General features: G+C 67.8%; 393 protein-coding genes, 8 tRNA genes, 4 rRNA genes, 1 other RNA gene, 1 pseudogene and 1 riboswitch (2 of these 408 running past the window's edge). Of the genes and pseudogenes, 145 read left to right on the top strand and 262 right to left on the bottom strand.

The window, feature by feature from the left end; genetic code table 11:
* From rplX to JW030_RS02970, 15 genes are all read right to left on the bottom strand, one after another.
* Nucleotides 1–34, bottom strand: partial view of a 50S ribosomal protein L24 gene (gene rplX, locus JW030_RS03040; RefSeq protein ID WP_188045739.1) — the 5' portion only. The gene continues 329 nt to the left of window position 1, outside the view; the window shows 34 of its 363 coding nt (coding positions 1–34); the start codon lies at nt 32–34; its stop codon lies off the left edge, out of view.
* 2 nt (nt 35–36) lie between these two features.
* Nucleotides 37–405, bottom strand: coding sequence for a 50S ribosomal protein L14 (rplN, locus tag JW030_RS03035; protein ID WP_188045740.1), 369 nt, complete (start codon nt 403–405; stop codon nt 37–39).
* Between the two features lie 33 nt (nt 406–438).
* Nucleotides 439–732, bottom strand: a complete 294-nt coding sequence (rpsQ, locus tag JW030_RS03030) for a 30S ribosomal protein S17 (protein ID WP_188045741.1) — start codon at nt 730–732, stop codon at nt 439–441.
* A 2-nt stretch (nt 733–734) separates the two neighbouring features.
* A complete protein-coding gene (rpmC, locus tag JW030_RS03025; RefSeq protein ID WP_188045742.1) occupies nt 735–1031 on the bottom strand; it encodes a 50S ribosomal protein L29 in 297 nt (98 codons plus the stop codon).
* Nucleotides 1031–1450 (bottom strand): 50S ribosomal protein L16, encoded by a 420-nt coding sequence (gene rplP / locus JW030_RS03020; RefSeq protein WP_188045743.1) that lies wholly within the window; start codon nt 1448–1450, stop codon nt 1031–1033. Before rplP ends, rpmC begins: the two co-directional genes overlap by 1 nt.
* A gap of 2 nt (nt 1451–1452) precedes the next feature.
* Nucleotides 1453–2217 (bottom strand): 30S ribosomal protein S3, encoded by a 765-nt coding sequence (rpsC, locus tag JW030_RS03015; RefSeq protein ID WP_188045744.1) that lies wholly within the window; start codon nt 2215–2217, stop codon nt 1453–1455.
* Nucleotides 2218–2601 (bottom strand): 50S ribosomal protein L22, encoded by a 384-nt coding sequence (gene rplV / locus JW030_RS03010; protein WP_188045745.1) that lies wholly within the window; start codon nt 2599–2601, stop codon nt 2218–2220.
* A gap of 26 nt (nt 2602–2627) precedes the next feature.
* A complete protein-coding gene (gene rpsS / locus JW030_RS03005; RefSeq protein WP_188045746.1) occupies nt 2628–2909 on the bottom strand; it encodes a 30S ribosomal protein S19 in 282 nt (93 codons plus the stop codon).
* A gap of 13 nt (nt 2910–2922) precedes the next feature.
* Complete coding sequence (gene rplB, locus JW030_RS03000) at nt 2923–3759, bottom strand: 50S ribosomal protein L2 (RefSeq protein WP_188045747.1); 837 nt, start codon at nt 3757–3759, stop codon at nt 2923–2925.
* A 22-nt stretch (nt 3760–3781) separates the two neighbouring features.
* Entirely contained in the window at nt 3782–4081 is a 300-nt protein-coding gene (gene rplW / locus JW030_RS02995; protein WP_188045748.1) for a 50S ribosomal protein L23, read from the bottom strand.
* A complete protein-coding gene (rplD, locus tag JW030_RS02990; protein WP_188045749.1) occupies nt 4081–4734 on the bottom strand; it encodes a 50S ribosomal protein L4 in 654 nt (217 codons plus the stop codon). Before rplD ends, rplW begins: the two co-directional genes overlap by 1 nt.
* A gap of 3 nt (nt 4735–4737) precedes the next feature.
* On the bottom strand, nt 4738–5394 hold the full coding sequence (gene rplC / locus JW030_RS02985; protein WP_188045750.1) for a 50S ribosomal protein L3: 657 nt from the start codon (nt 5392–5394) through the stop codon (nt 4738–4740).
* Nucleotides 5395–5405: 11 nt separating this feature from the next.
* Nucleotides 5406–5714, bottom strand: coding sequence for a 30S ribosomal protein S10 (gene rpsJ / locus JW030_RS02980; protein ID WP_010156393.1), 309 nt, complete (start codon nt 5712–5714; stop codon nt 5406–5408).
* Between the two features lie 345 nt (nt 5715–6059).
* Nucleotides 6060–7088, bottom strand: coding sequence for a UDP-phosphate alpha-N-acetyl-D-fucosaminephosphotransferase (locus JW030_RS02975; protein ID WP_241095528.1), 1029 nt, complete (start codon nt 7086–7088; stop codon nt 6060–6062).
* Nucleotides 7085–8923 carry a nucleoside-diphosphate sugar epimerase/dehydratase gene (locus JW030_RS02970; protein WP_188045751.1) on the bottom strand — a complete coding sequence of 613 codons (1839 nt, stop codon included), beginning with the start codon at nt 8921–8923 and terminating at the stop codon, nt 7085–7087. Before JW030_RS02970 ends, JW030_RS02975 begins: the two co-directional genes overlap by 4 nt.
* 164 nt (nt 8924–9087) lie before the next feature.
* Here JW030_RS02970 and JW030_RS02965 point away from each other — a divergent pair, with 164 nt between their 5' ends.
* Entirely contained in the window at nt 9088–9324 is a 237-nt protein-coding gene (locus JW030_RS02965) for an antitoxin (RefSeq protein ID WP_188045752.1), read from the top strand.
* Between the two features lie 101 nt (nt 9325–9425).
* Here JW030_RS02965 and tuf read toward each other — a convergent pair whose 3' ends face one another.
* The 9 genes from tuf to JW030_RS02920 all read right to left on the bottom strand — a co-directional run bounded on the left by tuf (nt 9426) and on the right by JW030_RS02920 (nt 23939).
* Nucleotides 9426–10619, bottom strand: a complete 1194-nt coding sequence (tuf, locus tag JW030_RS02960) for an elongation factor Tu (RefSeq protein WP_188045753.1) — start codon at nt 10617–10619, stop codon at nt 9426–9428.
* A gap of 160 nt (nt 10620–10779) precedes the next feature.
* On the bottom strand, nt 10780–12894 hold the full coding sequence (gene fusA, locus JW030_RS02955) for an elongation factor G (protein ID WP_188045754.1): 2115 nt from the start codon (nt 12892–12894) through the stop codon (nt 10780–10782).
* 117 nt (nt 12895–13011) lie between these two features.
* Nucleotides 13012–13482, bottom strand: coding sequence for a 30S ribosomal protein S7 (gene rpsG / locus JW030_RS02950; RefSeq protein WP_188045755.1), 471 nt, complete (start codon nt 13480–13482; stop codon nt 13012–13014).
* Nucleotides 13482–13856, bottom strand: a complete 375-nt coding sequence (gene rpsL / locus JW030_RS02945) for a 30S ribosomal protein S12 (protein WP_188045756.1) — start codon at nt 13854–13856, stop codon at nt 13482–13484. The genes rpsG and rpsL overlap by 1 nt, the downstream gene beginning before the upstream one ends.
* A gap of 274 nt (nt 13857–14130) precedes the next feature.
* Nucleotides 14131–14739, bottom strand: a complete 609-nt coding sequence (locus JW030_RS02940) for a spermidine/putrescine ABC transporter substrate-binding protein (RefSeq protein ID WP_188045839.1) — start codon at nt 14737–14739, stop codon at nt 14131–14133.
* Nucleotides 14740–14831: 92 nt separating this feature from the next.
* Nucleotides 14832–15368 (bottom strand): hypothetical protein, encoded by a 537-nt coding sequence (locus tag JW030_RS02935; protein ID WP_188045757.1) that lies wholly within the window; start codon nt 15366–15368, stop codon nt 14832–14834.
* A gap of 2 nt (nt 15369–15370) precedes the next feature.
* Entirely contained in the window at nt 15371–16276 is a 906-nt protein-coding gene (locus JW030_RS02930) for a hypothetical protein (RefSeq protein ID WP_188045758.1), read from the bottom strand.
* 235 nt (nt 16277–16511) lie between these two features.
* Nucleotides 16512–20405: a DNA-directed RNA polymerase subunit beta' gene (gene rpoC / locus JW030_RS02925; protein WP_188045759.1), complete on the bottom strand. Its 3894-nt coding sequence runs from the start codon at nt 20403–20405 to the stop codon at nt 16512–16514.
* A gap of 36 nt (nt 20406–20441) precedes the next feature.
* A complete protein-coding gene (locus JW030_RS02920; protein ID WP_188045760.1) occupies nt 20442–23939 on the bottom strand; it encodes a DNA-directed RNA polymerase subunit beta in 3498 nt (1165 codons plus the stop codon).
* Between the two features lie 211 nt (nt 23940–24150).
* On the opposite strand from JW030_RS02920, the gene JW030_RS02915 reads away from it, so the two are divergent.
* From JW030_RS02915 to JW030_RS02900, 4 genes are read left to right on the top strand one after another with little or no spacing between them, the layout of a single operon-like run.
* Nucleotides 24151–24828 carry a phosphatase PAP2 family protein gene (locus JW030_RS02915; protein WP_188045761.1) on the top strand — a complete coding sequence of 226 codons (678 nt, stop codon included), beginning with the start codon at nt 24151–24153 and terminating at the stop codon, nt 24826–24828.
* Between the two features lie 10 nt (nt 24829–24838).
* Nucleotides 24839–25105: a glutaredoxin domain-containing protein gene (locus JW030_RS02910; RefSeq protein WP_188045762.1), complete on the top strand. Its 267-nt coding sequence runs from the start codon at nt 24839–24841 to the stop codon at nt 25103–25105.
* Between the two features lie 43 nt (nt 25106–25148).
* On the top strand, nt 25149–26003 hold the full coding sequence (locus JW030_RS02905; protein WP_188045763.1) for a spermidine synthase: 855 nt from the start codon (nt 25149–25151) through the stop codon (nt 26001–26003).
* Between the two features lie 2 nt (nt 26004–26005).
* Nucleotides 26006–26470 (top strand): SprT-like domain-containing protein, encoded by a 465-nt coding sequence (locus JW030_RS02900; RefSeq protein WP_188045764.1) that lies wholly within the window; start codon nt 26006–26008, stop codon nt 26468–26470.
* Between the two features lie 22 nt (nt 26471–26492).
* Here the strand turns inward: JW030_RS02900 and JW030_RS02895 are convergent, their stop codons facing one another.
* Nucleotides 26493–27056, bottom strand: coding sequence for a GNAT family N-acetyltransferase (locus JW030_RS02895; protein ID WP_188045765.1), 564 nt, complete (start codon nt 27054–27056; stop codon nt 26493–26495).
* A gap of 36 nt (nt 27057–27092) precedes the next feature.
* Nucleotides 27093–27653 carry a DUF4916 domain-containing protein gene (locus JW030_RS02890; RefSeq protein ID WP_188045766.1) on the bottom strand — a complete coding sequence of 187 codons (561 nt, stop codon included), beginning with the start codon at nt 27651–27653 and terminating at the stop codon, nt 27093–27095.
* A gap of 72 nt (nt 27654–27725) precedes the next feature.
* Between JW030_RS02890 and JW030_RS02885 the strand changes: the two genes are divergently transcribed.
* From JW030_RS02885 to JW030_RS02870, 4 genes are read left to right on the top strand one after another with little or no spacing between them, the layout of a single operon-like run.
* Nucleotides 27726–28448 (top strand): alpha/beta hydrolase, encoded by a 723-nt coding sequence (locus JW030_RS02885; protein ID WP_188045767.1) that lies wholly within the window; start codon nt 27726–27728, stop codon nt 28446–28448.
* A 5-nt stretch (nt 28449–28453) separates the two neighbouring features.
* On the top strand, nt 28454–29209 hold the full coding sequence (locus JW030_RS02880) for a glutamine amidotransferase (protein WP_188045768.1): 756 nt from the start codon (nt 28454–28456) through the stop codon (nt 29207–29209).
* 49 nt (nt 29210–29258) lie between these two features.
* Nucleotides 29259–29927, top strand: coding sequence for a GntR family transcriptional regulator (locus JW030_RS02875; protein WP_188045769.1), 669 nt, complete (start codon nt 29259–29261; stop codon nt 29925–29927).
* 28 nt (nt 29928–29955) lie between these two features.
* On the top strand, nt 29956–30699 hold the full coding sequence (locus JW030_RS02870) for a polyprenol monophosphomannose synthase (RefSeq protein ID WP_188045840.1): 744 nt from the start codon (nt 29956–29958) through the stop codon (nt 30697–30699).
* 85 nt (nt 30700–30784) lie between these two features.
* Here the strand turns inward: JW030_RS02870 and JW030_RS02865 are convergent.
* Nucleotides 30785–30858 (bottom strand) — tRNA-Pro (locus tag JW030_RS02865).
* A gap of 105 nt (nt 30859–30963) precedes the next feature.
* Here JW030_RS02865 and JW030_RS02860 point away from each other — a divergent pair.
* Entirely contained in the window at nt 30964–31719 is a 756-nt protein-coding gene (locus JW030_RS02860) for an HAD-IIB family hydrolase (protein WP_188045770.1), read from the top strand.
* A gap of 203 nt (nt 31720–31922) precedes the next feature.
* Here JW030_RS02860 and JW030_RS02855 read toward each other — a convergent pair whose 3' ends face one another.
* Nucleotides 31923–33425: a malate:quinone oxidoreductase gene (locus JW030_RS02855; protein ID WP_188045771.1), complete on the bottom strand. Its 1503-nt coding sequence runs from the start codon at nt 33423–33425 to the stop codon at nt 31923–31925.
* Nucleotides 33426–33457: 32 nt separating this feature from the next.
* Nucleotides 33458–34804, bottom strand: a complete 1347-nt coding sequence (gene radA / locus JW030_RS02850; protein ID WP_188045772.1) for a DNA repair protein RadA — start codon at nt 34802–34804, stop codon at nt 33458–33460.
* A gap of 106 nt (nt 34805–34910) precedes the next feature.
* Here radA and JW030_RS02845 point away from each other — a divergent pair.
* A tRNA-Ser gene (locus JW030_RS02845) sits at nt 34911–35000 on the top strand.
* A 66-nt stretch (nt 35001–35066) separates the two neighbouring features.
* Here the strand turns inward: JW030_RS02845 and JW030_RS02840 are convergent.
* The gene (locus JW030_RS02840; protein WP_188045773.1) at nt 35067–35639 is read right to left on the bottom strand and encodes a potassium channel family protein; all 573 of its coding nucleotides are present in this window, start codon (nt 35637–35639) and stop codon (nt 35067–35069) included.
* Nucleotides 35640–35840: 201 nt separating this feature from the next.
* Here JW030_RS02840 and JW030_RS02835 point away from each other — a divergent pair, with 201 nt between their 5' ends.
* From JW030_RS02835 to JW030_RS02825, 3 genes are all read left to right on the top strand, one after another.
* Nucleotides 35841–37142, top strand: coding sequence for an ion channel protein (locus JW030_RS02835; RefSeq protein ID WP_241095527.1), 1302 nt, complete (start codon nt 35841–35843; stop codon nt 37140–37142).
* A 208-nt stretch (nt 37143–37350) separates the two neighbouring features.
* Nucleotides 37351–38589: an ammonium transporter gene (locus tag JW030_RS02830; protein ID WP_188045775.1), complete on the top strand. Its 1239-nt coding sequence runs from the start codon at nt 37351–37353 to the stop codon at nt 38587–38589.
* A gap of 325 nt (nt 38590–38914) precedes the next feature.
* A complete protein-coding gene (locus tag JW030_RS02825; protein ID WP_241095526.1) occupies nt 38915–39241 on the top strand; it encodes a hypothetical protein in 327 nt (108 codons plus the stop codon).
* A gap of 19 nt (nt 39242–39260) precedes the next feature.
* Here JW030_RS02825 and JW030_RS02820 read toward each other — a convergent pair whose 3' ends face one another.
* Nucleotides 39261–40427, bottom strand: a complete 1167-nt coding sequence (locus JW030_RS02820) for an acyl-CoA dehydrogenase family protein (RefSeq protein ID WP_188045776.1) — start codon at nt 40425–40427, stop codon at nt 39261–39263.
* Nucleotides 40428–40473: 46 nt separating this feature from the next.
* Nucleotides 40474–41658: a CaiB/BaiF CoA-transferase family protein gene (locus tag JW030_RS02815; RefSeq protein ID WP_241095525.1), complete on the bottom strand. Its 1185-nt coding sequence runs from the start codon at nt 41656–41658 to the stop codon at nt 40474–40476.
* Nucleotides 41659–41767: 109 nt separating this feature from the next.
* On the opposite strand from JW030_RS02815, the gene JW030_RS02810 reads away from it, so the two are divergent.
* The gene (locus JW030_RS02810; protein WP_188045778.1) at nt 41768–43339 is read left to right on the top strand and encodes a PucR family transcriptional regulator; all 1572 of its coding nucleotides are present in this window, start codon (nt 41768–41770) and stop codon (nt 43337–43339) included.
* On the opposite strand, the gene JW030_RS02805 is transcribed toward JW030_RS02810, so the two are convergent.
* The 4 genes from JW030_RS02805 to JW030_RS02790 form a co-directional block, all read right to left on the bottom strand.
* On the bottom strand, nt 43336–43521 hold the full coding sequence (locus tag JW030_RS02805) for a hypothetical protein (RefSeq protein ID WP_188045779.1): 186 nt from the start codon (nt 43519–43521) through the stop codon (nt 43336–43338). The genes JW030_RS02810 and JW030_RS02805 overlap by 4 nt on opposite strands.
* Nucleotides 43522–43577: 56 nt before the next feature.
* Complete coding sequence (locus tag JW030_RS02800; RefSeq protein ID WP_188045780.1) at nt 43578–44207, bottom strand: hypothetical protein; 630 nt, start codon at nt 44205–44207, stop codon at nt 43578–43580.
* A gap of 78 nt (nt 44208–44285) precedes the next feature.
* Nucleotides 44286–44825 carry an amino-acid N-acetyltransferase gene (locus JW030_RS02795; protein WP_256434441.1) on the bottom strand — a complete coding sequence of 180 codons (540 nt, stop codon included), beginning with the start codon at nt 44823–44825 and terminating at the stop codon, nt 44286–44288.
* Between the two features lie 106 nt (nt 44826–44931).
* The gene (locus JW030_RS02790; RefSeq protein ID WP_188045781.1) at nt 44932–47442 is read right to left on the bottom strand and encodes an ATP-dependent Clp protease ATP-binding subunit; all 2511 of its coding nucleotides are present in this window, start codon (nt 47440–47442) and stop codon (nt 44932–44934) included.
* 179 nt (nt 47443–47621) lie between these two features.
* Between JW030_RS02790 and JW030_RS02785 the strand changes: the two genes are divergently transcribed.
* The 3 genes from JW030_RS02785 to JW030_RS02775 are packed head-to-tail and all read left to right on the top strand — an operon-like array spanning nt 47622 to nt 49143.
* Nucleotides 47622–48239 carry a hypothetical protein gene (locus JW030_RS02785; RefSeq protein WP_188045782.1) on the top strand — a complete coding sequence of 206 codons (618 nt, stop codon included), beginning with the start codon at nt 47622–47624 and terminating at the stop codon, nt 48237–48239.
* On the top strand, nt 48236–48901 hold the full coding sequence (locus tag JW030_RS02780; protein ID WP_188045783.1) for a hypothetical protein: 666 nt from the start codon (nt 48236–48238) through the stop codon (nt 48899–48901). The genes JW030_RS02785 and JW030_RS02780 overlap by 4 nt, the downstream gene beginning before the upstream one ends.
* Complete coding sequence (locus JW030_RS02775; protein WP_188045784.1) at nt 48901–49143, top strand: helix-turn-helix transcriptional regulator; 243 nt, start codon at nt 48901–48903, stop codon at nt 49141–49143. The genes JW030_RS02780 and JW030_RS02775 overlap by 1 nt, the downstream gene beginning before the upstream one ends.
* Here JW030_RS02775 and JW030_RS02770 read toward each other — a convergent pair.
* Complete coding sequence (locus JW030_RS02770; protein WP_241095524.1) at nt 49074–49544, bottom strand: DUF1003 domain-containing protein; 471 nt, start codon at nt 49542–49544, stop codon at nt 49074–49076. The genes JW030_RS02775 and JW030_RS02770 overlap by 70 nt on opposite strands.
* An 868-nt stretch (nt 49545–50412) precedes the next feature.
* On the opposite strand from JW030_RS02770, the gene JW030_RS02765 reads away from it, so the two are divergent.
* Entirely contained in the window at nt 50413–50661 is a 249-nt protein-coding gene (locus JW030_RS02765) for a DUF559 domain-containing protein (RefSeq protein ID WP_188045785.1), read from the top strand.
* A 181-nt stretch (nt 50662–50842) separates the two neighbouring features.
* Here JW030_RS02765 and cls read toward each other — a convergent pair whose 3' ends face one another.
* The 14 genes from cls to tilS all read right to left on the bottom strand — a co-directional run bounded on the left by cls (nt 50843) and on the right by tilS (nt 63931).
* Nucleotides 50843–52333: a cardiolipin synthase gene (cls, locus tag JW030_RS02760; RefSeq protein ID WP_241095523.1), complete on the bottom strand. Its 1491-nt coding sequence runs from the start codon at nt 52331–52333 to the stop codon at nt 50843–50845.
* Nucleotides 52334–52406: 73 nt separating this feature from the next.
* The gene (locus tag JW030_RS02755) at nt 52407–52580 is read right to left on the bottom strand and encodes a hypothetical protein (RefSeq protein WP_188045786.1); all 174 of its coding nucleotides are present in this window, start codon (nt 52578–52580) and stop codon (nt 52407–52409) included.
* A gap of 76 nt (nt 52581–52656) precedes the next feature.
* Nucleotides 52657–54213 carry a lysine--tRNA ligase gene (gene lysS, locus JW030_RS02750; RefSeq protein WP_188045787.1) on the bottom strand — a complete coding sequence of 519 codons (1557 nt, stop codon included), beginning with the start codon at nt 54211–54213 and terminating at the stop codon, nt 52657–52659.
* Between the two features lie 38 nt (nt 54214–54251).
* Nucleotides 54252–54974: a Rossmann-like and DUF2520 domain-containing protein gene (locus JW030_RS02745; protein WP_188045788.1), complete on the bottom strand. Its 723-nt coding sequence runs from the start codon at nt 54972–54974 to the stop codon at nt 54252–54254.
* Nucleotides 54971–56614, bottom strand: coding sequence for a PH domain-containing protein (locus tag JW030_RS02740; protein ID WP_188045789.1), 1644 nt, complete (start codon nt 56612–56614; stop codon nt 54971–54973). Before JW030_RS02740 ends, JW030_RS02745 begins: the two co-directional genes overlap by 4 nt.
* Nucleotides 56611–57120: a PH domain-containing protein gene (locus tag JW030_RS02735; RefSeq protein WP_188045845.1), complete on the bottom strand. Its 510-nt coding sequence runs from the start codon at nt 57118–57120 to the stop codon at nt 56611–56613. The genes JW030_RS02740 and JW030_RS02735 overlap by 4 nt, the downstream gene beginning before the upstream one ends.
* 69 nt (nt 57121–57189) lie before the next feature.
* The gene (locus JW030_RS02730) at nt 57190–57696 is read right to left on the bottom strand and encodes a DUF3180 family protein (RefSeq protein ID WP_188045790.1); all 507 of its coding nucleotides are present in this window, start codon (nt 57694–57696) and stop codon (nt 57190–57192) included.
* Complete coding sequence (gene folK, locus JW030_RS02725) at nt 57693–58235, bottom strand: 2-amino-4-hydroxy-6-hydroxymethyldihydropteridine diphosphokinase (protein WP_188045791.1); 543 nt, start codon at nt 58233–58235, stop codon at nt 57693–57695. The genes JW030_RS02730 and folK overlap by 4 nt, the downstream gene beginning before the upstream one ends.
* Nucleotides 58232–58621 (bottom strand): dihydroneopterin aldolase, encoded by a 390-nt coding sequence (folB, locus tag JW030_RS02720; RefSeq protein WP_188045792.1) that lies wholly within the window; start codon nt 58619–58621, stop codon nt 58232–58234. The genes folK and folB overlap by 4 nt, the downstream gene beginning before the upstream one ends.
* Nucleotides 58618–59499: a dihydropteroate synthase gene (gene folP / locus JW030_RS02715; RefSeq protein WP_188045793.1), complete on the bottom strand. Its 882-nt coding sequence runs from the start codon at nt 59497–59499 to the stop codon at nt 58618–58620. The genes folB and folP (JW030_RS02715) overlap by 4 nt, the downstream gene beginning before the upstream one ends.
* Nucleotides 59496–60119, bottom strand: coding sequence for a GTP cyclohydrolase I FolE (gene folE, locus JW030_RS02710; protein WP_241095522.1), 624 nt, complete (start codon nt 60117–60119; stop codon nt 59496–59498). The genes folP (JW030_RS02715) and folE overlap by 4 nt, the downstream gene beginning before the upstream one ends.
* Nucleotides 60116–62158, bottom strand: a complete 2043-nt coding sequence (gene ftsH, locus JW030_RS02705) for an ATP-dependent zinc metalloprotease FtsH (RefSeq protein ID WP_188045794.1) — start codon at nt 62156–62158, stop codon at nt 60116–60118. Before ftsH ends, folE begins: the two co-directional genes overlap by 4 nt.
* Nucleotides 62159–62304: 146 nt before the next feature.
* Entirely contained in the window at nt 62305–62862 is a 558-nt protein-coding gene (hpt, locus tag JW030_RS02700; RefSeq protein ID WP_188045795.1) for a hypoxanthine phosphoribosyltransferase, read from the bottom strand.
* A 7-nt stretch (nt 62863–62869) separates the two neighbouring features.
* On the bottom strand, nt 62870–63931 hold the full coding sequence (gene tilS / locus JW030_RS02695) for a tRNA lysidine(34) synthetase TilS (protein ID WP_188045796.1): 1062 nt from the start codon (nt 63929–63931) through the stop codon (nt 62870–62872).
* A gap of 174 nt (nt 63932–64105) precedes the next feature.
* On the opposite strand from tilS, the gene ppa reads away from it, so the two are divergent.
* Nucleotides 64106–64600 (top strand): inorganic diphosphatase, encoded by a 495-nt coding sequence (ppa, locus tag JW030_RS02690; protein WP_188045797.1) that lies wholly within the window; start codon nt 64106–64108, stop codon nt 64598–64600.
* A 72-nt stretch (nt 64601–64672) separates the two neighbouring features.
* Here the strand turns inward: ppa and JW030_RS02685 are convergent, their stop codons facing one another.
* Together JW030_RS02685 and JW030_RS02680 are read right to left on the bottom strand one after the other, a co-directional pair.
* Complete coding sequence (locus JW030_RS02685) at nt 64673–65935, bottom strand: peptidoglycan DD-metalloendopeptidase family protein (protein ID WP_241095521.1); 1263 nt, start codon at nt 65933–65935, stop codon at nt 64673–64675.
* Nucleotides 65936–66066: 131 nt separating this feature from the next.
* Nucleotides 66067–67167 (bottom strand): ABC transporter ATP-binding protein, encoded by a 1101-nt coding sequence (locus JW030_RS02680; RefSeq protein WP_188045799.1) that lies wholly within the window; start codon nt 67165–67167, stop codon nt 66067–66069.
* 248 nt (nt 67168–67415) lie between these two features.
* Between JW030_RS02680 and JW030_RS02675 the strand changes: the two genes are divergently transcribed.
* From JW030_RS02675 to JW030_RS02650, 6 genes are all read left to right on the top strand, one after another.
* Entirely contained in the window at nt 67416–68579 is a 1164-nt protein-coding gene (locus tag JW030_RS02675; RefSeq protein WP_188045800.1) for an ROK family transcriptional regulator, read from the top strand.
* 75 nt (nt 68580–68654) lie between these two features.
* Entirely contained in the window at nt 68655–69995 is a 1341-nt protein-coding gene (locus JW030_RS02670) for an extracellular solute-binding protein (protein ID WP_188045801.1), read from the top strand.
* A 79-nt stretch (nt 69996–70074) separates the two neighbouring features.
* A complete protein-coding gene (locus tag JW030_RS02665) occupies nt 70075–70986 on the top strand; it encodes a carbohydrate ABC transporter permease (protein ID WP_241095520.1) in 912 nt (303 codons plus the stop codon).
* Nucleotides 70983–71918: a carbohydrate ABC transporter permease gene (locus JW030_RS02660; protein ID WP_188045802.1), complete on the top strand. Its 936-nt coding sequence runs from the start codon at nt 70983–70985 to the stop codon at nt 71916–71918. The genes JW030_RS02665 and JW030_RS02660 overlap by 4 nt, the downstream gene beginning before the upstream one ends.
* The gene (locus tag JW030_RS02655) at nt 71915–73444 is read left to right on the top strand and encodes a glycoside hydrolase family 3 N-terminal domain-containing protein (protein ID WP_188045803.1); all 1530 of its coding nucleotides are present in this window, start codon (nt 71915–71917) and stop codon (nt 73442–73444) included. Before JW030_RS02660 ends, JW030_RS02655 begins: the two co-directional genes overlap by 4 nt.
* A complete protein-coding gene (locus tag JW030_RS02650; RefSeq protein ID WP_188045804.1) occupies nt 73441–74352 on the top strand; it encodes an ROK family protein in 912 nt (303 codons plus the stop codon). The genes JW030_RS02655 and JW030_RS02650 overlap by 4 nt, the downstream gene beginning before the upstream one ends.
* Here the strand turns inward: JW030_RS02650 and nagA are convergent.
* The gene (nagA, locus tag JW030_RS02645; protein WP_188045805.1) at nt 74339–75550 is read right to left on the bottom strand and encodes an N-acetylglucosamine-6-phosphate deacetylase; all 1212 of its coding nucleotides are present in this window, start codon (nt 75548–75550) and stop codon (nt 74339–74341) included. The two genes, JW030_RS02650 and nagA, sit on opposite strands and share 14 nt — an antisense overlap.
* A gap of 54 nt (nt 75551–75604) precedes the next feature.
* Nucleotides 75605–76330: an SOS response-associated peptidase gene (locus JW030_RS02640; RefSeq protein WP_188045806.1), complete on the bottom strand. Its 726-nt coding sequence runs from the start codon at nt 76328–76330 to the stop codon at nt 75605–75607.
* A gap of 172 nt (nt 76331–76502) precedes the next feature.
* Between JW030_RS02640 and JW030_RS02635 the strand changes: the two genes are divergently transcribed.
* Nucleotides 76503–79190 (top strand): AAA family ATPase, encoded by a 2688-nt coding sequence (locus tag JW030_RS02635; protein WP_188045807.1) that lies wholly within the window; start codon nt 76503–76505, stop codon nt 79188–79190.
* Here JW030_RS02635 and JW030_RS02630 read toward each other — a convergent pair.
* The 9 genes from JW030_RS02630 to JW030_RS02590 all read right to left on the bottom strand — a co-directional run bounded on the left by JW030_RS02630 (nt 79187) and on the right by JW030_RS02590 (nt 92194).
* Nucleotides 79187–80113: a class C sortase gene (locus JW030_RS02630; RefSeq protein WP_206348623.1), complete on the bottom strand. Its 927-nt coding sequence runs from the start codon at nt 80111–80113 to the stop codon at nt 79187–79189. The genes JW030_RS02635 and JW030_RS02630 overlap by 4 nt on opposite strands.
* The gene (locus tag JW030_RS02625) at nt 80106–82310 is read right to left on the bottom strand and encodes a SpaA isopeptide-forming pilin-related protein (RefSeq protein WP_188045808.1); all 2205 of its coding nucleotides are present in this window, start codon (nt 82308–82310) and stop codon (nt 80106–80108) included. The genes JW030_RS02630 and JW030_RS02625 overlap by 8 nt, the downstream gene beginning before the upstream one ends.
* 84 nt (nt 82311–82394) lie before the next feature.
* The gene (locus tag JW030_RS02620; RefSeq protein WP_188045809.1) at nt 82395–83918 is read right to left on the bottom strand and encodes a SpaH/EbpB family LPXTG-anchored major pilin; all 1524 of its coding nucleotides are present in this window, start codon (nt 83916–83918) and stop codon (nt 82395–82397) included.
* A gap of 263 nt (nt 83919–84181) precedes the next feature.
* Nucleotides 84182–86752: a hypothetical protein gene (locus JW030_RS02615; protein WP_188045810.1), complete on the bottom strand. Its 2571-nt coding sequence runs from the start codon at nt 86750–86752 to the stop codon at nt 84182–84184.
* A gap of 179 nt (nt 86753–86931) precedes the next feature.
* Entirely contained in the window at nt 86932–87798 is an 867-nt protein-coding gene (locus JW030_RS02610; protein WP_188045811.1) for a hypothetical protein, read from the bottom strand.
* Nucleotides 87795–88490 (bottom strand): response regulator transcription factor, encoded by a 696-nt coding sequence (locus JW030_RS02605; protein ID WP_188045812.1) that lies wholly within the window; start codon nt 88488–88490, stop codon nt 87795–87797. The genes JW030_RS02610 and JW030_RS02605 overlap by 4 nt, the downstream gene beginning before the upstream one ends.
* A complete protein-coding gene (locus tag JW030_RS02600; RefSeq protein ID WP_188045813.1) occupies nt 88478–89755 on the bottom strand; it encodes a sensor histidine kinase in 1278 nt (425 codons plus the stop codon). Before JW030_RS02600 ends, JW030_RS02605 begins: the two co-directional genes overlap by 13 nt.
* Before the next feature lie 105 nt (nt 89756–89860).
* Entirely contained in the window at nt 89861–91087 is a 1227-nt protein-coding gene (locus tag JW030_RS02595; RefSeq protein ID WP_188045814.1) for a CHAP domain-containing protein, read from the bottom strand.
* A gap of 126 nt (nt 91088–91213) precedes the next feature.
* Nucleotides 91214–92194 (bottom strand): sensor domain-containing diguanylate cyclase, encoded by a 981-nt coding sequence (locus tag JW030_RS02590; RefSeq protein ID WP_206348621.1) that lies wholly within the window; start codon nt 92192–92194, stop codon nt 91214–91216.
* Between the two features lie 279 nt (nt 92195–92473).
* Here JW030_RS02590 and JW030_RS02585 point away from each other — a divergent pair, with 279 nt between their 5' ends.
* Both JW030_RS02585 and JW030_RS02580 read left to right on the top strand, forming a co-directional pair.
* On the top strand, nt 92474–94432 hold the full coding sequence (locus tag JW030_RS02585) for a choice-of-anchor Q domain-containing protein (RefSeq protein ID WP_188045816.1): 1959 nt from the start codon (nt 92474–92476) through the stop codon (nt 94430–94432).
* A 259-nt stretch (nt 94433–94691) separates the two neighbouring features.
* Entirely contained in the window at nt 94692–95786 is a 1095-nt protein-coding gene (locus JW030_RS02580) for a hypothetical protein (RefSeq protein ID WP_188045817.1), read from the top strand.
* 294 nt (nt 95787–96080) lie between these two features.
* Here the strand turns inward: JW030_RS02580 and JW030_RS02575 are convergent, their stop codons facing one another.
* From JW030_RS02575 to JW030_RS02555, 5 genes are all read right to left on the bottom strand, one after another.
* A complete protein-coding gene (locus JW030_RS02575) occupies nt 96081–96581 on the bottom strand; it encodes a hypothetical protein (RefSeq protein ID WP_206348619.1) in 501 nt (166 codons plus the stop codon).
* A 69-nt stretch (nt 96582–96650) separates the two neighbouring features.
* Nucleotides 96651–96723: transfer RNA gene (locus tag JW030_RS02570), tRNA-Phe, on the bottom strand.
* A 60-nt stretch (nt 96724–96783) separates the two neighbouring features.
* Nucleotides 96784–96857 (bottom strand) — tRNA-Asp (locus tag JW030_RS02565).
* A 30-nt stretch (nt 96858–96887) separates the two neighbouring features.
* Nucleotides 96888–96960: transfer RNA gene (locus JW030_RS02560), tRNA-Glu, on the bottom strand.
* 128 nt (nt 96961–97088) lie between these two features.
* Complete coding sequence (locus tag JW030_RS02555; RefSeq protein WP_188045818.1) at nt 97089–97373, bottom strand: hypothetical protein; 285 nt, start codon at nt 97371–97373, stop codon at nt 97089–97091.
* A 185-nt stretch (nt 97374–97558) separates the two neighbouring features.
* Here JW030_RS02555 and JW030_RS02550 point away from each other — a divergent pair, with 185 nt between their 5' ends.
* Entirely contained in the window at nt 97559–100147 is a 2589-nt protein-coding gene (locus JW030_RS02550) for a LuxR C-terminal-related transcriptional regulator (protein ID WP_188045819.1), read from the top strand.
* Between the two features lie 55 nt (nt 100148–100202).
* On the opposite strand, the gene JW030_RS02545 is transcribed toward JW030_RS02550, so the two are convergent.
* From JW030_RS02545 to JW030_RS02535, 3 genes are all read right to left on the bottom strand, one after another.
* Nucleotides 100203–101540, bottom strand: coding sequence for a M18 family aminopeptidase (locus tag JW030_RS02545; protein WP_188045820.1), 1338 nt, complete (start codon nt 101538–101540; stop codon nt 100203–100205).
* A 61-nt stretch (nt 101541–101601) separates the two neighbouring features.
* Complete coding sequence (locus JW030_RS02540; protein WP_370567033.1) at nt 101602–103965, bottom strand: bifunctional alpha,alpha-trehalose-phosphate synthase (UDP-forming)/trehalose-phosphatase; 2364 nt, start codon at nt 103963–103965, stop codon at nt 101602–101604.
* Entirely contained in the window at nt 103965–105473 is a 1509-nt protein-coding gene (locus tag JW030_RS02535) for a M17 family metallopeptidase (RefSeq protein ID WP_188045821.1), read from the bottom strand. The genes JW030_RS02540 and JW030_RS02535 overlap by 1 nt, the downstream gene beginning before the upstream one ends.
* A gap of 89 nt (nt 105474–105562) precedes the next feature.
* Here JW030_RS02535 and JW030_RS02530 point away from each other — a divergent pair, with 89 nt between their 5' ends.
* Nucleotides 105563–106615 carry an LLM class flavin-dependent oxidoreductase gene (locus tag JW030_RS02530; RefSeq protein ID WP_188045822.1) on the top strand — a complete coding sequence of 351 codons (1053 nt, stop codon included), beginning with the start codon at nt 105563–105565 and terminating at the stop codon, nt 106613–106615.
* A gap of 69 nt (nt 106616–106684) precedes the next feature.
* Here the strand turns inward: JW030_RS02530 and JW030_RS02525 are convergent, their stop codons facing one another.
* From JW030_RS02525 to JW030_RS02515, 3 genes are all read right to left on the bottom strand, one after another.
* Complete coding sequence (locus tag JW030_RS02525) at nt 106685–107461, bottom strand: SDR family oxidoreductase (protein ID WP_188045823.1); 777 nt, start codon at nt 107459–107461, stop codon at nt 106685–106687.
* A gap of 151 nt (nt 107462–107612) precedes the next feature.
* Nucleotides 107613–108062: a MarR family winged helix-turn-helix transcriptional regulator gene (locus JW030_RS02520; protein WP_188045824.1), complete on the bottom strand. Its 450-nt coding sequence runs from the start codon at nt 108060–108062 to the stop codon at nt 107613–107615.
* A gap of 326 nt (nt 108063–108388) precedes the next feature.
* Nucleotides 108389–108856, bottom strand: coding sequence for an ASCH domain-containing protein (locus JW030_RS02515; RefSeq protein WP_188045825.1), 468 nt, complete (start codon nt 108854–108856; stop codon nt 108389–108391).
* 240 nt (nt 108857–109096) lie between these two features.
* Between JW030_RS02515 and JW030_RS02510 the strand changes: the two genes are divergently transcribed.
* The 4 genes from JW030_RS02510 to JW030_RS02495 all read left to right on the top strand — a co-directional run bounded on the left by JW030_RS02510 (nt 109097) and on the right by JW030_RS02495 (nt 114362).
* Nucleotides 109097–110968: an ABC-F family ATP-binding cassette domain-containing protein gene (locus JW030_RS02510; protein WP_188045826.1), complete on the top strand. Its 1872-nt coding sequence runs from the start codon at nt 109097–109099 to the stop codon at nt 110966–110968.
* Nucleotides 110965–111834, top strand: coding sequence for a M23 family metallopeptidase (locus JW030_RS02505; protein ID WP_188045827.1), 870 nt, complete (start codon nt 110965–110967; stop codon nt 111832–111834). Before JW030_RS02510 ends, JW030_RS02505 begins: the two co-directional genes overlap by 4 nt.
* Before the next feature lie 156 nt (nt 111835–111990).
* Nucleotides 111991–112728: a VIT1/CCC1 transporter family protein gene (locus JW030_RS02500; protein WP_188045828.1), complete on the top strand. Its 738-nt coding sequence runs from the start codon at nt 111991–111993 to the stop codon at nt 112726–112728.
* A 149-nt stretch (nt 112729–112877) separates the two neighbouring features.
* On the top strand, nt 112878–114362 hold the full coding sequence (locus JW030_RS02495; RefSeq protein WP_206348617.1) for an HNH endonuclease signature motif containing protein: 1485 nt from the start codon (nt 112878–112880) through the stop codon (nt 114360–114362).
* Between the two features lie 100 nt (nt 114363–114462).
* Here JW030_RS02495 and JW030_RS02490 read toward each other — a convergent pair whose 3' ends face one another.
* The 3 genes from JW030_RS02490 to JW030_RS02480 are packed head-to-tail and all read right to left on the bottom strand — an operon-like array spanning nt 114463 to nt 118291.
* Nucleotides 114463–115755 carry an AraC family transcriptional regulator gene (locus JW030_RS02490; protein WP_188046420.1) on the bottom strand — a complete coding sequence of 431 codons (1293 nt, stop codon included), beginning with the start codon at nt 115753–115755 and terminating at the stop codon, nt 114463–114465.
* A 28-nt stretch (nt 115756–115783) separates the two neighbouring features.
* The gene (locus JW030_RS02485; protein WP_188058649.1) at nt 115784–117112 is read right to left on the bottom strand and encodes an amidohydrolase family protein; all 1329 of its coding nucleotides are present in this window, start codon (nt 117110–117112) and stop codon (nt 115784–115786) included.
* Nucleotides 117113–117136: 24 nt separating this feature from the next.
* On the bottom strand, nt 117137–118291 hold the full coding sequence (locus tag JW030_RS02480; RefSeq protein WP_188046418.1) for a PotD/PotF family extracellular solute-binding protein: 1155 nt from the start codon (nt 118289–118291) through the stop codon (nt 117137–117139).
* A 114-nt stretch (nt 118292–118405) separates the two neighbouring features.
* On the opposite strand from JW030_RS02480, the gene JW030_RS02475 reads away from it, so the two are divergent.
* The gene (locus JW030_RS02475) at nt 118406–118744 is read left to right on the top strand and encodes an MGMT family protein (RefSeq protein ID WP_188046417.1); all 339 of its coding nucleotides are present in this window, start codon (nt 118406–118408) and stop codon (nt 118742–118744) included.
* Nucleotides 118741–119670, top strand: a complete 930-nt coding sequence (locus tag JW030_RS02470; RefSeq protein WP_241095519.1) for a LysR substrate-binding domain-containing protein — start codon at nt 118741–118743, stop codon at nt 119668–119670. Before JW030_RS02475 ends, JW030_RS02470 begins: the two co-directional genes overlap by 4 nt.
* Before the next feature lie 66 nt (nt 119671–119736).
* Here JW030_RS02470 and JW030_RS02465 read toward each other — a convergent pair whose 3' ends face one another.
* The 4 genes from JW030_RS02465 to JW030_RS02450 form a co-directional block, all read right to left on the bottom strand.
* The gene (locus JW030_RS02465; RefSeq protein ID WP_188046416.1) at nt 119737–120651 is read right to left on the bottom strand and encodes a neutral zinc metallopeptidase; all 915 of its coding nucleotides are present in this window, start codon (nt 120649–120651) and stop codon (nt 119737–119739) included.
* A gap of 70 nt (nt 120652–120721) precedes the next feature.
* On the bottom strand, nt 120722–121699 hold the full coding sequence (pip, locus tag JW030_RS02460; RefSeq protein ID WP_188046415.1) for a prolyl aminopeptidase: 978 nt from the start codon (nt 121697–121699) through the stop codon (nt 120722–120724).
* Between the two features lie 33 nt (nt 121700–121732).
* Nucleotides 121733–122371, bottom strand: coding sequence for a response regulator transcription factor (locus tag JW030_RS02455; RefSeq protein WP_188046414.1), 639 nt, complete (start codon nt 122369–122371; stop codon nt 121733–121735).
* Entirely contained in the window at nt 122368–123579 is a 1212-nt protein-coding gene (locus JW030_RS02450) for a sensor histidine kinase (RefSeq protein WP_188046413.1), read from the bottom strand. Before JW030_RS02450 ends, JW030_RS02455 begins: the two co-directional genes overlap by 4 nt.
* Before the next feature lie 194 nt (nt 123580–123773).
* Here JW030_RS02450 and JW030_RS02445 point away from each other — a divergent pair, with 194 nt between their 5' ends.
* A complete protein-coding gene (locus JW030_RS02445; protein ID WP_188046412.1) occupies nt 123774–124247 on the top strand; it encodes a small multi-drug export protein in 474 nt (157 codons plus the stop codon).
* Between the two features lie 76 nt (nt 124248–124323).
* On the opposite strand, the gene JW030_RS02440 is transcribed toward JW030_RS02445, so the two are convergent.
* The 4 genes from JW030_RS02440 to JW030_RS02425 form a co-directional block, all read right to left on the bottom strand.
* A complete protein-coding gene (locus JW030_RS02440) occupies nt 124324–126387 on the bottom strand; it encodes an acyl-CoA dehydrogenase (protein WP_188046411.1) in 2064 nt (687 codons plus the stop codon).
* Between the two features lie 160 nt (nt 126388–126547).
* Nucleotides 126548–129205, bottom strand: a complete 2658-nt coding sequence (locus JW030_RS02435; protein WP_241095518.1) for a DEAD/DEAH box helicase — start codon at nt 129203–129205, stop codon at nt 126548–126550.
* A 286-nt stretch (nt 129206–129491) separates the two neighbouring features.
* Nucleotides 129492–130037 (bottom strand): hypothetical protein, encoded by a 546-nt coding sequence (locus JW030_RS02430; protein ID WP_188046410.1) that lies wholly within the window; start codon nt 130035–130037, stop codon nt 129492–129494.
* Complete coding sequence (locus JW030_RS02425) at nt 130034–133672, bottom strand: efflux RND transporter permease subunit (RefSeq protein WP_188046409.1); 3639 nt, start codon at nt 133670–133672, stop codon at nt 130034–130036. Before JW030_RS02425 ends, JW030_RS02430 begins: the two co-directional genes overlap by 4 nt.
* A 173-nt stretch (nt 133673–133845) precedes the next feature.
* On the opposite strand from JW030_RS02425, the gene JW030_RS02420 reads away from it, so the two are divergent.
* Complete coding sequence (locus tag JW030_RS02420) at nt 133846–135063, top strand: DUF445 domain-containing protein (RefSeq protein ID WP_241095517.1); 1218 nt, start codon at nt 133846–133848, stop codon at nt 135061–135063.
* Here JW030_RS02420 and JW030_RS02415 read toward each other — a convergent pair.
* Entirely contained in the window at nt 135060–135731 is a 672-nt protein-coding gene (locus JW030_RS02415) for a hypothetical protein (protein ID WP_188046429.1), read from the bottom strand. The two genes, JW030_RS02420 and JW030_RS02415, sit on opposite strands and share 4 nt — an antisense overlap.
* Nucleotides 135732–135841: 110 nt before the next feature.
* Between JW030_RS02415 and JW030_RS02410 the strand changes: the two genes are divergently transcribed.
* Nucleotides 135842–136072, top strand: coding sequence for a DUF3073 domain-containing protein (locus tag JW030_RS02410; protein ID WP_188046407.1), 231 nt, complete (start codon nt 135842–135844; stop codon nt 136070–136072).
* A 95-nt stretch (nt 136073–136167) separates the two neighbouring features.
* Here the strand turns inward: JW030_RS02410 and purM are convergent, their stop codons facing one another.
* The gene (purM, locus tag JW030_RS02405; protein ID WP_188046406.1) at nt 136168–137277 is read right to left on the bottom strand and encodes a phosphoribosylformylglycinamidine cyclo-ligase; all 1110 of its coding nucleotides are present in this window, start codon (nt 137275–137277) and stop codon (nt 136168–136170) included.
* Nucleotides 137278–137376: 99 nt separating this feature from the next.
* Here purM and purF point away from each other — a divergent pair, with 99 nt between their 5' ends.
* A complete protein-coding gene (purF, locus tag JW030_RS02400; protein WP_188046405.1) occupies nt 137377–138837 on the top strand; it encodes an amidophosphoribosyltransferase in 1461 nt (486 codons plus the stop codon).
* A gap of 79 nt (nt 138838–138916) precedes the next feature.
* On the opposite strand, the gene tatA is transcribed toward purF, so the two are convergent.
* The 3 genes from tatA to JW030_RS02385 are packed head-to-tail and all read right to left on the bottom strand — an operon-like array spanning nt 138917 to nt 139916.
* Nucleotides 138917–139138, bottom strand: coding sequence for a twin-arginine translocase TatA/TatE family subunit (gene tatA, locus JW030_RS02395; RefSeq protein WP_206348616.1), 222 nt, complete (start codon nt 139136–139138; stop codon nt 138917–138919).
* A 33-nt stretch (nt 139139–139171) separates the two neighbouring features.
* Nucleotides 139172–139522 carry a hypothetical protein gene (locus tag JW030_RS02390; protein ID WP_188046404.1) on the bottom strand — a complete coding sequence of 117 codons (351 nt, stop codon included), beginning with the start codon at nt 139520–139522 and terminating at the stop codon, nt 139172–139174.
* 19 nt (nt 139523–139541) lie between these two features.
* Nucleotides 139542–139916, bottom strand: coding sequence for a sterol carrier family protein (locus JW030_RS02385; protein WP_188046403.1), 375 nt, complete (start codon nt 139914–139916; stop codon nt 139542–139544).
* 37 nt (nt 139917–139953) lie between these two features.
* Here JW030_RS02385 and purD point away from each other — a divergent pair, with 37 nt between their 5' ends.
* On the top strand, nt 139954–141204 hold the full coding sequence (gene purD, locus JW030_RS02380) for a phosphoribosylamine--glycine ligase (RefSeq protein ID WP_188046402.1): 1251 nt from the start codon (nt 139954–139956) through the stop codon (nt 141202–141204).
* On the opposite strand, the gene JW030_RS02375 is transcribed toward purD, so the two are convergent.
* Complete coding sequence (locus JW030_RS02375; RefSeq protein WP_188046401.1) at nt 141201–141641, bottom strand: SRPBCC domain-containing protein; 441 nt, start codon at nt 141639–141641, stop codon at nt 141201–141203. The two genes, purD and JW030_RS02375, sit on opposite strands and share 4 nt — an antisense overlap.
* Before the next feature lie 61 nt (nt 141642–141702).
* On the opposite strand from JW030_RS02375, the gene JW030_RS02370 reads away from it, so the two are divergent.
* The 4 genes from JW030_RS02370 to purQ all read left to right on the top strand — a co-directional run bounded on the left by JW030_RS02370 (nt 141703) and on the right by purQ (nt 144605).
* Nucleotides 141703–142581 (top strand): phosphoribosylaminoimidazolesuccinocarboxamide synthase, encoded by an 879-nt coding sequence (locus JW030_RS02370; RefSeq protein WP_188046400.1) that lies wholly within the window; start codon nt 141703–141705, stop codon nt 142579–142581.
* 116 nt (nt 142582–142697) lie between these two features.
* A complete protein-coding gene (locus JW030_RS02365; RefSeq protein WP_188046428.1) occupies nt 142698–143570 on the top strand; it encodes a VOC family protein in 873 nt (290 codons plus the stop codon).
* A 73-nt stretch (nt 143571–143643) separates the two neighbouring features.
* Nucleotides 143644–143904, top strand: a complete 261-nt coding sequence (gene purS / locus JW030_RS02360) for a phosphoribosylformylglycinamidine synthase subunit PurS (protein ID WP_188046399.1) — start codon at nt 143644–143646, stop codon at nt 143902–143904.
* Nucleotides 143904–144605: a phosphoribosylformylglycinamidine synthase subunit PurQ gene (purQ, locus tag JW030_RS02355; RefSeq protein WP_188046398.1), complete on the top strand. Its 702-nt coding sequence runs from the start codon at nt 143904–143906 to the stop codon at nt 144603–144605. Before purS ends, purQ begins: the two co-directional genes overlap by 1 nt.
* 53 nt (nt 144606–144658) lie before the next feature.
* Here the strand turns inward: purQ and JW030_RS02350 are convergent, their stop codons facing one another.
* The 9 genes from JW030_RS02350 to hemE all read right to left on the bottom strand — a co-directional run bounded on the left by JW030_RS02350 (nt 144659) and on the right by hemE (nt 154581).
* Nucleotides 144659–145696, bottom strand: coding sequence for a GNAT family N-acetyltransferase (locus JW030_RS02350; protein WP_188046397.1), 1038 nt, complete (start codon nt 145694–145696; stop codon nt 144659–144661).
* 96 nt (nt 145697–145792) lie between these two features.
* Nucleotides 145793–147124, bottom strand: a complete 1332-nt coding sequence (locus JW030_RS02345; RefSeq protein WP_188046396.1) for a glutamate-1-semialdehyde 2,1-aminomutase — start codon at nt 147122–147124, stop codon at nt 145793–145795.
* Complete coding sequence (gene hemB / locus JW030_RS02340) at nt 147121–148119, bottom strand: porphobilinogen synthase (protein ID WP_241095514.1); 999 nt, start codon at nt 148117–148119, stop codon at nt 147121–147123. The genes JW030_RS02345 and hemB overlap by 4 nt, the downstream gene beginning before the upstream one ends.
* Nucleotides 148116–148973: a uroporphyrinogen-III synthase gene (locus tag JW030_RS02335; RefSeq protein WP_188046395.1), complete on the bottom strand. Its 858-nt coding sequence runs from the start codon at nt 148971–148973 to the stop codon at nt 148116–148118. The genes hemB and JW030_RS02335 overlap by 4 nt, the downstream gene beginning before the upstream one ends.
* Nucleotides 148970–150070 (bottom strand): hydroxymethylbilane synthase, encoded by a 1101-nt coding sequence (hemC, locus tag JW030_RS02330; protein WP_370567041.1) that lies wholly within the window; start codon nt 150068–150070, stop codon nt 148970–148972. Before hemC ends, JW030_RS02335 begins: the two co-directional genes overlap by 4 nt.
* Before the next feature lie 5 nt (nt 150071–150075).
* Nucleotides 150076–151230, bottom strand: coding sequence for a ferrochelatase (locus JW030_RS02325; RefSeq protein WP_188046393.1), 1155 nt, complete (start codon nt 151228–151230; stop codon nt 150076–150078).
* Nucleotides 151227–151934 carry a hydrogen peroxide-dependent heme synthase gene (gene hemQ, locus JW030_RS02320; RefSeq protein ID WP_188046392.1) on the bottom strand — a complete coding sequence of 236 codons (708 nt, stop codon included), beginning with the start codon at nt 151932–151934 and terminating at the stop codon, nt 151227–151229. The genes JW030_RS02325 and hemQ overlap by 4 nt, the downstream gene beginning before the upstream one ends.
* Before the next feature lie 96 nt (nt 151935–152030).
* Nucleotides 152031–153470 (bottom strand): NAD(P)/FAD-dependent oxidoreductase, encoded by a 1440-nt coding sequence (locus JW030_RS02315; protein WP_188046391.1) that lies wholly within the window; start codon nt 153468–153470, stop codon nt 152031–152033.
* Nucleotides 153460–154581: a uroporphyrinogen decarboxylase gene (gene hemE, locus JW030_RS02310; RefSeq protein ID WP_188046390.1), complete on the bottom strand. Its 1122-nt coding sequence runs from the start codon at nt 154579–154581 to the stop codon at nt 153460–153462. Before hemE ends, JW030_RS02315 begins: the two co-directional genes overlap by 11 nt.
* A gap of 47 nt (nt 154582–154628) precedes the next feature.
* Here hemE and JW030_RS02305 point away from each other — a divergent pair, with 47 nt between their 5' ends.
* The gene (locus tag JW030_RS02305; RefSeq protein WP_241095513.1) at nt 154629–155981 is read left to right on the top strand and encodes a glutamyl-tRNA reductase; all 1353 of its coding nucleotides are present in this window, start codon (nt 154629–154631) and stop codon (nt 155979–155981) included.
* 52 nt (nt 155982–156033) lie between these two features.
* On the opposite strand, the gene JW030_RS02300 is transcribed toward JW030_RS02305, so the two are convergent.
* From JW030_RS02300 to JW030_RS02280, 5 genes are read right to left on the bottom strand one after another with little or no spacing between them, the layout of a single operon-like run.
* Nucleotides 156034–156996, bottom strand: coding sequence for a siderophore-interacting protein (locus JW030_RS02300; RefSeq protein WP_188046388.1), 963 nt, complete (start codon nt 156994–156996; stop codon nt 156034–156036).
* Entirely contained in the window at nt 156989–157786 is a 798-nt protein-coding gene (locus tag JW030_RS02295; protein WP_188046387.1) for an ABC transporter ATP-binding protein, read from the bottom strand. The genes JW030_RS02300 and JW030_RS02295 overlap by 8 nt, the downstream gene beginning before the upstream one ends.
* On the bottom strand, nt 157783–158805 hold the full coding sequence (locus JW030_RS02290; RefSeq protein ID WP_188046386.1) for an iron chelate uptake ABC transporter family permease subunit: 1023 nt from the start codon (nt 158803–158805) through the stop codon (nt 157783–157785). The genes JW030_RS02295 and JW030_RS02290 overlap by 4 nt, the downstream gene beginning before the upstream one ends.
* A complete protein-coding gene (locus tag JW030_RS02285; protein WP_241095512.1) occupies nt 158802–159851 on the bottom strand; it encodes an iron ABC transporter permease in 1050 nt (349 codons plus the stop codon). Before JW030_RS02285 ends, JW030_RS02290 begins: the two co-directional genes overlap by 4 nt.
* Nucleotides 159851–160876, bottom strand: coding sequence for an iron-siderophore ABC transporter substrate-binding protein (locus tag JW030_RS02280; RefSeq protein ID WP_188046385.1), 1026 nt, complete (start codon nt 160874–160876; stop codon nt 159851–159853). The genes JW030_RS02285 and JW030_RS02280 overlap by 1 nt, the downstream gene beginning before the upstream one ends.
* 149 nt (nt 160877–161025) lie before the next feature.
* On the opposite strand from JW030_RS02280, the gene JW030_RS02275 reads away from it, so the two are divergent.
* Nucleotides 161026–161838 carry an RNA methyltransferase gene (locus JW030_RS02275; protein WP_241095511.1) on the top strand — a complete coding sequence of 271 codons (813 nt, stop codon included), beginning with the start codon at nt 161026–161028 and terminating at the stop codon, nt 161836–161838.
* A 118-nt stretch (nt 161839–161956) separates the two neighbouring features.
* Nucleotides 161957–162754, top strand: coding sequence for a hypothetical protein (locus tag JW030_RS02270; RefSeq protein ID WP_188046383.1), 798 nt, complete (start codon nt 161957–161959; stop codon nt 162752–162754).
* Nucleotides 162755–162785: 31 nt separating this feature from the next.
* Here the strand turns inward: JW030_RS02270 and JW030_RS02265 are convergent, their stop codons facing one another.
* Complete coding sequence (locus tag JW030_RS02265; protein ID WP_188046382.1) at nt 162786–163247, bottom strand: Lrp/AsnC family transcriptional regulator; 462 nt, start codon at nt 163245–163247, stop codon at nt 162786–162788.
* Nucleotides 163248–163442: 195 nt separating this feature from the next.
* Between JW030_RS02265 and JW030_RS02260 the strand changes: the two genes are divergently transcribed.
* Nucleotides 163443–164717, top strand: a complete 1275-nt coding sequence (locus JW030_RS02260; RefSeq protein ID WP_188046381.1) for an MFS transporter — start codon at nt 163443–163445, stop codon at nt 164715–164717.
* 117 nt (nt 164718–164834) lie between these two features.
* Here the strand turns inward: JW030_RS02260 and JW030_RS02255 are convergent, their stop codons facing one another.
* Nucleotides 164835–165593 (bottom strand): FadR/GntR family transcriptional regulator, encoded by a 759-nt coding sequence (locus JW030_RS02255; RefSeq protein ID WP_188046380.1) that lies wholly within the window; start codon nt 165591–165593, stop codon nt 164835–164837.
* A gap of 249 nt (nt 165594–165842) precedes the next feature.
* On the opposite strand from JW030_RS02255, the gene JW030_RS02250 reads away from it, so the two are divergent.
* From JW030_RS02250 to JW030_RS02230, 5 genes are all read left to right on the top strand, one after another.
* Nucleotides 165843–167363: an ABC transporter substrate-binding protein gene (locus JW030_RS02250; RefSeq protein WP_188046379.1), complete on the top strand. Its 1521-nt coding sequence runs from the start codon at nt 165843–165845 to the stop codon at nt 167361–167363.
* Between the two features lie 106 nt (nt 167364–167469).
* Nucleotides 167470–168417: an ABC transporter permease gene (locus tag JW030_RS02245; RefSeq protein WP_188046378.1), complete on the top strand. Its 948-nt coding sequence runs from the start codon at nt 167470–167472 to the stop codon at nt 168415–168417.
* Nucleotides 168418–168419: 2 nt separating this feature from the next.
* Nucleotides 168420–169340, top strand: a complete 921-nt coding sequence (locus JW030_RS02240) for an ABC transporter permease (RefSeq protein WP_188046377.1) — start codon at nt 168420–168422, stop codon at nt 169338–169340.
* Nucleotides 169340–171136: an ABC transporter ATP-binding protein gene (locus JW030_RS02235; RefSeq protein ID WP_188046376.1), complete on the top strand. Its 1797-nt coding sequence runs from the start codon at nt 169340–169342 to the stop codon at nt 171134–171136. The genes JW030_RS02240 and JW030_RS02235 overlap by 1 nt, the downstream gene beginning before the upstream one ends.
* 46 nt (nt 171137–171182) lie before the next feature.
* On the top strand, nt 171183–172592 hold the full coding sequence (locus tag JW030_RS02230; protein WP_188046375.1) for an amidase: 1410 nt from the start codon (nt 171183–171185) through the stop codon (nt 172590–172592).
* Between the two features lie 209 nt (nt 172593–172801).
* Here the strand turns inward: JW030_RS02230 and JW030_RS02225 are convergent, their stop codons facing one another.
* Together JW030_RS02225 and JW030_RS02220 are read right to left on the bottom strand one after the other, a co-directional pair.
* Nucleotides 172802–173602, bottom strand: a complete 801-nt coding sequence (locus JW030_RS02225; RefSeq protein WP_188046374.1) for an SDR family NAD(P)-dependent oxidoreductase — start codon at nt 173600–173602, stop codon at nt 172802–172804.
* Between the two features lie 47 nt (nt 173603–173649).
* Nucleotides 173650–175122, bottom strand: coding sequence for an aldehyde dehydrogenase family protein (locus JW030_RS02220; protein WP_188046373.1), 1473 nt, complete (start codon nt 175120–175122; stop codon nt 173650–173652).
* 174 nt (nt 175123–175296) lie between these two features.
* Here JW030_RS02220 and JW030_RS02215 point away from each other — a divergent pair, with 174 nt between their 5' ends.
* Nucleotides 175297–176430: a 3-isopropylmalate dehydrogenase gene (locus JW030_RS02215; protein ID WP_188046372.1), complete on the top strand. Its 1134-nt coding sequence runs from the start codon at nt 175297–175299 to the stop codon at nt 176428–176430.
* Nucleotides 176431–176487: 57 nt separating this feature from the next.
* Here the strand turns inward: JW030_RS02215 and JW030_RS02210 are convergent, their stop codons facing one another.
* Entirely contained in the window at nt 176488–177390 is a 903-nt protein-coding gene (locus tag JW030_RS02210) for a hypothetical protein (RefSeq protein ID WP_188046371.1), read from the bottom strand.
* 212 nt (nt 177391–177602) lie between these two features.
* Between JW030_RS02210 and purL the strand changes: the two genes are divergently transcribed.
* On the top strand, nt 177603–179942 hold the full coding sequence (gene purL / locus JW030_RS02205; protein WP_241095510.1) for a phosphoribosylformylglycinamidine synthase subunit PurL: 2340 nt from the start codon (nt 177603–177605) through the stop codon (nt 179940–179942).
* 231 nt (nt 179943–180173) lie between these two features.
* On the opposite strand, the gene tmk is transcribed toward purL, so the two are convergent.
* From tmk to JW030_RS02170, 7 genes are all read right to left on the bottom strand, one after another.
* The gene (tmk, locus tag JW030_RS02200) at nt 180174–180830 is read right to left on the bottom strand and encodes a dTMP kinase (protein ID WP_370566977.1); all 657 of its coding nucleotides are present in this window, start codon (nt 180828–180830) and stop codon (nt 180174–180176) included.
* Entirely contained in the window at nt 180827–183682 is a 2856-nt protein-coding gene (gene topA / locus JW030_RS02195; protein WP_188046369.1) for a type I DNA topoisomerase, read from the bottom strand. The genes tmk and topA overlap by 4 nt, the downstream gene beginning before the upstream one ends.
* A gap of 127 nt (nt 183683–183809) precedes the next feature.
* Nucleotides 183810–184142 carry an Rv3654c family TadE-like protein gene (locus JW030_RS02190; RefSeq protein ID WP_188046368.1) on the bottom strand — a complete coding sequence of 111 codons (333 nt, stop codon included), beginning with the start codon at nt 184140–184142 and terminating at the stop codon, nt 183810–183812.
* Between the two features lie 13 nt (nt 184143–184155).
* Complete coding sequence (locus JW030_RS02185) at nt 184156–184491, bottom strand: TadE family type IV pilus minor pilin (RefSeq protein ID WP_188046367.1); 336 nt, start codon at nt 184489–184491, stop codon at nt 184156–184158.
* Nucleotides 184469–184912, bottom strand: a complete 444-nt coding sequence (locus JW030_RS13480) for a DUF4244 domain-containing protein (protein WP_241095509.1) — start codon at nt 184910–184912, stop codon at nt 184469–184471. Before JW030_RS13480 ends, JW030_RS02185 begins: the two co-directional genes overlap by 23 nt.
* Nucleotides 184913–185067: 155 nt before the next feature.
* A complete protein-coding gene (locus JW030_RS02175; protein ID WP_188046366.1) occupies nt 185068–186090 on the bottom strand; it encodes a type II secretion system F family protein in 1023 nt (340 codons plus the stop codon).
* The gene (locus tag JW030_RS02170) at nt 186087–187064 is read right to left on the bottom strand and encodes a CpaF family protein (protein ID WP_188046365.1); all 978 of its coding nucleotides are present in this window, start codon (nt 187062–187064) and stop codon (nt 186087–186089) included. The genes JW030_RS02175 and JW030_RS02170 overlap by 4 nt, the downstream gene beginning before the upstream one ends.
* A 201-nt stretch (nt 187065–187265) precedes the next feature.
* On the opposite strand from JW030_RS02170, the gene acs reads away from it, so the two are divergent.
* Nucleotides 187266–189257 (top strand): acetate--CoA ligase, encoded by a 1992-nt coding sequence (gene acs, locus JW030_RS02165; RefSeq protein ID WP_188046364.1) that lies wholly within the window; start codon nt 187266–187268, stop codon nt 189255–189257.
* Nucleotides 189258–189311: 54 nt separating this feature from the next.
* Here the strand turns inward: acs and JW030_RS02160 are convergent, their stop codons facing one another.
* From JW030_RS02160 to JW030_RS02150, 3 genes are all read right to left on the bottom strand, one after another.
* Nucleotides 189312–189752: a hypothetical protein gene (locus JW030_RS02160; protein ID WP_188046363.1), complete on the bottom strand. Its 441-nt coding sequence runs from the start codon at nt 189750–189752 to the stop codon at nt 189312–189314.
* 92 nt (nt 189753–189844) lie between these two features.
* Nucleotides 189845–190321 (bottom strand): RidA family protein, encoded by a 477-nt coding sequence (locus JW030_RS02155; protein ID WP_188046362.1) that lies wholly within the window; start codon nt 190319–190321, stop codon nt 189845–189847.
* A gap of 3 nt (nt 190322–190324) precedes the next feature.
* Nucleotides 190325–190501 carry a DUF4177 domain-containing protein gene (locus tag JW030_RS02150; protein WP_188046361.1) on the bottom strand — a complete coding sequence of 59 codons (177 nt, stop codon included), beginning with the start codon at nt 190499–190501 and terminating at the stop codon, nt 190325–190327.
* A 93-nt stretch (nt 190502–190594) separates the two neighbouring features.
* On the opposite strand from JW030_RS02150, the gene JW030_RS02145 reads away from it, so the two are divergent.
* Nucleotides 190595–193195, top strand: coding sequence for a transglycosylase domain-containing protein (locus tag JW030_RS02145; RefSeq protein ID WP_188046360.1), 2601 nt, complete (start codon nt 190595–190597; stop codon nt 193193–193195).
* Nucleotides 193196–193199: 4 nt separating this feature from the next.
* A complete protein-coding gene (locus JW030_RS02140; RefSeq protein WP_188046359.1) occupies nt 193200–194141 on the top strand; it encodes a metallophosphoesterase in 942 nt (313 codons plus the stop codon).
* A gap of 2 nt (nt 194142–194143) precedes the next feature.
* On the opposite strand, the gene JW030_RS02135 is transcribed toward JW030_RS02140, so the two are convergent.
* Both JW030_RS02135 and JW030_RS02130 read right to left on the bottom strand, forming a co-directional pair.
* The gene (locus JW030_RS02135; protein ID WP_188046358.1) at nt 194144–195607 is read right to left on the bottom strand and encodes a sodium:alanine symporter family protein; all 1464 of its coding nucleotides are present in this window, start codon (nt 195605–195607) and stop codon (nt 194144–194146) included.
* A 23-nt stretch (nt 195608–195630) separates the two neighbouring features.
* Nucleotides 195631–197247, bottom strand: coding sequence for a CdaR family transcriptional regulator (locus tag JW030_RS02130; protein ID WP_188046357.1), 1617 nt, complete (start codon nt 197245–197247; stop codon nt 195631–195633).
* Between the two features lie 104 nt (nt 197248–197351).
* Here JW030_RS02130 and JW030_RS02125 point away from each other — a divergent pair, with 104 nt between their 5' ends.
* The 4 genes from JW030_RS02125 to JW030_RS02110 are packed head-to-tail and all read left to right on the top strand — an operon-like array spanning nt 197352 to nt 201355.
* Nucleotides 197352–198608 (top strand): alpha-hydroxy acid oxidase, encoded by a 1257-nt coding sequence (locus JW030_RS02125; RefSeq protein ID WP_188046356.1) that lies wholly within the window; start codon nt 197352–197354, stop codon nt 198606–198608.
* A 46-nt stretch (nt 198609–198654) separates the two neighbouring features.
* Complete coding sequence (locus JW030_RS02120) at nt 198655–199587, top strand: transporter substrate-binding domain-containing protein (protein ID WP_188046355.1); 933 nt, start codon at nt 198655–198657, stop codon at nt 199585–199587.
* 2 nt (nt 199588–199589) lie between these two features.
* Nucleotides 199590–200594 carry an amino acid ABC transporter permease gene (locus JW030_RS02115; RefSeq protein WP_188046354.1) on the top strand — a complete coding sequence of 335 codons (1005 nt, stop codon included), beginning with the start codon at nt 199590–199592 and terminating at the stop codon, nt 200592–200594.
* Nucleotides 200591–201355, top strand: a complete 765-nt coding sequence (locus JW030_RS02110; RefSeq protein ID WP_305068593.1) for an amino acid ABC transporter ATP-binding protein — start codon at nt 200591–200593, stop codon at nt 201353–201355. Before JW030_RS02115 ends, JW030_RS02110 begins: the two co-directional genes overlap by 4 nt.
* Before the next feature lie 109 nt (nt 201356–201464).
* On the opposite strand, the gene JW030_RS02105 is transcribed toward JW030_RS02110, so the two are convergent.
* The 6 genes from JW030_RS02105 to pta form a co-directional block, all read right to left on the bottom strand.
* On the bottom strand, nt 201465–202526 hold the full coding sequence (locus tag JW030_RS02105; RefSeq protein ID WP_188046353.1) for an aspartate-semialdehyde dehydrogenase: 1062 nt from the start codon (nt 202524–202526) through the stop codon (nt 201465–201467).
* A 19-nt stretch (nt 202527–202545) separates the two neighbouring features.
* Nucleotides 202546–203823, bottom strand: a complete 1278-nt coding sequence (locus JW030_RS02100) for an aspartate kinase (RefSeq protein ID WP_188046352.1) — start codon at nt 203821–203823, stop codon at nt 202546–202548.
* 169 nt (nt 203824–203992) lie between these two features.
* A complete protein-coding gene (gene recR / locus JW030_RS02095) occupies nt 203993–204589 on the bottom strand; it encodes a recombination mediator RecR (protein ID WP_188046351.1) in 597 nt (198 codons plus the stop codon).
* A gap of 3 nt (nt 204590–204592) precedes the next feature.
* Complete coding sequence (locus JW030_RS02090; protein WP_188046350.1) at nt 204593–207085, bottom strand: DNA polymerase III subunit gamma and tau; 2493 nt, start codon at nt 207083–207085, stop codon at nt 204593–204595.
* Between the two features lie 58 nt (nt 207086–207143).
* On the bottom strand, nt 207144–208334 hold the full coding sequence (locus JW030_RS02085; protein WP_188046349.1) for an acetate/propionate family kinase: 1191 nt from the start codon (nt 208332–208334) through the stop codon (nt 207144–207146).
* Nucleotides 208331–210460, bottom strand: coding sequence for a phosphate acetyltransferase (pta, locus tag JW030_RS02080; protein ID WP_188046348.1), 2130 nt, complete (start codon nt 210458–210460; stop codon nt 208331–208333). The genes JW030_RS02085 and pta overlap by 4 nt, the downstream gene beginning before the upstream one ends.
* Before the next feature lie 238 nt (nt 210461–210698).
* Between pta and JW030_RS02075 the strand changes: the two genes are divergently transcribed.
* Nucleotides 210699–211526: a DUF559 domain-containing protein gene (locus tag JW030_RS02075; RefSeq protein WP_188046347.1), complete on the top strand. Its 828-nt coding sequence runs from the start codon at nt 210699–210701 to the stop codon at nt 211524–211526.
* A 111-nt stretch (nt 211527–211637) separates the two neighbouring features.
* Here JW030_RS02075 and ffs read toward each other — a convergent pair.
* From ffs to JW030_RS02025, 10 genes are all read right to left on the bottom strand, one after another.
* Nucleotides 211638–211734, bottom strand: an RNA gene (gene ffs, locus JW030_RS02070) — signal recognition particle sRNA small type.
* Between the two features lie 5 nt (nt 211735–211739).
* Nucleotides 211740–214286 (bottom strand): S8 family serine peptidase, encoded by a 2547-nt coding sequence (locus JW030_RS02065; RefSeq protein ID WP_188046346.1) that lies wholly within the window; start codon nt 214284–214286, stop codon nt 211740–211742.
* 143 nt (nt 214287–214429) lie between these two features.
* Nucleotides 214430–214585 (bottom strand): hypothetical protein, encoded by a 156-nt coding sequence (locus tag JW030_RS02060; RefSeq protein ID WP_188046345.1) that lies wholly within the window; start codon nt 214583–214585, stop codon nt 214430–214432.
* A 257-nt stretch (nt 214586–214842) separates the two neighbouring features.
* On the bottom strand, nt 214843–215136 hold the full coding sequence (locus tag JW030_RS02055; protein WP_188046344.1) for a hypothetical protein: 294 nt from the start codon (nt 215134–215136) through the stop codon (nt 214843–214845).
* Nucleotides 215123–217204 (bottom strand): ABC transporter ATP-binding protein, encoded by a 2082-nt coding sequence (locus JW030_RS02050; RefSeq protein ID WP_188046343.1) that lies wholly within the window; start codon nt 217202–217204, stop codon nt 215123–215125. The genes JW030_RS02055 and JW030_RS02050 overlap by 14 nt, the downstream gene beginning before the upstream one ends.
* 2 nt (nt 217205–217206) lie before the next feature.
* Nucleotides 217207–218943: an ABC transporter ATP-binding protein gene (locus JW030_RS02045; protein WP_188046342.1), complete on the bottom strand. Its 1737-nt coding sequence runs from the start codon at nt 218941–218943 to the stop codon at nt 217207–217209.
* 245 nt (nt 218944–219188) lie between these two features.
* A complete protein-coding gene (gene rplL / locus JW030_RS02040) occupies nt 219189–219566 on the bottom strand; it encodes a 50S ribosomal protein L7/L12 (RefSeq protein WP_188046341.1) in 378 nt (125 codons plus the stop codon).
* 71 nt (nt 219567–219637) lie between these two features.
* Complete coding sequence (rplJ, locus tag JW030_RS02035; RefSeq protein WP_188046340.1) at nt 219638–220153, bottom strand: 50S ribosomal protein L10; 516 nt, start codon at nt 220151–220153, stop codon at nt 219638–219640.
* A gap of 202 nt (nt 220154–220355) precedes the next feature.
* On the bottom strand, nt 220356–221879 hold the full coding sequence (locus tag JW030_RS02030; protein ID WP_188046339.1) for a cell wall metabolism sensor histidine kinase WalK: 1524 nt from the start codon (nt 221877–221879) through the stop codon (nt 220356–220358).
* A 21-nt stretch (nt 221880–221900) separates the two neighbouring features.
* Nucleotides 221901–222626: a response regulator transcription factor gene (locus tag JW030_RS02025; RefSeq protein ID WP_370566978.1), complete on the bottom strand. Its 726-nt coding sequence runs from the start codon at nt 222624–222626 to the stop codon at nt 221901–221903.
* Nucleotides 222627–222718: 92 nt separating this feature from the next.
* Here JW030_RS02025 and JW030_RS02020 point away from each other — a divergent pair, with 92 nt between their 5' ends.
* Entirely contained in the window at nt 222719–223318 is a 600-nt protein-coding gene (locus tag JW030_RS02020; protein ID WP_188046337.1) for a YqaJ viral recombinase family protein, read from the top strand.
* Here the strand turns inward: JW030_RS02020 and JW030_RS02015 are convergent, their stop codons facing one another.
* The 5 genes from JW030_RS02015 to JW030_RS01995 form a co-directional block, all read right to left on the bottom strand.
* Nucleotides 223319–223927 carry a TetR/AcrR family transcriptional regulator gene (locus tag JW030_RS02015; protein ID WP_188046336.1) on the bottom strand — a complete coding sequence of 203 codons (609 nt, stop codon included), beginning with the start codon at nt 223925–223927 and terminating at the stop codon, nt 223319–223321.
* Nucleotides 223928–224018: 91 nt separating this feature from the next.
* The gene (locus tag JW030_RS02010) at nt 224019–226238 is read right to left on the bottom strand and encodes a YhgE/Pip domain-containing protein (protein ID WP_241095508.1); all 2220 of its coding nucleotides are present in this window, start codon (nt 226236–226238) and stop codon (nt 224019–224021) included.
* Nucleotides 226235–226975: an ATP-binding cassette domain-containing protein gene (locus JW030_RS02005; protein ID WP_188046335.1), complete on the bottom strand. Its 741-nt coding sequence runs from the start codon at nt 226973–226975 to the stop codon at nt 226235–226237. The genes JW030_RS02010 and JW030_RS02005 overlap by 4 nt, the downstream gene beginning before the upstream one ends.
* A 153-nt stretch (nt 226976–227128) precedes the next feature.
* On the bottom strand, nt 227129–227740 hold the full coding sequence (locus tag JW030_RS02000; RefSeq protein WP_188046334.1) for a PH domain-containing protein: 612 nt from the start codon (nt 227738–227740) through the stop codon (nt 227129–227131).
* A 96-nt stretch (nt 227741–227836) separates the two neighbouring features.
* Entirely contained in the window at nt 227837–228691 is an 855-nt protein-coding gene (locus JW030_RS01995) for a biotin--[acetyl-CoA-carboxylase] ligase (RefSeq protein ID WP_188046333.1), read from the bottom strand.
* 91 nt (nt 228692–228782) lie between these two features.
* Here JW030_RS01995 and JW030_RS01990 point away from each other — a divergent pair, with 91 nt between their 5' ends.
* Genes JW030_RS01990 through JW030_RS01980 form a run of 3 tightly spaced genes read left to right on the top strand, consistent with a single transcriptional unit; the run spans nt 228783 to nt 231437 of the window.
* Nucleotides 228783–230408: an acyl-CoA carboxylase subunit beta gene (locus tag JW030_RS01990; RefSeq protein ID WP_223159990.1), complete on the top strand. Its 1626-nt coding sequence runs from the start codon at nt 228783–228785 to the stop codon at nt 230406–230408.
* A gap of 15 nt (nt 230409–230423) precedes the next feature.
* Nucleotides 230424–230705 carry a hypothetical protein gene (locus JW030_RS01985; protein WP_188046331.1) on the top strand — a complete coding sequence of 94 codons (282 nt, stop codon included), beginning with the start codon at nt 230424–230426 and terminating at the stop codon, nt 230703–230705.
* A 54-nt stretch (nt 230706–230759) separates the two neighbouring features.
* Nucleotides 230760–231437, top strand: a complete 678-nt coding sequence (locus JW030_RS01980; protein ID WP_188046330.1) for a CoA pyrophosphatase — start codon at nt 230760–230762, stop codon at nt 231435–231437.
* A 109-nt stretch (nt 231438–231546) separates the two neighbouring features.
* Here the strand turns inward: JW030_RS01980 and JW030_RS01975 are convergent, their stop codons facing one another.
* The 8 genes from JW030_RS01975 to JW030_RS01940 form a co-directional block, all read right to left on the bottom strand.
* Nucleotides 231547–232644, bottom strand: coding sequence for an IS30 family transposase (locus JW030_RS01975; protein WP_206348613.1), 1098 nt, complete (start codon nt 232642–232644; stop codon nt 231547–231549).
* A gap of 265 nt (nt 232645–232909) precedes the next feature.
* Entirely contained in the window at nt 232910–234481 is a 1572-nt protein-coding gene (locus tag JW030_RS01970) for an amidohydrolase (RefSeq protein ID WP_206348614.1), read from the bottom strand.
* A gap of 78 nt (nt 234482–234559) precedes the next feature.
* Nucleotides 234560–236239 carry a thiamine pyrophosphate-binding protein gene (locus JW030_RS01965; protein WP_188046688.1) on the bottom strand — a complete coding sequence of 560 codons (1680 nt, stop codon included), beginning with the start codon at nt 236237–236239 and terminating at the stop codon, nt 234560–234562.
* Nucleotides 236236–237924, bottom strand: a complete 1689-nt coding sequence (locus tag JW030_RS01960) for an amidohydrolase (RefSeq protein WP_188046689.1) — start codon at nt 237922–237924, stop codon at nt 236236–236238. Before JW030_RS01960 ends, JW030_RS01965 begins: the two co-directional genes overlap by 4 nt.
* 2 nt (nt 237925–237926) lie before the next feature.
* Complete coding sequence (locus JW030_RS01955) at nt 237927–238976, bottom strand: C-terminal binding protein (protein WP_188046690.1); 1050 nt, start codon at nt 238974–238976, stop codon at nt 237927–237929.
* On the bottom strand, nt 238966–239775 hold the full coding sequence (locus JW030_RS01950; RefSeq protein WP_188046691.1) for an amino acid ABC transporter ATP-binding protein: 810 nt from the start codon (nt 239773–239775) through the stop codon (nt 238966–238968). The genes JW030_RS01955 and JW030_RS01950 overlap by 11 nt, the downstream gene beginning before the upstream one ends.
* Complete coding sequence (locus JW030_RS01945; protein ID WP_188046692.1) at nt 239772–240518, bottom strand: amino acid ABC transporter permease; 747 nt, start codon at nt 240516–240518, stop codon at nt 239772–239774. The genes JW030_RS01950 and JW030_RS01945 overlap by 4 nt, the downstream gene beginning before the upstream one ends.
* A 72-nt stretch (nt 240519–240590) precedes the next feature.
* Complete coding sequence (locus JW030_RS01940) at nt 240591–241445, bottom strand: ABC transporter substrate-binding protein (RefSeq protein WP_188046693.1); 855 nt, start codon at nt 241443–241445, stop codon at nt 240591–240593.
* A 234-nt stretch (nt 241446–241679) separates the two neighbouring features.
* Between JW030_RS01940 and JW030_RS01935 the strand changes: the two genes are divergently transcribed.
* Entirely contained in the window at nt 241680–242618 is a 939-nt protein-coding gene (locus JW030_RS01935) for an Lrp/AsnC family transcriptional regulator (RefSeq protein ID WP_188046694.1), read from the top strand.
* 182 nt (nt 242619–242800) lie between these two features.
* On the opposite strand, the gene JW030_RS01930 is transcribed toward JW030_RS01935, so the two are convergent.
* Complete coding sequence (locus JW030_RS01930; protein ID WP_188046695.1) at nt 242801–243286, bottom strand: hypothetical protein; 486 nt, start codon at nt 243284–243286, stop codon at nt 242801–242803.
* 149 nt (nt 243287–243435) lie between these two features.
* Here JW030_RS01930 and JW030_RS01925 point away from each other — a divergent pair, with 149 nt between their 5' ends.
* Entirely contained in the window at nt 243436–244617 is a 1182-nt protein-coding gene (locus JW030_RS01925) for an acetyl-CoA C-acyltransferase (RefSeq protein WP_188046696.1), read from the top strand.
* A 38-nt stretch (nt 244618–244655) separates the two neighbouring features.
* Here the strand turns inward: JW030_RS01925 and JW030_RS01920 are convergent, their stop codons facing one another.
* Nucleotides 244656–246092 (bottom strand): CdaR family transcriptional regulator, encoded by a 1437-nt coding sequence (locus JW030_RS01920; protein WP_188046697.1) that lies wholly within the window; start codon nt 246090–246092, stop codon nt 244656–244658.
* 136 nt (nt 246093–246228) lie between these two features.
* Here JW030_RS01920 and JW030_RS01915 point away from each other — a divergent pair, with 136 nt between their 5' ends.
* The 5 genes from JW030_RS01915 (at nt 246229) to JW030_RS01895 (ending at nt 251446) form a co-directional block, all read left to right on the top strand.
* Nucleotides 246229–247326, top strand: a complete 1098-nt coding sequence (locus JW030_RS01915) for an alcohol dehydrogenase catalytic domain-containing protein (protein WP_188046698.1) — start codon at nt 246229–246231, stop codon at nt 247324–247326.
* A gap of 59 nt (nt 247327–247385) precedes the next feature.
* On the top strand, nt 247386–248819 hold the full coding sequence (locus JW030_RS01910; protein ID WP_241095507.1) for an APC family permease: 1434 nt from the start codon (nt 247386–247388) through the stop codon (nt 248817–248819).
* Nucleotides 248820–248971: 152 nt separating this feature from the next.
* Entirely contained in the window at nt 248972–250288 is a 1317-nt protein-coding gene (locus JW030_RS01905) for a hypothetical protein (RefSeq protein WP_188046699.1), read from the top strand.
* Nucleotides 250289–250331: 43 nt separating this feature from the next.
* The gene (locus JW030_RS01900) at nt 250332–250898 is read left to right on the top strand and encodes a hypothetical protein (RefSeq protein ID WP_188046700.1); all 567 of its coding nucleotides are present in this window, start codon (nt 250332–250334) and stop codon (nt 250896–250898) included.
* Between the two features lie 59 nt (nt 250899–250957).
* Nucleotides 250958–251446 carry an Lrp/AsnC family transcriptional regulator gene (locus tag JW030_RS01895; protein ID WP_188046701.1) on the top strand — a complete coding sequence of 163 codons (489 nt, stop codon included), beginning with the start codon at nt 250958–250960 and terminating at the stop codon, nt 251444–251446.
* A 3-nt stretch (nt 251447–251449) separates the two neighbouring features.
* On the opposite strand, the gene JW030_RS01890 is transcribed toward JW030_RS01895, so the two are convergent.
* The 9 genes from JW030_RS01890 to JW030_RS01850 form a co-directional block, all read right to left on the bottom strand.
* Nucleotides 251450–251938 (bottom strand): Lrp/AsnC family transcriptional regulator, encoded by a 489-nt coding sequence (locus JW030_RS01890; RefSeq protein WP_223160030.1) that lies wholly within the window; start codon nt 251936–251938, stop codon nt 251450–251452.
* Between the two features lie 92 nt (nt 251939–252030).
* A complete protein-coding gene (locus JW030_RS01885; protein ID WP_188046702.1) occupies nt 252031–252753 on the bottom strand; it encodes a 3-keto-5-aminohexanoate cleavage protein in 723 nt (240 codons plus the stop codon).
* 87 nt (nt 252754–252840) lie between these two features.
* Nucleotides 252841–253527, bottom strand: a complete 687-nt coding sequence (locus JW030_RS01880) for an RraA family protein (RefSeq protein WP_188046703.1) — start codon at nt 253525–253527, stop codon at nt 252841–252843.
* Nucleotides 253527–254333, bottom strand: coding sequence for a nitrilase-related carbon-nitrogen hydrolase (locus JW030_RS01875; protein WP_188046704.1), 807 nt, complete (start codon nt 254331–254333; stop codon nt 253527–253529). The genes JW030_RS01880 and JW030_RS01875 overlap by 1 nt, the downstream gene beginning before the upstream one ends.
* A gap of 34 nt (nt 254334–254367) precedes the next feature.
* Nucleotides 254368–255483 (bottom strand): ABC transporter ATP-binding protein, encoded by a 1116-nt coding sequence (locus tag JW030_RS01870; protein WP_188046705.1) that lies wholly within the window; start codon nt 255481–255483, stop codon nt 254368–254370.
* A 26-nt stretch (nt 255484–255509) separates the two neighbouring features.
* Entirely contained in the window at nt 255510–256574 is a 1065-nt protein-coding gene (locus JW030_RS01865) for a PotD/PotF family extracellular solute-binding protein (RefSeq protein ID WP_188046706.1), read from the bottom strand.
* Nucleotides 256575–256618: 44 nt separating this feature from the next.
* The gene (locus tag JW030_RS01860) at nt 256619–257401 is read right to left on the bottom strand and encodes an ABC transporter permease (RefSeq protein WP_188046707.1); all 783 of its coding nucleotides are present in this window, start codon (nt 257399–257401) and stop codon (nt 256619–256621) included.
* A 3-nt stretch (nt 257402–257404) separates the two neighbouring features.
* On the bottom strand, nt 257405–258289 hold the full coding sequence (locus JW030_RS01855; protein WP_241095506.1) for an ABC transporter permease: 885 nt from the start codon (nt 258287–258289) through the stop codon (nt 257405–257407).
* 220 nt (nt 258290–258509) lie between these two features.
* A complete protein-coding gene (locus tag JW030_RS01850) occupies nt 258510–258914 on the bottom strand; it encodes a (deoxy)nucleoside triphosphate pyrophosphohydrolase (protein WP_188046708.1) in 405 nt (134 codons plus the stop codon).
* Between the two features lie 105 nt (nt 258915–259019).
* Here JW030_RS01850 and JW030_RS01845 point away from each other — a divergent pair, with 105 nt between their 5' ends.
* The 5 genes from JW030_RS01845 to JW030_RS01825 all read left to right on the top strand — a co-directional run bounded on the left by JW030_RS01845 (nt 259020) and on the right by JW030_RS01825 (nt 265423).
* Nucleotides 259020–260522: a sugar ABC transporter ATP-binding protein gene (locus JW030_RS01845; RefSeq protein WP_188046709.1), complete on the top strand. Its 1503-nt coding sequence runs from the start codon at nt 259020–259022 to the stop codon at nt 260520–260522.
* Nucleotides 260519–261505 (top strand): ABC transporter permease, encoded by a 987-nt coding sequence (locus tag JW030_RS01840; protein WP_188046710.1) that lies wholly within the window; start codon nt 260519–260521, stop codon nt 261503–261505. Before JW030_RS01845 ends, JW030_RS01840 begins: the two co-directional genes overlap by 4 nt.
* Nucleotides 261505–263067 carry an FGGY family carbohydrate kinase gene (locus JW030_RS01835; protein WP_188046711.1) on the top strand — a complete coding sequence of 521 codons (1563 nt, stop codon included), beginning with the start codon at nt 261505–261507 and terminating at the stop codon, nt 263065–263067. The genes JW030_RS01840 and JW030_RS01835 overlap by 1 nt, the downstream gene beginning before the upstream one ends.
* 33 nt (nt 263068–263100) lie before the next feature.
* A complete protein-coding gene (locus tag JW030_RS01830) occupies nt 263101–264030 on the top strand; it encodes a substrate-binding domain-containing protein (RefSeq protein WP_188046712.1) in 930 nt (309 codons plus the stop codon).
* A 295-nt stretch (nt 264031–264325) separates the two neighbouring features.
* Nucleotides 264326–265423 carry an IS30 family transposase gene (locus JW030_RS01825; protein WP_206348613.1) on the top strand — a complete coding sequence of 366 codons (1098 nt, stop codon included), beginning with the start codon at nt 264326–264328 and terminating at the stop codon, nt 265421–265423.
* 72 nt (nt 265424–265495) lie between these two features.
* Here the strand turns inward: JW030_RS01825 and JW030_RS01820 are convergent, their stop codons facing one another.
* A complete protein-coding gene (locus JW030_RS01820; protein WP_206348612.1) occupies nt 265496–265954 on the bottom strand; it encodes a hypothetical protein in 459 nt (152 codons plus the stop codon).
* A 297-nt stretch (nt 265955–266251) separates the two neighbouring features.
* Here JW030_RS01820 and JW030_RS01815 point away from each other — a divergent pair, with 297 nt between their 5' ends.
* The gene (locus tag JW030_RS01815) at nt 266252–267496 is read left to right on the top strand and encodes a MalY/PatB family protein (RefSeq protein ID WP_188045968.1); all 1245 of its coding nucleotides are present in this window, start codon (nt 266252–266254) and stop codon (nt 267494–267496) included.
* The gene (locus JW030_RS01810; protein WP_188045969.1) at nt 267493–268833 is read left to right on the top strand and encodes an O-acetylhomoserine aminocarboxypropyltransferase/cysteine synthase family protein; all 1341 of its coding nucleotides are present in this window, start codon (nt 267493–267495) and stop codon (nt 268831–268833) included. Before JW030_RS01815 ends, JW030_RS01810 begins: the two co-directional genes overlap by 4 nt.
* 20 nt (nt 268834–268853) lie before the next feature.
* On the opposite strand, the gene JW030_RS01805 is transcribed toward JW030_RS01810, so the two are convergent.
* From JW030_RS01805 to JW030_RS01795, 3 genes are read right to left on the bottom strand one after another with little or no spacing between them, the layout of a single operon-like run.
* Entirely contained in the window at nt 268854–270014 is a 1161-nt protein-coding gene (locus JW030_RS01805) for a UDP-N-acetylmuramate dehydrogenase (RefSeq protein WP_188045970.1), read from the bottom strand.
* A gap of 6 nt (nt 270015–270020) precedes the next feature.
* Nucleotides 270021–270461, bottom strand: a complete 441-nt coding sequence (locus tag JW030_RS01800) for a MaoC/PaaZ C-terminal domain-containing protein (protein WP_188045971.1) — start codon at nt 270459–270461, stop codon at nt 270021–270023.
* Nucleotides 270458–270916 (bottom strand): MaoC family dehydratase N-terminal domain-containing protein, encoded by a 459-nt coding sequence (locus tag JW030_RS01795; RefSeq protein WP_188045972.1) that lies wholly within the window; start codon nt 270914–270916, stop codon nt 270458–270460. Before JW030_RS01795 ends, JW030_RS01800 begins: the two co-directional genes overlap by 4 nt.
* Before the next feature lie 164 nt (nt 270917–271080).
* Between JW030_RS01795 and JW030_RS01790 the strand changes: the two genes are divergently transcribed.
* From JW030_RS01790 to JW030_RS01780, 3 genes are read left to right on the top strand one after another with little or no spacing between them, the layout of a single operon-like run.
* Nucleotides 271081–271287: a hypothetical protein gene (locus tag JW030_RS01790; RefSeq protein WP_188045973.1), complete on the top strand. Its 207-nt coding sequence runs from the start codon at nt 271081–271083 to the stop codon at nt 271285–271287.
* Entirely contained in the window at nt 271284–272186 is a 903-nt protein-coding gene (folP, locus tag JW030_RS01785; protein WP_241095505.1) for a dihydropteroate synthase, read from the top strand. The genes JW030_RS01790 and folP (JW030_RS01785) overlap by 4 nt, the downstream gene beginning before the upstream one ends.
* The gene (locus JW030_RS01780; protein WP_188045974.1) at nt 272186–272908 is read left to right on the top strand and encodes a pyrimidine reductase family protein; all 723 of its coding nucleotides are present in this window, start codon (nt 272186–272188) and stop codon (nt 272906–272908) included. Before folP (JW030_RS01785) ends, JW030_RS01780 begins: the two co-directional genes overlap by 1 nt.
* 100 nt (nt 272909–273008) lie before the next feature.
* Here JW030_RS01780 and JW030_RS01775 read toward each other — a convergent pair whose 3' ends face one another.
* Nucleotides 273009–273608 (bottom strand): DUF937 domain-containing protein, encoded by a 600-nt coding sequence (locus JW030_RS01775; protein ID WP_188045975.1) that lies wholly within the window; start codon nt 273606–273608, stop codon nt 273009–273011.
* Between the two features lie 192 nt (nt 273609–273800).
* Here JW030_RS01775 and JW030_RS01770 point away from each other — a divergent pair, with 192 nt between their 5' ends.
* Nucleotides 273801–275567: a biotin carboxylase N-terminal domain-containing protein gene (locus JW030_RS01770; RefSeq protein WP_188045976.1), complete on the top strand. Its 1767-nt coding sequence runs from the start codon at nt 273801–273803 to the stop codon at nt 275565–275567.
* 9 nt (nt 275568–275576) lie between these two features.
* Here the strand turns inward: JW030_RS01770 and JW030_RS01765 are convergent, their stop codons facing one another.
* On the bottom strand, nt 275577–277031 hold the full coding sequence (locus JW030_RS01765; RefSeq protein ID WP_188045977.1) for a PucR family transcriptional regulator: 1455 nt from the start codon (nt 277029–277031) through the stop codon (nt 275577–275579).
* Between the two features lie 409 nt (nt 277032–277440).
* Between JW030_RS01765 and JW030_RS01760 the strand changes: the two genes are divergently transcribed.
* From JW030_RS01760 to JW030_RS01740, 5 genes are all read left to right on the top strand, one after another.
* Nucleotides 277441–278568, top strand: coding sequence for an extracellular solute-binding protein (locus JW030_RS01760; protein WP_188045978.1), 1128 nt, complete (start codon nt 277441–277443; stop codon nt 278566–278568).
* A 5-nt stretch (nt 278569–278573) separates the two neighbouring features.
* On the top strand, nt 278574–279488 hold the full coding sequence (locus tag JW030_RS01755; RefSeq protein ID WP_188045979.1) for an ABC transporter permease: 915 nt from the start codon (nt 278574–278576) through the stop codon (nt 279486–279488).
* Nucleotides 279488–280273, top strand: a complete 786-nt coding sequence (locus JW030_RS01750; protein ID WP_188045980.1) for an ABC transporter permease — start codon at nt 279488–279490, stop codon at nt 280271–280273. The genes JW030_RS01755 and JW030_RS01750 overlap by 1 nt, the downstream gene beginning before the upstream one ends.
* Nucleotides 280270–281460, top strand: a complete 1191-nt coding sequence (locus JW030_RS01745) for an ABC transporter ATP-binding protein (RefSeq protein ID WP_241095504.1) — start codon at nt 280270–280272, stop codon at nt 281458–281460. Before JW030_RS01750 ends, JW030_RS01745 begins: the two co-directional genes overlap by 4 nt.
* A gap of 151 nt (nt 281461–281611) precedes the next feature.
* Nucleotides 281612–282487 carry an ankyrin repeat domain-containing protein gene (locus JW030_RS01740; protein ID WP_188045981.1) on the top strand — a complete coding sequence of 292 codons (876 nt, stop codon included), beginning with the start codon at nt 281612–281614 and terminating at the stop codon, nt 282485–282487.
* A 24-nt stretch (nt 282488–282511) separates the two neighbouring features.
* Here JW030_RS01740 and JW030_RS01735 read toward each other — a convergent pair whose 3' ends face one another.
* Nucleotides 282512–283138, bottom strand: a complete 627-nt coding sequence (locus JW030_RS01735; protein ID WP_188045982.1) for a response regulator transcription factor — start codon at nt 283136–283138, stop codon at nt 282512–282514.
* Nucleotides 283135–284313 carry a sensor histidine kinase gene (locus tag JW030_RS01730; RefSeq protein WP_188045983.1) on the bottom strand — a complete coding sequence of 393 codons (1179 nt, stop codon included), beginning with the start codon at nt 284311–284313 and terminating at the stop codon, nt 283135–283137. The genes JW030_RS01735 and JW030_RS01730 overlap by 4 nt, the downstream gene beginning before the upstream one ends.
* A gap of 188 nt (nt 284314–284501) precedes the next feature.
* On the opposite strand from JW030_RS01730, the gene JW030_RS01725 reads away from it, so the two are divergent.
* The 4 genes from JW030_RS01725 (at nt 284502) to JW030_RS01710 (ending at nt 287475) form a co-directional block, all read left to right on the top strand.
* A complete protein-coding gene (locus JW030_RS01725; protein ID WP_188045984.1) occupies nt 284502–285059 on the top strand; it encodes a heme-binding protein in 558 nt (185 codons plus the stop codon).
* A complete protein-coding gene (locus tag JW030_RS01720) occupies nt 285046–285828 on the top strand; it encodes an ankyrin repeat domain-containing protein (protein WP_241095503.1) in 783 nt (260 codons plus the stop codon). The genes JW030_RS01725 and JW030_RS01720 overlap by 14 nt, the downstream gene beginning before the upstream one ends.
* A 91-nt stretch (nt 285829–285919) precedes the next feature.
* Nucleotides 285920–286906, top strand: coding sequence for an LLM class flavin-dependent oxidoreductase (locus JW030_RS01715; protein ID WP_188045985.1), 987 nt, complete (start codon nt 285920–285922; stop codon nt 286904–286906).
* Nucleotides 286903–287475 carry a hypothetical protein gene (locus JW030_RS01710; protein WP_188045986.1) on the top strand — a complete coding sequence of 191 codons (573 nt, stop codon included), beginning with the start codon at nt 286903–286905 and terminating at the stop codon, nt 287473–287475. Before JW030_RS01715 ends, JW030_RS01710 begins: the two co-directional genes overlap by 4 nt.
* Before the next feature lie 30 nt (nt 287476–287505).
* Here JW030_RS01710 and JW030_RS01705 read toward each other — a convergent pair whose 3' ends face one another.
* From JW030_RS01705 to JW030_RS01660, 10 genes are all read right to left on the bottom strand, one after another.
* Entirely contained in the window at nt 287506–287889 is a 384-nt protein-coding gene (locus JW030_RS01705) for a cupredoxin domain-containing protein (RefSeq protein ID WP_188045987.1), read from the bottom strand.
* Nucleotides 287886–289325, bottom strand: a complete 1440-nt coding sequence (locus JW030_RS01700) for an NAD(P)H-quinone dehydrogenase (RefSeq protein ID WP_188045988.1) — start codon at nt 289323–289325, stop codon at nt 287886–287888. Before JW030_RS01700 ends, JW030_RS01705 begins: the two co-directional genes overlap by 4 nt.
* A gap of 346 nt (nt 289326–289671) precedes the next feature.
* On the bottom strand, nt 289672–291291 hold the full coding sequence (locus JW030_RS01695; RefSeq protein ID WP_188045989.1) for an amidohydrolase: 1620 nt from the start codon (nt 291289–291291) through the stop codon (nt 289672–289674).
* 12 nt (nt 291292–291303) lie between these two features.
* Nucleotides 291304–291657: a cupin domain-containing protein gene (locus JW030_RS01690; RefSeq protein ID WP_188045990.1), complete on the bottom strand. Its 354-nt coding sequence runs from the start codon at nt 291655–291657 to the stop codon at nt 291304–291306.
* Between the two features lie 44 nt (nt 291658–291701).
* Complete coding sequence (locus tag JW030_RS01685) at nt 291702–293072, bottom strand: FAD-binding oxidoreductase (protein ID WP_188045991.1); 1371 nt, start codon at nt 293070–293072, stop codon at nt 291702–291704.
* 47 nt (nt 293073–293119) lie between these two features.
* Nucleotides 293120–294136 carry an ABC transporter ATP-binding protein gene (locus tag JW030_RS01680; protein WP_188045992.1) on the bottom strand — a complete coding sequence of 339 codons (1017 nt, stop codon included), beginning with the start codon at nt 294134–294136 and terminating at the stop codon, nt 293120–293122.
* The gene (locus JW030_RS01675; RefSeq protein ID WP_188045993.1) at nt 294117–294926 is read right to left on the bottom strand and encodes an ABC transporter permease; all 810 of its coding nucleotides are present in this window, start codon (nt 294924–294926) and stop codon (nt 294117–294119) included. Before JW030_RS01675 ends, JW030_RS01680 begins: the two co-directional genes overlap by 20 nt.
* Nucleotides 294926–295804 (bottom strand): ABC transporter permease, encoded by an 879-nt coding sequence (locus tag JW030_RS01670; RefSeq protein ID WP_188045994.1) that lies wholly within the window; start codon nt 295802–295804, stop codon nt 294926–294928. Before JW030_RS01670 ends, JW030_RS01675 begins: the two co-directional genes overlap by 1 nt.
* 3 nt (nt 295805–295807) lie before the next feature.
* Complete coding sequence (locus tag JW030_RS01665) at nt 295808–296923, bottom strand: ABC transporter substrate-binding protein (protein ID WP_188045995.1); 1116 nt, start codon at nt 296921–296923, stop codon at nt 295808–295810.
* A 46-nt stretch (nt 296924–296969) separates the two neighbouring features.
* On the bottom strand, nt 296970–297548 hold the full coding sequence (locus JW030_RS01660) for an XRE family transcriptional regulator (RefSeq protein WP_188045996.1): 579 nt from the start codon (nt 297546–297548) through the stop codon (nt 296970–296972).
* 191 nt (nt 297549–297739) lie between these two features.
* On the opposite strand from JW030_RS01660, the gene JW030_RS01655 reads away from it, so the two are divergent.
* Nucleotides 297740–298552, top strand: a complete 813-nt coding sequence (locus JW030_RS01655) for a purine-nucleoside phosphorylase (RefSeq protein WP_188045997.1) — start codon at nt 297740–297742, stop codon at nt 298550–298552.
* Here JW030_RS01655 and JW030_RS01650 read toward each other — a convergent pair.
* A complete protein-coding gene (locus JW030_RS01650; RefSeq protein ID WP_241095600.1) occupies nt 298539–299474 on the bottom strand; it encodes an AsnC family transcriptional regulator in 936 nt (311 codons plus the stop codon). The two genes, JW030_RS01655 and JW030_RS01650, sit on opposite strands and share 14 nt — an antisense overlap.
* A gap of 162 nt (nt 299475–299636) precedes the next feature.
* Here JW030_RS01650 and JW030_RS01645 point away from each other — a divergent pair, with 162 nt between their 5' ends.
* From JW030_RS01645 to JW030_RS01630, 4 genes are all read left to right on the top strand, one after another.
* Nucleotides 299637–300887: an NAD(P)/FAD-dependent oxidoreductase gene (locus JW030_RS01645; protein ID WP_188045999.1), complete on the top strand. Its 1251-nt coding sequence runs from the start codon at nt 299637–299639 to the stop codon at nt 300885–300887.
* Nucleotides 300888–300896: 9 nt separating this feature from the next.
* A complete protein-coding gene (locus tag JW030_RS01640; RefSeq protein WP_188046000.1) occupies nt 300897–302243 on the top strand; it encodes an NAD(P)/FAD-dependent oxidoreductase in 1347 nt (448 codons plus the stop codon).
* 143 nt (nt 302244–302386) lie between these two features.
* Nucleotides 302387–304135 carry a phospho-sugar mutase gene (locus JW030_RS01635; RefSeq protein ID WP_188046001.1) on the top strand — a complete coding sequence of 583 codons (1749 nt, stop codon included), beginning with the start codon at nt 302387–302389 and terminating at the stop codon, nt 304133–304135.
* A 17-nt stretch (nt 304136–304152) separates the two neighbouring features.
* Nucleotides 304153–305238: an ADP/ATP-dependent (S)-NAD(P)H-hydrate dehydratase gene (locus tag JW030_RS01630; RefSeq protein WP_188046002.1), complete on the top strand. Its 1086-nt coding sequence runs from the start codon at nt 304153–304155 to the stop codon at nt 305236–305238.
* 303 nt (nt 305239–305541) lie between these two features.
* Here JW030_RS01630 and JW030_RS01625 read toward each other — a convergent pair whose 3' ends face one another.
* From JW030_RS01625 to sdhC, 7 genes are all read right to left on the bottom strand, one after another.
* Entirely contained in the window at nt 305542–306702 is a 1161-nt protein-coding gene (locus JW030_RS01625) for an adenosine deaminase (protein WP_241095502.1), read from the bottom strand.
* Between the two features lie 128 nt (nt 306703–306830).
* The gene (locus JW030_RS01620) at nt 306831–308141 is read right to left on the bottom strand and encodes a thymidine phosphorylase (RefSeq protein WP_188046006.1); all 1311 of its coding nucleotides are present in this window, start codon (nt 308139–308141) and stop codon (nt 306831–306833) included.
* 42 nt (nt 308142–308183) lie between these two features.
* Nucleotides 308184–309143 (bottom strand): YihY/virulence factor BrkB family protein, encoded by a 960-nt coding sequence (locus JW030_RS01615; protein WP_188046007.1) that lies wholly within the window; start codon nt 309141–309143, stop codon nt 308184–308186.
* A 10-nt stretch (nt 309144–309153) separates the two neighbouring features.
* A complete protein-coding gene (locus JW030_RS01610; RefSeq protein WP_188046008.1) occupies nt 309154–309918 on the bottom strand; it encodes a succinate dehydrogenase iron-sulfur subunit in 765 nt (254 codons plus the stop codon).
* Between the two features lie 3 nt (nt 309919–309921).
* Nucleotides 309922–311721, bottom strand: a complete 1800-nt coding sequence (sdhA, locus tag JW030_RS01605) for a succinate dehydrogenase flavoprotein subunit (RefSeq protein ID WP_188046076.1) — start codon at nt 311719–311721, stop codon at nt 309922–309924.
* Nucleotides 311722–311758: 37 nt separating this feature from the next.
* Nucleotides 311759–312202, bottom strand: coding sequence for a succinate dehydrogenase hydrophobic membrane anchor subunit (locus tag JW030_RS01600; RefSeq protein ID WP_188046009.1), 444 nt, complete (start codon nt 312200–312202; stop codon nt 311759–311761).
* Between the two features lie 19 nt (nt 312203–312221).
* Nucleotides 312222–312641 carry a succinate dehydrogenase, cytochrome b556 subunit gene (gene sdhC, locus JW030_RS01595; protein WP_256434439.1) on the bottom strand — a complete coding sequence of 140 codons (420 nt, stop codon included), beginning with the start codon at nt 312639–312641 and terminating at the stop codon, nt 312222–312224.
* Between the two features lie 216 nt (nt 312642–312857).
* Here sdhC and JW030_RS01590 point away from each other — a divergent pair, with 216 nt between their 5' ends.
* The gene (locus JW030_RS01590) at nt 312858–313979 is read left to right on the top strand and encodes a mannose-1-phosphate guanylyltransferase (RefSeq protein WP_188046011.1); all 1122 of its coding nucleotides are present in this window, start codon (nt 312858–312860) and stop codon (nt 313977–313979) included.
* A gap of 72 nt (nt 313980–314051) precedes the next feature.
* Here JW030_RS01590 and JW030_RS01585 read toward each other — a convergent pair whose 3' ends face one another.
* The 4 genes from JW030_RS01585 to JW030_RS01570 form a co-directional block, all read right to left on the bottom strand.
* A complete protein-coding gene (locus JW030_RS01585; RefSeq protein WP_188046012.1) occupies nt 314052–314510 on the bottom strand; it encodes a DUF3817 domain-containing protein in 459 nt (152 codons plus the stop codon).
* Between the two features lie 13 nt (nt 314511–314523).
* A complete protein-coding gene (gene ccsB, locus JW030_RS01580; RefSeq protein ID WP_188046077.1) occupies nt 314524–315372 on the bottom strand; it encodes a c-type cytochrome biogenesis protein CcsB in 849 nt (282 codons plus the stop codon).
* A gap of 136 nt (nt 315373–315508) precedes the next feature.
* Entirely contained in the window at nt 315509–316225 is a 717-nt protein-coding gene (locus JW030_RS01575) for a hypothetical protein (protein ID WP_188046013.1), read from the bottom strand.
* Between the two features lie 37 nt (nt 316226–316262).
* Nucleotides 316263–317081 carry a FadR/GntR family transcriptional regulator gene (locus tag JW030_RS01570; RefSeq protein WP_188046078.1) on the bottom strand — a complete coding sequence of 273 codons (819 nt, stop codon included), beginning with the start codon at nt 317079–317081 and terminating at the stop codon, nt 316263–316265.
* A 187-nt stretch (nt 317082–317268) separates the two neighbouring features.
* On the opposite strand from JW030_RS01570, the gene JW030_RS01565 reads away from it, so the two are divergent.
* From JW030_RS01565 to JW030_RS01550, 4 genes are all read left to right on the top strand, one after another.
* Nucleotides 317269–318354: an ABC transporter ATP-binding protein gene (locus tag JW030_RS01565; protein ID WP_188046014.1), complete on the top strand. Its 1086-nt coding sequence runs from the start codon at nt 317269–317271 to the stop codon at nt 318352–318354.
* Nucleotides 318355–318464: 110 nt separating this feature from the next.
* Nucleotides 318465–319646, top strand: coding sequence for an extracellular solute-binding protein (locus JW030_RS01560; protein WP_188046015.1), 1182 nt, complete (start codon nt 318465–318467; stop codon nt 319644–319646).
* A gap of 102 nt (nt 319647–319748) precedes the next feature.
* Nucleotides 319749–320633: an ABC transporter permease gene (locus JW030_RS01555; RefSeq protein ID WP_206348611.1), complete on the top strand. Its 885-nt coding sequence runs from the start codon at nt 319749–319751 to the stop codon at nt 320631–320633.
* A 9-nt stretch (nt 320634–320642) separates the two neighbouring features.
* Nucleotides 320643–321452 carry an ABC transporter permease gene (locus JW030_RS01550; RefSeq protein WP_188046016.1) on the top strand — a complete coding sequence of 270 codons (810 nt, stop codon included), beginning with the start codon at nt 320643–320645 and terminating at the stop codon, nt 321450–321452.
* Here JW030_RS01550 and JW030_RS01545 read toward each other — a convergent pair.
* From JW030_RS01545 to JW030_RS01535, 3 genes are all read right to left on the bottom strand, one after another.
* Nucleotides 321410–321631 carry a hypothetical protein gene (locus JW030_RS01545; protein ID WP_206348610.1) on the bottom strand — a complete coding sequence of 74 codons (222 nt, stop codon included), beginning with the start codon at nt 321629–321631 and terminating at the stop codon, nt 321410–321412. The two genes, JW030_RS01550 and JW030_RS01545, sit on opposite strands and share 43 nt — an antisense overlap.
* A gap of 183 nt (nt 321632–321814) precedes the next feature.
* Nucleotides 321815–321905 (bottom strand) — tRNA-Ser (locus JW030_RS01540).
* A 74-nt stretch (nt 321906–321979) separates the two neighbouring features.
* Nucleotides 321980–323461, bottom strand: a complete 1482-nt coding sequence (locus JW030_RS01535; protein WP_188046017.1) for a dicarboxylate/amino acid:cation symporter — start codon at nt 323459–323461, stop codon at nt 321980–321982.
* Between the two features lie 288 nt (nt 323462–323749).
* On the opposite strand from JW030_RS01535, the gene JW030_RS01530 reads away from it, so the two are divergent.
* Nucleotides 323750–324403: a CHAP domain-containing protein gene (locus tag JW030_RS01530; protein WP_188046018.1), complete on the top strand. Its 654-nt coding sequence runs from the start codon at nt 323750–323752 to the stop codon at nt 324401–324403.
* A 69-nt stretch (nt 324404–324472) separates the two neighbouring features.
* Here JW030_RS01530 and JW030_RS01525 read toward each other — a convergent pair whose 3' ends face one another.
* Nucleotides 324473–325228, bottom strand: a complete 756-nt coding sequence (locus tag JW030_RS01525; protein ID WP_188046019.1) for a MerR family transcriptional regulator — start codon at nt 325226–325228, stop codon at nt 324473–324475.
* A 122-nt stretch (nt 325229–325350) separates the two neighbouring features.
* Here JW030_RS01525 and JW030_RS01520 point away from each other — a divergent pair, with 122 nt between their 5' ends.
* Nucleotides 325351–325947: a flavin reductase family protein gene (locus JW030_RS01520; RefSeq protein ID WP_188046020.1), complete on the top strand. Its 597-nt coding sequence runs from the start codon at nt 325351–325353 to the stop codon at nt 325945–325947.
* 6 nt (nt 325948–325953) lie between these two features.
* On the opposite strand, the gene JW030_RS01515 is transcribed toward JW030_RS01520, so the two are convergent.
* Nucleotides 325954–327315, bottom strand: a complete 1362-nt coding sequence (locus tag JW030_RS01515) for a M20/M25/M40 family metallo-hydrolase (RefSeq protein ID WP_241095501.1) — start codon at nt 327313–327315, stop codon at nt 325954–325956.
* 121 nt (nt 327316–327436) lie between these two features.
* Between JW030_RS01515 and JW030_RS01510 the strand changes: the two genes are divergently transcribed.
* Nucleotides 327437–327865, top strand: a complete 429-nt coding sequence (locus JW030_RS01510) for a DUF3237 domain-containing protein (RefSeq protein ID WP_188046022.1) — start codon at nt 327437–327439, stop codon at nt 327863–327865.
* 15 nt (nt 327866–327880) lie between these two features.
* Here the strand turns inward: JW030_RS01510 and JW030_RS01505 are convergent, their stop codons facing one another.
* On the bottom strand, nt 327881–328969 hold the full coding sequence (locus JW030_RS01505) for an FUSC family protein (RefSeq protein ID WP_241095500.1): 1089 nt from the start codon (nt 328967–328969) through the stop codon (nt 327881–327883).
* An 84-nt stretch (nt 328970–329053) separates the two neighbouring features.
* On the opposite strand from JW030_RS01505, the gene JW030_RS01500 reads away from it, so the two are divergent.
* Nucleotides 329054–330334: a D-alanyl-D-alanine carboxypeptidase family protein gene (locus tag JW030_RS01500; protein ID WP_188046023.1), complete on the top strand. Its 1281-nt coding sequence runs from the start codon at nt 329054–329056 to the stop codon at nt 330332–330334.
* Here JW030_RS01500 and JW030_RS01495 read toward each other — a convergent pair.
* Nucleotides 330300–331886 (bottom strand): carbohydrate-binding protein, encoded by a 1587-nt coding sequence (locus JW030_RS01495; RefSeq protein ID WP_188046024.1) that lies wholly within the window; start codon nt 331884–331886, stop codon nt 330300–330302. The genes JW030_RS01500 and JW030_RS01495 overlap by 35 nt on opposite strands.
* A gap of 144 nt (nt 331887–332030) precedes the next feature.
* Between JW030_RS01495 and JW030_RS01490 the strand changes: the two genes are divergently transcribed.
* The gene (locus JW030_RS01490; protein WP_188046025.1) at nt 332031–334319 is read left to right on the top strand and encodes a glycosyltransferase family 2 protein; all 2289 of its coding nucleotides are present in this window, start codon (nt 332031–332033) and stop codon (nt 334317–334319) included.
* 21 nt (nt 334320–334340) lie between these two features.
* Here the strand turns inward: JW030_RS01490 and JW030_RS01485 are convergent, their stop codons facing one another.
* The 7 genes and pseudogenes from JW030_RS01485 to JW030_RS01455 form a co-directional block, all read right to left on the bottom strand.
* On the bottom strand, nt 334341–335384 hold the full coding sequence (locus tag JW030_RS01485) for a sugar phosphate isomerase/epimerase (RefSeq protein ID WP_188046026.1): 1044 nt from the start codon (nt 335382–335384) through the stop codon (nt 334341–334343).
* Nucleotides 335381–336277: a sugar phosphate isomerase/epimerase gene (locus JW030_RS01480; protein ID WP_188046027.1), complete on the bottom strand. Its 897-nt coding sequence runs from the start codon at nt 336275–336277 to the stop codon at nt 335381–335383. The genes JW030_RS01485 and JW030_RS01480 overlap by 4 nt, the downstream gene beginning before the upstream one ends.
* A gap of 99 nt (nt 336278–336376) precedes the next feature.
* A complete protein-coding gene (locus tag JW030_RS01475) occupies nt 336377–337582 on the bottom strand; it encodes a substrate-binding domain-containing protein (RefSeq protein WP_188046028.1) in 1206 nt (401 codons plus the stop codon).
* Between the two features lie 15 nt (nt 337583–337597).
* On the bottom strand, nt 337598–338737 hold the full coding sequence (locus JW030_RS01470; protein ID WP_188046029.1) for an ABC transporter permease: 1140 nt from the start codon (nt 338735–338737) through the stop codon (nt 337598–337600).
* On the bottom strand, nt 338734–339780 hold the full coding sequence (locus tag JW030_RS01465) for an ABC transporter permease (RefSeq protein ID WP_188046030.1): 1047 nt from the start codon (nt 339778–339780) through the stop codon (nt 338734–338736). The genes JW030_RS01470 and JW030_RS01465 overlap by 4 nt, the downstream gene beginning before the upstream one ends.
* Nucleotides 339777–341324: pseudogene (locus tag JW030_RS01460) on the bottom strand (sugar ABC transporter ATP-binding protein). The gene JW030_RS01465 and the pseudogene JW030_RS01460 overlap by 4 nt, the downstream one beginning before the upstream one ends.
* Nucleotides 341300–342400 carry a Gfo/Idh/MocA family protein gene (locus tag JW030_RS01455; RefSeq protein WP_241095499.1) on the bottom strand — a complete coding sequence of 367 codons (1101 nt, stop codon included), beginning with the start codon at nt 342398–342400 and terminating at the stop codon, nt 341300–341302. The pseudogene JW030_RS01460 and the gene JW030_RS01455 overlap by 25 nt, the downstream one beginning before the upstream one ends.
* Before the next feature lie 95 nt (nt 342401–342495).
* Between JW030_RS01455 and JW030_RS01450 the strand changes: the two genes are divergently transcribed.
* The gene (locus tag JW030_RS01450; RefSeq protein ID WP_188046031.1) at nt 342496–343683 is read left to right on the top strand and encodes an ROK family transcriptional regulator; all 1188 of its coding nucleotides are present in this window, start codon (nt 342496–342498) and stop codon (nt 343681–343683) included.
* Nucleotides 343684–344105: 422 nt separating this feature from the next.
* Here the strand turns inward: JW030_RS01450 and JW030_RS01445 are convergent, their stop codons facing one another.
* The 6 genes from JW030_RS01445 to nrdH all read right to left on the bottom strand — a co-directional run bounded on the left by JW030_RS01445 (nt 344106) and on the right by nrdH (nt 351522).
* Entirely contained in the window at nt 344106–345332 is a 1227-nt protein-coding gene (locus JW030_RS01445; RefSeq protein WP_241095498.1) for a pyridoxal phosphate-dependent aminotransferase, read from the bottom strand.
* A gap of 519 nt (nt 345333–345851) precedes the next feature.
* Entirely contained in the window at nt 345852–346676 is an 825-nt protein-coding gene (locus tag JW030_RS01440; RefSeq protein ID WP_188046033.1) for an Ltp family lipoprotein, read from the bottom strand.
* 344 nt (nt 346677–347020) lie between these two features.
* Nucleotides 347021–347998: a class 1b ribonucleoside-diphosphate reductase subunit beta gene (gene nrdF, locus JW030_RS01435; RefSeq protein WP_188046034.1), complete on the bottom strand. Its 978-nt coding sequence runs from the start codon at nt 347996–347998 to the stop codon at nt 347021–347023.
* Nucleotides 347999–348675: 677 nt separating this feature from the next.
* Complete coding sequence (gene nrdE / locus JW030_RS01430) at nt 348676–350805, bottom strand: class 1b ribonucleoside-diphosphate reductase subunit alpha (protein WP_188046035.1); 2130 nt, start codon at nt 350803–350805, stop codon at nt 348676–348678.
* The gene (gene nrdI, locus JW030_RS01425) at nt 350805–351206 is read right to left on the bottom strand and encodes a class Ib ribonucleoside-diphosphate reductase assembly flavoprotein NrdI (protein WP_188046036.1); all 402 of its coding nucleotides are present in this window, start codon (nt 351204–351206) and stop codon (nt 350805–350807) included. Before nrdI ends, nrdE begins: the two co-directional genes overlap by 1 nt.
* Before the next feature lie 79 nt (nt 351207–351285).
* Nucleotides 351286–351522, bottom strand: coding sequence for a glutaredoxin-like protein NrdH (gene nrdH / locus JW030_RS01420; RefSeq protein WP_188046037.1), 237 nt, complete (start codon nt 351520–351522; stop codon nt 351286–351288).
* 321 nt (nt 351523–351843) lie between these two features.
* Between nrdH and JW030_RS01415 the strand changes: the two genes are divergently transcribed.
* Nucleotides 351844–352164 (top strand): helix-turn-helix domain-containing protein, encoded by a 321-nt coding sequence (locus tag JW030_RS01415; protein WP_188046038.1) that lies wholly within the window; start codon nt 351844–351846, stop codon nt 352162–352164.
* 38 nt (nt 352165–352202) lie between these two features.
* Here JW030_RS01415 and JW030_RS01410 read toward each other — a convergent pair whose 3' ends face one another.
* The 10 genes from JW030_RS01410 to glpK form a co-directional block, all read right to left on the bottom strand.
* Entirely contained in the window at nt 352203–352613 is a 411-nt protein-coding gene (locus tag JW030_RS01410; RefSeq protein ID WP_188046039.1) for a hypothetical protein, read from the bottom strand.
* A gap of 36 nt (nt 352614–352649) precedes the next feature.
* On the bottom strand, nt 352650–353108 hold the full coding sequence (locus JW030_RS01405) for a 23S rRNA (pseudouridine(1915)-N(3))-methyltransferase RlmH (protein ID WP_188046040.1): 459 nt from the start codon (nt 353106–353108) through the stop codon (nt 352650–352652).
* A gap of 44 nt (nt 353109–353152) precedes the next feature.
* Nucleotides 353153–355012: an ABC transporter ATP-binding protein gene (locus tag JW030_RS01400; protein WP_188046082.1), complete on the bottom strand. Its 1860-nt coding sequence runs from the start codon at nt 355010–355012 to the stop codon at nt 353153–353155.
* Nucleotides 355013–355102: 90 nt separating this feature from the next.
* Nucleotides 355103–356596 carry a DHA2 family efflux MFS transporter permease subunit gene (locus JW030_RS01395; protein ID WP_188046041.1) on the bottom strand — a complete coding sequence of 498 codons (1494 nt, stop codon included), beginning with the start codon at nt 356594–356596 and terminating at the stop codon, nt 355103–355105.
* Nucleotides 356597–356668: 72 nt separating this feature from the next.
* Nucleotides 356669–357085, bottom strand: a complete 417-nt coding sequence (locus JW030_RS01390; RefSeq protein WP_188046042.1) for a cytidine deaminase — start codon at nt 357083–357085, stop codon at nt 356669–356671.
* Nucleotides 357086–357087: 2 nt separating this feature from the next.
* Nucleotides 357088–358371 carry an ABC transporter permease gene (locus JW030_RS01385; protein ID WP_188046043.1) on the bottom strand — a complete coding sequence of 428 codons (1284 nt, stop codon included), beginning with the start codon at nt 358369–358371 and terminating at the stop codon, nt 357088–357090.
* Nucleotides 358371–359633, bottom strand: a complete 1263-nt coding sequence (locus JW030_RS01380; RefSeq protein ID WP_188046044.1) for an ABC transporter permease — start codon at nt 359631–359633, stop codon at nt 358371–358373. The genes JW030_RS01385 and JW030_RS01380 overlap by 1 nt, the downstream gene beginning before the upstream one ends.
* Nucleotides 359630–361129 (bottom strand): ABC transporter ATP-binding protein, encoded by a 1500-nt coding sequence (locus tag JW030_RS01375; RefSeq protein ID WP_188046045.1) that lies wholly within the window; start codon nt 361127–361129, stop codon nt 359630–359632. Before JW030_RS01375 ends, JW030_RS01380 begins: the two co-directional genes overlap by 4 nt.
* A gap of 123 nt (nt 361130–361252) precedes the next feature.
* A complete protein-coding gene (locus JW030_RS01370; RefSeq protein WP_188046046.1) occupies nt 361253–362338 on the bottom strand; it encodes a BMP family protein in 1086 nt (361 codons plus the stop codon).
* A 142-nt stretch (nt 362339–362480) separates the two neighbouring features.
* Complete coding sequence (glpK, locus tag JW030_RS01365; RefSeq protein WP_188046047.1) at nt 362481–364034, bottom strand: glycerol kinase GlpK; 1554 nt, start codon at nt 364032–364034, stop codon at nt 362481–362483.
* Between the two features lie 86 nt (nt 364035–364120).
* On the opposite strand from glpK, the gene JW030_RS01360 reads away from it, so the two are divergent.
* The 3 genes from JW030_RS01360 (at nt 364121) to JW030_RS01350 (ending at nt 368476) form a co-directional block, all read left to right on the top strand.
* Nucleotides 364121–364978 carry an exodeoxyribonuclease III gene (locus JW030_RS01360; RefSeq protein WP_188046048.1) on the top strand — a complete coding sequence of 286 codons (858 nt, stop codon included), beginning with the start codon at nt 364121–364123 and terminating at the stop codon, nt 364976–364978.
* A gap of 65 nt (nt 364979–365043) precedes the next feature.
* Entirely contained in the window at nt 365044–366054 is a 1011-nt protein-coding gene (gene trpS / locus JW030_RS01355) for a tryptophan--tRNA ligase (RefSeq protein WP_188046049.1), read from the top strand.
* Nucleotides 366055–366319: 265 nt separating this feature from the next.
* Complete coding sequence (locus JW030_RS01350) at nt 366320–368476, top strand: bifunctional lysylphosphatidylglycerol flippase/synthetase MprF (protein WP_188046050.1); 2157 nt, start codon at nt 366320–366322, stop codon at nt 368474–368476.
* Here JW030_RS01350 and fabG read toward each other — a convergent pair whose 3' ends face one another.
* A complete protein-coding gene (fabG, locus tag JW030_RS01345; RefSeq protein WP_188046051.1) occupies nt 368477–369244 on the bottom strand; it encodes a 3-oxoacyl-ACP reductase FabG in 768 nt (255 codons plus the stop codon).
* 84 nt (nt 369245–369328) lie between these two features.
* On the opposite strand from fabG, the gene JW030_RS01340 reads away from it, so the two are divergent.
* The 6 genes from JW030_RS01340 to JW030_RS01315 all read left to right on the top strand — a co-directional run bounded on the left by JW030_RS01340 (nt 369329) and on the right by JW030_RS01315 (nt 375729).
* Nucleotides 369329–370027: a DUF1345 domain-containing protein gene (locus JW030_RS01340; protein WP_188046052.1), complete on the top strand. Its 699-nt coding sequence runs from the start codon at nt 369329–369331 to the stop codon at nt 370025–370027.
* Between the two features lie 41 nt (nt 370028–370068).
* Nucleotides 370069–370206: riboswitch (FMN riboswitch) on the top strand.
* 72 nt (nt 370207–370278) lie between these two features.
* Entirely contained in the window at nt 370279–371352 is a 1074-nt protein-coding gene (gene ribD / locus JW030_RS01335) for a bifunctional diaminohydroxyphosphoribosylaminopyrimidine deaminase/5-amino-6-(5-phosphoribosylamino)uracil reductase RibD (RefSeq protein ID WP_188046053.1), read from the top strand.
* Nucleotides 371333–372028, top strand: coding sequence for a riboflavin synthase (locus JW030_RS01330; protein WP_188046054.1), 696 nt, complete (start codon nt 371333–371335; stop codon nt 372026–372028). The genes ribD and JW030_RS01330 overlap by 20 nt, the downstream gene beginning before the upstream one ends.
* Nucleotides 372025–373284, top strand: a complete 1260-nt coding sequence (gene ribA / locus JW030_RS01325) for a GTP cyclohydrolase II (RefSeq protein WP_188046055.1) — start codon at nt 372025–372027, stop codon at nt 373282–373284. Before JW030_RS01330 ends, ribA begins: the two co-directional genes overlap by 4 nt.
* Nucleotides 373281–373754 (top strand): 6,7-dimethyl-8-ribityllumazine synthase, encoded by a 474-nt coding sequence (gene ribH / locus JW030_RS01320; RefSeq protein ID WP_188046056.1) that lies wholly within the window; start codon nt 373281–373283, stop codon nt 373752–373754. Before ribA ends, ribH begins: the two co-directional genes overlap by 4 nt.
* Before the next feature lie 13 nt (nt 373755–373767).
* Entirely contained in the window at nt 373768–375729 is a 1962-nt protein-coding gene (locus JW030_RS01315; protein ID WP_188046057.1) for an ABC transporter ATP-binding protein, read from the top strand.
* A gap of 86 nt (nt 375730–375815) precedes the next feature.
* Here the strand turns inward: JW030_RS01315 and JW030_RS01310 are convergent, their stop codons facing one another.
* The 7 genes from JW030_RS01310 to JW030_RS01280 all read right to left on the bottom strand — a co-directional run bounded on the left by JW030_RS01310 (nt 375816) and on the right by JW030_RS01280 (nt 382227).
* Complete coding sequence (locus tag JW030_RS01310; protein WP_188046058.1) at nt 375816–376889, bottom strand: acyltransferase family protein; 1074 nt, start codon at nt 376887–376889, stop codon at nt 375816–375818.
* Nucleotides 376890–376979: 90 nt separating this feature from the next.
* Nucleotides 376980–377837 carry a hypothetical protein gene (locus JW030_RS01305; RefSeq protein ID WP_188046059.1) on the bottom strand — a complete coding sequence of 286 codons (858 nt, stop codon included), beginning with the start codon at nt 377835–377837 and terminating at the stop codon, nt 376980–376982.
* A gap of 62 nt (nt 377838–377899) precedes the next feature.
* Nucleotides 377900–378082, bottom strand: a complete 183-nt coding sequence (locus tag JW030_RS01300; protein WP_188046060.1) for a hypothetical protein — start codon at nt 378080–378082, stop codon at nt 377900–377902.
* 530 nt (nt 378083–378612) lie between these two features.
* Nucleotides 378613–378688: transfer RNA gene (locus JW030_RS01295), tRNA-Thr, on the bottom strand.
* Nucleotides 378689–378793: 105 nt separating this feature from the next.
* Complete coding sequence (locus JW030_RS01290) at nt 378794–380353, bottom strand: alpha/beta hydrolase (RefSeq protein ID WP_188046061.1); 1560 nt, start codon at nt 380351–380353, stop codon at nt 378794–378796.
* The gene (locus JW030_RS01285) at nt 380350–381516 is read right to left on the bottom strand and encodes a DNA polymerase III subunit delta' (protein ID WP_188046062.1); all 1167 of its coding nucleotides are present in this window, start codon (nt 381514–381516) and stop codon (nt 380350–380352) included. Before JW030_RS01285 ends, JW030_RS01290 begins: the two co-directional genes overlap by 4 nt.
* Before the next feature lie 60 nt (nt 381517–381576).
* Complete coding sequence (locus tag JW030_RS01280) at nt 381577–382227, bottom strand: YigZ family protein (RefSeq protein WP_188046063.1); 651 nt, start codon at nt 382225–382227, stop codon at nt 381577–381579.
* 60 nt (nt 382228–382287) lie between these two features.
* Between JW030_RS01280 and JW030_RS01275 the strand changes: the two genes are divergently transcribed.
* The gene (locus tag JW030_RS01275; protein ID WP_188046064.1) at nt 382288–382665 is read left to right on the top strand and encodes an RNA-binding S4 domain-containing protein; all 378 of its coding nucleotides are present in this window, start codon (nt 382288–382290) and stop codon (nt 382663–382665) included.
* A gap of 288 nt (nt 382666–382953) precedes the next feature.
* Here JW030_RS01275 and JW030_RS01270 read toward each other — a convergent pair whose 3' ends face one another.
* The gene (locus JW030_RS01270) at nt 382954–392256 is read right to left on the bottom strand and encodes a DUF11 domain-containing protein (RefSeq protein WP_188046065.1); all 9303 of its coding nucleotides are present in this window, start codon (nt 392254–392256) and stop codon (nt 382954–382956) included.
* Nucleotides 392257–392435: 179 nt separating this feature from the next.
* On the opposite strand from JW030_RS01270, the gene JW030_RS01265 reads away from it, so the two are divergent.
* Nucleotides 392436–393380 carry a 3-methyladenine DNA glycosylase gene (locus JW030_RS01265; RefSeq protein WP_370567038.1) on the top strand — a complete coding sequence of 315 codons (945 nt, stop codon included), beginning with the start codon at nt 392436–392438 and terminating at the stop codon, nt 393378–393380.
* Here JW030_RS01265 and JW030_RS01260 read toward each other — a convergent pair.
* Nucleotides 393351–395234, bottom strand: coding sequence for a heavy metal translocating P-type ATPase (locus JW030_RS01260; protein WP_188046066.1), 1884 nt, complete (start codon nt 395232–395234; stop codon nt 393351–393353). The genes JW030_RS01265 and JW030_RS01260 overlap by 30 nt on opposite strands.
* 106 nt (nt 395235–395340) lie before the next feature.
* Between JW030_RS01260 and JW030_RS01255 the strand changes: the two genes are divergently transcribed.
* Nucleotides 395341–395583: a hypothetical protein gene (locus JW030_RS01255; protein WP_188046067.1), complete on the top strand. Its 243-nt coding sequence runs from the start codon at nt 395341–395343 to the stop codon at nt 395581–395583.
* Nucleotides 395584–395586: 3 nt separating this feature from the next.
* On the opposite strand, the gene JW030_RS01250 is transcribed toward JW030_RS01255, so the two are convergent.
* Both JW030_RS01250 and JW030_RS01245 read right to left on the bottom strand, forming a co-directional pair.
* On the bottom strand, nt 395587–395919 hold the full coding sequence (locus JW030_RS01250; protein ID WP_188046068.1) for a chorismate mutase: 333 nt from the start codon (nt 395917–395919) through the stop codon (nt 395587–395589).
* Nucleotides 395916–397202, bottom strand: a complete 1287-nt coding sequence (locus tag JW030_RS01245; RefSeq protein WP_188046069.1) for an adenylosuccinate synthase — start codon at nt 397200–397202, stop codon at nt 395916–395918. The genes JW030_RS01250 and JW030_RS01245 overlap by 4 nt, the downstream gene beginning before the upstream one ends.
* 208 nt (nt 397203–397410) lie before the next feature.
* Between JW030_RS01245 and JW030_RS01240 the strand changes: the two genes are divergently transcribed.
* From JW030_RS01240 to JW030_RS01220, 5 genes are all read left to right on the top strand, one after another.
* Complete coding sequence (locus JW030_RS01240; RefSeq protein ID WP_188046070.1) at nt 397411–399024, top strand: ABC transporter substrate-binding protein; 1614 nt, start codon at nt 397411–397413, stop codon at nt 399022–399024.
* A gap of 90 nt (nt 399025–399114) precedes the next feature.
* Complete coding sequence (locus JW030_RS01235) at nt 399115–400155, top strand: ABC transporter permease (RefSeq protein WP_188046071.1); 1041 nt, start codon at nt 399115–399117, stop codon at nt 400153–400155.
* On the top strand, nt 400152–401018 hold the full coding sequence (locus JW030_RS01230; protein ID WP_241095497.1) for an ABC transporter permease: 867 nt from the start codon (nt 400152–400154) through the stop codon (nt 401016–401018). The genes JW030_RS01235 and JW030_RS01230 overlap by 4 nt, the downstream gene beginning before the upstream one ends.
* Complete coding sequence (locus tag JW030_RS01225; RefSeq protein WP_188046072.1) at nt 401015–402676, top strand: ABC transporter ATP-binding protein; 1662 nt, start codon at nt 401015–401017, stop codon at nt 402674–402676. The genes JW030_RS01230 and JW030_RS01225 overlap by 4 nt, the downstream gene beginning before the upstream one ends.
* Complete coding sequence (locus JW030_RS01220; protein WP_188046073.1) at nt 402673–403866, top strand: peptidase C39 family protein; 1194 nt, start codon at nt 402673–402675, stop codon at nt 403864–403866. Before JW030_RS01225 ends, JW030_RS01220 begins: the two co-directional genes overlap by 4 nt.
* 79 nt (nt 403867–403945) lie before the next feature.
* Here JW030_RS01220 and JW030_RS01215 read toward each other — a convergent pair whose 3' ends face one another.
* The 12 genes from JW030_RS01215 to JW030_RS01160 form a co-directional block, all read right to left on the bottom strand.
* Nucleotides 403946–404434 (bottom strand): YajQ family cyclic di-GMP-binding protein, encoded by a 489-nt coding sequence (locus tag JW030_RS01215; protein ID WP_188046074.1) that lies wholly within the window; start codon nt 404432–404434, stop codon nt 403946–403948.
* Nucleotides 404435–404504: 70 nt separating this feature from the next.
* Nucleotides 404505–404621: ribosomal RNA gene (gene rrf / locus JW030_RS01210) — 5S ribosomal RNA — on the bottom strand.
* Nucleotides 404622–404732: 111 nt separating this feature from the next.
* A 5S ribosomal RNA gene (gene rrf / locus JW030_RS01205) occupies nt 404733–404849 on the bottom strand.
* A gap of 170 nt (nt 404850–405019) precedes the next feature.
* Nucleotides 405020–408131 (bottom strand): 23S ribosomal RNA (locus JW030_RS01200).
* Between the two features lie 410 nt (nt 408132–408541).
* Nucleotides 408542–410067: ribosomal RNA gene (locus tag JW030_RS01195) — 16S ribosomal RNA — on the bottom strand.
* Together the 16S, 23S and 5S rRNA genes form the textbook arrangement of a ribosomal RNA operon.
* Nucleotides 410068–410917: 850 nt before the next feature.
* Nucleotides 410918–411002: transfer RNA gene (locus tag JW030_RS01190), tRNA-Tyr, on the bottom strand.
* A gap of 123 nt (nt 411003–411125) precedes the next feature.
* A complete protein-coding gene (locus JW030_RS01185; RefSeq protein ID WP_241095598.1) occupies nt 411126–413645 on the bottom strand; it encodes a LuxR family transcriptional regulator in 2520 nt (839 codons plus the stop codon).
* A 58-nt stretch (nt 413646–413703) separates the two neighbouring features.
* Nucleotides 413704–414657 (bottom strand): Sir2 family NAD-dependent protein deacetylase, encoded by a 954-nt coding sequence (locus JW030_RS01180; protein WP_188046433.1) that lies wholly within the window; start codon nt 414655–414657, stop codon nt 413704–413706.
* 9 nt (nt 414658–414666) lie between these two features.
* Nucleotides 414667–416058, bottom strand: coding sequence for an FAD-dependent oxidoreductase (locus tag JW030_RS01175; RefSeq protein WP_241095496.1), 1392 nt, complete (start codon nt 416056–416058; stop codon nt 414667–414669).
* A 71-nt stretch (nt 416059–416129) separates the two neighbouring features.
* Entirely contained in the window at nt 416130–417185 is a 1056-nt protein-coding gene (locus JW030_RS01170) for a polyprenyl synthetase family protein (RefSeq protein WP_188046434.1), read from the bottom strand.
* Nucleotides 417182–418135: a class I SAM-dependent methyltransferase gene (locus tag JW030_RS01165; RefSeq protein ID WP_188046435.1), complete on the bottom strand. Its 954-nt coding sequence runs from the start codon at nt 418133–418135 to the stop codon at nt 417182–417184. The genes JW030_RS01170 and JW030_RS01165 overlap by 4 nt, the downstream gene beginning before the upstream one ends.
* 46 nt (nt 418136–418181) lie before the next feature.
* On the bottom strand, nt 418182–419459 hold the full coding sequence (locus JW030_RS01160; protein ID WP_188046436.1) for an MFS transporter: 1278 nt from the start codon (nt 419457–419459) through the stop codon (nt 418182–418184).
* 71 nt (nt 419460–419530) lie between these two features.
* Here JW030_RS01160 and JW030_RS01155 point away from each other — a divergent pair, with 71 nt between their 5' ends.
* Together JW030_RS01155 and JW030_RS01150 are read left to right on the top strand one after the other, a co-directional pair.
* Complete coding sequence (locus tag JW030_RS01155; protein WP_188046437.1) at nt 419531–420811, top strand: isochorismate synthase MenF; 1281 nt, start codon at nt 419531–419533, stop codon at nt 420809–420811.
* 8 nt (nt 420812–420819) lie between these two features.
* Nucleotides 420820–421443 carry a TetR/AcrR family transcriptional regulator gene (locus tag JW030_RS01150; protein ID WP_188046438.1) on the top strand — a complete coding sequence of 208 codons (624 nt, stop codon included), beginning with the start codon at nt 420820–420822 and terminating at the stop codon, nt 421441–421443.
* An 81-nt stretch (nt 421444–421524) separates the two neighbouring features.
* Here the strand turns inward: JW030_RS01150 and JW030_RS01145 are convergent, their stop codons facing one another.
* The 4 genes from JW030_RS01145 to JW030_RS01130 all read right to left on the bottom strand — a co-directional run bounded on the left by JW030_RS01145 (nt 421525) and on the right by JW030_RS01130 (nt 433553).
* The gene (locus JW030_RS01145) at nt 421525–430089 is read right to left on the bottom strand and encodes a DUF11 domain-containing protein (protein ID WP_188046439.1); all 8565 of its coding nucleotides are present in this window, start codon (nt 430087–430089) and stop codon (nt 421525–421527) included.
* Nucleotides 430090–430390: 301 nt separating this feature from the next.
* A complete protein-coding gene (locus JW030_RS01140; protein WP_241095495.1) occupies nt 430391–431281 on the bottom strand; it encodes a PPK2 family polyphosphate kinase in 891 nt (296 codons plus the stop codon).
* Nucleotides 431282–431373: 92 nt separating this feature from the next.
* Nucleotides 431374–433137 carry a 2-succinyl-5-enolpyruvyl-6-hydroxy-3-cyclohexene-1-carboxylic-acid synthase gene (gene menD, locus JW030_RS01135; protein ID WP_241095494.1) on the bottom strand — a complete coding sequence of 588 codons (1764 nt, stop codon included), beginning with the start codon at nt 433135–433137 and terminating at the stop codon, nt 431374–431376.
* Nucleotides 433134–433553: a PLDc N-terminal domain-containing protein gene (locus JW030_RS01130; RefSeq protein WP_188046441.1), complete on the bottom strand. Its 420-nt coding sequence runs from the start codon at nt 433551–433553 to the stop codon at nt 433134–433136. Before JW030_RS01130 ends, menD begins: the two co-directional genes overlap by 4 nt.
* 51 nt (nt 433554–433604) lie before the next feature.
* Here JW030_RS01130 and JW030_RS01125 point away from each other — a divergent pair, with 51 nt between their 5' ends.
* The 3 genes from JW030_RS01125 (at nt 433605) to JW030_RS01115 (ending at nt 436613) form a co-directional block, all read left to right on the top strand.
* Nucleotides 433605–433889, top strand: a complete 285-nt coding sequence (locus tag JW030_RS01125; RefSeq protein ID WP_188046442.1) for a DUF4229 domain-containing protein — start codon at nt 433605–433607, stop codon at nt 433887–433889.
* A 98-nt stretch (nt 433890–433987) separates the two neighbouring features.
* Entirely contained in the window at nt 433988–435583 is a 1596-nt protein-coding gene (locus JW030_RS01120) for an MFS transporter (RefSeq protein WP_188046443.1), read from the top strand.
* Between the two features lie 46 nt (nt 435584–435629).
* Nucleotides 435630–436613: a 1,4-dihydroxy-2-naphthoate polyprenyltransferase gene (locus JW030_RS01115; RefSeq protein ID WP_188046444.1), complete on the top strand. Its 984-nt coding sequence runs from the start codon at nt 435630–435632 to the stop codon at nt 436611–436613.
* A gap of 143 nt (nt 436614–436756) precedes the next feature.
* Here the strand turns inward: JW030_RS01115 and JW030_RS01110 are convergent, their stop codons facing one another.
* Both JW030_RS01110 and JW030_RS01105 read right to left on the bottom strand, forming a co-directional pair.
* The gene (locus tag JW030_RS01110; RefSeq protein WP_241095493.1) at nt 436757–437953 is read right to left on the bottom strand and encodes an AMP-binding protein; all 1197 of its coding nucleotides are present in this window, start codon (nt 437951–437953) and stop codon (nt 436757–436759) included.
* 77 nt (nt 437954–438030) lie between these two features.
* Nucleotides 438031–438939, bottom strand: a complete 909-nt coding sequence (locus JW030_RS01105; protein WP_188046445.1) for a 1,4-dihydroxy-2-naphthoyl-CoA synthase — start codon at nt 438937–438939, stop codon at nt 438031–438033.
* 157 nt (nt 438940–439096) lie between these two features.
* On the opposite strand from JW030_RS01105, the gene JW030_RS01100 reads away from it, so the two are divergent.
* Together JW030_RS01100 and JW030_RS01095 are read left to right on the top strand one after the other, a co-directional pair.
* Nucleotides 439097–442012 carry an aminotransferase class I/II-fold pyridoxal phosphate-dependent enzyme gene (locus JW030_RS01100; protein WP_188046446.1) on the top strand — a complete coding sequence of 972 codons (2916 nt, stop codon included), beginning with the start codon at nt 439097–439099 and terminating at the stop codon, nt 442010–442012.
* Nucleotides 442013–442022: 10 nt separating this feature from the next.
* Nucleotides 442023–443105: an o-succinylbenzoate synthase gene (locus JW030_RS01095; protein WP_188046447.1), complete on the top strand. Its 1083-nt coding sequence runs from the start codon at nt 442023–442025 to the stop codon at nt 443103–443105.
* Here JW030_RS01095 and JW030_RS01090 read toward each other — a convergent pair.
* Genes JW030_RS01090 through JW030_RS01065 form a run of 6 tightly spaced genes read right to left on the bottom strand, consistent with a single transcriptional unit; the run spans nt 443102 to nt 448885 of the window.
* Entirely contained in the window at nt 443102–443995 is an 894-nt protein-coding gene (locus tag JW030_RS01090) for a dihydrodipicolinate synthase family protein (RefSeq protein ID WP_188046489.1), read from the bottom strand. The genes JW030_RS01095 and JW030_RS01090 overlap by 4 nt on opposite strands.
* Nucleotides 443996–443997: 2 nt before the next feature.
* The gene (locus tag JW030_RS01085; protein WP_188046448.1) at nt 443998–444354 is read right to left on the bottom strand and encodes an antibiotic biosynthesis monooxygenase; all 357 of its coding nucleotides are present in this window, start codon (nt 444352–444354) and stop codon (nt 443998–444000) included.
* Nucleotides 444351–445256 carry a DMT family transporter gene (locus tag JW030_RS01080; RefSeq protein WP_241095492.1) on the bottom strand — a complete coding sequence of 302 codons (906 nt, stop codon included), beginning with the start codon at nt 445254–445256 and terminating at the stop codon, nt 444351–444353. The genes JW030_RS01085 and JW030_RS01080 overlap by 4 nt, the downstream gene beginning before the upstream one ends.
* Complete coding sequence (locus JW030_RS01075) at nt 445249–445854, bottom strand: helix-turn-helix domain-containing protein (protein ID WP_188046449.1); 606 nt, start codon at nt 445852–445854, stop codon at nt 445249–445251. The genes JW030_RS01080 and JW030_RS01075 overlap by 8 nt, the downstream gene beginning before the upstream one ends.
* A 59-nt stretch (nt 445855–445913) precedes the next feature.
* Nucleotides 445914–447134, bottom strand: coding sequence for an MFS transporter (locus JW030_RS01070; RefSeq protein ID WP_206348606.1), 1221 nt, complete (start codon nt 447132–447134; stop codon nt 445914–445916).
* Nucleotides 447131–448885: an AMP-binding protein gene (locus JW030_RS01065; protein ID WP_188046450.1), complete on the bottom strand. Its 1755-nt coding sequence runs from the start codon at nt 448883–448885 to the stop codon at nt 447131–447133. Before JW030_RS01065 ends, JW030_RS01070 begins: the two co-directional genes overlap by 4 nt.
* A gap of 137 nt (nt 448886–449022) precedes the next feature.
* Here JW030_RS01065 and JW030_RS01060 point away from each other — a divergent pair, with 137 nt between their 5' ends.
* Nucleotides 449023–449943, top strand: coding sequence for a DUF4190 domain-containing protein (locus JW030_RS01060; RefSeq protein WP_188046451.1), 921 nt, complete (start codon nt 449023–449025; stop codon nt 449941–449943).
* A 125-nt stretch (nt 449944–450068) separates the two neighbouring features.
* On the opposite strand, the gene JW030_RS01055 is transcribed toward JW030_RS01060, so the two are convergent.
* Entirely contained in the window at nt 450069–450842 is a 774-nt protein-coding gene (locus JW030_RS01055) for a GntR family transcriptional regulator (RefSeq protein ID WP_188046452.1), read from the bottom strand.
* Between the two features lie 163 nt (nt 450843–451005).
* Here JW030_RS01055 and JW030_RS01050 point away from each other — a divergent pair, with 163 nt between their 5' ends.
* The 7 genes from JW030_RS01050 (at nt 451006) to JW030_RS01020 (ending at nt 460124) form a co-directional block, all read left to right on the top strand.
* Nucleotides 451006–452145, top strand: a complete 1140-nt coding sequence (locus JW030_RS01050; RefSeq protein ID WP_188046453.1) for a TIGR03364 family FAD-dependent oxidoreductase — start codon at nt 451006–451008, stop codon at nt 452143–452145.
* Nucleotides 452146–452211: 66 nt separating this feature from the next.
* Nucleotides 452212–453123 carry a phosphate/phosphite/phosphonate ABC transporter substrate-binding protein gene (locus JW030_RS01045; protein WP_241095491.1) on the top strand — a complete coding sequence of 304 codons (912 nt, stop codon included), beginning with the start codon at nt 452212–452214 and terminating at the stop codon, nt 453121–453123.
* Complete coding sequence (locus tag JW030_RS01040; protein ID WP_188046454.1) at nt 453123–453932, top strand: phosphonate ABC transporter ATP-binding protein; 810 nt, start codon at nt 453123–453125, stop codon at nt 453930–453932. The genes JW030_RS01045 and JW030_RS01040 overlap by 1 nt, the downstream gene beginning before the upstream one ends.
* A 10-nt stretch (nt 453933–453942) precedes the next feature.
* The gene (phnE, locus tag JW030_RS01035; protein ID WP_241095490.1) at nt 453943–454788 is read left to right on the top strand and encodes a phosphonate ABC transporter, permease protein PhnE; all 846 of its coding nucleotides are present in this window, start codon (nt 453943–453945) and stop codon (nt 454786–454788) included.
* Between the two features lie 61 nt (nt 454789–454849).
* Nucleotides 454850–457729: a metallophosphoesterase gene (locus tag JW030_RS01030; protein WP_188046455.1), complete on the top strand. Its 2880-nt coding sequence runs from the start codon at nt 454850–454852 to the stop codon at nt 457727–457729.
* Nucleotides 457730–457946: 217 nt separating this feature from the next.
* A complete protein-coding gene (locus tag JW030_RS01025) occupies nt 457947–459395 on the top strand; it encodes an amidase (RefSeq protein ID WP_188046456.1) in 1449 nt (482 codons plus the stop codon).
* A 45-nt stretch (nt 459396–459440) separates the two neighbouring features.
* On the top strand, nt 459441–460124 hold the full coding sequence (locus tag JW030_RS01020) for a TetR/AcrR family transcriptional regulator (RefSeq protein WP_188046457.1): 684 nt from the start codon (nt 459441–459443) through the stop codon (nt 460122–460124).
* 23 nt (nt 460125–460147) lie between these two features.
* On the opposite strand, the gene JW030_RS01015 is transcribed toward JW030_RS01020, so the two are convergent.
* Together JW030_RS01015 and JW030_RS01010 are read right to left on the bottom strand one after the other, a co-directional pair.
* Nucleotides 460148–460606 (bottom strand): DUF3237 domain-containing protein, encoded by a 459-nt coding sequence (locus JW030_RS01015; RefSeq protein ID WP_188046458.1) that lies wholly within the window; start codon nt 460604–460606, stop codon nt 460148–460150.
* Nucleotides 460603–461373, bottom strand: the 3' portion of a protein-coding gene (locus tag JW030_RS01010; protein WP_188046459.1) for a flavin-dependent oxidoreductase. 474 nt of this gene lie beyond the right edge of the window; 771 of the gene's 1245 nt are visible here — the last part of the coding sequence; its start codon lies off the right edge, out of view; it ends in the stop codon at nt 460603–460605. The genes JW030_RS01015 and JW030_RS01010 overlap by 4 nt, the downstream gene beginning before the upstream one ends.

The following is a 461373-nucleotide window of genomic DNA, read 5'->3' as shown; positions in this document are numbered from 1 at the left end:
CTACGAGGTCACCCTTCTTGATCCTTTTCGCCATGATTAAATAACCTCCGGCGCGAGCGAGACGATCTTCATGAACTTCTTGTCACGAAGCTCACGGCCAACCGGACCGAAGATGCGGGTGCCGCGAGGCTCCCCGTCAGTCTTCAGGATCACGGCAGCGTTCTCGTCGAACTTGATGTACGAGCCGTCAACGCGACGGACCTGCTTCTTGGTACGAACGATGACCGCCTTGACGACATCGCCCTTCTTCACGTTGCCACCGGGGATGGCGTCCTTGACAGTCGCCACGATGGTATCCCCAAGGCTCGCGTACCGACGGCCTGAGCCACCGAGAACGCGAATGGTGAGCAACTCCTTGGCGCCCGTGTTATCGGCCACCTTAAGTCGGGATTCCTGCTGAATCACTTGCTACTCCTTATTCCAAGTAAGCCGCGAGGCTTACTTCGCCTTCTCGAGGATCTCGACGAGGCGCCAGTGCTTGGTGGCGCTCAACGGGCGGGTCTCCGCGATGAGGACCATGTCGCCGATGCCGGCGGTGTTCTCTTCATCGTGTGCCTTGATCTTCGACGAGCGACGAATCACCTTGCCGTAGAGAGGGTGCTTCACGCGGTCCTCAACCTCAACGACGATGGTCTTATCCATCTTGTCGCTGACGACGTAGCCACGGCGGGTCTTGCGATCCGCGCGTGCCTCAGCCGACTCCTGGCCGGCCTGTTCCTCGACCTTAGCCATGGTTAGGCCTCCTTCGTCTCGGCGGAATCGTCCGCCTTCTTGCTCTTCTTCGCCGTCTTGACCGGAGTCGGAGCGGGCGTTGCCCGAATCCCGAGCTCGCGCTCACGGATCACGGTGTAGATGCGAGCGATGTCACGCTTTACGTGGCTCACACGGCCATGGCTTTCCAGCTGGCCGGTGGCCGACTGGAAGCGCAGGTTGAACAGCTCTGCCTTCGACTTCTTGAGCTCCTCTACGAGGCGCTCATCCTCGAACGTGTCGAGTTCGGTGATGGCAAGTTCCTTGGTACCGATCGCCATTACGCGTCGCCCTCCTCACGCTTGATAATCCGGGCCTTCAGCGGGAGCTTGTGAATTGCGCGAGTCAATGCCTCACGCGCAAGCTCCTCGTCGACGCCCGCGACCTCGAAGAGGACGCGACCCGGCTTGACATTTGCCACCCACCACTCGGGTGAACCCTTACCGGAACCCATGCGGGTTTCGGCGGGCTTCTTCGTGAGAGGACGGTCAGGGTAGATGTTGATCCACACCTTGCCACCGCGCTTGATGTGACGCGTCATCGCGATACGAGCGGACTCGATCTGACGGTTGGTAACATACGCGGGGGTGAGCGCCTGGATACCAAACTCACCGAACGACACCTTGGTGCCGCCGGTTGCGTGGCCCGAACGCTTCGGGTGGTGCTGCTTGCGGTACTTGACTCGACGGGGAATCAGCATGCTTACTTCTCCGATCCTGCTGCGGCAGCCGCAGCCTCGGGAGCGCGACCCTCACGGGGAGCGCGACGACGGTCATCACGGCCGCGCGACGACGACTTCTGCGAAGCCTGCTCGCGAGCGAGCTCCTTGTTCGTCATGTCGCCCTTGTAGATCCAGACCTTCACGCCGATACGGCCGAACGTCGTCTTGGCCTCGTAGAAGCCGTAGTCGATGTTCGCGCGGAGCGTGTGCAGGGGCACGCGACCCTCGCGGTAGAACTCTGAACGGCTCATCTCGGCGCCGCCGAGGCGACCCGAGACCTGGATCCGGATGCCCTTGGCGCCAGCGCGCTGCGCGCCCTGGAGACCCTTGCGCATCGCACGACGGAACGCCACGCGAGCAGCGAGCTGCTCGGCAATGCCCTGTGCGACGAGCTGAGCGTCGGCCTCGGGGTTCTTGACCTCGAGGATGTTCAGCTGGATCTGCTTGCCCGAGAGCTTCTCGAGGTCGGCACGAATGCGCTCCGCCTCGGCGCCGCGGCGACCGATGACGATGCCCGGACGAGCCGAGTGGATGTCCACGCGGACGCGGTCACGAGTGCGCTCGATCTCGACACGCGAAACGCCTGCGCGGTCAAGCGACTTGGTCAGGTACTCACGGATACGGATGTCCTCTGCGAGGTAATCCGCGTAACGCTGTCCCGGCTTCTGCGAATCCGAGAACCAACGCGATACGTGATCAGTGGTGATCCCGAGGCGGAAGCCATACGGGTGAATCTTCTGGCCCATTTATTTGGCTCCCTTCTTGACTGCCTCGAGCTCATCGGCCGTCTTGAGGACGATCGTGATGTGGCTCGTGCGCTTCATGATCTTGAATGCGCGACCCTGTGCCCGGGGGCGGAAGCGCTTCAGGGTTGCACCCTCGTCGACGAAAGCGGTAGCTACATAGAGCTCCTCTTCGTTGAGACGAAGGTTTTCCTTATCGGCCTTGACACGTGCGTTCGCCATTGCCGAAGCAACGAGCTTGAACACGGGCTCGGCAGCGGCCTGCGGCGCGAACTTCAGGATTGCGAGGGCCTCTTCGGCCTGCTTTCCACGTACGAGGTTCACAACGCGACGGGCCTTCATGGGGGTGATGCGGATATGACGCAAACGTGCGGTCGACTCCACCATTCTTATTCCTCCTTCACGCCACCGCGTTAGCGGCGACGGCCCTTCTTGTCGTCCTTCACGTGACCGCGGAAGGTACGAGTCGGAGCGAATTCGCCCAACTTGTGACCAACCATCGTCTCGGTGACGAACACGGGGATGTGCTTGCGCCCATCGTGAACCGCGATCGTGTGTCCGAGCATGGACGGCACGATCATCGAGCGGCGCGACCAGGTCTTGATGACGTTCTTGGTACCAGCTTCGTTCTGCGTAACAACCTTGCTGAGCAGGTGGTTATCGACGAAGGGGCCCTTTTTGAGACTGCGAGGCATATTCTCTCCCTACCTAGCGCTTCTTGCCAACGGTGCGGCGACGCACGATGAGCTTGTCGCTTTCCTTGTTCGGACGGCGCGTGCGCCCTTCCTTCTGACCCCACGGGCTGACCGGGTGACGGCCGCCCGAGGTGCGGCCTTCGCCACCACCGTGCGGGTGATCAACCGGGTTCATGACGACACCACGGACAGTCGGGCGAACGCCCTTCCACCGCATACGGCCGGCCTTACCCCAGTTGATGTTCGACTGCTCGGCGTTGCCGACCTCGCCGACGGTTGCGCGGCAGCGCACGTCGACGTTGCGGATCTCGCCCGAGGGGAGACGCAGCTGCGCGTAGGGGCCATCCTTCGCCACGAGGCGAACCGAGGCACCAGCGGAACGCGCCATCTTGGCGCCCCCGCCCGGCTTCAGCTCGATCGCGTGAATGACGGTACCCGTAGGGATGTTCTTCAGCGGCAGGTTGTTGCCGGGCTTGATGTCGGCAGCGGGACCGCTCTCGACGATGTCGCCCTGGCTCAGCTTGTTCGGCGCGATGATGTAACGCTTGGTGCCGTCCAAGTAGTGCAGCAGTGCGATGCGAGCCGTACGGTTCGGATCGTACTCAATGTGCGCAACCTTGGCGTTCACGCCGTCCTTGTCATGGCGACGGAAGTCGATGACACGGTACTGGCGCTTGTGGCCACCACCGATGTGACGGGTCGTGATCCGACCGGAGCTGTTACGGCCACCGGTCTTGTGCAGGGGGCGGAGCAGCGACTTCTCGGGGGTCGAACGCGTGATCTCTGCAAAGTCAGAGACGCTCGCGCCACGACGACCCGGGGTAGTCGGCTTGTATTTGCGAATAGCCATATCTAGTTCCTCTTCGCCCCTTCTACAGCGCGGCCGTGAAGATGTCGATGGAGCCCGACTTCAGGGTCACAATGGCACGCTTGGTGTCCTTGCGCTTGCCCTGGCCGAACTTGGTGCGGCGCGTCTTGCCCTTGCGGTTCAGCGTGTTGATCTTGTCGATCTTCACGTTGAAGATCTGCTCGATTGCGAGCTTGATCTCGGTCTTGTTCGAGTCCGGGTGCACCTCAAAGGTGTACTGTCCGTTGCCGTCGATGAGCGCATAGCTCTTCTCCGAAACGACCGGCGCGATGACGACGTCGTGCGGGTTCTTGTTCAGGCTCATTACTTCGAGACCTCCTTGACGGCGCGCGCGGCGACGAAATCGTCAAAGGCGGCCTTGGTGAAAACGATGTCATCGCTGACGACAACGTCGTACGCGTTGAGCTGATCCTGGAACAACAGGTGCACGTTCTCAAGGTTGCGAGCACTGGGCTCGGTCAACGCATCAGCGCGGTCCATGACCACGAGTACACGCTTGCCAGGAGCAACCAGGGCGATGACCTCGCGGGCAGCCTTGGTGCTGGGCTTGTTGTCGAGACCGAACGACTCAAGGACGTGGATCCGCGAACCGCGTGCGCGGTCCGAGAGCACGCCGCGAAGAGCAGCAGCGATCATCTTCTTGGGGGTGCGCTGCGAGTAGTCACGCGGCTTGGGGCCGTGGACGACGCCGCCGCCGCGGTGCTCAGGTGCACGTACCGAACCCTGACGAGCGCGGCCGGTGCCCTTCTGCTTGAACGGCTTGACACCCGAACCGGACACTTCGCCACGGTTCTTGGTCTTGTGCGTCCCCTGGCGTGCGGCAGCGAGCTGCGCGACAACAACCTGGTGGATCAGCGGAACGTTAGCTTCGACGCCGAAGATCGACTCGGGCAGATCGACAGTGCCGACCTTCTTACCCTTCGCGCTCAGGACGTCGAGCGTGGTAGCGGTAGCCATGAACTACGCCCCCTTCACTGCGTTGCGAACGAATACAAGGCGACCACGTGCACCGGGGACGGCGCCCTTGATCAGGACGACACCCTTCTCGATGTCAACCGCGTGAACCGTGAGGTTCTGCACGGTCACGCGCTCGCCACCCATGCGGCCAGCCATCTTGTGACCCTTGAACACGCGGCCCGGCGTAGCCGAGGCGCCGATCGAGCCGGGCTTGCGGTGGTTGCGGTGTGCACCGTGCGATGCGCCGACGCCACTGAAGTTGTGGCGCTTCATAACGCCAGCGAAGCCCTTGCCCTTCGAGGTGCCAACGACGTCGACCAGCTGGCCGGCTTCGAAGGTCTCACCGATGGTGAGCTCCTGGCCGAGCGCGTACTCGCCTGCGTTCGCGGTGCGCACCTCTGCGAGGTGGCGGCGCGGCGTGACGCCGGCCTTCGCGAAGTGAGCGGTCGCGGGCTGGTTGACCTTACGGGGGTCAATGTCGCCTGCAGCGATCTGAATGGCGTTGTAGCCATCGAGCTCGGGGGTGCGGATCTGGGTGACCACGTTGGGGTTGATCTCAACAACGGTCACGGGGACCAGCTTGCCGTTCTCATCCCAGACCTGAGTCATGCCCAGCTTGGTGCCAAGGAGGCCCTTGACGGTGTTATTTACGTTCGTCATGATCCTCCCCTTTACAGCTTGATCTCGATGTTGACATCCGCCGGCAGGTCGAGACGCATGAGCGAATCGACGGCCTTCGGGGTCGGATCGACGATGTCGATGAGGCGCTTGTGCGTGCGCTTCTCGAAGTGTTCGCGACTGTCCTTGTACTTGTGAGGCGAACGGATCACTGCGATCACGTTCTTCTCAGTCGGCAGCGGCACGGGGCCGATGACAGTGGCACCCGCGCGGGTTACCGTGTCAACGATCTTGCGAGCCGAGGAATCGATGACCTCGTGGTCATACGACTTCAGTCGAATGCGGATCTTCTGTCCCGCCATGTGACTCTCTCTTTCTCTTGCGTCTTACTCGGGCTGTTGGCCCGCGCATTGGACGTCTTGCGTACGTAGCGCTCTAACATCTCGTTCCGAGGATCTTGATGCGGCTTCGCTGTTCACCTGTCAATCGCGCACAAAGGCGCGAACTCCCCACACAGACGAATTCGGCCGGCGCCGAAACGCGCGACCGATCGAATGATTGGGAAGTTGTTCGCTACCCGCGGCCTAGCCAAACCCGTTCCGCAGCGATACGCCGCTCTTCCGGTTGACTATGCACAAACCTGGCAGTGATCCCTACCCGAAGGCAAGAAGTACTGAACTCACCCATTCTGTCACAGCAGGGGGCATTTACGCAACCCGGGCGTGTCGCGCCGGGAGGATGCTCGGAAGCGCGAGATACAGCGCCAGAACCGCCAGGCCCGCTGCGGTGAGCGCGAGCCACCAGATCGGGGCCACGAAGAACGAAATGAGCCCGAGCACCGAGGCGACCGCGGAGAGGCCGGCGGTCATGCCGGAGGCGGCGAGGTGGGAGTATCCGAGCTGCTGGATCCGCTGATACACGTGCTCCTTGTGGGGCTCGTCCCACTTCTTCCCCTCGCGGGTGCGGCGCACGAGCGTGGTCCCGACGTCACCGAAGTACAGGATCATGGGGCCGATCGATGCGAGGATCGGCACGCCCGCCGCGAAGGCCGCCATGCTCGTCACCGCCGTCGCGCCGCCGAGCAGGTAGCTGCCAACGTCACCGAGGAACGCGCCGCGACCGAACAGGTTCCAGGGCAGGAACCCGGCGAACCCAGCGGCCAGCACGAGCCCCGCGACGACCAGCCAGGCATAGCCCCCGAGCCATCCCGCGGCGGCGAAGGTCAGCCCCGCGACGACCCCGTGGAATCCGCTGATGCCATTCAGGCCATCCATGAAGTTCGCCACGTTGATGTAGCTCGACACGAACAGTACTGCGTAGATCACGAGCCACCAGGACATCCCGGTCAGCGCGACGATCGCAATGCTCGAGGCGAGGGCGATCCCGATCTGCAGTGCACTCCGCACTGGCACGCTGAGGCCGCGCAGGTCCTCAGCCAGCCCGGTGAGGCCCGAGGCGAGGCCAGCGAGTACGGCGACCAGCAGGACCGCGGTGCCGGGCTGCCCGCTCGCGGAAAGGCCCCAGGCGCCGAGTCCCCCGCCGGCCACCAGAGCGATCAGGACGGCGAGTCCCATACCGCGCAGCACAGGGCGCGCGTGGGAGGAACGTTCGTTCGGCACATCCATGATGCCCAGGCGCTCAAGCAGCGGCCTGAGCAGCGGCGGCAGCCCGAGGCTGAGGAGGAGCGTGGCTGCGCCGGCCAGTGCGGCGACCGCAGCGGCGCTGGCTCCGCTCACTGCGCGCGCCCTTCCGCCTCGGAGGTCAGGTTGAGGCGAGCGATCCAGCCGTCGTGGTCGACGCGATCCGGCGAGATGGTCGACACATGGGCGTGCGAGATCTTCGGATGGAAGGGCCGTTCGTCGCCCTCCCCCGCCGCCACGAGCTCCTCGTGCAGCTTCTCGCCGTGACGCAATCCCGTGAAGACGATCTCAATCGGCTTCCCCGACTGCGCGATCATCTGCTCGGCGACATCGAGAATGCGCACGGGCTCACCCATGTCCAGGATGAGGACCTCCCCCGGACGGCCGATCCCGCCCGCCTGAATCACGAGCTGGCAGGCCTCGGGGATGGTCATGAAGTAGCGGGTCACGTCGGGGTGGGTGACCGTGACCGGCCCGCCCGCCTCGATGAGCTGCTGGAACGTCGGCAGCATCGAGCCGCGGCTCCCGATCACGTTTCCGAAACGTACCGAGAGGTAACGCATCCCGCTCTCCTCGGCCATCCAGGCCGTGAGCTTCTCAGCGACCCGCTTCGAGTGCCCGAGCACGCTCGTCGGGTTCGCCGCCTTGTCGGTCGAGATGTTCACGAAGGTGCCGACACCGACCGACTGGGCCGCGCGGAGAACGTTGAGCGTGCCGAGCACGTTGGTCTTCCACGCCTCGTCCGGGTATTGCTCAAGCATTGGCAGGTGCTTCAGCGCGGCCGCGTGGAACACCACCTCGGGGCGGCGCTCGGCAAAGATCCGCCGCAGCGCCTCCTCGTCACGAATATCCGCGAGAACCACATCGCGGGTATCGAGGAGCCCGTGGCCGCTGATGGAGAGCTGCGCTCCCTGCAGGGCGGTCTCGTCGCGATCGAGCAGGATCAGCTCCTTGGGGGCAAAACGGCTGAGCTGGCGACACAGCTCCGAGCCGATCGAGCCCCCGGCGCCGGTGACGAGGACGACCCGATCCTGGAGGTACTCGGCGATCGAGGACATCTCGAGGCGCACGGGGTGGCGGCCGATGAGGTCCTCGATGGAGAGATCCCGCAGATCGCTAATCGCGTCCTTGCCCTGGAGGAGCCGCTCGAGTGGGGGCAGCACCATGACCCGCAGGCCGGCGCGCGCTGCGGCGTCGTTGACCCGGCGCAGAAGCGAGGAGTCCGCGTACCCGATGCAGACCAGCACGGCACTCGCCGATGTCTGGCGCGCGACCTCCGCAAGGTCGTCCAGGCCGCCGAGTACACGCACTCCGCGCACCTCGAGGTTACGCTTCGCCACATCGTCGTCGAGAAACCCCACGGGGAGGCTCCCCGCCACCGCGTCAGTGAGCATGCGACGCACCGTTGCGGAACCGACATAGCCGGCGCCATAAATCAGGACCCGCTCTGCCTCGGCGCCGGGCTTCATGCGCTGCTCGTCGGCCAACCGAATGAGGTAGCGCAAAATCCCCATCAGGCTGAAAGCGATCGGACCTGCGATGACCATCGTGCTGCGGGGAATGCCGTTGCCATAGCCGACCCAGAAGGCAAACACCCAGGCGAACGCGCTCACCGCGACGGTACTGAAGAAGAGGGCCCGAACCTCGTCGAAGCTCCCGGTCTGGTAGCGCGAACGATAGAGCCAGAAGCCCCAGCCTGCCACGAGCTGGAGCAGGGCAGTCGCGCCGATCAGCGCAGCGGTCCACCCCCAGTGGACGAGGGTGAGCGAAAAATCAAAGCGGAGCAGCAGCGCTGCCACGATCGCCACCGCCCAGGCAAGGACGTCGCAGACGAACAGCAGCCCAAACTGGCGAATGAAATGCGTGAAACGCTCGCCAGAGCTTCGGGTGTCTCGGCCGAGCGGGCGGGGCAGTTCCAGGGATTCCACCATTCGAGGATACCGCTGCCGCCGAGTGCACATGCTCAGGGCGGGCCGTCGCCGGGCGAATCAGATTCCCTCTCGACGGAGAACTGTCCGCGCGGCAGGATGGGGAGTGGGCGATCGCCCGCAACGTCCGTGGCGAGCACGCGGCACTCTTATGAGGAGGAAACACTATGGGTATTGAAGATCTCGGCGCAAAGGCGGAGCAGGCTGCGAAGCAGGTCGGCGACGTCATCGGCCAGAACAAGGAAAAGATCGAAGCGGCGCTCAAGAGCGAGCAGGCCGAGGGCCTCAGCGACAAGGTGCTCGATGGCGCCACCGGTCTCTTCAATAAGATCACCGGCGACAAGTTCGCCGATCAGGCAGAGGATGTCCGCAAGAACATCGATGGGGCCGTCGGAAACGAATAGTCCCCCGCGCGTCGTCGCGACGCTGCGACCACGTCACACAACAACAACAACGCCCCGGAGCACATGGCTCCGGGGCGTTGTTGTTTACTCGCGAAAAGCGACTACTTGGTGATCGCCGTCACCGTGCCGGCGCCGACGGTGCGGCCACCCTCACGGATAGCGAAGCCGAGGCCCTCTTCCATAGCGATCGGCTGAATCAGCACGACCGACATGTCGGTGGTGTCGCCAGGCATGACCATGTCCTTGCCCTCGGGGAGGGTGATGACGCCGGTCACGTCCGTGGTGCGGAAGTAGAACTGCGGGCGGTAGTTCGTGAAGAACGGGTTGTGTCGGCCGCCCTCTTCCTTGGAAAGGATGTAAGCGGTGCCCTCGAACTCCGTGTGGGGAGTGATCGAGCCCGGCTTCACGATGACCTGGCCGCGCTCAACGTCTTCACGCTTGGTGCCGCGGAGCAGGAGGCCACAGTTCTCGCCAGCCCACGCCTCGTCGAGCTGCTTGTGGAACATCTCGATACCGGTGACCGTGGTCTTGACGGTCGGCTTGAGGCCAACAATCTCGACCTCGGAGTTGATCGCGAGGGTACCGCGCTCGGCGCGACCCGTCACAACCGTGCCACGACCGGTGATCGTGAAGACGTCCTCGACGGGCATGAGGAACGGCTTGTCCTTGTCACGCTCGGGGGTCGGGATAGCCGTGTCAACAGCCTCCATGAGCTCGAGAATGGCGTTAACCCACTTCTCTTCGCCCTGCAGCGCCTGGTAGCCCGAGACGCGGACAACGGGAGCGTCGTCGCCGGGGAAGCCCTGGCTCGAGAGCAGCTCGCGAACCTCGAGCTCAACGAGCTCCAGGATCTCCTCGTCCTCAACCATGTCGCACTTGTTCAGCGCAACGAGCAGGTAGGGAACGCCAACCTGCTTCGCGAGCAGCACGTGCTCGCGGGTCTGTGCCATGGGGCCGTCGGTAGCAGCAACCACGAGGATCGCGCCGTCCATCTGAGCCGCACCGGTGATCATGTTCTTGATGTAGTCGGCGTGGCCGGGTGCATCAACGTGAGCGTAGTGACGGGTCGGGGTCTCGTACTCGACGTGCGAGATGTTGATCGTGATACCACGCTGGCGCTCCTCGGGAGCGGAGTCGATGGTAGCGAAATCGCGCTGCACGTTGGTGGCCGACGGGAACTTGTCAGCAAGCACCTTCGAGATGGCCGCGGTAAGGGTCGTCTTACCGTGGTCAACGTGACCGATCGTTCCGATGTTTACGTGCGGCTTGTTCCGCTCGAACTTGGCCTTCGCCACTGTGGTCCTCCTCAGGACATCGAGTGCGCACACCTTCCGATGGATTCCGGAGATATGGGCACAGGGGATATAGATATGTTACTTGCTCAGCCGATGAATTTCGACCTGGAGCGGTGGCGGAGGCTGGACAGACGCCCAGCCTCCACCGGAGAGGGCGAAGTTATTCGCCCTTGACCTTCTGAATGATCTCTTCAGCCACGGCCTTGGGGACCTCAGCGTAGGAATGGAAAGTCATCGAGAACACGGCGCGGCCGCTGGTCTTGGACCGCAGGTCGCCGATGTACCCAAACATTTCAGACAGCGGGACGAGCGCGTTGATGATCTTCACACCGCTCGCGTCCTCCATCGACTGGATCTGGCCACGACGCGAGTTGATATCGCCGATGACGTCGCCCATGTACTCCTCGGGAGTACGGACCTCGACAGCCATCATGGGCTCGAGGAGGACGGGGCTCGCCTTGCGAGCAGCCTCCTTGAACGCCATGGAGCCGGCGATCTTGAACGCCATTTCCGACGAGTCAACGTCGTGGTACTGACCGTCCAGCAGAGCCGCCTTGACGCCCACGAGGGGGAAGCCGGCCAGGATGCCGTACTGCATGGCGTCCTGGATACCTGCGTCGACCGAGGGGATGTACTCGCGAGGAACGCGGCCACCGGTGACCTTGTTCGCGAACTCGTACATCTTGTCGCCGGCCGGATCGAGGGGCTCAAGCGAGATCTGCACCTTAGCGAACTGACCCGAACCACCGGTCTGCTTCTTGTGGGTGTAGTCGTGCTTCTCGACGGTCTTGCGGATCGTCTCGCGGTACGCAACCTGGGGCTTGCCCACGTTGGCCTCGACGTTGAACTCGCGCTTCATGCGGTCAACGAGGATATCAAGGTGCAGCTCGCCCATGCCGGCGATAACCGTCTGGCCGGTCTCGGCGTTGAGGCTCACGCGGAACGTGGGGTCCTCTTCAGCGAGCTTCTGGATCGCCGTGCCGAGCTTCTCCTGGTCAGCCTTGGTCTTCGGCTCGATGGCCACCTCGATGACGGGCTCCGGGAAGGTCATCGATTCCAGGACAACCTGGCTGTTGATGTCCGACAGCGTGTCGCCGGTCGTGGTGTCCTTGAGACCGATCACCGCGTAGATGTTGCCAGCGGTGAGCTGATCGACCGGGTTCTCCTTGTTGGCGTGCATCTGGAAGATCTTTCCGATGCGCTCCTTGCGGCCCTTGGTCGAGTTGATGACGGCAGCGCCCGACTCGGCGTGACCCGAGTACACGCGAACGTAGGTGAGGCGACCGAAGAACGGGTGCACGGCAACCTTGAACGCGAGAGCCGCGAACGGCTGCGAGGAATCGGGGAGACGCTCGATGACGATCGACTCGTCGCGCGGGTCGTGTGCCTCGATGGCACCGACGTCGAGCGGGTTCGGCAGGTAGTCAACGACCGCGTCGAGCATCGGCTGGATGCCGCGGTTCTTGAACGCCGAGCCACAGAAGACCGGGTAGATCTCGCTGTTGACGACCATCTTGCGAAGCGCAGCTTTGAGCTCGGGGATCGAAATCTCCTCGCCGGCAAAGTACTTCTCCAGCAGTGCGTCGTCGCTCTCGGCGATCGTCTCGACGAGCTTGGCGCGGTACTCCACGGCCTTTTCCTGCAGGTCAGCAGGAATCTCTTCGATCTCGTAGTTCGCACCGAGGGTCACGTCACCCTTGGCGTCGCCGCGCCAGGTCAGCGCACGCATCTCCATGAGGTCGACAACGCCCTCGAAGCCCGACTCGAATCCAATCGGAAGCTGCATCACGAGCGGCTTCGCGCCGAGGCGCTTGACGATCGTGTCTACGGTGAAGTAGAAGTCGGCGCCCATCTTGTCCATCTTGTTGACGAAGCAGATGCGGGGCACGTTGTACTTGTCGGCCTGGCGCCAGACGGTCTCGGACTGGGGCTCAACGCCCTCCTTGCCGTCGAACACTGCGACTGCGCCGTCGAGGACGCGGAGCGAGCGCTCCACCTCAACGGTGAAGTCGACGTGACCGGGGGTGTCGATGATGTTGATCTGGTTCTTGTTCCAGAAGCAGGTCACCGCGGCACTGGTGATCGTGATGCCGCGTTCCTTCTCCTGCTCCATCCAGTCAGTGGTCGCGCCACCATCGTGGGTCTCGCCGAGCTTGTGGTTCACGCCCGTGTAGAACAGGATGCGCTCGGTGGTGGTGGTCTTGCCGGCATCGATGTGGGCCATGATGCCGATGTTGCGGACCTTGCTCAGGTCGGTGAGCACGTCTTGTGCCACGGGGAATCCTCCAGGGATCGGTGAGGGAAGTGTGGTGTGCCTGACGACTGGGTCAGCCGCCGAAGCGGTTGCTCCGCCCGGGCCGTGAAGCCCGGGCGAAGCAACGTGAAACGCGACCTACCAGCGGTAGTGCGCGAATGCGCGGTTCGACTCAGCCATCTTGTGAGTGTCCTCGCGGCGCTTCACAGCGGCACCGAGGCCGTTGGATGCGTCGAGGATCTCGTTGGTGAGTCGGTCCGTCATGCTGTTCTCACGACGAGCCTTTGCGTAGCTGGTCAGCCAGCGAAGTGCGAGCGTGTTCGCACGGTGCGGCTTGACCTCGACGGGCACCTGGTAGGTGGATCCGCCGACGCGACGCGAGCGGACCTCAAGGGTGGGGCGCACGTTGTCGAGCGCCTTCTTGAGGACCGTGACCGCATCCTGATCGGACTTGGCGCCCACCGCAGCGAGTGCGTCATACACAATGCGCTCGGCGAGCCCCTTCTTGCCGTCCAGGAGGATCTTGTTGACGAGCTGGCTCACAATGGGGGCGCCGTATACCGGATCGGCAACTACGGGGCGCTTCGGAGCAGGTCCCTTACGAGGCATTACTTCTTCTCCTTCTTCGCACCGTAGAGGCTACGCGCCTGCTTACGGCCCTTGACGGCCTGCGTATCGAGCGCGCCGCGCACGATCTTGTAACGCACGCCGGGAAGGTCCTTCACGCGACCGCCGCGCACGAGCACCATCGAGTGCTCCTGCAGGTTGTGGCCCTCACCGGGGATGTAGGCCGTAACCTCGGTCCCGTTCGAGAGCTTCACACGAGCGACCTTACGCATCGCCGAGTTCGGCTTCTTCGGGGTGGTGGTGTAGACACGGGTGCATACCCCGCGCTGCTGCGGGTTCGCCTTCAGAGCGGGAGCCTTGGTCTTGACGACCTTCGGCGTACGCCCCTTGCGAACCAACTGCTGAATCGTTGGCACTGATTCTCCTTGGTTATCCTGCACGGTGACAGGAATGCTTCATGGACTGAGCATGTGCGGCCGCTCACGCGGTCGCTGACCTGCTGCCGCGTTAGACGCGAACGGAGTGCAGGTATGCCGTGGGGGTACCGCCCCGAATGGAACGGAGAACCCAATCGTGTTCTCCCCCGCTCGCGAAAACCATGCCGAGGCACGCCAAAACGCGCGGTGGAGCACACCGAGAGTCAACTGTACCTGCAGTTCCCGGGAATTGGCAAGGCTGGGCGAGCGCTCGCTACTCGGGCGCTTCCAACTGTTCGCTCAGATGTTCGAGCATCGAACGGATCTGGGGTTCGACGAAACGGGTCACCGCGGCAGTTACGCGCGGGCGATGCCCCGCGACCGCGAAACACACCTCGCGCCCGGCGTCCTCTGCGCACTGGTCGGCGCGTGCGATCTCGGCGCGAAGCTGCGCCTTCTCGGCGGCGGTAAGTGGCGGCCGGGGCAGCGGGGGCTCCGGCTGGCTGGTGGCGGCGAGGCCGGCGAGCGTGAACAGGAAGGGTTGGGCGTCCTCGGCAGGCTCTGGGTCGAGGTCGAGCCCGTCGTACTCGGGGTCGAGGCCAGCCGTCGGGTCGAACACGGCAGGCGACCAGTTCTTCTCACCGTCCAGTTCGGCGTGCAGCATCGGCAGCTCGCGCTCCGTGAACGTATCGACCTCACGATCGACGATGCGCTGCATTCGAGAGACCAGGGCGTGGAGGACCTGATGCGGCACGTCCTCGGTCAAGCCCACCGCGGCGACAATCGGCGATCCGGTGCAGCGGCGGCAGATTCGGCTGCGTCCGCGGTGCGTGCCGGGCGCCCAGGTCGGGAGCCAGCGCAGCCAGGCGTCAACGGCGTTCATCACGCGCTGCTCGATGCTCTCCTCTGCCACGGTGCCCAATGTTACCCGGGCGAGTCGAGATTGTGGCACATGCCGCGCGGGGCGGCCGTCGGCTATGGACCCCGGGGGCCGCCTTCGGGGTCCACCGGCTGGTCCGGATACTGCAGGTCGCCGGGCGCCGGGTGATTCTCCCAGTACCAGCGGGGCGGCCGGCGGTCGGAGTAGACCCGACGAGTGAGCACGGCCCACAGGATCAGCGGGGCCAACGCCCAGAACACCGCGAGCACGACGGAATACCAGCTCAGCCAGGTCTCGCCGATGCTCATGCCCGCGAGCATGCCGACCAGGCACCACAGCAGGTACGCGCCGCAGGCGGCGACAACTGACTGAGCCAGCGGCGGCGTGCGCGTTCCTCGCAGTAACGTGACGGTCGACGTCCACAGCATGCCCACGAGCAGGGCCAGGCTCAGCCCGACCGCTAGGGGTGCCGCCACAAACGGCACGCTGTCGGTCTGCACCGGTTGCGTGCCGGTCGCCAGCGCGATGGCGCCCCAGCCGGCGACGAGCAGTGCGAACGCGAGCAACGTGACGGCGCCGATCAGTCCCACGGCGTAGCCGCGGGTGACTCCACGTCGCTCGCCGGGAACCATGGCTAGACGGCCTGGGCCTCCGCGACGCGCTGCTCGTACTCGGCGAGGGCCTCGCGGTTCTTCGCGGTCATCTTGCGACCACGTGCGCCAATCCAGGCGCCAAACCAAATCGTGGTTTCACGGGCGACGAGCGCGGCTCCGAGTGCCGGCAGCGAGAGGCCGATGAGGTTCAGTACCACCATCGGGTCCGTGCTGAACCCGCTCGGGCGGCCAAACGCCTCAGGCGCGAGCACCAGCCCGACGACCGCCGCCGCCCAGACGAGCACCGCGACGAGGAAGCCGCCGAGTACGTACGCCCACCAGCCTGCGCGGCCGACGATAAGCACCAGTGCGCTCAGCCCCACGAAGAAGGCCGCTACCGGGAAGATAAAGGCCCACGACGTGAGAATCGGGAGCAGCCCCTCCGAGAGGAATGTCGAGGGCGGGAACTCGAAGGCGATCAGCCCGGAGATGACCCCGGCGTACACGAGCGCAAAGCCAGCAGTCGCCACGAGCGCGATGAGCACGCCTGCTCCACGGTTACCGCGCACCTCGGGGGGCAGCGGCGTCTGCACGTAGAAGCCGGCCATCGGGTGGTCGGTCGCGATCTGAATCTGCTCAGGCGCGGGCGCGGCAGCCGGAACGACCGGCTCAGCGACAGGCGCGGCCGCACTCGGCATGTCGAGGTCCGAGATCACGACGGGCTCGGCGCCGGGCTGCTCAGCGACGATCTCGCCCGTCGCTGCGGGATCGATAGCCGCGTCGACGACGGGCTCACTCTCGGCCTGCACGGCGTCTGCCGGGGCGGACTCGACCTTCGCATCAGCCGGGTCGATTGCGCGCTCCACGGCGGCCATAACCTCGGTCTCGGTGGCACCCGTCTCGTCGATCGGGGCGCCCGCCTGCTCGGTGTCGCGTTCCTCGGTCATCGCTGTGGCCTCTCCTCGATGCGGGTTCCGGCGCCGTCGCGCCAGAGAGCGGGCCGTGAGGACCGTTCGACGTCACCATAGCAACGGCCACCGACGCCCGGCAGGATCCCGCGCCGTGTTCGGCGTGAATGCGCCGCGCGAACTCGCGGTCGCCAAGGCGCGGGGCGGATCCTGCGGGGAAAACGAAAACGGGGCGGCCACCCGAAGGTGACCACCCCGTTCTACTGGGAACCGACTAGTTGTAGGTGCCCGGGTTGAACTCGTCCGACGTGAAGCTGTCGAAATCGACGAACGACAGGTCGTTCTCGTCGAAGCCGGCGTCCTCGGTGAAGATGCGGTTCGGGTAACGCTCCGCCTTCGCCTCTTCGGTCGCCTCGACGGTCACGTTGCGGTAGACCTCGAGACCGGTTCCGGCGGGGATGAGCTGACCGATGATGACGTTCTCCTTGAGACCGATCAGCGGATCGCGGCTTCCCTCCATCGCAGCCTGGGTAAGGACGCGGGTCGTCTCCTGGAACGAGGCGGCCGACAGCCACGACTCGGTCGCAAGCGACGCCTTCGTAATACCCATGACCTCGGCGCGAGCCGTCGCGGCACGCTTGCCCTCGAGCAGCGCTTCGCGGTTGATCCGCTGGTAGCGGGCCCGGTCAACGAGCTCGCCCGGGAGCAGATCAGTCTCGCCGTGATCGACGACCGTGACCTTGCGCAGCATCTGACGAACGATGACCTCGATGTGCTTATCGTGGATCGGCACGCCCTGCGAGCGGTACACGTTCTGAACGCCCTCAACGAGGTACTTCTGAACGGCGCGCTCGCCCGGAATGTGCTTGCCCTCGTCGGTCGTACCGACCTGAAGGATGTCCTTCGGGTCAAGCGTGCCCGCGATAAACGGCTGTCCGAGCGTGACCCGGTCGCCATCCTCAACGAGAAGCGTCGAACGCTTCAGGACGGGGTAGATCTTCTCCTCGGTGCCGTCGTCCGGCGTCAAGAGAACGCTCCGACCCTTGGGGGTGTCCTCGATCGTGATCCGGCCAGCAGCCTCCGCGATCGGCGACGCACCCTTGGGGGTACGTGCCTCGAAGAGCTCTTGCACGCGGGGCAGACCCTGCGTGATGTCGTCGGCCGAAGCCGAACCACCGGTGTGGAAGGTACGCATGGTGAGCTGCGTGCCCGGCTCGCCGATCGACTGAGCGGCGATAATGCCGACCGCTTCGCCGATGTCGACGCGCTGGCCGGTCGCAAGCGAGCGACCGTAGCAGGTGGCGCAGACGCCAACCGCTGACTCACAGGTGAGCACCGAGCGAACCTTGATCTCGCGCACGCCGGCCGCCACCAGGCGGTCGATGAGCACGTCACCCACGTCGGCTCCAGCGGTCGCAACCACCGTGCCGTCCTCCAGCACCGAATCGGTGGAGAGGGTACGTGCGTAGACCGAGTTCTCGACGTTCTCGTCACGGACGAGCTGGCCGTCAGCGCCGCGAGCGGCGATGTCGAGCTCGAGGCCGCGGCGCGTGCCACAGTCCACCTCGCGGATGATGACGTCCTGCGAGACGTCCACCAGACGACGGGTCAGGTAACCCGAGTCGGCGGTACGCAGAGCGGTATCAGCCAGGCCCTTACGAGCACCGTGGGTCGCGATGAAGTACTCCGCAACCGACAGGCCCTCACGGTACGAGGAGATGATCGGGCGAGGGATAATCTCACCCTTCGGGTTGTTCACCAGGCCGCGCATACCCGCAATGTTGCGGATCTGGAGCCAGTTACCACGAGCACCTGACGAGACCATCCGGTAGATGGTGTTGTCCTCGGTGAACGCCGCGCGCATGGCGGCGGCAACCTCGTCGGTCGCCTCCGTCCAGATCTCGACGAGCTCGCTGCGACGCTCGGCGTCGGTGATGAGACCCTTGTCGAACTTCTTCTGAACGTCCGCGGCCTTCTTCTCGTGGCTCTCGAGGATCTCTGCCTTGTTCGACGGAGTCACGATGTCCGAGAGTGCGACGGTGACGCCCGAGCGAGTAGCCCAGTAGAAACCCGCGTCCTTGATGCGGTCGAGCGTTGCGGCGACCTCCACCTTGGGGTACCGCTCGGCGAGGTCGTTGACCAGCGCCGAGAGACTCGTCTTGTCGGCAACCCGCTCGAAGTACGGGTAGTCGACCGGAAGGGTCTCGTTGAACAGCGCGCGACCAAGTGTGGTCTCGACGAGGAGCGGACCCTCCGTCGTGACACCCTCGGCGCTCGTGTACCCGAGCAGGCGGATCTTGACGACCGCGCCGAGATCGAGCGAGCCCTGATCCTTCGCCAGGATCGCCTCAGCGACCGACGAGAATGCGCGGCCTTCGCCAGCCGCCCCAGCCTTCACCGTGGTGATGTGGTGCAGACCGATGATCATATCCTGCGAGGGCAGGGTCACCGGGCGGCCATCAGACGGCTTCAGGATGTTGTTCGACGCGAGCATCAGCACGCGGGCCTCGGCCTGAGCCTCGACCGACAGCGGCAGGTGGACTGCCATCTGGTCACCATCGAAGTCTGCGTTGAACGCGGTGCAGACGAGCGGGTGCAGCTGGATGGCCTTACCCTCGACGAGCATCGGCTCGAAGGCCTGGATGCCCAGGCGGTGCAGCGTCGGTGCGCGGTTCAGCAGCACGGGGCGCTCGCGGATGATCTCCTCGAGCACGTCCCAGACCTCGGAACGGCTGCGCTCGACCATGCGCTTCGCGGCCTTGATGTTCTGTGCGTGCGACAGATCGATGAGGCGCTTGATCACGTACGGCTTAAACAGCTCGAGTGCCATCTGCTTGGGCAGACCACACTGGTGCAGCTTGAGCTGCGGGCCGACCACGATGACCGAACGGCCCGAGTAGTCCACGCGCTTGCCGAGCAGGTTCTGGCGGAACCGGCCCTGCTTGCCCTTGAGCATGTCGGACAGTGACTTCAGCGCACGGTTGCCGGTGCCCGTAACGGGGCGACCACGGCGGCCGTTGTCGAACAGTGCGTCGACGGCTTCCTGCAGCATGCGCTTCTCGTTGTTCACGATGATCTCGGGAGCACCGAGATCGAGCAGACGACGCAGGCGGTTGTTGCGGTTGATCACGCGGCGGTACAGATCGTTGAGATCCGAGGTCGCGAAGCGGCCACCGTCGAGCTGCACCATCGGGCGCAGCTCCGGCGGGATCACCGGGACAACGTCGAGGACCATCGCAGCCGGGCTTGCGCCCGTCTGCAGGAACGAGCTGACAACCTTCAGACGCTTGATCGCACGGATCTTCTTCTGACCCTTGCCCTCGGCGATCTGCAGGTGCAGCATCTCCGACTCGGCAGCGAGGTCGAACGCCAGCAGGCGACGCTTGATCGCCTCGGCGCCCATGAAGGCGTCGAAGTAGCTGCCGTAGCGGTCCATGAGCTCAGCGAAGACTGCGTCCTCGGGCTTGAGATCGCCGACCTTCAGGTTGCGGAAGTCTTCCCACACGCGCTCGAGACGAGCAATCTCGTCGTCGTAACGCTTGCGCAGCGACGCCATGTCCTTGTCCGCAGAGTCGCGGGCGCGGCGGCGCTGATCGGCCTTCGCACCCTCGGCCTCGAGCGCCGCAAGGTCGCTCTCCGCCTGCTGCTGACGCTCGCCAATGGCGATGTCGCGCTGATCCTCGAGGGTCTTGAGCTCGAGCCGAAGCTCGTTCTCGAGACCGGGCATGTCTTCGTGACGGCCCTCCTCGTCGATCGAGATGACCATGTACGCAGCGAAGTAGATGACCTTCTCGAGGTCCTTCGGCGCCATGTCGAGCAGGTAACCGAGACGGCTCGGCACACCCTTGAAGTACCAGATGTGCGTGACGGGAGCGGCCAGCTCGATGTGACCCATCCGCTCACGACGCACGCTGGACTTCGTGACCTCTACGCCACAACGCTCACAAATGATGCCCTTGTAACGGACACGCTTGTACTTGCCACACGCGCACTCCCAGTCGCGGCTCGGTCCGAAGATCTGCTCGCCGAACAGACCGTCCTTCTCGGGCTTCAGGGTGCGGTAGTTGATGGTCTCAGGCTTCTTGACCTCGCCATACGACCAGCTACGGATATCATCGGCAGTCGCCAGACGGATCTGCAGCTCGTTAAAATTCTCGCGCTCGAGCAATTTCTCTCCTTGAATCAAATTCTGTCTGGGACTGGCTTAGATCTCGTCGATAGACGAGGACTCAAAGCGAGTCGAGAGGTTGATACCGAGCTCTTCCGCAGTGCGGTGGGCTTCATCATCGTTGTCACGCAGGTTAACGGCCTGGCCGTCTGCGCCGAGCACCTCAACGTTCAGGCAGAGCGACTGCATTTCCTTCATGAGCACGCGGAACGACTCGGGAACACCAGGCTCCGGAATGTTCTCGCCACGCACGATCGCCTCGTACACCTTCACGCGGCCGAGGATGTCGTCCGACTTGACGGTGAGGAGCTCCTGCAGTGCGTATGCCGCACCGTAGGCCTCGAGCGCCCACACTTCCATCTCACCGAAGCGCTGGCCACCGAACTGGGCCTTACCGCCGAGCGGCTGCTGGGTGATCATCGAGTACGGACCCGTCGAGCGAGCGTGAATCTTGTCGTCCACCAGGTGGTGCAGCTTCAAGATGTACATGTACCCAACCGAGACCGGGTAGGGGAACGGCTCGCCCGAGCGACCGTCGAAGAGACGGGTCTTGCCGGAGGAGTCGATCAGGCGCACGCCGTCACGGGTGGGCAGCGTCGAGTCGAGCAGCCCCTCGATCTCGAGCTCGGAAGCGCCGTCGAACACGGGGGTAGCAAGCTTCGTGTTCGGAGCGACCTCGCGGGCGTTGTCGGCCAGCTGAGCAGCCCACTCGGGGGTGCCCTCGACCTTGTAGCCCTGCTTCGCGATCCAGCCCAGGTGGGTCTCGAGGACCTGGCCGAAGTTCATTCGGCCCGGGATACCCATCGGGTTCAGGATGATGTCGACCGGCGTTCCGTCTTCGAGGAACGGCATGTCCTCGATCGGGAGGATCTTCGAGATGACGCCCTTGTTGCCGTGACGGCCGGCAAGCTTGTCGCCCTCGGTGATCTTACGACGCTGAGCAATGTAGACGACGACGCGCTGGTTGACACCAGAGCCGAGCTCGTCTTCCTTGTTGTTCTCTGCATCGAACACCTTGACGGAGGTGACGGTGCCCGAGACGCCGTGAGGCACCTTGAGCGACGTGTCGCGCACCTCGCGGCTCTTCTCGTTGAAGATCGCGCGAAGCAGGCGCTCCTCGGCAGAGAGCTCGGTCTCGCCCTTGGGCGTGACCTTGCCGACGAGGATGTCGCCGGGGCGAACCTCGGCGCCGATGCGGATGACGCCGCGCTCGTCGAGGTCCTTGAGGGCCTCCATCGAAGCGTTCGGCAGGTCGCGCGTGAGCTCTTCCTTGCCAAGCTTCGTGTCGCGAGCGTCGACGTCGTACTCTTCGATGTGAATCGAGGAGAGGGTGTCGTCCTTCACCAGGTTCTGGCTCAGGATGATCGCGTCCTCGAAGTTGTGACCCTCCCACGGCATGAATGCCACGAGGAGGTTCTTGCCGAGCGCGAGCTCGCCATTCTCCGTTGCAGGACCGTCGGCGATAACCTCGCCGGCTTCGATACGCTCGCCAGCCTTGACGATGACGCGGTGGTTGTAGCTCGTGCCCTGGTTCGAGCGGTCGAACTTGCGCATGTAGTACGAGCGCGTGCCGCCCTCGTCCAGCTGCACCGTGACGACATCGGCCGAGACGTCGGCGATCACGCCGGCATCCTTCGCGATGACGACGTCACCGGCGTCGATGGCTGCGTAGCCCTCCATGCCGGTACCGACGAGCGGGCTCTCGCTGCGCACCAGCGGGACCGCCTGACGCTGCATGTTGGCACCCATGAGGGCGCGGTTCGCATCGTCGTGCTCGAGGAACGGGATGAGCGAGGTCGCGACCGACACCATCTGGCGGGGCGAGACGTCCATGTAGTCAACGCGGCCTGCGTCGACCAGGATCACCTCGGAGCCACGGGGGCGAGCGAGCACCTGAGCCTCGGCGAAGGTGCCCTGCGGAGTCAGCGGGGCGCCTGCCTGCGCGATGAGGAACTCGTCCTCTTCGTGCGCGGTGAGGTAGTCAACCTGGTCGGTGACCTGACCATCGAGCACGCGACGGTACGGCGTCTCGATGAAGCCGAACGCGTTGATGCGTGCGAAGGTTGCGAGCGCACCGATCAGACCAATGTTCGGGCCTTCCGGGGTCTCAATGGGGCACATGCGGCCGTAGTGCGACGGGTGAACGTCACGAACCTCGACACCTGCGCGGTCACGTGAGAGACCACCCGGGCCGAGGGCCGACAGGCGGCGCTTGTTGGTCAGGCCCGCGAGCGGGTTGTTCTGATCCATGAACTGCGACAGCTGCGAGGTACCGAAGAACTCCTTGATCGCCGCGAGCACGGGGCGCGTGTTGATCAGGGTGTTCGGGGTGATCGCTTCGATGTCCTGGGTCGTCATGCGCTCGCGCACGACGCGCTCCATGCGCGACAGGCCGGTACGGACCTGGTTCTGGATCAGCTCGCCCACGGCGCGGATGCGACGGTTGCCGAAGTGATCGATGTCGTCCGTTTCGAGGCGCAGGTCGATGACCTTGCCGTCGCGAACGCCCGGGATGGTCTCGGTCTCAGCGTGGAGGCCGACGAGGTACTTGATCGTGCGAACGATGTCCTCGAGCGAGAGCACCGAATCGGTGATCGGCGCATCGATGCCGAGCTTGCGGTTGATCTTGTAGCGACCGACCTTCGCCAGGTCGTAGCGCTTCGAGTTGAAGTAGCTGTTGTCGAGGAGCGCACGCGCAGCCTCGATGGCCACCTGCTCGCCCGGGCGCTGCTTGCGGTAGATGTCCTTGAGCGCCTCCTCCTGGGTGAGGACAGCGTCCTTCTCCAGCGTGAGGGCGATCGACTCGTAGCCGGCGAACTCTTCCAGGATCTCTTCGCTCGTCATGCCGAGCGCCTTGAGGAAGACCGTGACCGACTGCTTGCGCTTGCGGTCGATGCGGACGCCCACCTGATCGCGCTTGTCGATCTCGAACTCGAGCCATGCGCCACGGCTCGGGATTACGCGAGCGGTGAAGACGTCCTTATCGGAGGTCTTCTCCTGAGCGCGCTCGAAGTACACACCGGGGCTACGGACCAGCTGCGAAACGATCACGCGCTCGGTGCCGTTGATGATGAAGGTGCCCTTGCCGGTCATGATGGGGAAATCGCCCATGTAGACTGTCTGGCTCTTCAGTACCTGAGTCTCGGTGTTGTAGAACGCCGCCTCGACGTAGAGCGGAGCGGAGTACGTCTTACCGCGCTCCTTGCACTCGTCGATCGTGTACTTCTGCTCGTCGAGAATCGGGTTCTCGAACGACAGTTGCATCGTGCCGGCGTTGTCCTCGATGGGAGAGATCTCCTCGAAGATCTCCTCGAGGCCGCTCTTCAGCGCGAGGTCGTCGCGCCCCTGAGCCGTACCCTCGGCGACGCGCGCCTTCCAGGCATCGTTGCCGACGAGCCAGTCAAAGCTCTCAGTCTGCAATGCCAGCAGGTCCGGAACCGTCAAGGTGTCGGAAATCTTGGCGAACGAGACGCGCGAGTGATCGCGGCCGTTCTTGGGCATGTTGCTGGAAGTTGCGTTGCGCGCAGCAGCCAAGGAAGTTACCTCCGTGGACCCCGTCGGGTCGGATAGCCGATTGTTGCAGAAGAAGCGACGACGGAGACGGTGCACGAACCCCCAATGGAGGTATGCCGGCCGACCGCAATATGAAGGCAGAAATGTATCCGAAGCGCAAAGCTCTACTTTATGCGAAGAACTCGGGCGTGTCCAGCGCGATCGCGAAATTTCTCCCGGTACCCTCCCCCGCATGAGCTCGAATTCTGATCCCGCCGGACCTCTGGCCCGTCCGTCGCCTCGATATGCGGCGCTGATTGGCGCCGTTCTGGTGCTGCTTGTGGCGGCCGGCGGTGTCTATTTCTTCATCGCAGGATCCGGCCCACTGCCCGTAGATTCCTGGTGGCACGCGCACGTGGGCGCCGCACCAGGGACTGCGCTACATGCGATTGCCGCCTTCCTGGCCATCGTTGGCGGGCAGATTGGCGCGCTCGTTTGCTTCGTCATCGCGTTCGGCATTCTCATCCTCGCACGCCGTGGGCGGGATGCTCTCGCTGTCGGATTTGCTGGGGTACTCGGAGTCGCGGGCTCAGAAATCCTGAAACGCTTGGTGCAGCGACCCCGCCCGCCCGAGCAGTTCTTCTCCTCACACGGCTATTCCTACCCGTCTGGGCACTCGATGGCCGCGGCGGCGCTCGCGGTGTCCCTCGCGCTCGTAGCCCTGGGCGCACGCGATCTCGACCGCCGCCTCTCCCTCGCCGCGACGGTGCTCGCGATCGCGTGGACCCTCGCGATGATGTGGAGCCGCACCGCGCTGCATGTGCACTGGCTCAGCGACACGCTCGCCGGCGCCGCGCTCGGCATCGGAGCGGCACTCATCGCCCGCAGGCTCTGCGTACCGCCCAAGCCCACCGCCAGCGTCGCGGCGTAGACTCCCGGCCATGACAGCGACGAACACTTCCGGCGAAACGATCATCTTTGGCGCGGACTGGTGCGGTGACTGCCGACGCGCGAAGCGGGTATTCGATGAGGCGGGCGCCAGCTACCGGTACGTCGACCTGGTGGCGGAAGAGTCTGCGGCAGAAATCGCGCGCGAGATCAGCGGGCGAACGAACATTCCGGTGATCCTGTACCCGGACCGCAGCCACCAGGTGGAGCCGTCCAACGCGGACATGCTCGCGAAGATCGCAGAGCTCGGGCTGGCCTAGCCCACGGTCGGTGGGTGTCGGTGCCGCCGCGTACCATCGAGGGGTGATCATTCCCCCTCCCCGTACCCTGACCGGATCAGGTCACCTCGCCGAGTTCGAGGAGGACAAGTACGTCCAAGGTGCCGTGCAGCTCCTCATCGACGGCACCCCGCAGTCGCACGTGAACCTTGACGACCCGAGCGACCTGTTCTTCGAGTACGTGCGCCGCATCGGGCATGTGATTGACCTGGTGCGGCCCGATCGCGAGCCCATCACCGCGCTGCACCTGGGCGGCGGCGCGTTCACTCTCCCACGCTATGTCGAGGCGACGCGCCCCGGCTCATCGCAGCAGGTGATCGAGCTCGAGGGCGACCTCGTCGATTACGTCCGCGAGTCGTTCCCGCTGCCCAAACGCGCGAAAATTCGGGTGCGCCGCGGCGATGCCCGCGAGGTGGTCGCGAAGCTTCCGGCTGGGCTGCACGGCGCCTGCGACGTCATCGTCGTCGATGTGTTCGCCGGCGCCCGCACCCCGGCCCACGTCACAAGTCTCGAGTTCTATCGGCTGCTCGCACCGCTGCTGGCCCCCGGCGGCGTGATCGCTATCAATGCTGCCGACGGTCCGGGCCTGCCATTCGTGCGCGGGCAACTCGCGACGCTCCGCGCGCTCTTTCCCGCCGTCGCTGCGGTCGCGGAGGCGCAGGTCCTCAAGGGGCGCCGCTTCGGCAATGTCGTCATCGTCGCGGGGCAGGATCCCGACGCCTGGGACTGGCTGCCGCGCCTGCTCGCCGGCGGCCCGCACCCGGCACGCATGGTCGAGGGCGCAGAGCTTCGCACCCTGATCGCCGGCGCGAAGCCGGTGAACGACGAGACTGCGACGGCGTCCCCCGAGCCGGCGCGACGGATCTTCGAGAAGCGCTAGCCATGAGCGACCCGGCGAAGGTTCGGATTTGGGCGGAGGCGCTCATCAGGACACACCTCGACCCGAACGTCTGGACGTTCGGGTTCGACCGGGCCAAGCGCCGGGCCGGCCTCTGCAACTTCACCGACCACCGGATCACGCTGTCTCGCCCGCTCGCCGAACTCGGCGAGGACGACGACGTGCACCAGGTGATCCTGCACGAAATCGCGCACGCGCTCGCCGGACCGCACGCCGGGCACGGCCCCAGGTGGAAGGCCATCGCGCGCGAGCTCGGCTATGTCGGTGGCCGCACCCACGACGACGCCGCGTCGCAGCACCTCGCGCCGTGGCTGGGCGACTGCCCGGCGGGTCACGCGCACGCCAGGTACCGCAAGCCCACACGGCCGCAGTCCTGCGGCAAGTGCGCGAAACGGTTCTCGCCCGAGCACCTCATCCGTTGGCGTCGCCGTGAGGCCGACGCCGCGTGAGCCCTCGGGCCGGATCCTGCCGCTAAGCCAGCTGCCAGTCCTGCGGCGAGCGCTCGTCCGTCGCCAGGAGGCCGGCGACGAGTCCGTCGACGCGGCCATTGCGACCGGCCTCGCCCTTGCGGAGCAGGCCCTCGTAGCGGAACCCCGCGCGCTGGGCGATCCGGGCCGAGGCCTCGTTGCCGGCGAGCGCGTGCCACTCGATGCGCTCGAGCGCGAGGCCGTCCGTCGCGAAGGCGTAGTCAATGGCGCGGCGCACCGCCTCCATAAGCAGCCCCTTGCCCCGTGAGCCGGGCGTCATCCAGTATCCGAGCGTGCACTGTCCGGATCCGATGTTGTCAAGGCTCACCATGCCCACGAGCTCGCCCTCGTGCTCGATGGCCCAGGTGTAGAAGGTGCCGGCGTCCCAGCCGTCGGCGACGAAGGTGTGCAGGAACCACTCGAAGTCGCCGCCCGTGTAAGGGTTCGGGATGCGGGGCACCCACTGCACGATCGCCGGGTCGTTGCACGCGTCAATGACGGTCGCGCGGTCGGCTTCGGTCGGCCGGCGCAGGGTCAGTCGTTCGGTCTCGAGGATGATGTCGCTCACCCCTCGAGAATACCGGCCGGGCGAACGCCGCGTGCGCTAGCAGCCCACGGTCGCGAGGGCCTGGCGCAACAGGCGCCCGCGTCCGCCGGAGAGCTCGAGGGACATCTCGCCCGAGAGCGCCTCCTCCGGCGCCATCCAGGTCACCTCGAGCGCGTCGTGGCGGGGGTTGCACGTGCCCGTCACCGGCACCACGAAGACGAGCGACACGGCGTGCTGGCGTTCGTCGGTGTACGGCGACATCCCCGGCATCGGGAAGTACTCGGCGACCTGCGCCGGGACCGGGGCAGCCGGGATGAGCGGGAACGCCATCGGGCCGAGGTCCGTCTCTAGGTGACGAAACAGGGCGTCGCGAATGGTCTCGCCGAACCGCACACGGCCGGCGACTAGCGCACGCGTCATCACGCCGTCGGGGGTGCTGCGCAAGAGCAGGCCAACCTCGGTCACCTGGCCGACGCCGTCGACGCGCACCGGGACCGCCTCGACATAGAGCATCGGCAGTCGGCCACGGGCCTCGGTGAGCTCGCGCTCACTCAGCCAGCCGGGATTCTCGTTCGGCACGCGCGACGGTTCGGGGGGGTCCTCGGTGTCCACACTCATGGTGCCATTCTGCCTGACGCGGGCGGCTCTGGGGAGAGGCATCACTCACCATTCATCGCTAGTCTGGGCGGCATGCACGCCCTCGCGCTCGATCCCCAGGTCATTCGTTGGACGATCGGCGGCGTGCCCGCCGACGAAGCCTCCGCAGTCGCCGCGCTCGCCGAACGGCCGCTGCTCATCCTCATGCACGGGCTCGGCTCGCACGAGGGTGACCTGATCGGGCTCGTGCCGCTGCTCCCCCAGGGCTTCGTCTGTGCGTCGCTGCGCGCACCGTTCGCGGTCGCCGCGCCTCTGACCGGCGGGTACACCTGGTTCCCTGAGTCGCTGCAGTCGGCTGACGCGGCCCCCGAGTCCCGTGCCGAGAACGCCGCCTGGCTGGCCGCGCAGGCGGTGCTGGAGTGGCTCGATGACGTCGAAGCGCGCGTGCCCGGCGCGCAGGTGACTTCCGCAGTGATGGGCTTTTCCCAGGGCGGGGTGATGGCCACCTCGATGCTGCGCGCGCGGCCGCAACGGTTTGCCGCGGCCGTCAACTGCTCGGGCTTCACCGCCCCTGGCGTGTTCCCGGGCGATGCCGAACTCGAAGCGCTCCGCCCGCCCCTGTTCTGGGGCCGAGACGTCGCCGACCCCGTCATCGGCGCAGAGGCAATCGCGCGCACCGCCACGTGGCTGCCGACGCACTCGACGCTCGAAGCGCGCGAGTACCCCGGCGTCGGCCACTCCGTCAGTCGTGACGAGCTCGACGACGTCTTCGTGTTCCTCTCTCAGAACGTGCCGGGGGCTCTGCCGATACGGTAGAACCCATGCAGCCGTTTCTCCTCATCACTACCCGCGACGACGACGAAGTCGCCGCCGGGGAGTATGCCTCGTATTGCACCCTCACGGGGCTCGAGGGCGACGACCTCGAATGGCGTCGCGCTGACCAGGCCCCGCTCGGCCAGCTCGACCTTGCCAGCTACTCCGGTGTGATCCTGGCGGGAAGCCCGTTCACCGTGAGCGAGCCCATCGAGCGTAAGTCAGCGGTCGAGCTGCGCGTCGAGCGAGAGCTCGCGGAACTGCTCGACGAAGTGGTGGCGCGAGACGTGCCGTTCCTCGGGGTCTGTTACGGCATCGGGACCATCGGCGCGCATCAGGGAGCCACCGTCAACAACGTCTACGGCGAGACCTCCCAGGCGGTGCGGATCGCGCTGACCGAGGCCGGGCTCGTCGACCCGCTGTTTCGGGAGCTGCCGCCGGAGTTCGAGGCGTTCGTCGGTCACAAGGAGGCTATCAGCGACGTCCCCGCGCATATCGCCGTGCTCGCGAGCTCGCCCAGCTGCCCGGTGCAGGCCTTCCGGGTGGGCGAGAACGTCTACGCGACCCAGTTCCACCCCGAGCTTGATCAGGCCGCGATGGCGGCCAGGGTCGAGGCCTACTCACAGCACGGCTACTTCGCCCCCGAGACGATCGGGGAGATCCTGCACGGCGTCGCCACCGCTGACGTCCGCGCCTCGCACCTCGTGCTGGGTCGGTTCGTCGAGCAGTACGCGCGCGCCACCCCGCGCACGCTGTCCGCCTAGGTCGGCGGTCCCCGGGCGCAGGCGCGTAGGCCGCGATACAGTGATTGATATGACCGCTTCCCCGACGCCGAGCAAGTCTCAACGGGTCTATGACCACCTGCTTGAGGGCGTCGTCGGCGGCCGGCTGGTTCCAGGTCAGAACTTGAATATCGGCATCATCGCGAGCGAGACCGGGGTGAGCATGATTCCGGTACGCGAGGCGCTGCGCCGCCTGCAGTCCGAGGGCGTGATCATCGTCGAGCACCATCGCGGCGCGCGCGTGGCGGAGGTGGGGCCGAACGCCTACCGCGACGTCATGCAGACGCAGGCCGTGCTCGAGGCGCTCGCTGTGTCCCTCTCGGCCCCGCACCTCACGCTTGACGAGCTCGACCACGCACGGGAACTCAACCGAGACATGGACGCGGCGCACCGAGACGGCGACTTCCACCGCTACAACGAAGGCAGCCTGGAGTTCCACCGGATCCTGCAGTCGGCCTGCCCGAACCGGTATTTGCGCGAGACGCTCGAGCGCGGGCAGCTGCGCATTGCCGCCGTCCGGGCGGCCGTCATCGGGTACAGCGCCGACATCGCCGAACGGCTGTCGCAGGAACACACCGAGCTGCTCGACCGCATCGCCGCGGGGGCGGTTCCCGCCGAGATTGAGCGGCTGATGCGCGAGCACCGCGACGGTACGTCTGCGCACGACGCCGACGGCCTGCGCGCGCTCGCGGGGAAGTAGCGTGGCGCTCCCCCGCATTCTCGTCGTGATGCCGAGCTACAACGAGGCGGCCACCATCGGGGCCGTGATCGCGCGAGTGCGCGCCGCGGTCCCGCACGCCGACATCTTGGTCGTCGACGACGCGAGCCCCGACGGCACGGGCGCGATCGTCGACGCGTTGGCGGCGCAGGATCCGGCCGTTCGCGTGCTGCATCGGCCGGGAAAGTTGGGCCTCGGGACGGCGTACATCGCGGGGTTTGAGTGTGCACTCGCCGAGGGCTACACAGTGGCCATCGAGATCGACGCCGACGGGTCGCACCTGCCCGAGCAGCTCCCGTCTCTGCTCAAGGCGGTCGCGGGAGGGGCCGATCTCGCCCTGGGTTCGCGCTGGGTCCCCGGAGGCGTCATTCACGGCTGGCCGCGATATCGACAGTGGATCTCACGCGCGGGCACCGCGGTGACGCGCCTGGTGCTCGGTTCTCGGCTGCGCGACGCGACGAGCGGGTTCCGCGCCATCCGGGCGAGTGCACTCGCGTCGGTGCCCCTCGGCACCCTCACCTCACACGGCTATGGTTTTCAGGTCGAACTCGCCTGGACGCTTGAGCGGTTCGGGGCGAGCATCGTCGAGGTTCCGATCACTTTCGTCGAGCGCGAGGGCGGCAGGTCGAAGATGAGCGCCGCGATCGTGTTGGAGGCGCTCTATGCGGTGCTTCGGTGGGGATTCATGCGCCGGTTCCGGCCGGGCCGACTCCCCACACCGGTCGCCGGAACACCGCTTTCCAAATCGAAATAGGAACGGCACGGGCGCGAAGCCCTGGACTGAAACAAGAAAGCCCCGGAACCTCGTTGATTTCTCAACGTTGTTCCGGGGCAATTTGTCGGGATGACAGGATTTGAACCTGCGACCCCGTCGTCCCGAACGACGTGCGCTACCAAGCTGCGCCACATCCCGATCGCATTTTCATGCAAGGACAACCCTACCGAACGCTGCGCGAAAAACGAAAATGAGGTCGCTTCCCGGGCGGGGCACGCTGGCGTACGTGGAAGAATCAGACGTGTGACTTCCCTCCCCGCACTCATCGCCTTTGACCTCGACGACACCCTCGCCCCGTCAAAGTCCCCGCTCGACCCACGCATGCTCGGGCTCCTGGAGCGGCTACTCGAAGCGACCAGCGTGGCGGTCATCTCGGGTGGAAACTTCGCCCAGTTCGAGGCCCAGATCCTCGACCGCCTCGGTGCGATCCCCGAGTCACGGCTCGAGCGATTGCACCTGATGCCAACCTGCGGCACCCGCTATGTGCGGCGTCAGGGCGGCGCGTGGGTAAGCGTGTACGAAGAAAACCTCACGCCCGATGAGCGTGCGTCGGCGCTGACCGCCTTGCGCGAGGAGGCCGAGCGGCTCGGGCTCTGGGAGTCACGCGTCTGGGGCGAGATCCTGGAGGATCGCGGCTCGCAGGTCACCTTCTCCGCCCTCGGCCAGCGCGCACCCGTCGATGAGAAGGTGCAATGGGACCCGACGGGCGAGCGCAAGGGCGCCCTTCGCCAGGCCGTCGCCGACCGGCTGCCCGGCCTCGAGGTGCGCAGCGGCGGCTCGACCTCGGTCGACATCACCCGCAGCGGCATCGACAAGGCGCACGGCATGCGCAAGCTTGAGGCGCACACCGGCGTCCCCCTGGCAGAGATGCTGTTTGTCGGGGACCGCCTGGACCCCGAGGGAAACGACTACCCGGTGCTCGCCATGGGCGTGCGCTGCCAGGCCGTGGAGGGCTGGGAGGACACCGCCGCCTTCCTCGAGGGGCTGCTCGCGCCGTAGGCGCTGCTGGCGCTTTCGCGCACCTGGGGCCGGCAGGATCCTGCCGACTCCGCTCCATCGAGACGTCTGAATCTGCGGCTTCAGCTCACGTGATGCCGCAGATTCAGACGTCTCGGCACCAGGATCCGGGCAGGCACGGGCAGGAACGCCGAACGGGGCCCGTCACTCGACGAGCCCCGTTCGGGCGAAACAGGAGTGGTTGGCTATTCGGCCCGTGCCACGGCGGAACCGGTGAGGTTCAGCACGCGGGCGGTCTCGGCCAGCGTTGCCTGCGTCGCGGCCAGATCGTGGTTGACCCCCGTGCCGAGCGCCGGCACGCGCTTGAGGAACTTCGCGCGCCACTGCTGCTCGAACTTCTCGGGGAAGCAGCGCTCGAGGACGCCGAGCATCGCGGGAACCGCGGTCGAGGCGCCCGGTGAGGCGCCCAGCAGGCCGGCAATCGTGCCTTCGCCTCCCGTGATGACTTCGGTGCCGAACTGCAGCACGCCGCCCTTCTGCGGGTCCTTCTTCATGACCTGCACACGCTGACCGGCGGTGATGAGGTACCAGTCCTCGTCCTTCGCGGTCGGCATGAACTCGCGCAGCGCCTGCATGCGCTTGGTGTTGCCGGCAAGCACCTCGGTGATGAGGTACTTCACGAGCGACATCTCACGCAGGCCCACCTGGATCATGGGCATGAGGTTGTGCAGGCGGATCGAGCCGAAGAGGTCCCACCAGGAGCCCTTCTTCAGGTACTTGGGGGTGAACCCGGCGTATGGGCCGAAGAGCAGGCTCGTGCCTCCGTCGACGACGCGGGTGTCGAGGTGGGGCACCGACATGGGCGGGGCGCCGACCGACGCCTTGCCGTAGACCTTCGCCTGGTGTTCCGCCACCACCTCGGGCTTGTCGCAGCGCAGGAACTGGCCGCTGATCGGGAAGCCACCGAAGCCCTTGATCTCGGGAATACCCGAGGACTGGAGCAGGTGCAGGGCGCCGCCGCCCGCGCCGACGAAGACGAACTTCGCGTTGACGACGGTCGTGCCGTAGCCCGACTGGTTGCGCACGAAGACGTCCCAGGTGCCGTCTGCGCGGCGACGAACCTTGCGCGCATCGTGGCCGCGGTGCACCTTGACGCCCGTGCTCTCGAGGTGCGCGGTGAGCTGACGCGTGACCGAGCCGAAGTCGACGTCGGTACCGCTCTCGGAGCGCGTCGCGGCGACCGCCTCGCCCTTCTTGCGGCGCTCAATGAGCAGCGGGGCCCACTCCGCAATGACGGCGGGGTCGTCGCTGAATTCCATATCCGAGAACAGCGGCTGCTGCTTGAGGACCTCGTAGCGGCGACGCAGGTAGTCAACGTTTGCCTCGCCCATGACGAACGTCATGTGCGGGGTCGAGTTGATGAAGTCGTTCGGCTCGCCGAGCGTGCCGTCTTCGACCAGCGAGGCCCACCACTGGCGGCTCAGCTGGAACTGCTCGTTGATGTCGATGGCCTTGTCGGGCGACAGGCTGCCGTCTGCCCCCTCGGGCATGTAGTTCAGCTCACAGAGGGCGGCGTGGCCGGTGCCGGCGTTGTTCCACGCGTTGCTGCTCTCTTCGCCGACCGCGCCGAGGCGCTCGTACAGAGCAATCGACCACTCGGGCTCGACCTCCGCAAGGAGGGTACCGAGGGTGGCGCTCATGATTCCGCCGCCAATGAGGACGACGTCTACGGTGTTGTTGCTGCTCACGGTGGTCAAGTCTATCTCGCTTCTGAGCCGCCCTATCTCGCTGGGGCAGGTTGCCACTCGAAGAGGCTCGTGCGAACTCCGTCGAGGGTCGCGAACTGGGACTCGATCAGGTTTTTGTATCCCAGGCGTGTGGCTTCGGCTTCGCGTTGGGCTCCGCCCAACACCGCACGGATCTCGCCCGCGAGGCTGACTTCGCCGTACGCGGCGAGCGTGTGCGGAAGCGGCGAGTCGTTGATCGCGGAGAGCAGGGCGAGGGCGATCGCCAGATCGGCGGCCGGCTCGGTGAGCCTCAGGCCGCCTACGGTGGACACGTAGACATCGCAGCCCGCGACGGCAACGTTCAACCGCCGCTCGATCACGGCCAACAGCATGGCGACCCGACTGCCGTCGACGCCGCTCATCACCCGGCGCGGATTGCCACCGCTGGTCGCCGGGACGACGAGCGCCTGCACCTCAACGGGGATGGCACGCCGTCCCTCGAGCGCAATCGTCGTGCACGTGCCGCTGACCGGCTCCGTGCGGTCGCTCAGGAAGAGCCCGCTGGGGTCGGGCACTTCCTCGATGCCCGTCCCGCTCATCTGGAAGCAGCCAACTTCGTCGGTGGGGCCGAAGCGATTCTTGAGCGAGCGCAGGAAGCGGAGCGCGCTGCGCCGGTCGCCCTCAAAGTGGCACACCACATCGACGAGGTGCTCGAGCAGCCGCGGGCCGGCAACTTGGCCGTCCTTGGTGACGTGCCCGACCAGGATGACGGGGGTATCGCGGTCCTTCGCGGTGCGAATGAGGGCCGCGGCGACCTCGCGCACTTGCGACGGACCGCCGGCAATACCGTCGATGGCATCGCTTGCGATGGTCTGGACGGAGTCGATGATGACGAGCGCCGGGTCGACCGCCTCGATCTGGCCGAGCACAGTACCCAGGTCGGTCTCGGACGCGAAGAACAGCGACTCGTGCAGGGCGCCCGTGCGCCCGGCGCGCATGCGGACCTGCCCGGCCGACTCCTCGGCGCTCACGTAGAGCACCTTCTGACCCGTGCTCGCCGCCTTCGCCGCCGCCTCCAGCAGCAGCGTCGACTTGCCCACCCCGGGCTCGCCCGAGAGCAGGATCGCGGCGCCGGCGACGAGACCGCCGCCGAGCACCCGGTCGAGTTCGCCGATACCGGTGGGCCGGTGGCTCACCTCGGCTCCGATGAGGCTCGTTATGGGCTTCGCCGCTCGCGCGAGGCCAGGCGCTGTCGCGGTGGTGCGCTTGCCGGTGCCGGCCCCGGGGGAAGCACCCACCTCGGCCACCGTGCCCCACTGCTGGCATTCACCGCAGCGCCCCACCCACTTCAGGGCGCGCCAGCCACACTCAGAACACGCGAATCCGCTCGACTTGGCCATACCAAAAGCCTAGCCGGGGCCTCCGACATCCCCGGATTTCCGGGCGGCACACCGAACAGAGCGCCTCGATTTTTATTCCGTGCCGGTCTTGCGTAATATTGCTAGCGGTGACGTGTCCGAGCGGCCGAAGGTGCAACACTCGAAATGTTGTGTAGGTTCACCCCTACCGTGGGTTCAAATCCCACCGTCACCGCCACCGAGAACCCCCGCAAATCCCCGTGAAAAAACTGGGATCGCGGGGGTTTTCTCTTTCGCGAGGGAGTCACTCCGCCTCAGGCTCGCCCTGTGTTCGCTGCAGTCCCTGCTGCGCAGCAAAGAAGGCCACCTTCGCTACCATCCATAAAACGCCAAGACCGGCGATCATCTGGAGCGACACCAGGCCGCGCGTCAGCATTGCCGTGGCGACGATGTCCCCAAACCCGACCGTGGTGAAGGTGCTTGACGTGAAGTACAGCGCATCCACACGGTCCATCGGCTCGCTGAACGCGGACGCGTCGCTCGTAGAGATCGAGAGATAGAGCAACGCGAAGAGCAGCACGAATGAGACCACGCTCACCACGACGGCCTCAACCGCCCGGATCTGGGGCACGTCTGCCGCCACCACGGTTCGTACCTGCAGCGCGAGTACTCCGACAAAGGCCAGCACTACGGCGGAGAGCCGAATCCAGGCGGCCAGGGGATTCTCCGCGTTGAAGCCATCGATGGGGATGAGGAAGTACAGCGCGAAGGACCCCGTGAGTATCAGTGCCACTCGCAGGATGGAAGCCAGTACGACGCGGAGCTTGCCGGCAAAGTCAAGCTGGGTGAATTCCGGTCGATTCGTGCTGGGATCCATGGCGTCGCCCTCTCGGATTCTCGGGGAAGAGCCAACCGTCCTCGATGGCCACCTCCCTGCGAACGTGCATGGCCTGACTCTAATCGGAGCCGCCTCAGCCCGGAGCCCCATTTGAGGAGGTGCGGCGTGGAGATTGATGCGAGGAGCGCTCGTCAATTCCCGCTCCTGACAAGGACCTGATGCTCGCGTAGCATGTGGACCGTGACCACCTTGGGTGAGCAGGAAGTCCCGTCGGTCCGACAGCTGCTCCAGCTGTCGGTGCCAGCGCTCGTCGTCGGCGTAGTGTCTGCAGTGGGCCTCTTCGCGGTCGACGAGGCCGCGCATCTGCTTGAAGGACTCCTCTGGGTGCACCTGCCGAACGCCCTCGGCGTCTCGCCCGATTCACGGTGGTGGATCTTTGGCGTATTGAGCCTGATCGGGCTTTCCGTGGGACTGATCGCCACCTTCGTTCCCGGTCGCGCAGGCACAGACTCGGCAACCGTCGAGCTCATCGCGCCGCCAATGTCGCTCGGCGCGGTTCCGGGTCTGGCGCTCGTGACGGTATTGGGGCTGGCCGGCGGCGTGAGCCTCGGACCAGAGTCCGCCATCATCGCCATCAACACGGCATTGCTGGTCGCCCTGGTCACCCACGTGTTTCCGCGCGTGGACATCGAACTGGTGGTGATGGTGTCCGCGGCCGGAACCATCGGGGCACTGTTTGGAACCCCGATAGCGGCGATACTCGTGTTGACCGGTGTGGTTGCGGCGGCGAAGTCCGGCGGCGTGTTGTGGGACCGATTGTTCCTCCCCCTCCTTTCCGCCAGCGTCGCCTCGATAACGATGGCGTTTCTCGGGGCCGAGCAACTGCGACCGCCCGTGGTGCCCAGCACCGAGGGCCCGCTCCTGCAACTCTTGCCGGCCGCCGTGGCCGTCGCCTGCGTCGCGGCTCTCCTCGGGCTTGTGGGATCCGTCCTGTTTCAACCGCTCTATTCGCTGTTTCGCACGTTAAAAATGCCCCTTCTGTACACGACCCTGGGAGGTGTGTTGTTGGGCCTGTTGGGCGCCTTGGGCGGTCCGATCACGCTGTTCAAGGGAAGCACCCAGATGGTGGAACTCGTCGATCAAGCCGGAGCGTTCACAGCATGGCAGCTCATCGGAATCGTGGGCATCAAGCTCTGCGCCCTGCTCATCGCCGCCACTTCGGGGTTCCGTGGCGGACGGATCTTCCCGGCAGTCTTTATCGGGGTTGCCGTGGGCATGCTCTGCCAGGCATTCTTCCCGCAGATACCCCTGGGGCTGGCGATCGGTTGCGGCACGTTAGGCATGGTGCTCGCCGTGTCCCGTGACGGTTGGATTGCTATCTTCATCGCCGTTGTCGTCTCCGGAGACGTGCGCCTCTTGCCCGTACTCTGCTTCGTCGTGCTGCCCGTGTGGCTCCTCGTCGCTCGCGCCCCAGAAATGCTTGCACGTGAGCCGCGGACAGCACGGCAGCGCGGGCAGGACCAACCCCTCGGCCACACCTAGCCCCGGAACCGGCCAGCAGGAATCGATACCGAGATGCTCCACGCTCGGCGCACTACCCACCCCGTTACACGCCGGAAATCAGGCCCCGCAACTTTAACGCGATGGAAACAGAACTCTGCCGCCCGCGGAAACATCGGGCGGGCATGCTGTCGACACGAGCAGTTCTTGTCTCGATTCTGTGCCCCCTTCTACGCGGTGAGGAACGACTATGGATACCGGAACAATTGCCTGGGTGATCATCTCAACGGCCATGGTGCTGTTGATGACGCCCGGCGTCGCATTCTTTTATGGCGGGCTCGTCAAGATGACGAGCGTCGTCAGCATGATGATGCTCAGCTTCGGCGCGATGGGCCTGGTTGCCGGCCTCTGGATCTTGTACGGCTACAACATGTCGGTCGTCTCTTCCCCCGGCGACTTCGCGGGCAACCCCTTCTCGGACTTCGGCCTCTCGGCGATGGCGGCAAGTGACACCTCCACCCCCGATTTGCTCGGTGTCGCGTTCGGCGCGACCTTTGGCATCATCACGGTCTCGCTCATCTCGGGCTCAATTGCTGACCGCGCCAAGTTCGGCTCGTGGATGGTCTTCGCCGGCATCTGGGCCACCGCGGTGTACTTCCCGGTCGCCGCGTGGGTATGGGGCGGCGGCTGGATCATGAACCTCGGCAACACCCTGTTCGGCGAGGACTCGGGCATCGCCGTGATCGACTACGCCGGTGGCACCGCGGTCCACATGAACGCGGGCGCCGCGGCCCTCGCCCTCGCCCTCATCCTGGGCAAGCGGATCGGCTTCAAGCCCGGCATCCAGAAGCCGCACAACGTGCCGCTCACGCTCACCGGTGCAGCGCTGCTCTGGTTCGGCTGGTTTGGATTCAACGCCGGCGCCGAGTGGCTCAACGGGATGGCGAACACTGGTCTCATCATCCTGAACACGCTGGGGGCCGCGGGCACCGCGATCCTGGGCTGGTTGGTCGTCGAGAAGATGCGGAGCGGGAAGCCGACCGCGGTGGGCGCCGCCTCGGGAGCCGTATCGGGCCTCGTCGCCATCACCCCTGCCTGCGCAAACCTGACGCCGGCGTGGGCGCTGCTGCTCGGTGCGGTCACCGGCGTCGTGTGTGCGATCGCGGTCGACTGGAAGTTCCGCCTCGGATACGACGACTCGCTTGACGTGGTCGGGATCCACCTCGTCGGCGGCATGATCGGGACGCTGTACCTCGGCTTCTTCGCGACCGAGACCGGGCTCTTCGTCGGCGGCGACGCCCGCCAGCTGGCCGTGCAGGTCATCGCCGTGCTCGCCGTGATGCTCTACAGCTTCGCGGTCGCCTGGGTCATCGGATTCGCGATCCAGAAGACCATCGGGTTCCGCATCACGAGCGAGGACGAGCTCGCGGGCATCGACACCGTCGTACACGGCGAGCAGGCCTACGCCCTGGCAGAAGCCGGCCGGTAGCCGCCCGGCAACACCCCGCAGTCCCCCGCAACTGGGCGTCCAGGAGTACGGCATACCGCCACACTCTTGGACGCCCGCTTGCGTTCCGCCACCGCCCGTGATATCTTGATCAATCGAGTCTGATTCTTGATGCCGAGCTGGTGTACCACCACCCTCCGCGCGTCCACTCTCTTACGTTTCGCTCTCGCAATCACGGCCCGCACACTTGCCGGCCACATTCACTCTCGCGGTTCATCCGCGGCTGGCTTCGCGCCAGCAATTTCGAGGTAGCCCAATTGGCACCTCGACGCTCTCCCGTATGGAGGGCGACTCGAAAGGAAACATCATGCAGTACCAGTCCAATTCCGCGACGCTGGAGCAGAGCGCTCCGTCGGCTTCGCGATACAGCACCCCCTACCACGACCTCGGCGACGATGCCGGTCCCCGCATCCCCAACTGGGCAGAGCACCGCTCTGTCTACCGCGGCGCAGGCCAGACCACCTACATCGTTGAGACCGAGCACTTTGATCGCGCAGCAAAGCGCGACCTCAGCCACCTCGCCCAGCACGGCTGGCACGTCACCGTTGAACGCGCGAGCGGCCGTCAGGCGCGCACCCGTGTGGGACTGGTGCGTCGCCCGAGCGGCCGCCCGGCGAACCGGACCCGCGCGTAGCGCGGATCCTGCGAAAGGGTTACGCGAACGCGGCGATGCCGGTGAGCTCGCGGCCGATCACGAGGGCATGGATTTCGTCCGTGCCCTCGTAGGTCCGGACCGACTCGAGGTTCGCCATGTGACGCATCACGGGGAAGTCGCTCGTAATGCCGTCGCCCCCCAGGATCGCGCGGCACGTGCCCGCAATCTTGATGGCCTCGCGCACGTTGTTCAACTTGCCCACGCTGATCTGTCCGTGCGTGAGCGTCCCGGCGTCCTTCAGGCGGCCGAGGTGCAGCGCGAGCAGCAGGCCCTTCTGATACTCGAGGAAGCAGTCCGCGAGCTTCGCCTGGATAATCTGCTTGCCGCCGATCGGCGAGCCAAAGACCTCGCGCGTCTGCGAGCGCTCGACCGCGACCTCGAGGCAGTTACGAGCCGCGCCCATGACCCCCCACGAGATGCCGTAGCGCGCCTCGTTCAGGCACTTGAAGGGTGAAGAAAGCCCCTTCGAACCCGGCAGGATCGCGTCGGCTGGCAGGCGCACATCGACGAGGTCGATCTCACACTGCAGTGACGCACGCATCGAGAGCTTGTTCTCGATCGCGCGGGCCTCAAAGCCCGGGGTCTCGGTGGGCACAACGAATCCGCGCACGATGCCCTCTTCGTCCTTCGCCCAGATCACGGCGACGGCCGCCTCGGTGGCCAGGCCGATCCAGCGCTTCTTGCCGTTGATGACCCACTCGTCACCGTCACGCTTCGCCGTCGTAATCATGGTCGACGGGTCCGACCCGCCCTGCGGCTCCGTCAGTCCAAAGCAGCCGATGGCCTCGGCCGATGCCATGCGCGGCAGCCACTCCTGCTTCTGCGCCTCGGAGCCGAACTTGTAGATCGCGCCCATGGCGAGCGAGCCCTGCACCGAGAGCGCGGTGCGGAAGCCCGAATCGACGGCCTCAAACTCCATCGCGACGAGGCCGTAGGCGACCGACGAGGCGCCGGCCATCCCGTAGCCCTCCATGTACATGCCGAAAAAGCCGAGCGCGCCGACCTCCTTGACGAGGTCGAGGCGCAGGCGGCGATCCTCGAAGTCTTGGTCGATGACCGGCTTGATGCGGGTCTGGGCGAACTCGCGCGCCTTCATCTGCCAGGCGCGCTCCTCCTCCGTCACGAAGTCGGCGACGTTGAACAGGGCATCAATGGTGGTGGTCATGCGGGTCTCCTTTGAGCTTCAGAAATAGTGGGGTGCAGTCTGTGGGTTAGCGCGGTAGCCAGGTGGCGCCATCGTGCTCACCGAGTCCCGGCGGCGGGCTGGTGTAGCGAGCAGGGGTGAGCGAGAGCCCAACCGGATTCGCGACCGTGCGCACCGGGTGCATCGTCCCGTCCGGGGCGAGCGCCGGCGTCTTCGCCACAGGATCCAGGCCGAGCGACTCGGCGAGCTCGAGCGCCTGGGCGACCGAGTTGACCCGTCCGGCGGGGACCTTGCGATCGGCGAACTCCGGCAACCAGTCGGTCGCGGGGCGGGTGCGCAGTCGCGACTCCAGCTCCTCACGCAATTCGGCTCGGTGCGCTACCCGCGATTCGTTGTTCGTGAATCGGGCATCGCTCGCGAGCCCGGGGGCCCCGATCACGTCGGCCAGCTGGGCGAACTGCCCGTCGGTGCCGACGGCGAGGGCGATCGTCTGGTCGGCCGTCGCGAACGTCTCGTACGGCGCGATCGAGGGATGCGCGTTGCCCATGCGGCCCGGGGACACCCCGGTCTCGAGCGTCGAGGACGCCTGATTTGCGAGGGCGGACAGCAGCGACGAGAGCAGATTGACGCGGACGTGCTGCCCCTGGCCCCGCACCGAGGAAGCCTCGTCGTCGCGCGCCCGAAGCGCCGCCTGAATGCCGATGACCGCGTTCAGCCCCGTGATGATGTCCACGAGCGCGACGCCCACCTTGGTGGGCTCTCCCTCAGCCTGCCCGGTGATGCTCATGAGCCCGCCAACCGCTTGCACCAGCAGGTCGTAGCCGGGCAGCTCGGCACCCTCCGCGTCACCAAATCCCGAGATCGAGCAGTACACGACGCCAGGATTCTGCTCGGCGACCGCCTCGTACCCGAGCCCAAAGCGCTCCATCGTGCCCGGCTTGAAATTCTGGATGACGACGTCCGCGCTCTGGGCCAGCTCGGTGGCGACTGCGAGTCCGGCAGGATCCCGGAGGTCGCAGACCACCGAGCGCTTCCCGCGGTTCGCGCCGGCGTAGTAGGTACTCTGACCAACCGCGTTCGCCGGCGGCGTCCATTGGCGTGTGCCATCGCCCTCGGGGCCCTCGATCTTAATGACGTCGGCGCCGAGATCGGCGAGCAGCATCGTCGCATACGGCCCCGCGAGCACTCGCGAGAAATCGGCGACGCGAACGCCCGAGAGGGGGCCGTTCACCTGGGGATCCTGCGCGTTCACTTGAGCTCCTTCGCCTCGCCGGTGGTGCGCCCAGTCTAGGCGAGCGCCATGACCCGCGGCATGGTAGTTCTGCACTTCACTGACCCCTTTGACTGTGCAAGAATTCACTATGGCCACGCTCTCCGAACTCCTCGCCATCCCGCAGCTGGGGCTCCGCCTCGTGCAGGCCGGGCCCGGCGACCCCGAGGTGACCTGGGTCTCGACCACCGAACTGACCGACCTCAGCGCCTACCTCGATGGCGGGGAACTCGTGCTCACGACAGGCCTCAGCCTGGGGCCGCTCGACCCCGCCTGGCGCGACGTTGTTGCATCGCTCGCTCGCGCGCGCGTCGCCGCGATCGGCTTCGGTGTCGGGGTCACACACGACCGCATTCCCGCGCCGCTCGTTGCGGCCGCCAGCGACTTCCGACTCGCGCTCATCGAAGTGCCCCCACCCACGCCGTTCATTGCGGTGAGCAAGGCCGTCGCGGGGCTGCTCGCGGGCGACGAACTGCAAGCTGCCCACCGGGCCTTGGGCGCGCAGCAGCGCATTATCGACGCGGCCGTCGGCGGTCTCGGTCCCGCCGCAGTGCTCGCCATCCTGTCCTCGGCCACGGGCCGCCAGGTGGGGGTGATCGACAACGGAGGCGCGATCGAGGCGGCCACCGCGGGTTTCCCGGCGCCCGACTCCCCCATCGATCCGCTCCACGCGCCGCCGGGATGGTCCTTTCATCCGCTCGACTTCGAAGGAGGGGGCGGGCGCCTCCTGGCGGTGCACGGCCCCGAGCTCAACGGCCCGGCAGAGCGCGCGGCCGTCACCGCCGCCAGCATCGCCCTCGGGCTCGAACAACGCCAGCGCGCGGTCGAGCAGGAACACGCGCGCGAACGGTGGGCGCGCGCGGCCTCGCTCGTGCTGCGCGGGGCCCCCGGCGCGCGGGACGCCGCTCGCGTCCTCGATCCCTCGTTTGCATTGCCCGCGCAGCTCCGTGTCATTGGGCTCCAGGGCACCCCGGAAGCCCTCGCGGCCTGGCACCGCACACCCCGGTCGGGCACCGGGCGGCTCGTGCTCCGCGGGCCGGCCACCGCGTCGTCGCAGGCCCCAGCAGACCCCGCACACTCGGCGCCTCGCGACCTCGCGCGCGCCTGGCAAGTGATCGAGGACTCCCCCGAGACCATCCAGAGCGCGCTGCTCGGCGCCGCAGGGCACGGGCTCGATGTCGCGGTGGGGCGACCCGCTACTCCCCGCACGCTCACGGCAAGCCTCCGATCGACGCTGTCGCTGCTGGACTCGCTCTCGCCCTCGGCGGCGCTCTACGATGCGCCGCGACTCCCGGTCGCTCGCTGGGCGGAACGAGACACGCCCTTGCTCGAAGCCCTGCTGTCCTCCGGTGACGCCGGGCCGATCCTGTCAGTTCTGGGCGAGCTTGCGCTCGGCGTCAGTGACGACGGCTCCCCCGAGAGCGAGCACACCACGGGGCTTGCGGAGCGGATGATTCTCCGCGAGTCGCTCCGCACGCTCTTGGAGCACGGGGGTCGTTCGGGGCCCGCTGCCGACGCCCTCGGCGTGCACCGCAATACCCTGGCCGCGCGGATCCGGAAGGCGGAAGAACTCACCGGCCGCAGCCTCAGCCGAGCTGACGACCGCGCTGAACTCTGGCTCGCCCTTCGCGCGGAAGAGCTCCTGGGACTCGAGAAACGCTAGCCGTGCTTGGGTGGCTTGCGGTCCGGGTCCACCTCGAGGTGCGGTTCGTGCAGCGAGTGCAGCACGCGGTTCATATCCCCCGAGAGCAGTCCAGTGACCATTTCATCCACCGCAACCCCCTCGTCGGTTCCCTGCGGAATTTCCAGGTGGCGTTCCGTGCGCTTGATTCGTGGCTCGTTCATGGCATCACCGTACCGCCGATTCGCGGGCTCGGATAGTCCCCGAATACAACGCTTTGCTACTGCAAGATGAACTGCGCAGAGTCCGCCGAGCGAACCCCAGCCGCCTCGACGAAGAGGTGGTACGACGCGCCACCGCCGGGAACCGGATCGCGCTCGACCTCGCAGGTGTCGGGGGCGCTGCGCGTGCGGTCCCAAGCGACCGGGTCCGATTCGAGTGTCTCGGCAGGCTTCAGGATCACCGGCAGACTCGACGGGTTCTTTTGGCAGTCACCAGAGTTCCAGTATTGCTCGGGGCCGCTCGAGATCTCGAAGCGCATTCCGGCGGTGCCGAGATCGGCCGTGCATTCAGCCGTACCGCGGTTCGTCACCAGGAGAGTCAGGGCGGGCATCTCCCCGGAGGCATAGCTGCTCTGGCTCGTCACTGCCTCGACCAGCAGGTCACCTTCTGCGCACACCGGAGGCGCGTCCGCTGCGGCTCCGTCGGGCTTCGGAGACGCGACCTTCTCGGTCACATCAGCCGGAAGCTCGACCGATTTCGACTCGCTTTGCCCGCTCGATGAGCCGGGCTTCACGATGACGAGCACCACCGCAACGATGACCGCAATCAGTCCGGCGAGCACGAGCAATCGCCGGCGCAGGTATACGCGCTTGTCCTCGGGTCCGACCGGATTCCGCATCGTCGACATGGGCACAGAGTAGCCCGCGGGGCGTGCGAGTCCGGTCAGACACCCCGAACACGGGGCGCTCGCCCAGGCTCGCTGGCGCTAGTTCGCGATCTTCTTCAGCATTCGGGTGTTCCCGAGCGTATTCGGCTTGACCCGGGCAAGATCGAGGAACTCGGCTACGCCCTCATCGGTCGAACGAAGGAGCTCGGCGTAGGCGTCGGCCGCGAGGCGCAGATTGCCGTCGTCGTGCATGACTTCGAAGTCGTGCTTCGCGAAGAAGTCGACCTCGAAGGTGAGGCAGAACAGGCGGGTCAGGCCGAGTTCAAGCGCTCGGTCCTCGAGCGCGGCCAGGAGGCGGTGGCCGACCCCGCGTCCGAGCCATTCGTCGCTCACGCCAAGCGTGCGCACCTCGCCGAGGTGCTCCCACATCACGTGCAGCGCGCCAAAGCCAACGACCTCTCCCCGCACGTTGACGGCGACCAAAAACTTCTGCACGGTCTCGTACATGTTGACGAGTTCCTTGCCCAGCAGGATTCGTCGCTCGACCAGCGGAGCCATGAGCTCCAGCATGGGGCGCACGTCAGCGGTGCGCGCTGGCCGAATCCGAATCTCGCCCGTCTCGGGCACTGCAGTTTCCACCTTCGAAGCGTAACGCACGCCGGTACCGCCGCCCGGCAGGATCCTGCCCGTGACGCATGAACGCCCCGGCCAAACTGGCCGGGGCGTTCGTGTCAGTGCGCAGTGATTATTCCGCGGTGGGCGCCGTCGACGCGACCGCTGCGGCGGTCGAGGCCGCGGCGTTGCCCCGGTCGCTCGAGCCGCGCTCGGTCTCGAAAGTGAATTCGTTGTTCTCGAACCCGACCTTGACGAGGTCACCCGCGAGCAGCTCGGCGCCCAGGATCCGCTCCGAGAGCTGGTCCTCGACCTCGCGCTGAATCGCACGACGCAGCGGGCGGGCGCCCAGCGTCGGGTCGTACCCGAGCTCAATCAGACGCTCGCGAGCCGGCACCGACACCTCGATGCGCATGTCGCGATCGAGCAGGCGATCGGCGAGACGCTTCACGAACAGGTCGACGATCTGCAGCAGCTCGGGCTTCGACAGCTGCGGGAACACGATGATGTCATCGACGCGGTTCAGGAACTCGGGCTTGAAGTGCTTCTTGAGCTCCTCCATCACCTTGCCCTTCATCAGGTCGTATCCGACACCAGAGTTGCCCTCGAGCTGGAAGCCGACGGGGCCGCCGGCGATACCCTTCGAACCGAGGTTCGTGGTCATGATGATCACGGTGTTCTTGAAGTCCACGATTCGGCCCTGGCCGTCCGTCAAACGTCCCTCCTCCAGGATCTGGAGCAGCGAGTTGAAGATGTCCGGGTGCGCCTTCTCGATCTCGTCGAACAGGACGACCGAGAACGGCTTGCGCCGCACCTTCTCGGTGAGCTGGCCACCCTCTTCGAAGCCGACAAACCCGGGAGGGGCACCGAAGAGACGAGAGACCGTGTGCTTCTCGCCGTACTCCGACATGTCGAGCGAAATCATCGCGTCTTCGTCGTCGAACAGGAACTCGGCGAGCGCCTTGGCGAGTTCGGTCTTGCCGACGCCCGTGGGGCCGGCGAAGATGAACGAACCCGAGGGACGCTTCGGATCCTTGAGGCCGGCGCGCTGGCGACGGATCGTCTTCGCGAGCGCCGAGATGGCCTCGTTCTGGCCGATGACCCGCTGGTGCAGGGCCTCTTCCATGAACCGCAGACGACTGGTCTCTTCCTCGGTGAGCTTGAAGACCGGGATGCCGGTCGCCTGGGCGAGCACCTCGGCGATCAGCCCCTCGTCGACCTCGGCGTTCGTGGTGACGTCGCCCGAGCGCCACTGCTTCTCGAGCTTGAGGCGTTCGGCGATGAGCTTCTTCTCCTCATCGCGCAGGTTCGCGGCTTTCTCGAAGTCCTGGCCGTCAATCGCCTGCTCCTTGTCGGCACGGACGACGGCGATCTTCTCGTCGAACTCGCGCAGCTCGGGCGGGCTCGACAGGATCGAGAGGTGCAGGCGGGCGCCGGCCTCATCAATCAGGTCGATGGCCTTGTCCGGCAGGAAGCGGTCGGAGACGTAGCGCGCCGACAGGTTGACCGCAGCGACGAGTGCGCCGTCGGTGATCGAAACCTTGTGGTGCGCCTCGTAGCGGTCGCGCAGCCCCTTGAGGATGTTGATCGCGTGCGGGATCGACGGCTCGCCCACCTGGATGGGCTGGAACCGACGCTCGAGAGCCGCGTCCTTCTCGAAGTGCTTGCGGTACTCGTCGAGCGTGGTCGCACCGATGGTCTGCAGCTCGCCACGGGCAAGCAGCGGCTTCAGGATGTTGGCGGCGTCGATCGCGCCTTCTGCTGCACCCGCGCCAACGAGGGTGTGGATCTCGTCGATGAAGATGATGATGTCGCCGCGGTTGCGGATCTCCTTGGTGACCTTCTTCAGGCGTTCCTCGAAGTCGCCGCGGTAGCGGCTACCCGCGATAAGCGAGCCGAGGTCAAGCATGTACACCTGCTTGTCCTTCAGCGTCTCGGGGACATCGCCCTTGACGATGGCCTGGGCGAGGCCCTCGACGACGGCCGTCTTACCCACGCCGGGCTCGCCGATCAGGACGGGGTTGTTCTTGGAGCGACGCGAAAGGATCTGCATGACCCGCTCGATTTCCTTCTCGCGCCCGATCACGGGATCGAGCTTGCCCTCGCGGGCGGCGTTCGTGAGGTTGCGCCCGAACTGGTCGAGCACCTGCGAACCCTTGTCGCTGCCGGTCTCCGTCACGCCGGCCGAGACCTGCTCTTTCCCGGCCTGGTAGCCGGAGAGGAGCTGGATGACGGTCTGGCGCACGCGATTGAGCTCTGCCCCGAGCTTGACGAGTACCTGCGCGGCAACCCCCTCGCCTTCGCGGAGCAGGCCGAGCAGGATGTGCTCGGTCCCGATGTAGTTGTGGCCGAGCTGCAGCGCCTCGCGGAGACTGTACTCAAGCACCTTCTTCGCGCGCGGCGTGAAGGGGATGTGGCCGGCGGGCGGCTGCTGGCCGGTGCCGATGATCTCGGTCACCTGCTCGCGCACGGCGTCCAGAGAGATCCCCAACTGCTCGAGGGCCTTGGCTGCGACACCCTCGCCCTCGTGAATCAGGCCGAGCAAAATGTGCTCGGTCCCGATGTAGTTGTGGTTGAGCATCTTCGCCTCTTCTTGGGCGAGGACAACCACCCGGCGGGCCCGGTCGGTAAATCTCTCAAACATATGTTCCTCCTGGGGCGCGTCTGGACGGGGTCGCCAATTGCGCCGTACTCACAGCGTACGACCCGTTCCCGAGGTTTTCGCCGGTGTTCGCCAGCGGCGGAGTGCGAGCTTGACACCTCGCGTCAATTCCGACACCATATCGATAAGCGATAACAACGATAATCGATATGGAGTCGGCAATGAGCGCCACCACCCCCTACCGTCCGTCCCGAGGCGACCGATGGGCCCTGATCGCTTTTGTGGCGGCAGGCATCGCCCTCGTGGTCGCCACCGTCGTCTTCGCGGTACGGCAGATCCTGAGCCTCGTCAGCTCGGGGCCCATCACCGTACCGGTGACGTTTGGTGATTTCGAGGCTCCCCTGACGTATGGCGAAGCGGGCGCCTCGCTCCCCGTCGCCGTTGACACCGGCACCATCACGGTGATCGAGCCAACCGCCGCCCTAGTGGTCCCGGGCATCCTCGGCGTGATCGTGACCGTGATCCTGACCGCGGCCGTGGTGGCCTGCCTCGTGGGGCTGAGTATCTCGCTGTTGCGCGGCACCATTTTTAGCAAGCGCAATACCCTCCTGGTGTCGACCGCCGGAATCACCGCGTTGATTGGTGTCGCGCTGCAGAAGGTCCTCGAGGTGATGCAGTCCAACGCCGCGCTCCACCTCGCGACGGGTGGTGAGTATGATGCGGTTGGGGTCTTCGTGGCGCCCGGCTCCTACCTCATCGCCGCATTCGCCATCGCCATGATCTGCACGGTCTTCGTGATTGGAGAACGCATGCAGCGCGACCAGGACGGGCTCGTATGACCACCGAACCCGGTAGTAGTGGACTACCTCGTGAATCAAGCCCCACAAAGATTCGGGCTGACGCAATCGCAATTCTTGTCCTCGGCTTTGCCTCAGGCGCATCAATCATCGCTCTCGCCTGGCAGAAATTCACTGACACGTTCACCTCAGGGGGTGTCGTCTGGCAGCTGCCCGTCTCGCCGCAGCCCGCCACCGCCGAGGGGCTACAGGTCTACACATCGGCTGGGCTCCTCAATGCGTCCCCGATCGAGGGCGTCATCACCCACCTGCAGGTCACCATCCCAAACCTCAACACGGTCTCTTCAGTATGCCTCGGCGCCGCGATCGTGCTTGCCGCGATCACGCTGTTTATAGTTGTCGGGTCCACTGCGAGAATCGCCTGGCTGTTTCAACAGGGCAGGTTCTTCACCCTGCCCACCAGCCATGCGCTGCGCATATTAACCTGGGCGCTGGGCGCGGGTGGCTTCGGTGCCTTCGCCGCGTGGAACCTCGGCGCAAACGGTGTCGAGGCTGCCCTCAACGTGCGCGCCTCTGACACCGGCAGCGGTGAATGGTGGGGTTGGTACTTCATTGTGCTGTTCGCCGTCTCCTCGTTCGGACTCATCGACATTGCTCTGCGCCGCGCAATTCGTGTACAGCACGACGCCGAAGGGCTTGTCTAGTGCCGCCCGAGGAGGCGCACGCGATTCACTGCCGCCTCGACGAGCTGCTCGCGGAGCGCGGTATGACACTGACCGAGCTCAGCGAGCGGGTCGGCGTGAGCGTCGTCAACCTCTCGGTACTCAAGAACGACCGAGCGCGCGCGATCCGGTTCTCGACGCTGACCGCCGTGTGTCAGGCACTCGACTGCGAGGTCGGCGAGCTGCTGGTGGTGTCCGGATCCGGTGAAGCGCCCATCGACTGAGAGTCCTGTCGCCCCAGAACCTCCCGCAGTTCGTGAAGCATGACAATTTGCTGACGGTTGATCTCCATCAGCTCCTCGATCTCGGCCTTTGCCGCCGTATTCGTGTCGAAGTCGTGTTGGGCGAGCGCCGCGGCGATCGCGTCCTGCCGCTTCGCCGCGATGAGCAGGATCGCTCCCTGCATGCCCGCGAGCATGCTCAAGAACAGGTTCAGCAGGATGAACGGGTACGGGTCCCAAGATTTCGCACTCAGGTTCAGCACGGCCCACACGACCATGAACGCGACGAACCCGGCAATGAAGGTCCACGAGCCCATGCCGTTTCGCATGCGGTCCGCGGCGCGCTGGCCCGCGGTGAGCTCTTCGGTGTGCTGGGCGTGCCAGTTCTCGAGCGGTCTCGTCATACCGTGAGTGTAAACTCCCGCACCGGTCCTGGCGAGAGTTCGCTGAGCGCCCAGTCGCCCTCCCCTCCCGCGACGACCTTGACCCGGTGCAGATGGCTCGTTCGACGTCATTGAAGGAGCCATCTGCGCCGGGTCGGCGGGAGGGGGTTCCCGTTCACAGGCCGTGAGTGGTCCCCGTTCTCCACTTTCTCACCCAGGGCCCGTCCGCGAGACTCCCAGGAGTCAGAATCGGTGCATGCCACAGCCGCGCGCACCACTGCCCTCACTGCCATCAGCGTTCACCGTCGCGAGCGCCTATGCCGCGGGGATCAGGAGAGGCGCCCTGCGCCACCCCTCACTCCGCTCGCCATACTTCGGGGCCCGATCGATCGCCGCTGAGTTCCCTCCCCCGGCCACGCGACGAGGCGTGATGCTCCAGGCGGCGCAGCGCTTTCGCCCGCGCCTCAGGCACGGCGAGGCAGTCAGCCACACCTCCGCGCTACTCTTACACGGCTGCCCCCTCTGGATCGAGCCCGTGCTGCACGTGACCGCCCAGCCCGGACACACGAGAAGTAGAGCCCGGGGCGTGCGGGGCCACGAATGGACTGAGCCCACACAGGTGATCGAGGTCGACGGGGTCCCGCTCGCTCCCCCACTGATCGCCCTTCACCAGAGCGCGCCACTACTCTCACCGCGCGAGCTCATCGTCGCGATAGATCACTTGGTGAGGCCAGAACGATCTGCATCGCGCGTGGTAACGCCCGTGACGCTGGAACAAGTTGTGACAGCGGGGCACCGGCACAGCGGACGCGGCTCACACAACCTGCGGTTGGCTTCGAGCTTCGCTCGCATTGGGGCCGAGTCTCGGATGGAAACCCTGTCGAGACTCATGCTCCACGCATACGGGCTCGAGGAATTCTTTGAGCTGCAGGTCGATATCAGGGACTCGGCGGGGTGGGTGGGGCGCTTTGACCTCGTGAGCCGTCAACACCGAGTCATCGTTGAGTTCGACGGCGATCAGCATCGGACGAACAAGGTCCAGTACGAGAAGGACCTGCGTCGTCTCGACCGAGCGCGCGGCGCTGGCTACGCGGTGATTCGGCTGCTTGCGAGCGATGTCCTGCACCACCCGAGGTAGACTGCCGTCCGCGTCTCCAGGGCTTTGGGAATCGAGCTCTGCCCGCACCCACTTGCACCCATTTTGCTCGGCGGTCCGCCTTAGGCCCGCTCGACCTGGCGAAGATGGCTCGTTCAAGGCCTATGAAGGAGCCATTTCCGCCGGGTCACCGTCAATGGGCCAGCAGGCCAGAGGGCCGGGGCTACTGCAGCGCGGAAGTGAGACGAGAGAGGTTGTCGAGCAGTTGCGAGCGCAGGGGCTGCTTGCTCCACTCTTCCAGCGTGAGCTCTCGCGAGTTCTCGTGGTAGTACGCCACGACCTCGTCGAGCTCGCGGACGAAGATCTCGCTGTAGACCACCATCGAGATCTCCATGTTCAGGCTGAACGAGCGCTCGTCCATGTTGGAGGAGCCGATGACCGCGACCGAGTCGTCGATGCTGAAGTGCTTCGAGTGCAGAATGTACGGCGGCTTGAACATGAAGATGCGCACGCCCGCCTTCAACAGCTCCTCATAGTAGGAGCGTTGGGCGTGGTACACCATCGGCTGGTCGCCGATCTCAGACACGAACAATTCGACCTCGACGCCGCGCGCCGTCGCCGCGCGCAGCGCGTTCATAATGGACGACTCGGGCACGAAGTAGGGGCTCGTGATACTGACGCGCTTGCGCGCCATATACATCAGCGAGACGAACACCTGGAGGTTGTTCTCGTCAGAGAAGCCCGGTCCGCTCGGCAGCACCTGGCAGTGCAGGTTCTGGTCGCAATGCTCGACCGCCTCGAGCACCCACTCCTCACTCAGGAGCTCGTCGGTCTCGAGGTACCAGTCGCTCACGAACACCGCGTTGAGGCCGAGCACCACGGGTCCCTCGACCCGGACCATGAGGTCCTTCCAGTGCAGTCCGCGACGAATGTTGGACTTCTTGTTGTAGGTCGAGTCGACGAGGTTCTGCGAGCCCATAAAGCCGACCTTGCCGTCGACCACCAGGATCTTGCGGTGGTTGCGGAGGTCCGGCCGCTGGTACTGCCAGCGCCAGGGGCGCACCGGCAGCATGTACGACCACTCCGCGCCGACCTGCTTGAGCATGCGCACGGTCTTGCGGTTGCCCGGCGCGCGCACCGCCGCGATGTGATCGAGCAGCACCCGAACGGTGACGCCGCGGGCGGTCGCCTCGCGGATAGCCTCGAAGAAATCGGCGGTCGCCTGGTCGTAGGAGAGGATGTAGAACTCGATGTGGACGTAGCGCTTCGCCGCGCGAATCTCGGCGGTCATGTCTGCGATCGAGCCGTCGTAGTCGCGGCTGATGGTGGCCGAGTTACCCGAGAGCATGGGCTGCGCGCCGAGGTTTCGCCCCAGCACCGTGATGTCGTGTAGCCAGGGGTTCGCGTCAGTGTCGGTGTCGGGGCCAACGTGCTGGTCTTCAAACGCCAGCTCAGAGCGATCGGCGACCTCCGCGATGAGCTGATGGATCTTGTCCTGCTTGGCCACCCGCCCGCGGGGCAGACGGTTGCTCCCAATGATGAGGAACAGGATGATGCCGGGCACCGGGAGGAAGAAGATCGCCAGCAGCCAGGCCATGCCCGAGGTCGGCTTGCGATTACGCGGAACCACAAAGAGCGCGACGACACGAATGGACAGGTCGATGATCAGTGCGATGATCGCCGTGTTTGCTGGCAACGTCCAAGTGAAATCCACGTGCGACCCTTCGTCGGCAGTTCGTTAGAACCACCTTATCGGCGCAGTGACTGCGCATAGGGGCGCAGGAACGCTAATCCTTCGCGGGCAGGCCCAGCTTTGCGCGTTCCTCAGCCTCGATCTCGCTGTACACCTTCCGCGCCGTGCGGTCGGCACGCAGGATGATGCGGATGACGTAGAAGAAGAAGATACCGATCAGCACGGTCGGGGTGAGCGACCAGAGCGCGTTGACCCACCAGTTTTCCATGAGGACAGACTACCCGGTCAGCTCCGCGCAAAGCTGGGCGACGCCGGATACAACAGGCCCGGCGCCACCCACCGCGCTACTTGACGAGCGGGAAGAGGATCGTCTCACGGATCCCGAGGCCCGTGAGCGCCATGAGCAGGCGGTCCATTCCCATGCCCATGCCGCCCGACGGCGGCATGCCGTGCTCGAGGGCGCGCAGGAATTCCTCGTCGATGGGCATCGCCTCGACGTCGCCCTTGGCGCCCATCGCGGCCTGCTCGACGAAGCGCTCGCGCTGCACGACCGGGTCCACCAGCTCGGAGTATCCGGTGGCGAGCTCGAACCCGCGAATGTACAGGTCCCACTTCTCGACCACGCCGGCGATCGAGCGGTGCTGACGGGTGAGGGGGCTCGTCTCGACCGGGAAGTCCATCACGAAGGTCGGACGCGTCAGCCCGTCCTTCACGAAGTGCTCCCAGAGCTCTTCAACGAGCTTGCCGTGGTTGGGCAGCGGCACCTCGACGCCTTCCGCATCGGCCAGCGCCTGCAGCTCTTCCACTGACGTGGAGGGCGTGATCTCGCGGCCGGCCGCCTCAGACAGCGTGCCGTACATCGAAATGCGGTCCCACTCTCCGCCCAGGTCGAACAGCGTGCCGTCCGCCCAGAGGACGACCTGGGTGCCCTCGCGCTCGGTGCCGCGGTTGACCGCCAGGGCGGCCTTCTGGATCAGTTCCTGCGTGAGGTTGGCAATCGACGTGTAGTCGCCGTACGCCTCGTACGCCTCGAGCATCGCGAACTCAGGGCTGTGCGTCGAGTCAGCGCCCTCGTTGCGGAAGTTCCGGTTGATCTCGAAGACGCGCTCGAGGCCGCCGACGACCGCGCGCTTGAGGTACAGCTCCGGCGCGATGCGCAGGAACAGCTCGGTGTCGAACGCGTTCGAGTGGGTGACGAAGGGACGTGCCGAAGCGCCGCCGTGCATCGTCTGCAGCATCGGGGTCTCGACCTCGAGGAAGTCGTGCTCGGCGAACGTCTCGCGCAGGCTCGCCATGGTCTTGGCGCGCGTGAACACGTTGGTGCGTGCCTGCTCGCGCACGATGAGGTCCAGGTAGCGCTGACGCACCCGCGTCTCCTCGTTCAGCTCGCTGTGGAGGTTGGGCAGCGGGACAACGGCCTTCGCCGCGATCTGCCACTCGGACACCATGATCGACAGCTCGCCGCGGCGGCTCGAGATGACCTGGCCGCGCACGAACAGGTGGTCGCCGAGATCGACGAGCTCCTTGTAGCGCGCGAGCGACTCCTCGCCCACCTCGGCCAGGCTCACCATGGCCTGGATCCGGGTGCCGTCGCCCGACTGCAGCGACGCGAAGCAGAGCTTGCCCGTATTGCGCTGGAAGACAACGCGACCCGAGACGCCGACGATCTCGCCCGAGGCCGTGTCGGGGACCTCCTCGAGGTGGCCAAACTGCGCCCGGACCTGGCCGATCGTGTGCGTGACCGGCACCGACACCGGGTACGCGCCGCCGCCGAGGTCGGTGGCCTCGGCGTTGAGCCGATCGCGCTTCGCGAGACGCACGGCCTTCTGCTCGAAGATTTCCTCTTCGCTCTGCAGGGCAGAGTCAGTGGGCGCGTTCGCGGGCGTAGTCTGATCGCTCATCGTGGCGGGGTCCTCCGGGGGTTGGGTTTCGGACCAGTCTACCGGGGGTCTTCCTCGACAAACGGCCCGTCAGGATCCTGCCTGGCCGCGATCAACAACGCCTCGTCGACGGACGCGCGCACGAGCCCGCTCACGACGCGACTCGGGCGGTCGAGCCCGAGAGCGCGCAGCGCGTCGGTGGCCTGGCGCACGACGGCAGCCGAGAGCTCGACAGCAGCATCGATGGCCTCGCCGTAGGCCGCCCGATCCGCCTCGGCCACGACCACTGGTTCCGCGCCGATCTCGACCGCGAGGGCCTGGCCGATCGGCAGTACGGGGGCCGGTGCCGTGACCGCGACCGTCGCCTCGTGCAGCCGACTCACGTCCATACTCGTGCCGGTGAACACGAGCGCGGGGTGAAACGCGATCGGAATCACGCCGGCGGCCATCGCCGGGGCGAAGACCCGGATGCCGAGCGACGCGACGGTGTGGAGCACGAGCTGCCCCGGCTGCCAGGCACTCGTCTCGGTCAACCCGCGCACGAGCCCCGGGAGTTCGTCGCCGGGTACCGCGAAAATCACGAGCTCGGAGCGGCGAACGACCTCCGGAATATCGAGCACCGGGACCCCCGGCAGCATCGCCTCGACGCGCTCGACGCGATCCTCCCCGACGGCGGTGATGCCGGTGATCGCGTGGCCGGCCCCCGCGAGGGCGCGGCCCAGGACGGGCCCGACCTTCCCGGCCCCGATAATCCCGACGCCGAGGCGCCCCGCGGGACTCATCGCTCGACCCCCGGGGCCTCTGACTTGTGCGAGTCCTCCCAGCCGGCCTCGACCGCCGCCGCAACGATTGCAGAGAATGCCGCCTGCGCGTCGACAAGCGCGAGGCCCGAGACGCGGGTCCGCACGGGGCCGAGCACCGTGTGCGTGGTGAGTGCCGCGAGCCCCAGCGGGCGATGGAGCAGCCCGCGGTGTAGCTGCACCGACTGGATGCGCACCATCGGCACGAGTGCCAGCCTCCGGGTCGCCACTCCCCGGCGCAGTCTCACGTGCGCCGCGTCTGCCGAGGTCGCGGCCGAAACTTGCAGACCGTTCCTACGTCGCGCGAACCACAGGATCCAGGCCGCACGCTTCGGCGAGCCGACGAAGCCGCCCGAGTGCCCCATCATCGCCTCGCCCAGTTCGTCCGGCGACATGCCATGCGCCGGCAACAGGACGTCGAGCACGCGCGCGGCGTCCGCGAACTTCCCGACGGGCAGCATGGTGTTGAGCAGCACGCCAGTGCCGCCGCCGCTCGTCGGGCCGAGACCCGCGGTCGTGATGCGCACGTGCCACCAGCCGAAGGGGCGCCAGCCGAGCGGCTGGAAGACCTCGATGGCGTGGATGCGGCCGCGCGGAATGGTCTCGGTGACGGTGGAGAGCAGGCCGGTCGAGACCCGAACACCCTGTTCGCTCAGCGAGAGGTGGAAGTTCATGCTGCGGGTGAAGCTCGCAAAAGTCACACCGAAGAACGTGATCACCGTCGGCACCAGCATGAAGAGCAGCACGCTCTCGCCGAGGATGCCGGCGATGATGATGCCGGCGATGCCGACCACGAAGATGATCGTCGGCCACGACAGCAGCGTCGCCCCCAACAGGCGACCGGCCGGCACGGAGACGAGAGAGTCGCCGGCGCCCGCGTCGAGGTCGAGGTCAGCGAAATCCTCAACGCGGTTCGCCAGTTGACCGGGCATTGCCGCGAGGGCCGGATCGCGGTGCGGCAGGGTCTCCCCCGCGGGCGAGCCTTCCGGCGAAAGGGCGGACGCGGGCACGGCCGGATCCTGCGGACTTGGCGCGACCCGCGCGCCCGTCCGGCGCGCCGCGACCTCGGCGAGAATGTGCTCTCGCTCGGCCTTTGCGTCTCGATGTCCGAGGTAGTTGAGCTTCACCTTGCCGTCTTGGCCGGCGGTCGCGACCTCGAGCATGGTGAGCCCGAGCAGCCGCGCGAGCAGCGGGCGCTGCAGGTTCACCCCCTGAATGCGGTCGAGCGGGGCGCGGCGGTGCTGACGGAACAGGATCCCGCTGCGCGACTCGACCGACTCGCTCGTGATGCGATAGGTGTGCATGCGCCAGCCGAGCCAGGAGAACAAGACAACGAAGAGCAATACCCCGAACACTGCGAGGAATGCGACGAGGACGAGGTTACGTTCCAGGATGACATCGATGATGTCACCGCTGCTCCCCGATTCCTCAGCCCAGGGCACATCGACGAGCACGATTGCGACCAGCCGGTCGCGGAGATTCGCGAGCACGATGCCCGCGATGACGAGCACAAAGAGCCCGCCGCGCAAGAGCGGCGACAGCGGGTGCAGTCGCCGCCAGCCCTCGGACGGTTCGGGCGCCGCGGCCTCGGGCACCGGGGCCCCGGGCGTCAGATCGGTCACAGGCCCGACCGGCGGGTCTCAGCGAGTGCCACCAGCTGATCGCGCAGCTCGAGCGCGTCGGCCTCGCGCAGCCCGGGCAGTTGGACATTGGTCGCGGCAGCGGCGGTGACGAACTTCAGCGTCGTGAGGCCGAGGGCGCGCAGCACTGGCCCGCGGTGGGTGTCAATGAGCTGCATGCGCCCATAGGGCACGGCGACCACGCGCTCGAACATGATGCCGCGCCGGAAGAGCAGGTCGTCCTGGCGCAGCTGGTAGCCGATCGCCCGCACCCGGCGCACTCCGAAGGCGGCATTGACCAGGATGAGCGCGGCGACAGCACCCAGGATCCAGGGGAAGAACGGAGGGAGCTCGTCGTCGGCCAGGACCGGCACCACCAGCCACAGAACACCGACGATCAGCAGCGGAACGACGTTGCCGACGAGGTCGACCCAGACATAGGAGGGCGAAACCCGGCGCCACTGCCCGGAGTCGCTGGCGGGCACGGTCTCAATTGCCGAGTCGGTCATCGATGAGTCTCTCTGCGCATCTGTCACGCTCCCATTCTGCCGGACGGGCGCCCGCGAGGGGGAACTGACCTACGCCGGCTGATCGGCCGGGTCTGTGCCCCGATCGGAATCGCGTGCCTCATCCTGGTCCTGCGGGGGCACCCGGCAGAGCCGCTCGGCGATGACGCCGCAGACGAGCAGGGCGACGGCGGCGATCAGGGTTGCGAGCATTGGCACCCAAATGCTGACGCTCGTCGGGACGGGACGCCCCGCGAGCGAGAGCAACAGGCCGGCCCCGAACCCGCCGATCAGCCCGCCCACGAACTGCGAGGCGCGCGCCGCGGCGAGCACCCGCACCGCTTGGAACGGGTTCACCGGGCCCGTTTCCGGGCGGCTCACCCGCCGGCGCAACAGCACCGCGAGGGTGAGCAGCACGGCCCCGAGCACGACCATCGTCGCCGGCAGCGAGTAGGGCGGGGCGAGGGGAGGCTGACCCGAACCCGAGCGCGCGAACTGCACGACCAGGCCGACCGCGAGACCCGTCGCCGCGAACGCGAGGACGACGAGTGGGTGAGTGCGCTGCAGCTTGGGGTTCATCGGGTCTCCCGCACCGCGGCGTCGGCGGCTTCGGTCGTGGCTGAGAGTGGCAGGGTCGTGTCGCCCACGCGCGCGAGCAACTCGGCCACGCGGCCGTGGCCCATCAGCACGGCGTCGGGTTCGAGCGCGAGCCAGGGCGCGAGCACGAAGTCGCGTTCGAAGGCGCGCGGGTGCGGGACGGTGAGGCGCTCGTCCTGCACCACGCGCCCGCCGAAAAGGATGAGGTCGACGTCGAGCGTGCGATCGCCCCAGCGGGCCTCGCGCGTGCGCCCGTGGGTGGATTCCACGCGCTGGAGCAAGTCGAGTAGCTCGTGCGGCGACAGCGTGGTCGTGGCCCGCGCGACGCCGTTGACATAGCGGGGCGCCGACTCGTCCGGGCCGTCGAGGGTGAGCGCGATGGTTTCGCGAAGCGGCGAGGCCGCGAACTCAATGATCCCGTGGCTACCAGCGAGCTCCCGCTGGGCCGCCGCGATGGTGCCGCTGCGGTCGCCCAGGTTCGACCCGAACGCGAGCAGGATCGGCACGACCTGCGCGATCATCGGGCGCCCTCGGCGGCGGCGAGCCGCACGACGGTCACGGACACGTCCGCAAACGGGACCGTGATCGGGGCGTTCGGCTTGTGAACGGTGATGCGTGTCGCGGTGACGCCGGCGAAGCCGAGGGCGACGGCGGCGACCCGCTCGGCGACGGTCTCGATCAGGTCGACCGGGTCGCGCTCGACCGAGGCGACGATGGCGGCTGCGAGCTCGCCGTAGTGCACGGTCCGGGCAAGCTCGTCGCCGGCCGAAGCCGCCGCGAGGTCGACCGCGACGGTCGCGTCGATCACGAAGCGCTGGCCGTCCGAGCGCTCGTGCGCAAACACGCCGTGGTGGGCGAAGGCCTCGAGGCCGACGAGGTCGATCCGGTCGCCCGCAAAGTGGTTCATGAGCGCTCCCCCGGCTCGTTTCGGTCTTCCGCGAACGCCCACGCGCGTTCCACCGCGAGCGCCTGCACTGTGCCGGGCACGTCGTGCACACGCACCGCCCAGGCGCCGGCCCGCGCCGCGAGCGCCGATACGACCGCGGTCGCGAGGTCGCGGTCGCGGGGGCCGAGCTCCGCTGCGGCGTGCGCGCCGGCGGCAGCATGATCCTGGGCCGCGCCGGCGGCGGGCAGCGCCTCAAGCAGCTCTCCGAGCATCCGCTTGCGCGACGCCCCGACGAGCACTCGCGTGCCGGGGTCGGCGAGTTCGCCGAGTCGGGCCAGCAGCGCCCAGCCCTGTTCGGAGGTCTTATCGAAGCCGAGGCCAGGGTCGACGATGATGCGCTCGGCGGCGATGCCCGCCTCGTGGGCCGCGGCGACCCGCAGCGCGAGCGCACCCCGCACCTCGCGCACGACGTCGCGGTAGTCCGAGCGGCGATGCGCCACGTCAGGGATGCCGCGCCAATGGCCGAGTGCGATCTCGGCGCTGGAATCGGCGACGACGCGCAGCATGTCGGGGTCGGATTCACCGCCCGAGACGTCGTTGACGAGGCGCGCTCCGGCCGCGACCGCGGCCTCAGCCGTGCGCGCTCGCAGCGTGTCGATCGAGACCGGAATGCCGCCCTCGGCGAGCGCACGCACGACGGGGAGTACCCGGCGCAGCTCATCGTCGGGGGCCACACGGGTCGCCCCCGGTCGGGTTGACTCGCCACCGACGTCGATGAAGTCGGCGCCGAGGCGCGCGAGCTCGAAGCCGCGCGCAATGGCCACGTCGGTGGCCGCGAAGTCGCCGCCGTCGCTGAACGAGTCAGGGGTGACGTTGAGCACCCCGAGGACGAGGGTCATCGGGTGGCCCCGGCCGACTCTCCTGCCCGGTCGGTCGACCGGTCGCCCATCGAGATCAGGGCCATCACCTCGGCGCGTTCGACCGCGTCGACGTACACGCCGCGAGACGCGATCGTGACTGCGGAGCTGTCGGCCTGGCGCACGCCGCGATCGGTCACGCAGCCGTGCTGCGCCTCGATCACCACGAGCACACCGTGGGGGGCAAGCGCGGCGTCGACCGTCTCGGCGATCTGCTCGCCGAGGCGTTCCTGCAGCTGTGGGCGTGCCGCGAGCACTTCGACGACGCGGGGCAGCGCCCCGAGGCCCACGACCCGCGCGTGGGGGCGGTAGGCGATGTGGACGCGACCGCGGAACGGGAGCAGGTGGTGTTCGCACACGGACCGCAGCGTGATGTCGCGCATCAGCACCAGCTCGCCGGTGTCGTCGCCGACCGGGACTGCCTCGGAGAGCAGCTCCGCCGGGTCAACCCCGACGCCCGCGAAGAACTCTACGTACGACTGGGCGACCCGGTCGGGAGTCGCTGCCAGCTCCTCCCGATCGGGGTCCTCACCGATCGCCAGGAGCAGTTCACGCACTGCGGCGCGGATCCGCTCCTGATCGATCCCCGCCGCGTGCGTCACGAACCGGCCGGATCGGGCGAAGTCGCGGGAGGATCCGCAGGAGGCGCCGCGGGCGTGCTGTCCGCGGTACCTGCTTCAGCGGCGGGCGCCGCGTCGCTCGAGAGGCGAGCCGCATCGGTCGATGCCGAGGCGGGCACCTCGATCGGCGGACGCGTCGAGACCGGGCGTTCGTCGTTCGACAGCCAGACGGGGCGGGGGTCGAGGCGGCGGACGTCCTTGAAGATCTCGGCCAGCTGGTTGTGGTCGAGCGTCTCCTTCTCGAGCAGCTCGAGCGCGAGCTTGTCGAGTACGTCGCGGTTCTCGACGAGCACTCGGTAGGCCTCGTCGTGCGCCTGCTCAAGGATCGCGCGCACCTCGGCGTCGACCTTCTCGGCAATGCCCTCGGAGTAGTCGCGGCTCTGGCCGAACTCCCCCATGAACGCGCCCCCCTGTGCCTGGCCCAGGCGGACCGGGCCGAGCGTCGCGGACATGCCGTACTCGGTCACCATCTTGCGCGCCGTCGAGGTCGCCTTCTCGATGTCGTTCCCGGCGCCGGTGGTGGGGTCGTGGAACACCAATTCCTCGGCCACACGGCCGCCGAGCGCGTAGGCGAGCTGATCCTGCAGCTCGTTGCGGGTAATGGAGTAGCGGTCCTCCAACGGGATCACCATCGTGTACCCGAGGGCGCGTCCGCGGGGCAGGATCGTGACCTTCGTGACCGGATCGCTGTGGTTCATCGAGGCCGCCACCAGGGCGTGACCGCCCTCGTGGTAGGCCGTAATCAGCTTTTCCTTGTCGCGCATGACGCGCGTGCGGCGCTGCGGGCCGGCGATGACTCGGTCAATCGCCTCGTCGAGCGCGCGGTTGTCGATCAGCTGCGCGTTCGAACGGGCGGTCAGGAGGGCCGCCTCGTTGAGCACGTTCGCGAGGTCGGCGCCGGTGAACCCCGGGGTCTTGCGCGCGACGACGTCGAGATCGACATTCTTCGACAGCGGCTTGCCCTTCGAGTGCACCTCGAGGATCTTCTTCCGGCCAGCCATGTCGGGGGCGTCGACGCCCACCTGGCGGTCGAAACGACCCGGGCGAAGCAGCGCGGGATCGAGCATGTCTGGGCGGTTGGTCGCCGCGATCATGATGACGTTCGCCTTGGGGTCGAAGCCGTCCATCTCGACAAGCAGCTGGTTGAGCGTCTGCTCGCGCTCATCGTGGCCGCCACCCATGCCCTGGCCGCGACGCTGGCCGACGGCATCAATCTCATCGATGAAGATGATGGCGGGGGCGTTCGCCTTCGCGTCCTTGAAGAGGTCGCGCACCCGGCTCGCGCCGACGCCGACGAACATCTCGACGAAGTCCGATCCGGAGATCGAGTAGAAGGGCACACCGGCCTCGCCGGCTACCGCGCGGGCGAGCAGGGTCTTGCCGGTTCCGGGAGGGCCGTACAGCAGCACGCCCTTCGGGATCTTGGCACCGACGGCCAGGAAGCGGGCGCCGTCCTGCAGGAAGTCCTTGATCTCGCCGAGTTCTTCGACGGCTTCGTCCGCGCCAGCGACGTCGGCGAAGGTGACCTGCGGGGTCTCCTTCGTGGTGAGCTTGGCCTTCGACTTGCCGAACTGCATGACCTTGTTGCCGCCGCCCTGCATGGAGGACAGCATCCACCAGAAGAACAGGCCGATCAGCAGGATCGGCAGCATGAAGCCGAGGATGGACCACCAGACGTTGGGCTGGGGCACCATATCGGTGAAGCCGTCCTTGGGCTTTGCCTCGTCCACCGCGGCGACCACGGCGTCGCCCCGCTGCGAGACGTAGTAGAAGTACACGTCGGTGCCGTACTTCTTGTCGGCCTCGGTCAGCGTGAGGTTGACACGCTGGTCAATGTCGACGATCTCGGCGTGAGCGACTTTGCCGTCTTGCAACATCTCGAGGCCGTCTTGCGTGCTGACCTCACGCACGCCGCCCCCGGCGAGCAGCGACCAGCCGATGAGCACAATGATCGGCGCCAGGATCAAGTACAGGAGGGGGCCGCGAAAGATCTTCTTGCCCGCGGGGAGTGTCTGTGCCAAATCGGCGCCTTTCTGGGATGCATGAACCGCTTGGTTCGGCACTTGTCAGAGTAGCCGGTGCTTCCCACACGACCGCTGGGTTTCTGCCGAGGGCGAAACGCCCGGCACCCAGCAGTCGTGTGGGACAGCCCGTGCTACATGTGGGGCTACTCTCCGGAGTAGACGTGCGGCGCGAGAATCGCGACGTCGCGGAGGTTGCGGTAGTTCTCGGCGTAGTCGAGGCCGTAGCCGACCACGAACTCGTTCGGAATGTCGTAGCCGACGTACGCGACATCGACCTCGACCTTGAGCGCGTCGGGCTTGCGGAGCATCGTGCAGATGCGCACGGACTTGGCTCCGCGGTTCTCGAGATTCTCCTTGAGCCAGCTCAGCGTCAGGCCCGAGTCAATGATGTCCTCGACGATCAGGACGTCGCGCCCCATGATGTCGGCGTCGAGGTCCTTGAGGATGCGGACGACGCCGCTGGACTTCGTGCCGGCGCCGTAAGAGCTCACGGCCATCCAGTCCATCTGGGCCTGGAAGCGCAGCGCACGGCTGAGGTCGGCCATCACCATGACGGCGCCCTTGAGCACGCCGACGAGCAGGGGCGGAGTGTCGCCGTAGTCCGCCTCGATCTCGCGGGCCAACTCCTGCAGCCGCTGGTGCAGTTCAGCCTCAGTGTGCAAGGTGACCGTGAGGTCGCCTCCGAGATCGTGAGCGTCCATCGATTTCCTACTCTCCGTGATCCTGCGAGTCCGCCCCGCCTGTGGTGACGCCTAAGGCGCGTTCGGGTGCGGTCGCCGCCGTAAATACCAGCCGGTCGCCAGTACGTACAACTCTAATGCCGGGCAGGTGCAGGGTTCCCTGTCCGTGCCAATTGGTCACGAGCTCCGCGACTGCGACGGTGTGCCCGCGGGCGAGCGAGACCCCGAACTCCGCCTCGGCGACTGTCCGAATGATGCGATGCCGAAGCGCCGCAGGGTTCGCCGCGAGCGCCGCGACCGACACCGAGATTCCCGCCTCGGCGTGCTCGACGATCTCTTCAATAGTCTCGTCGATCATCTCATCGAAGGCCTCCGCGTCCTCGCGGGCGAGCTCGGCGGTGCGAGCGAGCGCCTCGGCGATTCCTGGCCCCAGCTCGCGCTCAAGCATCGGGAGGACGCGCTCACGCACACGCACGCGCGAAAACGCGGGGTCTGCGTTCTGCGGGTCCGCCCACGGCGCTAGGCCAGCATCCGCGCAGGCGGCAAGGGTCGAGCTGCGGGGTAGTCCCAAGAGGGGGCGCAGGATCCTGCCCCGGCGCGGCGGAATCCCGGCGAGGCTGCGGGTGCCCGAGCCGCGGGCGAGGCCGAGCAGCACCTGTTCGGCCTGGTCGTCCCGGGTATGCCCCGTCAGGATCCAGCTCGCGCCGAGCGCCGCTCGCGCCTGTTCGAGCGCGGCATAGCGGGCGTCTCGCGCTGCCGCCTCGGGACCGCCGGCGCCCGGCGTGCCGTTGACGTCCACGGCGACGACGCGCACCGGGTCCAGCCCGAGCCCACGCGCCGTCCCGGCCACTTGCTCGGCGACCCGGGCGGATCCTGTCTGCAGCCCGTGGTCGACGACGATCGCGCCAGCGGCAAGGCCCAGGCGTGGCGCCTCGAAGGCCGCGGCGGCCGCGAGGGCCAGCGAGTCGGCGCCGCCCGACAGTGCCACGAGCACGAGCTCCCCGTCGCGCGCTCCCGCGCGCTCGAGGGCGGCTCGGACGGCGCGGCGGGCGTCAGCGATCGCGGGGGTGAGGCGGGGGCGTCGGGTCACCCCTCCACGGTACTCGCCTCGCGCACCCCCGAGCCCGGCCGCGAAATCCCGCACTCCCACCGAGATCCAGTACCCTGGATCGCGTCGCCCGCCGCGTTTCGCCGCGGGCAGCACCCACCCACCGCGCCGAGCAGCCTCTCTTCTGGGGCCGGCGCCCAAGCACGAGGAGCTGGCATGACCGCCGAGTTCGATGCCGTCATCGAAATCCCCAAGGGGAGCCGCAACAAGTACGAGGTCGACCACGAGACCGGCCGGGTGTACCTCGACCGTGTGCTCTACACGGGCTTCGTCTACCCCACCGACTACGGCTTCTTCGAGGAGACCCTGGGCGAGGACGGCGATCCGCTCGACGTGCTCGTGCTGCTCGACTTCCCCGTCTTCCCGGGCGTCGGCATCAAGGTGCGCCCCGTCGGCGTGCTCAAGATGAGCGACGAGGCCGGCGGCGACGACAAGGTCATCGCCGTGCAGTACAAGGATCCGCGCTGGAGCCACATCCAGGACGTCGCGGACATCCCCGAGTACACCCGCAAGGAGATCGAGCACTTCTTCGAGCACTACAAGGACCTCGAGCCGAACAAGTGGGTCAAGGTCGACGCGTGGGGCTCGGCGGCTGACGCCGAGACGCTCATCGTCGAGGCGCAGGAGCGCCTCGCGGCTCAGGGTCACTAAGACCGAGACGAAGTAAAAAGGCGGGGATCATGTGATCCCCGCCTTTTTCATGCCCCAAACGGCATCACCCTGTTACCAGTACAGCCCACGCTGCGCCATGAACGCGCGCGGATCGACGTAGCCACCGATGAGGACCTCGTAGTGCAGGTGCGGCCCGCTCGTGTTGCCGGTCATACCGACCCAACCGATGACCTGCCCGACGTTCACCCACTGGCCATTGCCGACGTTGACCCCGCTCAGGTGGGCGTAGCGGGTCTGCACGCCTCCGTCGTGGTTGACGTGCACCATGATGCCGCCGTAGTTGTCCTTGTAGCCCGCGTACGTCACGGTGCCGCTCGACGCGGCGACGATCGGGGTGCCGTAGCCGACCGCGAGGTCGAGCCCCGTGTGGCCGTAGTAGCCCCAGTAATTCGTGCTGACCCAACCGCCGACCGGGCGAGCCCAACCGCCGCTCGAGCTGCCGCCGCCGCCGCCACCACCGCTGCTTCCGCCACCGCCGCCAGTGGCAGGCGGGTTCTTCGCCGCTTCCTCTGCGGCAAGGCGCTCGGCCTCAATTGCGGCAAGCCTGGCCTGCTCGGCGCGATACGCTACGCCGGCTTCGTAGTCGGCCGCAGTCTTCGCGGTCTTGTCTTGCAGCGCCGCGAGCTTCTCATTCAGGTCGGCCTGCAAATCGAGGTTCTTCTGGTACTCGACCCGCGTCTGCTCGACCGCCGCGGCGGCCGCCTCGGCCTTCTGCTCCTTGTCAGCAAAGAGCCGCTCGCGCTCGGCGCGCGCGGCCTTCGCCTGGTCGCCGAGCGATTGGGCGGCGTTCTGGGCAACCTGTGCCTCTTCCGACAGGCTCGTGTTGCGCTCGGTCGCCTTCGTCATCATCGCGAGGCGCTCGAGCAGCACGTCCGCCGTGCCCTCCTCCGCGCCGAGGAAGAGTTCCATGTTCCGGTCAACGCCGCCGGAGCGGTACATCTGCGAGACGAGCACGGCCGCCTGCTCGGCGGTGCGCTCGGCCTCGACCCGGCTCGCCTCGGCCTGGGCCTCGAGCGCGGTCGCCTTCTCATCGGCGCGCAGGAACTCCTGCTCGGCGTCGACCGCCTCCTGGTTCGCGACCGCGGAGGCCTGTTCGAGCCGGGCGAGCTCGGCCTGGACGTCGGCGATGTAGCCCTTGATCTCGCTGACCTTGGCCGCCACCGCGGCCTGGTTCTGCTTCGCAGCGACGACGTCATCCCAGCTGGGGTAGTTCACCGCGACGGCAGCGGGCGCGCCGAATGCCACACCGGCAAGCAGCACCGCGCTCGTCGCAAGCGCGGCCAACGCCGCACTCCATCGTCTCGATCGGCTCACCTGTAGCGCCTTCATTCCGCCCCCGCTATCGTCGTCAATCCGCGCGCCAAGGACGCACAATCGGGTTCCACGCTAGCAGGTGGCGTTTCAGGGCCTTTTCGACACGCGCTCGGGCAGGATCTGACCGGGTACTAGTGCCGCTCCCCCAGCGATCCGATGCGGTCGCCCGAAGCGGGGTCGAAGAGGTGGACGCGGCCCGTCGCCGGCAGCACGGTGACGCGCTCGCCCGCCTCGGGGTGCTCGCGTCCATCAACTCGTACGACGACCTCGGTGCGCGTGCCCGCAATGTCCGCGTGCCCGTAGAGGTAACCGTCCGCGCCGAGTTCCTCGACCAGGTCGACCTCGATCTCGAGGCCGGGCTCGCCGGCCACGGCGATCTTGAGATCCTCGGGGCGCACGCCCGCGATGACCTGGCCCCCGGTGACCCGCGGGCGAACGTCTGAAGCGATCGGCAGCGTCGCTGCGCCGAAACGAAGCCCCGCCTCATGCACGTCGACCGGGAAGAGGTTCATTGCGGGGCTGCCGATGAAGCCGGCGACGAACACGTTGCGCGGGCGGTCAAGCAATTCGCGCGGAGTGCCCACCTGCTGCAGCACCCCCAGCTTCATCACGGCGATCCGGTCCCCCATGGTGAGCGCCTCAGTCTGGTCGTGCGTGACGTAGACGGTGGTGACGCCCAGCTCGCGCTGCAGCGACGCGATCCTGGTGCGGGTCTGCACCCGCAGCTTGGCGTCGAGGTTCGAGAGGGGCTCGTCCATGAGGAACACCCGGGGCTGGCGGACGATCGCGCGGCCCATCGCGACGCGCTGCCGCTGGCCGCCCGAGAGCGCCTTGGGCTTGCGGTCGAGGTACTCGACGAGGTCGAGCTGCTCGGCGACGGCGCGCACGCGCTCGGCTCGTTCAGCCTTGTCGACGCCGGCGATCTTGAGCGCGAAGCCCATGTTCTCGGCGACCGTCATGTGCGGGTAGAGGGCGTAGTTCTGAAACACCATCGCGATGTCGCGATCCTTGGGTGCTGCGCGCGTCATGTCCTCGTCGCCGATGAGCACTCGGCCGCTGTCGACCTCCTCGAGCCCGGCGAGCATGCGCAGCGCGGTCGACTTGCCGCAGCCCGAAGGGCCCACCAGAACGAGAAACTCGCCGTCGGCGATCTCGAGGTGGAGGTCGTCCACTGCGGGACGTTCGGTCCCGGGGTACTGCAGGGTGACGCTGTCATAGGTGACGCTAGCCATGGTGCTGCTCTCTTTCACCGGCGGTACGTGCCGGGCGATCCTTCGTGAATGGGAGTGCCGACGACAGTGTCGGCGCGGCCAGTCTGCCACCTTGGGCGCGCAGTGCCAAGTGGCCCGGCAGGATCCTGCGGGTGCGCGCGCTCTCGGCGTCCGGCCCAGAGGGCGCGAGGTCACAACTCGGTATCACCTGCCCAAACCGGCGGAACTCCCGCTTGCATCAAATTAGTTCGTACGCTTTACTAACCACCATGACACGCACGGACGCAATGACGCGATCGGCCGACAACGCCGCCCCTGGCAGAAGCCTTCGCCAGCACGCGAAAGCGCTCCCCGAGCACGCCCGGTCGACGAACCGCACGCTGCTTCTGCAGACGCTGTACCGCTCGGAACCCATCAGCCGAGCGGACCTCGCCCGCGTCACCGGCCTCACCAAGGCCACGGTGTCTGACCTCATCGGCTCGCTGCTCGGCGACGGCCTGGTTCGCGAGCTCGGTCAGCGTGAGAGCGTTCGCCCGGGAAAGCCGGCCGTGCTGCTCGACATCAAGCGCGACGCCTACGTGATCATTGGCATCGACCTGAGCGAGCACGACCGCTTCCGCGGCGCGGTGCTCGACCTCGACGGCCGCGTGCTGCACGAAAGCGCGATTCCGCTGGACGGCGCCACCGGCGAGGATGCCCTGTCGCGCGTGCTCGCGCTCACGGACGCTCTCCTCGCGCTCACCACGGCCCCGGTGCTCGGGATCGGCATCGGGACCCCGGGCGTCGTCACCCTCGACGGCGTCGTCCGCACCGCCCCGAACCTGGGCTGGAGTGAGCTCGCGCTGCGCGACCGGGTCGCCGCGCACACCGGCCGCGCCGTCTCGGTCGGCAACGACGCAAACGTCGCGGTGCTGGCCGAGCACAACTACGGCGACTCCGGCAGCGACCTCATGCTCATCACCGTCGGCCACGGCATTGGCGCCGGGCTGCTCGTCGCGGGCGCACCGGTGCACGGCAGCCGCTTCGCTGCGGGCGAGATCGGCCAGGTCATGGTCGGGACCGACCTCGGCCTCGACGCCCCCTATACCCGCGAGCAGGTGCTCGAGCACTGGCTCACCGTGCCCGCGCTCACCGCCGCGCTCGCAGGAACAGACGACGCGGGGCGGAGGGCAGTGCTTCGGGAAGCGGGGCAGCGCCTCGGAGTGGCCCTCGCCCCGGTCGTCGGTGCGCTCAACCTCGCCGAGGTGGTGCTGGCGGGTCCCGAAGACCTGCTCGCCGGCCCGCTCGCTGATGCGGTGCTCGAGACCATCCGACACCGCACCATGCCCGACTCTCATGACGAGCTCATGTTGCGCATGACGTCGCAGGGCGCGGACATCGTCCTCCGCGGCGCCGCCGCCCTCGTGCTGCACACCGAGCTCGGACTCACCTAGACCTCCGAAATTCTCCAATCGATTGACCCCCATGGCGCGGCAACCGCCGCACCGCCCTTCTGAAAGGAATTCACAATGAAGAGAAAGCTTGCGGGCCTCGCCGCCGTGGCCACAGCTTCCGCTCTCGTGCTGACCGGCTGCACCTCATCCGGTGGCGACGCCGGCAAGGACGCCAGTGGCGAGACCATCACGATGTGGGTCATAGGCGGTGACACCCCGGACGAACTTCGCACGTACCTCAAGGACGAGTTCAAGAAGGAAACGGGCGCCACCCTCAAGATCGAGGAGCAGGGCTGGGGCGACATCATCACGAAGCTCACCAGCTCGCTGCCCGACGAGAACAACACCCCCGACGTCACCGAGATCGGCAACACTCAGTCGCCGACGTTCACGAACGTGGGCGCCTTCCTCGACATCAGCGACATGTACGACGAACTCGGCGGATCGGATCTGCTGCAGTCCTTCGTCGACGCCGGCACGGTCGACGGCAAGAACTACACGCTTCCGTACTACTTCGGCTCGCGCTACATGTTCTCCCGCACGGACGTGTGGGACGCCGCGGGCGTGGCCAAGCCGACGACGCTTGACGAGTTCAACGCCGCGGTCAAGACCATCACGGAGAAGAACCCGAAGGGCATCGAGAACTTCTCGGGCTTCTACCTCGGCGGCCAGGACTGGCGCGACGGCATCTCGTGGATCTTCGCCAATGGCGGCGACATTGCGACCCTGCAGGATGGCAAGTGGGTCGCCACCCTCGACTCCCCCGAGTCAATGAAGGGCCTCGAGCAGCTGCAGGGCATCTTCCGGGACGCGTCTCGCGCGCCGAATGATGCCAAGGACGCGAACCAGTACCAGTTCCTCAATGACTCGGACACGGTGACCGACGAGGCCGGTAACACGACGGACCTCTCGCTCGCCGCCGCCACGATCATGGCTCCGGGCTGGGCGCACTGGTCGATCGGTGACCTCGTCACTGGCGAGGACGGCAAGCCCGCCCGCGAATGGAATGACGCCACCTTCGGGGCCTGGGTGCTGCCGGGCAACGACGGCAAGCCCGCCCCGGTCTTCGCCGGCGGCTCGAACATCGGCATCTCGGCAAAGACCAAGAACCCCGAGCTCTCCAAGGAACTGATGAAGATCATCTTCTCCGAGGAGTACCAGACGATGCTCGGCAAGAACGGTCTCGGCCCGGCAAACCAGAAGTTCACCTCCTCGCTCGGTGACGACCAGTTCGCGAAGGCACTCATTGAGTCGGCGTCGAACTCGAAGCTGACCCCGGCCGCCCCCGGCTGGGCCGCCGTTGAGGCCGCCAACGTCATGGAGGAGTTCTTCTCCAAGATCCGTGACGCTGATGACCTGAACGCGCTCGCGCTCGAGTACAACGCAAAGCTCGACGCGCTGCTCAACACCAAGTAGTTCACCGATCAATTGGGCGGGGCCGCACTTGCGGCCCCGCCCGCCATATCCTGGCACCCCCACACGAATCGAGGCGCACGTGAGCCAGACCGTAGCCCGCCCACGCAGGCGAAGCCTCGCCCCCTACCTGCTGCTGCTTCCCGCGAGCGTGATCGTGCTCCTCGCGCTCGGTTACCCCGTGCTGTGGCAGGTGTCGACCTCGATGCACAGCTTTGGCCTGGCTCAGCAGTTTGGCCAGCCAGCACCCTTCGTGTGGTTCGAGAACTACATCACGCTCTTCAGCGACCCGTACATGTGGGTCGTGGTCGCGCGCTCGGTTGCGTTCTGCGCGGTCACCGCGACCGTCACGATGGCGATCGGCATCCTGCTTGCCCTGCTCATGAGCTCGGTGAGCACGGGCGTACGCATCACGCTGCAGATCTCGCTCTTGCTCGCGTGGGCGATGCCCGTCGTCGCCGCGATGACCATCTGGAACTGGCTGTTCGACTGGCGTCGCGGCATGATCAACTGGCTGCTCACACAGGCCGGCCTGCCGTTCAACGGTCACAACTGGCTCGCCGAGCCGCTGTCCTTCTTCTTTGTGGCAATGATCATCGTCGTCTGGATGAGCGTCCCGTTCGTCGCCTTCTCGGTCTACGCCGGGCTCACCCAGATCTCAGGCGAGGTGCTCGAGGCCGCACAGATGGACGGAGCGAGTGGCTGGCAGCGTCTGCGGCACATCATCCTGCCGCTCGTGCGGCCCGTCCTCGGGATCGTCTTCCTGTTGCAGCTGATCTGGGACCTGCGGGTCTTCACACAGATCAAGCTCCTGCAGGATCAGGGCTCCATTCAAAGTGAGACCAATTTGCTGGGCACCTACATTTACCAACTCGGCGTTGGCTCGAGCGACTTTGCGATGGCGAGCGCCGTCTCGATGTTCGTGCTCGTGCTCACGATCGCGCTCAGCTGGGCGTACGTCCGCCACCTGCTCAAGGAGGACTCAGCCTCATGACTCACGCACTCTCCCGGTCCGCGACCCGTGCCGAGACCTCCCCCGACGCATCGGCGACGGCCCCCCTGAAAGTCATTTCGGCACGAGGGCGCGGACGCGGACGGCGCCCCGCCAGGATCCTGCTGGGCGTGCTTGGCGTCGCGGTGGCGCTCGTCTGGGCAGTTCCGGTCTACTGGATGATCAACTCGTCGTTGCTGCCGAACGTCGTCCTGCAAAAGACCACGCCGACCTTCCTGCCGTTCGGCGGATCGCTCGACAACTTCGCCTCGGTACTCACGAGCGGCAGCTTCTTCCCAGCGCTCGGCATCTCGGTTGTCGTCGCGCTGATCACCGTCGTCTTTTGCCTCGCCTTCGCCTTCCTCGCGGCGCTCGCCATCAGCCGTTTCCGCTTCCGCGGGCGCAAGAGCTTCGTCATCGCGGTGCTGCTCATCCAGATGCTGCCGGCGGAGGGGCTGTTTATCGCGCAGTACAAGCTCATGGGGTCCCTCGGACTGCTGAACTCGGTGATCGGCGTCAGCATCATCTACATCGCCGCCGTTGTCCCGTTCACCATTTGGATGCTGCGTGGTTTTGTCGCCGGGATCCCCAAGGACCTTGAAGAAGCCGCGATGGTCGACGGTCTCAGCCGCACCCAGGCGTTTCTGCGGATCACCTTCCCGCTGCTTGCGCCGGGGCTCGTCGCAAGCGGCGTCTACGCCTTCCTCCAGGCGTGGAACGAGTTCACCGTGGCGCTCGTGATCCTGCAGGACTCCAGTTCGCAGACCCTCCCGCTGTGGCTGCGCGGCTTCATTCAGCAGTCCGCGTCGCGAGCAATCGACTGGGGTGAGGTGATGGCCGCGTCGACCCTCGTCGCCCTCCCGGTCATCGTCTTCTTCATGTTCGTGCAAGGGCGTATGACGAGTGGGCTCGTGAGCGGGGCGGTGAAGGGATGAGCGGGGCCGAGCACTCAGCAGACCAGTTGCTTCGCGACATTCGCGCGACCCTCATGCCAGGATTCGTGGGCACGACGCTGCCCGCGTGGTTGGAACGGCGACTCACCGACGGGCTCGGCGGCGTCGCGATCTTCGGCGGCAACGTTGAGTCCCTCGCCCAGCTGCGCGCGCTCACCGACGCGGTGCGCGCCGCGCGCCCCGAGGCGGTTATCGCGATCGACGAGGAGGGCGGCGACGTCACCCGACTCTTCTACGCCGAAGGCTCCCCCTACCCCGGCAACGCCGTGCTCGGCCGCATCGACGACTTGGACTACACCGCCGAGGTCGCAGCGCGCGTCGGCCGAACCCTTCGTTCCGTCGGCTGCACGCTCACGATGGCGCCAGATGTCGATGTGAACTCGAACCCGCACAATCCCGTCATCGGCGTGCGCAGTTTCGGGGCGGACCCCGCGCTCGCGGCGCGCCACTCGGCAGCCTGGGTACGCGGCGTGCAGGGCACCGGCATCGCCGCCTGCCCCAAGCACTTCCCGGGTCACGGGGATACCGCGCAGGACTCGCACCTCGCGTTACCCGTCGTCGACGCGTCGCCCGAGCTGCTCGCTGCGCGCGACCTGCCGCCGTTTGCCGCCGCCATCGACGCGGGCGCGCGCTGCATCATGACGTCGCATATCCTCCTCCCCCAGATCGACCCCGCAGGGCCCGCGACCTTCAGCGCCCCCATCCTGCAAGGGTTGCTCCGCGATCAGCTCGGCTTCACCGGGGTGATCGTTTCGGACGCCCTCGACATGCGGGGCGCGAGTGGGGAGATCGGCATCCCCGAGGCGTCGGTGCGCGCGCTGGCCGCCGGCTGCGACCTCCTCTGCATCGGCACCGAGAACACCGACGGGGAGCTAGCCGAGATCGAGGCCGTCCTGCTCGCCGCGGTCGACGCCGGCAGGCTTCCGGCCGCGCGCGTGCGGGAGGCTGCGGCCCGTGTGCGGGCGCTCGCGAGCCCGCTGCCCGCGGCGGACGAGCAGCCCGGACCAGCGGCCGCGATCCTGGCCGAGTTCCCCGAGGAGGACGAGGTACAGCGTGTGCTGGCGTCGTTTCGCGGGGTGACCGAGGCGCGGGCGTGGATCGCCGCACACCCCGGCGCGGCGATCGTGCGGGTCGACACCGAGGCGAACATCGCGGTGGGCGTCGCCCCGTGGGGGCCATTCGCTGCCGCGCTGCGACCCGCGGACTCGGCCGACGCCCGCACCGCCGCGTCTGACTTTCTGGCGCGCACGCTGGTCCCGGTCAACGCCGAGACGCCGATACCCTGGGACTGCGGCGCGAACGCCGTGCTGGTGCTGGGGCGAGACCTGCATCGACACGAGTTCGCACGCGACGGCATCGACGGACTCCGCGAGAGCGGAGCATCGGTGTTCACCATCGACACCGGCTGGCCCGGACCCGACCGCGGGTACGCCGAGCTCGCCACCTATGGCGCGTCCCGACTCGTCGGCGCCGCCCTGCTCTCGCTCGTTCAGGAGGATCCGAGATGACCACCCCCACCCTGCTGCGCGTCGGCCTGGACATTGGCGGCACGAAAACCGAGGCGGTGGCGCTTGACCCCAATGGTCGGCTCGTCGGGCGGCTCCGCATGCCGACCGAACTCGGGGCCGAGCGCGTGCTCGCGACCGCCGAGCGCGCGGTGCGGGGGCTGAGCTTCCAGACCGGCCGGCCGCTGTCGGCTTTCGCCTCGATCGGCATCGGGATCCCCGGAGCCGTGGACCGCGAAACGGGTGAGGTGCGGCACGCGTTCAACTTGGACCTCGCCGAGCTGCAGCTCGGTAGCCTCCTCTCCGAGCTGGTCGGCGTGCCCGTGCGCGTCGAGAACGACGTCACCGCCGCGGCGCTCGGCGCGAACCATCTGCTCGAGCTCGACGGCACCATCGCTTACCTGAACCTCGGCACGGGCCTCGCGGCAGGAATCGTCGTCGACGGCGCCCCGTGGCGCGGTGCTCACGGAGTCGCCGGCGAGATCGGCCACCTGCCCATCGATCCCAACGGCTATGCGTGCCCGTGCGGACAGTTCGGCTGCCTCGAGACGGTTGCGAGCGGCTCGGCGATCTCCCGCGCCTGGCCGCACGGCGGCGAACACCCGGCACAAGACGTCGTGCGCGCCATGGAGGCGGGCGACGTGGAGGCTGCCGCGGTGGTGGCGCGCCTCGTACAGGGCGCCGCATCGTGCGTGCGCGTACTCGCCCTCTCGCTCGACCCGCAGTCGATCATCATCGGCGGGGGCCTGCGCCTGCTCGGTGAACCACTCATCGGCGGCATTCGGGCGACCCTCGAGCAGTGGGCCGAGCAGTCGAGCTTCCTCGCGGCGCTCGACCTGCCCCGCCGAGTGCGCGTGCTCCCGAAGCACTCGTCGGCTGCCGCGGTCGGCGCCGCAATTATCGGGGCATAGCCCGAAGCTCGAGCCGGCGCGCGTCCTCGCGCACCCCGGCGACCCACACGTCGCGCACGTTCCAGTCGGCGTCGAAGCGCACGAGGTCGGCGGTGAATCCCGGCCGGAGGGCGCCGAGCCGGAGCTCGCCGCCAGACCTGTCGAGCCCCAACAGGCGCGCCGGGGTCATGGTCGCCGCGGCGACCGCGGCGCTCGGGGTGCAGTGTGCATCCGTCACCGCGCGCCGAACTGCCTGGTCGAGGGTGAGTGTTGATCCTGCGATCGTGTCGGTCCCTGAGAGCCTCGCGACGCCTTCCGCAACCGAGACGTCCTGCCCACCGAGCTGGTATGCGCCGTCCGCTTCGCCCGCCGCGGCCATGGCGTCGGTGATGAGCGCGACGCGGCCGGGCGCGAGGGCGAACGCAAGCGCCGCGATGCGCGCATCGAGGTGCACCCCGTCGAGGATCAGTTCCAGCGTGACTTCGGGCCGATCAAACGCGGCCGCCACGGGGCCTGGGTCGCGGTGACCGAGCCCGGGCATCGCGTTGAACGCGTGGGTCAGCAGCCGGGCGCCAGCGTCGAAGGCGCGCTCGGTGTGCTCGAGGTCGGCGGCCGTATGGCCGATGGCCGGGACCACCCCGGCGGCGGCGAACGCCGCAATGGCGTCGAGGCCTCCCGGCAGTTCGGGCGCGATCGTGATCTGGCGCAGCACCCCGCGCCCCGCCTCGATCAGGGCGGTCACCACGTCCGTGTCTGGCGCGCAGAGCGCCTCCAGGCGATGTGCACCCTTCCGCTCGGGCGACAAGAACGGCCCCTCGAGGTGCGCCCCGAGGACGGTCGGGTCCTCCGCCACGAGCTCGCTCGCCCAGCCGAGGCGATCAATCAGCTCAGGAACCGGAGCCGACACAAAGCTCAGCAGCGAGCGGGTCGTGCCGTGTGCCCGATGGGTGGCGATCGCCGCTCGCGCCGAGGCGGCCCCGTCGTCGACGGAGGCCCCTCCCCCACCGTGCATGTGCAGGTCGATCAGGCCCGGGCTCACCCGGTCACCCTCGGCGTCAACCACCACAGTCGCGTCCCCCACGAGGGAGCTCCAGCAGCCGCCGGTGCCCACACCGGAAATCCGCCCGTCCGTCACCGCGATCCAGGCGTCAGGATGTTCGCCGTCGACGTCCACCTTGCGTGCTCGATGCAGGATCAGCTCGGCCGGGGCGAAGGTCATGCCCCAACATTACTCAGGAGAGGCCCCCGCCCGCAGTACTTCTGAGCAGGAATTTTAGGCGCGCTCCTCTCGCTCAGCACGCGGCACGATGAGCTCTGGCCCGTCGCCCGTGATCGGCCGGACTGCGACCGGGTTGAGCGACGCGGCAACGCGCTCGGCGCCGCCCGACACCGCTCCCAGCATGGCGTGATCGGCACGCTGCTCGGGGTCGAGCCAGTCTGCGGCGAGCGCGTCGTCGAGGAACACCGGCATGCGGTCGTGAATCGACGCGAGGGGCCCGGTGGACTCGCGCGTCAGCACGGTCGCCGAGAGCCGCCACCCTTCCCCCTCGGGTGCACCGGGCTCCCGCCACCAGGAGTAGAGGCCGGCGAGCGGGAGTAGGCTGTGCCCGCCGATGACGTGCGGGGTTTTCACCTTTCCCTCGGTCAGCCATTCGTAGTACCCAGTCGTCAGAACCGCACACCGTCGCGCGACCAGCGAGGGCGCGAATGTGCGCTTCTCGGCGACGCTCTCGATGCGCGCGTTGAACGTTGGGTACTTCGTAGCGAAGGCTTTCTCCCAGGGCGGGACGATGCCCCACCGGGCAAGCTCAACGCGATGCGTTTCGGGCGCCTTTCGCGGGCGGATCAACAGCGGCACCGGCTGCGTGGGGGCCAAGTTCCAACTCGGCGTGGGCGGCGTGCCGAGGGCTTCGAGCCCCTCGCCAACCCACCGGACGATGTCCCGATCGGACTCGCCGATCGCCATCCCTTCGTAGTCCACCACAACTCTGCCGCACATGTGCACAGGGTACGCCCGACGCCCGACAAGGAACCCATGCGCAGGCCCGACATCGCCGCCGATTGGATGCGGGAGTTCCTCGGGCGCGGGCCGAAACGGGGAGGCCACCGGCTACACTAAATCCCGCATGAGCTGGGGGGCGCTGCAACAGGACACGACTGGGGGCCGTCTGATGCGCGCGAATTCTGCGGTGGACCCCGCACAATTGCTCGATCGACCCCGCCTCCGGCTCAGGCTGAGCACGTCCGACGGCGGTCCCGCCGGCTTCATCCTGCTCAATGCCCCGGCCGGCTACGGGAAGTCCACCCTCGCGAAACAATTGCTGGACTCTCTTCCGGCGCACGAGTATCGGACACTCTGGATCCACACGACGGCAAGGACCAAATCGTCGTTCTGGCGACACCTGCGTGCGCAGTTGGAGGAGCGCCCGCACCCCACTGGCGAACCAGACGACGAATCGCGAGCGCACGAGTGGGTTCTCGACCACGTTTCACTCCTGCCCGCACCCCTCGTACTGGTCATCGACGCCTACCATCGCGTCAGCGACGCTCAGACCGACCTCGCGTTGCTCGAGCTCAGCGGCGCGAGCGCCCGTATTCATCTGGTGGTACTCGCCCGAAGCGTGCGCCTCCTTGACGGCCCCCTGTTCGCCGACGAAGTACTCACGATCGGTCCGGAGGAACTTGCGTTCGACGCGGAGGAACTCGGAACACTCGCGCGCCACTGCCGCACGCCAGTGCACTCTCGCCTGCGTCAATCGCTTGAGCTCACGGGCGGCTGGCCCCGTGCGGCGAGCGCGGTACTGCGCGCAGAGTCCCGCGATGCGGTCGCTTCTTCGCGGCCTCCGGGCGCCGAGCGTGCCTCAGCTTCCCCCGCGCTGCATCCGCAGCTGGCACGCCTGGCGATCGATTCGCTCGATCTCCTGAACGACGAAGCCCGTGCCGTGATGCTCGCCGCGTGCGTGCTGGACACGATCAGCCTGGAGCAAGCGGCTGAACTCCTGGAATCGACCGAGGACGAAGCGATCCTGCAGATTCAACCGTTGCTCGAGCACGGGCTGTTGTCGCTGACCGGGCTGACTCACCGAACGGTGTATCGAGCGCACCCCGCAATTCGGGCCGGGCTTGCCGACCTTGCCCGGCGTTCCTACAGTGCACTCGACCACGCGACGCTCCTGCGCGGCTCCGCCCGTGAGCGCGCCTCACAGGATCCGCTCAGCGCGCTCCGCATGTATCTCGAGTCCTCGTCTCTTGCCGATGCGGAAGCGGTACTCGCCGCACACTTCACCACACTCACCGATCGCGGCGAGGAGTGCACCCGGCTCCTGCGTCCCCTCACGGATGAAACGCTGCGGGAGTTCCCGACGTTCGCCGCGGCCCGGATGCTCCTAGAGTTCTCAGATCGCACCGTCTCGCACGAACACCTGCACCGCCTGACGCGGCTGATGCAAGAGGGGGCATCGCGCCGCCTCGAAGCAGATTTGCACTCGGCTCCGACGCTCGCCATCGCGCATCGCGTGCAAGTCATGATCGGCGAGCGCTTGGGTGGAAATATGCCCAGTGCCCTCGCGATCGCCCGTGAACTCGAGCCACTCATCATGTCGCGCGCGCACTCCCCCGAGGAGGTTCCGGGGCAGGATCACCGAGACAGCCCTGGCACCCAGCCGGTGTTCCTCGAGGAGCTGGGGTTCACCGCCTTCATGGGTGGCGACCGAGCGCTCGCCCGGCGCGTCTGGCAACGCCTCGACCATCAGATGCAGGTCTCTTCGAGTGACCTCGTCCCGCCGACTGTCGGCGTCACGAGCCGGCACGCCGCGTGGCGCCTCGCCGCCTTGTACGGCCTCGCCCTGGTGGAGGCCGACGACGGGGACTTCATCGTCGCCGCCGAGATCATCGCCCAAGCCGACGCACTCCAGGAAGAGTCCGGCGTGAGCGCCCCGTCGCTGAGCTGGATCAACGGCGAGGTCGCCCGAGCACACCTGTCCTACGAGTCCCTCGATGCGGACATGCTCGCCCAGGCGATGGCACGCGTCGCACCGTGGAACGATCGCTTCGAACAGTGGCCGATGATCCTCATGGCGGACGTTGAGGCGACCCGGTATCTGCGCGGCCCCGATTGGGCGATTCCGCACCTGCGGGCCGGAATCTCGCAGATCGAGCGCGCCCGACACGGCGTCGGCGTCTGGGGCGGGTATCTCGCGCTGTACCAGGCAATGCTCAACACCACGCTCGGGGATTTCACCATCTCCGGGCGGATCCTGCGCTCGTTGCCCGCGGAGAATCTCTTCGTGCAGATCGAGCGAGCCCGGCTCTCCCTTTTCTCGGGAGACAACGTTCGCGCACTGCTCGAGGTCCAGCAGATTGGTCTCGCCGGCATCTCGAAGCGGCAACGCATCGATAAGTTCTTGATGGCCGCAATTGCTGCGTGGGGATGTGGCCTGCGCGACGAGGCAATCGAGTCCCTGAAACATGCGGGTGAGCTCGTCGAGCGCAACGGTTTGTCGATGATGTTCCGCACGGTCCCGTTCGAGCCCCTGCGAGCGATCGCCGTCGCAGCGCGGGCTGCTGGAGCGTACGACCTCGTCGAGCGCATCGACCGCGTCCCGATACAGGCGCGCGGCGTGGTGCGAGAGCGCCTCACCACCATGGAGCAGCGCGCCCTCGAGACGATGGTGACGCATCCGTCGCTCGCGGCCGCCGCCGAGCACGTTTCGATCGCTCCAGCGACGATGAAGCGGCATCGCCTCGCGGTGTATCGAAAACTGCAGGTGGGAGGTCGCGAGGAGGCGATCCTGCAGGCCACCCGCATGGGACTGCTCGTGCAGCAACGACCGGCTGCGGTCGAACCGAACCCCCACTAGCGGTTGCCCCGGTTTGCGTGCAGTTTCGCGTCGGCGAACCCTTGGCGTGAGACGTAGGTGGCAATGACCGTCAGCCCTCCGGTGGCATAGAGCGCCCACCAGGGAACGCCCGGGATCGTCGGTGCGTCGCCCGCGCGCTTCGAGTCTTCAGACGGCGTCGGAGTCACCCGCTCGCCGGTGAGGACGATGCGGTGCGAATTGATGCCGAGCGGCGTGCAGGTAATCAGGGTCACCCAGTCATGCCCGGGTTCCGCCCGCAGCGAGTCGGTCTCGGCGGGTTCGATGACCTCTTTCGCCCGCACCTCATAGGTCAGTACTTCACCAAACACCTCGACCGTGAACCGGTCCCCCAGCTCGACCCCGTCGAGATTGCTGAACATGGTCGCGTTCGCGAGCCCGCGGTGCGCAGTGATGACGGAGTGCGTGTCGACACCGCCCACGGGAAGACTCGACCCCTCAAGGTGCCCGGCCCCGAGCAGGAGCACCTCATCGCTCGTGCCGTGATAGATCGGAAGATCAACGCCGATTCTCGGGATCTTGATGCGCGCCATGATCCCGTCGTCAGTGGCCCGCAGGATATCGTCGTAGCGAAATGAGTCGTCGGTCATCACGCCCTCGCCGACCGGCATGTTGGCGTTCGCCCCCAGCAACACCCCGGCGCTCATCGCGTCGTTGTAGGCGTGCGCCGTCGCCAACTGCTCTGCCGCGGTCGGGCGCACCCGACTGACCGCCTCACCGTATTCGCGAATGGCCTGCGACTGGTTGTAGGACGACAGCCAGGCCGCGGTCATGGGGTACAGGCCGGCCACCATTGCAGCCAGCAAGATCACGCCGACCCCGATGGTCAGGATGCTCGGGCGCCATCCCTGCTTCGGCCCGCCGCCCCGCCGCGGGCCAGAGCCGTGTCGCCCGGCACTACGCATCTGGCTGCGCTCGCCCTGCGAGGCGCATCTTGCGGCGCTGCAGGATCAGGGCGACCACGGCCAGCAGGCCGAGGCCGCCGGTGCTGCCCCAGAACACGGCCGCTCCCATTCCGCCGGTCAGCGGGAGCGTCGGCACTGGCGCTTGCCGGTTCACGATATTGCCGTAGTCGAGCTCGCTGTACACCTCGATGTCGATCGGGCTGATGCGGAGATATCCTGCCGGGGCCTGCGACTCGGTCAGGCGATACTTCCCTATCGTGAGGTCACGGACCGTGAACTTGCCCACCGCAGGGTTCGAGTCGGGCCCCGTGCACTCGGCTGCCGAGGCCGCGACGCAGTCAACCACGCTCATCGCCCTCGACGGGTCCAGCATCGGCACCGCCGCGCGGTCGAACGGCGTCAAGGTCCACGCCGAGCCCGCCAAGAACTGGGCCGGGTTGTGATCGTTCACCTTGTTCCACGACAACGACACCCGCACCGGGTGCTCGGTGCAGTGTGTGCTGCCAGGAGCACAGACGGGCGGGGGCTCCTCGCCGAGCGCCATTAGGAAATTCCCGAGTTTGCCGGTCGCGTGGCTCGGGAGCACAGTCTTCACACGCACCGAGTAGGTCACCGTGGCGGTCACGCCCCCGTTGAGCTCGCCGGTAATATGCAGCGCAGAAGTCGGCTGGTTCAGCGGCTGCGAGGCGGCCGTGAGTGCGGCATGGCTGACGATTGCTCCGTCAAGCTCCGCGTCGTCGACTACGTCCTGCAGCAGGTCGACATGGTTCACGTCGACGGGGGTGAGCCCCGCGTTTGTGAACGTCAGCGCGTACTGCACGAGTTGCCCCGGGACGATCGTCGTGCCCGACGCCGGGTTTGACGTCTTCGCCAGCACAAGCCTGCCGGGGTGAGGCACCGCCGTGGTAGTGCTCGAGTTGTTGTTCAGGTTGGGATCCGCCTCATTGCCCAGCACCTGCGCGGTGTTCACGATGTTCGGCAGCGGCGCTATCAGAGACGTCTTGACGGCGGCCGTCACCACGATTTCTGTGCTTGCCCCGGCAGCGAGCGCGCTCAGTCCACAGCTGAGCTCACGTTCCACAGCACTGATGGTGCACCCGGGGGTTGTCGTGGCCGGGTCGACCAACTCATCCGGAATCCGGTCGGTCACGATGCTGCCGCTCGACTGGCCGGGGCCGTGATTCGTCACGGTCATCGTGTACCGAACGGCGTCGCCCGGAGCGTACTCCGCCGGCCCAGTCTTCACGATCTCGAGGTCAACCGGCGCACCGGGCGACGAAGCACCGTCGTTGTTGCTGCTACTCGTCCCTCTAGTCGTGCCCACGAGGGAGAAGGTTGGGCTGTCTCCGTTGGGGTCTTCGATGGCGATCTGATACAGATTTCCAGACGCATTGTCCGACAGCTGCAGGTTGCCGTTGCCGAGCGTCCACGCTGCGCCGAAGGTCTTGCCGCGCAGAGCGGCGAGGGGGCCAGTGGCCGGAATAGCCCAGCTGGCAACATCTCTTTCATCGGGGTTAATACGATAAATTCTGGTGCTCGAGACTCCCCAGATCGCATGCCCGCTCCAGACGATATCGGCGACGCCAGGAACTGGGGATTTGAGATCGATTCGTTCCGCCGTGTACTGGCCGTTGTCATTGGGCACGACGTTGACCTCCCACAACCGGCTGTCCGCGGCGTAGCTGCGCACGTAGAGGAAATTGTTGTTCGTTATTTCACCGCCGAAAGTGCCCTGCATGTACGAGTCGTTGGGGTTGGTGATTGCCGGAAGCCCGACGACTGATCCGAGTACCTCAGCGATCATGGCATCGGGGGCGGTCGACACGGCCTTGGTCTTGCGCCCAATCTGCACCAGCCTGTTTCCGGCTGCATCGCCTTTCTGAATCGCGTACAGCAGATTGTCGTTCGTGTTGTAGCCCATGGCATTGAACTGAAGCGTGTTCTGGAAGCCCAGGTTGTCAAGCACAAGGGTGCCGACGCCCTGCTGGCCAGCAAAGAGGGTCGTCGGATCCCCCTGGCCGACGAACACCTGCGGCCTATTGGGGTCGAAGGAGTCTTTCGCAACCGCCTGCGCCGGGGGAGCCGCAACCAGCGCCTGCCCGCCAAACGTCGAGAGTCCGAGAGCGAGCACCAGCAACGCGCGAGTGGCGCGTAACCGACGGGTCGTCGGTCGGGATCCTGCGGTGCTGCGACGCATAGTGCGGCCTTACGCTTTCGAAAACTGTGCCAACGGACTGCGGGGGCGCTCAGGTGATCATGCACCCCCGCAGAGTGACCTGAGCTAGAGCTGTGCCCGCGTGCGGCGACGGTTCACCAGCATCAGGCCACCGGCGATGGCGACGCCAGCGATGCCCGCCGCAACCAGCAGCACCTGTCCCGCAGCACCGGTGAGCGGCAGTTCGGGAACGTCCTGCTGGGTGTTCGTGATCACGGGGTTGAAGTTGCTCGCGATCGTGGTCACGCCTGTCTTGACCTGCACCGGGGTGAATGCGCTCGAGGGCAGCACGTACCCTGCGGGAGCCTTCGTCTCCTTGAGCACGTAGCACCGCTGGCTCGCGTTGATCGATGTATTCACGCTGTCACTCACGAACAGGCCAGGAATCGTGACGACGCCGTTTGCATCGGAGACGAACTTGGTCGCGCCACCGACACTGATGGGGCCTTCGTTCTCGACGGGCTTTGCTACGCCACAGTTTGGCGCGTACGGGAGATCGGCGTTGTACACCTCGAACTCGGCGCCCTTGAGCACACCATTTGCGTCCAGAGTGCCGGCCGCGCGCTTCAGGACCTCAATGCTGCCCCATCGGGTGGTCACGGGGTTTGAGTCGAGCGACTGCCCCGGTGTGTTGCTGAACTGGGCAACGTTCTCAATGACGCCGGAGCCAATCGAAACCACCGTGGCGACAAACTCAATCGTGATGACGCTGCCCGCCTGCGCATCCTTCGGCGTGGCATTCAACCAGGCAATACCCGCCGGAGTGAAGGTCACCTTGACGGTGTTGTCTGCAATGGGGGCCCCGACCGAGTAGTAACTCGCGTCGAGCACCTGCGTGCCGACCTTGACGGACTGCACACCCGTGCCGACCGGCTCGAGCCGCGCGTCCAAGGCATCGGATATCTCAAACTTGGTCCAGGCGTTCTCCTGCTGGGGAATCGTCATCGTCACGGGGAAGGTCAGAGTAGACCCGAGTCCGGTGCCGGGTCCGATCGGCTTGACCGTCTTGACGAGCGTGCCCGCGCCATTCTTCGGGAAGGCGTGTACGTCGTACACCCAGCCGTTCTCGTGGGGCATGGGCACCGTGAGGACAAACGGCGCTGCCCGGTCGACGATATTCGAGGGCGCATCGGTCTCGCAGACCATGTATACGCCGATCGGCAACGCCTGGGTCGCTGTGCCAGTGGCGCTCGTCAGGGGCATGACCTGTCCGGTACCGATCGAGTATCCAGCGGGCGCGGTACACCCAGCGCCCGGGACGATCGCGTTCAGGGAATCCCAGGTGGCTGGGTCTTCCAGGTCTATCTCAGCGCCCAGCGTCGTGAGCAACGGGTAGACCGTGAACTCGACGCCCGCGACCGGATTGGTGTAGTCATCAGCGTCGGGAGCGGCGCTGATGTCGCCGACGGTGGGGGTACCCGTCTGATGCAGGTACTTGTGCACGGTCAACGAGCCGGGCTTCGAGAAATCGATGTTCCCGAAGCTCGGGGGCTCGGCAAATGCTGCGGTGGCGCCACCCGTCAATGCAGCAGCGCTGAGCGCGAACGCGCCCAGCAGCGCTGCGACGCGCGAGGTCTTGTGGTTCTTCATGGGGTTCGGCTCCATTCGAGATTGGTGCAGAACGCACCACCTGGCAAATGAAGTGCAGCGGCGAATCTTCAGCAACACTGCTCGCCGAATACCTCAGCGCATGACTTCTGTACTCATCTAACGTCGTAAGTAACGACTGACCCCCATCGTCTACACCCACTTCTACACCTGTGGCGAGAGGCGCCGACGGCGCACAACAGAGGCCGTTGATACCCCCGGGGGGTGGGTATCAACGGCCTCAGCTCAATGGGGCATCAGCCCGGTCAGTTTGCCCTCCGGCGGAGCAGGCGAAGCGAGAGTGCTCCGCCGCCGATCACGAGCAGCGCAGCCGCGATCATCACGGGAGCGAGGCTGCTCGTTCCGGTCTGCGAGAGGACCGGAGCGGCGGCACCCGGCGTCGGGATCACGGCGATCGTTACGCTCGCGCTCGCTCCGCCGTACTCAGCGGTAACCACGTGCGAACTCGCAGTGAGAAACGTCACCGTACTGCCATCGATGACGTCTCGCGAATGATCGCTCGTGAACGTCGCTTCGTCAGAGACGTCGCGGGTGTTGCCGTACGCGTCCTCCACCGTTGCGGTGAGCGACACCGACGAACCCTGCGAAACCTGGTTCGCGCTGGCCTGCAGCGTCAGCGTAACGAGGCTTCCCGCGCGGACGATCGAGCCGGCCCGCGCCTCGATCGCAGCGTCGCCCCGCAGCGTCGCGGTGAATGTCCGTGATCCTGCCCGGGTAACGGTGGCCTGGTCGCCGTCCAGCACATCCGACGCCTCGGAGCTCGCGAAAGTTACCTGGTCAGTCACATCGCCGAGGCTCTGCCCGCCCGCGGCAAAACCCTCCGCGCTCAGGGAAATCGTGTCGCCCGCAGCCGCCGATGACGGCACGGTCAGCACCAGCGAGGCGAGGGCCGCAGCGGTCACCTCGATCTCGGTGGTGGCGCTCAGCGACCCGGCAGCCGACGTGATCGTGAACGCTCCAGCCGAGTGGAAGCTGAGCTGGTTGCCGTTCACTTCCACTCCCCTGGGGGCGCTGGAGAGCACCGCGGTGGCGGACACATCAGCGACCTGGTTCCCGAACTCGTCACGCAGGATGGAGACGAAATCGAGCTCGCCAAATTGGTCGACGATTGTGGCACTCGGGGTGAGCTGCAGTTGCGAGGCCTGCGCCGGGGTGACCACGGCGGAGGTGCTCGCGCTCAGTCCCCAGCCCGCGGCGGTCAACGTACGGGTCCCTGCCGCAGTCGCGCGAACAGCGTTGCCAGTTACCACGTCACTCGCAGTATCGCTCCCGAAAGTGACGTCATCCGTGCAGTCACCAAGCGATACGTCATCAATACCCAAGCACTCTGCGCTGAGCGTTATGCTCTCGCCGGCGGCGCTCGTTTCGGGCTCCACAGACACGGCAATACGTGAGGGGACCCACTGCGCGAACAGGCTGACCGCTGTGCCGCCAGTCCCGGTGGCCTCGGGCCGAGGCGCCATCACCGTCGCCTCAGTGAAGGGCTCACCGCTGCCATCCGCGGCAGTATTCCACCCGGCGAAACTCCAGCCGGTCGCGGAGGAAAGGACCGGAAGCGGGCGGTCACCCGCTGCAAAGGTGGGCGCGAGCACGCGGGTGGCACTGTCGGGCACGCCGGCGAGGTTGCCGTTCAGCGCGACAACGAAGTGATTCTCGTTGATGTCGGCCGCCGTCACCAGAGCGTTGGGGAGCGTAATGGCGCCCAGATTGTTCCAGACCCCCTGCGCACGCAACCCGCCCGAGCCCGTGATGAGGCCCGTGGCACCGATCGTGTTTCCCGCGAGGTTTGACCGCAACGATCGCACGAAGGTGCTCGCGGGAACTCGGAGGGTGCCGTGTACGGTGAGCGCCCCATCGAGTTCTCCGTAACGCCCGGCGCCAATCGCCGGAACGGTTGGTTCGCTCGAGAACGCGGTGACGACCGCGCCAGCTCCAATCGTCACGGTCTTGGCGCTTCCGAAGTACCCACCGCCGATCCCGGCAGCCTGTGCTGAACGAGCGTTGACGACCGCGTTGCCGCTGATCACGATGTCAGAGATATTGATCGAGTTCACGGCGGACGCGCGCGAGCCGCCGCCGATGCCTGCTCCGGACACGCTCTGCGCATCGACGACGCCTCCGCTGACCGTGATGGTGGGGCGCGCATATGAAGTGAGCCCGGCAGAGCCGATCCCGGCGCCTCGCTGCGCGCTCGCGTGTACCGAACCCCCAGTGATCCGAATGGGAAAGTCCCCCGTGGCGATGTCATTCTGGGTAGTCCCGATGCCTGCACCGCCCGCTGCGGTGGCCGTCACGGTCCCTCCGGCAATCGTGACCCCCTGCGGCGCTGCGGTGGGAACGGGGTAACCGCCAATACCCGCTCGCGAGTGCGTCCCGCTCGCGTCGGCGAAGATTGTGCCGCCCGCGATGGTGAGATGCGCCCCCGTGGTCGAAATCGCGGCACTCGGGGTGTACGGCACCCCCGAGGGCTCAACGTAACTCGCATCGAGCCTGCCGGTGCCCGCCGCGGAGCGATCATCGATCGAGAACGAGGTTCCCGGCTTCAACGCGATCGACTGCGTCGCGAGCGAGAATCCGTTCAGGTCGAGGGTCGCGCCCGATTCGAAGGCCAGGTAACCGATTCGTGCACTCGTTGTTCCGATGTCTGCGGTGAGCCGAATCGTCTCGCCGGCGGGGGTGGTCGCCGCCGCGATTCGCAGGGCTCCTTCATCCGCGACATCGTGGATCCCCGTCGCATACGCCGGAGAGGCGGGCAGGAGCGCGGCGGCGAGCGCCACGACAATCGGAACCACCAAGTGGCGGGGTCTGGTCTGCATCGGCTCACCTTCGGCATTGCGTGAGAGCCGCGAGATGTCGTCCCGTGGCCCAGAGCGATCCGCCGTGCATTCGTAACAGACGAGGCGCTCAGTCCCCATCCAATGTCACCCGAGCGCGAGCGCGCGATTGATCTACACCCGTTTCTGCACCTCGGACCCCGTGCGCCGCGCTGGCCCCGTTACCTGGTCCGGGCGGGGAGCAGCGTCACGCTGCCAGCCGACACCTGCGCCTCGATCACGTTTGCTGACCCCGGTCGCGTCTGCAAGCGGTTGTCCAGCTGCCCGGCCGAGACCTGCGATTCCACCGCGTACGCAACGTCGGCGACCGTGAGCTCCAGAGACCCGGCGCTGACGTCGAGATCCACCTCTCGCGGGGCGGCGCCGGTGAGCTCGGCGACGATCTTGCCTGCCGATACGTCAAAGCTTGCCTCCTGCACCCCGTCGAGCCGGAAGTCCGCCCGGCCAGCGCCAAGCCCGACGCTGAGGGAGCGGGCCGAGCCCGTCGCCACTGCCTTCCCGGCAGAGATATCCACGTCGAGATCACGGAATTCGCCCGCTGCGGTGAGGCTTCCCGCACCAAGTGTCAGATCGGCGTCGAGCTTGCCCGCGAGCGAGTTCGGCAGGGTGAGCACGACCTGGTCGTCGCCGAAGTTGCAGCCGAAGAGACAGAAGCCACCCCCGAACCAGCTGCCGCCCGAGCGCACGACGAGCTCGTCGCCCGATCGCTGCATCCGCCAGTCTTGGCGGTTGTTCCCGGTAATCTCGAGCTCTGCCTCTCGAACATCGGCGAAGCGAAGCTGGAACTGCCCCGCATTGGCGTCGACGCTCAGTTCGGTGATTCCCGCGGGGTCGACCGTCTGCACGCTGTCGCCGCTCGGCGAGCCGACTTGGTGCAAGATCGAGCCGGTCGTCCCGATCGCGGCGGTCGCGCCCACTGAGATGAGGGCCAGCCCGCCCACGATGGCGGTGCCAATCGCGACGGCTGACGCCCCCGTGGAGCGGGGACGCTGAGCGTGTTCGTCGGTGGGGCGGGGTGAGTCGTTCATGATCCGATTCCTGTCTGCGTACCCGGTTCTGCCTGTCGCATGATCCCGGTGTTTTCAATGTGGGCGATGGCGGCGAGCACCCGGCGGTTGCCGGTCTCGTCTGCCTCAAATCCGAGCTTCTGGAAGATGGCGGTGATGTGCTTCTCGATGCTTCCTTCGGAAAGGAACAGCAGCGCGGCGATCGCCTGGTTGGATTTGCCCTCGGCGAGGGCCGCGAGCACCGTCCGCTCGCGCTCGGTGAGCCGGCGCATGCGTTCGTCACGGCTGCTGCGCGCGAGCAATTGAGCAACCACCTCGGGGTCAAGCACGTCCCGTCCCGCGGCAATCTGCTCAACGGACGCGACGAACTCGGCCACGTCGGCGACGCGATCCTTCAACAGGTAGCCGATGCCGCCCCCGCGGGCCGCGATGAGGTCACTCGCGTACCGTTCCTCGACGTACTGCGAGAGCACGAGCAGCGGCAGCTGCGGGCGAGTGCGGCGCAGCTCGAGCGCCGCACGGATCCCCTCGTCGGTGAACGTCGGCGGCAGGCGGACATCGAGGATGCAGAGGTCGGGGGCGTATTCCTCAACCGCCTCGCTCAAGCCCTCCACGTCAGGCAGGGCGGAGACGACTTCGTGCCCGGAGTGCTCGAGCAGCCGCACGATTCCTTCGCGCAAGAGCACCGAGTCTTCGCAGATCAGGATGCGCATGGGACGCTCACCTCCAGCGTGGTCGGGCCGCCAATGGGGCTCTCGAGCCTCGAGGTGCCGCCGGCGGCGAGCACTCGGTTGATGATGCCGTCGAGACCGCCGCCCGGCTGCACGGTCGCGCCGCCGATGCCGTTGTCTTCGACCCGGGCCCACAGCGTCGAGGCGCCGGGGGCCTCGCCTCGCACCCGCAGCGTCACCCGACACTCGCTTGCGCGCGAGTGCTTCGCCGCGTTCGTGAGGGACTCCGCGACTGCGAAATAGACGGCCGCCTGGGCGTCGCGCGAGATGGTCGCGCTGCCGATACGCACGTCGAGGTGGACGGGAATGTGTGACCGTCCGGCGAGTGCCGAGAGCGCCGCGTCGAGGCCTCGGTCATCCAGCACCGAGGCATGGATCCCGCGGGCCAGCTGTCGTAGCTCCGTCACCGCTGCCTTGGTCGATGTGTGCGCCTCATCGATCAGCGCCTTCGCGCTCTCGGGGTCGCTGTCGAGCTGCTGCTTGGCAAGGCCGAGTGTCATGCCGATCGAGACGAGTCGCGGCTGCACCCCGTCGTGCAGATCGCGCTCAATGCGCGTGCGTTCGACGTCGGCGGCCCGCACCGCCCCCTCGCGCTGCTCGGCGGTCGCACGCACCTGCTCGCGCAGCACCGCTTCGTGGGCGCCAGCCTCAATCAACGCGCAGGAAATCGTGCGGTGCAGCATCGTCAACAGCAGGATCCCAGCCGGAGCGATCAGTACCCCGAGGACCCCGGCGATAATTCCGCCGGGCGCGCCCAGTCCCCCGGGCATCGATGCGAACCCCAGGCCAAGGCTGCCCGCGACGATGCTGCCGATCGACCAGAAGAAGAGCTGCGTGAGCCAGAGCACCACGAGCCCGAGGGTGCTCGCGATGCCGAAGTTTGCGACGGCGCGCCACATGCGCGCATCGATGACCTGCGACCACAGCCCTTTCAGGTAACCCTTGAATCCGGAGCCGCCGCGGCGCAGGCCCAGCGCCGGGACGTCGAGGCGATAGAGGCCGCTCACCCGGGCAACCTCGAACCACCCCAGACCGAAGAGCGCGTACACGCAGCCGACCAGGATGACGAGCCCGATTCCCATCACGATGATGAGCCCGGCGCCGGTGGCCAAGAGCGTGACCAGGGTCGTCAGCAGCGCCCACCCCATCGTGCCCATGGCGGCGAGGTGCAGGGTCGTCATAAAGGGGCGCAGGGGGCGCTGGGGTGCTGGGCCGTCCTGCGGCGGGAGCGGCGTTGGTGTACTCATGGCTCCTACGCTACGGCCGCGGACTCCGCGCGGACACCGGGGCACCCGGAGAAGCGCGTTCGGGTTTTCCGGAACGCTCCGAGATCCGCACGGAGTGACCGGCGTTCAGCTCAGTCGTTCTCGGCTCACGAGCTGCCCCGCGAAACTCACCCGCTGAAAGGTGAGTGCATCGGGTGTCCCGTCTCCGTTCAAGTCACCGACCCACAGGCAAGCGGCAGGCAGGATCCCTGGGTAGGGGTTCGGGAAGTCTTCGCGAACATGGCCCACCCGGAGCGCCGGAGCGGGTGACAGATGCTCGTCTTGCTGCACTGGCGCGGCGGTCGGAATGCTGGCCGGGTCGAGATCCTGTAAGTGAATGTAGCCGGTGAAGGCATCGGCCGGGACGATGCGTGCGCCGTATCGTCCCGGCACCGCGCCGGCGTTGTACTCCTCAATCACTGCTCGGCCGTCGTCGAGCACCTTCGCCACCCAGGCGACGTGGCCAGCCGACCCTGAGCCGTTGGTGCCGGGGGCGCTATACGCGATCGCACCAGCTGCGGGCGTCGTGTCGACTCGGATGCCGAGGCTGCGCGCTGAATCTCCCCATTGACCCGCGTTCCCCCACCGTACGAGTCCGCCATATTGGTTGTCGAACGGCACCCCATTGACCTGGTTCAGGCGCCAGGAGACGAATGACGTGCACTGGCGATGCGCAAAGTTCCACTCGTCCCAGACGACCGGGTCGAGCGGCATGTTCTTGTAATACATGGGGTAGTTGTCGCCGATGAGCCCGTCGACCCCGATTGCGGGCACCCCCTGGTCGCCCGATCCTGGGAACTCGTCAACGCCCGGATTGCCCGGCGACCAGGCCGTGTTCGGTGGCTGGTCGATGGGGGCGGGCGGAATGGGCGGCAGCGCCGCGGGGGCAGGAGCCGAACCCGGTGTCGTTGGGCTGACGGGCTCAGGCGTGTCCGAGGGCGTCGGCGTCTCGGGTGGCTCGGTAGCCGGTTTCTCGGGATCCCCCGTGGGAGGGGTGCCCGGGTCGGGGTCACCCGTTTCTCCAGGCGGGGCAGGATCGACAGGATCGACCACTTCGACGGGTGGGGCCGGCTCGTCCGGGGGATCCGGCACGACCACCGGGTCTGGCGCCGGCGGAGGCACCTCCACGGCAGGCGGCGGGGCCTCGCTCACCGCGACAGGATCGGCAGGTGGGGCCTCGACAGGAGCTTCCTGGGCCGCGACGTCGGGAGTGATCTCGTCCACGGCGAAGGCAAGTGGCGCTGGAGAAAAGAGGGTGACGAGCGAGAATGCGAGCGCTGTCGCGATCACAACCGTGATACTCGGTGCAGGCATGCTCCTTGACGACATGACGACTCCCCTGGTCTCACTCGCGCCATCGCAAGTGAGTTGTGAATCTACCGCGGGGGTGGGCGAGGCGCGTCGGCAAGAATTACGTAGTTGGCCGCGTGTGCGGTTCGGTTACGCCACCGGATCGGAGCGGCGCGCTCGATCTCGCTTCTGCATCATCATCATGAGGTCGGAGCGTTCGACGAACTCATCTCCGGTTTCACCGGGACGAAACTCCGCAATGCCAAACGACCAGCCGCAGGCAGTCACGACGCCCTTCAGGCGTTCGGCGAGGAGCTGCGCCTCCTGGGCGGCGGTGCGCGGAAGCAGGACGACGAATTCGTCGCCTCCGATGCGCGCGACGCTGTCCCCGCTGCGCACCCCTCGCACGAGCTCGTCGCTTACTTGGCGAAGCACGCTATCGCCCCCGACATGCCCCCGGGTGTCGTTTACTGTCTTGAACTCGTCCAGGTCGATATAGAGCAGCGAAAGCGGCTCACCCGTACGGGCGACCGTGCTGATCTCCTTCTTGAGTAGCAGTTCAAACCCGCGCCGGTTCCAAACGTCACAGAGGTGATCGTTTAACGACGACTTCTCAAGGTTCGCTTTGAAGCGCCCGAACACCTCGGTCAACAGCACCGCCAGGGAAACGAGCGCGACCGCAGTCAGGTACGCGTCGTTGGACTGGTAGCGAAACATCATGATGATCGCGTAGAGCAGCAGGGCGGTGTACCCGACCCATCGGGCGTATTTCATCGGAAGAAACCAGGCGTACAAGACGATCACGACGACGCTCAGCATGGCGGCGACGGTGGCGCGTCCCAGGCTGGTGCTGTTCGCAATCAGCCAGAGCAAGAAGACGAGGTAGATTCCGCTGATCACCGCGGCCGATCCGATGCGAAGCCGGCGCCCCCGCCAGAGCACCAGCAGTGAGATCAGGATCCCTGAGCCCGAAACGAGCGCCGGCACCCAGAGCGGCGGCCGATGCTCGGGCGGAAACACCGTGGCAGCGAGGCCGGCAAACAGGCCGCCAGAAAGAAACAGTGCCGCCACCGCAAACGACAGGTCGGACTGGCCCTTCAGGACCCGAGACGATGGATGGTTCGACACCATGTCAGTGTAGGTCTTGGGGCCCGGTCCTGACCGCTTGGCACCGGGGTGAAATTGGCATTTCACCCCGGTGGGTCGAGGCGGCTCTCACGAGCATGCCCGCGCCTGAAGCGCCACGCGTCCCTCGGTGCGGCGGCGGCGCAGCCCGCTTGCTTCACATTGACTCGACCCAGTAGTTTGGATTCCAGTCTCGGTCGCGAGCTGCAGTTCCCAGTGACGCTGTGAACGCTCCTCCCAGATGAACTGCTCCGCTCCACGGCTTGTCGACCTGAGGAAATAACAATGACGTTCGCCCTGCACCGCCCGGCTCGCCTGACCGTCGCGGCTCTCGGCCTCGGGACTCTCATCGCAGGGATCGGTCTTGTATCTGCTGCGGCGCCCGCGCACGCGGCGTCGGTCAATGTGACTACGCAGGCGGACGACTCCGACTCCGCTGGTTGCTCCAGCGGCTTGCTCGACCCCGGCCCCGATGGCCTCTGGAGCCTCCGCGAAGCCGTCTGCTTCGCCAATGCGACTGGCGGACCCGACACGATCGCGCTGCCCGCGGGCGTGTACACGCTGAACGCACCGCTCGAGATCACGGGGGACGTATCGATCAGCGGCGCAGGGATGAACGCAACGACCATCGACGCCTCGGCGACGCAGAAGGCAATTGAAGCGTACTCGTTTGTAGGCAGCATGGAACTGGGCCTCGACCAGCTCACGATCGTCGGCGGCAACGCCGCCGGCGGGTTCGCCGACGGCGGCGGTATCAGCACGTTCTTCGTGGACACTTTCCTCAACAACGTGAGGGTCACCGGCGGCACCGCGGCGAGCGGCGGCGGCATCGCGTCTATCTATGGCAGTCTCACCGTGCTGGACTCTATCGTCGACGGAAACACCGCGAGTGATTTCGGCGGAGGAGTCTTCGTCGTAGGCGAGCTCTACATGCAGCGCACCACCGTGTCGGGCAATGGCGCTCAGACGGGCGGAGGGCTCGTGCTCGAATCGAACGGCCCGGATGTCTCGACGATCGAGCAGTCGACGCTCTCGGGCAACACCGCGAGCGGCAACGGCGGAGGCATAGCGCTTCCGCCCACCCACCAGGGCCAGACCATCGTCACCGACACCACGATCGTCGGCAACACTGCGGCGGGCAGCGGAGGCGCGGTGCACTCAGCGGGCAGCGCCGTTGGAGAACTTCTGCTCACGAGCACCACCGTCACCGGGAACACCGCAGCGGCAGGCGGTGGCATCGCCCAGAGCTCGGGGACCGTGATCGTGCAGCACTCGATCGTCGCCGAAAACACTGGCGGCGACCTGTCCGGCGCGGCCGGCGGTGCCGGAAACATCGTCGGCGTCGCCGGCGGCACGGTCGTCGACGGGGCGAATGGCAACCGGGCCGGCACCTCGGGTGCCCCGCTGGACCCGCAACTGCGCGAGCTCGGATCGTTCGGCGGTCCGACCGAGACCCGGGTCCCGCTGCCAAGCAGCCCCGCCATTGACACCGCCCTCTCCTGCGGCGCCATCGATCAGCGCGGAGAATCACGACTGGGGGGCGCCGGCTGTGATGTCGGCGCCGTCGAGCTGACTGCGGCACCCGACACCACGATCGTCACCGGTCCTACCTCGCCGATCGCCTCGGGGGACGCGACGTTCTCGCTCTCCGCCTCGGCAGGGACGGGCCCGTACACCTTCGAGTGTGATCTCGGACAGACCGGCATCTTCGAGATCTGCCCGACCGGGCCGACCTTCAGCGGGCTCGTCGATGGCTCCCACACGCTCGCTGTGCGCGCCATCGATGCGCTCGGGGCGACCGATCCGAGCGCATCAGAGTACACCTGGACGGTCGACCTGACCGCTCCGGTGGTGGCTTGGGATTCGGTGTCGCCGGGTACCGCGTCGGGCTCCACCTCGACGTTCGCCTTCTCCGCGACTGACGCCTCCGCGATTGCCGGCTTCGAGTGCTCGCTCGACGGCGCGGCCTTCACGGCCTGCACCTCGCCGGTGACGACGCCCGCTCTCTCGGCAGGCGCGCACAGCTTCCGGGTGCGAGCGAGCGATTCGGTTGGCAACGTGAGCGAGATTGCCGAGCAGTCGTGGACCGTCGCAGCGGCAGCATCGACGGGCGGAAATACACCGAGCGTCGATGAGATCGCGAAGACCGGTGGGGAACGCCCCGATGCCCTGGTGGCGGCGGCTATCGCCCTGTTGTTCGCCGGATCACTGATCCTCGCGACGCGCCTCCGTCGCCGCGCCTGATCGGCTTGTCGCGCCCCTGCACGAAGCTGAGGCTGTCACGGGGAACACCACTTCTGGAATCGGACGCGTGGCGAGAAACCGTCACCGAATCGCGAAGCAGACCCATTCGACACCATTTCAGCGTTGATCTGGGGGCTTGTCCTGACCGCTCGGCGACGGGGTGAGATGGTGATTTCACCCCGTCGCAGGAACACTCTCGGACCTTGTCTCTGAGAGGACTACATCCCAAACATTGGACTGCGTCTGATAAATTTGGGACATGAGTATGAGGAATCTGGGCATGGTTGCCGCAGGCGTCATCGGGGCGCTGCTCGCCTGTTCGGTGTCGGCGGCGGCGCACGCCAACGGCGGCGTCTCTCAGGTGCGTGCCACCGAGGCCGCCGAAGCACCATTTTCGCTGGGCGACGCGGTCGACCTCGGTGATGGGCTCGTCGATATCGCCGAGCCTGAACTCGACGCGCTCCTGGCCGCAGCGGAAGACGCGGAGGGCGCACCCATCCTGGTGGACGGCGACGCGCACCCCACGCTGGGCCTCGCCGAGAACCCGGCACCCGAGCAGGACGCACAGCTGTACGCATTGATTGAGCCCGTGATCGCTGACCACCCGGAGATTGCCTTCCAATCGGTTGACCTCCTGGCCACGGACGTCGACGCGATCCTCGCGGTGGCGACTAGCCGGGCAATGGCACTCGAGGGCGAAATCTCACGCCTGCTTCGGGAGATCAGTTCGGGAGCCCAACAGCTGGACTCGCTGGAAGCGTCACTCAGGGCCGTGCAGGAGTACCGGAGCGACCCAACTGCCGACCTCCTCGCGCGAGCACAGCAGGCGATGCTCAAGGCACACGTGACGGAGGCGTTTACCGGTGGCCCCACCCCCGAGGAGGCGCGCCGGGCCGCGGAACTGGCCATGGAGCAGTTGCGATCGGCCGCAGACGCCCTCACCAGCAGTCAGCAGTTACGTCTGTTGCAGATGCAGACCCTCCTGAGCAAGCACTCCCAGGCGCGCGAACAGATCGGTGCGCTGACCAAGATGCTCCGTGGCGGCAAGACTTCCGTCGTGGGATCCATGCGTTCGACCCCGGTCGCGCTCGGTTCCGCCGAGTGGGACAAGGGCGTGGTTTCCGGGGCCTTCGACCTCTCGCGGGTGGCGGACGGCGATCACCATCTGATCCTGGACTTCGCAGACGCCGGCGTCACCGTCGTCGCCAGTGTCACCGTGTCGCGCAATCCTGCCTTGGCGCCGTCCGCGAACGCGGCGTGGGCATGGAGCCTTGGCGGTGTGGCACTGCTTGCGGCGGCCGCATTCGGCGGCGTGGCACTCTGGCGGCGCCGGACTCGCAAGACTCTCAACTAGGCGAGCACTCGCACTCCCCTGTTTTCTCGGTTGTGATTGACTCTTCGCATCGTGAGCACGTGGTTCCTCATAGATCGAATGCCCACTCCCGATGAGCACCGACGGCTTGCTGAAGCCGTGGGTTGGGGCGTGCCGTACTCGATCGGCTGCTGCTACTCATTGCCGAGCGCGCACCCAGTCCTGCCTCGATGACCCTTTTCGCGTCGACGGCTGGTGAGTCGTTGTACGAGGCGGCAGGGTTCCAGCGCAGCGACATGGTGGGGATGTTCCAAAACATCGGCCCGAGACTATGACCTAGCCGGCGTCGACCACGAACCGTTCAGAAACATCGATACCTTCGCGCTCGACGGCCGCAACTCGAATCCGCCATCCGTTGACATGCGACGACCATGACGCGTTTTCACGAACCTGATCTGCGGTCAGCTCCCGAGCCCACAGCAAACGATATGTGTCGGCATCAAAGAGCAGGAATGTCGCTACTGTGAAATCGAGCGACCGGAACACGGAGAATGCCGTGCTGGACCGAGAGTTGGATCCCCAGGAACAGGCTTTAATCTGCACCCGCCGATTGTCGGAATCAAGAATGTCGAATGCCTTTTCCGAGTTCGGCGCCAGGGCACCGCCGTAGACATGGAACGCCAGATGCTCTGCATAGTCACCCAGCGGGGCATTGTTTGTGCGAATGACACCGCGTTCGCGAAGCTCTACGAGGATGCCGGCATACAAGCGCAGAAGCCCGGAAGTCTTGAGACCCGCAAGCATCCGAGACCGGTCGTGATCAATGTCGCTATCCACAAGGCCAACGTAGCGGACTCGAACAGACACGAAAAAGCCCCCCACGAGTAGAAGCCTCGTGAGGGGCAGTGGCTCCGACCGGCGTCGATCCGGTGACCTTTCGATTTTCAGTCGAACGCTCTACCAACTGAGCTACAGAGCCATTTTGGGCAGTCGCCCGAAACGAAGGAGCCCTCCCGAAGAAGAGCTCCATTCATCTCAGCGACCCTGACGGGACTTGAACCCGCGACCTCCGCCGTGACAGGGCGGCGCGCTAACCAACTGCGCTACAGGGCCATACTCATTATTCAATTGTGGCAGTTTCAGTGACCCCAACGGGATTCGAACCCGTGCTGCCGCCGTGAAAGGGCGGTGTCCTAGGCCACTAAACGATGGGGCCGTGACACTTTCGCGTCATCAACTACCGAGATAAATATTACGGATCCAGCACCATGGGTGCAAATCGAGGCCGAAATACCGAAATCCCTGGCGTGTCGCAGCCGAAACTTCAGCAGTAAAAGGCCTGCTCTAACCGGCGATTGCGCGCTGGACTCGGGAGAGCGGAACGTTCTCGTGCAACATCACTCCAGAACCGGTGCGCTGCTCGAAGGTGAAGCCGAGCTGCCCCTGGGTCAGAATGCCGATCAGGAACGGCTGCGTCGGGTTCCACATAATCCAGGTCAAGCGCCCCTGGGCGTTGGTTCCCAGGAACGTAACCTCAATCTGCTTTCCGCCGATGTTCTCGACGACGGGGACATTGCGGCGCGTGGAGAACGCCGCACCGGGCTGGCGCTCCTGCTGGATCTCGTTCATGGCTTGATCCTATTCCCCCCACCAGATCAGCGCCCGCGAAACGAGCGGCGTCGGGCACCAGCGAAAGCAAGTTTGGCGCTCGATAATCCCAGCTAGTTCACGGCTAGGGGCTGGCTTCTGCATCACCGATCTGCTTATACTCCGAATCCAAAGTCAGTCACTGGGGGGTGAGTGCGGAGAGAGATATGCACGGCGAAGCGGCCCACCTGGGCCGCACCCCTGAACTCTCCTCCGCGGTGGCAACGCTCCTCCCCGCAGGATCGTGCCTGATCGTGACTGGGCCAGCCGGCATCGGGAAGACGCACTTTGCCCGCCAAGCCGCCAGGATCCTGCGCGAAGACGCGCCCGTCGAGGTGGTCCGCATTCGCGGAAGCTGGGGCGCGCGTTCGACGCCGTACCACGCGTTCACCGGCCTGATTCCGGCACTCCTGCACGACGAGTTTCCCACCCCGATTGCGGCGCTCGAGTCGGTGACGGACGTGCTCGTGCGACCGGGCGAGGACGTCCTGCTCATCGCGGACGACGCGCACGAGTACGACGCGGCAAGCCTCGAGCTGTTGGGGGCTCTTGCCGTCGCCCCGGGACTCCGCGTCATCATCACGGCCCGCAGCGTGCCCGGCGATGCACTGTGGCTCCTTGAGCGGCTCGAGCGCGACGGCTACGCCGCCCACCAGCGCCTGGGACCGCTGTCCCTAGCCGAGTCGAGCCAGCTCGCCTGCAGCCTCTTCCAGAGCGAAGCGATCGAGGGGCCGTCCGCGCTGCAACTGCACAGCAAGAGCGGCGGTAATCCGCTCCTCCTCAGCCGCTACGCCGCGGCGCTGTTGCGCAGCGGCGCCATCACCGTCTCTGGCCCGCTCGCCTACTGGAACGGCGCAGCCCCGCTCGCGGGAACGGTCGCAGAGCTCTTCGCCGCTGAGCTGCATCAGCTCAGCCCCGCCGAACGCAGCGCCCTCCTCGCGATCGCACTCGCCGAGCCCATGCCCGAGGCGATCGCCCGCAGACTGTGCGATGCGGAGGCGCTCGACTCGCTCGCCCGCTCGTCGTTCATCACGCTCGCGCACGATCAGAGCGAGCCACGGTTCTCGATCGTGCACCCTCTGATCGCCGAGGCAGTGCGAGACGCAGCGACCCCGGGAGAGCGCGTCAGCGCCGACCTCGCCTTTCTCGACGCACTCCCCCCGGTCATCCCGGAACACGCTCCCGAGCTCGCGCTTCGCTCTGTGGCGATCAGCATCGAGCACGGCCAGCCGATCCGGCTCTCGCTCCTGCGGCGTGCGTTCACCATCGCGTGCGCCGCCGCCGATCGGCCCCTCGCGGTGCGCCTTGCCGACCTGCTGATCGAACATCCGTCGTCCACCCTGTTCGAGCGTCTCGATGCTCGAGCTCGCCGACTGCGCATGATGCGATCGGTCGACCTCAAGCGCTACCGCGCGACCTCGGTGCAGGACGAGCTGCGCTGGACAACACCCCAGCCCGGCGACGACGACGCGCTCCTCATGCGCCGCGTGGCCCTCGCCTTCGCGGTTTTCGATCTCTTGCTGCGACGGGACGACGACCCGGCTCAGGCCCTGCTGGTTGCGCGAACGCTGCACGCCCAGCTGCCGCCGGACGCCCTACCTGTGCACGAGTACTTCGCGCTGAAGCTCACCCCGCGCCTCGGCACCATCGGGCACTTCGACGAGGCGATGACGCTCGACGAGACCCCCCAAGTATCGACGACGAGCCGCGTCTCCCGACTCACCAGCGCGGCCGTGCGCTGCGCGATCTTGGGTCAGCAGGGAAAGGTGAGCCAGGCCCGCGAAATCGCCATCCGCGAGCTGCCGCTGGCCACGTTGCACCTCCCAGACGTGCCCGACGCCGTAGGCGAGCTCTTCGCGAGCTGGTACCTGATTGCCAGCGTTTCCGGCAGGATCCAGACCATCTCGAATCTGCAGCGCAGCCTCGATGCGCATCTCGAGCAGCGCCCGGCGAAGTTCCTCACTGAAGCAGGCTTCTCGGAAATGACTGCAGGGGTGCTCGCCTCGGCGCAGGGGCAGTGGCAGGTCGCGAGTGGCCAGTTCGCGGCGGCGATCGCCCGGCTCGAGATTTCCGATCCCGTCGGGTACCTCGTCAACGTTTCGGCAGCCGCCGCCTTCGCCTACGCGGCGGCAGGGAACTCGGCCGCGGCCCGCGCAGAAATCGAGCGCTGCCTGTCCTTGCCGCTCGGTGAGTCACGCATCGTCGAGGGGATCATTCGCTTCAACCTCGTGCGTGCGAGGTTGTGGCTGGGCGACCGCCAGCTGGCGGCGGCGGGGGCCGGTGAGCTCGCCCAGTGGGCACGCGAGCGCCACTTCTCCCTGGTCGAGCTTCGCGCGCTGCACGTGCAAGTTCTCGCGGGCGAACGCGATCCCGCGTTGCTGGCCCGCGCCGAGATTCTGCGGCCCCAGATCGACGGCAGGATCGCCCCGGCGATCGTCGACCACATCCATGCACTGCACGAACAAGAGCGGCTCTCTGAACACCCCAGCACACGGGCCCTCGCCCGGCTCGGCATCTGGATGCCGCTCCCTGCCGGCACCGACTTGACCGGGCGCGAGCGCGAGATCGCGAACTTCGCCTCGCTCGGGTACTCAAGCAAGTGGATCGGAACGACCCTGCAGATCTCACGGCGCACCGTCGAGACCCACCTCGCTCACCTCTACCTGAAGCTCGGCGTGACCGAGCGCGACTCTCTCGCGGACCGCCTGTGTGAGCTCAGCGAGCAAGCGGAGCTCACGCTCTGGCGGGCCGCCTAGCGGCCGAGGAGACTGCCAGCCACCCAGAGGGTGCCGGAGTGCCCGTCAAGGCCGCCTAGGCCCCTGCAAAGAACGCTGCGGCCGCTCGGGCGAGCCCGTGCAGGTCGTCGACGTGCGCCAGTTCGCGCGCCGAATGCATGGAGAGCAGCGGCACGCCGACGTCCACCGTCCTGATACCAAGTCGGGTCGCGGTGAGCGGACCGATCGTCGTGCCACAGGGCACCTTGTTGTGAGACACGAACTCCTGGACCGGCACTGCCCCGGCTGCGCACACCCGCGCCCAGAGCGCGGCACCGTGGGCGTCGCTCGCGTACCGCTGATTGGCGTTCACCTTCAGGATCGGTCCCGCGCCGGCGCGGGGTCGCACGTCCGGGTCGTGCTTCTCGGGGTAGTTCGGGTGCACCGCGTGCCCAGCATCGGCCGAGAGACACCATGACGCGGCGCGGGCTCGCGCAGCGTCCTCGGTTGTCGCGCCCAGGCCGGCCTGGATGCGGTCGAGCACGTCTTCGAGGAACGGGCCGGCGGCACCGGAACGGCTCTCCGAACCGAGCTCCTCATGGTCAAACACGGCAAGGATCGCGATGGTGTCGGCGGCCGGCGTCGCAAGCGCGAGCGCGATGAGCCCCGCGTAGACCGAGCTGAGGTTGTCGAGGCGTCCCGACGCCAGCAGCTCCCCGGACACACCAATGCGCGCGGGAGCCTGAGTGTCGGCGAGGAAGACGTCCCAGCCGACGATGTCATCCCGCTCAACTCCTGCGGCCGTCGACAGCAGCTCGACCGGGTCGATCTCGCCGATGCCCAGGATCGGCTGTGTGTGCCGCTGCTTGTCGAGCTCGAGCGCGGTGTTGCTCGTGCGATCCAGGTGGATCGCGAGCTGGGGGATGCGCGCAACGGGCGACGTGCGCGCGAGGTGTTCGGATCCGTCGTGCGTCACGAGGCGTCCCGCCAGGCACAGGTCGCGGTCGAGCCACGAGTTGATGAGCGGCCCGCCGTACACCTCGACGCCGGCCTGCGCCCACCCCTCAGCGGTGTGTCCGGGACCCGGCTTCAGCTTGAACGTCGGCGAGTCACTGTGTGCCCCCAGCAGCCGGACCGGCGATGTCGGGCCCACGCCCTCCCCCGCGATCCACGCGATGAGCGCACCATCTCGCCGCACGAAAGACCCCGCCCCGGCCTCAGTGCGCTCCCAATGAGCTCGCTCGTCAACCTCTTCAAAACCCGCGCGCACCAGCAGCCGGGCCGCGGCATCGACGGCGTGGTACGACGAGGGCGATGCCTCGACGAAACCCGCGATCCCCTCGATGTAGTCAGCGATGCCAGGCAGCGCCGCACGCACCGTGTCGGGAGTGATCGGGTGGGAGTTGATCGGCTGGGCAGCACTCGTCTCGCTCATTCCCCCATCCAATCATCTGAACCGCGCGGGCCAGGGAACGCCGGTCCGTCGACCAGCAGACTTACCGCGGAGCCTCACCGCCGAGTCCTTCGGAGCCGATCACCCGGTCAGTGCGGAGTTCCGTCAGCCGCGCGAGCAGCGCGCCCGCCTCGTCCGGGTCGGCCACCCGAAACTCGGCAGCGGACTCCCCCGGCCCGACGCGCACCCCGACGTCGCCGGGCCGGAGCGCCCGGAACCCATCCTCGTCGGTCACGTCGTCGCCGATAAAGAGCACGGGCCCCTCGGGTAGGCGGTCGCGAATCTGGGTCAGGACGGCGCCCTTGTCCGAGTCGCGCACCGCCATCTCGATGACCTCTTTGCCGTGGCGTGTGCGCAATGGGTGCCCCGCATCGGCGAGGCTTCGCGCGATCCGTTCTGCCTCGGTGATCGCCGCGCTGGCCGCCTCGCGGTCAGCGACCCGCCTGGTGTGTACGCCAACCCCGTAGGGTTTGCGCTCGATCTTCAGCCCGTCGATGTGGCCGAGCGCCTGCTCAAGCTGCACCTCGAGCAGGTCGCGCAACACGAATTCCTCTTCGGTCGGCTCGGCCGGATCCCCCGAACCGTCCTCCCAGCGCAGCTCGGCACCGTGCGAACCGGCCAGGATCCTGCCGGTGGTGCGCACGCCGGTCGAGGCGAGACTTTCGAGCGAACGTCCCGAAACAAGAGCGACCCGCACCCCGGGCGCCTCCTGCAGCACCTCGAGCGCGCGCTCAGACCGGGGCAGGATCCTGGCATCCTCTGGCCGAGACACGAGATGCGCGAGCGTGCCATCGAAGTCGAGAGCAATGAGCACCGCGGGGGCCGTCGCGAGGCGCCGCAGCGCCGCATCGATTCCGGTGGGCAAGAAGATCGGCCGGGTCGGTGGCGCCGCCTGAGGTCGCTCGGGACCCGAGACCAACGGGCCGCGAGCGGCGGCGTCGACCGCACGCAGGAACTCGCTCGACCAGCGCAGCACGTCGCTACTGTTCAGGGTGCGCTGCATGACGTGCATGCGGCGGCGCTGCTCCTCTTCAGGCATGTGCAGGGCCTTGAGCAGCCCCGCCTTGAGGCCCTCAATGTCGTGGGGGTTCACAATCACCGCACGCGACAACTCGTCGGCGGCGCCTGCGAACTCGCTCAACACCAGCGCCCCACGACCGTCGGTGCGGCACGCGACATACTCCTTCGCGACGAGGTTCATCCCGTCGCGCAGCGCAGTCACCGCGAGCACGTCCGCCGCGAGATACAGCGCGGCCATCTCCTCGCGCGGGTACCCGCGGTGGAGGTAGACGACCGGGGAGTAGCCAATCGCCCCGTGGTCGCCGTTGATGCGGCTCACGGTCAGCTCGATCTCGTCGCGCAACTGCTGGTAGGCCACGACCCGCTCTCGGCTCGGGCTCGCCACTTGGACGAGCACCGTCTCGCCCGGCTCGAGCGACCCGTCCGCGAGCATCTCGGCGTAGGCCTTGAGCCGGTGCCGGATCCCTTTGGTGTAGTCGAGCCGGTCGACTCCCAAGATGACCCGCTTCGGGTTTCCGAGTTCGGCGCGAATCTCGGCGGCCCGCTGTTGCACCTCGGGACGCTCCGTGAGCTCGACAAACTGCCGCACGTCGATAGAGATCGGAAACTCCTGCGCGACGACGCGGCGAGGCTCCTCACCCGAACCATCCTCCGGCAGCGAGACCACGTTTCCGTGGGCGGGGACACCCAGAATGCGTCGGACGACCGAGCGGAAGTTCGCGGCATCCTGCACCCGCTGAAAGCCGATCAGGTCTGCGCCCAGCAGGCCCTCGAGAATCTGGCGGCGCCACGGGAGCTGCGAGAAGATCCCGTTCGCGGGGAAGGGAATGTGCAGAAAGAACGCGATGACGAGGTCCGGGCGCTTTTCGCGCAGCATCGCCGGGACGAGCTGCAGCTGGTAGTCGTGTATCCAGACGGTCGCGCCGTGTTCGGCGGCGGCAGCAGCCTCGGCGGCGAAGCGCTCGTTGACCTCGCGATACCGTTCCCACCATTCCCGGTGGTACTGCGGCGGAGAGATGACGTCGTGGTAGAGCGGCCAGATCGTATCGTTTGAGAACCCCTCGTAGTACTCCTCGAGGTCTCGAGTGCTGAGCGCGACGGGCTGCAGCGAGAAGCCCCCGGCCTGAAACGGCTCGGTGGCCTCGTCGACGCCGCCAGCCCACCCCACCCAGGTGCAGCCGAGCTCGCGAACGACCGGCTCCATCGCGGTGACGAGCCCGCCGGGCGACGTACGCCAGGTGTCGGGGCCGCCGTCAGGGTCTGCGACGCGGTCCACCGGCAGCCGGTTCGCGACCACGACGAGGGGGCGCGATGGCGACTCCGACTCCTCGGTCTCGTGTGACCAAGTGACCCATTCCGCCGCCATCGCGTCCCCCGCGTCCCGCACTACTTTTCGGTGACCGGGCTCGTGAAGCCGGCCGCGAACTCGGCGAGCAATCTCGCGCCAAAGCCGGTTGAGCCGGCCGAGCGCCAGAGCTCGTCGCGATCGCTCTTCATGGTGCCCGCGATGTCCAGGTGGCCCCACGGGATCCCGTCGACGAACTCGTTCAGGAAGAGCGCCGCGGTGGTCGTGCCCGCGTACTCGCCGCCCATGTTCGAGATGTCGGCCACCTCGGAGTTGAGCTGTTCGCGGTAGTTGTGCTCAAGCGGCAGGCGCCAGATGCCCTCTGCCGTGGCGGCAGCGGCGGCCTCCAGCTGGCCGGCAATCTCGTCGTTGTTCGCGAGCATCGCAGCGGTACGGGTACCGAGGGCTGCCATGGCGGCGCCGGTGAGTGTCGCGATGTCAACGATCGCGTCGGGGCGCTGCGTCTCTTCGGTGGCGAGCACGAGCCCGTCAGCGAGCACGAGGCGGCCCTCGGCGTCGGTGTTCTTCACCTCGACGGTGGTGCCGCCGCGAATGGTGAGCACGTCACCGAGCTTCGTCGCGCTGCCCGACGGCATGTTGTCGGTGCACATCAGCCAGCCCGTGACGGCGGTGGTCGCGCCGAGGTCACGCAGGACGGTCATCGCGGCGAACACCGCGGCGGCACCCATCATGTCGAACTTCATCGCGAGGTGCATGGCGTTCGACGGCTTCAGGCTGATCCCGCCGGAGTCGTACATGATGCCCTTGCCGACAAACGCGAGATGGGCGCTCGCGCCCTCGGGACGGTAGCTGACCTTGATCATGCGCGGCTCTTCGGTGCTGCCGGCGTTGACGCCGAGCAGCCCGCCCGTGCCGAGCGCGATCAGCTGCGCGCGATCGAAGACCTCGACCTCAAGCCCGAACTGCGGGCCGAGACGGGTGGCCACCTCGCCGAACTTCTCGGCGCTCAGGTGACGGGGCGGGGTGTTCGCGAGGTCGCGCGAGATGGTCGTCGCGCGGGCCAGGATCTTGCCGTGCGCCGCGCCGGCCTCTGCCGCGGCCCGGTCGGCCTCGGACACGGTGAGCGACAGCGACTCGAGCGCGACCGTCTTCGGATCGCTCTTCAGCGCGTCATAGCGGTACCGGGCAAGGATCGCGCCCTCGGTTGCGGCGCGCGCGGCGTCTGCGGCATCGGGCGGGAGCGCCCGGAGGTCGACGGCGAGTGCGCCCGATTCACGAGCGGCCCGGGTGAATGCGGCGACGGCATCACGCAGCGCGTCCGCGTTGTCGATCCCGGACCCGGTGCCCACAAGCACGGACACGGGAGTCTTGCCCGACGGCAGCAGCAGGGTCTGGCCCTTCGCCCCGGTGAAGCCCGCTGCGGCGAGCGCCGTGCGGTCGAGGCCCAGGCTCGCGGGGGCCGCGCCCTCGAGCGTAATGAAGACGGCGGCAGCCTGCGCTGCGTCGTCGAGGGTCGAGCCCACGCGAACATCGTGGTTGGCAGCAAGCGAGGGAACCGGCTCAAAGGCCGGATCAATGATGACGGTCATGATTCTCCTTAGTCAGTCCTCACGATACCGGCGCAGAGGTTTCCGCGGGGACCGGGAATAACATTCACGTGAATAGAGTTTTACCCATCATGCACGCATTCGGATTCCTCTCATTTGGCCACTATGGCGACGTCCCCGGCACCGCCACGCGCAGCGCGAGCGACATGATCCTGCAATCGATCGATCTCGCCCAGGGGGCCGACGAGCTCGGCGTGAACGGCGCGTACTTCCGGGTACACCACTTCGCGCGCCAGGCGGCATCCCCGATGCCCCTGCTGAGCGCGATCGCCGCGCGCACGCAGCGCATCGAGGTCGGCACGGGTGTCATCGACCTGCGCTACGAAAACCCGCTGCAGCTCGCCGAGGAGGCGGCGACGCTCGACATCATCGCGGGCGGGCGCATCGCACTCGGCATGAGCCGGGGATCACCCGAGCCGGCGCTGCGCGGCTACGAGGCCTTCGGCTACACCGGCTCGGAGGACCCCCGAGGCGCCGACATCGCCCGCGAGAAGTTCGCCCTGTTCCTCGAAGCGATCGACGGGAACGGGATTGCCCCGGCCGACCCGAAGCAGTATGGCCAGGGCGTCCAGCTGCCCATCGAGCCGCGCTCGGAGACGCTGCGCGATCACATCTGGTGGGGCTCGGCGAGCGCCGCGTCCGCGGAAGACACTGGCCGCCTCGGCCTCAACCTCATGAGCTCAACCCTGCTCACCGAGGCCGACGGGCGCCCCTTCCACGAGCTGCAGTACGAGCAGATCATGGCGTTCCGGGCCGCCTACCGGGCCGCCGGCCATACGGGCGCCCCGCGCGTCTCGGTCAGCCGCAGCGTGTTCCCGCTCATGAATGAGACGGACCACGCCTACTTCGGCCTGCGCGGCCAGGACTCGGGCGACCAGATCGGCATCATCGACGGCATGCGCTCGACATTCGGCAAGACCTACGCGGCCGAGCCCGATGTGCTCATCGAGCAGCTCAAGCGCGACCCCGCCGTGATGGCGGCGGACACGCTCATGCTCACGATTCCTAACCAGCTCGGCCCGGAGTACAACCTCCACGTGCTCGAGTCGTTCGCGAAGCACGTCGCGCCGGGGCTCGGCTGGAAGCCGAACTTCGAGGGACCCGTGCAGGGCGTGGCGGTCTGACCGCATTCTCGATGAGCACGCGTTGCCGGGGTGCGCACCAGCCCACCCCGGCAACTCACCCTCGAGGAATCACCAGGTCGAATCGCCGCGAATCACGACATCACTGCCACCGTCAATGAAGATCACCTGCCCACAGAGGTGACTGTTCTCCACGCTGGTAAGCCAGACGAGCAGGTTTGCGGGCACTTCAGGCCCGGCAAATCCATTGAGCGGCATCGGCACCATAGCGACTTGCGCTCGGCCCTCCTCGGTCGAGAGCAACGGCGCCGTCATCGGCGTCTTGATGACCCCCGGCGCGATGGCGTTGAGCGGGATCGAAGCCCCGGCCCACGCCGCGGTCGCCGCATTCCGGCGAACCCAAATCGCGAACGCCTTCTTGGTCGAGGAATAGATGTGATTCTCAGTTGCGGGATCACTCGCAAGCACGGCGGTCCGCGCGAGGGCCCCCGCTTCGTCGCCAGAGAGCATGAGCTCAACAAGGGTGTCGTCGACGGGAAGAATCGATGCCATCGAGGCGACGCCCACCGCACGCGGGGCGTCGGATCCGGCGAGAAGCGGACGCAGCCCCTCGAGGGTTGCCACCATCCCAAAGTAGTTCACGCCCACGGTCGCGGGAATGGCTGCCGCGAGGCCCGCGATCGCCAGGACGGCGTCGATATTGCCGCCGCTCAGACGAGTTGCTTCGGCTACGAGCGATTCTCGACCGGTCGCTGTCGTCAAGTCCACGTTGATGTCTGCGTCGTGAAGGTCAACGCCGATAACAGTATTCCCCTGCGCTCGCAGCAGTTCCGCAGTGGTCTTGCCGATTCCGCTCGCGGCCCCGGTTACAACATAGGTTCTCGACATGCTGGTCCTTCCCTCGGTGCTGTGCGCCGCGACGTTGCGACTGTCTCAGCATCTCCTATGAGGGCTCCGTGCGGTGAGAAACTTTCGAGGCATTCAGACTGACCGGAATTCCGAGGACTCGCTCGAGTCGGTCACCGGGCGTCGGCGCGCGCTACCTTGGCCCGCGATCCACCGCCTCGATCACCGCGGCGAGCTCGTCGCGGAGCGCCATCAGCCGCTCAATCGGCATGCCAAGCCGGTCGATCACGGCGGGCGGCACATTCAATGCTTGCTCCCGCAGCGCCACGCCCGCCGCGGTAGGCGCGAGCGTGAACGTGCGCTCGTCACCCTCGAGCGGGGCGCGCTCAATCAGGCCCGACTGCTCGAGCCGCTTCACGATGGGTGTCAGCGTGGCAGGATCAAGCCGCAGCATGTCCGCGAGGTCCCGGAAGCGCACCGGCGGCTCTCCCCACAGCGCCAGCATGACGAGATACTGCGGGTGCGTCAGCCCCAGCGGCTCCAAAATCGGCCGATAGATCCCAATCACTCCCCGGCTCGCGACCGCGAGCGCGAAGCAGACCTGTCGATCAAGTTCAAGGGCGTCGATCGGGAGTTTCTCCATAGCTCAATGCTATCTCGTTTGCCCACAAACAAACATGATAGGGTTTTGTTTGTGGGCAAACGAGAGAAGAAGCTACGGCTCTGGCACAGAAGTCCCTACGACGGCGTTCCGGGGGCCTACGCGGCCGTGCAGCGATTTCTGTACCAAATCGAGGGACCCTCGCAGCTCGGAGACCGCAACGAGCCAGCACCCGTCGCTCCGGTAGATCCGAGGTGTCCCGTCTGCACGCAGCCGATGAAGGACCACCGGATCGACCGCGGTGGCCCCGGCCTACCGACGCAGCTGAAGTGCCCGGCACCAAAGCCGCCGAGCACAGAGGGCGCGAACTAGCCCGATAGCGGGTGCACGAGCCGAAACCGCTCGCACACCACCGGCATCTCGGGCTCGAACCCGCGCGGGTTCTCGGAGTGCAGGCGCCAGTAGCGCTCGTGCACCTCGCGCCAGTGCGCGAGCGTGCGATTCCCCTCGCCCTCGGCGTGCGCGTGTTCCGCGGACACCTCGAGGAACGGGACGACCCGGATCTCGGTGGTCTCGATGACGGCCTGCGGCACGCCTGCCCCGTCGAGGATGATGCTCAGCTCACCCTCGGTCGGGAGGGGGTCACCGGTCTCCTCGTAGTCCCAGAGCGATGAGGCAGTACCGGTTTTCGTCCCGGCGAGCACGAGGGCGAGCAGCCCATCGGCTTGCGCTGAGGTTGCGCCAAACGCCCAAGCCTCGGGGGTTTCTTCCGAAAGCTCTGGTCGCTCGGCGCGAATCGCGCGCCAAAACTCTTCGATCGCCGATGACGTGTCCATTCGACTCAGCATACAAATCCGCCCAGCCTCCGAGCTTTTCTTTTGAGCCAGCGCCGGTAGACTCGAACTCGTGAAGATCTAACTCCGCACTGTTTCGCGCCTGAGGCGTCGAAGCTGCCGCGCCCCACATCTCCGCATCCCGCCCCAGGTCGATGCGTCCGAGATCGGCGACGGCGCTCGGCACAGCCCCGCGAGACTCGCTTGCTACCGCGCCCGCTGCGGTGCACTTCGGAGGCTCAGTTGCCACACTCATCTCTCACGCACACCCCCACCCGCCCGCTCGTCATCGACGGCGTGTCGCGCAGCTTCGGCGATCGCCGGGTGCTGAGCGACATCAGTTTCACCGCGTCGCCGGGCGACCGGCTCGCCCTGATTGGCGAGAATGGCACCGGCAAGTCGACCCTGCTGCGCATCGCCGCGGGGCTCGACACCGCCGACGCAGGATCTGTCTCGCGCCCACCGCGCACCGGGATGCTCGCGCAGGAGCTTCCCTTCCCGGCGACCACCCCGGTGCGGGCCGTCCTCGACGACGCCCTGGCCGAGCCGCTCGCGGCCCTCGCGGACATCGAGCGCGCCGCGGCCGGCGTCGCCGCCGATCCCTCGGACGACGCGAGCGCTGAGCTCTACTCGGCCGCGCTCGACCGGGCCGAGCTGCTCGGTGCCTGGCAGATCGAGCCACGGGTCGCCGCCGTGCTCTCCGGGCTCTCACTCGGTGCCGTGCCCCACGACCGCCCCATCGGCGAGCTCTCCGGCGGCGAACGGGTGCGCCTCGCCCTCGCGGCGCTCCTGCTCGCCGCCCCCGACGCCCTGCTGCTCGACGAGCCGAGCAACCACCTGGACGACGCGGCCATCGCGTACCTTGAGAGCGTACTCACCGACTGGCGCGGCCTCGTCGTGTTCGCGAGCCACGACCGCACGCTGATCGACCGGGTCGCGACACGGGTGCTCGACCTCGACCCGCGGGCGCTGCGCTCAACTGAGCTCGCCGATGCGGCGAGCTTCCTTGGGCAGGATCCTGCCGGCGCAGAGCCTGCCGCGAAAGATCAGGGGGCCACCGAGCGGGCGACCACCGATGACCCGGGCGCGGGCATGGGCGTGCGCGTCCACGGCACCCGACCGGGCGGGTACTCCGCCTTGCGCGCCGAGCGGGCCGCCGAGCTGCGCAGGTGGCGCGATCGCTACGCCGCCGAACAGCGCTCGATCGCCGATCTCACGCACGAGATCGAAGTGGGCTCACGCGAGGTGAACCGCAAGCATGAATCGAAATCCGAGTCTCGAATCAGCAAGAAGTTCTACTCCGACAAGGATTCCCGCGTCACGGCCCGGCGCGCACGCAACGCGACGGTACGCCTCGAGACACTCGAGCTGGACCGTGTGCGGCGACCGCCCGAGCCGTTGCGATTTGCGGGGATCGGGGACCCTGACGAGCCGCGGGCGGATACGCCGACGCTGCTTGAAGCCACAGACCTCTCGGTGCACGGCCGGCTCGCGCCCGTCTCGCTGGGGGTTTCGGCGGGTGGGCGGATCCTGATCACCGGACCCAATGGCAGCGGGAAGTCGACGCTGCTGCGCGTCATGGCCGGCGAGCTGGCCGCGGACGGCGGCGTGGTCACTCTGGCTGACGGCATGAGCTGCGCGCTGCTGCACCAGGAGACCACGTTCGTCGACCCGTCCCGCACCGCCGAGGCCTGGTACTTTGCCACGCTGGGAGCAGACCTCGCCGAGGAGCGACCCCTCGCGGGCGCCGGGCTGCTCTCGAGGCGCGATCTCGGTCGACCAGTCGGGCAGCTGAGTATCGGTCAGCAGCGGCGGGTCGCGCTCGCAGCTCTTGTCGCAAGGCCGCCCGAGATCCTGTTGCTCGACGAACCCAGCAACCACCTGTCGCTCGCGCTCGTCGACGAACTCGAGGAGGCGCTCTCGACATTTGCCGGGGCCGTCGTCATCGCGAGCCACGACCGCTGGCTGCGCGAGCGCTGGGCGGGCCACGAGCTGCGCATCTCGCCCGCGCAGCCCGCCGGGTCGGGGCACAGCACGGCTCCCGTACAGTGGATTCGTGACCTTCCTGATGCGGGTCACCAGCCCGTCACCCGCCCCGAGGGAGCCCACCGTTGAACCCAGCAGTCCTCGCGCTCTACCGCGTTCGCGGCGCGATCTTCTTCGCCGCGACGGCCGTGCTGGTCGCGGTGGCCCTCTTCGGGCGCTTCCTCGAAGGTGAGGTCGCCGACGCGATCCTGCTGGGTCTGGTCGTCGCCGGGCTCGCGGGCTGGCTGCTCTGCCTGTTGCTCGCCATGTTTGGCGCGAAGGCCATTCCTCAGCGGGAACGGGTCACGGTGCACTCCCCCGTGAGCGGGCGCTGGCTCGCGATGAACAGCCCCGCGTCTCAGACGCCGAGCCACGGCACGCGCGCCTACGGACAGGCTCACGCCGTCGATCTCGTGTTCGAGCCAGAGGGATACACCCGGCCCGCCTTCGGCACCTGGCCCGCAATGCGCGAGCCGCAGGAGTTCAAGGCCTTCGGCCAGCCCGTGGTCTCGATGGTCGACGGGGTCGTGGTGCGTGCGAGCGACTGGCGCCGCGACCACCGCTCCCGCACGAACCTCATCGCGTTCGCCTACCTGATGGCCGAGGGCGCGGTGCGCGAGCTCGGCGGGCCCGGCTTCGTCGTCGGCAACCACGTCGTGGTTCGCGACGCGAACGGCGACTTCGCGGCGACGGTACACCTGTCTCAGGGCTCGAAGACGGTGAACGTCGGCGATACCGTGCGTGCCGGGGATATTGTGGGCGCCTGCGGCAACTCGGGCAACAGCTCCGAGCCGCACGTGCACGCGCAGCTCATGGACCGCGCCTCGTTCTGGACGGCTCAGGGCGTCCCGTTTGCCTTCTCAGAGATTTCGATCGACGGGCAGGATCCTGCCGACGGGATGCCCCGCAACGGACAGCACCTGACGGCCGGAGAGCCCGAGCCTCGGGCGGAGTAGTTCCGGCGGGTTCCTGACGGGCCCGCATGAAATGTTCGCCGAGACGAACTTTTTCTTCCGCCCCAAGCAGCCCGCAACCAGGCTTCTCCCTCTGCCGCCGAACTTGCTACCGTGGCCAGTTGACCGCCACACGGCGGCAAGATTCTGGAGCCATTCATGCCACGCGACGCCTCACCCGAGGACTTCGAGCTTTCCGACCCGCACGCCTACGACCACTCGCACGCAAACGTGTCGTCGGGCTGGCTGCGCGCCTCGGTGTTTGGCGCCATGGACGGGCTCGTCTCGAACATCGGCCTGATCGCGGGTGTCGCGGCGGCGGGCGCCGCCCCGGGCATTGTCATCGTGACCGGCGTCTCGGGGCTCATCGCTGGCGCGATCTCGATGGCGCTCGGCGAGTACACCTCCGTCCGCACCGCCAACGAGCAGGTGGACTCGGAGGTCCGCACCGAGCGCGCCGCTCTCGCGCGCAACCCGCAGGGGGAACAGGCGGAGCTGGCCGTGCTGTTCACAAAGTTCGGCATGCACGCCGACGTCGCGACGCTCGCCGCATCTCAGGTGCACTCGAATGACGAGAACGCGTTGCGCGTGCACCTCACCCACGAGCTCGGGCTCAACCCTGACGACAAGCCCTCACCGTGGGTCGCCGCGGTCTCGTCCTTCGTCTTCTTCTCGTTCGGCGCGCTCGTCCCGCTGATCCCGTTCTTGTTCGGCTCTGGCGAGCTGTGGCTCGGCCTCGCCTTCGGCGGGGTCGGCCTGCTGGTCGCCGGCGGAATCGCGGCGACCTTCACCCGGAAGAACTGGCTGCGCGGCGCGCTCCGTCAGCTGGTCTTTGGCGGCATCGCCGTGGCCGCGACGTTCGCGATTGGCACGCTACTCGGGGTCGACTCGATGTAGCTTCGCCCCACCACCCAGTCGGCAATATATTCTATGGATTGCGCGACACGCTATCGAACATTTGTACTATTCGTGAGAGAATAGGGTATGTCCCGCAGCGCAGCCGGAACGGTTTCCGGTACCACCCTCACCCCGTCTGGGACTGCGCCGTGTTGCCGCTGAGTGCGCGGGTTGCTTCCGCGCTAGAGGGGGAGCCGCTCGGCTTGCTGGCTGATGCGGAGATCGTCGCGCTCGCGCGGGAGGCCGAGGAGTTCGGTCGGATCGCGGACGCGTTGCGGGTGCAGGTCGCGGGCGAGCTCGACGCGCGGGCCGCGGTCGACTTCGGCGAGGGATCCCTCGCGCACCGACACGGCTGCCGGAACGCGACGGAGCTGCTGCAGCGCGTGACCCAGGTGTCGGGGCGCACCGCGTCGACCCGGTTCGCGCTGGCGCGCGAGACCCGCTGCAGGATGGGGCTGGGCGGGCACGTCATGCCGCCACGGTTCCCCGCGGTCGCCGCAGCGCTCGGCGCGGGGGCGTTGGGCTGCGAGGCGGCGGCCGTCATCACGCGCGTGCTGGGTGGTTTGCCCGATGGCGCTGACCGCGAGGACGTGGTCGAGGCGGAGCGCTGCCTGGTCGCGGCGGCGTGCGGGACCGCGCTGCCGGACGGCGGGGAGGCCACGCTGCCGCTGCATGCGGACGATGTGCGGGTGGCCGCGCGAGTGTGGGCGGCGGCGATCGACCAGGACGGGGCCGAGCCGTCGTTCGAGGAACTGCAGCGGCGCCGCTCGTTCCGATTCGGGGCCGAGAAGGACGGCCTCGTCCCGGTACACGGCGCGGTGGTGCCCGAGGTCGCGGCCCTGTTCGGCCGGATGATCGATGCGATCACGTCGCCCCGGACGCGACGGGTAGACGAGGGCGACGGTGCTGGCAGTGCGGGTGGCCGCGAGTCCGGCAAGTCGAGTTCCGTCCGCTTCGTCGAGATCGACCCCGACGACTTGGCTGGCCTCTGTGGCCCGGCGAGCCTCGGCGACCCCGACCTGTTCGCGCCGCGCGACGAGCGCACCTCCGACCAGAAACGCCACGACGCGCTCGCCGTGATCGCCCAGGCCGCGGCCCTGCACGACGGCATGCCGACCCTGGGCGGGGCGCCCGTGACCGTGATGATCCAGGTCACCGCCGCCGCGCTCGAGGCCGGCCACGGCACCGCGTGGCTGACCGGCCACGACGGCGAACCCACCCCGATCCCGGTGCGCTCCGCGACGCACTCGGCCTGCGCCGGGTCCCGGCAGCACGTCGTACAAGACGAGACGGGCCGGGTCATCGCGCTCGGCACCCGAGACCGGGTGTTCAACGCGCATCAACGGCGCGCGCTCGCGGTCCGCGACGGCGGCTGCATCATCCCGGGCTGCACCGTCCCCGCCGCCTGGTGCGAGATCCATCACGTCACGGAGCACGCGAACGGCGGCGCGACGCACCTCGACAACGGTGTCGCGCTGTGTTGGCATCACCACCGCACCCTCGACACGGGCGGTTGGCAGGTCCGCATGCGCGGCGGCCTCCCCGAGACCCTCGCCCCGCCATGGATCGACCACGACACTCGCTGGCGGCCCGCGAGATCACCACTCAGACCACCGCGACGCCAACGAACCTAGGAAGCTCGTGACCCCGGCGTACCAGTGCGTCAACACGCCGGAGCGGGACCCGACTGGAACGTGACCGGAAGCCAGCGCTTGCCGGCTCGATTGCAGCTGACTACCCCGCCGCCACCGGGGTCGCCTCGATCCCACACCGCTCTGCGAGCTCGCATGCGAGCCGCTCGGCCGCTTCGGCCGCCCCGGTCTCGTACGCGATCCAGTACATCGGCGGGGCGACATCGAGCGCCGTCACCTGAACGATCAGCTCCGCGAGCACCTCCGAGTCGCCGAGCGGCAACACGAGGACCGGCTGAAACCTGGCTCGGTCAATCCCGCGCAACAGATCCGTCCAACCGAGCGGCGACGCCCCATCGAGTGGCACCCGGATCGGCAAGATATGCGGGGCCCGGGGCGCCGGGGAGAGCGGCGGCGCACTGCCCGGATCCTGGTGTGAGGCGATCGACCGGAACAGATCTGACCGGCTGCCCAGGTTCTTGACCAGCAGCGGGGTCACGCTGAGGCGGGGCAAGGATGGCCCGCCCGCCGGGGCCCGCCGCATCGCCTCCACGAGCGCCTCACCCTTGGCCCCCGCGTCGACGATCCGCTCGTCGCAGGCCATCAGCGGGCGCACCCGGCGCCGAAAATCTGCTGGCCGCTCGCCGAACCACGCCCGGAACGCTCGTGTCAGGTACTTCGCGTCTGAGAACCCGCAGTCCGAGGCAATCCGAGAGACCGTCGCGTCGGACTCGAGCAGCGCGACCTCGGCCTCGGCGACGCGCAGGAAGGTCAGGAGGTCACTAAAGCTCACCGCCGTGGCGTCGCGCACGATCCGGGACAGCGAGTTCTTGTGATAGTGCTGCGACTCGGCCACCTGATCGAGCACGTCGCGCTCCGCGAGGCGGGCACGCATCGCCCCCACGATCTCCCGAAACTGCACCCGGCGCATCGTGCTGAGCCGTTGCCGCCGCTCGTAATAGTCCTCGTAGGCGTACCCGCCACAGAGCTCGGTGAGTAACTCGGCGACGCGAGACCGCGCCACCTCCTCGCCCGCCTGCAGCACCCCCAGTAGTTGCTGGCGAAGCGCGTCCTCCTGCCCGCGAGACCGCACGAGATCGAACGACTCACAGGCGAAGATCACCCCGTCGATCCCGGGCACCGCGTCCGAAAAGTCCGAAAGGCGCGCGTGCACCAGGGCGGTGACGTTGTCGTCCGAGCCCACGAGCATGTGCGGATCACCAGCGTTCAGCACCGCAAAATCGCCCACCGTCAGACTGAACTGCTCGCAGCTCACGGTGACATGGAGCGAGCCACGCAGCACCAGGACAATCTCGGCGACGCCCGGGTGCCGATGCATCCGCGTCCGCCCGACCGCTACAGTGCGCCTCGCGAAGCTCTCGTCGTCCCTAAGCATGGTGAGTTCAGGGTACGCGGCCCTCTCGCTACCAGACGAATTCGCCGTCCCGCACGGTGAGCTTGCCATCGCAATACACGCGCGCGTGGTTCGCCACGTCGTAGACGACCTCGGCACTCGACGTCGGGTCGGCCCGCAGCACGAGCAGGTCAGCGAGCTTGCCCGTCTCGAGGGTGCCGATCACGTGCGACATTCCGACGGCCTCGGACGACACCGCGGTCGCCGCGTGAATCGCCTGCGGCACCGTCATGCCGCACTGCACGAGCGCGCGGAACTCGAGCGCGCTGTACTCGCCGTACTTCGTGAGCGGCTCGTACACGGTGTCCGAGCCCAGCGCGATCTTGACCCCGGCGGCGAGCGCCGTGCGGAAACTCGTCTCGGCCGCGGCGCCGTACGCCTCGCCCATCTCCTCGGTGCGTTCCTCGTACAGGTCCCGGTAGAGGAAGGCGTCGGGCCTGATCTGCGTTCGCTCGCCCTCGCCGAGCGGGATGAAGTCGCGGTACCAGTTGACGATGAGCTGCAGCGTCGGCACCAGAATCGTGCCATTCGCAACCATCTTCTGGGCGAGCGCCTCGTCGATGTCCTCGCCGTGCTCGATCGTGTCGCAACCGGCGTCGATCGCCATCTCGATCGCTTCCCGATTCTCGGCGTGGGCCGCGACGATCGTCCCCGTCTGCCGGTGCGCCTCGTCGACGCACGCGCGCACCTCCTCCATCGAGTAGTGCACGTCGTCAATGCGATCGTGGGGCCAGTTGTCCCCGCCGCTCACCCAAATCTTGATGGCGTCGGCGCCCTCGCGAAGGTTTCTCCGCACCGCCTTGCGGACCTCTTCCGGGCCGTCAGCAATCAGGCCCCACACCCCGGCCTCGGCGACATAGTCAGGGGTGAACTGGTGTAGGTCGGCGTGGCCGCCGGTGCGGGAGAGGCCGGGGCCGCAGGCGACGACCTTGGGGCCGGGAATCGTCTGCTCGAAGAACAGCCGCTTGAGGTACAGCCCGTTCCACGAGATGTCGCGGACAGTAGTGAAGCCGCGCTTGAGGAGCTGTTGCGCCTCGTACACCGAGCGCATCGCTTTGAGGAGCATCGGCTCGGCGACGACTCCCATCTCCTGGTCGTCGACGTCGGCACGGCCGCCCGAGAGGTGCACGTGCGCGTCGATCAGCCCGGGCATCACGAAGTGACCCGGCAACGAGACCACGTCGATCTCTGGCCGCGCCACGAAGTCGGCCATTGGCCCCATCGCGGTGATCCGTTTGCCCCGCACCTCAATGAACGAGTCAGGGCGCGGCTGCGCATCAGCTCCGGTGCCGTCGACAATCGTCACGTCGCAGAGCGCGAAGCCGTGGGGAAGTGTCATCTTTTTCATCTCCGTCCCCTGCGCCTAGAGGCCCAGGACCTTGAGGAACTGTCCGGTGTACGTCTTCGTCTCCGCGGGCGTCAACAGTCGGAAGTCGTAGATCCGCTCCGCGTCCTTTTCGCTCGGGAACAGCATGGGGCTGTCCGCCAGCGCGGGGTCAATCTTCGCGAGTTCCTCCCGCACCCCGGTAACCGGCGGCACGCTCGCGGTGTAGGCGGTGACCTCGGCCATCACGTCGGGCTGGTAATAGAAGTCGATGAGCTGCTCGATGTCGGCCATGCGCTCGGTTCCACGCGGCACCAGGATCGAGTTGACGTACTTCGTCCCGCCCTCCTCCGGAATAACCCATTTGAAGAGTTCCTCGCCCGCCTCGTCGTTGAGCACCTGCACGTCGCCCGACCAGCACATCGCGGCCCAGATGTTGCCACTCTGGAGGTCCTGCGTGTACGAGTTTCCTTTGACCTGGGCGTACTGCCCCGACTCGACGCGCTCACTGATCTCGGCGAGCGCCCGCTCGAACTCCGCATCGCCCCAGTCACCCGACACGTCCACGCCTTGCCCCAGCAGCGTGAGCCCCACGGTGTCGGTCATCTCGGACAGCACGCTCACGCGACCTTCGAGCGCGGGCTCGGTCAGGTCGGCCATGCTCCGGATCCCCTTCGGGTACAACTTCGTGTTGTAGCAGAGCCCCGTCATCCCGCCCTGCCACGGCACGCTGTACTGCAGCGTCGGGTCGTAGGCGGGACTACTCATCAGCGGCAGCACGTTCGCAAGGTTCGGAATGTTCGCGTGATTGATCTCCTGCACCTCACCGTTCTCGATGACGCGCGCTGTGAAGTCGTCGGCGAAATTGAAGAGATCGTAGCCGGGGAAGCTCCCCTTTTGCAGCTGCTCCCGGATCTTCGCGTAGAAAGTCGCACTGTCGTCAATGTCCTCGAGGAAGTCGACCGGAATGCCCGACTGCTTCGTGAACTGCTCAAGCGTCGGGTAGCTCTGGGTCTCCTCGTCGAAGTCCATCGTGAACGTCCAGTTTCCCCAAACCAGCGGGGAGGATCCCGGAGCCGAGGGGGCGCACCCGGCAAGGGTCGACAGTCCGAGCAGCCCGGCCCCGGTTCCCGCCAGGCGCAACAGGGTCCGCCGGCTCAACTGCGGCAGCTGCGTTCGTGTACTCGAAGTCATGACGCCTCCAGGGGTCGATTTCCGGGTTCACCCGAGGCTACGAAACTGTGAGCGCCCAGAACATGCCGATTCGGACGGAAAGACATGCCAATCCGCACCGCGTAGTCTGAGTGCGTGCCCAGCCCAGAGTTTGTCGACGCAGTGCTCGCCACGGTGACGCGCATTCCCGCTGGGCGCGTCATGACGTACGGCGATGTCGCCTACGCGATCGGGTCAAACGCCCCGCGCGCGGTCGGTCAGGTACTCGCACTGTACGGACACGCCGTACCCTGGTGGAGGGTGGTGCCCGCAAGTGGCCTGCCGCCCCAGGGCCACGCCAGGCTTGCACTGCCGCACTACCGCGAGGAAGACACTCCGCTGCGCGGGGTCCTCGCCCCCGATGACTACCGGCTCGCGCTCTCGAGCGCGCGGCTTCCCTATTCCCACGACATCTACGCGAAAGTTGCGCCGTGAACGAGACCCCGACCACTCCAGCTACCCAGGGGCAGGATCCTGCCGAGGCACTTCCGCTCGGCACCGAGTTCGACCTGACCCCGCCGCCGCTGCGCCTGGGCTTCGCCCGCGGTATCGCGCCCAGCAAGTGGGAGCGCCGCTGGCGCGCCGCCGTCCCCGGTCGCGTCCTCGAGATGGTCCCGCTCAACATGGCGTTTGGCCGCACCTCCGAGCTCGCTGCTGACTGCGACGTCGTCATCGAGCGCACCGCCCCGGGCGAGATCCCTGAGGGTGCGGCCGAGCACGGCAGCGTCATCTGGACGCCGGACTCGGACACAGACACGGAGGCGAAGATCACGCGCCACGCGATGTTCCTCTACACCGAGTCGATGGGACTCGTCGTGCCCAAGGGACACGAACTTGCGGACGAGCCGGCCGTGCGGATGACCGATATCGCGTACACGCCGCTGCTCGATCACCCCGACCACTCCCCCGAATGGCCGGACGCCGAGCCGTGGGCCGACCCCGCATGGATGCCGAAGAACATCCGGGCCACCCTGCAGCTCGTCGCGACCGGCGCCGGTTCGATCCTGATGCCGATCCCGCTCGCGCGGCACCTCATCAACAAGAAAGAGCACGTGATCATCCCGATCATCGCCGACCCGCCGCTGATCGGCAGCAGCGTCTGGGCAACCTGGCGCGTCGGCCGTGACTCGTCTGACGTGCAGCAGCTCGCCGGGATCCTGCGCGGGCGCACCTCGCGCAGCTCGCGACCCGAGCCCGAAGACGTCCAGGCCGCACCGAAAAAGGTCGCGAAGCCGCAGCTACAGGTGCCCAAGAAGCCGCAGCTCAAGCGCAACTCGCGCGGCGCTCAGCTCGCCGCGGTGCAGGAAAAGGCCGAGCGCAACAAGGCCATCAAGCGCCTCGACAAGCGCAAGAAGAAGTAGCGCAAACAATGGCGTCGGTGCCCGGGAAACCGGAGCACCGACGCCATTGGTGTCTCTGCGGGGATGCTACAGCTGCGAGCCGTCGACGTCGAACGTCGCGCAGGCCGTCGGGCCCTGGTCATAGCCGGTCTGGAACCAGCGCTGGCGCTGCTCCGACGTGCCGTGGGTGAAGCCCTCGGGGTTGATGCTGCCGGTCGAGCGCTGCTGGATGCTGTCGTCGCCCACCGCGGCCGCCGCGTTCAGCGCGTCCGCGATCTGCTCGGTCGTCACGGGCTTCAGGAACGGCACGCCGCTGTCGTCCGAGACGGTCGAGGCGCTGCGCGTCCAGGCTCCGGCGAAGCAGTCGGCCTGCAGCTCGAGGCGGACCGAACCCGAGGTCGGGCCGGAGGCGCGGCCCGCGAGGTTCATCGAGCCGATGAGGTTCGAGATGTGGTGGCCCCACTCATGCGCGAGCACGTACATCTGGGCGAGAGATCCGCCCGAGGCCCCGAAGTCGGTGCGGAGCGTCTGGAAGAAGGCGGTGTCAACATAGATCGACTCGTCGGCGGGGCAGTAGAACGGTCCGACGTCCGCGGTCGCCGGGCCGCAACCCGACTGGGTCGAGCCGTCGTACAGGACGACGCCCGGCGCGCGATAGTTCCCGACCTGGGTCGCCCAGTAGCGGTCGATCGCGTCGCTCGCGGCCGTCATGCGGCAGACGTCGTCGACGTTCGCCGCCTCGCCCGTCTGACACTCATCAAGGTTGCCTGTCGTGACCGACTGGGTGCTCTGGTCAGAGACGGTGCCGAGGCTCCCCAGCCCGCCAATTCCTCCGCTGCCCAGGAGGTTCACGCCGAGCAGCTGGCCCACGACGAACAGCACGATAACGCCGACGAGACCGCCGCCGGCGATCTTCAGACCGCCACGGCCACCGCCGCCGCTTCCACCGGTACGGCGCTGGACCTTGCTGGTGTCAACGCGGACGTTGTCGTTGAACGTCACTTCGGCCTCCTCGGCTCGGCTGCTCGGCGGTCGCCGAAACTGTCGTCAGTCTATCGACGGCGCGGTACCTCTATGGCGTGGTGAATCGCTCGGTCGCGCGCACCAGGGCATCGACAATTCCGGGCTCGCTCGAGGCGTGGCCCGCGTCGCCGATCATCTCGAACTCGGCCTCGGGCCACGCGCGGTGCAGGTCCCATGCGGTGACCGCCGGCGTGCATACGTCGTACCGCCCCTGGACGATGACGCCCGGGATCCCGGCGAGCTTCTCGCGCGCCTCGCGAATGAGCTGACCGTCTTCCATCCAGCCCGCGTTCGTGAAGTAGTGGTTCTCGATGCGGGCGAACGCGACCGCCGCGTCGACGTCCGCCCGGGCCTCCGCGATGCCCGCGGCGTCCGGGGCGAGCCGGATGGTCGAGTTCTCCCACACCGTCCACGCAACGCCCGCGGGCACGTGCACCGCCGGGTCGGCGTCGAACAGGCGTCGGTGGTACGCGGCGACCAGGTCGCCGCGCTCGGCCTCGGGGATGGGCGCGAGGTACTCCTCCCAGACATCCGGGAAGAGGAACGAGGCGCCTGATTGATAGAACCAGTCGATCTCGCTCTTGCGGAGGGTGAAGATGCCCCGCAGCACGAGTGCCGTCACGCGCTCGGCGTGCGTCTGTGCGTAGGCAAGCGCGAGCGTCGAGCCCCAGGATCCGCCGAACACCTGCCACCGATCGATGCCGAGGTGCGCGCGCAGCCGCTCGATGTCGGCTACGAGGTGCCAGGTGGTGTTCGACGTGAGGTCCGCGCCAGGGGCACTCGCGTGCGGGGTGCTGCGGCCGCAGCCGCGTTGGTCGAACAGGACGATCCGGTACTTCTCGGGGTCGTGATAGCGGCGGTGATCGGGCGAGCAGCCGCCCCCGGGGCCGCCGTGCAGGAACACGACGGGCTGCCCGTCCGGGTTTCCGCACTCCTCGAAATACACCTCATGCCCGTCGCCGACCGGCAGCATCCCGGTGAGGTAAGGCTCGATCGGCGGGAACATTTGGCGCAGCGGTTGAGTCATGCGGCCAGCCTAATCGAGTCGCCTGTCGGGTCCCTAGATCCAGCCCTGCTGCCAGGCCTGCTCGGCCGCGGCGTGCCGGGAGCTCGCGCCCAGCTTCGTGATTGCGGACGACAGGTAGTTGCGCACGGTGCCCGGCGACAGGAACAGCTGGTCAGCGATCTCCTGCACGCTCGTCGTCGCACGGCTTGAGCGCAGCGCGTCCAGCTCACGGTCAGTGAGCGGGCAGCGCTCGGCCGAGAGTGCCGCCGCCGCGATCTCAGGGTCGATGTAGCGCTTGCCGGCGGCGACGTCGCGGATCACGTCGGCCAGGTCTCCCGCCGCGGTCGACTTCGGCACGAAGCCGGACACCTTGGCTGCGAGGGCGCGGCGCAGCACCCCCGGCCGGGCGTGGCGGGTCACGATGATGACGCGGGGAAGCGGACGTTGCGAGTCCCCGGGCTCCGGCGTCTCCTGCAGGATCCGCGCGGCCGCCTCGAGCCCGTCCGCCTGCGGCATCTCGAGGTCGAGCAGGCAGATGTCGGGCCGCGTCTCGCGAGCGAGCCGCACGGCACACACGCCGTTGTCGGCGCTCGCGACGATCTCGATGTCGGGCTCGAGCCCGAGCAGCGCCTCGAGGGCGCCCCGAATCAGGTGCTCGTCGTCCGCGAGAAGCAGGCGAATCTTCCCGGTCATGCGGGCACCCCCGCGCGAACCGGAACCCAGACGAGCAACTCATGCCGATCGGAGCTTGGATCGACGCTCGCCTCGAGCGAGCCGCCGAGTTCCACGACCCGCTCGCGCAGGCCGGCGAGGCCGGAACCCGGGGCACGAGCGGCGGGATCCTGCACAGGCGCAAGCCCGTCGTTCGTGACCTGCAGGGTGCAGCCCTCAGCGGTGGCGCGCAGCACGATCGACGCGGACCGCGCGTCGCTGTGCCGCAGGATGTTGGTGGTCGCCTCGCGCACGCAGAGCGCGAGAGCCCGGCGCACCCGCCGGTCGGCGGGAAGGGGGCCGAGGTCGAGCGCGCAGTCGGCGCCGGCGAGGGCGAGCACCTCGCGCGCGTTCTCGAGCTCGGCATCCAACGTGACCTCGCGGAGCCCCGCGACGAGCGAGCGCGTCTCCTCCATTGCCGTCTTCGCAATCATGCGCACCTCGTGCAGTTGGTCGGCGGCCGCCGCAGGGTCGCGTTCGAGCAACCGTTCGGCAAGCTCCGCCTTGAGCGCGATGACTTGCAGGTGATGTCCCTGGATGTCGTGCAGATCGGCGGCGAAGCGCAGCCGCTCCTGGGTGACCGCCAGCTCACCGGCGACCAGCCGGCTCTCATCGAGCCGCAGCACGACGCGCCAGAACCACAGACTCAGCAGCAGCATGAGGGGCAGCATGAGGGCGTAGACCACCACGAGGAGGTCCCGGCCGCTCCCCCAGAGATTCAGCGGTTCGACTCCGAGGAGGGCGTGCACCGCGACCGGGAGCGCGGCGAGCACCCCCGCCCCCGCGAGCAAGGGCAGGCGACGCGAGCGCGGCAGGAGGCACACGACGAGCGAGCAGCTCAGCCAGACCGGGAGGGCGGCGAAGAGGGTATGTGCAGGAAGTACCCACGCGAGCGTCCAGCTGAGTGCCGCCGGGGCAACGAGCGCGACGGTCCACCCCGTCGACAAGAACCCGCCGCCCGCACCCACGCGCAGAAACCAGCAGTACCGAATTTGGACGACCGAAGCAGCAACGATGGCGAACAGCAGCAGGTACTCCAGCGGCGCTCCCGATCGCGTCGCGCTTTCGGCAAGGCTCACCAGCATCAGCGCGTCGATCATCGCGAAGAAGAAGACGATCGAGCCGAGCGTGTAGGTCCAGGTGGCGTGCACGCCATCCCCTGGCCGGGTGGAATGGTGAGGGCCGGTCATTGAATCAAGCCTAGGCCGCGGCGCGCCTGCCGACCCGTGACAGATGTCACGAATCGACCGTGCACAATCGCTCGCTCACACGTGACAAGGGGGCACTAGTGCGGTGCGCTGCGCCCCGGAAGGATTGAGTCATCGCCGCACACCCCTGCTCTTGCAGGCGGCGCGGCCGCAATCATCGCTTCGAAAGGCTCACCATGTTCCAGACGCTCCAGGACTTCACCGCTTCGCTTCCCGAGATCTTCCAGTGGCTCGGGGTGCTCCTCATCTCGGCGATCCCGTTTGTAGAGTCCTACTTCGGCTCGGCCATCGGGGTGATTTCAGGAATCAACCCGGTCGTCGCGATCGTCGCGGCGATCGTCGGGAACATCGCCTCGATGCTCGCGTTTGTGCTCGGGACGCATGGGGTCCGCGAGAAAGTCACCGCGAAGCGCGCCCCCCAGGAGCTGTCGCCCCGCCGCGAGAAGCTGCGTCAGCGCCTCGAGCAGTACGGAGTTCCCGGCGTCAGCCTGCTCGGTCAGGTGTTCCTGCCCAGCCAGATCACCTCGGCGGCGATGGTGTCGTTCGGTGCCTCGAAGAACGCGGTAATTCTCTGGCAGATCATCTCGATCATCCTCTGGGGCGTGGCGTTCGGGGTGCTCGCGACGCTCGGCGTGGCAGTGCTGCGCTAAGCGCCGAAGAACGCAGCGAGCCCGGGCCGGATCCTCCGTGCCCGGGCTCGCTGCGCTCTCGCGGAGGCCCTCGCGCCTACTTCGCCGCGCGCAGCGTCTTCTCCTGCACGGGCCAGGTTCCTGCGGCCTGCGCCGCAGCAACATACGCCTGCGCCTCGTCCTGGCGCTCGCGCTCGATGCCGGTGGCGATCTCCGCGCGCACCAGCTCCGGGGTGAGCCCGAACGCGTCGACGAGGTCGAGCGCGTGCTCGCGGATCCGGCCGATCAGGCGATCCGTATAAGCGGTAACCGCCTCGGTGCGCTGACCGGAGAGGCGCCCGTGCACGAGATACCACGCCGCGTGCCGCTCCAGCAGCGAGAACCCAAAGAGGTCGCGCAGCCAGGTCATCACCGTCAGGGTGTCGCCGCTGAACTGCTCGAGCGCCTCGGTGAATGCCTCCCACTGCAGGAGCTCGCCGTGGGCGCGAGCCGCCTCGATCAGGCGGTGCTGCTGGGCGTTGAAGGCCTCGGCCTGCGCGGCCTTGCCCACCTTCCGTGCGGCGTTCAGCACCTGGGCGACCTCAGCGACCATGGTCTCGACCCGGTCGGTCAGTAGCTGGCGCTGCGCATCAGTCTCGCGCAGGCTCTCGACCGAGCGGGCCACCTGGCCGAGGTCCGAGACGCTCTGTGCGAGCTGGCGCAGGCCAAACTTGCTCGCCCGTTCGCCGAGCTGTCCGGCCGCCGCTCGCGCCAGGGTCGCCGCGTCAGCGTCCTTGAACTGCGCCGCGTAGTCGGTGAGCAGTCGCTTGCCGACGAGCTGCAGCAGCACATTGTTGTCGCCCTCGAACGTAACGAAAATGTCGAGATCGGCACGGAGCCCCGTGATGCGGTTGGACGCCATGAAGCCGGCACCGCCGCATGCCTCGCGAGTCTCTTGCAGCGTGTCGAGCGCCGCCCACGTCGACAGCGGCTTGAGCGCGGCGGCCAGCGTCTCGAGGTCCTCACGGTTGGCGTCCGAGTCGTTGGCACCCGAGAACACCTCGTCGAACGTCACGAGCAGCTTCTCGCTCGCGAATGCCATCGCGTAGGTCTCCGCGAGCCGCGGCAACAGGCGGCGCTGGTGCAGGCCGTAGTCGAGCAGCACCTGTTCCTTCCCATCAGCCCCGGCGAACTGGCGACGCTCGAGGCCGTACCGGATCGCGATGTCGAGACCGACCTTCATCGCGTTCACCGCCGAGCCATCGAGCGACACGCGACCCTGCACGAGGGTGCCCAGCATGGTGAAGAACCGGCGCCCGGGGCTCGCGATCGGCGAGCTGTAGCTGCCGTCGGGGGCGACGTCGCCGTAACGGTTGAGGAGGTTCGTGCGAGGGATGCGGACGTTCGTGAAGTGCAGGCGCCCGTTGTCGATGCCGTTCAGGCCGCCCTTCACCCCGTCGTCGGCGCTGCCGATGCCGGGGAGGCACTCGCCGTTCTCGTCACGGATCGGCACGAAGAAGCAGTGCACCCCGTGGTTCACGCCGTTCGTGATGAGCTGAGCAAAGACCGTCGCGGCCCGCCCGTGCAGCGCGGCGTTGCCGAGATACTCCTTCCACGCGCCCTTGAACGGCGTGTGAATGACAAATTCCTCGGTCGCCGGGTCATAGGTCGCGGTCGTGCCAATCGAGGCAACGTCCGATCCGTGTCCGATCTCGGTCATGGCGAACGCGCCGGGAATCTTGAAGTTCACGACGTCCGGCAGCCAGCGCTCGTGGTGGGGCCGGGTTCCGAGGTGCAGGATCGCGGAGCCGAAGAGGCCCCACTGCACGCCGGCCTTGATCTGCAGCGACGGGTCGGCGAACACGACCTCCTGGAAGGCGGCGATGTTGCCGCCGTGGTTGTCGGAGCCACCGAGATCGCTGGGGAACGCGCGCTGAATCGCGTCCTCGTCCACCATGATCTGCAGCTGCCCGAGCACGCGCTCGCGCTGTTCCTGCATCGACTGCCCCGGGATGGAGTGCATGCGCGGGTCAGCGCAGAGCGTGCGGGATTCGAGGCGTTCGGTCTTCCAGCGGCCGAGCAGGACATCGCCCACGCGGGCGACGTTGAGGCGGGGCTGGCGTTCGGCGTTCGGCTGGGCCGGGGTGGAGGCGCTGGCAGTGGAGACGGCAGTGTCGGTCATCGAGCATCCTTTGTGTTCGCGGTGACGAAGTGCCTCCAGGCTAGGCCTGCCCCGTACACGCGACAAGGCCGCGGCGCGCTCCCCACAATCGTGGAGAACCGCACCGCGGCCTTGTTGGACACATGCTCTAAATCAGAGCTTGCCGAGTTGTTCGATAACGCTATACGGCCGCGGTGCCCTCGGGCTCGACGGCGGCGGTCCCGACGGTCTCGGCCGCAACGTCTTCCGCGGGCTCGTCGACCACAAAGGTCGCCTCCACCTGCGAGTTCAGCGCAGCCTCGTCGGCCGCAGCCTCGGCGGCACGCCGCGCGGCCTTCTTGAGTGCCTTCTCGGTCGGAGCCTTCTCGACAGGAGCCGACTTGAACTTCGCCGCGGGAAGCTCGTCGCCCGGGTAGAAGTCCGAGAAGAAGCTCGGGGTGATCTCGGCGCGCGCCAGCAGTTCGCTGGTTCGGCTCTGACGCTGACGCGGGATGATCGTGAGCACGGTGCCCGACTTACCCGCACGGCCCGTGCGGCCGGCACGGTGCATGTACGTCTTGTAGTCGTCGGGCGCATCGGCCTGGATGACCAGGTCAATGTCGTCCACGTGGATGCCACGTGCGGCGACGTCGGTTGCGACGAGAATGCTCGCGCGACCCGAGGTCAGGCGCTCGAGGTTGCGCGTGCGACGTGCCTGGTTGAGGTCACCGTGCAAGGCAACGGCGGAAACGCCGATGTCCTCGAACATCTCGGTGAGCTGCTCGGCGTACGCACGGGTGCGGGTGAAGACCAAGGTCTTGCCGTCGCGGTCTGCGAACTGCTTGAGCACCGCAATCTTGTCTTCGCGCGTGACGACGATGACCTGGTGGTCGATCGTGCTCGAGTCCTGATCTTCGCCAGCCACCTCGTGCACGGCGGGATCCTGCAGGAACTCATTGACCAGCTTCGCCACGCCCTGATCGAGGGTGGCCGAGAAGAGCAGCTTCTGCGACTTGTGCGCAGTGCTGCGCAGGATGCGCTGCACCGGCTCGAGGAAGCCGAGGTCGCACATGTGGTCGGCCTCGTCGAGCACCGAGATGATGACCTCGCGCAGGTCGAGGTGCCCCTGACGCATCAGGTCCTCGATGCGGCCGGGGGTGCCGATGATGATGTCGACGCCACGCTCAATCGCGCCCACCTGGCGCGCCTGGGGCACCCCGCCGTAGACCTGAGTCGTGTACAGACCCACCGCGCGAGCAATGGGCTGGACGGTGCGGTCGAGCTGCAGCGCGAGCTCGCGAGTCGGGGCCAAGATGATGGCCTTCGGCTTGCGGGCAGCAACACGACGATGCTTCTTCACCGGACGCTCGCCGCGCACCATACGCTCGGGGCGCTCACGGGGCGGGTCGTTGTCGAACGCGCCCTCAGCCTTGAGCTTGAGCAGACGCTCGACGAGCGGGGCGCCGAACGCGATGGTCTTGCCCGAGCCGGTGCGGCCGCGGCCGAGCACGTCACGGCCAGCGAGCACCTCGGGAATCGTGGCTGCCTGAATCGGGAACGGCGCATCCGCACCCATGCCGGCCAGAACGCGGACGATGTTGTCGCCGAGACCGAGGTCAGCGAAGGTCTTGCCTGCGGCATCCTCAGCGACGATCTGCTTCGCCTTGAGCCGCTCGAGCACTACGTCCTCGGACGGCGTAAAGCTGCCCGGGGTGCGGTTCTCACGGCTGACGTAGCCCTGCGCGGGGCGACCGCTATTGAAATCGCGACGGGGACGATCCGACTTGAAGTCGCGGGCCGGAGCATCGCTGTTGTAGTCACGACGGGGACGATCGCTGCCGAAATCGCGAGCGGGACGATCCGAGTTGTAGTCGCGCTTCGGACGGTCGTTGCCGTACTCGCGGCGCGGGGCATCACTGCCAAAGTCACGGCGCGGGCGATCGTTGCCGAACTCACGGCGCGGAGCGTCACTGTTGAAGTCCCGACGGGGACGGTCGTTGCCAAAGTCACGACGCGGGCCGTCCGACTTGAAGTCACGACGCGGGGCCTCGCCACCGAAATCGCGGCGGGGGCGATCTGAGTTGAACTCACGGCGCGGGGCGTCGTTGGTGAAGTCACGACGCGGACGATCGCTGCCGAAGTCGCGGCGGGGACGATCCGAGTTGAACTCACGACGGGGAGCATCATTGGTGAAATCACGGCGGGGACGGTCGTTGCCAAAGTCACGACGCGGGCCATCCGACTTGAAGTCACGACGCGGTGCGTCGGAGCCATAATCACGACGCGGGCGATCGTTGCCAAAATCGCGGCGCGGGCCGTCGTTGGTAAAGTCCCGACGGGGGCGATCGGAGTTGAACTCACGACGCGGGCCATCGTTGTTGAAATCACGACGCGGGCGATCGTTGCCAAAGTCACGACGCGGGCCATCCGACTTGAAATCGCGACGGGGAGCGTCGGAGCCATAATCACGACGCGGACGATCCTGCGATCCACCGCGGCGCTCGGCGCCTGCCTCGTCGAAGTAACGACGCTGCGGGCGGTCACCGCCGGTGCTGTTGCGGTCGTTCGAACGCGCATCGCGACCTCCGCGGAAGCCACCGCGATCGTCGCGCGGAGGGTGATTCTGCCAGCCGCCGTCACGCTCGGGGCGGGCTGAACGGTCGCCGCGGTCGGTGCGGTCGTAGCCGCGGGCCGGGCCGCGATCCGAGCTGCGCAGAGCCCGATCGTCCTGGCTCCAACGGCCCTTACCGGGGGTCTCATCGGGGCGGTAGCCCCGGTGCTTGGGGCTGGCCGAACCCGTCGCGCGACTGGGTTCGTAGTTCTTGGCGGGCTTGAAGCCGCGCCCGTCTTTCTTCGACAAAAGGGTGCCTTTCGTGCGGTGAACGCATGGCAACACCGAGCCGCGAGCGAGTCAGCGCACGTAAGACGTGGCTGATCCGCTGCACTTGCAGCAAGATGGGGTTGCTCCCCGAGCAGTCTTTGGCCGGGCCGATCACAGAGTGAGTTGAGGGTCTATCCGCCCTCAGGAACCGGCCTAGCGGATGCATACGGGCGTGCCACCTCATTTCGGGGCGCGCCAACATCCAAGCCGACGAATTGACTGTACCCGATATCCGCGGGAAAAGCCCGAGAAACTTTCGAACGAGCTAGAACTCCGACTCGTCCTCGTCCGCAATCTCGGCACGAATCTGCCCGATCACCGCGAGCTCGCCGGCAGCGTCCTCTTCCTCGCATTCCTCCAGCAACCAGGTGAAGAACGCCTCGGCGCCCTCGAGCAGGCCACGGATGAGGCTTGGCGCGTGCACGTCGAGTTCGATGTCGCCCACCGCGAAGTAGCTCGTGTCCTCGCGGTCACGCAGCACGATGTGCACCGGACGGTTCGGGAACGCCGCCTGGCCGACGCCGTCCGCGAGGTACTCCTCGATCATCGCGAGCAGGTACGACCACAAGGGCCACAGTTCATCGCTCAGGCGCGCATCGGCGAGCAGCAGGCCACCGTAGGACAGCTCGATCACGCCGGTGCTCGCACCCGGCCGCGCAGCACGCATGTCCCGCCAGCGCGTACCGGCGACGCCGGGCTGGTCCTCAACCGAAAGCAGCAGCTCCGGGTCGTCGAAGAGCTCGTCCACCGACTCGACGTCGCCCGAGATCATCGAGCTCCGGGCCACTACATCCTGGTTCGCGAGACTCATCGGGCATCCTCTTCTGGGTTGTTCGTCGGTTCAGTCTCGGGGGCAGCCTCGACCTCGGGGGCAGGATCCTGCCGGTCGCCGGTCAAATCAGCCCACTCGCGCGGAGCAGCCACCGGGGTGTCCCCCGAAATCGCCGGCCTGGCTGATGGCGCCTCGCCAGTATCTACCGCTTCGGCCTCAGCCGTCGCGGCATCTTCAGCCCGCACGGCGTCCGCAGCGGTCTCGGCCTCGGTTGCATCGGTCTCGGTTGCATGGGCCTCCGTCGCATAGGCCTCCGTCACGCCATTCGCTGCCGACACCGCCGTCGCGGAAGCAGCTGCAGCTACGGTTGCAGCCTGCTTCGCGGCGCGGCGGTCGTCGCGCGCGTCAAGGCGCGCCTCGCGTCGCTCCGTTCGCCGCGCAGCACCACGCTCGCGCGCGCCCTCGACGAGGAAGTAGAGCGTCGGCAGCACGACGAGCGTCAGCACCGTCGAGGACAGCAGGCCGCCGATCACGACGATCGCGAGCGGCTGCGAGATGAAGCCTCCCTGACCGCTGAGGCCGAGCCCCATCGGCACGAGCGCCAGGATCGTCGCGAGCGCGGTCATCAGGATCGGGCGGAGCCGGCGGGCGCTGCCCAGCGTGACCGCCTCGCGCAGGGGAACTCCTCGTTCGCGCAGTTGGTTCACGAGGTCCACGAGCACGATGGCGTTTGTCACCACGATGCCGACGAGCATGAGCACGCCGATCAGCGAGGGCACCCCGAGCGGCGTGCCGGTGAGAATCTGCAGCGCGATCGCGCCGGTCGCGGCGAAGGGCACCGAAACCAGCAGGAGTAGCGGCTGGAGCAGGCTCTTGAACGTCGCGACCATGATGATGTAGACAATCAGGATCGCGGCCAGCAGCGCGAGCCCAAGCTGCCCAAACGCCTCTTCCTGGTCGGCCATCACGCCGCCGATGCCGGCGGTCGCCCCGTCGGGCAGGTCGACGCTGGCCAGGGCCGCGGTTACCTCGGCGCCGGCGGCGGTGAGGTCGTCGCCGACCGGAAGCGCCGACACGGTTGCCGACCTCGCGCCCGCCACCGTAGTGATCGAGACGGGGCCGTCCGCGACCTCCACGGTCGCGATCGCGTCGAGGCGCTGGGGGCCAACCACGCTGGGAATCTCGATCGCGGCCACCGCGTCGCGATCCGCCGGCACGGCCGAGTCGGTCAGGTAGACGCCGACGCTCGAGTTGTCGAGCACGATCTGGCCGATCCGGGACGGCTGCATGCGCTGCGCGACGAGGCCAGAGACCGCGGCCTCGCTGAGGCCGACCTCCGCCGCAGCTTCCCGGTTCACCGTGATCGCCAGGTACGGCCGCGAGGTGCCGAGGTTGCTCTCGACCTCCATCAACGTCGGCTGATCTTTCATCGCCGCAACGATGGCGTCGGACGCCTCGGCAAGCGTGTCCTGGTCAGGAGCCGTGATCTCGACCGCGATCGAGCTCGAGAAGCCCGAGCCCCCGCCCTGTCCGAGGGTGAACTCGCCGGCATCACTGAGCCCGTCGACCGCGTCACGAATCTGCTGCTGCAGCGCGACCTGGTCGGCATCGGGGTCGGTGGTGATCGAGTAGCTCACGGCACCGTCGCTGCTGCCACCGGCAAAGGCGGACATGCCACCGGATCCGCCGATGGTCACCTGCACGGTCTCGACGCCGTCGACGTCCGCGAGCACGCTCTCGACCTTCTCGGCCTGGGCGAGCTGCGCGTCCAGACTGGTGCCGGGGGCGAGCGTCTGGGTGAGGCCGATCGAGTTTTGCCCGTCCGCGCCAATGAAGTTCGTCTTCATGAGCGGCGCGGCCGCGACCGTGGCACCGAGGGCCACCACGGCGATCAACATCGTGACGACCGGGCGGCGCAGCGTCCAAGCGATGACCGGCAGGTAGCTGCGCTGCAGCGCGGTCACGCGCTCTTCGCCGTGCACCGCGGGGGCCGGCTCGGCCCTGCCCTCCGAACCGTCGCCAGCGGCGATGGCCTTGACCCGGTCGGGGCGCAGGAACCAGTACGCCAGCACCGGCACGATCGTCAGCGAGACGATGAGCGAGGCCGCAAGCGCCAGCGTGATCGTGAGCGCGAACGGGCGGAACAACTCGCCCACCATGCCCGCGACGAACGCCATCGGCAGGAAGACCGCGACGGTCGTGAGCGTCGAGGCGGTGATCGCTCCGGCAACCTCGCGCACCGCGGTGACAATGGTGGTCGCCTTGTCGACCCCCGGTGCCAGGTGGCGCTTGATGTTCTCGATCACCACGATCGAGTCGTCCACGACTCGGCCGATGGCGATGGTCAGCGCGCCGAGCGTGAGGATGTTCAGGGTGTATCCGGCGAAGTTCAGCCCGATGAAGGTCATCAGCACCGAGGTCGGGATCGAGATGGCGGTGACGAGTGTCGCACGCACCGACAGCAGGAAGACCAGGATGACCAGGATCGCGAAGACGAGCCCGAGCATGCCCTCAATCGTGAGCGTGTGGATCGACTGCTCGATGTACGGCGCCTGATCGAACACGACCGTCAGGGTCGCGCCGCCGAGCGCCTTCTGCAGTTCAGGCAGCGCGTCGGACACCTGGTGCGACACCTCGACCGTGTTGGCAGTCCCGAGCTTCGTCACCGCGATCGTGATCGCGGGCTTGCCATCGACACGTGAGATCCCGGTGACCGGGTTCGCTTCGAGGCGCACGTCTGCGACGTCGCCGATGGTCAGCGGGGTGCGGGGCGCCGGCGCCATGGTGGGCGCCTGCGCGGCGGCCTGACCGGCCGCGGCGGCAGCAGCCGCGGCAGCGGCAGGATCCTGCAATGCGGGATCGCCCGCGCCCGCAGCGGCACCTGTGTCGGGAGCGACGGGCGCGACCGGCTGCATGTACCCCTCGGGGCCCCATACGAGAGGGAGCGCTGCAACCTCGTCGACCGATTCGATCGTCGCGCCCGCCTGAACGGCCAGCGTGCGGTCGCCCTCGGCTACCGTTCCCGCGGGGATCAGAATGCCGTTCTGCTGCAGCGCGTCGCTGATCGCGGTGGCAGAGAGGCCGTTCGCCGCGAGGGTCTCGGCGTTCGGGGTAATGGCGATGCGGTCGCCGCGAGCACCGACCAGCTGGGCCTCGCGCACGCCGTCAATGTCGCCGAGCTCAGGGATCGCGATGCGCTCTACGAGCGCCGCGGTCTCTTCCGCGTCGCTCCCATCCGCGGGCGTCACCGCGATCTGAATGACGGGGAAGTCGTCGAGCGATCCCGACATGACCTGTGGCTCGACGCCCTCCGGCAGCACCGCGGCAATGCGGCTGACGGCGCGTTCGACCTTCTGCTCGGTGGAGGCGAGATCGATCCCGTAGGTGAACTCGGCGAGCACCACCGAACTGTTGGTCGATGACGTCGCTGTGGTGCGCTCGAGGCTCGGGACGCCGCGGAGGGCTGCCTCAATGGGTGCCGAGACGTCTTCGTTCACCACCTCGGGGGAGGCGCCGGGGTAGCTCGTGACAATCGCGATCGTCGGGAACTGCACCGACGGCATGAGCTCCTGCCGCAGACCACCCATGGAGATGACGCCGAAGAGGGCCACCACCACCGTGACAAGCGCAATCAGGGCACGGTTCTTGAGACTCGCGATCGCGAAGAGATGCATAGCTGCGAGTATGCCACGCGCGCCTCGGGTGAATCTGGCGGCGAGGTGTGGGCTGAGCGGCCCTGCGGCGGCGTCAGGCAGAGCATAATGAGGGAATGCCCCTGGCCCGATCCTCACGCACTCTGGGTGCCGTTACGCCCGACGATTTTCAGCGCCTGGCAGGACTGCGGCGCATGCAAGCGATCGCGCTCGGCCTGCTGCTCGCCATGGCAGTGGTGTTCGTCGTCTCGTTTGCCTTCCAAGAGCACGTGCCGTGGCTGGCATATGTTCGCGCGGCAAGCGAGGGCGGCATGGTGGGCGCCGTCGCCGACTGGTTCGCCGTCACCGCGCTGTTCCGCCGCCCGCTCGGCCTGCCCATCCCCCACACCAACCTCATCTCGCACAAGAAGGACGAGATTGGCGCGGGGCTCGGCTCATTCGTCGAAGAGAACTTCCTCTCGGACGAGGTTGTGCACGAGAAGCTGTCTCAGATCAGCGGTGCTCGGCTCGCCGGCGAATGGCTCGGCCAGGAGAAGCACGCCAAGAGCGTCGCCGACGCGGTCGCGAGCGTGGGGCTCGGCGCGCTCACCGTCCTGAATGACTCGGACGTGCAGGAGCTCATCGAGGCACTCGTGCGCAAGCACGTCATCGAACCGGCCTGGGGGCCGACCCTGGGGCGCGCCACCGAGTCGTTCGTCGCCGGCGGCCACCACGAGGCACTGCTCGACATTGCCGCCGATCACCTGGGCGACTGGCTCGAGGCGAACCCTCGCGTGTTCGACAAGGTCGTCTCCTCACGCTTGCCGAGCTGGGTGCCGAGCGTCGTCGACCGATTCGTCGACGACCGCCTGCACTCCGAGGCGGTCCGCTTCGCCCGCCAGATTCGCTCCGAGCACGACCACCCGTTCCGCCTTGCGGTCGGTCAGTTCCTGCAGGATCTTGCCCGCGACCTCGGCGACAAGCCGTCGCTGAACGAGCAGCTCGAGTCGTACAAGCGCGAGGTCTTCGACAGCCCGCGGGTGCGCGCCCTCGCGGCGAGCACCTGGAGCACCGCCCGCGGAGCGCTGGTCGAGATGCTGCAGGATCCCGAGAGCGAGCTGCGCCGCCGCATCGCGCGCGCCACCCAGGATTTCGGGCACAAGCTCGAGCAGGATCCGACCCTGCAGTACAAGGTCGACGTCTGGGTCATGGGCGTCGCCGAGCACCTCGTGCGGACCTACCGCGCCGACCTCAGCGGCGTGATCGTCGAGACCGTGCAGCGCTGGGACGCCCAGGAAGCAGCGGAGAAGATCGAATTGCAGATCGGCAAGGATCTGCAATTTATTCGGATCAACGGCACCATTGTGGGATCGCTCGCCGGACTCGCGATCTTCACCTTCGCGCAGCTCGTGATCGCTCCGCTGGTCGGTTAGTCTTCGGCGAAACCGATCGCGAGGTGCAGATCCTGCACCCGGTCGGCGGCGGCCGTGTGGTCGTTGCGCGTCGTGATGCCGCAGCGTTCCGCCCGGCAGTCGAGGCCATTCGCCTCGGGCTCCGGGACGACCAACCGCGCGGTGAACGTGCCCCTCTCGCCGTCGTCGAAGCCCCCGGTAGCGAACGATCGCCACGCCCAGTTGTCAGTGAGCCAGACGCTCTCTGCCGCGTCTGCGCCTGCTGCGGGGTGCTCCTTCTCCGCTCGTGCGTCCTCGGGAATGCCGCCGAGGCAAGGCGACGGCTTCACCTCTGGGCTGTCGGGAATCCGGCAGAAGCCGACATAAATGCCGTTTGCGGAATTGAAGCCCGAGCCGGTCACCAAGACCTCATCGCCGGGCGACAGCTGCGACAGGTCCACCTTCGCGCCGTCCGGGGTCTGTGCGGAGAGCGTGCGTGTGCGGCCGTCCGCGCCGTCCGCCGACACGGAATCGGGGAAGCCCTCGGACGCCACCTGGCCCGAGCCGCCGGAGTTTTGGTGCGTGAAAATCGGGAGAACGATTGCCGCGACGAGCACCAGCACGATTGCGGCGACGGCAATGAGCGCGAGCAATACAATTCGGGTGCGATTTCGTCGGGGTCGGGGCGTAGCGTCGGTCACCCGCCTCATGTTACTCGGGGGGTCCACCATGCTAAGCTCGGACCAAATCGTATTCACGAGTATTAGCCTCGCCTCGCGGCCCATTTCCCGCGGGGCCCGAATGTGTAAGGGGGTCTCGCATGGGGCGTGGCCGTCAAAAAGCGAAGCACACAAAGGTCGCTCGGGAACTGAAGTATTTCAGCCCCGACACGAACTATTCCGCTCTGGAGCGTGAGCTCGGAATTCCCGATCATCACACACCGATGCCGGTAGCGGAACGTGTCGCAGAGCCGGAACCTGACCTGTGGTCGGAGTACGCCGAGAAGTACAACGGCGACGACGACGATTCTGACGACGACAGCGAACGCTGAGTTGCCTCAACCGTGAGTTGATCTCAACCCCAGCAGCGCGGTGTGAGTGAAGGCCCCATACGAACCTCGGTTCGCTGGGGCCTTCGCCGTTTCTGCTAGCTGCGGTAGTCGCCGATGAGGCGAACAGCGCCGCCGTTGACACCCTTCGCGCCCTGCTCAAACCCCGTGAAGTCGCGCGTTGACGTCGCAATCGTGCCGGCGGTCCAGGCGGTCAGGCCAGTCTCGCGCAGCTTGGCGAGCACCGCGTCAGCGCGGGCTGCCTCGACGACCGCGAACATGCCAATGCCCAGATTCCAGGCCTGCTCGAGGCTCGGGAGCGTGTGCCCACCGAGTTCGGCGAGGTGACGGAAGACGGGCAGCGGGGACCACGAGGCGCGGTCGACCTCGGTCCAGGATCCGGTCGGGAGGACGCGTGCCAGGTTGGCCGCAATGCCGCCGCCGGTGACGTGACTGAGGGCGTGTACCGCGCCGTCGAGCGCCGGGTCTTCGAGGACCTTCAGGAGCGGGCCGGTGTAGAGCATGGTCGGCTCGAGCAGTGCCTCGCCGTACCCCATGCCGAGGTCATCGCTGTGGTCGGTGAAGAGCACGTCGTTCTTGGCGAGGATGTGTCGCACGAGCGAGTAACCGTTCGAGTGCAGCCCGGAGGCGCCCATCGCGATGACGACGTCGCCGTCCCGCACGCGATCCGGTCCGAGCAGACGGTCCGCCTCGACCACGCCCACCGCGGCGCCCGCGACGTCGTACTCATCGACGCCCAACAGGCCGGGATGCTCGGCGGTCTCGCCGCCGACGAGCGCGGTGCCCGTGGCCTCACAGGCGAGGGCAATACCACGCACGATGTCCGCGATGCGCTCGGGCACGAGGCGCCCGCATGCGATGTAGTCGGTCATGAACAGGGGGGCGGCTCCCACCACGATGATGTCGTCGACGACCATGCCGACGAGATCCTGCCCGATGGTGTCGTGCTTGTCGATCGCCTGCGCGATGGCGACCTTCGTGCCGACCCCGTCGGTCGACGTCGCCAGCAACGGCCGGCGGTACTTGGTGAGTGCCGTCGCGTCAAAGAGACCAGCAAACCCACCTACTCCGCCCAGCACTTGCGGGCCATGGGTCCGCGCGATGGCGGACTTCATTAGCTCAACTGCGACATCACCTGCGGCAGTGTCGACTCCAGCTTCGGCATAGATCGATGCGTTCTCGCTCACGTGTCCAGCCTAGCGCGCTCGGAAAGGTGTGCGGTGTGCGAGACTGGATACGCCTTCCCACCGAGGGATCTCCCCCACTCCAAGGAGTCAGCTCAGCGCATGTGCGGCATCGTCGGCGTCGTCTCAACTCAGCCCGTCAATCAGCAAATCTACGACAGCCTGCTGCTCTTGCAGCATCGCGGTCAGGACTCCTCCGGCATCGCCACCGCCGACGGAAGCCAGTTCCATATGGTCAAGGTCAAGGGACAGGTCCGCGAGGCGTACCGCACCCGCGACATGCGCATGCTTGTAGGCAATGTCGGCCTCGGCCACGTGCGCTACACGACCCGCGGCAGCGCGGCCAGCGACGAAGAGGCCCAGCCGTTCTATGTCAACGCGCCCTACGGCATCACGCTCGTCCACAACGGCAACCTGACGAACACGCGTGAGCTCGCCGCTGAGCTGTACAACGTCGATCGCCGTCACCTGAACACCCACTCTGACACCGAGCTGCTGCTCAACGTGCTCGCGAACGAGCTGCAGTCGAGCATCGGCGGGCTCTCGCTCGACGCCGCGCAGGTGTTCGACGCGGTCGCCGGCGTGCACTCGCGCGTCGAGGGCTCGTACTCGGTGATCGCGATGATCGCCGGCCACGGCCTGCTCGCCTTCCGCGACCCTCTCGGGATCCGGCCGCTCGTGCTCGGGCGCCGCCACACCGAGCTGCACCGCGAAGAGTGGATCGTGGCCTCGGAGTCGCTCGTACTCGAGTCCGGCGGCTATGAGATCGTGCGGGACGTCGCTCCCGGCGAGGCGATCCTCATTTCCCCCGGCGGCGAGATGCGCTCACGTCAGTGCGCGACCGCGCCCCGACTCGTGCCCTGCGCATTCGAATACATCTACCTCGCCCGCCCCGACTCGGTGCTCAGCGGAATCGCGGTCTACGACGCGCGCCTGCGCCTCGGCGACGCGCTCGCTGACCAGATCGTCAGCGAGATGTCGATCGATGACGTCGACGTGGTCATGCCGATCCCGGACTCGGCCCGCCCGAGCGCGATGCAGGTCGCGCAAAAGCTCGGCCTGCCGTACCGCGAGGGGTTCTTTAAGAACCACTACGTCGGCCGCACCTTCATCATGCCCGGGCAGGCGGTCCGCAAGCGCAGCGTGCGCCAGAAGCTCAACGCGATGAGCGTCGAGTTCAAGGGAAAGCACGTCTTGCTCGTGGACGACTCGATCGTTCGCGGCACGACGTCGCGGGAGATCATCGAGATGGCGCGCGCCGCGGGCGCCCGTCGGGTGACCTTCGCGTCGGCGGCCCCGCCCGTGCTCTTCCCCCACGTGTACGGCATCAACATGCCGACCCGCACCGAACTGGTGGCGCACGGTCGCACCTACGACGAGATCGCTCGCGAGCTCGGCGCTGACCAGCTAATCTATCAGCGGGTCGAGGACATGAGCCGAGCCATCCTCGCCGGGCAGGATGCGGTGGAGGAACTCGAGATGAGCTGCTTCACGGGCGAGTACCTCGCGGGCGACATCGACGCCGAGTACCTCGCCTGGGTCGAGGACAACCAACGCAGCTAGCGCCGCGAAGGCGAAAAAAACGGGCGCCGCCCCTGGAGTGATTTCCAGGGGCGGCGCCCGTTTAACGAGGCGCTGACGGCTAGGCGCCGGCGGCTTCGTCCTTCTTCGGGGCGGCAGCATCGTTGCTCGCGCCCGCTGCGTCTGCGTTCGTGGAGGTCTCGGTGTTCGAGACTTCCTTCTTCAGGATCCGCATCGACTGCCCGAGGCTCTTGGCGAGACCCGGAAGCTTCGGCGCACCGAAGAGCAACAGGATGATGAAGAGGATGACAACGAGGTGCCATCCGGACAGGTTTCCAAGCATGAGGAGATCGCTCCGATCGTCAGTGTGTGGTCATTATCGCACGTCGGACTGAATCGCGACGGCAGTACCTCGGCGACGCTGTGCGGCGGCCGAGAGAATGAGGGAAAGGATACCCGCGAGGCCCAGCCCGATCGCGGCACCGATCAACAGCATGAAGCCCATGATCTGGGCCATCGAGTAGTCCGCCTCGAGCGCGATCGGGAAGAACACGCTCGCGAGGCTCGCGAGCGCGGCGCCGAGGATGGCCCCACCGATCAGGATCCTGCCGTAGCGCACCGAGCGCTCGATCGTCACCTCGACCTCCTGCTCGGCAACGACGACTGGCTCGTGCGGCAGCTCAGCTTCGACGCCAGCTTCGACGGGATCGACTTCAGGGGTACTCATATCCCCATTCTCGCAGGAATTACTCGGCGCCCGCTGGACGGCGCACGACGGGCAGCAGTCCGGCGAGCGTCGCTCGGGTGCCCGAGGCGACGACGCGCGCGTCGCGCAGGGCGTCGTCCCACGCAAGCGAGCCCGTGGCGAGGGCGATCCAGGTCGCCGCGTCCATCTCCACCACATTCGGTGGGGTGCCGCGGGTGTGCTTCGGGCCGGCGATGCACTGCGTCGCGCCGAAGGGCGGCACGCGCACCTCGAGTGTCCCGCCGGGGGCCCGTTCGGCGAGTTCCTCGAGCAGATACCGGACAGCCATTGCCTGCACCGCCCGGGTAGTTTCGCCCGAAACCGCCTGCGCGAGCGCGGCGCGGCCGTCCAATATCGGGATCCTGCGATTTGCCATGGGGCGAGCCTAGCCCGCGCCCCGGTATCCTGAGGGGGTGAAGATTCTCGTGCTGGGCTCGGGTGCCCGCGAACACGCCATTGTCCGTGCGCTGCTGAGCGAGGAGACCCGCCACGAAGTCGTGTGCGCTCCCGGGAATGCCGGCATCGCCGCCGAGGTCGAAACGGCCGAGCTTGCGATTACTGACCCGTCCGCGGTCGCCGGCTTCGTCGAAGCCACCGGCTTTGATCTCGTGGTGATTGGGCCGGAGGCGCCGCTCGTCGCGGGCGTGGCCGACCCGTTGCGCGCGATGGGCGTTCCCGTGTTCGGCCCCGACGCCGCGGCCGCTCAGCTCGAAGGCTCGAAGGCCTTCGCCAAGCGCATCATGTCCGAGGCCGGCGTGCCGACGGGCCGCGCCGAGCGCGTGGCAACCGTCGAGGCCGCGGCCACCGTGCTCGACAGCTACGGCGCCCCCTACGTCGTCAAGGCCGACGGCCTCGCGGCAGGCAAGGGCGTGCTCGTCACCGAGGACCGCGCGGCGGCTCTCGATCACGTGGCCACCTGGGCCCCCCACGGCGAAGTGCTGATCGAGGAATTCCTGGATGGCCAGGAGGTCTCGCTCTTCTTCTTCGCGGACGGCACCTCAGTGCGTCCGCTCACCCCCGCACAGGACTACAAGCGCATCTTCGACGGCGACGAGGGCCCCAACACCGGCGGCATGGGCGCGTACTCTCCGCTGCCGTGGCTGCCCGAGGGCTTCGTTGAGGAAATCACCGAGACGGTCGCGCTGCCGACGGTGCGCCAGCTCGCGAGCGAGGACACCCCGTTCGTCGGCCTGCTCTACTGCGGCCTCATCGTCACGAAGGACGGCGTCCGCGTCATCGAGTTCAATGCGCGCTTCGGTGACCCCGAGACGCAGGTCGTGCTGCCGCGCCTCGCGTCGCCGCTCAGCGAGGCGCTGCTGGCCTCGGCCAACGGCGCGCTCGACACGCTCGCTCCGCTTGAGTTCTCGGACGAGGTTGCCGTCACGGTCGTACTCGCGAGCGAGGGCTACCCCGGCGAGATCGCGACCGGGCGCGAGCTCACGGGTCTGGCGCAGGCAAACGCGATGCCCGGCGTTCACCTCGTGCACGCCGCGACCGCGCGCGACGCGGACGGCGGTTGGGTCGCAACCGGCGGGCGTGTCCTGTCGGTCGTCGGGCGCGGCGCGAACTTCGCCGAGGCGCGAGCGCGCGCATACGCGGCGATCGAGCTCATCGGGCTTGCGGGTGGCCAGCACCGCACAGATATCGCGGCTCGGGTCGCCTAGCGGTCGCTGTCTGCGCTGACAGCGGCGACGAGGTCGTCGAGCAGCATGTCCCAGCCCTCGGCTGAGGCGCGGACCCGATATGCGGCGTCAGAGAACGCATCGAAGCCGGTCTCGGTGACCGTGACGATGGTCTCGCCGCTGTCCGACAAGAGCGAGATCAACACCGAGGTGGCGGATTCGTCGCCGGCCGCGCTCCAGTGGAAGCCGATCGCGTGCCCGACGATCCACACGTCGACGTCGCCCGCGGCGTCGCGTTCGACGCGGTCCTCGCCCTCACCCTCGGCCCAGTACTCGGCGACACGACCTCCGACGCGGGGCTCGATCTCAAGGTCGGGCCACCAGCTTGCGCGCTGCTCAGGATCCGCAAGCCACGGCCACACGGACTCGCGCGGCGCCTCGAGGTGGCGACGCGCGGTGACAGGACCGACCGGGATCATGCCGCCTCCTTCTCCTTGGCTCCCCACAATAGCGGGCGCCGCGTGGTGACAGAATAAGAGTGTGACGAACTCTTCCACTCTCGATCTCCCCGGCTGGCGCCACACCTACTCGGGCAAGGTCCGCGACCTCTACGTTCCCGAAGACGGGAGCGGGACGCACCTGCTCGTGGTCGCGAGCGATCGCGTCAGCGCCTTCGACCACGTGCTCGAGCCGCCGATTCCCGGCAAGGGCGCGCTCCTCACGGCGCTGTCGCGCTGGTGGTTCGCTCGCCTCGACGTCGCGAACCATCTCGACCCGAGCGGTCCCGCTGCCCCCGCGGCGGTCGCGGACCGCGCGATGGTCACGCGCCACCTCGACATGTTCCCCATCGAGTGCGTCGTACGCGGCGCTCTGACGGGCTCCGGATACAAGGAGTACGTCGCCACCGGCGCGGTGTGCGGCATCGAGCTGCCCGCGGGCTTGTCCGACGGCGACCTGCTGCCCGAGCCGATCTACACCCCGGCCTACAAGGCCCCCATGGGCGAGCATGACGAAAACATCACCTTCGAGCAGAGCGTCAAGCTCGTCGGCCGCGAGTACGCCACCGCGCTCCGCGACGCTTCGTTGGCGATCTTCACGGCGGCGCGCGAGCGAGCTGCCGAGCGCGGGATCATCTTGGCGGACACCAAGTTTGAGTTCGGGGTCGTCCCCGGCTCCACCGAGCTGGTGCTTGCGGACGAGGTCCTCACGAGCGACTCGAGTCGCTACTGGGACGCGGCCGTCTACGCCGGCGGCGCGACGGGTGCCGCCCGGCTCGAGAGCTTTGACAAGCAGATCGTGCGCAACTGGCTCTCGGCGAACTGGGACGGCACCGGCACTCCCCCGGCGCTCCCCGCCGAGGTCGTGGCGCAGACGCAGGATCGCTACCGCGAGCTGCTGACGCGCTTGACGGGCGAATAGATTTCACACACTCTCTAGACACTTGAAGATTCAAGTGTTTTACTAGGGGTACCCAGCGAAAGGCGGACCCCTTGCAGACTCCTGATTCCGAGCGCCGGCTCCCCGATGCCACCGGCATGGGCGCCGTCACCCTCACGGTGCGCGACCTCGACACGATGATCGACTTCTACCACCGTGGCCTCGGCATGCAAGTGCTCCGTCACGAGAAGGGGACCGCGGCGCTCGGTCGGCAGGGCGTCGCGACGATCCTGCTCGACCAGGACGGCAGCCTCGCCATGGCCCCCGCCGGGGCAGCCGGGCTGTACCACACGGCGTTCTTGTTCCCCACGGCCGCCGAGCTCGCCTCGGTCGTCTACGCCGCGGCCCGGCACTCCCCCGGCAAGTTCCAGGGGTCGAGCGACCACCTCGTGTCCGAGGCGTTTTACTTCGGCGACCCCGAGGGCAACGGTGTCGAGCTGTACGTCGATCGCCCGCGTGCCCAGTGGCGGGAGCTGCCGACGGGCGGCGGGGTGCAGATGGGCTCGGCGTTCCTCGACCCAAATCGCTACCTGCAGCAGCACCTGACCGAGCAGGGCGCGGCCGCCGTGGCGGACACCCCCGCGACAGTGGGCCACGTGCATCTCAAGGTCGGCGACATTCCCACCGCGAAGGCGTTCTACGTCGACACCCTGGGCTTTGACGTCACCAACGTGTACGGCTCCCAGGCGCTGTTCGTCTCGGCCGGCGGGTACCACCATCACCTCGGCATGAACACATGGGAATCGAAGGGCGCCACCGACCGCACGCCCGCGCTGGGCCTCGGCGAGGTCCGCATCGAGCTGCCGGGCGACGGCACCCCCGGCGGATCCAGCGAGGCGCTCGCGGCGCTCGACGCACGCCTCGCGGCCGCCGGGATCGCGCGCGAGTTCGACGGCGCGGAGCTCACCGTGCTCGACCCCTGGCGAAACCGGGTGCGGGTACGGGAAATCGACGGCGAAAACGCCTTGTAGACTGGTCCCGGAAGCGCGTCGCGCGCTCTCCCGGCTGATTTAGCCCGAAGCCCGCGAAATACGGAGGCCACCGGTGCCCACGATTGTTGTTGAAGTCATGCCCAAGGCCGAGCTGCTCGACCCGCAGGGCAAGGCCACCTCAGGTGCGCTTGATCGGCTCGGGAAGGGCCAGTTCCACGGCGTGCGCGTCGGAAAGCGCTTCGAGCTGACCGTCGACGGACCCATCACCGACGAGGTGCGTGCCGCCGCCCGCGAGGTTGCCGAACAGGTGCTCTCAAACCAGGTGATCGAGGACGTCGTCGCGATCCACTTCCCCGAGGAAGCGGGCGCGTAATGAAGATTGGCGTCGTCACCTTCCCCGGTTCGCTCGACGACCGTGACGCGCAGCGCGCGATCCGGCTCGCGGGCGCCGAGCCCGTCGCGCTCTGGCACGCCGACCACGACCTGCAGGGCGTCGAGGCGATCGTCCTGCCCGGCGGATTCAGCTACGGCGACTACCTGCGCCCCGGGGCAATCGCCGCGGTCTCGCCCATCATGGCCGAGGTCATCGACGCCGCGAACTCGGGCATGCCTATCCTCGGCATCTGCAATGGTTTCCAGGTGCTCGTCGAGGCGAAGCTGCTTCCCGGCGGCCTGATCCGCAACGCGAACCAGCAGTTCATTCGCCGCGATCAGAAGCTCATCGTCGAGAACGCGGACACCGCGTGGACGCACAAGTTCGCGAAGAACGAAGAGATCGTCATCCCACTCAAGAACGGCGACGGCGGCTATGTCGCGAACGACGAGACGCTCAAGCGGCTCGAGGGCGAAGGCCTCGTCGCGTTCCGCTACGCGGGCGTCAACCCGAATGGCTCACTGAACGACATTGCGGGGCTCACAAACGAGCGCGGCAACGTCGTCGGTCTGATGCCCCACCCCGAGCACGCCGTCGAGCCGGGCTTCGGCCCGAACACGCCCGAGGCCATGCGCTCGGGCCTCGACGGACTGCGCTTCTTTGAGGCGGCAGTCGAGGCGCTCGCGGCCCGCGCCGCGTAGTCACCACGCACACAGAGCGGCCCCGGGATTCGTCCCGGGGCCGCTCTGTTCGTTTAGCCGGCCGAAGCGTCGATCCCGTACGCGAGCAGTCGCAGGGTCGTGCCGTCCGGGCGTTCGATGTCGAACTCGCGCTCCGGCATCCGGGCGAACCCCATCCGTTCGTAGAGCTCGTAGGCCGCCACCATGTCGGTGCTCGTGTTCAGTACGACGCGGGAGTTGCCCCGGATCCTGGCGAGCCGGAGCCCGTGGCGCATGAGGAGCGAGCCGATCCCGCGGCCGCGCGCACGGCCGGCGACCCCCAGCAGGCGCAGGTCCATCTCCCCCGGCCGCGCGACCTCGCTCAGCGTCTCGCCCGGCCGGGGAGTCGTGACCGTGCCAAGCAGCACGCCGGTGGCGCGCTCCGCCGCCACCCAGACCTGATGCTGGGCGACGCGCTCGGCCACGTTCGCGATCTCCGCGAGGTAGCCATCCGGCAGCCCGTCATAGTCGTCGCGGTAGGCGGCCAGCACGAGCTCGCTGACCGCTGAGATCTCCTCGGCCCGGATCTCACGCACGCACACGTCAGCGCGCCCCTGCAGCGGGTAGACGTAGCTGAGCGAGGACCCATAAGACATCTCGTCGAGCCGCGCGTCCAACTCGGGCGTGCGCTCGAAGCCGAGCCGCTCATAGAGCGACGCTGCGGGGTTCTTCACGCCGGTGTCGAGCCGCACCACGGTCGACCCCCAGCTGAGTGCAAGCTCCATGCCGGCGCGGGTGAGGGCCGCGCCGAGGCCCGCTCCCTGGGACTCGGGCGCCACCGAGAGGAGCCGGAGTTCGGCCTCGCCGTCGCCCGCGAGCTTCGCGTAGGCCGATCCGCCGCGCAGCACGGTCACCGCGCCGACCAGCCTGTCCCCGGCGACGGCGACGAGGATCCGGCCCGCGGCGTCCCGGCCCGCGCTGTCCTGCTCCGTGGCGGCCCACACCTCGTCGTGCGCCAGCTCGTCCCGGTAGGGACCCGCCGCGTAGGCCGCGCGGACCAGATCGGTCTCGCGCGCGTACTCGGCCGGGTCGATGGGGCGGATGTGGAACACGGGCGCGGCAGACGGGGTCACCCGCGTAGCTTACTCTCGCGAGCCGCCACTCGATCGCGGGATGGGGGCTGGGCTCAGAGGTCAGGGCCGGGCGGGCACATCAGGGCGCGCGCAGCATCAGTCCTCCGCGGGAAGCGCCTCTGGGAGTTCAGCTGCGGCCCGCGCCGCGGCAGGCAGCGCCTGGGCAATGCGCTCGATTGCGCGGTCATCGTGCGCCGCCGTAACGAACCAGGCCTCGTACGGGCTCGGCGGCAGGTGCACCCCACCGTCGAGCATCGCGTGAAAGAACGCGCGATAGCGCCCAGAGTGCTGCGCGCGGGCCTCGTCGTAGGTGCGAATCGGCCCCGGAGCGAAGAACACGCTGAACAGCGTCCCCGCGCGCTGGATTCGGTGGGCGACGCCGGCCGCACTCAGGGCGTCCGTCACGAGCGCGATCGTGCGCTCCGCCGCCGTGCCGAGCCGCGCATACGCGTCGTCGTCCGCCCCGCGCAGGGTCGCGAGCCCCGCGGCGACCGCCACGGGGTTTCCCGACAGCGTCCCGCCCTGATAGACGGGGCCGAGCGGGGCGAGCAGCTCCATGATGTTCGCCCGGCCGCCGACCGCGGCGAGTGGGAGCCCGCCGCCCACGACCTTGCCGAACGTCACCAGATCGGGAGTGGGGGCCTGTTCGAGGCCCCAATATCCGGCTGGGCCCGCGCGGAACCCGGTCAGCACCTCGTCGCTGATGATGAGTGCCCCGTGGCTGTGGGCGATGGCGGTGATCGCCGCGGTGAAGCCGGGATCCGGCGGCACAACCCCCATATTGCAGGCCGCCGCCTCGGTGATGATCGCGGCGATCCGGTCACCGTGCTGGGCGAACGCCGCCTCGACCGCCGCCGGGTCGTTGTACGGGAGTACGAGCGTCTGGCTAGCGGTCTCGGGGGTCACGCCCGCGGATCCCGGCAGCCCGAAGGTCGCAATCCCCGACCCCGCGGCCGCCAGCAGCCCGTCGGAGTGGCCGTGGTAGTGGCCGGCGAACTTCACGATGAGCGAGCGGCCCGTCGCCGCGCGCGCGAGGCGAATCGCGGTCATCGTGGCCTCGGTGCCCGTCGACACCAGCCGCACGCGCTCGATGTGCGGCACGCGCGCCGTGATCTCCTCGGCGAGCTCGGCCTCGCTCGGGTGGGAGGTGCCAAAGCCCAGGCCGCGCGCCGCCGCCTGCTGCACCGCCTCGATGACCGTGGGGTCCGCATGCCCCAGCAGCGCCGGCCCCCAGGCCGCGACGAGGTCGACGTACTCGCGCCCGTCGGCGTCGGTGACCCACGCGCCCGAGCCACTGACCAGGTAGCGCGGAGTGCCCCCGACCGCGCCGAAGTCGCGCACCGGGGAGTTCACCCCGCCGACGATCACGCGTCGCGCCCGCTCAGCGAGACCCGCGCTGACCGGGGAGGACTGCTCCGCCCCGCTCATCGCTGCCACCCCGCGATCTCGAGCGCGAAGTAGCTCAGGACGGCGTCCGCCCCCGCCCGGCGGATGCAGATCAGTGACTCCTCGATCGCCGCCCGGCGGTCGATCCAGCCGTTCGCGGCGGCGGCCTCGATCATCGCGGCCTCGCCCGAGACCTGGTACGCCCAGACGGGTACCGGGCTCATGGCGGCCACGTCGGCGAGCACGTCGAGGTAACTCTGCGCGGGCTTCACCATCACGATGTCGGCCCCCTCGGAAATGTCGAGCTGCGCCTCGCGCAGGCCCTCGCGGCGGTTGGCGGGATCCTGCTGGTAGCCCCGACGATTGCCCGCCAGCTGCGAGTCGACCGCCTCGCGGAACGGACCGTAGAACGCCGAGGCGTACTTCGCGGCGTACGCCAGGATCGCGGTGTCGGCGTGGCCGGCGCCGTCGAGCGCCTCGCGCACGCGGCGCACTTGGCCGTCCATCATGCCCGAGAGACCGAGCACCTCGGCCCCGGCCCGCGCCTGCGCGACAGCGATGGATGCGTATCGTTCGAGCGTCGCGTCGTTGTCGACCTCGCCGCGCTCGTCGAGCACGCCGCAGTGGCCGTGGTCGGTGAACTCATCCAGGCACAGGTCGGCCTGGACGACCAGGGCGTCGCCCACCTCGGCGCTCACCGCGGCGAGCGCTCGGTTCAGGATCCCGTCGGGCGCGTCCGCCGCGCTCCCGGTGGCGTCGCGCGCCGCGGGCACGCCGAACAGCATGATGCCGCCGAGCCCAGCCTCGGCGGCCTGCGCACTGATCGCTCGCAGCGAGTCGATCGTGTGCTGCACGACCCCGGGCATGGCCGAGATGGGTCGCGGCACGTCGATGCCCTCACGCACGAAGACGGGCAGGATCAGCTCCGCCGGGTGCAGCCGCGTCTCGGCAACAAGCCGGCGAAGCGCCGGGGTGCGCCGGAGCCGCCGGGGCCGAATCGACTGAGCCATCGGGGTCGCCTGGTCTGTGGGGTTCATGAGGACTCTCCTGATAACGGTGAGGGGTCGAGAATCGCGGGACCTTCCGCGTGGGAGGCGGCCGCCTCGTGCCCGGCGAGGAACTCCGAGGACACCGCGTCGAGGAGCCCGTCCGTGGTGGACAGCTCGGCGACCACGTCGGCCCGCAGTCCCTCCGCCAGGAGGGCGGCGGCGGTGGGCCGGCCGATGGCTGCGAGCCGAGTGGTGCTCGGGAGCGGCGTCAGTCTCGCGGAGACCGCGCGTGCGGCGGACCCGCTCGTCACGAGAACGACATCGATGCCGCCACCCGCGATGCGCTCGCGGAGCCCCGGGACCTCAGGGGCCTGCGCGGTCGAATAGGCGCCGACGCGATCCACCTCGTGGCCGGCGGCGCGGAGCGCCCGCTCGAGCCGGGTGTCGGCGAGCTCCGAGACGGGCAACAGGATCCGCGCCGGCCGGTCGCCACTCGAGATCGCGGCGAGGAGTGAGACGGCGAGCCCATCGCCCGAGAAGTCGCGGCCGGGAATCACGTGGATCCGGAACCCGACCAGCTGCATCGCCGCGGCCGTGACCGGGCCGACGACCGCGGTCTTCGCGCCCGGCTGCGCCCGCGCGCCCGCGCGCTGCAACACCGACGCCGTGGTCGCGCTCGTCACCACCATCCAGTCGTACGCACCCGCGTTCCATCGTGCGACGGCGGCGTCGAACGCGGCGGCGTCGCTGGGCGCGACGGTCTCGAGCAGCGGCGCCACGGTGGGGATGCCCCCGCGCTCGGCGACCTTCTCGCGGAGCGCCTCGCCCAGGTCACCCCCGCGCGGGATGAGGATGCGCAGGCCGCGAAGCGGCAGCGGCGGGGAGGGGAGGAACGGGATCATCGTTGGTCCTTCGTGGGGTGTGCGAGTGGGGCGCCCGCGTGTGCGCGCAGCCTGGCTCCGGTGAGCAGGGTCAGCGGGGCCAGTTCGGCCGCGCCGTGTGCGAGCAGCTCGCGGGCGATCGCGATGCCGAGCCCCGTGGCCGCGGCGTCGGCGTCAGCGTCAGGCAAGGGGCCAGGGCGCGAGCTCGGGGTCGAGTCCGCGTGATCATCCGGATCCTGTGCGGAACCGGGCCAGGAGATCGCTTGCTGTGCCTCGCGGCTCTCGCTCCCGTCGGGTCGGTAGACCGCCCCCAAGAGTGTGAGTCGGCCGTCGGCCAGGCGCGCCCAGGCGGCCACCGGCGCCTGGCAACCCGCCTCAAGCTCGGCAAGCATCGAGCGCTCGGCGAGCGCGCAAGCGCGCGCTTCCGGGTCGTCGAGGGCGCGGAGCCCCTGCCCGATCAGCCCGACGAACGCGTCTTCCGAGCGTGCCTCGATCGCGAGCGCGCCCTGCCCCGGAGCGGTCGGCGTACTCGCAAGCGGGAAGTACTCGGTGATCGCGGCGTCACGCCCGATGCGGGTCAGCCCGGCGGCGGCCAACACCACCCCGTCGAGATCCGCGCCCACCCGCGCGAGGCGGGAGTCGACGTTGCCGCGAAGATCGCACACCTCGAGGTCGGGGCGCGAGCGCTTGAGCTGTGCACCCCGACGCGGGGATCCCGTGCCGACGCGCGCGCCGGGCGGGAGCTCGCCGAGGGCGAGTCCGTCGCGGCCGCAGAAGGCGTCGCGCGGGTCGACCCTGGGCGGGATTGCGCCGAGAATGATGCCGGGGCAGTCCCCCGTGGGCAGATCCTTGAGCGAGTGCACCGCAAGGTCGCACCTGCCCGCGATCAGGGCGTCGCGCAGCGCGCTCACGAACACGCCGGTTCCCCCGAGCTGCGCAAGCGGCGCGGGCGAGGTGTCGCCCTGCGTGGTGATGATGACGAGCGCGACCTCCACCCCCGTTGCCTGGGCGATCAGCCGGGCGACGCCCGTGGTCTGGGTGACCGCGAGCAGGCTGCCGCGGGTGCCGATCCTGATGAGTCCCTCGCGGGCCGCGAGCGGGTCTCGGGTGACCGTGATCTCGTTCACGAATGCGCCTCAGTGGGCTGCGCGGTCGCCACCGCGCGGCCGTCGCGAGCCTGCACCTGCGCCATCCGCTCCGGGGTGTCGCAGCAGCCCTCGCCGCAGACGTCGAACCAGGGCCCGAGCGTCGTACGTGACGGACGGTCAGCGACCGGCACCCCGTCCCGGCGCTCGAACATGAGGTCGATGAGCCCGCGCACGTACGTCGGGTCGACCCCTGGTGTCGGCACCCGGATGGCCGCGAGGCCGAGGCGCGCGCAGGTGTCCAGCGCCTCGGTGTCGAGATCCCAGAGCACCTCCATGTGGTCGCTGACGAAGCCGACGGGCACGATCACGACGGCCTTGACGCCCTGTGCTGGCAGCTCCTCGATCGCGTCGTTAATGTCGGGCTCGAGCCACGGCTGGCTGGGCGGTCCGCTACGCGACTGGTACACGAGGTCCCAGGTCACCCCGGGGCACGCCGCCTCGGCGATGTCCGCGCTCGCGGCGAGGTGCTGCGCCTCGTAGGCGCCGCGCCCGTCAAGGGCAGCGAGGTCGGGGCCAAACTCCCCCGAGTACGAGCTCGGCACCGAGTGCGTGGCGAAGAGCACGCGCACGTCGCGCTGCGGATCGAGGCCTGGCGTGCGCGCGCACAGCTCGTCGATCGCGCGGCGGGTGGCGGAAATCCAGGGGTCCAGGAAGCCGGGGTGGTCGAAGTACGGTCGCACCTTGTCGGCTACGATGGTGTGCCCCAGCTGAGCGAGCGCCGAATCGATGTTCTCCTGGTACTGCTTGCACCCCGAGTACGAGGCGAACGCGCTTGTCGGCAGCACGAGCACGCGCCGGTGGCCGTTCTCGGAAGCCGTGCGCAGGACGTCAGGGAAGTACGGGTCCCAGTTGCGGTTTCCCCACAGCACCGGGAGGTCGCTCCCGCGCGCGCGCAGCTCGGCCTCGAGCGCGGCCCGCAGCTCGCGATTCTGCTCGTTGATCGGGCTGATCCCACCAAAGTGACGGTAGTGGTGCGCGACTTCCTCGAGGCGTTCGTCCGGGATCCCGCGGCCCCGCGTCACGTTGCGCAGATACGGAATGACATCGTCCTGCCCCTCGGGCCCGCCGAAGCCGAAGAGCACGAGTGCGTCGTACTCGGCGGGCTCGGTCGCGAACTGGGCGCGGCTCATCGCAGCACCTGGGCGACCTGCGCGACCGAGATGCGACGCCCGGTATAGAAGGGGGTCTCTTCCCGCATGTGGCGCCGCGCGTCGGTGGCGCGGAGGGCACGCATCAGGTCGACCAGCTCGGTGAGCTCGTCCGCCTCGAGGGGCAACAGCCACTCGTAGTCGCCGAGCGCGAAAGACGCGACCGTGTTCGCGACGACGCCGCGGAACTGGGCGCCCAACTGGCCGTGTTCGGCGAGCATGCGGCCGCGTTCGGCTTCGGGCAACAGGTACCACTCGGTGTCGCGCACGAATGGGTACAGCACCAGCCAGTCGCGCGGCTCGACCCCGCGCAGGAAACCGGGCACGTGCGCCCGGTTGAACTCGGCGTCGCGGTGCACCCCCAGCGCGTTCCAGGTCGGCAAAAGCGGAGCGAGGAGCTCGGTGCGGCGCAGCTCGCGAAGCGCCGCCTGCAGCACCTCGGCGGTATCGCCGTGCAGCCACACCATCAGGTCGGCGTCGGCGCGCAGCCCAGAAACGTCGTACCAGCCGCGGATAGTGACGCCGCTGGCAGCGACCCGATCGGACGCACACCCGAGCTCGTCGATCGCCGATGCCATCGGTGCTGCAGGCGTTTCTGTCCGTCCAGGGGCGCGGCGGAACACCGCCCAGAGGGTGAAGCCGGCGGCGGCCGGCTCTGCGGCTTCGACCGAGTGGTGAGTGTTCATGGTGATGATTCCTTTCAGGGGCTGCGCTGGAAAGTGCTGCTCAAAGCGACAAAATTGCGGTCGGTGTGGTTCGCTCGGGCGGATCTCGTTCGTCGATCAGGTCGGCGGCTCACGTCGGTGACTCTTACTCAGGGCCGAGATCACGGTGCGGGCCGCAGCTCTCGCGTGCGGCACCACACTTGCGAGCCCGGTTCCCGCGTAGGCCTCGCCGGTGACGACGACGCCGGGCGCGGGTGCCGACGCCGACGACCGCGGCGGGATCACCCAGCGCGCGCGGGCGTGCGCCTGCACGTTGTCAGGATCGAGCCGAATCCCAAACACCTCCGAGGCGTCACTCAGCGCAAGCTCCGCAGCCTCGGCGCCGCTCAGCGCCTCGGTCGCCGGTGTGCCACCTCGCGAACCGTACGAGAGGCGAAGCACGTGCGTTCCGGGCTCCACGGCTTGGTCGAGCCATGCCCACTTGGCATTCATATGGGTGAGCGCCTTCGCTCGGATGCGGGGGTGCCCAGCACGAATGAGCGCGCCGGTGCCGCGCGGGGCGGACAAGAGTCGAGGTTCCGTGACAACAACGACCACGGTTTCCACGGCGGTTCCGACCGCGTTCGACTGGCACGGGGTCGCCTGCGCCGAAGGGTGCTCCGCATTCGTGTCCGAATTCGCGAGCAACTGCTCGCTGACGCTCGGCGGGACCGCCAGCACGACCGACTGGGCAGAGCACTCGCCTCCGGCCCAACGCACCGCCCAGCCCTTCCCGTCGCGGTCGAGCGACAGGTCTCGCACCCCCGTGTGAACGGCCGCGCCTTCGGCGCGAAGCTCTCGCACGAGGCGTGCAATCAAGACGCTCATGCCGCCCGCGAGGCTCTGCACTGCGCCGCCGGCTGCGCTCCGCGACGCACGAGCTAATCGAGCGGAGCGCAGCAGCGAGCCCGTACGCGCGTACTCCCGTTCAAGCTCGGGGTGAGCGTCCAGCCTCAGGGCGTCCGGCGAAGCCGAGTGCACCCCCTCAGTCACGGGTGCGATGAGCTTTTCGAGCACATCCTGGCCGAGGCGCTCGCGAGCAATCTCGGCCAAGGACGCCGTGGCGGGGAGTAAGGAACGGGGCCGCCACGGCTCGAGCGCGAGGCCCCATGCCCCGCGCAGCCCGAGCACCCTTCTGGTGTCCGCGGCGAACGGGTGCACAGGGATCCCGAGTGCGCCTGCCGCTGGCATGCGATAGCTCGCTCCGCTCGCCACTGTCCACGCGGGGCGCCGTCTCGGCGTCACGATGGAGGCGGCAAGGCCAAGCTCGCCCAGCAGCGCAGCGACTGCTCCCCCACGGGTCGCGAACGATTCTGCTCCGAGCTCAATGGGCAGCCCCGCGAGTGAGATCGCATGCATGCGTCCCCCCACCCAGTCAGATCGCTCGAGAACGCGCACCCGATATCCCAGGCGCGCGATGTCCCACGCAGCTACGAGTCCGGCGATGCCGGCGCCGATGACAACGACCTCGGTGTCGAGGTCAGCATTCGCCTCGGTGCGCAGGTCGCTAGCGCACACCGTGCACTCGTTCGACGATCCGCGCGAGTCGATCGGGGTCGGTCTCGGGCGGCACACCGTGGCCGAGGTTCACGATGTGCGCGGGGGCGGCGGCCCCGCGGGCGAGCACGTCGTCGACGTGGGCGTCGAGCACCGCCTCGGGAGCAGCCAGGTACGCGGGGTCGATGTTGCCCTGGAGCGGGAATCGGCCGCCGAGCGCGTCGTTGGCTTCGTCCAGCGGCGTCCGCCAGTCCACGCCGATGGCCTGACCACCAGCCTCCGCAAGCGAGGGAAGCAGATGTCCGGAGCCCACCGCAAAGTGGATGGTCGGGATCGGCAGCGGAGCCGCCGCATACCCCTCGGCCTGCGGGTCGCGGTACGAGATCGCCCGGACGGGGGCCAGCGTCTTCCGCGACGCCGCGGCGACGTGGGCCTCGTAGTCTGCGACCGAGAGCCCGCCCGCCCACGAGTCGAAGAGTTGGACGGCGCTCGCCCCGGCCCGCACCTGGGCCTCGAGGAACGTGCCACTCAGTTCGGCGGCCCAATCGAGCAGCGCCGCCCAGGTCTCGGGGTCGCTGTGCATGAGGGTGCGGGCGCGCAGCTGGTCCTTCGACGGCCCGCCCTCCACGAGGTACGCCGCCAGGGTGAACGGCGCCCCGGCAAACCCGATCAGCGGCGTCTCGTCCAGCTCGGCGACGGTCAGCTCCACTGCCTTCCGAATCGGGTCGAGGGCGCCTCTCAGGCGATCGGCGGGGTGCTCGCGGCGCAGCTTCGCGACGTCCGCCGCGGTGCGGACCGGCTCGGCAAAGACGGGGCCGCGGCCCGGCTCGAGCCGGACGTCAACCCCGGCGAGCGACAGCGGAATGATGATGTCGCTGAAGAAGACCGCGGCGTCGACGCCGTGGCGACGCACCGGCTGCAGGGTAATCTCGGCGGCAAGATCGGGGGTGAGGCAGCACTCGATCATGTCCCGGCCGCTGCGGAGCGCGCGGTACTCGGGCAGCGATCGGCCCGCCTGCCTCATGAACCAGACGGGGGTGCGCGATGCGCGCTCACCGTGGATCGCCCGCACAAGCGGAGCGCCGGAAGTGTGGCCGCTGACGAGCGGGTGGGAGTCGTTTAGCTCATTCATCAGATGAATGCTAGCTTATTCATCTGATGAACTTTTCCACCGCACACATGGATCTCTCAGGAGCGAACCCCGCGTCAGAACTCGGGCTCTCGTGCCTGTCGTTCGACCACCACAGCGCCAACTTCGCGCTGCTCGAACGCATCGAGCGCCACACTGTCGCGCTCACGAGCGCGCTCGGCACGGTGCACGCCGACGCCCCCGGAGGGGCAGTCGTACTCGCGACCTGCAACCGTTTCGAGGCCTACTTCGACCAGGCACCCGGCGCCCCCGAGCGGGCGCTGCATGAGGTCGCCGCGCTCTCCGGCATTTCTGTCGCAGAGCTCGCTTCAGCGGCGAGGATGCTCCGCGGAATAGACGTCGCCCATCACCTCTTCTCCGTCACCAGCGGGCTCGAGTCCATGGTGGTCGGCGAGGGTGAGATCTCGGGCCAGGTGCGTCGCGCACTCAGCAATGCCCGGCGCGCCGGGGCGACGACACCGACCCTCGAGCAGCTGTTCCAGCGCGCGGCAGGTGTATCGAAGGACGTCAAGCGCCGCACCCGCGTGCAGACTCGCGGGCGTTCCCTCGTGCGCCTCGCCCTGTTCCTGGCCGAGAGCCGCGTGGGCGACTGGGGCGGCACCCGGATCCTGCTCATCGGCACCGGGGCGTACGCCGCCGCCACGCTCGCCGCCCTGCGCGATCGCGGGGCGGCCCACATCGCCGTCCACTCCCCCTCCGGCCGGGCCGAGACCTTCGCCGCGGCGCGCGGCGTGCGGGCCATCTCCCCTGAGGATCTGGAGTCGGAGCTCGCGGCCGCCGATATCGTCATCGCGTGCAGCACCGCGCAGGATCCGCTAATCGACGTCCCCCTCATCGAGCGCACGGTGACGCCCACGGCCCGCCCCTACTGCACCGCCCTCATCGGCCGAGCCCCCGGGGGCAGCGCCACCCCGTTCAGCGTCACCACTCCGCCGCGGCCGCGACTCTTCATCGACCTCGGCATGCCCCGCAACATCGCACCCGACGCCGCGCACATCTCGGGCATCGAGCTGCTGGATCTGGACATCGTCGCCCGCCACGCCGGGGTCGAAGAGCTCAGCGCCGAGGCCGAGGCGCGCAAGATCGCGAGCGATGCGGCCCAGGAGTTCGCGGCGGCGCAGGCCGAGCGCGACACCGTCCCGACGGTGCGGGCGCTGCACGAACACGTGCACGCCGTCCTCGCGGACGAGCTCGCCCGGCTGCGCGGCAACCCCGCGGCCTCCGAGCTCCTCGAGCCAGCCCTCCGGCACTTCGCCGGCCGCCTGCTGCACCAGCCCACCCTCCGCATCCGCGAGCTCGGACGGGCGGGCAATGCCGACGCCGCCGATGCCGCAGTGCGCGCGCTGTTCCCGGTGTCGGATCCAGACCAGCACGCGGCCTGACCAGCACACCACCGGGCGTGTGCTCTGCCGCGGGCGGGCACACCCTCGCGGCTCAGCGCATCGCGACACCCTCGCGCCAGTACCCCATGAAGGCGACCTGGTGACGGCTCACGCCGAGGTCGCGCACCAGGTGTCGCCGCAGCCGCGTCACGACGCTGCTCTCCCCGGCGATCCAGTAGTAACGCTCCCCGCGTTCCCGTGCCGCGTCGAGCGGTTCGCCGAGCCCCGAGAAGCTCGGCGTCTCCCAGAGCAGCTCGTCGCCCGCGGGCTCGCCCGCGCCGGTCAGCCCCTCGACGCTCGACCCCACGCCGCGCTGCCCGGAACCTTCGAGCGCCGCGGCGCTCGTGCCGAGGCTCGCGAGCACGCTCGGGACCAGGGCGGATCCTGGCGCCTCTGAGAATCGCGACAGCCAGCGCAACTCGACCCCGCGCGGCGCCCGGATATCGAGCCGTTCGCCGTCCCCGGGCATCTCGATGAAGGCGTCGCCGACGAGGTCGCGCGGGGCGTCCTCGAGGATGCGCGCAATCGCCGGGGCCGCCGTCTCGTCGCCCGCGAGCAGTACACGCGGCGCCGCCCCCGGGTCGAATTCGATCCCGCCGCCGTCGAGGCGACCTCGCCGCGGGCCCACGAGCAGCACCTCGTCGCCGGCGCGCGCGCCGCTCGCCCAGAGCGCCGCGGGGCCGCTCGTTCCCGGCGCCAGGTGCAACACAAAGTCAACAACCACCTCGGTGCCCGTCGCATCCACGCGCACGTCGCGGATCGAGTAGGTCCGCATGGCCCCGCGCGCCTCCTCCGGTAGCTCCAGCCACTCCGGGTACCAGGTGTCGGGCGCGAGATCCGGCAGATCGCCCGCGTGCGGCGGGAAGATCACCTTGATGCGCTGGTCGAAGGTACGCCCCGGGGTGCCGAACCATTCCAGCTCGGGCCCGCGGAACGCGACGCGTGCGAAGGTCGGGCAGGGGCGCTCGACCCATGCGACGCGCGCCCGCGCGATGACCGTGGGTGATTCAGACATGGTGCCTCCCCAGGGGCACCACGATGGGCGCCCCGCTGACCGGATCCGGAATAATTTCGCTCTGCAGCCCGATGACCTCGCGCACATACTCACGCGTCACGACTGTTCGGGGCTCCCCCACCGAATGGATGCGCCCCTCCACCACCGCCACCAAACGCTCGGCGTAGCGCGCCGCAAGGTTCAGGTCGTGCAGCACCATCACGACGGTGGTGCCGCGGGCGCGGTTGATATCGGTCAGCAGGTCGAGTACCTCGATCTGGTGCGCGATGTCCAGGTAGGTGGTGGGTTCGTCCAACAGCAGGATGCGCGGATCCTGCGCGAGCGCCATCGCGATCCACGCGCGTTGCCGCTGCCCTCCGGACAGCTCATCAACGGGGCGGTCCGCGAACTCGTGCATCCCGGTCAGCGCGAGCGCCTCGCCGACCGCGGTCGCGTCGGCCGCGCTCCAGCGCCGCATCAGGCTCAGGTGCGGGTGCCTGCCGCGGCGCACGAGGTCCCGCACGCTCACGCCCTCGGGCACGAGCGGGCTCTGCGGGAGCAGCCCGATCACGCGGGCCACGGCCTTCGCCGGGCGGGTGTGCAGCGCCTCGCCATCGAGCAGCACCGACCCGCCCGCGGGCGAGACGACTCGGGCGAGCGCGCGCAGGAGCGTCGACTTGCCGCAGCCGTTCGCGCCGATGATGGCGCTGATCTTTCCTGGCTCGACCGCGTACTCAAGGCCCTGCAGGATGGGCAGATCGCCGTATGACACCGTGAGGTTCCGGGCAGAAAGCGTGTGACTGTGCGTCATCGTTGTCCTCTTCGTTTCCCGGCACCTACGAGCAGAGCAATGAGTACCGGTGCGCCGATGGCGCCCGTAATGACGCCCACCGGGTAGCGGTGGGCGAAGGCGAGCTGGCCGACGAGATCGGCCCACAGCACGAGGGCCGATCCGACGAGCGCGGAACTCACGAGCGGCGCCGTACCTCCGCCGTGCAGCCGCGCGGCCACCGGCCCCGCGAGGAACGCGACGAACGCGATCGGCCCGGCGGCGGCCGTTCCGGCGGCGAGCAGCACGACGGCGAGCAGCATGAGCGCCCACCGGGTCGCGGCGGGGCGCACCCCGAGCCCCATCGCAGCATCGTCCCCGAGGCGCAGGACGGCGAGCGAGCGCGTGCCAAGCAGCAACATCGGGACCACCACCAGGCAGGTCAGCGCGAGCGGAAGGATTTGCTCCCACGCCGCGCCGTTCAGACTCCCGGCGAGCCACTGCATGGCACCCTGCAGGTCCCAGGTCGACGCCCGCGATAGCACGAGTGTCAACAGGCTCTTCAGGATCGCGGCGGCGCCGATGCCCACCAGGATCATCCGCGCGGTGGCCGACCCCGGGCCCGCGGCCAGCAGCGCGATCGCGGCGGCGGTGGCGCACGCGCCGATGAGCGCGAGCAGCGACACCACCGTGCCACTCGCGCCGAGCACGACGATGCCGAACGCGGCGGCCGCACTCGCCCCGGCGCTGATACCGATGATGTCGGGCGACGCGAGCGGGTTGCGCAGGAGCGACTGGAACACGGCACCGGACATGCCGAAGGCGGCGCCGGTGAGCACCCCCAGTACGGCTCTCGGCAGACGCAGCTCGAGCACGGTGAAGGTTGCCCCGCCGTTCCCCGAGAGCGCCTGGATCACCTCTGGGATCGGCACCACGGTCGTGCCGAGCACGAGGGTCGCGGCGAACCCGGCGAGGCACACGAGCACCAGGATGACCAGTACTTTCGCGCTGCGTGCGCGCCTCGCGGAGATGACCGTCGGGGCGTACTGAGCGATGCTCATCGCACGCGCCCCGGGCGCCGGCGCACGATCCAGATGAGCACGGGCGCGCCAATGATGGCCGTGATGATGCCGGCCTCGATCTCGCTCGGCGGCAGCATGACCCGGCCCAGTACGTCCGCCCCGACGAGGAGGGCGGCGCCCACGAGCGCCGAGAGCGGCACGAGCACCCGGTGGTCGGGGCCGACCACGAGGCGGCACAGGTGCGGCACAATGAGCCCGACGAAGCCGATCGGCCCGGCGACCGCCGTCGCGGTGCCCGCGAGCACGATCGCGCCCGCGGTGATCGCGAAGCGCGCCCCGCCCAGGCGCTCGCCCAGGCCGGCGGCGAGCTCATCACCCAGCGCGAGCGCGTTCATCGCCCGCGTCGACGCGAACGCCGCGAGCACGCCCAGCACGATCACGGGCAGGATCCAGCCGACGGTGCCCCACCGAGCGCCGCCGACCCCGCCGACCTGCCAGAACCGAAACGCCTCCATCGCGTCCGGCCGCGGCAGGATCAGAGCGCTCGTGACCGACACGCACATCGCGGAAATCGCCGCCCCGGCCAGCACGATCTTGAGTGGCGAGGCGCCGCCGACGCCGACGGTGGAGAGCGCGTACAACAGGCCGGCCGCGGCGGCGGCACCGATGATCGCGGCCACCGTGGTCGCGGCGGGCCCGCGGGCGCCGATCACCGTGATGGTGATGACGACGGCGAGTGCCGCACCGCTCGTGATCCCCAGGATGCCGGGGTCGGCCAGGGGGTTGCGCGTCACCGCCTGCAGGCCGACGCCCGCGGTGGCGAGCGCCGCCCCCACGAGCATGGCGAGGGCGGTGCGGGGCAGGCGCTGCGCGATCGCGGCTTCTCCGATCGTGTCGGTCTGCCCGAGGAGCGCGCCGCCCAGGTCAGCGAGGCCCACCCCGCGCGCGCCGATCAGCACCGAGGCGACGACCGCGGCCGCAAGCACCAACAGCGCGAGCGCGAACCCCAGCGTGGGCAGCGCGAGCGAGCGGGCCGTCCCCGGCCGGGCCTCACTCGTGCGCGCCGCCAGCTGGATCGTCGCCACTAGATCGCTGCGGCGAGCGCGTCGAAGTAGCGGTCAATCCCCCACTGGATCGACAGCGGCGACGGGTTTGCCGACGCGGCGAGCGGGGTGGATTCCGCGAGCACCACGACCCGGCCGGCGGCCACCGCGGGAATCTGGGACATGAGGGGGTCCGCCTGCAGCTGCTCCACGAGATTACCCTCGGGGTCTCCGTAGGTCACCAGCACGTCCACGTCCGCCAGCCGGTCCGCCTGCTCGGCGCTGATCTCGGCGTAGAAGGCGTCGGTCTGCTGACTCTCCGCGACTACGGCGTCGGGCAGCGGAAGTCCGAGGTCCGCGAGGAACCCGGGGCGCGTATCGTGCGAGGTGTAGAAGCCAATCTGGCTGAGGTTCGCGGGGTCGATGTACGAGAACAGGAACTTGGTGTCCTGCATCTTGGGGTGTGCGGCAAGGGCCGTCTGGACCGCGCCGTCGAGCGACCCGATGAGTTCGTCGCCCTCGTCGGCAAGGCCGAGAGCCGCCGCGTTCAGCTCGATCATTTGCTGCACCGTGGTGCCCCAGGCAACCTCGGGATAGGCGACGACCGGGGCGATCTTCGACAGGGTGGCGTACTCCTCCTCAGTGAGTCCCGAGTACGCGGCGAGGATGACGTCGGGGTCGGTGGCCGCGACGGCCTCGAAGTCGATTCCGTCGGTCTCGTCGAACAGCACCGGCGTCTGTGCGCCGAGCTCGTCGAGCTGGTCTTCGACCCAGGGCAGCACGCCGTCTCCGTCGTCGTCGCCCCAGGTCGCCTTGCTCATGCCCACCGGCACCACGCCGAGCGCGAGCGGCACCTCGTGGTTCGCCCAGGCGACGGTGGCGACGCGTTCGGGTCGCTCGGGGACGATCGTGGTGCCGAAGGCGTGCTCAATGGTTACCGGGAACTCCCCGGACGCAGTCTCGCTTGCAGCGTCGCCGACACTGCCGCCCCCGCCCGATGAGCAGGCGGCAAGAGGGATCGCCAGCAGGGCAACCCCGGCGAGAGTAAGGAGACGTGAGACGCGCATGGGCGTTCCCTTCAATCGTTCGAGCGGACTCGAGCATTCATCAGATGTTGGTAAGGCGAGCCTAAGTTAGCATTCATCTGATGATTGAAGCAACCCGAGCCGCCTGCCGTGAACGCCGCACCGCCCGGGCCGGAACTACACTGAGCACTGTGCCGATCGTCCCCATAGCGTCGCTCGACGACCCCCGACTTGCCGACTTCTCGCGCCGCACGGACGTCGCCCTGCGGCACGATCAGCAGAGCGAACACGGAATTTTTCTCACCGAGTCGGCCCTCGTCACCTCGCGTGCCCTGGACTCCGGCTACGTGCCGCGCGCGGTGCTCGCGCTCGACGGGTCGCGCGCCGAGGCGGAGCGTCTGCTCGCCGATTACCCCGACGTCCCCGTGTTCACGGGCAGCGACGAACTCCTCTCGGGCCACACCGGGTACCAGCTGCACCGCGGCCTCATCGGCTCGTTCGATCGGCCTGCACGGCAGGATCCTGCGGAACTTTTGGCGGGGCCCGGCCGTCGCACCGTCGTCATTTTGGAGAACATCGCCGACCCGACGAACGTCGGCGCCATCTTCCGCTCGGTCGCCGGCATCGGTGCCGACGCGGTGCTCGTCACCGAGCGCTGCAGCGACCCGTTCTATCGCCGCGCAATCCGTGTGAGCATGGGCTCGACCCTGCTCGTCCCCTGGACGCGGACGGCCAGCTGGGCCGAGACCCGCGCCGCGCTCGACGCGGCAGGATTCCACCTCGCCACCTTCGACCTCACGGACGGCGCGGTACCGCTGCGCCAGTTCGCGGCGAACCGACCGGAGAAGCTCGCGATCGTGCTGGGCGAGGAGGGTCCCGGCATTACCGCCGAGGCGACGGCCGCGGCCGATACCGTCGTCACGATCCCGATGCGGCACGGCGTTGACTCGCTGAACGTTGCGGCCGCGAGCGCCGTCGCGATCTGGGCGCTCGCGGGCGGGTAGGCCGACTCTCGTTCGCGACTCGCGGGGCGCACCCCAACTGAGGACCTAGGTCACGTTTCTTCGCATTCGATTCTCCATACGCTGGAAAGGCTGTCAACCATTCCAGGGGGAAACCATCGTGCAGAAAATCGTCCTTACCGGGCTCGCCGCAGCCGGCATCCTGTCACTCGTCGCCGCTCCGGCATTCGCGGCGCCCGCCACCACATCGGTCACGCACGACGTCACCGCCGACACCGCGATTGAGATTGCCGACGACTACGATCGCTGGGGCGACGCGGCCCCCTTCGCCCCCACTGGCGCGGTCAGCTTCCCGCTCACCGTCGGGAACCCCGACAACGACTTCACGCACCAGAGCTTCGCCATGTCGACCCGGGCACCTGCCGGCTGCGTGCGCACCGTCAACAGCTTCACCGTCGGGTACACGCTCGAGTCATTCAGGGATCTGAACGAGGACCAGCTGATGATCGGTGCGGGTGTGGGAACGGGCGAGCCGCTCGAACTCGACACTCTCGCAGAGTCCGGCGTTGTCTTCAGCGGCACGGGGCGTATCGGCTACGTCGAAAACAACGGCACGGGATCCGATCGTGCGTGGCTGTACCTGCCCAGTTGGTCGCCTGCGGCGCACAGCGCCTCGGCCACCCTGACCTTCCCCGAGCCGGTGACCGTGGAGAACGCCCGCGGCTACATCGGATTCTCGGAACCGCTGGAAGCCGACTGGGTCGTCGACACGGCGTCCTTCTCGGTGACGGACGTCTGCGCGGGCGACGCCGCCCTCCCGGCCATCGTCCCGCCGCGCCGCGTCGAAGCCGGTGTCGCTGGTACCGATGTGTCGCCGCTGATCGCGGGCACCGCAGCCGTCGGCTTGCTCGGCGCCGCGCTCGCCGCTCGCCTCGCTCGCCGCGCAGGGGCTCGCTAGGTCCGCTGCACGCCCGTATCGGGTGACGGGCCTACTCAGCGTCGAGCAGCCCCGTCACCCGATACGGGATCACCTCGCGAAGGAACAAACTCGTCGAGGTGCGCATGATTCCCGGACAGAGCCGGATCACCTCGCTCACGCGGTAGAGGTCGTCGGGGCTCCGGGCGACCACGCGCAGCAATAGGTCCGTGCTGCCGGCGGGCGCGAAGCACTCGAGCACCTCGGGAATATCGGCGAGCGCCGCGATCGCCTCCTGGATCTGGTGCTGATCGAGCTCGACCTGCACGCTGGCCGCGACCGGGCGGCCGAGCGCCGCCGGAGTGATGCGCGCGCTGTTACGCCGGAGGTGTCCACCCGCCGCGAGCTTCTCCAGTCGGGCCTGGACCGTGCCCCGGGCGAGGCCCAGTCGCATCGCGATCATCGCGGTCGGCATGCGCGCGTCCTCGTCCAGCACGCCCAGGATTCGCCGGTCTGTCGCATCAAGTTCGCTCATCGTGATCACTTCCTGCCTCATCTGGCCTCTACAAATTGATCAATCTGCTCAATTATGCACGCGCCGGTTGCGCGATCCGCAAGGGCTCGTTTGAATGTTCCTGGTAGCCGACACATCCCGTCGCTACAGTCCCACTGCCCGCACCACCCCGCGAGCAACAGGAGGCGCCTCACCCCGGCGCCGCAAGGAGTAGTCATGCGCACCCTCGACGCCCCACGGCTCACCACCCCGAGCCACCCACCCGCTCTGGCGGCGGCTTCGATCAGGCCCCGGGCGCGCATCATCATCACCTCGCTCGCGCTGTTCGCGCTTCTCGTGAGCGCCAACCTCAGCACGCCGCTGTTTCCCCTCCTCGAGCAGAAACTCGGCACGGGATCGATCGGCACCTCGCTCGCGTTCTCGAGCTATGTGCTCGCGCTGATCGTCGGTCTCCTGCTGTTTCGCAGGATCGCCGACACGGTGAATCGCCGCACCGTGCTGCTCGTGGCCCTGGCCACCGCGGCCGGCGCAACGGCGGCCCTCGCCTTCGCTCCCTCCCTGGGCTGGTTCTGCGCTGCCCGCGCCGCGCAGGGGGTCGCCGTCGCCTGTGCCACCGGCATCGGCGCGGCGTCCCTGCGCGCGCTCCTCCCGAGCAAGCCAGCACTCGTGGGCCGCCTCACGCTGCTGGCGACCTCGGGCGGGGTCGCCGCGGGCCCCATCCTGGGCGGGCTCCTGTCCGGGATGGGCGAACCGCTCGTCACGCCCTACCTCGTCGTCGCCGCGGTCATCGCGGTGATCCTGCCGGCGATCGTCGTGATCGCGCCGCACTGGGCGTGCGCGCAGGTGCCGCCGCACCGCGGTCTGGCCCTCGCCGATGTTCCACCGCCCGCGACCGACGATCGCGCCGGGGCCACAGCCCCAGACCCCGCCGCAACGCGCGCTTTCCGCATCGCGGCCGCCACCGGCTTCCTGAGTTTCACCGTATTCGGGTTCTGCCTCTCGCTCGCCCCCGCCCACTTCGCCGGCATCGCCGGCACGAGTTCGCCCGTCCTCATTGGCCTGCTCGCCGCGACGACGCTCGGGGCCTCCGCGCTCACCCAGCTCGTGCCGCTGCGCGGACGCTGGCGGACGCCGGTGGGTCTCGGTGTGCTCGCCCTCGCGCTCGTCGGCCTTGCGGCGGCGGCCCCGCTCGACAGCCTGGCGCTGCTGATCACCGCCGGTATCCTCGCCGGCATCGGCCAGGGCGTGGCGTTCCAGGCCACGTTCACCGCGGCCATCGCGGCGGTGGCCCCCGAGCGCACCGGATCGACCGTCAGCGCGATCTATACGGTCACCTACCTCGGCAGCGCGCTGCCGGTCATCGGGCTCGGCGTGCTCGCCGAGCACCTCGGTCTCTCGGTCGCAGTGCCACTCTTTGCCGGGGTCACGGCCGTGGCCTGCGCGGCGCTCGCTTTGGCGACACAGCGGGCGGGAAACCCAAAGGTCTCGTAGCTCCCCGTCTGGCCCGCCAGAGCGTGCGGATCTCGTGAGCGCAATATGTTGCTTCGCGCGCCGTGAACGAGCGCATTGCGTTCAGGAGATGCGGGGTGGGGCCCTGCGCGCCGCCCGCTAGTCCGCGAGGCTGCGCAGCGCGGCGCGGTCTGCGTCACTCTCGAGTAGATCGGCGAAGCGGTCGGCGATCGCCTGCCGGGCGATCAGGCTCGCCCGCGCCGCGTCGCGCCCCTCGATCGCGTCGAAGAGCCCGCGGTCGATCTCGGCCGAAGCGACCTTCTCCGACCCGTCCATCGGGTTGGCGTCGATGCGCCGATGCATCAGGCCGCGCAGCACACCGGAGACGGCCTCGCCGCTCAGGCGCAGCACCTTGTTGCCACTCGCCGCCCAGATAGCCTCGTGAAACTCGAGGTCGGCGTCGATGAAGCCGGCGGAGTTCTCGGCGGCCTCGGCCGCCATGCGCTGCACCGCGGCGCGCATGCGCTCGAGCTGCTCGGGGGTGTGCCGGATCGCCGCGAGCCGGCTCGCGGAACCCTCGAGCACCACCCGGTACTCGACGAGTTCCGCGACGCTCAGCACGTCGGTGCCGACCATTGCCCGGAACGAACGCGTCAGGTTCTCGGACGACGGCGCGAGCACGACCGGGCCGCCCCGGGTGCCGGGGCGCGACTCGAGCAGCCCCCGACTCTGCAAGACGCGCAGGGCTTCGCGCACGGTGGGTCGGCTCACCCCGAACTGCCCCATGAGGTCTCGCTCGCTCGCCAGCTGAGCCCCCACCGGGATGTCCCCGGAGACGATTGCTTGCTCGATCTGGTCGACAATGCGCTGGTAGGTGTGCACAGGCACCGCTGGTTCAAAGCTGTGAGACGTCATCATCCGGAGCTCTTCCTGGTCTGTGAGACCGAACGTGGTGGGGCGCCTTCCGCAAGGCGCTCCCGAATCTTACCGCGTGACTAAGTGGCCTTACCATGTATCCTGGTTCGAACCTCTCGGCGCAACTGGAAGGATGCACCCGAGCCGGTACGGCTCAGCCTCTGCGCCGCCGGGCAGCTCGACGGGCAACGCAGCCCACTCCAGGACAATCCGGTCACGGGGAACGCCTCGACACCATCAAGGAAAGCAAAGATGCAACGTAAGAACACATTCCTCGCCGCCGCCGCGCTTGCGGCCACCGGCTCCCTCCTGCTCGCTGGCTGCTCCGCCGGCGCCGGCAGCACCGCTGACGCGGGCGCCGAAAAGTCCACGAAGGCAGTGCTCGCCCTCACCGGCGCACCCACCAACCTTGACTTCACCACGACCGCCGGGGCCGCGATCCCGCAGGCCATGATGTCGAACGTGTACGAGGGCCTCGTCGAGCTGAACGACGCCGGCGAGATCGAGCCGCTGCTCGCGTCCGAGTGGACCGTCAGCGACGATCGCAAGACCTACACCTTCACCCTGCAGGACGGGGTCACCTTCTCGAACGGCGATGCGTTCACCGCGGACGACGTGAAGTTCAGCTTCGACCGCGTCAAGAGCGACTGGGTCTCGAGCCTCAAGGCGAAGATGGACGTCGTCGACAATGTCGAGGTCCTCTCGGACACCGAGGTCGCCGTACACCTGAGCGCCCCCTCGAACGCCTGGCTGTTCAGCCTCGCAACGCCCGTCGGCGCAATCTTCAGCCCCGATGGCGTGGCGGACCTCGCAAACGCTCCCGTCGGCACCGGCCCGTACACGGTCGAGACCTGGACCCCGAACGAGAGCATTGTGCTCGACACCCGCGACGACTACTGGGGCGAGGGCCCCGGCGTCGAGCAGGTCACCCTGCGCTACTTCGCGGACGCCACCGCCACGACGAACGCGCTGCGCACCGGCGACGTCGACGCGATCATCAACCTGCAGGCGCCCGAACTGCTCGACAGCTTCGAGTCGGATGACAAGTTCAAGGTCATCACGGGTACCTCGAGCGGCGAGGTCTCGCTTTCGCTGAACAACCAGGCGGCACCGTTCGACGATGTGCGCGTGCGCCAGGCAGTGCTCTATGCGCTGGACGAGCAGGCCATCATCGACACCGCCTGGAACGGCTACGGCACGCCCCAGGCGACGTTCGCCACGCCGACCGACCCGTACTACGAGGACCTCACGGACGTCTACGCGTACGACCCCAAGAAGGCGAAGGCCCTGCTGGCGGAAGCCGGCTACGAGAACGGCCTGGACATCACCTACACCGTTCCGACCCGCCCCTACGCGCAGGCCGTCTCGGAGATCGTCGTCTCGCAGCTCAAGGACGTCGGCATCAACGTCACCATCAAGTCCTCCGAGTTCCCCGCGGTGTGGCTCGACGAGGTCTTCACGAACCACGACTACCAGATGACCACCGTCCTCGCGGTCGAGGCTCGTGACATCCTCACGGTCTTCAACAACCCCGAGTACTACATCGGCTACGACAACTCGGTCATCGCGCCGCTCGCCGCCGCGGCCGACCAGGCCGACGAGGCGGGCTACGTCTCGGGCATGCAGGACGTCGCACGTCAGATCGTGGACGACGCGGCATCGGGTGTGCTGTTCCTCTTCCCGAACATCGTCGTCGCAAAGGCCGGCCTTGAGGGCCTGCCCGAGAACGCCATCATCGAGGCGCTCAACCTGACCGACCTGCACTGGAAGTAGTCAGTTCGTTTTCACTCGGTCGCCCGGGTGACGCGCTCTGCGTCACCCGGGCGACCTCCCGCATCGTTCCCATGAACGAGCACCGCGCACAACCGGAGGAAGCCGCATGGCCTTACGGATCCTGATCAATCTTGCACGGTTCGCCGTGACGTATATCGTCGCGACGGTCGTCGTGTTCCTCTTCATGCGTCTGGTCCCCGGGGACCCCGCGCAGATCGCCCTCGGCGTGAACGCAACCCCCGAGCTACTCGAGCAGACGCGAGCCGAGTTCGGCACCGACCGGCCGCTCATCGTGCAGTACTTCGACTGGTTCTTCGGCCTGCTGCGCGGCGATTTCGGCACCTCCTACCTCACCCGCACCGACATCAGCCCGATGGTGGCCGACCGCGTGCAGGTCAGCCTCATCCTGGTGCTCACCGCGATGGCGCTCGCGCTGCTCGTCGCGATCCCCCTCGGCACCTGGGCCGCGGTCAAGCACCGCAACCTCTCGGGCGTCGTCATCGGCGTCGGCTCGCAGCTGGGTGTTGCTATCCCCGGCTTCCTCGCCGGCATCCTGCTCGTGTTGGTATTTGCCGTGAACCTCGGCTGGCTGCCCGCGAACGGCTGGACGGCCCCCTCGGTGGACTTCGTCGACTTCCTGAGGCGGCTCGTCCTCCCGGTCGTCGCCCTCGCTTCCGTGCAGGGCGCGATCCTCACTCGCTATGTGCGCTCTGCCGTGTTGGAAGTCATGAGCGAGGACTACCTGCGCACCGCCCGCGCGAAGGGCCTGAGCAAGACCGGCGCCCTCCTGAAGCACGGTCTGCGCAACGCGGCCATCCCGGTCATCACCGTCACCGGCGTCCAAATTGCAGCCCTCATTATCGGCGCCGTGGTCATCGAGCGGGTCTTCGTGATCCCCGGTCTCGGCTCCATGCTGCTCGACGCGGTCGGCAACCGTGACCTCCTCACGGTGCAGTCCGTCGTGATGGTGCTCGTCGCGATCACGCTGATCCTCAACCTCGTCGTCGACCTGCTTTACACCGTCGTCGATCCGCGCATGCGAAGGAGTGCCTAGCCATGAGCACGCAGAACATCCCGACCCCTCCGGTCCAGGCGCCGCGCACCAGCGCGCTCTCGGCCCCGGGGCGCGCGACCACCAGCCCCCGGGCGCCGGGGCGCGGCAAGCTCTCCCCCACGCTCCTCATCGGGACCGCCCTGATCGGGCTGGTCGTGCTCGCCGCGATCGTCTCGTACATCTGGACGCCATACGACCCCGTCCAGGTGGACGCCGCCGCGCGCCTCCAGGGCTCGAGCGCCGCGCACCTCATGGGCACCGACAAGTACGGCCGAGACGTATTCTCGGCGATCCTGTACGGCGCCCGCATCACCCTCCTGGTCGGCGTCATCTCCGTCGGCATCGCGATCCTGATCGGCACCCCGCTCGGCATCCTCGCCGGCATTCGCGGCGGCTGGATCGAAGAGGTCATCATGCGCACCTCGGACATCGCGCTCGCCTTCCCCGCGCTGCTGCTCGCCATCATGTTCAGCGCCATCTTCGGTGCTTCAACGATGACCGCGATGGTCGCGATCGGCATCTCGACTGTGCCCGGCTTCGCCCGCGTGGCCCGCTCCGGCACTCTGCAGGTGATGGGCACCGAGTACGTGCTCGCCGCCCGCGCGGCCAGCCAGTCGCGGTTCCGGATCGCGCTGCGCCACGTCTTGCCGAACATCATCGGCATCGTGGTCGTGCAGTGCTCCGTGTCCTTCTCGCTCGCGGTGCTCGCCGAGGCTGGCCTCAGCTTCCTCGGCCTCGGCACCCCGCCGCCCACCCCCTCGTGGGGGCGCATGCTGCAGGAGTCGCAGCAGTTCCTCGGCACCGAGCCCATGCTCGCTGTCTGGCCCGGGCTCGCCATCGCGATCGCCGTCATGGGCTTCAACCTGCTCGGCGACGGACTGCGCGACCGATTCGATCCGAAGCTCAACGGGAGCCACAGCTGATGAATACGCTTACCAAGCCCAAGGTGCAGGACGCCTCGCCCCTGCTCCGCGTCGACAACCTCACGGTGCGCACGCCCCATCGCCCGCTCGTGCAGAACTTCTCGCTGCACATGCAGCACGGCGAGCGCATCGGCCTGATCGGCGAGTCAGGCTCCGGCAAGTCGATGACCACGACCGCGCTGCTCGGGCTGCTGCCCGCCGGCGTCTCGGCAGAGGGCTCGGTGCGGCTCGACGGCTACGCCGGGAACCTGCTTGAGGCGTCCGAGTCGGACCTCTCGAAGATTCGCGGCAAGGACGTCGCGATGGTCTTCCAGGAGCCGTTGACCGCGCTGAACCCGCTCATGCGGGCCGGCGCCCAGGTCGCCGAGATCATCCTGCAGCACCGGCTCGCGCCGAACAAGGCCGAAGCGATGCGCCGCGCCGTCGAGATGCTCGACGCCGTGCACCTACCCGACCCGGCGCAGGCCGCGAAGGCGTACCCGCACCAGCTTTCGGGCGGGCAGCGTCAGCGCGTCATGCTCGCGATGGCCCTCGCCAACGACCCCTCGCTGCTGCTCTGCGACGAGCCGACGACCGCGCTCGACGTCACCGTGCAGCGCCAGGTCCTCGACCTCATCCTCGAGCTCGTGCGCGAGCGCGGCACCGGCCTCTTGTTCATCACGCACGACCTCGCCGTCGTCGCGAACATGTGCACCCGCGTGCTGGTGATGAACCAGGGCGTTGTCGTCGAGGAGGGCACGACCGAGGATGTCTTCACGCGCCCCCAGCACCCCTACACGCGCGGCCTGCTCGCCGCGTCCGACCTCGATGCGGTCGATGCGAACGGACGCCTGTTCACGGTCGCGACCGCGCAGGAGTATGTGCCCCCGACGGTTGCCTCGACGAACGTCCAGCGGGATCCTGCCGAAGACGCCGCTGCCGAGCCGAGCGTGGCCCCGGAGCCGGCCCCCGCGCCGGCCACCGCGCATCCGCCGCGTCCCGATGCGGAGCCCGTGATGCGCGTGACGGACCTAGTCCGCACGTACTCGCGCGGCAAGACCAGTCTGTTCAAGCCGGCGACCGAGGTGCGGGCCCTGAAGGGCATCTCGTTCGAGGTCCCCGAGGGCGGCCGTCTCGGCGTCGTTGGCGAGTCCGGATCGGGCAAGTCGACGCTGCTCCGGATCCTGGCGGGCCTCGACCAGCCGACCTCGGGCAGCGCGATCGTCGCGGGCAACGAGGTGTCGGGCGCGAAGGAGTCGGAGCTGCGCGAGCTGCGCCAGAACCTGCAGATCGTGTTCCAGGACCCGATGGGCTCGCTCGACCCGCGCATGACCGTCGAACAGATCATCTCCGAACCCCTGCTCGTGCGCGGTCGCAACGAGTCCGCGCGCGATCGCTCGCGCATGGTCGCCGAGATGCTCGAGTCGGTGGGACTGCCTGCTGAGGCAGCCACCCGCTACCCGCACCAGTTCTCGGGCGGGCAGCGCCAGCGCATCTCGATCGCCCGTGCGCTCATCTGCCGGCCTCGCGTGGTGGTGGCCGACGAGCCGGTGAGCGCCCTGGACGTGTCCGTGCGCGCGCAGGTGCTCAACCTGCTCGCCGACTTGGTCGACGAGTATGGTCTCACCCTCGTCTTCGTCTCGCACGACCTGAACGTCGTGCGGCACCTGTGCGATTCGGTCGTCGTCATGCAATCGGGCGAGATCGTCGAGGCGGGCGAGACCGAAGAGGTCTACCGCAACCCGCAGCATCCATACACGAAGCGACTGATTGACTCGTCACTGACGCTGCGCCAGGAGCTCACCGGTTCCCGGTAGCTCCGCCCGTTTGACTCTCGCTGAACCGCTCCATCGAAAGGACCGTATGTCTTCCGCCGCGACCCCCCGTCTCGCAGATCTCGACGCCGGAACGCTCAGCGAGCGCTACGCGAGCGGGGACCTGACCCCGAGCGAGGTGGCCGAGGACGTCATCGCGCGGGTCGAGGCGCGCGAGCCCGAGCTCAACGCGCTCTACCTCTTCGACGCCGCGCAGGTGCGCGCGGACGCCGCGGCGTCTTCTGCGCGCTGGGCCGCGGGCAGCCCCCGTAGCCCCTTCGACGGCGTCCCCGCGACGGTCAAGGAGAACATTGCCCGCGCGGGGCAGCCGAAGCCGTCGGGCACGGCGCTGCCGAACCCGGTGATCGCGGCGCGCAACGCCCCGACCACGGACCGACTGCTCGAGGCGGGCTGCGTCATCATCGGCTCGACCACGATGCCCGACTGGGGCATGCTCTCGTCGGGCGTCTCGAGCCTGCACGGGATCACCCGCGGCGCGCTCAACCCGGCCCACACCTCGGGCGGCTCGAGCGCGGGCGCGGGCACCGCCGCCGCGGCGGGCTATGGCCCGCTGCACATCGGCACCGACATCGGCGGCTCGATCCGGCTGCCCGGCACCTGGCAGGGCCTCACGGCGCTCAAGCCAAGCGAGGGCCTCATCCCCCTCGACGTGCCCTACGACGGTCGCGCCGCGGGCCCACTGACCCGGACGGCCGCCGACTCGGTACGCCTCATGTCGATCGTCGCCCGCCCCGACGAGCGCGACTATCTGACGCGCCCGTACCCGCCCATGGACTGGTCGACCGAGCCGCTGGCCCCCGCGGGCCTCCGCGTCGCCCTCCAGCTCGATGCGGGCTCGGGTCTCGCGGTCGAGCCCGAAACGCTCGCCATCGTGGAGCGCGCGGCCCAGGTCTTCGCTGACGCGGGCGCCGTGGTCGAGCCGCTGGCCCCGTTCGTCGGCCCCGAGGTGCTCGACGGCCTCGTCGGGTTCTGGCGCAGCCGCTCCTACGCCGACTTCGAGCTGCTGAGCGAGTCCGACCGCGCGCTCGTGCTGCCCTTCATCGTCGACTGGTGCGTCGCCGGCTCGAACTTCACGGCGGCCGAGACCATCCGCAATCGCAACCAGATCGACGAGATGGCGCGCCTCACCCGCGCGGCCACCGCGCCTTACGACCTCGTGCTCTCTCCCGTGTCGCCCGTCGCGGCGTTCGCGGCGGAGGACCCGATGCCGATCACCGACCCTCTTGAGACGATGGGCCACATCTCGTTCACCGTGCCGTACAACATGTCGGGACAGCCCGCGCTGTCCATCGGCGCCGGCATCCAGGCGGACGGGCGTACCGTCGGCCTGCAGATCGCCGGGCCCATCGGCACCGACGACACGCTCATGCGCGTTGCCTGCTGGTTCGAGTCGGCCCGTGGTGCGGACGCCGAGGTTGATTGGTCGCTGCTGCCGTAGGACTCCATCGCACGCCGTTCCCGTAGGACTCCATCGCCCGCCGTTCCCGGAGGGCTCCATCGCCCGCAGTTCCCGGAGCGATCACACTTCCCGGAGCCGCCCGAGCCACATTTCCGCTCCGGGAACTCAGAAAGCTCCGGGAAGTGCGGCGCGGGGCCGAGAACGCAGAAGGGCCCGGGCAAGTGCCCGGGCCCTTGCTGTACCTGCCGCTAGGAGGACGGCGGCGTGTAGCGCCCGTCGATCGCGGTCCAGCCGCCGTCGACGGTCAGCGTCGTGCCCGTCACGAACGTCGAGGCGTCCGACGCCAGGAACACGACGGCTCCCGCGAGCTCATCGGGGCGAGCCCAGCGGCCGAGCGCGGCCTTCGACGCGTAGGCGCCGTACCACTCGTCATTCGCCTTGATCTGCGCGGTCAGCGGGGTCTCCACGACGCCCGGGGCGACGACGTTCACGCGCACCCCCGCGGGGCCGTACTCGGCCGCGCCCGTCTTCGCGAGCTGCACGAGCCCCGCCTTGGTCGCCGCGTAGACGCCCTGGCCGGGCTCGACGACCTGCGCGCGAATCGACGCGAAGCCGATGATCGAGCCGCCGCCGTTCGCCGCGAAGCGTGTGCCAAACTTCCGGATCAGCTGGAACGAGGCGCGCAGGTTGAGGTTCACGACGCGGTCGAACTCGTCCATAGAGTAGTCCGCCATGCGCTTGCGCACGTTCGTCGCGGCCGTGAACACGAGCGACGAGGCGTTGCCGAAACGCTCAACGGCGGCATCTATCGCCGCGTCGTCGAGGACGTTCAGCTGGTAGGCCTCGGCCGAGCCACCCGTGCCCGAGATGAGCGCGGTCGTCGCCTCTGCGGCCTCCAGGGAGTAGTCGGCAATCACGACGTGAGCGCCCTGCGCGGCCAGCGCCTGCGCCGCCTCGCGGCCAATGCCGCTGCCCGCACCGATCACCACAATCGTGCGGTTATCGAGCCGGAAGAGCTGGGTGTAGTCGATCTGCGGGAATTCGCTCATGTGGGGGTCTCCAGAAGGGGTGAGGGGTCGATGGGCGGCGGAGCTTCCTAGCGGCGCGCCTTGGGGCGAATCATGGCCATGCGCGTCACGGTGAACTCCTCGACAGCGAAGCGGGGGCCCTCGCGGCCGATGCCCGAGTCCTTCACCCCGCCGTAGGGCATGATGTCGGAGCGGAAACCGGGGATCTCGTTGACGACCACGCCGCCGACCTCGAGCCGGTCGATCGCGTCGAACGCGCTCTCGAGCGAGGCCGTGTAGATCGCGGCCTGCAGTCCGTAGCGCGAGTGGTTGACGAGATCGATCGCCTCGTCGACCGAGTCGACGGTGGCGAGGCAGACCACGGGACCGAAGATCTCTTCGTTCCACGCCTCGGCGTCGTTCGGCACGTCGCCGAGCACCGTGGGGCGCACGAGCGCGGCGTCGCCGTCGCCCGGCCCGGCGCCGAGCACGCGCGCGCCAGCCTCGACCGCGGCCGTGATGACCGCGCGGATCCGGTCGCCCGAGCCCGAGTTGATGACGTGCGCGACGTTCGTGTCCTCGTCGCGGGGGTCGCCGACCACGACCTCGCTCAGGCGCTCGACCAGTCGGCTGGTGAACTGCTCGGCAATCGGGCGCTCGAGCACGACGCGCTGCACCGAAATGCAGGCCTGGCCGTTGGCGTAGAACGCGCCGCGCAGCACGGCGTCGACCGCGGCCTCGACGTCGGCGTCTGCCGCGACGATGAAGCCGGTGTTCGAGCCGAGCTCAAGCACGGCTTTGCGCGGCGCCGCCTGGCGAGCGATGAGGTGTCCGATCTTCGCGGATCCCGTGAACGAAACCACGGCCGCACGCGGGTCGGTGACCAAGACCTCGCCGACCTCGGGGCCGCCGTTGACGAGCTGCACCGCGGCGGCCGTCACGCCGTGCGCGGCGAGCACCTCGCGGGTGATCGCAAGCAGCTCGAGCGTCGCCAGTGGCGTGTTCGGCGCGGGCTTGATGATGACGGGGCAGGCCGCCGCGATCGCCGGCGCGAGCTTGTGGGTCGCGAGCAGCAGGGGGTAGTTAAAGCCGGCGATGCCGATAACGACGCCCGCGGGCTTGCGCGTGAAGTAGCCGATCATGCCGCGGCCGGTCTCCTGCAGATCGAGCGGCACGGTCTCGCCGCGCAGGTGTGCGACCTCTTCAGCCGTCGCTTCGAGGGTGACAATCGTGCGGTTGACCTCGACGCGGCAGTCCCGGCGGGGCTTGCCCGTTTCCAGGATCAGAAGGTCCTCGAGGCGGGCGGCCTCGGCGCGCACGCGCTCAGTGATCGCGACCAGGATCGATCGGCGCTGCGCCGTCGAGAGCGCGGCGACCTCGAAACGTGCAGCCTCAGCGGCGTCGAGTGCATCGCGCGAGTCCTGCACCGTGCTGACGGGGGCGTTCGCAACCAGGCTGCCGTCGAACGGGAACACGACCGGTGCGCTCGTCTCGGACGTGCGCCACTCGGTGCCGATCGGCAGCGCGCCCGCCGGGGCGAGCAAAGAAAGGGTGTCTGACATGGGCGAGTTCCTTCGCTGCTGGACGGGCACCCTCGCGCCCAGGCGCTTCGGCGTCACCGCTGACTGAAATCAACCCTCGCAATGAGTGGTCTTACCATTTAATATAGTTCACTAGGGCCGCAATGCCAATGCCCCTTGCCCGACTCAGGCTCCGCTTCCCAGAAGGATTCCTCAATGACTCGCAGCTATCGCATCGCAGTACTCCCCGGTGACGGAATCGGGCCGGAGGTCGTGGGCTCTGCGCTCGAGGTCCTCGACGCCGCCGAAAAGCGATTCGGATTCCACACCGACCGGAGCGAATACGCCGCCGGGGCAAACCACTACCTCGAGACCGGCGAGCTTTTCGACGAGCTCGAGGCCGAGCTCCGCGACAAGGACGCGATCCTGTTCGGCTCCATGGGCGACCCACGCGTCACCCCCGGGATCCTGGAGCGCGGCTTCATCCTGGAGATGCGCCAGCGCTTCCAACAAGCCGCGAACGTCCGCCCCGTGCGTCTGTACCCCGGTGTCCCGACCCCGATCGTCGACCTGACTCCCGAGCGCTGTGAGCTCGTCATCGTGCGCGAGAACACCGAGGGCGCCTACGTCGGCCAGGGCTCGACCGTGCACCGCGGCACCCCGAACGCGGTCGCGATGCAGGAGTCCCTGAACACCCGCGCAGGCATCGAGCGCGTCGTCGACTTCGCGTTCCGCCTCGCGGTGAGTCGCCGGAAGAAGCTCACGCTCTGCCACAAGACCAACATTCTGGTCGCCGCCGGCCAGCTCTGGCAGGAGGTCGTGAACGACCTCTCGGCCCACTACCCCGAGGTCGAGACCGACTACGTGCACGTCGACGCGATGTGCTTCCACCTGCCGCTCACGCCCGAACGCTTCGACGTCGTCGTCACCGACAACCTGTTCGGAGACATCATCACCGACCTCGGCGCCGTCATCCAGGGCGGCCTCGGCGTCGCCACGAGCGCCAATCTCAACCTCGACGGCAGCGCGCCCAGCATGTTCGAGGCCATCCACGGCTCGGCCCCCGACATTGCGGGCAAGGGCTGGGCGAACCCGTCGGGCTCGATCCTGTCGCTCGCCCTCATGCTCGGTCACCTCGGCGAGGGCGAAGCCGCGCAGGCCATCGAGGCGGCGACCGTGCAGGTGCTCGGCGAGCTCCCCGCCCTCGCCGGTGCCGCGATGGGTGCCAGCACCGCCGAGGTGGGCGCCCGCGTCGCTGAGATCGTGCGCGGTGGCAGCTACGACACGGCGCTCGTCCCGAACTCGCTGCTCGGCACGCTCGCGGAGCTCGCCCCGACGCGCCTGAGCTAGACCCCGCAACGCACAAGCGCCCCTGACCGCGAAAGTCGGGGGCGCTTGTGCGTGTCGCTACGCCTGCGGCGGCTGCAACACCGAGAAGTCCGGCTGGCCGTTTGCATCGGCGGGCAGCGGGGTGCCATCGGCGAAGAGCGGCCAGGGCAAAAGTTCCGGCTGCGGGGCCGCGGCGGGCTGCGGCGCGGGCGCCGAGGCAGGATCCTGCTGGCCCGGGTACTGCCCGGCGGGGTACTGCGCCAGCGGGGCCGGCTGCACCTGCGGAAGCGGGGCAGGCTGTGCAGGCGCGGCGGCCCGGCGGGCGTCGCGCTCGTCAGCGGCGTAGTTCCAGCGCAGCAGCAAGGTAATCGCGAGGCCGAGGGCGGTCAGGATCAGCGTCGCGACGGCGATCTTCCAGTACAGATCGGGGATCGTGACCTTGAACGCCTCGATGCCGGTGGGCGCCGTGAAGAGAATGCCCGAGAGCACCGCGAGCACGCTCGTAATGAACGCGAAACGGCCGAGCGGCGCGGGCCGGTTGTTGCCGAGGCGCAGCAGCAGCTCGCAGCCGATGATGACGATGCGGGTCACCCCGATAATGAAGACCGACTTCCAGAAGATCGTGAAGATCAGGGTGAAGTCGTACGGCGTGATCCAGATCACGATGAGGGCGAGGCCCAAGATGTACGTGTTCGCGATCAGGGCGACCGGCGCGTACCACTCCGAGCGGGTCTCGCGCCGGGTATCGAGCGCCGTGAACGTCGTAAAGACGGCAAAGAGAATGAAGGTCGAGAACACCCGCTCGAACTTGCCCTCGAAGTCGCCCAAGAAGAGCAGCGCGATCGAGGCGATCGAGACGACCGCGAGCAGGCCGATGCTGACCTTCAGGAACGGCGAGAGCTGGCGGTGGGCCGCGGGCCGTGTCTGAACCGGGGCCGACTGAGGCGTCGCAGCCGGGGCCGCCCCCTCGGGTGTGGACACGTCAGGAGTGTGAGGCTGCTGTGTACTCATAATGTTCAGTGTTGTCGCTTCGCCACCGAATCGCCAGCCCCACGCGCCGAATGCACCGCATTCCCAGGCCGGCACGGCCCGCGCGAGCACACTCACACGGACGGGTAGACTGGCCGAAGGCCCAACCCAGGCACCGGCACTGCGCTGCCGCGCGCCACCTCGAGCAACGGAGAGCCCCGAGCGTGACTGAGTCCCACGTCCCCGAAGTGCATGCCCCCGACACGGTCGCGAACGCGACCCAGACGCCCGACAAGGAGCAGCCATACGGCGCTCTCGGGCTGAAGGACGACGAGTACGCGAAGATCCGCGAGATTCTGGGGCGCCGCCCCACCTCCGGTGAACTCGCAATGTACTCCGTCATGTGGTCCGAGCACTGCTCGTACAAGTCCTCCAAGATCTACCTGCGCCAGTTTGGCCAGAAGGTCAACGACAAGATGAAGGAACGCCTGCTCGTCGGCATGGGCGAGAACGCCGGTGTGGTCGACGTGGGCAATGGCTTCGCCGTGACCTTCAAGGTGGAGAGCCACAACCACCCCTCCTACATCGAGCCCTTCCAGGGCGCGGCCACCGGCGTCGGCGGCATCATCCGCGACATCATCTCGATGGGCGCACGCCCGGTCGCAGTGATGGACCAGCTGCGCTTCGGTGACATCGACCACCCCGACACCGCGCGCGTCGTGCACGGCGTCGTGTCGGGCATCAGCTCGTACGCGAACTGCCTCGGCCTGCCCAACATCGGCGGCGAGACCGTGTTCGACGCGGTCTACCAGGCGAACCCGCTCGTCAACGCCCTGGGCGTCGGCGTGCTGCGCCACGAGGACCTGCACCTGGCCAACGCCTCGGGCGTGGGCAACAAGGTCGTCCTCTTCGGCGCCCGCACGGGCGGCGACGGCATCGGCGGCGCGTCGATCCTGGCCTCTGACAGCTTCGACGAGGGCGGCCCCACCAAGCGCCCCGCCGTGCAGGTCGGCGACCCCTTCGCCGAGAAGGTGCTCATTGAGTGCTGCCTCGAGCTGTTCCGCGGCGAGCTGGTTGAGGGCATTCAGGATCTCGGCGCGGCCGGCATCTCCTGCGCCACGAGCGAGCTCGCGGCGAACGGCGACGGCGGCATGTTCATCGAGCTCGACAGCGTCCTGCTGCGCGACCCGTCGCTCACCGCCGAGGAGATCCTCATGTCGGAGAGCCAGGAGCGCATGATGGCGGTCGTCGCGCCTGAGAAGCTCGACGCGTTCCTCGCCGTCACCGAGAAGTGGGACGTCGAGACCAGCGTGCTGGGCCACGTCACCGACACCGGCCGCCTCGTCATCAACTGGCACGGCGAGGAGATCGTCAACGTGGACCCGTCGACGGTCGCCGTCGACGGACCGGTGTACGAGCGTCCCGTCGCCTACCCGGCGTGGATCGACGCGCTGCAGGCGGACACCGCCTCGGCGCTGCCCCGCGCGAACTCCGGCGCCGAGCTGCGCGAGCAGCTCCTCGCCGTGGCTGCCAGCCCGAATCAGGCAGACGTGTCGTGGATAACGAACCAGTACGACCACTACGTCATGGGCAACACCGCGCTCAGCTTCCCCGACGGCGCCGGCATGATCCGCGTCGACGAGGAGACCGGGCTCGGCATCGCCATCGCGACCGACGCGAACGGCCGCTACTGCCAGCTCGACCCGTACGCGGGTGCGCAGCTCGCGCTCGCCGAGGCCTACCGCAACGTCGCGACGTCGGGCGCTGTGCCCACCGCCGTGACGGACTGCCTGAACTTCGGCAGCCCCGAGAACCCCGAGGTGATGTGGCAGTTCTCACGCGCCGTTGAGGGCCTTTCTGACGCGTGTCTCGCGCTCGAGGTACCCGTGACCGGCGGAAACGTGTCGTTCTACAACCAGACGGGCGACACCCCGATTCACCCGACCCCCGTGGTCGGCGTGCTCGGGATTATCGACGACGTCGCGAAGCGTGTCCCGAGCGGCTGGCAGGATCAGGGCGAGAACCTCTACCTGCTCGGCACCACGCGTGAGGAGCTCGACGGTTCGGCCTGGGCCGGCACCATCCACAGCCACCTCGGCGGCACGCCCCCCACGGTGGACCTCGCGGGCGAGCGCCGTCTCGCGGAGCTGCTGCAGGCGGGCGTCCAGGGCGAACTCATCTCGGCCGCGCAGGACCTCTCAGACGGCGGCCTGGCGCAGGCCCTCGTCGATGCCACTCTGCGTTTCGGCGTCGGCGCGCGCGTCTGGCTCGGCGAGATCATGGAGCGCGACGGCGTCGACGCGACCACCGCTCTCTTCTCGGAGTCGCAGGGCCGCGTGCTCGTCTCGGTGCCCCGCGAGGAGGACGTGAAGTTCCGCGGCCTGTGCGAGGGTCGGAACTACCCCGTGCTGCGCGTGGGCGTCACCGACGGTACCGGTGTCGATGCGGCCCTCGAGGTGCAGGATCAGTTCACCGTTACGCTCGGCGAGCTGGCCGGAGCACACCGTGGCACGCTTCCCGAGCGCTTCGGCGCGGTCGTCGGCGAGGTCGCTGTCGGCGCGTAGCCGAGACGCAGAAAAGGGCCCCGCGGCTTGCCGCGGGGCCCTTTTCGTGCAAGTCTGATGTGAGCGGGGCTGACACTGGGGGGTGCTGAAATTGCCCCGCTCACGAGTAGAACGATAGATTCGGTTGCGAATCGCGAACCGATTTCAATTGCTCTATGTACTAGTAGAACAGGACTGAAGCGAGGCGTGGCTGCGATGACCGCGGTTTCATCCCTCGCTTCACCCTTGGGGTCAGTCGGCCAGGATCGCGCCCGCGCGCTGCACGATATTCGCATGCAGCTCGGCAACCGGTAGCGCCGCATCGAGCGTCAGGAAGCGCCCTGGCTCGGCAGCCGCGAGCGCCAGGAAGCCCTCGCGCACCGCCGTGTGAAAGTCGTTTGCCTCGCGCTCGAGGCGGTCGGCCACTCCCCCGGCTTTCGCGCGCCGCTCGACCGCGAGCTCGGGTGACACATCAAGTAGCACGGTGAGATCCGGCTGCAGCGAGTCACTCGCCCAGGCACTGAGCCGGCGCACATCGTCGACCTCGAGCACGCGGCCCGCGCCCTGGTAGGCGAGGGACGAGTCGATGTAGCGATCCTGCACGACGATCGCCCCGCGCGCGAGCGCCGGCCGCACCACCTGCGCCACGTGCTGCGCACGATCGGCCGCGTAGAGCAGGGCCTCGGCGCGCGGGTCAATCGGCTCGTCGCCGTGCAGGAGCAGTTCACGGAGCTGTCGACCGAGCGACGTGCCTCCGGGTTCGCGCGTGCGCACGACCTCGTGGCCGCGGGCCCGCAGCCACGCTTCGAGCAGCTCGGCTTGGGTCGTCTTGCCCGCGCCATCGCCGCCCTCGAGCGTGATGAAACGACCCGTCAGTCCGTGTGCCGTGGCGGCGGTGGCCCCGCTCACTCCCCTGCCGCCTCCGCCGCCGCCTTCTTGGCGGCACGCGTCGCCGCCGCCTTCTTCGCGGCTGCGGAGCGGACCGGATCGACGGCCTTCGCCGCCGAGGCCTTCTTCGCCGCAGGCTTCTTCGCAGCGGCCTTCTTCACCGGAGCCTTCTTGGCGGGCGCCTTCTTTGCGGGCGCCTTGCGCTTCACCGGGCCCTTCGCGCGCTTGATCGCGAGCAGCTCGATGGCGCGCTCAAAGGTGATGCTCTCGACCTCTTCGCCGCGCGGAATCGTGGCGTTCGTCTCGCCGTCGGTGACGTACGGGCCGAAGCGTCCGTCCTTCACCTTGATCGGCTTGCCGCTGACCGGGTCTGCCTCGAACTCCTTCAACGCGCTTGACGCGCGCTTCGCGCCGTACTTCGGCTGGGCAAAGATCTCCTGTGCTCCGGCGAGGTCGACGGTGAAGATCGCGTCCTCGCTGGGAAGGGTACGCGTGTCAGTGCCCTTCTTCAGATACGGGCCGTAGCGGCCGTTCTGCGCCGTGATTTCTGCCCCCGTCTCGGGGTCCGTGCCCACCAAGCGGGGCAGGTTGAGCAGGGCGAGCGCGGTATCGAGGTCGATCGTGTCGAGCGACATCGAGGCGAAGATTGAGGCGGTGCGCGGCTTTTCCGCCGCAGCCTTTTTCGCCTTCGGCTTCGCGTCCGGATCGACCGGCGCCTCGGGGATCGCCTCGGTCACGTACGGGCCGAAACGGCCCGTCTTCGCAAGGATCTCCCGCCCGTTCTCGGGGTTCACGCCGATCACGCGGTCCTCGATCGGCTCTTGGTCCGCGAGCTCGTGCGCGCGCGCCGGGGTGAGCTCGTCGGGGGCGAGCCCCTCGGGCAGGTTCACGATACGAGGCTTGAGTTCCCCGTTCTCGTCGACCTCGCACTTGTCGTCGAAGACCTCGAGGTACGGGCCGTACTTGCCGTTGCGCAGCGAGACCGCGTCGTCGATGCGGATCGTGTTGATGGCGCGGGCGTCGATCTCGCCAAGGTTGTCGACGACGCCACGGAGGCCTGGGTGGCTGTCGGAGCCGAAGTAGAACTCTCGCAGCCACTCGGTGCGGTCGGCTTCGCCAGCCGCGATCCGGTCGAGGTCGTTCTCCATCTCGGCAGTGAAGTCGTAGTTCACGAGCGCCGAGAAGTACTCTTCGAGCAGGCGCACCACCGAGAAGGCGATCCAGCTCGGAACCAGAGCCTGGCCCTTCTTGGTGACGTAGCCGCGGTCCATGATCGTGCTGATGATCGCGGCAAATGTCGAGGGGCGGCCGATGCCGAGGTCCTCGAGGCGCTTCGTCAGGCTGGCCTCGGTGTAGCGGGGCGGCGGGCTCGTCTCGTGGCCCTTCGCCTCGGGATCTTGCACGCCAAGGGTCGCTCCCTGGGTGAGCGGGGGCAGGGCGACGTTGCGTTCGGACTCGCCGCGCTTCTCGTCCTTGCCCTCTTCGTAGGCGAGGAGGAAGCCCTGGAAGGTGATGACGGTGCCGCTCGCGGTGAACTCGGCGTTGACCGTGCCCGCCGCGTCGGGGTCTGGGAGGTTGACGCCGAGGGTGACCGTGTCAGTCGAGCCCTTCGCGTCGGCCATCTGGCTCGCGACGGTGCGCTTCCAGATCAGCTCGTAGAGGGCGAACTCGCCCTGGGTGAGCTTGCCCTTGAGCTCGGCTGGGCGCTGGAACTCCTCGCCCGCGGGACGAATGGCCTCGTGCGCCTCCTGGGCACCCTTCGCCTTGCCCGTGTAGACACGCGGGGCGTCCGGTACGGTCTCGGCGCCGTAGAGCGCTTTGGCCTGCGTGCGCGCCGCCTGAATCGCCTGCTGCGAGAGCGTCGGCGAGTCGGTACGCATATAGGTGATGTACCCGTTTTCGTACAGGCCCTGGGCGAAGGACATGGTCTGGCGCGAGCTGTAGCGCAGCTTGCGCGAGGCCTCCTGCTGCAAGGTCGACGTCGTGAACGGAGCTGCGGGGCGACGGGTGTGCGGCTTCGTCTCGACCGCGCGCACCTCCGCCTGCGTGCCGTCCGCGGCAAGTGCGGTGGCGAGCGCCTGTGCGCGGTCAGCCGCGAGCACGAGCACGTCGGCCTTCGCCGCCTTCTCGGTCAGCTTGCCGTCGTCGCCGAAGTCTCCGCCGCCCGCGAGCTTCTTGTCGTTCAGGCGCACCAAGCGAGCTTCGAACTGTTCGACGCCGCCGACGGGCTCGGCCAGCGTGAACGCCGCCGTCAGGTCCCAGTATCCGGCGGCCGTGAAGGCGAGACGCTCGCGTTCCCGGTCGACCACGAGACGGGTCGCCGCAGACTGCACGCGCCCCGCCGAAAGCTTGGGCGCGACCTTGCGCCAGAGCACGGGCGAGATGTCGTAGCCGTAGAGACGGTCGAGGATGCGCCGGGTCTCCTGCGCGTCGACCAGCGAGGTGTCGAGTTCGCGTGTGTTTGCCTTGGCGTGCTCGATCGCGTCCTTGGTGATTTCGTGGAACACCATGCGGCGCACGGGCACCTTCGGCTTGAGTACCTCGAGCAGGTGCCAGGCGATGGCCTCTCCCTCGCGGTCCTCATCAGTGGCGAGCCACAGCTCGTCCGCATTCTTCAGTGCGCGCTTGAGGTCGCTGACGGTCTTCTTCTTATTATCCGCCACCACGTAGTAGGGCGCGAAGTCGTTGTCGACATCGACGGCGAACTTACCGAAGGGACCTTTCTTGAGCTCTGGCGGCAGCTCGGAGGGTTCCGCGAGGTCGCGGATATGTCCGACTGAGGCGATGACCTCATAGTCGTCACCGAGATAGGCGCCGATCGTTTTCGCCTTGGTCGGCGACTCCACGATGACGAGCTTCTTCGTCCCCTTCACGGGTCTCCTTCTTCGCTCCGCGTTGCGGTCCTGGTACTCCAGTGCGATTACCAGGGCTCAGCCCACTGCCCTCGACACGATACACAAGTGCGGCTCGGAGTCCGATGCCACCCGCTTTCTCCCGATTCTAGGGCCCGTCTGCCCGCAAATCCTCCGGGCCCGCCCGAGAGCGCGCTAAGGCCGGGCCGAGCGGCGTGCCCGCGCGCACCCAAACGCGCACCTCAAGCCCGCTGATCTCGCAGCGAACCAGTTCGACGCGAGCGGCAGCGGCGACCTCCCCGGCGACCACACAGGGGTCGTCCGCGAGCCACCCCGATAGTGCATCGGCGGCGGCGATCGCCGCGGCATCGGCGGCGCCCGCCGCGCGCTGGCGCGCCTCGAGCGCGCCGGTCGCCGCGACCACCGGCAGCCCGATCAGCATGGCGGCCGCGGCGAGCCCCCAACCCAGCGGAACGCTCATGCTCGACCGATGGTCATGATCTCGCCGCGCAGGCCGTCGCCGAGACGGTCAACGCACGCAGCGGCCCGTTTACGGGCGAGGCCCGCAGGGTGACGCAGGTCAGCCCTCCTTGCTCGGACCGGCTCACCTGCGTGCCTCCAGGCAACTGCCCGAGACGCTCGGCGGCGAGCGCCGCATCGCCCCTCGCCTCGAGCCGCGCAACATCGGCGGCGGCGGACGTCAGCGCGACACGGTGTGCGCCAAGCAGCACCCCGCCGAGGACGAGGCCCAGCACCAGCAGCGCCGTCGGGAGCACGATCGCAAACTCCGCGGTGACCGCGCCGCGGTCACCCAGCCGAGCCCAGTGCATTCTGCACGAGTTGCACGAGCATCGCCCGCACCTCGTCCGAGCGCAAAATGGCGACCAGCAGGCCCGCGAACGCGACCGCTGCCAGAATCACCACCGCGTACTCGGCGGTCACCGCCCCGCGGTCGTCGCCGACCGGGCGCGCCAGCTGACGCAGGCGCGCGCGATCTCGTCGCAATCCCGCTGGTGCGAGCCGCTGCGGACTGGTCCGTTCGACCTCGTCGGGTTGCGGAGTTCGTGAGGGACGCATGAGTTTCGGCAGTGTGGACGGCCAGCGCGCGACGCGACGCACGTGAATGTCCACCGCGGGCAGTACCGGGCCGCGCGTGACCCCGAACTCGCGAGCAGGCACGCCCCCGGGGGCCTCCTGGTCAGTGGGCTGGTGCGAGCGCGGAATGGGGAGGGTATGCAGGGTCGCGAGCATGGGTGTGCCTTTCTCCGGAGGGGCACGGCCCGGCAGGTACCGGTGTGACCATTCTCCGCGCGAGTCCACCCCGCGGGCGAGACCAGGTCGGATCTGTGGACAACTCGCCAGTTGCGCGGTCGGTGAGTGAGCAGCGGTCGCCGCCCACGCAGCATTCACACGCCGCCCAGCATCGCGATGAGGACCGGAATCACGCCGAGCACGACAAACGCCGGCAACACGCAGGTGCCGATCGGGAGCAAGATCGTGACCCCAAGCCGTTCTGCCGCACGCTCGAGGCTCCGCAGCGATCGTTCCCGTTCGCCGACGGCCTCGGCGAGGAGCAACGGACCGGCCGCGACGCCGGTCGCCGAGGCGGTCGCAAGGGCGCGCCTGGTCGGCCCACCGGCCACGAGCGCGTCGGCACTCACCCACTCGGCGGCCACTTTGGCACCCGCGTCGGCGACGAGCCGGAGCGCGGGCCCCGGTGGCCCGCCGCCCTGCAGAGCGATCCAGGTGAGCTCGAGCTCGACGCCCACGATTCGCTGCGAGCGCTCGATGCGGCGCACCAGGGCCGAGGCCCACGCCACCCCTGCCGCCAGTAATCCGACGCCGGCGGGTACCAGGAACGCCCCGGTGGCGCCGAACAGCACCCCGAACGGGTCGAAGCCAAGCAACGCGCCACAGGCTGCCGCCAGCAGCGGCAGCGATCCGACCAGCGCGATGGTCGCACGTGGCCCCGTGAGCAGCACTCGACGCCGCTCGGCCGCCGATTCGATCGCGGACAGGCTCTCCGACATGCGCTCCATTGCGGCCGCCTGCGGAGCACCGCTGCGCTCGGCAACGAGCAACGCCGCCGCGAGCACGCGCCACGAAGGATGGTTCTCTCCCGCGACGGCGTCAGCCAACGAGGCTCCCCCGGCCACGCGCCTCGACGCGCGCCGCGCGACCAAGCGCAGCTCTTCTGCGACGCTCGCGTCCGCTGAGGCCAAGTCACCGCCTCCGCGCGCAGACCCGACGGTGGGCGTCGGTGGACCGGGGCCACGCGCGATCACGGGGAGGATCCTGCCCAAGGGTACCCCGCCGCGCAGGAGCGTCGCGCTGCGGAGCGCGAATGCTGCCGCGACGACGCCGGCAGCCGACGCCCGTTTTCCCGGCCAGGGAAGGAGCCCCCGCCGCCGACTGCCTCGACCGTTCACGCACGCACCTCGAGCGCGCCACTGGCCCCGATACCCAACTGGCCGACCGCGGCGATCCGGTTGCCTGCCGCGCCGCGTTCGAGGTGCACGACCACCCGGAGCGCGGCGATCACCTGGCGAGCGAGCGGCTCGGGGCCGAGACCCGCGAGTGCCCCGAGCGCTTCGAGTCGTGCCGGGACATCGGCGAGCGCGCTCGCGTGCAGCGTCCCGGCCCCGCCGTCGTGGCCGGTGTTGAGGGCCGAGAGCAGGGTGAGGACTTCGGCGCCACGGCACTCCCCCAGCACGATGCGGTCGGGACGCATCCGCAGCGCTTCCCGCAAGAGTTGCTCGAGCGAGATGCCGCCCGCGCCCTCGGTGTTTGCCTGCCTCGCTTCGAGGGCCACCCAGTGCGGGTGCCCGATGCGCAACTCCGCGACGTCCTCGATCGAGATGATGCGTTCACCCCGGGGCACGAGCCCGAGCAGCGCTCCCAAGAGCGTCGTCTTCCCCGTGCCCGTCGCCCCCGAAATCAGGAGGTTCTCTCGACCGCGCACGGCGTCTGTGAGCCAGCGGGCGGTGCCCGGGTCACACAGCCCGCCGCGCACGAGGTCGGCGAAGCTGAGGGGGACGAGACGCGGCACCCTGATGGAGATCACCGTCCCGGCGACCGCGATCGGCGGGAGGACGGCGTGCACGCGAAGCCCGCCGTCGAGCGCGACGTCCGCGCACGGGTTGCGTTCGTCAAGGTGCCTGCCCCCGGCCGCGATGAGCGCCACGGCGAGCTCGCGTGCCGCCTCCGCAGGGAGCGCGAATCCTGGCACGGGCTCAACCCCACCGCCGCGATCGCGCCAGAGGGCCGCCTGGCCATGCCCGCCAAGGACCAAGAGATCGCGCAGTTCGGGGTCGTCGAGGTGCGACACGAGCGGCCCCAGCGCCCGCCGGGTGTCCGGGCGCAGCACCGCGCTGCGCTGCAACGGGGGGAGGTGGGACGGCATGGCTTCAGTATTTGACCGACGGCAGCCCCGCGCCGAGAGCCGGGGCAATCTGTGGAGAACCCGCCCGAATGGCCCCCTGTGTGCGGCGAAACCCCGCCAAAGGTTGCCACGCGCAAGGAATATATTCTACGCTGGCGTCACCGCGCAGCGCCTTTCCCGGCGCCGCCCGCGAATCAATGGAGAGATTGGATAATGGCGTCCATGTCAGAAGATCAGCGCACGACAGATCAGGGCACGATCGAGAGCCACCCGCTTGACGGGACGAGCTACCCGCCCACCGACGCGTTTCGCGCACAGGCAAACGTCAACGATCCTGCGGTCTATTGGCGCGCAGCGGAAGACCCCGATGCGTACTGGGCAGAGCGAGCACGCGAGCTGCACTGGACCAAGCCGTTCACCGAGACCCTCGACTGGTCAAATCCGCCCTTCGCCCGCTGGTTCCAGGACGGCGAGCTCAACGTCGCGGCGAACTGCCTCGACCGCCACCTCGCAGCTGGCCTCGGCGACCGCGTCGCGATCCACTTCGAGGGCGAGCCGGGCGACTCCCGCTCCATCACCTACGCCGAACTGACCCACGAGGTCAAGCGCGCGGCGAACATGCTTACGAGCCTCGGGGTGGAAGCCGGCGACCGCGTCGCGATCTACATGCCGATGATCCCCGAGACCGTCATCGCGATGCTCGCCGTCGCGCGCCTGGGTGCCGCGCACTCGGTCGTCTTTGGCGGATTCAGCGCCGAGAGCCTGCGCGCCCGCATCGACGACGCCCAGGCCGAGATCGTCATCACCGCCGACGGCGGGTTCCGCAAAGGCCGCGCATCCGCACTCAAGCCGACCGTCGACGACGCCCTCGCGCTCGACACGGGCGGGGAGCTGTCGGTCAAGCGCGTGCTCGTCGTCGAGCGCACAAAGAACGACATCTCGATGCAGGCGGGACGCGATCTCTGGTGGCACGAGGAGATCTCCGCGTACGACGGCGACCACGTCGCACGCGGCTTCCCGGCGGAAAACCCCCTCTTCATCCTCTACACCTCCGGCACGACCGGGAAGCCGAAGGGGATCCTGCACACCTCGGGCGGCTATCTCACCCAGGTCACGTCGACCTTCCGCGACGTGTTCGACCACAAGCCCGAGACCGACGTGTTCTGGTGCACCGCGGACGTCGGCTGGGTCACCGGACACAGCTATGTGGTCTACGGACCCCTCGCAAACGGCGCGACGCAGGTGATGTACGAGGGCACCCCCGAGACCCCGAACTGGGGTCGCTGGTGGGAGATCATCGCGAAGTATGGCGTCACGATCTTCCACACCGCGCCGACCGCGATCCGCTCGTTCATGAAGGTTGGCCGCCAGGTCGTTGAAGCGCACGATCTCTCAAGCGTGCGCCTCCTCGGCTCAGTCGGCGAGTCCATCAACCCCGAGGCGTGGCGCTGGTACCGCGAGGTCATCGGTTCGGGCACCGCCCCCATCGTCGACACCTGGTGGCAGACAGAGACGGGCGCGATGATGATTTCGCCGCTGCCCGGCTTGACCGCCACGAAGCCGGGCAGCGCCCAGGTGCCGCTCCCCGGCATCTCGATCGATGTCGTCGATGAGGCCGGCAACCCAGTCCCCCGCGGCACCGGTGGGCTGCTCGTCGTCAAGCGCCCCTGGCCCGCGATGGTGCGCACGATCTGGGGCGATCCGGATCGTTTCGTCGAGACCTACTGGTCGAAGTTCGGCGACATGTACTTCGCCGGCGACGGCGCGAGGCGCGATGAGGACGGCGACATCTGGCTGCTCGGCCGCGTCGACGACGTGATGAACGTCTCTGGCCATCGCCTCTCGACCACCGAAATTGAGTCGGCGCTCGTCGGGCACCACTCCGTCGCCGAGGCCGCCGTGGTCGGCGCCGACGACGAGACGACGGGGCAGGCGGTCGTCGCTTTCGTGATCCTGAAAAGCCAGCAGACGCTGCTCACCGTGGACAGCGCCGAGGGCGAGCTGCGCGCGCACGTCTCGGCGCAGATCGGTGCCATCGCGCGCCCACGCCAGGTGTTCATTGTCACCGAGCTCCCGAAGACCCGCTCGGGCAAGATCATGCGCCGCCTGTTGAAGGACGCGGCCGAGGGGCGCGACATCGGCGACGTGACGACGCTCGCCGACACCATGGTCATGCAGACGATCTCGGACCGCGTGCGGAAGGCGCGCGGCTAGTCCGCACGCCCCTCGATGTTGGGGCGGTGCTTTGCCGGGCGGTCCAGCGGCAAGCTAGTGAGCAGGATCCGCCCGGCCGAGCCGGCGATCGACCAGCTCGGCGAGTTTCTGCAGCACCGTCAACACCACCACTACGAGGAAGATCCCAGCGAACCCCGAGATCTGCACCTGCTCTCGGAAGATCACCTCGACCACAGCGAGAAAGACAAACTTCGACGAGAACATCACGAGCCACACCCCGAACACGAGGCCGAACTTCGCCCCGCGACCCGGGCGCCCGCCAAACTTCGCCTGCACGACGTCCTTCGCCGCAAAAGTCAAATAGGTCAGCACCTGCAGCACGAAGGCCAGCGAGAAGGTGACCGAGTACGAACTCGTGTGCAGCACGTCGGTGTAGTCGTTGAAGAAGCCGAGCACGACGCTGTAGATCAGCGTCCCCAACAGCATGGTGCGATAGAACGCCTGGGCGCGGCTGGGGACGGCGGGAGCGGGCATGTCTTGATGCTACGGGTTGCCGGGGCTCGGCAGAAAGAAAATCGGGCCCGAAACCGTGCTGGTCTCGGGCCCGAAATGTTCAGAAAGGCAGGTTACTCAGCCGCCGCCTCGAACGTGAACTCGATCTCGACGGGGGCATCGAGCGGCAGCACTGCCACGCCGACGGCCGAGCGCACGTGAATGCCCATGTCGCCGAACACCTTGCCGAGGAAGACCGAGGCGCCGTTGGCGACCCCGGGCTGGCCGGTGAACGAGGGGTCCGAAGCGACGAATGCCGTGACCTTGACCACCTGGGTGATCTTGTCGAGCGAGCCGAGCACGCCGCGGGCGGCCGCCAGGCCGTTCAGGGCGCAGAGGCGCGCGAGCTCCTCCGCCTGCTCGGGCGACACGAGGCCCTCGCCGATGCCGACCTTGCCGGTCGCGGGCAGCGCGCCGTCCACGAACGGCAGCTGGCCGCTCGTGTGGACGTAGATGCCGTTTCGGGCCGCCGGGACGTAGGCCGCGACGGGGGCTGCGACGCTCGGAACTTCGTAGCCCAGTTCGCGGATGCGATCTTCAATCACTGACATTGCTTAGTGTGCCTCTCTCTTCAGGTATGCGACGTTGCCACCGGCCGGCCCAGCAATGATCTGCACGAGCTCCCAGCCTTGCGCGCCCCAGTTGTTCAAAATCTGCGCCTCGCTATGCAGCAGCAGCGGAGTCACGAAATACTCCCACCGCTGGGCCTCGCCCTGCTGTTGTTCACTCACGTCACATCTCCTTCACCAGTTCGCGCGGAACAACTGGCTCCACACCTCGCTGACCGAGGTGGATTGCCAGTTTTGTCGCCTAGGGTTGAGTCTATGACTGAACAGCCATCGACGCCGTCGCGCGCCCGAAAGCCAGCGGTCCGGACGACGAAGAAGCGTACTGCCGGGGGCGCCCTGGGCGGGATCCTCGGAGCAATCGCCATGAGCGTTGTCGCCGGCCTGCTCGTCACCGCCGCTGTCACGCCGCTCGTCGCCGTGAGCGGCGCCGCCGCCACGTCGGCCATCAGCATCTTCGAGAATCTCCCCGATCACCTCGACCCGGGCAAGCTCGCTGAGCCGTCGACGATCTATGCACAGCAGTCCGACGGCAACCTCGCGAAGATCGCGCAGTTCTACGCGCAGGATCGTGTCCCCGTCGCCTGGGACCAGATTCCGCAGTACGTGAAGGACGCCGCGGTCGCCGAGGAGGACCCCCGTTTCTACACGCACGGGGGCGTGGATATCTTTGCGACCACCCGCGCGGTGCTCCAGAACCTCGTGGGCTCGAGCCTGTCGGGCGCCTCCACCATCACCATGCAGTACGTGCGCAACGTACTCGTGCAGGAGGCTGAGGCAATCGCCGACCCCGTCGAGCAGGAAAAGGCGTACGAGAACGCCATGCGCCAGGACGCAGATCGCAAGCTCAAGGAGATGAAGTACGCGATCAGCATCGAGAAGAAGAACTCGAAGGATGAAATCCTCCTCGGCTACCTGAACATCGCCCTGTTCGGCCGTCAGATCTACGGCATCCAGTCCGCCGCGCAGTTCTACTACGGCAAGGAAGCGAAGGATCTGACGCTCGCCGAGTCGGCCAGCCTCGTCGCGATCGTCAATAACCCGTCGAAGCTGCAGATCGATATCCCGGACAACATCCCGGCGAACACCGAACGCCGCGACAAGATCCTCGACTCGATGCTGCGCACCGGCAAGATCACCGAGGCACAGCACGCGGAGGCCGTCGCGACCGTGGTCACCCCCGTGATCACTCCGAAGGTCGCCGGCTGCACCACCGCCACGATGGGCCTCGGCCAGTTCTGCAAGTACGTCCAGCTGCAGATCCAGAACGACCCGGCATTCGGTAACACCGCCGAGGAGCGGATGTTCAACTTCCAGCGCGGCGGCTACAACATCGTCACGACGATCGACCTCGACATGCAGACATCGGGCCAGGACGCGGTGAATAACACGATCCCCACGGTCATGGACGGCATTGACGTCGGCGCAGCGGGAGTGAGCACCGAGGTCGGCACGGGCAAGATCCGCGCAATGGTGCAGAACCGTCAATTCAGCGAGGATCCGGACGCGCTGGCCGCCTCTGGAGGAGCGCTGACCAGCATCAACTACAACACGGACTACGAGTACGGTGGATCCTCCGGGTTCCAGGTCGCGTCTACGTTTAAGCCATTCACGCTCGCCGAGTGGATCCGCACTGGCCACTCCGTGCGCGATATCGTGAATGTCAACGGCCGAACCGAAAAGTACCAGAACTTCCGCGCCAAGTGCCTGCCCGAGGGCGTCTACGGCTACGGGACCTGGAAGTTTGAGAACGACAACAACGGTACACGGGGCAACCAGCCCGTGCTCACCGCGATCTCGCAGTCGGTCAATGGCGGCCTCGTGTCGATGCAGCAGAAGATGGACCTCTGCGACACCATCGATCTGGCCGAAAAGATGGGCGTGCATCGGGCATCGAAGCAAACCAATCCGGAGATGGGCAACTTCGGCACCACCGATCTCTCGATCACGCCGTCGAACGTCTACAGTGGCGTCGATGAAATTGCGCCACTCACCATGGCGCTCGCCTACGGCGGCTTCGCGGGAAACGGCACCGTCTGCACCCCCACGGCAATCGAGCGCATCACTGACACCGACGGGAACGAAGTGCCGTTCACCGCTCCCATGTGCACGCAGGCCATCGAGCCAGAGGTCGCGGCTGGCGTCGCGTACGCCCTGGAGTACACCGTGAACAACGGCCTCGCCCGTCACGCCCGCTCGCCGTTCGGCATCCCGCACATCGGCAAGACCGGCACGAGTGATGACGTCGTCGACAACTGGACGGTGGGCGGCAGCTCGAAGGTCACCACCGCGGTCTGGGTCGGTAACGTCACGGGCAAGGTGTCGACCAGGTTCTTCGGGAATCTCATGGTCGCCGACCAGACGATCTGGCCCGCGCTGATGAACGTCGCCGACCAGAAGTATGGCGGAGACGCCTTCCCCGAGCCGAACGCTGCGGCACTCAAGACGACCATGCAGTCCGTCCCAGACACCCGCGGCAAGTCCTACGAGGAGGCCGAGGCCATGCTCTCGGCACTCGGCTTCAGCGCGGTCGACGGGGGCGAGGCCGATTCCGAGCAGCCCGCCGGCACGGTCGCACGCACTGATCCCGACGGCGGCGGCCAGGCCCCCGCCGGCTCCGGCATCACGATCTACCGCAGCAACGGCAGCATGTCGGCGGTGCCCGAGCTGGGCGGCGGCACTGGCAACGACGCGCGCACACGGTTGCAAGACGCTGGCTTCAGCGCCACCGCGTTCGTCTGCGCGCCGGGGAATAACTCTGGCAATCCGGGCAGCAAGCCGTTCGTGAGTTCGAGTCCGGCTGCCGGCGAGATCGCCAAGCGCAGCAGCCAGGTCACGATCACCGTCGACTGCGCCTAGTCACGTGAGCCACACTTCAGGACGCGGGTTCGCGGTCGCCCTCGGGGCGGCCGCGGCCGGCGTCGTGGTGTGGTCCACGCTCATCGAGCGCCAGCTGTTCACGGTGCGTCGGCACACCCTGCCGCTGCTTCCGGCGGGCACTGCCCCGGTCCGGATCCTGCAGCTGTCGGATCTGCATCTGGCGCCCTGGCAGAACGGGAAGATTGACTGGGTGCGCTCGCTCGCCGAGCTGCGCCCCGACCTCGTCGTGCTCACGGGCGACCTGCTTGGCCACCTTGACGTGATCCCCGCCCTTGAGCGCGCGCTGCGCCCGTTTGCCGAGCTCGGTATCCCGGGTGTCTTCGTACACGGCTCGAACGACTACTACGGCCCGATCGCGAAAAACCCGATGCGCTACCTCCGCGAGCCGAGCCGAAAGAGCACGCGCCACCCCGACATCGACAACGCACGGCTGACCCGCGTGCTGTCCGATGAGCTCGGCTTCACGAGTCTCAACAACGATGCGGCGTCGCTCGAACTGCGCGGCCAGCGCTTCGAGCTGTTCGGCATGAACGACCCGCACATCGGGTACGACGACGCCGCGACGATGAGTAGCGCCCTCGACCACACACGCGCACAGCACGAGTCAGCGGACGGGCCCGCACCCACCCGCATCGGCGTCGTCCACGCCCCCTATCAGGCGCCCCTCGGCGCACTGCTCGCAGGCGGCGCGGAGCTGATCCTGGCAGGCCACACGCACGGCGGCCAGGTGCGCGTGCCCGGCCTCGGGGCCCTCACCGCGAACTGCGACCTCCCGGTCAGCCAGGCGCGCGGGCTCAGCGTCTGGTACGACGCTCACCGCGCCGCCTTCCTCAACGTGAGCGCCGGCCTCGGCAACTCCATCTATGCGCCCGTGCGCTTCGCGTGCCGCCCCGAGGCCTCCCTGCTGGTGCTCGAGGCGGCGTAGTTCTACTTCGCCGTTCGCTCCCGGATAGGGATCGGCCCGGTGACGCTGAGTTCGTCCTCCCAGCACTCGATGCCGGTCACGCCCGGCAGCCGGTCGCGCGTGAAGACCGGGTTCAGCCCGGCCCTGCGCTGCTCAGAGTAGTCGCGCATGAGCTTGAAGACGAGGCCCGACAAGAGCCCGATCGCGATCAGGTTCACGAGCGCCATAATGCCCATGATGCCGTCGGCGGTGTTCCAGATCAGGTCTGCCGAGGCGATCGAGCCGAAGAAAATCGAGGCGACCGCGAGCACGCGGTACCCGAGCAGCACGCGCCGCCCCGTCGAAATGAACTCGATGTTGGACTCGCCGTAGTAGTAGTTGCCCAGGATCGAGCTAAATGCCAGCAGGAAGATGATGACGCTGAGCAGAATGTTCGACCAGGGCCCGAGGTTGCCCACGATCGCGTTCTGGGTGAGCCCGATGCCGCGCGTGGCGCCGGCGAGGTCCGGGGTGGAGACCAGAATAATGAAGGCGGTGATGCTGCAGATCAGGAACGTGTCGAAGTAGACGCCGAGCGTCTGGACGAGGCCCTGCTTCACCGGGTGGGTCACCGCGGCGCTCGCGCCGGCGTTCGGCGCGGACCCGAGGCCCGCCTCGTTCGAAAACATGCCGCGCTTCACACCCGTCATCAGGATCATGCCGAAGGTCGCACCGACGACCTCGTTGAACCCGAACGCCTCCGTGTAGATCGAGGAGAACACCTCAGGGAGCTTGTCGAGGTTCATGAACACGATCACGAGGCCGAGCAGCAGGTAGAGCAACGCCATCGCCGGGACGACCGCCTGCGTGACGCTCGCGATCCGACGCACGCCGCCGAACACCACGAGCGCGGTGAGCACGGCAAGCACCGCGCCGACGACCCACGGGATCCACCCGATGTCGCCACCGATGCTCGAGGAGACCGTCGCGCTGATCGTATTGGCCTGCAGCGAGCTGAACGCGAAGGGGAAGCAGACGATCAGGATCCCGGCAAAGAGCGTTCCCATCCAGCGTGACTTCAGGCCGTGCAGCATGTAGTACGCCGGGCCACCGCGGAAGCCTGAGGCATCCTTGACCTTGAACAGCTGGCCGAGCGTGGACTCGACAAAGCTCGAGGCGCCCCCGATAAACGCCATCGTCCACATCCAGAAGATGGCGCCCGGGCCACCGATCGCGATCGCCGTGCCGACGCCGGCGATGTTGCCCACGCCCACCCGCGAAGCTGCGGAGATCGTGAACGCTTGAAAAGCGGAAACCGACTGCGGGGAGCCGTCGTCGTTGGTCGGCGTCTTGTCGAGCAGGGTGCGAATCATCTCGGGGAACCAGCGGAACTGGACGACGCCCGATCGGATCGTGAAGTAGAGGCCGAGAATGACGAGGACGGGCAGCACAGCCCAGGTCCAGAGCTTGTCGCCGCCGGCGAGCACGAGTTCGTTGAGCGTATCCACGGCTTCAGTATGTCAGCGGCGCGTTAGCCAGCGAAGCGGTCGGCGTTCCTCGCGGTCATGAGGCGCAGCCAGAGCCACAGCCTGGTCGCCGGGTCTTCAAGGCGGATCCCGAGCTCGGCGCCGAGCCGATCCATCCGGTATCGGACGGTGTTCTGGTGCACCCGCAGCCGCTCAGCCGTCTCACGGATGCTGCCCTGAGCGTCGAGGTAGACGGCGAGCGTCGCCTCGTACTCGGTGTCGTGACGCGCGTCGTAGCGGCGGATGCGCTCGAGCTCGTCCGCCGCGGTGAGGCCCTGATTCGCCAGGAACTCCCCCACTCGCGCGAGTCCCAGCTCGACGCGCACCTCATCGAACGTCGCGGTGCGCCGGGAGCGAGCGTGGGTGTGATCAGAGTGCATCAGCTGCAGCATGATGCGGTAGGTGCTCAGCGCCTCCCGGTACGACCGGGCGATCTCGGGCACCGTCCCCGCTTGTCCGCCGATCCCGGCGCGCACCGCGCCGCTGGACGCCTGCGCCACCCCCTCCGCGAATGCGCGCACCGCATCGGGGTCGTCGCTCGCCACGAGTGCCACCGTCACGCCGCCGATCAGCGCACAGCGAGACCAGCCGAAGTTCACGCTCGCACTCACCTCAGCGACGTGCAGGAGCTGTTGATGCTGGCGCACCGGGTTGCTCGACGGCCCCTCGTCGAGCCCGAAGCAGACCACGGCATGCGCCCGGCCAGGTCCGATGGCGAGTTCGTCGGCCGCCTGCAGCGCAAAGCCCTCGTCCGCAAACAGCGCCCGCAGCAAGTCCGAGCTGCGGCGCTCCTTCGATGTCGCGGTCGTGCGCGAGTGCGCCATGTGCAGCGCGACCAGCGGTTCGACCGATTCCAGCAGGGCCGCGGTCTCGCGCCACGTCGCGTCCTCGACCTGGATCACCCAGACGGTGCCGAGCATCTCGCCGGCGCTGCGCACCGCGATCGCGACGCGGCCGAAGTGATCGCCGATTCCCGCGAAGTACGCCGCACCCGCGGTCCGGGTCAACCTCCGGTAGTCCTCGTCTCGCGAGGGGTGCACGAGCTCCTCGAGCGCGAGGGTCGACGCACGACGCACCTCGTCGATCGGGTGGCCCGCGTGGGTGGAGTATCCGAGCACTCGCCCCGGCACGTCGACGATGCTGACCGCGCCGTCCAAGAGCGCGGAGAGCGTGTTCGCAAGCCCAAAGAGGTCCCCGATCGGGATCCCGGTGGCGACCTTCGAGGAATAGGCAGTGTTCGCCGCTCGCAACAACTGGGCAAGCTGGACCCAGTCGGTGTCCGCCCGCACCACGACGAGCGCGAGACCGGCAGGATCCTGCTGCTCGAGTGTCGCTCCCACGGACCGCTCGGGGTCGTCGCGGACAATCAGGGCCGCGGCGCCGGCTGCGGCGATCTCGAGGACGGACGATGCGAAGCCCGGGTCGCCGGGGCGCAGCCCGAGCCCGAGCACCACCTGGTCGCGGTAGCTTTCCTGGGAAGAAGGCGCCTCCGCCAGCACCACACCGGCGCAGCGCCGCGCGCGCTGCCCGTCGTCGACGAGCGCCCGGACCATCGCGGGCTCAATCTGGTCAAGCAAGTCCCCGAGATTCGCCTCGTCCCGAGCGCCCGTGTGGCCAGTCATTGGAGGATTCTACGGGACTCTTCGTGTAGGTTCAAAGTATTCTCCATGGGATTCCGACCCGGTTCCGCGCAGAATCGACCCATTAGTCGATCACCAGGAGAGTAATGAAGCTCAAGGACCTACTCCAGCTCGCGCAGCAGCCGCCCCGCCCGACCACTCCGGCCGAGCGCCTCGCGAAGCGCTACCTCAATGTCGAAGACATGCGAAAGGCCGCTGGTCGCCGGTTGCCCGGAAGTATTTTCGACTACATCGAGGGCGGGGGTGAGGACGAGTCCTCGCTGCGCCGCAACCGCGACGCCTTTGGCGAATGGGCGCTCGTCCCCTTCTGGGGCGGCGTACAGGGCCCCGACCTGTCGACCACGATTCTCGGTGAGACCAGCACACTGCCCATGACACTCTCGCCCACCGGCGGCACCCGCCTCTTCCACCCACAGGGCGAAGTCGCCGTCGCGCGCGCCGCGGCGAAGGTCGGCCTCCCCTACGGCCTCGCGCACCTGAGCACCACGACGCTCGAGGACGTCGCGGAAGCGGCCCCGAGCGGCCGGCGCTGGTTCAACATGGAGCTCGTGACCGACCCGGTCGAGCTGCAAGCCATGCTCGATCGCGTCGAGGCGTCGGGCTACGACACCCTGCTCGTGAACCTCGACGTCCGCGACATCGGGCACCGCGAGCGCGACTACCGCAACGGCTTCACCGCGCCGCCGTCGATTCGGCCGAAGTCGGTGGTCGAGGGCGTCTTCCACCCGGGCTGGTCGCTCGGCTTCGTCATGAACGAGGCCATCGCCTTCCCGAACCTCGACTCGGTCCGCCCGACTGGCCCGCTCTCGTCGAGCCCGGACATGTGGCGCACGCTGCTCTCGGGCTCGTACACTCCGACGGATTGGTCGCACCTCGCGGAGCTGCGCCGCCGGTGGAAGGGCAAGATCGTGCTCAAGGGCGTCGTGAGCGCGGCCGACGCTGTGACCGCCATCGAGTACGGCATGGACGGCATTCAGATCAGCAACCACGGTGGCCGCCAGCTGGACCACATGGCCACCCCACTGGACGTCCTGCCCGAGATCGCCGCCGCAACTGGCGGGCGCATCGAGCTGATCCTGGACGGCGGCGTCCGCCGCGGCACCGACGTCATCAAGGCCCTCGCTCTCGGCGCCCACGCCGTCGCCATTGGCCGCCCATACCTGTACGGCCTCGCCGCCCACGGCCAGGTCGGGGTCGAGCACGTGCTCGAGCTGTTCCGCTCGGAGATCGCCCGGGCGATGCTGCTGCTCGGCTGTTCGAGCATCGAAGAGGTCCGTTCCCGAGGCCCCGAGATCGTGCGCCGCCACGGTCCCGGTCTCGTACGGGCACCCCAGACCGTCTAACCCCATTCCTCCATCCCCCACCACACACGTCGAAGGAGACGTTCTCATGAATTCATTCACCCACAAGACCACCGTCAAACACCGCACGGTGACCCTGCTCGGCGGGATCGCCGCAGCGGCCCTGCTGCTCACCGGCTGCGCGGCGGCCACGTCCGACACCGGCGCGACCGAAAAGCCTGCCGCCGCGGACGAGCCGACGATGGCCCCCATCGCCGAGGCCGTGGCCCTCGTCCCCGAGGCGCTCGCCGAGAGCGGCACCCTGCGCGTGGCGATCCCCACGAACGAGCCCCCGACCCAGTTCTACCGCGAGGGCACCAAAGACATGACGGGCATCAACCCCGACATGGCCCGCCTCGTCGCCGGCGCCCTCGGACTCGAGATCGATATCGTCGTGAGCAACTTCGACTCGATCATCCCGGGACTTGCCGCCGACCGCTTCGACATGACCGTCTCGTCGATGACGCCGACTGAGGAGCGGATGGAGAGCCTCGACTTCGTCGATTACATGAACATGGGCAGTGCGATCGCCGTTCCCGCCGGAAACCCGGGCGACTTGTCGTTCGACAACCTCTGCGGCAAGCAGGTCGCGGTACTCACCGGCTCCTACCAGCTCACCACCTACGTCCCCGGACTGGACGAGGCATGCAAGGCTGCGGGCAAGGACGGGCTCACCATCCAACAGTTCCAGGACACCCGTCAGGCCATCAGCGCGCTCGTGAGCGGACGTGCGGATGTGGTCTACGCCGACCAGCCGATCCTCGGCTACGCGGCGACCCAGAACGCCGACATCGAGGTCGCCGAGGTCAACAACCTCGACGCCGTCGCGGTCGGCTCGCCGAACTCCACGACGCTCGTCGATGCGATCGCCGAGGCGATGAAGGTCATCATCGTCTCCCCCGAGTACACGGATGTCCTCGCCACGTACGGCATGGACTCCTCAGCACTCACCGAGGTGCGCGTCAACTTCCCCCAGGGCTAGCCATGACCGCCCACACTCCCCTCCAGGCAACACCCTCGCACGATGCGACACCGACCACGGTGTCGCGGACGCTGACGAGCCTCGACATCCGCCCACGGCGTCACCCGTGGCGGGTGGCGAGTGCCGTCGCCGTCGGCCTCCTTCTCGTCTTCGCGCTGTTCGACGTCGCCACCAATCAACGTTTCGGCTGGGCGACGGTCGGCGAGTACCTGTTCAACCCGCAGATCCTCCAGGGCGCCTGGCTGACGCTGTTCCTCACCGTCATCTCGATGACCATCGGGATCCTGCTGGGCGCCTGCCTCGCCATCATGCGGCTCTCGTCCAACCCGGTGCTCTCGAATGTGAGCCGCGGCTACATCTGGTTCTTCCGCGGTACCCCGCTGCTCGTGCAGCTCATCTTTTGGTACAACATCGCGGCCCTGTACCCGGTCATCGCGCTGGGGCTGCCGTTCGGCGGGCCAAGCATCGAGCTCGGCTCGGCGAACGTCCTCATCACTCCCCTCGTCGCGGCCCTCCTCGGGCTCTCGCTCAACGAGGCGGCGTACATGGCGGAGATCATTCGCGGCGGCATCTCGTCGATCGACCCGGGTCAGCGTGACGCGGGGCGAGCGATCGGCATGAAGCCGGGGCTCATGATGACCCGCGTGATCCTGCCCCAGGCGATGCGCGTCGTCCTGCCGCCCACCGGCAACCAGGTGATCTCGATGCTCAAGGGCACGTCGCTCGTGAGCGTGCTCGCGATCTCCGACCTGCTCTACTCGGCGCAGATCATCTACGCCCTCAACTACAAAACGATTCCCCTCCTGCTCGTCGCGTGTATCTGGTACCTCGCGATGACGACCGTCCTCACCTTCTTCCAGGGCAAGCTTGAGCAGCGCTATGGGCGCGGCTTCCAGCCCCGCAAGCTCGAGAAGCGTTCGGGTGCGCGAGGCAAGGCCGCGGCCCTGGCGGCCGCGGCGCCGGATCCTGTGGCTGAGGCAGAGATTGAGCGAAAGGACCTCGCATGAGCAAGACAATGGTGGAGGTGCGCAACCTCCGGAAGTCCTTCGGGCACGCGACCGTGCTGCAGGACATCTCGTTGGTCGTCCGCGAGGGCTCGGTGACCTGCCTAATCGGCCCCTCCGGGTCGGGCAAGACCACCCTGCTGCGATGCCTGAACCGGTTGGAAACGCTGGACGCGGGCATCGTGCTCATCGACGGCCAACTCGTCGGGGTCGAGAACAAGGGCGGACGCCTCGTCGAGCAGTCCGAGAGCCAGATCGCGAAGTCGCGGCAGCTCGCGGGCATGGTCTTTCAACGTTTCAACCTGTTCCCGCATCGGACCGTGCTCGAGAACATTATCGAGGGCCCGGTGTATGTGCAGAAGCGCAAACGCGCAGAGGTCATCCCGGAGGCGATGCGGCTGCTCGAGCAGGTCGGCCTGGCCGACCGCGCGGGCGCCTACCCCCAGGAGCTCTCGGGCGGGCAGCAGCAGCGCGTCGCGATCGCCCGCGCCCTCGCGATGCGGCCGAAGCTGATCCTGTTCGACGAGCCGACCTCCGCGCTCGACCCCGAGCTCGTGGGCGAGGTGCTCGCGGTCATGAAGGATCTCGCGGCGCGCGGCATGACGATGATCGTCGTCACGCACGAACTCGGCTTCGCCCGCGAAGTCAGCGATCAGGTGGTCTTCATGGACGGCGGCCTCGTCGTCGAAACCGGCCCGCCCGAGGAGGTGCTCGTCAACCCGCAGCACGAGCGCACCCGCGAATTTCTCGCGCGGGTGCTCTAGCGGGGCCTCGCCCGTCACAGACCACGGCCCAGGTGCCGCGCGATGCTTCCCTGGAGGGGAGTGTGTCTCGCGCGGCGCCCGGGCCGTCTGTTCGTCTCGTGTGTTTCGGCTACGCCGCGAGCAGCTTGGCGGCGACCAGCTCTGCGATCTGCACCGCGTTGAGCGCCGCGCCCTTGCGCAAGTTGTCGTTCGAGACGAAGAGCGTGAGGCCACGCCCCTCCGGTGCCGACTGGTCCTGACGGATGCGGCCGACGAAGCTCGGGTCCTGCCCGGCCGCCTCGAGCGGGGTCGGAACGTCCGAGAGCTCGACGCCCGGGGCGCTCGCGAGTACCTCGCGGGCGCGATCCGGCGTGATGGGGTTCGCGAACTCAGCCGTGATCGAGAGCGAGTGGCCGGTGAACACCGGCACGCGCACGCAGGTGCCGCTCACGCGCAGCTCGGGCAGCTCGAGGATCTTGCGGCTCTCGTTGCGGAGCTTCTGTTCCTCGTCGGTCTCGCCCGAGCCATCATCGACGATGTTGCCGGCCAGCGGCAGGACATCGAACGCGATGGTCTTCGTGTAGACCTCGGGGGCCGGGAAGGTGATGGCCGAGCCGTCGTGCACGAGTGCCTCGATGCCGCCAGCCTCGACCGCTGCGGTGATCTGCCCGGCGAGCTCGCGCGCGCCGGCGAGCCCCGAGCCCGAAACCGCCTGGAACGTGGTGACGATGAGTCGCTCGAGGCCCGCCTCGGCGTCAAGCGCCTTCATGACGGGCATCGCGGCCATCGTGGTGCAGTTCGGGTTCGCGATGATGCCCTTGACGGCCTCGTCGATCGCGTGCGGGTTGACCTCGCTGACCACGAGGGGGACCTCGGGGTCGAGGCGCCAGGCGCTCGAGTTATCGATCACGATCGCGCCAGCCGCGGCGAAGCGCGGGGCGTGCACCTTCGAGGGGCCGCCGCCCGCCGAGAAGAGCGCAATGTCGACGCCGGCCGGGTCGGCAGTCTCGACGTTCTCGACCTCGATCTGCTGGCCCTTGAACTCGATAAAAGTGCCAGCCGAGCGCGGGCTCGAGAAGAAACGAATCGTGTCGACCGGGAAGTCCCGCTCGGTGAGCAGGCGGCGAATGACGGCGCCGACCTGACCGGTGGCGCCGACGACGGCGAGCGTGAGTCCCTGCTGTGCAGCCATGATCTGTGTGTCTCCTTGGTTAGCGGCCGGTGCCGGCGTAGACGACGGCCTCGGCGTCACCGTCGAGCCCGAATGCGGTGTGCAGCACGCGCACTGCCTCGTCGAGCAGGTCGGCGCGGGTCACGACCGAGATGCGGATCTCGGAGGTCGAGATCATCTCAATGTTGATGCCCGCGTCGAACAGGGCGCGGAAGAGCATCGCCGAAACGCCAGCGCTCGTGCGCATGCCGGCGCCGACCACGGCGAGCTTGCCGATCTGGTCGTCGTACTGGAGGTGCTCGAACGCGACGTCCTCGCGCTCGGCCTCGAGCGCATCGATGACCTTCTTGCCGTCGGCAAGCGGCACCGTGAACGAGATGTCAGTGCGATTCGTGTCGGCGGCCGAGACGTTCTGCACGATCATGTCGATGTTCGCCATCGTCTTCGCGACGATCTCGAAAATCTGGGCAGCCTTGCCCGGGACGTCAGGAACTCCACCGACGGTGATCTTGGCCTCGTTCTTCTCGGCCGCGATCCCGGTGATGATCGACTCTTCCACATTGTCTCCCTTCGGGTGCCCGTGCTCCGGGTCATAAACGATGGTGCCCTCGGCGTTAGAGAACGACGAGCGAACGTGCAGGGTCACGCCGTGGCGACGCGCGTACTCGACGGCGCGGATGTGCAGCACCTTGGCGCCGGACGCGGCGAGTTCGAGCATCTCTTCACTCGTGATCGAATCGATCTTGCGCGCCGCCTTCACCACGCGCGGATCGGTCGTGAAGATACCGTCGACGTCGGTGTAGATCTCGCAGACGTCGGCACCGAGCGAGGCGGCGAGGGCAACTGCGGTCGTGTCGGATCCGCCGCGGCCGAGCGTCGTAATGTCGCCGGTGCCTCGGTTGAAGCCCTGGAAGCCAGCGACGATCGCGATCGCGCCCTGGTCAAGCGCCTCGCGAACGCGGCCCGGGGTCACGTCGACGATCTTCGCGGCGCCGTGCGTGGCGTCGGTGATCATGCCGGCCTGGCTGCCGGTGAAGGAGCGGGCTTCGACGCCCATCCCCTTGATGGTCATGGCAAGCAGCGCCATGGAGATGCGCTCGCCCGCGGTGAGCAGCATGTCGAGCTCGCGGGGAGCCGGGATGGGGGTGACCTCGGCGGCGAGGTCAAGCAGCTCGTCCGTCGTATCGCCCATCGCGCTGACGGCGACAACGACCTCGTTGCCCGCGCGGCGGGTCTCAACGATGCGCTTCGCGACGCGCTTGATGCTCTCGGCATCAGAGAGCGAGGAGCCACCGAACTTCTGCACGATCAAGGCCACGTTGACATCCTCCCGGGGTTCTCGGGGTTTCACCCCAGCGTCCACCTTACCGCGGGATATATGCACTTTTCCTTACGGATGGGCGCGACGGGCCTGCGGCGCGGGTTCCGTCTCGAGTTCGGGCACCGGCGACGGGCGCGCTCGCAGGATCCGGACCGGTCTTGGAAACCTATTCCATCGTGCGGCGGCCCTCGAAGGCGCGGCCAAGAGTGACCTCGTCCGCAAACTCGAGGTCGCCGCCGACGGGGAGGCCGGAGGCCAGGCGGGAGACCGGAACCTCGATCGTCTTGAGGAGCCGCGACAGGTACGCCGCGGTGGCCTCGCCCTCGAGGTTCGGGTCGGTCGCGATGATGACCTCGCGGATGTCGCTCTCGCCCAGGCGGCGCATCAGCTGCGCGATCGTCAGGTCATCGGGCCCGATGCCGTCGATGGGGCTGATTGCCCCGCCGAGCACGTGGTACAGGCCGCGGAACTGCCGGGTGCGTTCGACCGCGACGACGTCCTTGGGCTCTTCGACAACGCATATGAGGCCGGGGTCACGGCGGGGGTCGCGGCAGATCGAGCAGCGGACGTCCTCGGTCACATTGCCGCAGACCTCACAGAATCGCACGCGCTCGCGAACGGTCGAGAGCAGTTCGGCGAGGTGGGCCACATCGAAGTTCTGCGTCTGCAGGATGTGGAAGGTGATGCGCTGCGCCGACTTCGGCCCGATGCCGGGGAGGCGACCGAACTCGTCAATGAGATCCTGAACGATTCCGTCGTACATGCGCTACCGCCCCATTCCGCCGTCGCGCGGCACTTCCTCGAGGAACGTCGCCCCGAGCACCTCGCGCACGACCGCCTCACCGTAGCGGGTAAAGCTCGGGCCTGCGCTCGCGGCGGGCGTGCTTGAGGCGGGGGTGCTTGAGGCGGGGGACGATGCCTGGGACGGTGCGGCGGGCGACGCCGCCGCGGCGACTGACGTTTCCGGTGCCGTGGGCGCTTCTGGGGCGTGCGGCGGCTCCGGGGCCTCGAACGGGGGCTCCGGCTCTTCGTCAGGTTCAGGTGGCTCGGGAAGATCGTCCGGCCCGGTGAACTCGGTGTTCGTGCCGGGGGCCTGGGCGGCCGAAACCGACTCAGCAGGCGCTTCTGGCGACGCCTCAGCACCTCCGGATGTCGCAGTGTCGACTGCCTGGGTCTCGGCAGGAGCGGACCCGATTGACGAAGCGCCGTGCCCGGCCACCGCGGGCCAGCCTCCGACTGTCGCCGAGGGGGAGCTAACGGCGCTGCTCGAGGGGTCCTCGGGGGCGGCCGCTGGCGCGGCCAGGTCGGAGGGTGCAGAGGCGCCCGGCGTCGCCGGAGGCGCACCGACAGACAGGTCGGCAGACGATACCTGGTCAGCGTCTGTCGCCGGGCGGGGCAGGTCGCCGGGTCGGCTGCCGCGGGGGTGGTAGCGGCGGACGGCAATACCGGTCACCGACTCGATCGCCGCGGCGAGGGTCGGCTGCGCATCCCCCGAGAGGAATACGTCGCGCTCCGTCTGGGTGTCGAAGGCGATCCCCAGCATGCCTCCTGGCAAGAGCGCCAGCGGGTTCACCGCGCGCGAGGCCAACCAAGCGACGCGGTTGGCGTCGAGCACGCTCTGCAGGATCTGAGCCCAAGCGTCCCGGATCTGTTCGATGGTGCCCTCGGGCCCGGCTGTTGAATCAGCGGATGAGACGTCGCTTGCGGGGTGGGCACGTATCGCCTGCTCGTCTTCCGTCCGCTCCGGCTCGGACGCGTCGGGCTCTGCGCCGGACGGAACCGGCGGTGCAGCCTCCGGCTCGGCACGCTCGGGCTCGGGGGGCTCGGGCATCGGCTCCGGTGCGGCAGCCGGGGTCGGGGGTTCCGAGAGCAGCGCGCGAGCCGCAGCGGCGGCGGATGCGAAGCTCACCGGTTCGGTGGATGCCGCGGCGGCAGGCGCGGGTGCGGACGGCGCGGCAGTGGTCTGCTCGGAGGTGCTCTGCGGACCCGCCGGCGGCGTTGCCTGGACGGCAGGTGCTGCGCGCACGGGCGAGGCGGTCGGTGTGCCCGCGACGGGCGCCGCGGCGCCGCGATCCTGCGCGTGAGCCTGCCCCGTGGCGGGACGCGGCGTCGCCTGCCGTGCAGCAGCGGCAGGAGCGGCAGTCGCCGGCACCGTATCGGCCGAGACGAGCGCGCGCGCCACCATGAGTTCAAGGTGCAGTCGGGGGGCAGTGGCGCCCCGCATGCGATCGAGGCCGGCAGCGATCGTGTCGGCGACGCGGGACAGTTCCCCGTGACTGAACAGCTGCGACTGCTCGAACATGCGGCGCAGCTGGTCCTCGGGGACCCCGCGGAACACCGCGGCAGCGCCGTCGACGTTGGTCGCGCCGATCACGATGAGGTCGCGGAAGCGCTCCAGCAGGTCTTCGACGAACCGCTGCGGGTCCTGTCCGGTCTGCACCACGCGGTCGACCGCACCGAACGCCGCCGCCGCATCGTGGGCGCCAAACGCGGCAACTGCCTCGTCGAGCAGGTCCTCGTGGGTGAAGCCGAGCAGGCCCACCGCGCGTTCGTAGTCGACGGTGTCGCCCTCGGAACCGGCGATCAGCTGGTCCAAGATCGACAGCGTGTCACGGGCTGACCCGCCGCCGGCGCGCACGACGAGGGGCAAGACACCGGTCGCGACGCCCACCCCTTCGCTCTCGCACAGCGTCTGCACGTAGTCGAGCAGCGCGGCGGGCGGGATGAGTCGGAACGGATAGTGGTGGGTGCGCGAGCGGATCGTGCCAATGACCTTGTCGGGCTCGGTCGTCGCGAACACAAACTTCACGTGCTCCGGCGGTTCCTCCACGATCTTGAGCAGAGCGTTGAAGCCCTCCTTCGTGACCATGTGGGCCTCATCGATGATGAAGATCTTGAAGCGGTCGCGGGCCGGGGCGAAGACCGCACGTTCACGCAGGTCGCGCGCGTCGTCGACGCCACCGTGGCTCGCCGCGTCAATTTCGATCACGTCGAGCGATCCGCCGCCGTCCCGGCTCAGCTCGACGCAGCTGGGGCACGTGCCGCAGGGGGTGTCGGTGGGGCCCTCGGCGCAGTTCAGGCAGCGCGCGAGAATGCGGGCCGACGTCGTCTTTCCACAGCCGCGCGGACCGCTAAAAAGGTATGCGTGACCGACGCGCCCCGTCCGGAGCGCGGTCATCAAAGGATCCGTGACCTGTGACTGTCCGATCATCTCGGAGAAGGTCTCGGGCCGATAGCGTCTGTACAGTGCGGTGACCACGACCCCATGCTAGCGGCGACCACCGACAGCGAACCCGGCAGTTCACACCGGGCACGATTTACCGCAGCGCGTCGAGCGTCTGCGTCGCGATCTCTCGCTCCTCGTCAGTCGGGACGACGAGGACCTCCACCCGCGACTCGGGCGTGCTGATTCGCCGCACTCCCCCGCCGGAAGCGGTATTGAGGGCGGGGTCGATCGCGATACCGAACCACTCGAGGCCAGCGATCACGTCCGTTCGCAGCACGGCAAGGTTCTCCCCGATTCCCGCGGTAAACAGGATCGCGTCTGCGCCGCCGAGCTCGACCAGGTACGCGCCGAGGTAGTGCCGGATCCGATGCACCGTAACGTCGTACGCGAGCTGAGCGTCCGCGTCCCCGGCCTCGGCGGCCGAGCGCACGTCGCGCATGTCGCCCGACCCGGCGAGCCCGTAGAGGCCCGAGCGCGCGTTGAGCAAAGTATCAAGTTCATCGACCCCGAACCCGCCCTCGCGTGCGAGGTGAAAGAGCACCGAGGGGTCGATGTCCCCCGAGCGCGTGCCCATCACGAGCCCCTGCAGCGGGGTCAACCCCATCGAAGTGTCCACCGAGCGCCCGCCGTCGATGGCGCACATCGAGGCGCCATTGCCGAGGTGCAGCACGATCTGCTTGAGCTCCTCGGTGGACCGCCCGAGGAACTCGGCGGCGCGACGCGAGACAAACGCGTGCGAGGTGCCGTGGAACCCGTATCGGCGCACGCCGTACTCACGGGCCACCTCGCGGTCGATGGCGTAGGTATATGCCGCTGGCTTCATGCTCTGGTGAAATGCCGTGTCGAACACCGCGACGTGCGGGATATCCGGGAAGGCCGCACGCGCGGCGACGATCGCCTGGTGTTCGCCCGGGTTGTGCAGCGGCGCCAGCACTGAGAGCTCGCTGATGCGATCGGCCACCGCGTCGTCGATAATCGTCGGTTCGAAGAAGTCGCTTCCGCCCTGCACTACGCGATGGCCGACAGCGGTCAGCTCGCCGAGCGAGACGCCCGCCCGCGCGAAGGTGGCGAGCATGGCGGCAAATCCGGTCGCGTGGTCCGGAATCGGCGCCTCCCACTCCCATTCGACGCCGCTGCCCGGGGCGCCGCGATGCTGGAGGTGACCAGATGGTTCACCGATACGTTCGACGAGGCCCGTCGCGAGACGACCGCCGTGATCCGGGTCAATCAGCTGATACTTGAACGAGGACGAGCCGCCATTCACCACGAGCACGAGACTCATGCGGGTGTCCCCTCGCTCCGCGCGAGCCCGGCCTGCACCGCGGTGATCGCGACCGTGTTCACGATGTCCTCGACCGTGGCCCCGCGGGACAGGTCGTTCACGGGTCGATTCAGACCTTGCAGCACGGGTCCGACCGCCACGGCGCCCGCCGAACGCTGCACCGCCTTGTAGGTGTTGTTTCCGGTATTCAGGTCGGGGAATATGAAGACCGTTGCGCGGCCGGCCACGGGCGACCCGGGCAGCTTTGACGCGCCAATCTCGGGGTCGCTCGCCGCGTCGTACTGCATCGGCCCGTCGACCAAGAGCGCTGGCCTGCGCTCACGCACGAGCGCGGTCGCACGGCGCACGCGGTCGACCTCGGCCCCGCTGCCGGAGGATCCCGTCGAGTACGAAAGCATCGCGACGCGAGCCTCTACGCCAAACTGCGCGGCCGTCTCGGCGGACGAGATCGCAATGTCGGCGAGCTGTTCCGCGGTCGGGTTTGGGTTGACGGCGCAATCGCCATAGACGAGCACCCGGTCCTCGAGCAGCATGAAGAACACGCTCGAGACCACGGAGACCCCCGGCCGAGTGCGGATGATCTCGAAACTGGGCTTGATGGTGTGCGCGGTCGTGTTCGCGGCGCCCGACACCATCCCGTCAGCGAGCCCCAAGTGCACCATCATCGTGCCGAAGTAGCTCACGTCCGTGACGCGGTCGCGGGCCGCCTCCAGCGTCACGCCCTTGTGTGCCCGGATGCGCGCGTACTCTTCGGCGAAGCGCTCGCGCAGCGGTGACTCGTTCGGGTCGATGACGTCGGCAGCGTCCAGGTCCAGCCCCAACTCGCCCGCGCGCTGGCGCACCAGCGCGGGCCTGCCAAGAATGGTCAGTCGAACGGTACCCCGCGACAACAGCGTGCTCGCGGCGCGCAGGATCCGGTCGTCCGTCCCCTCTGGCAGCACGATGTGCGCGCCGAAGGCGGCGGCCCGCTCGAAGAGTTCGTAGGCAAACATCACCGGCGTCACGACGCCGCCGGCGTACACGCTCAGCCGGGAGCGTAGCTCGGCGACGTCGACATTCGCGCGGAACAGCGCGATCACCGTGTCGATCTTCCGCTGCGAGCCGGGCGTGAGCAGCCCCCTGGCGCGGACGATGCGCTGCGCGGTATCGAAGGTGCCAAGCGCGGTCCGGATGATCGGCAGCCGCGAATCGATGCCGTCGAGCAGTCGTTCGACGTCGGGCGAAAGCGCGAAATCGCCGTTCAGCACCACTGCCGCGAGCGTTGGGAAGGTCGCCGCCTCGTGCGCCATGACGACGGCGAGCAAGGTCTCGGCCCGGTCGGCGGCGACCACGATCGCGGCGCCCTCGATCAGACGGGGCAGCACGTGCTCCATCGACATACCCGCGATCACGACGCCGGGAACCTCGCGGCTCAGCAGCGCTTCGCTGCCGCGCACCAGGGTGCCCTCGACCGCGTCGAGTACCCCGGCCACGGTGGGCGCGACGAGCAGCACCTGCTCGGGGATCGCCCACACCGGGGTGCCCGCGGGAAGCGCCGCTCCGACCGCTGAGGTGATCTCCGTGAGGACCCCCGGATCCGCGCGATTTACGAACGCGGCGAGCAGCGTGGCGTGTGCTGCCTCGAGCTGCTGGAGGCCGAGCTCGGCGAGTTGGGCGAGCTCCCCCGCGCTGCGGGCGGCGGACTGCCCGAGCATCTCTGGTCCGTTCTGGGACGAGCGACCGCCCAGCACGAGAAGCACCGGCGCATCGAGATGCGCCGCCACCCGCGCGTTGAAGGCGAGTTCGCTCGGGGCGGCGACATCGGTGAAGTCTGATCCGACAATGACGACGGCGTCGCACTGCGCCTCGAGCGCCTTGTAGCGGGCCACGATCTGCACCATCGCGGCGTCCGGGTCATGTCCGGCTTCCTCGTAGGTCACCCCGACACAGGCCTCATACGGGATCGTGCTGCCGGCGCGCTCCCGCAAGAGCTCGAGCACTCGGTCACGCTCGTTCCCTGAACGGATCAGCGGACGGAAGATCCCGACCAGTGGCACGTCGGCAAGCAGGGCGTCGAGCACCCCGAGCGCCACCGCACTCTTGCCGGTGCGTCCCTCGGCGGATGTCAGATACAAGCTCTTGGCCACGTGTCCAGCTTAGTGAGGGGCAGGGGCGCCCCACCCATCGCCCCCGTCGTGAAACTCCAGCAGAATTGCCTTGGATCAGCAGGATCGGGCAGGATCCTGCCGAACTTCGCTGGAGTGCCGGGGAAAGCGATGCGCGAGCGGACACCCAGTCGTCCCTCACAAGTGGCGCAGTCATTGAGTTCTCCACATTCTCGACCTGAACTCCCGCCAACGAGCGGCGTCACCGGAGGCTGATGTCATGTCTCTCGAACTCGATGTGCGCCACGCGCGCGGCGTGACCCGATCCGCCGACTTGCTCAGCCTGGGATGGAGCGCCCGCAAGATCTCCCGAGCGGTCTGCGCCGGCCGGCTCATCCAACCCAAGCGCGGCTGGGTTGCCCTGCCGGACGCCGACCCGCTGCTCTTGGTCGCGGTGCGGCGGGGAGCCGTAGTAACCTGCATCACCCAGGCGAAACGCCTGGGTCTCTGGGTGCTGGCGGAATCCGAGCCCCACTTTGCCGCGCCGCGCCGCGGCTCAAGGCCCGTGGGCGAAGGATGCGTCATGCACTGGGGTAAGCCCCTCAGCACCCGGGTCCCGGGCGTGCTCGAGGACCCCATAGAAAACGTCCTCGGCCACGTTGCCGACTGCCAGCCTTACGAGGCCGCGCTCGTCGTGTGGGACTCAGCCCTCAACCGTGGACTCATCGACAAGCCGACCATTCGGAGGTTTCCGCTTCGTCCCCGCGCACGCAGGCTCCTCGAGGATTGCAGTCCATTGGCGGACTCGGGCCTCGAAACGCTGGTGCGCACTCGCCTGCGATTCCTTCGCCTACGGATCATTGCCCAGGCCTGGGTACTCGGGCACCGCGTCGACTTCCTTATCGGCGAGCGGCTGATCCTGCAGGTCGACGGCGCCCACCACGTCGGGGTGCAGCGCAGCGCGGATATTTTGCACGACGCCCGGCTACGGCTGCAGGGCTACACCGTCTTTCGGGTGAGCTATGGCCAGATCATTGACGACTGGCCCGCGGTTCAGGAGCTGATCGTGCGCGCCGTTGCCCAGGGGCTACACCTCACCGAGGGATAGGGCCTGGGCCCAAAGCTTCAGCGAAACCCGCCAGAATCAGCAAAATCCGGCGGAACTCTGCCGGGATACGCGAAATTGCTGTCCCAACGCACAGACCAGGGGGCCGAGGGCAGCAAAGACCCCCCGCGTACCCAGCAGAGCCCGGCTACCCTTGCTTCGTTTCCGATCTAGGGGAGTTCACCGAGGTGCCGCCACGCGGGGGGCCTTTCTAGTCTAGCTGATCTCGGCGGGTGGTTCTGCCGCGACCACCTCCGCATTGCCTGAGCCTGCCGTGGCGCGGCGCCGCTTGGCGGCGACGAGCCGCCCGCCGACGATCAGGCCGATGCCGAGCACCAGCACCGCACCGCCCGCGACGAACCACAGGGTCATGTCCTGACTACCGGTGGCACTCAGGCCGGCGCCCGAGCCGCCCTTGGCAGGTTGGCCGGCGCCTCCCTCGCCGCCGGGGCCCGGATCCGGCGCGGGGGCCGCGGTGCGAGCACCGATCGTCGCCGGGGTGCCCACGGTGCCGAGCGCACCGACGGGAGTCAGTCGCACGGTGTACGCCGTGTTCGCTGGGAGCCCCGTAAACGAACGGGCACTCTCGGTTGCCACCACGCGCTCGCTCGCCACGAGTGTTCCGGAGTTCGGGTCGCCCGCGAACAGCTCGATGAGGTGGCGTTGGCCGCTCGCTGTCCAGCTCGCGTTGAATGACGAGACCGTCGTATCCGTGACCGCCAGACCGAGCGGTGCGGTCGGTCGTGCCGGAAGTGACTCGATCAGCCCCATGGCATCGACGATTCCCGCGCCAAAGACGTGCTCGTCGGGGAACACTGCAGGGTCCGCCGGGTTCAGTACCCCGTACGCGCTCGTGACGCCAAACGGATTGACGGGCCCTCCGTCGCTCGTGCCGCGGGCCGTCGCCAGTACCTGGTCGCGCAACTGAGCGCCAGTGAGCTCTGGCGCAAACGAGAGTCCGAGCGCTGCAACCGCAGCCGCGTTGGGGGCCGCAGCTGACGTGCCGTAGAAGCGATACACGCCGGGTTCAGCCGGATCTTCCTCTCCGAAGAAGCTCGTCTGCACGCCGTCGACAGCGGCAATCTGAGGCGAGTCAACGATGACCGGCGCCGCCTTTCGCGCCGCGGGCGTCGGGAACTCGAGCGACGCCGTGTCGTAGATCAGCGTGCTCGGGCCCAGGGAGCTGTAGTTGCGCAGCTGCGTTGGGTTCGCCCAGTCGAGCGAGGCGGTGCCGATTGCTGAGCCATCGCCGGAATGACCGAACACCGTCTCGCCCACCCAGTCGGTCACGCCGTTGCCCATGAACGTGCGTTCGGCGATCGCGTCGCCGCCGCGCATAAAGCCGAGAAACACCGCGGGAGTGCGAACTTCGGCCGCATCGTGCGCAGTGCGCACCATCACCATGCGTACCTCGCTGCCCCTCGGAACCTCGATTGACCCGGACAGTCCGGGGAAGGGGTCGCCGAACGACGAAAGCGTGGAGATAAGCGCGGGCTCGGCGAGCGCCGGGTCAGCCTCGTAGAAGCGCAGCTCGTACGAGGTGGTCACGCCAAATACGGGCTCGCTAATCGAGGCGATCGGCCGCATTTCGATGTCGTCGCCAGCCGGGTTGCCCTTGATCCTGAGGGTATCGAACGGCGTCTCCACCGCCGCGTCTGGGTCAAAATCGAGGCAGTCTGCGCCCGCGGGAACTACCACCCATGCAGGGCAAACGGCGGGACGGTACCCCGTGGTCTGCCACGACGCAACCGGCTTGCCGGCGCTCGCCCCCGTAGAGCCCACCCCGTTCGAATTTCCTGCCGAGGTGAAGTACGTCACCCCCTGCTCGCCCTTGGCCTTCTCGATCGCAGCCGAGAGAAAGCCCTGCTGGTAGTAGGCCTCGGAAGACCAGGTGATGTCGTCTACGATGACGGTCGCACCGGCGTTCGCCAGCCCCAGGATGTTCTGCGCCATCTCAAGCTCGCTGTTGCCCGCGCCCGCGAAGATCAGCTTCGCGCCCGGCGCGATGCCGTGCACAAGCTGAGCCATGGCACGGCCCTCGTCAGCGCCGCCGCTCGCGGCAAATGACCCGGGCAGGATCTCGACCGGAATGGTTCGCCCACACGGGTTGCCAGCCCCTGGCAAGGCGCCCGAGGCGACGTCATCGGCCCAGGAGGTGGGAACAGTGAGCTCGTCAAACGAGTCCGAGAGGATGCCAATAGTGACGCCGGTACCGTCGACACCAAACGCGGCGCGCGCCGCTTCGGAGCGGAGCGGAGCGTCCGCGTCTATCGGGATGGGTCCGCAGGTCGCACCGGCGGGCGTCTGCGCCGCAGGACGCAGCTCGCCGATTGCTGGCGCGCCTCCGGTCCCGGCGAACGGGCTCAGAGCAGGAGTGACACTGACGACGCCCGATATCGCCTCAATGGCAGAGATTCGATCGGGCGCCACGCGAATGGTGGCCGCGGGGAACGGGCTGAGCACACTCTCTACGACCGCGAGGCTCTCGAGCTGCGCGAGCAAAGCGGCATCGGGGGCGCCCGCGAACACCACGGTCGCGGTGATGCGCTGCGCGTCGTCGAAGGTCAGGCTGCCACCGCCCTCGACGGGCAGCGAGACCGCCTCGGCGACCTCCTCCGGCCCGACAGCCCCGCCCTCTGCGGCCTCGATAATTCGCTCGCCCAGCGATGAGGGTTCCCCCACCACACCCGGCTCCTCGGCCTGCGCGACTCCCGGCAGCGCGAGTACGACGAGCAACGGAATTGCCGCGATGGCAGCGATCATCGCACGAGATTTGTGACGCATTTAGCTCTCCCCCAGCGCGGCAGGGTCGATCCGGGTGATCTCACTTCGCACCGCGCAGTCCATAGAGTATCGAGGCGGAGTGGATCATGTCCATAAAAAAACTGAATCCGAACTATTTCGTGCTACTGCCGCTGCAGCGCATCCTTCCGCCAGCCCTCGATGCGGCGCTGGCCCTCAACACGGCCGAGCTCGCGCCGCTCTTCCGGATGCGCGTGGTACCACCGCAGCGCCGTGAAGAGCGAGTCCGTCGGGACGGTATACCCGTCGGCGGCGAGCATCTGCACCCCGTTGAGGGGGCAGGAGGTACACGATCCACCCGCCGACACCCGACAGTGCCGCGAAGAAGACCATCCCGAGGAGCGGGCCGGCCTCGCTCATGTCTTCATTCACCTGCGGGATGAAGCCGAACACTTGAACTCCCGCGAACACTGCACACCCCGCCGCCGCGAGCACCACACACATCAGCCCGAGCAGCAGCGTCATGCGCATGACGCGAGTCGTCACAACGTGCACCCAGGAGTCAGCGGTCGGCTGCTCAGCATGAGTTCATCACGATCGAGTTCAGGTACCGTAATTGCCCCTTCGGATGGGACTGCGGAACGACGCCGAACCCCAGCAGCGCAATCGTCCCGCAGATCGCGGCCGAGACGGATGCGTCGCCGAGGCTGCCTTCGGCGATGCGCGACACGACGAGCACCGCCCCGACGGTCGCGGTCAGCACGCCGATGCCGATACCGAAGGCGCGGGTAAACGCGCGGGTCTGCCGACTCAGTGCGGGCCGGGGATAGCGTTCGAAGCCATCCCCGGCCCGCAAATCAGGACTCGTCACCCGGAACCGCGGACGGCGCCTGGGTGTCTGCTCCGGCAGGATCCTGCCGCCCCTCGATCTCCGCAGTAGCGGTCAGCTCTTCCTCGTCGACGCCAGCGAACTGCGTCATGTAGAGCGTGTAGTACGCGCCCTTGGCCGCGAGTAGCTGCTCGTGCGTGCCCTGCTCGACAATCCGTCCGCGCTCCATCATCAGGATGGTGTCGGCGTCGCGAATGGTGGAGAGCCGGTGCGCGATCACGAACGACGTGCGGTCGCTGCGCAGCGCCGACATTGCCTGCTGCACGAGCACCTCGGTGCGCGTGTCGACCGAGGACGTCGCCTCGTCGAGGATCAGCAGCGACGGCGCGGCGATGAACGCCCGCGCGATCGTGAGCAGTTGCCGCTCGCCCGTCGACAGGCTCGAGCCGTTCTCGTCGAGGACGGTGTCGTAGCCGTCGGGCAGCTGACGCACGAAGCGATCCACCATGGTGGCCTTCGCGGCGTCTACGACCTCTTGGTCGGTCGCGTCGAGCCGGCCGTACCGGATGTTCTCGCGGATCGTGCCCGTGAACAGGAACGCGTCTTGCAGCACCATGCCGATATGTCCACGCAGCTCGGCCCGCGAGAGGGTCGTGATGTCACGACCGTCGAGCAGGATCCTGCCGCTGTTCAGCTCGTAAAAGCGCATGACGAGATTGACGAGTGTCGTCTTGCCCGCCCCGGTCGGTCCCACAATTGCCACGGTGTGACCCGGGCGAGCCTCAAATGAGAGGTCCGTGATGAGCGGGGTCTCGGGGTCGTAGCTGAAGCTGACGTGCTCGAACTCGACGTGCCCATCGGTGCGCTCGGGCAACGTGTCGGTCGCGGTCTCCGGATCCTGTTCGTCGGCGTCGAGCAGCTCGAAGCTGCGCTCGGCAGACGCGACACCCGACTGCAGCATGTTCGCGATGCCGGCCATCTCACCGATCGGCTGCGAGAATTCGCGCGAGTATTGGATGAACGCGGTCACGTCGCCGAGCGTCATCTGCCCAGCAGCGACCCGCAGCCCGCCCACGACGGCGACCGCGACGTACGTGAGGTACGAAACGAACTGCATCGCGGGCATGATGGTTCCTGACAGGAACTGCGCTCCAAACGAGGCGCGGAACATCTGATCGTTGCGACGGTCGAACTCCTCCGTCATGACGTCGTCTCGGTTGAAGATCCGCACGAGTTCGTGGCCTGTGAAGGACTCCTCGATGTGGCCGTTCACCTCACCGGTGTGCTTCCACTGCGCAGCGAAGAGCTTCTGCGAACGCACACCGACGACGCCGGCAACGATCGCCGAGAGCGGCAGGGCGACGAGCGCGATCAGCGCGAGCTGCCACGACACGATGAACATCATGGCGGCAATACCGAGCACCGTGAGCACCGACTGCACGAGCTGCGAGAACGCCTGCTGCAGCGCCGACTGAATGTTGTCGACGTCGTTCGTCACGCGCGACAGCACGTCTCCGCGCTGGCGCGAATCGAAGTAGCTCAGCGGCAGGCGGTTGATCTTCTGCTCGATGTCCTGGCGCAGGTTGTAGACGACGCGCATCACGAGCGCGTTGAGGACGTAGCCCTGTAGCCACATCAGGAGCGACGCGACCAGGTAGAGCGCGAGGACGATGATGATGAGACGGCCGAGCAGACCGAAATCGATCCCTTCGCCCGGCACGATCGTGGTGCCCTCCAGCATGTTCGCAAAGTCGTTGTCGCCGGAGGCCCGAAGGCCCGCGATGACGTCTGTGAGCGGCACGCCGGCGGGAAGCTGTGAGCCGAGCACGCCGTTGAAGATGACGTCCATCGCCTGGCCCAAAATCTTGGGGGCGATCACGGTGAGGACGACCGAGCCGACGACCAGCAGCACGACGATGCTGAACCAGAACTTCTCGGGCTTGAGGAGCCCCATCAGGCGTTTCGCCGACGGCCAAAAGTGCTTGGGCTTGCGCGCCGGGGTGCCGCCGAACATGTCGCCGTCGGCCTCGGTGGGCATGTACTGCTCGGTCTCGTCGACCGTCTCGGCCGCCTCCGCGGGGGCGGTGGAATCTGCTGAACGCTTCGCCATGGTTACGCCACCTCCGTCGTATCGAGCTGAGATCGGACAATTTCTTGGTACACGGAGCTCGTTTCCAGCAGTTCCTCGTGGGTGCCGCGGTCGACGATCTCGCCGTCCTCCATCACCAGAATCTGGTCGGCCTCGGTGATCGTCGAGACACGTTGCGCCACGATGATGACGGTCGCCCCGTCGGTCGCTTCGGGCAGGGCGGCCCGCAGGCGTGAGTCGGTCGCGACGTCGAGCGCCGAGAATGAGTCGTCGAAGAGATAGACGCGGGGGCGCGCGACCAGGGTCCGCGCGATCGAGAGTCGCTGACGCTGACCGCCGGAGACGCTAGTGCCACCCTGCGCGACGGGCTCGTCCAGCTGCAGCTCCTTCTCGCGCACAAAGTCGGCACTCTGGGCGACGCGCAGCGCCTCCCACAACTCGGCGTCGGTCGCGTTCTCCCGTCCGAAGCGCAGGTTCGAGCCGATCGTGCCCGAGAACAGGTACGGCCGCTGGGGAACGAGGCTCAGCGCGCCGGCCAGTTGCCCGCGCGTGAACTGCTCGATCGGGGTGCCGTCGACCGAAATCGTCCCGCTCTGCGGGTCAAAGAGGCGAAGCAGCAGGTTCAGCAACGTGGTCTTGCCGGATCCGGTCGAGCCGATAATTGCCGTCGTCTTGCCCGGCTCGGCGACAAACGAAGCCTCCTTGATGACCGGGCTGTCGGCGCCAGGGAATCCGAAGGTGACCGACGAGAACTCGACCCGCCCGGCAGTGGGGTTGGGCGCGGTCTCGACGGCCGGGAACTGCTGGGTCGACTCGGTCTCGAAAAGCTCGCGCAGACGCTCGGCGCACACCGCGGCGCGCGGAATCATCATGACCATGAAGACACCCATCATCACAGCGACGAGGATCTGCAGCAGGTACTGGAGAAACGCGGTGAGCGAGCCGATCTGCATCTCGCCGATATCGACCCGTTGACCGCCAAACCACAGCACCGCCGCGGTCGCGAGGTGCAGCACCATCATGATGACAGGGAACATGAGCACGAAGAGGTTGCCGACCTTGACGGAAACTTCGGTGATCGCCCGGTTGGCCTTGCCATAGCGCTCAAGCTCGAAGGGCTCACGCACGAAGGCACGCACCACCCGGATGCCCATAATCTGCTCGCGCAGCACCCCGTTGATGTCGTCGACCCGTGCCTGCATGGTCTGGAAGAGCGGCAGCAGGCGGAAGACCAGGAAGCCGACGACCACGAAGAGGACGATGACCGATGTCCAGACGAGCCAGGACAAACCCAGGTCCTCGCGCAGTGCCATGATGATGCCGCCGATACACATGATCGGGGTGGACACCATGAAGTTCAAAGTCATCAGCGCAAGCATCTGTACCTGCTGCACGTCGTTCGTACCGCGCGTGATGAGCGGGCCGGCACCGATCTGAGTCGTCTCGAGGACCGTCAGCGAGTTGACCTTCTGGTACACCTCGCGGCGAAGGTTGCGGCCCATCGCCATCGACGTGCGGGCCCCGAAGTACACGCCGCCGATCGCGGCCAAGACGTTCACCAGACAGACGACGAGCATGATCATGCCGGTCGACCAGATGAAGGCGCTATCTCCCTGCGCGATGCCCTTGTCGATGATCTGGGCGTTCAGGCTCGGCAGGTAGAGCGCCGCAAGCGTCGCGATGAGCTGGAAGCTGACGACTGCGACGACAAGCGGCCAGAACGGTTTCGCGTGTCGCAGAAGAAGCTTGAGGAGAGCCAATGGAGTCCTTAGGGGTTGATCGCGCCGCCAGGAGGGGCCAGGGTACACCTCGCTTGCGACCTTACGGTGCGGCGCGAGTGGAGAGTTTAGCAGCGCACCACCAGGCAACACCGAGAACTCCCCTGCGGGTATCCAATCTGCACATTCGCAGGTGTCCAGCGTCGCACACACCCCCGACACACACACGCAAAAACGGCCCCACCCGAAGGTGGGGCCGTTCTCAAATCACTACTGAAGCAGTGAAATTAGACGAGCTCGACGGTTGCGCCGGCCTCTTCCAGCTTTGCCTTGGCAGCCTCAGCGGCGTCCTTGGCAGCGCCCTCGAGGATCGGCGTGGGAGCCGCCTCAACGAGTGCCTTTGCTTCGCCCAGGCCGAGGCTGGTGAGCTCACGCACGGTCTTGATGACCTGGATCTTCTTGTCGCCAGCAGCCTTGAGCACGACGTCGAAGGAATCCTTCTCCTCGACGACCTCAGCAGCAGCAGCCGGAGCAGCAGCAACAGCAACGGGGGCAGCAGCGGAAACCTCGAAGGTCTCCTCGAACGCCTTAACGAACTCCGAGAGCTCGATGAGGGTCAGGCCCTTGAACTGCTCGAGCAGCTCTTCAGTCGAAAGCTTAGCCATGATGTATCTCCCTAATCAGTGTTTGCCCGCACCTGCGTGACGAGCGATGGAATGAACCGCGCCAACCGAAGTTAAGCTGCGGCCTCCTGCTTGTCCTGCAGCGCACCGAAGCCGCGAGCGGCCTGTGCGAGCGGGGCGTTGAACAGATAAGCGGCTCCAACCAGCGAGGCCTTCATGGCACCGGCGGCCTTGGCCAGCAGTACCTCTCGGCTCTCGAGATCGGCGAGCTTACCTACCTCAGCGGCGGTCAGAGGCTTGCCATCGAAGTAGCCTGCCTTCACCACCAAAAGAGGGTTTGCCTTGGCGAAGTCACGAAGACCCTTTGCGACAGTAACCGGGTCACCGTGCACGAAGGCGAGAGCGGAAGGACCCGCGAGCTCGTCATCAAATGCAGTGATCCCGGCACGGTTTGCCGCAATCTTGGTCAGCGTGTTCTTCGCCACGGCGTACGTAGCGTTCTCACGGATGTTGTTGCGGAGTTCCCGCAGCTGAGCAACCGTGAGGCCGCGGTACTCGGTGAGCAGAACGGCGGTCGACTCTTCAAACTTCGTCTGAAGGTCGGCTACCGTAGCTTCCTTTGTCGCCATGGCGCTCCCTAGCTTGTGGAACCCGTTCGACGGATGTCAATCGGGGGCCAAACACACGGAGAAAGTAAAAAGAGCTCCGGCGCGGACGCACAGAGCTCGAGTGATTCGCATTGCGAATCTGCTTTCACACCTGCGCAGGTCTTTGCTTTCGCAAACGTTACGGTGTCCTTGCGGACAACCACCAGCGGTCTTTGGCCAAGGGTCAGCCTAGCGGATTCTGCCCGTCCAGGCAAACCAGCCGCAATTCGACCGTGATGATCGCGCCGCCCGAGCCGCCTGCGGCGCGCACCTCCCCGCCGAAGGCGTGCACCAGCGCGGCCACAATAGGCAGCCCCAAGCCGGTGCCCCCGTCGTCCGTGCGCACTCGCTGCGCGTCGCCGCGCACGAAGCGCTCGAACACGCGTGGCAAGACGTCCGCCGGAATACCGGGGCCGTTGTCCGCAATCTCGACCGCGACGCGCTCAGCCTCGTAGTCGATCCGCACCCGTACCGCCACCCGCGTACCCGAGGGCGTGTGCGCTCGCGCATTCCCCAACAGGTTCGCGAACACCTGGTGCAGGCGGTGCGGATCGGCATGCACGAAGATCGGTGCGGGATCGGTCAACTCGGCACCCTCCAGCACCCAGGTCCGATCCGGATCAGCCATCGCGGCGTCCGCGATTGCATTTCGCAGCACCCCCGTGAGGTCCACTGATTGCAGCCGGAGCTCCTGACCCTGATCGATCCGGGTCAGTAGCAGGAGGTCTTCGACCAGCGCCTGCATGCGCAGCGACTCGGCCTCGATCCTGCCAATCGAGCGCACGATGTCCTCGGGAAGGTCATTCGAGCCCATCCGCCGGACGAACTCCGAGTAGCCACGTATTGAGGCGAGCGGGGTGCGCAGCTCGTGGCTCGCATCAGCGACGAACCGGCGCACCTGCTGTTCGCTCTCCTCGCGATCGCGCAGGGCTCCCTCGACGTTTCCGACCATGCGGTTGTATGCGGTCAGCACCCGCCCGACCTCGCTGCGCGGGTCTGCCCCGGCCAGGTCGATGCGATCGAGACCGATGTCACCGCCCGTGGCAAGCTGCCGCGTCGCCGCCTCATCCGCCGTGCGTGCAAGGGTCTCCAGCGGGCGCAGGCTCCGCCGGATCATCAGTGAGCCGACCACCAGCATCGCGAGGACCGCCACGGCCGTGCTCAGCCCGACTGTCAGTGCAATGCGCGCGCTCGTCGCTTCGACCGGGGCAAGCGGGAGCCCGACGACGACAGTCGTGCGATCGGCCTGTCCGGCGATCAGACGGTAATTGCCGGATTCGGGGCCGAGCTCGAGCGTGTGCATCGTGCCGTCGAGGGGCAGCCCGACGAGCCCATCGAGGATGTCGCGCGGCAGCGGCAGCACCTCGCCCTCCTGGCCGATCGTGCCGCCGGTGAGCGTCCCCTCGCGCAGTACGACGGCGAGGGTTCCGGGCGCCTGGGCCGGGCCCTGCAGCACCGTCGTCGCGTCAAGCGGACCCTGCGTCGACCAGAGCGACGTCGGGCCGGCACCGGCGACGACATCTGCCGCGCGACCGAAGGCGTGCTCAAGCTGGTTGTCCACCTGCGCGGAGAGGCTGCGCTGCAGTTCCCCCACGGCGATTCCGCCGACAGTCAGGATCGCGAGAGCCGCGAGCATTGAGCTCGCAATCAGCAGGCGCGCCCGCAGCGAGAGGACGCGGCGTGCCCGCGACGCACGTTCCGCCGTCATCTTCTCCTCGTGGGGCCGTGTCTAGCTGTCGGCCGGGCTATTGCCCGCCGGCTTCAGCAGGTATCCGGCACCGCGGACGGTGTGAATCATGGGCTCGCGGTTCGCGTCGACCTTCTTGCGCAGGTACGAGATGTAGAGCTCGACGACGGTCGGCTTGCCCGAGAAGTCGTAGCTCCAGACCCGATCCAGGATCTGGGCCTTGCTGACGACCCGGCGCGGGTTGCGCATGAGGTAGCGCAGCAGCTCGAACTCGGTGCTCGTGAGCTCGATCAGCTCGCCCCCGCGCGCCACCTCGTAGCTTTCCTCGTTCAGCGTGAGGTCTCCCACACGCAGCACCGGATCGGGTGCCTGGGCAAGCGCAAGCAGGGAACGCCGCACGAGGCCGCGCAGCCGAGCCACCACTTCCTCGAGACTGAACGGCTTGGTGACGTAGTCGTCCCCGCCCGCGGTCAGCCCGGCCACGCGATCATCGACCGAGTCGCGAGCCGTCAAGAACAGCACCGGGATCGTCGACCCCTCGGCGCGCAGCCGCGAAAGCACCTGCATGCCATCGAGATCGGGCAGCATGATATCGAGCACCATGATGTCGGGCTCGAACGACCGCACCGCAGCGAGCGCCTCTTGTCCGCTAGCGGCCGTCGATACGTCCCATCCCTCGTAGCGCAGCGCCATCGCGAGCAGACTTGACAGGGACTCCTCGTCGTCAACAACGAGTGCCCTGATCTTCTCTCCATTTGCCTTAGACAATGTGCTCCCCAACATGAGCCTCATTGTCCGGCTAAAGGCTATGAATCCGCTCGAAGGTTTCCGACTGCTTCGTAGGTGGGAGAATGGAACCCATGTCCACTCCGCCGACTCAGCCTGATTTCGCCTACCGACGGCGTCTCGTCACAGACGGAACAGACCGTGTCGCATGGATGCGAGCCCGGGCGCGTGGCATTACCGCGACGGATGTTGCGAAGCTTTCGACGCCCAAGTCCATCGACAGCGCCGCTTGGGCGAAGCTGCACGGGACGGGCTTTAGCGGAAACGCGTTTACCGACCACGGCAAGGCCCGGGAGCCCGAGATTGCCGCCTGGGTGCGCGACGGGTACCGCATCGAGTCGAGCTCGGCACTTTTCCACGCCCCCGGCGACATCCGACACCTCGCGACGCCCGACGGCATTGGCGAACGCGCGGACGGCGTGCTCGAGCTGGCCGAGATCAAGACGACGAATAAGGTGTGGCGTTCGATCCCCCGCAACTACCTGCGCCAGGTGTGGTGGCAGCAGTATGTGCTCGGCGCGGAACGCACCCTCGTGGTGTGGGAACGACACGAGAACTTCGTGCCCGTCGGTGACCCCGAATGCCGCTGGGTCGACCGCGACGAGAACGAGATCGCACATCTCGTCGGACTCGCGGGCCAGATGATCGACACGCTCATCAAACGAACCAGCTAGCTACCGCTCGCCGCTCAGCGACAGCTGCGCGAGCACGGCCTCGACGACCGTTTCGCGGGGCAGGTCAGGCTCAAACACGAGCCACTCGAGGCCCGCGAGCAGCGAGGCGCCAAACACGCCCGCCGCGCCGATCAGCCTCGCCGGGCGCGGCGTCGACGCGGATCCTGCCCCGTTCTCAACAGCCGCAGCATCGAGTGCCGTCGCGAACAGCCCGAGCACCTCGTGGCGCAGCGCCGCAAACGACTGCTGCCAGCTGCGGTCCATGCGGAAAAGCTCGGCCGCCATCAGCTTCGCGAACTCCGTATTCTCTTGCGTGAGGGTGATCACGCCGGCGACGAGCGCGCGAAGCGCCTCCTGTCCCGAGAGCCCGGCCGATCGCTCGGACAGGCGCGCGGCGACCGCCACGATGCCTTCCTCGAGCAGCACCTCGAAGAGACGGTCCTTCGAGGAGAAGTTGTAGTACAGACTGCCTTTGGCGACCCCCGCCAGCTGCGCCACGTCGTCCATCGACGTCCCCGTGATGCCTCGCGCCGACGCCAGCTCGAGCGCCGCGTCGAGAATCGCGCGCTTCGTCGGCGAGGTGCGGCGAGTGGGTGCGGGTTCCGCCATGAGGTTCTGCCTTTCGCTCGCCTGGGATGGGGAAGCTGAGCTTCCACCATCCCAGGCTAGATCACCGGGTCCTGCCAGCCCGCCCGGCCCGCTAGATCACGAGCTCGGGGTAGAGCCGCTTCATGCTCCACACCCGCTGCCGCGCCGCGCTCCACGAGCTCACCGCGAGCGAGCCGATCAGGATCCCGGCCATGACCAGGATCGAACCGAGGAGCCGGCCGTCGATGCCGCCGGTGATGAGCTGGCGCAGCCCGTCGACGACCCAGCTCGCCGGCATGAATGGGTGCAGCGCCTGGAAGAATCCGGGCGTCGTCTCGACGGGGTAGGTGCCGCCCGACGAACTCAGCTGCAGCATGAGGAGCACGAGGCTGATCACGCGGCCGGCCGCCGACCCGAACAGCACGATGAACATCTGCTGCAGCGCCATGAAGGCCAGGGTCACCAGCAGCATGAACAGCGTCGTGCCCACCCAGTGCGTGGGTTCGAGGCCGATGCCGTAGACGAGCACCAGCATCATGATGACGACCTGGCCGACGCCGATGACCACCGCGGGCACGAAGCCGGTCAGCACCGCGCGCAGTCCGCTCGCACCTGCGGCGAGCGCGCGCTGCGGCAGCGGACGCAGGATCAGCCAGGTGATCAGCGCACCGACGAAGGTCGCCAGGGCAATGAAAAAGGGCGCGAAGCCCTCGCCGAATCCCCCAGCCTCGGCCGCGTTCGCCTCTTCAAGCGCGATCGGCGCCGCAGCGATGTCTGCGCGGCCCGCGATCTCCGTCTGCGTCAGGCTGGGGATCCGCTCCCCGCCCTCGGCCAGGCTGGTGTGCAGCTGGTCCGCGCCGGTCGCGAGGCGCGTGGCCCCGTCGCCGAGGGTGCCCGCCCCCGTCAGGATCTTCCCGGCGCCGTCTGCCACAGCCGTGGCGCCCGTGTCGAGCCGGGTGATGTCGGGGCTCCCCGCCGCGAGCGATCCGGCGAGGGTGCCGGCTCCGTTTGCGAGGGTCGCCGCGCCGCCCGAACCCGCGCCGAGGCTCGAGGCAAGGGTTGCCGAACCGTCGCGCGCCTTCGCCACGCCGTCCGCGACCGCGTGTGCACCGTCGTTCAGCTGCGCAAGCTTCGTGGGGTCGGCACTCGCCAGCTGCCCCACGAGCGCCTGGACGCTCGAGTTCAACGTGGCGATGTTGTCGCGCAGGGTCACGCTCGATGCGGACAGGCTGCCCGCTCCGGTCGAGACACTGTGCGCGCCGGCACTAAGCCCCTGCAGCGCCGGCAAGAAATCGCTCGCCGGGGTGCCAGCCGGTGCCGCCGCGATCTGCGCGGCGAGGTCGGCGAAGCCGGCCTCGACCCCGCTCGCCCCGGCCGCGACCGACCCGGCGCCGTCGGCGAGCTGCGACGAACCCGCCGCGAGACCGGCAGTGCCGTTCGCGAGGGTCGGCGCCTGTTCTACCAGTGTGCCGGCAAGGCCAGTGACCTCGCGCACGCCCGTCTCGACCTGGGCAGCCCCGGCCGCGAGATCGACGAGGCCGGTGTTGAGCGTGCTCGCGCCGCTCGCTGCCGCACGCATTCCGTCGGCGAGTTGCGTCGCACCGTCTGCTACCTGGCCGGATCCCGCGACCGCGGCGCCGTACTTCGTGCGCAGCGTGCCGACGCCGTCGGCCACCTGGCTCGCGCCCGAACTCAGTGTGCCGAGCGACGCGGCGAGCGTGCCCACTCCGTCGGATGCGGTCTGGAGCCCGTCGGCGAGGGTGCCCGCGCCATCGGCGGCCTGACGGATCCCGTCGCCCGCCTCGTTCAAGCCGACGAGCATCGCGTCGGCGGTCTGCGCGCTCACCTGTTCGGCGACGGCGTCGCGGAGCTGGGTCATGCCCTGCTTGCCCATCGTGGTCGCGAGAAAGCCGTTGGCGTCGTTGTACTCGACGTCGATGCTCGCCTGGCGCGGCCCGTCGGTTCCGACCGAGATCGCATCCTTCGAGAAGTTCGCGGGCAAGGTGACCGAGAAGTAGTAGCTGCCGTCCGCGACGCCGCGCGCGGCATCGGCCGCGTCGGTCTCGACCCACCCGAGGTCGGCAGAGTCGACGAGCTCTGCCACCACATCGTCGCCGAGATCGAGAGCCTCGCCGTCGCGTGTGGCGCCCCGGTCCTCGTTCACCAGGGCGACGGGCAGGTTGGTCATCTCGCCCGTCGGGTTCCAGAATGCCCAGAGGTAGAGCGCGCCATAGATCAGCGGAATGAAGAGCAACACGGCGACGGCGACCTTTGGCAGCACCCCGTGACGGAAGCGCTTGAGCTCGGTGCCCGGGGAGAACATCGACATCATCGCGCGCTCACCTGCTCTGCGGTCAGGGTCGACACCGGGGAGGTCGCGGCCTCGGCCGGGGTGAGCCAGGCCACGGTACAGGGCACGTTCGCGGCAGCTGCCTCGGCCCGCGCGGTGCGGGCGGCGCTTTCGGTGCCGGAAGCGATCACCCGAACGCCGGTCGCGGCGATGCGAGCGAGCGTCGCCCAGATCGCGGCGCGGTCCGCCTCGGACTGCAGACGGTCGGCGCCGTCATAGACGAGCAGTTCGGGCTCCGCGAGGAGCGCGAGGGCGAGCTGCAGGCGCGCCCGGCTGAGCTCGTCGAGGTCGCGGACGAGAGTTCCGCCGGTCGGCGCGGATCCTGCCGCCGGGGCGAAGACCGGCGCGAGCGCGGCGCGCACGTCGTCCTCACTGGCGCGACGCTTCGGCGCCCACCAGGGGGCCAGCCAGGCACGACGCTCGGCGATGGTCTGGGCGAGCGTCACCGTGTCTTCGAGATCATCGATCTCGTGGAAGCCCGCGATCGCGGCGCGGCGCTGGAGCGCGCGGAGGTCGTGCGGCAGCTCGTCGCCGAGCACGCTGACGGAGCCTCCGCTTGGGCGCATCCGTCCGGCAAGAGTGAGCAGCAGCGGGGTGCGACCGCTGCCCGGGGCGCCCGCGATGACCGTGAGCGGGGTGTCGCTCACGAAGCTCACAGGTCCAAAGACGGGCCCGCGTCGGGTGGCGAGACGCAGCTCGTCGGTTCGGATGATGGTCACGATTGGTCCTCTCCCCGGGGTCACCGGGAACTCCTGATTTGTACTGACCAGTCAGTTTAAATCGGATCGAGGGAAATCGCAAGGCACTGCCTGGGCACGCCAGAGCGCCGCCGCGGCACGGCGGGCGGTGAGAGGTACGCGAGCTCGTACGCGCTAAATTCGCGCGGTGTCGCCGGTCTCGCCGGGCATCCCGTGGACACCCAGGGCGGAAGTCGCGTTCGGGGCGAGGCGGTCGAGCGCATAGCTGCGCTCAATGAGCTCATGCAGAGCGTCGACCATGCGCTCGACCTGCGGCACATCGCGCAGCACGAGGGGTGCCTCGGCGCCTACGAGCAGCTCGACGTCGCCCGCGGCCCACATGCGCTGGCCGAGCGTGCGGCGCGAGCGCACCTCGCGGATGCGCCCCAGTGACACTTCCTGGCGGTGGCGCACGAAGAACCCCGAGCGCACGATCACTCGCCGCGACGTGATGGTGTCCGTCTGTGCGAGCCAGGCGAGAAATGGGAGGACCACGAAGAGCAAGAGCGCGAGACCCGCGCCGAGTACCGCCAGGAGGTTCTGCCAGGGTTCGTCGAAGCGGCCGATGAACACTCCGGCGGCGGCGGCGATCACGACGAGCGCGAGGGCGACCCACGCGAGGTGACGCGCGTGACGTCGCACCCGCAGCACGACGACCTCGGGGCGCAGGTGGGCGGCCGTTGCGGGGCCCAGCGAGGCCTCCACTTCGGCGACCCGCAATGCGGCGCGCTCCTCACGGTTCGACATGCCTTCTATTGTGTCGGACGCGCCGAGGTTGAGCCTCCGCGCGCGCCGTGAACTTCAGCTCAGAGAGCGCGATCGAGCGCGGCGGTTGCCCCGGGGCTACCGCAGGTGCTCGACGTCGCCGGCGGAAACGGTGAGGGGCTCCCGCCCTTCGCGCTCCACAATCAGCGATCCGTCCGCCGCGAGCGCGCGAGCGAGCCCCTGGACGACCTCGCCACCAGGGAGATGCGCTCGCACGTGCGCCCCGAGGGTTGCCGAGTCGGCGATTACCCGGGCACGCGCCGCATCGGCGTCGGTCTGCGCCAGGCGGGCGAGCCGCAGCAGCTCCGTGCCCGCCGTCGCGAGCACCCGGTCGAACAGCTCGGCGCCCGCCGGGTCATCCACGGTGGCGGCCACGGCCCCGGGCGCGCCCTCGGCCGCAAGCGACGTCGCCCGCTCGGTGGGCAGCGCGTCCCGCGGAATCAGCAGGTTCACCCCGGCACCCACGATCGCATCACCCGTGCCATCGATGAATCCGGGCAGCAGCTCGCACAGGATCCCGCAAATCTTTCGTCCGATTCCGCCACGCTCGGCGGGATCCTGCCCGAGATCGAACACGTGCACGTCGTTCGGCCACTTCACCGCGACGCGCGCGCCCGGGAGTTCCGCCCGCACCGCCGCGGCCACGGCCGAGCCGGCGAGCAGCGGAAGCCAGCCGACCCCCAGCGCGCCCGCGCCCCCCTCAATCGAAACGTTTCGGATGAGAAACGACACGGCAAGCGCGGCGCCGCTTGGGGTGTCCCACTCGCGCCCCAGGCGCCCGCGCCCAGCGGTCTGCGTGGCGGTGGCGATCGCGGTGCCGTGTGGCGCATCGGGCCGCGCCGCCCGAAGCTCGCGCAGCGACTGGTTGGTCGAGGGGGCCTCTTCGAGCCAAATGACCTCGGGCAGGGCGGCGCGTGAGCGAGGGAGTTCCATACCCGCAGTGTACGAGTTGGCGAAACCCTCGAACACTTTCCGGATTCCCTTGGAGGACATCTCCTGAGTTGCGCATGTACTGCGCGGTAGGCTGACTGACGTGACTGCCCCTGACGCTACCCCCGAGAACGCGACCGCCGAGCCCCTGACGACGACGGCCGCGCGCATCGCCGACCACCGTCGCAAGTACCAGGAGGCCGTCGGAGACCGCGACGCCCAGGCTGCTGCCAAGCAGCACCCGCGCGGCAAGATGACCGCACGCGAGCGCATCAACGAGCTGCTCGACCCGGGCTCGTTCGTCGAGTTCGACAAGTACGTGAAGCACCGCACCCACGCCTTCGGCATGGACAGCAACCGCCCCTTCGGTGACGCGGTCGTCACGGGCGCCGGCACGATTCACGGCCGCAACGTGGTCGTGTACTCGCAGGACTTCACCACCTTCGGTGGCTCGCTCGGCGAGGTCGCCGGCGAAAAGATCATCAAGGCGATGAACTTCGCACTGAAGACGGGCGCCCCAATCCTGGGCATTCTCGACTCGGGCGGCGCCCGCATCCAGGAGGGCGTGGTCGCCCTCGGCAAGTACGCCGAGATCTTCCGCCTGAACACTATGTGCTCGGGCGTCATCCCGCAGATCTCCATCGTGATGGGCCCGGCCGCCGGCGGCGCCGTGTACTCCCCCGCGCTCACCGACTTCGTGATCATGGTCGACAAGACCAGCCACATGTTCGTGACCGGCCCCGACGTCATCAAGACGGTCACGGGCGAAGAGGTCGGCTTCGAAGAGCTCGGCGGCGCGCTGACGCACAACAAGATCAGCGGCGTCTCGCACTTCCTCGCGAGCGATGAGCACGACGCGCTCGACTATGCGCGCGCGCTCATCAGCTACCTTCCCGACAACAACATGGCCGAGGCCCCGATCTACGACAGCGACACCGCGCTCGAGATCACCGACGCCGACCGCAAGCTGAACACGGTCATCCCCGACAGCCCGAACCAGCCCTACGACATGAAGATCGTCATTGAGGCGATCCTTGACTCGGGCGAGTTCCTCGAGGTGCAGCCCTTGTTCGCACCGAACATTCTGATCGGCTTTGGCCGCGTCGAGGGCCGCAGCGTCGGCATCATCGCGAACCAGCCGAACCAGATGGCCGGCACGCTGAACATCGACGCCGGCGAGAAGGCCGCGCGCTTCGTGCGCCTGTGCGACGCCTTCTCGATCCCGATCCTCACCCTCGTCGACGTTCCCGGCTACCTGCCCGGCACCGACCAGGAGTGGTCGGGCGTCATCCGCCGCGGTGCGAAGCTGCTTTATGCCTATGCCGAGGCGACCGTGCCGCTCGTGACGATTATCACGCGCAAGGCGTACGGCGGGGCGTACATCGTGATGGGCTCGAAGCAGATCGGCGCCGACATCAACATCGCGTGGCCGACCGCCGAGATCGCCGTGATGGGCGGCCAGGGCGCCGTCAACATCCTGTACCGCAAGGAGCTGGCCCAGGCCGCCGCCGAGGGGCGCGACGTCGACGCGCTGCGCAAGGAGCTCTCGGAGGCGTACACCTACAACGTCGCCAGCCCGTTCCTCGCGGCCGAGCGCGGCGAGCTGGACAACGTCCTCGAGCCCGCCGGCAGCCGCCTCGCCGTCATCAAGGCGCTCCGCGGCCTCCGCGGCAAGCGCACCGAGCAGCCCGCCAAGAAGCACGGGAACATCCCGCTCTAGGCGGGACGGACTGACATGAGCGACAGCAACGAGGCGGGGCTCGCCCCCGACGCGGCCGCCCGCGACGCCGCCCTGCGCGGCACCATGGGCGTGACCGACGACGCGCTCACGGGCGACGGCATCACCTTCGTGACCCGCGGCACCAGTGACGAGGAGCGAGCGGCGGTCATTGCCGTGCTCGCAGAGGTGCGCGCCGAAGAGTCCCAGCGCGTGCGCCGGGTCGAGCGCCGCGATCGCGACCCCTGGGCTCGCTCGCAGCGCACCCCCGAGGGAATCAACGAGGTCCTCGGAGGCTAGGCAGGATCCTGCCGCCTCTCGCCGCCGGACGCCCGCGCGGCGTAGGCTGAGGCCATGGTGCGTTCCGTGGCAGATGCGCGAGCTGAGCTCGAGGCGCTGCTCGACCGCGGCGTCCACTTCGCCGTCCCACCCCAAGGGGCCCCGGGCGACCGGGGCGTGCGCAGCTCGGCGGTGTTGATCCTGTTCGGCGCCCTCGATCAAGTGGCCGCGAACACGGCTGCCAGTAGCGTGCCGCGCGAGCTGGACGTACTGCTCACCCGGCGCGCCGACACCATGCGCCACCACCCGGGGCAGATCTCATTCCCCGGCGGCGGGGTCGAACCTGGCGACGCGGACTCGGCCGGCACCGCGCTGCGCGAGGCCGCCGAGGAGACCGGCCTCGACCCGAGCGGCGTCACCGTGCTCGGCACCCTGCCCGAAATACCCATCGTCGTGAGCAACAACCTCGTCACCCCGGTGATTGGCTGGTGGTCGCGGCCCAGCTCGGTCGCGGTCGTCGACCACACCGAGGCCGTCGAGGTATTCCGGGCCCCGGTCGCCGAGCTGCTCGACCCCGCGAACCGCGGCACCGCAGTGCTGCGCTACGGCGAGCGAGTCTTTCGCTCGGACGCGTTTCTCGTCCGCGGCCACGTTGTGTGGGGCTTCACCGGGATCCTGCTCTCGACCCTCTTCACCGAGCTCGGCTGGGCCGAGCCGTGGGACCGGGCGCGGGAACTCCCGGTGACGGGCTAGCCAGCTCGAGTCGCCTCGCCCCCACTGCCCGGCCCCGCACCCGCACCCTTCCCAAGCCTCGACAATCCCCATCGAGACGTCTCAATCTGCGCCTTCGCGTCGGGTGGTCTCAGGTTGTTAGCGCAACACTGCGAATGAGTTCGTCCAGCATGACAGCTGGTTTGCGATATCCGTGAATGCGGCGGGGCCGAATATTGAGCAGCCGCTGCGTTTCCGCGAGTTCCTCGTCACTGACCTCATTGAAGTTCGTGCTCTTGGGATAGAAATCCCGAATCAGCCCGTTCGTGTTCTCGTTCGTTCCGCGCTGCCAAGGCGAGTGTGGATCACAAAAATAGATCGGGCAGCCCGTCGCGACCGTGAACTTCGCGTGAGACGCCATTTCAGACCCTTGATCCCAAGTGATCGTGCGCATCAGCTCTTTCGGGAGGCCCTGGATCATGCTCGACAACACGTCCATGACGGTCGCGCTGTCACGCCTGCCCGGGAGACGACCGATCAACGTGGCGCGTGTGGTCCGCTCTGCCAGGGTCACGATGCCCGAGTTCCCCGGACCAACCACCAGATCCCCCTCCCAATGCCCGGGAACCGCGCGATCGTTCACCTCCGCAGGACGCTCACTCAAACGGGCGCCCTCAAGCCAGGGACGACTGTTGCGGGCGGGAAGCTTTGACTGTGGTTTGCGTGTCGTGCGCCCCGACCGCAACGCTTTCTCAACCGTGAGCTCGTGCCGTAGCGCTCCCTTGCCCTGAACGTAGAGTGCCTGGTAGATCGTCTCGTGGGACACGTGCATCTCCGGCCGGTCGGGGAACTCGAGGCGTAGCTCGCCCGCGACTTGCTCAGGCGAGTACTTGTCGTTCAATCGTGCCACGACCTCGGCCCGCAGCTCAGGGGCAGTGAGTTTCCCCGCCCGAGGACGGGGCCGCAACACCAGCGCCTGGTAGTGGGCGAGCTCAGCGTTGTAATGCTCGTCTCCCCAGTCCTCAACAACGTGCTTGCTGATCTCGCGTGACACGGTCGATGGACTCACCTTGAGTTCCCGAGCAATTTCCCGAACCCCGAGCGGCAGAGTCAGCGACCGCGCCACCTGAATAAACGACCGGCCAGCCAACGTCAGTCGACGATATGACTGGCCTTGCGCGGCCGGAATCGTCGCACTCATCGGCATAGAGACGACCCCGCCACCCAGCTTTGGAGAAATGAAATTCATGCCAGCAAGCATTGCCCATCGCTTCACCGCTGTCGCGCTCAACCCCAGCTCAGTATGGATATCCTGCGCGGAAACTCCACGAATGAGCAGCCCATACGCAGCTGCCCGCATTTCCCAGGGGATCTTTATTCCCACAACACACGTCCTTCCGGAAGAGTGTTGCGCTAGCTATCTGAGACCGCCTCGCCGGATGCAGCAGATTGAGACGTCTCGACGGGGAAAGCCAGGGGTATGGCTCACCTGGGGCAATCTGCGGGACGCGTGCTTAGCCCCAGAACCGCTCCCCCGCGTGCTCCCGGTAGTCGGGCCACGGCAGGCTGATCGGCGCCTCGAAGTCGGCCGGCAACAGCGGCGGCATCGGGTCTTCCTCGACCCGGCGCGCGAACTCCGCCTGCGCCTCGGCCAGCAGCTCGGGCTGCGTAAGCAGATCGATGAAGGTCCCCGACACAGTCTTGCCCGCAGTGAGGATGGTCGGCGCGATCGTGGCGGGAATGCCGCCCATCGCGTTCATCACCCAGGCCGGGTAGGCGCCGCGGCCCGCGGCGGGCTCGAGGGCGGGGCGCGAGACGTAGAACCGGACGGTCGGCGCGTAGTGCGTCATCTCGACGTAGTCGTCGCTCGTCCAGTTGCGCTGCCAGGGCGCGAGGTGCTCGCGCAGGGCGCGCTCGGCGCTCTCGGGGTCGATCAGTTGCTCGGTCTCGGCGAGGAACGGGCGCTCAGTGGGCTCGAGCCCCAGGGTGCGCTGGATATCCTGCGCGACCGCGATCGCCTCGGGGCCGTAGCTTGGCGCCCCGACCGCCTCGAGGTTGGCGTAGAGCACGCTCGCCATCGCGTGGTTCGTGCGCCCGGGTCGGCTGCGCGCCACCCAGGTGGTTTCGAGCTCGCAGTGCGCCATCGCGGCGGCATGTACGGCGTTTCGATCGAGCACTGCGAGCACGTGCTCGGCCATCTCGACATCGGGGGTGCGCCAAGAGTACTGCACGCGCGCGATGCGGGCCGGCAGATTGTCCGCGGTCGCCTGCCCCTCCGTCAGGATCGCGTCGGACAGGCTCCAACCGCCAAAGCTCGGCAGCATGGCGTCCTGCATGATGCGCGAGGAGGTGTACATCTGCGACAGCGCGACGTTGGCACCGGGGGCGCGGGCCGCGGAGTGCGAGGCGGGGATGGGCGAGTTCTGGTTCGCCGACAGCTGCCAGGTCTCGGGCGCATCGCAGACGAAACTGTAGACCTTGCTGTAGTACGCGCCGCACTGGGTGTCCCAGCGCGCGGTGTTGCACAGCGGCAGCATGTAGAAGGGGTGGAAGCTGACGATCGCATCGGCCGAGTCGTAGTAGCCGCGCAGGCCGTGGACGACCTTCGACCCGTGCATCTTCTCGGCGGGCTCGCCCGTGTAGTTCAGCGTGCCGGTGATGCCGTGCACCGTCATCGCGTGCTTCGTGCCGAGCAGCCCGGCCAGCGTCGAGATGCCGAGCACCGAGTGCGGGTCGGTATGCCCCGGGGCGAATCGGCTCAGGCCGTCGCGCGGCGTCTCGCTGACCGACGCCGCCTGACTGTTGCCCGGCACCGCGTCGTACTCGGCGTAGGTGAGCAGGGTCGGGCCGTCGCCGTTCGACCAGCTCGCGCTGAACGCCGTCGGCATGCCCGCCGAGCCCGCCTCGACCGTGAATCCTTGCTCCCGCAGCAGGCCGACGTACCACTCTGCGGACCGAAACTCGCGCCAGGCGGGCTCGGCGAGCTCCCAAATGTGGCTGTGCCATTCGAGCAGCTGCTCGAGGTGTTCGTCGATCCAGACTTGGGCGGTGAGCTTGGCGTCAGTGCTGAGGGTGATGGCGTTCACGGAATGTCTTTCGTTCTCGGGTGTGCGGGAAAAGAAGGGGCCGGGGCGATGGGGGCCGCCCCGGCCCGGTGGGGAGGGTTACGCCGGGTCCCCGGCAGGCGCCGCGGCATCCGGGAAGAGCTCCAGCGGCACGTGCACGAGGCTGAGCCCTGGCTCGACGATCGCCCCGGCAATCACGCGCTCGAGGTCGCCCTGATCCACTACGCGGTGCCCGTGCCCGCCGAACGCGTCGGCCAGCGCGGCCCAGTCCGGCTGCGCGAGATCCACGCCCACCGGCGCGATGCCACGGTCGCGCTCGTTCTGCTTGATCTCGGCGTAGCCGCCGTTGTCGACGCACACGACGGTCAGGTCGAGGCGCTGCTCGATGGCGGTCGCAAACTCCTGGATGGCGAACATGAGCGCGCCGTCGCCGAGCACACACACGACCGGGCGATCCGGACTCGCCACCCGCGCGCCGATCGAGGCGGGCAGGCCATAGCCGAGCGTGGCGTACGCCGGGGTGTAGAGGAACGAGTGTGAGCGCTCCTGTACCGCGCGGCTCGCCATACCGAAGTACGTGATCTGCGAGCTGTCGCCGCCGACGATCGAGTCGACGGGCAGCACGGAGGCGATCCGCGCGGCGACGCCGTTGAGCACCGGCGAGAAGCCAGCTGACTCCTCGGCGAGCTCGGCACGCACGGCGTCCAGGTCGACCCAGGCGGGGCGATCCTGCCCGGCGAGCGCGGCGGTGAGCTGCGGCACGACCGCCTCGCAGTGGCCCACGACGCCCGCCGCGACCGCGACGTTCTTCTGGAGCTGTGAGCCGAGCACGTCAACGCGCAACACCGGCCCCTCGGGCGCGATGACGCCGCCCCAGAGCTCGGCCTCACCGAGCTTCGAGCCGAGCACGAGCACCGCATCCGCACGGTTGATGAGCGCATGAGCGCCGGTGAGGCGCAGCTCGGACCCGATCGAGAGCGGGTGGTGTTCCGACACTGCGGCCTTGCCGTTGAGCGTCGTGACGACCGGGGCGCCGAGGCGCTCCGCGAGCTCCGTGAGGGGCGCGCCGACCCGCGCCGCTCCCCCGCCCGCGATGATCAGCGGGCGCTTCGCCTCCGACAGGATCCGGGCGACGGCGTCCACCTCGGCAGCCGTGCCCGCGGTGGGCGCCGGGGCAGGGATCGCCGCGAGTAGTTCCGGCGGGCAATCGCTCTGGCCCTCGAGCACGTTGAGCGGGATCTCGATGTGAACCGGCCGCGGCCGGCCCGTGCGGAAGAGCGCGAAGGCCTCGTGCACGCAAGCCACGGCCTCGGTCGCGCTGCCCACGCGGCGGCTCCACTCGACGATCGCGCCGGCGGCTCCGGTCGGATCCTTCGTCTCGTGCAGCGAGCCGATGTCGGCGAACTCCTCCCCCTCCGGCACACCGGGCGAGAGGATGATGAGCGGGCGCGACTCGCAGTAAGCGGTGCCCGCGGCCGAGAGCGCGTTCAAGAGGCCCGGCCCGGAGGTCGTGATGACGACGCCCGGCAACCCGGTCTGCTGCGCCCAGCCGTCGGCGCCGTAGCCCGCGCCCTGCTCGTGGCGGGTCGTGACCGGGTGGATCCCGAGCGGCGCGAGGTGACGGTAGAACTCGAGGTTGTGCGTGCCGGGGATGCCGAAGACGGTGTCGACGCCGTAGTTGCGAATCGTGGTGAGCACCGCGAGGCCCGCGTTATCGATGGCGACGCCAGCCTGGGCCGCAAGCTCGCGCTCGGTGGCGGCCTCGGTGACGGCGATCATCGTGCGACCTCGTCCGCGACGTACTGGCGCACCCCGTCGACCCAGGTCTGCGCGACCCGGATCTCGGCGATCGTCTCGGGCGCGACCGTGTACGGGTCGGCGGCCAGCACGGCGAAGTCGGCACGCTTGCCGACCTCGAGCGAGCCGAGGTCGTCCTCTCGGCCGAGCACGGTGGCGGCGCTGATGGTGTGCCCGCGCAGGGCGGTGTCGACCGAGATAGCGAGGTCCGCGGGGCCGAGCTTGGCGCCGCGGCGCGTCACCCGGGTGACCGCGGCCTGGACCGCCTCCATCGGGCGGGGATCGGCCACCGGGGCGTCCGAACTGATCGTGACGGGTACGCCCGCGCGCTCAAACTCGCCGAGCGGGTTGAACCGCTCGCCCGGGGTGCCGATCGCCTGCTCGACCCCCTCGCCCCAGTTGTAGTAGTGCTGGGGCTGGTTCACCGGGTAAATTCCGGCGGCGGCCATGCGCGTGATCTGCGCCGGCGTGGGCAGCCCGCAGTGCTCGATGCGGTGGCGCGCGTCGGCGTCGGGCCGCTCGGCCTGCGCCGCCTCGATCGCGGTGATCACCATCTCGAGCGCGTCCGGGGACTGCGCGTGCGTGGCCGTCTGCAGCCCGACCCTGTGGGCGCGGGAGATCATCTCCGTGTAGTCGGCGGGGTCGTGGTAGAGCTGGCCCGTGCGGCAGGGGTCGCCCACATAGCCGTCCGGGAAGTAGGCCGTCCAGCCGCCGAGCGTGCCGTCGGCGTAGAACTTGATGCCGGCGAAGCTCAGGTGCGCGTTGCCGAACTGGCCGTGCATCCCGGTCTCGAGCGCCTCCTCGAGCAGGTGCGAGAGCAGGTACATGCTGTACCGGGTCTTCAACTCGTTGCGCTCGGCGAGCGCGAGGTAGTTGTCGAACTCACGGCGCGAGACCTGCGCGTCGCCGATCGTGGTGACGCCGCCCTGCAAGAAGTTCTCCTGGGCCACCGCGAGTTGGCGGCGGTGCTCCTCGGGGGCGTCGGCCAGGTGGAAGTTCGGTCCGTGGTGGCCGATCTTCACACCCTCGAGCCCGGTCAGAATGTTGCAGGCCGCGTCCGAGAGCTCGCCGGTCAGCTCGCCGTCGCCGCTGCGGAAGAACTCGCCGCCCTGCGGGTTCGGCGTATCGCGCGTGACGCCGTGCAGCTCGAACGTGTAGCTGTTGACGACGCCGCCGTGGCCCGACGCGTTCATCACGTAGACCTCGCGGTCGGTGGCGACCTCGTCGAGTTCGAAGCGGGTGGGGTGGCGTCGCTCAGCGAGGTTGCGCTGCTCGTAGCCGTAGCCGCGAATCGGGAGCCCGGCGGGCACCGTCTCGGCCGCGGCCTTGAGCCGGGCCACCATCTCGGGGATCGAGCCGGCCTGGTCGGGGCCGCAGTCGACCCAGCTCATCATCTGCCCGAGCATGAGCGGATGCGCGTGCGCGTCGATGAAGCCGGGCAGCACGGTGTGTGCACCGAGCTCGGTGATCTCCGGGGTCCGCGGGCTGATCTCGGCCGAGGCGGCGAGGCACTCCTCGAGCGTGCCGAGCGCGGCAATCGCCCCGCCGAACATGAGCATCGCGGTGACGGTCGACCCCGCGGCGTCGAGCGTGTGGATCCGGTCGGCCGTCACGATGGACGGCGAGAAGGTCGCTGCCGGCGTTTCGTAGGTGGCAAGTTTTCGCATGGTTACGCTCCTGCGGATGCCGCCGCGGCGGGCGCGGCGTGCGTGGGGGAAATGGTGGGGGTGTTGACCGGCGCGTCGGGGCGCCCGGTCTGGGCATAGGTCACGACGTTCTGCGCCTGTTGCCGCACGTACTCCGCGTCGGACTCGCTCGAGTAGTACGCGATGTGCGGCGTGACGATGACGCCGGGGGCGTCGACCAGCGGGTGATCCTGCCGCGGCGGCTCCTCGTCCAGCACGTCGAGCCCGGCACCGGCGAGGTGGCCGGAGTCCACGGCCGCGCGGAGCGCCGCCGAGTCGATGAGCTGCCCGCGGCTGACGTTCACGAGGTACGAGCCACGGGGCATCGCCGCGAGAAACTCGGCGTCGACGAAGCTCTCGGTCTCCGGCGTGAGCGGGACGTGCAGGGACAGCACATTGGCCGTGTCCCGCACCTCCGAAAGGCTCGCCCGGCGCACTCCGAGGGACGCGAGCCGCGCCCGCGTCTCGTCGGTGTCGGGGAGGAACGGGTCGTACCCGACGATCTCGCCAAACAGGGGCTGCGCCAGCTCGGCGAGCTTGGAACCGATCTTGCCGAGGCCGAGAATGCCGAGGGTGAGCGCACTCAGGCGGGGCTGCGCGATGGCGGCCCGACTGTTCCAGCGCCCCGCCACAACGGACTCACCGTAGAAGGAGAGCCCGCGCGTGGCGTGCAGCGCGAGGGCGAGGGCGTGGGTCGCGACCTCCTCGGTCGCGGCGCCGGGAATGTTCGACACCCAGACCCCGTGCTCGGCCGCGGCCGCGGTGTCGACGTTGTTGAAGCCCATCGACATGAGCGCGATGATCTCGAGCTTCGGCAGCCGCGCGATCATCTCCCCGGTGATCGTGGCGTACCCCACGAGCATCGCGACCGCGTCCTGCGCTCCGGCAACGATCGCTTCCGGATCCTGCGTGTCGAGGTAGCGCACCTCGAAACCCTGGTCTTCGAGCAGCCGCACGCCCGCGGTGAAGTCGGTGTCGTCGAGGTCGGTGTACACGGCGAGGGGGCGCCCGCCCTGGTCTGGGTTAGTGGACATGGCTCAGGAACCGCTTCGTGCGCTCGTGCTGCGGGTTCTCGAAGAACGCCTCGGGCTCGGCCTGCTCGACGATGACACCACTGTCGAACAGGGTGACCTCGTTGGCGACGCGACGCGCGAACCGCACCTCGTGGGTCACGACGATCATGGTCATGCCCGACTCGGCGAGCCGCTCCATTACCTCGAGCACCTCACCGACGAGCTCGGGGTCGAGCGCGCTGGTCGGCTCGTCAAAGAGCATGACCTGCGGGTTCATCACGAGGGCGCGGGCGATCGCGACGCGCTGCTGCTGGCCGCCCGAGAGCTCGGACGGGAAGTGCTTGTCGCGGTCGCCGAGGCCCACCTTCTGCAGCATCTCGTACGAGCGCTCACGTGCCTCGGCCTTCTTCGCGCCCTGGACCTCGGTGAGGCCGACCACGACGTTCTCGAGCGCGGTGAGGTGCGGGAACAGATTGAACTTCTGAAACACCATGCCGATGTCGCGGCGCTGCACCGCGAGCTTGCGTTCGGGCAGGTGGTGCAGGCGCTTGCCACGATCTTCCGATCCGATGCGGTGTCCGCCCAACAGGATCTCGCCGCGGTCGGCCGGTTCGAGCAGCGCCATGAGGCGCAGCATCGTGGACTTTCCCGAGCCGGAGGGGCCGAGCACGGCCTTCACCTGACCCTTGTTGACGTCGAACTCGACGCCCTTGAGCACCTCGTTGCCGTCGTAGGCCTTGTGCAGGTTGCGCACCTGGAGCGTGGGCACGACGAGCGACGTGTCCGGCCCAGTGGCGTTCAGTGGCGCGTCGGCATTCATGCGCTCTTCTCCTTCTGTCGTGCGGAGACGACCTGGATCGCGCGGGTCATGGTGTTGACCCGAGTGCGGGACGACCAGGCGAACTTCTGTTCAACCCGGTTCTGGATCAGGGTGATGATCGTGACGATGATCAGGTAGTAGATGATCGCGACGGCGTAGTACTCGGCGTAGCGGAAGGTGATGTTGACGCCGACCTGCGCGGTGGTGAGGAGCTCTCGCAACGAGATCACCGACGCGAGCGAGGAGTACTTGATCAGCCCGATGAACTCGTTCCCCGTCGGGGGAAGGGCGACGCGGATCGCCTGAGGCAGGATGATCTTCCGCATGACCGAGCCCGGCTTCATGCCCAGCGCGCGCCCGGCAAGGGACTGGCCCTCGTCAACGCTGCTCAGCGCCGAGCGAATGATCTCGGCCATGAAGGCCGCCTCGACGAGTCCGAGGCCGATGGAGGCGGCGATGAACGGGGTGTACCAGTCCTGCTTGAGGGCGGGGATGAGCTGGGGCAGTGCGTTCCACATGATGAGCAGCACCAGCAGGGCGGGCAGAGCACGGAAGAACCAGATGTAGAAGTTCGCCGGGGTGCGCAGGCTCAGCTTCTGCGAGGTGCGCCCGAGGGCCACGAAGAACCCGATGACGGTCGCGATCACGAGCGAGCAGAGCGCGACGCCGATGGAGAGGAGCGCACCCCAGAGGTAGGCGGGATTGAACAGTTGTTCAAGGAAGATTTGCGGGTCGAACAGCATGGTGTCCTTGTTCCAAAGAGAGGGGGAATCGGGAGGGGGTGCGCCGGGAGGTTGCCCCGGCGCACCAGTCGCCTACTTGACCTCGAGGATGCTCTCGTCGAGGTTGTAGTCGGCGGCGATCTTCGCCAGGGTGCCGTCGGCGCGGAGCTCTTCAATGGCGGTGGCCAGCGCGGCCGTGAAGGGGTTGTCGAGCTTCGTGAAGGCACCGAAGGTGGTGTCGGGCGCGAAGACACCCGGGGCCTCGGCCAGTTTGCCCTCGTTCTGCGTCACCATGTAGGCCGCTGCGACGTTCGTCTCGACCAGCGCGTCTGCCTTGCCGTTGAGCACCGCGAGCACGGTCTCAGAGACCTTCGGGTACTCGGCGGTCTCGATGGGATCCTTGCCGTCCGCAACGCACTTCTCGCTGAGCGCGACGACGCTCGCCGCGTTGGCGGAGGCAGCCTGGCTCACCACACGGAGGCCGCAGAGGTCCTCGGGCGTGGAGATCGTCTTCGCGGTCTCGGGGGTTGCGAGCACCGCGGGTCCGGCGTTCATGATGGGCGCGGCATCGGCGATCTTCAGGCGATCCTCGCTCATGTACAGGCCGCCGAAGATGACGTCGCACTTGCCCGACTGCAGGCCGGGCATGAGGCCATCGAACGAGGTGACCTCGAACTTGTAGTCGATGCCCCAGTGGTCGGCGAGCGCGCGAATGCCGTCGGCGTCGAAGCCGATGATGTCGCCGCCGGTCGAATCCGCGTAGTACTCGAGCGGAGCGTACTCGGGGTCGATGCAGGCGGTCAGCGTGCCGGCGTTCACGAGGCCCTCGGGCTCATTCGCGCTGGCTGCGCCGTCGCCCGACGGCTCGGAGGTGGCGCCGCCCGAACACGCGGAAAGGGCCAGGGTCACGGTGGCTGCGGCGGCGAGGATGAACAGCGATTTCTTCATTAGCGTCTCCATTGAGGCTCGAATCGTTCCCTGCGCATCCATCGTGCGAGGGTCGGGTCTGATGATCATCACCCAAGAATCTCGACTTGTCAAAGCATTTTCTTCGCAAAGGGGTCACTTCACAAAGGAATCGCAATCTTGGGCCCACTAAATCCTGGCAATAGCGCGGAATTTGCCCACACTAGCCGCGACATCGTTATTTACCTGAGACCCAGAGTGCGATAGTTTTTTCAGGTGGACTCACTCACGGAACGCTCGATCGCCCTCCTTCGCCGCGACGGAAGGGCCTCGTTCAGTGACCTCGCCCGCCAGCTCGACACCAGCCGCATGAGCATCGCGAACCGCCTGAACCCCCTCTTCGAGAGCGGCGCCCTTCGCGTCTTCGCGGCGGTGCACCCGCGCCTCATCGGGCTCACCATGCTGGCCCACCTGAGCATCCGGGTGAGCGGACCAACGAAGCACCTTGCGCGAAGTCTGGCCCAGCTCGACTCTCCGGTCTTCGTGTCTGAATCAACCGGAAAATACCAGATCATCGCCGAGTTGCACGCAGAGAGCCTGACGGAACTGCAGCGCGACGTGCACCTGATCCGAGAGATGCCCGGCGTCATCGACATCGACCTCATGCTCTACGAGCGCATCCTCAGCAGCCTCTTCCTCGGGGAGGAACCGCGGGCGATCTCGCAAAGCTTCGATAAGTCCGACCTCGTGCTCATGGAGCTCCTGCAGCGTGACGGCCGCATCGGGTACGCAGAACTCGGCGAACTCGTCGGACTCTCAGCGAGCGCAGCGCGCAGCCGAGTGGCCCGCCTGATCGAGTCGGATGCGATGCGCATCGGAGTCGTGCGCGGGCGCACCGAGCTGAATTCTGAGCTCGTGTTCGGCTTCGGCTTCAACCTCAGTGGCGACCAGACCGCGCTCGTCGCGCACCTCAAGGCGCACCCGGGAATTGAGTTCCTAGCCCAGACCGTCGGGCGCTACGACCTCGTGGCCACCCTCGCATTCGGCACCCAGCCCGAGTTCCTCGAACTCTTTGACGCGGTGCGCGAGCTCCCCGAGGTGCGCACCGCCGAGAGCTGGATCCACGCCCGGATCAGCCTCGAACGCTTCCACCACAGCACGCACCGCCTCGCGCAGATCGGCCGCACGGAGACTGATCCACTCATCATTCGCTAGTCAGAAAAGGGCTCCGGCGCCGCAGGGATCCTGCCCACCTTGCACATTCTGCACCTCGCCTGCCATCGAGAAGTCTCGATCTGCGGCTTCAATCGCTGGGAAGCCGCAGATTGAGACGTCTCGGGGATGGTCGTCGAGGGAGGGCAAGGACGAGGGATCACGACCGCCAGGGCCAGCGCGGTCTACGCCTCCGGCGCCCGGAACGCCTCGCGCATGTGGTCACTCGTCAGGAAATCCGCGATGCCGATCATAACGAGGCTGAAAATGATCTGCTCGGTGACCATCCAGGTCGGGTAGAGCCCCGGGATCGCGGCCATCACGAGCGTGATGACGGGGAAGATCTGCGCGAAGAGGCGCAGCCGCTGATACCCCCACCGCAGGCCCTTCGACGCGCGCCAGGCGAAGTAGAAGAGCGTCGCGGTCATGCCCAGCACCACGACGGTCCGCATCCAGACGACAAACGGCACGGGCTCGCCTCCCAGGGCGATCACGACGGCGAACACCACCGCGCCGAGCCCAAGAAGCAATTCGAACACCAACAGCCAGAACACCCACCGAAAGGCGCGTTTCGTGCGCGGGTGTTCCCGGTGGTGGTCTGCGATGGTGACGGTCGACTGACGGCCTCCGGCCAGGCGGTCAATGCGTTGGAAAAGTGATTCAAGCCCCATGCCCGAATTGTATGAGACCTGGGCGTCGCCGGCCTCATCCGGGAGATGGAACACGTCGGGGGTAGGCTCGAATCACCCGTGGGCGAGGCCGCCCACGTGAGCCATTGCCGGCGCCGACCACCCCAGCATTCCCCGGAAGGACCTCGTTCATGAGCGCTTCGCCCACCGTCATCGTCTCCACCGCACGCACCCCCATGGGCCGGCTGCTGGGTGGTGCCTCCCGCCTGAGCGGTGCCGAGCTTGGCGCAGTCGCGATCCGGGGCGCGCTCGACCGCGCCGGGGTCGCGCCCGAGACGGTCGATCAGGTGCTCATGGGGCAGGTCCTCACCGCGGGCGCCGGGCAGCTGCCCGCCCGCCAGGCCGCGATCGACGCCGGGATCCCGCTCTCGGTGCCGGCCACCACCATCAGCAAGGTCTGCCTCTCGGGCATTCAGGCGATCATTCTCGCTGACATGATGCTGCGCACGGGCGACGCCACCCGCGTGATCGCGGGCGGCCAGGAATCGATGACTCGCGCCCCGCACCTCCAGGAGGCCCGACGCGGCACGAAGTACGGTGCCATCGAAATGGCCGACCACATGGCGCTCGACGGCCTTACGGACGCGCTGACCGGCGAGCCGATGGGGCTGCTCACCGAGCAGGCGAACGACCGTTTCAGCATCAGCCGTGCCGAGCAGGACGCCTTCGCTGCTCGGTCCCACCAGCTCGCCGCCGCCGCCTGGGATGCCGGATTCTTCACCGACGAGGTCGTGCCCGTGCACGGTCCGCGCGGCGAGGTGCTGCTCGAGCGCGACGAGAGCATCCGCCCCGATTCGACCGCCGAGTCGCTTGGGGGCCTGCGCGCCTCGTTCCGCGACGGCGGCACGATCACCGCGGGCAACGCCTCCCCCATTTCTGACGGCGCGAGCGCGCTGCTGCTGATGTCTCGGGACGCCGCCGAGGCCGCTGGTCTCAGCTGGATCGCCGAGATCGGCGCCCACGGCATGGTCGCGGGCCCCGACACGTCGCTGCAGGAGCAGCCCGCCCACGCGATCGAGGCCGCCTGTGCCCGCGAGGGCATTACCCCCGCCGACCTCGACCTCGTCGAGATCAACGAGGCCTTCGCCGCGGTCGGCATCGCCTCGGCGAATCGCCTCGGGATCCCGCTTGAGAAGATCAACGTGAACGGCGGCGCGATCGCCCTCGGTCACCCGCTCGGCATGTCGGGCGCCCGCATCGTCGCGCACCTCGCGCTCGAGCTGCGCCGTCGCGGCGGCGGCATCGGCGCGGCGGCTCTCTGCGGCGGCGGCGGCCAGGGTGACGCCCTGATCGTGCGCGTGCCGAAGGCATAGCGCGCTTGGCCTGACGCAGACGTCACGGAGAAGAACCCCTAGTCCCCGAGCGCCCGCAGCGCGAGCCAGGCGGCGGCGCGGTCGTCGGGGCGCGCAAGTGTCAATCCGGTCAGTTCTTCGACCCGCAGGATCCTGCTGGCGAGCGTCTGGCGGTGAATCTCGAGGCGACGAGCGGCGGGTCGCCAGCCCCCGTTCTCGGCGAGAAAGACGCGCAGGGTTTCGGTGAGCAGGCCGTGTTCCCCCGCCGCATCGCGCAGCGGATCAAGCACGCCGGCGAGTTGACGGGAAGAGTCGCTCGGCAACATCCCGAGCACGAACTCGACCGTCGGAATGCGCTCGTAGCGCTGAGCGCGCGTGCCGCGGTCGAGGGCGGTTTCGCACGCCTGACTCGCCTGCCTCGCGGACTGGGCCAGGGACTCGACCGGGGCGGACAAGCCGAGGCCGAGGGACAGCCCGCCGGGCGCGTGCGTCGAGAATCGCTCGGCGAGCTCGAGGAGGTCGGGCACGAGGTCGTCACGCACGAATCCCGACACGCTGCCGCCGCGACGGGCGAGCACGTGGAGGGTTCCGAGCTCGTCGAGCCAGCGCGTCGCCAGGCGTTCGATGTCGATATTGCGTGAGCGCGAGCCGAGCTGAAACGCGGTCAGGCTCGTCTCGTGCAGCCCCCACCGACGCAAGAGGTCGCTTGCCGCTGGCCCACCGGCGAGGAGCGTGTCGAGGAGGACCTCGCGGCCGAGCCGCTCGGTCACTGAGTGGTCACTCGTGCGCAAGATAAGGTCGAACAGGGCCGCGGCCTGCGAGGCGAGGGCGCGGTTGCGGCTAGTCACGCTCGAGCGCGACGCGATGACGAGGTAACCGGCCCGGTCGCGGTCAACACCAATCGGGTGCACCTGCAGTCCCGGGTGCCGCACCCGGACGGGCCGACTGAACGCCACCGCGACGGCGTCGTCAATGTGCAGTCTGCCGGCGCCGGCGCTCGCAATGAGCTGACCGTGGGTGTCGAGCAGCACGGCCCAGCCGTCGATCCGGCTCGCGAGCTCCGTGATCGCCGCGGGTGCGCCCCCGCGCCGGGCGACCTCGGTGAGCACTTTGGTGCCCGTCGTCACGAGGCGGTCGGCCGCGGCCTGGTCGTCGGCCACCAGCGCGGTGAGCCGTGCGTGCAGCGCCTCGCCCTGGGGACGGGTCCCCAGGATCCCGGTGACCCCGTGCAGCGCGAGGAGCTCGCGCAACGATACTGAGTCCGCGTGACTCACGATGGCGGCGCCCGTGAGCGCGGCACGGCGGCTGCCGGGATGGCGCAGCGCCGCGCGAATCTCCGCGTCAGAGCCGGTGACCAGCGTCGCGAACTCGGAGTTCCCGACCACCACGTACTCGTCAATGGTGGTGACCCCGTCGACCGGGGTACGGGCGTGCACGCCAGCGACCTGGCAGTCCCCGCCGACCGCGCGGGTAATGGCTTCGAGAGTGAGCGACACGAGCCAAGTGTACCGAACGTTGTTCTTGCACTAAATTTCTCGACCATTGGCCCAGTGCCGCAAGGGCGGCAGCCACGTAACATTCCGAGAAGTCATTTCCCGCGCACCCGCGGGCGCCCACTACGAAGGAGTAATCGTGAAGGCAATCGTGTTCCGGGACCCGGCCACCCGCGCTGAGTACGTCGAGGTCGAGCTCGCCGGCCCGAAGGCCAACGAGGTCCGCGTCAAGATCGCCGCCGCCGGCGTCTGCCACTCCGACCTCCACGTGAAGCGCGGCGAGTGGGATGCCCCGGCACCGCTCATCATGGGCCACGAGGGCTCAGGCGTCGTCGTCGAGCTGGGCGAGGGCGTCACCTCCCTGGCCGTCGGCGACCACGTCGTTCTCAGCTGGGTCCCGCCGTGCGGCGAGTGCCGCTACTGCCTGCTCGGCCACGAGGCGCGCTGCCAGAAGGTCGCGACCGTTGTCGCACCGAAGGGCGTGCTCTTTGACGGAACCTCCCGCCTCTCGATGGACGGCGAGCCCGTGCACCACTACCTCGGCGTCTCCTCGTTCGCCGAAGAGGTCGTCGTGCCCGCGTCAGGCGCCATCAAGGTGCGCGACGACGCCCCGCTCGACGTGATCGCGGTCGTCGGTTGCGCCGTCGCGACCGGCGTCGGCGCGGTCACCAACACGGCGGGCGTCGAGCCCGGCTCGACGGTCGCCGTCATCGGCTGCGGCGGCGTCGGCCTCAACGTCGTCCAGGGCGCCAAGCTCGCGGGCGCCGAGCGCATCATCGCGATCGACATCGTCGCCGACAAGACCGCGATGGCGATGCAGTTCGGCGCGACCGACCGCATCGATTCATCGGCGGGCGACGCGGTCGAGCAGCTGTTCGCCCTGCTGCCCGACGGCGTCGACTACGCGTTCGACGCGATCGGCCGCACCGTCACGACCGAGCAGGCCATCAAGATGCTCGGTCTCGGCGGCGCCGCTGTAATTGTCGGGCTGCCCCCGACCGGCGCCAAGGCATCGTTCGAGCCGCTCGTTCTCGCCGAGGCCGACCAGCGCATCCTTGGATCGAACTACGGCTCGGTTCGCCCCTCCATCGACATCCCCGCGCTCGTGGACCGCTACATGGACGGGCAGCTCAAGCTCGATCCGCTCATCTCGGGTCGCCGCCCACTGAGCGAGGCCGCTGAGGCTCTCGACGACCTCGAGGCCGGCGGCGTGCTGCGCACGCTCCTGATCCCGTAATTCCCGGCGTTTCGCCGCTGCACGACGACCCACCCAACTCGAAGGAGAGTTCCCTCCCCATGACCGCACCCACCACTACCGGGCTCAAGCCCAGCGACGCCGGCCTCCGCCGCGGCGTCATGAGCGGGCCCGAGCTTGCCGCTCAGGCCATCGCGAACATCGCGCCGAGCGCCGTCATCGCGTTCACCGCGGCCGGCATCTTCATGGGCGCCGGCAACGGCACCATGCTGTCGTTCGTCCTCGCCACCATCGTCATCCTCTGCGTCGGCTACTGCGTCTCGGTGTTCGCGCGCAAGCACGCCTCCGCCGGTTCGCTCTACACCTACGTCTCAAAGGGCCTCGGCCCCCTCGGCGCGTACACCGCCGGTGTCGCGCTGATCGTCGGCTGCTGGGGCATCGCTGCGGGTTCCCTCGGCGGCGCCGTCTCGTACATGAGCGACTTCTTCGGCCACCTCGGCCTGCCGATGGACAGCCTGGCCGCCAAGATCGGCCTCGCCATCGTGCTCGGCGGTCTCGCGACGCTCTTCACCATCCGTGGAATCCGCCTCTCGGCGCGCGTCTCGCTCGTGCTCGAACTCGTTTCGGTCGCCATCATCCTGATCCTGCTGGTGCTCGCGCTCGTCGCGATCGGACCAGAGGCCTGGGACCCGTCGCAGTTCTCGCTCGAGGGCGTGCCCTTCCAGGGCGTCGCCGCGGGTATGGTGCTCGGCATCCTTGGCTTCGTCGGCTTCTCGTCAGCGGACGCGCTCGGCCGCGAGGCGAAGAACCCCTACACCGCAATCCCCCGCGCCATCATGTGGAGCGCCCTCGTCGTCGGCGTGCTGTACGTCTTCGCTGCCTACACACAGATCGCGGTCCTCGGTTCGGACCTCGGCACCGTCGCGAGCCCGCTGCAGGCCATCTCCGACAAGATCGGCATGCCCGACTGGTTCGCCCCCGTGCTGACCTTTGGCGTCGGCGCTTCGTTCTTCGCCGTGGTCGTCGCCCCGCTCAACGTAGTCGGTCGCATCATCTACGTAATGGGCAAGGAGGGCGTGGTGCCCGAGCGCTTCGGCCGCACCCACACGACCCACCTCACCCCGCACCGGGTGCTGCTCATCGCGGGCCCCGCAGCGATCCTGCTCGACATCATCATGCTGTCCTTCGGCGTGCACCCGATGGACATCGTGGTGTGGGTCGACACGTACGGCACCTTCGGCTACATGGTGGCGTACTCGCTCGTCGCCATCGCGTGCGTGCTCTACACGCGCCGCGAGGGCATGAAGAACGGCCTGGTCTGGGTCACCGCGACGATCGCGGTGCTCGCGATGATCTACGTCTTCATTGCGAACGTCTACCCCGTGCCCGCCTACCCGTTGAACGTCATCCCGTACATCTTCCTCGTGACGATGGTGGCGGCGCTCGCCTGGTACGCGTACATCGCGAAGAACCGCCCCGCGGTGCTCGCCGCGATCGGCAACACCGAGACGGACGCGCTCGAGGGCGTCGGCTAGTCCGCTTCTCTCGCACAAACGCGCGCGTCGCCCCGATTGCCGGGGCGGCGCGCGCGTTTGTGTATCGCCCACTTGTCCAGGCAGGATCCTGCCGCGCGATAGCCTGGCAGAACGCCCCGTCAGTGGGGGCCGCGTACCGATGGAGGAGCCTGATGTCCGCACCCGCAGGCGCGGCGCAGACGTTGCTTGCCCGCGGACTCTCGGCGCTGATTGCGCTGGTCCTCGCCTCGATCGTCTGGCCACAGCTCAGCGCCCTGGCTGGCCTCGCCGGGCTCCTCCTGCTCGTACCCGCGCTCGTCACCGCGGGGTCGCGCACCCGCATTGTCGCCATCTTGATCACCGCCATCGGCCTGGCCTGCGCCGTCGCGGCGGCCATGCTCGGCGAGCTGCCCAGCCTGAGCCACACCGGCAAGCTCAACCAAGACCTCATCGCGATGCTCGCGGGCGGCGCATTCGTCGGGCTGACGCTGCGGAGCCGAGGTGGCACGGCGGAGGTCGCCCCGGAGTCACAGCTGTCCGGAATACCCGCCGTCTTTCGCACCGGACTCGTCATCCACCTGCTCGGCTCGGTACTGAACATGGTTACGCTCGGCCTCGTCGGCGACCGCTTGTCAGCTCAGACGCGACTCGATGTCCGCGACGCGGGCCTCCTCGCGCGGTCCTACTCGATCGCCGCGCTGTGGTCGCCCTTCTGGACGGTCACCGCGCTGATCGTCGTGCTGGTGCCCGGCGTAAACCTCTGGCGGCTGTTCGGTATCGGTGCGATCTTCGCCGTGGTGTTTCTCGCGCTGAGCACCTGGCAGAACGCCGCCTCGCGCGGCCCGGCCGTCCGCGAGTTCCGCGGCTACTCGCTCGCGCCGCGCCAGCTGATCGTGCCGGTCACGCTCGTCGTGGTCGTGCTCGGCAGCCACTTCCTGCTGCCCGAGACCCCGGTGCCCCGGCTCGTCCTCCTCGCCTCGGTCGGCGTCACGCTCGTGATCCTGTGGGTCAGGTTTGGCCCGCAAGAGGCCGCGCGCATGATGTCTCGGGTCGCGAACCGCGACCTCGCCGCGTCGGTCAACGAGGTGGCCCTGTTCCTCGCCGCCGGCGTGATGACGGTGGGCGCGAGCCTGCTACTCTCGGCCGTCGACTTCCAGCTCGCCCTCCCGCCGTTCGGGCCGCTGCTGGCGTGGCTGCTCGTCCTGACCATCGTGGTGCTCTCGGCAGTCGGGGTACACCCCATCATCGGCATCTCGCTCGCCGTGAGCCTGCTGCAGCCCTTCACCGGAGACCCGACGCTGCTCGCCGCCGCCATCACCTGGGCGTGGGCGATCTCGGCCCCCACCGGACCTCTCTCGGGCAACACGATCTTCCTATCGCAGCGATACGGGCTCAGCGCGGGTGTGATCGTCCGGCAAAACCTGACGTACGGTCTGATCGGGCTGGCGCTCGCGGCGGGCGGGCTCGCGGCGGTGGCCGCTGCGGGGTAGCTGAATCCTGCTCCCGCGCACGCCCGCGATCTACACTGACTCCATGACAACCCGGAGCGGCAACCAGACCCGCGGCGAACGCATCCCCGCGATCGAACGCGCGACGAACCGACCGTGGAACGAGTGGGTCGCCTATTTCGACAGCCACGGCGCACGCACCCTTGACCACCCGGCCATCGCCAAGCTCGCGCGCCCAGAGATGCCGGCGGATCTCGACAGCCCCGACTGGTGGGCGCAGGGCGTCGCGATCGCGTACGAGCAGTTCGTCGGGCTGCGAGTACCCGGCCAGTCGTCAACGGGCACGTTTCGCGTGAGCGCGAGCCGCACCCTTCCCGTCGATCGCGACACTGCCCTCGGCCTGTGGCTTGCCGCGCACGACGCGACGACGGAGCACCTCGGCCACGCCGTCGAAGATCGCCGGAGCTCCCGCACCGAGAAGCGCGCGTTTCGGCGATTCTCACTCGAGGGCGCCGGCAAGGTCGAGGTCGCCGCAACCGCGGGGAAGGATCCGGCGAAGACGATCCTCTCGGTCTCACAGGACGGGCTCCCCGACGGCGAACGCATCGAGGAGTGGCGTGCGCACTGGAAGGCGCTCCTCAAGGCGCTGTAGCCCGGCGTGATCCTGTGAGAAAAGACCGGAGAGCTGGGGCCCGCGAATAGACTCGGGGGATGGCACAGCAGCCCGCAACCGTAGAACGACAGATCGATCGCGCCGACCGCGAGATCATCGATCAGCTGCGCGTCGACGGCCGACGACCGTTCTCGGAGATCGGCCGCAACATCGGCCTCTCTGAGCCGACGGTGCGGCAGCGCTACAACCGGCTCGTGTCAATGGGAGTGCTGCACGTCGTCGGCATGCACGACGAGACGAAACTCGGGGGCATCTCCGCGCACATCGGCATTCGCGTCTCGGGAGCAGCGGTGGCCCGCGTGGCGGAGCAGCTTGTCGATCACCCGCAGATTAAGTACATCGCGTGCACCCTCGGCTACTACGACATCCTGCTCAGCGTCGAGACGCCCGACGCTCAGGCCCTTGGCCGGGTGGTGCTGCACGACATTCGGCGCATCCACGGGGTCTCTGAGGTTGAGACGCTCACGGTGCTCGAGATGCGCAAAGACACCTATCTGTGGAGCTGGTTCAACGAAGCACACGCGTAGCGTCTACGCGTCGGGGTTGCTCACGCTCTGCCCTGCGGTGCCTCGCAACCCGTGCCAGGTGTAGTCCTTGGCGAGAGAGGTGATGATAATCGGCTGGATCGCCGCGACCCCCGGCGTGCATCGGATCTCATCGAGCAGGCGGATCAGTTGTTCCTGATCGCGGCAGGTCACCTCGAGGTAGATGTCGTAGGAGCCCGAGATGAGCGCGATGTGGTGAATGTCGGAGTTCGCCGCGAGGTCGTCCGCCACGTCCTGCGGGGTGAGGTTGCGCACGCGAATGAGTAGCCGCGCGACTTCGTGCCCGAGCATCAGTGCATTGCAGATGCCGACGATGTTGAGCACGTCGTCGTCTTGCAGCTTTGCCATCCGGCCGCGGACGGTGGACTGCGAGACCCCGAGTTCTTCCGCAAGCGAGGTAAACGACCGCCGGCCGTCTCGCCCTAAGAGTTCGATCAGCCGGCGATCGAGCTCATCGACCACTGCGTCGCCCAAGGTTCACCATTCCTCCAGGGTACCGCGGCTCCGGCGCGCGGCCCGCGGAACGGGACAGCGCCGCCGAAGTGGCGACGCTGCCCCACTCGCGGCTAGGCGCCGAGGGCGCGTGCGGCCTTGACCAGCTCGACGTTCGACGCGACGACGCTTCCGTCTTCGAGGGTGAGCCCGTCCTCGAACCCGATCCGGGTCTCGCAGCCGTCCTCGATCGCGGCGCGAACGATCGGCCAGACGGTCTCGCCGTAGCCGTGGTAGAGAATCGGCGCGGTCACGCCGGCTGCGCGAATCGCCGCGGCCATCTCGCGGCACTCCGCGACGGCCTGATCCGCGTCCTCAGTCTCGGGCTCGATCAGCACGCGCACGTTCTGGTGCAGGGTCGGCGAGGCCAGCAGCGCGGGCATATCGGCCATCGACCAGACGGCCGACTCGAGGACCATGCCGCGCTCGAGCACGAGCTCGGCGGCCTCTGCCGCCCCTTCTTCCACGAAGGTGACCGAGGCGAAGTCGGGCAGCGCGTCCGCGGGCCAGGCTGCCAGGTGGGCCATGCGTTCCGCGTGCGACGAGACCGTCCAGAGTCCCGTCGTGGTGCCGATGACCACGCTGGGGTCGGCCGCACGCATGGCACGGACCCATTCGCCGATGTCTTCCGGGGCGATCGTCTGCCCGTCAGCCCCGACCCGCACGTGCGCGTGCACGACGTCGGCACCGGCCGCCACAGCGGCGATACTTGCCGCCACCACCTGGTCGATGGTGAGCGGAGTTGCGGGGTGATCCTCGAGGGTACGTCCGCCGTTGATTGCTGCTTTGAGAAGCATGAGTTTCCTTCCGAAATGATGATAATGGGCAGCGCGGGGCGGGGCCTACCCGCCAAGCGGATAGACCCATGCGCGTCGCCTGTGTGGTTAGTCCTGGGGCGTGGACTGTGCGAGCAGCGCGGCGACCGTGTCGCTCGCACCGGTCAGCGAGCCAAGCGGCTTGCCCGCGCGCAGGTCGGCGACGAGTTCGGGCTCCTCCGCGTCGTCGGCAAGCGCGATGTCGACGATCTTCTCGAGCACGTCAAGGGGAACGACGAGCACGCCGTTCGCGTCGGCGAGCACGACGTCTCCGGGACGCACTGCGGTGCCGCCGACCGTGACCGGGATGTTCACGCCGCCAGCATCGATCCCGTGCAGCTTGGTCGTGAGCATGCTGGTGCCGCGAGCGTGGACCTCGAGGCCCAGCTCCGCGATCTCGTCGGTGTCGGTGACGACCCCGTCGACGATCGCGCCCGCCGCGCCGCGCGCCACGAGCTGCGCCGCGACGACCTCGCCGAGGGGTGCATGCCGAACGTCGCCGCCCGTATCAATCACCATGACCTGGCCGGCCTCGATCAGGCCCGCACCGTGGTGCAGCATGGTTGAGTCGGTGGCCGTCGTGCGCACGGTGAAGGCGGTGCCGATCACGCGGCCGGCACCCACCTGACGCCGGATCCCCGAATCGGTAAAGCCCTCTTCCAGGTAGTGGCCGAGCGTCGGAAAGCTCAGGCGCTCGAGCTTCGCGCGAAGCTCGGGCGACAGGGTGGTCGGGGTCTCGCCGACGTTGGCAAACATTACTGGCCCTTCATGGAGTATCGCGTGTCGATCCTCCGGTTCTCGAGTGCGGGAAGTGAGGCGCGCGCCTGGTCAAGGCGCTCGCGGGTGATATCGGCGAAGGCGATGCCTTCGTTGTGCGCGTCGAGGCCGGCACGCACGATGCCCATGGGGTCGATCACGCGGCTGAGTCCGGCGGCGTCCGCCTGCACGGTACCCGCGGCGATTAGCCAGCTCACGTTCTCCACCGCGCGGGCCTGCGTAAGCAGCTCCCAGTGCATCTCCTTGCCCTTGCCCGACACCCACGCTGCGGACAGCGAAATGATGTCGACGCCGCGGTCCGCCATGCTGCGGAACAGCTCGGGGAAACGCACGTCGTAGCAGTTGGCGATTCCGACGCGGAACCCTTCCACCTCGATGACCGGCGGGAGGGCCGCGCCGTGCGTGATGTAGTCCGATTCCTTGTAGGAGAAGGCGTCGTAGAGGTGCACCTTGTGGTATCGCGCGGCCTCCACGCCATCCGGGTCGACCGCGAGAATCGTGTTGAAGGGCACCCCACTCGGGTTCGGCTCGTACCCAGCGGCAATGATCGTCAGTTGGTGCTGGGTCGCCAACTCCGCAAGCAGTGCCTCAAAGCGCGGCCATGCCTCGGCGAGCAGCGCGGGGAATTGCGGCTTGATCTCGTCGTCCGCGAGCAGCATTGACTCCTCGGGGAACACGACCAGGGCCGCGCCCGCTGCTGCCGCCTCCGCGGTGAAGCGGCGAATCACAGCGAAGTTGTGCTCGAAATCGATCGTGGGTGACGTCTGCGCTACGGCGACTCTCATCAGGTACTCCTTGAAACTTCGGGGAAACGGTGCGTTAGCGGGTGACGATGCGGGCGTCCTGCGGGCGCCAGCTCAGGCTGAGCTGCTCGCCCTGACGGAGCCCGGGGAGGTCTCGTTCGGCGACCAGGCTCGAGACCGACACTTTGAGCGGGGTCTCCCCCGCGCGCAGGTGCAGCTGCCACTCCTCACCCAGGAACACGAGGTTCTCAACCGTGGCCGGGATCCCCGTGCCGCCCCGCGTGACATCCACGCGCTCGGGGCGCAAGAGCAGGGTGCCCGGCGAGGCGTGTGCGCCGGTTTCGGCGCGGACGCCAACGACCTGGCCCACTCCGGGAATCTCGACGGTCGCCTCCTCGCCGGCGACCCCTGCGGGGACGGTGACGTCGAGCAGGTTGCAGCTGCCGATGAAGCCGGCGACGAAGCGGGTCTCCGGGGCGTTGTAGATGCGCTCCGGGCTCGCGACCTGCTGCACGACGCCGTTCGACATGACCGCGATGCGGTCGGACATTGTCAGTGCTTCCTCTTGGTCGTGAGTGACGTAGATGAAGGTGATGCCGACCTCACGCTGCATGCGCTTGAGTTCAAACTGCATCTCCTTGCGCAGCTGCTGGTCGAGCGCGCCGAGCGGCTCGTCGAGCAGCACCACCTTCGGGCCGGAAACCACGGCGCGCGCGAGGGCGACGCGCTGCCGCTGACCGCCCGAGAGCTGGTCTGGTTTCCGGTCCGCCAGGTGGGCCAGCTTGACGAGGTCGAGCGCCTCGGATGCCCGGCGGTTGGCTTCCGCCTTGGGCACCCGACGCACGCGAAGCTCGAACACGACGTTGTCGAACACCGTCAGGTGCGGAAACAGCGCGTAGCTCTGGAAGAGCATGTTGAGGTCACGGTTGCGCGTCGGCACGTCGGTGACGTCCACGCCGCCCAGGTGCACTCGGCCGTCGGTGGGCGTTTCAAACCCGGTGATCATCCGCATGAGCGTCGTCTTGCCGCAGCCCGAGGGGCCGAGGATCGAGAAGAACTCGTTCTCGGCGATTTCGAGGTTGAGCGGTTCGACCACGAGGTTCTTCCCAAATGTCTTGGTCAGCCCCTTCAGCTCGACGGCGGGGGTCGCCGTGATGGTGTCCGTGTGCGGGGTGCGTGTCTGCGTGTCCATGATCCTCAGCTGTCTCCGGTTTCCGACTAGGAGGCCTTTACTCGCGTCCAGCCATCCTGGTAGAACTTCATTGCCGCGCCCGGGTCGACGATGAAGTCGGCCTCCGCGATCTGCTCTTCCGTGGGGTAGACGGCCGCGTTCGTCAGCAGGCCCTTGTCGGTGATGAACTCCTGTGCACCCGTGTTCGGCGTCGCCATGCCGCCATCGTTCGTCGCCATCGCGGCGATCTCGGGCTGGAGCAGGAAGTTGATGAACTTGTACGCAGCGTCCGAGTGCGGGGCCCCCTTCGCGATCGAGAGGCCGTCAACCCAGAGGCTGCCGCCCTCCTCGGGGATCACGTAGTGGACGTCTTCGTTGTCCGCGACGATCTTGGCGGTGCTGTTGCCACCCCAAGCCTCAGAGATGCAAGCGTCGCCATTTGCGACGAGCTCGCCGTAGTTGGTCGAGTTGTAGCCGGCGAGCAAGCTCTTCTGCTCGATGAGCGACTCGGTGGCCTTCGCGATCTCCTTCTCGTCCTTGCTGTCGGCGCCGTAGCCGTTGACCTGCAGGCCCGCGATGTAGGCGGCGAGCATGTTGTCCAGCATGTAGACCTTGCCCTGCCACTTCGGGTCGAACAGCGACTCCCAGCTCGTGATCTCTTCGCCACCGGTGCAGGTGGAGTTGTACAGCAGGCCGGTAGTGCCCCAGACCCACGGCACTGAGTGCTTCATGCCGGGGTCGTAGCTCGGGTCAGCAAACTTCTCGGCGATGTTCTCGAGGCCTTCGAGCTTTGAGTGGTCAAGCGGCTCGAGCAGCTCCTGGCCGACGAGCTGCTGCACGGCGTACTGGCTGGGCTGGACGACGTCGTAGCCCGAGCCGCCCGCGGCGAGCTTCGAGATCATCGTCTCGTTGCTGTCGAAGTTGTCGAGGTTGACCTTGATGCCGGTCTCCTCGGTGAACGCGTCGATCACTGTCTGGGGGATCTCGCCGTCCCAGGCGTAGATGTTGAGTTCCTTCGACGGCGCGGCATCGCCGCCGGAGGTGCCGCCGCTGCAGGCGGTGAGCGCGAGAGCGGCGACGATGCCGACCGTTGCGAACGCAATCTTCTTCATGGGTATTCCTTTCAAAGGGGTGAACGGGGTGAGTACGAGGGGCGCTACGAGCGGGAGTCGACGAGGATGCGACGCATCTGCCGGATCCCGACCGAGAGCACGATGACGAGGGTGAGCAGGATCAAGAGCGCGCCGAGCGCATTGATGCTGGGCGTCAGGCCGGTCTTGAGGCTCGAGTAGATCTTGAGCGGGAGGGTCGTCGAGCCGACGCCGCTGAGGAACGTCGACATCACGATGTTGCTGAACGAGGTGGTGAAGCTCAGTAACCAGGCCGCCATGACCGCGGGCCGCAAGAGCGGGAAGTACACGCGGGTGAAGGTCTGCCACGGGGTGCAACCGAGATCGGTCGCCGCCTCGGGCAGACTCGGATCGAGCATCGATGCCGAGCTCATCAGCACGAGCGTCGCGAGCGGCAGGGCCACGATGAGGTGGCCGAGCACGAGCGTCAGGATCCCGAGCGGAACCTTCGTCGAGCTAAACACGCTCAGCAGCGCCACGCCCAGCACAATCTCGGGAACGATCAACGGCAGGGCGATCATGCCGATCATCGCGGTCTTGCCCTTGCCCCGGTAGCGCTGGAGCCCGAGCGCGAACATGATGCCGATCGCGGTGGCGAGGGTCGCGGCGAGCACGCCGACGATCGCGCTCGTGCGCAGGGTGGTCATGAGCTGCTCATCCTGGAACAGGTCGACGTACCACTGCAGCGTCAGGCCCTCGAAGCGGGTACTGGTGCCGGCCGCGTTGAACGAGTACACGATGACCGCGCAGATCGGAATGTAGAGGAATACGAATACGGCGCGCGCAATGCCGTTCACCATCCGGTCCATGAATCAGGCACCCTTCTTGCGGTTCGGCTTCTTCAGCGCGAGGCCGATCAATGCCATAGAAATCAACATAAGGACGAGGAGCACCATCGACACTGCGGCGCCCATCGGCTGGTTGCGGAACTCGGTGTACAGCGTGACGATCAAGTTGCCGACGAGCGGATCCTTTCCACCGCCCAGGAGCACGGGGATCACGAAGACGCCCATCGTGGGGATAAAGGTCAGCATCGCTGCCCCGAGGATGCCGGGCATGCTCAGCGGCAGGATGACACGGCGGTGCACGCCCCACCAGCTGCAGCCGAGGTCAGTGGCCGCCTCGCGCAGCGACCCGTCGATCGAACGCATCGACGCGTAGATCGGGAAGATGGCGGTCGGCAGGAACGAGTAGAGCAGTCCCAGGATCACCGCGGTGTTACTCGGGATGAGCGAGAAGCCGCTGATGCCGAATATCCCGAGCACCCCGGCGATCGGTCCCCCCGAGCCCAGGATCGTGATCCAGGCGAAGGTCCGCACGAGGAAGTCCGTCCAAAACGGAATGATGATGAGGAGCAGCAGGAAGCCCTGGCGCCCCTCGGGGCGGGACACGATGTAGTACGAAGTCAGGTAGCCGATGACGACGCAGACGAGCGTGTTGAGGGCGGCGAGGCCGATCGAGTACAGCATCGTCTTCGAATAGACGGGATCGAGCAGCTTGAGGTAGTGCTCAAGCGTGAATCCGCCGATGATGCCGCCGTAGTTGTCGGCCTCCGCCACGCTGTTCCGGGCCACGATAAACAACGGCAGGATCCCGAGCAGGACCACGGTCGCGATCCCCGGGATGAGAAGAAGCAGGGAGCCTCGGGTCGGGCGGCTCTTTCGGCCGAGTGCGATGACTCGTGTCGTCGAGGTCACTTCTCTCCTTCTGGCGTCGGCGGCAGGGTGTGCGTTCTCAAGTGTTTCCCACGCGCCCAGTCCGCCACGAATCGAACACCGTCGGAAACCGTGGAATCCGCGCCCGATATGCGTGGAGTTCGCGACGGGGTCTATTCGGCGGCCGCCCATTCAGTCGCCGTGGACTCGGAATGGGCGCGTTCTGCCTCGGGATTCCGGGATCGAGCCCGGACCACGAAATCTAGAGTCGGCCGAGGTCCCTCGCGACACGACGTACCGCGGGCACGTCGGCCGGAGCCCAATCGAGGTCCATCAGCTCGGACGGCGCGAGCCAGCGCGCATCGACGTGCTCAGTCAGGGCCGGCTCGGCTTCGCCCGCTATGAGTGTGCAGTAGAAGGTCGTCAGCACGATCGTGCCGAACGCCTCTTCGTGCTCGGTCGTCTCGATCCGGTCCCCGACCGTGACCGCGGCACCCAGCTCCTCGACGATCTCGCGCGCGAGCGCGGCCCGGGGCGGTTCCCCCGATTCGACCTTGCCGCCCGGGAACTCCCACCGGCCGGCCTGGCTGCCGCCGGGGCCTCGCTGGGCACACAACACCAGGCCGCCACGGACGATCACCGCGCCCACCACCTCGATCCGTGTCATCTGGCCAGCCTATGCGGAAGCCCCATGCGCCCTCGCCCCCGACTTCCCGGTATTCTCGGGAGAGTGCCTCCACCCGAGCGAGGCGACCAGACGTGAAAGAACCCCGTGAGCCAAGCCGTCCCCCTCGCAACCGATCAGGTATGCCGTGACTACGGCCCCGTCCGCGTGCTGTCGGACGTCTCGATCGCGCTGCACGCAGGATCCATCCACGCGCTGCTCGGCGAGAACGGCGCGGGGAAGTCGACGCTGATCAAGATCCTGGCCGGAGTGATTGAGCCGAGCGCCGGGGACATCGTGCTCGGCGGCGAGCGCCGCCGCTTTCGTGGAGTACGAGACGCGCAGTCGGCCGGCGTCGTCGCGCTGCCGCAGGAGCTCGCGCTCGTGCCGACGCTCGGGGTGGCCGAGAACATCTTCCTGGGCATGCCAGCGCACGGCCGCGGCGGGATCCTGCGCCGCCGCTCGCTGAACGCGGCCGCCGAGATCGAGCTGGCGAAGCTGGGGCAGCGGCTGCCGCTCGACGTCCCCGTTGGCGAGCTCTCCGCGGTGCAGCAGACCATGGTGGCGCTCGCGCGCGCCCTGGCCCGCGATGCCCGTATCCTCATCCTGGACGAGCCGACGGCCGCGCTCACCGACACCGAGGCGGAGCAGCTCTTCGCGGTCCTGCGGCGGCTGCGCTCGGCCGGCACCGCGATCCTGTACGTCTCGCACCGCTTGGACGAGGTCTTCGCGCTCGCCGACACCGCGACGGTGCTGCGCGGCGGTGCGCACGTGTGGACGCGACCGATTGCCGAGACCTCGCTCGATGAGGTCGTCACCGCGATGATCGGGCGCGAGCACGGCCAGGTGTACCCTGCGCGTGCCGCCGGCCTCCCGGAAGACTCCCCCGTCGTGCTGCGCACCCACACACTCACCGGCCGCACCCTCGACGGCGTCTCGATCGAGGCCCGCGCCGGCCGGGTGCTCGGCGTCGCCGGCCTCGCAGGTGCTGGCCGCAGCGAGCTGCTGCGTCTCATCGCCGGGGCCGAGCGGCCCGCGAGCGGCAGCATCGATCTCTCGGGAACCGATGTGACGCGCCTGCGCCTCGCCCGCCGGATGGACGCCGGCATCGTCCTCGTGCCCGAGGAACGCCGCAGCCAGGGGCTCGTGATGAACGCGACGATCCTGCAGAACATCGCCCTTGCCGACCCTCGCACGCTCAGCACCCTCGGCGTAGCCTCGCCTCGCCGCGAGCGCAAAGCTGCCGAGCGGGGCAAGACCGATCTCGCGATCTCCGCCATCTCGGTGCAGCAACCCGTGGCGGAGCTTTCGGGCGGGAATCAGCAGAAGGTCGTGCTCGCGAAGATGCTCGGGCGAACCCCGCGGGTGCTCCTGCTCGACGAGCCGACCCGCGGCATCGATATCGGCACGAAGTCCGAGATCTATCAGCTGATTCGCGACCTCGCGGACAGCGGCGTCGCCATCGTCGTGGTGTCGAGCGAGCTGCCCGAGCTCATCGGCGTCGCGGACGAAGTATCCGTACTCTCGGACGGCCGCCTGGTCGACACCGTTCCCGCCGCGTCCCTCACCGAGGCATCGCTGCTCCATCTCTGCACGAGGACATCCGCATGACGACGACCGAACGCACCGCAGCCCCCGCACCCCGCGCAGCTCGCCGCAACGCCACCGCGCGCCTCGCCTCGTTCGGCACGCTGATCGGCCTCGTGGGGCTCATCGCGCTGTTCGCGATCCTCAAGCCGCAGGCGTTCCTCACCCCGCTGAACTTCTCGAACATCCTCGAGCAGCTCGCCATCCTCGCCATGATCGCCGCCGTCCAGACGGTCGTGATGGTCGTCGGGGACTTCGACCTCTCGGTCGGCGCGCTCGCGAGCCTGACCGGCGTGCTCACCGCCCAGCTGCTCGTCGCGGGGCTGCACCCGGCGCTGGCCATCGCCGCCGGGCTGGCCGCGGGCCTTGTCGCCGGTGCACTCAACGGCTTCCTCGTCGCCTACCTCGGCCTCTCGGCGTTTATCGCGACGCTCGCGACCATGACCTCCTTCACCGGCCTCGCGCTCCTCATCTCCGAGGGCACCACGGTCTTCGGGCTGCCCGACACATTCGTCTGGCTCGGCCAGGGCAAGCTTGGCCCCATCCCGGTACCGGTGGTGGTCGCGATCCTGCTCGCCCTCACGGTCTGGTTCTTGCTGTCCCGCACCGTCCTCGGCCGGCAGTGGTACGCCGTCGGCGGCGGCCCCGAGGCGGCGCGCCTCACGGGCGTGAACGTGAAGCTGGTGCGCTTTAGCGCGTTCCTCGTCTCGGGTGCGGGCGCGGCCCTCGCGGGCATTGTGCTCACGGCCCGGCTCGCCTCGGCGCACCCGAACGCCGCCGACCCGTTCATGCTCTCCTCGATCGCGGCCGTCTTCCTCGGGATCACGCTGTCGCGCGCCGGCACGCCGTCGATCGGCGGCACCGTCGTCGGCCTCGGTATCGTCGGCGTGCTCGGCAACGGCCTGAACATCCTCCAGGTCAACAGCTACGTCCAGCAAGTGCTCACCGGCGTCATCATCGTGCTCGCGGTGAGCCTCAGCCGAATCAACAAGCGCGGGCGGCTGTAGTGGCCGACCCCGTCATCGTCGGCCTCGACTTCGGCACCTCCGGCGTCAAGCTTGCGGCGGTCTCCCCCGACGGCACCACCCTGCTGAGCGCGTTCGCTGGGTACCCGACCATCACCGGTTCAGGCATCGCAGGGTCCGCAGAGCAGGATCCCGCTGACTGGTGGGCGGCCGCGCGCACGGTGTGCGGTGAACTCGCCGGGGCGGGGCTCGCCGACCGCGTCGTAGCGCTCGGGGTCACCGGGCAGATGCAGGACCTGGTGCCGGTTCGCACTGGCACGCAGGCTCTTGCGGGCTCGGCGGTACGCCCGGTGCTGCTCTACTCTGACACTCGCGCCGGCCTCGAGCACGCCGCGCTCGTCGACCGGCTGCCCGGCTGGGAGGAACGCACCGGAAACCACCAGGACGTCTCGAACGTTGCGGCGAAAATCTCGTGGCTTGCGGCGCACGAGCCCGCGACGCTCGCCGTCGCGACCCACCTCCTCTTTGGCGCCCACAGCTACATCGCCTGGCGCGCGGCGGGAACCACCGCCGAGGCGGCGCTCTGCGACGTCGTGACGGCCTCCACCACCGGGCTCCTGAACATCGAGACCCGCGACTGGGACGCCGAGGTTCTCGCGGTTTCGGGCGCCCGCTTCGATCAGCTTCCCCGGCTGTCCGGATCCGGCCCCGAGTCTGTCGCGGGCGCCCTCGACCCGGCGGCGGCGGCAGAGCTCGGCCTGCCCGCGGGCATCCCGATCGCGCACGCCACCGGCGATGCGGGCGCGACCACGGACGGGCTCGCGGGCTCCACCCCCGGCGACGCCTACCTCTACCTCGGCGGATCGGGCTGGCTCGCCGCGGTGACCCCCGCCGCCGAGCCGGGCTCGCCCCAGGCCGAGCCCTCCCCGATCCACTCGCTCGTGATGCCCGGCTGGGATACCCGCCTGCGCATCGGTGCGGTGCAGTCCGCCGGCTCGGCGTCGGCCTGGGCGCTCGAGACCTTCCTGCCGGGCTGCGACTTCGCAGTCGCCGAGGCGCGCATCGCCGCCCGCGTCAGCGATCCGGCGGCACTGGCCGCGCGCCCGCTCGTGCTCCCCGGCCTCGGCGGCGAGCGCACCCCAGTGCGCGACGGCGCGCTGCGCGGCGCCTTCGTCGGCGTGACCGAGCAGACCACCCCCGAAGACCTCTACCTCGGGGTCCTCACCGGGGTAGCGATGGGGCTGCGCCACGCGTCCGATGCGATGGGGATCACCCAGGACCGACTTCCCCTCGTCGGCGGCGGCTCGGACAGCCCCGCCTGGCGGCAGATCTGCGCCGACGTCTTCGGCGCCACGATGGTGACGGGCGACACCGCGGGCAGCGCCGAGGAAGACCCCGGCAGCCGCTCCGCCGCCCGCGCCGCGGCGGACGCCATCGGGCTCAGCCACCAGATCGAGCCGTTGCTGTCCGCGCACGGGACCGCCGGCAGGATCCTGACCGAGACCCGGCCCGGCCCCGCCCGCGGGCCGCTCACCGAACGCCTCGCCACTCACCGCGCGCTCTACGCGGCGCTGACCCCCACCTTCCACCAGCTCACACGCTGAGCTCACCCCGACCCCCACCCGAACAGGAGCACCATGAAGACGTTTACCCGGATCGCCACGGCCAGCCTCGCGCTCGCCGCAGGCCTCGCGCTGACCGGCTGCGCGAGCGAAGCGACCCCCGAGGGCGCGGGCGACGACGCCCTCACCGTCGCCGTCGTGACGCCGTACCTCGGCAACGCCGCCACCAAGGAGGTCATTGACCTCTTCGAGGAGGAGGGCAAGAGCCGCGGCTGGAACGTCAGCGTGGTCGACACCGCCGGCGACATGAACAAGCTGAACAGCGCGTTCCAGGACGCCGCGGCGCAGCAGCCCGACGCCATCGTGCTCGGCATGGGCGACCCGACGCAGCTGTCGCTCGGCCTGAAGTCGGCCGCCGACGCGGGCATCCCGGTCTTCGCAATCGACGCCGCACCCGCCGAGGGCATCGCCGCGAACGTCACGAGCGACAACATCGATCTCGGCGAGCAGAGCGCCACGGCCCTCATCGACGCGATGGGCGGATCCGGCTCGGTGGTCATGCTGACGCACGACCCGCACCCCGGGGTGAAGGCCCGTGCCGAGGGCGCTCGCGCGACCTTCGAGGCCGCCGGCATCACCATTCTCGAAGAAAAGCACGTCAACGTGCCCGGGCCCGTCGATGACGCGCGCGCCTCGGTGCAGGACCTGCTCTCGACGGCCGGCGACAAGTTCACCGGCATCTGGGGCGGCTGGGACGAGCCCGCGCTCGGCGCCACCCAGGCGCTCGACGCGGCCGGCAAGACCGGCATCTCGGTCGTCGGCGTCGACGGCCAGGACTTCGCGCTCGCCGAGATCAAGAAGGGTGGCCCCTTCGTCGCGACGGTGAAGCAGGACTGGCCCGCGATCTCCAAGCAGGTCGCCGAGCTGATCCAGGCCCAGGTCGTGGACGGCCAGGCGCCGACGAAGGCTCAGGTCGAGCTCCCCGGAACGCTCGTCACGAAGTAGCGCGCATCTTCAAACGGGGCTCGGCGGACTTGCGCCGGGCCCCGTTTGTGCGTCAGCGAGGAGTCGCACCCGCGCACGTCGCCGAGAAGTCTCAATCTGCGGCTTCCAAGTAGGCGGTCTCAGATAGCTAGCGCAACACTCTTCCGGAAGGACGTGTGTTGTGGGAATAAAGATCCCCTGGGAAATGCGGGCAGCTGCGTATGGGCTGCTCATTCGTGGAGTTTCCGCGCAGGATATCCATACTGAGCTGGGGTTGAGCGCGACAGCGGTGAAGCGATGGGCAATGCTTGCTGGCATGAATTTCATTTCTCCAAAGCTGGGTGGCGGGGTCGTCTCTATGCCGATGAGTGCGACGATTCCGGCCGCGCAAGGCCAGTCATATCGTCGACTGACGTTGGCTGGCCGGTCGTTTATTCAGGTGGCGCGGTCGCTGACTCTGCCGCTCGGGGTTCGGGAAATTGCTCGGGAACTCAAGGTGAGTCCATCGACCGTGTCACGCGAGATCAGCAAGCACGTTGTTGAGGACTGGGGAGACGAGCATTACAACGCTGAGCTCGCCCACTACCAGGCGCTGGTGTTGCGGCCCCGTCCTCGGGCGGGGAAACTCACTGCCCCTGAGCTGCGGGCCGAGGTCGTGGCACGATTGAACGACAAGTACTCGCCTGAGCAAGTCGCGGGCGAGCTACGCCTCGAGTTCCCCGACCGGCCGGAGATGCACGTGTCCCACGAGACGATCTACCAGGCACTCTACGTTCAGGGCAAGGGAGCGCTACGGCACGAGCTCACGGTTGAGAAAGCGTTGCGGTCGGGGCGCACGACACGCAAACCACAGTCAAAGCTTCCCGCCCGCAACAGTCGTCCCTGGCTTGAGGGCGCCCGTTTGAGTGAGCGTCCTGCGGAGGTGAACGATCGCGCGGTTCCCGGGCATTGGGAGGGGGATCTGGTGGTTGGTCCGGGGAACTCGGGCATCGTGACCCTGGCAGAGCGGACCACACGCGCCACGTTGATCGGTCGTCTCCCGGGCAGGCGTGACAGCGCGACCGTCATGGACGTGTTGTCGAGCATGATCCAGGGCCTCCCGAAAGAGCTGATGCGCACGATCACTTGGGATCAAGGGTCTGAAATGGCGTCTCACGCGAAGTTCACGGTCGCGACGGGCTGCCCGATCTATTTTTGTGATCCACACTCGCCTTGGCAGCGCGGAACGAACGAGAACACGAACGGGCTGATTCGGGATTTCTATCCCAAGAGCACGAACTTCAATGAGGTCAGTGACGAGGAACTCGCGGAAACGCAGCGGCTGCTCAATATTCGGCCCCGCCGCATTCACGGATATCGCAAACCAGCTGTCATGCTGGACGAACTCATTCGCAGTGTTGCGCTAACAACCTGAGACCACCGTAGCTGAAGCAGCAGATTGCGACGCCTCGATGAGGGAAGCGGCGAGATTGAGGGCGGCGAGCCGTTACTGGAACACGTGTACCGGGATCGGGGTTCCACGCATCACCGGCACCTCGAGCACTGTGCCCCGTTTCGTCCCCTCTGGCACGACCACTACCCCTGGGAAAGGCCGTTCCAGTCCCGTCGCCTCATCGGGCAGCGCACGGTCCGGGACGAGAGCCGCGATGAGCATCGGCCTGTCTGAAATGCCCGAGTAGCCCAGACCAGATCCGCTCTGATTGAACAGGCGAATCGAGCCGCAGCTGCCCCCTGCACCCTTGTCGGCCGTGCTCGCCACGAAGCAGACGTTGCCGTCCGCAGTGCGCGCGGCCCAGAGGCTCACTCCTTCATACTCGCCCAAGTGTCGAACACTATCTGCGACGTAGCGCGACGGATCCGCGGGGTCCAAGTGTTCAACGAGGTACGCGGGCGGCTCATCCGTGGCGGTCCTGGGCTCGTTCAGCAGGGCAAGGTCGGGAGTCATCCCATGGTTGTTCCATACCAGGCCCTGGTATCGGGCAGTCGGAAGAGTCACCGCGATCGCCCCGATCAGCGCCGCGCTAACCGCGAGTACCGCGACCAGAGGAATCCACGCCTTCGGCTTCGCGTCCAAGTTGGGCTCCCTCGCTCAAGCAGGGCGCAACAGAGCACCGAGCTGTAGCTCATCTCAACAACTATGGGGAATCCTGTCAATGGTCTATGGCATGCGAGCAGCACCGAAGTGTGACGCCCGCTTACCTGGCCGCTGGCGCGCACCCAGGCCGCGGAGCACCATAGAGCCATGAGCAGCGCCACCACCTCCGCCGAACCCGGCTGTACCATCCCCACGCCCGCGCAGCTGCGCCGGGACCGCACGAGCGTGAAGTGGACCCGCTACCCCGCGGACGTGCTGCCGCTGTTCGTAGCGGAGATGGACTTCGAGGTCGCGGCCGAGGTGCGCGAGACCCTGATCGAGCGCGTGAACGCATCCGACTTTGGCTACATCGGCGACGCGGGCCCGCTCGCGCCGGCCTTCGCCTACTTCGCGCGCGACCGGTGGGGCTGGGACGTCGACCCGGCGCACGTCCACGTCACCACCGACGTGAGCGTCGGCATCGTCGAGACCTTCCGGCACGTGCTCCCCGCGGCTGGCGGCCGCATCGCCGTCACTACCCCGGTCTACCCCTCGTTCTTCGAAATGCTCGAGGAGCTCCCGATCGAGATCGTCGAGATCCCGCTGGCCCAGCCCGCCGGCGCCGAACCAGGCGCGGTGCGCCTCGACCTCGCGGCCCTCGAACGCTCGGCCGCCGACGCGGACGGCCTGGGCGGGCTCGACGGGATCCTGCTGTGCAACCCGCACAACCCTCACGGGCTGCTGCACACCGCCGATGAGCTGACGGCGCTGGCCGAGCTCGCCACACGCCACAACGTGTTCGTTATCTCCGACGAGATCCACGCACCGCTCACCCACCCCGGCGAGACGTTCATCCCGTTCGCCCCGATCGCGGCCCGCGCCGCCACCCCGTCCATCACGGTGACCTCGGCGAGCAAGGGCTGGAACCTCGCGGGCACGAAGTGCTCGGTCATGGTGGCCTCAGACGAGGCGAGCGACGCGGTCATCCGAGCCTTGCCGCCGGAGGTCCCCTTCCGCGCGAGCATCCTGGGGCTGCACGCAAACACCGCCGCGTTCCGCGATGCCCGCGGCTGGCTCGACAGCACGATCGACCAGATCACCGCGAACCTCGACCTGCTCGAGCGCCTCCTCACCGAGCACCTCCCGGCGGCCCACTTCGTGCGGCCCCGCGCCGGGTACCTCGCCTGGGTGGACCTGCGAGCGGCCGGCTTCGGCGACAACCCCCACGGCAGGATCCTGTCAGAGGGGAAGGTGGCCCTCGGCGACGGCGCCGATTTCGGCGCCCCGGGCCGCGGCTTTGTGCGCATCAACGTCGCCTGCGCCCCGGAGACCCTGCGAGAGGCGATCGAACGGATCGCCCGGGTCGCCGCAGGCACGACCCCGTCACCGATTCCCCCGGGAGCATCCGCATGAGCACCGTCACCGAGGCCACCCGGCCCGCCAGCGCATTGAGCCCCGAACACGACTGGGACGGGTACGCCTTCGAGACCCGCCAGGTGCACGCCGGCGCGGAGCCCGACCCCGCGCACGGCCTGCGCGTGCCGCCGATCGCGCTCTCGGCGGGCTACGTCTTCGACGACTTCGACGACGGCGCCGCCCGCTTCAGCGGGGACTCCCGCGGCCCGATCTACTCGCGCCAGGGCAATCCGACGAACGCCGTGGCCGAGCGCCGCCTCGCCTCGCTCGAGGGCGGGGTCGCGGCCGTCGCCGTCTCGTCCGGGCAGGCCGCTATCAGCGCGGCGCTCTTCGCGCTCGCCGGGGCTGGCGAGCACATCGTCTCGACCGCCTCGATTTACGGCGGCACCCGGATCCTGTTCGGGCGCAGTTTTCGTCGGTTCGGGATCGACGTGTCGTACGTCTGGGACTCGGCTGATGACGCCGAGTGGGAGCGCGCGATCACGCCCCAGACCCGCGCGATCTACACCGAGACCGTACCGAACCCGCTCGGCGACATCACCGACCTGTCGCGCATCGCGGAGGTGGCGCGTCGGCACGGCCTGCCCCTCGTCGTCGACAACACGGTGGGCACCCCGGCGCTCATTCGCCCGATCGAGCACGGGGCGAACATCGTCGTGCACTCGAGCACGAAGTTCCTCACCGGCAACGGCGCCGCGGTCTCGGGCATCATCGTCGACGGCGGAAGCTTCGACTGGGACGCGACCGGTGACCGCTACCCGCTCGTCACGCGGGCCCCGCGGCCGGGCGTGCGCTCGCTGCGCGACCGCTTCGGCGACGCCGCCTATGCGCAGGCCGCGCGCGAGGCCGTCGTCAACGACATCGGCCCGAGCCTCTCGCCCTTCAACGGGTTCCTGCTGCACCAGGGCCTCGAGACGCTGTCACTGCGGATGGAGCGCCACGTCGATTCCACGCTCACGATCGCCGCCTGGCTCGCCGAGCAGCCCGAGGTCGAGGCCGTGCACTACGCCGGCTTGCCGGAGCATCCGCTGCACGCTCTCGCCCAGCGGGATTATGCGGGCCGCACCGGATCGGTGTTCGGCGTGACCGTGCGCGGGGGCGTGGACGGCGCCCGCGAGGTGTTCAACGGCGTGCGCGTGTTCTCGCGCATGACCGGCATCGGCGACACCCGCTCGATGATCCTGCACCCGCGCACGTCGACGCACGCGTCGTTCGACAACGAGACGAACGAGCGGCTCGGCATCGAGCAGGGCCTGCTGCGCTTGTCGGTCGGCCTGGAGTCTCCGGACGACCTGATCCGCGACCTGCGGGGCGCGCTCGACCGGCTGGCGTAGGGCAGCCGCACGAGCTCGAGCTAGAGCTCGATCCCAAACAGGTTCGGCTCGGGCACCAGCACGACGCCGAACTCCGACTGCACGCGCTGCACGACGAGGCGGGCAAGCTGCGCCACGTCCGCCGCCGTCGCATTTCCCTGGTTGGTGAGGGCGAGCGTGTGCTTGGACGAGATTGCGGCGCCCGAACCGGGCAGCCGATAGCCGCGCGAGATGCCGGAGTGCTCGATCAGCCAGGCCGCCGAAAGCTTGACCAGGTGCGGCGGCTCGGGCTCGGGCACCCGCAGCGGCACACCAGCGGCGAGCTCGTCGAGGCTCGTCACGGCGGGCGCCGGAACCGGGTCGGCGATCGGGAAGCGCGGGGCGTTCGCCGGGAGGGTGCGCGCGAACCGCTCCGACACGATCGGGTTGGTGAAGAACGAGCCGGCGCTCCACGTGTCGTGGTCGCTGTCGTCGAGCACCATGCCCTTTGACGCGCGCAAGCGCAGCACCGTGCGTCGTAGCTCACGGATCGAGACCCGCTGGCCGATCGTCACGCCGAGCGCGTCAGCGAGCTGGCCGTACGCGATCGGGGCGCTCATGGGGTTCGGTACATCACGGTTCTCGGTGAGCTGCACGTCGATCGAGAGCACGACGCCCTCGAGACCCTGTTTGATCGCCGAGGTGCGGTACCCGAGCTCGAGGTCGGCGGCCGCGATGCGGCGCACCTCGCCCGACACCCGGTCGAGGAAGGTGATCGAGTGCAGGGCGTCCGAGAGCTCCTGGCCGTAGGCGCCGATGTTCTGCACCGGGGCCGCGCCGGCACGGCCCGGGATCCCGGAAAGCGCCTCGAGACCGGACCAACCGCGCTCGACACAAGCCTCGACGAGCGAGTCCCAGTCGTGCCCCGCCTGCACGCGCAGCCGAACCATGCCGTCGGGCACACCGCCCGCCACTAGCTCGATGCCCGAGCTGCGCACGAGCAGCACCGAGCCGGGGTAACCCTCATCGGCGACCACCGTGTTCGAGCCGCCGCCGAGCAGCAGCCAGTCCTCGCCCTCGGCCCAGAGCTGTTGGGCGAGGCGAACGAGATCGTCCGAGGTCTGCGCCTCGAGCACGCGCTCGGCCGGTCCGCCGACCCGCAGGGTCGTGAGTTCGCTGAGCCTCGGGGCGCGCTCCAGGTTCAACAGGTCCTGATCCGTCATCGTCACCTACGCCGAGTGCGGGGCGAAGGCGAGGACGAGCTGCGACTTGCCGAGCACGGTCTGATCGGCGAAGACGACCCGCAGGTCGATCCTGGCCGTCTGTGCCTCAGCGTCGACTGTTCCGACGGTCGCGGTGACGCGCACGGTCGCCCCGCCGTCGGCGTCGACCGGCACCGGCCGCGTGAAGCGGACCTGGTAATCAACGACGCTGCCCTGGCCGCCCAGCCAGTCGAGCACGGGCGATGCCGCGGCGCCCATCGTGAGCATGCCGTGGGCAAGCACGCCGGGCAGGCCGACGGACTGCGCGACGTCGTCGCGGTAGTGAATGGGGTTGAAGTCCCCCGAGGCCCCGGCATACCGCACCAGACGGTCGCGGGTGAAGTGGAGTTCGCGGTCGACGATGACCTCGCCGATGACGAGGGCGTCGAACTTGGGTGCAATGCTCATGCCGCGTCCTCCTCAGCGCCGCGCACCACGAGCGTGGAAATCGCGGTGACGACGTGCGCGCCGGTGGCGTCGCGAATATCGCTCGAGGCAGTCACCATCGAGTGGCCGCCGAGCTGCTTGACCGCGGCAATGGTGAGCCGAGCAAACAGCTCGTCGCCCGCCACGATGGGGCGCGTGTAGGTGAAGCGCTGATCGCCGTGCACCACACGAGTGAAGTCAACGCCGGCCGACGGGTCGGCGAGCAGCTGCTGCAGCGTGAACTCCTGCACCACGACCGCGAAGGTCGGCGGAGCGACCACATCGGGGTAGCCCGCGTGCTGCGCCGCGACCACGTCGTAGTGGACGGGTGACTCACTCATCACCGCGCGCGCAAACTCACGCACCTTCTCGCGACCGACCAGATAGGGCCGCGTTGGAGGGTACGTCTTGCCTTGAATTTCAGGGTTCACCGACACGATCTCAGTCTACCCGGTGTGGCCGGTTTGGGATGTGCCGCTTCCGGTCCGGCGCAATCGCGTCGGGCCCGCGAGTGCGAGCAAACCGGGGCTGAGTGCCGCCTGCACGCACACGCTTGACACCCCCACACCGCCGTCCTACCGTGAGCACAGGGAGGCCGACAATGTCTGAGATCGTGATCGCAGGCGCCGCAGTCGCCGCGGCATCAGCAGCGCAAACGCTTCGAGCGGAGGGCACTTTCGCCAGGACTGAGGGGCACGGCACCCGCGCGCTGACCGGCGTCGCGGCCGACCGCATCGAGGGCGACGAGCGCGTGAGCCCAGAGCTCGCTGATCCGGGCGTTCCGCTCGACCGTCTGGTCGACGCGTGACCGCGGCAGTCGAGGCGGCCATCGAGCACCCCGTTCGCCGGTTTGGCGACCGCAATATCGATCTCTCTCGCCGAATCGCGGTGATGGCGGTCGTCAACCGCACGCCCGACTCGTTCTACGACCAGGGGGCGACGTTCGCGCTCGACGCGGCCGTTGCGGCGGGCGCCGCAGCGTTCGAGGCCGGCGCCGATCTTGTGGACGTCGGCGGCGTGAGGTTCGCGCCTGGCCCGCCTCTCCCGATCGACGAGGAGTGCGAGCGTGTCATCCCGTTGGTGCGCGAGCTCGCGCAGCTCGGTGCCGTCAGCGTCGACACCTTCCAGCCTGAGGTTGCCCGGCGGGCGATCGCCGCCGGCGCCGCCGTCATCAACGACACCACCGGGGTGCATGACCCGGCAATGGCTGACGTGGTCGCGGACAGCGACGCCACACTGGTCGTGGCGCACAGCCGCGCGTCGCCACGCACTCAGCTCCCGATGCCGCACTATGACGACGTCGTGGCCGAGGTCCGCGCGTTTCTCGACGAGCGGGTCGCCCTCGCGGAATCTCGCGGTGTGCCCCGCGAGCGGCTGATCATCGACCCGGGGCACGACCTGAACAAAAACACTCGACACTCGCTTGAGCTGACCCGGCGCCTCGGCGAACTCGCGAATAGCGGGCTGCCGCTGCTCGTCGCGCTCTCGAACAAGGACTTCATCGGGGAGTCGTTGGGGCGCGCGCGGGACGAGCGCCTGCCCGGATCCCTCGCCGCCGCGGTGTACTGCGCGCTGCAGGGGGCACGGCTGCTGCGCGTGCACAACGTCCGCGAGAGCGTCGATGCCGCCCGCATGGTCGAGAGCATCTGGGGCTGGCGCGATTCGGTCGCGCTCGTGCACAACATGCGCCCGGAGGGGAACGAGTGATGACACCTGCGCTCACCCGCGAGGAGCTGTTCGCCGCCTACGCGCTTGCCGGACGCGACGAGCCGAGCATTCGCGTGAACTTCGTCTCGAGCGCCGACGGCGCGCTCACCGTCGATGGCCACAGCGGGGGCCTGGGCGGAGTTACCGACCGACGGCTCATGCAGGTGCTCCGAGCGATGAGCGACGCGATCCTGGTCGGCGCCGGAACTGTGCGCTCCGAGGGCTACGCGGGGGTGCGGCCCGGCGCGAGGGATGCTGCCTGGCGGGCCGACCGGGGCCTCGAGGCGGTGCCGCCGATCGTGATCGTGAGCGGCGACCTCGCGCTCGACCCCGGACTGGGCGTCTTCACCGAGGCCGCGGCGCGGCCAATAGTGGTCACGCACTCGGCCTCCCCCGTCGAGCAGCGCCGCGCACTCGATCCGGTGGCGGACGTGCTCGTGTGTGACCCCGGGGCGAGCGGCCGCGTCGACCTCTCCAACGCCCGCGATCAGCTCGCCGCACGCGGCCTGACGCAACTGCTCTCTGAGGGCGGCCCCCACCTGTTCGGGGCGCTGCTCGAGGCGAACCTGGTCGACGAACTCTGTCTGACCGTCTCACCACACCTGGTGGGCGGCAGTTCAGGCCGCATCCTGCAGGGCGCCGGCGAAGCCGCGAGGCCCTACGTTCTCGCGCACGCGCTCACCGACGACGAGGGCTTCGTCTTCCTGCGGTACACCCGCTAATCGGCACCTCACGCCGCGCACGCACCCGCGGGCAGACGAAAGCCCGAGCAGGATCCGTGGCCGCGGGAAGCGACCGGATCCTGCCCGGGCGTCAGGGGTGTTACTTCTTGCCGCCACCGAGGAGGCCGCCGAGGAGATCGCCCAGGCCACCGCCCGAGTTGTTGTTGCCGCCGCCGAGTAGGCCGCCCAGCAGGTCCCCCAGGCCACCGCCCGTGCTGCTGTTGTTGTCTCCGCCGCCCAGCAGGCCGCCGAGCAGATCGCCGATGCCGCCGCCAGCGGACTCAGCCTGGGCGTTGTTGTCATTGCCCTTCGACATGCTGTTGGCGAGCAGGCCCATCACGATCGGGGCGAGCATCGGGAGAAGCTTGCCGATGATGTCGCCCATGCCGCCGCCGTCCGCCTGAGCGCCCAGTGCCGCGACGACGTCGCCCTTCTTCTCGCCGAACACGTGGCCGACGATCTTCTCGCCGTCCTCGGTGTCGATGGCATTGAGGTCGATCTTCGCCTCGGGCGTCTGGTGCTTGGCGAGCGCGGACTCGAGCTTCTGCGCACCCTCGCTCGACTGCGCGTTGACCGTCATGCCGCCGAGCAGCGCAGGCACCGCCTGCTGAATGGCGGCCTCCGCCGTGCTCTGATCGACCCCGAGCTTCTCGGCAATGTCGCTGACGGGGATGTTCTTCAGGATGTCGTCAAGGTTCATCGTGGCGGTTCCTTCGATATCAGGGCGGGCCGGTGCAGGATTGCTCGGCGCCGAGCGTGTGCTGTGTGCTCAGCGTAATGGCGCGAGTGGTCCGCCCGCTACGCCCGAACTGTCTGCTCCGGCAACGATCTGGTGAAAGGTTTGTTGCTCATATCCAAGGATCACCATTGGCACTCGAATAGGCTTGGGCCCATGTCTCGCATCCGTAAAGTGCTCATCGCCAACCGTGGCGAGATCGCCGTCCGCATTATTCGCGCAGCCCACGACAGCGGGATCGCCTCCGTCGCCGTCTACGCGGACCAGGATCGAGATGCCATGCACGCGCAGCTCGCCGACGAGGCGTACGCGCTGGTCGGCACGACGAGCGCCGAGACGTACCTCGTCATCGACAAGATTCTCGCCGCAGCTCGCCGCTCTGGCGCCGACGCCGTGCACCCCGGCTATGGCTTCCTCGCCGAGAACGCCGAGTTCGCGCGCGCCGTCATCGCCGCCGGAATGACCTGGATCGGCCCGAGCCCCGAGGCAATCGAGCAGCTCGGCGACAAGGTGTCCGCGCGCCACGTGGCCGAGAGCGTCAACGCGCCGCTCGCCCCCGGCACGAGCGACCCCGTCAAGGACGCGTCCGAGGTCCTCGACTTCGTCGATGTGCACGGCCTGCCCGTCGCGATCAAGGCGGCCTTCGGCGGCGGCGGCCGCGGCCTCAAGGTCGCCTACGAGCGCGACGAGGTCGCCGAGCTCTTCGAATCGGCCACCCGCGAGGCCGTGTCGGCTTTCGGCCGCGGCGAGTGCTTCGTCGAGAAGTATCTGGAGAAGCCCCGCCACGTCGAGACCCAGTGCCTCGCCGACCAGCACGGCAACGTCGTCGTCGTCTCGACCCGCGACTGCTCGCTGCAGCGTCGCCACCAGAAGCTCGTGGAAGAGGCGCCCGCGCCGTTCCTCACCGATGCGCAGAACGCCGAGCTCGTGCGCGCGTCGAAGGAAATCCTGAAGGCCGTGAACTACGTCGGCGCCGGCACCTGCGAGTTCCTCGTCGCACGTGATGGCACGGTCTCGTTCCTCGAGGTCAACACCCGCCTGCAGGTCGAGCACCCGGTCTCCGAGGAGATCACGGGCATCGACCTCGTGCGCGAACAGTTCCGCATCGCGGAGGGCGGCGTCCTCGACTATTCCGACCCCGTCCCCCACGGCCACTCGTTCGAGTTCCGCCTGAACGGCGAGGATCCGGGCAACGGCTTCCTCCCCGCCCCCGGCCCCGTTACGCAGTTCAAGGCGGCGAGTGGCCCCGGCGTGCGCGTCGACACGGGCGTTGCCGCAGGTGACGTCATCTCGGGATCCTTCGACTCGATGCTCGGCAAGCTCATCGTGACGGGCGCGACCCGCGAGCAGGCGCTTGAGCGTGCCCGCCGCGCGCTCGACGAGTTCGAGATCACCGGCCTGCCGACCGTGCTTCCGTTCCACCGCAAGATCGTACGCGATCCGGCGTTCACCGCGCAGGACGGCACGTTCGGCGTGTACACGCTCTGGATCGAGCAGGAGTTTGAGAACGATATCGAGCCTTGGGAGGGTGAGGTGCCGCCGCTCGGCGTCGCCGCGAGCCGCCAGAGCGTCGTCGTCGAGGTCGAGGGCCGCCGCGTCGAGGTCACCATGCCGACCTCGCTGCTGCCTCTGTCTGACCTCGAGGTCACTCGTGGTCCCGCTCCCCGCCGCGCGCACGGCAGCTCGGTCGCCACGGCAACCGGCGACTCGGTCTCCGCGCCCATGCAGGCCACGGTCGTCAAGATCGCGGTCGAAGAGGGCCAGCAGGTTTCCGCCGGCGACCTCGTCGTCGTGCTCGAGGCGATGAAGATGGAGCAGTCGATCTTCGCGCACCGTGATGGCATCATCAGCAGCATCAACGCCGAGGCCGGCACGACCGTGCCGAGCGGGCACGTGCTGCTCTCGGTGATCGACGCGGAGTAGCGCGGAACCCTACGCTTCGGCCCCGGGCCTCTCGTCACGGTTTGGCGCGAGGTCCCCACATCGAATGGCTGCCTGCACCGCGAGCCAGCACTCTGCGGTGTCTTCCATCGCCGAGAGGTCCCGGTCGATGATCTTCTCAATGCGGGAAACTCGCGCGATCAGCGTCTGTCGATGCACGAAGAGTCGTTCTGATGCTCGCACCCAGCTGCAGTTTTCTTCAAGAAACACCCTGAGTGTGTGCGTGAGCGAGGTCCCCCGCTGCTGGTCGTAGGTTTGCAGCGGGCCCAGCACTTGCCGCGCAATATGCCGTAGTTGCTCAGTGCTGTTCGGCAAGAACAATGAGGCGTTCTCGTGCTCCTCAAAGTGCATCACGCGACCGCTTTGATGGTTCCGGATCAGGGCGCTGCGGGCCTGCCGCAGCGCGGGCTGCAACTCTGCCAGCCCGAGAAACGTCGCACTGACTCCGATACGCGTCTGCTCGTCAGCGAGCGCAGCCAGCGCCTCCTCAAGCGCGTCGTTCCTTCCGGTCAACAGCAGCACCTGCGCGTCCTTGGTGGTTGCGAGTGCAGGGATCCTGAGCATCGCAAAGGTCGCGTGTGCTCGGTCGATCGTCGCGAGCGCTCCCTCACTCTGCAGCACCGCGAGGAAATAGGGCGGCAGCACCCCATGCGCGGCCACGAGATTCTCTGCGGGTCCGCTTGCCACTGAATCGTCGCAGAGGTCCGCGAGCAGGAGTGAGCCATGCAACCACTCACTGCGATGGTTTGCCGCCTGTATTGACAGCGCGCTACTCACGATGCTGGCGACATGCTGCAGGAGGGTGCGATTCATCGTGTGCGGGTACTCGAACTTCAGCTCGGGGCTTGCGGGAGCATGGGTCGCAATTGCGACAACGCCCGTCGCGATGCGCTGCATCGTCCCTGGTGCATTCGAGATGCCGAGACTGCCGCGTTGGTGAAGCGTCAGCGGCCCGCCCAGCATTTCACCGAGCGCATCGAGCAGGTCTTCAATCGGGGCACTATCCGGGTGAGCCGCGAGTGCCGCATACATTTGCTCGGTCTGCTGGACTCTGGCAGAGCGGCCCTGCTGCACGCTCTCCGCCACGGCCTTTCCCACCACCGCAAAGGGCACGTCATGCTCTGTCTGCAGCACAGGAAACCCTAGTTCCGCAGCGTGCTCAAGCGCCTCAGCGGTGAAGGGAACTTCGATGAGTTCCGGGTCGACCGTCACCGCACTGATTCCCGCGGCGTACATGCCGTCGAGGTACGTGCACTGCTCGGCGGTTGTCGCCGGAACCCCGATCCCGGTCGTCATCACGAGCGTGCCTGCCCCAAGCCATCGCCCTGGCTCTGCGAGCTCGCAGACATGCGCCCAGGTGATCGGCCGGTCCTCCCCCACCCCCGGGGTCAGAGATACCGTGCGCGCGATGGGAAGCTCGATGAGTGACTTGACCGTGAACTTCATGCGTCCCGTTCCGCCGCAGCCGTGAGGTCCGCATCGAATTGCGGCGCGCGGGAGTTGTCGCGAAGCGACATCCCAACGTCCACAACTTCCATGCGCGTTCCTCCTCGAACTGCCATCGCTGCTCATCTCATCGTAGGCAGGACTGAGCCCGAGCGGGATCCATGCGCACTCGCTGCCGCCAAATCCCTATCTTCGTACGATGTCGAGAGCGGGCTGTATACGAAGCTATGAAAGATCGCTGACGCGGTAACGAAGCGGTCACAGGGGCCATGGTCTGGGTGAATTTCGCTGGTAGCTTCAGGGCAGCCGCCGGGCGAACTGATCCGGCTGGTCGACTGAAACCACCGATGAGCACCGACCGAGTTGCCGGGTCGTCGGTGATATCCATCACGATGAAGTGAGGAAGCACATGTCCACTGTGAACAACACAAAAGCTCGACGAGGCCTGGGTCTGGTCGCTGGCGCGGCAGCCCTCGCGCTGACTCTGGTCGGCTGTAGCGGAGCCTCCGAGCCGGAGCCCGCAGCAGATCACAACCTTGGCACGCCCGTCGCCGGTGAGATCAAGGCCGGCGCGCTCGACGGCGTCACACTCACGTTCGCCGGGTCCGGCGGAGTCTTCCAGGACGGCCAGACCGAAGCACTCTGGGACCCGTTCGCGAAGGCTTCCGGCGCGACGATGAACCAAGACGCGTTCGATGCCGGGAAGCTGAAGGCCATGGTGGACGCCGGCAACGTGAGCTGGGACATCGTGAACACGACGCAGTTCGACACCGCCCGTGGCTGCGGAACCCTGTACGAAGAGATTGACTACAGCCAGATCGATATTTCGAAGGTGCCCGAGGGCACGATCACCGACAAGTGCATGGTTCCTCAGATTCTGTATGGCCTCGTTGTTGTCTACAACACCGACAAGTTTGGGGACAACCCGCCCACGAGCGCCGCCGACTTCTTCGACACGGAGAAGTTCCCCGGGAAGCGCACCGTGAGCCAGTCCACCTACGTCGATCCTCAGACGGTCGAGTTTGCTCTCACGGCGCAGGGCAAGGACGTCACCGATCTGTCGACTGACGACATCGAAGGCGCCTTCGACATGTACAAGGATCTCGGCGACAACGTGATCGGTTGGACCACTGGCGCGCAGGCGCAGCAGCAGCTTGAATCCGGAGAAGCGGTGATGGGTCTCGTCTGGTCGGGCCGCGGCTACGGAGCCGCAGCGGCCGGGGCACCGGTTGCACCGATGTGGGACCAGTGGATGATCATGGTCGATTCGAACGGCATCCCGAAGGGTGTCAAGGACAAGCAGGCCGCCTTCGCAGCGGTGAACTACTCCATCGGCGCCGAGCAGCAGGCCAAGATGAGCGAGCTCACCTCGTACGGCGGGGTGAACATTGACGCCAAGCCGAAGCTGGATAAGCAGCTCGCTGAGTGGATGACCACCGAGCACCTGGATACCGGAATCGCGCCCAACGTCGACTTCTGGGTCGAGAACTACGATGCACTCTCTGCGGCATGGGCCGGCTGGGCGACCGGAAACTAATCACCATGACCGAAAACACTGCTACCGGGGGCGTCGCGCGAGTGGACGGCGCCTCCGGCACGGATGCGGCAGGGGCGAAGACTCGGGGGCCAAAGAACTGGCGTCCGTTCCTTCTGCTGATACCCGCATTCATGATCGTTACCCTGTTCTTCCTCGCGCCGCTCATCGATGTGTTTATTCGCTCCGTCACCGATCCCGTGCCGGGACTGCAGAACTACGTCTGGCTCTTTAGCACCGAGGCCAACCTCAACGTCGTACTCCGCACCTTCGGAACAGCGATCCTGGTCACCTTCGTGTGCCTGTTGCTTGCCTACCCCTACGCCTACCTGATGACCATCGTGTCGGACCGCACACGCAACATGATGCAGCTCTTCATCATGATGCCGCTGTGGACCTCGATCCTGGTGCGCACCCTCGCCTGGATGGTGTTGCTCCAAGACACCGGACCGATCAACGGCCTACTCGAGGTGTGGTTCGGGATCGGCCCGATCCCGCTGATCCGCACGACGTTCGGCGTCGCCCTCGGCATGAGCCAGGTCTTGCTCCCGTTCATGGTGCTGCCTTTGTACTCATCGATGTCAAAGATCGACAAGCGTCTGTTGCCCGCCGCATCCAACCTCGGGGCAAACCCGGTGACGGCCTTCTTCACGGTGTATCTGCCGCTGTCCAAGCCCGGAATCTTCTCGGGTGGAGTGACGGTCTTCATCCTGGGCCTCGGCTTCTACATCATCCCGGCGTTGCTGGGTTCGTCGAAGGAGATCATGATTTCGGCGCTCATCCAGCAGCAGATCAGCGTCTTCCTCATGTGGGGCCAGGGCACTGCGCTCGGTATTTTTCTGCTCGCCTGCACGATCGCGATCCTCGTCTTGGTGTCGCGATTCAATAGGAACGGCAGTCTGTTCCCGGGGGTGGATCGCTGATGACGACGAAACGGCTGCTCGGCGCATTCGCCGTCATCATCGTGCTGTGGTTGATCCTTCCCACGCTCGTCATCGTGCCGATGTCGTTCAACGAGGCCTCGTCGTTCAACTTCCCGCCCAAGGGGTTCTCGACCAGGTGGTACGAGAACTTCTTCACGGACCCGAACTGGATGAAGGCACTCTTCTCCTCGCTCCAGGTCGCCGTGCTCACCATGGTGATTGCAACGTCGGTGGGCGTGCTCGCTTCCCTGGGCTTGGCAAAGGTGAAGTTTCGCGGGAAGGGCCTGCTTGAGGGCTACTTCCTCCTCCCCCTGATCGTGCCTGGCATTGTGCTCGCAGTCGGCCTCTACTCACTGTTCCTGCGGCTCGACCTCCTGGGCACGCTCCCCGGGTTCGTCCTTGCACACACCATCGTGTCGATGCCGCTCGTGATCACCAACGTGATGGCATCGCTACAGGGGGTTGACCCTCGACTCGAACAGGCCTCGGCAAGCCTGGGTGCAGGGCGGGTACAAACGTTCTTCAGCATTACGTTGCCCTTGATCGCGCCGGGGGTGACTGCGGGTGCACTCTTCGCCTTCGTCACCTCGTTCGATGAAGTAATTCTGTCCCTCTTCATTCAGAGCCCCTCCTTGCAGACGCTGCCAGTGAAAATCTTCAACAGCGTCACGCAAAGCAATGACCCAACAGTGGCCGCGGTGGCGGTAATCACGATGCTCACCTCGGTGATCGTGATGCTCATCGCGCAGTTCGCCACGCGGAAAAGAAAGCGACCGGTAGCGTGAACGCTCTGACACACAACGACAACCCCCTGCCCGAAGGACATGAGCAGGAGCTGCGGACTGAGGGTCTGAACACCTCCGCGATCCACGCCATCGGCGACGCCGGGATCAGCTTGAACTCGGTGACGAAGCGCTACGGCGAGAGCACCGTGGTCGACGAGATCGACCTGGTGATCGAGCCGGGCGAGTTCATGACCTTCCTCGGCCCGTCCGGGTCAGGCAAGACGACCACGCTCAACATGATCGCGGGCTTCACCTCGGTCACGGAAGGCCTGCTGCATATCTATGGCAAGCCCGTGGCGAAGCTCCCACCGCACAAGCGCGACATCGGCATGGTGTTCCAGAACTACGCCCTGTTCCCACACAAGACCGTCGCCGAGAACATCGCGTACCCCCTGCAGCGCCGCAAGCTCAGCAAGGCCGCGCAAAAAGAGAAGGTCGCGACGGCACTCGGCATGGTGCGAATGGGCGACTTCGGAGATCGCTACCCGTCAGAACTCTCCGGCGGCCAGCAGCAGCGAGTCGCTCTGGCGCGAGCGCTCGTGTACGAACCGCGCGTGCTGCTGATGGATGAGCCCCTCGGTGCCCTCGACAAGAAGCTCCGCGAGTGGTTGCAGACCGAGATCAAGCGCATCCACCGCGAGGTGGGATCGACGTTTGTGTACGTGACGCACGATCAGGAGGAAGCACTGTCCATGTCGGACCGCATCGCAGTCTTCAACAACGGCAGGATCGAGCAGGTCGGGACGTCGGAGGACCTGTACGAGGCACCGCAGACGCTGTTTGTCGGGCGGTTCCTCGGCGAGTCCACCGTGCTCCTGGGGAAGGGGATCACGGTTGGCGAGCGACAGACCGCGCTCGAGATCGCCGGGCACCGAGTGGTTGCAGATGGGCAGTCGGCACACGAGAACCTTGCGATCCTCATCCGTCCCGAGAATCTGCGACTAGAGTCCGCGGGCACGCCAATCGGCGAATCACAGAACTCGATTCCTGTCACCATCCTCGACGTCACCTACCTGGGAGCGTCTCGGCGATACACGGTGAGGCTTCCTGACGGCACTGAGGGTGCGGTTCGCCTCGGTCAGGACGCACGCATCCACAACCGCGGGGACAACGTCGCAATGATGTGGGACATATCCTCTGGCGTGCTGCTCGTCGACACCGGCGATGCGGGAGAGTCCGCAACGTAGACGGCGCGGCCGACCAGCAGGATCAGCGCGTCGAAACGGGGAGGATGGGCACACGCCCACCTCCCCGTTTCGATGCGTACTCCTGGGCACTCCCTGAGGTCCATCAATTGATTGACGCGGGGCGCCTCGCCCGCGACGTAGCGTGCAAGATGTGAACACTTCGACCCGTCGGCGCTGGCCGGCCCTCCTCTTGCTCGCGCTGCCGTTGGCGCTCTCCGCCTGCGCGGCCGAGCCCATCGCCACCGAGCAGACGACACCTTCACCGTCCGCGCCGGCTTCGACCCCCTCGCCCACCCCTGCGCCCAAACCCACCGAGGTACCGCCAGAGCTGCCCCAGGCCGAGCTCGACGCTCGCCTCCGCGCCGCGGCCTGGGCCAACGACGTCGACGCCGCGAAACAGCTCATCGAACAGGGCGCCGACGTGAACGCGAAGGACGACACCGTACAGTCCGCGTATCTCATCGCCACGAGTGAGGGCCGGCTCGAGTTGCTGCGCCTCACGCTCGCACACGGCGCGAACGTGCACGACCTCGACAGCTGGGTCGGCACCGGCCTCATCCGCGCCGCGGAGCGTGGGCATTGGGACGTCGTGGGCGAGCTGATCCAAGCGGGAACTCCCCTCGATCACGTCAACCGGATCGGCTACCAGGCGATCCACGAGGCGGTCTGGCTCGGCCGCGACGACCCGACCTACCACGCGACCGTGCGGGTGCTCGTCGCCGGCGGCGTCCAGTTCCAGGCACCCTCCGGATTCGAGGGCCTCACTCCGCTCCAGATGGCCTACTCGAAGGGGTACCCCACCCAGGCCGCGCTGCTCGAGGCGCTTGCGGCCACGCCGCTGCCGGCCGATCCGGTGCCGGCGTTGCTCGCAGCGGCCGCGGTAGGGGACGCGAACGGGGTGGCCCTCGCGCTGCGGGCGGGCGCTCCCGCAGACAGCGTCGACACTCAGGGGCGCAGCGCCCTCGAGATCGCGGAGCACGCGGGGCACCTCGCCTCAGCGCAAGTGATTCGCGCGCTCGGCGGGTAGGCCGCCGATTCGCGCACGACCCAGCTACAGCCGAATGAGCCCGCTCTTGATCGCGCTCGCGACCGCCGCCTGCCGGCTATCGACGTCCAGCTTGGTGAAAATATGGTGCAGATGCGTCTTCACGGTCGCCTCGCTCACCATGAGCTTCGCGGCGAGAGCTCGATTCGCCAGGCCGGCGGCGGCGAGCTCCAACACCTCGAGCTCGCGCCCGGTGAGGACGTCCCCCGGGTGCTGCATCCGTTCGAGCAGCCGCGCCGCGATCGGGCCGGCGAGCGCCGCCGCCCCACCCGCCGCCGCCCGAATCGCCCCGAAGAGTTCGGCCGGGCGGCTGTCCTTGACGAGGTAGCCGACCGCACCAGCCTCGACCGCGCGCACGATGTCCGCGTCCGAGTCGTACGCCGTGAAGACAATGACGCGCGTCTGGGGACAGGCGCGGACGATCTTGCGCGTGGCCGCGATCCCGCCCTCCTCGCCCGAACCGAGGTCCAGGTCCATGAGAACAACGTCAACACTCTCGCGCGTGGCGAGCGCCACCGCGTCTGCCGCGTTCCCAGCATCCGCGACGACCTCGAAGTCGCGCTGCGTCGCGAGCAGCGACTGAATACCGTGGCGCAGCACGGGGTGATCGTCGACGAGCAGGATGCGGATCATGCTGCGCCTTCCGCCGGCTCGTTTCGATGGTTGGGAATCACTCCCGCGACCACCGTGCCGGCACCCGCGGCACTTTCCAGGGTGAACACTCCGCCCAGATTCTCGACCCGCCAAGCCATGGCGCGCAGGCCATACCCGGCACCGCTCGGGTCACGGAGATCAGGATCGAAACCCACGCCGTTGTCGGCGATGTCCACACCCACCGCGTCGCCGAAGAAGGTCAGCGTGAGCTTGCGTGCCGGGGCGTCCGCGTGCTTGTTCGCGTTGATGAGCGCCTCCTGGGCGACGCGCAGCAAGGCATGTGCGGTGGACTCCGCGACCACGCGCTCGTCACCGATGACCTCGACCGACGCGTCGTACTTGCGCCCGAGCTCCTGCATCGAGGCGGCGAGCGGCTCGCGCGCCACCCCGGCCAGAACGAGCCCGTGCATGAGCTGCCGGGTCTCCGTCAGGCTCACCCGCAGTAACTCCTGCGCCTGCACCACCGCGGGAGAAGAGCCTCGCTGCAGCTCCTCCGACTCCAAAAGCAGCAACGCACTTGCGGTGCGCTGGACCACAGTGTCGTGGAGCTCGCTCGCCACCCGCCCGCGTTCGGCCAGTCCGCCCGCCTCTCGCTCCGACTGCGCCAACTGCGCCCGGGTGTCGACGAGCTGGGCGATCAGTTGACGGCCGTCGTCGAGCGACTGGGTGAGCCCACGATAGGCGAGAGTCAGCACAAACCCGCCGAGGAACGGGCCCAGAACCAGCCCGAGGTCCTCGCCCTTCGACATCAGCAGCAGGCCGACGCTCACTGAAATCACGATCAGCGCCGATGCGATCAGCGCCGATGCCCCGCGCAGCACCCGATAGACCGCGACAAAGAGCGCGAACGCGCACCAGCCGTACGAGGGTGCGATGACCACGAGCGGCAGCCAGAGCCCCGTCGCAATCAGGATCCCTGCGCGCTGCCGGGCGAGACCCGCTGCTGCCCGCGCGGCCACGGCGGCGAAGGCGTATGCGGCCCCCGAACCCAGAGCCAACACGAGCACGAGCACGCCGAGCGACCCGAACGGGTGGTTACTGAAGTAGCGGAGTGAGCAGATCAGCAGGAGGGCAGCGAAGCCAATATCCACCGCGAGGTTCATCGCGGCGAGGCCGCGGGCGGCGCGCGCGTCGGGTGAGAGTGGGATGGCCATCGCCCCCAGTATTGCCCACGCCGCGGGCGAATGGATCAATCAATTGATTGAGCGCATGAGGGCCGATCGGTCGATGCGGGGCGGTATTGTGCCGAGGAGAGTGGGTATGCACGACGGAGCACCGCGATCGACTGCGGGGCTCCGGCCCGTTGTACACGGGTATCCACCACAAAGCAGCTGGGATTCACATGACTACGAACCGCACACTGATCGTCACCGCCGCAACGCTTCTGGCCGCATCTGCCGGGCTCGTTGGCTGCACGAGCGCCACGGCGGAGAAGCCGCAAACCTCGGCAGCTGCCGCGACCGTGGTGCACGAGGGCAACACCGTTTCGTCCGCTCGCCTGAGCGCACAGACGGCGACCGTCGCCGCCCAGGCCGCGCTCGCGCAGTGCGAGGCCGACGGTCTAGGCTTCGTGACCGTCGCGGTCGTCGACCGCAATGGCCAGCTGCAGGCGCTGGTGCGCGGCAACAACGCCGCCGAGCACACCATCGAGGCGGCCCAGCAGAAGGCGTACACCTCCGCAGCGTTCGGTGCGAGCACGAGCGACCTAGTGGAGCGCGCGGACGAGAACGGCCTGCACCGCCTCCCCGGCACGCTCTTCATGCCGGGTGGGGTCAGCGTGAAACTCGGCGACGCCTCGATCGCAGGTATCGGGGTTGGCGGGGCACCGTCGGGTATGGCGGACCAACAGTGCGCGGCGGCGGGCCTCGCGGCGATTGAAGCTGAAGTTGCCCTGGCGTAGCAAGCGGGGCAGCGGGCTCCGTCGGGCGGCGATCTCCCTCGCCCTGACCGCGTCCGTCGCGCTGGCCGCCACCGCCTGCGCGGCGGACGCCCCGGCGGCCCCCACGCAGCCGGCGCCCGCGTCCGAGCCGGCGCCGGCACCCATGCCCGCGCCGCCCACCGCCGAGGAGCGCGCATCGGCGACCGCCGCATTGTTCGTCGCAGTGGGCGCGAGCGACGCGCCCGCTGCGGATGCGGCCATCGCGGCGGGGGCGGACCTGGAGAGCCGGAACGAGCTCGGTCAGACCCCGCTCGTCGCGGCGACGAAGGCGAACTCGATCGAGATCGCACTGCTGCTGCTTGACGCGGGCGCCGACCCGAACGCGAAGGACGGCATCGAGGACTCGGCGTTTCTCTACGCCGGCGCCGAGGGATTCAACGAGATCCTCGTGGCGACGCTGGCACACGGAGCCGACGTCAACAGCCTGAATCGATTCGCGGGAACCGCGCTCATCCCCGCAAGCGAACACGCCCACATCGACACGGTGCGGATCCTGATCGATGCGGGGGTGCCGCTCGACCACATGAACAATTTTGGCTGGACCGCCCTGCACGAGGCGATCGTGCTGGGGGACGGCGGGGACGGGGCGGCGCAGGTCGTCCGCATGCTGCTCGAGGCCGGGGCGGACCCGCGGCTGCCCTCGGGCGGCGGGGTTTCGCCCCGAGACCTCGCCGTGAATAGCGGGCGCTGGAACCTCGTCGCGGAGATTGACCGCTTCCTGACGCGATAGAGCCGCTGCAGCGCCCGTAGACTTGCGACGACCGCGGAGGTCATCGCCTGTCCGCGGAATACCGCCGAACCCACGGACGTTGCGAGCTCATATGACCCTCCCTCCCCTCTCTCTGCTCGATCTTGCGTCCGTCGGCGATGACGGGGTGGGCCCAGCGCTTGCCGCGTGCGTCGACGCCGCACAGGTCGCCGAGGCCGCGGGCTATCGCCGCGTTTGGTACGCCGAGCACCACAACATGCCGTCGATCGCATCGAGCGCGACCGCGGTGCTCATCGCCCACGTCGCCGCGCACACGAGCACGATTCGGGTCGGCTCCGGCGGGATCATGCTGCCGAATCACTCCCCACTCGTCATCGCCGAACAGTTCGGCACGCTCGCCGAGCTACACCCGAACCGGATCGACCTCGGGCTCGGCCGCGCCCCCGGTGGCGACGGCGCGACGTTCCGCGCGCTACGCCGCAGTCCGCAGGCCTCCGACAGTTTTCCGCAAGACGTGATCGAGCTGCAGCGCCTCCTCGGGGACGACCTCCCCCGCGACGCCGTGAACGCCTACCCCGGCCGCGGCACCAACGTGCCCCTCACGATCCTGGGCTCGAGCATGTTTGGGGCCAGCCTCGCAGCCCAACTCGGCCTGCCCTACGCGTTTGCGTCGCACTTCGCGCCGCAGGCGTTGCGCGGAGCCGTCGCGCACTATCGCGAGGCGTACCGCCCGAGCGAGGCCCACCCCGAGCCCTACGTGTACACCGCCATCAACGTGGTCGCGGCCGAGACAGACGAAGAGGCGGACGCCCGCTTCGAGCACGTGAAGGTCGACCGGATCCGGCGCTTCCTCTCGCGTGGGCGCGAGCGGGATTTGACCGTTGAAGAGGCCGAGACGCTGCGTGAAACGCCCGCGGGGCAGGAGATTCTCGGCATGCTCACCCACCGCGCCGTCGGCGGCCCCGAGCGCGTGCGCGAACAGCTCGCTGGCTTCGCCGCGTACTCGAATGCCGACGAACTCATCACGGTGCACGCGTCGGCGTCGCTCGAGGAACGCCTCACCTCGATCCGACTCACCGGGGCCGGGTCGGCTTCGTGACCGAGGCTCGTCCGAAGCCCAGGGCCCGTGCGCGCGTCTTGCGCCGTGACCTCGCCTCGGAGTCCGCGATCTACGGCCTCATCCTGGTGTCTGCGCTCCTGATCGTCGTCAGCAGGGGCGACCAGAGTTCCTGGGACACATTCCTCAAGGTCTCGGGCACGGTCGTCGTGTTCTGGGTCGCCCACGTGTTCGCTCATGTCGTCGCACGGCTCAGCGCGTCCGGCGTGCGCGATGAGCAGGCAGGATCCGGCCCGGCGCCCGAACGCACGAACCAATCCCGAGAGCTCAGCGAGTTTCGTGATGCGCTAGGCCACGCGCTCACGCACTCCGCCGGTCTCCTGCTCGCCGCGATCGTGCCCCTCGCCATCATCTTCGCCGGCGTACTCAAGCTCATCAGTGGCGACACCGCGACCTGGGCGGCCCTCTGGGTCGACGTCGCATTGCTCGGCATACTCGGCTACTTCGGCTCGGCCGGCTGGACGAAACGGACCTCGCTGCGCATCGCCGCGAGCGCAGTGACCGCGGCGCTCGGGGTGAGCATCATGCTACTTAAGGCGCTGATTCACTAGCGCCGCCAAAATCGGCTGGCCCGGGCCAGGCTAGAGGCTGGCGACCGTAACGACGCCACGCATCTCCGCGTGGATGGAACACAGGTACGGGAACTCGCCCGGCGCATCGAAAACGTGGGTGTAGCTGCCGTCCCGCATGAGCTCGCTCACGAAGCTCCGGTCGTCGGAGACCACGTCGTGTTTGGCCGTGCCGAGGAACTCCCAGCGCACCGCTTGGCCCGGCTTGATCGTGACCTCAGCCGGCTCGAATCGGTTGTCCGATACCTGCACGGTGACGGCGATGTCTTTCGCGTCGTCGTCGGAAGGCACGGGGGTGAGTTCGGTCGGCGCGCAGCCCACGAGCAGGGCGGCGGCGCCAAGTCCGGCGATCCCAACTCCAGTGAGGAACGCGCGGCGGCCGATGAGCTCGCTCATCGAACGTGCAGCGCCCGGGCGGCGTCACCCATCGATCCGGTGAGTGACGGGTAGACCGTAAAGGCCGACGCGACCTGATCAACGGTGAGACGATGTTCAACCGCGAGCGCGAGCGCGAAGATCAGCTCGCTCGCCTTCGGGGCGACGACCACGCCGCCGACGACCACGCCCGATCCCTGCGAGGCGTAGATCTTGACGAAGCCGTCGGTGATGCCGAGCATCTTGGCGCGCGGGTTGATCGCGAGCGGGAGCTTCTGCATCACGGTGCGCGAGATGTCCTGCGCCTCGGCGACATCCTGCTCGCTCCAGCCGACCGTGGCGATCTCGGGCTGAGTGAACACGTTCGAGGCGACGTTGTTCAGGTCGATCGGGCGCACGAAGTCACCGAGCGCGTGCATGATCGCGGTGCGCCCCTGCATCGCGGCGACCGAGGCCAGCGGGAAGAAGTTCGTGCAGTCGCCTGCCGCGTAAATCGACGGCACCGAGGTGCGCGCGACCTTGTTCACCTGGATGTGGCCGCTCTCAGTGAGCTGCACGCCCGCGGCACGCAGTCCGATGCCTGTGGTGTTCGGGATGGAGCCGACCGCCATGAGGCAGTGCGAGCCCTCGACGACGCGGCCGTCGGCGAGCTCGACGCGCACACCGGTCTCGGTGCGCGTGACCGACTCGGCCCGCGACTTGTTCAGCACGTGCATGCCGCTGCGCTTGAAGACCTTCTCGATCACCGCGGCGGCGTCGGAGTCCTCACCAGGCAACACCTGGTCGCGGCTCGACACGAGGGTGACCTCGGCGCCGAGCGCGCGGTAGGCGCTGGCGAACTCGGCTCCGGTGACGCCCGATCCGACAACAATGAGGTGCTCGGGAATCGCCTTCAGGTCGTAGAGCTGGGTCCACGTCAGAATGCGTTCGCCGTCGGGCTTTGCCGAGTCGAGTTCGCGGGGGCTCGCGCCGACCGAGACGACGATCGTGTCGGCCTCGAGGCGCTCAAAGTCGGTGCCATCTGTGCCGAGCGCGGTCGAGACGATCACAGCGTCGGGGCCGTCGAGGCGCCCCTCGCCTTGCACGACGCGCACGCCAGCCTCGGTGAGAGTTGCGAGCATGTCGGTCGACTGCGCGCCAGCCATCGCGATGAGGCGCTGGTTAACCGCGGCGAGATTGACCGCGATTTCGGGGCGGATGGGGTGACCCCCCTGTCCGGGCAGGAAGGCCTGCACGCCGAGCGTCCCGGCGCCCTGCACCGCGCTCACGGCCTCGGCCGTCGCGATCAGGCTCTTCGAGGGGACGACGTCGGTCAGCACGGCAGAGCCGCCGACCCCCGCCCGCTCGACCAGGGTGACCTCTGCGCCGAGCTGCGCGCCCGCGAGGGCCGCCTCGTACCCGCCAGGGCCGCCGCCAAGGATTGCGATTCGGTGCTTGCGTTCGAACGGGTTCGCCATGGCGTCAGTCTACCGCCGTCCGGTGCGCGGCAGCAGACGCGAGCGCCGCACACCTATGCCAACGGGCGCGGGACTTCTTCGTTTGCAAACTGCACGCTCGGCTCGGTGGCCGGTTCCGAGGCCCGCGACCACCTTTCTCCCCGTCGAGACGTCTCAATCTGCTGCATCAATTCAATCCAAGCAGCAGATTGCGACCCCTCGAGGGCGGGGTCGGCGGGGGTTTCGAGGGCCAGGGACGAAGAAGGTCCAGGGACGAAGAAGGTCCAGGGACGAAGAGCGCGAAACAGAAAAGTGCCGCCGACCGCGAGAGCGATCGGCGGCACGGATCCTGCCGGAGCGAACGAACCTAGCCGAAGACGACCTTTCCGTCGACGATCGTCGCCACGATCGCGAGATCGGGCAGCGCGTCGGCGTCGGTCAGGACCGGATCCTGCGCCCACACCGTGAAGTCCGCGACCATTCCGGGCGCGAGCGCGCCGCGGTCCAAGTGACCCCGGGCCTCTGCCGGCCAGAGCGTGTACGCCAGCAGCGCTTCCTCGCCGCTCAGGCGCTCGCCCGGCTCGAACACGCGGGCGTTCGGGTCGCCGGGGGTGTGACGCCCGCGCGCCCACGCCATGCCGAGGCGCGGGTCGTACTGCGCGACCGGCCAGTCCGAGCCAAGCACCAGGGTGGCGCCGACGTCGAGCACGCTGCGCGCGCGGTAGCCCGTCGCGTCGCGGCCCTCGCCGAGGCGCACCGTCCAGTTGTCGCTGCCGTCAGCCGCGCGCCACTGCATGTGCAGCGGCTGCATCGACGCGGTGACGCCCGAGCCCTTCAACTGCTCGAGGTCGCTGTCCGCGAGCACCTCGAGGTGCTCGATCGAGTGGAACGGCAGCCCGTCCCGCTGGGGCAACGCCGCATATACGTCGAGCACCTGGCTGACGGCGTAGTCACCGACCGCGTGGGTCGCGATGAGCATTCCCGCGTCGTGGTAGGCCTGAACCACCTCGACGTACCGGTTCCAGTCGGGCCAGAACCCGGCACGGCCATCGCCGCACGCGTCGACCGTGTGCAGCCAGGCGGTGCCAGTATCGACCACGCCGTCGCTGAACAGCTTGATCGCACCGGCCTGCCACAGGCGGCCTCGGCGATCCTTCCCCGCGATGATGCGCGCGACCTCGGCGTCGTCGGCATCGACGGTGTGCCAGTGGTGCACGGTGAAGCGCTGGATGAGCTGTCCGCGTGCCTCGAGCTCCGCGAGCACCTCGATGGTGCCCGCGTTGCCGTCCATGATTGCGCCGCCCGTGAGCCCGACCGCTGCAAGGCGCTCGAGCATTTCGCGGTTCGCTTCGAGGGTCTCTTCCGCGCTGAGCACCGGCGCCGCGGCGAGTACGAACTGATAGGCGCTCGGCTCGCGCAGCTCGCCCGTGGGCACGCCATCCGCGTCGACGACGATCTCGCTCGCGTCCTCGAAGTGCTGCGCGCCAGTGACGCCGGCGGCCTCGAGGGCCGCGCGAGTCACGAGCGCCGTGTGCATGTCGTAACACATGAGCGCCGTGGGGCGGCCGCCCACGGCCTCCTCGATGAGCGAGGCGAGCATGCCGGTCTCCTCGAACGGCTCGTACTCGAGGTTCCAGCCGCGCACCCAGCGGTCCACGGGCACGCGCTCCGCCTCAGCAGCAAGTGCTGCGCAGATCTCGGCAACGGTCTCGAGCCCGCCCAGGTTCACTCCGGCCGTCACCTCGGCGGCCCACACCGGGTGGGTGTGGCCGTCGAAGAGTCCGGGAGTGACGGTCGCGCCAGCGAGATCGCGCACCTCGATGCCGGCGGTCTCAGCCGCCTCGCGCACCTCGGCGTCGCTGCCGACGAGTCGGATCCTGCCGTCAACCGCGAGGATCGCGGTCGCGTCGCCGTGATCGGCCGTGTTGGTGCGCAGCCGCGCGCCGACGATCGCGAGGTCTCCCCCGCGCGGCTCCTGCGTCGTCATCGTCGGCCCTCGCTAATCGTTAATCGTCGTGTAGTGCTTACGCACGGCGACGGGAACGTCCCAGACGCCGACCCACCCGGACGGCATCGCGACCATGTCGCCCGCGCGGTAGGTGATCGGTTCCTCACCCGCACCGGTAATCGTTGCCTCACCCGAGATAATGGTGCAGATCTCCGAGTAGCCCTCGCGCGTTGCCGTGAAGCTGCCCGCGTTGGACTCCCACAGTCCGGTCTCAACACGGCCGTTGGTCCAGAGAACCAGGGTCGCCTCGGTCATGCCGGGGGTGGTCGCGGTCGGCTTCGGGGCGTGCGCCCCCAGGTCGGCCGCGGCCGGGTTGAGCAGTGCGTGCGTGCTGGTATCAGTCATAAAAATCGATCTTCTCTACTCGTGTGGCGGCTCGGCTCCCTCGCCTAGCCGCGCCCCGTAACAACGTCTGCAATGTGCGCGATCGGCGAGGTCGTCTCTCGCCCGTTCAGCTCCGCCCGATCCGCCATTCCATAGGCAGCATACAGACCCTTGGTAGCGAGCCAGCGCAGCGGCTCCGGCTCCCACTTGCGCACCTTGTGGTTGACCCACGGCAGCGTCGTCAGTTCGGTCTTGTTCCCCAGGATCAGGTCGGTGATCGTGCGGCCCGAGAGGTTCGTCGTAGTGACGCCAGTGCCGACGTACCCGCCGCCCCAGGCAATTCCCGTCTCGCGGTCGAGACCGACGGTCGCGGCCCAGTCTCGCGGCACACCCAGCACGCCAGACCACACGTGGTCGATGGCCGCTCCTTGCGTCGCGGGGAAGAAGCGGTGCAGGATCTCGCTGAGGGTCTTGGCCGTTTCCTCAGGCGTATTGCCGTCGAGGTCGGTCTTCGAGCCGAACTTGTAGGGCACCCCACGGCCGCCGATGGCGATGCGGTCGTCAGCGGTGCGCTGCGCATACATGTAGACGTGAGCGAAGTCGCCGAGCACCTCGCCCTGGCTCCAGTTCAGCTCGTCCCACACGCTCTGCGCGAGCGGCTCGGTCGCGATCAGCGACGAGTTCATCGGCAGCCAGAGGCGCTTCAGGCCCTTGAGGCCGGCGGTGAAGCCCTCGGTCGCGCGCACAATGTAGTCGGCCGAAACCGTCCCGTGCGTGGTGCGCACGCGGTGTGGTGTGATCTCTTCGGCGCGCGTGTTCTCGTAGATCTCGACGCCCATGCGCTCGACCGTGTCGGCCAGGCCCTTGGCGAGCTTTGCGGGCTGGATCCGCGCGCTGTGCGGGTGCCAGACGGCGGCACGCGTGTTCGCGACGTTGATCTTGGCCTTTGCCTCGCTCGCCTCGAGCAGTTGCAGATCGGTGGACTTCCACGCCTGCTCGGCCGCCGCGAACCCGCGAATGCGCGCCTCCTGGGCCGGGGTGTAAGCGACGTTGAACTCGCCACCCTTCTTGATGTCGGCGTCGATGCCCTCTGCCGCGGCGACCCGGATGACCTCGTCGACCGTGTCGTTCATCGCCCGCTGGAACCGCTCGGCGGCGTCCCGTCCGTGCGACTTGACGTACTGCTCACGGCCACCGGTGATCGCGTTCGTCAACCAGCCGCCGTTGCGACCCGAGGCGCCATAGCCCACGTGGCGCTGCTCAATAATGACGACGCGAAGCTCAGGCTTTGCCTGCTTCAGGTAGTAGGCCGTCCACAGGCCCGTGTAGCCGGCGCCGACGATAGCGACGTCCGCGGTCAGGTCCCCGGGCAGCGCAGGCCGCGACTGGGGTGCCCCGATGTCCTGCCACCAGTGGGACACGTTGCCGTTAATCATGGTGCTTCTTTCTCTTGTGTGCGTCGTTGCGTGAAATCTGGGTAGAACTATGCGGGGAGTACCGTGACGCGCTCCGGGCGCCACGCGAGCTGGGCCGGGGTATTCGCTTCGCCGAGCCAGTCGAGCTGCAGGACACCGCGAATCACGCCGGCGTTCTCGTCGGCAAGCACGATCTCGTGCTTCCACCCCGAACCGAGGTACACCGACTGGCGAACCGTGACGGAAATGCTGTCGTACCCTGCGGGAATCTCTGCGCCCGCGGGGAACAGCTCGCCGTTCTCAGGCCGCACGACGGTGACCGTCTTGCCGTTCGGGTCGCCGATGATGGTCGACTCCCCAATGAACTCGGCGACGAAGCGTGTCGCGGGAGTCTCGTAGAGCTCCTTCGCTGTGCCGACCTGTTCGATGCGGCCCTCGTTGAACACCGCGATCCGGTCGGAGAGCGTGAGCGCCTCCTCCTGATCGTGTGTAACAAACACGAAGGTGCGCCCGACCTCGCGGTGGATGCGGCGCAGCTCGAGTTGCAGGCGTTCGCGGAGATTCTTGTCGAGCGCGCCGAGCGGCTCGTCAAGCAACAGCACTTTGGGCTCGAAGACGAGGGCCCGAGCGAGCGCCACGCGCTGCTGCTGGCCGCCCGAGAGCTCCGCCGGGAAGCGATCCTCAAAGCCCGCAAGGCCCGCGGTCTCGAGTGCCTTGCGCACCATGGTTGCCGCGGTGGCCTTCTGCACCTTGCGACGCGCGAGTGGGAACGCGACGTTGTCGAAGACGCTCATGTGCGGGAACAGGGCGTAGTGCTGGAACACGATGCCGAGGTCGCGTTTGTGCACGGGCACGTCGTCCATGCGCTCGCCGTCGATCCGAACGTTTCCGGTCGTCAGGTCGGTGAAGCCCGCGATCAAGTTCAGCGTCGTGGTCTTGCCCGAGCCCGAAGGGCCGAGGAAGGTCAGGAACTCGCCGGCCTTGACGGTCAGGTTGATGTTGTCGAGGGCGATCGACTTGGGGTAGTGCTTGGAGACGCCGTCGAGACGAATCTCGGCTCCGCGGCTAGCTTGCTCGTGGACCACGCTTTTTCCTTCCGGAGAGGCTCAGACCCAGGATGACCAGGGCCGTGGTGATGAGGAGAATGACGGTGGCGGCTGCCGCCAGCGTCGGGTCGGTGTCGCGCGTCACGCTCGAGTACATGAGCACCGGGAGGGTGTTCAAGTACGGGCTCTTGATGAAGAGCGAGAGCATAACCTCGTCAAACGAAGTCACGAAGGCGAAGAGCGCCCCCGAGACCATGCCGGGGACGATGTTCGGCAGGGTGACTTTGAAGAAGGTGGTCACCCGGCTCGCCCCGAGGCTCATGGCCGCGAGTTCCAGCCGGGAATCGAAGCCCGCGAAGCCCGCGGTGATCGCGACCACCGTGAACGGCAGCGCCAGCACGGTGTGCGCGAGGACGAAACCGATCAGGGTACCCACGAGTCCGGCCTTCAGGAACACCGCGTAGAGGCCGATTGCGACGACAATGCCGGGGACGACCATCGGGGCGAGCATGCCGGCGGTCAGTCCGGCGGCGAGCTTCTTGTTCGTCATCCGGCGCAGGCCGAGGGAGGCGAGCAGGCCAAGCACGGTGGCCACGACAGCGACCAGCACGCCGATGAGCAGCGAGTTGCCGAGTGCCATCGTCCAGGCCGGGTCAGTAAAGAACGATTCGTACCACCGGAGTGACCAGCCCGAGGGCGGGAAGACGAGCGAGACCTTGTCGGTGAAGCTCAGGGGAATCACGATCAGGCTCGGGGCGACCAGCCAGATCGAGACCAGGCCGGCCAGAATCCAGAGGATGGTCTTGGTGAGGGGATGTGCTTTCAACATTAGAAGACCTTCACCGCAATTCCGCGCTTGCTTCCGAGCTTGGAGACGAGACCGATGATCCCGAGCAACAGCAGGGTGATCACCAGCAGGATCACGCCGAGCGCGCCGCCTCGACCCCACTGCAGCAGGCCGCTGACCTGCGCGTAGATGGACTGAGCGAGCATGCTGTCAGACGGGGATCCGAGGAGCGCCGGAGTCACGTAGAAGCCGAGCGCCTGGATAAACACGAGCAGCGATCCCGCCGCGATCCCGGGGATCGAGAGCGGCACGAAGACCCGCATGAAGGCGCTGAACGGGCTTGCCCCGAGGGAACGCGCCGCGGTGACGAGGCGCAGATCGATGCCGCTCATGACGGCGTACAGCGGCAGGACCATGAAGGGCATGAGCACCTGGCTCAGGCCGATGATCACGCCAGTGTTCGTGCGCAACAGTTCGAGCGGGCCGATGCCGATGAGGCCGAGCAGCGAGTTTACGACGCCACCGTCCTGCAGCAGAACGATCCAGGCGAACGTGCGGATCATGAGCGACGTCCAGAAGGGGATGAGCGCGATCACGATCAGGACGGCGCGAGCCCGCTTCCCGACGATGGTCATGAGGTAGGCGTACGGGTACGCGAGCACGAGGCAGACCACGGTCGCAATGAGGCCGTTCCCGAAGGTACGGCCGATCACGGCCAGGTTGTTCTTGTTTGAGAGCGCCCACACATAGTTGTCCATGCCGGGCACTGGCTCGGTGAAGCTGCGGACCATGCTTTCCAGCACGGGGTACGCAAAGACACCAATCAAGAGGGCGTACGCGGGCAGCAGCAGGAGCAGCGCCCGCCCCGAGGAGCGGAGCTTTGGTCGCTCGCGCCCCCCGAGGAGTGCGGTCTCAGTCATGAGTTAGCCCTGCATCCATTCGAGCCAGCGCTCGAGCTCAGCATCGTAGTTCTTCGCCCACCAGCTCGCGTCGGTCGGAACGAGCTGCTCGGCGATCTCGGGGTTGGTGATGAGGTACTCGTTGCCGAGCTCGCTGAGCTCCGGCTTCGCGTCCATGTGCACCGGCGAGTACGAGGTGATCTCGGTGAGGCGTGCCTGCGGGTCGGCGCCGAGGTAGAAGTTGATGTACGCGAAGGCCGCCTCGGGGTTCTTGGCGTTCTTCGGGACAGCGAGTGCGTCAGCAATGACGAGCGCCTGGTTCCAGACGGGCTTGTAGTTCGCGCCGTTCTCGGCAGCGCCGAAGGCGCGGCCCGACCAGACGATCGCCATGTCCGCTTCGCCCGTTTCGAGCATCTGCTGCGACTCGGCGCCGGTCTTCCAGTAGATCAGCGAGTCCTTGATGGTGTCGAGCTTCTGGTACGCGCGATCCATGTCGAGGGGGTAGAGCTCGTCTGCGGGAACGCCATCGGCGAGCAGCGCGGCCTCGTAGACGCCGGGGCCGATGTCCTCGAAGCCAGCGATCGCGCGCTTGCCCGGGAACTTCTCGGTGTCGAAGAAGTCAGCCCAGCTCGTGGGGGTGTCCGAGAACTTGTCGTCGTTGTACATGAAGACGTTGGCGTACTGCATTGCGGGGACGTAGCAGTCGCCGACGAGGCCCTCGGGGATGTTCGAGGTGTCGACGATGGTGGTGTCGAGGTCCATCAGGAGGCCCTCTTCGCCGCAGTTCTTGTCTGCCCAGATGATGTCGGTGTCGACGATGTCCCAGGTGACTGCGTTGTTGTCGACCTGAGCTTTGATCTTCGCGTACTCGGTCGGTCCGTCGTCAAGCATGGTGGCGCCCGACGCCTTCGCGAAGGGCACCGAAGCCGCCTCGACCTGGCCCTCCTGGTAGAGGCCGCCCCAGGAGGCGAGGGTCAGAGTGAGTCCCTTGAGGGCCCCCTCCTTGACGGTGCCGGCGACTGCCGGTCCGCTGCCGAGGTCAACCTCGACGGCCTGCTGGGCGCCGGAGCAGCCCGCCAGGAGTCCTGCAACCGCGAGGCCGGAAACGGCCAGCGCGATCTTGCGGTGCTTCGTGGACATGGTGATCTCCTTCGATCGGGGTGGAGTGGGTGGGGAGAGAAAGTAGTTAGGGCTCGGCCCGGTGGATCGCTTCAGCCTCGGTGGGAGGGCTGTTGATCCAGAGCACTTCGGCGATGCCGTCGGACTCGTTGACCATCCGGTGCGGCATCGAGCTGAGGAACTCGATCGAGTCGTCCTTGTGCATGACGTAACGCTCGTCGCCCAGCTCGAGGGTGATCGTGCCCGCTACGACGACGAAGAACTCCTGCGCGTTCCCATGGGTGTAGGCGTCGGGGCCGGTGCTGCCGCCGGGCGCAAAGCTTCCGGCGTAGACCTCGAGGTTTCGCAGCGGAGCCAGCGATACGACGAACTTCTCGGCGCCCTCGAGTGGCAGCGTCGGCCGGTCGGCCGCGCGCAGCACCCCGCGGGTGTGGCCCGTCGATGCGTCGAGCAGGGTCGCCGGGGTGACCCCCAACGCGCCGGCGATCTTGCGCAGTGAGGCCACGCTCGCGTTCGTCCGGCCATTCTCGAGCTGACTCAAAAAGCTCGGGCTGACTCCGGCCGCTGCGGCGAGCGCGCGCATGCTGAGGCCGCGGAGCTCGCGGAACTGCGCGACCCGCTCACCAAGATCTCGTTCGACACTCATTACTCAGAAACCCTCGTTGCTTTCCGTGTGTTCTGTTCAGTGGCGGCTTTGCCCATACTGAACAGTCAATCCCGATGACTGAACACTGTGTTCAGTCGATCTGCCACCAACGTACAGTGAAAGTCGGGATCGGCACAACTTGGGTGCGAACCGCCCAGCCCGTCCGCCCCCATCTCAAATACACTTTCCCCATGAGCGACGCACCCGCAACCGACCCCACCGCCCTCGCAACCGAAGCCGCCCGCGTGCTCGCGGAACTCAGCGGCGTCCCGCGCCACGATCTCGCGCTCGTGCTCGGCAGCGGCTGGGGCAAGGCCGCGGGCCTCCTCGGCGAGGTCGTCTCCGAGATTCCGGCCGAGCAGGTCCCGGGCTTCCACGCTTCCGCAGTCGCGGGTCACGGCGGGAAGCTCACTTCGATCAGGCTGCCCGACGGGCGCCACGCCCTCGTCATTGGCGCGCGCACCCACTTCTACGAGGGCCACGGCGTGCGTGCGGTCGTGCACGGCGTCCGCACTGCGGCGGCGGCGGGCGCGAAGATCCTCATCCTCACGAACGGCGCCGGGGGCCTCGACCCCAAGTTCGCCGCGGGCGAGGCGGTCCTCATTAGCGACCACCTCAACCTCACCGCCACCTCGCCCATCGAGGGCGCAAACTTCGTCGACCTGACCGATCTGTACTCGCAGCGCCTCCGCGACCTCGCGCGCACTGCCGTCCCCGAACTGCAGGAGGGCGTCTACGTCCAGCTGCCCGGACCGCACTACGAGACCCCTGCCGAGGTGCGCTACCTCCAGATCATCGGCGGCCAGACCGTCGGCATGTCCACCGCGCTCGAGGCGATCGCGGCGCGTCAGGCTGGCATGGAGATTCTCGGTTTCTCGTTCGTCACGAACCTGGCCGCGGGCATCCAGGAGACCCCGCTCAGCCACGAGGAGGTCCTCGAGGCGGGCCGTGCGGCAGAGGGACGACTCGGCGAGTTGCTCGCGGGAGTGATTAGCCGCCTGTAGCGGGCGCGCGCTCCCCCGCGCCGCGCTGGGAGACGCTGTAGTCCTCTTTCAGAATCTCGAGGTGCAGCCAGGTGCTGAGCCCGGCGACCCACGCCTGATGCCGCACCTCGGCGATGAAGCGCTGGGCCGCAGCAAGCGTCGGGAACTGCGTCGTGCCCAAAACACCCCAGTCGCCAACCGCCGTCGCTACGAAGTCCGCGCCGAGCAGAATGAGCTCGGCCGCGGCCTGATCGGCAGATCCGATGTGCTGCACGCCGAAGCCGAGTGTCACTGCCCGGCCGGTGTCGCGGGTCGGCACCGCGACCACGCGCACAATATCTGCGCCGAAGAGGCGGCCGAGCCGGTGCCGCACCGACCCCTCGGGCAGCCCGAGCTCGGTCGCGAGCGCTCGCACGGACGCCCGCCCATCCCGCTCGAGCGCGGACGCGAGCCGGATGTCGGTGGCGTCGAGCCGGTCGGGCTCGTCGCTGGCGCGGACGGGCGCGTAGACGTTGCGGTGCACCCGGTCGTAGAGGTGCACGCCGCTGTTCAGCACGGCAGGGTGCGAGCGCACTCGGTCAAGCAGCTCGGCGAGCTCGGTCCGGTCCCGGCAGCGCAGTTGCGCGCAGATGGCGGTTTCCCCGGTCGTGAGCGACACGAACGTGGTGAGCGGCGAGGCGACCAGCTCTGCGGCGAGCGCCTCCGCGCCGCCGCGCACCGCCAGCACGAGGTGCCCTTCCACTGCAAAGCCGAACTGTAGCGGCGAGACACTCGTGGTGAAGCGCAACTGCTCATCGGCAATCAACCCACGCGCGATCTCCGACACCTGCGCCCGTCCGAGCCCCGTGCGGGCGGCGAGCGCGGAGAACGAGATTCTGCCGTCTCGTCGCAAAGCCGTGATGACGCGCTCTTCGGGAGAGTCGTGCGGGGCGGCGGGAGGCATCACCCTGACAGTATTGCAGCAAATCACGACGAGTTCGGCAAATATGTTTACGCTGCCCGGCAGAACTCAGCTAGAGTCGTCAAAGAATTCAGTTCCGCTGGCGAAACTGTCGGGCCCCGTGTGCCTCGATGCGCTCCCCGGCACACTCACGAGGGGCACAGCATGCAGGTCATCATTGTCGGGGCAGGGCTTTCCGGACTCACTGCGGCGTGGGAGCTTCGCCGCGCCGGCTACGACCCGATCGTGCTGGAGGCCCGCGACCGCGTCGGCGGCCGCACCTGGTCGCAGCAGCTCGACAATGGTCAGGTCACCGAGCGCGGCGGCGAGTACGTCTTCCCGACCGAGTTCGCAATCCGGCGCCTGTCCGCCGAGCTCGAGGTGCCCCTGCTCACGCACAACGTCCGCTACGGCCGTCGCACCATGCACGGCACCCACCAGAGCGTCGCCGAAATGAACGAGACGGCCGCGCTCCTCGTCACGACGCTACGCGCCATGCTCGCCGACGGGGCCACCCGGGTCTCCGTTCGCGACGTCCACGAGGCGGCGCTCGGCTCGGGCTTCGAATCACACCACCAGTACCGCCGCATGTCGACCTCGCTGGCCATTGATCCTGCCCTCGCGAGCGCAGAAGCGTCGCTGCTGCACGAATCCGCGGCATCCGGCGGATACGTCGAAGACGCCGGCCGCTTCCTGCACGGCAACCAGTCGCTCAGCATCGAGCTGGCGCGCAGGCTTGGCGACGCCGTGCGCCTCGAGAGCCCCGTGGCCGGTGTCGACCAGTCGGCGACTGGCGTACAGGTGCGGCTCGCCGATGGCACCACGATCGACGGCGACGCCGCAGTGATCTCCGTCCCGCTGCCGCTGCTGCGCGAGCTCGAGCTCGGCTTTGTGCTGAGCCCGTTGCAGCAGGCCGCCCTCGATCACCGCCTGATGGGCACCGCTGCCAAGTTGGGCGTGCCTCTCAGCGCAGTCGACAACGACGTCGCGCTGGCGAGCGACACCCACAACTGGTGGTCGTGGCGTTCGATGTCGGCCGACGGCGAGCACCGGATCAACGCGCTCTCGAGCTTCGCGGGCGGCCGTATCGCGCTCGACGCGCTCGACACCGCCTCAGGCCACGCGACCTGGTTGGCCGAGCTCCAGCGCATGCGCCCCGAGCTCGTACTCGACGGCCAGCCGCTCCTCACCGACTGGTCGAACGACCCCTGGGCCCGCGGGTCCTACTCCGCCGCCTCCCTCGACTGGACCGCCGAGGAAGCGCGCGCCTTCGAGACCGCGGCGGGACGCGTCGCTATCGCCGGCGAGCACACGGGGCTTGCGCAGTCGCTCAACGGCGCCGTCATGTCGGGCGTCCGGGCAGCGAGCGCGCTCGCGCCGGTCCTGTCGGGCACGCCCGCGCTCGTCACGGCATAGGGCAGGATCATGACACCCAACACCCCGTCGTCCGCAGACGCTCGCGCAGAGGAAGCCGACGTTGTCGTGATCGGAGCCGGCTTTGCTGGGCTGGTCGCCGCGCGCGAGCTCGGCCACGCCGGCCACCGCGTGATCCTGCTCGAGGCACGCGACCGCGTAGGCGGGCGCACCTGGACCGATTCACGCATGGGGCACGACCTCGAGCTCGGCGGCACCTGGGTGCACTGGGTACAGCCGCATACCTGGGCCGAAATGACCCGGTACGGCCGTGAAATCGTGCGCAGCCCCGCCGCGGAAGAGGCCTACTGGCTGGGTGCGGGCGACGCGCCACGCAAGGGCAGCATCGCCGAGTTCATGACACTCATCGACGACGGGCAGCAGCGCATCATCGACGACGTGCGCACCGCGATCCCGCGGGGCGTCGAGCCCACGGTCGGCGAGATTCAAACGCTCGACGCCTTGAGCATCCAGGACCGCTTCGACGCCCTCGGCCTTGACGACGAGGCGCGAAGTGCGAACGAATCCGTCTGGGTCGGGCACGTCAACGCGCGCCTGGACGAGGTGGGCCTGTCGAGCGCGCTCCGCTGGGTCGCCGCGACCGGCGGACACTGGCAGCTCATGCACGAAGCGTCAGCCACCTACCGAGTAGCCGGCGGCATGTCCGCGTGGACCGCCGCCATCGCGGAGGACGTGCCCGGCGAGATTCGGCTGGGCACCACCGTGACTGCTGTGACGCAGGATGCGGACGGCGCGGTCGTCGAGACGGCGAGCGGCGAGCGCATCCGGACACGCCGGATCGTGAACACGCTGCCGATCAATGCGGCCTCAGGGATCCGGTTCGAGCCGGAACTGCCCGCGGTCTGGCGCAAGGCAGCGCAGGAAACCGTCGCCTCGCAGGGGCTGAAGATCTGGATCAAGGTGCGCGGCGACGTGACCCGCTTCTTCGCCTACGCGAGTCAGCGCCACTCGATCTCCGTGCTCAAGAGCGAGTACCCCGGACAGGATCCCGACGGCACGCCGCACACCGTCCTCGTCGGATTCGGCCCGGACCACACGCAGCTCGACGTCACGAGCATCGCGGAGGTGCAGGCCGCGGTCGACGCGATCCGCCCGGGGCTCGAGGTCATCGAGGTCACGGCGCACGACTGGATGAAAGACCCGCTCTCGCGCACCACCTGGATGACGCACCGCCCGGGTCAGCTGACGCGCGACCTCGCCGAGCTGCAACAGCCGAGCGGCGTCGTCCACTTCGCGAGCACCGACACGGCGAGTCTCTGGGGCGGCTTCATCGACGGGGCGATCGAGGGCGGGCTGCGCGAGGCGCGGCGGGTTTCCGCGGCGTTGGCGGCGAAGTAGCCACTCTCCAGCAGCAGGTTCCCCATTCGCCCGATTCTGACCCGTCGCAGCGCCCCGCCAGCAAGCCCGTGCTAGCGTGAATCGACCTCGCGGATCGCGCCGACCACCCGTCCTCGCACCGCATATTCGTGGAGGAACCGACCATGACGAACACCCCCGAGAACTCGGCACTGCAGGGCCTCATCCAGGCCGCCACCGACTGGGCCGCGCAGGATCCCGACGCCGTCACCCGGGCCGAGGCTGAGGCGCTCGTGCGGTCCGCACAGGATCCGGACGCGGCCGTCGTATCAGCGGCCGCGGCCGAGCTCGAGTCCCGCTTCGGTTCTCGCCTGGCGTTTGGCACGGCCGGCCTCCGCGGCGAGCTCGGCGCCGGCAGCAACCGGATGAATCGCGTCATCGTCGGCCAGACGAGCGCCGGGTTCGCCGCGTTCCTGCTCGCCCGAGCAGCGCGCGGCGAGACCTCATCTCCTCCTTCGATCGTGATCGGCTACGACGCGCGCGTGAACTCCGACGTGTTCGCGCGCGACACCGCCGAGATCATGGCGGGCGCGGGCGTACAGGCGATCCTGTTGCCCGGGCCGCTTCCCACCCCCGTCACCGCGTTCGCCGTGCGCCTGCTCGGCGCCTCCGCCGGCGTCATGGTCACCGCGAGCCACAACCCGCCGCGCGACAACGGGTACAAGGTGTACCTCGGCGACGCCGACGGCGGTTCCCAGATCGCGCCGCCCGTCGATGCCGAGATTGCCGCGCACATCGACGCCGTGCTTGACACCCCGCTTGCCACGTTCCCCCGCGACACGGACTACCGCGTCGCGGGCCCCGAGGTCGAAGACGCCTACGTGAGCGCCACCGCCAAGAGCGTGCGTGCGAGCGTGCCCGCGACGCACGCGCCGCTCACCATCGTCTACACCGCGATGCACGGCGTCGGTTCCGACACTGCCCGCCGCGTCTATGCGGCCGCGGGTCTTCCCGAGGTCAAGGTCGTGCCCGAGCAGGATCGCCCCGACGGGGCCTTCCCCACGGTTGACTTCCCGAACCCGGAAGAGCCAGGCGCGCTCGATCTCGCCTATCGCACCGCGCGCGAAGTGGGCGCCGACCTGATCGTGGCGCACGACCCTGACGCGGACCGGCTCGCGATCGCGCTGCCCGATCCGACCGAGGCGGCAGGTTACCGCCGCCTCACGGGGAATCAGCTCGGCCTGATCCTGGGGTGGCAGGCTGCAGAGCGCCACCGCATGGCGAGCGATGAGGGTGGCACACTCGCCTGCACGATCGTCTCCTCGCCGGCCCTGCGGGCGGTCGCAGCGGACTACGACCTGGACTACGCCGAAACGCTCTCGGGGTTCAAGTGGGTCTCCCGCGTACCCCACCTCGTCTTCGGCTTTGAGGAGGCGCTGGGCTACCTCACCCGCCCCGATCTCGTGCGCGACAAGGATGGCATCTCGGCGAGCGCCGACCTCATCACCCTCGCCCTGCAACTGAGCACGTCCGGCCTGACGATGTGGGACCACCTGGACGCCGCCAGCGAGCGCTTCGGGCACTTCTCGAGCGGGCAGATCACGGTCCGCCTCGACTCCCCCGCCGCCGTCGAGGTCCTCGCCGAGCGCATTCGCACCGCGCCGCCGGCGGCCTTCGGTGCCGTTGCGGTTCGGGAGATCACGGACCTGCTCGAGCCGGGCCGCGCAGCGGTTCCCTCCAACGTGCTCCGCTACGACCTCGCAGACGGGTCACGCGTCATGATCCGACCAAGCGGCACCGAACCGAAGCTCAAGGTGTACCTCGACACGTTCAGTGACGTGGGCACCGTGGCCGAGCGCCGCGCGACCGCCGACGCCGCACTCGATGCGCTCACCGCCGCCGCCCGCGAGACCCTGGACCGCGCGGCGGCCTAACCGGCCGGGTGCCCGAGATGTCTGACGCAGAGCTCACCTCAGCGGCAGGATCACCGCCGAGTTCGACTGGATCCGGTGGGGCAGGCGCGGGCCGCCGAGCTGCGGCGGGCACCGAGACCGTGGGCGAGCATTGGTCGGCGTCACACGCGCAGGAGTGGCTGCGACCGCCGAGCGCCTGCGACCACAAGGTCAGCCGCGGCGTGCTGGCACTGCGCATCGGTTCCGCCCGCTACCCGGGCGCCGCGGTGCTTGGCGTCAGCGCCAGCTGGCGCACCGGCATCGGCATGGTCCGCTACGTGCCGGTGCTTGACGACGGCGAGCCCGAGACAGGGTTGCCGTCGCCCTCCGCTGCGGTGCTGGCGACGCGCCCCGAAACGCTCTTTGGCGAGGGCCCGTGCGACGCCTGGGTGCTTGGCTCCGGCACGGACGCGGCGGATCGCTCCTTCCTCGAACAGGAGGCAGTCGCTCGCCTGATGCAGGGAACAATCCCGCTCGTCGTGGATGCCGGCGCGCTCGACTGCACGCTCCAGCGGACGGCATCGTCGGCGCCCGCGGTCCTCACCCCGCATGGCGGCGAGTTCCTGAGGCTGTGGGATCGCGCCGGATTCGGCCACCTCTCGGGCGGGGCCGCGCTCGATCCCTCGATCGCTCCGGTCGCGGCGGGCCGGCTCGCCGCGCGGCTGTCGGCGACGATCCTGCTCAAGGGTTCTACCACCCTGGTCGCGAGCCCTGGCGGCGGCGTGATCACGGTGGGCCCGGCGACCCCGTGGCTCGCCGCGGCGGGTACGGGCGACGTGCTCGCCGGGATCCTGGGGGCGCTCGTCGCGCGCCACTCGGCCGCAGTGATCGCCGACGCTGAGGTCCTCGCCCCGCTGGCCGCAACTGCCGCCCTCGTGCATGACCTCGCGGCGCGGATCGCATCGGGGGACGACTCAGCGGACCCGGAGCATGCCGTCGGCGCGCCGATCACCGCGCTCGATGTCGTGGACGCGATTCCCTCGGCGATCAGGCGCCTCTCGCAGGAGCGCGCACGCCGCGCAGCGCCCGCTACGCCTCCGCGCTACGCGGCGCGGGCCGCCGCCGAGATCGATTCGGCGGACTGAGCGCGACCCTCGCCGCCAAGTTCCGCGCGTCGTGTTTCCCAGCGGGAGCCTTTCCGCGCACGTCCCTGCGCTCTCGCTTGCCTGCCCGGCGCTCGACCCGCCAGAGTCCCCGCCTGCCAGAGTCCCCGCCAGAGCCCCCGACCCCAGCCTTACGCCCAAACCCTCAGCGAGGCGTCGCAATCTGCTGCTTCGAGCGACCTGAAGCAGCAGATTGCGACGCCTCGACGGCAAGGGGGGACATGGGGGAGCGGGGGGGGGACGGAGCTGAGCAGAGGCGCAGCAGGAATACCCGATGCAGGGCCGCTAGCCGCGCGCGAGGCGCGACTGCTGCACGGCCTCGATGAAGCCCTCTTCGATCTCGTCCACGAGGGCCTTGCGGTCCTCGAGGGGCAGGAAGGCAGCCATCGCGGCGTTCACCTGGAACTGCTGCAGGTCGCCCAAATCATAGGCGAACACTTCGGCGAGCAGCGCGAGCTCGCGGCTCACCGAGGTGCCACTCATGAGGCGGTTGTCGGGGCCGACCGTGACTGCCATGCCGAGCTGGTAGAACAGGTCGAACGGGTGGTTGGCGAGCGTGTCACCCCACTGCGAGAATGCGCCGGTCTGCACGTTGGACGACGGGCAGCACTCGAGCACAATGCCGCGATCCCGTACCCACTGGGCGACCCGGCCCAGCGACACCTGCATGGCGTCGTCGTCCTGCGTCTCGATCTTCACGTCTTCGGCGAGCCGGATCCCGTGGCCGAGGCGCAGCGCGCGCCCGTCGACGAGGGCCCCGCGCACGGAGTCAAGCCCGTCAGCCTCGCCGGCGTGAATGGTCGTCGGGAACTGGTGCTGCGCGAGCAGCTCAAGCGCCTCGCGGTGGTTGCTTGCGGGGAATCCCTCCTCGGGGCCCGCGAGGTCGAAGCCGACAACGCCGCTGTCGCGGTGGTGCAGCGCGAGCCGAGCGATCTCGAGGCTGCGGTCGCCCTGACGCATCGCGCAGAGCACCTGGTTCACGTGGATCTCGCCCTCCTCCGCCATGACCTGCGCCATGCCGTCCTCGAGGCCGGCCTGCACCGACTCGACGACGGCCTCGAGCGTGAGTCCGCCGCGCAAGTGCTGTTCGGGGGCCCAGCGAGCCTCACCATAGATCACGCCCTCGTCGGCCAGGTCGAGCACCCACTCGTGCGCGACGCGACGCAGGTCCTCGGGGTGCTGCATGACAGAGAGGGTGAGCTCAAACGTCTCCAGGTACTCGGGCAGCGTGCCGCCGGTGCACTGGTCAATGAACCACTGCGCGAGCTCGTCCGCGTCCTCCGTCGGCAGCGGCAGCCCCTCGCGCTTCGCGATGTCAATAATCGTCTCGGGCCGCAGGCCACCATCGAGGTGGTCGTGCAGGCTGATCTTCGGCAGCGCCTCAATGCTGACGCCGCCCGGCAGCAACATGCTCGGCTCGTCGTCGAAGTCTTCGATGTTCTCCATGGCAGGGCTCCGCTCGGCAGGGATGGCTGGGCAAGGCGCGCCCACCATCTAGCGTACCGCCGCCCCGCCCAGGCGAAACGGGCATTCAGGCGGCGTACACAAGAAGTTCCCCGGCCCGGTCGAGACCGCTACTCGCCGACGACGCGCTCCGCCACGATCGGGCGGTCGGGCGGGGCAGTGTCGCCCAGCGTGACCGCTCCAGGCAAGAGCTCGAGACCCCGCGCCATGCGCCCCTCATGATCACATGCCGCCACAAGCATAGGTTGGCCAGCGCGCACCCGATCGCCGGGCTTCACGAGCACCTCGACGCCCGCCGAGTGGTCGATCGGGTCACCGGGCCGGGCCCGTCCGGCGCCGAGTCGCCAGGCGGCGACGCCCACCGCGCGGGCGTCAACGCGCTGCACAATCCCGTCAGCCGGGGCGAGTACGGTCTGTGTTTCACGTGCAACCGTGAGGGGTGCGTCCGGGTCGCCGCCCTGGCTCGCGATCATGCGCCTCCAGGAATCCATCGCGCGCCCGTCCGCGAGCGCTGCCGCGGGGTCGGCGTCGGGCATCCCCGCCAGGTCCAGCATTTCCCGCGCGAGCGCCAGTGTGAGCTCGATCACGTCGCCCGGTCCGCCTCCGGCGAGGACCTCGACAGACTCGATCACCTCATTCGCGTTTCCCACCGCGCGGCCGAGGGGCGCATCCATGTCGGTGAGCAGGGCGACCGTAAGCAATCCCGAGTCGGCCCCCAGCCGGGTCATCGCCGCGGCGAGCTCGCGCGCGTCTTCGATGGCCGGTAGGAAGGCGCCCGAGCCGAACTTCACGTCGAGCACCAGGCCGTGCGCTCCCTCCGCGATCTTCTTGGACATGATGGACGACGCGATGAGCGGCACCGCCGCGACCGTGCCAGTCACATCCCTGAGCGCGTACATACGCCGGTCCGCGGGCGCGAGCCCCGAACCGGCCGCGCAGATGACGCCGCCGATGGTGCTGAGCGCGTGCCGCATCTCCTCGTTCGTGATGTTGGCCCGCCAGCCCGGAATACTCTCAAGCTTGTCGAGCGTGCCGCCCGTGTGCCCGAGCCCGCGGCCCGAGAGCTGGGGTACCGCGACGCCGAACGACGCGACCAGCGGGACGAGCGGCAGCGTGATCTTGTCCCCCACTCCGCCCGTCGAGTGCTTGTCGATGGCCGGGCGACCCAGGTTCGTGAAATCCATCGTCTCGCCGCTCGCGATCATCGCGGCAGTGAGATCTTTGATCTCGCGCCGGTCCATCCCTTGGATCATGATGGCCATGAGCAGCGCGCTCATTTGCTCCGGGGCGACGACCTCTCGGACGAACGCGTCGACCAGCCAGTCGATCGCGTCGGTGTCGAGCTCGCGTCCGAACCGTTTCTCGGTGATCAAGTCGACGACGTCGAAGGGCTCTACTCTGGTCTGTTCCGTGTTCGCCATGCGCCCAGGCTACTGCGCCAGCGCAGCGGGCAACAGCGTGAGCTACTCCAGCGTCCGTGCAGGAAGACCGAGCGTGCGATCCTGACCCGTCGCGATCCAGGTGGACGTCAGCAGCAGCATCCGGCAGATGAGGTTGAACCAGATCAGCAAACCGATGAAGACTGCGAACGAGGCAAGGAGGGGGTTGCTGCTGGCGCCGCCCAGCAGCAACCCGCCGAGCACCTTGAGCACGAGCATGCCCAGTGCTCCCAGAGCGCAGCCGCGCAGCAGCGCCCAGAACGAAATACGAATCTCGGCGAGCCAGTAGTGAATGGCGACGAGCAGTAGGACGTCAAAGACGTACATCGCGGCCAGCCGTGCGGAGGTACCGACGCCGCCCACGAGCCAGTGGTCCTCGCGCAGACCGAACAGCTCCAACAAGCTTGATGAGAGGTCTGCGCCCAGTACCGTCAGCGCCGAAGAGGCGAGGATGGCAAGCGAGAACCCGATCGCGAGGGCAAGGTCCCGCAGCTTGAGCAGCACGGCATTGCGGTACTGGCGTACCTCCAGCCCGAAAATGATGCGAATCGAGCGCCGGGTACCGGTGAACCACGATACGGCGACCCAGAGCAGCGACGCACTCGCCACGATGCGCGTCCAGTCGAAGCCTCGGTCGTCGAGCAAGGTCTGCATCGAGATCACCCCGTCATCGCCCAGCAATCCGGGCACCAACTGGTTGATCTGCCGAACCACCGCGTCGAGCATCTCGGGCTGCGAGCTGAGTAGGATGCCGAAGACACCAAAGCCCACCCACACCGCCGCAAACACAGCGAAGAGCGCCTGATAGCTCATACCAGCCGTCAGGACGCTCCCGCCGACGTTGACGAAGTGCCCGTACGCACGCACCGGTCGCATGTGCGTGATCACGCCCCAGACGAGCAACGCGAGCACGCGCAACCGCACAAACAGCGACGCCTCGCTTCCCTGGCCCGAGGGCCGCGGAACGCGAGGCGTCGCTGTCATATGGATTGAGTTACGAGGTCTTCCCCGAGATGATCGCAGACTTGACCTCAGCGATAGCCTTGGTGATCTGGATCCCTCGCGGGCACGCATCCGTGCAGTTAAAGGTCGTGCGGCAGCGCCACACGCCCTCAGTGTCGTTGAGGATGTCGAGGCGGACCTGGGCATTCTCGTCGCGCGAGTCGAAGATGAAGCGGTGCGCGTTCACGATCGCGGCCGGGCCGAAGTACTGCCCGTCCGTCCAGAACACGGGGCAGCTCGACGTGCACGCGGCGCAGAGGATGCACTTGGTGGTGTCGTCGAAGCGCTCGCGCGAGGCAGCGTCCTGAATGCGCTCCTTGCCGTCCTCAGGCTTCGAGCTCGCCACGAGGAACGGCTGCACCTTGCGGAACGACTCGAAGAAGGGCTCCATGTCGACGATGAGGTCCTTCTCGAGCGGCAGGCCCTTGATCGCCTCGACGTAGATGGGCTTCGAAATATCGAGGTCCTTGATCAGCGTCTTGCACGCGAGGCGGTTGCGTCCGTTGATGCGCATCGCATCGGAACCGCAGATGCCGTGCGCGCACGAGCGGCGGAACGTCAGCGAGCCGTCCTGGTCCCACTTGATGCGGTGCAGGGCGTCAAGAATACGATCGGTCGGGTACATCTCGACGTCGAAGTCTTCCCAGCGCGCCTGCTCGTCGATCTCAGGATCAAAGCGCCGGATCAGCAGCGTGACGGTGAACGGCTTGGGCGCATTGTCGACGGGAGCCGACGGCGTGGTCGTTTCGGTGCTCATGACCTAGTACTTCCTCTCCATGGGCTGGTAGCGCGTCATCGTGACCGGCTTCCAGTCGAGTCGAATGTGATCCTCGGGATCGGCCGAGTGCGGGTCGCCCGAGAGGTACGCCATGGTGTGCTTCATGTACTTCTCGTCGTCACGCTTGGGGTAGTCGTCGCGCATGTGGCCGCCGCGGCTCTCCTTGCGGTTGCGCGCAGCAAACACGAGCACCTCGGCGAGGTCGAGCAGGAAGCCCAGCTCGATCGCCTCCAGCAGGTCCGTGTTGAAACGCTTGCCGCGATCCTGCACCGCAATGTTCTTGTACCGCAGGCGCAGGCCATGGATCACGCCGAGCACCTCGGTGAGTGACTCTTCCGTGCGGAAGACCTGGGCGCCGCGGTCCATCGACTCCTGCAGCTCACGGCGAATCGTCGCGATGCTCTCGGTGCCGGTGCTCGAACGCAGCGTCTCGACGAGCTCGCGGATCTCCTTGGCCGGGTCGTTCGGCAGCGGGACGAACTCGGCCGTAGCCGCGTAGTCCGACGCGTTGTTGCCAGCGCGCTTACCGAACACGTTGATGTCGAGCAGCGAGTTGGTGCCGAGGCGATTCGAGCCGTGCACCGAAACGCAGGCGCACTCGCCCGCGGCGTACAGGCCGGGCACGACCGTGTTGTTGTCCGAGAGAACCTCGGCCGCAACGTTCGTCGGGATGCCGCCCATGGCGTAGTGCGCGGTCGGGAAGACGGGCACAGGCTCGGTCACCGGGTCGACGCCGAGGTAGGTGCGCGCGAACTCGGTGATGTCGGGGAGCTTCGTCTCGAGCACCTCGGCGCCCAGGTGGGTGCAGTCGAGGTAGACGTAGTCCTTGTGGGGGCCGGCGCCGCGGCCGTCGAGGACTTCCTGCACCATCGAGCGAGCCACGATGTCGCGGGGGGCGAGGTCCTTAATGGTCGGCGCGTACCGCTCCATGAAGCGCTCGCCCGAGGCGTTGCGCAGGATCGCGCCCTCGCCGCGGGCACCCTCGGTGAGGAGGATGCCGAGGCCCGCCAGGCCGGTCGGGTGGAACTGGTAGAACTCCATGTCCTCGAGGGGCAGGCCCTTGCGCCAGATGATGCCGACGCCGTCGCCCGTGAGGGTGTGAGCGTTCGACGTCGTCTTGAAGATCTTGCCGAAGCCGCCGGTCGCGAAGACGATCGACTTGGCCTGGAAGACGTGCAGGTCGCCCGTGGCGAGCTCGATGGCGACGACGCCCGAGGGGCGCTTCTCGCCGTCGACATCGGTCATGACGAGGTCGAGCACGTAGAACTCGTTGTAGAAGTTGATGCCGAGCTTGACGCAGTTCTGGAACAGCGTCTGCAGGATCATGTGGCCCGTGCGGTCAGCGGCGTAGCAGGCGCGGCGAACCGCGGCCTTGCCGTGATCGCGCGTGTGCCCACCGAAGCGGCGCTGGTCGATCTTGCCCTCGGGCGTGCGGTTGAACGGCAGGCCCATGTTCTCGAGGTCGATGACCGCGTCGATGGCTTCCTTGGCCAGGATCTCGGCCGCGTCCTGGTCTACCAGGTAGTCGCCGCCCTTCACCGTGTCAAAGGTGTGCCACTCCCAGTTGTCGTCCTCAACGTTGGCGAGCGCCGCGGCCATGCCGCCCTGCGCCGCACCCGTGTGCGAGCGGGTGGGGTAGAGCTTGGAGATGACCGCGGTCTTCGCCTTGGGGCCAGCCTCGATGGCGGCACGCATGCCGGCACCGCCGGCACCGACGATCACGACGTCGTACTGGTGGTAGGTGACGCCGTCGACGACCTGAGTCTCTTCGTCCGCGTGCATGTTGGTGGTCACGAGTTTGCTACTCCGTTCGAAAGCTTTAAGAAACCGGGCAGAACGACGCGACGAGCGCGGGGTCGGCGCCGGCGGGGCACGGATCGAAGGTGAAGATCACGAGGGTGCCGAGGATGATCAGGAGAGCTGCGGCGAGGAAGAGCGCAACCTTCAGCGCCTTCGCGACCGCCGGCTTCGCGACGTAGTCGTTCACGATGGTGCGCATTCCGTTCGAGCCGTGGATCAGCGCGAGCCAGAGCATGAGGCAGTCCCAGATCTGCCAGAACGGGGTGGCGTACTTGCCGCCCACGAACGCGAAGTCGATCGCCTTGACGCCCTCGCCGACCATCAGGTTGACGAACAGGTGTCCGAAGATCAGCACGACGAGCAGCACGCCCGAGGCGCGCATGTAGATCCAGCCCCACTTTTCCCAGTTCGTGCCGGACTTACGTACCGAGCCGCTTCGCGGGGATTCAATCGTTGTAGTCATGGTGATGTCCCTCCCGCGCCTAGTGGCTGAACACGTTGATCAGGTGCCGAGGCACGAACCCGAGCATGGTGATGACCCATGCGGCGATGACGAACCAGAACATGGCGCGCTGGTACATCGTGCCCTTGCTCCAGTAGTCGACCAAGATGATCCGAATGCCGTTGAAGGCGTGGAACACGATCGCTCCGACCAGGGCAACCTCGCCGACGCCCATGAGCGGCGTCTGGTAGGTGCCGATGACCGCGTTGTACGCCTCGGGGCTGACCCGGATGAGCGCAGTGTCGAGCACGTGCACGAGAAGGAAGAAGAAGATGGCGACGCCGGTGATGCGGTGCAACACCCAGGACCACATGCCCTCGTTGCCGCGGTACAGCGTGCCGCCGGGGCGCACTTTCCGCTTCGCAGCCGCTTCCGCGGTTTTTGCCGATTGGGGTGACACGAGCATCCTCCTCAGGTGAACTCTCCGGGCCTCGCACGCCCGGCAGACTGATGCAGCGACCCGTGTAGGTCACCCGCCACGAGACGCCCCCGCCGCGGATCCTGAGAGATCACTGCGCCTTTTATTATGGCACTGTTCGCGGGCTGCCCCCGCCAGTATCTTCATGCCGAGCGAATCGCAAGTCCCGTTCAGCCCGCGATCGGTAGGGTTGGGACCATGACCTGCACCGACGATGCAATCAGCCGCTTCACCTGCATCATCCCTGCTGGCGGGGTTGGTTCGAGGCTGTGGCCGCTTTCTCGCGCCAATGCACCCAAGTTTCTCCTCGACCTCACCGGCAGCGGCACCTCACTCCTGCGCGCCACCTGGGATCGCCTGACCCCACTTGTCGGTGCCGAACGCATCATGGTCGTCACGGGCAACGCCCACAGTCCCTCAGTCCTCGAACAGCTCCCCGAACTCGACCCCGGCAATCTCGTGACCGAGAGCGAACCGAAGGACTCCTCGGCCGCGATCGGACTGGCCGCCGCCATTCTCGAGCGCCGCGACCCCGACGCGATCGTCGGCTCCTTCGCCGCAGACCACGTGATCCGCGGCACCGTCCTGTTCGAGCGCGCCGTGCGCACCGCGGTGCGGGCGGCCGATCAGGGCTACATCGCAACCATCGGGATCCACCCCACCGAGCCCTCGACCGGCTTCGGCTACATCGAAAGCGGCGAGGCCCGCGGCGACATCGCCCCCTTCGACGTCTACGACGTGCGCCAGTTCGTCGAGAAGCCGGACGAGGAGACCGCGCGCGACTACCTCTCGCGCGGCGACTTTCTCTGGAACGCCGGCATGTTCATCGCGCGCGCGAGCGTGCTGCTCGACCAGATGGCGCTCGCCGACCCCCAGATGGTCGCCGACCTGCGCGAGATCGCCGCGGCCTGGGAGACGGACCGCGCGGCGGCCGTGCGCGAGCGGCTCTGGCCCGCGCTGCCAAAGATCGCCATTGACTACACAGTGGCCGAGCCCGCCGCGGCCCGGGGCAAGATGGTCTGCGTTGCCGCCCACTTCGAGTGGGACGACGTCGGGGACTTCGCGAGCGTCGCGACGCTGCTGACCCGCGGCCGCTCGAGTGACCTCGCGGTGCTCGGCGATGGCGCGCAGGTGCTGTCCGACGGTTCAAGCGGCATCGTCGTCTCGGAGAGCAACCGGCTCGTCGCCCTCGTCGGCGTCGAGAACGTCGTCGTCGTGGACACGGCCGATGTGCTGCTCGTCACGACGAAGGACCGCGCGCAGGACGTGAAGAATCTCGTCAACCGCATGCGCCTCTCGGGCGGCGGTCACCTGCTCTAACGCCAGCAGGATCCTGCCCGAGAAGTTTCGGGGCAGGATCCTGCTGGGTGCTCGCGAGCTGCAGCGCGACGACTAGCCGCGGGGGCCGCCGGGAGGGCCGAGCCAGAGCAGCGTGGCGAACACTGCGACGATGGCGACGACGACCAGCGCGATGGCGATGACCGGGCGACGCAAGACCCAGGCTTCGACGTGCTCCGGGAAGTTCTGGGGTGCCTCGCCGCCGGGCACGAGACGCCAGGGGCCCTCGAGCAGACCGCGCTTCTGCGCCCAGAGCTCGAACGGGACAGTTGCGTACGGGACGATCGTCGAGAAGAGGCCGACGATGCCGACGCCGGGCTTCCACTTCTGGTTCACCCAGACGAAGACCGTGGTCACGCCGTAGCAGAGGAACACGAAGCCGTGGATGCCTCCCGTGATTGGCACCACGTTGTCGTTCCCGAATGCGTACTTGAAGATCATGCCGACGATGAGGCCGGTCCACGTCACCATCTCGGCGACGGCGACGATCTTGAAGAGTTTCTTGGGGGTCACTGGGGTGGTTCCTTTACTGGGGCAGGCCGGAGTAGGCGTGCAGGCCCTTGAAGAAGACGTTGACGATGGAGAAATTGAAGACGACCGCGGCGTACGCGATGATCGCGAGCCATGCCGAGCGAGTGCCGCGCCAACCGCGGGTCGCACGGGCGTGGATATAGCCGGCGTAGAGCACCCAGATCACAAAGGTCCAGACCTCTTTGGTGTCCCAACCCCAGTACCGACCCCAGGCGTGCTCAGCCCAGATTGAGCCGGCGATCAGGGTGAAAGTCCAGAACACGAAGCCGATGATCGCAACGCGGTAGCCAAGATCTTCGAGCCGGTCCGCGCCAGGGATGCCGCCGAGGAAGCGGAGCTTCGTATCGGCACCGGCCGCCAGACGCGCCTCGCGGCGGGACTGCATGAGCTGCATGACCGAAAGGCCGAACGAGATCGTGAAGAACCCGACCGCAAGCACCGCCACAATGATGTGAATGACGAGCCAGTACGAGTCGAGCGCCGGCGGCAGCGGCACGATCGGCACGTAGTAGTTGATCTTGGTGACCCCGAGGAACAGGATCGCGACGCCCGTGACGAGGGTGCCGAGGAACCGAATGTCGACGAAGAACTGCACGAGCAGGAAGATGAACACTGCGGAGAGCGTCGCCGTGAGGGCGAACTCGTACATGTTCGCCCACGGGACGCGCTCGGCACCAATGCCGCGCAGCACAGTGGCCCCGAGGTGCAAGAGCCAGGCGAGCACGGTGAGCGAGAATGCGATGCGCACGAAGCGCGTGCGCCCCTTCGTTTCGGCGATCTGGTCCCCGCTGCGGTTCGCGAGGTCGACGGCATAGAACACGAAGGCGATCGCGTACACGATCATCGCCGAGTAGAGCGCAATCGTGGAGACGTATTCGAGGGATTCCGGGGAGTCGAGCACGATTCGTCAGCCTACTCTGCGGCCGTCGGGCAAGGCTGAGAAGATCCCGCCGCGGTGGAGCGTGCGCGCCGTGAGTCTGCTACTCGGCGGGCGCAATGATCACGAAGGACGAGTCGGACGATGACTCCACCCGCGCACCGGCGAGCTCGCGCTCGCCCCCAGCAATGTCAATCTCGGTGAACAGATCGCCGGTTTCACAACTCGGGTCGGCCGAGACGATCACACGGCCGGCTGAGCTCAACAGGGTTGCGCCGTCGCCGAGCTGCGGGAGCAGTTCCCGCTCAAGGGTCGCCACCAGTACGTCGGCGCAGATCACGCCCGCGAAGACGCCGTCGAGGGTGAGCGGCACCGCCGAGGTCATGGTGATCTCGTTCGAGCAGAGGTAGTCGACGAAGGGGCCGGCCACGTGACGCTGGCCGGTTGCCTCGGGCACGCGATACCACTCGAGGCGGCGCAGATCGATGGCCCCCTGGCCTACTCCGAAGGTGGACGCGACGAGCGGCGAGCGGTCGGGGCCCTGCCACCAGGAGAGGGGGCTTCCGCTGGCAACAATCGCGTCGCTGGCGCAAAATCCTGCCCCATAAAGAGGAAGCGCATCGTCCTGAAGCAGGCGGTTCGCCTCGTCCTCGACCAGCTCGCTCAGCTGGGCGCCCGAGAGTGGCCCAGCGGCCATGCGCGCCGACAGCTGCGCCTCGAGCTCGGGCCGCCAGCGCTCGAGCTGCTTGAACACCGCGCCGAAGAAGGCGTCAACGACGACCAGCCCGCGGGTCTCCCCGGCCGTATCGTGCTGCGTCACGGCTACCTCCCCCATTGGATCCTGCCCGAAATGATGTTTACTGCGCGACGTCGACGTCGACGACCCGCGCGCGAGACTCAAGTGTGGCACGAAGCTCGTCCTCCGTGGTGCTCTGCAGCAGGAGCGCGCGGAAGCCAACGAGCCAGCGCATCGACCGGCGCACGCTTTCGCGCACAATCCCGCGGGCCTGCGTCACGTCGCGCGCCTGGGTCGCATCGATCTGGGCGATCAGAGAGTCGTGAGTGGCGAGACGCTCCTGCTCCTCGGCGTCCTGCAGCGCGAGCAGGGGGGTGACCTCGGCCTGGATCCGGACATGTTCCTGGGTCAGCCGCACCGATTGGCTCAGTCCGGCAAGCTCGAGCTGCACGTCAGTGACCCGTCGTCGCCAGTCCTCGCGCGGCAGGTCCCGGGTCTCGACGAGGATGTCACGCACCACGGCGAGTTCGTCCGGCGTCGCACGCAGGCACGCGTACTCGGCGCAGGCGGCCGAGATCATCTCGTAGTGGAGGCCGAGGTCGGACAATGCGACGCGCGGCATCGCCATCAGCGACTGCGCGTTGTAGGTCTCCGCTGAGACGAGGCTCGAGCGGACGAAGCTGCCGCCGTTGCGGCCCCGGCGCGTATCGATCAGTCCCCGGTGGCGCAGCGAGACGAGCGCCTCGCGCACGGTCACGACCGCGACGCCCATCAGGCGCGCGAGCTCCGGCTCACTGGGCAGCCGTTCACCGTCACCAAATGCGCCTGCGGAGATGGCCTGGGCGAGCTGCATCTCCACGAGAGCAGTGCGGCCCTCCTCGCCGATCGGCGCGAACGCGGCGACCTGCAGACGGCTGGAACGGCTCTGTACCTGCGGCATCCCCAGCCCTTCCATTCCTTGCACGTGTCGAGTGTGGCACACGAGGCGGCGCCTGACCTGGTGGCTCTCGGCGCATTCCCGTGACCGAATCGTAACCGCCCCACCTGAACCTAAACCTAAATCATCTAATTTCATATGTTAGAGTCCATTTCAGTATCGACAACGACGTTGAGGAGCGCACGTCACCATGACTGACACCACCCCCACCACACCCCACGAGCACGCGGATATCGCCGTCTCGGTTCAGGGCGTCACCAAGCGATTCGGTGAACTCACCGCGGTGCGCGACCTCGACATCGACATCCGCGCCGGCGAGTTCTTCTCCATGCTCGGCCCGTCGGGCTCAGGCAAGACGACCGTGCTGCGCATGATCGCCGGCTTCGAGGAGCCGACCGCCGGCAAGATCCTGCTGCACGGCGAAGACGTCACGAAGGCCGCGCCCTTCGACCGCAACGTCAACACCGTCTTCCAGGACTACGCGCTGTTCCCGCATTTCTCAATCGCCGAGAACGTGGCCTACGGCCTGCGCGTGCGCAAGGTCCCGAAGGCCGAGCGCGACCGCCTGGTCCGCGAGACCCTGGAACAGGTGCAGCTCGGCCACGTCGCCGACCGCCTGCCCTCGCAGCTCTCGGGCGGCCAGCGCCAGCGCATTGCGCTCGCTCGCGCGCTCATCTTGCGCCCCAAGGTGCTGCTGCTCGACGAGCCGCTTGGCGCCCTCGACAAGCAGCTGCGCGAGCAGATGCAGATCGAGCTCAAGCAGATCCAGCGGGAGGTCGGCATCACCTTCATCTTCGTCACCCATGACCAGGAAGAAGCGCTCACCCTCTCAGATCGCGTCGCCGTCTACAACAACGGCCACATCGAGCAGGTCGGCAGCCCCCGCGAGGTCTACGAGTTCCCTCAGACCGAGTTTGTCGCGAGCTTCCTCGGCGTCACGAACCTGATCCCCGCAGCACTTTCAGAGCAGCTGTTCGGCCGCCCCGAGACGCACTCGATCCGGCCCGAGCGCGTCTCACTCGTGGCTGCGGGAGCGCCCGTCGGCGGCGGGATGGTCTCGCTCGCGGGCACCGTCGCCGAGACCGTCTATGCGGGACCGCACACCCGGTTCCTCGTGGAGACCAAGGCTGGCGTCCGCTTCATCGCGGAACAGCAGAACGCGCACGCCCCCTCCGTCGAGACCGGCATCCGCCGTGGCGATCGGGTCTCAGTGACGTTCCCCCGCGAGTTCGCGACCGCGATCCCCGGCAGCGTCTCCGCTGCCGCCGCCGCGTAACCCGCCCCATCCAACCTCCCGGCCTGGATCGAGCCGGGGCCGGGGCATCCGCCCCGACAACAACTCGATCCTCGCCACCTCGGCGAAACCCATCACACAAAGGAGTTCTGATGAAGAAATTGTTGGCTCTGCCCGCAATCGCGGCAGCCATGGGCCTCATGCTCTCGGGGTGCGCAAGCACCGATGCCGGCGGCGACGCGGCGCCCGGCGAGCTGAAGATTGACGTGCCCGACATCCCCATGGTCACCGAACTCGGCGAGAATGAGGGTCAGGTCAACATCGTGGCTTGGTCGGGCTTCGTCGAGCCGGCCTGGACCGACGCGTTCACCGAAGAGACCGGTTGCGTCGTCAACCGCCGCGTCGCTGGTACCAGCGACGAGATGGTGACCCTCATGCGCACGGGCGAGTACGACCTCGTGTCGGCGTCGGGTGACGCAAGCCTCCGCCTCATCGTCGGCGGCGACGTTCAGCCGATCAACCAGGAACTCATCCCGAACTTCGGCGACGACATCGTCGAGGGCATGCAGGGACAGGTCTATGACACGCTGAACGGCAAGAGCTACGGCGTGCCGATCGGCCGCGGCGCAAACATCCTGCAGTACAACACCGACGTGGTCAAGGAAGCCCCCACCAGCTGGGACGTCGCGTGGGAGGCAGACAGCCCCTACGCCGGTCAGATCATCGGGTATGACGCCCCGATCTACATCGCCGACGCTGCCGTCTACCTGATGGCGACCCAGCCCGATCTCGGCATCAAGAACCCGTATGCGCTCGACGAGAAGCAGCTCGCTGCCGCCGTCGACCTGCTCAAGCAGCAGAACGAGATCATCGGCGACTACTGGGCTGACCCGGTGAAGCAGATCACCGCGTTCAACGGCGGCGACGTCGTGGTTGGCACCTCGTGGGAGATCCTGCGCAAGCTGTCGGAGAACCCCAAGCTCGAGGGCACGCTCCCCGAAGAGGGATCGACCGGCTGGTCGGATGCCTGGATGGTCGGCGCCAAGTCGAAGAACGTCAACTGCGCGTACGCGTGGATGGATTACACCAGCTCGCCCGAGGTCAACGGAGCGATCGCGATGAACTTCGGTATGGCCCCCGCCAACGCCGCGTTCTGCGAGACCAGCGACGAAGCTCGCGAGCACTGCGAGACGTTCAACGCCACGGACGAGGAGTACTTCAAGAAGGTCTGGTTCTGGACCACGCCCATCGAGCAGTGCATCGACGGCCGCACCGACGTGAAGTGCACCAACTTCCAGCAGTGGACCGACGCCTGGGTCACTGTCAAGGGTTAGTCCCCTGACCGGTGGTGGGGTGAGGCTTCCCTTCGCCCCACCACCATCTGCCGGGCACCCCGCCCGCCCCGCTGTACCGAATCACCCCTGCGAGGAACCGTCGTGACCACCCCAACTCTGTTTGAGAGCAAGCCCAAGCCGCTCTCCTCCGCCCTGCACCGGCACCCGCGCGGGCGCCTGGCGTCCCTGCTCGGCCTGCCCATGGTGTGGCTCGTCGGCGTGTACATCCTGTCGCTCGCGCTGCTCTTGGTCACCGCCTTCTGGGTGACCGACCCCTTTACCTCGAAGGTCAAGCCCGGCTTCACCCTCGACAACTTCATCAGCATCTTCACCGTCGAGGCATACTTCATGACGGCGCTGCGCACGCTCGCCATCTCGATCGCGGTGACCGTGATCTGCGCCGTGCTCGCGGTGCCGCTCGCCATCTTCATGGCGAAGATGGCGAAGCCCTGGCTGCGCGCCGTGCTTGCCGTCGCCGTCACGCTGCCTCTCTGGGCCGGCTACCTCGTCAAGATCCTGTCCGTCCGGATCGTGTTCAGCGAGGAGGGCTTCCTCAATTGGCTGCTCGGGCCGCTCGGCATCTCCGGCCCCGGGTATGGCGCCTTCGTCACGACCATCGCGCTCGTGTACCTCTGGTTCCCGTACATGGCGATTCCCGTCTACATCGCGGTGTCGCAGATCCCGGTCAACCTCTTCGACGCCTCGTCCGACCTGGGCGCGCGCGGCATGAGCACGATCCGAACCGTCGTCCTTCCGCTGCTGAAGCCCGCCCTCATCGCCGGCTCGATCTTCACGTTCTCGCTCAGCCTCGGTGATTACATCGCGGCGAAATTCGTGGGCGGCTCGACCCAGATGATCGGCACGATCATCGCGTCGAACATCAACCTCAACCCGCCGGTTGCGGCCGCGTTCTCAGTCGTCCCGATCGCGCTTGTCCTTGTCTACCTGCTCGCCGTGCGTCGCACCGGCGCCCTCGAGAACCTTTAGGAGCCCGCAATGTTGCGACTCGGCCGCGGTGCCAAGATCCTGCTCAGCACGATCGCCGCTCTCGTCATCATCTGCACCTACGTGCCCCTCATGGTCATCGTGTTGAACTCGTTCAACTCGAGCCGTGTGGCAGGCTGGCCGCTCGACGGCTTCTCCCTCGTCTGGTGGGAGAAGGCGCTGACCAACCCCGACGTGCACGCCGCGGTGCTCAACTCGGTCATCGTTGCCGCGGCCGCGACCGCCATCGCCCTCGTGCTCGGCACGCTGTCGTCCTTCGCGCTGCAGCGGTTCAAGTTCTTCGGCCGCGACGTCGTGAACCTGCTGATCATCTTGCCGATCACGCTGCCCGGCATCGTCACCGGTGTGGCACTCTCGAACACCTTCCACAACGTGCTCAGCCCGATCGGCATCCAGGTGGGCTACTGGGGCCTCATCATCTCGCACGCCACGTTCTGTGTCGTGATGGTGTTCAACAACGTGATCGCACGCCTGCGCCGCATGAACCCGAACCTCGAGGAAGCCTCGATGGACCTCGGCGCTGGCATCAGCCAGACGTTCCGGCTCGTGACGTTCCCACAGTTCCGCAGCGCGTTCATCGCCGGCGGCCTGCTCGCCTTCGCGCTGAGCTTTGACGAGATCGTCGTGACCATCTTCACGGCCCCGCCCGGCGTCGACACGCTGCCGCTCTGGATCATGAACCAGATGGCGCGTCCGAACGAGGCGAACCAGGTCAACGTCGTCGCGACGATCATCATCCTGCTGTCACTCATTCCGGTCTACTTCTCGCAGAAGGCGCAGCAGAGCTCCGACGCGAAGTAGTCGGCACGCATCTCCCGCGGCGAGGGGGCAGGATCACAGGATCCTGCCCCCTCGCCGTTTGTGCGCTCGGCGACGCGTCTGCCCGCCGCCTTCCCGCCGCGTCTGCCCGCCGCGTGCCGACCCTGCCCGACCCCGCCGCCCCCCGACCCCGCCGCCTGCCCACCCCGCCCGTCACTCATGTCGGAGATTTCACGAATTTCGGCCGCGAAATCGTTTTGCGAGGCCTGCATGATTGGCATTTCCGACATGAGTGACGCGACCAGGGACGGCCCGCGGCCACCGCAACGCCCCGCGCAGCACAGGCCCCAACGCCAAAAGGCCCCGACTCCCGCGATACTTCGCGGAACTCGGGGCCTTCATTGTGGCGGAGATGGGGAGATTCGAACTCCCGGTCGAGTTAACCCCGACACTTCATTAGCAGTGAAGCCCATTCGGCCGCTCTGGCACATCTCCTAGCGTTTGCACGCCGTTTCAATCATACGGGACGAAGTACGTCCGTCTGAAATCGCGGCGGCAAACGCTGGGCGCTAGCGCCCGCTCTGCGCATCTGCCGACTCGCGAGCGACGTGCACCTCGCGGCCATCCACGGCCGGTGCGGCTGCCTCGGCGAGGGTTTCTCCGGCAGGATCCTGCGCGTCCTCGCCCACCGCGTCGGCGTTGTCGAAGGCCTCGCCGCGTCGCGGAGCGTTGTACAGCTCGATGTCGAGGATGCCCTCGCGCTTCGCGACGATGGTCGGCACGAGCGCCTGACCGGCGACGTTGACCGCGGTACGACCCATGTCGAGGATCGGGTCGACGGCGAGCAGCAGGCCGACGCCCTCGAGGGGCAGGCCGAGCGTCGACAGCGTCAGCGTGAGCATGACGGTTGCGCCCGTGGTGCCCGCCGTGGCGGCGGAGCCGACGACCGAGACGAGCACGATCAGGAGGTACTGCGTGATCGAGAGGTCCAGGCCGAAGAACTGCGCGATGAAGATCGCAGCGATCGCCGGGTAGATCGCGGCGCAACCGTCCATCTTGGTGGTGGCACCGAGCGGGACGGCGAACGAAGCGTAGCCGCGGGGCACGCCGAGGTTGCGCTCGGTTACGCGCTCGGTCAGCGGCAGGGTGCCGATCGACGAACGGCTCACGAAGGCGAGCTGCACGGCGGGCCAGACGCCCGAGAAGTACTGACGAACCGAGAGTCCATGGCTCTTTACGAGGACCGGGTAGACCACAAACAGGACGATCGCGAGGCCCAAGTACACAGCGCCGACGAACCAGCCGAGCGAGCCGATCTTGGCCCAGCCGTAGTTGGCGACCGCGCTACCGATGAGCGCGAGGGTGCCGATCGGGGCGAGGCGAATGATCCACCAGAGCACCTTCTGAATGATCGAGAGCGCCGACTCGGTGACGCGAATGAACGGCTCTGCCTTTTCGCCGATCTTGAGCGCCGCGATGCCGACGACGACCGAGAGGACGATGACCTGCAGCACATTGAAGTTCACGCTCGAGGTGAGTGCGCCAGCCTCGTCGGCGGACGTGCCGACCGAGAGACCGAGGAAGTTGCTCGGCACGATGCCGGCGAGGAAGTTCCACCAGGTGCCGACCGCGTACGGGTCGCCCGGGGTCAGCTCGGTCTTCGAGCCGTGCGAGCCGGGCTGCAGAATGATGCCGAGCGCGATGCCGATCGAGACCGAGATGAGCGCGGTGATCGCGAACCAGAGCAGGGTCTGCCCGGCGAGGCGGGCGGCGTTCGTGACCTTGCGCAGGCCGACGATGCTCGAGACGATCGCGGTGAAGATGAGCGGGACAACCGCTGCCTTCAGGATCGACACATACTTTCCGCCGACCACGTCGAGCGTGGCGAGCAGGCCGTTCGGGTTGCCCTCCGCGTCAGGACCAAGCTGCAGAGCGATGAGGCCCAGCACTACGCCCAGCACGAGTGCGGCAAAGATTTGCACCCCGAAGGAGGTCAGCCACTTCGGGAGACGTGAGGCCCGGGCGGGCCTCGAGATTGTCGCTGTCGACATTGGGGGTAGTCCTCTCTAGGGTCCCCAGCGGACCCGACTGACCGAGCATACGACACATTCGCGGAGCTTATGGGAGACATTGCGTTGCGTGACTCCTTGCGGGCTACCAGGCGCTCACCCCCACGCGCGGCCCGCCACCCGCAGATCCGCGCGAATTCAATTACTTGAAGCGACATCCATGATCTTCACAGGGGCCCCGCTTGCTTTATAACGGATCGGTAACACATACTGTTACCTGTTGTTCATTCGGGCTGTGCCCCGACAGGCCGATAGGAAGTTCTTTACACGATGCGGTTCCATACCAAAGCGACAATTCTTGCGACTATCTCGTCGCTGACACTGTCGCTCGGCGCAACCCCAGCGTTCGCCACCTCCCCCGTGGCCCCCATTTCAACCCCCGTAGCCGCCGACGCCGTAGCGTCCGTGCACGCCCCCCGCACCCCGCAGTCTCTCGTGACCGAGATCGACACCGCCGCGGCCACGCCCCTTGAGGCCATGATCGAGGTCTCGAGCGCGACCTCTGCCATCCCCCACGGCTTCAACGTCGAGCAGGCCATCGCGCAGGCCACCGCCGAGATCGGCACCTCGCGTCCGACCGGGTGGAGCCAGCCCGGTGAGTGCATCATGTCCGCGCAACGCTGGATCCGCGCCGGCGGCGGCAACTGGTCCGGCGGCGGCAACCCCGTCTCAAACTACGTCACCGCCACGCGCATCGCGTACGATGCGGTCCAGCCCGGCGACATCGTCCAGTACGAGTACTCTTCCGACCCCACCGCGTGGGTGACCGGCGTGCACACCGTCCTCATCACCGGCGTGAACGGCGATGGGACCTTCAGCATCATCGAGTCAAACAACCCCGGCGGATCCGGCCTCGTGCAGGCGCAGTCCAACTGGACTCCCGAGCCGCCAGCAGGCTTCAACGCCGCATTCTGGCGCTTCTAAGACCGTGACCCGAACGGGCCCACCGAGATCCTGCAGGATCCGGTGGGCCCGTTTTTCGCGCGCCCCGCGTCACTCCGCGGGCTGCGAGGCCGCGAAGGCATGCAGCGCAGCGCGCACGAACTCCGCGCCCTTCGGGTCCACCCGGGTGTAGTTCTTCGCGAATCGCGGGTCACTGACGTACATGTCGGCGAGGCCGCGCAGTGCGTTCGCGCCGGGCCGCCGACCCTGCCACCCCGCGGCGATCCAGGCAGCGTGCCGGGCGGCGATCGCCTGCACAAGCGTTCCCTCCGGGAGTTCGCCGGCGAGTATCGCGGCGTCGTAGTCGTCCTGGAGCGCCCGGTGCAGCCCCTGAAACTCTTGCTGGCCGGCGCTGCCGAGTTTCGCCCACCACTGCTCGGATCTCGCGGCAGCCTCGGGACCCCAACGCTCAGCGACCTCTGTGCGGTACTGGCTCGGGTCGAACCCGTGAAACATGTGCTCAGGCATGAGCGACTCACCTTTCTGTAGTGCGGCAATGGTTGCGGTGACGGCAAGAATCTGGTCCCGGATCCGGCCCGCTTCCTGCTCAAGCCAGCGCACGTGGGCCTCAAGCGCCTCCGCGTCCGCGACCTGGCCGTCGAGCACGTCCGCGATCTCGGGCAGGCCGAGGCCCAGCTCGCGCAGCAGCAGGATGCGCTGCAGGCGCACGAGTGACGCGTCGTCGTAGTAGCGGTAGCCGTTGTCGCCGACCCTCGCGGGCACCAGCAGCCCGATCTGGTCGTAGTGCCGAAGTGTGCGCGAAGTAATCCCCGCGGCGCCGGCGATCTGTTGAATCGACCATTCCATGGCCCTGTTCCTTCCGTCGAGATCAACGTTAGAACTTGACGTTACGTCAAGGTCAAGTCGTGGTGGAATCTATTCCCGGGCCCAGTCAGCGGGCCACCAGGATCCGGGTGCAAGCTAGAGCCATGACCGTAGATGCCTCACAGACCCCGCATTTCGCCGCCCTCGCCGAGCACGAGCTCGTAGATACCGCGCGATTTACCGGCGGCATCTCCCCGGACCAACTCAAGGCGGTGTTCCGCCACCAACCAGGCGGCGTCGCCCTCGTGACCGCCGACGACGGCAGCCGCCCGATCGCCATCACGGTGACCTCGGTCATCTCGGTGAGCGCCGAACCACCCCTGTTCATCTTCTCGGCGTCGGCCCTCTCGTCCAGCACCCCCGTGCTGCTGGGGTCGAAGACCGTGATCGTACATCTGCTCACTGACAAGAACGTCGACCTGGCCGCACTCGGCGCCACGAGTGGCATCGACCGCTTCGCCGACACAGCGCGCTGGGACCGTCTGCCCACCGGGGAGCCGCTGTTCCACGGCGTCGACACCTGGATCCGGGGCGAGATTGTGAACAGCTTCGAGGCGGGAACGTCGACCATGCTCGTCATTCACGCGCTCGAGACCCACACCCCGGGTGCAGACACCGCCGGGCGCCCCCTGGTGTACCACGACCGCACCTGGCACGCGATCGACGAGAACTCGGCGATCCCCGACCCGCGCAACACGTAGTCCCGGCTAGCCGCCGACCCGATCGCGCACGACCTCGCGCAAGGCGGCAAGCGACAGCGCGATCGACTCGACGTCGATGCGTTCGTCATTCCCGTGAATGCGCCGACGGTACTCCTCGTAGCTCAGCCCAGCACTGAGCAGGCCAAATCCGTAGCAGGGAATGCCGAGCGCCCGGAAGTGGCGCAGGTCAGAGCCGCCCGCCGCAATGATCGGCACCACGGGCGCCCCGCTGACCACGGTCACCGCGCGCACCACCGATGCGAACAGTTCGGTGTCGGTGGGCGACGAGCTCGCCGGCCAGCCCAGCAGATGCTTGATGTGCACCTGCTCGGCGAGCGGTCCCAGCAGAGCATGCAACAACTCGTCCACCTCTGCATCGTCGACTCCCGGCAGCGTGCGAATGTCGAGGTTCACCCGTCCCTCGCCGGGTATCACGTTATGGGCGGATCCTGCCCGCACGACGGTCGGTGAGATCGTGACGCGCGAGACCGCGTGCGCGTACCCCGCGATGCCCTCAAGCTCCGTCAGTGCAGCGTCCAGGCGGACCGGGTCGCGCAGGCGCTCCGCTAGCAACGGGTCGGCGACACGGGCGTCGATGAACGCATTCCACAGCGGGCCGAGCTGCACGGCGGGGGCCGCCTCGGAGAGACGGGCGAGCACCTGCCCGAGGCGGAGCGACGCGTTGTCCGCCCCGAAGGGGATGGACGCGTGCCCCGGACGCCCCGAAACGACGAGCTTGCGCCCCGCGGAGCCCTTCTCGCCAACACCGATCGCGACGTGCGCGCCCATCCGCATGCCGCCCGACTCGGACAGCACCTCGGTCACCCGCAGCGCGTCGCCGTGGTGCCGCAGCAGCCATTTGAGCCCGCGCTCGCCCCCAGCCTCCTCGTCGGCGACGGCGATCAGCACGAGATCCCCGCGCGGGGCATCGCTCGCGATCGCGGTCTCGCGCAGTACGCACGCAAAGACGGCCGTGAGGTACAGCATGTCGACGGCACCGCGCCCCCACACCACCCCGTCAATGAGATCGGCGGCGTGCGGGTCCCGCGTCCAGCCGTCCGGGTCCACCGGAACGACATCGAGGTGGCCCAGCAGCCCGAGCGCCGGCGCGCTCGCGTCGGTGCCACGCACGCGGGCGATGAGCGAGGCACGGCCGGGCATCGCCTCGAAGACCTGCATCTCGATCGGCCGGGATCCTGCCGGGACCTCTGCGAGGAATCGCTGCAGCACCTGCACCGCCCGGATCTCTTGACCCGAGGCGTCGCTGCCGTCGTTCACGCAGGCGGCGCGGATCAGGTCCCGCAACAATTCGACGGCGCCGCGAACATCGGCGCCTTCGACGACGGCACTCGCCTGCGTTGCTTCCACGTCAGTTCCTCCTGCGTTCACGCCCACGATAGTCCACGGAGCAGCGGAACTTCGAGGCCGCGTGCGGAACCGATACTGTGTTTCACGACCGTCCCACTGCCATAGATGAAAGGCGCCCGCCGTGAGCCAGCCCCAACTCGAGTACGCATTCACCATCGTGGCCGAGGTGGCACCGCCCCTCCCCATTGAGGCACGCGCAGGCGAGCAGCTTGACATCATCCCCATCACCGGCGGAACGGTGACCGGCAGGATCACGGCCACGGTCGAACCCGGCGGCGCCGACTGGTGCCGACTCCGGAGCGACGGCGCCTACGAGGTTGAGGCGCGCTACTGGATCCGGACCGAGGACGGCGCGGTGATCGACATCGTGAATGTCGGCCGGATCGCCCCGGAGGTCGCTGGCAGCGATGCGGACGAGCTCTTCATCACCACCCCGCAGTTCCGCACCATCGCGCCGCAGTACCAGTGGCTCACGCAGCGGGCCTTCGTCGGCCAGGCGGCGTCGACCGACGCCCACACCACGATCGTGGTCTACGAGGTCGTCGGCTAAGGATCCTGCCGGCGGCTACCTGTACGCCCGCGGCGCCGAGCGCCGGTGGATCAGCCCAGTGAGCATCGCGATCGCCACCCCCACCGCCGTGTCGAGAAAGCGCTCGAGCGCCGAGCCCCACAAGTCTCCCCCGCCCGTGGCCGCGCCCGAGATCAGGAGGACGAGCGGCGTGATGAACACGAGCGCGAGCGCATAGTTGCGCACCACCACCGACTCGACCGCGAACTGCAGGATCCCGAGCAGGAGCACGAGCAGCAGGGGGATCCTGCCGAGCGGAGCGATCGCCAGGTAGAGGCCCGCGCCGATCAGCGTGCCCACCGTGCGATGCAGCCCCCGTCCGATCGCGTGGCGGCGGCCGGCGACGAGGCCGACGACCGCGACGCCCGCGGTGACCGTCCAGTAGGCGCGGTGCGGGTCGATCCAGATCACGCTCACCGCCGTCCCGAGCACGGCGACCACGGCGACGCGGGCAAGGAGCTCACGTTCACCGGCACCCAACCAGGGACCGGGGAGCAGCTCGTCCACGGGCCGCACCGGGCGGGCCCGTTCAGCGCGCCGCAGCAATGGGGCGAGCGCGAGCGCGTAGGAAAACAGCGCACCGCCAGAGACCGCAAGCATGAGGGTGACGGGACTATTCAGCCGCTCACCGTCGACGACCGCGGTGATGTTGGCGGAGAGACCGAAGGCCAGCGCAAAGAACACTGAGCCGGGCGGTCCGACCCGGTACGCAAAGCACAGGGCGCTGGCAACAACCGTCACTCCTACGAGCCCGATGGCGAGCAGGATCGGCCACGGCGCCAGCAGTGCACCGAGTGCGGTGCAGGCGATGAGCGCCGCGGCCACGAACGGCAGCACCTTTGCTCGCTCCGCCGCTCCCATTCCTGCGGCATACAGCGCAACAAAGGCACCGGCGGCGGTCTGCAGCCCGATCTCGGGGTGCCCGAGCAGGGTGAGCGCGCCGAACGGCAGCGAGACCGAAAGCGCGGCGCGGAGCGCGATCCAAGTGCGAGGGCCAGGCGACGGCGGCAGCTCAAGCAAGCTCCGAGTCGCGCGACCCACAATCTGCAGCGCCGAGGTGCGTGGCTGGGGGTCTTGCTCCATCATGCGGCTACGCCTCCCCCGACCCGGTGTGTCAGGTCGAGAATATCGCCTCGGCGGTCCCGCGGGCGCCGAAGCTAGGCTGGACCCATGACCGACGCTCCTGCCGACCTCACAGCCGGCCGGACGCCGCACATGCCTCGTCAGCGTCGCACACGCCTCCGCGTTATCGGGGGCACCGCGCTCGTCCTCGTGCTCGCGATGGGCGGCTACGTCGCCGCGTGCGCGGCGGCGCCCCTGCCCGCGCTGCGGCCAGCCTTGCTCGCGCCGGCCACCGCGAGCATCGCCGCTGACACCGCACCCGCCGAAGAGTCCGTCGCCGCAGAAACACTGCCGACCGCGTTCGGCTGGGTGGGCGAGGACACGGTGTTCGCAAACGACCCGGCCCCGCACCCGCTCGCGAGCATCACCAAGCTCGTCACCGTGCTGGTGTGCCAGCAGGCGGCACCGGTCGCACCGGGCGAGGCCGGCCCGAGCTACACCTGGACCGAGGCCGACGTGCAGCGCCAGGCCGAGCTCGTCGCGCTCGACGGGGTGGCGTTCCCGGTGCCCGCAGGCACGGTGTTCTCGGCGCATGACATGCTGACACTCATGCTGCTGCCCTCGGCAAACGACTTTGCCGCGGCGTACGCTGACTCCATCTTCGGCAGCAACGAGGCGTTCGTTACCGCCGCGACGGCGTGGGCAGAAGAACACGGCCTCGAGAGCCTGAGCGTCGTCGAGCCGAGCGGCATGGACGAGGGCAACCAGGCGAGTGCCGCTGACGTGGTGCGGATCGGGCAGCTCGTGCTCGCGGACCCCACGCTCGCAGCGCTCACGCGCCTGCCGGTCGCGGACGTGCCCGGCATCGGGATCGTCGAAAACACGAACCCACTGCTCGGTTCCGTGGGCGTTATTGGCCTCAAAACGGGGCGCTCGAGCGACGCCGGCTACAACCTCGCCGCCGCGCAGACCGGGGACGTCGACGGGCGCCCCGTCGTCAAGATCTCCGTCACGCTGGGGCGGCCCACCGCCCAGGAGCGGGCCGACTCAAGCCGCCGAGTGCTCGCCGACATGAACGCACTGGCGCAGCCGCGTGAATTCGTCGCCGAGGACGAAAAGCTCGGTTCGGTTGTGACCTGGACGGGCGCGGTAGTCCCGCTACTCGCGACTCATGCGTCTGCCGGGACGCTCGTTCCTGGAGAGGCGGCGTCCCGGAAGATCTCTCTCGATCCGCTCGCGGCAGGGCCGGCGGGCCAGGCGGCCGGCTCGGTCGCCATCGACTCCCCCACCGGGGCAGCGAAGGTCCGAGTAGTCACCGGTGCGGCGATCGCCGAGCCCGACCTCTGGTGGCGACTTACCCACCCGCAGGAGCTGCTGAACTGGGAGTAGTCTCGCCCAGGATCTCGCGAATCTCGTCGTTCGACAGCCGCCGCCACGGCGACCCGTCCGGGTTCTCGTCAGCGGCCTGCGGACTGTCCCCCTGGCTCCACCACTTGGCGACGTAGGCGACGCCGTCGAACATCACGCGCTGGCCCTGGGTATAGATCGTGTCCCCCACCCAGACCGGGTAGGTACCCTCCGGCAGCGTCGGCACGGGAATGGGTTTTTCGCCGGGCAGCACCGGCCCGACGAGCTGCCACGGCGTCTCCGTCGCCTGCAGCACCGGGTTGTCCGGGACATCGCCTTGCGTCCAATACTTCGCGACGTACACGAACCCGTGCCAGACGACCTTCGTCCCCGCGGGGTACGCGGCGGTCTTCTTCCAGATCGGGTATGGGCTGGTCGCCGGGTCGTCGACGATGGGCGCGGGCACCGCCGACGGGTCGGAGGTGGTCACGTCGCCGGCCCGAGCGTCGGGCGAACCGTTGAAACCGTTTCCGAGCACGGTTGAGAACTTGAGGTTGCCCTGGTCAACGCCGCTGCACGAGTCGGACACCACTTGCACGTCGGCATAGTTCGAGCCGCAGGTAGCGTCGCGGTTGAGCGACCACATCGACATGCGACCGATGCCGTTCTCTTGCGCGAACGAGTTGAGCTTCTCCGCGTCGTCGAGCGAGAAGACCTCGGCTGGAACGTCGTTCTGTCCGATCATCGGGGTGGCCCCGATCTTGCTCCAGAGCCCAATCGGGCCGAGCTGGATGTCCTGGCGCAGGTAGATCACGCGCAGTTGCTGGTGGAGCGCGTTCAATGCGCTCTTCGTCCCGTCGATCATCGACGTGCCCGCCGGAAGGGAGCCACCGTAGTCCATCGTCATCGCGTTCACGCCGGCCAGGTCGACGCCCGCCTCCAACATCTGGGTGACCGCGTCCGTGCCCTCTTCGGTCAGGCCGGACGGGGTAATGGGCAGCGTGAGCCACACAGCGAGCGGCGTATCGGTGCCCGCCCGCGCGCTCTGAATCTCCGCGAGTGCCTGGGCTCGCCGCTCGCCGGCAGCGCGATCGGTGAGGTTTGCTCCCTCGACGTCCACATCGATCGTCCGCAGCGAGTAGCGGTCGATAACCGCCTCGTAGGCGGCGACGAGCTTGTCGGGATCGGTGCAAGCGGTCGCGAGCTCATCGTTGAGCTGCCCCCCGAACGAGACCAGCACGTCCCCGCCCTGCTGCTTCAGGCGAGCCACCCGGCGATCGAGGTCAAGGCTGACTCCCGCCTCTTCGAGCGAGTAGAAGGTGCCCCACGACGGGGCGCACGCGTCTGCCGTGTCGGCGACGATAAACGACAGCACGGCGTTCTTGTTCGCTCCGGCCGTAGGGGCCTCGAACGCGTACGAGGGCGTCGCAGTCACGTCGACGTATCCCGCCATCCAGGATTTCGTGGTCACCGAAGACTTGTCCTCAAACCAGTTCCACCCCTGCACGCCGGCAAACACCAGACCAGCAAGCACCAGACCGGCGAGAGTGACCCGCGGAATGGAGAGCTTTTGCCCAGGAAAGCGTTGAGACATGGTTCCCCCTGGAACATGCGCGCTTCTCGACCCTAGAATCGGATGATTCGTATCGATTGTGGAAGCTGTTCATTATCATGAGCAGTGTACCCAACCCGGCGGCGCAGGCCACCGCAATCGTTGGGAATCCCGGGGGAATCACTGATGACAACTACAACCGCGCCCGCGAAGACCAGGCGACGACAATGGGGCGCGGAGCGACGGTCCGAACCGCTGTCCATCATTCATCCCCGACCGAGCATGCGGAAGATCGCGATGGGTCGTGTCGCGATCCTGCTGACGATTGTGTTTTGGGTCATCTACGTCGTCTCGACGGTGATCCGTCAGCTCCTGAACAATCCGGATGCCGGCTTCCGCTTCACCATCGAGGCGATCGTGTACGTGATCGTGGTCACGTTCCTGACCTTCTCGGCGCTGATGTATCTCATTGCGCGTCAGGGCGCGCTCTACCGGTTCAGCGAGCACCGCCGCGTTCCCCGAGGCGAGCTCGACCTGCACTTCAGCGACTATGACGAGGCCGTGACCGTGCTCGTCCCCTCGTATGCGGAAGAGCCCCATGTCGTGCGCGGCACGCTCTGGTCGGCGGCCCTCCAGGAGTTCCCCGATCTTCGCGTCGTGCTCCTCATCGATGACCCGCCCTCCCCCACAGACCCCGATGTGCGCGCAAAACTCGAGCAGACCCGGGGCCTGGCGGCTGAGATCCAGGAGGCGCTTGCCACCCCCGCCGCACAGTTCCGTGAGGCAGCCGACCGCTTCGCAGCGAGCTTCGCCTCCGACCCCACCGTGGCACCCGGAGATGTGCAGGCGTTGGCGGACGAGTATCGCTCCGCCGCCGAGTGGCTCGAGGCGTTCGCCGAGTCCGAACCGGTTGACGACCACGTCGATGAGTTCTTCGTCGACCAGGTCATCATGGGGCTCGCCCGCGAGCTGCGACTGACCCTGCTCGCGCTGGACGCCTCGATTGAGCAGGGCAGCGGGCCTGATGCGGCCCGGATCCTCACGCTCATGCGGCGGCTCGAGCGCATCTTCCGCGCGGAGATGAGCACCTTCGAACGCAAGAAGTACGCGTCGCTCTCGAGCGAAGCGAACAAGGCGATGAACCTGAATTCCTACATCTCAGTGATGGGAAAGTCGTGGAACGTCGAGGAGACCGCTGACGGCACGGTGCTGCGCCCGGCGCCGGAGGGTGAAGCAGGCGACGTTTCGTTCCCCGATTCGACCTACCTCCTGACCCTCGACGCGGACTCGATGCTGCTGCGCGACTACTGCCTGCGCCTCGTCTATCTGCTCGAGCAGCCCGAGAACGCGCGGGTGGCCGTCACGCAGACGCCCTACTCGTCTTTCCGGGGCGCCCCCACCCGCATCGAACGTGTGGCCGGAGCCACGACTGATCTGCAGCACATGCTCCACCAGGGCATGTCCTACTACAACGCGACCTTCTGGGTCGGGGCGAACGCCGTCATCCGCAAGGAGGCGCTCGAGGACATCGTCGAGGTGGAAGTCGTCGGCGGCTTCGAGATCCGCACGTACATCCAAGACCGCACGGTGATCGAGGACACGGAGTCCAGCGTGGACCTCGGGACCCACGGCTGGTCCCTGGTCAATTATCCCGAACGCCTCAGCTACAGCGCCACCCCGCCCGACTTCGGGTCACTGGTCGTGCAGCGGCGTCGCTGGGCAAACGGCGGCCTGCTGATCCTGCCGAAATTCTGGGATCAGCTGGGAGCGCGCCGCCTCAAGCGGGAGCGCGTCCTTCTCAGCGAGTTCCTGTTGCGCGCCAACTACATGGCGTCAATTTCTTGGGCAAGCTTCGGCCTGGTGCTGCTCTTGGCCTACCCATTTGACGGTCGACTGCTCAGCCCGTTTGTGCTCGCCGCAGCGCTGCCGTACTTCATCGCGATGGGCAGCGACCTCCGCGAGAGCGGCCACCGCTTCAGCGACATCTTCCGCATTTACGGGTTCAACCTCGTGCTGCTGCCCGTCAATATCGCCGGGGTCGTAAAGTCGTTCCAGCAGATGATCACCGGCGAGAAGATCCCATTCGCGCGGACACCCAAGGTGAAGGACCGCACAGCGGCCCCCGCCATCTACGTCATCGTGCCGTACGTGATCGTGGCTTTTTCGATCTTCACCCTTCTGCGCGATATCCCCGAGCAGAACTGGGGCAACGTCATCTTCGCGTCGTTCAACGCGTTGATGGCCGCCGGCGCGATCCGCGCGTACATCGGCATCAGGAACTCGTTCGTCGACGTGTGGCTCGGCTTCCTCGGTTGGCTGCACGTCCCGCGCAAGGAGAAGCGGAAGGCGCCTGAGGATCTGGTCGATCCGTCTCAGCCGGTCAACTGGGAGGGCATCCTCTACTATGGCGACCGCCGACTGAATCGCGATCTTCGGGGCCAACGAGACCGCCGCCGCAGGATCGGGATCCGCTAGCGCCGAACGGGCCGCACTCGACTACGCCGCCTCGCCCTCCGGCGAGGACTGGTTCGAGAACGCGGCGTCGAACGACACGGTCGGACGCTTCCAGAGCAGCGAGCGGATCCTGCCCACTGCTTCGGCGGCGCCGTGCAGGCGGTCCATGCCCGCGTCCTCCCACTCGATCGAGATGGGGCCGCCGTAGCCAATCGAGCCGAGCGCACGGAACGCGTCTTCCCAGTGCATGTCGCCGTGCCCGGTCGATACGAAGTCCCAGCCGCGCCGCGGGTCGCCCCAGGGCAGGTGAGACCCCAGGATCCCGCTGCGCCCCGTCGGCGGCCGCAGCCGGGTGTCCTTGCAGTCCACATGATAAATGCGGTCAGCGAAATCGGTGATGAAGCCAATGGGGTCGACGCCCTGCCAGAGCAGGTGGCTCGGGTCCCAGTTCAGCCCAAACGCGGGCCGGTGATCGATCGCCTCAAGCGTCTTCACCGTCGTCCAGTAGTCGTAGGCGATCTCAGACGGGTGCACCTCGTGGGCAAAGCGCACGCCCTCAGCGTCAAACACGTCCAGGATCGGGTTCCAGCGCGTCGCGAAGTCCTCGTAGCCGGCATCGATCACCGAAGCGGGCACGGGTGGGAACATAGCGACGTACGGCCAGATCTTCGAGCCGGTGAAGCCGACGACCGTGTCGACGCCCAGCTTGCGGGCGACCCGGGCCGCGCGCTGCATGTCCGCGGCCGCCCGCTGGCGCACGCCCTCGGCCTCGCCGTTGCCCCAGACGTAGGGACGCACGATCGCCTCGTGGCGGAAGTCGATCGGGTCGTCGCACACGGCCTGGCCGGCGAGGTGGTTCGAGATGGCCCAGACGCCGAGGCCGTGTCGGTCGAGAATCTCAAGCCGCGAGCGCAGGTAGGCGTCGTCCTCATCAGCGCGCTTGAGGTCGAGATGATCGCCCGAGCAGGCGATCTCGAGCCCGTCGTATCCCCATTCGGCGGCGAGGCGCGCGACCTCCTCGAACGGGAGGTCGGCCCACTGGCCGGTGAACAGCGTGACCGGGTGTGACGAGGTGGGGTCGGTCATGGCTGCGGCTCCAGAGTCGTTTCGCGTTCGTTCGGTTCAGATCGGCGTCGGTGCAGATCGGTAAAGAAGTCGTAGGTGATGCGGGCAAGTTCATCCTGGCTGTCCGCGAGCGGGCGCCAAATCGAGGCCGCGGTGGCGATCGTGTCGTTGTCGCCGGTGAAGCTCTCGAGCGTCAGGGGGCCGGCGTAGCCGACCTCGTCGAGCGCGTCGAGGGTCGCGGCCCAATCGGTGTGGTCGGGCCCGGCGGGCCCGCGATCGTTACCGCAGACCTGGAAGACCTGCAGGTGCGCGCCAGCCGCGCGAATGGCGGCGGCGGGCGAGCGCTCCTCGATGTTGAGATGGTAGCTGTCGAGGGCGAGGCTGACCCCGGCCCCGAGCAGCGGGTCGAGCGCATCAAGCGCCTGATCGACGGTGTTGATGAGGCTGGTCTCGTAGCGGTTCAGCGGCTCAATCGCGAGGCTGACCCCGCGCTCGGCCGCGTAGTCAGCGACCGGACGGAGCGCGCCGCGGAGCGTCGCGATCGTGGCCCCCCGCTCAGCCGCGCTCATGCGCCAGGTGCGACCGGTCGCGGCGGTAAACGGGCCGGCGACCGTGGATGACCCCACGCGCACCGCGACATCCACGCAGCGCCGAAGGTAGTCCTGCGTCGCCGCCCGATGGGCGTCATCGATCAGGTCGCGGCCGGGGCCCATCGCTCCGACGACGCGCGCCCCCATGCCGAGTTCGCCGAGGGTCTCGGCCGCCCGTGCCGGGTCCCAGTCGCCGGGCGACTCGACCGGCAGCTCGAGCAATTCGTACCCGATGCCCTGCGCCTGCCGCGCAATTCGCGCGAGGTCGACGTCGCGAAGCGGCGACACCCAGACCCAGGTGTTCACTCCCAGTTGTCGCTGCATCGCGACTCCCTCCTGCACAGATGGTGCGAGGGGAACCAGTCGTGCTGGTTCCCCTCGCACCCGATTGCCCGGACGAGAGGCCGTCACGAGCGGGTGAAACTAGGGCATGACCCGATCCTGCCAGATGGTCGGGTAGCCCGGCAGGTCCTCGCCGCCGAACTTCGCGTAGTGACCGTCGGGCATGCCGTCGTTCCGCGCGAGGTAGTCGTCGAGTTCCTCAGCCGTGATCGGGCTCTGCGGCAGTACCCACTCACTCGGCACCTCTTCGCCCTTGAAGATCTTCTCGAGGGCCAGCAGCGGCGTGCGCCACTGGAAGTTCGAGTAGACGGGGGCGAGGCCGGTGAGCCCCGTGTCCTTCCACTTGCGCAGGAAGCTCAGCTCGTCCTCGCCCGTCATGACGGGGTAGGGCTTGCCGGCGTCCTCGAAGGCCTCGATCGCGGCGACGGCGCCGTCGCCAGCGTCCATCCAGATGCCCTGCACGTCGCCCTTGGCGAGCTCGTCCGAGATGATCTTCTTGATCTCGGCCGGGTCTGCGCCGGTGAAGTAGTCGGCCGTCTCGATGCCGGCTTCCGACAGCAGCTTGTCCGCGCCGGCCCAGCGCTGCTCGAGCACGTCAACGCCCGGCAGGATCCGGAGCGCGACCACCTTGTCGCCTTCCTTGAGGTTGTCGATAAGGAACTCAGCCGAGTCGATGCCCCACGCGAAGCCGCCAATCGGGTGAATGAACGTGACCGCGCAATCCGTCTGCACGCCGCGGTCGAAGACGACCACGGGCTTGCCCGTCGCGCACGCCCGCTCGACCGCGGGGGTGAGGGCGGCGGTCGAGTTCGGCGAGATGACGAAGCTGTCGCACTCGCCCTCGGCGATGAAGTAGTCGATGTCCGCAATCTGCGTGTCATCGCTGTCCTTCGCGTCGCGCGTTTCCATCTCCGAGATAGCGCCCGACTCCTGCAGCACCTTCAGCTGCTCGTTCATGGTGATCCAGCCGGTCTGGCGCCACGGGTTTGAGATTGACGCGTTTGCGAAGCAGACCTTCTTCGGCCCCTCCGACGCGAACTCCGCCGTGTCGACCATCTCCGCGTTGATGGTCTGCAGGTACGGCTGCTCCTCCGGGCCCTCGGGCACGACGGAGCGCTCGGCGAACTGCTTGTCGAACAGCTCCTGGTCGAACCACTCCTCCGTCGGCGCAGCCTCCTCAGCCGAACCATCCGGTGCCTCGACCGACGGATCAGTCGTGCACCCCGCCAGCAGGATCAGCGATGCGGCGCAGACGAGACTCGCCGCGGTGCTTAGCGATCGTTTCATGATCGTTCACTCCCTTTACTTGTGTTGCTCCCGCGCAGCGTCGCTGCCCGCGGAATCGGATGACGGGGTGCTCCCCGCCGCTGCCCGCCCGGCGTCGCCGGACGGATCGTTTTTCGGTTGCGACGTGCCGGGATCGGCACGCCGACGCTTACGCGAACCGAACGCCACACCCGAGTAGGCGACGGCCGCGATAATGATGGCGCCTTGGATGGCGTCGCGCAGAGTCGACGGCACCGAGGCGAAGTTCAGCAGGGTGAAGAGGGACTCGAGCGCGAAGGCCCCGGCGAGCGCACCCCACACGCTTCCTCGCCCGCCGCCCAGCACGACCCCGCCGAGCACGACCGCGGTGATCGCGATGAACTCGTAGCCCTTGCCGACCGAGGGATGCACACCGGCATAGCCGACGAGCAGCACGCCCGCAATGGTCGCCGAGAGTGACGAGATGACGAACGCGAGCGTCTTGGTGCGCCACACGGACGCTCCGGCGAAGGCGCCGGCCGCGGGGTTGTCACCAATCGCGACGAGCACCCGACCGTAGGGCCGCTTCGAAAGCCACACGGCGATCGCCACGACGACGACCAGGACGACGACCGCCCAGGGAAGCAGGCCAATGATCGGCAGATCGGTGATGCCGCCGCGGCCGATCTGACGGAACGAGTCGGCCGGGTTGCCGGTGGCCGCGCCACCTGTCCACCACATCACGCCGCCGTAGAGCGCGAGCATCATGCCGAGCGTGACGATGAACGAGGGCACCTTCAGCAGCGTCGTGACGAGCCCGTTGACGGCCCCGACCGCGATGCCCAGCACCGTCAGGAAGATCATGACGGGGAGGATCTTGCTCTCGTCCTGCCCAATCAACGTGCCTGCGAGCACTACCTGAGTGGTCACGAGCGAGCCCATCGACAGGTCGAACTCGCCGCTTACGATGACGAAGTACTGCCCGATCGCCACGATCGCGATCGGCGCGACGCGCTGGATGTAGCGCATCAGCTGCCCCGGCTCCGCGAACGAGGGGTTCAGCGCCGTAATCGCGATCAGGATCACGACGAGCAAGAGGTACACCGCGCCGCGGGGGCTCACCACGGCCCGCACGAGCGCCCCGGCGCGCTCGCCGAATCCGGCGCCGCGATCCTGCACAGCCAGCGGGGTGCTCATGACGCCGTCCCTTCAGCAGCAGCGGGTACCGGGGAGCCGCCCTGCACATCCGTCCCCGCGCTCGTAAATCGTTCGCGCCGGGCGACCAGTCGGCGGCGCGAGTAGATCGCCACGGCAATCACGATGACGGCCCCGCGCACGACGTCCTTGAGGAAGGGGTTCACCTGCAGCACGCTCATCAGGTTGTCGAGCACGGCGAAGATGGCGACGCCGCCGATCGTGCCCCAGATCGAACCGCGCCCGCCGGCAAGCAAGGTGCCGCCCAGCACGACCGCGGCGATCGAGAGCAGGTCGTACCCGCCCTGGGTGCCCACCGTCGGGCTGCCGACACCGAGCCGACTCGCGAGCAGCAGCCCGGCGATGCCGGCGAACACCGAGCAGAGCACGTGCGCCCAGATCAGCGGGGGCTGTGTGCGCACGCCCGAGAGCCGCGCGACCTCGGGCCCGCCGCCCACCGCGAACAGGTGGTGTCCGAACTTGCTGCGGGCGAGCAGGAAGGCCACCGCGGCGGCGAGCGCGAGCATGACGATGGTCGAGACGGGCACGGGCCCGATCCCGGTCGCCCCGAACAGCTGGAACTCCCGCGGCACGGATCCTGCCGTGCCCTTGTACTGGGTGTCGAGGTACCCCTTGAGCAGCAGCCCGACCCCGAGCGTCGCGATGAAGCCGTGCACCTTGAGCACGGTGACGATGAGGCCGTTGGCGAGACCGATGAGGGCGGCGACGCCGAGCGCGAGCAGTACCGCCGGCACGATCATGCCTGCCTGGCCGTTCATGGTTTGGGCCGCGAGCAGGCTCGTGAGGCTCACGACGTAGGGCACCGAGAGGTCGAGGGATCCGCCCAGGATGACGAGCGTCTGGCCGATCGCGACGAGGCCGAGCACGCTCATGCCGGTCAGGATGTCGCGGATGCTGCCGGGGCTGAAGAGGTTGCGCCCGGCGGTCGCCACGAGGATGGCGCTCAGCACGAGCACGGCAATCAGCGCGAGGTAGACAATCACGGTCGTGTCGAGGCCGCGGAGGCGGCGCGTGAGGGCGCTCATCGCTCGTCACCTTCCTGTTCGATCACGGTGCGGGTTGGCGGGCCGGCCGTGACCCCCGTGGCGCATGCAAGCACGGCTTCCTCGGTCGAGCCGGCGGGCAGCTCGCCCGCGATCCGGCCGTCGCGCATGACCACGATGCGGTCGGCCATGCCAATCACCTCGGGCAGCTCGCTCGAGATCAGCAGGATCGCGACCCCGCGCTTCGCGAGCTCGCGGATCAGTTGGTACACGGCGACCTTCGCGCCGACGTCAATGCCCCGGGTCGGCTCGTCGAGCAGGACGACGCGGGGTTCGGTCGCGAGCCACTTCGCGAGCACGACCTTTTGTTGGTTGCCGCCCGAGAGCGCCTGGACCTCTTGGCCGACGCCCTGGCTGATGACCTCGAGCGAGGTGAACATGCCCGGCATCGCGGCGCGCGTCTGGCGGGTGCGCCCGGGGAAGACGCTACGGATGGCGAGCAAGGCGTTGTCGAGGATCGACTGGTTCAGGGCGAGGCCCGTGCGCTTGCGGTCCTCCGTGACGAGCGCGATCCCGCGGCGTACCGCCTGACGCGCCGCGCGGATCCGGGTGGGCTCGCCGTCGATGCGGAGCTCGCCGCGCGTGAACGGGGCGGTGCCGAAGATCGCCTCGGCCAGCTCGGTCCGCCCCGAGCCCTGCAGCCCGGAGACTCCGACGACCTCGCCGGCGCGCAGCTCGATGTCGATGCCTTCAAGTTGGGCGTTCCCGCCGCCGCGAACCGCGACGAGGGCTGCCCCCAGCGTGGTGCCGTCCGCGGGCGGCGGGAAGAACGCGCTGATCGGTCGGCCCACCATGCGGCGCACGAGAGTGGCCTGGTCGAGGTCGGCAGCCGGGTCGGTCGAGACGAGCGCACCGTCTTTCAGTACCGTGATCGTGTCGCACAGGTCGAAGATCTCTTTGAGGCGGTGCGACACGTAGAGCAGCGCCACGCCGCGCTCGCGCAGGCGGGCGATCACGCGATACAGGATCCCGACCTCGTGGTCGGCGAGCGCCGCCGTGGGCTCGTCCATCGCGATGACGCGGGCGTTCACCGAGAGTGCCTTCACGATCTCGACGATCTGCTGCTCGGCGACGGTCAGGCCGCCGACCTGGGCGTCGGGCGAGATGCCCTCGACACCGAGATCCCGCAAGAGCTGCGTGGTGTCGCGACGCATGGCCTCGACGTCCACGAGGCCACGTCGCATAGGCTCGCGGCCGAGATACACGTTCTGCGCGACCGTGCGCTCGGGCAGCAGGTTGAACTCCTGGAACACGCAGGCGATGCCGGCGCGGGCCGCCTCTGCGGGATGCCCGAAGTCGATGCTCTGGCCGTCGAATCGAACGTCGCCGCTGTCGCGCCGGTGCACGCCGGCGATGACCTACATGAGCGTCGATTTGCCGGCGCCGTTCTCGCCGACGAGCCCGTGAACGGTCCCGGGGACGAGTTCGAGCCCCACCCCGTGCAGCACCTCGACGCCGAAGAACTGCTTGCGCACATCGGTGACGGTCAGAATGGGGGCGTTCACGCTGCACTCACCTCGACCCAGGCCTGGGTGCGGGCAGACTCGAGCACCGCGTCGGTGATCACCGCGGCGCGCAGGCCGTCTGCGAAGGTGGGCAGGCCCTCCCGCGTCTCGCCCGCGGCGACCGCGTAGGCGTCGGCGACGAAGGAGTTGAAGGCGTCTTGGTACCCCTGCGGGTGGCCGGCGGGGAGCGTGCTGAGGCGTGCCGCCTCGCCCGTCTGCACGTCCGGGTCGCGGCGCAGCAGCAGGGAGTGCTCACGCTTGCCTACCCAGAGCCGCTCGGGGTCTTCCTGCTCAAAACGCAGGCTCTCCGCCGACCCAGCGATCTCGAGGACCAAGCCGTTCTTGCGCCCGGGCGCGACCTGCGAGACGAGCATCGAGCCGATTGATCCGGAGGACAGCTCGACCGTCAGCGCGACCGCGTCCTCAGTCTCGACCGCGCGGCCACCGCGCTCGGCGTGGACCGTGCGGGTCGCGGCGACGAGGCGCGCAATGCGGTCCCCCGTCACGAACTCGATCAGGTCGACCAGGTGTGATCCGATGTCTGCGAAGGCCCGCGAGGGGCCACCCGCCGAGGTAGCGACGCGCCAGTTGTCGTCGCCCGGGGCGAGCAGCCAGTCCTGCAGGTACTGCCCGGACACAGTGAGCAGGGCGCCGGACTCGCCACTCGCCAGCCGCGCGCGCATCTCTTGCACCATCGGGTGGTAGCGATAGACGAAGGGCACGGCACCCGGGCGCCCGAGGCTGGTGGCTTCGTCGGCCAGCGCCCGCGCGTCGGCGGCGTTCGTGGCGAGCGGCTTCTCGCAGATGACGTGGGACCCGGCGCGGAGCGCCGCACGGGCGTAGTCGACGTGGCTGCCGTTCGGCGTGCAGACGTGCACGACCGGCAGGGCTTCGGCGATGAGCTCTTCAGCGGTGGCGGCTCGCGCGTACCCCAGATCAGCAACGGTGCGCTCGGCGCTCTCGAGGCGGGAGGTCGCGAGCACCTCAAGCCTCGCCCCCGCGACCCGGGCTGCGTGACTGTGCGTGCGCGCCATGAAGCCGCCGCCGAGCATTCCGATGCGCGGGGCGGGGTGAGGCAGCATTGACTCGAACACCATGCGACCATCATGAATGAACACGCGCATCTTTTGCCAAGTTCTTTTCATAAGTAATCGAACTGTTACCAACTTATGCACTGTGGTTTACTCGAAGCGTGACGTCTCCTCCCTCATCAAGCGAGCAGAACCTCTCCACCGCGGGAGGTCTCTTCCAGCTGCTCCGCGATGGGCAGCCGCGCACCCGGGCCAAGCTCGCCGCGATCACCGGCCTCTCACGCCCCACCGTTTCGCAGCGCATCGATCAACTCCTCGAGCTCGGGCTCATCGCGCCGGTCGAAGACGCAGTGTCCACCGGCGGGCGGCCCTCCTCGCAGGTCGCGTTCCAGCCGCGCGCCCGGATTATCGTGGCGGTCGACTTCGGCGCGATCCACGGGCGCATCGCCCTCACCGATCTCGAAGGCAATCTTCTGGCCGACATTTCGGCGCCGCGCGACATCGCGGACGGGCCAGCTCCGGCGATCGAGTGGATCATCTCGAGCACTCGGGCCCTGCTGGGCCAGACCTCGTTCAGCGCCTCCCAAATTGCGGGCATCGGCATCGGCGTGCCCGGCCCGGTCGAGTTTTCGACGGGGCGCCCCATCAACCCGCCCATCATGCCGGGCTGGGACCGCTTCGACATCCCCGGCGCCCTCGGCGCCGAGTTCGGCGTACCCGTTCTCGTCGACAACGACGTGAACATCATGGCGCTCGGCGAGCAGACGTCGTCGTGGCCGGACGTCACCGACCTCATCTTCGTGAAGGTCGCGAGCGGCATCGGCGCCGGCATCATCTCCGGCGGCACCCTGCGCCGGGGTGCGCAGGGGGCGGCGGGCGACATCGGCCACGTTGCCCTCACCCGTGCGAGCGACACCCCCTGCGCCTGCGGCAACCGCGGCTGCCTCGAGGCCGTCGCCTCGGGCCGCGCGCTCGCGCACGCGCTCAGCACGCCGGACGCGTTGCTCGAGCGGCCGATCGAGGTCGTCGCGCTCGCCAAGGCCGGCGACGTGCGCGCCATCCAGGCGATCCGGCAGGCAGGCCGCGACCTCGGCGAGGTGCTCACCGTGTGCGTCAGCCTGATGAACCCGTCGACGATCGTGATCGGCGGCACCATGGCGCAGGCGGCGGAGCACCTGCTGGCAGGCGTGCGCGAGGTCGTCTACGCGCGCTCAATCCCGCTCTCGACCGAGCACCTGACCATCGCGCCGTCGCGTGCGGCGGGCGACTCGGCCATTCTCGGCGCTGCACGGCTCGCGATCGACGCCGCGCTCTCCCCGGCGCGTATTTCGGCCGAGCTTGGGGCGTAGGCGCGGCGGCGCCCTGCGCCGGCCCGCGCCGGCGGCCTGCGCCGGCGGCCCGGCCCCGTTAAACATTACGGAAACGACAAACATTCAGGACGAATTCGCCCGAAATGGTCCGACATGATTCTCATTTCCGGAATGATTTACCTGCACTCCCCTGGCCCTACCCGCTGAAGCGCCCGCTCCGCAGCAGAACTCCGCGAGTTGTGGTCGGGTGGGCGTAGCGGGCGGCTGTTTCGCAGACCTGTCCATGCTGGCGATACTCGGAGAACCAGGGAGACTAGCATGCTCGGAAGCGTCAGCGGATGGCACGTCGTCGTCATCGTGCCCGTCGCTACGAACGGCCGCCGCTCCACCCAGCCAGAAGTCTCGGCGAGTACTACGTGGAGTGGACATGTCCCCCTGCTGGTGCGGGCGAACCCGAGGCGCTACCGGACCCGCACCGCCTCGAGGTACTCGGCGATGCGCCCGATCGCCTCGGTCAGCACCCCGGTCGTCGGCAGTGTCACAAACCGCAGGTGATCCGGGGTCGCCAGGTTGAACCCGCGCCCGTTCGTGACGAGCACGCGCGTCGCCCGCAGCAGGTCGATCACGAACGCTTGGTCGTCGGCGATCAGGTATTGCTCGGGGTCGAGCCTGGGGAAGAGGTACATCGCGCCACCCGGTAGCTCACAGCTGACCCCAGGGATCTCGGTGAGCAGGCGGTGGGCGACGTCGCGCTGCTCGCGCAGCCGGCCGCCCGGCCCGCACAGCTCGGAGATGCCCGACCAGTTGTGCTCGGCAGCGAGGGCGACCGGGATCGCGTACTGGGCCGGCACGTTGGCACACATGCGCATGTTGGCGAGCAGCGTCAGGCCCTCGAGGAAGTCCTTCGCCATCGCGCGGTTACCCGAGGTCACCACCCAGCCCGAGCGGAACCCCGCGACACGCTGCGCCTTCGAGAGCCCGCTGAAGGTAAGGCAGAGCGTCTCGGACACGTGCAGCGCCGCATGCTCGTGGACGGCCCCGTCGTACAAGATGCGCTCATAGATCTCGTCGGCCATGAGCACGAGGCCGTGCCGCTCGGCGAGGGCCGCGAACCCCTTGACCAGTTCGGCCGAATACACCGCCCCGGTCGGGTTGTTGGGGTTGATGAGCACGATGCCCTTGGTGCGCGGGGTGACGAGCGCCTCGATCGCCTCGAGATCGGGCATCCACCCGTTCGCCTCGACGCAGGGATAGTGCACGGGCCGGCCGCCCGAGAGCGTGACCTGGGCGGTCCACAGCGGGTAGTCGGGCGACGGCACGAGGATCTCGTCGTCGACGTCGACGAGCGCCTGCAGCACGAGCGAGATCAGCTCGCTCACGCCGTTCCCGACGAGCACGTGCTCGGGGCCGACATCCTTCACGCCCAGCTGGTCGTAGTAATTTGCGACGGCTTCGCGGGCCGGCAGGATCCCCCGGGAGTCGCTGTACCCCTGCGCGAACGGGAGCGCTCGCGTGATCTCCGCGAGGATCTCGGGCGGCGCCTCGAACCCGAAGGGCGCCGGGTTGCCGATGTTGAGCTTGAGGATCTGATGGCCCTCGCGCTCGAGCCGCTCGGCCTCTTCGAGAATGGGGCCGCGCACGTCGTATCGGACGCCGCTGAGCTTCTTCGCCTGGGTGATGGATCGCACAGGAGACATCTTGTCACGCGCGTAGGGCGCCGCATGTTCCGGAGAAGATCTGCCTCGTTGCTGCCGAGGCTAGTTCTTCCAACAGTCCCCGGAATGAAGGCCGGGGTTCTACGCCGGATCGCCTCACCCTAATTTCTGGGCACTTTCCGAAAGCGAGTACAGCCGACTCGCCTTCCTCCCGGCCGCCGATTCGGGGCCAAACGAATCTGTACTCGCGGCTTCGATCGAGTGACCTACTCCGAAGCAGCCGCAGAGAGGCACCCATCGAAGGTCGCTAGATTTCCGCATCGCCTCATCCTGGCGGCGTCTGCGGGCCGCGGTCCGCAGTCGACTTTTCCTTTGGAGGGGACGTACAACGCCGCCTACTCGTCAGGTACTTCACGGGGCCGTTGCGATTGCATACTGGATCGAGCGAACCAGGTCGCCCCGGCCTGCCTGGCTCAGTCAACTGCCAAAACGATACAGAAAACTCCCTCGAGGCGCCTACTGATTGCCCCGAGAGAGCCTTCCCTCTACCCGCTAGCCCAAGTTCTGAACTGCGTAGTTCGCCTCGTCCGGCGTGAACTTTTCTCCATACTCGCTCATCAGCTGATCGCGAATGGCCTCGGGGGACATCGACATGTTTTCTTGGTACGACTTCGCTTTCGCGAGGGCGTTAAGGTTCCAGTCGGCGCTGACATTGTCCACCGCGTACTGAGCGGCTTCGACCGAGAACTTCTCTCCGAACTCGGAGGTCAGTTGGTCGAATAGTCCTGCCTTACTCATGTGCATCATGTCGGAGTAGCTCTGGGCCTTGTTCAAGGCAGATCTGTACTCCGTCGGCACGTCTGGCACGACGGGGGCTGTAACCTCAGCCTCTTTTGCAGAGGGCTCCTCAACTACTGCCTCGACCTCAGGCGCTTCCTCGTCCTGCGCCACTACCGCGGAGGACAGCTTCGAGACTTCCGGCGAACCATTGGGCGTCACCGCACCAATAATGAGCCCAAGCGCCACCATGACTCCCGTAATAATCCATGCAAGCTTCTTGTGCTGGTCGTAGCCAGCAAGACGACGCCCAGACTTGTCCCGCTGGGCGCCCGCCAAGACCAGAATGAGGTCCACCAAGACCCACACTCCGAATCCGCCGAAGGTTAGGAGCTTGACTATTCCGGTTCCAATCTTGCCCAGGTAGAAGCGATCGACTCCTAATATTCCGAGCAACCACGCAAAGAGCCAGGTCGCAACAAAACTCTTGTCGCCGACGCCCGGGTCTGCTGGCGGCTGATACGCGGGGGCGAATGACGCCCCAGGCGCAGCCGTGAACTCCCCTGGAGCGCCGGGGGGCGCGGAAATTGGACTAGTCATAGCGGAGAACTCTCTCTCGTGTAGAAATTCAATACCTGGGACTCAGAGTATTCTCAGCTTACTCCCAACCTCGCTCCGCGCGCCTCTCTCGGGCAGTCCCTTCCTGCACGAATCCCCTGATGCCCAGCCCCCGAGGGGCGCTATCAAACGCGGGCGGCCTCGATGCGAGCGTGGAAGTCAATTGAGAAACCTGGCCCCATCCTCCAAGCAGGCGCGAACCGCGCCTCGCTGAGCCCACCACCCTCCACCATGTCGAGGATCCGGTCCAGCCCAAAGAGCACCTAGAAACGCCGAATGCGCGGCGCCCCGAGGGGAACCGCGCATTCGCGTAAAGCAAAAGAGACTTAGAAGTCCCAGTCCTCGTCCTCGGTGGCCTCAGCCTTGCCGATGACGTAGCTCGAACCCGAGCCCGAGAAGAAGTCGTGGTTCTCACCCGAGTTGGGCGAGAGCGACGAGAGGATCGCCGGGTTGACGTCCGTCATCTCCTTGGGGAACATCGCCTCGTAGCCGAGGTTCATGAGCGCCTTGTTCGCGTTGTAGTGCAGGAACTTCTTGACGTCTTCAGTCAGACCGATGCCGTCGTAGAGATCCTGCGTGTACTTCACCTCGTTCTCGTACAGCTCGTACATGAGCGAGAACGTGTAGTCCTTGAGCTCCGCCTGACGCTCCACGGTCTCGTTCTCGAGACCCTTCTGGAACTTGTAGCCGATGTAGTACCCGTGCACAGCTTCGTCGCGGATGATGAGGCGGATGAGGTCGGCCGTGTTCGTGAGCTTCGCCTTCGACGACCAGTAGATCGGCAGGTAGAAGCCCGAGTAGAACAGGAACGACTCGAGCAGCGTCGAGGCGACCTTGCGCTTCAGAGGGTCATCGCCCTCGTAGTAGTCGACGATGATCTGCGCCTTCTTCTGCAGATACGCGTTCTCCGTCGACCAGCGGAACGCGTCGTCGATCTCCTGCGTCGAGCACAGCGTCGAGAAGATCGACGAGTAGCTCTTGGCGTGCACCGACTCCATGAACGCGATGTTCGTGTAGACGGCTTCCTCGTGCGGGGTGATCGCGTCGGGAATGAGCGAGACCGCCCCGACCGTGCCCTGAATCGTGTCGAGCAGGGTGAGACCGGTGAACACGCGCATCGTGAGCAGCTGCTCTTCGGGCGTCAGCGTCGCCCACGACTGGACGTCGTTCGACAGCGGCACCTTCTCGGGCAACCAGAAGTTCGTCGTCAGCTTGTGCCAAACTTCGAGGTCCTTTTCGTCCTCAATGCGGTTCCAGTTAATCGCCTGCACCGCATGTCCCAGCTTGAACGGCTTCGGGTTCATATATTTGCTTCTCCGTCGTCTGCGTGTTCGAGTCTCGCTCAAAGGCGAATCGCCGAGGCGCCTCGCACCTTCAATGTCGTGTACGACAGAATCGCCAGGCGTCCTAGAATCTTACCTTGAATAGCGTCGAAACACGCCCCACACACGACATGAGGGTTTAACTAGATCTAGTAGGGCTCACCTCGCCTCGACACAACATAGTGTGCCGCAAACAAGTAAAGTGGATGGCCCCGACGAGGCCATCCACTTTACATATGCCACTAGCCTGCGCGCAAAACCCGCACCACTAGATTGGAACTAGATCAGCTGCGTCCAAGTCCCTTTCGGATCCTTGTCTGCTTGCCGAGCTGACACAAACTGCCCGGTGCTGCTGTCTCGCACAACCGGCCTACTGTTTGACGTACCTGGCCCGAATGTATCTCGAGCCGTGTATTGCGGCCACCGAGCTGCGGTCGCATTCGACACGAATCGGCCGGTGTTGGTGCTTCGGTTTGCTGAGTTCGCCATCGCTGGCCTCCATACTCTCCACAAGATGTGTGGCGGAATTGCCCCCGTGAGCTCTCAAAGTCGTTCGAGAAACAACTCGTGTAGAGTAATCAGACCAAGTGAAACTGGGGTCTTCCTCTACCGGAGGACTTTTGAGGCCGAGTGTTAGCGCACTCGGCCTCAAGCTTTTTCTACAGCATGCAGCTGACGCACTCTTCCATGTCAGTGCCCTCAAGCGCGAGCTGGCGCAGACGGATGTAGTAGATCGTCTTGATGCCCTTACGCCACGCGTAGATCTGCGCCTTGTTGATGTCGCGCGTAGTCGCCGTGTCCTTGAAGAACAGCGTCAGCGACAGGCCCTGATCGACGTGCTGCGTCGCCGCGGCGTACGTGTCGATGATCTTCTCGGGGCCAATCTCGTACGCGTCGTCGTAGTACGCGAGGTTGTCGTTCGTGAGGAACGGCGCCGGGTAGTACACGCGCCCGAGCTTGCCCTCCTTGCGAATCTCAATCTTCGAGGCGATCGGGTGGATCGACGACGTCGAGTTGTTGATGTACGAGATCGAGCCGGTCGGCGGCACCGCCTGCAGGTTCTGGTTGTAGATGCCGTGCGTCATGATGCTGGACTTGAGCGCGGCCCAGTCCTCCTGCGACGGGATCGCGACACCAGCGTTCTCGAAGAGCTCGCGCACGCGCGCGGTCGCCGGCGTCCACTCCTGATCGGTGTACTTGTCGAAGAACTCTCCCGACGCGTACTTCGAGTCCTCGAAGCCGACGAAGGTTTCAGCTCGCTCGATCGCGATCTCGTTCGAGGCCTGCAGCGCGTGGAACAGGATCGTGTAGAAGTAAATGTTCGTGAAGTCGATCCCCTCCTCGCTGCCGTAGTGGATGCGCTCGCGGGCGAGGTAGCCGTGCAGGTTCATCTGGCCGAGGCCGATGGCGTGCGACTTGTCGTTGCCGTCCTCGATCGAACGCACCGACGAGATGTGGCTCATGTTGCTCACCGCGGTGAGGCCGCGGATGGCGGTGTTGACGCTGCCGGCAAAGTCCGCGCCGTCCATCATCATCGCGATGTTCATCGAGCCGAGGTTGCAAGAAATATCCTTGCCAATCTCGTTGTAGCTGAGGTCCTCGTTGTACGTGGTCGGGGTGTTGACCTGCAGGATCTCTGAGCAGAGGTTCGACATGTTGATGCGGCCCTTGATCGGGTTCTCCCGATTCACCGTGTCCTCGAACACGATGTAGGGGTAGCCCGACTCGAACTGCAGCTCAGCAACGGTCTGGAAGAAGTGGCGTGCGTTGATCTTCGTCTTCTTGATGCGCGCGTCGTCGACCATCTCGTGGTACTTCTCGGTGACCGAGATGTCGCCGAAAGGCACGCCATAGACGCGCTCAACGTCGTACGGCGAGAAGAGGTACATGTCCTCGCCCGACTTGGCCAGCTCGAACGTGATGTCGGGCACCACGACGCCCAGCGAGAGGGTCTTGATGCGGATCTTCTCGTCCGCGTTCTCGCGCTTGGTGTCGAGGAACTTCATGATGTCGGGGTGGTGCGCGTTCAAGTACACCGCGCCCGCGCCCTGACGCGCACCGAGCTGGTTCGCGTAGCTGAAGCTGTCTTCGAGGAGCTTCATCACGGGAATGATGCCGCTCGACTGGTTCTCGATCTTCTTGATCGGGGCGCCGGCCTCGCGAATGTTCGAGAGCGAGAGTGCCACACCGCCGCCGCGCTTGGAGAGCTGCAGCGACGAGTTGATGCCGCGCGAGATCGACTCCATGTTGTCCTCGATGCGCAGCAGGAAGCACGAGACGAGCTCTCCGCGCTGAGCCTTGCCGAGGTTCAGGAAGGTGGGGGTCGCGGGCTGGAACCGGCCCGAAATGATCTCGGTGACGAGGCTGCGGGCGAACTCCTGGTCGCCCTGGGCGAGCCCGAGGGCCACCATCACGACGCGATCCTCGAAGCGCTCGAGGTACCGGCCGCCGTCAAACGTCTTGAGCGCGTACGAGGTGAAGAACTTGAACGCGCCCAGGAAGGTCGGGAAGCGGAACTTCATCGCGTACGCCTCGTTGGTGAGGGTCTCGATGAACTCCAGCGAGTACTGCTCGAGCATTTCGCTCTCGTAGTAATCATTGTCCACGAGGAAGCGCAGGCGCTCTTCGAAGTTGTGGAAGAAGACCGTGTTCTGGTTGACGTGCTGCAGGAAGTACTGCCGCGCCGCCTCACGATCCTTCTCGAACTGGATCTTGCCGTTTGCGTCGTAGAGGTTGAGCATCGCGTTCAGCGAGTGGTAGTCCATCTCGCTGACCTTCGAGGACGCCATTACTGCAGTCTCCAAAAGTGTTCCAATCCTTCGTGGACGGCGGTGACGTCGTCCGGTGTACCAAAAAGTTCGAATCGATAGAGGTGAGGCACCGCGCACTTGCGGGCGATGATGTCGCCCGCAAGCCCGTAGGCCTCGCCGAAGTTGGTGTTGCCCGCCGCGATGACCCCGCGCAGGTGGTTCCGGTTTCGCTCGTCATTGAGGAACCGGATGACCTGCTTGGGGACAGCGCGTGTGTCGGGCCCGCCACCGTATGTGGGGAGGATGAGCACGAAAGGTTCGGAAACGTGAAGTGGCTCATCGTGGGCGAAGATCGGGATGCGGAGGGCCGGGTGGCCGAGCTTCTCGACGAACCGGTGCGTGTTTCCCGAAACGCTCGAGAAGTACACCAGGTTTGCCACGAGATCAGCTCCTTTCGCATCTCCCCTTCGCCATTGCCCCGTCGGGTGCGCCCTCGCGGGCGCGGCGTTGCTGCGGAAGTTAGTCGGCCAGACGGCCGGCGAGCTCCGCGATCTTGTCGGGGCGGAAGCCCGACCAGTGCTCATCGTCAGTCACCACGACGGGCGCCTGCAGGTAACCAAGCTCCTTGACGGCTTCGAGCGCCGAAGGGTCCTCCGAAAGGTCGAGGATGTTGTACTCAATACCCTTGCTGTCGAGCGCACGGTAGGTCGCGGTGCACTGCACGCACGACGGCTTGGTGTAGACGGTGATCGCCATTTGTAAACCCTCCGCTAAGTCTCTAGAACCTCGACCGAGGCACTACATATAGTGAACCACACCTCTGCCGACCACAACATGGTGTAGTTACAGCAGTGTCATATTCCACGGGGTTTTCACGGTCTTTCACTGCGCCCTGGGGAGAACTTTTGGCAGCAATCCGGCCCAAACGGACAGTTATCCACAGGTGTGGACCGAGCGAAATAATTTCCCCACAGGCCGGGTCCTGGCGTGTCGCGTGCGTTGCGCGAAAAGGGCACAAACGCCCTAGGTGCAAACGCTTCTAGATCAAACACCCGGGGCGCCGCCAGCATTATGAGCATGGATCTCCCCTCTTCTCGCCTCCCGGCGCGTGCCCTCGGAAAGCGCATGAAGGAGATCCGTGAAGCGCTCAACATCAGCCAGCACGACCTGTCCGAGCTGGCGCACGTCGACCCGAGCAACATCGGGCGCATCGAGCGCGGCCAGGCGAACCCCAAGCTCGACACCATGACGCGCATCGCGACCGCCCTCGACACCAGCGTCTCTGACCTCACCCGGTACGTCACCGCCGAGCACGTCGCCCCGATCGAACGCCGCATCACTGCGGCCGACCTGATTCGCGCCCGCGAAGAACAGCTGCGCGAGCGCGACGCCCAATAGGGCGCGGCCCGCACGCGGACGCCGACCTGCCGGGACCGTCACAGCGCAATCGCCCACAACAGCTCCGACCCGTCCGGGCGAAACCACCGCACCACGAGCATCGCGTCGGCGCCGGCCGCGGCACCCTCGGCGAGCGAGCCACGCACGACCACGCGCAGCCGCTCCCCCGGCTCGATCCTGCACGGAAGCGAGAGCCCGAGCATGCCGCTCCCCGCGAGCGCAAAGCGCACTGAGGCGAGCGGTTCGCCGCCCACGTTCTCGAGCTCGATCACCCCGCCCGCGTCGCTCCGCACCACCCGCCAGGGCACCGCGCAGGCGGCGGGCCCCGGCGTGACGCCCCAGCGCGGTCGACGCGGCGCCACGGACGGGGGCGCCAGCGGCCAGAGCGGCGGGCCCGGCGCGCGGGCCTGGCTGCGGATGCGACGGGTGGTGAGGCGAAACGGGTTCATGGGCTCACGCTAAACAGGACCGCCGACACTGGGGCCTTAGACGTGGTGGTACGGCCGCCCCCCGGCGATTTCCTGCGCGCGGTAGAGCTGCTCCGCGATGATGAGCCGCACGAGCTGGTGTGGAAACACAAGCCTCGACAGACTCCACACGACGTTCGCCCGCGAGCGCACCCGGTCGTCCACCCCGTAGGCGCCGCCGATCACGAGCGTCACGGGTCGGCTAGCGTCAAGCGCACTCCGCACCGTGCGCGAGAGCTCCGGCGAGTCCAGGTTCTTGCCGCGCTCGTCGAGCAGCACCAGGAAGTCGTCCGGCCCGACCTTCGACAGGATCCGCTCCGACTCTTCGGCCCGCGCTGCCTCACCCTCGCGCGCCGAGTGCGGCAGCAACTGCCACTTCGTCTGCCAGGGCTTCGCCAAGCGCTTTTCGTATCGGTCGATCCCGTCAAGCACCCACGATTCGTGCTTCTTGCCCACTGCCAGGATCCGGATTGCCATAGCCCTATTCAACCCGATCTGCCGACGTTACGCCGACGTGCACACTAGACCGCAGTGCCACCCTGCTGCGCGTACAGCTCGGCGTAGGGCCCGCCCTCGGCGAGCAGCGATTCGTGGGTTCCGTGCTGCAGGATCCGCCCCGCGCCGAACACGTAAATGCGATCGGCGTCAATGACGGTGGACAACCGGTGTGCGATCGCGATCGTCGTGCGGCCGCTCCGGGCGCTGTCGAGCGCACGCTGCACGACCCGCTCGCTCACGGTGTCGAGCGCGCTCGTCGCCTCGTCCAGAATCAGCACCGGCGGGTTCTTGAGCAGCACGCGCGCGATCGCGATGCGTTGCTTCTCGCCGCCCGAGAGCCGGTAGCCGCGCTCGCCGACGATCGTGTCGTAGCCCTCCGTGAAGCCCGCGATGGTGTCGTGGATGTTGGCCTGGCGGGCCGCCGCCTCGAGCTCGGCGTCCGTCGCGTCGGGCTTCGCGTACCGCAGGTTTTCGGCGATCGTCGCGTGGAACAGGTACGACTCCTGCGTCACCATGCCGATCTGGTCCATGAGCGCTTCCTGCTGCAGCTCGCGCACGTCATCGGGGCCAAAGCGGACGGTCCCCTCGCTGGCGTCATACAGGCGCGGCACGAGGTAGCTGATCGTGGTCTTGCCTGATCCTGAAGCGCCGACAAACGCCACGAACTCACCCGGCTCGACCGTGAACGACACGTGGTCGAGGGTCGGGCGCTCGTCAGGGGTCTGGTCGGGGTAGCGGAAGACGACGTCCTCGAACGCGATGCGCGCCGAACCGGGAGCCGCGACCGGGGGCCGCGCGTCCGGGCGGTCCACGATCGCTGGCCTCAGGTCGAGGTACTCGAAGATGCGGGCGAACAGCGCCTTCGAGGTCTGCAGGTCGAGGGCGACGCGCATGAGCGCCATCATCGGGAAGAGCAACCGCGCCTGCACCGTCGTGAACGCGACGATCGTGCCGGCGGTGATCGTCATGTCGCCGCCCGAAATGAGCCAGCCCGAGATGAGGTAGACGGCGGCGGGGACTGCCGAGAGGAAGATGTTCACGAGGGCGAAGAAGCCCTGGCCACTCATGGACTGCTTCACCTGCAGGTGAATCTGCGTCGCATTCTCGTCGGAGTAGCGCTCGGTCTCGGCCCGCTGGCGCGAGTACGTCTTCGCGAGCAGCACCCCCGACACCGAGAGCGCCTCCTGCGTGATCGAGGTCATCTCGGACAGCGATTCCTGCGTCTGCCCCGCGATGCGCGCGCGCACCTGGCCCACCCGGCGCTGCGCGATGACGAGCACGGGCATGAGTAGGAGCGCAACCACCGTGAGCTGCCAGCTGAGCACGAGCATCGTGATGAACGCCGCGATGACCGTCACCGTGTTGCCGACGACGTTGCTGACCGTGTTCGTGAGCACGTTCGAGACGCCGCCGACGTCGTTCTGCAGGCGGGACTGGATCACGCCGGTCTTCGTGCGGGTGAAGAAGCCGAGTTCCATCGCCTGCAGGTGCGAGAACAGCCGGATCCGCAGGTCGCCCATGACCCGGTTGCCGACCCGCGCAGTGAGCAACGTCTGCACAAGCCCAATCGCCGAGGAGAGCGCGAACGCCGCCACCATCGCGATGACAAGCCAGAGCAGGAGGTCAAGGTTCGGGCCGCCAGTCTTGGGGAACAGCCCATCGTCGAAGATGCGCTGGGTCAAGAGCGGCGGGGCGATGCCGAGGGCCGCCGAGACGATGACGAGACCGATAATGGCGATGAGCGGCGCCCGATAGGGGCGGAACAGATCGAGGATGCGGGGGCCGAGGTTCGCCACCGTCGGCGCTTGGCGGTTAGCCGCCCGCTGCGCGGCAAAATCGCCACTCGACACTCGGCCTCCGCCGCGACCGCCCCCGCCACCCATACTCATGGGTTGAGCGTACTCCTGGGAGCTATGTTGCGGTGGCGGTGCGCGGCGGGAGAGGCGGGCAGGGCGGGCAGGACCCCGTCGCGCTTATTTCGCGGCGCCCGTCCGCTCCTGCTCGTGCTTGGGCGCCCCGCGCCGAGCGAAGAAGAGCGCAACGGCGGCACCCAGCAGCACGACCGCCGCCGGCAGCAGCAACGACTGGGCCATCGCCGCGGAGAACCCCTCGTGCAGCGCCTCGGGGAGCACTCCGGAGGCGGACTCGCCACCCATTCCCGCTCCCCCGCCGGCGGCGGCCGGCAACTCGGCAGCCAAGCGCGCCTGCATGACCACGGCCATGGCGGCCGAGCCAAGCACCGCGCCCACCTGGCGGGTGGTGTTGTAGACCCCGGATCCTGCCCCCGCGAGCGCGGGCGACAGATTGTAGGTGGTGAGCGAGGCCAATGGGCCCCACATACCGGCGTTCGCGAAGCCGAGGATGACGCTCGGGATGAGGAGCATCCAGATCGGGGCGTCGGGCGTCATCACGAGCGAGTACGCGCCGAGGCCGACGGCCATGAGGAACAGCCCCAGCGGGGCGATCCAACGGGGGTCGCCGCGATCTATCAGCTTGCCGACGAACGGGGCGAGCACGCCCGAGAGCACCGCCATCGGCACCATGAGCAGCGCCGACTGGGTCGGAGTCATGCCGCGCACGGTCTGCGCGTAGAAGATGAGGGGCAGGGCCATGCCCGTGACGGAGAAGCCGACCGTCGTGATCGCGAGGTTGCCGACGGCGAAGTTGCGGTCGCGGAAGACGCGAAGCGGGAGGAGCGGCTCGCCCTTTTGCACGCGCTGCCACACCACGAAAATCACCATGACGATGGCGCCAGCGATGATGAGGCCCCAGACCGAGATCGGGCCCCAGATCTGGCCCCAGTTGTAGCTCTCACCCTCTTGAATGCCGAACACCAAGAGGAACAGGCCGACCGCGCTGAGCGCCACACCGATGAGGTCGAAGCGGTGCGGGTGGGTCTGCAGGGCGGGGACGTTCCGCATCGCGAGCACGAAGGCAATGATGCCGATCGGCACGTTGATGAAGAAGATCCACTCCCAGCCGAGGGAGTCGATGATGAGGCCGCCGAGGATCGGCCCGATGAGCGTCGCGGCGCCCGCGGTCGCGCCCCAGATCGCCATCGCGGCACCGCGCTCCATCGGCGCGAAGATGCGGGTAATGACCGCCATCGTCTGCGGCGTCATCATGGACGCGCCAAAGCCCTGGAAGACGCGGGCGACGATCAGCGCCTCGATCGAACCGGACAGGCCACAGGCGAGGGACGAAATCGTGAAGACGACGAGCCCGATGAGGTAGATCCGACGCGGCCCGAAGCGATCGCCCAGGCGACCCGTGATGAGTAGCGGCACCGCATACGCGAGCAGGTACGCGCTCGTCGCCCAGAGCGTCGTGTTGAGGTCGGTCCCAAGGGCGTCCTTGATCGTCGGGTTGGCAACCGAGACGATCGTGGTGTCGACCAGGATCATGAAGAAGCCGATGACCAGCGACCAGAGCGCAGGCCAGGGGCGAATGGGCTGAGGGGCGGCCATCAGCGACGGTTCATTTCGGGAGTGAGCACCGGGTCATCCTACGCCCGCGGCCCGCCTCGAACTGCCGCGACCTCATCCCTGGTCTGGACGTTCCGCGTACTCCTCGAGCTGGCGCGGGCCGAACGCGTCGGGCAGCACCTCGTCAATCGTCCGGATCCCGGAGACCGTGTTCAGGAGCATGCCCGGCGCGGACGCCTCGTACAGCAGCTGCCGGCAACGGCCGCAGGGCATGAGCGTCGCCCCGCTTCCGTCGACGCAGTCGAACGCGACGAGCCGACCGCCGCCGCTCAAGTGCAGCTGGCCGACGAGCGCGCATTCGGCGCAGAGCCCGACGCCGTAGCTCGCGTTCTCGACGTTGCAGCCGGTGACGATGCGGCCGTCGTCCACGAGCGCGGCGCAGCCGACGGGGAACTCCGAGTAGGGCGCGTACGCGCGACCCATCGCCTCGATCGAGGCCGCACGAAGCGAGACCCAGTCGATGTCGGTCATGGCTAGCCCTCCGCCTTCGTGTAGGCCTTGCCGACCGCGGCCGGCGCGACCGAGCGCCCGACGAAGCCACCGACGGCGATGAGCGTCACAATGTAGGGAATCATCGCGATCAAGTCGCTCGGGATCCCTGAGCCCGACTGGCCGGCCCACACCCCGAACTGCTTGGAGAATCCGAACAGCAGTGCGGCGGCCGTCGCGGCCCACGGGTTCCAGCGCCCGAGGATGACGCAGGCGAGCGCGATATAGCCCTGTCCAGCGCTCATATCTCGCACGAACGAGCCGACCGAGCCGATCGACATCGCCGCGCCGCCGAGGCCGGCCAAGAGGCCTGCACCGGTGACGACCCAGAACCGCGTGCGCGGCACGTTGATGCCGACGGTGTCGGCCGCGAGCGGGTGCTCGCCGACGGCGCGCAGGCGCAGGCCCCAGCGGGTCTTCGAGAGGGCGATTGCGATGAGCGGAATCAGAATGAACATCAGGTACGTCGTAATGCGCTGGTTGAACAGCACGGGGCCGAAGACCGGAATCTCGGACAGGAACGGGATCTTGATGAAGGGCAGGGTGCCCGGGTTGTTGTACCTCGCCTCGTCGCGGGTCATCAGCGTCGTGTACAGGAAGCTCGTGACGCCCGCGACGAGCACGTTGACGACCACACCGACAATGATCTGCTCGACGGCATATCGCACTGCGAACACGGCGAGCACCATGCCGACGAGCGCGCCGGAAATCACGGCGGCCGAGAGCCCGAGCAGCAGGTTATTGGTCAGGGTGCCCACGAAGGCGGCCATGCAGGCGCCCATCAGCAGCTGGCCCTCGATCGCGATGTTGACGACGCCGACCCGCTCGCCGAGCACGCCCGCGAGCGCGCCGAGCACGACGGGGACGGAGAACGCGATCGCGCCGGTGAGCAGGTACACGAACGGCACCCGGTCCCCCGCGCCGACCCAGCCGAGCAGGGCCACGAGGAAGGAGAGCGCGAAGATGGCTACAAACCAACCGGGTACCCGACGCCGCTGCACCGCAAGCCAGGTCGCATAGACCGCGATGACGAGCATCAGCACGCCGGTCGCGAAACCGACGACCTGCGAGTTTGCGACCCAGTCAGGGATGAAGGTGGGCACGCCGCGCGACGCCCACGAGAAGGTCACGGTCTGGTCGCGGCCGAGCAGGCCAAATACGACGAATCCGAGCACGGCGACCACGCTGAGCGTAATCGGGGCGCGCCAGTCGATCGGGCGACGCACAGGCGTATCGCTGCCGACCCCGGCCAGCTTGAGCTCAGTCATCAGGCGTCACCCTTCTTCCCGGTAAAGAGTCTTCGGATCGGGCCACTCGCCACAGGCTTCGGCAGCCGGAAGATCGCGCGCACGAGCGGCGGCGCGGCGATGAACAACACGATCACGCCCTGCACCACCACCATCACCTCCGGGCTGACGTCGGCAATCTGCATCGAGGGCCCGCCCGCCTTCATTGCGCCAAACAGCAGACCGGCGAACAGGATCCCGATGCCGCCACCGCCACCGAGCAGCGCAACGGTGATGCCGTCGAAGCCGATGCCCGAGTGGATGGAGGGGGTGACGCCGTCAACGCTGCCGAGGACCTGGTTGACGCCCGCGAGCCCCACGAATCCGGCGCTCGCGCCCATCGCGATGACGTAAAGCAAAGGGACGTTCATGCCGGCGGTGCGCGCCGCGTTCGGGTTTTCGCCGACGGCGCGCAGGCGGAAGCCGAGTGCCGAGCGCTCCATCAGCCACCAGTAGAGCACGACCGCGGCAAGCGCGACGAGGAAGCCGACGTGCAGCTTGAACTGGGGGCCAAGCAGCAGCGGGTAGAGCGCAGACTCGAGCGGGTCGGGTGTCTTGGGGTTGCTGCCGGCCGTCGGGTCGTGCAGGATCCCGGAACGCATGGCCAGGGTGACCAGGTTCAAGGCGATGTAGTTGAGCATGATGGTCACGATGACCTCGTGCGCGCCCGTCGTCGCCTTGAGCAGGCCGGCGATCGCGCCCCAGAGTGCCGCGGCGAGCACGCCGGCGACGATCGCTGCGATGAGGTGCAGCGCGCCGGGCAGCGGAAGCGCGTAGGCGACGTACGACGACGCGCCAATCGCGGCGAGCATCTGGCCGAGACCGCCGATGTTGAAGAGGCCGACCCGGAAGCCGAGCGCGATGCCGAGGCCTGCAAGAATGAGCGGCGCCGAGAAACGCAGCGTCTCAGTGAAGGGACGGATTGCCCCCGCGAACGACTTGGCCTTGGGGTTGTAGATCGACCCCTGGAAGAGCGCGGTGTACCCGTCGACGATGGCGTTCCAGCCGGCGCCGAGTGCGTCCGATGGGCGGCCGAAGATGTAGCCGGCCGAGTCGATGAAGTCCTGGTTCGTGACCGCCATGAGGATGCCGCCGACGACGAAGCCCAGCACGATCGCGAGCAGGGTGCGGAAGAAGCCCGATCCGAGGATCTCGCGCAGCACGAGATTCGCGGTCCCTGCGGGGACCGGATCCTGCACGGGGGCGGGAGCCACGGGGGCTGGTGTTGCCGAGGTTTCACTCATGCGGAGATCCCCGCCATCATCTCTCCCAGTTTGGTGCGTGGCGTGTCCGACGGGACAATCCCGACGATGCGGCCTTGGTACATCACGGCGATGCGATCGGCGAGGTTGACGACCTCGTCCAGCTCGGTCGACACGATCAGGACGGGCAGCCCCGCATCGCGCAGGCCGATGATGCGCTCGTGAATGAACTCGATGGACCCAACGTCGACGCCGCGGGTGGGCTGCGACGCGACAAAGAACTGCGGGTCGGCCTCGAGCTCGCGCGCGATGATGACCTTCTGCTGGTTGCCGCCGGACAGGCGCCCCGCCTTAGCGCTGGCGCCGCGAGTGCGAACGTCGAAGTCCTTGATCGCCTTGTCCGCGAACGCGCTGAGCACCCCGCGCCGGATGGAGCCCGCGCGCACGAAGGGGGCGCCCCAGCTGCGGTTCAGCATGAGGTTCTCGGCGACGGAGAACTCACCGACGAGTCCGTCCTTGGAACGGTCCTCGGGGATGTATCCGATCCCCAGGTCGATGAGATCGCGCACCGACTTGCCGAGCATCTCCGTGCCGCCGAGCTTGACGCTGCCCTTTGCGCCGTGGCGGAGGCCGATCAGCGTCTCGGTGAGCTCGGTCTGCCCGTTGCCCTGCACACCGGCGACCGCGAGCACCTCGCCCGCACGGATGGTGAAGTTCACGTCGTCGAGCAGCACGGTACCGGTCTGCGAGACGAGGCTCAGTCCCTTGACGACGAGGCGGTCGGCGCCGGGGGTGGCCACGCGCTTCGCGGTGGTGAGGTCAACCTGGCGACCCACCATCAGCTCGGCGAGCTCGGCGGTGGACGCGTCAGGGCTGGCCTGGCCGACGACCTTGCCGAGGCGCATCACGGTGATGCGGTCGGCGACGGCCTTCACCTCACGCAGCTTGTGGGTAATGAAGATGATGGAGGTGCCGGACGCGGCGAGCTGGCGCATGATTTCCATCAGCTCGTCGGTCTCCTGGGGCGTGAGCACCGCGGTCGGCTCGTCGAGCACGAGCACCTTCACGTCGCGTACGAGCGCCTTGATGATCTCAACGCGCTGCTGAGCGCCGACGGGCAGATCCTCAATCTTCGCGTCGGGGTCGAGATCGAAGCCGAAGCGTGCCGAGATCTCGCGCACCTTCTCGCGCGCAGCGTCGAGGTCGATGAAGCCGGGACCCTTCGTCGGCTCGTGGCCGAGAATCACGTTCTCCGCGACGGTAAACACGGGGATCAGCATGAAGTGCTGGTGGACCATGCCGATGCCAGCGGCCATCGCGTCGCCGGGGCCTGCGAAAACGACCGGCTCGTCATCGAGCAGGATCTCGCCGCCGTCTGCGGAGTACAGGCCGAAGAGCACGTTCATCAGAGTCGATTTACCCGCGCCGTTCTCCCCGAGCAGCGAATGGATCTCGCCGGGCAGTACGGTGAGGCTGACCGCATCGTTCGCAGTGAACGTGCCGAAGCGCTTGGTGATGCCGCGGAGCTCGAGTTTCATGGATCCCTCCGTAGTTGAGTGCAACTGTAGCGAATCGGCGGGCCGATGCCTACGCGCAGGCGGGCGGAAAATACTCGGCGGCCGCTAGGCGAAGCCAGCGACCGCCGAGGGGTGTTGCCGTGGTTACGGAGTCACCTTGGGGTCGATCGACCCGTCGATGATGCCGGCCTTCAGCTCGTCGAGCTTCGTCTTGATCTCCGCGGAGATCTTGTCGTCGAAGACGCCGAACGGGCTGATGCGGGTGCCATCGTTCTCGAGGGTGCCGATGTAGGCCTCGGCGTTGAAGCCGTCCTGCATCGTCTCTTCGATCACGTCGTAGACCGCCTGCGTCATCAGCTTCTCGATCGAGGTCAAGATCTGATCGGCGTACTCGGGGCTCGTCTCAGCGACGTTCTTGTCGACACCGAGCATGACGACGGGCTTGCCCGACTCGTTGATTGCCTCGCTGGTCGCCGAGAACAGGCCACCCGCGACGGGCAGGATCACGTCAGCGCCCTGCTCGATCTGACCTACGCTGATGCTCTTGGCCGTCTCCTTGTTCTGGAAGTCGCCGACGTAGTCACCCGCGTCGGGGTTCGCCGGGTCGAAGCCGACGACCGTCACCAGCTCGCCGGTGTCTGCCTCGTACGCCTTTGCGCCGTTGTAGAAGCCGACCATGAAGTCGGTCACGGCGGGGATGTTCATGCCGCCGTAGGTGCCAACGATCTTGGTGGTGCTGTACGCGGCCGAGACGTAGCCCGCGAGGTAGCTCGACTGCACCGTGTCGTACATGACGGGCTTGAGGTTCGTGATCGTGTCGTCGGCGAGGAAGCCGTCGATCGTGACGAAGTTCGACTCGGGGTTCGCCTTCGCCGCCGCGTGCAGCGGGTCGACGAGGTTGAAGCCAACACCGAAGATGACGTCGCAGCCAGCGTCAACCATGGCGGTCAGGTTCGGCTCGAAATCCTCGGGGGTGTGCGACTCTGCATCGGAAATCTTGATGCCGAGTTCCTTCTCGGCCTGGAGCATTCCGCCGTATGCGGCCTCGTTGAAGGACTTATCGTTCCAGCTGCCCTCGTCCGAGACGGCGCAGGCGAGGAAGTCGGAGCCCTCTGCGCCGGCATCGCCGCCGCCGGTCTCGGGCGGGGCCGAACAACCGGCAAGAATGATGCCGGCAATGCCGGCGGTGGCGAGCGCCGCTACGGCGCGTCGACGAATCGATGCGTTCACGTGGGGTTTCCTCTCTCAGACGGTGACCCGAGGTCGGCGACCACGGGAACAAGCTGAGGGTACCGGCGCGAGCGTGGTGCCGCCGAGACATCTGTCCAAATCGAACAGCAAACGTTACCGAGTGGGTCGCTCCCGGGGCGGGCTACTGCGCCTGGAGCCTGATCGAATCGCGCACGTCGTCGTCCATCCAGCCGAGCGAGCGGGCGACCGCTTTCTCCCACAGTCGCAGCCGCCGGGCCCGCTCCTCGGCGCCCATCGCGGGGGTAAACCTGCGCCCCTCACGCCAGTTTGCGGCGAGCGCGGCGAGGTCCGGCCAGACCCCGGTGGCCAGGCCCGCGGCATAGGCGGCGCCGAGCGCGGTGGTCTCGAGCATCTGCGGGCGCACCACATCGATGCCGAGCAGGTCGGCCTGGAACTGCATGAGGAAGTCGCTTGCCGAGGCTCCGCCGTCGACCCGCAGCTCGGCAAGCGCGTGGCCAGTGTCGCTACGTGCGGCGTCGATCACCTCGACGGACTGGAACGCGATCGCCTCGGACGCGGCGCGCACCAGGTGCGCCTTCGTGACAAACCGGGTAAGGCCGACGATCACGCCGCGGGCGTCCGCCTTCCAACGCGGCGCGTAGAGGCCCGAGAATGCGGGGACGATCATCGCGCCACCGGTGTCGGGCACACTCGTCGCGAGCCCCTCGATTTCACTTGAGTCGCGGAACAGGCCCAGGTTGTCGCGCAGCCAGTGTTGCAGCGACCCCGCCACCGCGACCGAGCCCTCGAGCGCGTAGACGGGGGCGGCCTCGCCGATCCGGTAGGCCACGGTCGTGAGCAGGCCGCTCGTGGACGCGACGGGCCGCTCGCCCGTGTTGACCATCAGGAAGCCGCCGGTGCCATACGTGTTCTTCGCGTCGCCCTCGCTGAAGGCGCACTGGCCGAAGGTCGCGGCCTGCTGGTCACCCAGGATCCCGGCGACGGGCACGCCCACGAGCTCGGGCACGGCCGTCACCTCGGCGATCACGCCGACGGAGGGGACGATCTCGGGCAGGAGCGATGGGTCGATGCCGAAGAGTGCGCAGGCCTCGTCGCTCCATTCGAGTCGCGCGATGTCCATGAGCAAGGTGCGGCTCGCGTTCGTGACATCGGTGACGTGGCGTCCGCCCTTGGCCCCGCCCGTCAGGTTCCAGACCAGCCAGCTGTCCATCGTGCCGAAGCGCAGCTCGCCCCGCGCTGCGCGCTCCGGGGCGCCCGGGACGCTGTCCAGGATCCAGCGCAGCTTGGTGGCGGAGAAGTAGGTGTTCAGCGGCAGCCCGGTGATGCCGCGCAGCCGGTCGAGGCCCTCGGGATGACTCGCGAACTCGTCGACGATGGCCTGGGTGCGGGTGTCTTGCCAGACGATCGCGTCGGTGATGGGCCGCCCCGTCGCCGCGTCCCACACCACAGTCGTCTCGCGCTGGTTCGTGATGCCGATGCCGGCGATGCGGTGTGCGGGCACGTGCGAGAGCGAGAGCGCCTCGACCAGGAGGGAACGCGTCACCCGCCAGATCTCGGCGGCGTCGTGACCGACCCAGCCGGGGTGCGGGAAGATCTGGCGGTGCTCGCGTTGCGCGGCCCCCGCGATCTGGCCCTGGGAGTCGAACACGATCACCCGGGTCGACGTCGTCCCCTGGTCAATCGCCATCACATGGTCGCGAGCCGCTGAGTTCATGGGGCAAGCGTAGCCGTGCGTGCACTTTGCCGGCCAAGAATTCTGCCTCGTTCGACGCGTGGGTGCGCGACCGTAGACTGGAGCGCATGGCGACTAACTTCCGACTGGCATCGGTCAACGTGAACGGCATCCGCGCGGCCTACCGCAAAGGCATGGGCGACTGGCTCGCCGCGCGCGACGTCGACGTCCTCGCGATCCAAGAGGTGCGCGCCGAGACGAGCCACATCGAGGAGCTGCTTGGTGAGGGCTGGCATATTTTGCACGACGCCGCGCTTGCGAAGGGTCGCGCGGGTGTCGCGCTTGCGAGCCGCGTAGCCCCCGTAGCCACCCGCGTCGGCCTGGGCGCCGACGACGCGCAGGAGGCTATCCAGTCGAGCGGCCGCTGGATCGAGGCCGACTACGACATCGACGGCAAGTTGGTCACGGTCGTCTGCGTCTACGTACACTCCGGCGAGGTCGACACCCCGCGCCAGGAAGCCAAGTGGGCCTTCCTCGACGCGATGGGCGCCCGCCTCGACGAGCTTGCCGACACCCGCGACTATGTCGCCCTCGTCGGCGACTTGAACGTTGGCCACCGCGAGCTCGACATCAAGAACTGGAAGGGCAACGTGAAGCGCAGCGGCTTCCTGCCCCGCGAGCGCTCGTACTTCGACCGCTTCTTCGGCCCGCGCGGCGAAACCGTCATCGGCGTCGACGGCACCGAGGGCACCGGCCACGGCTGGGTCGACGTGGGGCGCCAGTTCCACGGTGAGGTCGACGGCCCGTACTCGTGGTGGTCGAATCGCGGCCAGGCGTTCGATAACGACTCGGGCTGGCGCATCGACTACCACGTGGTCACGCCGAAGCTCGCTGAGACGGTCACGCACTACACGATCGACCGCGCGGCGTCCTACGACGAGCGATGGTCGGATCACGCGCCCGTCGTCGTCGACTACTCGCTGTAGCGCGCGGCTTAGCCTTCCACCTTTCTTGCACTTCCGGGTTCGCCCGGCGATCCCACTGAGGACTCATGAACGACACCCGCAAACCCGTCATCTTCTCCGGCATGCAGCCGTCGAGCGACTCGCTCCACCTCGGCAACTACATCGGCGCGCTCACGCAGTGGACGCAGCTGCAAGACTCGTATGACGCGTACTTCTGCGTCGTGAACCTGCACGCGATCACCGTCGCGCAGGATCCGGCCGACCTCGCGGCACGCACGCGCTCAACGGCCGCCCAGTACATCGCGGCGGGCATCGACCCGGAGAAGTCCACCCTGTTCGTGCAGTCGCACGTGCCGGCGCACGCCGAGCTGGCGTGGGTACTGAACACCCTCACCGGTTTTGGCGAGGCGAGCCGCATGACGCAGTTCAAGGACAAGTCGCAGCGTTTCGGCGCCGACACGACCTCGGTCGGACTCTTTACCTACCCGGTGCTCATGGCCGCCGACATCCTGCTCTACCAGGCAGATGTCGTGCCGGTGGGCGAGGACCAGCGCCAGCACGTCGAGCTCACGCGCGACCTGGCGGCGCGGTTCAACAGCCGCTTCGGCGAGACCTTCGTAGTGCCGAACGCCCAGATCCAGAAGGGCACGGCGAAGATCTACGACCTGCAGCACCCCGAGTCGAAGATGTCGAAGTCGGCCGACAGCGAGGCGGGTCTGCTGAAGGTGCTCGACGACCCCTCGGTGAACAAGAAGAAGATCATGCGCGCCGTCACCGACGCGGACGGCGAGATTCGCTTCGACCGCGAGACCAAGCCCGGCGTCTCGAACCTGCTCACGACCTTCGCGGTGCTCACAGGGCGCACGGTCGAGTCGATCGAGCGCGAGTTCGAGGGCCGCGGCTACGGCGACCTGAAGAAGGGCCTCGTCGAGGTCGTAAACGAGACGTTCGAGCCGATCCGGGCCCGCACGAACGAGCTGCTCGCCGACCCGGCCGAGCTCGACCGCCTGCTCGCGGGCGCCGCCGACCGCGCGAACGAGGTCGCGAGCCGCACGCTCGCCACCGTGTACGAGCGCATGGGGCTGCTCAGCCGCTAGATTTTGGGGGCGGGGCGCTCGCCTTTCGCACGCCCTGCCCTGCCACCCCCGCGCACCCTCCCCGCCGCACCCTCGGCGCCGCACCCCCGCGCACCCTCCCCGCCGCACCCTCGGCGATGGCTCGAGCCGTCGAAAACTGCGGCTTCCTGTCAATTCAAGCCGCAGATTGGGACGGCTCGATGGAGCGTCTGCCCGAAACTCACACCGGCACATCGCAGGGGTAAGGCGGCCCCGCCCCGGGATAGTGGGTCCTTAGAATGACCCTATGAATGACACCGCTGTCCCGGAACAGGCCTCTAGCCCCGCTCCCGCGCCCGACGCCACGGGCACGGGCACGGAGCCACGCCGGTTGGGTGCCTTCGGGCGAGCCTTGCGCACCGCGGCCCGCTTCCCGTTCACGCTTTCGCTCGTTGCGGCGATCGTCGTGATCGCGGCGGCGACCGGCACGCTGATTCACCCCGCTGCCGATGCCTCCTGGTTCGACCGCATTGCCACGGGCTTTCCCGCGTTCGCCGATGGACGCTGGTGGACGCTCGCGACCTCGCCGTTCTTCATCACCCCACCATTCACGCTGCTGCTCGTCTCCCCCGTCCTGATCGGCGGCGTCGGCTGGGCAGAGTGGCGTTTCGGCACGGCCCGCACGATCGGCATCTTCGTCGGCGGCCACGTGGTCGGGGTCGTCGGGGCCGCCGGCCTCCTCGCCCTCATCGCCCCGTCCGGGTGGAGTTGGGCGCAGCGCGTCGCCGAGGGACTCGACGTCGGCCCGTCCTGCGGCGCCTTCGCCTGCCTCGCGTTCGCGCTTGCGACGTTGCCCTCGCCGTGGCGCCTGCGCGCCCGCTTCGCGCTCGGCGTCTGGGCCGCGATCGAGGTGCTCTACATTGGCCAGCTGGCCAACCTCGAGCACGCCATCGCCATCGCGGCTGGGCTCATCGTGAGCGGCACGCTGCCGGCCTTTCGCCACCCGGCGGGGCGCCCCAGCACTCGCGAGTGGCGGCTCCTCGCGTTCGGCGGCCTCCTGGTCATTGGCGCGGTACAGATCATCGACCTCATCGTCCCCTACGACGGCCCCCTCGGGCACAATCAGCCGACCGCCTCGTTTATCGACGTCGCGATCGACGTCATCATCATCGCGCTCGTCGCCAACGGTGTGCGCCAGGGTATCCGCGCCGCCTGGGTGGTCACGCTCATTCTCGCCGGGTTCAACATTTTGCCGGCCTCGCTTGGCGTCACGCTCATCGCAGTCTTTGGCGGGTCTGGATTGCTCGAGAACCCCGCCGATACGCTCGGCTTGATCCTGGCCCCGGGCCTCCTCTGGCTCGCCCTGCTCGTGGTGCTCATCGTCGGTCGCGGCGCGTTCCGAGTGCCGCTGCGCCGAAGGCGGCGCGCCCTCACGGTGCACGGCGTCGACCGCGACGAGGCTCTGGCGCGACTGCGACAGCTCGGCGGCGGCACCATTTCGTGGATGACCGGCTGGGCACCGAACCGCTACCTTCCGGTCGACAAGGGGTACGTCGGGTTCCAGACGCACGCCGGGGTCGCGATCGGACTGGGTGATCCGGTCGCGCCGAACGGTGAGGAGGCCGAGGCGCTCGCGGTGTTCGCGCGCACGGCCGAGCGTGCCGGGCTCATCCCGTGCGTGTTCTCGGCAGGTCCCGCGGCCACCGCCGCGCGGCCCGAGGGGTGGCGGGCGGTGGTGATCGCGGAGGACACCATCGTCGACCTCGAGGACTTCTCGCTCACCGGCAAGCGCTGGCAGCCGGTGCGCACCTCGGTGAACCGCGCCGAGCGCGAGGGCATCTCGTTTCGCATGTGCGTACTCGCCGACGAGCCTTGGGGCGTGCTCGCGCAGGTGCGCGCCATCTCCGAGCAGTGGGCCGGCGACAAGGGCCTGCCCGAGATGCGCTTCACGCTGGGCACCGTGGAGGAGGCCCTCGATCGTGAGACGCGCGTGGGCATCGCGGTCGACGCGCAGGGCAACCTCCACGGCGTCACCTCGTGGCTTCCCGTCTATGGGCCGGGCGGCACGGTCCGGGGGTGGACCCTCGACCTCATGCGCCGCCGCGACGGCGGGTTCGGCCCCGTGATGGAGTTCCTGATCGCCGCCTCCGCGCTGCACTTTGCCGACGAGGGTTACGCGTTCCTGTCGCTGTCTGGGGCGCCGCTCGTGCGCCCCGCCGAGCTCGAGGCTGGCGCGGTCGACACCGTGCTCGATCGCCTGGGCGAGATGATCGAGCCCCTCTACGGTTTCAAGTCGCTGCACCGCTTCAAGCAGAAGTTCAACCCGCGCGCCGAGCCGATGTCCCTCTTGTACCGCGACGAGGGCGATCTACCGCGCATCGCGATGGCGCTGACCCGCGCCTATCTGCCCGATGCCACGCTGCGCGACCTCGCGTCCTCGGTGACGAGCGCCGGTAAGGACTAACTACACGTGCGGCGTGCCCGCCACGTACAGCACCTGCCCCGTCGTGAACCCGCTTCGCTCCCCCGCGAAGAACGCGACCGCCTCGGCGATGTCGTCCGGAGTCCCGGTGCGCCCGACCGCGGTCTGCGCCGCCATCTGTTCCATGAAGGCCTCGAACGAGACGCCGATCCGTTCTGCGGTCTGCCGGGTGAGGTCGGTGTCGATGTAGCCAGGTGCGACGCAGTTTGCGGTGATGCCGAAGCGTCCGAGCTCGAGCGCGAGCGTCTTCGTGAACCCCTGGATCCCGGCCTTCGCCGCCGAGTAGTTCGCCTGCCCGCGGTTGCCCGTCGCCGAGGTCGACGACAGGTTCACGATGCGCCCCCAGCCCGCCTGCACCATATGCGCCTGCACAGCGCGAGTGACCAGGAAGTGCCCCTTGAGGTGCACGTCCATGATCTGGTCCCAGTCGTCCTCGGTCATGCGAAAAAGTAGGTTGTCTCGCAGGATCCCGGCGTTGTTGACCAGGATGGTCGGCGGGCCGACGCGCTCGGCGAGCTCAGCCACCGCCGCCTCGACCTCGGCGGCGTTCGCCACGTCAGCGGCGAGCGCGTAGGCCCGTCCGTCCGCGGCCCGGATCTCGGCCGCGAGCGCCTCAGCCTCGTCGCCGTTCCGGTCGAGCACCCCGACGGTGCGCCCCTCGGCCGCCAGGCGAAGGGCGACGGCCCGGCCGATGCCGCGAGCAGCCCCGGTCACCAGTGCGACGCGTCCCTGTTCGTCTGTCCCGCTCATGAGGCCTCCTGATTCGCCGACGAAACGATTGCGGTTCGAGGCTACTCCGTGGACTGTGGCCAGGAAACCCGTAGTCTGATCAGCATGTCTTCGAAGCTCGCTCGCCTCGGCACCGCCGCAACGTCAACGATGACGGTGGTCGTCGAGAGCGTCGGCGTTCTGATGCAGGTCGCCCTGATCGCCATCGGACTCGAGTTCATCTTCGCGTTCGACGACGACACCCAATTCGGCGCCTTGATCCTGTGGTGCGTGCTCGCCACGGTCTATCTGGCGGGCACGGTCCTGTGGCTCAACATCGACCTGCGCACGCGCGAGGACGATCACGTCTTTATCGCGCGCGCGAGCTCGGCGCGCCTCATGGCGCTGCTCGCCACGGCCTCCGCCTTCCTGTCGAGCGCGGTGGGCCTCGTCGCCGCAGTGGCTCTGCTGGTCATGCGCCAGGAGCCCGACCACCTGGCGATCGCCGAGGTCATCCCGCTCTGGGCAATGCTGTTGTCGTGGGCGATGTTCCACTGGGGGTACGCCCGGCTCTACCACTCGCGGTGCCTGCGCGCCGCCCCCGCGCAGCCCATCCGGTTCCCCGGCACCGACAACCCCCGTCTCACCGACTTCGTGTACTTCTCGTTCACGAACGGCACGACGTTCGGCGTCTCCGATTCGATGGTGAACGATTCGAAGATGCGGTGGACCGTCGTCTGGCACACGACCCTCAGCTTCTTCTTCAACGCCCTCATCATCGTGCTCACGATGAACACGATCGCGGGCGGATTTCAGGGTTTGTGACGCTCCGGGAATGTTCCCCGCTGCGCCACGTTAGGGTAGGTGTGTGTTCCCGGGGTCGGTGAGAATCCGAACCGGCGGTGAAAGTCCGCGAGCCCTGCCTGCAGGGTTGAGCTGGTGAAATTCCAGCACCGACGGTGATGGGTGCCTTGGCGCCCGAGTCCGGATGAGAGGAAGCACGGCGTGGTCTGTCGACCCCGCGGATTTTCGCACCCCGGCTCACATTCCAGAGTCGATGAAGGGGCGAACCGCACATGCACGAGCAGCAGATTCTCGAGAGCGCCATGCGGCGCGGGCTCGAGCTTGCCGCCCGTGGGCCGGCCGCTGACACGAACCCTCGCGTGGGGTGCGTCATCTTGGGCCCCGACGGCGAGATCGTCGCCGAGGGCTGGCACGAGGGCGCCGGCACGCCCCATGCAGAGGTCGCCGCCCTCGCGAAACTGCCGCGGGCCGCGCAGGACCACGGCGCCGAACTCACCGCCGTCGTGACCCTCGAACCGTGCAACCACACCGGCCGCACCGGCCCCTGCGCGCTTGCGCTGATCGAGGCGGGCATCGGCCGCGTCGTGTTCGCGCTCGCCGACCCGGGCCACGCCGAGGGTGGCGGCGCCGAACGCCTCCGCGCTGCCGGAGTCGAGGTCGTCGGCGGGCTGCTCGAGGACGAGGCCCGCGCGTTCCTCTCCGATTGGCTTGCCGCACGCGCCCCCCAGCAGCCGGTCCCCCGCCCCCGAGTCATTGCGAAGTGGGCGCAGTCGCTCGACGGCCGCGCCGCGGCGGCAGACGGCTCGAGCCAGTGGATCACCGGCCCTGAGGCGCGCGCCGATGTGCACCAGCGCAGGCAATCCGCCGACGCGATCCTGGTGGGAACGGGCACCCTGCTTGCCGACGACCCGAGCCTCACCGCGCGCGGCGCGGACGGCGAGCTGCTGCCGGGCGCGCAGCCGATCCCGGTCGTCCTCGGGCACCGCGCCATTCCGGCCGGAGCGCGCATTGGCGCGCACCCCGCCGGCCCGCCGATCCTGCTGGCGGGCGACGACCTGCACGCCGACCTCGCGCTGCTCGCGAGCCGCGGAATCACGAGCGTCTTCGTCGAGGGCGGGCCGACCGTCACGAGCGCCCTGATCGCGGCGGGCCTCGTGGACGAGCTGCTGGTCTACGTCGCCCCCGTGCTGATCGGGGGGCCGCGCACGGCCCTGGGCGACATCGGCGTACCGAGCATCGCAGGCGCCCCGCGCCTCGTGATCGAACGGACCACCCGGCTCGGCGCCGACACACTCTTCCACGCACGCTTTAACCGAGAGGAATCCGATGTTCACGGGACTCATTGAAGAGGTCGGTGAGATCGTCGCGCTGACACCGGTGGGCGACTCGCTCCGCCTCACCGTCCGCGGCCCGCTCGTTACCTCCGACGCGGGGCACGGCGATTCCATCTCGGTGTCGGGCGTCTGCCTTACGGTAATCGAGCAGGGCGCGGGCACCTTCGCCGCCGACGTGATGGCGCAGTCGCTCGACATGTCGACCCTGGGCGAGCTCGTTCCCGGTTCCCGGGTCAACCTCGAGCGCGCGGCGCGCATCGACACCCGCCTCGGCGGGCACATCGTGCAGGGGCACGTTGACGGCACCGCGACCCTGATCGAGGCCCGTCCCGGCGACGCGTGGCGCGTGCTCCGCTTCGCGCTACCCGCCGAGCTTGCCCCGCTGCTTGTCGACAAGGGTTCCGTGACGCTCTCGGGCGTCTCGCTCACCGTGTCGACCATCTCTGAGCCGAACGCCGCCGAGCATTGGTTCGAGGTGTCGCTCATCCCCGAGACGCTTGAGGCGACGACCCTCGGCGGGCTCGTCCCAGGCGACCGCGTCAACGTCGAGACCGACATCCTCGCCCGCCAGGTCGCCCGCATGCTAGCCTTCGCCGGCGTCCCCGGCGCCCAGGCACCTGCCTCGCCGGCCCCCGAAGCTTCCGCTACTCCCGATTCACCGTCTACCACCGAAGGAGGGCGAGCATGAGCATCGCCAGCATTGAGACCGCAGTCGCGGCGATCCGCGAGGGCCGACCCGTCATCGTCGCCGACGACGAGAGCCGCGAAAACGAGGGTGACGTCATCATCTCGGCCGAGCTCGCCACCCCTGAGTGGATCGCCTGGACGGTGAAGTACTCGTCGGGCCTGCTCTGCGCGCCCATGACGAATGAGGTCGCCGACCAGCTCGAGCTCCCCATGATGGTCGAGCGCAACGAGGACGTTCGCGGTACCGCATACACGGTGACCGTCGACGCCGCCCACGGCATCACGACGGGCATCAGCGCGGCCGACCGCACAATGACGCTGCGGGCGCTCGCGAACGCCGACGGCGTTCCCAGCGACCTGCGTCGCCCGGGCCACGTGCTTCCGCTCCGCGCCGTTGACGGCGGCGTGCGCGTGCGCGACGGGCACACCGAGGCCGCGGTCGAGCTGATGCGGCTCGCAGGCCTCCGCCCCGTCGCGGCCATCGCCGAGATCGTCGCTGACGACGGCGAGATGATGCGCCTGCCCGGGCTCATCGAGCTCGGCGAGCGCGACAACGTGCCGGTCATCACGATCGAGCAGCTCGTGCGCTACCTGAACGAACACGACCCCGACGGCGCGCCTGCCATCACGGGCCACCGCCGCATCAGCATGCGTGCGGACACGCTCGTGCCGACCACGCACGGCGAGCTGCGCATGCGCGCGTACCGCGACCGCCGCGCCGGCGTCGACCACCTCGCGCTCATCTCGGGCGAGGTCCCCCGCGAGGGCGCGCTCGTCCGCGTGCACTCCGAGTGCATCACGGGCGAGGCCTTCGGATCGCTCAAGTGCGAGTGCGGCCCCCAGCTCGACGCGTCGCTCGACCGCATCGCGGCCGAGGGCGGCGTCGTGATCTACCTGCGCGGGCACGAGGGTCGCGGCATCGGCCTGGCCAACAAGCTGCGCGCCTACCAGCTGCAGGAGCAGGGCGTCGACACCCTGGACGCCAACCTGCAGCTCGGCCTCCCGGCGGACGCGCGCGACTACACTGCGGCGGCCGAGATCCTCGGAGACCTGGGGGCCGACCACATCCGACTACTCACGAACAACCCGGACAAGGTGAGCCAGCTCGAGTCGCACGGCGTGACCGTGACCGAGCGGGTGCAGCTGTACGTCGGCGTCACCGACCAGAACACCGGGTATCTCGAGACCAAGCGCGACCGAATGGGCCACGTACTCCCCACCGATGTGCAGGTCGCGACACTGGAGGAGCAGGAATGAGCGGCGCGGGCGCCCCGGACCTCTCGGTCGATGGCAGCGGCCTGCGGGTCGCAATCATCGCCGGCAGCTGGCACCAGGAGATCATCGACGGCATGATCGCCGGCGCCGAGCAGACGCTGCTCGATTCCGGCGCCGAACAGGTGCTGTTCCGCGTGGGCGGCGCCTTCGAGCTGCCCCTCGCGGCACAGGCGGCGCTTCGTGCCGGATACGACGCGGCGGTCTGCCTCGGCGTCATCGTGCGCGGCGGGACCCCCCACTTCGAGTACGTGTCGTCCGCGGTCACCGAGGGCCTCACCAGGGTCGCGCTCGACGAGAGCAAGCCGGTGGGGTTCGGCATCTTGACCGTCGACACTGAGCAGCAAGCATTCGATCGCTCGGGCCTGCCCGGCTCGAAGGAGTCGAAGGGCCAGGAGGCCGCCGAGGCCGCCCTGCAGGTCGCGGTGCTCGCACGCACTATCCGCGCTTCTTGAGTCGGGACACCGTTTGAGCCAGCACACCAAACCGCCCCGGAAGACTCGGAAGTCGCGCGGGCGGACCCCGTCGCAGGGCCCCCGCGCGAGCTTCCGCGAACTGCTCCCCTACCTGTTTGAGCAGCGGCGCCTCCTCGGGGTGATCATTGCGTTGAGCCTCGCGGGCGCGCTCGCCTCGCTCGGCCAGCCACTCTTGGTGGGCGCCGTCATCGGGCGCGTCCAGGAGTCGGTCCCGCTCGGCGCGCTCGTCTGGATCCTGCTCGCCCTCGTGCTCGTCAGCGGCGTACTCAACGGATTCCAGCACTACCTGCTGCAGCGGATGGGCGAGGGAGTCGTCCGCAACTCGCGGCGCCAGCTCGTCGCGCGGATCCTGCGCCTGCCCATCCCCGAGTTCGACCGCCGCCGCACGGGCGACCTCGTCTCGCGCGTCGGGAGCGACACCACGATGCTGCGCGCGGTACTCACCCAGGGGCTCGTCGAGGCGCTCGGCGGCGCGCTGCTGTTCGTCGGCGCACTCATCGGCATGCTCGTGATCGACCCGATCCTGTTCGCCATCACGTTCGGCGTGCTGCTGGTCGCGCTGCTCGCGGTCGTCGGCCTCTCCAGCAGGATCCGCCCGGCCGTCGCCCAGTCCCAGGAGAAGGTGGGCGACCTCGCCGCCTCGGTGGACCGGGCGATCTCGTCGATCCGCACCATCCGCGCGGCGGGCGCCACCGAGCGCGAGACCGCCTCGATCTCGCGCGAGGTCGACGAGGCCTACGGTTTCGGCCTGGTCGTCGCCCGCATCTCGGCCCTGATCGTGCCGATCTCGTTCATCGCGATGCAGGCCTCATTCCTCTCGGTGCTCGGCCTCGGCGGCTTCCGCGTCGCCACGGGAGCGATCACGATCGCGCAGCTCGTCACCTTCATCATCTTCCTGTTCATGATGGTCGTCCCGCTCGGCCAGGCGTTCGGCGCTATCTCCGCGGTCAACCAGGCGCTCGGCGCGCTCGGCAGGATCCGCGAAATCACCGAGCTCCCGGACGAGTCGGCAGCCGACGAGACGCTGGCGGCCGCGACGCCCCAGGGCCGCATCGTGCCGCTGGCGGACGCTTCGGAGCATGCGACCGGCTCAGCCGAAGCGGCCCCGCCCGCCGTCGCGTTCCGCGACGTACACTTCACCTACCGCTCGGCCGCGCCCACCCGCGTGGTCACGCCGCTGACCGGCCGGAACTCGCGCGCCGCCCAGCGCGACGCCGAGGCGGCGCCCGTCCCGATCGTCGAGACTCAGGTGCTGCACGGGGTCAGCTTCGAGGTGCCGCGCGGCCAGCGCGTCGCTCTCGTCGGGCCATCGGGCGCCGGCAAGTCGACCATCCTGGGGCTCGTCGAGCGCTTCTACGACCCCGATTCCGGCGCCATCGAGTTGCACGGCGTCGACCTGCGCGCGCTCGACCGTGGCGAGCTGCGCGCCCAGTTCGGGTACGTTGAGCAGGACGCCCCGGTGCTCGCAGGGACGCTGCGCGACAACCTCCGGCTGGCATCGCCGAACGCCTCCGACGCCGAGTGCGAGCGGGTGCTGCGCGCCGTGAATCTCGACGCGGTGCTCGATCGCGCCGGGTCGACCGGCCTCGATACCCAGGTCGGCGAGCACGGCATCATGCTGTCGGGCGGGGAAAAGCAGCGCCTCGCGATCGCCCGCGCGCTGTTGACGGCCCCGCCGATCCTGCTGCTCGACGAGTCGACCGCCAGCCTCGACGGCGTGAACGAGCGCCTGATGCGCGACGCGCTCGACTCGGTCGCGACGGGGCGCACGCTGCTCGTAATCGCGCACCGGCTATCGACGGTCGTCGACTCGGACCGCATCATCGTGCTCGAGGAGGGCCGTGTCATCGGCCAGGGCACGCACGACGAGCTCGTCGAGGCAGTGCCGCTCTACCGCGAACTCGCCCAGCACCAGCTGCTGGTCGCCGCGGACGAGGCTCCGCCCTCCGAATAGGCCCACCCATCTACTGAACGCAATGTGCAGCTTCCCGCGCGTCCAAGCCGCACATTGCGTTCAGTAGATCACGCGCGAGCGGGCAGTCAGCCCCGGGCCATCGTCCAGCCGAAGGACGGCTCGATCACCGGGCGGAACACCTTCGCGACGAGTCCGCTCGACAGCGCCGCGGTCAGCGCGAGCGCGCATACGATGAGCGCGAGCACTCCGGGTACGCCGAACGAGCCGAACCAGTCGATCAGCCCACTCTCGCGCGCGAAGTAGATGATCGGCGCGTGCAGCAGGTAGACGTAGAGCGTACGCGCGCCCCAGACGGTCAGCTTGCCCTCGCGGCGCGGGACGACGATCAACACGGCGAAGGTCAGGATCGCCGCGACCGCGAGCAGGCCGAATCGGATCGCTGACCCCTCAAGCAGCACCCGCCAGACCGGGCCGTCGAGCAGCTGGGCGTACGAGTCACGCCAGACGATCCAGTGGTCGATGCGCCACACGTTGCGCATGTTGGGGAACGCCACGAACACGGCGGCCGCCGCCGCGAGGGCGGCCCAGGCGCCGGCCTTGAGCGCCGCGGTCGGGCGGTGGAACCACTCGCCGTCGAGCCAGCCCCGATCCTTGGCGAGCCACCCAGCGACGAAGAACGGGAGGAAGACGAGGGTTCGAGAGACGGAGAACGCAGTACCGATCTCGGGGGTGAACCCGGCGAGCAGAGCGAGCACGATCGAGAAGATGAAGGGGTGCCGCAGGCGGGCAATATAGGGCAGCAGGATCCGCATGGTGACGAGGGTGACCAAGAACCAGAGCGTCCAGGCGGGCACCACGAGGAAGTTCTGGGAGATCGCGGTCGCACCGGCGAGCGCGCGAATGCCGACCCAGATGAGCTCGAATAGCAACCAGGTGCCTACGAGCCGCACCGTGCCGGCGACGACTTTGGGGGACGTGTCCGGCTTCGAGAAGACGCCCGAGAGCACGATCATGCCGGGCATGTGGAACAGGTAGATCCAGGCGTAGAGGCCGTACGCGAAGCCGCTGTCGGTGCGGATGGTCGAGATCGAATGACCGACGACGACGAGCAGGATCAGCACCAGGCGGGCGTGGTCCCAGAGCGCAACGCGGGGGGCACGCGGCTTGGCCGTGGTGGGGGCGGAGGCGGCTTCAGTCACCCGCCCAGCCTAGACGGCGGACGGGACACCGCGGAAACGTGAAACGAGCGCCCTCCGCGGCGGGGAGGACGCCCGTTCGGCGCTCGACGTCTACTTAGTTGCGACGAAAACGTCGTCGGCAAAAATCCCCGGCGTAATCCGCAAGATTCCATCTGCGCTTGAGGGAATCAGAAATGCGAGGTTGCCTGTCGCTTGACCACCTGCATAAAGCTCTCCGGCGCCAAAAGTTGGCTCAGGTGCAATTGCGAAGCTATCCCACGTACTGATCACTTCACCAGTAGCCGTGACATAGTCGATTTGGACGAATGCCGGCATTCCCGTGTCGGCGCCTTTGTAAGTCACGGAGACGTTGACTAGCGCATACTGCTGTCCTTCTGGGGCGGCTTCGTTATAGGGGTTCGCCGACGCGACAGCGTCATTGGCTGACAGGTTCACGCTGTTTACGACAACATCCCAGTCATCTGAAGAGATAATCGCTCCCAGAGGAAGAGGATTCTCACGTGTCCCCTTTTCACTTGCAGGGGGATCCTCGTCTGTCGCAGCTGCGTCCTCTCCAGGAATTTCGGAGGTGACCGAGGTCTGCTTCTCGACGGTGTCAACGACCGCAGCGGTGAACGCGCCGGCGATGATGGTAGCGATAATCGAGGCTACTACTGCCACGCCCGCAAGGATGGTGCCCGTAAGCGCAAGACCTTTGGGCTGACCCTTCACTAGGGCGATCACTCCGAGCGCGACACCGACTACGCCAACGATAATGCCCCAGATCGGGACAAGGCCCGAGAGGAAAGCGACGATACCAACGACAAGTGCGGCAATTGCGAGACCCTTTGCAACTGGAGCGCCTACCGCCAGCCCAGGCACTGGGGGTGCGCTCGACGAGGACGGTTGGTAGACGGGCTGCGGCTGCTGGGGAGGATTATCCGGCCCAGCTGGTTCAATGTTGGTCATAGACAGATTATGGCAGGGACCAGAGAAAATCCGAGGTAACAACCAGGAAGGTTCTTTATTCGTTAGGTATTCGCCTGACACAGGTGTGCATTCCGCTTCACCTCGGCGAACCCTGGGTCACTTATGAAGCCCGGCTTGATGCGCAGCCTGCCGTCGGCGCTTACCCGGATCCGGAGAACATCGTTGCCGAACACCGTTGCTCCGGCAACGAGCTCCTGCGAGCTCAGCCCCGTCTTCGGGCCCACGATGAAGTTGTCCTAACTTCGTTCCGAAAGACCCGTCGGCGGTGACGTGCTCGACGTCGAGGTCACTGCTGAAGGAGACTGCCGCCATTGCCGAACGCCTCGGCATTCGAGGCCGTGGCCCCGATACCGAACCGATGCTCGAGGCCATGAGCGACCCCGTGACGACGGCAGCAAGGATGCCGACTAGCACCACGGTGCCCGACATGATGGAACCAGTCAACGCGAGCCTCTTCTTGGCGGGCGGGCTAACCGAGTGCGGAGGCGTGACCACAGATTGTAGGACGACAGACGGAATTGGTGAGACCGCGTCCTCCGGGCCCCGGAGCCGCGTATTGGTCAGCTGGGAAGGACTGCAGAGTGCCCGGGCAAGGTGCCCCAGCGATGCCTACGCGAATCGCATGCTCACGCGACAAGTGCTTGAGCGGCGCGGCCTCCCTCGTCCTCGGTACGACCGTGCCGTCCGGCCAATTTCGAGCGCTGACTAGACGCGAAAAAAGAAACACCCCGCGCCATGAGGCGCGGGGTGGAAGTGGAGCCGCCTACCAGAATCGAACTGGTGACCTTCTCATTACGAGTGAGACGCTCTACCGACTGAGCTAAGGCGGCGTGGACCGGGCCGGGGCTCAGTGCACAAGAAGCAATGTTAGCACGAGAGGGGTTGCCGATTCGAATCGTGCGGCTGCGGAGTGGCCGCCAGCAGCCGGGATCCGACTAGCGACAGCGCAAGCCCTCGGCCGGCACCGTGCCCTGCAGCAAATACGTCTCGACGGCCCCGTCAACACAGGCGTTCCCACCGGCGTACGCAGTGTGGCCCTCGCCCTCGAACGTCACCAGCACGCCGCTCTCGAGCTGCTCGGCCAGCGCGACCGCCCAGCGGTACGGCGTGGCGGGGTCACCCGTGGTGCCGACCACCATGATGGGGGCGGCGCCGACCGCGTGAATGGGCGTCCGCTCCGTGGGCGCAGACGACGGCCAGAGCAGGCACGACGTGTCGCCGTACCCCTGGAAGCGGCCGAAGGTGGGCGCGACCTCCTTGAGTTCCGCCGCTTGCCGGTGCATGAGGTCGATGTCCCCGTTTCGGGGGTAATCGCTGCAGTTGATTGCGATGAACGCCTCGGTCGAGTTGTCGGCGTAGGTGCCGTCCGGGTTGCGCCCGTAATAGCTGTCGGCGAGCGTCAATGCGACGTTCGCGTCGCCCGCCCGCACGCTCTCGAAGAGCCGGTCCAGCGCCGGCCAGGCCTGTTGCGAGTAGAGCGGGGTAATGATCGCGGTGAGCATGGTACTCGCGTCGACCATGCGTCCGTCGTCGCCGGCGATCGGGGCAAGCTCCAGCGCGTCGAGCTGCGCCCCGATCTTCGCCATCGCGTCGTCCACCGTTCCGGTGAAGGGGCACACGCTTCGGGTCAGACAGTCGGCGAGGTAGGCGCGCGCCGCAGCTTCGAACCCGAGCGTCTGCTCGCGCACCACCTCGAACTCGGAGGCGGTGGGGTCGAGGGCGCCGTCCAACACGAGCCGGCCCACGCGGTCGGGGAACTCCTCGGCATATCGCGCACCGATCGCGGTACCGTACGAGAAGCCGAGGTAGTTCAGCTGGTCGTCTCCCACGATCGCGCGGAGCAGGTCGAGGTCCTGCACGGTCGAGCCCGTATCGACGTTGCCGAGCAGTGGCCCCGTGTTCGCCAGGCAGGCGAGACCGAGGGCGGCGCCGCTCTGGATCGCCTCATTCAGCCACGGGTCGGAGCCGACCTCAAGCGTGGTGTCGCCGAGCCCGAACAGCAGCTCGTCCATTTCGGCGTCATCGAGGCAGTTCACGGGGCTGGAACGGCCGACACCCCGCGGGTCCCAGCCGATCACGTCGAACTGCTCTTGCAGCGGCTCGCCGATGACATAGTCGATGCTGTCGGCCACGAAGTCCGCGCCGGAGGCGCCGGGGCCCCCGGGGTTCGTGAACAGCGTGCCGATCGGGGTGCCCCCGGTTGCCGGGTGCTTCACCAACTGCAGTTCAATGGTCGGGCCCGACAGGTTGTCCCAATCGAGCGGAGCCGTGGCGATCGCGCACTGCATGCCGTCGGCGCAGGCGGTCCAGTCCAGCGTTTGCGAGCGGAAGCTCTCGAGGGTGCCGTCAACACTGGACGCCTCGGTCTCCGGGTAGGCCCCCGGCAGGCCCGCGCCTCCCGGCGGAAGCAGCAGCGAGCAGCCCGTCGCCGCGAACAGCACGGCGCCCAGCACCGCGGCAACGCGCGTGCCCGCGTTGACCCTGTGCCGGCTCATGCGACGCCCTCCCGCGCACTGCGCACGGCGCCCGAGATCTGGGTGGCGAAGAGCGCCTCCAGCACAAACTGTGGCGTCACGTTGCGCGCTATCCGCTCGCGCGCGTGCTCGATGGCGGAGATCACGTCGAGTGTGAGCGCGACGGGCACCCGCTCGGCACGCTCGGCGACGCGGCCCGCAACCTCGGCGTTCACGAGGGGCTGCCCCGCGTCCAGGCTGGTCAGCAACACGTCCCGATGCAGCGAGAGCAGATCGGTCAGGATCCGGTCGATGCCGTCGCGGAGCTGGCGCGTTGCTCGACGCTTCTGTAGTTCCTCGAGTTGGCGCACCTGCGAGCGCAGGGCGGCAGGGACCGCAGCTCCCGGGGCCACCCCGAGTCCGCGCAACACTTCCTCGCGCTCGCGGGTGTCGACCTGTTCGGCGAGGGCCGCTGCGTCGTCCGCGGCAACCTTCGCGAGCGTGGCCGCAGCGCGCATGGCGTCCGAGAGTGTGACAATGTCGAGCGCGATCTCGATGGTGCGCTCGCGCCGCGCCATCGCCTCGGTGTCGGTCGCGAGCCTGCGCGCCATCCCGATGTGGCTCTGCGCAAGGCGCGCGGCGCGCTCCGCAAGCTCAACGGGCACCCCGTCGCGCTCGTGCAAGAGACCGGCGATCTGCTCGGGAGCGGGCGTGACCAGCCGCACCGAGCGCACGCGCGACCGAATGGTCGGCAACAGGTCGGCCTCGCTGGGGGCGCACAAGATCCAGATCGTGCGCTCGGGCGGCTCTTCGAGGGCCTTAAGCAAGACGTTCGAGGTGCGCTCGGGCATGCGATCCGCGTCCTCGATGACGATCACGCGGTGCCGCCCCTGCGAGGGCGAGTAGTGCGCCGACTGCACGATGCCGCGCACCTCGTCGATGCCGATCTGCACCTTCTGGCTGGTGACAACGCCGAGGTCGGGATGGGTGCGCGCAACCACCTGGCCATACACCTGTTCCCGCAGCTCCGGGCGCTGGGCGATGAGCGCCGCCGCGAAGCGGAACGCGAGGTTCGAGCGCCCCGACCCCGGCGGGCCCGTGATCAGCCAGGCGTGCGAAAGGTCACTCGCGCCGCCGACTGAAGAGGCGTGTTCGAGCGCGCGAACTGCATCCGCCTGCCCCACGATTTCGGCCCAGAATTCCATGGGGCCAGACTACCGGGCACAGCCGACACGGCGGGTGTGAGCGGGCACGGCGTTCGGACGCTACTCGTCCAGCCCGGATCCTGCTGGGAGGTCGACAAAATCGAGGCCGCCGCACCGCAGCTCGGCCGCCCCCGCGCTGAGCTCGGCGGCGAGCGCGGCCACCTCGGGCACCCGCGTGTCGGGAACGAGCAGCCGCAGCGTTACGGCATCGTCGTATTCCGCGCCGGCAAGCGCATAGCCGCGGCGACGCGCCTCCGCCTCGAACTGCGGCGCGACCTCATATCCCGCGCGCACCCACACCTCGCGACGTGGCGCGCGCACCACACGCTCGGCCTGCGCGGTGGCCTCGGCAACGGCTCCGCGGTACGCACGGGTCAGCCCGCCTGCTCCCAGCAGGATCCCGCCGAAGTACCGCGTGACCACCGCGACGACATCGCTCAGCCCCGCTGAGACGAGCGCGTCGAGCATGGGGGCGCCAGCGGTTCCGCTCGGCTCGCCGTCGTCGTTCGAGCGCTTCGTACGCTGGTCCGGCTCGAGGACGAAGGCGCTGCAGTGGTGCCGCGCCCGCGGGTGGGCGGCTCGGACGGCGGCGATCTCGGCGCGCGCCTCCGCCTCGTCGCCGACGCGAACGAGGCGCGTCAGGAAGCGGGACCTGGAAATCTCGAGCTCCGTCTCGACGGGCTGGCCGATCGTCTCGTACGGGGAGGGCATGCGCCCATTCTGCCCGGTCTCGCGGCCGAAGCATCCACGCGCAGGCGATAGCATTCGAGCATGGCCGGTGTACGAGTAGACAGTTGGGTGTGGGCGGTGCGGCTCACCAAGACGCGCAGCGCCGCGACCACGGCCTGCCGCGCGGGCCACGTGCGCGTAAACGACATGACCGCGAAGGCTGCCCAGCACGTCGCGGTCGGAGACATCGTGAAGGTCCGCCTGCACGGCTTCGACAAGATCTACGAGGTCACTGGCCTCGCCACCCGCCGCGGCAGCGCCGTCGAGGCCGCGAAGCATTTTGCGGACCACACCCCGCCGCCGCTTCCGAAGGAAGAGCGGGCGATCCTGCCGATCCGCGACCGCGGGGCCGGGCGGCCCTCGAAGCGCGAACGCCGCGACCTCGACAAGCTGCGCGGGCACGACTCCTCCGAGGCGTAGCGCCCGCTTCTGGCTGGGCGTCCCCGGCAGGATCCTGCCCAGCGCGCCAGGGCCTCGTCCCGCGCTCCCCGCGCCGCGCCGCCCCACCGCCCCGCGCTCCCCCGCGCCCCGCCTGCCCGTGGCTTTCGCCGAGACGTCTCAATCTGCTGCTTGCCGCGAATTGATGCCGCAGATTGAGACGTCTCGATGGGGACGGGAGAACAGCACGGGCGGCTAGTACGGGCAGCCAGTACTGGCGGAGTGTGCAAGGGCCCGGCCGCCAAAGCGAACCGGGCCCTCAGCGAGCGACTACTCGCTCAGTGCACGGCGCCGCCGCGCGACGAGCACGGCGCCGCCGGCGACGAGCAAGAGCAGCGCGATCCCGCCGAGCACGAGCAGCTGATCCGAGCCCGTGGCGGGCATCGGGTCGGCGGCGGCCACGTCGATCGTGGCGTCGTCGACGGTCACGCTCTCAGGCGTCAGCTCGGTGGGCGAGGCGACCTCGACCACGTTCGTCACCGACGGGAAGGCTGCCTGCTGCACGTTGACGATGAGCGTCAGGTCGACGCTCTCGCCGACCGCCAGCCCGTCGATCGTCCAGGTCACGGTCTTGCCGTTCACCTGCACCCCGGCGTCCGGCGACGACTGGAACGTCAGTCCGTCAGGCAGCACGTCGGTCACCGTAATCGGCCCCGGATCCTCCGTCGGCCCCTCGTTCGAGACCGTGATTCGGTATGCGCCGGTCTTCCCGACCTGGAACGTTCCCACCGCGGTCTTCTCAACAACGAGCGTCGCCAGCGGCGGCACCGTCACCGGGTCTTCGGCGTGGTTGTTCGCGGGGTCGCGATCCTGCTCCACGACCGTGACATCGGCCGTGTTGACCACGGTCGAGTACGCCTCGGTGAGCACCGTCGTCGTGAGCGTCAGCGCGGGCGCTGCCTCTCCGGCGACGAGCACCCCGCTGTAGCTGGCAAGCACCCGGGTGCCGGCGGCGGCATTGTCCGGGTCGACCGGGTCGACCGATACCAACGTCCAGTCTTCGCCCACGTCGTCGCCGGGGGCACTCGCGACCTCAAGCCCGAAGGGCACCAGGTCGGTGACCATCACCCCGCTCGCAACCGAGGGGCCGCCATTCGTCACCTGCAGGGTAAACGGCAGGGCATCGCCGATGCGCACCGCATCGGCGTCGTGCGACTTCGCGATCGACACGTCAACCTCGCGGCCCACCGTCAGGTCGGCCGTGTCGGTGTTGTTGTCCACGTTCGCCTCGGGAGTACCTGAGGCGACCGTCGCGGTGTTCGTCAGCACGCTGCCGTCGGCGACGGCCTGGTCCACGAGCACGTCGAAGTCGATCGCGGGGGCGGTGACACCGCTAGCAATGCCCGTCCCCGCGGGAACCCGCGTGAACACGACTTGCTGCGTGCCGGTGACCTCGTCGATTTCGTCCGCCACCGCGCTCCACGATGCGGAGGACCCGCTCGTGAGCCCGACGAAGCTGATACCCGCCGGCAGGGTGTCAGTGACGGTGAGGGGCGCGATCGCGTCGCTCGGGCCGTCGTTGGTCACCGTCAGGCGGTAGCGCGACTGCTCGCCCGCCACTGCGGCGCCCGTCTCATCTCCCTCGGCGTCGATCGCGGTCTTGAGCAACACGAGGTCGGCGAGCGTCGTTACCTCGATGTCGGCGTCGTCCGATCCCTCGTGGTCGCCGCGGCTATCGACCCACTCAAGCTCGGCGAGGTTCGTCAGCTCGGTGCCGGTCACCACGTTCGATGCGATGTGCCCGACGACCGTGATGGTGCTTGCGCTATCGACACCGACCGGGTGTGCCGGGTACGCACAGCTGGCGGGGGCCGTGTCCGTCGCGTCGGTGCAGGTCCAGCCGGCGCTGCCGCTGATCGACACGAAGCTCACTCCGGCGGGCAGCAGGTCCGTCACCGACGCGTCGGCGACCGAGGGGCCGTCGTTCTGCACAGCAATCGTGTAGCTGACATCGGTGCCGGCGACCCAGGGGCCCGCGGCAACGTCCTTCGTGATGACCATGTCGGCCTGCGTCACAATGTCGACCGGATCCGTGTCCGAGTTGTTGCCGGGGTCGGTGTCGTTCGGTCCGTCGACGGTCGCGGTGTTCAGCACGCCGGCTTGCTCACCGACGGTCGCCGCAATGTTCGCGGTGAACGAGATCACGATGGTCTCGCTCGGCGCGAGCGCGACGTCGCTGGTGAGGTTCGCCCAGGTGAGGGTCTGGCCCTCGACCGCCGGGTCAACCGCCGCGGCGGTGCCGCCCGCGACTGACACCATGGCGGATCCTGCCGCGTAGCTGAATCCGGCGGGCAACACGTCATCGACCGAGATAGGCGCGTCCGAGATGCTCGGTCCATGGTTCGTGACGACGAGCTGGTAACTCACGGACTCGCCGGCGATCGCCGCCACCCCCAAAGCTGGGGCGGTGTGCGACTTTTCGATCGACAGATCCGCATCGCGCGTCGCGCTCGTGCTGTCGTCGTCGCGCGGAGTGTTGGTCGAGTTCTCGGCCGAGGCCTCCGCCCAGTTCACGAGCGCCACGGCCGGGTCCATCGCAGGATCCGTCGCGAACGTCACGACGAAGGAGGTCGCGTGCACCGCGCCCACCTGCTGGGTGCCGCCGAGCGCAAAGGTCTCCCAGGCGCCGGGGCCCGCAGCACGGGTCCAGGTACCCGTCCCGCTCGCGTGGGTCTTGTACGTGAGCCCGGCGGGGACCTCGTCGACCACCCTCACTACACGCGCGTCGGCCGGGCCGTTGTTGACCACGGTGATGCGATAGCTGATGTCCGCACCCGGTTCGAAGCTCGGTACCGGATCAAGGCTGGCGGCAGCGACCCAGGAGCCGCCCTCGAACACCACGCGCGTCTTGTCGATCGCGAGCGTCGTGCTGTCGCCCGGGGTGACGGTGACGTCGTCGGTGTTGTTGTTGGGTTCGGGATCAGGCGTCTCCCCGGGGGTGATCTCCGCGGAGTTCACGATGTTGCCGCCGGTCCAGCCAGCGTCAATTGTGCCCGAGAGCGTCACATTCGGCGCCGCACCCACGGCGAGCTGCGTGCCCGTGTAGGTCCAGGTCACAGTGTCGCCTGCCGTGACAGGGAACCCTCCGGCCGCCGAGGTCGTCGCGGCCCAGTGGGTCGTTGACGGGTCGGCCACACCGCTGATTCCCGCGGGAATCGTGTCGGTGATCGTGATCGGCGCGGCGTCCGTGTGCACCGAGACCGAGGGGCCGTGGTTCACCGGCGCGAGCTGCCACGTGATGGCCGCGCCCGCAGTCGGATCCTGCGTGGTGACGGTCTTGTCGATTTCCAGATCCGCCGAGGTAGTCGTCGAGATCGGGGCTTCGTCGGTGTTGTTGTCGGGGTCCGGGTCGACGGTGCGGCCCGGGACCACCCTCGCCGAGTTCAGGATGTTGGTCTCCGCAGCCTGGTTGTCGGCCACCTCGACCTCGACCTCGATCACGGGGAATGAATCCGTGCTCGCGAGCGACTCTGCGGCGTCGGTACGCGCACACTCGAAGGCGGTCACTCCGTCGGTGCCGCGCACCGGCAGCTCGCATGTCCAGCCTTCGCCGGCCGCCTCGGTCACGGTGATGCCCGCGGGCAGCGCCCCCGTGGTGTCGGTCACCGTGATGGGCCCCGCCGCCGTGTCTGGTCCATCGTTCGACACGAGGATCGACCAACCGATGGCCGTCTCTCCCGCGACGAGGGGATCGGCGGCACCCGTCTTTTCGATCGTGAGATCCGCCTCGCCCAGGAAGGCGTCCGCCGAGCTGTTCGCACCGGTGAAGCCCCCAGTCGCGTTGCTCGTCGCCCCAGTGCCGTCGGTCGTCACCGCGCGCAGCGTGTTCGTGTGCGCCTTCACGTTGACCCCGGTGCCCGCGTCGCTGGCGGCGAGTGCCGACGGCGTCGCGGTGAACGTGATCACGATGGTGCGCTGGGCGAGGGTCGCGCCTCCCGCGGCACCCGGCAGGATCGGGGTCGCAGGACTGGCCGAGCCGAGGTTCCAGGTCAGCGTGGCCTTGCCGCTCTCGGCGCCAACGACGGGGTTCACGAGCGGGACCGCGGCGGCGCCGCCGACGCTGATCCGGGCAGAGTTCGCGTCGAACGACCAGTTCTTCGGCAGCACGTCGGTCACGTCGAGCGTCTGCGCGGCGCCCTGGCCCGAGTTCACGAGCTTCAGCGTCCAGCCGAAGGACTCATTGACGTAGGCGAGCGAGCCGTCGGAGACGGTCTTTGTCAGGTCGACCTTCGGGAACAGCGGCGTCACCTGGGCGGTGTCGCTGATGCCGGCCGGCGTGTACACGCGGCCGCCCGTGCCGAACGACTCGAAACGAGTCACGCGCGCGGTGTTGGTGAGGCCGGCAGCGGTGAGCGCCTCCGACTCGGCAAACGTCGCCGAGTAGGTGAAGTTCAGCGACTTCGGCGTGCCCGTGCCGCTCTGCTGATGCAGCGGACCTGCGAGCGTCCAGGTGATCGTGCCGCCACCGTTCGCTCCAGCGCCGCTGAGCACGCCGCCGCTCGCAGTCAGCGAGGACTCGGTGACGATCACCCCCACCGGCACCGTGTCGGTCACGGTGACGTTGTGCGCGGGAGTATTCCCCGTGTTGGTTACGGCCACCGTGTACTCAAACCCGTCCTGCGGGCTCTTCTGCACCGCGTCCTGGCCGTCGACCTTCTTGACGATCGCGAGGACGGGGTTCAGGATGTCGACGCGTGCGTTGTCGGAAACGCTTCCCGCCTGAGAGCTCGGGTTGGTCGTCTCGGTCCAGCCGAACTTCGCGGTGTTGGTGAGCGCGTTCACTCCCGCGGCCACCGTGTTCTTGAGCAGCACGTCGTACGTCAGCGTGAGCGTGCGCTCGACCGGGCTCGACGCGATGTCCCCGTTGTTTGGCTGGTAGGTCCACGAGTGCACCTGCCCGCTCTTCGCATGGGTCCAGCTCGACGGGTCACCCGCGGGCGAACTGCTGCCCGACGGGCCACTGATCGTCGCTTCGACCAGTTCGACGCCCGCTGGGAGCGTGTCCTCGAGCTTCGCGTTGTAGTAGGTGATGCCCGGGCGCAGCGTCACATCAACCTTGTACTGGACCGTCTGTCCGATCGGCGCAGACACGGAAGTCGAGTTGTAGTTCGTGTCGCCGGCGACCCGCACGCCCTTGGCGATGGCGGCGGTATCGGCACGGACCGTCTCCGTGTCGCTCGCAACGCGGTCACCGCGGCGCGTAGCCGCGTCGGTGAGGGTGTCGGGCAGCGTGTATCCGGTCACCTTCGCGGAGTTCAGATACGCCGAGCCGCCGCCCGTGGTGGGCTCAATCGTCGCGACGTAGCTGAGGTTCACGGTGGCGGGCACCCGCTTCAGCTGTGTGAAGGCGGTGTGGCTCCAGGTGATGGTGCCGCCGAGACCCGCTTGCAGGTCCGCGGCGCTGCTGAAGGTTGCTCCCACGAGCGCCGGCTGATCGGTGTCCACCACGAGTCCTGCAGGGACGGTGTCGACGACGGTGTTGTCGTAGCTGACCGGGCGGCTGCCGGAATTGGTAACTGCCAACGTGTACAGCACCGCATCGCCCGCGTGGAGGCCCGAGGTCTTGTTCGCGGTCTTCGCGATGGCGAGGCCCGGCTCGATATAGACCACGTCGGCCGTATCACTAAGCCGCGGGTTCGGGAGGTTGTCGACGTCTTTCGAGTCGAAGTTCGCCGTGTTTTGCAGACCCTTGTTGTGGGGAATGTTCGGTCGTCCCGTCGCGTGACTCGCGTCGATGTCGTCGACCCAGACCTTGAGTCGCACCGTGAACGTCTCAGGCGTCGCCCCGACGGTGTAGAACTCGGGGAAGGCGAGACTGCCGGTGCTGCTGTCGAAGGCAAAATTCGCAGGTACGGTGCCCGAGGCAACCCCCGGGGCCGCGTGCAGCGTCGCCGAGGCCACGTGATAGGCCACTGTGTTTGCGGGGGTCGCACCGGTAATGGTGCCCGACCCTGTGCCGAGGAGCTTGCCGGTGTCGGCGAGCACCCCTGAGCGCACGGTCGTGAGCGCCGGCAGCGTGACCGAGACGTCGTACGTGGCGTATTCGCCCTGCACGATCCGCGTCGCGCCGTTGTTCGGGTCGGTGACCGCGGTGCCGCTCGGGGCAATCTCGGTCGAGACCAGGCTCTTGTCCATGGTCGCGTTCGGAACTCGCACACTCGACGGATCGGTGGCCAGGTCGGCGCCGGAGGAGAACTCGCCAGCGACCAGGTCGCGGGAGAAGACCGGCGCGGACGACCCGGACCCGCCGCCATTCGCGACGGTGCCTTGTCCGGCACCCGGCTGCACGACGATCGTGGAGCTCGCGCCGACCGCATTGCCGCGGACGTCAAACTGCGCCACCGACGCGGTGTTCAGGTACCGCTGGTCAAGCAGTGCCGCTGCGCCGCCGCCGTCTGCCGTCTGTGATCCGTCAGGGATCACGACCGTGTATTTCAGCGTAAAGCCGCGCTCGACGCCAGGCACAGCCGGTGCGGGCAGCTTCTCTGCGATGGGCAGCGTCGATCCCGGGACGGCCGCGGCGAGCGTCCACACCACGATGGTCCGGTTCGTGTAGGCGGCGTTGATGCCGTTCTTGATCTCGGCGGGCAGGTCAGCCCAGTCGTACGCGCGCGCGGTGAACGCGCTGGTGGACGTCGCCGTCACCCCGTCCCAGATTTCCGCCTGCGCATCGATCGCGTGCGTCGCGGGCACGAAGCCCGCGAGGTCACGGGCGCGAATACCCTTGGGCAGCGCGTCATATAGCGCGTAGTTCTCGGTCTGCACCGACGGCGCCGTGACGTCGAGACGGAAGCGCACCTCGTCGCCCTGAACCACCTGACCGACATCGTTGTTGCTGTTGAAGCCTGCGCTTGCGGCCGGGGCATTGATCGAGTCAATGCCCTTCATCAGGCGAACGCCGGTGTCGAGCTGCACGGCGGCCTGGTCGCGGAGGAAAAAGACCTCCCCTGTGTCATTGCGCTGCTGGTACTTCGCGAGGTTCTCGGGCAGATCGACCTGACCGAAGGCCGCCACATCGACGATCTTCGTCTTGATGAAGACGTCGAGGGTGGCGCTCCGCGGGAAGAATCGATCCGTCGTGTTGCCCGCGACGCAATCGGTGCTGCCGAGGTTCCAGGTGAAGATCTCGTCAGTGATGGTGGGGTTCGGCACGAACTCGTCCAGCCATGCCGCCCGGCCCACGGGTTGGCAGGCGCCGACCGAGAACCGGTTGCTCACCCGGTACGCGATGTTGTCGAAGCGACCGCCGGTCTGCGCGGGGTCGAACTCGGTGCCCACCGGCAGAAAATCAGTCAAGCGTGCGTCGCGCACGTCGGCGCCGGCGGGCGGGGTGAGCGTAATCTTCCACCAAACCTCATCGCCCGCGGCGAAGGGCGCGAGGGGCTGATCGGTCTCCCACTGCGCATTCGGAACGTTCACGATCTCGGCCGCGCTCGGCACGCCCGCAGACCGGGGCAGCACCCGCTTGTCCAGTTTGCTCAGACTCGCTTTCAGCGAGGCCCCGGAATCGTCCCAGGCGCGCCAAGTGCCGTCGGCTTCGGCCCCGCCGCTGGAAGTCACACCGTTCAGCGCGGGGATCGAGGTCGTCGTCATCTCGAGGTCGACCGTGTTCCTGACGGTGTCGCCTGACGAGGTGGCTCCGGGACGGCTGTCATCCTGCGCGTAGAGCGCGTTCTGCGATGCCGTGTAGGTGACCACGTGGCCGGCGCCGTTCGCCGCAGCGATCGGCGCGATGCTCAGATCAAGCGCGAAGTGCCCCGTCGCCGGGTCGAACGCGATGCCGGACAGGGTCGCGCCACTGAGTTCCGCCCCTGCGCGGCCCTCAGCTGACCAGCAGTCGTCGGCGATCTGCCCGAGCGCTTCGTTCCACTCCTGCGGCGTCATGTCGTCGGGCCGTGGGGTCGCGTTCGGGTCGCCAATGACCAATCGGGGTACCCCGGCGATGCTGCTCGCGCCCGGGGTGATCGGGACGTTTGCGGGGAAGACCGGGCAAATGCCGTCGCCCATGTCGTCGGTGACACGGTTGGGCAGGATCTGGGCGCTGCCTCCCGTGCCGAGTTCCGCGCTCGCGTACTCGCTCGTCGCGATGTTCAGCGTGTAGACAGCGAGCTCGCCCTGGGTAAAGGACGCCTCTTTGACGCTTTTCAGCACGCGCACGTCGACGGCATCGACCGTGTGCGCGGCGGTGTCCCCCGAGCTCGGGTCGGTGCCCTCGGCCAGAGGGCCCGCGTAGGTGCCAGAGACACCCGCGACGTTCGTGAGCGCCTGCGCGTTGCCGTTGTCGTCCAGCCCCGGGTCGGTCTGCACTGAGCCGTGACGCGTCGAAGCGCCGCGGTTGTTGTCCAAATTCGCGGCTTGCTCGCCCGAGGCGTTCGGCGCGTACCCGAAGTCGAGCGTGTTCTCAAACAGGGGAACGCCCGCGCGGTAGCGAATCTCGAGCACTCCGGGAACGCCGGCGGTCGCGGAGTATCCCTGTGCGATGGGGGCCTTCACGTCGCGCGCGTCGCCCGCGGCGAGCAGCGACTGGAGGTCCCAGACGACCTTCGTGTAGACCTTGCCCGCATCGAGCTTGTACGTCGCCACCTCTTCGGGGGTTGGGACGACGGTCTCGACCGACTTCTCAACGGTGCCCGCGTTCGGCGCGGATCCTGCCGGGGCCGGAGTACCCTCGAGCCCGCCCGAACCAGGGTATTCCTGGCCGTCGGGCTGGGTGCCGTTTGCTGGCCCCCGGGTGTTGTCGATGCCCCCCATGCCCAGGTACTCAAGGCCGGCAGGGAGGAAGTCAACGACCTCGGTGCCCGAGATGTTGCCCTCGCCCGTGTGATGCACGCGCAGCGTGTACGTGGTGCTGTTCAGGTGCACGCCGCGCAGGAGCTCATTCTCCGGGCTCGGCTCGCTCTTCTCGAGGCGCAGCGCCTCGACCCTGATGTTCAGGGTGTCGCTGCCCGTGGCCGACGTGTGGGCGCCGGTGCCCGTGCCGGTGCTGCCGGGGAAGTTGGGGACGTAGCGTTCGGCGTTGCTTGAGAACACGGCGGCCTGAATGTTCAGCTGGTCGGTCCCGACGGGGAAGCTCGTTGCGCGGGGGCGCAACGTCAGCGTTCCAACGTTCGACGCGTCTTCGGGCAGGTCCGACACATTCTGGAAGACGAGATACTGCGCGTCGTCGGGGACCTTGCAGGATGCCCCGACGGGCAGCAGGCCTACCTCTGCGCAGGCGAGGCCCCGGTTCGGCAGGGTCTCCCCCGGGCCGAATGTCAGGTAGGGACCGAAGGCCCCGCCCGTGCTTCGAATGGTCACGTTTGTGGGCAGCAGGATCGCCGCGCTGAGGTTGTACTGCTCGCCCGCCGAGGCGCCACCGCTCGTCATCGTCACGTTGACGGTGACGTCTTCACCAGCCAGGTAGGGCGCACTCTGCTGCGTAACCGTCACCTCAGGCGCGGGCGATGCGGCCGACGCCATCTGCACGCCGACCCCGGCCACGAGCGCGCCCGCTCCCAGAGCGAAGGCGAGCGTTCCCGCCACCCAGGACCGAACCCGGACACGGCGAACGTCATTCGAATTGTTGCGCGACATGAAAATGCAATCCCCCGATTGACATTGAAATCTGCGGGCAGAAAGAGCCCATACTCTTTCCAACCTATGCGCGAGCAGCGCGCGAGTTTCCCGATTCCAGCCGCGTTCACCTGGCACTTCACCCCCGGCGATCCCCCTCTTACCGCTCGACTCTGCGCCAGGCGGTCTACACTCGCGGAGTGATCACGTCTCTGCTCGCGCCGACCCCGGTGCGCCTCATCCCGGCGCAGTGGCGCGCCCGCGAGGCGGCACATCACGCACGCGCGGACGCGTTGACGAGCGCCCACCGCGCGCGCAGGCAACGCGGCGAGACCCACGCGATCGAGGATTTTCTCTTCACCTACTACCCCGTCTCGCCAGCGAAGCTTCGTCGCTGGCATCCGGGCGCGGGCGTCACCCTCGAGGGCGCGGCGATCCTGTTCGATCCGGCGCAGGATCCTGTCCGCGCCGATTGGAAGTACTACGCCCGCACCGGGGCCGCTGCCGAGGACCTGACGGTCGACCTCGCCGCGCTGTGGGAAGCGCGCGGGAAGCTCATCAGCTTCATCGAACGGCTATTCACCGAGACCCTCGAGCGCACGCCGTCGTTCGGCTGCTTCGGGCTGCACGAGTGGGCGATGGTGTATCGCATGACACCTGAGGAGATTCGGCACCGGACGCTCCCGTTGCGCCTCGGGGCGCTCGACACCGACGTGGTCGTCGAGTCGAACCCGATCGCGTGCAGCCACTTCGACGCGTACCGCTTCTTCACGCCGGCGGCCGAGCCGCTCAATGAGCTGCGCCCCACCCGCGAGAACCAGGCCGAGATGGAGCAATCAGGCTGCCTGCACGCGGGGATGGACGTCTACAAGTGGGCGGTGAAGCTCGGCCCGATCGTGCCCGGCGAGCTGCTCCTCGACGCATTCGAGCTTGCACGCGACATCCGCTCGGTCGACATGCGGGCCTCTCCCTACGATGTGAGCTCGTACGGCCTGGCCGCGATCCCCGTTGAGACGCCGGAGGGGAAGCGAGCGTATGCAGCGCTGCAGCGCGGCTTCGCCGACCGCGGCAACGCGCTACGCGTGCGTGTGCTCGACGCGATCGCGCGTGCCGGGTCAGCCGCGGCTCGGCTCAGCGACGGCTAGGGGCTTCTCCACCGCCGATTTCCGTCGCTCCGCGCGAGGTCCCAGGGCGCGAAGCGCGCCGAGAATGGCGATGAGGTCCACGCCCTCCTGCATCCAGGCGCCCAGCAACGCTGGCAGCACGCCGGTGGCGGCGACGAACATCAGCGCCCCGCTAATCACGATGCCGAGCCAGATACTCTGCAACGCGATCCGCACGGTGTCGTGCCCGATCTGCACCGCACGGCCGACCCCCGCGAGGGTGTCAAACCGCCCGACCACATCGGCCGACTCACTCGCCGCCGTCGCCCCGCGCGCGCCCATCGCATAGCCGATGTCCGCTGCCGCCAGCACGGGAGCGTCGTTCAGCCCATCCCCGACCATCAGCAGCGGGCGCACCGGCACCCCCGCGATGATCCGCACTTTGTCGGCGGGAAGACACTCGGCATGCAACTCCTCGATGCCAAGGCTGTCGGCGATCGGCCGCGCGGTGGCCTCAACGTCTCCCGTCACCATCAAGATGCGCTCGACTCCCGCACCCCGAAGCGCGTCCAGCGTTGCAGCAGCCTCAGGACGGACCCGATCGCGCATGACGATGACGCCGGCGAGCCGGTCGTCGACGCCGACGTAGATCGCGAGCTCCCCCGAGGCGATCTCGGCGCGCGAGAATTCCTGCACCGATTCGGCGACCCAGCCAGGCTTCCCCACACGAACGGTGCGATCTCCGAGAACGGCGCGCACGCCATTCGTCGCAATCTCAGCCGACTCACCCGCGGGTGCGAGCGCGAGGCCGCGGGCCCTCGCCTCGTCGATCACCGAGGCCGCAAGCACATGAGACGAGTACACCTCCGCCGATGCCGCGAGCTGGAGCACCTCGTTCTCGGTGAACCCGTCGGTGGGTTCGATCCGTCGCAGGCTCGGCCGGCCCGTCGTGATGGTGCCGGTCTTGTCAAAGGCCACGGCCCGCACGCGCGCCAACTGTTCGAGCGTCCCGCCGCCCTTCACGATGATGCCCTCGCGGGCGGCCCTACTCATCCCGCCCAGGAAGGCGACAGGCGCCGCGATCAGCAGCGGACACGGCGTCGCCACGACCAGCACCTCCGCGAAGCGGACCGGGTCGCCGCTGAGGGCCCATGCGGCCCCCGCGATCAGCAGCGCCACTGCGGTGAACGGCACCGCGTATCGGTCGGCGAGCCGCACGACCTGCGCTTTGCTCCCCGCCGCCTCCCGCACGAGGTTCACGATCTGCTGATACTGACTGTCCGCCGCGACAGCGATCGCACGCATCTCGACCGCACTCGACCCGCTCACAATCCCACTCAGCAGCTTCTCTCCGGCCGCGCGATCAACGGGAAGGCTCTCGCCGGTCAGTGACGATTCGTCGAAGGTGGCAGCCTCGCTCAGTAGGATCCCGTCAACCGGCACGACCGCACCGGGGAGCACCAGGATCTCGTCGCCCACCGCGATCTCGTCGACGCCGATTTCGCGTCGCTCCCCCGCCTCCAGCCGAATCGCGCGCTGCGGGGCGCGGTTCAGCAGCGCGGTGAGCTCGCGGGTCGAACGATTCTCTGCGTAGTCCTCGAGCGCCTCACCTCCGGTGAGCATGAGTACGACCACGAGCGCCGCCCAGGACTCCCCCACCAGCACCGCCGCGACGATCGCGATCACGGCGAGCACGTCGAGCCCGGCGTGCCCGCGAAGGAGCTGCCGGACCATGCCCACCGCCTGCCAGCCGGCGATCACGAGGGCGTACCCGCCAACCAGCCACTCGGCGGCCCCGCGAGCCGGAGTGGCCAGCAGGATCAGCCCGGCCGAGGCCACGAGCAGCGTGGCGGCAACGAACGGATACGAACGAGCCGAACGGAGAATGATGCGCATGTCACCCATGGTGGAGGAAACACGAGGGATTCGCGACTTCTCCCGCCCGCGACGCTTCCGGGTTACCCTGATGGCACCGGATACACGCACACGATCGGAGGCCTCGATGGATCAGCACCACTTTACGCAGGATCAGCTCGAGGGCGCCCTCGATCGCTATCGATCAGCGCTCGTGGACGCGCGCGAGGGCTCGGAGGAGCACACGACGCGCGACGAGCTCATCTCAGCGGCCCGCGTCATCCTCGACGAGGACGACTTCGAGGCCCACCAGCTCGTACAGGTGCTCGCCGGGGGCGAATTCGGCGACCCAGTATGGAACTTGGAAGAGGAAGTCCTCGACGAGGACTAGCCCTTAGGCGTCCCGCTCACCCGCGATGCGGGTGTGGTGCTGGATCACCTCGGCGACGACGAAGTTGAACCACTTCTCGGCGAACTCGGGGTCGAGGTGCGCGCCCTGCGCCAGCTCGCGCAGGCGCTCGATCTGGCGCGCCTCGCGCCCCGGGTCAGACGCCGGCATGTCGTGCGTTGCCTTCAGCACGCCCACGTCCTGCGTGCAGCGGAATCGCTCCGCGAGCATGTGGATGAGGGCGGCATCGATGTTGTCGATGCTCGAACGCAGGCGAGCAAGCTGCTCTTCCGGAGCGGGGCCGGCCGCGGCCGACCCCGGGATCAGCTGATCGCTCATCCGAGGAGATCGTGCAGGACGACAACCTGCTCGCGCTCGGGACCGACGCCGATGGCGGAGATCCGCGAGCCGCTCATTGCCTCAAGGGCGTGGATGTAATCCTGAGCGTTCTTCGGCAGGTCCGAGAACTCGCGGCAGCCCGAGATGTCCTCGGACCAGCCGGGGAACTCTTCGTAGATCGGCTTCGCGTGGTGGAAGTCGCTCTGGTTCACGGGCATCTCATCGTGACGCACGCCGTTCACGTCGTACGCGACGCAGACCGGGATCGTCTCGAGTCCTGAAAGCACGTCGAGCTTCGTCAGCACAAAGTCCGTGACGCCGTTGATGCGCGCCGAGTAGCGCGCGATGGGTGCGTCGTACCAACCGCATCGGCGCGGGCGCCCCGTCGTCGTTCCGAACTCGAAGCCCTGGTTGCGCAGGTAGTCGCCCGAGGCGTCAAACAGCTCGGTCGGGAACGGGCCCGAACCGACACGCGTCGTGTACGCCTTGATGACCGAAATCACGCGATCGATCGCGGCGGGCGGCAGCCCGGATCCGGTGCTCGCGCCGCCGGAAGTCGCGTTCGAGGAAGTGACGAACGGGTAGGTGCCGTGATCGATGTCGAGCATGGTCGCCTGACCGGCCTCGAACAGAATGGTCTTGTCCGCTTGCATCGCCTCGTGCAGCAGCAGCCCGGTGTCGCACACCATCGGCTCGAGCATGTCGCGGTACGAGAGCAGTTCTTCCACAACCTCGTCGACGCTGATCGCGCGGCGGTTGTAAATCTTGACGAGCACCTGGTTCTTGAACTCCAGCGACGCCTCCACCTTCTGACGCAGGATCCCCTCGTCGAAGAGGTCCTGAATGCGGATGCCCACTCGATTGATCTTGTCGGCGTACGCCGGGCCGATGCCGCGGCCGGTGGTGCCGATCTGACGCTTGCCCAGGAAACGCTCGGTCACCTTGTCGAGGGTGCGGTGGTAAGCGGTGATGACGTGCGCGTTGGCGCTCACCTTCAGGCGCGAGACGTCGACGCCGCGAGCGCTGAGCGCCTGCAGCTCACCCTGCAGCACCTCGGGGTCGATGACGACACCGTTCGAGATGACGGGGATGACGCCGGGGGTAAGAATGCCGGACGGCAACAGATGGAGGGCATACTTTTCGTCGCCAACCACCACCGTGTGGCCGGCGTTGTTCCCGCCGTTGAACTTGACCACGTAATCAACGCGGCTTCCGAGCAGGTCGGTTGCCCGGCCCTTGCCCTCGTCGCCCCACTGGGCGCCAGTAATGAGTACAGCGGGCATCTCAGCCCCTCCTTCGATCTGGACGTACCCGACCATCCTACCGGCGGGACCGCTCGCCGGGGTTTTCGGGCCAGATCGGGGCGCATTGCATCACTCGGCATTATCCGAAACATGAGTAAACAGTGGAGGCGGGGTGGGGCGATTCCGCACTAGCGTAGGCCCAGTGGCCACGCACTCACTGCTCGGCCCAATTGCAAAGGAGCAACCGATGAGTTTTTCCCTCGGCACACCGCGCCGCCGCGGATTCGCCGTCGCCCTCGCCGCCGCTGCCGCCCTGGCGCTGTCAGCGTGCGCCGGCGGCTCGGGCGCGGCCCCGTCCACCGAGCCACCCGCTGACAGCGGCGCTGAGATCGAAAACGTCACCGTCGCGTTCCCTGGCTCGCTCGCCAACCTGTACATCGGGACGGAAAGCGGGATCCTGAATTACTATCTCGCGAGCGCCGTGCAAGAAGGACTCGTCGGCATCGACCCCGAGGGCAAAGTCGTCCCGGCCCTCGCAGAAAGCTGGGAGACTCCCGACACGACCACGTATGTCTTCGAGATTCGCCAGGACGCAAAGTTCCAAAACGGTGAGCCCGTCACCGCGGACGACATCGTGTTCAGCCTCGAACAGGCACGCAGCGCCGAGGCGTCGCCCGGCATCAACTACTACCTGAGCAATCTCGACACCGTGGCGAAGACCGGCGAACACCAGGTCACGGTGACGACGCTTGCGCCGGATCCCGCCTTCCTCAAGACCATGTCGAGCGCAGGGGCCGCAGTCATCACACAGCAGGCGTTCTGGGAGGAGCACGAGGGCAGCATCGGCACCAGCCAGTCTCTGATCCTCGGCACTGGCCCGTACAAGGTCACCGACTTCCAGCCCGACTCGCACGTCACGCTCGAGCGAGTCGATACCTGGTGGGGTGGGGTGCCAAAGGCGAAGCAGATCGAGATCTCGTTCATTCCCGACGAGAACACTCGCCTGCTCGCGACCCAGAAGGGGGACATCGATATCGCCTTCAACGTCCCGCTCAAGCAGGCCGAGCAGTGGCAGAAGATCTCCGACGGGCGCGTCGAGTCGGTCAACGATCTGTCGTACGTCGGATTGCTCTTCGACCAGACGGTCGCTCCGTTTGACGATGTGAACGTGCGAAAGGCGATCTCAAGCGCAGTGGACCGCGACGCGATCGTCGAGAAGCTGCTGCGCGGATACGGCGAGCCGGCGAACGCCATCATGACGCCGGAATCGCTTGCGGCCGTGCACGACGGCGACGCCGCCCGCAAGCTGCTCGCGGACGTACAGCCTCCCCAATTCGACCTGAAGCAGGCCGAGCAGTTCCTGTCGGAGTCCTTGGTTCCCGAAGGGTTCGCGCTCGAACTCACCTACCCCAACTCGGGTCCGCAGCTGGGCACGGCCGCACAGTCGCTCGCCGAGAACCTGGGGCCGCTCGGCATCGACGTCAAGGTGCGCGAGGTGCCCCTCGAGGAGTGGCTCGCCACCATCGGCGACGGCGAGCACGGCCTGAGCTACATGTGGTACTTCTCCACAACGGGCGATCCGGCTGAGATCAGCTCGTACCTGCTTGGCGAGGCCAACCCGAACATGTACGACGACCCGAAGATCCTCGACCTGTTGGCGCAGTCCAACGCTGCGGCGAGCGCCGAGGAGCGGGTAAACCTCCTGCTCCAGGTTGAGCAGGAGAACGCCGATCAGGTCATCAATGCGCCGCTGTGGTGGGGCCAGTCGCTCACCTACTTCAGTAACGCGGTCGGCGTGAAGACGTTCAGCCCCTACACCTTCATTGGTTCGTGGGGTGCGGAGTTGTACGCCGCGAAGTAGTGCACATGCGCGGTGGGGCGAGTACACATGCCCCACCGCACATGCTCGCCCAGCCCCTCCCCCGCCCGATCTCAGTTGAGGAGTTCGCCGATGACCCAAGCCGATTCGAGCCTCGTCGCAGAGTCTCCTCCGGGTGCCCCCGATCCCGGGGGGAACCGGATCGGGCGCAGCCCCGCTCAGGCGCTCACACGAATCATCGCGATCCGGCTGGGCAGCGTCCTGCTCATCCTGCTCGCGATCTCGCTGCTGACCTACTCACTGATGTACCTCGCGCCGGGGGATCTCGTAAAGAATCTCATTGGCAACCGCCCGGCGACGCCAGACACGATCGCCGCGGTGCGCGCCCAATACCGGCTCGATGACCCCTTCCTGACACGCTATTTTGACTGGCTCTGGAGCGCACTGCGCGGCGACTTCGGCGAATCGATCCGCCTGCAGCAACCCGTATCGACCGTGATCGCTTCCCGTCTGGGGTTGACCGTTGCGCTCGCGACGCTCGCGTTCCTGATCGCCGCGATCACCGCGATTCCTCTCGGCGTCCTCAGCGCGTCCCGTGCGGGGACGAGCACTGATCGTTTCGCAAGCGCGCTCGCGTTGCTCGGCCTCTCTGCGCCCACTTTCGCGCTCGCGATCCTCCTGCTCTTCCTCTTCGCCTACCTCCTCCCGCTGTTCCCCGCCTTTGGCGGCGGAAAAGGCCCGCTCGACACGCTCTGGCACTTGGTACTTCCCGCGGTGTCGCTCGCGGCCGGCATCGGCGCCATCCTGATGCGAATGACGCGGGCCGCTGTGCTACGCGAACTCGAGAGCGACGCCATCACGTTCGCACGGGCTCGCGGGCTCTCGGAGCGGGAGGTCCAGGGCGTTGCACTTCGAGGCGCGGCAATCCCGATCGTCACGGGCGCCGGACTCATCTTGACCTTCATCATTGGCGGCACCATCATTGTCGAAACCGTTTTCGCGTTGCCCGGGCTCGGCTCGCTGTTGCAGGAGTCAGTGCTCTTCAAGGACCTCCCCGTCGTGCAGGCAGTCACCCTGCTCATCGCTGCGGCGATCGCCATCATCACGATCCTGGTAGATCTGAGCTATCTGCTGTTCGACCCGCGTGTACGAGCCAGGGAGCTGGGACAGTGAGCACGAAGACCACCCGCATCGCCACCGTCGCCCGCGATCGTATAGCCGGCCCTCGCCAGCGGGACTGGGCAGTGATCGCCGCGGCGATCCTGCTCACTCTCGTCGCACTCACCGCGCTCGTCTCGCCCGTGCTTATCGGGCCGGCCTCTGCCCAAAGCATCCTCGACGCACTGCTGCCGCCCGGCAGCCCTGGCCACCTACTCGGAACCGACGAGCTGGGTCGCGATGTGCTGCTGCTCACCCTCGCGGGAACGGGTTCGGCGATCGCCGGCCCCGTAGTGATCGCGACCGGCTCGATGCTGCTCGCCATCGTCTTCGGCACGCTTTCCGGCTACCTCCGGGGCATCGTCGACGGAGTAATCGGTCGCATCGTTGACGTGTTGCTCTCCCTTCCCGTGATGCTGCTCGCGATCGTCGTGGCCGGCATCTTCGGTGCCGGATACTGGGTGACGGTCGCCTTGCTCGTTATTCTCTTCTGTCCCTCCGACATTCGCATCGTTCGCGCGGGTGCGACCGAGCAGACCCCGCGGCCGTACGTCGAGGCCGCGCAGATGCTGTCGCTGCCCCCCAGCCGCATCATGTTCCGGCACATCCTGCCGAACGTGTGGCCACTCATCCTGACGAACCTGATGCTGAACCTCGCGATCGCCCTCGTCACCCTCTCATCCCTCTCGTTCCTCGGCATCGGCGTCGAGCCGGGCACGGCTGATTGGGGTCGCCAGATCTCCGACGGCCGCGGCGTCATGGGAGACAACCCAGCTATGCTGCTCGCGCCCGCGATCCTCATCGTCCTCGTCTCCATGTCGATTAACCTGCTCGGCGACCACCTCGGTGAGCGCCTGCGCGAGAAGGGCATCCAATGAGCCGCCTCTCCCCCACACCACTCGGCGTTGTCGTGCATGGCCTCACCGTGTCCGCCGCGGCAGGTGCTCTCGTCGAGCCGCTCGATCTCGTCATCCCACCCGGCCGAACGCTCGCGATCATCGGCGAGTCCGGATCGGGGAAATCGATGACGGCTCGAGCGATCACCGGGCTCCTCCCTCGAGGGGTCACCGCTGCCGGGACGGCAGTCATCGACGGCGAGTCCACAGACCTCGCCGAACAGGACCCCGCCGTCTGGTCTAGGGTGCGCGGACGTCGCGCGGTCCTCCTCTTGCAGGATCCCTTCACCAGCCTCAGCCCCGTCATCCGCTGCGGACGCCAAATTGGCGCGACGATCGTCGCGCGGCACCGCGCCACCGGCGAGCCGCCACTCTCGCGCGGCGAGGTGGATGCCGAGATTGCTCGCCGGCTCGACGAAGTGCGCCTCCCGGCGAGCGTCGCCCGCCGTTTCCCCTCCGAGCTCTCGGGCGGGATGCGTCAGCGCGTCGCGATCGCGGCTGCCCTTGCGGCAGAGCCCCGGCTCCTCATCGCGGACGAGCCCACCACCGCGCTCGATGCGAGTACGCAGGGCGGGGTGCTCGACCTCCTGCGTGAGCTGCAGCAGAAACATGAGATGAGCGTGCTGCTCATCAGCCACGACCTCGGCATCATCGGCGGACGCGCGGACGAAGTGCTCGTCATGCGGAAGGGGCAGATTGTCGAGCAGGGCACTGTCGAGCGCGTGCTGGGCGCGCCCAGTCATCCATACACGCGCGCGCTGATCGAGGCGAATCCCTCGCTCGACGACGCGTCACCCCCGCTCGCCCACCCGGGCGCAGCACTGCTCAGCGCCACAGGAATGACGAAACGTTTCGGACGCGCGACCGCGCTTCACGACGCCAGCGTCGACGTGCGTGCAGGTGAGATTGTCGCGATCGTCGGTGAGTCCGGCTCCGGGAAGTCGACCCTCGCCCGCTGCATCGCCGGCCTCGAGCACCCCGACGCAGGCTCCGTGACCCTCGACGGTCTCACTCTCCCGCCCGGTCGCCGGGGGCGTACCCCGCAGCAGATGCAGATCGTGTTCCAGGATCCCTACTCGACCCTGAACCCCGTCTTCACAGTCGGGCAGGCGCTCACCGAAGCCCTCGCCGCGAGCGGGCGCAGCGCCGACGAGGTGCCTGAGCTGCTGCGCCTCGTCGACCTCGACCCTTCGTTCGCCGCGCGCCGACCGTCGCAGCTGTCTGGCGGACAGCGTCAACGCGTCGCGATCGCGCGAGCGCTGGCCCCCCAGCCGCGCGTCTTGATCTGCGATGAGAGCGTCTCAGCGCTTGACGTGTCGGTACAGGCACAGGTGTTGGAGCTGCTTGCCCGGCTGCGGGATGAGCTCGGGCTGGCCATGCTCTTCATTACGCATGACCTGGCAGTGGTCGCGCGGATCGCGAACCGTATGGTGGTGCTCCGCGGGGGCGAGATCGTCGAGCGGGGCACCGCTGAACAGGTTATGCGAGAACCCGCTCACCCCTACACGCGCATGCTGGTCGAGGCCGCCCGCGAGGACAGCGTGCACCGCCCCACGGCAGCCGCCCCGCCGGGCCTTGCGGCTGCTCCAGCGACAACTGATTCACCGGGTACCCCAAACGCGCAAGGAGCCACCGAATGATCCCCGCCGATTCCCCATCGCCCGTCCAGCACAGCGCGTTTGTCGCGGAGTCTATCGACGGTACTGCACTGCCGGCCGGCTTTGAGGCTGCGGCGGCGCGCCGGACCCGATGGGAGCTGCCCCGTGCACTCTGGGCGCCGCGGGTAACGGTGCTGCGGGACGCTGCGGGAGCCCCCGTCGCGGCGGCGCTCACAGCGGGACGCCTGTACTCGCCCTCGCGAAAGATCATTGACGTCATCATCGCGCCCGGCGCTGATGCCGACGGTGCCGCCTTCAGCGCAGCGGTCGAGGCCGCCGCGCTCGATGCTCCCGCCCCATCCGAGGCGCGTCCGTCCCCGGTGCTCGTGAAGTTCGAGGAGCATCCCATGCTTGCACCGCTCAGCGCGCGCGACGCGGCAACGCTCGGGGCCCTCGGGTTTCAGCGCGATGCCGACCCTGTGCCGTCAGTCGCGAGCACTCGCGCGGCCGCCGCCGAGGGCGTGCGCTCCTGGTCCCGGTGGAGCCCCGGAACCGGACCCAAGCGACTGGCTCCGTACTATGGGCAGACGACCGATGTGACTTGCGGGGCAGTGACCGCGCTCATGGCCCTCGAATCGGTCGGACTCGGAAGATTCAGCTTGAGTGACCAAGCCGGCAATCGTGCCTGGGAAATCGAGTTCTGGCGACGAGCCACGAACATGCCCGCGTGCGAACCGATCGGGCTTGCGGTCGCTACCGCCGGGGCCATCAGCGATGCTAACCTTCCCCTCGGCGAGCCAAGGGTGGTCCTCAGCGCCGAGGGGCCAGTGCTCCTCGAGGACTTCGGGGCTGAGGACAGCTTCGAAAGCAAGCTCCGCGTTGAACTGCAGGCAGAGTCCCTGCGGCAGGCTGAGGAGCTCGGGCTCCAGATCGAGCGCCGGTGGCCGGAGGTCAGCGAGATCCACGAGCTCGTCGCCGCGGGGAACTCGGTATTCATACTGATCGACCTCGAGCCGCTGATTGCCGACCCGACTCCGCACTGGGTGCTCGCACACGACGTCATCGGAGACGACGCCCTCCTAGTCTCAGACCCCTGGGTCGAGTCAGCGCAGGGCGAGTCGTGGCTCGACGTGAGCGCGCAACCGATCACGCACGCCGGTATCGAGCGCATCGCGCGTTGGGGGGATCCTGAGTTTCGCGGCATCGTCGTGCTGCCTCGCGCAGCCGACTAGCGACTCCGGAACGTGAGAGGGGGCTGGGCTCGAGCATTCACTCGGGCCCAGCCCCCTCTCACGTTCCCGCCGCAGATGCCTAGCGGTAGTTCACGAACTGCAGGTCGACGTCTATGTCGGCGCCCTTCAGCAGTGCGATGGTGGCCTGGAGGTCGTCGCGATCCTTCGAGCTCACGCGAAGCTCGTCGCCTTGGATCTGGCTCTTGACCGACTTGGGACCCTCGTCGCGGATGAGCTTGTTCAGCTTCTTCGCGGTGGCCTGGTCGATGCCTTCCTTGAGCTTCGCCTCCTGACGGTACTCTTTGCCGCTCGGGTAGGGGTCGGCCGTGTCGAGGGTCTTCAGCGAGAGCCCGCGGCGAATGAACTTCGACTGCAGGACATCGAGCACTGCGGCGAGACGCTCTTCGGTGCTCGCCTTCATCATGATCGATTCGCCCGAGAGCTCGACCGAGGCACCAACGCCCTTAAAGTCATAGCGCTGCTCGAGTTCCTTGCGCGCCTGGTTGACCGCGTTCTCGACCTCCATCGGGTCGAACTTGCTCACTACGTCAAATGATGAATCAGCCATAGGTACCAGCGTACCCGGTGGGGAAACAAAAAGAGCCCCATCCAATGGATGGGGCTCTTTCGAAGTATGTGTCCGGCGGTGTCCTACTCTCCCACAGGGTCCCCCCTGCAGTACCATCGGCGCAGTCAGCCTTAGCTTCCGGGTTCGGAATGTATCCGGGCGTTTCCCTGACGCTATAACCGCCGTAACACGTTTAGCTTATCAGAGATCTGGGGCGCCGAAACACACACCCGGAGCCGGCTTTCGGGCATAAAAAAAGGGGCCTCATCTTTCAATGAGGCCCCTTTTACAAAAAGAAGTCCGGCGGTGTCCTACTCTCCCACAGGGTCCCCCCTGCAGTACCATCGGCGCAGTCAGCCTTAGCTTCCGGGTTCGGAATGTTTCCGGGCGTTTCCCTGACGCTATAACCGCCGTAACACTATTGACCTGTCAAACCCAACCACACAGACACACCAACCAGGACAAGTACACACTCCGAAGAGCATGGACTACACCGGTCAGGGTGGGTGGTTGTGGCTTGACCGTACGTCAAGAACCACAAAGTGGACGCGAAACATCAAAACACACATCAGAGGTGATGGAAGTGAAATCAAGCCATCGGCTTATTAGTACCGGTCAGCTCCACACGTTACCGTGCTTCCACATCCGGCCTATCAACCCAGTAGTCTACTGGGAGCCTCTCCCGGGCTAAACCCGGATGGAAATCTCATCTTGAGGCCGGCTTCCCGCTTAGATGCTTTCAGCGGTTATCCATTCCGAACGTAGCTAATCAGCGATGCCCTTGGCAGAACAACTGACACACCAGAGGTTCGTCCAACCCGGTCCTCTCGTACTAGGGTCAGATCCTCTCAAATTTCCGACGCACGCAGCGGATAGGGACCGAACTGTCTCACGACGTTCTAAACCCAGCTCGCGTACCGCTTTAATGGGCGAACAGCCCAACCCTTGGGACCTACTCCAGCCCCAGGATGCGACGAGCCGACATCGAGGTGCCAAACCATGCCGTCGATATGGACTCTTGGGCAAGATCAGCCTGTTATCCCCGAGGTACCTTTTATCCGTTGAGCGACAGCGCTTCCACAAGCCACTGCCGGATCACTAGTCCCGACTTTCGTCCCTGCTCGACCTGTCAGTCTCACAGTCAAGCTCCCTTGTGCACTTACACTCGCCACCTGATTGCCAACCAGGTTGAGGGAACCTTTGGGCGCCTCCGTTACTCTTTAGGAGGCAACCGCCCCAGTTAAACTACCCATCAGGCACTGTCCCAGAACCCGATTAGGGTCCGTAGTTAGATATCCAGAATGACCAGAGTGGTATTTCAACAATGACTCCACCTGAACTAGCGTCCAAGCTTCACAGTCTCCCACCTATCCTACACAAGTCACACCGAATACCAATACCAAACTGTAGTAAAGGTCACGGGGTCTTTCCGTCCTGCTGCGCGTAACGAGCATCTTTACTCGTAATGCAATTTCGCCGAGTTCATGGTTGAGACAGCTGGGAAGTCGTTACGCCATTCGTGCAGGTCGGAACTTACCCGACAAGGAATTTCGCTACCTTAGGATGGTTATAGTTACCACCGCCGTTTACTGGGGCTTAAATTCAGAGCTTCGCTTGCGCTAACCCCTCCTCTTAACCTTCCAGCACCGGGCAGGCGTCAGTCCGTATACATCGTCTTGCGACTTCGCACGGACCTGTGTTTTTAGTAAACAGTCGCTTCCCACTGGTCTCTGCGGCCATCACACCCTTTCGGAGTAAATCCTAATAGGCGGATGGCCCCCCTTCTCCCGAAGTTACGGGGGCATTTTGCCGAGTTCCTTAACCATGATTATCTCGATCTCCTTAGTATTCTCTACCTGACCACCTGAGTCGGTTTGGGGTACGGGCGGCTAAAACCTCGCGTCGATGCTTTTCTTGGCAGCATAGGATCAATGACTTCGCCCCTACGGGCTCCCCATCAGCTCTCAGCCTTATATGAGCAGCGGATTTGCCTACTGCTCGGCCTACAACCTTAGACCGGGACAACCATCGCCCGGCAACATCTACCTTCCTGCGTCACACCTGTTAATACGCTCACCACCCCAGTCCGGGTTCGCAGCTTCCCCTCCCGTTCAACCCGAAGGCATCCCGAAAGCTTCCATTGCTTAGCACTACTGGTTAGGTCTTTGACGGTTTTTCGCCGGTACGGGAATATCAACCCGTTGTCCATCGACTACGCCTGTCGGCCTCGCCTTAGGTCCCGACTTACCCAGGGAAGATTAGCTTGACCCTGGAACCCTTGGTCTTCCGGAGGACGGGTTTCTCACCCGTCTTTCGCTACTCATGCCTGCATTCTCACTCGTGTGGCGTCCACGGCTGGTTCACACCGCCGCTTCACTCGCCACACGACGCTCTCCTACCCATCCATACGGCTGGACCACGAAGGCCTACCAATAATATGAATGCCACAATTTCGGTGGCGTGCTTGAGCCCCGTTACATTGTCGGCGCGGAATCACTTGACCAGTGAGCTATTACGCACTCTTTCAAGGGTGGCTGCTTCTAAGCCAACCTCCTGGTTGTCACAGCAACTCCACATCCTTTTCCACTTAGCACGCGCTTTGGGACCTTAATTGGTGATCTGGGTTGTTTCCCTCTCGACAATGAAGCTTATCCCCCACTCTCACTGCTGCGCTCTCACTTACCGGCATTCGGAGTTTGGCTGACGTCAGTAACCTTGTAGGGCCCATCGGCCATCCAGTAGCTCTACCTCCGGCAAGAAACACGCAACGCTGCACCTAAATGCATTTCGGAGAGAACCAGCTATCACGAAGTTTGATTGGCCTTTCACCCCTATCCACAGCTCATCCCCTCAGTTTTCAACCTAAGTGGGTTCGGTCCTCCACGCGCTCTTACACGCGCTTCAACCTGGCCATGGATAGATCACTTCGCTTCGGGTCTAGGACATGCGACTGAATCGCCCTATTCAGACTCGCTTTCGCTACGGCTACCCCTCAAGGGTTAACCTCGCCACATATCGCTAACTCGCAGGCTCATTCTTCAAAAGGCACGCTGTCACAGCAACAAGGCTGCTCCAACGGTTTGTAAGCAAACGGTTTCAGGTACTATTTCACTCCCCTCCCGGGGTACTTTTCACCTTTCCCTCACGGTACTTGTCCGCTATCGGTCATCTGGGAGTATTTAGGCTTATCAGGTGGTCCTGACAGATTCACACGGGATTTCTCGGGCCCCGTGCTACTTGGGATACTCTCCACGCGGTGGGCGCATTTCGGGTACGGGATTCTCACCCTCTTCGATCGACCGTTCCAAGTCGTTCCCCTATACGCACACGCTCACGTTCACTGCTCGGCAGAACAGAACGGAAAGTCCCGCAACCCCAACCATGCAACCCCTGCCGGGTATCACACATGACTGGTTTAGCCTCATCCGGTTTCGCTCGCCACTACTACCGGAATCACATGTTGTTTTCTCTTCCTGAGGGTACTGAGATGTTTCACTTCCCCCCGTTCCCTCTACCCGCCCTATATATTCAGGCGGGAGTCACCAGGCAACCTTGCAGCCCCTGGCGGGGTTTCCCCATTCGGAAATCCTCGGATCACAGCTCGTTTATCAACTCCCCGAGGCTTATCGCAGATTACGACGTCCTTCTTCGGCTCCAGATGCCAAGGCATCCACCGTTTGCTCTTAGAAACTTGAAATCACATAAGTAATCATGTTCGCGCCAAACCCACCCCCAAAGGAGTGAAAATTCGACGCAGACCATGAAACACCACACTCTCGTGTGTGTTTCTAAAGATGCTCGCGTCCACTGTGTAGTTCTCAACGTACGGTCGGTACCGCTCCCCACCACATGAACCAACCGGTTCGGGCGAAGCCACGGCCCAAGAAACCAACCCAACACTTCCGTGCCGGCCTGGTCCCTCAGGACCCAATAACGTGCAAATGACTCAGAACTCACCACCCAAAGCGTTCCAACCGTTACCGGCGTACTTACTCCAAATGACTCGCACCAAGCCTGTCAAATATTCCAGCCGTGAGCACCCAGCACCACACATTCGGTGATGATCTGAGTATTCTGCATGACCAAACGGCCATGAGTGCTCCTTAGAAAGGAGGTGATCCAGCCGCACCTTCCGGTACGGCTACCTTGTTACGACTTAGTCCTAATCACCAGTCCCACCTTCGACGACTCCCTCCACAAGTGGTTAGGCCATCGGCTTCGGGTGTTACCGACTTTCATGACTTGACGGGCGGTGTGTACAAGGCCCGGGAACGTATTCACCGCAGCGTTGCTGATCTGCGATTACTAGCGACTCCGACTTCATGGGGTCGAGTTGCAGACCCCAATCCGAACTGAGACCGGCTTTTTGGGATTCGCTCCACCTCGCGGTATCGCAGCCCTTTGTACCGGCCATTGTAGCATGCGTGAAGCCCAAGACATAAGGGGCATGATGATTTGACGTCATCCCCACCTTCCTCCGTGTTGACCACGGCAGTATCCCATGAGTTCCCACCATTACGTGCTGGCAACATAGGACGAGGGTTGCGCTCGTTGCCGGACTTAACCGAACATCTCACGACACGAGCTGACGACAACCATGCACCACCTGTTTACGAGTGTCCAAAGAGTTGACGATCTCTCGCCCGTTCTCGTATATGTCAAGCCTTGGTAAGGTTCTTCGCGTTGCATCGAATTAATCCGCATGCTCCGCCGCTTGTGCGGGCCCCCGTCAATTCCTTTGAGTTTTAGCCTTGCGGCCGTACTCCCCAGGCGGGGAACTTAATGCGTTAGCTACGACACAGAAACCCTGGAAAGGTCCCTACATCTAGTTCCCAACGTTTACGGCATGGACTACCAGGGTATCTAATCCTGTTCGCTCCCCATGCTTTCGCTCCTCAGCGTCAGTAGTGGCCCAGAGATCTGCCTTCGCCATCGGTGTTCCTCCTGATATCTGCGCATTCCACCGCTACACCAGGAATTCCAATCTCCCCTACCACACTCTAGCCTGCCCGTACCCACTGCAAGCCCGAGGTTGAGCCTCGGGTTTTCACAGCAGACGCGACAAGCCGCCTACGAGCTCTTTACGCCCAATAATTCCGGACAACGCTTGCACCCTACGTATTACCGCGGCTGCTGGCACGTAGTTAGCCGGTGCTTTTTCTGCAGGTACCGTCACTTGCGCTTCTTCCCTACTAAAAGAGGTTTACAACCCGAAGGCCGTCATCCCTCACGCGGCGTTGCTGCATCAGGCTTGCGCCCATTGTGCAATATTCCCCACTGCTGCCTCCCGTAGGAGTCTGGGCCGTGTCTCAGTCCCAGTGTGGCCGGTCACCCTCTCAGGCCGGCTACCCGTCGTCGCCTTGGTGAGCCATTACCTCACCAACTAGCTGATAGGCCGCGAGTCCATCCCCAACCGATAAATCTTTCCAGCAACACACCATGCGGTGATTGCTCATATCCGGTATTAGACGCCGTTTCCAGCGCTTATCCCAGAGTCAGGGGCAGGTTACTCACGTGTTACTCACCCGTTCGCCACTCATCCACCAGAGCAAGCTCTGGCTTCAGCGTTCGACTTGCATGTGTTAAGCACGCCGCCAGCGTTCGTCCTGAGCCAGGATCAAACTCTCCGTAAATGAAAAGTGCATACAACCCGGGGAAAAATCCGGACTGCAGCGAGTTTGATTCTGACAAAGATACGAACCATAGACACCACCGAAGCAGCGCCATCTGGCTCTTGTATCGTTATCCAATAAAAAAGGAACATCTACACCCACTCCGAAGAGCAGATGACGAGGTTCAAATAAATGGTATTTGACATTTAGTGCACGTTATTGAGTTCTCAAGGACCAGACACCCCCCGTACACACCCGAAGGCTTCCGAAAGGCAACTTCCCTAACTTACCACACCCTGAACACGACCTCAACCCGAAGGCGAGCCGCACCAGTGCGAGCAAAGCAGGCGAACCACTATCTTACCCGGTCGAACCCTCAGGTTCAAGACCAGCGAGACAAGCAATTCAATGTCACGTTCGCAACCGGGCCACATTCCGTGTCCCGCACTGCCGTGCTGACAAGGGATAACATTACGTTCGATCTGGCTCGCGGGCAAATCACGCCCCGCCGCCGGGCGTGTCCCCCCGGAAACACGCGGAAGTTACAAATCCGAACCGACCCGGACGATCTGCCCCAACCGTGCCGATCCGGCCAAAAGTCGCCAGAAACACCAATTTCGACCAAAATCCCGGGCGTGCCAGGCTCAGAAGCAGGCGAAGCAGCCGGAGCACACGCATCACTGCCGTTGTCAATGGCCGCGGCCCCAGGCCCACCCGCAGCGTTGATCGCTGGGAAGTAGCGAATCCGCGATCCGATGCACTCTGCCAACAGAGTGTTCCCGACCCGTGGCGTACGCGAGTAGCGCTACCGACACGGCAGAGGTGTCCGGGAGAAACAGAAAAGCCCGCGTGTGAACGCGGGCTTTTCTCATGGTGGCGAGTGCGAGATTCGAACTCACGAAGTCGATGACAGCTGATTTACAGTCAGATCCCTTTGGCCGCTTGGGTAACTCGCCAGTGGCCGCACAAGTGCGACCAAGAGTCAAGAATAGTACGTCTTTGCGGGGAACGGAAATCGAGGGCGCTCTTCGGCATTTCAGCGTCGGTCTCGGCGTCGCATAGCGCCGGGAAATCGGGCGCTAGAGCAGGCCGTGGTCGGCTGCCGCGCGGATCGCTTCTTCTCGCCCAGACACCCCGAGCTTGCGATAGACGCTGCGCAGTTGCGACTTCACCGTATTCGGCGAGACGTGCAGACGCTCGGCGATCTGCGCGATCTGGTCGCCCACCACGAGCTCCGAGAGCACGCGCGCCTCGCGCTCCGTGAGCGCCTCACCCAGGGCGGTGAGTGAAAACGGCTGAGCGAGCGGCTCAAGCCAAAGCTTCGCCGGCGCCAACGGTCGCAGGTCGGCGAGGTCCTCCACGGTGATGAACGAGAGCAGCGAGCGCAGCCGCGTCTCGCGAATACGGTGCAGCGCCATCTCAAGCGCATGCTTCGCGATCTCCGTCCGACCCAGGCGGAGCTGAGCGGTGGCCAGGAGCAGGTGCACTTCGGCGGCCTCGCGCGGCCGCAGGCTTCGCTCGCCCAGCACGGTGAGACGAGAAAGCGCATCCTCTGGGCGCCCGACAACGAGCGCGATCCGCGCGAGTGTGCACAGCATCGGGGCGCTCTTCGCCGGACCATACGCCGCCTCTGACGCCTTTGCCGCGGCGCCCGAAGCGAGCAGGAGGTCAGCGCGCATCGCGCGAAGCCGCTCCTCCCATGAGGGGGAAAGCCCCATCCGGCGCATCCCTTCGAGCGCTCGCTCGAGCTCGGCCGCGCCTCGCTCCGCAGCCCCGGTCACGAGTCGCGTGTACGCACTGGTCCACACCGTCGCAGGCCAGAGCTCGCACTCGTGCAGCCGGTCGCGGAGCCCATCGAGTTCGACGAAGGCGTCGAGGACCGCACCTTGCTCCAGGAGCAGGTGCACGCGCGCGAGCCGCCACGCGGCCGCCTCGAGCGTGCCCTCCGCTTCGCGCATGACCGAGTCGGGGATGGGCGCGAGCGCCCGATCGGCCGACTGCAGGTCGCCACGAATCGTGTGACTCAACGCGAGCAACGCATTCCGGCGGTGCACGAGCGCCGGATACACCTCGTCCGTGATGAGGTTCGCCGCGTCAATGGCGCCTTGGTGATCACCGGCGAGCAAGTTGACCACCGTGAAGTCGATGAGGAGCGAGCTGCTCGCGCCGGCACGGGCCGCCGCGGCCGTCTCGAACTCGACCGTTCCCGGAAGCAAGCGCTGCGCGATCAATCGCGCCTCCGGGTACTCTCGCAGCACGCGATGGCCCACAAATCGCGCCACCTCGAGCAGGAAGCGGTCGGTCGCCGTGTCAGGTATCTGGCGCGACAACAGCTCCGTCAGCCCAGAGCGAATCAGCCGCTCGGTGCGTCCGGAGGGTCGCAAAGCCCGATCGCCCATCACCATCGCGAGCACCATGGCGAGCGTGCCATCCTGTTCGATGCGTTCCTTGGACAGACCGTAGAGCAGGTCCAACATCTCATCGCGCCGATCGACGGTGATCTCGCCCAGTCGGCGAACAAACTGGCCCCACACCGAGCGGTCGAGCCCAGCCTCCACCAAAAGCCGAAGGACATCGACGGGGTCGCCGAGGGCGGCCAGCCGTCGTGCGGCCCTGACCCGCACGGCGCGTCGATCCTCGAGCGGAAGATGTTGTTTGGCTTCGCTTCGGAGCCCGGCCAGCGGCAGGGCATAGAACGTAAACACGCTGCGGCCACGGGGTCGCGCCTCGATGCGACCGAGGCCACGCTGGGCGAATGATTCGACGAGTTCCCACGCACCCCGCGACTCGGCGATCTCGGCGGCGAGAGGCGCGTCAAGCTCGGGACTCAGCGAGAAGCGGCGCGCGGTCTGGCGTTCCTCTTCGTCGACAAACACATCGAGCGCGCCGATCGCTGCAACGGAAAGCGCCTCGCTAATGCGGCGCGCGCGCGATCGGGGGGTGCCCGCCCCCGGTGACAGCGGCCGGCACTCCGTAAGCGCGACCCGGACGGCAAGCGCGCTCCCGCGTGTGACGCGGCGAAGCCCCTCTGCCTCGGCCGCGGTCAGGTCGCCCCCCACGGAATCGGAAAGCGCCAAGATCTCGCTGGCGGTCATGGCCAGGTCAGCCGAGTCGATGACATCGATGCCGAGCGTCACCCGGTTCGCGGGCGTCTCAAGCGCGGTACTCCTGCGTGTCGTGACGACGACGCGCAACCAGGGGACGCGGCCAATCAATGCCACGAGCTGCGCCTGAGCGGCCTCCTCTGCGCAGTCCAGGCCGTCAATAACCAGGGCAAGTGAGCGAGGCGCGGCAACGAGGGCGCTCGCAATTGCGGCGGTCGCCTCGCCTACCGGAAGCGCGCCACCTTGGACCGCGACAAGGACGGCCCCCGCCGGTTCAGGCAATACTGCGCGAAGGCCGGTCGCGACGCGCGCCCAGAAGTGTCGCGGACTGGCCGCTTCGGGATCAATCAGCACCCAGGAAGTGGGGCGCCCGGCGGCCTGCCGCGTGCGTGCCCATTCAGCCGCCAGCGCGGTCTTGCCGGATCCGGGCTCTGCATGCACGACGAGCGCGCGCGCGGGACCATCAAGGCGTGCGAGCAGTTGCTCTTGCCGCATGGTCACGCTTCCCCCCAATATTCACCCGCTGACTCGCCGTACCGCCAACCGGGTCCCCTCAGCCAAAGGTACCGCGTTCCAGCGCACTTTCCACGTGTATTGGATCGTCGATGCGCAATCTGGTGGCGAGCGCGGTGAGGGTGAGGGCCGCTCCCCCCTCGATGCGGACGGCAGCGCGGGCATCGCCCTTGGTCGGCCCGCGGTTGATGATGGCGATCGGCGTACCCGCCTGTTCCGCCTGGTTCAGCAGGCGGATGCCGGAATTGACGGCGAGCGAAGAGCCCACCACCAACAGGACGCCGCCCGCCGCGACGACCTCACGGGCGGCCTGGAACGTCTCCGCGGGCACATACTCGCCGAAAAAGACGACATCCGGGCGCAGCAAACCCCCGCAGATGGGGCAATGCGGCACCGTCACCCGTTCGAGGTCGACGAGCCCCGCGATTTCGGCGTCCGCGTCGGGGTTTGGTGTCGCGACCGCTCGCGCGGCAGTCTCCGCAAGTTCGGGGTTTGCCTGGTCGATCCACCCGAGCACCTCGGTGCGCGCAAATCGGTGCCCGCCGGGGACGCAGCGAATCATCGCACCGTTGCCGTGCAGCTCGACCAAACGCTGGGTCCCGGCGAGGCGGTGCAAGCCATCGACATTCTGAGTGATGACGCCGCTCAGCCTCCCCGCTCGCTCGAGCGCCGCGAGCGCGAGGTGTGCGGGGTTTGGCCGGGCCTCGCCAAAGGCGCCAGCACCTAGCCGGGCTCCCGCCCAGAAGCGCTGCCGCGCGGCTGCGTCCCCGAGAAACTGCTCGACCCGCATCGGCGTACGCGGCGGCGCACCCTTTCCCCGGTAGTCGGGAATACCCGAGTCGGTGCTGATTCCGGCGCCGGTGAGCGCCGCAATCGGCCGATCCTGCGCCAGGGCAACGAGCCGATCTATCGCGTGAGCATCGATCGATTCCGAGGAGTTCTCCGCGTCGCGGCGCGACTCACTGGCAGGATCCTGCCCGTGCTGCCCCGCCATGGCCCGGCCCTACTCGCCGCGGGAAACTCGGGTCATCTCTTCGCGCGAGACGACCTTAATGCGGGTGCGGTCCGCCGCCTCACCGAGGCCGAGCTCGTGCTCGTCGAGACGCTGCCAGCCCTCGATCGTCGTCACGGGGACCTGGCGCTCCTCAAGCAGCGCCGGAATCGCCTCGATGCTCGGGTCGGTCGGACGCCACAGGTTCTCGCGGTCGGCGATGAGGCTCTCGAGTGTCTCGAGGGCATCAGACTTCGTGTGCCCAATCAGGCCGATCGGGCCGCGCTTGATCCAGCCGGTCGCATAGACGCCGGGGATCTGTTCTCCCGACTCGTCGAGCGCGCGGCCGCGGTCATTCGGGATCACGCCACGCGCGTCGTCGAACGGGATCGCGTCGAGCGGGGACCCGAAGTAGCCGACGGCGCGGTACAGCGACTGCACCGGGACAACCTCGAACTCGCCGGTATCGACGACGCCGCCGTGCCCGTCGGGGGCCGTGCGTTCGATCTTGAGACCCTCGACGCGGCCGTCCGGGGCGACGACGGCGACCGGCTTCGACCAGAAGTGAAGGAAGAGACGGCGGCTCGCGCCAGGCCCGCCAGCGGCCTCGCGCTCGGCCTGCTCCGCGCGCCACTTGCCAAAGATGCGGGTCATCACGAGGGCCTGCTTGTTCTTCGTCACGAGCTCGTCCGCATACGCGTCCTCGCGATCGAAATCGCGCTCGTCGATCACGACGTCGACATCGCGCACCTCGCCCAGCTCGCGCAGCTCAAGCGGCGTGAACTTCACGTAGGAGGGACCGCGGCGGCCGAAGACGTGCACCTCTTCGATGGGGTTCGCCTTCAGCCCCTCGTAGACGTTGTCGGGAATCTCGGTGACCAGCAGGTCGTCCGCGTGCTTGATGAGCATGCGCGAGACGTCAAGCGCCACGTTTCCGTTGCCGATGACGGCGACCTGGCGGGCGTCAAGCGGCCAGGTGCGGGGCACGTCAGGGTGCCCGTCGAACCAGCTCACGAAGTCGGCGGCGCCGTACGATCCTTCGGCATCGATACCCGGAATATCGAGGGCCGCGTCGCGAATGGCGCCGGTCGAGAAGATCACCGCGTGATAGTGGCGCTCGAGGTCGGCGAGCTGCAGGTCGACACCGTAGCGAACGTTTCCAAAGAAGCGGATCCCGCCGTTGTCGAGCACGTCGCGCAGGGCGTTGATGATGCCCTTGATACGCGGGTGGTCGGGCGAGACGCCGTAGCGCACAAGTCCGTAGGGCGCGGGGAGCTGGTCGAAGAGGTCGATCGAGACCTCGAAGTCGCGCTCGGCCTTCTGCAGTAGGTCGGCGGCATAGATGCCAGCCGGGCCGGCACCCACGATCGCCACTCGCATCGGGTTCGGTGCGGCTTCAGTCATTGGTGCTTCTTTCTTCTCAGCTCGCGCGGGTCGCCGCGCACGGGTGTCTGTGGTCGCGCGAACGCGCGGGTCTAGCCTTCGCGTTCGACGATGGAATCGGCCATGCGAGCGAGCGCGCGCGTGACGGCGGAGCGCGGCAACGGGGCCAGGGCAGCCACGGCGTCGGCGGCCCACTGCCGGGCGGTGTCCGCGGTCTCCTGGGTCACGGCATGTTCGCGCAGCGCGATGACCTCCGGGTCCAGCACCGAGGTGTCGGCGCCAGCTTCGATCTGTGCGAGGCCGGCATCGATGCGGGCGAGCAGCGCTGCCGCCTCGGGATCCTGCGGGGCGCGCTCGCGCAGCAGCAAGATCGGGAGCGTCGCGACGCCCGCGCGTAGGTCCGTCCCGGCTCGCTTGCCCGTCCGCTCGGCCTGGGGCGAGAGGTCAATGACGTCGTCGACGAGCTGGAAGGCGACGCCGATCTTCTCGCCGTACTCGGTCACCGGGTCGGCGTACTCCGCCGGGGCACCCGAAAACATGACGCCCATGCGGGCCGCGGTCGCGATCAACGCACCCGTCTTGTCCGCGAGCACCTGGATGTAGTGGGCGATCGCGTCGTCACCCTCCTGCGGACCGACCGTCTCGTGGAGCTGACCAAGGCACAGGCGCTCGAAGGTGCGTGCCTGCAACAGGATCGCCTCCTCGCCCATGCCCGACACTAGGGTCGAGGCGCGCGCGAACAGCAGGTCCCCGGCCAGGATCGCGACGTTGTTGCCCCAGACCGCCTGCGCGGCGGGCACGCCCCGGCGCAGCTTCGCGTCGTCCATGACGTCGTCGTGGTAGAGCGACGCGAGATGCGTCATCTCGATGGCCTGTGCCGCGCGGCGCACGAGCTCGTTGGGGCCCTCTCCCAGCTCGCTCGTGAGGAGGGTCAGCAACGGCCGGATCCGCTTGCCGCCCGCCTCCATGAGATAGCGGCCCGGCGCGTCTGCGATCGGCGAGGCGAACGAGAGCTGCTCAGCAAGGCCCGACTCGACGAGCTCGAGCTCGTCCTGTAGGCGCTTCGCGTGACGCTTGTCCTGCACGTCCTGGAAGAGGCGCAGCGGGAGCGCCTGGGTCGCGGTGTCTTCCGCGAGTGGCCGGATCATCCGTTGTCCTTTGCCTTCGTGGCTGGCTGTGCCGCGGGCTTGGCGGCGGGCTTCGCCGTGGGCTTGGCGGCGGGCTTGGCGGGAGCCTTAGCGGCGGGCTTCTTCTCGGCCTGCTTCGCCGGAACAGACTTCGCCGCAGCGGGCTTCGCCGACTTCTTGGCGGCCGCGGGCTTGGCCTCGGGCTTGGCCTCGGGCTTGGCCGACGCCTGCTCCTCGTGCGCGGGGGCGGCGGCGGCCTTGGCGGGCACGAATCCCCGGTGCAGGGCGGCAATACCGGCGGTCAGGTTCCGGTAGGCCACGCGCTCGAAGCCCGCTTCGCGCATCCAACGCGCGAGCGTGGGCTGATCCGGCCACTGCTCGATCGTCTCGTTGAGGTACTCGTAGGCCTGCTTCGACCCGGTCACGAGGCCGGCGACGCGCGGCAGCACCTGACGCGAGTACCAGGTGTAGGGCGCACGAATGGCCGCCGCGGGCGTCGAGAACTCGCAGATCACGACGCGTCCGCCCGGCTTCGTCACGCGCAGCATCTCGGCGAGCGCGACCTGCGGCCGGTCGACGTTGCGCAGCCCGAACGAGATCGTGGCGGCATCGAAGCTGTTGTCTTCGAAGGGAAGCTCGGTTGCATCGGCCCACACGAACTCGATGCGCGTGTTGCCCGCCTGGCGCTTGCGCCCCTCGTCGAGCATGCCGTTCGAGAAGTCGGCGGCGACGACGTGCGCGCCCTGTTCGGCCAGCGCGGCACTCGAGGTGCCTGTGCCCGCGGCAAGGTCGAGGATGCGCATTCCCTTGCGTGGGGCGACCGCGCGAACGGTCGCAATACGCCACAGCCGGGTGATCCCGACGGTCAGCACATCATTCATTAGGTCGTAGCGGTGCGGAATCTCGTCGAACATCGCCGAGACATCGCTCGACGACTTCGTTACGGCATCGGGTCGAGTCACGCCTGCCATGGTATCCCGTGTACCCGTGCGCGTTCCGTACATGCCTCAGCTACGGTCATGACGCCGCACGAATGAGGCGGTGCGCGAGCACTCCACCGGTCGCGGTGGCAAGGCCAAAGAGCGCGAACAGCGCCGCCGGTCCCCACGAGGCGCCGCCCGACCAGCCGAGCGAGGCCTGTGCTGCGAGCGGCAGGAACCCGCCCACCACGGCGGCCAGGTTGTAGCCGAGGCTCACGCCCGAGTAGCGCAGCTCCGTCGGGAAGAGCAGGGTCAGCGCCGGGCCCGCGACGCCATAGGCCAGGATCACCGCGGAGAGGCCGAGGCTAACCGCAAGAAACGCTCCGACACCGGAACGCTGGTCCATGAGCCAGAACACCGGGAAGGCGACGAGGGCCGTGGCGATGCCGCCCCAGGCCGTCACTCGGCCGGGGCCAAAGCGCTCGCCGAGTCGCCCCGCAAGCAGCGTGACGCCCGCTTGGACGACAGCGGCCACCAGCGTCGCGTTGACCATGAGTTGGCGGTCGATGCCGCGCTCGTTCGCGCCGAAGTTCACGAGGAAGGTGTTCATGAAGTAGAACCCGCCGACGCCGAGCAGGGACACCAGGATCGCGACACCGAGCCGGCCAGGGGTGCGGCGCAGCACCGCGAGCATCGGCACGCGGACGCGCTTGCCCTCGGCGACGAGGCCCCTAAACGATGGCGACTCCTCGATCCTGCGCCGCAGGAAGACCGCGACGAGCAGGAACGGGATCGCGAGCAGGAACGGTACGCGCCAGCCCCAGGCGTCAAACGACGCGGGGGGCAGCAGCAGGACGATCGTGAACGCGCCGCTCGAGAGCAGGGTCGCGATCGGCGAGGAGAGCTGCACCAGGGCGGCGAGCCGGTTGCGGTGCTCCCTCGGCGCGTGCTCGATCGCGATGGTCATCGCGCCGCTCCACTCGCCGCCGACGGCCACCCCCTGCACAAGGCGCAGAACCACGAGCAGGATCGGCGCGGCGATACCGATCGCGAAGAAGTCGGGAAGCACGCCGATCAGCGCGGTCGCAATGCCGATGAGCACCACGCTCAGAATCAGCGTGGGCTTGCGGCCGATCCGGTCGCCGAGGGACCCGAAGATCACCGCGCCGAGCGGGCGCGCGACGAAACCGATGCCGAACGTGGCAAAGGCGGCCAGCGACGCGGCCCACGGGTCGAGCTCCGTGAAGAACAGCCGATTGAACACGAGCGCGGCGGCAAGCCCGAAGAGGTAGTAGTCGTACCACTCCATCGCGGTGCCGACGAGGGCGGCGACCGCGACACGGCGGGCCTCGGGAAGGCTGAGTTGCTCACGCATTTGGCTGATTCTACGGGCAAGCGCATGCCGCGGGCGGGCGGCGCTCAGTCGCGGACGAGTAGATTAGTGGGGTGACGAGCGAGCCCCTTTTCCCGCGACTGCGCGCCGTCACGCGACCCCTCAGCGAGATTCCCGACCTCCTCGCCCTGGCGGACCCTGCGGCACCGCTCGCCTGGATCCGGGGCGACCGCGGCTGCGTGGGCATCGGCGAGGCCCTGCGCCTGAGCTTCACCGGGCCCGACCGATTCGCGCGCGCGGCGGACGCCTGGCGCGAAGTCGCAAAGCAGGCGACCATCGACGACCCGGTGCAGCTTCCCGGCTCGGGGCTCGTCGCCCTCGGCACGTTCGCGTTCGCCGACGACAGCGCGGCCGAGAGCGTCCTGATCGTCCCGCGCGTGCTCGTCGCGCAGCACCGCGGAACCGCCTGGGTGACGCTCGTGAGCGATACGGCAGAGGAGGCCGCGGCTCCCCGCGTTCCTGCAGACATTCCGGCAGGATCCTGGCCCGGCGCCGCGGTGGACCCCGCCCCGGGCAGCGAAGACGACTTCCGCGCGGCCGTCGTGGAGGCGACCGCTCGCATCGCCCGCGGCGAGGCCGAGAAGATCGTATTATCGCGCCAGTTGCACGGCGCGGTCGCCGCAGACGCAGACCTGCGCGTGCCCATTCGCCGACTCGCCGAGCGCTACCTCGACTGCTGGACGTTCGCGATCGACGGGCTCGTGGGCGCGAGCCCCGAGACGCTCATTCGCTCGACGGGAGGCGCCGTGTCCGCTCGCGTACTCGCGGGCACTCGCCCGCGCGGGGCTGACGCGATCACCGATGCGCACTCGCGGGATGCCCTCCTCACGAGCGATAAGGATCAGCACGAGCACGCATTCGCGATCGACAGCGTCGTCGCTGCCCTCGAACCGCACGTCCGCGAGCTGCACGCCAGCGAACAGCCGTTCGCGCTCGAGCTGCCGAATGTCTGGCATCTCGCCACCGACCTGGGCGCCCGCCTAGCCGACGACGCCACCTCGATCGAGCTTGCGGGAGCGCTGCATCCGACCGCCGCAATCGCCGGCACCCCGACCCCGGTCGCGGTCGCCGCGATCGGGGAAATCGAGACGTTCGATCGTGGCCGCTACTCGGGCGCCGTCGGCTGGACGGACGCCGCGGGCGACGGCGAGTGGGTGATCGCGCTGCGCTGCGCGCAATTCGGGCCGGCGTCCTCCGGGGCTCGGCACGTCACCGCCTCGGCGGGAGGGGGCATCGTGGCCGGCTCGGATCCTGACCGCGAGCTCGCCGAGACCGTGTCAAAGTTTCGCCCCGTAGTTGAGGCGTTCGCCCCGCCAGCGCACCCCGCGTCGTAAAATTGGGTATGCCACTCCCCCCGAGCAAGCTCGAGCTCCAGCGTGAGCAGCGCAAGATCGAAACGCGCGCCCGAATTCTCGCCGCTTCGGACACGCTCTTCACCACACGAGGCTATGAGCACACGTCGGTCGACGACATCGCGGAGGCGGCGGGAATCGCGAAACGGACCGTCTACCTGCATTTCGCCTCAAAGGCAGCGATCCTGCTGGCGTACTTCGACGACTGGCTCGATGCCTTCACGGATCTCTTTCTCCTGCGTCCCGTGGACGAACCCGTCCTCGAGAGCACGCGGGTGACGACGCTCAGCATGGCGCAGAACGGCTGGATCGATGCCGCGGAGAGCCAGGGCGAGGTGAACCCCTTCGTCGAGCACCTCGTGGCGGGCTCGCCCGAGATCGCCGGCCACGTGTTTCAGAGCTGGATCCGCGCGCAGGGCCGAATCGCTGAGGACTACGCGCGGCGCATTGCCGTGCCGGTAAATTCACCCCTGCCCGCCGCGCGAGCGCTCTCCGTATTTCTCGTCTGGCACTCCTCGGTGCTCGCGGCACGCGACCCGGCCCTCACTGAGCATGCCCGCTCCGGCGCTTTCGGAATGGATGTCTTCGCTGTCATTGCCCGCGGCGAGATCTGAGTCAGCGCTCACGAATGAGCGGGCGTGTGGTCCCCGTTTTCACGGAGCCCACGCGCCCGCTCATTCAATGAAACGCGCTGGCTACACCCTCTGAGGCAGGCGCTGCTCTGCGGTCCTGCGCCGACTCAGCAAGAGCACCGCCGCGCCACACGCGATCGCCAACAGCGCGAGCAAGCCGGCAACCCAGGGCAGGATCGCGCCGGTGAGCGCGAGCACGCCGAGCAGGACGATCGCGTCGTCGGTGTCTCGGCCGGCATCGTCTGGGTTCCCGAAGGTGAAGTAGTCCACCACCGCGACGTTGACGATTTTCGTGGCCTTGCTCTCGGGCGACACGGTCACGTGCATCGTGATCGTCGGCGCGGCCGACGCCCCGAGTCCCGCGTCCGCTGGCTGCAGCGGCCCGAACAGGGTGCAGGTCAGCATGCCGCCGTACCCCTGCTCGCTCGCGCCTTCGACGGAGCAGCTCTCCCAATTCGGGAACACCGAGCTGTCGCCCTTGCCCGGCCAGTTCACCTCGGTCACCTTGAGGTCAGCCGGCACCTGATCGGTGACGACCACACCGTCCGCGGCGGTATCGGTGCTGAGGTTGTGCGTGGCGAGCGTGTACGTGAACGCCTCGCCCGCCTCGACCCGGTTCGTGCTGGCCGCCTTCTCGATCTCCACGTCCGCGTGCCGCGGCGAGGCGCAGTCGGCCGTGAGCTCGGGGAACGCGACATCAAAGCTCAGCGTCGGGTTCACGCTGAACGTCACCGTCGAGGCTCCTCGCCACGCGAAGTCGAGCTCGCTCGGATCCACAATCATGCCGTTCTTCACGAACATGGCCTGCTCAGGCTGCGTCATGATCTTCGCGGTGCCCGGCAGGTGGTAGCCGCCGCTTGGAGCATAGTCAGCAGCCTGCAACGGCCGCCATCCGGGGTAGTCCGTTGCGACGCCTGACGCCGAGAACGCGGTGCCCGGCCATGCTGCGTCTGCGCGCCAAGACGCAGATCCGCCCGGCTGGGAGATCGATACCTGACCCGGGGCCGTCGCGGTAGTCGCGCCGTTCGGTGCCCACAGCAGGTCGATCGGCGTATCCCGCAACAGCTTTGACTTCGAGACGACCCAGCCCAGACGCGGAGCATCGGCAACACACGTGGCGTAGACAAATGCTTGGACGTCCTTGACGGGGACGTCGGCCTCGTCGCAATTGTTGTCGGGGTTGCCGTCCGCTTCCATCGCCACACACGCGATGTTCGTGAAGGTATCCACCACCGTTGGCGCCTCCGGGGCGCTCCCCGGCGTCACCTCGGCGACTCCGACCGGTTCAGGCACAAACACGACGGTCACGGTGACCGCCACCGATTGACCCACCGCGAGTGAGTCGACGGTCAGGTCGACATTGTTCGGGGCGTTGGTGTACCCCGGAGCGCCGCCCCAGGTCACGCCGGTGCCCACCGTCAGGCCCGTGATCTGCAGGCGGTCGTGGATATCGTCGTCCGTCACGCGGACTTCGGTTGCCGCCGTGGTGCCGTGGTTCGTCACCGTCAGCACGTAGTCGAACGACTCACCCGGTTCGGCCGCGCCGTCGGCGCCGAGGCCGCTCGCGGTCTTCTCGATCCCCACGTCGGGAAGCTGTACGGGAGCGCAGGCGTCGTCGGTGTCGGAGTAATCCCCCGAGGTGACGGTCGCATTGTTCCCGACGATGATGCCCGGGGCCCCGTCACACACGCCGATCGCGTCCGGTTCCGCCGCGGTCACCCGAACCTTGGCAGACACGGCGTAGGAATGCAGGGCATCCGCCGGAGTCAGCTCGCCGCCCGAAACGATGGTCCACGTTCCGCGACCATCCCACTCTGCGGCCGTCGGTGCCGGGGTGTCGGCGACCGCAGCCGCCGCCCACCTGCCGGTCAGTTCGACACCCGCGGGAAGCTCAGGGGCATCGGTGAGGTCATACGCCACCGGGCTCGGCAGCGGCACCAGGGTGGTGGCCGGGTAGGTCACATCCACCTGGTACGCCAACGTCCAAGTGCCGTCCTTGTGGTCGACGACCGAACTCAGCGTCTTCTCCACCTCAGGGAAGTGCGGTTCAGCGCAGGCAGCAACCGACGTAGTCCGGCCTCCCGAGCTCAACAGAGCCGTATTCAGGAACCCTCCGGGGTCGCCGTCAGGCAGGCACGCGGTGGTGCCGTCCTCAAGCGCCTCGTCGGTCACCGATGCGACCACCCGCACGGTGTACGTGTGGGTTTGACCGGCGCCGATGTTCTTCCCACTCGCCAGGGACTGCGACGCGCTCACGTCCGCGAACGTGCCCGTCCCTGCCCCCGTCCAGGAGGCGCTTCGCGCGGTGATTCCCTCCCCGAATGCGAGTCGATCCGACAGGTCGTACTTTGCCGAGCGCCCCTCGGGGTTTGCGTCACCCTGCGGTGCCAGCGTGACCACGAGGTCGTAGAGCACGCTCCATTCACCGGTCGCCGGGTCTTGGGCCACGCTGCGCGCGGTCTTCGTGACCCCTGGGTACACACGCTGCTCGGTCGGCAGGCAGTCCGCGTCGGTGCGGTCGATCAGGCCGACCGTCAAGGTGGCACTGTTGAAGAAGCCGGTACCCTCGCCCGCGCACACGCCCGTTTCCTGTACAAACTCGTCGGTGATCTCGACCACCCAGACGACCCGATACACGTGCACTTCAGCCGCCCCCAGCGGATGGTCGACGACGAAGGGCTCGCCCTCGACAACCGGCAATACCGGGACGGGTGCGGAGGCCCCAGCGTCAGTGCGCTGGGCCGTCGCCGACAGGCGCGTGATGCCCGAAGCAAAGTACGGCTGGTCCATCACCGAATAGAAGGTCGCGTCGCCACCCGAGGTCACGGTCACGTCATACGAGACGGCCCAGCGCGACGCGTCGAGCGGGTCTTGCATTGCTGAGACCCCACGCTTTTCGATGACCGGCAGCCGCGGCGGCGCACACGCTTCCGCTGAATCAGACTCGCCATTTGCGGTCACCTGGGCCACGTTGAGGAAGCCGCTCGCGCCCATCCCCTCGCCGCCCAGACAGACCAGCGTGTCGCCTTCCCAGCCCTCGGCGGAGATAGTGGCGTGTGCCGTCACCTGGTAGGTCTCGACTCCGGCCTCGCCGGTGAGTGGCGCAAGCGTGCGCCCGGTAGCGAGTTGCGCCCGCCACGTCGGGCCGCTGAACACGCCCGAAGTCGGGCCGCTCCACGCAGCATCCGTCACCACGATGTCGCCCCCAAAGGTCAGCTCGTCCGTGAGGTCGTACACGGCCGGCAGGGTGCTCGACTGATTGGTCACGACAACGTCGTAGATGATCCGCCAGGTGCCGTCGACAAGCTGCTCCGTCGACGCGACCGTCTTGTCGACGTCAACGCCGGGGCGCACGATATCCGTGCAGGCTTCGTCGGTGTTCCCACCGACCCCGTTCGTCACCGTCGCGCTGTTCCAGACGCCTCCGCCGCCCGGGGTCGCACAGTCGAGCACATCGGCATCGACTGACGGCGCCACCGAGACCGTGCGCGACACGGTGTAGACGTGCGTGTCGCCCACGGCGAGCATTCCGGTTGCCACCTGGGTGTCGCTTCCGCCGTTCCAGGCGAGGTTCCGGGTCGCCGACCCCTCCGCGGAGATCGTCGGGTCGCCGACCGTCCACTCGCCGCCACTCAGGCCGGCGGGCAGCGCATCGGGCGTGTCCGTCAGGGAATACCACAGAGAGATCGGAGCCGGGTTCGTCACCGTCAACTGATAATTCAGCGTCCATTCCCCGAGCGCATTGCTCACTGCGGCGAGCGCGACCTTGTCGACGACTGGGCTCGCGGGGGTGCCGCAGCCATCGTCGCTGTCAGTGCCACCCGGATAGGTGACGGTCGCAGTGTTGAAGAAGGCCGTGTCCGGGCCCGCGCAGACCAGTCCGCTCGGGGGGACCGGGTCGGTCTCCGCCGTCGCAGTCACGCGGTAGACGTACTGGTGAATGCCGTTGGCGCCGATCTGCACGTCCGTCAGGTTCGGCTCATCGACCCATCCTTCCGACTGAATCTCGTAGACCTCGGCGAACCGGGGGGTGTCCGTCAGCGAGTACACCGTGGGCAGCGCATGCGCATTCGTGACCGTCACGGTGTAGTCGAGCTGCCAGGCGCCACCGTCGAGCTGGGTAACGTCCGCGTCAGATTTCTCCAAGGACACGGGAACCGTAACCGGCTCCGTGCAGGCCTCCGCGTTGTCGTCGAAGACCCCGTTCGTCACCGTCGAGCGGTTCCAGATACCGGTTCCGTCCTCAGCAGTCGCCGAGCAGCGCAGGGCTTCAGGGTCGACCACCGCAGACAGCAGAACCGCCGCAGTGACCGTATAGGTGTGCGTCGCACCGCTCGGGATCATGCCCCGCGCGATCTCGGTCTGGCCGGCGCCATCCCACCCGGGGGTAAGCGTCGCCGACCCGCCGCCTGCCGGCGAGATCGCGGGCCCGGCCACCGACCAGGGAGTGGTGAGCGTCACGCCCGCGGGCAGCTCGGCCGGCGCGTCGGTCGCCGTGTAGGCAAGCAGGAGCCCGCTGGTGTTGGTGACACGCACGGTGTAGCGGAGGTTCCAAGCACCGTTCGTGCCGACGCTCGGCGCAGCGGCGCTCTTGGTGATCTTCGGGCCGCGCGGTTCACCGCAGGCATCGTCCGAGTCGGTTCCTCCAGGGAAGGTGACGGTCGCGACGTTGTAGAACGCCCCGCCGTCTCCCGGCGTGCACGTGAGTTCCGGATCTGCCACCGTCGCGTCGAAGGCGGCGATCACGCGATAGACGTAGCTGTGCTGACCGCTGACCGCAATGACGGTGTCGGCCGCAGGAGCGGCTCCGAACCACCCGTGGCTCACGGGAGTGAACCCCAGGCCGAGGTCGGGAAGGTCCGTCAAGGTGTAGACAGTGGCGTACGTCGAAGAGGTGTTCTTCACAACGACGTTGTAGTCGATCTGCCAGGTGCCGTCGGCGAGCTGCTGCACGGCACCGTCAGACTTGTCCACAGTGACCGGGGGCGTCTCTCCGCCGGAACAGCCGGTGTCGTCGCGCGTGATGTCGCCGGACTGGACGATGGCGCGGTTGATGAGCCCCCCATCGGTGACCTCGCACTTCTCAAGCGGCGTCGCCCCCGCCGTGGGCAGGATCACGCCGGCCACCGTGTAGGTGTAGGTGGTCCCGGCGGGGATCCTGCCTTCCCAGACCACACCGGCACCTGCCGGGTAGGCGGAGTTCAGGGATGCAGGAGATCCTGCGGCGGCCGCGACGTTCCAGGCGCCGCCGACGAGTGTCCAGCCCGCCGGCGCGGCGGGGAACTGGTCGCTCAAGGTGGCCTGCAGTTCGACGCTGCTGGGGTTTCGTACCTCAATCGTGTAGCTGGTGTTCCACGAGGCGTCCGGGTTCTGCGTGGACACGTGACCGCGCTTGTTCACCTCGGGAAACTCCGGGGGTTCGCAGGCGTGCGCCTCTCCGACGATCTCGCTCTCGCCCGCCTTGTACAACTGCACGGTGTTCAGGAAGCCGCCCGCCTCTGGGTCGGCCGACCCGACGTCGCAGACCGCGTGGGATCCTTCCAACGCCTCCATGCGCACCGCGGCGTTGACCGCGATCTCGTAGACGTGGCTTCCGGTTGCGGCGAGCAACTCGACGTTGCTGGCCAGCCTCGTGTTCGGGGGCAACCCGCTCCACGTGGGCACGAGCGTCACGCCGCCTGGCGCTGAAACCACAGTCGCCGAACTCACGTCAATGCCGGTGCCGAACTTGAGCTCATCGACGAGGTTGTAGCGGTAGGTCGAGGTGCTCGAGAGGTTGACGACCGTCACACGGTAGGTGATCGTCCAGGTGCCGTCAGCGTTCTGCACGTTGCTGACGACGCTCTTCGAGATAGTGCCCTCGCCTGCGATGGCGGTGTTCACGATGCGACAGGTAAGATCTTGGCCTGCGGCGGGCGTGACCTTGTTCCCGCCGGTCACCGCAACGCTCGTCTGGGTGCCTGTTTCCACGCACACCCAGGCGGGAGCGGCGGTGTAGCCCGAGGGGCCCGCCTCACTCAAGGTGTACGTCACACCGGCAATGACCCGGCCGCTGATGGCCGCCACGTCGGGGGTCGTGATCGTACCGACACCGTTGATGGCTCGAGTGGCGCCGTCGGCGGCGGTCAGCGTCCACAGGTCTGCAGTCGACACGCCTCCGGCGGAGTTGTCGACCTCTTTTTCGAGCGTGAGCGTCTGCGCGCGTGCCGCGTTGGTCACGTCGCAGTGCACGTCAGCGTTCGGCATCACAAAGGTGGTCTCCGTGCCTGCGGCGCCACACGACCAGGTGGTGGTGTAGCTGCCCGCGCCAGCGAGCGTTTCGGCGACGGTCACTGCCGACCCGACCGCGATGTTCGCCTTGGTCACGGTGTTCGCGGCGTCCGTCCACGAGCCGTTCGTGTGCCCCGCCGTCACGGTCGAGGTCTTGCCGGTGCCGCCGTTGATCGTGAGTTCCGCGGTGTCGCCACGCACCCCGTCGATCCAGGTCTTGGTGAGCGTGACCTGCCGGGTCGCGTTGGTATTCGTGAACGTGCAAGTGATGTCAGCCGCGATCGTCGTGAACTGGCCATTTACCGGGACGACACCGTTGTCACAGGCCAGGGCTGCCGAGTAGGCACCCTTGAGCGGATTGCCGGCCAGTGTCTCAGCGACGGTGACCGGTACACCGGCCGGGTAGGACTGCGAGACCACGACGCCGTCGACCGGGGCGGTTGACGTGCCTCCGGCGCTGCCGGTGAGCGAGACGATGGCCTGATCCCCAGGAATGCTGTTGACCCAGTCCTTGACCACGGTCACGGAGTAGAGCTGGGGAGCCTTGTTCACGAAGGTGCAGTGAATGCTCGCGCCGGCGATGGCGTCAAAGGTCGCAGAGGTGCCCGACCAGGTAATGTCCGCGGGTTCCCCGCGGACGAGACACACCGATTGGGTCGTATCGAGGACATATCCCGGGAGGCCCGGTTCTTCCGTGATCGTCACCTGGGGGGTGGTTCCGGCGCGTCCCTCGAAGGTCGCACTCGTCATGCCGGTCGTTCCCTCAATCGAGCTCGTGGCGGGGAAGGCTCCGATGATTGTCTCGGGGGTCGTGCTGCTTGCCGTGAAGTTCCAGCCATCCGCCTCGGGGGCGTTCTCGATGATGGTTCCCGAGGCGTCCGCGATCTTTTTCTGCACCGTGATCGTTTCGGGGCACATGCCCTCCGCGAGGTTGCGCAGGATATCGCCGAAGTTCTCGTTGGATCCGAGGAAGTAGTCTGAGTTCCGCTGCGGCCCCGCCACCGCCGCGAGGTTGACGTCGCTGCCCTGCAGGCCGATGCCGATGCCGATCAGGCGCTGCCCGGTCGACTTGATCTTGTTCGCCGAGAAGATGGCCTGCTCGACGTATGCGAATCGGCTGTACTGTCCGGCTCCAGCGCCTCCGCCATCGACGGTTGGGTTGCCGTCCGTGAGGACAATGACCGAGTCGTAGCCCGTGCCGACCTGGTTGAGCCCGGCGTCCCAGTTCGTCGCGCCGCCGACCGTGAGGGCGTTCGCATAGGCGCCGACAGCGGCAATGTCGTCGGCGACGAGCATGGACAAGTCGAGCTTCCGAGTGCCGGGGACATCGCTGAAGGAGTAGAGGGAGATCGTCGACGGCGTGCCGCGGAGCACCTCGGCGAAACTCTTGACCGCTGCCTTGAGATTCCTGATCCGGTCACCAGACATCGATCCGGACGTGTCGAGCACGAGCGCGATGTTCTGCCCGCACACCTGTCGCGGCGCGGGGTTATTCATCGACAGGGCCAGCTTGCCCGAGAAGCGATTGTCCGCGGTCCACTGACCGTCTCGGGTGTCGTCGTAGTAGTTGGTGTCGACGTTGCCGAAGCTCGCACCGGAGACGTGCAGGGTCTTCCCGTTACCGGCGATAGCCGTGAGGAACTGGTACGGCTTGGCATCGACGCTATTCATCCCACCGAAGCCGAGCGTTCGCGTGGCGTAGTAGTCGGACGTGACGGGATAGGCGTTCTGCCCGGGCGGGACGGTATCGGGGATCTTCGCCCAGACGAGCCATCGCTTGCCCGCGGGAACGTCGATCGTGCAGGTGCCCGCGACCAGCGCACACTCGTAGGACGGCGAGGTCGGCTGCTTGTACTCGCGCGCCATGTACACCGCGCCGTCAGTCGGAGGCAGCACCACCGCCCGGTTGCTGGAGTCGCGCTCGCCACCGACGTGCACGACGAGATGGGCGACCGGGCCCGTGATCGCGAGCGGCGCGAACCCGGGATCCGAGAGCTCAGCGGGTGTTTCCGGAGCATTCTCGGCAATCGGTGCTTCCCCCGCCTCCGGGGTGCTCGGCTCCCCCGGCTCGACAGCAGGGTCTGCCGGATCTTCCGGCTCGGTCGCCGGGTCCGTTCCCGTGTCGGGCGTCGTACCGACCTCGCCCTCAGGCTCGGACACGGTTCCCGTCGGGGGCGGAGAATCCACCGCGAGGGCGGTTTGGGCGGGGAGGACAACGGCGCCCGAGAGCAGCACCACCAGGCCGCCGGCAATCCAGCGGCGACGCACCGTCAGCAGGCGTTCCTGTGCGCGGCGTTCCCGGAGCGAACGACGCGCGCCGACCTGTCGTGCTGATTTTTGGCGCGTGAAGGTACGCATTTCCATCCCCCTGCTGCAGTGGCTTGTCCTCTTGTTGGAGCCATGACGAGTCATGACCGCCGCAGAACATCTCGCGGCTTGCGCACTATCGGAGGCCCCCACTTCCAGCAACGCGCTCACTGCACTCGGTGCAGTCACTAGGGAAGTAAATCACAAAAGCGCGTAACTGCACGACGTGCATCGATGATTTTGGGTCACGAAATGATCACGATCGCGAGCAAGGGCTTGCATCAGGAGCTTGCGCGAAGAACTTTTCCCTGCAGCCCCGTTGGGTGTGCCGACAAGAAAACCCAGCGAGTCGTTACATCGCCTTTTCGTGGCTGTCGGGGTAGCGCAGGCCCAGCGTCGCCTCGACGCGCGCGCGCTCGGCGGCGACGTCGAAGTCTGGCTCCGGCCATTCCGGGCCGATGGCCTCAAGCGCCTCGATGAGCAACCGCTGCACCGCCACCCTGGCGTACCACTTGTTGTCGCCGGGCACGACGTGCCACGGCGCGCCATCGGTGCTCGTGCGCGCGAACACCGTCTCGAATGCGGACATATAGGCGGGCCAGAGCACCCGCTCAGTCACGTCGCCTCGCTCATACTTCCACCGCTTCTCAGGAGTGTCGAGCCGCTCAAGCAGCCGCTTCGCCTGCGCCTCGGGGCTGACGTGGAGCATGACTTTCACAACTCGGGTTCCCTGGACGGCCAGGCGCCGTTCGAAGTCGACGATCGCGCCGTAGCGGCGCTCGATCTCCTGCGCCGGCGCCATCTCGCGCACGCGCTGGATGAGGACGTCCTCGTAGTGCGAGCGGTCGAAGACCCCGATCACGCCTGGGCCTGGCACGCGAGGCTCGATGCGCCAGAGAAAGTCGTGCGCGCGCTCCTCAGGGGTGGGCTTCTTGAAGGCGGCGATCTGCACGCCGTACGGCTCGATCCGGCCGATCACGTGGTTCACGATGCCGCCCTTGCCCGCGGCGTCCATCGCCTGCAGCACGAGCAGCACGCGATCGGGCGAGCCGAGCTGGCTCGCGGCGTACATCCGTTCCTGTAGCGCATTGAGCTCGTCGCCAGCTCGCGATAGTTCCTGGACCGCCTCGGCCTTCTTGGCCGTCGTCCCTGGTGTTCCCGCTGAGTCGACCTCGGCGAGGCGGGTCTCGGCGTCGACGCGCAGGAGGGGGCCGAGCGGGGCGTTCCAGAAATCGGTGCTCACGGGCGTCTCCCTTGACGGCGAATCGTGGTTGTGCGCCGCACGCAGTGCGAGGCGGATTGCCCCCATGCTAATCGGGGCGCACGCCGCCCGGTCTAGCGCGTCAGCGGAATTTCGACAATGCACGGGCCAGCGACCGGCACCGTGAACGCTCGTTCGAGCTCGGATCGCGACTCGACGCGCGCGTACTCCCAGCCGTAGGCGGCGGCGAGCTGCTCGATGTTCACATGCTGTGGGGTGAACATCACGCGATCGAACGCCGCACGGTCGGCACTCTGCCCGGCCTCAAGCCCCGAGAAAATTCCGCCGCCGCCGTCGTTGCCGACGAAGATCTGGATGCGCGGCCGCGGCTCGCCCTCGGTCAGCATGAGCGAGCCCGCGTCGTGCAGCAGAGCGAGGTCACCGATGAGCACGCGGGTGACACCAGCAGCCTGGCTGGGCAGTTCGCTGGACTGGCTGGCGATGGCGATGCCGAGCCCGGTCGCGATCGTGCCGTCGATCCCGGCGAGGCCGCGATTTGCGTGCACCCGGACCTTCCGCGGCGCGGCGATCCCGTCGAGCACGCGCACGAGCCGCGACGCGGCAAGCACCAGGCGGTCGTGCGGCCACGTCCCCCGCCAGATCGTCTCGGCCAGCAGCTCGCGCGTGACGGGCTCGCGCATCGCGGCCACCTCGGCGCGCGCGTAGGCGTTGCGTTCCTTGTACCCGGTCGCACGCGCCGCCTCGAGGTCGGGCGCGTGCACGGTCGACTGCTCGGCCTGAAGCTCGCGATCTCGCAAGACCCACGCCCCGAGCCAGCGGCGCATCGCGCTCGGATCGTGCGCTTCACCCACGCGTGCGGCACGCACGATGCGCGCGGAGCGGCCGGGGTTGTACCGTTCGATGCCCTCCCCCGCAGGATCCACCACGATCGTCTCGACGTCGTCGCGGACGAGCAGAGCGGGGAGCTGTCGGCTCAGCGTCGGGTGGCCAAAGACGATGGCGCGCTCAACCAGCCCGCCCAGGTTTTCGTCGCCCGCGAGCCGCGCGGCGTTCGCGATGGCCTCGCGCCCGAAGCGCGCGCCGCTGACCACCTCGGCGAGCAGGGGGAGCCCGGCAGCATGGGCGAAGGCCTCGGCCTCGTCGCCGGCCCCAGCGCCCGCAACGACGACGGCGAGCGAGTCCCCGTCGTGCGTGTAGATATCGCCCTCGTCGGTGGGCGCCGCGGCACGCACCCCGGCAGCGGGACCGTGCCCGGCCGCGTCAAGCGCGGCCTGGACCAGCCCGTGGCCGCCGGACAGGGGTTCGCGGAACGCGAGGTTCAGGTGGACGGGGCCGGGCGCTGGCCCGGTCCGGCCCGTGGCGGCCAGGAACGCCTCCGCGGCGAGTGCCGCGCCCGCCGAGGCGGGGTCGGTCGAGGCAGCGTCGGCCGAGCCGGCGTCCTCGGGCGGAGCGACGTCACGCTCGAGCCGGGTATACGCGGAGATCAGCCCGGCCTGCACCGTGGTTTGATTGCTGCGGATGCCGCGCATGTCCGCCGGCCGATCGGCCGTGAGCAGCAGCATCGGGACGCGCGAGTGGTGCGCCTCGGCGGCCGCGGGAATGAGGTTGGCGACGGCGGTGCCGCTCGTCACGACGACCGCTGCGGGAACTCCCGATTCCTTTGCGAGCCCGAGAGCCAAAAACGCGGCGCTGCGCTCGTCAATGCGCACGTGCAGGCGAATGGCGCCGAGCGCCTCAGCCTCGGCGGCCGCAAACGCGAGCGCCTGCGAGCGAGATCCGGGGCACACCACGACGTCGCGAAGGCCCCGTTGGATCAGCTCCGCAAGCAGTCCCGCGGCGAACAGTGACGCGGGAGCTGCGGACGAGCCAACACTCACGAGTGGTTCGGGTCGCGGTTCGGATCAATCGGCCCGGCATCGGGGCCAGTGGGACGCGGGCCGTCCCCCGGGGCCGCATCTCCGGGAGCGACCTCGCCGGGGTACACCTCGTCATCGAGTGCTTTGAGCTGCGCTTCGAGGTCCTTCAGGCGGGCGTCAACCTCGCGCTGCGACCCGGAACGGCCCGTGAACCGCGGGTCGTCGTCGGGCGCGGACGAGCTGGGTGCATCGCCGCGGGCCTTGCCGATCAGGAACCAGAGCACGCCGCCGATCACGGGCAGCACCACGATGAGCACCACCCAGATTGGCTTGGAGACACCGCGGGCCCGGGAGCCGTCGCTCATCGCCGCGTCCACGAGCGCGTAGAGCGTAAAAGCGACGCCCACCACAATGCCGATAATTCCGAACCTCACCATGGCCCCATGCTACCCGGGAAGGCTCAGCGTCCCCTCGGTAGAATGGTGCTCGTGAACTCCCGCTCCGCTTGGCTGACCTACTCCCTGCTCCGCATCGCCTTTTTCGCGGTGCCCTTTGGCGTCCTGTACGCAATCGGCTGGGCTTGGTGGCTCGCGCTGCTCGTCGCCACGCTGATCGCGGTTGCGCTCTCGGTGTTGGTGCTGCACAAGCAGCGTTCGGCGGCTTCCGAGAGCATCTACGCGTGGCGCAATCGGGACCGCACGGCGGACGACATTGCCGAGGACGCCGCCATCGACGGCGTGGATCCTGCCCGCCCCGAGGCCTCGCAGCAGTAGCTACCCGACCCGCGGGCCCCTTGCGTACTTAACCGTCCAGCCGGTACAGTAAAACAATTGCCGGGAATCCGGCGACCTCACTGACCCGGAAACTCATCATGTCTGCCTCGGCACCCACGCAGTCCGCCCCCCTCACCCAGCCCCTCCTCGTTCCCGGCCCCGCCTGGCGACGATGGATGGCGCTGGCCGTGCTCATGCTGCCGGTACTGCTGATCGCGATCGACAACACGGTGCTCGGCTTCGCCCTGCCCCAGATCTCGCTTGACTTCGGGGCAGACGGCACGATGCTCTTGTGGATCGTCGACGCCTACCCGCTCGTGCTCGCTGGCCTGCTCGTCACGATGGGCAGCCTGAGCGACCGCTTCGGGCGCCGTCGCCTCCTCCTGCTGGGCGGCATTGGCTTCACCGCGGTCTCGGTTTCGGTGATCTTCGTTGAGTCTGCCGCCGGTCTGATCGCCGTGCGTGCGCTGCTCGGCGTCTTCGGCGCGATGCTCATGCCCGCCGTGCTCTCGCTCATCCGCAACCTATTCACCGACCGGAATGAGCGCCGCACCGCCCTCGCGATCTTCGCCGGCGGCTTCTCATCGGGCGCCGCGCTCGGCCCCGTGCTCGGCGGCGTACTGCTCGAGTCGTTCCACTGGCACTCGGTGTTCCTGCTCGCGATCCCGGTGCTCGTGCCGATGCTGATCCTGATGCCGATCTTCGTGCCCGAGTCTCGCGACCCGAACCCCGGTCCGATCTCGTTCCCCGACATGTTCCTGTCGATCGCGGCGCTCGGCCCGGCCGTGCTCGCGATCAAGACGATCGGCAGCCACGGCTTCACGCCGACCGTGTTCATCTCGGCCGCCATCAGCATCATCGCCGGCCTCTGGTTCGCACGCCGGCAGCTGACGCGCGAGCACCCGCTGCTCGATTTGCGCCTCTTCACGAACGCCCCGTTCGCGGGGTCGGTCGCCGCGAACCTGCTCGCCGTGTTCTCGCTCACGGGCTTCCTGTACTTCGCCTCGCAGTACCTGCAGCTCGCGCTCGGCATCCGCCCACTCATCGCCGGCCTCGTCCTGCTTCCCGGCACCGTCGTGATGGTCCTCGCGGGGCTCGCGGCGGTCCGCATAGTTCGCCGGATCCCCGTGAACCGCGTCATGGCGAGCGGCCTCGTGCTCTCGAGCCTCGGCTACCTGATCTTGACGCTCGTCGGCGATCGCGCGAGCGCGCTCAGCATCGCCGTCGCCTTCTTCGTCATGGCCATCGGCATCGGCGCAGCCGAGACCCTGTCGAACGACGCCATCATCTCGGCGGTGCCCGCGGCCCGCGCGGGGTCGGCCTCGGCCATCTCCGAGACCGCCTACGAGGTGGGCGCGGTGCTCGGCACTGCCGTGCTCGGCAGCATCATCACCGCCTCATACCGCGGCGCAATCGAGCTACCCGCCGGGCTCAGCGCCGAACAGCAGGCGCTCGCGGGCGAGACGCTCGGCGGCGCGGTGAACGTGGCGACCAACCTGCCGGCGGGCCTCGCCGACGAGCTCATGGTGGCCGCCAACCACGCCTTCGCGAGCGGCGTGACGCTCACGTCAACCATCGGCGCGATCGTCGTCGCGCTGTCCGCCGTGCTCACGCTGATCGCGCTGCGGACACCGGCGCAGGTCGCTCGCGGCCAGCGCGATCGACGCATGCGCGCCAGAAGCACGGCAGAATAGAGGGATTGCGCGGTACCCGGTCTCGCGCACGACGGAGGGACGACGCGTGAGCACTCGGCAGGATGGCGGGCACACCCACCAGCGCAAGGACCCGCGGCGATCCGGCAACCCGGCACGTCGCGCGGCCGCCGACCACCGCGTGGAGCTCGGGGAGTCCGCCCGCATCACCTGGCGCGACTGGGTCGGGGCGGCGCGGCTTCGCACGCTCCCCCTCGCGCTCGCGCCGATCGCGGCCGCGGCCGGCATCGCACTGTCCATGCGTTCGTTCTCACTCCCCCTCACCCTGCTGGCCCTCGCCGTCGCGGTCCTGCTGCAGATTGGCGTGAACTACTCGAACGACTACTCCGACGGGATCCGCGGAACCGACGAGCACCGGGTCGGGCCGGCCCGGCTCACCGCGTCCGGCCTCGTGCCGCCTCGCCGAGTCCTCGTCACCGCGCTGGTGTTCTTCGGGCTCGCGGCCGTCGCGGGACTCGCCGCGGTGCTGATCAGCGAGCGCTGGTGGTTCCTCGCGATCGGCGCGGTGGCGATCATCGCCGCCTGGTTCTACACGGGCGGCAAGCGCCCCTACGGCTACCTCGGCCTCGGTGAGCTCTTCGTCTTCATCTTCTTCGGCCTCGTCGCGACCGTCGGCACCGTCTGGTTGCAGAGCGACATCGTGCCGCAGGAGGCCTGGTTCGCGGGCATCGGCATCGGCCTGTTCGCCGTGGCGACGCTGATTTCGAACAACGTCCGGGACATCCCGACCGATCGCCTCGCGGGCAAGCGCACGCTCGCGGTGCTCATCGGCGACCGCGCCTCGCGCGTGCTCTACTGCGTCTGCATGATCGTGCCGTTCGGGTTCTTCGCGGTGTTCGGGCTGTTCTACCCGGGCCTCGTGCTCGGGTGGCTGGTGCTCGCGCTCGCGTTGCCCGCCTGCGTGATCATGGTGATGGCGAAGACGCCCCGTGAACTGATCCTGGTCCTCAAGCTCACGAGCTTCACGGGCCTCGCGTACGGCATCGCGCTCGGCGCCGGCGTCGGGTTCTAGTCCGCGCACAGAATATGCACCCCGCCGACAGGGTGTTCGAGTGAAATACCCTGCCGGCGGGGTGCATTCTCGGCGATGACGGCGGTACCGGCGAGAGCGGAAGCGGCGGCGGAAGCGGTGTGAGCGGCGTGAGCCGCGGAGGTCTAGCCCCGGGCCACGTGCTCGCGGATCGCCGCGCGATCGGGCTTGCCACCCGCAAGCTGCGGGAGATCGTCGAGCACGACCTCGCGCTCCGGCGCCGCCGCGACGCCGAGCGCCCGGCGCACCGCCTCGCGCACCTCGGGAAACGGCGCGGGCTCTTCGAACCCCTCAACCGATGCCCCCTCGGCGCGCACGAGCACCGGCCGCTCGCCCCACTCCGGGTCGGCGACCCCCACGGCCACGGCGCCGGCCCAGCCCGGCTGCTCGCCCGCGACGCGCTCAACCTCGTCGAGCGAGACGTTCATGCCGCCCGAGATGATCACCCGATCGAGCCGCCCGGTCACCGTGAGCATGCCGCCGAGCAGCTCGCCCGCGTCGCCCGTGCGGTACCACCGCACTCCCCCGTCATAGACAAACGCCTCGGCGGTGCGCGCCTGGTCGCCGAGGTACGCGAGGGCGAGCGTCGGCCCCGCCAGCTGCACCTCGCCGCCGCGGACGCGGACGAGCGTGTCGCCGATCTCGACGCCGTCGTAGACACATCCGCCGGCCGTCTCGGTCATGCCGTAGCTGCGGCGGAGCGCAATGCCGTAGCGGTGCGCGCGACTGCGCAGCGCGAGCGGCGTGGCCTGGCCACCAACGAGGACAGCATCAAAGCGGCAGAGGGTCGACATGAGCGCCTCGCGCTCGGCCTCGCTCGGTGCAGATTCGGCGAAGTCGAGCAACCGACTCAGTTGCACGGGCACGAGCGACACGTAACGGCGCTCGTGCGTCAGCTGAGTGGCCACGGCGAAAAAGGCTGCGGGATCAAAGCCGCCGTCGAGGTACACGGGATCGGCGCCCGCGACGATGCCGCGCACCAGCATTTGCACCCCGGAGATGAGGTGAGTGGGCAGCGAGACGAGCCACTGCCCCACCCCGCCGAGCCGCTCGTGCGTGGCCTCGGCACTCGCGAGCAAGGCGGCGGCCGAGAGCGCCACCGACTTCGGCACGCCGCTCGATCCCGAGGTCCGGATAACCAGCGCTGTTCCGGGCGGAACCGCGCCGTCGGGCCCGCAGGCGGCGGCGAGCGCAGCGGCGGGATCCTGCCCGGCCGCGACCGGGAGAACGGGGGTGCCGCCCGCGAGTGCCTCCCGCAACGCACACAGGAGGCCCGGACGGTCATCAACAGAAACTGCCCGCAGGGGCATTTGCTCGTTCACCCCTCCAGGCTAGCCGCGAAGCGCGGGGTGCTGGCAGGAACCGCTCTGGCGGCGGGTCGGGTCGCCCCCGCCGCGCGCTAGTAGTGGTACGGGAACGGCGACCAGTCGGGGTCGCGCTTCTCGAGGAACGAGTCGCGCCCCTCGACGGCCTCGTCGGTGCCGTACGCGAGCCGCGTCGCCTCCCCCGCGAACAGCTGCTGCCCGACAAGCCCGTCGTCCACCGCGTTGAACGCGTACTTCAGCATGCGGATCGCGGTGGGCGACTTCCCGAGGATCTCGCGGGCCCACTCGATGCCGGTGGCCTCGAGCTCGGCGTGCGGCACGACCGCGTTCACCGCGCCCATCTCGTACGCGCGCTGCGCAGAGTACTCGCGGGCGAGGAAGAAGATCTCGCGGGCGTTCTTCTGCCCAATCTGCTTCGCGAAGTAGGCGCTGCCGTACCCCGCGTCGAACGAGCCGACATCGGCATCGGTCTGTTTGAACCGGGCCTCCTCACGCGAAGCGATTGACAGGTCGCACACCACGTTCAGCGAGTGCCCGCCGCCGGCCGCCCAGCCAGGCACCAGCGCGATGACGACCTTCGGCATGAACCGGATGAGGCGCTGCACCTCAAGGATGTGTAGGCGGCCGGAGCGCGCGGGGTCGACGCCCTCCGCCGAGTCCGAGTCCGAGTACTGGTACCCGTCGCGGCCCCGGATGCGCTGGTCGCCGCCCGAGCAGAACGCCCATCCGCCGTCCTTCTGGCTCGGGCCGTTCCCGGTGAGCAGCACCACTCCGACCTTCGAGTTCACACGCGCCCGCTCGAGCGCGTCGTACAGCTCGTCGACCGTGTGCGGCCGGAAGGCGTTGCGCACCTCGGGCCGGTTGAAGGCGATCCGCGCGATCCGGCCGTCGAGGCTGAGGTGCGCCGTGATGTCCGTGTAGCCCGCAGATCCCGGAGCGGGCTGCCAGACGGACGGGTCGAAGAGTTCGGATACCTGCGTCATGCCCCTAAGCCTACGGGGAGCGCCACGCAGCGACACATGCCCCCAAGCGCATGCTTCGCCCGTATGCTGGGGCCGATCGCAATTGTGTCTGGGCAGCACACCTTCTTCTCGCGCTCGGCGTCGACCGCGAGATCCAATGACGGAAAGAGGACTGCCCATGCTGAACGAGACCGCGGCGAGCAAGCCGGCACGCGAGAGCGCCCAGCAGGCGGGTGTGCGCCCCGGCGGCGGGCAGGATCCTGTCGAGCCGACCGCATTGACGCCGGAATCGTACGCCGCCCGGTCCCCTCGTTCCGCGGCCGCCGCCGAGCGCGGCGCTGACGTGCTCGAGCGCGATCCCGGCATGCCGTCCAGCACCTGGCGCCTGCGCAGCGACGCCTGGGAGTACCTCCGCTATGCGGTGAAGCTGCTCGCACTCGGCGACGCGGACGCCCGTGACAACGCCGGCCAGAGCGAGATCCGCCGGTCGCTGCGCGCCCTCCAAACCATCGAGATGTACTGGGCCGGGTTCGGTCAGCGCTACGTGGCCGCCATCGGCGAGCTCATCGAAGCCGAGGAGTACCTCACTGCGCTCGACCGCATCGGTGCCGTCATGCAGCGCATGCGCGGGGCGGGCTCGCTCGACTCGATCGACCGCGACGAGCTCACCACCGAGCTGCCCGACGACCCCGAGACTCCCGAAGACCTCGGCGGCGGCCGGCACCGCTTCGAGGTGCTCGTGGTCGACGAGATGAGCGCCACCGACCGCGACGCTCTCAAGGCCGAGATGATGCGCATGCGCGCGCCCGGCGACCAGTTCATCTACGAGCTCGTGATCGTGCCGAGCGCGGAGGACGCGCTCGCCGCCGCGCTCACGAACCCGAACATCCAGGCCTGCGTGATCCGCCCCGGCTTCTCGACCCGCAGCCGCCAACCCCTCAGCCGCGACCTGCGCGAGACCCTGGCGCTCGCCGCCGCGGAGAACACGAGCCTGGACGCGCGCTCGACCACTGCCCTCTCGTCGGTGCAGCGCGTGATGCGCCTGGCCGACACGCTCGCAGGGATCCGCCCCGAGCTCGACCTGTACCTCGTCGCCGGCGCGCACATCGAGGACCTCGCGGGTGCCCTCACGCGCCGATTCCGCCGAGTGTTCCGCCGCGAGGACCGCCTCGAGCTGCACCTCTCGCTGCTGCGCCGCATCTCGCACCTCTACGACACCCCCTTCTTCACCGCGATCCAGGAACACGCGCGCCGCCCGGCCGGCGTCTTCCATGCCCTGCCGATCTCGCGCGGCGGCTCGGTCGCCGGCTCCAAGTGGATCCGCGACATGGTCGACTTCTACGGCCTCAATCTGCTGCTCGCCGAGACGAGCGCCACCTCGGGCGGCCTCGACTCGCTGCTCGCCCCGGTCCACACCCTCAAGAAGGCGCAGGAACTCGCGGCCCGCGCGTTCGGCTCGAAGCAGACCTTCTTCGTGACCAACGGCACCTCGACCGCGAACAAGATCGTGCATCAGGCGCTCGTCGCCCCCGACGACGTCGTCATCGTCGACCGCAACTGTCACAAGTCGCACCATCACGCGCTGATGCTCTCGGGCGCCCGCGTCGCCTACCTCGACGCGTACCCGCTCAACGACTACGCGTTCTACGGCGCCGTGCCCATCAACCGAATCAAGCAGCTGCTGCTCGACTACCGCGCGGCCGGACGCCTCGACGAGGTGCGCATGGTGACGCTCACCAATTGCACCTTCGACGGCATCGTCTACGACCCCGAGCGCGTGATGGCGGAGTGCCTCGCGATCAAGCCCGACCTCGTCTTCTTGTGGGACGAGGCCTGGTTCGCGTTCGCGGCCTTCCACCCCGTCACCCGCCACCGCACCGCGATGGCGGCGGCGAAACGGCTCGAGCAGCGTCTCAAGAGCGCCGAGCACGCCGCCGAGTACGCCGAGCAGCGCGCGCGTCTCTTCGACGCGAAGACGGGGAAGCCCGCGGCCGACGAGGCCTGGCTCGCCGAGCGCCTGCTGCCGAGCCCGAACGCCCGGGTACGCGTCTACGCCACGCAGTCAACGCACAAGACGCTGACGGCGCTGCGCCAGGGGTCGATGATCCACGTGCGCGACCAGGACTGGCGCCTCGACAGCGAGGAGTCCTTCCACGAGGCTTACATGACGCACACGTCGACCTCGCCGAACTACCAGATCCTCGCCTCGCTCGACCTCGGCCGGCGCCAGGTCGAGCTCGAGGGCTTTGAACTGGTGCAGCGCCAGCTTGACCTCGCGACGAGCCTCGCGAGCGCCGTCGCCCGCCACCCCCTGCTGCGCCGCACGTTCCGCGTGCTCAGTGCGCACGAGCTGATCCCTGCCGAGTACCGCGAGACGAACCGTCCGATGCCGCTGCGCGACGGCCTCGCGACCATGTGGGCGGCCTGGACTCGCGACGAGTTCGTGGTCGACCCCAGCCGCATCACGATCGAGATCAGCCGCACCGGGGTCGACGGTGACACGTTTAAGCACGAGCACCTGATGGACCGTTACGGCATTCAGGTGAACAAGACGAGCCGCAACACGGTGCTCTTCATGACGAACATCGGCACGTCGCGCAGCGCGGTCGCCTACCTGATCGAGGTGCTCGTCAAGCTCGCCGAACGCTTCGAGGAGGACCGCGACTCGCTCGGGCTCGCCCCGCTCGGCTCTCACCGTGCGAGCCAGGAGGCGCTCGGCGGAGGCTTCTCCGCGGAGCCCGCGGACGTCATGCCCCCGCTGCCCGACTTCAGCGCGTTCGCCGAGCGGTTCCGCGCCCCCGGTCACGCGGGCACGGGCGACCTGCCGGACGGCGACATTCGCTCGGCGTTCTACGCGGGTCAGCGCCGCACGGGCGTCGAGTACGTTTCGCCCGCCGAGCTGCGCCGCCGGGTCGAGGCGGGCGAGCGCCCGGTCTCGGCAGGCTTCGTCACGCCCTACCCCCCGGGCTTCCCCGTCCTCGTCCCGGGCCAGGTCGTGAGCCGCGAGGTGCTCGACTTCATGGCGGTCCTCGACACCCGCGAGATTCACGGTTTCGACGCCGCCGCCGGGTATCGGGTGCTGCGCGAGGGGTAGCCTTTCGGGCATGACCTCCCGCGCAGGATCCGCCCTATTGCCGTCCATCGACGAGCTTCTGGCGGCGACCCGCGTCGTCGCGATCCCGACCCGCACCCGCTTTCGCGGAGTGAGCGTGCGCGAGGCCGCGATCATCGAGGGCCCCCTCGGGTGGACCGAGTTCTCACCGTTCCCCGAGTACGACGACGCGGAGGCCGCCGCCTGGTTGGCCGCGGCGCTCGAGTACGGGTGGTCTGAACCGCCCGCTGCGCATCTCGCGCGCATCGAGGTCAATGCCACCGTGCCAGCGGTGCCGGCGGCGGACGTCGCCGGGATCCTGTCCCGCTTCCCCGGCTGCCGGACGGCGAAGGTCAAGGTCGCAGAGCCCGGCCAGAACCTTGCCGAGGACGTCGCCCGCGTGCGCGCGGTGCGTGAGGCGATGGGCGACGACGCACGCGTGCGCATCGACGCAAACGGCGGCTGGGGCATCGACGAGGCGATGACGGCGCTCGCAGCGCTCGCCCCGTTCGGCCTCGACTACGCCGAACAGCCGGTCGCGGACATCGCGGGCCTCGCTGAGGTGCGTTCCCGGCTCGCGGCGGGGCCGGATCAAGGCATGGTGCGCATCGCCGCCGACGAGAGCGTGCGCCGCGCGGCCGACCCGCTCGCCGTCGCGCGGGCCGGCGCCGCCGACCTGCTCGTGGTGAAGGCGCAACCGCTCGGCGGCATTCGCCGCGCCCTCGAGATCATCGCGGACGCCGGGCTGCCCGTGGTGGTCTCCAGCGCGCTCGACACCTCGATCGGCATCAGCATGGGGGCCCGCCTCGCTGCGGCGCTCCCCGCGGGCGTGCTCGACGGCGCGTGCGGGCTCGGCACGGTCGCGCTGTTGGCCGGCGACGTCGTGGCGCGCCCGCTCGTGCCCGAGGACGGCTCGATCCCGGTCGGCCGGGTGAGCGCCGAGCCGCGGCTGCTGACCCGTTATGCGGCGAGCGCCGAGCGCGAGCGGTGGTGGCGAGACCGGATCGAGCGGTGCTGGACGGTGCTCGCCGAGCGCGGCGAGGCGGCAGGGGGACCCGGCGCGGATCACGCCCGCGCCGAGGTCGCAGGTCGCTAGCCGAGTCCCAGCTCGTCCACGACCGCCGCCACCCGTACGCGCTCTTCGCGCGAGAGCCCCTGGATCGGCAGCGGCAGGCAGCGGCTCGGGGCGAGCCCGAGGTGCTCGGCGATGGCCGCGACCACGCGCAGGCTTCCTCCCAGTTCGCCGAACAGGTTCCAGAGCGGCGCGAGCCGGGCATCCTCGGCCGCCGCGTCCGTGTGCCGCCCCTCAGCAACAGCCCGCGTGAGCGCCAGCGCCGTATCGGGCAGCGTACCCCCGATCACGGAGTACCAGGCATCGCATCCGGCCGCGAGGCCCCTGACCGCTGAGGCGTCGCCCGAGACACCGATCGTGACGTGCGCGGGGACGACCGCCCTGATCTTCGCCACGTGCTCGCGCGCCGCGGCCGGGTCCGTCGGTACCCCAGGGATCTTGATCGAGGCGATCCCGGGGAGCTCGGCGATGCGCGCGTACAGCTCCGGCGTGAAGGTGAAGTGCGTCGTGCCCGGGTTGTCGTAGACCACCACGGGCAGCGCGGTGCGCTCCGTCACCGTGCGAAACAGCGCGAACACGTCTTCCGCCGTGAGCGGCTGGTACGTCATCGGCGCGAGCAGCACGGCCGCGGCGCCGGCCGCCTCAGCCTGCGCCAGGTTCTCGAGGACGTGCGCTGTGCGCAGTGCCCCGATGCCCACGATCACCGGTGTCGCACCGGCGTGCTCGACGGCGAGGCGGGCGACCCGGGCGCGCTCTGCCGTCGTCAGGTACGCGTACGACCCGGTCGAGCCGAGCGCCGTGATCGAGTCAACGCCTGCTGCCGCGAGGCGCCCGACGAGGCCCGCGAACCCCGCTTCGTCCACGACATCGTCGCGAAGCGGGGTGAGCGGGAAGGCACTGAGGCCGGTGAACAGGCTCACGGCTGATCCTGCGATGCCGGCTGCGGAACGTGCTCGAGGCCGAGCGCGGGGTTGCCATAGACGGACTGCACCTCCGCGATCACGACGCGGTACTCGCCCAGCCACTCCCCGTACCGGCTCTTCGCGAGCTGGTGGGTGTCCATGGCGACGAGCTCCCGCAGGGCATCCATACTGCTCCAGTAGTAGACCTCGGAGTGCAGTCCCGTCTCGCTGTTATGCCAGGCTTCTTCGCCCAGGAAGCCGGGAATCGTGCGCGCTCGCCGGGCGATCTCGCTGTCGATGCGGTGGAACTCGTCGGTGAGCTCTCCCGTCTCGAAGATGAACGTCGAGCTGAACTTCATTTTCGTGGTCATGCGGACTCCTGGGGAGATCGGGGAGGGACTTGAGCATTTGGTGCAGCAGTGCGGGCTCCCCCGAACTGCGCGGCGGCACCGGCCGTGACGACCAAGGCGATGCCGAGCAGTTGCACGGGCGTTGGCTGCTGGCTCAGCAGCAGCAGGCCGATCAGGATCCCGAACGCGGGTTCCACCGCGAGCAATGTCCCGAAGGCGGTGTGGGTCATGCGGCGCAGCGCCCGCATCTCGAGCCCGAACGAGAGCGCTGGGGTGATCAGGGCGATCCCGGCGGCCATCAGTACTGCCCACCAGATCTCGCTCCCGCCGAGCACCTGCGGTAGCCCCACCGCCGCGGTGAACACCCCGGCGATCGGGATGGTGAGCGCGAGCCCGCTGATGCCCGAGAACCGGTCGCCGATTCGCTGGGTCAGGACATTGTACACGCCCCAGCATGCCCCCGCGAGCAGGGCAAATCCGACGCCGAGCAGGTCAACTCTTCCGCGCCACGGCTCCGTCAACAGCACGACGCCGGCGAAGGCGAGCAGAGGCCAGGCGTAGCCCCAACGACGAGTACTTGCGAAGGCGGCCACCGTGAGCGGGCCCAGGAACTCGATGGCCACCGCGGTGCCGAGCGGGATCCGTTCGATCGCCGCAAGGAAGAACGTGGTCATGAATCCCGTGGCCGCCCCCAGCGCGAGCAGTGCCGGCACGTCTCGCGGCCGCAGCGAGCGAATCGTCTGCCACGACGGCCTCGCGAACAGCCAGAGGAACGCCGCCCCAAAACACATCCGCAGCCAGGCGGTCCCGGCGGCCCCCACGTGCTCGATGACGCCCACCGAGAGCGCGTTCGACACCTGGATCAACAGCATCGCGACGATCGCCATCGACCACGCAGGCACCTCTACCCCTGGCCTACGCATCAGCGGCCTCTGTGCGATGGCCCGCGCCGACGCCGGGCTCGTACACCGCGAGCGAGAACCGGGCAGGATCCTGGTGCGGGTTCGCGTACGCGTGGTCCGCGTCGCCGCGGAAGCAGAGCGAGTCCCCCGCTCCGAGCTCGAACACGGCGCCAGCGGCCTCGACCCGGATCGCGCCCGAGAGCACGTGGAGCAGTTCGCGGGTCCCCGCCGCGTGGGCCTCACTCGCGTGCCGCTCCCCCGCGGCGAGCGTCCAGTCCCAGAGCTCGACGACGTCGGGCGACTCGGTGCCCGCGACGAGCACTCCCGTCCCGCCCGACTCCCCGGACCAGAGCACTGCACCGTCGCCCCGGCGCGTCACCTGCGGCTCCCGAGAGGCGGGAGGCTCCACCAGGGCTGGCAGCCCGACGCCCAGCGCGTCACTCAGCCGCAGGAGGGTTCCGACGCTGGGGTTCACCGTCCCCTGCTCGACGTTCACGACCATCCGGCGGCTCACCCCGGCGGCAGCGGCCAGCTGATCGAGCGTCCAGCCCCGAAGCGTGCGCTCCGCTCTGACGCGCACGCCGATCGTGCGGGCGAGCGTCGCTGCCTGTGCATCCATGAGTGCAGCATAATGCACGAATCGTGCAATTCAAGGCCCGCCTGCGCTCAGCACCGCGATCAGTCGCGAGCGGGTCCGCCCGAGTAGTAGCGGTTGCGGGCGGCGAGCAGCCCGAAAACGGCCTGCGCCACCTGCAGCGCCAGCAGCGAGACGAGGACGACCGTCCAGCCGCCGGTCGCGTCGTGTAGCGCGCCGAGCACCATCGGGATGATGCCCGCGATGAGGTACCCGGCGGACTGCGCCATCCCCGACAGCCTCGCCGCCTCGCGGTGATCGCGCGAGCGCAGACCGATCAGGGCGAGCGCCGTGACGATCGTGTACCCGGCACCGAGCCCGGCGACCGCGTTCCAGCCGAGGCTCCAGCTCGGCATGAGCAGGAGCCCGAGCACACTCACCACCCCGAACGGGACGCTCGCCAGCAGCGCGATGCGCTGGTCGCGCCATGGCCGCTGCAGCATGAATGCGGCAAACACGTTGCCGAGCATCCCGAACGCCTGGAAGACGCCCTGATGCACCCCGGCCTCGGCCTGAGTGAACCCGTTCGCCACATCGATCGACGGGAACCAGGTCAGCGCCGTGTAAAAGAACACAGACTGCACGCCCATGAACAGCGTGACCTGCCAGGCGATGGCCGAGCGCCACGGCGAGAACACCGGAGGGCGCGAACCTCCCGGGATGCCGATAGGGCCGGTAGCCACGACCGGTCCGGCCCCACGCACCGACGGCCAGAACACGACAAACGCGATCGCCGCGAGCCCCGCCCAGATACCCAGAGAGGTGCGCCAGCCGCCCGGGACTGACCCGGCGATCGGCACCGCGAGGGTCGAGGCGAGCGCGGCGGCCGCGGTCTGCACCACCTGATAGATCCCGGTGAGCTGCCCGACGTTGTTCGGGTAGTCGCGGCGCACCAGGGCGGGGATGAGTACGTTCAGCGTCGCGATCGCGGCACCGAGCAGAATCGTGCCGACCCAGAGCAGGCCCGGCACCGGCAATGAGCGCAGCACAATTCCGGCGACGAGCGCGAGCACACCTGCCGCGAGCGTCCGCTCGAGCCCGAACCGGCGCCCGATCACCGGGGCGATCGGCGAGAACACGGCAAACGCAAACAGCGGGATGGTGATGAGCCCCGAGGCGGCGAGGCTCGACAGGCCGAGGTCCTCCCGAATGTCGCCGAGCACCGGCCCCACCGCGGTGATCGCGGTCCGCAGATTCGCGGCGAGCATCAGGATCCCGAACGCGCCGACGATCAGTCGGAACTTGCCGGAAAACCCTTGGGTCACGAGGTGGGGCCCTTCAGGTTCGGGAAGTCTTCCTCGCGCCACTCCGCCTCGAGGCGAAGGTTCGCGGCGTGCGCGTCCACCTCGCGGCGGCGCAGCTCGACGCGGCGGATCTTGCCCGAGGTGGTCTTGGGGAGCTCGGCGAACTCAATGCGCCGCACGCGCATGTACGGCGGCAGCGCGACCCGGGCATGGGCGAGCACGGCGCGCGCGGTCTCCGCGTCCGGGGCCCAACCCGCGGCGAGCGCGACGTACGCCTTCGTGATGTTCAGGCGGGTGTCGTCGGGCGCCCCCACGACGGCCGCCTCGGCCACAGCCGGGTGCTCGATGAGCGCGCTCTCCACTTCGAACGGCGAGACTTTGAAGTCACTCGATTTGAAGATGTCGTCGGTGCGGCCGACGAAGGTGAGCGTGCCGTCTGCCGCACGGGTCGCGACGTCACCCGTGTGGAAGTAGCCGCCGGCGCAGGCGCGCTCGGTCGCGACCTCATTCTCGAAGTAGCCGGCCATGAGGTTGAGCGGCCGATCCGCGAGCGGCAGGCAGATCTCGCCCTCATCGCGCTCTGCGCCACTCAACGGATCAAGCAGCACCACGCGGTTGCCCGGAAGCGGCCGTCCCATCGCGCCGGGGACGACGGGGTCGCCCGGCATCGTCCCGATGAGGGCAGTCGTCTCGGTCTGGCCGTAGCCGTCGCGAATCTCGAGCCCCCACCACTCCTTGATGCGGGCGATGACCTCGGGGTTCAGGGGCTCCCCGGCAGAGACGACCTCGCGCAGCGCCCGCGGGCGGCGGTGCTGTTCGCTCTGGATCAGCATGCGCCACACGGTGGGCGGGGCGCAGAAAGTCGATACTCCGGCCCGGTCCAGCTGCGCGACGAGCTCCGCAGGATCAAAACGGGCGGCATTGACCACACAGATCGTGGCGCCCGCGTTCCAGGGCCCGTAGAAGCTCGACCAGGCATGCTTGCCCCAGCCGGGGGCGCTGATGACGAGGTGCAGGTCGCCCGGCCGCACGCCGATCCAGGACATCGTGCTCAGGTGCCCCACCGGGTAGCTCGCATGCGTGTGCACAACGATCTTCGGCAGGCTGGTGGTGCCCGAGGTGAAGTAGATGAGGGCCGCGTCGTCGGTCAGCGTGGTCTTCTCGACCGGGGCCTCTGGGGCTGTCTCGGAGTCGGCGAAGCAGGCCCAGCCTTCTGGGGCCATGCCCACGGCGCACGCAGCGATGCCGCGGTAGTCGCCCGGGACCTCGCTGAACTTCGCCGCGTCCTCCGGGGCGGCCATTACGAAGCGCACGTGCGCCCGGTCCACGCGGTCGGCGAGCTCGGCCGTGGCGAGCACGACCGACGTCGGCAGCACGATCGCCCCAATCTTGAATGCGGCGAGCATGATCTCCCACAGCTCGACCCGGTTGCCCAGCATGAGCATCAACACGTCGCCCCGCTCGACCCCGAGGGCCAACAGCCAGTTCGCGACCTGATCCGAGCGGCGGCGGAGCCGATCGAAGCTGTACGCGGCCTCGGCGCCGTCCGTCTCGATGATGCGCAATGCGATCGACTGGTTGCCGCGGGCGAGCACGTCAAACCAGTCGTGCGCCCAGTTGAAATCGGCGCCGACGTCGGGCCAGACGAACGCCTCTCGGGCGCCAGCCGGATCCTGCGCGGCGTGCAACAGGTGGTCGCGCGCCGCCCGGAATGCGGTCGTGCCCGCACTCTCGGCGGCGGAGGGTTCTGGGCTCTGAGGCGTGGCGAACATTACTTTATTCTCTCGCACTGGGCACCCTCGTCTGCGACAATTCACCCCCCAGTGCTTGCTTGCCCCCGAGGCCGGGCAACTAGAGTGGGCTCGGAATACCTGCACACACTGCACGAGAACTGAAGCGAGAGACGTTTATGTCGAATCCGGAACAGCCCCCCACGCCCGAGAACCCCATCACCCCTGACGAGACTTCCGCAGCCGCCCCGCAGCCGACGCAGCTTCCCCCGGCAAGCGAGCTCCCCGAGTCGACGCCGCTGGCATCGGAGCCCATCGCTCCCGCAGCCGAGCCCTTCACCCCCGCCGAGACGCAGGTGCTGCCCCCGGTTGACCCGAACGCCGCGACCCAGGCCTTCCCGGCCGCAGATCCGGCTGCCCCGGCCTACCCCGGCGCACCCGAGGCCCCGGCCTACGGCGCGCCCGTGCCGCCCGTCGCTCCCGGCGCGCCCTACGGTGCAGCTCAGCAGCCCGGCGCGCAGGCCCCCATGAACACCCTCGCGATCGTCTCGCTGGTCGGCTCGTTCTTCGTCAGCCTCGTCGGCATCATCTGCGGCCACATCGCGCTCAAGCAGATCAAGCGCGACGGGACTCGCGGCCGCGGCCTCGCCCTCGCCGGCACGATCATCGGCTACGTCGCCCTCGCCGGCCAGATCATCGCCGGCATCTTCTTGGTCATCGCCCTGATCGCTGGCGCCGCTGCGGCCGGGTCTGCCCAGGACGAGTTCGAGAAGCAGCTTGAGAGCCAGCTCGGCGACACCTCTTCGGAGATCACCGAGACCCCTGCCCCCGACACGAGCGACGTCCCTTCGGCCACCGACTTCTGCGGCATCCTCGAAGAATCGGCCTCGCTCTCGGTCGATGACCCGGCAGCGGTTGCTGACACCTACGAGCGCCTCGCGGCCACGACCCCGTCCGACGCGAACGCCGAGCTGTACTCGAAGCTCGCCAAGCTCACGCGCGACCCCGCGGCGATCCTGGACGATCCGGACCTTGACATCACGGCGTTCCAGGAGCAGGTCACCTCGGCACTGATGGAAGACGCAGCCACCTGCCTCTAAGCGAGGCATCTGCCACACGGGCCCTCGAGGAGTGAATTGACACTCCTCGAGGGCCCGTCCCTTTTTCTTCCTCTACCTCGACGCGTGCGCCCGTCGCCCACGCTCTTCCCCGTCGCCGCGACCGGTTAGCTCGCAGCAGCGATCGCTGTGGGCCCGGTTGATTCCCGGACCAGGGGTGTGCGGTGGGTTGCGGTGTTCTCGATGACGAACGTGGTCATGCGGGGCAGGTGGCGGTCGTCAGCGAACTCGATCACCGAGCCTTGCTGGTCATAGGACACCCGGCGCGCGCGCAGCAGCGGCGAGCCCGGCGCGACGCGCAGCCACTCGGCATCGAGTGCGTGCGCCGCGACGGCGTCGATGACGTGGCGAGCCCGTACCGGCACGATCTGCCGCTCGGCGAGGTGGCGATAAATGCTGCCGGCGTCGAGGTCGGCGGTGAGGAGGCTGAGCCCGACCTCGTGCGGGAAGGCGGATCGCTCGAGCAGCGCGGGTGCCCCGTCGAGGGTGCGCAGCCGCACGATCTCGATGATCGGGTCGTCCGGCCGCACCCCCAGGTGCAGCGCGACCTCCTCGGTCGCCGGCCGCCGGGCCGCCTCGATGACGCGCTGACCCGGGGTGAACCCCGACGCGTTCGCCCACTCGGTGAACGAGAGGAAACTCCCGAACGATTGAGAGGGCACCGGGCGCTGCACCCGGGGCGGGGCGCCGCGGCCGCCGCCAATCATTCCCTCGGCGCGCAGGGAGGCAAGGGCCTGGCGCACTGGCCCCCGCGACGTCCCGAACTCCTCGACCAACGACTTCTCGCTCGGCACACGGTCGCCGGGCCGCCACGCACCCGAGCGAATGCGCTGAAACATCGCGTCGTAGAGCTGCGCGTGCAGCGGCTGCTTCGGGTTCATGGCCACAGCGTACAAGTTGTCTGTACTGGTTTTGCCCTCGTTCTGGGGGCCGAAAGTGAACAGTTTGTGAGCAACTGGCGTCCAAATCGGCGCTGCGTGTACGGTCGCAAAACAGCGGCGCGAAAAGTTGTCATGACTACTTTTGGGCCCGCATGCTCGAACCATGACCAGCACATCCAACTCAGCTCCACGCATGGCGATTGTCGGCGCCGGGATCATCGGCCTCGCCCACGCCGTTGCCGCTCTCGATGCCGGCTATCAGGTGACCGTGGTCGAGCAGGATCACGCCGCGGTGACCGCGAGCGTTCGCAACTTCGGCCACGTCTGCACCTCGGAACAGTCGGGATCGCTCGGCGTCCTTGCGGACGAGGCGCGCGAGATCTGGCTGCGCCTCGCCGAGCGGGCTGCCCTTGAAGTACGCGTCTCCGGAACCCTGGCGGTGGCGCGCTCGGCGGAGGAGCTCGCCGTTGTCGAGGCGCTCGCCGCTCGCGAGACGACCCAGGACTCGCGCCTCGTGACCGCCGCCGAAGCAGGCGAGCTGCTCGGCACCGCCGGCACGGTACACGCGCCCCTCGGCGGGATCCTGCTTCCGAACGACCTCACCGCGAACCCGCGCACCACCGTCGCCCGGATCGCGTCCTGGGTGCAGGCACACGAGCGCGGAGACGTCCGCTTCGCGACGACGGCGCTCGCGGCCGACACCGGCCGCCTCACGACCAGCCGCGGCGTGATCGAGGCAGACGTCATCGTGGTCGCCGCTGGGCACCTCATCGGGCGACTCCTGCCCGAGGTCGCCGAAGCAGGAAGGGTGCGCGAGTGCGCCCTCCAGATGACCCGCGTGCGGGCCCCGCGGAGCCTGCCGCTCGGGCCCGCGATCGTCACCGGCACCTCAATGCTGCGCTACGGGGCGTTCGCCGGCCCCGAGGCCGACGCCCTGCACGCCGTCGTCCAGCGAGAGCGCCCGGAACTGCTCACCATGGGCGCCAACGTCATGTTCACTCACCAGCCGGACGGAACGCTGCTGCTCGGCGACACCCACGAGTACTTCGACAGCGCTCCCCCGTTCCTCCGCGAGGAGTGGACGCGCGCGCTATTGGACGAGGCGGCCGGACTGCTCGGCGTCCCGGAGCTCGAGGTACTCGAACGCTGGCAGGGCGTCTACGCCGCTAGCGACGCCCAGGACGTGCTGGCAGCCGAACCGCTTCCGGGAGTGCACGTCGTCACGCTCAGCACGGGCGTCGGCATGACCGTCGGGCTCGCGCTCGGCGCCCGCACCGTCGCGGCGCTCTCGCCCCTCCACTAGCCACTCTTTCCCTCTTACTCAACACCACACCACACCACACCACACCACACCACACCAAGGAGAATCGTGAACAAGTCCACCACCTTCGCGCTGTCCGCGTCGATGCTGCTCGCCCTCGGACTCGCCGGGTGCGCGCCCGCCGACTCGGCCGCCGCAGGCTCGGCCTCGGCAACGTGCCCCGACGGCAAGATCCGCTTCGGGATCCTGCCCTACGAGGATCCGGAGCGCCTCGAACCGGCCTACCAGGTGCTCGCGACCGCGCTGTCCGAGAAGCTCGACTGCCCCGTCGAGGTCATCATCACCGAGGACTACGCCGCAGAGGTGCTCGCGATGGAGAACGACTCGCTCGAGATCGCGCAGTTTGGCCCGCTCGGCTTCGTGTTCGCGAACCAGCGCGCAGACGCCGTCCCGCTCGCCTCATTTGGCGACGCAGAGGGCCAGCCCACCACCTACACGGGCGGCATTTGGGTGCCGAACGACTCGCCCATCAAGACGATTGAGGACCTGCCAGGACACACGCTCGCGCTCGGCAGCCCCGGCTCGACCTCGGGTGACGCCCTCCCGATGTCGGCGCTCGCCGACGCCGGTATCGCCGACGAGGTGACCGCGGACTACGCCGGGGGCCACCCCGAAGCGCTGCTGGCGCTCGTCAACGGCACGGTCGACGCGGCTCAGATCAACTCGCAGACGCTCGCCACGGCCGAGGCCGAGGGCACGATCGATACGAGCGCGTTCCGCCAGATCTGGAAGTCGGAGGAGATTCCGAACGACCCGATCACGGTGCGCGGCAACCTGCCGCAGGAGTTCAAGGACGCCGTCGCCGAGGCGCTGCTCAGCCTCGACGCGGACGACGTCGCCGAGGTCAGCGCCTTCCTCGGCGTCGACCCCGCCGGACCGCTGATCCCGGTGACCGTCGACACCTACCAGCCGCTGTTCGACCTGGCCAAGACCATGGGCCTCACCGAGGAAGACGTGTAATGGCCGCCCTCATCGCGCGCGGGGACGCGGCTGCCACCGCGCCGGCCACCCAGGCCGGCGGCGCGGACACCCGGGAAGTCCTGCTCGACGTGCGCCAGATCTCCAAGAGCTTTGGGGACCGGACGGTGCTGCACGACATGAGCATGCGGGTGCACGCCGGCGAACTCGTCGCCTTTCTCGGAGCCAACGGCTCGGGGAAGTCGACGACCCTGCGCGCGGTGAACGGACTCACCGAGGCGGACTCCGGCGACATCACGATCGCCGGGGTCCGCCTGAACGAGGCCAGCGCGGCCCGGCGGGCCGAGGCCCGTCACACCGCTGCGACGGTGTTCCAGAAGATCCATCTCGTACCCCGGCGCACCGCCCTCCAGAACGTGTGCGCGGGCGGGTTCTCACGGCTTCCCGCGTGGCGCTCGATCCCGCCGCTGTTCGGGCGCGAGCTGATGGAGGAAGCCATGGCCTGCCTCGAGCGCGTCGGCCTCGCCGATCGCGCGCACGACCGTGCTGGCAGCCTGTCGGGCGGCCAGCAGCAGCGCGTCGCGATCGCCCGGGCGCTCTGTCAGCGCCCGCGCATGATCCTCGCGGACGAGCCCGTCTCTGCGCTCGACCCGCGCGCCGCCGACGACGTCATGTCGCTGCTGCACGAGCTCGCCGTGACCGAGGGGCTCGGCGTCGCCGCGGTGCTGCACCAGCCGCAGCTCGCTCGGAAGTATGCGCATCGCGTGATCGGCCTGCGCGGCGGCAGCCTCGTCTTCGACGCCCCCACCGACGAAATTGACGACGCCGAGCTCGCGTCGCTGTACCTCTAAGGACCCCATCGTGACCCACACCTCAGCGCCCGGGCGAACTGCCCACAGCATCCCGCCACGCTCACTCGCGGTCCCCCGCGACCCCCGGACGGCGAAGCGAGCGGGAACCTGGGTCACCATCGTCGCGGTGCTCGCCGTGCTCCACGCCGTCGCCTTCCAGGCCACGGACTTTCGCCCCGAGGCGCTCGTCACGGGCGCCCGCGGGATGCTCAATTTCCTTGCCGAGGCGATCCCCCCCGACCTGAGCGGCGAGGTCGTCACCGCCGGCATTCAGGGCGCGCTCACCACCCTGTGGATCGGCCTCATCGGCACCACCGTCTCGATCCCGAGCGCGCTCCTGCTCGCCGTACTCGGCGCCCGCACCACGACCCCCAACCGCTTCGTCTACCAGGTGGCTCGCGGAATCCTGTCGTTCTTCCGCGCGGTGCCGGACATCGTGTTCGCCCTCATCTTCATCACCGCCGTCGGCCTCGGACCGTTCGCTGGAGTGCTCGCGCTCATTTGCCACAACACGGGAGTGATGGGCAAGCTCTGGGCCGAAGCGATGGAGGACGTGGATCCTGGCCCCGAGCAGGCCCTGCGGACCGCAGGCGCCAGCCGCTGGCAAGTCGTCGCCAACGCCACGATCCCCTCCGTGCTGCCGCAGCTCACGGGCCTCCTGCTGTACCGGTTCGACGTCAACGTGCGCTCGTCGCTCGTGCTCGGCCTCGTCGGCGCGGGCGGCATCGGGCTGCTGATCAACCGCGCGATCAAGACGTTCCAGTTCGACGAGATGCTCACCTACCTGCTCATCGTGCTCGTGCTCATCATCGCGGTGGACCAGGCCTCGGCCTGGATCCGAAAGCGCCTGCAGTAGTCGCGCCCGCGCCCCCATCCTTTCGCTGTCCGCCCGTTTTCCCGACACAGAACGAAGACTGATGCCACACCTCTCCCCACACTCACACCGCCGCCGCACCGCGGCGCTCTCCACCGGAGTGCTCCTCGCGCTCGCCTCCGCCGCATTGATCGCCCCGGCGAGCCCGGCCGCCGCCGCCGCGATGACGGAGGGCTTCGATTCCACCTCGGCCACTGCGGCACCCGCCGGTTGGTCTGTCGAGCATCGCAACATCGCCGGGATGCGGCCTGACTGGGGCGGCTGGACCTTTCACACGACAGCCGATGTCGTCGCGCAGTTCGGCGGCGGCGGCGATCGCAGCTCGTTCGGTCGGGCACAGGGCATCGTGGCGGTGGTGCAGTCCGACACCAATCGGCCGACGAGCGGCACATTCGACTCGACGCTCTGGACCGCCGCGGTTCCGCTCACTGTGGGCTCGGGCGCCGTGCGCATCGCCTTCGACAGCCACTACAAGCAGGGGCAGTCGCCCCAGACCGCGACGTTGCTCGCCAAATTCGACGGCGGAGCGCCTGTGCAGGTCGCGGCCTTCTCCTCGGCGAGGTTGAACGAGTCCACCGGGTACACCGTCGACGTGCCCGCTGGTGCGCAGAACGTGCAGTTCGGTTGGTCATACCTGCAGAGCAGCAACAACTGGTTCTGGATGATTGACAACGTTTCGATCTCCGAGACCACCCCCGCGGATGTCGCCCCGGCGATCCTGTCGGCAAGGAAGCCAGTGCTCAGCGCTGGTGGGACGACGACGGTACGCGTCGGCGGGTTGCGCGCGGGCCAGCAACTCGCGGCAACCCTCGGCGATGCAACGACGGGCACTCCCGTCGCCGGGATCCCCGTAGCCGCCGCCGACGGCACCGTCTCGTTCGACGTCGTGCTCCCGGGCGATCAACCCGCAGAGACCGTGCCACTGCACTTGAGCGGCGCCGGGATCGCGCCGGCGTCGATCGAGATCACGGTACTCACTTCGGCCCCGCAAGCGGGCACGACCACCGAACCACAGGTGTGGTTCGACGGCTTTGAGGCGCAGCCCAGTGAGTGGGAGGCGAACGGCTGGGAACTCACCACCCGCGCAGCGACCGTCGAGGCCTACGGCACTGACCGGCGCCACGCGTTCACCCGCGCCTCGGGCACGATTGCGGTCGCCGAGGCGTCGCAGGCCCCCTTCGACGGCGCCCTCACCTCCGCCCCCGTCGCGGTCACCGCGGGTGACGCGCTCGAGCTCCGCTTCGACAGCCACTACCGGGGTCGCGGCGGCGCCCAGCGCGGTCACGTCACGGCGGTCTTCGACTCGGGCGAGCGCGCTGAGCTGCGCGCGTGGGGTACCCAGAGCGAGGAGTCCGCCCAGCCGCGGCTCGCGTTCACCACGCCGGCCGGTGCGACGTCGGTGCGTTTCGAGTTTGGCTTCGCTGCCGAGGCGGGGGCAGGATCCTGGATGATCGACGACGTGCAGGTGGTTCGCCCGCTCGCGCCGCTGCCCGCGGACGCCCAGGCGCGCGCGCTCGTTGACGTCTTTAGCGACGTGCAGGGCGCCGACGCCCGGCTGCAGAATCAGGTGCTGCCTGGCTTCCGCGCGATGCAGCCCCAGGCTGATGCGATCGTCTCGAACGGCGACCTCACGAGCAATGGGACGACGGCGCAGTACGACTCATACCTGAACGCGTTCGCGACCGGCGGCGGGGCCGAGTACGGCACCAGCATCTCGACGATCGGCAACCACGAGTTCTACGGCTCGAGCGGCTCAGCGAACTACATCAACCGCTTCCTGGATCGCACCGAAATGCGCGACGTGGGCGGCCAGGGCGGCCTCTGGGGTGAAGAGCTCATCGACGGCGTGCTGCCCGTGCTCTGGATCGGCAGCGAGTTCCACGACTACCCGAAGCAGACCGGATCGGGCCCGTTCGTAGAGATGAGCGACGAGCAGTTCTGGTGGCTGAGCAATCGCCTCGCCCACTACCGCGAGCTGAACATGCCCGTCTTGCTGTTCTCGCACCATGTCTTCGCGAACTCGGTCTCGGGCACCTACATCAACTTCACGAAGAACGAGTTTGGGGCCGACCAGGCACGCCTCGAGGCGCTCATCGCGGACAACCAGCACGTGACGCTGCTCACCAGCCACACGCACTGGTCGCCCCTGCTTAACGACTGGAGCGTCGAGCAGCGTTTTGACCCGGCTCAGGCCCTCGCGCCGACCTTCGTGAACACCGCCGCGGTGACCACGATGTACGGTCCGAGCGGCGACTGGGGAGAGACCGCCGTGGGCGGCGCCGACCCGGTCGGCCTGCGCGCAGCGCTCTACGAGGATCGCCTGCGCGTGACCGCCTACTCGTTCGGCGCGGGTGGCGCCACGAGCGAGATCCGTCACATCGACGTCCCGCTGCCTGCCGAGGCCACGGTTGACCCTGAGCTGCCAGCCCCTGCCGAGATCGTGTTGAGCGCGGCGAGCGTCACCGCGGGTGAGCAGATCACCATCGCGGGCAGCGGATTCATCGCCGACGAGGAGCTCGCCTTCGAGCTGCGCTCGACCCCGACCCCGCTGGGCACCGCCCGGGCGGACGCCACGGGTGCGCTCTCGGCGACGGTGACCGTTCCTGCCGATGTGACGGCGGGCGAGCACCGGGTGTACGTGACCCGCGCGGATGGCACGGAGCTGTCTCACCCACTCACCGTCGTCGCGGCAGAGATGCCGGGTGGCGGGGATTCTGGTGCGGGCGGAAGCGGCTCGGGATCCGGGACGCAGGGCAACGGCCTTGCGGCGACCGGCGCCGAGATCACCGGTATCGCGGCCATCGCGGCGTTGCTCCTTGCGGCGGGTGGACTGCTGTTCCTGCACCGCGCCAAGCGGGCTCGTCTGAACGAGGCAATGAGGTGCGAGGCAACGGGACGCGAGGGGCAGGGCGAGGTCTCCTAGCCCGCAATTTGCACCGCAGCCGAGGGGGCGCGTCGAGCATTGCTCGCGCGCCCTTCGGCGTCGCCGGGCGAGGCTCGGCAATCCCGCGCGAACCGACGACAGCCGGTGCGGGAACGAGGCAGGCGCCCCTATGTGAACAGTGTTGACAACGCCTCTTACTGATTCGTAGACTCAGCACCATACCCGATGCCCGGGCACCCACGAACAGGAGTCACCAATGTCGACGACCCCCCACATCTACCTTTCGGCGAGCGAGGTGCTCGCGCGCTTTCGCGACGGGAGCCTGACGCCCTCCGCCTACGCCGCCGAGCTGTTGGCGCACATCAACGCCACCGAGGGGACGATCAACGCCACCACGGGCGAGCGCCTCCCGATCGACGAGGCGCTCGCTCAGGCGGATCGGCGCTACGCCGACGGCACCGCGCGTCCGCTTGAGGGCCTGCCAGTCGTGCTGAAGGAAGAGCAGTCGATCAAGGGCCACCCCGAGACCAACGGCAGCCCCCTCTTCGCGGACGACATCGCGGAGGAGACGCACCCGATCATCACGCGCATCGCCGAGGCTGGCGGCATCCCGTTCGTGCGCTCGACCACTCCTGAGTTCTGCATCGCCGGGTACACCCGCGGCAAGCTCTGGGGCATCACACGCAACCCCTGGAACCCGAAGTTCGCCGTCGGCGGGTCCTCGGGCGGCTCGGGCGCCTCGCTCGCGGCCGGCTACGCCCCGCTCGCCACGGGCTCCGACATCGGCGGATCCACCCGCATCCCCGCGTCGTTTAACGGGGTCGTGGGGTACAAGCCGCCGTATGGCCGCAACCCTGCCCCCGCGCCGACCAACCTCGATCGCTACTGCACCGACGGCCCGATGGCCCGCACGGTTGCCGACGTCGCACTCCTACAAAATGTCATCTCGGGCCAGCACCCCGACGACCCGGTAAGCCTGCCCTGCCCGCCTACCCTGGTGCCGAACGGCGACCTCACCGGCAAGCGCATCGCGCTCGCCGTGACGGTGGGCAACTACGGCGTACAGCAGGACGTGCGCGAGGCGGTCGCCGCGACGCAGGCCTGGCTCGAGGCCGCCGGCGCGACCGTCACCCCGATCACTGTGCCCATCAACCACGACTTCGTGCTCGAGACCGCCCTCACCCACTTCGGGTCGATTTTCGTGCCCTGGATCGAGGCGGTCGTCGGCGAGGAAAACGCCCACATGCTCGAGCCGTACACGGTGCAGGCTATTGAGGGATCCCGCGCGGCGTTCGCGAAGCACGGCGTGCTCGGCGGGCTCGCCCGCGAGGTCGAAGTTCACGAGGAGATCGCCAAGATCTTCGCCGAGTACGACGCACTCGTGTGCCCCGTGGCCGGCGTGCCCGCGCTGCTCGCCGACGAGTACTACACGGACGGCATTACGATCGACGGCACGCACTTCGAGCAGTACCTGTCCGTCGCGCCGACCACGATCTTTAACATCGCGAACCGCAACCCCGTGCTCGCGGTCCCGGTCGCGCGTTCGGCGGACGACGTGCCGATCGGCGTCCAGGTGGTCGGCGCACCCTACGCCGAGGCAATCGTGTTTGACGTCGGCGCAGCCCTCGAGGCTGGCCGCGGCGCCTGGTACCAGGACGAGGCTGAGCGCCCCGCCTACGGGCAGCGCACCGCGCAGGCCGTGTAGCCTCACCACTGCACACCTGTTGGACTCGGTTTGAGGAGCGAAGAGATGACGACGACGCAAGCGGCACCCGCGCGCACGCGGCTCTCGCGGGACATCATCGTCGACGCGCTCCTCGCCGAGGCCCGCAGGTCACCGGGGGCCGAGGTGAGCTTTCGCACGCTCGGCTCGGCCCTCGGGGTCAACGCAACCGCCGTGTATCGGCACTTCCGCGACAAGGACGAACTCTTCCGCGCCGGCGTCGATCGGCTCTACACTGAGGCGCTCGCCCGGGTGGATCGCGCCGAGCCGTCGTGGCGCGCCCGACTCACCCAGTACTCCGACGCCCTCGTCGAGGTCTTCCTCGAAGCGCCCGCGATCGGGCAGCTCGCCCCGCTCATCGACGGCCGCGGCATCGGCGAGCTCGCCTCCATCGACTTTGCCTTCGAGGCGCTCGAGCAGGCTGGCCTTGACGAACCCCAAATCATCGCCGCGTACAGCGCGCTCGCCGGGCACTCCCTGGCCCTCGCCGCCGGAATGGCGCGCGAGGCGGGCCGGGACGGGGAGGCGGGCGAGGCTACGCCCGGGCCGGCCGGCACCGGGCCGCGTCCCTGGATCACCGCGTTGGACGCGCACGCGCTCGCGCAGTTCCCGCGCGTGCATGCGCGCCAGAGCGCCTTGCGCGCGCTGAGCACCCTCGACGTGTACCGCGCCGGCGTCGGGGCGATCCTGGACTCGATCTCGCCGCGGTAGCCCCGCGAGCCCGGGCCGCAGTTCTACCCGACGAGGAAGACCGTGTGCCGAACTTCGTCGGCCTCACGCACGCCGTCCGCGACGAAGACCGCGCGGGTGAGCGCAGAGACCTCGTCCGCCCCACTCGAGAAGCTCAGCGCGACGCGAAAGTACACGCCGTCGGGCGAGGGCCTGCGAATCCCGCGGGCACGCACCGCGATCAGCGCGCCCGCGCGCGTCTCCACGAGGTACTGCGCATCGATTTCGATCGTGCCGTCGGCCCGCACCAGCTGCTGATCCGCACCGCCGGGGAGCACCGTGCCGCCAAGCCCAGCGAGCCCGAGCGTGGCCGCCCCGTCCAGCGCCGCGAGTTCCCCGCCCAGGATGGCGGTCTCGCGCCGCTGGCCTCGGGCGGTCTGCTCGCCCTCGACGGGGGCGCTGACCCGCACCCGCAACTCGAGCACGGGCACGAGCTGCGGGGCGGGCGGTGCTGCGGCACTCATGATCGAGGGGTCAGCGACGAGCGAGCGTTCAGCGAATCGGGGTGGAATCCCGCCGCGAGCTTGTACTCTGCCGCGATCGATTCCAGTTCTTCCCGGCTGATCACCTCGTGCACGTGGGCGAAGCCCTCGGGGGCGCGCTCGCGGGCGAGTTGCATGACCTTCTCCGGCCCCGTCTGGCGGGTGAGCTCGAGCAGGCGCGCCGTCGCCGGGCGCCGCTCCGCCTCGTACGCGGCGAGCGCCTCGTCGATGCTCGCGGCGGTGGCCAGCTGATAGGCGAGCGTGCGCGCGTCCAAGATTGCCTGCGAGCCGCCGTTCGACCCGTTCGGGTACATCGCATGCGCGGCGTCGCCCAGCAAGACGGTGCGCCCGAAGGTCCAGCTCGGGATCGCATCGCGGTCGACCATGGGGTATTCGAGCAGCTCTTCCGCATCGGCAATGACACCGGGGATGTCGAGCCAATCGGTCGTCCAGCCGGCGAACAGCTCGGCGATCGGGGCCGGATCGATCTCCCGGTTCCAGTCAGCGTCGCCGCTGCCGGGCACTCGCTTCTCCGCGATGAAGTTCACGCGGACGCGCCCGTGCTCCCCCGGCGCCTCGAGCGGGTAGGCCACGAACTTCTGCTCGGCGTCGCCCACCATCACCATGGTGCGGCCGTCGAGGTACTCCGGAACCACAGCGGTGCCGCGCCAGAGCGTGAGGCCGCTCCACGGCGGCGCGCCCTCGCCCGGGTAGGCGATCGCGCGGGCGGCCGAGTGGATGCCGTCGGC

Origin of the sequence: Leucobacter sp. CX169 (genome assembly GCF_017161405.1) — a bacterium.
GTDB lineage: Bacteria > Actinomycetota > Actinomycetes > Actinomycetales > Microbacteriaceae > Cx-87.
This window is presented reverse-complemented; position numbering and strand designations above follow the sequence as displayed.

What these genes read in the sequence shown, in the direction of transcription:
- JW030_RS02650 (WP_188045804.1), top strand. Translation starts at nt 73,441, where the DNA reads ATGACCACCCCCACCCTGCTGCGCGTCGGCCTGGACATTGGCGGCACG.
- JW030_RS02915 (WP_188045761.1), top strand. Translation starts at nt 24,151, where the DNA reads ATGAGCTCGAATTCTGATCCCGCCGGACCTCTGGCCCGTCCGTCGCCT.
- JW030_RS02410 (WP_188046407.1), top strand. Translation starts at nt 135,842, where the DNA reads ATGGGGCGTGGCCGTCAAAAAGCGAAGCACACAAAGGTCGCTCGGGAA.
- JW030_RS01255 (WP_188046067.1), top strand. Translation starts at nt 395,341, where the DNA reads ATGGATCAGCACCACTTTACGCAGGATCAGCTCGAGGGCGCCCTCGAT.
- JW030_RS02110 (WP_305068593.1), top strand. Translation starts at nt 200,591, where the DNA reads ATGAGCAAGACAATGGTGGAGGTGCGCAACCTCCGGAAGTCCTTCGGG.
- JW030_RS02145 (WP_188046360.1), top strand. Translation starts at nt 190,595, where the DNA reads ATGACTGAACAGCCATCGACGCCGTCGCGCGCCCGAAAGCCAGCGGTC.
- JW030_RS01050 (WP_188046453.1), top strand. Translation starts at nt 451,006, where the DNA reads ATGACCAGCACATCCAACTCAGCTCCACGCATGGCGATTGTCGGCGCC.
- nrdE (WP_188046035.1), bottom strand. Translation starts at nt 350,805, where the DNA reads ATGGCGTCCTCGAAGGTCAGCGAGATGGACTACCACTCGCTGAACGCG.
- JW030_RS01880 (WP_188046703.1), bottom strand. Translation starts at nt 253,527, where the DNA reads ATGTTTGCCAACGTCGGCGAGACCCCGACCACCCTGTCGCCCGAGCTT.
- JW030_RS02300 (WP_188046388.1), bottom strand. Translation starts at nt 156,996, where the DNA reads ATGTCTGAATCACCCACGGTCATCGCGCGGGCGCGCGTCGCATGGGTC.
- JW030_RS02335 (WP_188046395.1), bottom strand. Translation starts at nt 148,973, where the DNA reads ATGATCCCGTTCCTCCCCTCCCCGCCGCTGCCGCTTCGCGGCCTGCGC.
- JW030_RS01120 (WP_188046443.1), top strand. Translation starts at nt 433,988, where the DNA reads ATGTCTGCCTCGGCACCCACGCAGTCCGCCCCCCTCACCCAGCCCCTC.
- JW030_RS01240 (WP_188046070.1), top strand. Translation starts at nt 397,411, where the DNA reads ATGAGTTTTTCCCTCGGCACACCGCGCCGCCGCGGATTCGCCGTCGCC.
- JW030_RS02245 (WP_188046378.1), top strand. Translation starts at nt 167,470, where the DNA reads ATGGCCTTACGGATCCTGATCAATCTTGCACGGTTCGCCGTGACGTAT.
- JW030_RS02655 (WP_188045803.1), top strand. Translation starts at nt 71,915, where the DNA reads ATGAGCGGGGCCGAGCACTCAGCAGACCAGTTGCTTCGCGACATTCGC.
- JW030_RS02735 (WP_188045845.1), bottom strand. Translation starts at nt 57,120, where the DNA reads ATGACCGACTCGGCAATTGAGACCGTGCCCGCCAGCGACTCCGGGCAG.
- JW030_RS02000 (WP_188046334.1), bottom strand. Translation starts at nt 227,740, where the DNA reads ATGTCGAACCGTGAGGAGCGCGCCGCATTGCGGGTCGCCGAAGTGGAG.
- JW030_RS02965 (WP_188045752.1), top strand. Translation starts at nt 9,088, where the DNA reads ATGGGTATTGAAGATCTCGGCGCAAAGGCGGAGCAGGCTGCGAAGCAG.
- rplD (WP_188045749.1), bottom strand. Translation starts at nt 4,734, where the DNA reads ATGGCTACCGCTACCACGCTCGACGTCCTGAGCGCGAAGGGTAAGAAG.
- JW030_RS02620 (WP_188045809.1), bottom strand. Translation starts at nt 83,918, where the DNA reads ATGAAGAACCACAAGACCTCGCGCGTCGCAGCGCTGCTGGGCGCGTTC.
- JW030_RS02030 (WP_188046339.1), bottom strand. Translation starts at nt 221,879, where the DNA reads ATGACGGCGGAACGTGCGTCGCGGGCACGCCGCGTCCTCTCGCTGCGG.
- JW030_RS01735 (WP_188045982.1), bottom strand. Translation starts at nt 283,138, where the DNA reads ATGATCCGCATCCTGCTCGTCGACGATCACCCCGTGCTGCGCCACGGT.
- JW030_RS02450 (WP_188046413.1), bottom strand. Translation starts at nt 123,579, where the DNA reads ATGACCGGCCCTCACCATTCCACCCGGCCAGGGGATGGCGTGCACGCC.
- JW030_RS01375 (WP_188046045.1), bottom strand. Translation starts at nt 361,129, where the DNA reads ATGAAACTCGAGCTCCGCGGCATCACCAAGCGCTTCGGCACGTTCACT.
- hemB (WP_241095514.1), bottom strand. Translation starts at nt 148,119, where the DNA reads ATGAACCCCACAGACCAGGCGACCCCGATGGCTCAGTCGATTCGGCCC.
- JW030_RS02605 (WP_188045812.1), bottom strand. Translation starts at nt 88,490, where the DNA reads ATGCGCATCCTGATCTGCGAAGACTCGGTGCTCTTGCGCGAAGGAATC.
- rpsQ (WP_188045741.1), bottom strand. Translation starts at nt 732, where the DNA reads ATGGCTAAGGTCGAGGAACAGGCCGGCCAGGAGTCGGCTGAGGCACGC.
- JW030_RS01060 (WP_188046451.1), top strand. Translation starts at nt 449,023, where the DNA reads ATGTCGAATCCGGAACAGCCCCCCACGCCCGAGAACCCCATCACCCCT.
- JW030_RS01550 (WP_188046016.1), top strand. Translation starts at nt 320,643, where the DNA reads ATGTTGCGACTCGGCCGCGGTGCCAAGATCCTGCTCAGCACGATCGCC.
- JW030_RS02230 (WP_188046375.1), top strand. Translation starts at nt 171,183, where the DNA reads ATGTCTTCCGCCGCGACCCCCCGTCTCGCAGATCTCGACGCCGGAACG.
- rplW (WP_188045748.1), bottom strand. Translation starts at nt 4,081, where the DNA reads ATGAGCCTGAACAAGAACCCGCACGACGTCGTCATCGCGCCGGTCGTT.
- ribD (WP_188046053.1), top strand. Translation starts at nt 370,279, where the DNA reads ATGCACGAGCAGCAGATTCTCGAGAGCGCCATGCGGCGCGGGCTCGAG.
- JW030_RS01175 (WP_241095496.1), bottom strand. Translation starts at nt 416,058, where the DNA reads ATGACTGAAGCCGCACCGAACCCGATGCGAGTGGCGATCGTGGGTGCC.
- JW030_RS01895 (WP_188046701.1), top strand. Translation starts at nt 250,958, where the DNA reads ATGGCACAGCAGCCCGCAACCGTAGAACGACAGATCGATCGCGCCGAC.
- acs (WP_188046364.1), top strand. Translation starts at nt 187,266, where the DNA reads ATGTCAGAAGATCAGCGCACGACAGATCAGGGCACGATCGAGAGCCAC.
- JW030_RS01495 (WP_188046024.1), bottom strand. Translation starts at nt 331,886, where the DNA reads ATGTCTCAACGCTTTCCTGGGCAAAAGCTCTCCATTCCGCGGGTCACT.
- JW030_RS01530 (WP_188046018.1), top strand. Translation starts at nt 323,750, where the DNA reads ATGCGGTTCCATACCAAAGCGACAATTCTTGCGACTATCTCGTCGCTG.
- rplJ (WP_188046340.1), bottom strand. Translation starts at nt 220,153, where the DNA reads ATGGCGACAAAGGAAGCTACGGTAGCCGACCTTCAGACGAAGTTTGAA.
- JW030_RS02345 (WP_188046396.1), bottom strand. Translation starts at nt 147,124, where the DNA reads ATGAGCGGGGCGGAGCAGTCCTCCCCGGTCAGCGCGGGTCTCGCTGAG.
- JW030_RS01755 (WP_188045979.1), top strand. Translation starts at nt 278,574, where the DNA reads ATGACCGAAAACACTGCTACCGGGGGCGTCGCGCGAGTGGACGGCGCC.
- JW030_RS01410 (WP_188046039.1), bottom strand. Translation starts at nt 352,613, where the DNA reads ATGAACCCGTTTCGCCTCACCACCCGTCGCATCCGCAGCCAGGCCCGC.
- hpt (WP_188045795.1), bottom strand. Translation starts at nt 62,862, where the DNA reads ATGGACGCTCACGATCTCGGAGGCGACCTCACGGTCACCTTGCACACT.
- JW030_RS01520 (WP_188046020.1), top strand. Translation starts at nt 325,351, where the DNA reads ATGACCGTAGATGCCTCACAGACCCCGCATTTCGCCGCCCTCGCCGAG.
- JW030_RS02265 (WP_188046382.1), bottom strand. Translation starts at nt 163,247, where the DNA reads ATGAGCGAACTTGATGCGACAGACCGGCGAATCCTGGGCGTGCTGGAC.
- JW030_RS02020 (WP_188046337.1), top strand. Translation starts at nt 222,719, where the DNA reads ATGTCCACTCCGCCGACTCAGCCTGATTTCGCCTACCGACGGCGTCTC.
- JW030_RS02615 (WP_188045810.1), bottom strand. Translation starts at nt 86,752, where the DNA reads ATGCAGACCAGACCCCGCCACTTGGTGGTTCCGATTGTCGTGGCGCTC.
- JW030_RS02745 (WP_188045788.1), bottom strand. Translation starts at nt 54,974, where the DNA reads ATGAGTCCCGCGGGGCGCCTCGGCGTCGGGATTATCGGGGCCGGGAAG.
- JW030_RS01705 (WP_188045987.1), bottom strand. Translation starts at nt 287,889, where the DNA reads ATGAGCGAGCTCATCGGCCGCCGCGCGTTCCTCACTGGAGTTGGGATC.
- JW030_RS01465 (WP_188046030.1), bottom strand. Translation starts at nt 339,780, where the DNA reads ATGAGCGCCCTCACGCGCCGCCTCCGCGGCCTCGACACGACCGTGATT.
- JW030_RS01650 (WP_241095600.1), bottom strand. Translation starts at nt 299,474, where the DNA reads ATGCCTCCCGCCGCCCCGCACGACTCTCCCGAAGAGCGCGTCATCACG.
- JW030_RS01620 (WP_188046006.1), bottom strand. Translation starts at nt 308,141, where the DNA reads ATGGCGAACACGGAACAGACCAGAGTAGAGCCCTTCGACGTCGTCGAC.
- JW030_RS01170 (WP_188046434.1), bottom strand. Translation starts at nt 417,185, where the DNA reads ATGATCCGGCCACTCGCGGAAGACACCGCGACCCAGGCGCTCCCGCTG.
- JW030_RS01980 (WP_188046330.1), top strand. Translation starts at nt 230,760, where the DNA reads ATGGTGCGTTCCGTGGCAGATGCGCGAGCTGAGCTCGAGGCGCTGCTC.
- JW030_RS01275 (WP_188046064.1), top strand. Translation starts at nt 382,288, where the DNA reads ATGGCCGGTGTACGAGTAGACAGTTGGGTGTGGGCGGTGCGGCTCACC.
- JW030_RS02660 (WP_188045802.1), top strand. Translation starts at nt 70,983, where the DNA reads ATGACTCACGCACTCTCCCGGTCCGCGACCCGTGCCGAGACCTCCCCC.
- JW030_RS02415 (WP_188046429.1), bottom strand. Translation starts at nt 135,731, where the DNA reads ATGAGGCGGGTGACCGACGCTACGCCCCGACCCCGACGAAATCGCACC.
- JW030_RS01080 (WP_241095492.1), bottom strand. Translation starts at nt 445,256, where the DNA reads ATGCGTAGGCCAGGGGTAGAGGTGCCTGCGTGGTCGATGGCGATCGTC.
- JW030_RS01560 (WP_188046015.1), top strand. Translation starts at nt 318,465, where the DNA reads ATGAAGAAATTGTTGGCTCTGCCCGCAATCGCGGCAGCCATGGGCCTC.
- JW030_RS02880 (WP_188045768.1), top strand. Translation starts at nt 28,454, where the DNA reads ATGCAGCCGTTTCTCCTCATCACTACCCGCGACGACGACGAAGTCGCC.
- JW030_RS01675 (WP_188045993.1), bottom strand. Translation starts at nt 294,926, where the DNA reads ATGTTGAAAGCACATCCCCTCACCAAGACCATCCTCTGGATTCTGGCC.
- JW030_RS02770 (WP_241095524.1), bottom strand. Translation starts at nt 49,544, where the DNA reads ATGACGAGACCGCTCGAGAACTGGCACGCCCAGCACACCGAAGAGCTC.
- JW030_RS01215 (WP_188046074.1), bottom strand. Translation starts at nt 404,434, where the DNA reads ATGGCTGATTCATCATTTGACGTAGTGAGCAAGTTCGACCCGATGGAG.
- JW030_RS01570 (WP_188046078.1), bottom strand. Translation starts at nt 317,081, where the DNA reads ATGCCGCAGGTACAGAGCCGTTCCAGCCGTCTGCAGGTCGCCGCGTTC.
- JW030_RS02075 (WP_188046347.1), top strand. Translation starts at nt 210,699, where the DNA reads ATGTCTCTCGAACTCGATGTGCGCCACGCGCGCGGCGTGACCCGATCC.
- JW030_RS01800 (WP_188045971.1), bottom strand. Translation starts at nt 270,461, where the DNA reads ATGAGCATTGCACCCAAGTTCGACGCCCTCGTCATCGGCGAGGTCATC.
- JW030_RS02220 (WP_188046373.1), bottom strand. Translation starts at nt 175,122, where the DNA reads ATGTCAGACACCCTTTCTTTGCTCGCCCCGGCGGGCGCGCTGCCGATC.
- JW030_RS02900 (WP_188045764.1), top strand. Translation starts at nt 26,006, where the DNA reads ATGAGCGACCCGGCGAAGGTTCGGATTTGGGCGGAGGCGCTCATCAGG.
- JW030_RS01590 (WP_188046011.1), top strand. Translation starts at nt 312,858, where the DNA reads ATGACCTGCACCGACGATGCAATCAGCCGCTTCACCTGCATCATCCCT.
- JW030_RS02610 (WP_188045811.1), bottom strand. Translation starts at nt 87,798, where the DNA reads ATGAACGACTCACCCCGCCCCACCGACGAACACGCTCAGCGTCCCCGC.
- JW030_RS01810 (WP_188045969.1), top strand. Translation starts at nt 267,493, where the DNA reads ATGAGCACCGTCACCGAGGCCACCCGGCCCGCCAGCGCATTGAGCCCC.
- JW030_RS02125 (WP_188046356.1), top strand. Translation starts at nt 197,352, where the DNA reads ATGAAGCTCAAGGACCTACTCCAGCTCGCGCAGCAGCCGCCCCGCCCG.
- trpS (WP_188046049.1), top strand. Translation starts at nt 365,044, where the DNA reads ATGAACGACACCCGCAAACCCGTCATCTTCTCCGGCATGCAGCCGTCG.
- sdhA (WP_188046076.1), bottom strand. Translation starts at nt 311,721, where the DNA reads ATGCACGCGGACGAAGAGACTCAGGTCGTCGACGGCGTCACCTACCAC.
- JW030_RS01020 (WP_188046457.1), top strand. Translation starts at nt 459,441, where the DNA reads ATGACGACGACGCAAGCGGCACCCGCGCGCACGCGGCTCTCGCGGGAC.
- JW030_RS01910 (WP_241095507.1), top strand. Translation starts at nt 247,386, where the DNA reads ATGACCGCACCCACCACTACCGGGCTCAAGCCCAGCGACGCCGGCCTC.
- JW030_RS01505 (WP_241095500.1), bottom strand. Translation starts at nt 328,969, where the DNA reads ATGATGGAGCAAGACCCCCAGCCACGCACCTCGGCGCTGCAGATTGTG.
- JW030_RS01405 (WP_188046040.1), bottom strand. Translation starts at nt 353,108, where the DNA reads ATGGCAATCCGGATCCTGGCAGTGGGCAAGAAGCACGAATCGTGGGTG.
- JW030_RS01225 (WP_188046072.1), top strand. Translation starts at nt 401,015, where the DNA reads ATGAGCCGCCTCTCCCCCACACCACTCGGCGTTGTCGTGCATGGCCTC.
- JW030_RS01815 (WP_188045968.1), top strand. Translation starts at nt 266,252, where the DNA reads ATGAGCAGCGCCACCACCTCCGCCGAACCCGGCTGTACCATCCCCACG.
- JW030_RS01290 (WP_188046061.1), bottom strand. Translation starts at nt 380,353, where the DNA reads ATGAGCCGGCACAGGGTCAACGCGGGCACGCGCGTTGCCGCGGTGCTG.
- JW030_RS02840 (WP_188045773.1), bottom strand. Translation starts at nt 35,639, where the DNA reads ATGGATCCCAGCACGAATCGACCGGAATTCACCCAGCTTGACTTTGCC.
- JW030_RS02785 (WP_188045782.1), top strand. Translation starts at nt 47,622, where the DNA reads ATGAGCGCCACCACCCCCTACCGTCCGTCCCGAGGCGACCGATGGGCC.
- JW030_RS02060 (WP_188046345.1), bottom strand. Translation starts at nt 214,585, where the DNA reads ATGCTCGCCGCCGACGGGTATACCGTCCCGACGGACTCGCTCTTCACG.
- JW030_RS01390 (WP_188046042.1), bottom strand. Translation starts at nt 357,085, where the DNA reads ATGACCGACATCGACTGGGTCTCGCTTCGTGCGGCCTCGATCGAGGCG.
- JW030_RS02065 (WP_188046346.1), bottom strand. Translation starts at nt 214,286, where the DNA reads ATGATCGCTGCCATCGCGGCAATTCCGTTGCTCGTCGTACTCGCGCTG.
- JW030_RS02525 (WP_188045823.1), bottom strand. Translation starts at nt 107,461, where the DNA reads ATGTCGAGAACCTATGTTGTAACCGGGGCCGCGAGCGGAATCGGCAAG.
- rplL (WP_188046341.1), bottom strand. Translation starts at nt 219,566, where the DNA reads ATGGCTAAGCTTTCGACTGAAGAGCTGCTCGAGCAGTTCAAGGGCCTG.
- JW030_RS02535 (WP_188045821.1), bottom strand. Translation starts at nt 105,473, where the DNA reads ATGACCGTCATCATTGATCCGGCCTTTGAGCCGGTTCCCTCGCTTGCT.
- JW030_RS01960 (WP_188046689.1), bottom strand. Translation starts at nt 237,924, where the DNA reads ATGCGAAAACTTGCCACCTACGAAACGCCGGCAGCGACCTTCTCGCCG.
- JW030_RS02190 (WP_188046368.1), bottom strand. Translation starts at nt 184,142, where the DNA reads ATGAGCGTTCCGCTGGGTTGGGGGCTCGCCGCGGCCGCCATGCTGATC.
- JW030_RS02390 (WP_188046404.1), bottom strand. Translation starts at nt 139,522, where the DNA reads ATGAGTACCCCTGAAGTCGATCCCGTCGAAGCTGGCGTCGAAGCTGAG.
- JW030_RS01025 (WP_188046456.1), top strand. Translation starts at nt 457,947, where the DNA reads ATGTCGACGACCCCCCACATCTACCTTTCGGCGAGCGAGGTGCTCGCG.
- JW030_RS01030 (WP_188046455.1), top strand. Translation starts at nt 454,850, where the DNA reads ATGCCACACCTCTCCCCACACTCACACCGCCGCCGCACCGCGGCGCTC.
- rpmC (WP_188045742.1), bottom strand. Translation starts at nt 1,031, where the DNA reads ATGGCGATCGGTACCAAGGAACTTGCCATCACCGAACTCGACACGTTC.
- JW030_RS01805 (WP_188045970.1), bottom strand. Translation starts at nt 270,014, where the DNA reads ATGACGGATCAGGACCTGTTGAACCTGGAGCGCGCCCCGAGGCTCAGC.
- JW030_RS01625 (WP_241095502.1), bottom strand. Translation starts at nt 306,702, where the DNA reads ATGGAGAACATCGAAGACTTCGACGACGAGCCGAGCATGTTGCTGCCG.
- JW030_RS02225 (WP_188046374.1), bottom strand. Translation starts at nt 173,602, where the DNA reads ATGAGCGAATTCCCGCAGATCGACTACACCCAGCTCTTCCGGCTCGAT.
- recR (WP_188046351.1), bottom strand. Translation starts at nt 204,589, where the DNA reads ATGTACGACGGAATCGTTCAGGATCTCATTGACGAGTTCGGTCGCCTC.
- JW030_RS01840 (WP_188046710.1), top strand. Translation starts at nt 260,519, where the DNA reads ATGACGACGACCGAACGCACCGCAGCCCCCGCACCCCGCGCAGCTCGC.
- JW030_RS01480 (WP_188046027.1), bottom strand. Translation starts at nt 336,277, where the DNA reads ATGCAGCGACAACTGGGAGTGAACACCTGGGTCTGGGTGTCGCCGCTT.
- JW030_RS01780 (WP_188045974.1), top strand. Translation starts at nt 272,186, where the DNA reads ATGACACCTGCGCTCACCCGCGAGGAGCTGTTCGCCGCCTACGCGCTT.
- JW030_RS02085 (WP_188046349.1), bottom strand. Translation starts at nt 208,334, where the DNA reads ATGAGTCTCGTGCTCGTGGTGAATGGCGGCTCGTCCTCGTTCAAGTAT.
- JW030_RS01995 (WP_188046333.1), bottom strand. Translation starts at nt 228,691, where the DNA reads ATGGAACTCCCTCGCTCACGCGCCGCCCTGCCCGAGGTCATTTGGCTC.
- JW030_RS02385 (WP_188046403.1), bottom strand. Translation starts at nt 139,916, where the DNA reads ATGGCAAATCGCAGGATCCCGATATTGGACGGCCGCGCCGCGCTCGCG.
- JW030_RS01065 (WP_188046450.1), bottom strand. Translation starts at nt 448,885, where the DNA reads ATGTTCGCCACGCCTCAGAGCCCAGAACCCTCCGCCGCCGAGAGTGCG.
- JW030_RS01695 (WP_188045989.1), bottom strand. Translation starts at nt 291,291, where the DNA reads ATGACGACGCAGGAGCCGCGCGGGGGAGACCTCGCGATCGTCGGCGCG.
- JW030_RS01285 (WP_188046062.1), bottom strand. Translation starts at nt 381,516, where the DNA reads ATGGAATTCTGGGCCGAAATCGTGGGGCAGGCGGATGCAGTTCGCGCG.
- nagA (WP_188045805.1), bottom strand. Translation starts at nt 75,550, where the DNA reads ATGACCTTCGCCCCGGCCGAGCTGATCCTGCATCGAGCACGCAAGGTG.
- JW030_RS01280 (WP_188046063.1), bottom strand. Translation starts at nt 382,227, where the DNA reads ATGCCCTCCCCGTACGAGACGATCGGCCAGCCCGTCGAGACGGAGCTC.
- rplP (WP_188045743.1), bottom strand. Translation starts at nt 1,450, where the DNA reads ATGCTGATTCCCCGTCGAGTCAAGTACCGCAAGCAGCACCACCCGAAG.
- JW030_RS02680 (WP_188045799.1), bottom strand. Translation starts at nt 67,167, where the DNA reads ATGGCTAGCGTCACCTATGACAGCGTCACCCTGCAGTACCCCGGGACC.
- ribA (WP_188046055.1), top strand. Translation starts at nt 372,025, where the DNA reads ATGAGCATCGCCAGCATTGAGACCGCAGTCGCGGCGATCCGCGAGGGC.
- JW030_RS02580 (WP_188045817.1), top strand. Translation starts at nt 94,692, where the DNA reads ATGAGTATGAGGAATCTGGGCATGGTTGCCGCAGGCGTCATCGGGGCG.
- JW030_RS01635 (WP_188046001.1), top strand. Translation starts at nt 302,387, where the DNA reads ATGACGAACACCCCCGAGAACTCGGCACTGCAGGGCCTCATCCAGGCC.
- JW030_RS01730 (WP_188045983.1), bottom strand. Translation starts at nt 284,313, where the DNA reads ATGGCCATCCCACTCTCACCCGACGCGCGCGCCGCCCGCGGCCTCGCC.
- JW030_RS01380 (WP_188046044.1), bottom strand. Translation starts at nt 359,633, where the DNA reads ATGAGTGAAACCTCGGCAACACCAGCCCCCGTGGCTCCCGCCCCCGTG.
- JW030_RS02825 (WP_241095526.1), top strand. Translation starts at nt 38,915, where the DNA reads ATGCAGTACCAGTCCAATTCCGCGACGCTGGAGCAGAGCGCTCCGTCG.
- JW030_RS02255 (WP_188046380.1), bottom strand. Translation starts at nt 165,593, where the DNA reads ATGATGACGTCTCACAGCTTTGAACCAGCGGTGCCTGTGCACACCTAC.
- JW030_RS02550 (WP_188045819.1), top strand. Translation starts at nt 97,559, where the DNA reads ATGCACGGCGAAGCGGCCCACCTGGGCCGCACCCCTGAACTCTCCTCC.
- JW030_RS01630 (WP_188046002.1), top strand. Translation starts at nt 304,153, where the DNA reads ATGTCTGACGCAGAGCTCACCTCAGCGGCAGGATCACCGCCGAGTTCG.
- JW030_RS01825 (WP_206348613.1), top strand. Translation starts at nt 264,326, where the DNA reads ATGAATTTCATTTCTCCAAAGCTGGGTGGCGGGGTCGTCTCTATGCCG.
- JW030_RS02515 (WP_188045825.1), bottom strand. Translation starts at nt 108,856, where the DNA reads ATGGACACGTCATCGGCGATCGAAGAGTTTTGGCGCGCGATTCGCGCC.
- JW030_RS01075 (WP_188046449.1), bottom strand. Translation starts at nt 445,854, where the DNA reads ATGGATGCACAGGCAGCGACGCTCGCCCGCACGATCGGCGTGCGCGTC.
- JW030_RS01690 (WP_188045990.1), bottom strand. Translation starts at nt 291,657, where the DNA reads ATGACTGATACCAGCACGCACGCACTGCTCAACCCGGCCGCGGCCGAC.
- fabG (WP_188046051.1), bottom strand. Translation starts at nt 369,244, where the DNA reads ATGAGCGGGACAGACGAACAGGGACGCGTCGCACTGGTGACCGGGGCT.
- JW030_RS01165 (WP_188046435.1), bottom strand. Translation starts at nt 418,135, where the DNA reads ATGGCAGGCGTGACTCGACCCGATGCCGTAACGAAGTCGTCGAGCGAT.
- JW030_RS02240 (WP_188046377.1), top strand. Translation starts at nt 168,420, where the DNA reads ATGAGCACGCAGAACATCCCGACCCCTCCGGTCCAGGCGCCGCGCACC.
- JW030_RS01790 (WP_188045973.1), top strand. Translation starts at nt 271,081, where the DNA reads ATGTCTGAGATCGTGATCGCAGGCGCCGCAGTCGCCGCGGCATCAGCA.
- lysS (WP_188045787.1), bottom strand. Translation starts at nt 54,213, where the DNA reads ATGAGCGATCAGACTACGCCCGCGAACGCGCCCACTGACTCTGCCCTG.
- JW030_RS02235 (WP_188046376.1), top strand. Translation starts at nt 169,340, where the DNA reads ATGAATACGCTTACCAAGCCCAAGGTGCAGGACGCCTCGCCCCTGCTC.
- JW030_RS01760 (WP_188045978.1), top strand. Translation starts at nt 277,441, where the DNA reads ATGTCCACTGTGAACAACACAAAAGCTCGACGAGGCCTGGGTCTGGTC.
- nrdF (WP_188046034.1), bottom strand. Translation starts at nt 347,998, where the DNA reads ATGAACCCGAAGCCGTTCAAGCTGGGACATGCGGTGCAGGCGATTAAC.
- JW030_RS02250 (WP_188046379.1), top strand. Translation starts at nt 165,843, where the DNA reads ATGCAACGTAAGAACACATTCCTCGCCGCCGCCGCGCTTGCGGCCACC.
- JW030_RS01775 (WP_188045975.1), bottom strand. Translation starts at nt 273,608, where the DNA reads ATGAACCTTGACGACATCCTGAAGAACATCCCCGTCAGCGACATTGCC.
- JW030_RS02105 (WP_188046353.1), bottom strand. Translation starts at nt 202,526, where the DNA reads ATGGCTGCACAGCAGGGACTCACGCTCGCCGTCGTCGGCGCCACCGGT.
- JW030_RS02595 (WP_188045814.1), bottom strand. Translation starts at nt 91,087, where the DNA reads ATGCCTGCACCGAGTATCACGGTTGTGATCGCGACAGCGCTCGCATTC.
- JW030_RS01610 (WP_188046008.1), bottom strand. Translation starts at nt 309,918, where the DNA reads ATGAGCACCGAAACGACCACGCCGTCGGCTCCCGTCGACAATGCGCCC.
- JW030_RS01765 (WP_188045977.1), bottom strand. Translation starts at nt 277,031, where the DNA reads ATGAAGTTCACGGTCAAGTCACTCATCGAGCTTCCCATCGCGCGCACG.
- JW030_RS02805 (WP_188045779.1), bottom strand. Translation starts at nt 43,521, where the DNA reads ATGAACGAGCCACGAATCAAGCGCACGGAACGCCACCTGGAAATTCCG.
- JW030_RS02930 (WP_188045758.1), bottom strand. Translation starts at nt 16,276, where the DNA reads ATGACCGAGGAACGCGACACCGAGCAGGCGGGCGCCCCGATCGACGAG.
- JW030_RS01130 (WP_188046441.1), bottom strand. Translation starts at nt 433,553, where the DNA reads ATGGTGAGGTTCGGAATTATCGGCATTGTGGTGGGCGTCGCTTTTACG.
- JW030_RS01475 (WP_188046028.1), bottom strand. Translation starts at nt 337,582, where the DNA reads ATGAAACGATCGCTAAGCACCGCGGCGAGTCTCGTCTGCGCCGCATCG.
- JW030_RS02290 (WP_188046386.1), bottom strand. Translation starts at nt 158,805, where the DNA reads ATGAGCATCGCTCAGTACGCCCCGACGGTCATCTCCGCGAGGCGCGCA.
- JW030_RS02885 (WP_188045767.1), top strand. Translation starts at nt 27,726, where the DNA reads ATGCACGCCCTCGCGCTCGATCCCCAGGTCATTCGTTGGACGATCGGC.
- JW030_RS01615 (WP_188046007.1), bottom strand. Translation starts at nt 309,143, where the DNA reads ATGACAGCGACGCCTCGCGTTCCGCGGCCCTCGGGCCAGGGAAGCGAG.
- JW030_RS01645 (WP_188045999.1), top strand. Translation starts at nt 299,637, where the DNA reads ATGCAGGTCATCATTGTCGGGGCAGGGCTTTCCGGACTCACTGCGGCG.
- JW030_RS01015 (WP_188046458.1), bottom strand. Translation starts at nt 460,606, where the DNA reads ATGAGTGCCGCAGCACCGCCCGCCCCGCAGCTCGTGCCCGTGCTCGAG.
- JW030_RS02765 (WP_188045785.1), top strand. Translation starts at nt 50,413, where the DNA reads ATGCTCCACGCATACGGGCTCGAGGAATTCTTTGAGCTGCAGGTCGAT.
- JW030_RS01985 (WP_188046331.1), top strand. Translation starts at nt 230,424, where the DNA reads ATGAGCGACAGCAACGAGGCGGGGCTCGCCCCCGACGCGGCCGCCCGC.
- JW030_RS01400 (WP_188046082.1), bottom strand. Translation starts at nt 355,012, where the DNA reads ATGGGTGGCGGGGGCGGTCGCGGCGGAGGCCGAGTGTCGAGTGGCGAT.
- JW030_RS02820 (WP_188045776.1), bottom strand. Translation starts at nt 40,427, where the DNA reads ATGACCACCACCATTGATGCCCTGTTCAACGTCGCCGACTTCGTGACG.
- JW030_RS02430 (WP_188046410.1), bottom strand. Translation starts at nt 130,037, where the DNA reads ATGAGTCTCGCGAACCAGGATGTAGTGGCCCGGAGCTCGATGATCTCG.
- purQ (WP_188046398.1), top strand. Translation starts at nt 143,904, where the DNA reads ATGAAGATTGGCGTCGTCACCTTCCCCGGTTCGCTCGACGACCGTGAC.
- JW030_RS01525 (WP_188046019.1), bottom strand. Translation starts at nt 325,228, where the DNA reads ATGGAATGGTCGATTCAACAGATCGCCGGCGCCGCGGGGATTACTTCG.
- JW030_RS01145 (WP_188046439.1), bottom strand. Translation starts at nt 430,089, where the DNA reads ATGCGTACCTTCACGCGCCAAAAATCAGCACGACAGGTCGGCGCGCGT.
- JW030_RS01360 (WP_188046048.1), top strand. Translation starts at nt 364,121, where the DNA reads ATGGCGACTAACTTCCGACTGGCATCGGTCAACGTGAACGGCATCCGC.
- JW030_RS02215 (WP_188046372.1), top strand. Translation starts at nt 175,297, where the DNA reads ATGACTCGCAGCTATCGCATCGCAGTACTCCCCGGTGACGGAATCGGG.
- JW030_RS01670 (WP_188045994.1), bottom strand. Translation starts at nt 295,804, where the DNA reads ATGACTGAGACCGCACTCCTCGGGGGGCGCGAGCGACCAAAGCTCCGC.
- JW030_RS02325 (WP_188046393.1), bottom strand. Translation starts at nt 151,230, where the DNA reads ATGAGCCGCGCCCAGTTCGCGACCGAGCCCGCCGAGTACGACGCACTC.
- JW030_RS02260 (WP_188046381.1), top strand. Translation starts at nt 163,443, where the DNA reads ATGCGCACCCTCGACGCCCCACGGCTCACCACCCCGAGCCACCCACCC.
- JW030_RS13480 (WP_241095509.1), bottom strand. Translation starts at nt 184,912, where the DNA reads ATGCTCGCGACCCTGCATACCCTCCCCATTCCGCGCTCGCACCAGCCC.
- JW030_RS01750 (WP_188045980.1), top strand. Translation starts at nt 279,488, where the DNA reads ATGACGACGAAACGGCTGCTCGGCGCATTCGCCGTCATCATCGTGCTG.
- JW030_RS01945 (WP_188046692.1), bottom strand. Translation starts at nt 240,518, where the DNA reads ATGCTGTTCGACCCGCAAATCTTCCTTGAACAACTGTTCAATCCCGCC.
- JW030_RS01725 (WP_188045984.1), top strand. Translation starts at nt 284,502, where the DNA reads ATGACTACGAACCGCACACTGATCGTCACCGCCGCAACGCTTCTGGCC.
- JW030_RS01095 (WP_188046447.1), top strand. Translation starts at nt 442,023, where the DNA reads ATGACCTCCCGCGCAGGATCCGCCCTATTGCCGTCCATCGACGAGCTT.
- glpK (WP_188046047.1), bottom strand. Translation starts at nt 364,034, where the DNA reads ATGAACTCAGCGGCTCGCGACCATGTGATGGCGATTGACCAGGGGACG.
- JW030_RS02635 (WP_188045807.1), top strand. Translation starts at nt 76,503, where the DNA reads ATGCGCGCGAATTCTGCGGTGGACCCCGCACAATTGCTCGATCGACCC.
- folP (WP_188045793.1), bottom strand. Translation starts at nt 59,499, where the DNA reads ATGACCCTCGTCCTCGGGGTGCTCAACGTCACCCCTGACTCGTTCAGC.
- tatA (WP_206348616.1), bottom strand. Translation starts at nt 139,138, where the DNA reads ATGCTTGGAAACCTGTCCGGATGGCACCTCGTTGTCATCCTCTTCATC.
- rpsC (WP_188045744.1), bottom strand. Translation starts at nt 2,217, where the DNA reads ATGGGCCAGAAGATTCACCCGTATGGCTTCCGCCTCGGGATCACCACT.
- JW030_RS02050 (WP_188046343.1), bottom strand. Translation starts at nt 217,204, where the DNA reads ATGGCGAAGCGTTCAGCAGATTCCACCGCCCCCGCGGAGGCGGCCGAG.
- JW030_RS01870 (WP_188046705.1), bottom strand. Translation starts at nt 255,483, where the DNA reads ATGGACACGCAGACACGCACCCCGCACACGGACACCATCACGGCGACC.
- JW030_RS02425 (WP_188046409.1), bottom strand. Translation starts at nt 133,672, where the DNA reads ATGCATCTCTTCGCGATCGCGAGTCTCAAGAACCGTGCCCTGATTGCG.
- JW030_RS02160 (WP_188046363.1), bottom strand. Translation starts at nt 189,752, where the DNA reads ATGCCCGCTCCCGCCGTCCCCAGCCGCGCCCAGGCGTTCTATCGCACC.
- JW030_RS02500 (WP_188045828.1), top strand. Translation starts at nt 111,991, where the DNA reads ATGCCACGCGACGCCTCACCCGAGGACTTCGAGCTTTCCGACCCGCAC.
- JW030_RS02445 (WP_188046412.1), top strand. Translation starts at nt 123,774, where the DNA reads ATGTTCCAGACGCTCCAGGACTTCACCGCTTCGCTTCCCGAGATCTTC.
- JW030_RS01950 (WP_188046691.1), bottom strand. Translation starts at nt 239,775, where the DNA reads ATGAATGCCGACGCGCCACTGAACGCCACTGGGCCGGACACGTCGCTC.
- JW030_RS01715 (WP_188045985.1), top strand. Translation starts at nt 285,920, where the DNA reads ATGACCCTCCCTCCCCTCTCTCTGCTCGATCTTGCGTCCGTCGGCGAT.
- JW030_RS01565 (WP_188046014.1), top strand. Translation starts at nt 317,269, where the DNA reads ATGACTGACACCACCCCCACCACACCCCACGAGCACGCGGATATCGCC.
- JW030_RS02640 (WP_188045806.1), bottom strand. Translation starts at nt 76,330, where the DNA reads ATGTGCGGCAGAGTTGTGGTGGACTACGAAGGGATGGCGATCGGCGAG.
- JW030_RS02935 (WP_188045757.1), bottom strand. Translation starts at nt 15,368, where the DNA reads ATGGTTCCCGGCGAGCGACGTGGAGTCACCCGCGGCTACGCCGTGGGA.
- rpsS (WP_188045746.1), bottom strand. Translation starts at nt 2,909, where the DNA reads ATGCCTCGCAGTCTCAAAAAGGGCCCCTTCGTCGATAACCACCTGCTC.
- JW030_RS02485 (WP_188058649.1), bottom strand. Translation starts at nt 117,112, where the DNA reads ATGACACTTCCCCACGGCTTCGCGCTCTGCGACGTGACGATTGTCGAC.
- JW030_RS02375 (WP_188046401.1), bottom strand. Translation starts at nt 141,641, where the DNA reads ATGATCCCGGTCGGTCCTGTCACCGCGCGTCGCCACCTCGAGGCGCCG.
- JW030_RS02625 (WP_188045808.1), bottom strand. Translation starts at nt 82,310, where the DNA reads ATGCGTCGCAGCACCGCAGGATCCCGACCGACGACCCGTCGGTTACGC.
- JW030_RS01535 (WP_188046017.1), bottom strand. Translation starts at nt 323,461, where the DNA reads ATGTCGACAGCGACAATCTCGAGGCCCGCCCGGGCCTCACGTCTCCCG.
- JW030_RS02910 (WP_188045762.1), top strand. Translation starts at nt 24,839, where the DNA reads ATGACAGCGACGAACACTTCCGGCGAAACGATCATCTTTGGCGCGGAC.
- JW030_RS02185 (WP_188046367.1), bottom strand. Translation starts at nt 184,491, where the DNA reads ATGCACTGGGCTCGGCTGGGTGACCGCGGCGCGGTCACCGCGGAGTTT.
- JW030_RS01830 (WP_188046712.1), top strand. Translation starts at nt 263,101, where the DNA reads ATGAAGACGTTTACCCGGATCGCCACGGCCAGCCTCGCGCTCGCCGCA.
- JW030_RS01440 (WP_188046033.1), bottom strand. Translation starts at nt 346,676, where the DNA reads ATGACTAGTCCAATTTCCGCGCCCCCCGGCGCTCCAGGGGAGTTCACG.
- JW030_RS01485 (WP_188046026.1), bottom strand. Translation starts at nt 335,384, where the DNA reads ATGACCGACCCCACCTCGTCACACCCGGTCACGCTGTTCACCGGCCAG.
- JW030_RS01885 (WP_188046702.1), bottom strand. Translation starts at nt 252,753, where the DNA reads ATGCTTCTCAAAGCAGCAATCAACGGCGGACGTACCCTCGAGGATCAC.
- JW030_RS02870 (WP_188045840.1), top strand. Translation starts at nt 29,956, where the DNA reads ATGCCGAGCTACAACGAGGCGGCCACCATCGGGGCCGTGATCGCGCGA.
- JW030_RS01100 (WP_188046446.1), top strand. Translation starts at nt 439,097, where the DNA reads ATGCTGAACGAGACCGCGGCGAGCAAGCCGGCACGCGAGAGCGCCCAG.
- JW030_RS01865 (WP_188046706.1), bottom strand. Translation starts at nt 256,574, where the DNA reads ATGAAGAAGATTGCGTTCGCAACGGTCGGCATCGTCGCCGCTCTCGCG.
- JW030_RS01940 (WP_188046693.1), bottom strand. Translation starts at nt 241,445, where the DNA reads ATGAAGAAATCGCTGTTCATCCTCGCCGCCGCAGCCACCGTGACCCTG.
- pip (WP_188046415.1), bottom strand. Translation starts at nt 121,699, where the DNA reads ATGACTCAACCGCTGCGCCAAATGTTCCCGCCGATCGAGCCTTACCTC.
- JW030_RS02155 (WP_188046362.1), bottom strand. Translation starts at nt 190,321, where the DNA reads ATGTCAGTGATTGAAGATCGCATCCGCGAACTGGGCTACGAAGTTCCG.
- JW030_RS02730 (WP_188045790.1), bottom strand. Translation starts at nt 57,696, where the DNA reads ATGAACCCCAAGCTGCAGCGCACTCACCCACTCGTCGTCCTCGCGTTC.
- JW030_RS02630 (WP_206348623.1), bottom strand. Translation starts at nt 80,113, where the DNA reads ATGCGTAGTGCCGGGCGACACGGCTCTGGCCCGCGGCGGGGCGGCGGG.
- JW030_RS01040 (WP_188046454.1), top strand. Translation starts at nt 453,123, where the DNA reads ATGGCCGCCCTCATCGCGCGCGGGGACGCGGCTGCCACCGCGCCGGCC.
- JW030_RS02420 (WP_241095517.1), top strand. Translation starts at nt 133,846, where the DNA reads ATGCAAGCGATCGCGCTCGGCCTGCTGCTCGCCATGGCAGTGGTGTTC.
- JW030_RS02830 (WP_188045775.1), top strand. Translation starts at nt 37,351, where the DNA reads ATGGATACCGGAACAATTGCCTGGGTGATCATCTCAACGGCCATGGTG.
- JW030_RS02670 (WP_188045801.1), top strand. Translation starts at nt 68,655, where the DNA reads ATGAAGAGAAAGCTTGCGGGCCTCGCCGCCGTGGCCACAGCTTCCGCT.
- JW030_RS01305 (WP_188046059.1), bottom strand. Translation starts at nt 377,837, where the DNA reads ATGACCAACATTGAACCAGCTGGGCCGGATAATCCTCCCCAGCAGCCG.
- JW030_RS02875 (WP_188045769.1), top strand. Translation starts at nt 29,259, where the DNA reads ATGACCGCTTCCCCGACGCCGAGCAAGTCTCAACGGGTCTATGACCAC.
- JW030_RS01875 (WP_188046704.1), bottom strand. Translation starts at nt 254,333, where the DNA reads ATGAGAGTCGCCGTAGCGCAGACGTCACCCACGATCGATTTCGAGCAC.
- JW030_RS02520 (WP_188045824.1), bottom strand. Translation starts at nt 108,062, where the DNA reads ATGGAGAAACTCCCGATCGACGCCCTTGAACTTGATCGACAGGTCTGC.
- JW030_RS02480 (WP_188046418.1), bottom strand. Translation starts at nt 118,291, where the DNA reads ATGACTTCGAGTACACGAACGCAGCTGCCGCAGTTGAGCCGGCGGACC.
- JW030_RS01500 (WP_188046023.1), top strand. Translation starts at nt 329,054, where the DNA reads ATGACCGACGCTCCTGCCGACCTCACAGCCGGCCGGACGCCGCACATG.
- JW030_RS01150 (WP_188046438.1), top strand. Translation starts at nt 420,820, where the DNA reads ATGCCACTCCCCCCGAGCAAGCTCGAGCTCCAGCGTGAGCAGCGCAAG.
- JW030_RS01660 (WP_188045996.1), bottom strand. Translation starts at nt 297,548, where the DNA reads ATGAGTGTCGAACGAGATCTTGGTGAGCGGGTCGCGCAGTTCCGCGAG.
- ccsB (WP_188046077.1), bottom strand. Translation starts at nt 315,372, where the DNA reads ATGATCGTGTACGCGATCGCCTTCGTGTTCTATGCCGTCGACCTCGCG.
- JW030_RS02015 (WP_188046336.1), bottom strand. Translation starts at nt 223,927, where the DNA reads ATGGCGGAACCCGCACCCACTCGCCGCACCTCGCCGACGAAGCGCGCG.
- JW030_RS02970 (WP_188045751.1), bottom strand. Translation starts at nt 8,923, where the DNA reads ATGGTGGAATCCCTGGAACTGCCCCGCCCGCTCGGCCGAGACACCCGA.
- JW030_RS01395 (WP_188046041.1), bottom strand. Translation starts at nt 356,596, where the DNA reads ATGGCCGCCCCTCAGCCCATTCGCCCCTGGCCTGCGCTCTGGTCGCTG.
- JW030_RS01185 (WP_241095598.1), bottom strand. Translation starts at nt 413,645, where the DNA reads ATGCGGCAAGAGCAACTGCTCGCACGCCTTGATGGTCCCGCGCGCGCG.
- rplV (WP_188045745.1), bottom strand. Translation starts at nt 2,601, where the DNA reads ATGGTGGAGTCGACCGCACGTTTGCGTCATATCCGCATCACCCCCATG.
- JW030_RS02305 (WP_241095513.1), top strand. Translation starts at nt 154,629, where the DNA reads ATGGATCTCTCAGGAGCGAACCCCGCGTCAGAACTCGGGCTCTCGTGC.
- JW030_RS01850 (WP_188046708.1), bottom strand. Translation starts at nt 258,914, where the DNA reads ATGACACGGATCGAGGTGGTGGGCGCGGTGATCGTCCGTGGCGGCCTG.
- JW030_RS02455 (WP_188046414.1), bottom strand. Translation starts at nt 122,371, where the DNA reads ATGACCGGGAAGATTCGCCTGCTTCTCGCGGACGACGAGCACCTGATT.
- JW030_RS01770 (WP_188045976.1), top strand. Translation starts at nt 273,801, where the DNA reads ATGTCTCGCATCCGTAAAGTGCTCATCGCCAACCGTGGCGAGATCGCC.
- JW030_RS02890 (WP_188045766.1), bottom strand. Translation starts at nt 27,653, where the DNA reads ATGAGTGTGGACACCGAGGACCCCCCCGAACCGTCGCGCGTGCCGAAC.
- JW030_RS01930 (WP_188046695.1), bottom strand. Translation starts at nt 243,286, where the DNA reads ATGGGGCTTGAATCACTTTTCCAACGCATTGACCGCCTGGCCGGAGGC.
- JW030_RS01975 (WP_206348613.1), bottom strand. Translation starts at nt 232,644, where the DNA reads ATGAATTTCATTTCTCCAAAGCTGGGTGGCGGGGTCGTCTCTATGCCG.
- folK (WP_188045791.1), bottom strand. Translation starts at nt 58,235, where the DNA reads ATGATCGCGCAGGTCGTGCCGATCCTGCTCGCGTTCGGGTCGAACCTG.
- JW030_RS02295 (WP_188046387.1), bottom strand. Translation starts at nt 157,786, where the DNA reads ATGACGCACAGTCACACGCTTTCTGCCCGGAACCTCACGGTGTCATAC.
- JW030_RS01180 (WP_188046433.1), bottom strand. Translation starts at nt 414,657, where the DNA reads ATGGCGGGGCAGCACGGGCAGGATCCTGCCAGTGAGTCGCGCCGCGAC.
- JW030_RS01385 (WP_188046043.1), bottom strand. Translation starts at nt 358,371, where the DNA reads ATGACTGAGCTCAAGCTGGCCGGGGTCGGCAGCGATACGCCTGTGCGT.
- JW030_RS02810 (WP_188045778.1), top strand. Translation starts at nt 41,768, where the DNA reads ATGGCCACGCTCTCCGAACTCCTCGCCATCCCGCAGCTGGGGCTCCGC.
- JW030_RS01640 (WP_188046000.1), top strand. Translation starts at nt 300,897, where the DNA reads ATGACACCCAACACCCCGTCGTCCGCAGACGCTCGCGCAGAGGAAGCC.
- JW030_RS01470 (WP_188046029.1), bottom strand. Translation starts at nt 338,737, where the DNA reads ATGAGCACCCCGCTGGCTGTGCAGGATCGCGGCGCCGGATTCGGCGAG.
- JW030_RS01545 (WP_206348610.1), bottom strand. Translation starts at nt 321,631, where the DNA reads ATGAGTGACGGGCGGGGTGGGCAGGCGGCGGGGTCGGGGGGCGGCGGG.
- hemE (WP_188046390.1), bottom strand. Translation starts at nt 154,581, where the DNA reads ATGAATGAGCTAAACGACTCCCACCCGCTCGTCAGCGGCCACACTTCC.
- rplB (WP_188045747.1), bottom strand. Translation starts at nt 3,759, where the DNA reads ATGGCTATTCGCAAATACAAGCCGACTACCCCGGGTCGTCGTGGCGCG.
- JW030_RS01105 (WP_188046445.1), bottom strand. Translation starts at nt 438,939, where the DNA reads ATGACGCAGGTATCCGAACTCTTCGACCCGTCCGTCTGGCAGCCCGCT.
- JW030_RS02120 (WP_188046355.1), top strand. Translation starts at nt 198,655, where the DNA reads ATGAATTCATTCACCCACAAGACCACCGTCAAACACCGCACGGTGACC.
- JW030_RS02555 (WP_188045818.1), bottom strand. Translation starts at nt 97,373, where the DNA reads ATGAACGAGATCCAGCAGGAGCGCCAGCCCGGTGCGGCGTTCTCCACG.
- JW030_RS01905 (WP_188046699.1), top strand. Translation starts at nt 248,972, where the DNA reads ATGTCCGCACCCGCAGGCGCGGCGCAGACGTTGCTTGCCCGCGGACTC.
- JW030_RS02010 (WP_241095508.1), bottom strand. Translation starts at nt 226,238, where the DNA reads ATGATGTCGATGTTCTCCCCGGGCACCGAGCTCAAGCGCTTCCGTCAC.
- JW030_RS01655 (WP_188045997.1), top strand. Translation starts at nt 297,740, where the DNA reads ATGAGCGACGCACCCGCAACCGACCCCACCGCCCTCGCAACCGAAGCC.
- JW030_RS02440 (WP_188046411.1), bottom strand. Translation starts at nt 126,387, where the DNA reads ATGACCGACACTGCCGTCTCCACTGCCAGCGCCTCCACCCCGGCCCAG.
- JW030_RS01250 (WP_188046068.1), bottom strand. Translation starts at nt 395,919, where the DNA reads ATGAGCGATCAGCTGATCCCGGGGTCGGCCGCGGCCGGCCCCGCTCCG.
- JW030_RS01700 (WP_188045988.1), bottom strand. Translation starts at nt 289,325, where the DNA reads ATGGCGAACCCGTTCGAACGCAAGCACCGAATCGCAATCCTTGGCGGC.
- JW030_RS02790 (WP_188045781.1), bottom strand. Translation starts at nt 47,442, where the DNA reads ATGTTTGAGAGATTTACCGACCGGGCCCGCCGGGTGGTTGTCCTCGCC.
- JW030_RS01900 (WP_188046700.1), top strand. Translation starts at nt 250,332, where the DNA reads ATGACAACCCGGAGCGGCAACCAGACCCGCGGCGAACGCATCCCCGCG.
- hemQ (WP_188046392.1), bottom strand. Translation starts at nt 151,934, where the DNA reads ATGAACACTCACCACTCGGTCGAAGCCGCAGAGCCGGCCGCCGCCGGC.
- nrdH (WP_188046037.1), bottom strand. Translation starts at nt 351,522, where the DNA reads ATGGCGATCACCGTCTACACCAAGCCGTCGTGCGTGCAGTGCACCGCG.
- JW030_RS02490 (WP_188046420.1), bottom strand. Translation starts at nt 115,755, where the DNA reads ATGCTTAGGGACGACGAGAGCTTCGCGAGGCGCACTGTAGCGGTCGGG.
- JW030_RS02800 (WP_188045780.1), bottom strand. Translation starts at nt 44,207, where the DNA reads ATGTCGACGATGCGGAATCCGGTCGGACCCGAGGACAAGCGCGTATAC.
- JW030_RS02530 (WP_188045822.1), top strand. Translation starts at nt 105,563, where the DNA reads ATGCACGCATTCGGATTCCTCTCATTTGGCCACTATGGCGACGTCCCC.
- JW030_RS01455 (WP_241095499.1), bottom strand. Translation starts at nt 342,400, where the DNA reads ATGGTGTTCGAGTCAATGCTGCCTCACCCCGCCCCGCGCATCGGAATG.
- JW030_RS01055 (WP_188046452.1), bottom strand. Translation starts at nt 450,842, where the DNA reads ATGAACCCGAAGCAGCCGCTGCACGCGCAGCTCTACGACGCGATGTTT.
- JW030_RS01860 (WP_188046707.1), bottom strand. Translation starts at nt 257,401, where the DNA reads ATGGACCGGATGGTGAACGGCATTGCGCGCGCCGTATTCGTATTCCTC.
- ribH (WP_188046056.1), top strand. Translation starts at nt 373,281, where the DNA reads ATGAGCGGCGCGGGCGCCCCGGACCTCTCGGTCGATGGCAGCGGCCTG.
- JW030_RS02130 (WP_188046357.1), bottom strand. Translation starts at nt 197,247, where the DNA reads ATGACTGGCCACACGGGCGCTCGGGACGAGGCGAATCTCGGGGACTTG.
- JW030_RS01925 (WP_188046696.1), top strand. Translation starts at nt 243,436, where the DNA reads ATGAGCGCTTCGCCCACCGTCATCGTCTCCACCGCACGCACCCCCATG.
- JW030_RS01340 (WP_188046052.1), top strand. Translation starts at nt 369,329, where the DNA reads ATGTCTTCGAAGCTCGCTCGCCTCGGCACCGCCGCAACGTCAACGATG.
- radA (WP_188045772.1), bottom strand. Translation starts at nt 34,804, where the DNA reads ATGGCCAAGTCGAGCGGATTCGCGTGTTCTGAGTGTGGCTGGCGCGCC.
- JW030_RS01260 (WP_188046066.1), bottom strand. Translation starts at nt 395,234, where the DNA reads ATGCGCATCATTCTCCGTTCGGCTCGTTCGTATCCGTTCGTTGCCGCC.
- JW030_RS01235 (WP_188046071.1), top strand. Translation starts at nt 399,115, where the DNA reads ATGACCCAAGCCGATTCGAGCCTCGTCGCAGAGTCTCCTCCGGGTGCC.
- JW030_RS02585 (WP_188045816.1), top strand. Translation starts at nt 92,474, where the DNA reads ATGACGTTCGCCCTGCACCGCCCGGCTCGCCTGACCGTCGCGGCTCTC.
- JW030_RS01965 (WP_188046688.1), bottom strand. Translation starts at nt 236,239, where the DNA reads ATGATCGCCGTCACCGAGGCCGCCACCGAGCGCGAGCTTGCGGCCCAG.
- JW030_RS02755 (WP_188045786.1), bottom strand. Translation starts at nt 52,580, where the DNA reads ATGGAAAACTGGTGGGTCAACGCGCTCTGGTCGCTCACCCCGACCGTG.
- JW030_RS02545 (WP_188045820.1), bottom strand. Translation starts at nt 101,540, where the DNA reads ATGAGCGAGACGAGTGCTGCCCAGCCGATCAACTCCCACCCGATCACT.
- JW030_RS01685 (WP_188045991.1), bottom strand. Translation starts at nt 293,072, where the DNA reads ATGATTAACGGCAACGTGTCCCACTGGTGGCAGGACATCGGGGCACCC.
- ppa (WP_188045797.1), top strand. Translation starts at nt 64,106, where the DNA reads ATGACCGCCGAGTTCGATGCCGTCATCGAAATCCCCAAGGGGAGCCGC.
- JW030_RS02170 (WP_188046365.1), bottom strand. Translation starts at nt 187,064, where the DNA reads ATGCCGTCCCACCTCCCCCCGTTGCAGCGCAGCGCGGTGCTGCGCCCG.
- JW030_RS01955 (WP_188046690.1), bottom strand. Translation starts at nt 238,976, where the DNA reads ATGTCCACTAACCCAGACCAGGGCGGGCGCCCCCTCGCCGTGTACACC.
- JW030_RS01665 (WP_188045995.1), bottom strand. Translation starts at nt 296,923, where the DNA reads ATGTCCACGAAGCACCGCAAGATCGCGCTGGCCGTTTCCGGCCTCGCG.
- JW030_RS01600 (WP_188046009.1), bottom strand. Translation starts at nt 312,202, where the DNA reads ATGACTACAACGATTGAATCCCCGCGAAGCGGCTCGGTACGTAAGTCC.
- JW030_RS02365 (WP_188046428.1), top strand. Translation starts at nt 142,698, where the DNA reads ATGGGCGCCGTCACCCTCACGGTGCGCGACCTCGACACGATGATCGAC.
- JW030_RS02115 (WP_188046354.1), top strand. Translation starts at nt 199,590, where the DNA reads ATGACCGCCCACACTCCCCTCCAGGCAACACCCTCGCACGATGCGACA.
- rpsJ (WP_010156393.1), bottom strand. Translation starts at nt 5,714, where the DNA reads ATGGCGGGACAGAAGATCCGCATTCGACTGAAGTCGTATGACCACGAG.
- JW030_RS01245 (WP_188046069.1), bottom strand. Translation starts at nt 397,202, where the DNA reads ATGCCCGCTGTACTCATTACTGGCGCCCAGTGGGGCGACGAGGGCAAG.
- JW030_RS01160 (WP_188046436.1), bottom strand. Translation starts at nt 419,459, where the DNA reads ATGCGTGAGCAACTCAGCCTTCCCGAGGCCCGCCGTGTCGCGGTCGCC.
- JW030_RS01490 (WP_188046025.1), top strand. Translation starts at nt 332,031, where the DNA reads ATGACAACTACAACCGCGCCCGCGAAGACCAGGCGACGACAATGGGGC.
- JW030_RS02590 (WP_206348621.1), bottom strand. Translation starts at nt 92,194, where the DNA reads ATGGTGTCGAACCATCCATCGTCTCGGGTCCTGAAGGGCCAGTCCGAC.
- JW030_RS01820 (WP_206348612.1), bottom strand. Translation starts at nt 265,954, where the DNA reads ATGACTCCCGACCTTGCCCTGCTGAACGAGCCCAGGACCGCCACGGAT.
- JW030_RS01415 (WP_188046038.1), top strand. Translation starts at nt 351,844, where the DNA reads ATGGATCTCCCCTCTTCTCGCCTCCCGGCGCGTGCCCTCGGAAAGCGC.
- JW030_RS02675 (WP_188045800.1), top strand. Translation starts at nt 67,416, where the DNA reads ATGACACGCACGGACGCAATGACGCGATCGGCCGACAACGCCGCCCCT.
- folB (WP_188045792.1), bottom strand. Translation starts at nt 58,621, where the DNA reads ATGAACCACTTTGCGGGCGACCGGATCGACCTCGTCGGCCTCGAGGCC.
- JW030_RS02780 (WP_188045783.1), top strand. Translation starts at nt 48,236, where the DNA reads ATGACCACCGAACCCGGTAGTAGTGGACTACCTCGTGAATCAAGCCCC.
- JW030_RS01330 (WP_188046054.1), top strand. Translation starts at nt 371,333, where the DNA reads ATGTTCACGGGACTCATTGAAGAGGTCGGTGAGATCGTCGCGCTGACA.
- JW030_RS01085 (WP_188046448.1), bottom strand. Translation starts at nt 444,354, where the DNA reads ATGACCACGAAAATGAAGTTCAGCTCGACGTTCATCTTCGAGACGGGA.
- rpsG (WP_188045755.1), bottom strand. Translation starts at nt 13,482, where the DNA reads ATGCCTCGTAAGGGACCTGCTCCGAAGCGCCCCGTAGTTGCCGATCCG.
- rplC (WP_188045750.1), bottom strand. Translation starts at nt 5,394, where the DNA reads ATGACGAACGTAAATAACACCGTCAAGGGCCTCCTTGGCACCAAGCTG.
- JW030_RS02280 (WP_188046385.1), bottom strand. Translation starts at nt 160,876, where the DNA reads ATGCGCGTCTCACGTCTCCTTACTCTCGCCGGGGTTGCCCTGCTGGCG.
- JW030_RS01270 (WP_188046065.1), bottom strand. Translation starts at nt 392,256, where the DNA reads ATGTCGCGCAACAATTCGAATGACGTTCGCCGTGTCCGGGTTCGGTCC.
- purF (WP_188046405.1), top strand. Translation starts at nt 137,377, where the DNA reads ATGTGCGGCATCGTCGGCGTCGTCTCAACTCAGCCCGTCAATCAGCAA.
- JW030_RS02940 (WP_188045839.1), bottom strand. Translation starts at nt 14,739, where the DNA reads ATGAACGCCGTTGACGCCTGGCTGCGCTGGCTCCCGACCTGGGCGCCC.
- JW030_RS02600 (WP_188045813.1), bottom strand. Translation starts at nt 89,755, where the DNA reads ATGAGTACACCAACGCCGCTCCCGCCGCAGGACGGCCCAGCACCCCAG.
- JW030_RS01220 (WP_188046073.1), top strand. Translation starts at nt 402,673, where the DNA reads ATGATCCCCGCCGATTCCCCATCGCCCGTCCAGCACAGCGCGTTTGTC.
- JW030_RS01350 (WP_188046050.1), top strand. Translation starts at nt 366,320, where the DNA reads ATGAATGACACCGCTGTCCCGGAACAGGCCTCTAGCCCCGCTCCCGCG.